This is a genomic window from Paenibacillus sp. FSL F4-0243, assembly GCF_037963295.1.
Classification (GTDB): Bacteria; Bacillota; Bacilli; order Paenibacillales; family Paenibacillaceae; genus Paenibacillus_AQ.
In genome coordinates this window covers 5,647,670-6,109,042 of the sequence record NZ_CP150151.1, presented here as the reverse complement: position 1 = coordinate 6,109,042, position 461,373 = coordinate 5,647,670, and the positions used below count along the sequence as shown (strand labels likewise).

Here is a 461,373-nt window from a genome sequence, read left to right as displayed (position 1 = left end):
GCACTTCATAATTGTGAGATCAAATATGATGTAGTAGAGAAGGACGAGCTAGAGAGTAACCTGCGTCAGGTTCTAAATCTGGGGCATACCGCAGGACGAGCGTTGGAGGCTTTAAGTGGTTATGAATTGTTACATGGCGAGGCCATAGCGATTGGACTTTCGATTCAGGTGCAGTTAGCAGAGCGCTTGGGATATGTAACTTCGGACCAAGTCCAGCGTGTAATTGCATTGCTACAGAAGGCGGGCCTACCCACTGAAATCCCAGCAACTATTACAGACAGAATGCTAATCGATAAGATGTACACAGATAAAAAAGTACGTAAAGGGCGGATACGATTTGTATTCCAAGAGGGAATCGGCTCGATGAAACGTTTTGAAGATGGTTCTTATTCAACTCCAGTTGAGGAGCATGTCCTAATAGAACTTTTAGATAAAATTCGCCACTAAGCAGGCAACTAACTCATATTCAGAAATTTATGGCGGTTAACCGAATAGATAGGCTTTACTTTTTCATTCATAGTGGTATGATTAAAATATAAGTTGCACTAAGGAAATATAGTTGTACTATTGCAACAATGATTATCATTCTCACTACCTATAGTTTTCAATCATGCTGTCCCGGCTAAGCCGGGGCAGCATGTGTCATTTTAGGGGTCTTAATAATGGCTCTCATTCTCACTTGGCAGAAGTAAAACTCCACAAAACAAAGCGTATGCTCACGAAGCAAGTTTTGTTGCGAAGAAGAGTCAATGAAGTAAAACTCCACAAAACTTTAAAGGACGGCGATTATTATGCAAGCAACATCAAAACATTTACCCAAGCAGTCATCTATCTCTGGCAGCATGAAGAAGCCAGGCGCTCCAAAGCGCCGGTTCGATCCGCGTGCCATGCTCAGCAATTCTGAAATGCAGGCTGCACTTGGCAGCGGACTGCTTATGCTTTTTGCTTGGTCAGTTAGTGGATGGTCAGAAATTCTTTCCATAGCGCTCTATGTCATTTCTTATACGATTGGTGGCTGGAACAAGGCAAAGGAAGGCGTAGAAACGCTCGTCAAAGAACGAGATCTCGATGTTAACCTATTAATGATTGCAGCCGCACTAGGCGCAGCTTCCATTGGATACTGGAATGAAGGTGCTATGCTTATTTTCATTTTTGCACTCAGTGGAGCATTAGAGAGTTATACGATGGAACGTAGTAAAAAGGATATTTCCTCGCTGATGGCACTCAAACCGGCTACGGCTATGCGCATTGAAAAAGGAAGTATGAATGAGGTTAATATTGACCAGTTGGTGATCGGAGATCTGCTGCTTGTGCGCCCGGGAGATTTAATTCCGGCAGACGGCAAGGTATATCGGGGGGAATCGGCAGTAGATCAGGCTTCCATTACGGGAGAATCGGTTCCTGTAGAGAAATGTGCCGGTAGTGAAGTTTTTGCAGGCACTGTGAATGGAGAAGGCCCCCTTTATATTGAGGTAACGAAAGCAGCTGAGAACACCCTTTTTGCTAAAATCATCAAAATGGTAGAAGAGGCAGAGACGGAAGTTCCTAACTCGCAGCGTTTTATTAAAAGACTAGAAGCCATCTATGCACGGGTTGTCGTAGCCTCGACAGTGGCATTGATTATTCTTCCACCGTTTTTGCTGGACTGGAGCTGGAGCGCAACCTTCTATAAAGCGATGGTCTTTCTAGTAGTAGCATCACCTTGCGCTCTGGTCTCTTCCATTATGCCAGCGATGTTGTCAGCCATCTCCAAAAGTGCGCGAAAAGGGGTTCTGTTTAAAGGCGGGGTCCATCTGGAAAATATGGCACGCACAACGGTTGTAGCATTCGATAAGACAGGGACACTTACAGAGGGAACTCCTCAGGTAACTGATTTTATTGCAGGTGAAGGCTACAGTCGGCAAGAGTTGCTAACGGTTAGCGCATCCATTGAGCATATGTCCCGTCATCCACTGGCGGAAGCGATTGTGCGTAAAGCGGAAGAGGAAGGTTTAGCGCTACAGGGAGTAGAAGACAGTAAGACCATCACAGGCTGGGGGATTGAAGGTCAAATCGACGGACATCTCTGGAGAATAGGGAAGTCTAATTTGCTCGATGAGCTGACTCCATCTGCTATGAATCCTGAACTAGAGCATTGGAAACTTAAGCGGCAGCAGTTGGCTGAAGAAGGGAAGACCGTCTCCATCATTCTGGACGGCGAGCAAATTGCCGGAATGATTGCTTTACAGGATACGGTTCGCCCACAAGCAGAAGCCGCAGTACGGAAGCTGCAGGAGCTTGGGATTAAGGTGGCAATGCTTACGGGTGACCGTGACGCTACAGCTCAGGTTATTGCAGGTACAACTGGAGTGGATATGGTATTTGCCGATCTATTACCGGAGGATAAAGTGAAGCATATCAAAGCACTACGTGAAAAGTATGGTCACGTTGTTATGGTTGGTGATGGTGTGAATGATGCACCTGCTTTGGCGACAGCAACCGTAGGCATGGGGATGGGTATGAAAGGAAGCGGCGCAGCACTTGAAATAGCCGATGTAGTGCTTATGAATGATAATATAGAAGAGATCGCTTCAACCATATCATTGGCGCGTCGTTCGCAGCGTATTGTGAAGCAAAATATGATTTTTGCTGTGACTGTGATTGCAGTGCTTATGCTCAGCAACTTTGTGCAAGGGATCGCACTTCCTTTTGGCGTGATAGGGCATGAAGGCAGTACGATATTAGTGATTCTAAATGGACTAAGATTATTGCGATAATATTTTTTAAAATTAAATTGTTCACAAAATAGTTTCGGAACTTGGGAGTCTGGCATATTGACATATTTGCTTTCAGTTATCATAATTAACACTACATTATAATTATTTTAAATAAGAAGCGACGTCATTGCCGTTTAGCTCAAGGAGGACATAGATATGTATAAATCAATAATTGTTGGTACTGGACCGGCAGGATTAACCGCCGCTATCTATTTGGCTCGTGCCAATTTGAACCCACTAGTCATCGAAGGACCTCAACCCGGTGGACAATTAACCACAACTACAGAAGTGGAGAATTTCCCTGGATTTCCTGAAGGAATCATGGGCCCTGACTTGATGGATAATATGCGTAAACAAGCTGAACGTTTTGGTGCAGAATTCCGTACGGGCTGGGTGAACAGTGTAGAACTTGGAGAGCGCCCTTTTAAGCTGAATGTTGAAGGAATGGGTGTTCTTACTACAGATACATTGATCATTTCCACAGGCGCTACAGCAAAATACCTCGGTATCCCAGGGGAGCAAGATAACGTAGGACGCGGTGTGAGCACCTGCGCTACCTGTGACGGATTTTTCTTCCGTAATAAAGAGATCGTGGTTGTTGGTGGCGGAGATTCCGCACTTGAGGAAGCGGGTTTCTTGACTCGTTTTGCTTCCAAAGTGACTTTGGTGCACCGTCGTGGAGAATTGCGTGCTTCGAAGATCATGCAGGATCGTGTACGCGCTAATGTTAAAGTAGACTGGAACTTGAACCGTACTCCTCTGGAAGTGACTTCGAGCGAAAGAGGCGTCAATGGACTAAAAGTGCTTAACAATGAGACTGGTGAAGAAGAAATCATCGAAGCAAGCGGCGTGTTTGTTGCGATTGGCCACCACCCTAATACCTCTTTCTTAGGTGGACAGATCACAACCAATGCGGATGGCTATATCATGACGAACCCAGGCACTTCCGAAACTAATATCCCAGGTGTGTTCGCATGTGGTGATGTACAGGATACTCGTTACAGACAAGCGATTACTGCAGCAGGTAGTGGATGTATGGCAGCTATGGATGCTGAGAAATATATCGAAAGCTTGGAGCACAGTGCAGTTATTCTATAATTTGGTTTGAAAAACCCTCATTGCTACAATTGATATCATCACTGTATATCTTTTATAGGAGGTCATACCATGGAGAATGTAATTGTATATACCTCAACAAATTGCCCGCATTGCCGTCAGGTGAAGAGCTTTTTAAGCGAAAAAGGCGTATCCTACGAAGAACGCAATGTCGAGCAGAACGATGATTTTGCGCAGCAAGTATGGGACATGGGAGTGAGGGCTATTCCTGTAACTGTAATCGGTGAGCATAAAATTGTTGGCATGAACAAAACTCAGTTCGACAAAGCACTCGCGACTGTTTAAAAATATAAGAATTTATATGCTGCACAACTATAATATCCTTATATTTCTACGAGGAACCGATGTCGTCTTAATAGGACGATAAAGTCGTTTCTTATTGTTAAATAAGATTTCCGTAAGGAAATTGTAATGGGCCGCTTCCGATCAGGAGGCGGTCTTTTTTGAAATATAAGAAAGTATAAAATGCTTGCGAGCTTTAAGCATACAAAAAATAGTCTGACGCATCTGTGCGCAGACTATTTTTATGAAAGTAGATCTAGAAGTAGAGTTTAGGTTTGAGTGAAAGATGTAATGAGCTGAAATAGTACGTATACAGCAGCGCCGCTGCCAATAAGAATAAATCCTGATTTCTTTTTAGCTTGAAAAAAACGGAGCACGCCGAGGCTGATCAAAGGGGCAATAATGAGCAGAAAAAGCAACACAGTGATGAACATCTGTGCCGAGATATCAGACGTATCAACATAGGTCATGGACTCGCTCTCCATTTCAAAAAAGGGGTTGTAGTGATAAATGTCACACTAGCTTGACCTTTATTATATAGGATTTCTGTTCTTTTTACTGCACTTTTGATTCACTCAAATGCGTCAATTTTACGTCAATTATTTCAAAATATAAGAATGTATATGTTCCACGCTATAAATTATTCTTATATTTCTCACATAAACGCTTCGCTTACCGTTATGGATTATAGGGTCACCCGAATATCGCCCAGGAAATGCATAACAGCAGAGAAACCTGCGCCGATCATCGTTCCACGGCTGCCGAGCTTAGAGAATGTAATTTCGAGTTGCTGCTTATGGTAAGGAAGAGTACGCTCAGCTACAACCCGACGCAGCGGTTCGCCTAGCCATTCTTCAGCCTCAGACAATGCCCCACCGATCACAATAAGCTCTGGATTGAAGCTATTGATTAGATTGGTCACCCCGATACCGAGATATTCACCCATCGTTGAGAAGTGATGCAGGGCGTCTTCTTGCCCGCCGGCTGCATAGCGAACCAGCTCTGGCGTAGTATGGGCAGGGAGGGAGAGATCGGGATTATCATAAGTTTTCTCAGAGGCATATAACTCCCAACAGCCACGACTCCCGCAACTGCAAGGCTTGCCTTGGGCTTCAATCGTCATATGTCCGGTTTCGCCGGCATATCCTCTTGCACCCTTGTATAGTTCTCCACCAATAATAATTCCAGATCCGATCCCTGATCCCGCACTGATGTAAAGGAGATGCCTTACCTCTCGTGCCGCTCCAAAGTTGAGTTCACCCTGTGCACCCGCGTTCGCTTCGTTATCAATGGTGACAGGAACAGAAAATTCAGCTTCGAGGATCGCTCGCAGCTCGACCATTTCCCAGCCAAGGTTGGGAGCGAAGAGTACAACACCATTTTCATCCACCATCCCGGGGACACCTACTCCGATGCCGACGATGCCGTAAGGGGATTCTGGAGCGTTGATAATCAAGCCTGAGATAAGTTTTTTCATTTGTTCCAGAACGTAAGGGAAATCATGGTTTTCTAAAGAAAAATCGCTTTCGTAAAGAATGCCCCCGCTCAGATCACATAAGACCGCTGTTAGCTGCTTTACCCGTAATTCTATGCCGATTACACTACCAGCCATCGTGTTAAAATGCAGCATTAACGGTTTGCGGCCACCGCTTGATTCCCCAGGTCCAACTTCAGTTACCAATTCTTGCGTGCACAGCTCGGCTACCAAATTGGACACAGTAGCTTTATTCAGTCCGGTCATCTCTGAGACCTTCGCGCGCGAGAGTGGAGAGTGTCTTCGAATGGTATGTAGTACAATCGATTTATTTATTTTTTTGACCAGCGCTTGGTCTCCAGTAACCTTCACAAATCACACATCCTTCTTAAATTATAAGAAAGTATAAGCTTCACGGTATACTTTCTCCTTATAATTCTCGCATAAACGCTTACCGTCCTTAAAAGGACGCTAAAGGCATTTTAGCTTGGCATAGTTCCCATTTGTTGTATGCCACTTAGTCTAGAGTGATGTGCTGCAAATTGCAATACGTAGCGTCCAGAGGAAATTTTCCAACAGGGATCTCCTATATTTGGGAAGAGGAGAGAGGAGGCTAGACAGGGTCCCAAAAAATGGTCATAAAAAACTTATCAAAACTTTGTTTAACCAATATACAAAGTCCAAAAGATGTGTTAAGATGATCCTGTAAACGCTTGCGGGCGAAGCACAAATTGAGGAGGATTACACAATGGCTTATTTTGAGACAGTGAACAAAATCTCTTACGAGGGAAGCCGTTCCACCAACCCTTTCGCATTTAAATTCTACAATCCTAAAGAAGTCGTAGCCGGCAAAACTATGGAAGAACATCTGAAATTTGCAATGGCTTATTGGCATACATTAACTGCTGGCGGTTCTGATCCTTTTGGCGCTGAAACAGCAATTCGCAGCTGGAACAAATTGAACGGTCTGGACAAAGCTAAGGCTCGCGCTGAAGCAGCATTTGAATTTATGGACAAGATGGATCTGCCTTACTTCTGCTTCCATGATGTAGATATCGCACCAGAAGGCGCATCTTTGCGTGAATTCTACAGCAACATCGACACTATCGTTGATATCCTTGAACAAGGCATGAAGACTTCCGGCAAGAAATTGTTGTGGAATACAGCTAATATGTTCACTAACCCACGTTACATGCACGGTGCAGGTTCTACACCTAACGCTGATGTTTTCGCACATGCAGCAGCACAAGTGAAGAAAGGTCTGGAAGTTGGTAAACGTCTGGGTGCTAGCAACTATGTATTCTGGGGCGGTCGTGAGGGTTACGAAGAATTGCTGAATACAGATATGGGTCTTGAACAAGACAACATTGCTCGTCTGTTCAGCATGGCTGTAGATTACGCTAAGGAAATCGGCTTTGACGGTCAATTCCTGATCGAGCCTAAACCAAAAGAGCCTACGAAACATCAATATGATTTCGATGCAGCAACAACGATCTCTTTCTTACAAAAATACAACCTCGACAAGCACTTCAAGCTGAACCTTGAAGCTAACCATGCTACGCTTGCAGGTCATACTTTTGAACATGAGCTTCGTGTAGCTCGTATCAACGGCATGCTCGGATCGCTTGATGCTAACCAAGGTGATACATTGCTCGGATGGGATACAGATGAATTCCCAGTTAACATCTACGATGCAACACTTACACTGTATGAAGTACTCAAGAATGATGGTCTTGGCAAAGGCGGAATCAACTTTGACTCTAAAGTACGTCGTCCTTCCTTTGAGCCTGAGGATCTGTTCCTAGCACATATCGCTGGTATGGATACTTATGCAAAAGGCTTGAAAGTAGCTGCTAAATTGATCGAAGATCGCGTATTCGAAGATTTCGTTGAAAAACGTTACAGCAGCTTCAATGAAGGCGTTGGTGCAGACATCGTATCCGGCAAAGCAACTCTGGCTTCCTTGGCCGAATATGCTTTGAACAATGAGAACCCGCGTCCTAACCAATCCGGACGTCAAGAATACCTGAGAGCTACCCTTAACCAATACATCTTGGCTGAGTAGTCTTTACAGGGAGCTTGAAGATTAGGCTTTGAATCCAGTTTGAACAAATGCAACGGGGGTTGCTGAAGAGAGCATTCTTCGGCAGCCCCCTTTTTGTACAAAGATATTCTAGAAACGCTCATAAAACTAAGTGGATGCTTACGAAGTAAGTTTTACTCGAAGTAATTCAATGAAGCTTATGCTCATAAAACTAAGCAGGATGCTTTCGAAGTAAGTTTTATTGCGAAGAGAATCAAGTAGCTAAGCTCCATAAAACTTTTAGGAGGTAAAAAATGAAATACGTTATTGGTGTAGATTTGGGCACTAGCGCAGTGAAGACTGTTCTAGTGGACCCACAGGGCAAGGTGGCTTTTGAGCATTCCGAGTCCTACCCGCTAAGCAGACCGCAGCCGAACTGGAGCGAACAAAATCCTGAGGACTGGGTAAAAGGTACGCTGGTCAGTCTTCGTCGTTTGATTGAAGTATCGGGCATAGATCCATCACAAGTTGATGGTCTTAGCTTCTCCGGGCAAATGCACGGATTGGTACTAGTGGATAAGGAAGGGCAAGTGCTTCGTCCGGCCATTCTTTGGAATGATACTCGTACTACTGCACAGTGCAGAAGAATTGAGAAGACGCTCGGAGCAAAGCTTATTGAGGTTGCTAGAAACCGTGCGCTGGAAGGCTTCACACTTCCTAAAATTCTATGGATACAAGAGAATGAACCTGAGGTATTATCACAAGCGCATCAGTTCCTGTTGCCAAAAGACTATGTCCGTCTCCGGTTGACCGGTGATTATGCGATGGATTATTCCGATGCTGCAGGAACGCTTCTATTAGATGTAGGTTCTAAAACGTGGAGTGCTGAAATTGCTGAAGCTTTTGAACTGCCGCTTTCCCTTTGTCCTAGACTGGTAGAGTCCTTTGAACAGACAGGAACGTTATTGCCGGATATTGCGGAAGCATCAGGTCTTTTATCATCAACAAAGGTATTTGCTGGTGGTGCGGATAATGCATGTGGAGCACTTGGGGCAGGTGTCCTTGGTGAAGGTCGGACGATGTGCAGTATTGGTACATCTGGTGTAGTTCTTTCCTATGAGAGCAACAAAGATTTAAATCTCGAAGGCAAAGTCCATTTCTTCAACCATGGTGAAAAAGATGCCTACTATATCATGGGCGTTACTCTAGCGGCTGGTCATAGCCTTACATGGTTCAAAGAAACCTTTGCGGCAGACAAAAGCTTTGATGAATTGCTAAGTGGAGTAGCTTCCATTCCAGCGGGTAGCGGCGGACTGCTCTTTACACCTTATATCGTAGGGGAACGTACACCTCATCCAGATGCGAATATTCGCGGAAGCTTTATTGGTATGGATTCAGGGCATACGTTGACTCATTTTACACGTTCTGTATTAGAAGGCATCACCTTTTCGCTACGTGAATCTATTGAGATTGTACGTGATTCAGGCAAAGAGATTACAGAAATCATTGCGATCGGTGGCGGGGCTAAAAATGAGGCATGGCTCCAGATGCAAGCAGATATTTTCAATGCATCCATCGTGAAGCTTGAAAGTGAGCAGGGTCCGGCTATGGGAGCAGCGATGTTGGCAGCTTACGGTAGCGGCTGGTTCACTTCTCTTAGTGCATGTGCAGAAGCTTTCATCCGTCCTGCGGATGTGTATAAACCAGATCCGAAGCAAGCGGCGATCTATGACGGTTTATTTAACCTCTATCAGGAAGTCTACGGTCAGACCCGTGAACTGAATAACAAGCTGGCAGCGTACCGCCAATAATTAAGGACGCCGAAGGGTTTATGCTTGATATGTCTGATAAAAAAGGTCTTTCGCATATGGCGAAGGACCTTTTTATGACCATCTCGTTTATTGATCTGAGGATAGGCTGTATTCGTAGTTGTTGCCGTTCCTATTTTTCTTCTGTAAAGTATGGGGTATCTCCAGGGCAGCGTTAAACTCTGCATGAGATAGTGAAGGTTTCGGGGGGCGGAAGGCCATGTTCCAATGGATTGTTAAGCTGTTGAATGACATCAAAATCCGCAATAAGCTGTTGCTTGCTTTTTTACTCACTACGTTACTTCCGGTATTACTGGTAGGCGGTTATCTTACGTTTGAGATGAGGACCATGGCGTTTCAGAGCGCACTGGAACAAGCTTCAATCAACGTAGATCGGGTAAAGAAAAGAACAGAAGAAGTCATCGGTGTATCTCAGGATATCGCATATCGCTTGAGCAATGATGCACGGTTGAAGAGACTTGCCATACGTCAGTATGTTAGCACTTATGATGTGGTGGAAGCTTACCGCGATTACTCGGATATGCGTGAGTATCTAAGGTTGTATAAAGATATATCCAACATTCGCTTATACACTGACAACGCTACGCTGCTTAACAACTGGGAGCTGATCAATCCTTCACCTGAGATTAAGGAGAGCCAGTGGTATCAGAGAGCACAGCGGTACGATAGTCTTGTCGGTTGGGAATATATCGAAGATGAGCGTGATAAGCGGAATTATTTAAGTCTTGTCCGCAAAATCGAGCTGGAGGGCTCCAGTAAGATCGGTGTACTCGTTATTAATGTGAACAGTCAGCAGCTTGCATCCATTCTAAGCCAGGAATCTTTTGATACCATGATCGTCGATGATCAAGACAATATCATTGCAGCGAATCGCAAAGATCGGACAGGTAAAAAGCTGGTGGATGTTTCTTTTGACACGAAGCTCTTGGGGCAGGGAAGTGGAAGCTATGAAGCAGTAGTAGATGGTGAAGCTTCCAAAATTGTGATCGAGGAGCTTAAACCACAAGCCAGCCGAAATGCACTACGAATTATATCTGTTTTTTCGATTGAAAGTATAGTTAAAGAACCCAATCAAGTGATTAAGCTTTCGATTACTGTGGTTGCGATAAGTGTTCTATTGGCCTTTTTAATTATATATAGCTTCTCCTCTTTGTTTTCACGACGATTGCTGCATTTAAGCAGACATATTAACCGAGTCAGTACTGGGGATTTTGATACGACATTAAAGATTGATGGCAAGGATGAAATCGCCCTGTTAGCTCGTCAATTCAATTCCATGGTACGCAGCATTAATGATTTGATGTATGAGGTACAGGAATCCAATGCACAGAATAGTCTGCTGGAACAGAAACAAAATGATATAAGATTCAAAATGCTGGCCAGCCAGATTAACCCGCATTTCTTATTCAATGCACTAGAGGCGATTCGGATGGAAGCTCACATGAAGGGGCAAGTGGAAATTGCCCGTGTGGTACGTCTTCTAGGTAAAATGATGCGCAGTAACCTGGAGGTAGGCCGAAGTAAAATTTTGCTTAGTCAGGAATTAGAAGTGGTACGTTGTTACTTGGATATTCAGCAATTCCGTTATGAGGAGAGGTTGAAATATCAATTTACTGTAGACCCTGCCGTTGAATCTCTTTATATGCCCCCGCTTCTTATTCAGCCACTTGTTGAGAACGCAGTAATCCACGGACTGGATAATAAGATGGAAGGTGCATTTGTGACGGTGGAAGTTGTACAAGTTGGGGATCATGCTAAATTTACGATTACAGATAACGGAGTAGGAATATCTCCAATTCAGCTGGAGGAATTACTGAACACGCTTGAGCGTAAGGAAGAGCGTGAAGGTGAGCGAATTGGACTTCGTAATGTACATGACCGGCTAAAACTATCCTACGGCGCAGAATATGGGCTAACGATTGAAAGTAGACCTAATGTAGGAACGGTTATTTTCTTCTGCATACCAATGGAGGACAACAATCTATGATAAAAGTGATGATTGTCGATGATGAGCCGAAGCTACGGGAAGGACTTCGAAGTCTGATCCCATGGGAGAAGCTCGGTTATACGGTGGTAGCTACAGCAGCTAATGGCTTGCAAGCACTTGAAAAGTATCATACCTTCTACCCGGAGCTGATCGTTGCTGATATTCGTATGCCTGGAATGGATGGTCTGGAAATGATTAGTGAGCTTCGCAAAGAAGGCTCAGAAAGTCATGTACTCATTTTGAGTGGACATGCTGATTTTGAATATGCTAAGCGGGCGATTGGTTATCGGATCGACGGCTATTTGCTGAAGCCAGTGGATGAGGATGAGATGATCGTATGTCTGGAACAGCTACATGAAACGATTGAGCAGGAGCAACGGTTCAGTGACTGGAATGAGGAGGAGCCCGCTCGTAATAGGGAAACTTTACTCAGAGCGCTTCTACAGCCAACCTCAGAGGAAGAACTGGAGGAGGACCTTAGCAGACATGTGGATGCGCTAGGACTCGATCAGGGAAATTATGAAGTCATTCTCATTGAGTTAAGAAAAACAGCTGGTGCAAATGATGAGGATCTCCGGGGAATCAAAACAGTAATGGAACAGCATTTTAGTAATCATCCTAATGCATCATTCTTTACATTGTCACAGTATTTGGGCATTCTCATGAAGGATCCGGACCAGAGCGCGAGCAAGCGGGAAGAATTATATAAGGGATTATCTGCAGTGATAGAACCAAAGGGTTACGACTTCATTGCAGTAGCGGGGGGAGTAGTACCTCGACCTGAAATGGTGGGAGAATCGTTTAATTCAGCACGTGAACTGTTAAGACGTTCCTTCTTCTTCAAAAAGGGGATCATCATCAGTACAGATCCTTCAGGATTTCTGATGGAGATGAAGGAGAAGACTGAAGAGGATCAGGAGACGGAGAGTCGTCTGCTGCTTGCAGTAGAAACCGGAAGTCTGAGCGCGATTCGACCGATAGTGCTGACTATCTGTGCTGAACTTGTATCTGCGGGCAGCGACGAATTGCGAATTAAAGAGACCTTTGTGAGACTCCTTAGTACTGTCCTGGCCCGTCTGGAGCCTACGTATCCGGAAATTCGCACTTATGCAGCAGAGCATTCCCCTCCAATAGGGGAGCTTTATCAAAGTTATTATTTGTCTGATTTGCAGGATCAGGCTGTCTCATTTCTCGAAGAAATTGCGGGCCAGATGACCAGTGGTCGTGGAAATGAAATTAAGAAAATTACAGAAATAATCAACCGTCGCTACAATGAGAACCTAAAGCTAGAGACCTTATCCGAGTTATTCTGCTACAACAGCGCTTATCTCGGTAAAATGTTCAAGAACACCACAGGAGAATACTTCAATACGTACGTGGACAAAGTGCGGATTGAGAAGGCTAAGGAATTTCTGACGCAAGGGATGAAAGTATACGAGGTGGCCGAGAAGGTAGGGTATATGAACCCCGATTATTTCAACGCTAAGTTCCGTAAATATGTAGGAATCTCACCAACTTCTTATCGAAAAAGTATTTAAGGATTTATATTCTCAATGTACTATTTTCAATGGCTCCTGATGTTTACCCGCGGCTGAGGTTCAGGTAAGTTTCTGAACCTCAGTCCGCGGGTCTTTTTTTTGTTTTCCCTACTCCCACCAATTGTACGTGGTGAAGTATTAATGTAGTTAAATAGACACCTGCTTAAGCTTATGCGGGTGGAGGGCTAATGCATTTTCTTTAGAATCAGGGTTCTAAACATCTGCTGGTAAAGGAGCGAAGAGGAATTTTTGGAACTGTAGAAGCGGAGCGTTCGCCTTTATCCTCGGATTTCTACCGCGAGAAGCGGTTCAAATCAGGAAATCTGAGGATAACAGCGATCGGAAGTCCAAATATTCCGCGTAGCGACTAATATCCAGCAGATAGTTTTATGAACCGTATCAAAAGAATAATGCAAACGCCAGCAGCATTAGCCCCCCTGTGTCGAGGAGCGAAATGAGAATTCACCCCGGACAAAAATCTCTAATTTTCACCTGATTTTAAGTCGAATTTATAGGGTACTGCAATCGCTTACAAAGTTTTAGAATTAAGGCATAGAGAGGAGGGGCTTTATGAAAGCGGACACAGTAACTGCTCAAATCCCGCCGGACACCCGAATGCGCAACAAAAAGCCTGCTTCAGGAGGACGGTTTTGGAGAAGCTTTAAGAATCAAAAGTATTTGTGGCTGATGTCGATACCTTTTGTAATCTGGGCATTCGTCTTCAGTTATCTCCCATTATGGGGCTGGACGATGGCTTTTCAAAAGTACAAGCCCGCACGTGGCTTTTTTGAACAAGAATGGGTAGGTTTTGAACACTTTAAGACATTGTTCAGTGACTCGCAATTCCTTCTGGCGCTGCGTAACACGCTGGCGATGAGCGGAATGGGCTTGGTCGCAGGCTTTATCTTTCCGATAACGTTTGCAATATTGCTCAATGAATTGCGTCTTGGATTTTTTAAACGTTTTGCTCAGACCGTCTCGTATTTGCCTCACTTTGTATCATGGGTGGTTGCAGCGGGAATTGTAACTAAAATGTTATCTAGCGAAAATGGTCTTGTAAACGATCTCTTGTTAACAATTGGATTTATAGACTCACCTATCCAGTTCATGGCTCAGGGCCATCTCTTCTGGGGAATCGTTACTTTATCAGATGTGTGGAAAGAAACCGGATGGAATGCGATCATCTACCTTGCAGCCATCTCGGGTATTGGACCTGAACTGTACGAAGCGGCTCGAGTGGACGGTGCCAGCAGGCTCCGCCAGGTATGGCATATTACTCTTCCTGGTATCCGGCCGACCATTACAGTGCTACTCATTATGTCGATTGGTAATTTGCTGAATATCGGCTTTGAGAAGCAATTCTTGCTTGGAAATAACCTCGTTACCGACTACTCTCAGGTGCTGGATCTGTACTCTCTGAAATACGGACTAGGCATGGCGAGATATTCCTACGGTACCGCGATCAATATATTCAACTCAGTGATCAGTGTAATCCTGCTGTTTACGATTAATGGAATCTTCAAGCGTACAACTAAAGAGAGCCTTCTGTAACACAGAAGGCCCTTCTACCAATCGTGGCTGCAATATTGCCCTTTTCATGAAAGGAGAGCGTTACAGTGGGAAACACAGCTATCACCGGAAAGTCGTGGTCAGACCGGATCTTTGACTTCATAGTGTACTTTGTAATACTGTTCGTGGTTGTAATCACGATCTATCCGTTTCTGAATGTGCTTGCTATCTCGCTGAATGATTCAGTGGATAGTGTGCGCGGCGGCATCACCATTTATCCTCGGGAATTTACCTGGGACAATTACTTAAAAATCTTCAGTTTCGCAGGGCTGATCACTGGGTTTAAAATATCCGCTTTGCGGACAGTCGTCGGTACTTTGTTCGGTCTGATCAGTGCCTCGATGCTAGCATTTACGATCAGCCGTCCTGATTTTGCAGGCCGCAAGTTCGTCTCCACGTTCTTGGCGATGACCATGTATATCTCTGGAGGAATGATTCCAATATACATGCTAATCAAGGATCTCCATATGATGAACAGCTTTGCAGTCTATGTATTACCTGGACTGGTTAGTGCCTTTAACGTCTTCGTCATCCGCTCCTTCATTGACGGACTGCCGTATGCACTGCAGGAATCGGCGAAGCTGGATGGAGCGAATGATTTTACCATTTACTGGCGTGTCATCCTGCCGCTGATGAAGCCGGCCCTAGCAACAATCGCACTGTTCCTAGCGGTAGGTCAATGGAATGCATGGTTTGATACGTATTTGTATAATGGTTCAAGTCCTCATCTGACAACATTGCAATATGAACTGATGAAGGTTCTGCAGAGTACAACCAGTGGAAATGGTGGCGATTACCGCTCCAACATTGCTTCTCTAGCTTCGAATCAGGTCTCGCCAGAGTCTATCAAGATGGCGATTACGATTGTCGTAACCGTGCCAATTTTGTTGGTGTATCCGTTCATTCAGAAATATTTTGTTCAAGGTATGACACTTGGCGCTGTGAAGAGCTAATCACAGCTAATAGGGGAGCATAGTCTCCCCTAAGCTTTAAGAGTGTTTTGTATCCGTTTTCTTTTCTTGTGGGAAGTTTTGGGATAAGTATTAACAGGATTTATCTGTGATACGATAGATAAACAATTTTAAGGAGGGTTTATGTAATGGGGAATAATAGAAAAATAAAAGCTAAAGCAACTGCACTTACACTTACTTCTATTATGATGCTCGGCATGCTCGCAGGTTGTGGTGGAAACAACGGCAATAATGCAGCTGGAGATGCAGCTGGAAATGCAACAAATAAGGGGAATGCGGCTAATTCGGCCAATGCGGTTGAGGATACTTCTCCGCTCACGATGACTTTCTTCAGTGCTGACCCTAACCCGAACTGGACAGGCATGCAAGATGAAGTAGGTAAAGTGATTACGGAAAAAACAGGAGTTACCTTGAATGCTGAATACGCGGTTGGTGACCCTGCTCAGAAAGTAGCGTTGATCGCAGCGAGCGGTGATTATCCGGATCTGATCAGTGCCAAGACCGACGTAAGCAAGCTGGTGGATGCAGGCGCAATGCTTGATCTGACAGATCTGATTGAAAAATATGCTCCGAACATCAAAAAAGTATTAGGCGAAGAAGGCATGAAACGCTCACGCTACAGTGACGATGACCACGCGATCTATGCTATTCCTACGTACGCAGGTGTTGATAACAAATACTTTGATGCTGGTGGCGGATTTGAACTACAACACCGTGCTGTTAAAGAAGCGGGATATCCTGCAATTAAAACTGTCCAAGATTATGAGAACGTAATCAAGGCTTACCTGGAAAAACATCCAACCGATGAAAATGGTAACAAAAACATCGGTCTGACCCTAAATGCAGATGATTGGTACATGTACATTACAGTAACTAACCCAGCATTCACTACTACAGGCTCTCCTGATGATGGAGAATATGCAATTGATATCGACACACAAGAAGTAACTTATCACTTCCGTCGTCCTGCTGAGAAAGAATATTTCCGCTGGCTCAACCATATGAACGATATCGGATTGCTTGACCCGGAAAGCTTCGTTCAAAAGTATGATCAGTACAAAGCTAAAATCGCTACCGGCCGTGTTATTGGTTTGATCGACCAAGACTGGGGTTATGGCGATGGAGAAAGAGCATTGAAAGCTGAAGGTAAGCTGGATCAAGGATACGGACACTATCCAGTAACCCTATCTGAAGAGTACAAAGAAACTTCCTTCTGGCCTACAGGCTTTATGGGTGGTAACGGCATTGGGATCAGTGTAGATGCTAAAGATCCGGTACGTGCAATTAAATTCTTGGACTACTTAGCTTCCGATGAAGGTCAAGTATTGGTTAACTGGGGTATCGAAGGCAAGCATTACAACGTAGTTGACGGCAAACGCGTCATTCCTGAAGATGTGAACAACCGTAAATATAATGACACTACCAATTTCCAAAAAGAAACAGGACTTGGCAATGTCGGATCAAACTACGCTCTGCTTAGCGCTCACTATGGTGACGGCGTATTGGATCCAACTGGAAACTACTATACCACTCGTTTCCCTGAGCAAGTAACAGTAGGCTACAATGCGGTTGAAAAAGAAACACTTGCTGCTTATAAAGCAACAACTTGGAAAGACCTCTTCCCAAATGAAGATGAATTCAAAGTTAAACCTTGGGGCGCGGCATGGAACATCACGATTCCTGGGGATAGCGAAATTGTCGTTCTCGACAACAAGCTGAAGGATATCAGTTGGAAACGGATTCCTGAAGCCATCTTGTCCAAGCCAGCTGATTTCGACAAAGTTTGGGATGCTTACATGGCTGAACTGGATAAAGCTGGTGTGACGAAAGCTGAAGATTTACGTGAAGAGCTGGTTAAACAACGCGTGAAACTTTGGAATGAGTAATTATTCCTGGAACACGGCTAATAAAATAAAAGCATGAAGATGGCGGGAAGTCCGAACGAAAGTCCGGGCTTCCCGCCAATTTCTTTTCATCTGTAATTATAGGATAGGAGGAATATACGTGGGAGAAAGTAAGAACACTGGGGTTCATGATCTCTGGTATAAGCAGCCGGCGGCTGAATGGGAAGAAGCACTGCCCGTGGGTAACGGCCGTTTGGGCGGTATGATCTTTGGCGGAACGGAAGAAGAACTAATTCAACTAAATGAAGACACCTTATGGTCGGGATTTCCGCGGGATACAGCTAATTATGAGGCGCTGCGCCATTTGACTCCGGCCAAACAATTAGTGGCAGAGGGGAAATACAAGGAAGCGGAAGCACTGGTAGATTCCAAAATGTTAGGCAGACGGACTGAATCCTATCAACCGCTCGGAGACTTGCGAATGAAGTTTAATCTTGGTGGTTCTGTAGAGGATTATCAGAGGGGGCTTGATTTGGATCAAGCGCTTGCTACGGTATCCTATACTGCTGGGGATGTAAGGATTGTGCGCGAAGTTTTGGCCAGCAGACCAGATGAACTTATAGTCATTCATATCCGTGCAGAGGGGAAAGAGGGGCTGGGTATTTTGCCGGATTTCTCAGTGGCTCTGACTTCGCCGCATCCTTTCCGACTAGAGATCACTCCGGATGGCGCGCTGATGATGACCGGTCGTGCTCCATCGCATGTGGCTGATAATTATGTAGGAGATCATCCGCGTGCCGTATTATACGAAGAGGGGCTTGGCATAAGTTTTGCCGCTGCAATGGAGATCCGTACAGATGGCGGCAAATGTAATGCTGAGAACGGCATGTTGTCGGTTTCAGGTGCGCGCTCCATTACGATCCGCCTAGCTGCCGCGACCGATTATGCCGGGTATGACCGGATGCCAGGAAGCGGCGGTAAGCTACCTTCGGAGTTGTGCCTAGAGCAATTGGCTTTGTCCTCTAATGGATATGCAGAGCTGAAGCAGCGCCATCTAGAGGATCATCAGTCCTTGTTCCGCCGCGTGGAGTTGACGCTTGCACCTTCGTCCTCCCGGATAGAGCTTCCCACGGATGAGCGACTAGCACGGTACCAGGAGGGGCAGGCAGATTCTGCGCTAGAAGCGCTGCTGTTCCAGTATGGCCGCTACCTGATGATTGCTGGCTCACGACCGGGGACGCAAGCTCTGAATTTGCAAGGGATCTGGAATCCCTATCTTCAGCCGCCATGGAACAGCAATTATACGACTAATATAAACACTGAAATGAATTATTGGCCAGCCGAGTTATGCGGGTTGGGTGAATGCCATGAACCTCTAATCGATTTTATTACGGAGCTTAGTGTGGCTGGCAGCCGTACAGCAAATATTCATTATGGCGCACGTGGCTGGACGGTGCATCATAATACAGATTTGTGGCGTATGACGTCTCCGTCAGACGGCAAGGCGATGTGGGCATTTTGGCCAATGGGAGGCGTTTGGCTCTCTCGCCAATTGTGGGAGCGTTACGCTTTCCGTCCAGATGAGGAATATTTGCGAAACACAGCTTATCCTTTGTTAAAGGGAGCCGCGTTATTTTGTCTGGATTGGCTGGTAGAGCTGCCTGATGGAAGATGGACAACGGGTCTGTCTACCTCACCGGAGAATGTATTCTTGACTGCTGATGGCACGCCATGCAGTGTTTCAGCTGGCTCAGCTATGGATTTATCGCTGATCGCTGAGCTGTTCAAGCATTGCATTCAGGCTGCTGAGATTTTGAATACCGATGCCCAGCTGAGGCAGGAGCTACGCCAGAAACAGGAACGACTCGCTCATCCTGGGATTGCACCGGACGGACGTATTCGTGAATGGAATGAGGATTTTGCTGAACAAGAGCCTGGGCACCGCCATGTCTCTCATTTGTATGATTTATATCCCGGGAATGTAATTAGTCCTTCCTTCACACCAGAGCTAGCAGAGGCGGCAGCGTTATCGCTTAAGAAGCGCTTGGAAGGCGGGGGCGGACACACGGGCTGGAGTGCAGCCTGGCTACTAAATCTATATGCACGTTTGAAGGATGGAGAGAGTGCGTATAGCTGTTTACGTCGTATTTTGCAGGATTCAAGTCTGCCGAATTTATTCGGTAATCACCCTCCATTTCAAATTGACGGTAACTTCGGAACTACGGCCGGAGTTGCTGAGATGCTCTTGCAGAGTCATCAGGAAGGGCTTGAATTATTACCCGCTCTTCCAGAAGAGTGGTCTGAAGGAAGTGTGAAAGGCTTGATAGCCCGAGGCGGCTTTATCACAAATATAGAATGGCATGAGGGACGCTTAACGAAGGCGGAACTGACCTCGACGCATGGACAAATATGCAGAATTTACAGTTACCAGCCTTTGCTCATTCAAAGTCCCGATGGTTCACGAATAGGGATAGAGATGGAATTTGAAACCGTTATAGGAGAGACCTATATCATTACACCGCAAAGCGAATAAAACACATCGTTCTAGCATATAGGCTGTTCTCAGAGTAGAATTATTCTACAGGGAGCAGTCTTTTTTTGCCTAAACGCTCATTATCTATTAAATGGTAGGGTTCATTACAAGTCTATAGGAGCCGGAGGAACAGAATATATATGTGGAAAAAACGCTTCACATTAGTAAAGATCATTCTGGGAGGAGTGATTATATTCGCTGCTATTCCACCGATGATTTATTGGGGCTGGGGTCATGCTTATGCGGCTTCGAGTTCACCCACCCTTCGTTCTGTAAATGAAGTAGCGCAGAAGCTAACGGGTGCAATGAACAACCGCAGGGAGACCATTACTTTTACTTATGAGAGCAAAGCTTCAAATTTGAAAACGAAAATACAAGCGGCTCTGGATCAAGCGATGGCTAGTGACCCTTATTTGTATTACATTATAGACAGCTACGGATATACTTATCGAGGAAGCGCAAGCTCTGTAAAAGTTACGGTGGAAGTGAAATATTTGGAGACGCTGGAGCAGACGGCTTTTGTAAACAAAGAAGTGAAGGCTGCGCTGAAGAAGATCATAACGCCGGGCATGAACAATCATCAGAAGGTGAAGGCTATCCACGATTGGGTTGTGCTTCATCTGAAGTATGACACTTCGTATCGTAAATATACGGCTTATGAAGGATTGAAGAGTGGCAGCGCCGTTTGCCAAGGGTATTCGCTGTTGACCTATAAGCTGTTAAAGGAGGCTGGATTCACGAATAAAATCGTTGAGGGTACAGCCAAACAGCCTGGAGGACGTAGCCAGTTGCATGCCTGGAATCTTGTGCTGTTAGATGGACGGTGGTATCATCTCGACACGACTTGGGATGACCCGACACCTGATAAAGCAGGTGTGGTTAGCACTGCATACTACTTGAGAACGGATGCGCAGATGCGTCAGGACCATAGCTGGACGAAGTCTTATCCGGCAGCTTCTGTAGGTTATCATAAGACCTTGTCTGCGCTTGTGGAGCGTGGAGGACAGAATGCGGCTGTCTATAAACAGCTTCAGAAGGATCTCAATTATGAGCTATATGCCGAGGAGCTAATTGTACGTTCGGTAGGAGATCTGACTCGGCTAGCGAATAAGGCAATTGCCTCCGGTGAGGTGTCTATATTATTCCGTTATCAAGGGAGTGGGACCAAGCTTAAGAACGACCTGCAGGAGCTATATAAGCTTGGACTAGAGGATGTATCTTACTCCAGTTCTGCTTTTGACAATACGGGCGATCTCAAAGTGTTTGTGACCTGGGAATAGAAGGATAACCAAAAAGGACATCCCATAAGCCTAAGTGGCTACGGGACGTCCTTTTTTGTTTTTTACCGGGTCTATTTTATTCTGGGTGAGTACTTAGGTCGCATTTATCCAAAGGAATAATATTACTCTTCCGGAACCAGCGATAGCCTACCCAGATCAAGACAAACAGCGGCAAGCTGATATAGGAAACGGCGATACCATACCAGTCGATATTTCCACCTGAGAAGGCGCCCATATTCTGACCGAGGATAGCTACAATACAAAGTCCTAAAGCAAAGATAGGTCCGAATGGGAACCATCTAGCTCGGTAAGGTAGTTCATCTAGCGAATGCCCTTGTGCTATAAAAGCACGTCTGAAACGGTAATGGCAGACCGCAATACCCAACCAGTTAATAAATCCGCACATACCAGAGGCGTTCAGTAGCCAGTTATATACGGCACCGTCACCAAAGAATGAAGCGAGAAAGGCGAGCATTCCGACAGCCGTAGTTACTAGCAAAGCGCCAACAGGGACACCACGGCGATTGAGCTTACCCAGTGCGCGCGGAGCCATGCCATCCTTAGCCATTGCATACAGGACACGGGTGGAAGCATACATTCCAGAGTTCCCTGCCGACAGTACAGAGCTGAGAATGACGGCATTCATTACGGATGCAGCAATTGCAAGCCCGGCTTTATTGAACACGATCGTAAACGGACTGACTCCGATGTCATCGATGCCTCCACGCAGAAGATCTGGATTTGTATAAGGAATCAACATTCCGATTACAAATATAGCAAGGATATAAAAGATTAATATACGCCAGAATACTTGGCGGATCGCAATTGGGACGTTGCGGCGTGGGTTCTCGCTCTCACCAGCAGCAACGCCGATTAGCTCGGTACCCTGGAAGGAGAATCCGGCTGCCATAAAGACCCCGACGAAGGCGAAGAAGCCACCGTGGAAGGAGCTGCCCCCGATTTGGAAGTTACTGAAGCCTACGGCTTCTCCACCCATAATGCCGAATATCATGAGGACACCGACAACGAGGAAGGCGATAACGGTAATGATTTTGATAATGGCAAACCAATATTCTGATTCCCCGTAGCCACGAGCAGATAGGAAGTTTAGGCCGAACATCAGCAGTAGGAACACCAGACTCCAGAGAAAGGAAGGGCTGTCCGGGAACCAATATTTAATGATGACGGTAGCCGCTGATAGCTCTGCTGCAATCGTAACCGCCCAGTTATACCAGAAGTTCCAGCCGATGGCGAAGCCAAAGGCGGGGCTGACGAAACGAGTGCCGTAGGTACTGAAGGACCCGGAGTCCGGTAAATAGGTGGCGAGCTCCCCAAGACTAGTCATGAGAAAATAAACCATTACACCCACAGCCGTATAAGCTAGAAGCGCTCCACCAGGTCCTGCTGAAGCGATCGCGCCGCCACTGGCTAGAAACAGACCCGTTCCAATAGATCCGCCAAGCGCGATCATGGTCAAATGTCTTGCTTTGAACGATTTTTTTAGCGCAGGCTGATTTATGTTGCCTTGCGCTGGGTTTTGCTGATTGCCCTGCATGAATATGACACTCCTTATGATCTAATCTTACTGTTCATGAACGGGGAGTGCTGAGCTGCTGACTCCCGCAAGGCGGGAGGTATACTTCGTGATTTCCAGAAGGTTATGGATGACTGTACGAAACATACAAATTCTGTAAACGCAAAGAAGCCGCAAACTATGTCTGCGGCTTCCATCTATACAGCTCCGCATCATACTCCCTGTGAAGATAGCGCAACACACTGCAGTCTGCTACTTACGCAGGCTGTACAATGTGACAGTTCCGTGCCTTTCGGCAACGGCCCCAGCCTGCACCGCTGTAAGAGCTACAGCGCAAGCTTCGGCGGATATTCCTTTCGGCGTGATTCATAGACGGCTCTAACGTCTCCACACGCGTACTCTTTATATCCGCGACCTCTACCTCATCTTAGTATGACGAGGCTATCTTTACTTCATTCATTTATAAACAACAGGAATTAGTATAAAGCAAGTTTACTTCTCAAAGCAATGACAAAATCAGGTACTTCCATGTTAATTACGACGGCGTTCTGACATCTGTTGCCATACGGTGCCTGCTGCGGCTTCACCTGAGGCGATACGCTCCAAAGCCATCTTGGCCTGAAGGCCAACCTCGAACTCTGGATCATCCGCTGCAAGTGTGAGCGCATCTTGAGCTTCGGATGTACCAACTTCGTAGAGAAAACGAGCTGCGCGCCAGCGGACAAGCTTGCTCTTATCTGTTAGCGCCGCCGTCATCACTGGCGTGGCGGCAGGATCGCCGATGTCGGACAGCGTATCGCCAGCCGTACGTCTTACGGCTGGGGCGCTGTCAGCCATCGCCTCATAGAGCAGCTCCATCGCCTCAGGCGTGCGAAGGTCGCCAAGATACACAACCGCAAGCCTGCGAATATGCAGCTTGGGATCGTGTAGCGCCGCCTTAAGCTCCGGCAGGAGCTCCGCCGTCGGCGTAAGATCCTCTAGCGCGGCGTAGCGCACGCGCCAATCCTCATGCTTCAGGTCTCGCAGCAGCTCATCCTGTGTGCGAGTTCGTCTCTGCTCGACGAACTCACCTTCGGCTCCGTGCGCAATGGCTTGCTGCACGAGGGAGTCGAGGCGTTCCTGCGGATACGCTGCCTCGATCTCTTGCTCGACCTCGCGCGCAATGTCCGCGGGCTCGCCATAACGCACGCCGTAATCGGTGAGCTTGCGCTCTTTGATCATCACGGCGCTAGCCACATCCATAACCGCTTTAGTAAAGCGGTTAGCTAAGGATATGCGCTCTTCATTCGCGCCCGTTTTGACGCGGATTTGCATCGGAATTCCGCGGAATAATTGGACGAAGACTTGCGCTTCCCCAAAATGAGCACCGGCATTCTCGTCAGCTAGGCTCCAATCTCCAGTTACACCTTCGCTGTTAGCGAAGCGGCTTTGAACTTCTCTTAGAATGGCTGCCCAATCGGCATTGCCTTTGCGCTCAAGTGCTGCGAAGTCAGCAGCATGATAAATGCTAATAACGCCCGGTATCGTTAACATTTCACGTGCCCAAGCAGGTGCGGAACGCTCACTTTCTGGAGTATAGGTTCTGCGAATTCCGGGTTCTAAACTTTCGTCCAAATGTAGCTTCATCGTATTTGGACTTGGAGTCGGTTCAATAAAAGTAATCTTCATACGTAGCTCCCCCTTGAACGGTATATGCACCGCCATACTTTATACACATATTATCTCATTTCTGGCGTGAAACCAAAAGAACTCTTCTATTATTTCGCTAAAGTCTGCAATTGTGATGAATAAAAGGGCGAACCTTTATCATGCTATTTGTATATTTTGCAAAATACGCTGCTGTTCAATATAGTTGTAGTATATTCGCTAAAGCTAGGATTGCTCGGTAAACTTCTGTAGAAGAGGTGTTGTATGCCTAAAACTCGTTACCATAACGTCGATAATGTAAGTACCGATAAATCATTAAAGGAATTTCGCCAGTGGCGTGAGGAGCGTCGTCGCAAGAAGAAGGACTATTCATATGTTGTACCGAATACGCCGCCCAGATTATCTTATCTGTCTGAGAATCGATTGGAGTCTACCATTACGTGGATTGGGCATTCAACATTTTTCCTTCAATATGAAGGGATGAATATCATTACAGATCCCATCTGGGCGAGAAGGCTGGGCTTTGAGAAAAGACTGGGACAACCTGGGATTCCACTTAGCGAAGTGCCACCGATTGACCTGATTCTGATTTCGCACTCTCATTATGACCATTTGCATATCGCCTCTATCCGCAAATTATATCGGGCAGGGACAACGCTTGTAGTTCCTGTTGGTCTGAAGCGAAAAATGCTTCGAAAAGGGTTCCACAACTGTGTGGAAATGGAATGGTGGCAGGAGATTAAGCTAGGTAAGATCAAGCTTAGTTTTGTGCCTACTCAGCACTGGACGCGGAGAACACCATGGGATACGAATACTTCTCATTGGGGTGGGTACATCTTGGAGCCCGCTGATTCCGGAAATCAGAAGTCTTCTCCGAATCTTTATTTCGCTGGGGACAGCGGTTATTTTCCAGGCTTTAAGGAGATCGGAAGTCGTTATAAGATCGATATCGCGCTTATGCCGATTGGGGCTTATGAACCGGAATGGTTCATGACCTCTCAGCATGTAAATCCTGAGGAAGCCATTCAAGCTTTCCTAGATGTAGGGGCGGAGACCATGATTCCGATGCATTACGGTACCTTCAGACTTGCGGATGATACCGCCCGGGAAGCACTGGATCGCATGGAGAACGCCCGAGTTAAACATGCGATTTCGGAGGAAAGAATTCGTACACTCGGTTATGGAGAAACACTGGTCGTACAAAAGGAGAATCGCACATCTGGGGAATAATTGAAAAAATTCCTCCTTAAAAGTTGTCGCCGTAAAACAGTTGGAATAAGTTTCGTAGGAGTGAGATCAGCTTAAATGCCTATTTCACGGGATTTTTGCACTGATTTTATGCTATAATGAGCCGAAACCCTAAAGTGAAAAGGATGGTAATGCGTAATGATTAGCACAAGCGGCGTAACACTCCGCTACGGAAAACGCGCTCTCTTCGAAGATGTAAACATAAAATTCACCCCTGGTAACTGCTATGGTTTGATTGGTGCCAATGGTGCTGGTAAATCAACCTTTCTGAAAATTCTGTCTGGGGAGATTGAAGCGAACACGGGTGATGTTCATATAACACCAGGTGAACGCCTTGCAGTTCTGAAGCAGAATCATTTCGAGTACGATGAATTCCCAGTACTTGAAACAGTAATTATGGGTCACACTCGTCTTTATGAAATCATGAAAGAAAAGGACGCGCTTTATGCGAAGTCTGATTTCACGGAAGCAGATGGTCTGCGTGCCGGTGAGCTTGAAGGCGAATTTGCCGAACTTAATGGCTGGGATGCAGAGCCGGATGCGGCGGCTATGCTGATCGGTCTTGGCATTATGCGTGAACTGCATGATAAGAAAATGGCCGAACTGAGCGGCAATGAGAAGGTACGGGTACTCTTGGCACAAGCCTTGTTTGGCCGTCCAAACAACCTCCTGCTCGATGAGCCTACCAACCACTTGGATCTAGAATCGATTGGCTGGTTAGAGAACTTCCTCATGGATTATGAAGGTACTGTTATCGTCGTATCCCATGACCGTCACTTCCTGAACAAAGTATGTACGCATATTGCGGATATTGATTTTGGCAAAATCCAGATGTACGTTGGTAACTACGACTTCTGGTACGAGTCCAGTCAGCTTGCTCAAGCTTTACAGCGTGATTCGAACAAGAAGAAGGAAGACAAGATCAAGGAGCTGCAAGCTTTTATTCAGCGTTTCTCGGCCAATGCTTCCAAGTCTAAACAGGCAACTTCTCGTAAGAAACAACTCGAGAAAATTACGTTGGATGACATTCGTCCATCTAACCGTAAATATCCGTTCCTCAACTTCAAACCTGAACGTGAAGCAGGTAAGCAGCTACTGACGATCAGCGGATTGACCAAATCGGTTGAAGGTGAGAAGGTTCTTGATGAAATCAGCTTTGTAGTTAACAAAGGTGATAAGATTGCTTTCGTGGGTCCTTACTCCCAGCCTAAATCACTTCTATTTGATGTGATCATGGGTGAGCAGGAAGCGGATGCGGGTGAATATGCGTGGGGCGTCACTACAACTCAAGCTTATTTCCCAAAAGACAACTCCAGCTATTTCGATGGCGTGGACTTGAATCTCGTAGAATGGCTGCGTCAGTATTCTAAAGATCAGGATGAGACGTTCCTGCGTGGATTCCTTGGACGGATGCTGTTCGCCGGAGAAGAAGCACTGAAGAAAGCGAGTGTATTGTCCGGGGGCGAGAAGGTTCGCTGTATGTTGGCGAAGATGATGCTGAACGGTGCGAACGTGCTTGTATTCGATGAACCTACCAATCACTTGGATCTGGAATCCATTACGGCACTGAATAACGGACTGATCGATTTCGACGGGACTATTCTCTTTACTTCCCATGACCATCAGTTCATCCAAACGATTGCTAACCGTATCATCGAGATCACACCTACAGGTGTAATTGATCGCACGATGACTTACGATGAGTATTTAGAGAATCCTGAAATTAAGGAAATGCGCCAACGCATGTATCCTGTAGAAGTATAATATTTACTTTCCGTTATGCGGAAGGAACCCGTTAAGCAGCTACTCTAATCCTGATAGGATTAGGGTAGCTGTCTTTATAATTTCGATTTTGAAAAGGTAACGGTAGGTGAAGCATGTGGACAGAACTATTTTTATTATGAGGCATGGGGAGACCAAGTTTAATACGCAAGGTCGTTACCAAGGCCAATTGGACTCACCTCTGACTGAGCATGGAATGGATCAAGTCAGACAAATGGGTAGGCTGCTTCGTTATTCGGTGGAGCATCCCTCCGAATGGAAGGTGATTTCAAGTCCACTTGGGAGAGCGCTGCAAAGCACACAAATTTTGTGTGAAATCTTAGGTTATGATTTCAATGAAATAGAAACGGATTCTAGGTTAAGTGAAGTTTCCGTTGGTTCTTGGTCAGGGCTAACGCTCAAGGAAATTGAACAGGGCTGGCCGAATAGTCTTGAAGATACGACTATGTATGATTGGTATTTTCGTTCACCAGATGGAGAGAGCTATGAAGCGGTTCAGGAGCGTGTCACAGACTGGCTGGATAGCTTGTCCTCCACTCCGCGGGTCATTGCGGTTACACATGGATTAACAAGTAGAATTCTACGGGGAGTAAACGCGGGGCTTGCAAGATAGGAAGCCTTATCACTTGAGGTTTCCCAAAGCGCATGTTTTCAGTTGGCTAATTGTACAATAAAGAGAATCAGTTATGAATTTGATGAGTTCTAGCCCATCCTTTAAGGCAGACGAACGCATAAAAGGCTGCGTTGTCCCTGAGGGATGCGCAGCCTTTTATGTTTATAAAATAGTACTAGGATCCGCCGGTACGACGGCGTTGGTTGTTAGGCTTTTTGTTATTCTGACTTTTTAGTGGTTTAGCGGATCCGGCCTGAAAAGTTGATCCAGGTTTGGAGGAAGATTGTTGTTTCTTCTGCTCCAGCTTTTGCCGGATAGCTTCAGCTAAATTGATTTTTCCTTTTTCATTGTTTTCGCTCATTATGATAACCTCCTTTGAAGCAAGTCCTTCACTTTATTCTAATTGTTTTTAAATGCTGCTACAAGGGCAAGAATAATTGAAAGAATTCTTTTCTAACAAAACAGAAAACGAGGAGATAGCCAAAATGGTTGATATTTACGAAGATATACGTAAAGGCGAGCGTGGCGCTTGGGTTAGCATAGCGGCTTACCTCATTTTATCGACTTTCAAGCTGGTTAGCGGTTATCTATTCGCCTCTAGTGCATTGGTCGCGGACGGAGTCAATAATTTAACTGACATCGTAGCATCTGCAGCCGTGTTGGTTGGTCTAAAGATTTCGCGGAAGCCACCTGACTCTGACCATGCTTATGGACATTTTCGGGCAGAGACGGTAGCTGCATTGTTGGCTTCTTTTATTATGGCGGTAGTAGGTATTCAAGTGATTGTGGAGGCGGTGCGGTCCTTTTTCGATCGTGCAAAGGAAACCCCGCAGCTATGGTCTGCTGGTGTGGCTCTAGTGTGTGCAGTAGCAATGATGGGAGTATACATATACAACAAAAGGCTGGCTAAGCAGATAAATAGTAGTGCACTCATGGCAGCGGCGAAAGATAATTTTTCGGATGCTATGGTTAGTATAGGTGCTGCTGTTGGGATTGTAGGTGCTCAGTTCGGACTGCCATGGATTGATTCTGCGGCGGCAGTAGTTGTCGGACTGATTATCTCTAAGACGGCATGGGATATTTTTCGTGACTCGACCTACCGGCTTACGGATGGCTTTGATGAAGATAGATTGATGGATCTACGTAGTACGATTGCTCGAACACCGGGAGTAGAGGGGATTAAAGATGTGAAGGCACGGGTTCATGGGAATCATGTACACGTGGATGTTGTAGTGGAGGTAGACGCGAATATTACAGTGGTGGAAGGTCATAGGATCAGTGACTCCATTGAAGAGAGAATGAGCAAGCTACACAATATTATGAATGTACAGGTGCATGTGGAACCTAAAGATTAAATTTGAAAAATTCTATTTTAAGGAAAAAACAAACATATTTAAGGAGGATTCAAGACTTTAGTCCTGTATTTTACCATAAAGTGGCATGATTATATGTGCAATTTGGAGCATGTTCCAAATCCCGGGCAAGCCTATAATGAGGGCATAAAGGAATGTAGTACACACCTTTGTTGAAATCTCATCATGGTATTGGGGGAACGTATGATTAAATCACATAAGCAATTAACAGCATCCTTATTGGTTTCAGCTGCAATTGTTGCAGGTTTAGGAGTATCTGCTCCTGGAAATGCAGCAGCAGCCTCAAATCCATCAAATTCAGTTATGGCAGCAGCAGCCGGTCAAATAGCGGTCATTGAGGCAAGTGTTCGCCTTCGCAGTACACCTTCTACAAGTGGAGAAGTAGTGAAGTATTTGCAAAAGGGAGATCAAGTGCAGATTGTGGCACAACCGAATAGCTATTGGTATCAGGTGAAAGCAGCGGATGGATCCGTAGGCTATACAAGTACAGATGATAAGTATATCAGCGTAAATTCATCTTCAGTAGGTACACCAACAGCACCATCAGCACAAACGGGAACCATAAAGTACGGAGTGAATCTTCGAACTGCGCCTTCTACAAGCGGAAAAGTACTGAGACTTCTGAAGAAGGGGGAACAAGTACAGCTTCTGGCACAGCCGAACAGCTCCTGGTATCAAATTCAAACCTCTGATGGTAGCATTGGATATATAAGTTCAAGTGATCAATATACTTCGTTCGCTAATAATGGGGGGACTGGGACGGTAACGCCGACACCAACGCCGCCAGCACCAGTACCACCTATTTCTACACCTGGGGCTTCTGCCCAAATCGAGAGTGTAATCTCAGCAGGTATGGGCTATCTTGGGACACCTTATGAGTTTGGTTCCAGCAGATATGATACAAGCACCTTCGATTGTTCTGATTTTATCCGGCAAATTTTCATGGATGCTGTGAATTTGAAACTGCCTGCTGATTCCCGTCAACAGGGAGATTGGGTGAAATCGAATAGTACGGTAGTTACGTCTACTTCCGGCTTGAAACGCGGCGATCTAATGTTCTTTATGGATTATAAAGGGAACTCCGCTTCAGCATATGAAGGGATCGACAAATCTAAGGCAAGAATATCGCATGTTGCTATGTATCTAGGAGATGGACAAGTTCTCCATACGTATTCCGTAGCTTCAGGCGGGGTGAAAGTAGATAAATTAAGCGCTTCTTGGACGAATCGTTTCCTCTTCGGGGGATCGGTCATCCGATAATTATATAGGTATACAGAAGCGGCAGCATCGCATGTTTGTGACGGGTGAACAAAGGCGGCGTAAGCGCAAAAGCTACCCCCTCAGTAGAATGATCTACTGAGGGGGTAGCTTTTTGTAAATATAAGAATTTATATGTTCCGTTCTATAAATTATCCTTATATTTCTCGCTTAAACACTTGCCGTCCTTATAGGGACGCCGAAGGCGTTTATGCTTGTTATCATCTTTTCTGTACTAATTACATAATTACATTGGCAGCAACAGGAACCTTTACCCACGCTTTTCCTAGCCAAGTGTAGATTTCTCTCCATTCATTGCCCCAAGTATCCGTAATCACTTCACCTGTGGTATCAAGCGTTTGAGCGCTAAGCCAGCCTGCAGGAATCATACTGCCAACTGAAAAGTGGAAAGCTGTTTTTTCGGTTAGAACAATTTGTGGTGTGGCTGGAGTAATATCCGATGGGGTAATGATCGTTTCAAAAGATGTTGTGTAAGTGCTTCCAGTTCCGGGCGTAGAATCTGTAGTTGTCCCTGTTACCTCAGCGGCTGATGCTGTAGCTGCTATTGAAGCCATAAGTCCCAAGGCAAGTGTAATGCTGGCGAATTTTTTCATGTTAAGTTCCTCCTCATTATGATCTAACTTCAAAACTTTTTCTTATTTTCTCAAGTGACATCTGTGTGGGAATGACCTATACTTTCTGCATGATGAATAAGATATATGGATACATATGGGAGGAGGCTACATCGATCTACCTCTGCGTCCCGTGAAGAGGGAAACAACAAACAGAACCAAGAATACGAAGAATAGTATCTTTGCAAGACCAGCAGCGGCTGCTACAAGATTGAAGAAACCAAAGATACCAGCGATTACAGCTACAACTAGCAGAATTGCGGACCATTTTAACATTACATATCACCTATCCTTTTTTTGATTTGTAGTCATTGTATAAACGGGGACTTTGATTCTGAAACAAAGGGGAGCAGGGAATTTTGACAACGCTCGACAGATTGTTTCGGCATATGGTAGTAGGGGTAACTATGCAGTATACAAGGCTGATTAGCCACTATTTATGAGATTTGGAAGGGGTTATGAATATGATCATTGAACTTAGTGTAGCTCTCGTTGCTATCGCATTCGCAATACTTGTTTTCTTTCTAATTAAGACTTTGCAGTCAGCGAAGCAATCCCTCGACAAAGTAAGCCAGACCTTGGTGGAAGTGCAGAAGACGATGGATGAACTGACTTATGAAGTGAAGACTACAGTCAGACATGCAAATGAAATTACCGCTGATGTACAGAATAAAATTCAGAAGATTGATCCTGTCATAGATTCTGTGAAGAATTTGGGAGAAGTTATGAATGAGTTAACCTTAACCGTTAAGCAAGTTTCAGTAACTGTGATTGAAAGATATCGTAAATCACATGAACTGAGAGAGAAGCGTAAGGGGATATCCATAAAAGAAGCTCCGCTGACTCCTGCTGAGGAACGTACGGTAAACTCCTATGATGCTGTTAATAACGAGAAAGCACCGGGGAAAATAGCTACTGTGTTAAAAAGTGTAGATGTAGCTGCAACTCTTTGGAAAAAATTCCGTCATTAAAGTTAAGGCAGCAAGTCCTCTGTAAATGGCGGCTGCAGATAAGAAAGGTGGGATAACAACATGAACATTATTATACTCTTGTTTAGTCTACTTTCCCCATACTTTGATGCGTCTCCACAGTTGACGCCTATCTCGACTTTTAGTGATCAGCCTAAGACAGTTCTTACATTTGAACATTCCTCAGAAACGAGCCCTGCTATAAATCGGTTTGATTCATTGCAAGGTGTTGCTTTATATGCTACGAAGGAAGAATTGCTTCTGGCCAAGGGCAATCCGCTGGCGGTAACAAATGATCCATTGCAAGGGACAGAGGAGTACCAATACGCAGATGTAACAGTGGGTGTTGGTGAGGGGTTTGTACTGTATGTGCATGTCTCACCTTCTCAAGCACAGCAGTTTGGTCTACAGGTAAATGGGGTGGGAATTGATCCCATGAAGGATAATGTGCAATCGACCTTGGGTAAACCGTATTTTATTGCCGAAGATGGTGATGTATATATGAGAGGAAACAATGCGCTCAAAATATATCGAAATTTGGCAGGTGAATTTGAAGGTATTGATTTATTTGATAGTATTTCTTCTTAATATGTTTCACTTTTGATTATTTTGGTTAATAAACAGAGGCTGTCTTTACCATAGAGTAACCTCCCGAACCACTAGATGTAGTGGTTCGGGAGGTTACTTTGCTGAATGCGTAAATGAACCTATTACTATATTTACATATATTAAAAATAGAAATAACACATTTAAATAGCGTATGATATAGGTAATGAGTCGCAGATTTTTACGTTCGTAATACTATTCGTGTGAGGTGAAGATGATGAGAATCTTAATCGTAGATGACAATCCGACTAATGTTATCATTATCCGTGAAATCCTGAAAAAAGAAGATTACCGAAATTTCGTAACCGCATCCTCTGCAAAAGAGATGCTTACACGGTTGGGTATCGGTTCTGTGAGTGAAGATGGACGTCCTCGGATGTCAGATATCGATCTGATTTTACTGGATATGATGATGCCAGAAATGGATGGAATCGAGGCATGTCGTGTTGTACAGCAATACGAACACCTAAAGGATATTCCAATAATAATGGTTACAGCTGTTGGAGATTCCAAGAAGCTGGCAGAAGCACTGGATGCAGGTGCAGTAGATTATGTTACGAAACCCATTAACAAAGTGGAGCTGATGGCCAGAATTCGGCTCGCGCTGCGGTTGAAGCGAGAGAAAGATTGGCATAAGGAACGAGATCAGCGAATTCAAGAAGAATTGAGACTGGCCGCACTTGTTCAGAATGCTGTGTTGAGCTTGCCTCTTCAGGAAGAGGATTTTGAGGTCAATGCCATCTATCAGCCATCCTCTGAGCTTGCCGGTGATTTATACGCGTGGTATCCCCTTGGTGATGGCCGATATGGCGTGATCCTGCTGGACATTATGGGACACGGAATATCGTCATCTCTTTTTTGTATGTTTCTTGCTTCTGTGTTAAAGGACACGGTAACTACGTATGTAGAGCCGGAAAAGGTAATTCAGGAACTCAATCGAAGGTTTAATCAGCTCTATATTGAGAAAAAGCTGATCCAATACTACTTTACGACCATTTATCTTGTGATAGATACCCGTATGAAACGTATTGACTACGTCAACGCCGGGCATCCACCTGCGCTATTTTTTGAAGGTGTGGCTAAGACTCCAGTCATGCTGGAAAGTAACTGTCACCCAGTAGGTTTGTTTGAACGGATTGATATTCAGCCACAGAGCTTAACCTATGAAGATGAAGGGCATCTAGTTCTTTATACAGATGGTCTATTGGAACTGGTTGAGGGCGAACAAGAAGAGCAGCTGAAATTTATGATTCAACATTTAAATGTTGAACATGAGTGGAACGAAGAAGCTATTCGAGCTGCTTTTTTCAATGTTGAGGTTCCTAAAGAGCGTGATGATGATAAGTGTATTGTGTGGATCTCACTGAAGAAGGGAACAGATAGAGAATGAAGATAAAGGCTAAACTCTTAATTGGCTTCAGTGCCATGTTAGCGATTATGCTTGCACTTACGATGATAGGGTACGACCGCTTAAATTATATGAATAACCAACTGGAAGGGTATCAGGATAGATATATGAAGGGGCGGTCTTCTTCGGGGATGCGTGGAGAAGTCAATGATATGGCGCGAATATTGACCACGACCATGTTGAGTGCAGATGCATCATCGGTAGAATCTCAAAAGAATGAGATTAATAAAAAGATTACTAAAGCGAATGAGCACTACGAGAAAATAAAAGCATCGATGACTAGCGCTGAAGAAATGCAAATGGTTGGTCAAATAGATGATGCGTACACCACTTATTTAAATTATCAGGAAAAGGTATTGAAACTGCTATCGGCTGGTTATTTTCAGAATGCTAGCACGTATTCCAACACAGAGGGACAAGCGATTCAGAATGCCGTGTTAAACGCTCTGAACAGTCTCTCTGATTATAATGCTTTTATTATGAATGAAGAGAGTACGAAGGCCAACGAAGCTTATAAAAGTTCGACTCAGATGGTAGTTCTAATGATGATTATGGGCTTACTTCTCGGACTTGGAGTGGTTTTATGGATCATCCCAAGCATCACTCGGGGGCTTAATGTCGTTTCGATGATGATTACCAGCTTTGGCAACGGTAGAGTGAGGGCCATACGGCGTATAAAGGTTACTACTAAAGATGAAATTGGTGAGGTTGCTCTTGTCTTTAAGAAGATGGCTTTAGATCTTGAACAGAAGCAGCAAATGGAACAGGCCTATGCGCAAGCGCAGAATGACCAATCCTGGCTGAATGCGAATGTTGCTCGGGTGACGGAACTATTGCGAGGTGTTAGCTCCTTGGATCAGGTCTCACAGACCTTCATCAATGAGTTTACCCCTGTGCTGGGAGCACAGTTCGGAGCTGTATATTTAAAAGATGCCAATCGTCCTGACTTTTTACGAAGCAGTGGATATTATGCAGTAGATAATGATAAGAAACCTAAGGACGGGTTTGTGATTGGAGAAGGGCTTGTAGGACAAAGTGCGCTCGATATGCACCCGATCAGACTGGAGAAGGCTCCTGAAGACTATTCATCCGTTAAGTCCGGATTCGTGGATGCGCAACCTGGATATATTTCTATCCATCCGCTTATTTTTGAAGACGAACTGCTAGGCGTAGTAGAATTTGCTTCATTCCAACCTTTTAGCAGTTTGAAAAATGATTTACTGCAACAACTCGCTAATAATTTAAGTATTATTTTTAATAATATTAGCCGTCGTTTGATCGTGGAGAAATTGTTGCGTGATTCACAAGCTCTTACGGAGGAGCTGCAGTGTCAGTCGGAGGAACTACAGACTCAGCAAGAGGAATTGCGTCGTTCCAATGAGAACTTGGAAGAGCAGACGGATGCGCTTAAACGTTCGGAAGAATTGCTCCAGCGTCAGCAGGAAGAACTGGAGCATTATAATACGGAACTTATTGCCAAGACCCGCGCTTTAGAGGAACAAGTGCAGGAGGTTGAAGAGAAGAAAGATGAAATTGAGCATGCAAAAATTCAATTAGAGAAACAGGCCAAGCAATTATCCGTTACTAGTAAATATAAATCAGAGTTCTTGGCGAATATGTCTCATGAATTGCGAACTCCGCTCAACAGTCTCTTGATTCTGTCGCAGCTACTCACGGAGAATAAGGATGGCAACTTGTCAGAGAAACAGGTTGAATTTGCACATACGATTTATATGTCAGGTGCAGACTTGCTTAAGATGATTGATGAGATTTTGGACTTATCCAAGGTTGATGCTGGCAAAATGGAACTGAACCAAGAAGAAATTAAATTAACGGAGCTGAAGAGCTTTGTGAAGCAGAATTTTGCTCCGCAAGCGCTCAAAAAGGGACTTTCTTTAAAAATTACCTTTAATGAGCCACTGCCAGATAGTGTCATTGCCGATGGTCATCGGTTGAAGCAGGTGCTAAGAAATCTGCTTTCTAATGCCTTTAAATTTACGATGGAAGGATTTATTGAGTTCTCGGTTAGCCAAGCAGATGACAATCTTATTCCGCTAGATCTGCCAGGTGAAGTTGAATATATTGCTATTGCTGTAAAGGATAGCGGAATTGGTATTCCGGCAGACAAAACTGATATTGTGTTCGAAGCCTTCCAACAGGTGGATGGAACTACCAGCCGTAAATTTGGGGGGACAGGCTTAGGTTTGTCCATTAGCCGTGAGTTAGCACGTTTAATGGGTGGAGCTATTGTACTGGAATCCCGTGAGGGCCAAGGTAGTACCTTTACTATGTATTTGCCAGTTATAGGGAATTATATTAAGCAGCAACCTGCAGTAATAGAAGCTGCTGCTTCTAGAGAAGATGCAACCTTCGAGGGGTATATTGGAGATATACTTCCAACCCTTGTACCAACGCAGGCTCATGCACCTATCCCACAATTGGTGATCGATGATGATCGTGATCAATTAACTGCAAATGATAAGGTTTTACTTATTATTGAAGATGATGAGAGCTTCGCAAAAATTCTGCTGGATATGGCTCATGGCCGCAACTTCAAAGGACTGGTAGCCCTCCAAGGGGATACCGGATTGCAGATGGCGAAGACTTATTTACCAGATGCGATTATTCTTGATATTCAGCTGCCGGTTATGGATGGCTGGACCATCCTTAGAGAACTAAAGAGTGCATCACAGACTCGCCATATCCCTGTCCATGTCATCTCTGTAAATGATGAAGTGAAGCAGGGGCTTATGATGGGGGCAATGGCTTATTTAAGAAAACCTTCTTCTAGAGAGGCGCTAGAACGGGCTTTCTCGCAAATCGAGAACTACACCTCCAGTACGTTGAAGTACTTGCTGATTGTAGAGGATGATGAGATTCAACGTCGTTCTATCATGGAGTTGATCGGTCACGACGATGTGGCCATAACCGCAGTTTCAACTGGCGGGGAAGCACTGAATGAGCTGCGGAAGCAGAGATATGATTGTATGGTTCTAGATTTGATGCTTGAGGATATGACAGGCTTCGATCTGCTGGATCAGATTCGTGATGATGAGGAATTAAATGATCTGCCTATTATTATTTATACGGGTAAGGATTTGGATGGCAAAGAAGAGACGCAGCTGCGTAAATATGCGGAATCAATCATTATCAAGGATGTACGTTCTCCAGAGCGGTTGTTGGATGAGACAACATTGTTCTTGCACCGGGTAGAAGCAAATCTTCCGGAAGATAAACGTAAGATTCTGCAGAAGCTTCATAATAAAGAAGAATTGTTTGAAGGAAAGAAAATACTGCTCGTCGATGATGATATTCGCAATGTCTTTGCGCTCTCCAGCGTACTCGAAGAGTATCATATGGAAGTGAAGTTTGCGGAGAATGGACGCGAAGCGCTGGAAATGCTGGTAGAGCAAGAAGATTTTGATCTTGTGCTAATGGATATGATGATGCCAGAGATGGACGGATATGAGGCTATGCGCCGGATTCGCGAGATGCCACAGTATCAGAAACTGCCTATTATTGCGCTGACCGCCAAAGCTATGAAAGAGGATCGTGCCAAATGCATTGAAGCTGGAGCCTCTGACTATATGAAGAAGCCAATTGCAACAGGTCAACTTCTATCTTTAATGCGAGTCTGGCTGTATTCGTAACCTTAATATTGGGGTAATACTTTAAAAGAACTAACAAAAAGCCATTCTTCAAAAGTACGGCGTGTTGATAAGGGAGTCGGGATAACAATGAAAGCAATAGAACACGGATATGAGGAGCAACCCGTTCTGGCGGGAAGTGACGAACTGGAGCAAATTGAGATTGAGCTGCTTCTTGATGGGGTACACCGTTTATATGGCTATGATTTCCGGAATTATGCGTTGCCTTCATTAAAACGGCGCATCTGGCATCATGTTCATGCGGAGAATGTACTCACCATATCCGCGCTGCAAGAGAAGGTTCTGCATGATCGGGCTTGTTTTGAACGATTTGTCTACAGTCTCTCTATTCCTGTGACTGAAATGTTCAGGGATCCGGGATTATTTCTAACTTTTCGCCAGAAGGTAGTTCCTTTGTTAAGAACCTATCCCTATATTCGTATCTGGCATGCCGGATGTTCCACTGGGGAGGAAGTTTATTCTATGGCCATCCTGCTTCATGAAGAAGGGCTTTACGATAAGGCTCGAATTTATGCCACAGATATGAATGAGCGTTCTTTACAGCAGGCTAAGGAAGGCGTTTATGATATTAGCAGAATGAAGCAATACACAAAGAATTATTTGGAGGCAGGAGGTACCCGGGCATTTTCCGAATACTATACTGCTAAGTATAACTCAGTTATTTTACAACCTTATTTACGCAAAAATATTATTTTTGCTGAGCATAATTTAGCTACTGACACTTCATTTAATGAATTTAATGTTATTCTCTGCCGGAATGTAATGATCTATTTCAATGATGAGCTTCGTGATCATGTTCACGGGTTGTTTCATGAAAGTCTAAGTCGCTTTGGAATCCTTGTTCTGGGCTCTAAGGAGTCCATTCACTTTACGAAATATAGCGATTGCTATGAATCTTTAGACAGAGTGGAGAAAATATACCGTAACATAAAATAACGCATGTAGGAGGGTGGTCCTATGGGGTTTCAAGAACCAATTCATATACTACTAGTAGACGACCGTCCTGAAAATTTGCTGGCGCTGGAGGCAGTGCTTGAGAGCCAGCATTACGAGCTAATTAAAGCTACCTCCGGTGAAGAAGCGTTGCGCTGTTTGTTAAGGTATGATTTTGCTGTCATTGTACTAGATGTACAGATGCCGGGTATGGATGGAATTGAAACTGCCAAATTGATCAAGGCCAGAGAGAAAACGAAGGAAATTCCGATTATTTTTATCTCTGCCAATAGCAAAGAAGCGGAGCATTTATTCGCGGGCTATTCGGCAGGGGCTATTGATTATATGGTCAAGCCTTTCATTCCACAAATTTTGAACTCTAAGATACAAGGCTTTGTCGAAATGTACATCACGAGCAAGAAGCATCAGACTCAAACCATGCTGCTGCAGCAAAAGACGAAAGAACTGGAAATCATTAATAGTGAGCTTATCAAGGCAAAAGAAGAGGCGGAGATTGCCTCGAAAGCAAAGTCGGAATTTCTAGCCATGATGAGTCATGAAATTCGTACACCTATGAACGGCGTAGTTGGCATGATCGATCTATTAATGGAGACGGATCTTACTTCTGAGCAAAAGGAATATTCGGAGATCATTCGGAAAAGTGCGGACACGTTGATTACGGTAATTAACGACATTCTTGATTTTACTAAAATGGAATCTGGAAAAATGGAAGTTGAAGAGCACTTATTTGAACTCCGAAATTGTATTCAAGAGGTGTTCAGCCTCTTCTCGATAGAAGCAGGAAAGAAGAACCTGGAGCTCGCTTATTTTATTGATCAGAAATTGCCTCGGCTTTTATATGGGGATATGGCTCGTTTACGCCAAGTTTTAATTAATCTGATCGCTAACGCAGTTAAATTCACAAATCAAGGTGGGGTCTATCTAGTCGCCTCGATCAAGAGCGTTGCGGATCATAAAATGGAAGTTGAGTTCACAATTATGGATACGGGGATTGGTATTTCTCCGGAGAAATGTGACCGACTATTTGAGCCCTTCTCGCAGCTTGATTCTTCCATGACACGGAAATATGGGGGAACAGGTCTGGGACTAGCTATATGTAAATCTCTTGTCGGAATGATGGGCGGAGAAATTCGGGTAGAATCGATGGAGCAAAAAGGAGCCACTTTTATCTTTACGATTCAGGTATCTATGCCAGGAGAAGATTTGATAGGTGGATATCAAGAAGAGGAATCCACACATCCTGTTTCCAATCAAGAGGGAAGAAGTAGAATCCTTGTTGTGGATGACCATCCGATTAATCAGCGTCTAATGGTCAGCATGCTGGATAAGCTGGGCTATGCGGCCGATATGGCTGAAGATGGTCAACAGGCTGTGGAGATGGCGATTAAACATCCTTATGATTTTATCTTTATGGACCTTCAAATGCCAGTGATGGATGGCTTGGAGGCGACCGCTCAAATTCGTCGAGAGGGTGGTCCTGCTGCCGAGAAGACCGTTATCATTGCAATGACGGCGAACGTCATGGAAGGAATTCAGAATCGCTGTAAGGCCTCTGGAATGGATGATTACATCAGCAAACCGCTGAAGATGAGTAGTATAAAACAAATTATTTCTCGATATTCTAGCAACGACAATGTATTAGTAGAACCTGATGTATCTATTTTCCAAGCGTAATCTAGTATTTACCAATCCGTTTTTTTAACGTTATCTGATTCAAAGGTATATCATTAAGGTTATTAATATAGAAAATATTTGTTCAGGAGAGATCGTCTAATGAATACGCATAAAAGTAACAAGTTCCATGCTAAGACAGAAACCAAAGGGAATGTATGCACAGTTTTCCTGAGTGGTGAACTTGATTTATCAGTTGCTTCCGATTTCCGCCTGGTTATGGAGCCACTTGTGGGAGACACCAAACTAGATTTAGTTATTAATCTAAAAGAATTAAAATACATCGATAGCACAGGGATTGGTATTCTACTTTCGATCCTGAAATCAAGACAAGGAATGGACGTTAAGTTTATGGTTGAGGATGTTCCTCCACAAATTCAGAAGTTGTTTGACATGACTGGTATTTCCAAGTTTTTTGCCTCCCAAGAGAATTCCCACTAGGAAAGGATAGAACAAAGAATGAGTGATGATGTGCAAAAAGTAATTCTTCAGTTGCCTGCTAGCGCAGAGTATGTGGATATTGTTAGGTTGAATTTATACGGCATTGCCTCGAAAATGGGTTTCACCTATGAGGATATAGAAGACATGAAAGTGGCAGTGTCAGAGGCGTGTAACAATTCAGTATTATATGCTTATGGCCAAAAAGACGGAGTAGTAGATGTTATTTTTGAGGTAGAGGAAAGCTCCTTATCCATTACAGTCAAAGACGAAGGGGAGAGCTTTGACGGCTTGGACAAGTCTAATGAACGTATGACACTGCATGATAAGGAGTTAAGTGACGTTCAGGTTGGCGGGTTAGGGTTCTACTTAATGCAAGCGTTGATGGATGACGTTAGTGTCGTAAGTGAAGCCGGAAAAGGGACGGTGGTAACTTTGAAGAAGCACCTTAATTTTAGCGAGGAGAAAGTATGAGTGACAAAGTGACTCCCCCCGAGTCCATGAATGAAGCAGTCACCCAAATTTGGGAGTATCAGCAGACCAAGGATAACGATCAGGCGACGTTGCTGATACAGAAATATGAGCCTATGGTGAAAATGGCTGCTGGGAAGATTTCCCGTAATCGCCCCGACTTGTATGAGGATTTATATCAGGTCGGGCAAATGGCGCTCATCCGGTTACTGCAGCAATATGATATCAGTCTCGGAATCCCTTTTGAGCCCTATGCGATGAAAAGCATGATTGGACATATGAAGAATTATTTGCGTGATAAATCTTGGTACATACAGGTTCCTAGACGGATTAAAGAAAAAGGAGCACTTGTTCAACACGCGATTGATGAACTTACAGTGAAGCTTGAGCGTTCTCCTGCGGTCGATGAGATCGCTCATTATCTTGATCTGTCTGTTGAAGAAACTGTAGAAGTACTGGCAGGCAGAGAATGTTACCATTACGTATCTCTAGATTCACCGCTTTCTCAAGAGGAGACTGGAGCTACGCTAGGGGAGCTTATCAGCTCTGATGCGAACGATTACGAGACTGTAGAGAAACGAATGGATCTGCAGCAAGCACTAGGACAATTGAAGGAGCAAGAGCAGCAAGTGTTGCTGCTAGCCTTCCAAGATGGTCAATCCCAGCGGGCAATTGCTCAGAAGCTGGGGGTTTCACAGATGAGTGTTTCACGGATACAGAAGCGGGCCACTGAGAAGTTAAAGCAGATTATGGCCAACTCATCCTATTGAGCTCCTTTATGTGTAATATACATTACCTGGATTTGAATTCTACTGTTCGACGATAAGGACATGCCTCTCTCCGTGCCTGGAGAATAGCATGTCCTTTATTTGTGTTCCACAACGCCCTTACCCCGCTTGTCCGGCTAACCTTGAAGGATTAGCCGGACAAGCGGGGTAAGGGGGAGCGGTGATAGAGGGGCGATAAATAGCCCACTTGTTAGCTGTTCGCATCAATGTATTTTTTGATCTCGCCAAGGTACTCACCGATCACGGGAACATCAAGAAATAGACTAAGAATGTAGCCCAGAACACCAAGGACTACGAACGTTCCGAGAGATAGGCCGAGACCTCGGGATATACCGGCCATCAAGTTTGTGATAATTCTTTTTTTGGGATCTGAGTAGTTATCAAGGATGTCCTTAAATTCTGATTTTTCTAGTGAGTCAGCAATCTTATCCAGACGATTGTTTAAGCGTTTGACCTCATGCCGTAATTCGAAAGGATGTTCATCAATTTCATATGCTTTTGTTTGGCTATTTGATTCTCCCATGGAGCACCCCTGCTTTCTGTAGCCCGATCGGGCATTCATTAAGGATCTATTCAATCAGATGAAACTTTATATAGGGTATAACTAAACAACAGCCAGCTGCGGACAGCTGGCTGTTGTCGAATGAAATGATAGCTGTATTATGCCGCAGATTAGTAACTGGATTTATAGGAGGATTTAACATCCTCTTTCGCATCTTTAGCCTCATCGGCGACTTCTTTAGAGGATGCTTTGGCTTCGTCAGCCACTTCTTTAGAAGCGTCTTTAACATCAGAGGCTACATTATTTGAAGACTCACTTACAGTGTCACCAATTTTGCTGCCTGCTTCTTGAAGGGTAGCGGCAATTTGCTGCTTGCTGTCGCTGACAGTAGTGTAGATATCAGAAGCTTTGACTGAAACTGTACTAGCCAGATCGGTTGCTTTTTCACCTACCGTTGTGGCAATGGCTTTGGTCTTGTCAGTTACGACACCAGCAACTTCTTTAGTTTTGTCAGTAGCAAGCGTAAGTTTATCGGACAGATCACTGCGCATTTCACGACCAGGCTTTGGTGCAAATAATAGGGCTGCTGCAGCACCTATTAAGCTACCAATAAAGATACCTTTGAAAAAGTTGCTTCCGTTTTCTACTTCATGCTCTACTTTATGTTCTACGTTACTCATCGCCAATCACTCCTTATAAGTTATCTTACTTCGTATTTAAACTTTGGCGTATAGGCTGAAACAATTGATGAGCAAGGCGTAGATGGCGAGGGGCTCTTGTTATGGACTATTTATTAACAGCTTGGAATACCGCATAGCCGAATTCGGGCAGATTCAGATGTAGTAATGATGTGAATTTTTCTGTTCGCTTCTGCGTCTCTAGGTTTACCCATATAGCATCCATCCCGGGTACAGGAATGGTGGCGTCGACTAGCACCTCTTCATTGTTGAGCACGATTAAGAAGCGGTTATGTTCGTCCCACCGTTCATATACAAGCAGTCTTGGGTGGTCCGGGATCTCCAGCGATTTAAAGCCGCTATTACGGAACGCAGTATGCGAATTACGAAGACCGATCGTCCAGCGATAGTATTCAAACAGTTCCCTGTTCTGTTTCTGGATGTCCCACTCCATACATTTACGATTATCTGGGTCATATTCACCTTCCATACCGATTTCATCGCCATAGTAAATACATGGTGCTCCCTGAAAGGTCATTTGGAACAAAACGGCCAGTTTTAATCTCCGGATGTCACCACCGCAAAGGGTCAGGAAACGAGTTGTGTCATGGCTGTCTAATAGATTAAAATTGGCCTCTGTAATTTGCTGCGGGTAATTCGCTAGCATAGTAGCAATCGATAGAGAAAATTGTGAAGCATTAATTTGTCCGTGAGCGAAGAAATTAATCTGAATGTTGGTTAGTGGGTAATTCATAACGGCATCAAATTGATCGCCAAGTAGCCACGGCAAGGAGTCATGCATAATTTCGCCTACAAGATAGGCTTCTGGATTAATGCTTTTGATCGTATTACGGAATTGTCGCCAGAACGTATGAGAGACTTCATTCGCGACATCAAGCCGCCAACCGTCTACACCGATTTCCTCAATCCAATAACGACCAACGTTCAACAGATACTCTCTGACTTCAGGATTCTCAGTGTTGAATTTTGGCATGATAGGCTCGAATGCAAATGTGTCATAGGTGGGAATTCCGTCGATGACTTGTGGTGGCCACTCACGCACATGAAACCAATCGGCATAACGGGAAGAACGCCCGTTGGTGAGCAGATCAACAAATGGCGGAAAGGTATGGCCGCAATGATTAAAGACACCGTCTAGAATGACGCGGATACCTTTGGAATGACAGGCGTCAACAAGTTCTTTTAGCAAAGCGTTGGTTCCAAAATGAGGGTCCACCAAGAAATAATCCTTTATATCATATTTATGATTGGTGGTTGCCTCAAACAGAGGATTGAAATAGATGGCGGTAATGCCCAATTCACAGAGATAATCCAATTGATCTAGTACACCTTGCAAGTCTCCTCCGAAGAAATTCCGGGGACTCGGTGTACCGCCCCAATCTAGCACATCTGCCGGATCGTTAGTAGGATCGCCATTTGCGAAACGCTCCGGAAAAATTTGATAAAATACTGCATCCTTTACCCATGCTGGAGGGGAGTGTACATCTTCACGGTTCAAGAAAGGAAAGTCGAATAAGCCCTCATATATTATGACTGGAGGCTCTGAGAAGAAGCCTTTTTCCAAATAATAAAGGACCTCATCTTTGTTATAAAGTGCAAAATAGTAAGTGAGTCTGCGATAAACAGGACGGACCGCAGCCTGCCAATAATCGAATAAGCTATCAGAAGCCATGTGCTGCATGGGAATAACCTCATGGGTTTTGTCCCAACTGTATTTATCTCCGCAAAAAAGATCAATCTTTGACACGTTATCCCGTTTAGTTCTTATGCGAATATGCAGTGTAGACTCATCGTAGGCATATGACCAATTCTGCCCCATGCGATGATAAACGGCTTCTTGTTGAATCATAATCAATTTCCATCCCTTCGTGGCCTGTAAACGCAAAAAAGGGCCAACCTCATGATAATCAGAGGTTGAACCCTTGGCGGTTTCATTGCCTTTAAATTTTGTCTGAATCTTATCATACCCCTCAAGATTAAAGCAAGAGATTATTTCACATGAATTCACAATATGGAATATTTAGTATGTAGTTGAAAAAAGGAGAAAATATAAGGAAAAACAAGAAAAGTGCTATTAAATAACCCCATTTGGATCTATACTCTGATTGCAATCCAAATTATGGGTATTATAGAATGAGGGCGAACGAACTTGATTTTTCTTAATACGCAAACAAATTAAAGGCACTGTTACCTAAAAGGTACAACCTCGGCACTTTGTGCGAATGAGGTTGTACCTTTTTTGCATGCTCTTTTTCTATGCGTGTTAGGTCTGATCACTTATGAATAAAGGGGAGATGAGCAAATGAAGAAGAGTAAACGATCGAAAATGCAAGCGGTATCATTTAGTTTGACCCTAAGTCTGCTGTTGGCATTGACGGTTACGGCTTGCGGTTCAGGCAATGGGAACTCTACGGCTCAGCCGAATTCAAGCCCGAATTCCACAGTGAACGAGCCGGGGGGAACTACAAATGAGACGAATCCCGCCGAAGAGGAGCTGAAACCGGAAGCTGGGGCCGAATTAACGGTCTGGGAAGCCAAGGAGCAGGTTGAGTACATGAAGCAGTTAGCCGCTGATTTCGAAAAAGAATACGGCGTTCCTGTCAAGGTTGAGGAAATGGCGGGCGGTGATCAGGGAACAAGGTTGGCGACAGATGGCCCGTCCAAACTAGCCGCCGATGTGTTGACTCTCCCGCATGATCAGATTGGTCAGGCTGTCAAAGCGGGATTGCTTTTGCCAAATGATGTGTTTGAGGAAGAAACGAAATCAACTATGGTGGAGACAGCTATTCAGGCATCGACTTATGACGGTATCCTGTACGGCTATCCTAAATCGGTGGAGACCTATGCGCTGTTCTACAACAAGGATCTGATATCCGAAGCTCCAAAAACTTGGGATGATGTGATCGCTTTTGCCAATACGTACAATAAGCCGAAAGAGAACAAATTTGCGATCATGTGGGAATTCGTCGGGTATTACAGCTATCCATTCATTGGCAGCTTCGGCGGATACATTTACGGTGACAACAATACGAATGTCAAAGATATCGGCTTGAATAATGAAGGCACCGTCAAAGGATTTACCTTTCTTCAGAGCTTAAAAGGAATTCTCCCATTGAATGCAGGAGATATCACCTATGACGTTAAAACTCAATTGTTTCAGGAAGGCAAGCTGGCGATGAACATCGACGGGCCTTGGTCCATAGCGATGTTCAAGGATCATGTTAACCTTGGAGTGGCGCCTCTTCCTAAGGGACCTGATGGTCAAGACAGCATTTCTTTTTCCGGTGTTAAATCGTATTATGTCAATTCCTATACGGTATATCCGGTCGCTAGCCGCTTGTTCGCACATTTTGCAAGCAGCAAGGAGAATCAGCTAAAGAACTTTGAAATGACGGGTGCGATTCCTGCGAGCATTGAAGCCGGAGAAGCGCCGGTAATCAAAGATGATCCGATTATAAGTGGATTCTTCGAGCAGTTCCAACACTCCGTGCCGATGCCTTCTCTATCGGAAATCAAATCCGTCTGGGAACCGCTAAAGGCAGCTTTTGTATCCCTGTGGAACGACCCGGGTCTTGATGTTAAGCAGACGCTCGATAAGACTGTATCAACGATTCAGGCCGATCTGGATTCGAAGTAAAGGACAGGTGACTTGAGCTATGCACAAAAAAACAGGTGCAGCGCTACTCTCGGCTATTATTCCGGGACTGGGCCAGTTCTTCAATCGACAGTGGCTGAAAGGATTAGTATTCCTGCTGGTGGGGTCTGCTGGAATCTATTTTATTGCTCATGATCTAATGGGTTATTTGCGGGGATTGATCACACTTGGTGAATTTCCAAGCCGTATGGTCAAGGTAGGTAAATTAACCCGGATGGTGGAGGGCGATCACTCCATTTTTATGATGATCAATGGTCTGATGTCATTGCTGGCGCTGCTGTTTTATACAGCTTTTCATTTACTGAATATCAGGGATGCCTTTCTAGTTGGAGCTGCGCGGGACCGGAATGAGCCCATTCATTCATTCGGTGAATCGCTCAGACATATGGGGCGTAGAAACTTCGCCTATCTTGTACTAGCGATTCCTTTTGTGGCAGTGGTTTTTCTGACGATATTGCCGCTTGTTTTTTCGGTGCTACTGGCGTTTACGAACTATGCCGACCCGATTTTACCGCCTGCGCATCTAGTAGAATGGGTGGGGTTCGGTAATTTTAATAAAATGCTAAGTTTGGATGTATGGAGTTCAACCTTCGGCGGAGTGCTGACTTGGACACTGATCTGGGCGATTATTGCTACTGCGACGACTTACATTGGAGGTGTGCTCATCGCTGTACTTATTCACCAGCCCCGTGTTCGGTGGAAAAAGCTTTGGCGTACACTGCTGATCGTTCCCTTTGCTATTCCTAATATGATTTCTCTGCTCGTCATGCGTAATATGTTCAATAATCAGTTCGGACCGATCAATAGTTATGTAAGAGCTTTGGGATTGGAGGGGGTGGCCTGGCTGACTAATCCTTTCTGGGCAAAGGTCACCGTAATTCTGGCTAATATGTGGATCGGAATTCCGGTTACCATGATTCTGGCCTTTGGGGTACTGACAACGATTCCAAGGGATATGTACGAAGCTGCTGAAGTGGACGGTGCTGGGGCATTCTACAAATTCCGCATGGTTACACTGCCTATGGTACTGTTCGCGACTGCTCCAATCCTGATCATGCAGTTTGCCGGTAACATTAATAGCTTTAACGTCATTTACCTGATGACCAACGGAGAACCGGTTAATCCGGATTACCAGTACGCGGGCCATACGGATCTGCTGGTGACTTGGCTCTATAAACTGGCGCTTAACCAATCGCAATACAGCTTTGCTTCCGTAATCGGGATTGTCATCTTCCTGCTGGTCGCGACCTTCTCCATCTGGAGCTACCGCCGAACGCGATCCTACAAAGAGGAGGATATGATTGCATGAAGCCAAAACTGACAGAAGCGTTTAAAACGATTGGAAGCCATTTGCTACTGATTGTGCTCAGTTTTATTAGTCTTTTTCCAGCGTTTTGGATTATTATGTCTTCATTCAAGACGGGAAACAGTTTGTTCAGCGACTCGTTGATTCCTAAAAATTTCACGTTCATTCATTACAAGGAACTGTTTGAGCAAACTAAATATTTGATTTGGTTCATGAATACACTAAAGGTTGCAGCGTTGTCTACGCTACTTGGCACTTTTCTGCTGCTGTTGACTTCGTATGCCATCTCTCGCTATCGGTTCACGGGCAGAAAAACGACACTGACCGCGCTTCTAGTTCTGCAAATGTTTCCGGGATTCATGGCTATGATTGCAGTTTACGTGCTGCTGAACACACTTGGGCTACTGAATTCCCATTGGGCACTTGTGCTTGTATACAGCAGTGGCGCCATTATCACCAATGTGTTTGTGGCTAAAGGTTTTTTTGATACTATTCCTAAAAGTCTGGAAGATGCTGCGCGGATGGATGGGGCGAGTCATATGAAAGTTTTTCTCTCTATAATGATCCCGCTGTCCAAACCGATGCTTACCTATGCCAGTCTTATGATATTTAATGGCTGCTTTGTGGATTTCATATTCGCTGACCTTGTATTGCGTACGGAAGAGACGAGAACGCTCGCTGTCGGGCTTTTCCGGATGGTGAATCAAAGCAATTCGACTGAATTCACATTGTTCGCCGCCGGAGCGGTGCTGGTTGCTCTCCCGGTCACGCTACTGTTCATTTTCCTTCAGCGATTCCTGGTGGACGGTCTGACCGCGGGTGCAAGTAAGGGTTAGTTCGATTTGCGCTCCCACTCTACAGCAGTACTGAATTCTATAAAAACCACTTCCTTTTCAGAAGAGCAAGAATCTGATGCGGGAGTGGTTTTTTAATTTAAAAGCTTCATTTATGTTCCTGTCATTCAGGATTTATTGCTGATGGAATTGTTTTTGTGTGGTTTCTAAAATCTTCTTGGTGTGGAGAGGATTGAAGAATGATGAAAATAGGAGTAGAATTCCTCATGGAACTAACACTTAAGGGAGTTTGTGATGTACAAAAAATCCCCGGAGCACGGGGTTATTTTCTAGCATTTATTAAATGTAGAATCCTAATAAATCCTTGTGAGTTATAGAGCAGCAAAGAGAAAAGAGGAGAGTTACCATGGAAACAGTATTAGTAAGAGAATATCGGTCAGATTTGCTGGAATGTGTCCATAGCGGACATATTGCAATCGTAGGAGAACACGGGAACGTAAAGGGCTATGCAGGTGATCCTGAGTTTGTATCCTTTACCCGTTCTGCGGCCAAGCCACTTCAGGCTATCCCAGGCATTCGTGGAGGAATCGTGGAGCATTATGGTTTTACACCCGCAGAGGTTGCCCTAATGACTGCTTCTCACCGAGGAGAGAGCTACCATGTTGCCGCGCTAGAGAGTATTTCCTCCAAGATTGGGATCGATGAGCAACAAATGATATGTGCCACTAGCTATCCACTGGATTATACGAGTAGAGAGAATGCCATTCGCGGCACGGGCAAAAGAAAGTTCTATCATAACTGTGCGGGCAAGCACATGGGGATTTTATCATATAGTAAGCTCAAAGGACTACCACTTGAAGAATACTCTCAGCCGGAGCAAACGGTTCAGCGTGAAATTATAGATACGATTGCTTATATGGCTGGTGTAGCACCAGACAGTATTGGTCTAGGTACGGATGGATGCGGTCTGCCGGTATTTGCCATGCCTTTGACAGCCTTGGCGACTGCGTATTTGAAATTAGCCAATCCTGATTTAATTGCTGACGAGGCAACTCGCAGAGCGGTCACCACAATCACTGCGGCCATGAATGCTCATCCGGAGATGGTTTCTGGGTCTGGACGCCTTGATTCAATCCTTTTGGAAGATGAAAATATTATTGCTAAGGGTGGATTTAAAGGCGTATATTGCTTCGGGTTGCGCCGCGAGCGACTGGGTATTGCCTTCAAGATTCTGGATGGATCAGAAGAAGAGTGGGGACTTATTGTACAGGGGATTTTAAATCAGATTGGATACAGTCAGAAAAATACTTTGGAAAAGCTGCGTAATGCATTTTCAGGTGTGATCTACAATGATGGTGGTACACGGGTAGGTCATGCAGATACAGAATTTCAGCTTCATTTCATGAAATAGGAACTTAAAAAGGAGCCCGTCGCTGCGCATCCATCTCGGATTCGCAGCGACGGGCTCCTTTTGTAAACGAAGAACAATTATTTCTGACGTAGACGGCCGAGTTCGGAGACGAGCGCTTCCACCTGAGAAATACTGAGTCTATCGCTGCCCATGGCTACCTCATAGACATCGAAGATATCTTCATATTTATCTACTGAAAAAGCGGAGGCTTGCATTGCAGCAGCACTTGCCATCTTCAGTTTGTTCTTGATGGCCTCGATCATATATTCAACATTTTCCTGACTAGGTTGTGTTAAATCCATAGGGTTATTAACATCCTTTCTGTACACTGATTCATGTATTTTACCATGATTGTGAGCTTGATCACCATTTTTTTGTCGGGCTCACAGAAATCATGTTAAATTAAAGGCATGAAATCAAAAAATATCATCGAAGGGAGGAAAGGTATTGGCAATTAGAGAACAGGGAAGCGGTAAACGAAGCAAAATGGACGATGTAGGATTGGTGTCCTTTTTTATGGAAATTGCAGCGCTGCATTCAGCTAAGAAAGTTACCTTTCTGTGTATCGGAACGGATCGATCTACAGGTGATGCTCTCGGTCCACTAACAGGCAGCAAACTTCTGGAATATGGCTTTCCGCACGTAATCGGTACGTTGCCATCTCCTTGCGATGCAGATAATTTGGTGGCCAGAGTCGCTGAGATTCCATCTGAGCATATCATTATTGCTGTGGATGCTTGCCTAGGACCTCCAATAGCTCTTGGATATTACTTCGTTTCGAATGAGCCGCTTCAGCCAGCACAATCGGTGGGGGTATGCCTTCCCGCAGTGGGGCATTATAGCTTGGCGGCGATTGTAGATATCAACGGTCCCAAGCCCTATCGGACGCTGCAGACGACTCCACTACATAGAGTTATGGTTATGGCTGAACAAATTGCCGCCGCAGCAGCAAAAGGGTTTGGAATTGGGGGTTAAGAATAGGATGCCGGTTTCAAGGAGAGCTGTTTTGCTTAATAATAGATATTAGTTAATATATCTTAGTATTTTGGAAAGAGGGAAGCAGCCATGGAAAGAGTACGTTGTGACGGAAGCAATATTTGCTACAGTGATCAGGGGAAAGGCGAGGTTATTGTATTATTGCATGGCTTTTGCGGAAGTGCTGAATACTGGGAACAAATCATTCCCATCTTAAGCAGCGACTACCGAGTGATTGCTCCCGATTTACGTGGTCATGGAGCTTCAGAGGCTCCACTAGGCCCCTATACTATTGAACAAATGGCAGACGATGTTCTGGGCTTGTTAGATACACTAGAAATTTCTGAATGCACCATGCTGGGACATTCTCTTGGTGGATATATTACACTTTCGTTCGCGCAGCGGTATGCCTCTCGATTGAAGGGCTTCGGATTAATCCATTCTACTGCATATCCGGATAGTGAAGAAGCTCGGGAGAATCGATTGAAAAGTGTCAGCAGGATTCAAAATGAAGGCATTACTCCTTTTGTGGACAGCTTCGTCCCAGGAATTTTTGCTAAAGCAACCGCTTCTGCATCACCGAAGCTGCTGGAGCGAGCTAAAGAAATTGGTTACAAAACGCCTCCACAAGGAGCAGCGGGAGCTGCGCTGGCGATGCGCGAGCGTCCGGATCGGCGTGATGTGATCACAGCTACCACGTTGCCGGTACTACTTGTTGCTGGCGAGCAGGATGAACTGATTCCTGCGGAGCGCACCTTTACTTCGGATAAACCAAATATAACGCAAGCTACGATTTCTGGAGCGGGCCACATGAGCCTCTTTGAAGCTCCTGAACGGTTAGCTGAGGTTATCAAGGAATTCACCCAAGCTACGGTTAGTATTAACAGCCATTCGTGATCGCTGAAATAATAATTCAAAAAGAGGCAGCTCCGCGTCAAAGTAACTGGCGTGGGCTGCCTCTTTTTTAGGAGACTATTGAAACTTACGGATTCCCAATCCGGCAAAGATAGCTATGGTTGTTACGCCGCCAATGTGGGACGGCCGGCATTTCATGTCAATAAGTAGAAGGATTCTAGTCATTATTTTTTCCGTAATTGCTTTAGTGGCATAGCGTAGTGCAATGGTTTAAGATAAATGAATAAAACACATATAATACCTAGATACAAAAGCTTCACAGTTACAGTATGGAAAAGGGGGAAGTTCATGTTCCGAAGAGACTATATTGTCCGAATGATCGAAGATATGACGGCGATGGTTGCCAAGGTTCTAACGCTGAAGCAAGAGCGGAAGACAACGGAAGCCTTATGGGAAATTGATGAGCTATTGAACCGACATTTTCCGCTGAACTCACGTCTTTTAAATTCACTATCTGTAGAAGATATTATAGATATGTTCCGGTTTAACGGTGTATTGGAGTCAGATAAGCTTCAAGGTGTAGCTAAGCTGCTTAAGGAAGAGGGCAGCATTTATGCTGCAAATGGCGATCATGACGCGGCACTATTCAGAAGTATGAGAGCACTGCATTTATTTTTGTACGCAGATTTGCACGGCGCTGATCGAGAAATGCTGCAGATGACAGAGGATATTAATGAACTTCTGGAGGAAGTCAAAGCGTATCGTCTTCCAGCCAAGACGGAACGGCTGCTTCTAGATTATATGGAGTCAATCGGACATTATAGTAAAGCGGAGGACAGTCTGTATCGACTATGGGAGCAGGGGGAAGATGTCTCACTGGAAGGTGATGAATTGTACAGACGGCTGCTGCTTAAATCACCGGAAGAATTGGAACAAGGCTCGCTTCCTATCCATGAAGTGGAACAAGGATGGAAAGAGTGGCGCCGGATCACAGAAGTTCGGAGGGAGTCGGAAGCCTAATGAATACCCCTTTATTTATTATCGATGCCTTTGCAGGAAAAGCATATTCAGGAAACCCGGCAGCAGTATGCTTGCTGAAGCATCCAGTCGACGAGGCATTTATGCTTAAGACAGCAGCAGAAATGAACTTGTCAGAGACGGCATTTCTCTGGCCGGAGAATGATGGATATCGTCTGCGCTGGTTCACGCCCAAGGTTGAGGTTAATTTATGTGGCCATGCTACTCTAGCGAGTGCACATATATTATGGGAGGTGGGATTGCTGGATCCAGAGGTGGAAGCTAGATTTTATACACGCAGTGGGTTGCTTAGAGCTTCTCGTGCGGATGACCTCATCTCACTGTACTTCCCGCCTTATGAGCTTAAGTCTTCTCCTACAATTCCGGCTCTTATAGAAGCGCTTGGTATTACAGAAGAAAATGTGGTAGAAACTATGCTCTATGCTGACAATGTACTTGTACGGCTCGATCAGGAATCCCTAGTTCGCGAACTTAGCCCAGACTTCGGGGCTTTATCCCGGCTTGAAGAGCGAGCCTTTGCGGTTACTGCAGAAAGCTCCATCGAAGGCATTGATTGTGTGTCACGGTTCTTTGCACCGAAGATGGGGGTAAATGAGGATCCGGTCACAGGCTCAGCGCATACTGCGCTAGCACCTTTCTGGGCTAGTCGACTTAACCGTACGCAGTTGACCGCTTATCAAGCTTCCGAACGAGGAGGCTTACTTCAACTTGAGGTAAGCAAAGATCAGATTAAGATGTCTGGCCGAGCAATAACTATTGTTAGTGGAGAGCTGCATGTGAAGCCCTGATAGGATAACTCTTGTAGAGCCGTGATATAATGGAACGATGATGGTTAGGAGACAATGATTCTCCATTTTTAATCCCGAAAGTGAGATGTGCGTTGTGGAATCTTTAAAAGCTCTTATTGAACAACTGATTAATGACCGTACCTTGATTATGGCTACCTTAAGCCAAGTACGTAACAAAGGGGAGACCTGTACGAAGGTACAGATTAAACCTGTCGAACTAAAAGGTAAGTTGCATTATCAGTTTGCGTCCTATATTGGTACAAAGGTTGAACATCGCAACGTACCGGCAGAATTAGCAGCGGAGGACATGACTCTTTTATTTAGAGAATCATATCGCCAAGGCTTGTTATGCACGGTGGAAGCGGATTATCAGGTGCTGATTAGCAAGAAATTCAAAGTATCCATCCTTACCAAGTCTCCAAGTAAAAAAGAAGAGCCGGATCTGGCACATAACCGCCGCAAGCGTTATGTGCTGGAGGATGGAGAACCTGTCCCATTTCTTGTGGAGCTTGGCATTATGAACAGAGAAGGAAAAGTGCTGGCCAAGCGATACGATAAGTTCCGGCAGATCAACCGTTTTTTGGAGATGGTTGAGGATGTGCTTGCCGATCTGCCAACGGGACGGCCATTAACGATTGTTGATTTTGGCTGTGGTAAATCGTATTTGACCTTTGCTCTTTATCACTATCTGACCGTCCGCAAGAAGCGGCAGCTTAATATTATTGGACTTGATTTAAAAGCGGATGTAATCGAGCATTGTAATGAGCTTGCTGCGAAAATCGGTTATGATCACCTGAAGTTCCTTGTGGGTGACATTGCCGAGTACGATGAGCTGGATCAGGTAGATATGGTTATAACGCTTCATGCTTGTGACACAGCTACAGATGCTGCACTCGAAAAAGCAGTACGTTGGGGCGCCTCCGTCATTTTGTCTGTGCCTTGCTGTCAGCATGAATTGTTCGCGCAGATTGAGAATGAAGTAATGAGTCCGATGCTTTCACATGGGATACTTAAGGAGCGTTTCTCTGCCTTGGCTACGGATGCTATCCGTGCCAAATTGCTCGATATGATGGGTTATAGCAGCCAGCTGCTGGAATTTATCGACCTGGAGAATACACCGAAGAATATTTTAATCCGCGCCGTTAAAAGCTCGGGTGGTGATAACTCCGTCAAATGGCGTGAATACACCGCATTCCGTGATTTTATAGGGGCGAAACCTTACCTTGAGCGCGTATGTGCTGACCTGCTTCCGAGTGAAAGTTCGGTGGAGGGGTAGCACGAGCAATTTTCCCCATCCGGCGGGATTTTTCGAAAAATAGTTGTACATTATGCAATTACATTAGGATACAGTAGCGAATATCAGAGGTTAGTTTCACTCTTTGTAACTATCAAGCTTTTTTGATGAGAATTGGGACGGTACAGCTCCTTCGTGGAGAGGTATCGTCCTTTTTGCATTCTAGTTTTGCGAAGGGGAAATGTGGAAAGGATAGAGATAACTTAACGAATATAGGGGTATCTAAATGGGGAGCGTTAACAGAGAGCGGAGTCTGGATTCAATAATCGTATATTTTAGTGCAGCCTTAGTCATCGCAGCCGGAGTAGGAGCTTGTTTGCTGCGTGGATTTTTTTTTACAGAGGAGATGTACCTCTTTCTGACCCTATGGTTTGTGATGTGTTCTGTGGCTTTGCTTTATTTGTACATTGGAGTAGGCAAGTGGAGAAGTAGCACAGGGGGAGCAGGTGGAGTACGTAGAGCTTTGAAAATAATGTTGACTGCACCTTTAATAGTTCTATCACTCTATCTGATTCATTGGCTAAGAGATCCTCTTTCGGCACAGGGAACAATGAATGAAATATTACGGTGGGGCTTGTATGCTAGCTTTGCATTTTTGGTTTGTTTTTGCGCGTTGAATCGGGTGGGGCGTCAGCTTATCATTGCTGCGTGGTCTATTTTGGGCATGTTCTTAAGCATAAGTGCTTTGCTGGCAGTGTGCGGGGTGGTAGAGTTACCTTTCGCTATAGCCTACAGTAATTCATCGGAAGTAAGCATTACAGGTGCCAGATTAGCAGGGCTGATGGAATATCCTAATGCCTTTGGTGCTGTGATGGCTGTTTTTCTACTGGAGCGGCTGTTTGCTGTCGCTGCTTATTATGTAAGACCTCAGAAGAGTGTGGATGGATGCGATAGATTAGAGCGGCGAGAACCGCGAAGCACGGCCGCCGCGCTGCTGCGCTTGCTGCCGCTGTTCCCGTACGCCGCCGCGCTGCTCCTCAGCGAGTCGCGCGGCGCGTGGCTGACGGCGGCTTGCGCCTGCGCCGCCGTCTTGCTCTGGAAGCGGCAGCTCATCGCGCCGCTTCTTGCCGCTGGCGCCGCGCCCGTGGTCGCCGCGGCGCTGATCTACCGCCAACTGGCCCGTGCCGGGTTGGCGGTAGAGCCTTTGCCCGGCCTGCTGTTGCTGGCCGGGCTTTGGGCCGGCGCGTTGCTAGCCGGCCTATGGCTGTGCCGCCGCCAGCGCAGCGCGGCGGGTATTGCCCGAGCCGCCATGCTGGCATTGGCGGCAGCAGGTTGGACGGCGGCTGGCACCGCCGTCCTCCTGCACGTGCGCGAGCGGATCACCGGACCGTTATCGACGGTATCCGCGCGTGGTCTGTTCTACCGCGACGCCTGGCGGCTGGCGGTAGAGGCACCTTGGCTGGGGCGCGGGGGCGAGACTTGGCGGAGTTCATACCTCGCCGCCCAATCTCGCCCTTATGTTGGCAGCCAAGTGCATAGCGGTTATCTCGACATCCTGTTGAACCTAGGATTTGTCGGCCTGGCAGCCATACTGCTTATGCTGCTAGCAGCAGGCTGGCTGCTGGCTCAGAGATCGCCGCGTCTGCTGCCGCCATTTTTGGTTATCGTTATGCATAGCGCAGTCGATTTTGACTGGAGCTACGGATTAATCTGGCTGCTGCTTTTTTGGCTGCCAGCACTTGCCCTGTCTGAATATGAGCAGAAACATCAATCTGCGAATACCCGCTTTACGTCCATAAGTTTGCTCACCACTCATTTCGCGTCCGCGAACCCGCTAATAACTCACTCGGCATCCTTGAATCTATCACTCCCATATTCCCGCCGACTATTCATCACTGTCGCCTGCTGCCTTTGTCTCATGCTATCTGTATTGTCCCTTCACGCCACACAAGGAGAGAGGTACTACCGGCAAGCAGTTCAGACGGTTGATCCCTCGGTGAAGGTAGATTTGCTAGAGCAATCACTAGCGTGGAATCCCCAGTCTCCTAAAACAGCTGTAGCATTATCCAGGCTACTTACGGGTGAACAAAGCGTGAGTATACTCCAGCAGAGTTTGCAATATTCTCCGGAGAATGCAAGTTTAAACTGGGAAATGGCTAGACGATGGATGTACAGTGATGATCCGGGAGCTGCATTATATTGGATACGCCGAAGTATTAAGCTCGATAAATACAACTCTGTTAAGTGGGTCAAAGGGATTGAAGGCATGCTTATGATGGGCCGGAAGAAGTTAGCGGAAGGGAATCGAATGGAGGCCATAAGCTGTATTGCCTCAGGGAACGAGCTTATGCGGGAGTATAGAGTGTTGGCAGAATACGAGGCAAGTAAAGGTGAGCAGCATAATGACCGGAAGTTCCAAATAACAGAACAAGCCGACGACCTGAGTCGACGGCTTAGTGTATTGGCTTCACGATTTTAACTGACGTGAAATGATCCAAGAGTACAGAACAGGAACGAGAATAACAAGTACAAGAGCCGTAATAATAAGGGTCTGAGACAAGGTGCCGCTCAAAAAGGCTCCCCCAAAAATAAGCAATCCGCCGATCATCCACATTCTTCCGGAGAGACGATGTGTTTTTCGCCACACCTCTGGGCTAGAGAGCGTCCATGCTGTGCGAACACCGAACAAATAATTATCTTTTACCTGTGGCATGTAGTTGCCGAGCGCAATAAACATCACTCCTAGGGCTCCTATAGCAATTTTACCCACATTAATCTCTTTACCCAGACCGTAAGCAACCGTGAGCACGAGCATGAGATTAAAAAGCACCCCAATAGCGAGTCTGCTCATAGCATAGGCATTTTCGAACTTCTTATAATTTTCCCGTTTAGGATCGATGCTACGTGTGAACTGCATGATCAGCGGAAGCACAATGCCCAGGATTCCGAACATAAAAATAGCTATATTTTTATCCCAATACCGGTTGACTTTACCTGTAATTCCCCACTGCGCGGGCAGCTCCTGTGGCAGCTTGCCATAATTGATTAAAGCATAAGCTAATGATGCTAAACCTAATATTACAATCAGTGTATCTTGCCATCTCCATTTAAAATCCTTCATCTTCAATCATCCTCCTTCTCAGAATGCATATTCTGACGGCTTTGTTTTCCGTCCAGTGATTTGCTTTCCGTCTCCGTTTGCTTTCCCGTACCTGTTAGCTCGAGCAACCAGCCAAGAACCTCTTCGAGAACCGTCGTATTTAATGAATACATAATGAATTGACCTTTTCGTTCATCCTGTACGAGATCGGCATGCTTCAGTGCATTCAGATGGTGAGAAATGCTTGGCTTTGACATGTTGAAAAAATCAGCAATTTCACCTGCGGTTCGGTCCTTTTCCCTTAGTAACCGAATGATTTGGCGACGGGTAGGGTCAGCTAGTGCTTTGAAAGACTCATTCATATTCCACCCACCATTTCGATATTTAGGTAATTGTCTAAATATATAATAACCATTCTTATTCTTATCTGTCAATGCGTATTCTCCTCATTTTGATTGAGAAAGAAATTGTCACCGAATCTTTGGATTTACCGCCGTTTGCGGCTATGCCCTTGCTAATACTAACTGTGGGCAAGTATTCGATGAATGGTTCGAAACATAGAAGCAGAGGAGAGGATATATGATGCTGACGAATAAGGTTGCAGTTGTTACAGGTGCGGGTTCTGGGATTGGGGAAGCAATTGCTCTTCTTTTTGCCCAGCAAGGGGCTAAGGTTATTGCTGCGGACATCCATCTGGGGGATGTTGAAGCGGTGGCCAAGAAGGCAGAACAAGGTCATGGCAACGGGGTGGTGTATCCTGCAAAGGCAGACGTTTCGAAGGAAGAGGATACTCAGCGAATGATTGATGCCGCAAGTACACAATTTGGTGGACTTCATATTCTCGTTAATAATGCGGGGATCATGGATAAAATGACCCCGGCTCATGAAATCACAGACGACTTATGGGAGAACGTAATTGCAGTGAACGTCACCGGACCCATGAGAGCCATTCGTAAGGTCCTACCGATTTTCATGGCACAAGAAGGTGGATGTATCATCAATGTAGCATCGATCGGCGGCTTAGAGGGATCACGTGCAGGAGTGGCCTATACTGCCTCCAAGCACGCTGTCATCGGTATGACTAAAAATGTAGGGTATCAGTACTCGAAGCTTGGAATTCGCTGTAATGCTATAGCACCAGGTGGGGTAAAGACGAATATTGATTTGTCTAATCCGAGTACTTTTGGTAGTCAAAAGGCAGGAGATGGTATGGCGTCCATGCCGCGAACAGGGGAAAGCAGCGAGATCGCATCGATAGCTTTATTCCTGGCTTCAGAAGCTGCGAGCTTCGTGAATGGAACGGTAATAACGGCGGATGCCGGATGGACCGCTTATTAAATAGCTTTTACATTTTAGACAAACAGGTGTCCATTTCCATCTTCATTGCTGGAAGTGTACACCTTTTCTGGTTATACAGGTCGTTCTAACTCTTTTTAAGAGAGGGTCGATATAGGGTAATGGGCTCGCCGCTGTAAGTAGATGTGATAAGGTTGCTTGTGCTAGAATAGGCTAAGAGAAACTGGAAAATAGAGCAGAGCGGCAGAGCATATAAAAATATAAGAAAGTAAAAGTTTAGCATCTATACTTTATGTTCTTATATTTCTCGTTTAAACGCTAAGCGTCTTTATATAGACGCCAAAGATGTTTATGCTAGATACATAGCCATATTCTGCGGAAAAGGGAGGAGGAGTACGGTTGCATGTTATTTCTGATCTGATCTCAACATTGTTTGAATGGATTCAGAGTCTTGGTTATTTTGGGATTATGATCGGACTTATGATTGAAGTTATTCCGAGTGAAATTGTACTGGCTTTCGGTGGCTTTTTAGTATGGAGTGGAGATATTAATTTTTTTGGCGCCGTATTATTCGGTACGATCGGCGGAGTCATTGCACAGATTTTTGTATATTGGATTGGCCGTTATGGTGGCAGACCTGTTTTGGAGAAATACGGGAAATATATTTTCATTCAAAAGAAGCATATTGACCATTCGGAAGAGTGGTTCAATAAATACGGGACTGGCGTAATCTTTACAGCTCGTTTTATTCCGGTTGTTCGTCATGCCATTTCCGTTCCAGCTGGGATATCGAAAATGCCTTTAGGTAAGTTCACTTTGTTGACTACGCTTGCTGTTATTCCATGGAGTGCTCTGTTTGTATATCTGGGTATGACCTTGGGGAATAAATGGGAAGATATTGACAAAGTAGCAGCTAAGTATACCAACGAAATTATACTTGTAGCGATCGCTCTGATCATCATTTACTTTGTGTTTAAATGGTACAAATCCAAGAAAAAGGGGACTACAAAATGAAGCAGAATGTAGCTCAAAAGTTTGGAAAAGGCCTAACACCGCGCCAATTCGTAGAAAGTATGACGAAGAATCAACAGGCTTTTGAATCCTGGTATGAAAAGTTTAATTGGGAAGATGAGAGCGATAAGGAATATTTCGAAAGTCTGAACCATCGCGACGATTTGCGGGTACTTATCCTAGCAGCGGATTGGTGTGGAGACGTAGTACGCAATGTTCCTGCTGTATTCCGTATTCTGGAGACGGCGGGAATGAAGACAGAGGTATTTATTTTGGAAGAGAATCCGGAGCTTATGGATGATTTCTTGACCATGGGTGGCAGATCTGTCCCAGTCGTGATTTTTGCAGACACTGGAGGATATGTGCTCGGACATTGGGGTCCTAGACCAGAGCATGTGCAGCGTATAATGAGAGAGTTCAAACGTGAGAATCCTGACCGTGAGGCCGCTGATTACGACAGCAAAATCGCAGAAGCACGTAAGGCCATGGGGCAAGCCTATGGGGAAGGAACGGAATATCAGGCAGTTATCGCAAAAGAACTGCGTAGTCTGATTTCCGGATTCTAAACTGATGTTAAATATACGTTCATTTAATCTGGGTCCGCTTCAAACGAATGCCTACTTACTGACAGGTGCGGATCCTGCGAAGGGTATCATCATAGATCCTGGTATGAATCCTGCTGCATTAGTGCGGAGTATCGAAGGAATGGAAATCGAAGCTATTTTGTTAACACATGCACATTTTGATCATATGGGCGGTGTAGACGAAATTCGTAAAGCTAAGAAATGTCCTGTTTATTTACATCCACTTGAAAGTGAATGGCTAAGTAGCCCCAAGCTGAACGGTTCACTAATGTGGTCGGAGGTGTCACCTCCTCTAGCTACAGATCCTGCGGAATATGATCTGGCAGAAGGGCAAGTTCTGCAGTTCATTGGACACACCTTCCGTGTGTACCATACACCTGGTCACTCTCCAGGCAGTGTAAGCTTCCTTTGTGGAAATGATCTATTCTCCGGAGATGTACTCTTTAAAATGGGAGTTGGGCGCACAGATTTACCTGGTGGTAGGGAACGGGATCTGTTCGATTCTATTCGTGGCAAGCTATACAAAATGGATGATGAAGTGAAGGTTTATCCAGGACATGGTCCACGGACAACCATTGGATTTGAAAAGATTCGCAACCCTTATGTTCCTCAATAGACGTTGGTTCTAGTAGAACCGACAAAAACCGAGGAAGTTTTAATAGACAAAAGACTACAAAAGGACTAGAATGAGGTTAATTAAATGTAACATTAACCTCGCGAAGCACGCAGACTGCGGAATTAATCCCGGTTTGCGTTCTTTTTTTTGTCTTCATATAGGCTTAAAAGCATGGAGGGAAGTAGAATGGAGAAGAATATATACTACCCGCTGGACTACGGTTGGTATGACTCCAAGGAGAAATGGAACCATTTTTGCAGCAGTAATTGCCGATTTTTTTCGGAGTGTTCAGGAAAGGGTGGCTTTTGTTCATCCATAGAACGTAGAGACATACAATTTGAAAATAAGGAACTTCGTAATGGCTTGCTTCAGGAGACCTGTAAGGTTTACGGGGGAGTACCAGTGGTTTCAGGAGGCGAGCTCAGAAGAACGCCTCTTTTTTGGCATTTTCCGGCAAGGAAGGGGACAATTCAGCCCTGGCGGCGTAAGTTGTGGGATCTCAAAAAATAATTATGGAGTGGAATGAACGATTCATAATACATATTCGTACTACAAATAGAAACGAAATCTTGAATGGAGGGGCAGATGAGCGATCAGTCGCTGGAGAGAATCAGACGGGCACAGCAGGGAGATACTTCAGCACTGTCTTCACTGCTGCGGGAACACTATACTTTTTTATTCAAATATTTAATCAAGGTGACCATGGACCCGTTGCTGGCAGAGGATCTTGTACAGGACACCATGGTCAGATGTATGGAGAAGATCAACACCTATAACGGAACTTCTTCCTTTTCCTCTTGGTTAATCACAATTGCCACCAGAATATTTATTGATCGCAAGCGGCGCTGGAAGCGTGAAGCGGAATGGAAACAGCGGGAGCAACAGGAACAGGGGATCCGTTCGATTCGTTGGCGATTTGAGAGCAGGGGGGAAGAGTGGAGTGAAGTGCTGGATTCCCTCTCCAAATTACCTTCTGCGCAAAGAGTGGCTGTGCTACTGAAGCATTACTATGGCTATAGTTATGACGAAATTGGCGAAATCCTGCGAGTTCCTTCAGGTACAGTCAAGTCGCGTGTATCCCTTGGACTTAACCAACTACGAAAGGAGCTGAATGAGGATGGAGAAGGATAAAGATAAGGAGCCTGAGTTGTATTTGCATAAGCTTTCAGATGAGCTTGACCGGTTAGATGCACAATATAATGACATCACACCACCTTCATTACAGGAACTGGAGAGGTTAATGGTTGATGCCTCTGTGCATAGAAAGAGCATGGAACGTAAAGAACTGCTGTTATTCTGGGGCATATCGTTGATCCTGATCAGCGTATTTCTATCCATTCTCGGTTCTGCACCGATGATCTATTGGATTATTCAAGCGATTATTCCTATTGCGGGACTCAGTGCTCTAGGAATAGCGAGGATCAGGAGGAACAGAGAAGGTGCGCAAGAATGAATGAGCTGCAGGATGTGCCTCTATGGTTATGGTTTTGCATAGCGATAGCATTAATGCTGCAAGGGACATTGCTATTCAGGGACGCAAGACGACGCGGAAGAAAAGCCTGGTTCTGGGGTCTATGGGCTATAACTACAGTTCCTTCACCCGCTTTGGTCTATTTACTTGTTGTCATTCTACCGGAAAGACGTAGGAGAAAGAAGATGTGAAGGTCCAGGATATGAGCTCGTTCCTTTCATTACACAAAAGGAGTGGTACTTCATGGAAGATGTAAATTGGGGATTAATTATGCCGTTGATCATTTTGCAGGCTTTACTGGCTATTATCGGTTTGATTTCTTTAGCCAAAGCAGATAGAATACGCGGTCCAAAATGGATGTGGATTATAATCATTATTTTCGGAAATATATTAGGCAGCGTAGCTTATTTCACGATAGGAAGGAAAGATGTCTAATGTCACTTCTTCAAGTTACGAATTTGCGCAAAAGCTATGGGGCGCATATTTCCGTACATGATATAAGCTTTGATATTGAAAAAGGGAGATGTGTCGCTTTACTAGGACCCAATGGTGCAGGCAAGACGACCACACTACGTATGCTGGCGGGTCTTCTAGAACCTACCTCTGGAATGATTTCGTTTGAGGGGAGCCGTCCTGGAGCAGAATATCGCAGAGGACTAGGATATGTACCGCAATCTCCAGCCTTTTACGGTTGGATGACTGGACAGGAATATGTTGTGTTTGCTGCAAAGCTTAGTGGAATGGGAGCTAAAGAAGCAACAAGCAGCGCTTTGGAATCGCTTATACGTGTAGGCCTCAAAGACGATGCACGCCGCAGGATTGGTGGATATTCCGGGGGGATGAAGCAGCGGTTGGGTCTCGCACAGGCACTTGTGCATCGCCCTCGACTGCTTTTACTGGATGAGCCCGTATCTGCACTTGATCCGATCGGCCGCAGGGAAGTGATGGAATTGCTACGAGAAATACGTGAAGAGACAACGGTAGTTTTCTCCACGCATGTGCTGCATGACGCGGAAGAGATTTGTGATGATATTATTTTAATGAATCATGGACGCATTGCTGAGCAGGGGTCTCTGTCGCAGCTTCGTTCACAATACAGCCTTCCTGTTATTCGTTTACGTACCGAGAAGCACAAAGAAGCCATTCAGTGGCTGGAATCTCTTGCCTCCAAGCCGTTTGTACTGGAGTCGGAGTTGTTTGGAGATCATGCGGTATTTAATGTGCATGATGTAGAAAAGGCCCGCCAGACGATTTTGCAAGAAGCAGCGCAGCTCGAAATTCCATTGCTGCAATTTGAAGCAGGCTCTTCCACATTAGAGGATTTATTTATGAAGGTGGTGGGCGTATGAGCAGCACCTGGGTCCTTTATCGAAAAGAAATGCTCGAGATGGCTCGCAGTTATAAGCTAATCTGGATACCTGTCGTGTTCATCATTTTAGGCATTATGCAGCCTTTAACTATTTATTATTTGCCGGAAATATTAAAAGCCTCCGGGGATGTGCCCCCAGGTCTGCTGGAAGGGTATGAAATACCGCATGCCGCAGTTGTGATGGCGCAAGCACTGGGACAGTATGGAACAATTGGAATGCTGGTATTGGCGCTAGGCTCGATGAATACTTTAGCTGGAGAACGCTATAGCGGAACTATGGAGTTAATTCTAGTAAGACCTGTTTCTCCCGCAGCAATAGTGATCGCTAAATGGACAGCTCAACTGACCCTGCTTGTTGTTGCGCTTGGATTGGGTGCAGCGGGTGCAGCTTATTACACGGAGCAGCTAATTGGTTCAGTACCGTGGGGCGATGCTATCGCAGCTTCAGGAGTATATGGTTTGTGGTTATTATGTGTTGTCTCGGCTACGTTGTTGTTTAGTGCCTTTTTAAGACCGCCAGTAGCTGCTTTTTTAGCACTGGCGTTAATGGCTGGATTGTCATTAGGCTTAAGCTTATTGCCTACATGGTTTGACTGGACACCCGCAGGACTTTCCGGACTGTCAGCAGGAATTCTTACAGCTGGAGAGGGCTTTAGAGCAGGTCCATATCTTTCTGCAAGTGTATTGATCATAATTTGCCTTGTTGGGGCTGCGCTTTTGACAAGAAAGAACAACTTTCCCGATTGATTATTAAGCTGTACTGTATCGAATATAGTATATTTAAAAATATAAGAAAGTATAAGTTTCACACTATACATTTTTCTTCTATTTCTCGCATAAACGCATATCGTCCTTAGGGGACGCCGAAGGCGTTATTGCTTGGTAGAATTTTCAGGATCGTCTGGACTGCCGCTAGACAGTTCTATCTTTTTTTAGTAGACTGTTGAAACAAGCAAAATCATGATAGATTTTGGGGTCAGGAGGTAGGGCGATGCTGCGTTTAGGAGAAAAGATTGTCATTGTTGCGGACGCTTTTGAGCAGAGTCTTCCTATCGGGGAATACGGCTACCTAATTGCTTACGACCGCAATCCCGATAATGCGTTTGACTATGTTATACGTGTACCGGAAGCCAACAGGAACTTTTATGTTCCGGCTGAAGACATTGAGGCGGAAGAACATTTATTAGTAGCTGAGGCTGAAAGAGCAACGCATGAAGCGTTAATTGATTATGCTTTGTCCACGTACAATGAGAAGCTGTTCCATCATTTGATGAACGGTGAAGATATGGATACAGAAGAGACGGAAACAACGTCAACCGAAAGCATGTCCCAAGCAGATTTCATCAAACAAGTGAATCTTAGAGCTTGGATTTAAGGAAGGCCGGCGAAAGCCGGCTTTTTTGTTATAACCCCATCATTGAATTGTCCAAGCTTCTACAATATAATTAAAAACGTTATCCGGGCGCTTTAGCCCTTTAAACAGGAGGGATTTATCTTATGAGCATTACCGTTAAAGATGTGCAGCATGTGGCCAAGCTGGCTCGTCTGCAATTGAGCCCGGAAGAAGAGGCAACCTTTACAGAACAAATGAATGCTATTTTACAATATGCTGAGAAGTTGAATGAGCTAGATACGGAGAATGTGAAGCCGACCACGCATGTACTGCAGGTCAGTAATGTGATGCGTGATGATGTTGTGAAGGAAAGCCTAACGCAAGAGGAAGCACTTCTTAACGCGCCGGATGATGAAGACGGACATTTCAAGGTTCCAGCTGTTTTGGAATAACTACATAATTAGAAAGGGGGAAGAATCTTGAGCCTGTTTCAAAATCGATTGCCTGAAGTACATCGCATGTTAACTGCTAAAGAAGTATCGGTCAGTGAACTGACTGAAGAATCGCTGGCGATTATCGCTGAGCGGGATAAGAAAGTAAATGCATTTTTGACCTTGAACGAGGAGGGCGCTCGTAGCACCGCACGCGCTTTGGACGACAAACTGGCATCTGGAGCAGCACGTGGATTGCTGTTTGGTCTTCCTGCCGGAATTAAGGATAATATTGTAACTAAGGGACTACGCACGACCTGTGCCAGCCAATTTTTGAAAGATTTCCAGCCGATTTATAACGCTACTGTGGCTTCTAAACTGCAGCAGGCAGATGCCGTAACGATCGGTAAATTGAATATGGATGAATTCGCAATGGGTGGATCTAATGAGAATTCAAGCTTTGGTCCTGTACGCAATCCTTGGGATTTAGAGCGTGTGCCCGGCGGTTCCAGTGGCGGATCTGCTGCAGCAGTAGCTGCAGGCGAAGTATTCTTCTCACTAGGTTCGGATACTGGGGGTTCCATCCGCCAGCCTGCTTCCTATTGTGGTGTTGTAGGTCTCAAACCTACTTATGGTCTTGTATCACGTTATGGACTGGTAGCCTTTGCTTCCTCACTCGATCAGATTGGACCATTAACACGTAATGTAGAGGATTCTGCATATGTGCTTCAAGCGATTGCTGGTTATGATGCCCAGGACTCTACTTCAGCTAAAGTAGAAATTCCTGATTATTTGAGTTCTCTGACTGGTGATGTTTCCGGACTTCGCATTGCTGTACCTAAGGAATACTTGGGAGCAGGTGTCGATGCTTCTGTGCGTGAGACAGTCTTGTCCGCACTTAAGGTGCTGGAAGGAATGGGTGCTGTCTGGGAGGAAGTTTCGTTACCACATACGGAATACGCAGTAGCAGCTTATTATTTGCTGTCCTCTTCGGAAGCTTCATCTAACCTCGCGCGTTTTGACGGTGTGCGTTATGGTGCACGTGTAGATGAAGGCGGAGGATTGCTTGATCTATATCTTAATTCCCGCAGTCGCGGCTTTGGCCCTGAGGTCAAACGTCGTATTATGCTAGGGACTTATGCGCTTAGCTCCGGGTATTACGATGCTTATTATTTAAAAGCACAAAAAGTGCGTACTTTGATTAAACAGGACTTTGATGACATCTTTAAAAAATATGATGTGGTCATCGGGCCTACAGCGCCTACGACAGCATTCAAATTAGGTTCACAGACGGAGGATCCGCTGACCATGTATCTGAACGATATTCTCACGATTCCTGTGAGCTTGGCAGGTATTCCTGCTGTTAGTGTTCCTTGTGGCTTTGCGGAAGGTATGCCAGTAGGTTTGCAAATTATCGGTAAAGAATTTGACGAGAGTACGATTCTGCGTGTTGCTCACGCGTTTGAACAAAATACTGATCATCACAAGCAGCGTCCACAGCTGTAGTAAAGGAGGGAATGGGATTACTTATGTCTAAATACGAAACGGTCATCGGCTTAGAGGTTCACGTAGAGCTTCATACCAACTCCAAAATCTTTTGCGGATGCTCCACTGAATTTGGAGCCCCGCCTAACACGCATACCTGTCCTGTCTGCCTGGGTCACCCCGGCGTATTGCCAGTTCTTAACAAACAAGCGGTAGATTACGCTATGAAAGCAGCGATGGCGCTAAATTGTACCATTGGTGATGTTAGTAAATTCGACCGCAAGAACTATTTTTACCCGGATTCACCGAAAGCTTATCAGATTTCGCAGTTCGATCAACCTATTGGTTTGAACGGCTGGATCGACATTGAAGTGAATGGAGAAACGAAACGGATTGGTATTACTCGTCTTCATTTGGAAGAGGATGCGGGTAAGCTTACGCACGTAGATGGCGGTTTTGCGTCGCTCGTCGATTTCAACCGGGTGGGAACACCGCTTATCGAAATCGTATCTGAGCCAGACTTGCGCTCGCCAGAGGAAGCTCGTGCTTATCTGGAGAAAATCCGTGCCATTATGCAATACTGCGACGTATCCGATGTCAAGATGGAAGAGGGATCGATGCGCTGTGACGCGAACATCAGTCTACGTCCAGAAGGACAAGAGGAATTCGGTATTAGAGCAGAGCTTAAGAACATGAACTCCTTCCGCGGTGTGCTGCGTGGACTGGAGTATGAACAATATCGTCAGGCTGAGATCCTGGATGATGGTGGAGTAGTTGTACAAGAGACTCGCCGCTGGGATGAAGCCCAAGGGAAAACTTTATCTATGCGTGGAAAAGAAGAAGCGCACGATTATCGTTATTTCCCAGATCCAGATCTGATCGTGCTGCATATTGACGATGCGTGGAAAGAATCCATTCGTTCGACGATCCCGGAACTACCGGATGCAAGGCAAGCTCGCTACAGTGAAGAACTGGGTCTTACAGCTTATGATGCTGGCGTGATCACTTCCTCTAAACCGCTAGCGGACTTTTTCGAAGGATGCCTTACTTATACGCAGGATGCCAAGGCTGTAGCTAACTGGATCATGGGTGATCTGCTTGCTTATTTGAACAGTAATAACCTGGAATTGTCTCAGGTCAAAATTACGCCGCAAGGGCTCGGGGAAATGATCGGCCTCATTGCAGGTGGAACCATCAGCAGCAAGATCGCTAAAACGGTATTTAAAGAAATGCTAGAGAGCGGTAAATTGCCTGCTGCAATCGTTGAGGAAAAAGGTCTGGTACAAATCAGCGATGAAGGTGCCATTAAAGGAATTGTGGAAGCTGTCGTAGCTGCCAATCCACAATCAGTGGAAGATTATAAAGCAGGTAAACAGAAAGCCATCGGTTTCCTCGTAGGACAAGTTATGAAAGAAAGTAAAGGTAAGGCAAATCCAGGTCTTGCGAATAAACTTCTGATCGAGGTATTGAGCAATTAAAACGATTATCGTCTTTAGTAGTCGATAACGTTGTTTATACTTGGGGTAATATACTTATGTAATAAGCTAAGGGCTTGTCGGCAACGGCAGGCCCTTAGCGGCATATAAGGGGACTAGTAGGGATGAATACAATTATTAAGCTAAACCTCCAGGATGATAGTACCGTTAATGAACTATGGAGCCTCCAGCATAAGGCCTACCGGCTAGAAGCGGAGTTAATAGGGTTTCGTGAGATCCCACCGCTTATGGAGACGAGAGAGATGCTCAGCCGCTCTAAAGAGGATTTTTACGGCTGCTTTGATGAAGATGAAGAACTGATGGGTGCTATTGCTATAGAAGAAGAATCCCCGGGCAAACTCACGATTACGCGGATGATGGTGGGACCGGACTTTTTCCGCAGAGGTATTGCAAGCTGTCTCTTGGAATATGTATTTGAACATTTTTCAGGGATGGAGCAATACATCGTATCTACGGGGAAGCTAAACCTGCCTGCCGTTTCTTTGTACAGCAAGCATGGTTTTGTACCTATGGGATCGCAGGAAGTTGCTCCCGGTGTGGAATTGATTGATTTTTATCGGAGTGGTTCACTTTGAAGAAGCATATACACAGACCCATGTTTACGAAAGGAGGAGCCGAGATATGACAAATGATTCTGCAATACTCTCAGCGCAGGAAGAGCAGCGGGGTTCAGCCGATCTTGAGACTACGGAGAGTGAGATTCAGAAGAAGATAATCCCTCCACGTCCAAAACGGCGCCGCCGCAAACGCAAATTTATCGCTGGACTATTGGCAGCTCTCATCCCAGGAACTGGGCACTTATACTTTGGGCTTCTCCGCAAAGGAATTACCTTTATCTTCTTGATACTATTGGATATCTCAGCTTTAATTTATTTCTCATCCATTGGAATGCAGATTAATGTTCCGTTGCTTATTTTACTTGCACTGATTATTCCGGCGATATATTTCTATAATGTGTATGATGTACTGCAATCAGCGGACAAGATTCTCCGTTACCCTGAAGATCAAGAGCTTGATGATCCTGTGGCAAAAATAACTACACCTCCTAAGCGTCGTAGTATCGTCAGTGAACCTGGCGTATCCTTTGGATTTCTACTTCTTTTAGGGGGAGCGCTTCTCATTCTGTTTCGCCAAAAGCCAGCATGGCTGCAATTTTTTATTGAGCATTACTCCGAAGTGGCCGTGTCTGCAGTTTTATTATGTGGTGGTATATATGTAGGAGCGAGAGAAATTGTCAGAGGAATCGTTTCGCGCAAGAAAAATGAGTCTCATAACCGGCGTGTAGGAAGATATACGGCATCGGTCTTGCTTATTGCTATGGCCATCCCGTTGTTTCTGGATTGGAGAGACGGGTCGGATTATATGCTTTTACTCTTGAAGTGGTGGCCGGTCATCCCAGTGTTGTGGGGGATTGAGTTCCTGTTCATGTATTTCTTCTCTGGTCGTTCAGGCTCTGTACAAAAGGGAACAAGAATCAGATTGGATTTACGCGGCCTTTTATCTGCTATATTGCTTGCTGCGAGTGTGTTTATCGTTGCCGAACAAGAACATTACTTATATCTGTGGAAAAATGTGAGTCTCAACCTTACAGCAGCTGCAGTCGACTATGGCGAGGCGAAGGGAAGTAAATTTCAGAAGGCTCCACTTATTGTTCCAGTGAAGTTAAATACAGCCAAAATATCCGTTGATGGTATTAATGGAGATATTTTATTGCACCGGGCTCCCGTAGATAATATTCAAATTACTACTACAGTTTGGGTAGATCAATTGGAAGGTCCGATGGCTGAGGCCATTTCGGAACAGTCCTTTGTGGATGTTGTTGAAGGACCAACTATAAAAATAACTTCAAACAGCAAGGCGTACGGAGAATCAGGTAAGCGTCAGCCGCGAATGGATTTGGACATTTCTTTGCCGGAAGACCGCCGTTTTAACCTAGATGTTCGCACTATGAATGGTGGGATCACCCTGCAGAACATAGAAGCGATCGAAGATATTTCGCTGGAAACGGGAAATGGAGAACTTATTCTTCATCGTATCTTTGGTAATGTGAAAGGGAAAACACTGAATGGAGCTGTGCGTGCGAGATCCGTCCAGGGCAGCGTTGATTTATCAACGAGCGGTGGCAATATGAATGCTTGGAATGTCACAGGAGCCTTGAAATTATCAACGGCAGTTGGCAATATCGGTGCAACCGGGAATGAAGCCGAGATCGATATTTCTAGCAAAAATGGTAATTTAGAGATTGATGGAGCCAGATCGAAGCTGCATGCAGAATCCTTGAATGGCATCATTGATGTTCGTTCACATGAAATTGGAGGAGACTGGGACATTTATAGTGCAGTTGGCGATATTCAATTGTATTTGCCGCAGTTAGGGAACTATAAGTTGAATGGCTCAAGTGGATATGGTGATATTATTTCAGATTTATCTACCTTAACGATTGATAAGAAGAAGATATCTGGTGAAGTGGGCACAGGTGAGTTCAAGATTCAGGTTGAGGGAAACAGCAACTTAAATGTGAGAGGTTATTGAAAAAAGTAATTTTTCTTATATAATAATGAATATAATGTATCGACTTCGTTGACAAGATTGAAAACCCAGTCTTACAATTATAAGAAATATTTCTTTTATTTTTAAATTTAAAAGGCGGTGACAGTCATGGGGAGTGGCGTACAACATGCATTGGAACAATTAAAAACAACAGGTGTCCGTATAACGCCCCAGCGTCATGCGATTCTTACGTATTTGATGGAAGCAATGAATCATCCTACAGCTGACGATATATATCGGGCATTAGAGCCTAAATTTCCGAGCATGAGCGTGGCAACCGTATATAATAATCTCAAGATGTTTATGGAAGCTGGCATGGTTCGTGAGTTGACCTATGGGGATAGCTCCAGCCGTTTTGATGCCAATGTGTCTGATCATTATCATGTTATATGTCAGAAATGCGGTAAGATTGAGGATTTCAGTTATCCTTCGCTTAGGGATGTAGAGCTGCATGCTGAGCAAGCTACAGGCTTTAAGATTACAGGATTGCGTATGGAGCTGCATGGATTTTGCAAAAGTTGTAGAGAGAAGCAGCATTAAGACTAGAATAGAACGGTATCAAGGCGATCTACCAAGTTATCACTAAACGTGCGAAATCCGAAAGCGGAGGACTCACGTTTTTATTTTTTTACAAATATAAGAACGACAACGTCATTTCTTCTTGAATATAACAATTTGTAGGATAAATGACTATTTTCTACTGGTTATACGAAACCAAGTGGATGTTATAATCGTAATGTTAGACTCTACTAAAAATCATATTATTATCTGGAGGATATATTTTGGACAGAAGACTGGGACAGAGGCGCGTCAAAAAGCGCGGAGGTTTTTTTAGGCGGTTATTTGGACTTTTAATCATTGTAGCAGCAGCATATTGGGTAGTGTTTTATGTATTGCCAAATCGTCAGCACATAGATGTAGATTGGAAAGCTCAAGCGCACCCCATCTTTGTAAAAGGAGAGCATACAGGTTATTCTGCCTCGGGGACTGGAGATAGCATGCTATTACCATTACCATTGTTGCAAGAGTATGTGGATCCTTCCATTCGTTATGAAGAGAAGACGAAATCGGTCATCCTATCAACGGATAGTGAGCTCCTTTACATGCAGGAGGATAAAACCGATGCTAGTCTGAACAATCGTCCGCTGCAGCTGCGGTTAGCGCCTGAAGTAAAGGAGAAAGTGACCTACCTTCCTGCGGATGTATTAGAAGATCTATATGGGTTTGAAATACAGGAGGATACGAATACCGGAGCAATACTACTAATGACGGCAGGAGAATCTGTCTCGCTAGGAAAAGTTAAAGGTGAAAAAGGCGACAAGTCAGTAGCTCTACGAAATGAGGCATCCATCCACGCACCTATAGTTGCGGATATGTCTCCTGGGGCAGTCGTGAATATTTGGAATGAAGAAAATAAGGACTGGCTGTTTGTACAATTAAGCAGCGGGTATGCAGGTTATGCCAAGGCAAGTGACATTGTTCGGGATGGTCAAAAGACAGTGGAACCGAAAAAATCCACGCCAACACGCGCTGAACGTAACTGGAAAGGGAAGTCAGTGAATTTGTATTGGGAGGCTGTTTACCAACGCAAACCTAACCCAGAAACCTTCGGTGAGCTACCAGGCGTTAACGTGGCTAGCCCAACCTGGTTTAGTATTATAGATGGTGATGGCAATGTGCGCAGTCAGGCCGACAGTGCGTATGTGCAGTGGGCGCATGGGCGCGGGTTAGAGGTATGGGGGTTGCTTAGCAATAGCTTCGATCCAGACATGACTACTGAGGCATTGTCCAGCTATGAGAAACGGATGAATGCAATCGTACAGATCTTAGAATATTCGGATTTATACAATTTGGATGGAATTAATATCGATTTTGAGAATGTGTATACGAAAGACGGAGAGAATGTCACTCAATTTATGAGAGAGCTAAAACCGATGGCTCAGGCTAAGAATCTAATCGTCTCCATAGACGTGACACCTAAATCCAATAGCGAGATGTGGTCAGCATTCCTTGATCGTAAGGCTCTTGGGACATTAGTCGATTATCTAATCGTGATGGCTTATGATGAACATTGGGCAGCTAGCCCTATCGCGGGCTCTGTTGCCTCCTTACCTTGGGTAGAGAATTCAATAAGCCGGATCATAGAGGAAGACAATGTGCCGCCTGAGAAGGTGATTTTGGGGATCCCATTGTACACCCGCATCTGGACTGAGGCTCAAGTAGATGGCAAGACAAAGGTAAGCTCCAAATCCGTTAGTATGAATGCCGTTGAAAAAATTATCAAAGAGAAGAAGCTAACTCCTACATTTGATAAGGCTGCTGGGCAGAATTACGTAGAGTACAAGGAAGATGGCGCTCTTAAGAAAATATGGATAGAAGATAAGGTTAGCTTAAAATCAAGAGTTGAGCTTGCTAAGTCCATGGGGCTTGGAGGCATCGGATCATGGAATCGCAGTTTTAGCAATCCATCAGCATGGGAAGCATTACAAGAGATTCATAAGTAATCATAATTTCATTTATAACAAACAAAGAGGCTCCCATATCGGGGGCCTCTTTGTTGTATTAACAAATATTTGAGTGCATTTTAACTAGTTAGTAATGAGCCTCTGTAAGGTGTGTTTAGTGGTTTAGTTGCTGATGCTCAAGCTGATCTGCAGTAATAGTAGCCTCAGCCCGATCCATAGTAAGAATGGTGTGGCAGAACATACAGCGGTCTGTTTTACCGAGCATCTTGGTCAGCTTGTGACACTCAGGGCACTCTAGCTGAACTGCACTCGTTGAGAGCATGCCAGCCCAGAAATAGATCGCAAGACTTGCCATCATGGAAATTAAACCGATTACAAGTCCGATTCCAGCGAATACTTTCCCAGTCGATCCCCAGAATACGATGCCTGCTGTACCCAAAACCATAAGTCCCATTCCGAGCATTGTGAGCAGTAATCCCCATGTGCGAAAAGCGTTGATCTTAGCCGTTTTAAACTTCATGAGTGTTTGCTCCTAACTAAATATAGTTGGGTTGTCCAGAAGGAACTGTCTTTCATATGTAGAATAATTATTATAACTGAATTATAACTGACTGGACGCAAATTCGCCAAATTTAATGGAGGGAAGCATGGAATTATCCAATGTAACTTTGTTGAGTGGAGAAACGTTTGAAGAAAATGTTTTAGGAGCTGTCGCTTTGCGGCAGAAAGGGAGTACTCCTTTTCAAAGCGCGCTACTTCACGATTTTGATATGGTTGTGTTAGTTTTACATGAGGAACAGGATTTGGAACATATTGTTCGCCACACCATTGCCGGTGACACACGGACCCAGTCAGTCCATATTGGCCTTTCCGCTTTGGAGCGGGCTGTCATGGCGGGAGATAATAACGAGCTCCTTACTAGTTTGATGATTGGGGAAGTGATCTGGGATCCCAAAGGAATACTAGGGGATATGCGCCGGGAGATTTTACAATTTGAAGGGCCTCTTAAGGAACGAGTTGAGTTCATGGAGTTTGCGCGATTCTTGCATTTGTATGTGAAATCTAAACGGTATATAGAAGCTGGCTACATTATGGATGCGTATAACTGTGTATTGATGGCTCTATATCATTGGGCAAGAATAGAAGTGAGTGAATCTGGTTCATTTCCAGAGCCGGCTGTTTGGGAGCAGGTTAAAAGTATGAACACTTCTGTCCATAAACTATATGAGGAACTAACCATCAGCACGGAGACCTTAGAGCAAAGAGTAGAGCTTGTTCTTCTAGCCTGTGAATTTGGGATCATGTCCAAAATGACGGATTGTTGTGCATTGCTTTTCAATATTCTGAATAGTCGTAAGGAAGCATGGAGTATAAAAGAATTACTACAGCATTCTGGCCTGTGTCAATTAGAGGCTGAGTTGCCCCTAGTTTTACGAAAGCTTGTTTCTCGTTCGCTAATCCGTGAGATTACTTTATGGGCTGACGGTCATGGGGGAGAGGGGCATGCGATCCGATATACCTTATAAAGAAGAAATTAGATGCAGGATTTGCCGGTAATCTATAGATAAAATAAGTAGGGATAGGGAGAGGCTGAGCACTCTCTTTTTTGTTTGCTCGCTATTATGATGCGCTCATATTTATTCTAATAAATTTATGGTTGACTCTTTCCTAGTTCATGTGTTAAATTATAACTCGTCCCTCTGACACAGAGATGTGCTTTCGAAAACATTCGAAAGACAACCGAAAAAAGAAATTAAAAAAAAGGTTGACTAAAACGAGGACGCTGTGATATATTATAAAGGTCGCTGCTGAACAACACAACGACGAAATAAACAGCTTGATCTTTGAAAACTGAACAACGAGTGAGTAGGAAATCACGAAAGTGATATCCAAAATTAGAGAATTAATTTTCTCGTCAGATGTTTCAAAATGAGCATATCGCTCTTTTCAATACTAATTGGAGAGTTTGATCCTGGCTCAGGACGAACGCTGGCGGCGTGCCTAATACATGCAAGTCGAGCGGAGTTATTTTGAAAGCTTGCTTTCAAAATAACTTAGCGGCGGACGGGTGAGTAACACGTAGGCAACCTGCCCCTTAGACTGGGATAACTACCGGAAACGGTAGCTAATACCGGATAATTTCTTTTTTCTCCTGAAGAAAGAATGAAAGACGGAGCAATCTGTCACTGAGGGATGGGCCTGCGGCGCATTAGCTAGTTGGTGGGGTAACGGCCCACCAAGGCGACGATGCGTAGCCGACCTGAGAGGGTGAACGGCCACACTGGGACTGAGACACGGCCCAGACTCCTACGGGAGGCAGCAGTAGGGAATCTTCCGCAATGGACGAAAGTCTGACGGAGCAACGCCGCGTGAGTGATGAAGGTTTTCGGATCGTAAAGCTCTGTTGCCAGGGAAGAACGTCCGGTAGAGTAACTGCTATCGGAGTGACGGTACCTGAGAAGAAAGCCCCGGCTAACTACGTGCCAGCAGCCGCGGTAATACGTAGGGGGCAAGCGTTGTCCGGAATTATTGGGCGTAAAGCGCGCGCAGGCGGTCATTTAAGTCTGGTGTTTAAACCTTGGGCTCAACCTGAGGTCGCACTGGAAACTGGGTGACTTGAGTACAGAAGAGGAAAGTGGAATTCCACGTGTAGCGGTGAAATGCGTAGATATGTGGAGGAACACCAGTGGCGAAGGCGACTTTCTGGGCTGTAACTGACGCTGAGGCGCGAAAGCGTGGGGAGCAAACAGGATTAGATACCCTGGTAGTCCACGCCGTAAACGATGAGTGCTAGGTGTTAGGGGTTTCGATACCCTTGGTGCCGAAGTTAACACAGTAAGCACTCCGCCTGGGGAGTACGGTCGCAAGACTGAAACTCAAAGGAATTGACGGGGACCCGCACAAGCAGTGGAGTATGTGGTTTAATTCGAAGCAACGCGAAGAACCTTACCAGGTCTTGACATCCCTCTGAATCCACTAGAGATAGTGGCGGCCTTCGGGACAGAGGAGACAGGTGGTGCATGGTTGTCGTCAGCTCGTGTCGTGAGATGTTGGGTTAAGTCCCGCAACGAGCGCAACCCTTAACTTTAGTTGCCAGCAGGTTAAGCTGGGCACTCTAGAGTGACTGCCGGTGACAAACCGGAGGAAGGTGGGGATGACGTCAAATCATCATGCCCCTTATGACCTGGGCTACACACGTACTACAATGGCCGGTACAACGGGAAGCGAAACCGCGAGGTGAAGCCAATCCCATCAAAGCCGGTCTCAGTTCGGATTGCAGGCTGCAACTCGCCTGCATGAAGTCGGAATTGCTAGTAATCGCGGATCAGCATGCCGCGGTGAATACGTTCCCGGGTCTTGTACACACCGCCCGTCACACCACGAGAGTTTACAACACCCGAAGTCGGTGGGGTAACCCGCAAGGGAGCCAGCCGCCGAAGGTGGGGTAGATGATTGGGGTGAAGTCGTAACAAGGTAGCCGTATCGGAAGGTGCGGCTGGATCACCTCCTTTCTATGGAGAATCGTCTTCTGCAATGAAGACATTCAAATCGGAAGTTAAGCTTCCACAACTCACTCGTTGCTCAGTTTTGAGAGTTTAAGCTCTCAAGTAAGACTTGATCCTTGAAAACTGGATACCGAAACGAATTTGCGTTTTAGAACATCTTTTAGCAACTTGTGCAAACAAGTAAAAGTTATTAGTGAGATGATTCCAAAGAGAATGTCATTGTATGATATTTTCCTGCGGAAAAATCAAGGTTAAGCTAATAAGAGCACACGGAGGATGCCTAGGCGCCAGGAGCCGACGAAGGACGTGGCGAACAACGAAACTGCCTCGGGGAGCTGTAAGCAAGCTTTGATCCGGGGGTGTCCGAATGGGGAAACCCAGCTGTGGTAATTCGCAGTTACTCATCTCTGAACACATAGGAGATGTAGAGGCAGACCAGGGGAACTGAAACATCTAAGTACCCTGAGGAAGAGAAAACAATAGTGATTCCGTCAGTAGCGGCGAGCGAACGCGGAACAGCCTAAACCTAAGAGCTTGCTCTTAGGGGTTGTGGGACGTCTCACATGGAGTTACAAAGGAATATGGTAGGCGAAGAGGTCTGGAAAGGCCCGCGATAGAGGTAAAAGCCCTGTAGCCTAAACTGTGTTCTCTCCGAGACGGATCCCGAGTAGTGCGGGGCACGTGAAACCCCGTATGAATCCAGCAGGACCATCTGCTAAGGCTAAATACTACCTGGCGACCGATAGTGAAACAGTACCGTGAGGGAAAGGTGAAAAGCACCCCGGAAGGGGAGTGAAATAGAACCTGAAACCGTGTGCTTACAAAAAGTCAGAGCCCTATTTATGGGTGATGGCGTGCCTTTTGTAGAATGAACCGGCGAGTTACGTTTAACATGCAAGGTTAAGTCGAGAAGACGGAGCCGCAGCGAAAGCGAGTCTGAATAGGGCGATTTAGTATGTGGACGTAGACCCGAAACCGTGTGATCTACCCCTGTCCAGGGTGAAGGTGCGGTAACACGCACTGGAGGCCCGAACCCACGCATGTTGAAAAATGCGGGGATGAGGTGGGGGTAGCGGAGAAATTCCAATCGAACTCGGAGATAGCTGGTTCTCCCCGAAATAGCTTTAGGGCTAGCCTCGGTATAAGAGTAGTGGAGGTAGAGCACTGATTGGGTGCGGGGTCCGCAAGGATTACCAAGCTCAGTCAAACTCCGAATGCCATATACTTATTGCCGGGAGTCAGACAGTGAGTGCTAAGATCCATTGTCAAAAGGGAAACAGCCCAGACCATCAGCTAAGGTCCCCAAGTGTGTGTTAAGTGGGAAAGGATGTGGAGTTGCACAGACAACCAGGATGTTGGCTTAGAAGCAGCCACCATTGAAAGAGTGCGTAATAGCTCACTGGTCGAGTGACTCTGCGCCGAAAATGTAACGGGGCTAAACACACCACCGAAGCTATGGCTAGATACGTATGTATCTGGGGTAGGGGAGCGTTGTATGTGGGTTGAAGGTGTACCGTAAGGAGCGCTGGACAGCATACAAGTGAGAATGCCGGTATGAGTAACGAAAAGATCAGTGAGAATCTGATCCGCCGAAAGCCCAAGGTTTCCTGAGGAAGGCTCGTCCGCTCAGGGTAAGTCGGGACCTAAGGCGAGGCCGAAAGGCGTAGTCGAAGGACAACAGTTTGAAATTACTGTACCACCGTAATCCGCTATGAGCGATGGGGTGACGCAGGAGGGTAGTGACGCGGACTGATGGATATGTCCGTCTAAGCAGTGAGGCTGATGTGTAGGCAAATCCGCACATCATTAAGGCTGGGCTGTGATGGGGAGCGAAAATTGTAGTAGCGAAGGTCATGATCTCACACTGCCAAGAAAAGCCTCTAGCCAGGAGAAGGTGCCCGTACCGCAAACCGACACAGGTAGGCGAGAAGAGAATTCTAAGGCGCGCGGAAGAACTCTCGTTAAGGAACTCGGCAAAATGACCCCGTAACTTCGGGAGAAGGGGTGCCCCGGTAGTGTGAATAGCACGAGGGGGCCGCAGTGAAAAGGCCCAAGCGACTGTTTAGCAAAAACACAGGTCTGTGCGAAGCCGCAAGGCGAAGTATACGGGCTGACGCCTGCCCGGTGCTGGAAGGTTAAGGGGAGTGGTTAGGGGTAACCCGAAGCTATGAACCGAAGCCCCAGTAAACGGCGGCCGTAACTATAACGGTCCTAAGGTAGCGAAATTCCTTGTCAGGTAAATTCTGACCCGCACGAATGGCGTAACGACTTGGGCGCTGTCTCAACGAGAGATCCGGTGAAATTTTAATACCTGTGAAGATGCAGGTTACCCGCGACAAGACGGAAAGACCCCATGGAGCTTTACTGCAGCTTGATATTGAATTTGGGTACGATCTGTACAGGATAGGTGGGAGCCGTAGAAATCGGAGCGCAAGCTTCGGTGGAGGCGCCGTTGGGATACCACCCTGATCGTATCTAGGTTCTAACCTAGTACCCTAATCGGGTACGGGGACCGTGTCAGGCGGGCAGTTTGACTGGGGCGGTCGCCTCCTAAAGAGTAACGGAGGCGTTCCAAGGTTCCCTCAGAATGGTTGGAAATCATTCGAAGAGTGCAAAGGCATAAGGGAGCTTGACTGCGAGACCTACAAGTCGAGCAGGGACGAAAGTCGGACTTAGTGATCCGGTGGTACCGCATGGAAGGGCCATCGCTCAACGGATAAAAGCTACCCTGGGGATAACAGGCTTATCTCCCCCAAGAGTCCACATCGACGGGGAGGTTTGGCACCTCGATGTCGGCTCATCGCATCCTGGGGCTGAAGTAGGTCCCAAGGGTTGGGCTGTTCGCCCATTAAAGCGGTACGCGAGCTGGGTTCAGAACGTCGTGAGACAGTTCGGTCCCTATCTGTCGTGGGCGCAGGAAATTTGAGAGGAGCTGTCCTTAGTACGAGAGGACCGGGATGGACGTACCGCTGGTGCACCAGTTGTTTCGCCAGAAGCATGGCTGGGTAGCTACGTACGGACGGGATAAGCGCTGAAAGCATCTAAGCGTGAAGCCCCCCTCAAGATGAGATTTCCCAATTAGTAAGACCCCTTGAAGACGACGAGGTAGATAGGTTGGAGGTGGAAGTGCAGTAATGCATGGAGCTGACCAATACTAATCGGTCGAGGGCTTATCCTATACTTAAGACGCAAATTCAATTCGGATTCAGTTTTCAGGCATCAAGCCTGGTATGAATATTCCCTGATAGCTCAGTTGGTAGAGCACTCGACTGTTAATCGAGTTGTCACAGGTTCGAGTCCTGTTCGGGGAGCCATATGGAGAGGTGTCCGAGTTTGGCCGAAGGAGCACGATTGGAAATCGTGTAGGCGCCACAAGCGTCTCGAGGGTTCGAATCCCTCTCTCTCCGCCACAAATTTTACTTAGTATGGCCCGTTGGTCAAGGGGTTAAGACACCTCCCTTTCACGGAGGTAACATGGGTTCGAATCCCATACGGGTCACCAAATTTTCACTTGATTTTACATAGTGGACTTTGGTACAATAACAATTGTTGTTTACGGAGGCTTAGCTCAGCTGGGAGAGCATCTGCCTTACAAGCAGAGGGTCGGGGGTTCGATCCCCTCAGCCTCCACCATATTCATTTAAGAACGACGCGGGGTGGAGCAGCCCGGTAGCTCGTCGGGCTCATAACCCGAAGGCCGCAGGTTCAAATCCTGCCCCCGCAACCAATTTTCATCAAGTAATTATATCTTTTGGAACCGTGGTGTAGTTGGCCTAACATGCCTGCCTGTCACGCAGGAGATCGCGAGTTCGAATCTCGTCGGTTCCGCCATTTTCTTGGCTCGATAGCTCAGTCGGTAGAGCAGAGGACTGAAAATCCTCGTGTCGGCGGTTCGAATCCGTCTCGAGCCACCATATAGTATACAACTTAATATGCCGGTGTAGCTCAATTGGTAGAGCAACTGACTTGTAATCAGTAGGTTGGGGGTTCAAGTCCTCTCGCCGGCACCATCTTTGGGGGATTAGCGAAGTGGCCAAACGCATCAGACTGTAAATCTGCTCACGTACGTGTTCGGTGGTTCGAATCCATCATCCCCCACCATTTTTTAGGGGCATAGTTTAAAGGTAGAACAACGGTCTCCAAAACCGTTGGTGTGGGTTCAATTCCTGCTGCCCCTGCCAATCTTTATCTAAAGTCTTTCTCTAAAGTTTAATATGGCGGTCGTGGCGAAGGGGTTAACGCACCGGTTTGTGGATCCGGCATTCGTGGGTTCAAGTCCCATCGGTCGCCCCATTTACTTTAAGAAGAACAGCAACAATATTAGTTTAATATGGCGATTGTGGCGAAGTGGTTAACGCACCGGATTGTGGTTCCGGCATTCGTGGGTTCGAGACCCATCAGTCGCCCCTTTTATTTTAAAATGTTATTGGGGATTAGCCAAGCGGTAAGGCAACGGACTTTGACTCCGTCATGCATAGGTTCAAATCCTATATCCCCAGCCATTTTATGCGGACGTGGCTCAGCGGTAGAGCATCGCCTTGCCAAGGCGAGGGTCGCGGGTTCGATTCCCGTCGTCCGCTCCAAAGTTTTCATATGGCGCCATAGCCAAGTGGTAAGGCAAAGCTCTGCAAAAGCTTTATCCCCAGTTCAAATCTGGGTGGCGCCTCCATTAATTTCATATGTGCCGGCGTGGCGGAATGGCAGACGCGCTCGACTCAAAATCGAGAGGGAAACCGTGGAGGTTCGAGTCCTCTCGCCGGTATATCAAAAAGGTTTGTAAAGTCGCTTGTATAAGCAACTTTACAAACCTTTTTTCTTTGTCTTTGAGCTTTTTATTCTTAAGCCGTTGAATTAGAGGCGTCTCTAATCAACGGCCTTTTTGTGTGGAGTTTTGTTTTATTGACTGCTTAGTCGGAATGCTCGTGGGGTGAGACCAATTTCACGTTTAAACATATTGCAGAATTGGGCGTCATTCACAAACCCAGCAGCAGCTGATACTTCAGAGATATGCATTTGGGTATGTTGCAAGAGAGACTTTGCATAATCCAGACGTTTCAATAGTAGATAGCGCAGAGGTGAAGAACCGAATCGTTCTTTAAATAAATGGCGGAAACGATCATAGCTGTATCCAGACATCTCTGAAAGTGTTGCGACCGATAGCTTATGGCGGTAATGCTCATTCATATAGTTTAGAACATATTGGACTCTGTCTTCCGTTGGTGATTGAAACCCAGAGGCACTAAGAAGCCGTATCAGATGAACAGTGATTTCGCTCATTTGCAGGTTCAATAGTTCAGAGAATCCATCTTGTTTGCGCGTAAACTCTGCTTTCATTCGAAGCAAGATCTGTAGAACAGTATGGTCTTTATCATCTTCATATACGCCTTGCAAATTCTCCATATATGGGTGATTTGAATGGAAGCCTACAAATAGTATAGTAGCATCCTCGCGATGATTCTCATCATGTTTATGATTGGGTGGTATCAGCGCGAATGAAGAAGAACGAAAATGATAACTTCGCGAACCTATATTGGTAGTTCCTAAGCCGTTTAAATAATAGACTAGTTCATAACATTCATGCTGGTGTGGTGGAATATAGGTATTAACCTCATGTGCTGCATTTACAATATATAGAACACGATCCATGATGACCCTCCAATAATTATGTTTTAGCCGAATCATACAAAAATATGACCGAAATCATATAATTATTTTCATTAATATTTGATATGATCGTATCAAGAAATCCGAAGATTAGCAACCTGACTGGCCATCTCGTTCGGGAATTAGTCGGATTATTCGTAAAAATTATAATTTTATCTCTTTTTTTGAGTGTATTCGTTAAAATCATTAAAATTTTGACAATGTTACATGAAAAATGAGAGTTTCCATCTAAATCGTGAAATATACAACGGACTAAGAAGGAGAACCTCTCAAATTACTAACCAACTATAAATAGGGGGAATAGAAAAATGAAAAAGAAAGTTCTTTCTTTGTTGTTACTAGTAGTAATGGTAATGGTCACAGCCTGTGGAAATAATACGTCGAGTAATGGATCTTCCGCGAATGCAGGATCTAACGCAGCTGAAGGTGGAGAAACAGGTTCAGGGGATAAACTCAAAGTAGTACTTCTGATTCCAGGAACGCTTGGAGATAAATCTTTCTTTGACTCTGCGAATAGCGGTTTGCAAAAGGTTAAGGATGAGCTGGGTGCAGAAACAAAAGTTGTAGAAATGGGTGTCGATAAAACGAAATGGGAGCCTACGTTTAACGATATCGCCGCTGAGGACTGGGATGTTATTATTTCTGGCGGATCGGAAATTACAGAGATGTTTAATGCAACGGCTGAATTATATCCTGACAAAAAGTTCATTAACTATGATACCGATATAGATGAAGCACCAGAGAATATGTACAACATGTCTTATGCAACAAATGAAGTATCTTTTCTAGCAGGTGCTGTAGCGGCGCTAGCTACACAATCGGATATGGAAAATGCTAATCCTGAGAATGTGATCAGTTTTGTAGGCGGCATGGATATTCCAGGAATTAACGCTTTCTTGGTAGGCTACATTCAGGGCGCTCAATATGTTGATCCTGATGTGAAGGTCGCTGTATCATATGCTGGCGATTTCGTTAACCCGGCTAAGGGCAAGGAGCTTTCGCTGATTCAATATAACTCCGGTGTGGATGTTATTTTTAACGTGGCTGGGGGTACAGGTCTTGGGATCTTTGACGCAGCTAAGGAGAAGAAGAAATATGCTATCGGTGTAGACTCCGATCAGGCGATGTTGCTTAACGATACAGATAGCGAAAAAGCAAACTTGATCGTTACTTCTTCTATTAAAAAGATTGATAGTGCTATTCTGGGTGCCGTGAAGAGATTACAAGACCGTACACTTGAGATGGGTAAACGTGATGTGTTGAGCTTTGTAGATGATGGTGTAGGCATTGCAGAGAATGAGATCTATAAAAATATCTTCCCTGCCGATCTTCAGGCTAAAGTTGAAGAAGTGAAGCAAAAGCTGATCAATAAAGAAATTACAGTAGATAACGCGATGGGAATGGAAACCTCTGAAGTAGAAGCCATTCGTAACGCAGTTAAGCCTTAAGTATAGCTATAAAGTGATAAACCTACAGTTGGAGATTCTTCTTTAGAAGAATTCCAGCTGTATATTTTTGCAGACCTCCAAGTCGAAAGGCGTTGAGACTTATGAACAAAGCTCTGCTGGAAATGCGGGGAATTACCAAGGTGTATCCCAATGGTGTCGTTGCAAATAAAGACGTGCATTTTTCTTTACGTGAGGGAGAAATTCATGCGATTGCGGGCGAGAACGGCGCTGGTAAATCAACTTTAATGAAGATCATGTTCGGCATGGAAGAGCCTAGTGAAGGTGAAATCTTTATCAAGGGTGAAAAAGTGAAGCTGCAATCTGCTCAGGATGCCATTGATAGAGGGATTGGTATGGTTCACCAGCATTTTATGCTGGTCCCTTCTTTTACGGTAGCAGAGAACATGGTGCTGGGCATGGAACCTCGTAAGGGCGTTGGCATCAATTATGCAGAAGCTGTACGCATGACCGAAGAGACTGCGAAGAAATACAATCTGGCAGTGGATCCAAAAGCAAAAGTGGAGGATCTCACGGTTGGTATGAAGCAAAAGGTTGAAATTCTGAAGGCGCTGCTGCGTGGTGCAAAAATCCTCGTTCTGGATGAGCCGACCGCAGTGTTGACCCCACAGGAAACAGAGGAATTGTTCCGGGAGCTTAAGCAGTTAAGAGAGCAGGGTCATACGATTGTTTTTATTTCACACAAGTTGAAAGAAGTTAAAGCGATCTGTGACAGAATTACGATCATGCGTAGTGGACGTAGTGAAGGTGTCTTCCAAACGAAGGATGTCACGGAGCAAGAAATCTCACGCCTTATGGTGGGCAGAGACGTCGTGTTGAAATATGACAAGGAGATTCTGTCTATTGGGGAGCCGGTACTCACTGTGCAGGGCTTAGGTGTAAATGATGCACACGGCAAAGCGTTGCTAACAGATATCAACTTTGCAGTACGCGGGGGACAAATTATCGGGATTGCTGGTGTAGAAGGGAATGGGCAGACACAGCTCATTGAGGCTCTTACGGGTAGTCTAAGAGGGGTCTCAAGCCAAGGCTCTGTGCTAGTGAAGGGAAAAGATATTCGTGAATCGGATATTTTAGATATTCGTAAGCTAGGCGTTTCCTATATCCCAGAGGATAGGATGCATCAAGGGATAGCCAGTGAAGCGAGCATAGCGGATAATCTGCTGTCCACTCAGTATCGTACAAAAGCTATGAATAAAGGTCCCTTTTTAAATGGATCACGAATTGCCAAGCTTGCAGTATCACTTGTAGAAGAATTTAAAGTCCGCTGTTCGGGACCTTCTCAGCCAATAGGTATGTTATCAGGTGGTAACATGCAGAAGGTTGTCGTAGCTAGAGAGTGTTCTACAGAACCGCAACTGCTTATTGCAGAGCAGCCGACACGGGGCGTGGATATAGGCGCGGCGCAGTTCATACATCAAAAGCTGTTGGAGCTGCGCTCAGACGATTGCGCTATTTTGCTAGTGTCAGCAGACTTAAATGAGATCTTGGAGATCAGCGATAGTCTACTAGTGATGTATGAAGGAAAGATTGTTGCCTTTTTCGAGGAGCCTTCCAAGGTTAGTGAAGAAGAATTAGGACTTTATATGCTAGGGATTCATCGACAGGACGAGGAGCAAATCAGGAGGGCCGTAAATCATGTTTAAAGTAAAATATTTTGAATACATTCGAACATCGGCAGTAATCGTAATTGCACTCGCTATTGCTTTTCTGATCATCTCATTGGTCAGCAATCAGCCGGTGAAGACGATTGGGATATTCCTATTTGAGCCGCTATCCAGTAAAGGTCATATCGGTAATGTGATTGAGATGGCCATTCCGCTCATGTTCACTGGGCTAGCAGTTTCCTTGTTGTTCCGGGCAAATATGTTCAATTTGGGAGCTGAAGGGATTTTCTATTTCTCCGGTGTTGTAACTTCCGTGTTGGCTATTCATTTAACGCTGGACGGGTGGCTTCATCCGATCGTAGCTATTGCTGCGGGTTCTATTGTTGGTGCGTTGCTCTCGGCAATACCCGGGATCCTCAAAGCCAAATGGAATGCTAATGAGCTCGTTACATCCTTGATGTTCAATAATATTTTGTTTGGAGTAGGTTTATATCTACTGAACTATCACTTACGTGATGCAAAAGCATTCGCTAATGTATCCTACAAATTTGAGAAAACGGCACTGCTGAGTAAAATGGTACCTGGCACCCGTATTCATACCGGACTTATTATCGTTATCGTGCTTATTATTGCAGCGCATTTATTCCTATACAAGACTAAATGGGGATATGAGCTGCGAATGACAGGCATCAACCGGAACTTTGCACGTTATTCAGGCATGAAGACCGCGAAGGTTATTATACTGGTTCACTTGATTGCTGGTTTTATCGCAGGAATGGGTGGTTCCGTAGAAGTGCTAGGGATGTACAATCGATTCCAATGGACATCGTTACCAGGTTATGGCTTAGATGGTGCTCTTGTAGCGATGTTAGCCAAGAATAATCCGATATCCGTAATCGGCGCTGCATTGTTCCTTGCATATATCCGGATCGGAGCCGACATGATGGCACGTCTATCGGATGTACCTTCAGAGATGATTTCTATCATACAGGCGATTATCATTCTTCTGATTTCGGCTGAGCAATTTCTGAAGTTCTGGAAAAATCGGATGCTCTTGAAGGAGGCGAAGGAAGCGTGAACAGCTTGTTTGATGTAATTTTTACGACTGACTTTGCGTTTTCTGTTCTTCGAGTGACGACACCGATTCTATTCGCCGCATTGGGAGCGTTAATCTCTAATAGGGCTGGTATCATCAACATTGGTATGGAAGGCATCATGCTTGTCGCGGCGTTAGCCGGTGTCATTGTAAGCAGCTACACGCATAGTGCGTGGGTAGGTTTACTTGGGGCTGTGATGTCCGGAACACTGATCGCTGGAATATTAGCTTTTTTCACACTGAAATTTAAAACACATATCATTCTCGGCGGTGTAGCTATTAATATGTTCGCTTCGGGAGGAACCGTGTTTATTCTTTATCTGCTGAGTGGAGACAAGGGTTCTTCTACTTCTCTGGCGAGTAAAGTGCTACCTAGTGTAGAGATTCCTTTGCTGAAGGACATTCCGGTGCTGGGGCCTATTCTATCAGGACATCACATTTTGACGTATGTATCTATTATTGCTGTGTTTGTTGTCTACTATCTCTTAAACCGTACACCGCTTGGTCTGCGCATTCGTTCAGTGGGTGAAAATCCACATGCGGCCCAATCTGTGGGAGTAAGTGTTGTGAAAATACAGTATATGGCTTTGCTGCTTAGTGGATTTTTCGCTGGTTTGGGTGGAGCTTACATGTCGATGGGTTACCTGTCACTGTTCACTCGCGATATGATCGCTGGTCGGGGCTGGATTGCGATTGCCGCAGAGTCTATGGGGAGAAGTACGACAGTGGGTACGGCGCTGACCTCTCTATTATTTGGTACGGCAGACGCCTTGTCGAATGCGCTACAGGTCTTGAAGATTCCTGCAGAACTGATCGCGACGCTTCCATATGTAGCAACGGTAATTGGACTAGTGATCTATGCCGTATCTGAGACAAGGAAAAAGAACAAAAAGCTAAAGAGCCCGCTAGTGAAATAGCGATAGGAGTAACGAGGATTTATACAACTAAGGAGTGAATGACTATGCGAACACCTATTATTATTGACTGCGATCCAGGGCATGATGACGCAATCGCTATCCTGCTTGCAATAGCAAATTCGGAGAAGCTGGATCTGCGTGGGATTACAACGGTTGGTGGAAACCAGATCCTCGATAAAATCACAGAAAACGCACTTAAAGTGATCAGCTTTGTGAATGCTGATATTCCTGTAGCCAAAGGGGCTGCGGGTCCGCTGTTCGGCAAGCTTGTTACAGGGGAGGAAGCGCATGGTGAATCAGGCATGGACGGCCCACTATTGCCACCAAGTAAATTCCGGCCTGTAGAAGAAGGCGCTGTGGAATTCATGCTGAATATTATCCGTTCTTCGGAAGAGAGGATTACGCTCGTACCGATGGCTCCTTTAACAAATATCGCCCTGCTAATCACTGCTTATCCAGAGATTAAGGAAAGAATTGAAAAGATTTCACTGATGGGCGGAGGAATTTCTTATGGAAATGTAACCTCTACTGCGGAGTTTAACATCTATGTAGATCCTGAAGCTGCTCGTATCGTGTTTGAGTCGGGTATTCCGATTACGATGAGTGGTCTGGATGTGACCGATAAGGCAGCCATTTTCGAAGATGAGATCGTTGCATTGAAAGAGCGTGGGCCAGTGTCCACTATGGTCGGAGAACTGTTAGATTTCTATTCGATCTTCGGAAAGAAAATGGGCTATGTCGGTAGTGCACTGCATGATCCATGCGCCGTAGCTTGGCTCTTGCACCCAGAACTGTTTGAATCCGAGCATCTATATGTAACGGTAGAGACAGAAGGTAAGCTGACGCGGGGAATGACGGTTGCAGACAAACGAAAGAAGACGGATCGCCCAGCGAATGTAGAAGTCCTGGTGGGAGTAGACCGGGAAGCATTTATGAAGTTGATTTTTGATTCACTGGAAAAGCTAGATCAAGAGCTGCTTGCGGCTGAAGGGAACTAACCTATGGCAGGATGGGAGAGACTTCAGGAGACAGTTCAGTTTGAATTGGTTCAGCGTGGAGAAGAAGGCTGCAAGATTGAAGGCTTCGCGGATAAACTAGCTGCTGCAGGTGCCGATGAGATTAAGCTGATGCAAGTATACAACGAGTTGATGGAGCTCACGGTTGCTGAGGACTTTCCTTATGAAGAGCCGTCTTCACTGGAGGAGATTCGTCGTCTTCGTCCAGAAGGTCCACGTAAGCTTGAGGCTGACTGGAGCGAAGCAGAATGGAGAGATAAGTTCTACGGAGCTTGGCTAGGTAGAAGCGTCGGTTGCGCACTTGGCAAACCATTGGAGTATTGGGACTACCTCTACGGTAAAGATGGACGTCCGGGTTGGGAGAATATTGAGCTGTGGTTCCGTGGTGCCGATGCATGGCCAATTACTGGATATACCCCTGGGCATTCACGGGCAGAGGCAGAATATGGTCTTGGCTTAAGTGATTGGACGTATGCGAGTACCAGCGAGACTATTAAGTTTATGGAGAGCGATGATGATATTCGTTACACGTTACTGGGCCTTATGCTGCTGGAGCAGAAGGGGCTGGACTGGGATTCTTGGGATATCGGGAAGCTCTGGCATAAACATCTGACATATGCTCAGGTATGTACGGCAGAGACACAGTCGTATATGAATTTTGCGCAGGAAACGTCTCATCTGCATGGTGAGAAGCCTGCGGATTGGCTGGCGCGGCAGGAAAGAGTGCGGATGCACTTAAATCCATACCGGGAGTGGATCGGTGCGGCTATACGCGCAGACGGACTGGCGTATGGTGCAGCAGGCCATCCTGAGCTTGCGGCGGAGCTAGGCTGGCGTGATGCTTCTTTTTCACATGTGAAGAACGGGATCTATGGCGAGATGTTTAATGCGGCGATGATTTCGGCTGCTTTTGCTGAAAAAGATAACGAGCGTATTCTTGAGATTGGTCTTAGTGAGATCCCTAGTACTAGTCGTCTGGCAAATGACGTTCTACGAGGTATAGATATTGCGCAGAAGGCCAAAAGTGAGCGGGAGTTGGTAAGTAAGATTTGGGATACATTCAGCCACTATGATGCGGTGCACACCAATAATAATGCTGCTCTTGTAGCTGCTTCGCTGGTCTATGGCGGGAATGATTTTGAAAAAGCGGTCGTTACATCCGTTTACGGAGGAATGGATACAGACTGTAATGGTGCTACAGTGGGTTCTATTATGGGAGCGAAGCTTGGAGCAAATGTGTTGCCGGCTTCGTGGGTTGAACCGCTCCATGATACGCTATATGCGGATCTACCCGGGTTTCATCCGATAGCGATTTCGGAATGCGCAGAGCGCAGCTATCAGGTCTTCTTGAAGATTCGAGGAGAGCTTGCCGAAAAGTCTTAGAACAAGGATTACGAAAAGAATGAAAGGATGTCTTAAGCTATCGAGCTTAGACATCCTTTTTTTCGTGGCGATCTAGTTCTTGAAATAGATGTAACAGCGGGTTTAGGAGTTAGGTAACAGGAGAATCCTGATTTGAAGAGGGATTAAGCTCAGTCATTTATTGGGAGATAAGCACGTGAAAATAGTCCGATTTAATGGGCTTTTATTCTTTAATTCTTTTAATCTGATATATTACTAAAATAAAAATGATGACACAGAACATAAAATGCCTTATTATTTAAAGAGATTTTTAGTAAAACAGTTTTTAAATAATTATAGTACAAACCTTGGCTTAGAAGGTTTCAGAATAAACGGAAAGGAAGGGGGAGTTTGCAATCCTATCGCTGAGTCGGGTGAGTAAAGGATTCAAGCTGAAGGACGGCACATATCAGGCGGTAGATGATGTATCGCTTGATGTGAAGAAGGGATCGATTCACGGGATTATTGGTGAAAGCGGGGCAGGGAAATCCACGCTGCTACGATTGATTAATCTGCTGGAAAAGCCGGATCAAGGGACAGTTACCGTAGAAGGGCATAATTTAACCGAAATGCCGAGTAAACAGCTACGGAAAGCTAGGGAAAAGATTGGGATGATTTTTCAGCAATTTAATCTGGTCAATAACGTCACGGTAAGCCGCAACATTTCGATCCCTCTGGAACTGGCGGGGGTGCCGAAGCGTGAACGGATGAAGCGGGTGAAGGAATGTCTCGATTTTGTCGGATTGGCTGATAAGGCAGAGCAATATCCCGCACAGCTAAGTGGAGGACAGCGACAACGTGTGGCGATCGCCCGGGCGCTTTCGAACAGTCCAGGACTATTGCTATGTGACGAACCAACATCCTCACTAGATCCAGGAACAACTGCGGATATTCTAGATGTCCTAAAGCATATTAATGGGGGCCTTGGGGTTACGGTAGTGATTGTTACGCATGAGATGGATGTTGTCAAAAGCATATGCACTCACGTATCGGTGATGGAAAATGGTCGAATCGTAGATTCATTCTCACGCCAAGATGGTGATTTCCGGCCTGCTGCAGTCCGTACTGGCTCTTACCGGGATCAAATTCTGGGTAAAGCGGGGGAAAGGCATGTTTGATAGTGTACTTCAATATCAGGCACAGATGTGGGAATCGATCGGAGAAACTTTTATAATGGTCGGTATTTCTGTTGGTGCCGCACTGCTGCTGGGGCTTCCGCTCGGGACGTTATTGTTTTTTTGCCGAAAAGGGCAGCTCTATGAGAACAAAACATTGTCACTGGTACTCAACAGCATCGTAAATATTATCCGTTCATTTCCATTCCTGCTGCTTGTGGTTGCACTCATTCCGGTCACTCGTTTCCTCGTCGGAACTGCGATTGGAACAATGGCTGCCACGGTTCCGTTATCCATTGTTGCCATTGCTTATTACTCTCGTCTGGTGGAGCAGTCTTTGCTGGAGGTTCCTAAAGGAGTCATAGAAGCGGCGTTGTCTATGGGAGCCTCGAAGCTGGGGTTGATCTTTAAGTTTCTGTATGTAGAGGCTCGTTCGGGTCTAGTGCTCGGACTTACTACCTCCACCATTAGTTTTATCTCTTACTCGACCGTAATGGGGGTTGTTGGAGGGGGCGGGGTTGGAGATTTTGCGATCCGTTACGGATATCAGCGTTTTGAGACTGAAGTGATGATCTATGCGATTGTTGTGATGATTGTATTGGTTCAGTTGGTTCAATTCACAGGAGGTACGATCTCACGGCTGTTAGATAAGCGTTAATCGTTCAACCCGTACATCAAATTTTGTAATACAAAATGGTTAAACATATAAACTGGGGGTTAGTTGTAGTAATGAAAAAATCAATGATAGTTGTGCTTATGTTAATGGTATTGGTCGTAGCGGGTTGTGGCTCTAATAAAGCAGCCGAGAACAATTCTGCAAAAGGTAGCGATGAGCTAACGAAATTAAAGATTGCTACATTGATTCCACCAATGACGGAAATTCTGGATATTGTGAAGCCACTTCTGAAGGAAGATGGCATTGATCTTGAAATCGTTGTGCTGTCTGACAATGTGCAGCCTAATGAGGCTTTGGCGAATAAAGAGGTAGATGCTAACTTTTTCCAACATGTTCCTTATATGAAGCAATTTAATGAAAGCAAAGACTCCAATCTAGTAGAGGTACAGCCTGTCTATGACGCTATTTACGGTGGATACTCGAAACGTTACAAGAATGTTGCGGATCTGCCGGAAGGCGCAACACTAGTAATGGCTAATGACCCTTCAAATATCGGCCGTTCTTTACAAATGTTCGCTGCAGCTGATTTGATTAAGCTAAAAGAAGGTGTAGGCATCAAGGCTACACAAGCAGACATTACTGAGAATCCAAAAAACTTTAAGTTTGAGGAAGTAGATCTATTGATGTTGGCCCGTATGCTGGATGATGGAGATCTAGTGGCAATGACTCCGGCTTATGCCAGCCCGCTTGGATTGACACCAAAGAAAGATGCACTGATTACTGAAGGCGCGGATTCTGAATTCACGATCACCTTGGTTGCGCGTGAAGACAACAAGGACTCTGATGCGATTCAGAAGCTAGCTAAACGGATTAGCGGACCAGAAGTGAAGAAATTCCTTGAAGATAACTATGCGGATATCGCGTTGCCTGCTTTTAAATAAGCTTAAATAGTTAGATTAGTAATTCAACGAGACTTGTCCATTATGGGCAAGTCTTTTTTTACATATCAGAAAGTATGTATTGGGAGGCCCCGCTTTGTGGGGATATTTTGGTGTGTCACTAGAATGTAAGAACTGCTCTATATAATGGGTTGTAGAATAACAAAGCGGAATGGAGATGGGAAATATGTCTGTACTCAGTGCAATTAATCTCACAAAACATTACGGTAAGGGGACTAACCTGGTCAAGGCACTGGATGGTATTAATGTAGAGGTACACAACGGTGAATTTATAGCGATTGTCGGGACTTCAGGAAGTGGCAAATCAACGCTCTTACATATGCTAGGCGGGCTTGATCGGGCGACAGAAGGTCAGGTGATCATAGATGGTAAAAATATTTTTGGGATGAAGGATGATGAGTTGACGGTATTTAGAAGAAGAAAGATCGGATTTGTGTTTCAGAACTATAATCTAGTGCCGATTCTTAATGTATACGAGAATATTATGTTGCCCATAGAGCTGGATGGAAACAAAATAGACAAGGATTTCGTGGATCATATTGTGAATACGTTAGGTCTTTCGCAAAAATTGGACAACCTCCCTGGTCAGCTTTCAGGCGGTCAGCAGCAAAGGGTAGCCATCGCACGGGCCTTGGCAGCTAAACCTTCCATTATCCTAGCAGATGAACCTACAGGGAACTTGGACAGCATCACTAGCCAGGAGGTCATTGGTTTACTCAAAGTAACAAGCAGACAGTTTAATCAGACGATTCTAATGATTACTCATAATGAAGAGATTGCTCAGCTTGCAGACCGGACCATCCGGATAGAGGACGGTAAAATTACTGGAGGGGCATTGTGATGATGTTTCCAAACAGTAATAAGCCCGTTGTTAAAAAGCTGACGAGCAGAAGCCTGAAAGCCAATCGGACCCGAAATCGTTTTGTGATTCTGGCCATCGTGCTTACTACCTGGCTCATTACTTCTTTTTTTAGTATTGGACTGAGCAACTATAAGACCTTCGAAATGCAGCAATTGAAAATAAACGGAACCATGGCTGATGTCTACTTAACCTCCCCGTCAGAACAACAAATGAACAAGTTAAAGGAACTCTCCTATATTAAGACCATCGGACTCCAGTCCAGAGTAGGTAATGTGATCAATACGCCAGAAATAGGAGATCTTAATTTAGCTCTGCTCTGGTATGACTCTACAGAATGGACAGAGATGCGTAAGCCAGTGATCGATGGTCTAAAGGGAACTTATCCAGATAAGGAAAATGAAATCGCCGTTCCTTTATGGATATTACAGTCAATGGGGATGGATGATCCACAGATTGGTATGAGCTTGCCGTTAACTTACTCTTTTACCCGTGATGGGGTGAAATCTCAGCAAAGTAGCAATTTCGTACTAAGTGGATGGTTTACCGATTACAGTCATGTTCGTACCGGAAATTCTGGAGCTATGCTGGTATCGGGGGCTTTTGCTACAGCTCATGGCGTAGATCTTAAGAATCCCAAAAATGCCACTATTCTATTTAATGAGAAAAATACGGATGGACTTATCTCACGTTTGCAACAGGATATTCCTTTGGGAAAAAATCAAAAGCTTGAACCTGTCTCTAACCAATCGTCTACCTCTTCGGATAGAACAGCAACTTTGATTGGTTACGCTGGAATTATATTATTTGTTATGTTGAGCGGATATTTATTGATTTATAATGTGCTTTATATTTCTGTCTCACGGGATACAAGGTTCTACGGACTGCTTAGAACGCTAGGAACTACACAACGGCAGATTAAAAAAATAGTTAGGGCACAGGCTTCACGGTTAGCACTTATCGCTATCCCACTGGGACTTGCCGCAGGAGCTGTGACTTCCTTCGTAATGGTGCCGCTTGCTATGAGTACAATGGATTTGGATACGGGCGTGGTGATTTCTTTTCACCCGTTAATCTTTATTGGAGCTGCGTTGTTTGCTTGGTTGACCACCATGTTTAGCGCTATCAAACCTGCCTCTATCGCTGGCAAAGTTTCTCCAATAGAAGCGGTGAGATATACAGGGACGATGGTTAAAGCTAAGACGAAGCGGGGAACTGGCGGATCTAAGCTGCACCGACTGGCTTGGCGTAATATTTTTAGAGTGAAAAAACGGGCGATGGTTGTGTTTCTCTCTTTATTTCTGGGACTGACAACTTTTCTGGTGATCAATACACTTGTGCTTAGTATGAGTACAGATCATTTTATTGCTGAATACATGGATAACGATTTCACGCTGTCTAATCAAACGATGTCCTTTGGATTTGAGGGGGAAGAGAAAGCCAAGATTACAGGGGATATGATCAAGGAAATTCAGGATATAAAGGGCGTAAAAGAAGTCTTCAAAGCTTATACTGGGATAGGTCAGATCAAGTATGATCCTAAGGTGTTCAGTAAGTATGTGGATGAATTCGCAAAATCATATCACACAGATCGCCCTACCGATGATCAATTGGCTGAGCCTCAAAGCATGTTCTCAATGACCCATGTTGTTGGGGTAGATTCAGATCAGGTTAAGAAGATGGAAGAAAAATTAGGAATCACTGTGGATATGGAACGTTTTGAAAAGGGTGAGATTGCCTTGCTGGACAATTTTAAACTCGGAGGTATTAAGATTGGAGATAACTTTCAAATTAGTCCTATAAACAGCGATGCAGCACAATCATTCGAAATTGGAGGGCTTGCTGATTTCAGCTCTCTAGGGTCGTCACACTTTGTAGCTCCGAATGTATACATTAGCCATACTGCTATGGAGAAACTCATGAATGACCCACTTATAAGTAAAGTATATATTAATGCAGACCCAAAAGACTGGAAGCCGATTACCGATCAATTGGAAGGACTCATCGGCGGAGATGGTGAGCTGAAGCTGGAGTCGAAGCTGTATATGGAAAAGTTCATGGAATCGGCTAAGCTAACCTTTTACATTATGGGTGGCGGCATTGCGCTCATTCTAGCGCTGATTGGAATTTTGAATTACGTTAATATTATGTATACAGGGGTTGTAGCTCGGAAGCTGGAGTTCGCAGTGATGGAGAGTATCGGGATGACCTCTAAGCAGATGAGAAAGCTGTTGCTGTTTGAAGGGGCAGGTTATGCGATCATATCGACACTGCTAATCTCAACAATAGGCACATTAATCAGTTACGGTGCTTATAGCCTGTTCAGCCAAGAGGCTACTTATGCAGTATTTAGCTTCCCAACCCTTCCGCTTTCTATTGCGATTGTACTCGTTTTTGCGGTTTGCCTGAGTGTTCCGCTTATTGCTTATAAGCAAATCAAAAAGGACAGCATTGTGGAACGTCTGCGGCAAATGGAATAGAGCTAATTAATTAACAGCGTAGCCTTCCTCTGCTTGTTACAATGATAAGTATAGAGGTGAGTTTAATGACAACCATTCTAATTGTAGAGGATGACCGTCTCTTAAACGAGGGGCTGAAGTTCATGCTTGCAAAAGAAAACTATAATATTATTCAGGCCTATTCTTTTCAGGAGGCGGCTTCTAGAATTCAGGATCAGACCATCGGTCTGGTCCTTTTGGACATTAATCTCCCAGATGGGAGTGGTCTTGCACTGTGCCAGGAAATTCGGCGAACGAGTTCCATTCCGGTTATATTTCTAACTGCCAACGATACTGAGCAGGATATGGTAGCTGGATTTGGACTAGGAGCTGATGATTATATTGCGAAGCCATTTAGCATGGTCGTACTTTTGCAGCGTGTTAAGGCTGTTCTTCGACGAACAGGCACTGATGAGGGCTTAGAGCTGTTTCAATACAAGAATATTACAATTAACTCAGCCAAAATGAAGGTTTACAAATATGGACAAGAGATAAAACTAACCACCAATGAGTATCGTCTCCTTGCTATCTTAACCGAGAATAGCGGCCAGGTTCTTACTCGGAGGTTAATGCTGGAGAAGCTATGGGATATAGAAGGTAATTTCGTGGATGAGAATACGCTAAGCGTAAATATTCGTAGGCTACGGGCCAAAATTGAGGATGATCCTAAAGATTGTCAATACATTAAAACCGTATTCGGCATTGGCTACACATGGGGAGAGTAAGGATGAAGAACCCTTTTAGAAAAATTATTTGGAGCTCGTTCACCCTTTTGGCAGTAGTCGTTGTGTTGTTTGTATCTATGCTTATCTATTATATGCCTGAGAAGCATGTAGTTATTGGTTGCGTGGTGTTTATTAGCGTGATGGCTCTGCTGTTTATAAGCTTTGTGCTCGCGCTTCGTAAAGAAATGCTAAACACGCTATCTTCATTGTCGGGATTGATTCAAGATCTTATTAATGGACAAATGACTCAGATGTTCCCGGTGCAGGAGGATACACTCCTCTCTAAATTACAGCATCAGGTTATTCAATTATCTGAGCTGTTGTCTTCGCAGAAGCAGCGCTACCGTGAAGAGGGTCATGAAGTCAAAACATTGATCTCTGATATCTCTCATCAACTGAAGACCCCTTTAGCCAATTTAGGGATGTATAACAGTCTTCTTATGGATGAAGGGCTCCCCGCTGAAACACGCAGTGAATTTACCCGCCATATGGGTAGTCAGATTGAGAAGCTGTCTTGGCTTATGGAGAATCTGATCAAGTTATCACGGCTCGAATCCGGTATTATAGAGCTTCATGCTGCGGAGAAGCATAATCTTGAGAATACTGTGCTGTCAGCCATCAAACAGGCATTTCCAGCAGCCGAGCAAAAGAATATAGAGATCTTACTGGAAATGGATCAGGAGATTACGCTGCAACATGATCCCAAGTGGACGGGAGAAGCTATCTATAACATCATCGATAATGCTCTGAAATATACGCTCGGGTCCTGCAGTGTTAGAATTACGATTCGCAGATATGATCTTTTTGCAAGGATTGATATTGCTGATGGTGGAATAGGAATTCCTGTCGCTGAGATGAATGACATTTTCAAACGATTTTACCGAGGAGCGGGTTGTAATGGAACAGAAGGTGTTGGTATAGGCCTTTATTTAGCCCGTAAAATTGTGACCGAGCAGGGTGGATATATAAAAGTGAGATCGGAGTTAAGTAAAGGAAGTGTTTTTTCTATATTTTTGCCGTTACGCTGATTCTGAATGTACTCTAAGCTTAGCCCCCTAAATTGGGGGTTTTTCTCATTAAAGTCGCTATTTCATTGAGGAAAAGTGCTTTGCTAGCCCTATAGTGGTCTGCAGTCGCACAGCTACCTCGACTAAGGTCCAGTACCAAAAACCGTCGTTGGTCTGTTTTGAAAGTCTGCGAATTGCTCTAGAATAAGGCTATAAGGTTAAGGACAACGAAAGGCGGTGAGAAAATAATGCAAAGAAGACAAGGAAACGGATTGGCGGTTGTGCTGATTGTGATTGGTGCGGTAATGCTACTCGGTTTAGCGCTTCCTCTGATTCACGGTATTTTCAGACTACTGTTCCCAGTATTGCTGGTTGTTCTCGGGTACTATGGGATTAAGAGTGGACGCAAGGTTATCGGTTGGGTACTAATGTTCATTGGTGTCATGACCTTGATCGCGAAGCTTTCCTGGATCATCGGACCACTGCTAGGTGTGGCGTTGATCGTATGGGGAGTGTCAGCTTTAAAGGGTAGAAGAAATGGTACTTATTAAGAAGAATTGTACTTAAACAAGAAGCAGGGAGGGAGCAGGAGATTATGAGTGTTTTTCGTCGCATGAGGGATATTACAGTAGCTAATCTAAATGAACGTCTAGAGCAAAGTCAAGATCCTGTGAAGCTAATTGATCAATTTCTACATTCAACTCGCGAGGAAATCAGTGAAGCTGAAAGACTGTATCAGCAATACGCTTCCCATACGAAGCAATTGCAGCAGCAAGTGAATCAAGCGACTGCCATGAGAAATAAACGTGAGGAACAGGCGTTACTCGCATTAAAAGCGGGCGAAGATCATCTGGCAAAGCTGGCTTTGCAAGAAAAGATCATTCACGAGGAAAAGTTGGAGCAGTACAGCGGGCTACTTGAACAAAGTAAGCAATCCTTGTTTGAACTTGAAGGACAGCTGAATGAGCTGAAAATAGAGTATCAGACAGTGTACAGCAAACGTCAGTATTACGCGGCACGGATGGAGTCGCTGAGACTACAGCAACGTATGAACCAAAGAGCAAGTGCTTATGGTAACGGCGGTGATGTTCCCAAAATGTTCGGACGTCTGGAAGATCGGATGTCAGATTGGGAATTAGAAGCGAAGAGCTTGCGCGATGTGCGTCGCATGGGACAGGAATATGCGGTGCAAGCAGGTGAGACTGTAGCAACCGTACTCGAAAGAGAAATGGCTCGCTTAAAGGAGAAACTGAACAATGGTGGAAAGGAGTAGCGCTATGAGTCGATTATATCGTTCAACTAGAGATAAAGTGATGACGGGTCTTGCAGGTGGATTATCTGAGACACTCGGTATTGATTCCACGCTATTCCGGATTCTGTTACTGGTCAGCATTCCGTTTACAGGAGGTGCCGTGATTCCAGTGTACTTCATTGCAGCGCTGGTCATTCCGAAGGAGCCTACGCATTATAATCCTTTCGGACCAGGCCCTGGTGCACCGGGTGGCCCATTCGATGGTCCTTACTCAGGTAGACCGGAACATGGACACGGACCGCATGCTAATGGCGGACATGGACCTTATGGACGCCAACCTAACTACAATCCTAATTTTGAGAAGAACAACGCATATTCAGCTCCGGATTCCGGTTTGGATGCGATGATGAAGGATATCGAGAAGAAGGCTTTGCAAAAAGAAGTAGAAGAACTCAAACAAAAACTGTCTAAATATGAGAAAGGGGAATTGTAAATCATGGGAGTATTTCAAAGAATTAAAGATATGACTAAGGCGTCGGTAAATGACTTGTTGGATAAGGTAGAGGACCCAATCGTAATGCTTAACCAATATCTGCGCGATATGGAGGCTGAAATCCACGAAGCAGAAGTTACAGTTGCCAAGCAAATGGCGAACGAACGCCGCATGAAACAACGCGTGGAAGAAGCAGCAAAAATGTCCGCACAACGTGGAGCACAAGCTGAATTGGCACTGAAAAACGGCCAAGAAGAAGTGACTCGCAAGCTGTTGGAAGAAAAAATCTACTTCGATCAAAAACAAGCGGAATACAGCGATCTTCATGCTCAAGCTGAAGTGCAAGCGAAGGAATTGGTTGGGCAGCTGCATGATATGAAGGATGAATTCTACAAGCTGCGCAACAAGCGTAACGAGCTCGTATCCCGTGCTCAAATGGCTAAAGCGAAGAAACAAATGACGCAAATCAGCAGCGTACATTCCATCGAAAGTGGCAGTGCGTCACTCGGATTCCACCGGATGGAAGAGAAGATTATGCAGCTTGAAGCAGAAGCAGATGTAATGCGTGCACCTTACAGCCCATCCGCTGCCTACACAAAACCAGTCGATGTTGAGAAGCAACTGAAAGTGGATGAGCAACTGGCTGCACTGAGAAGCAAGCTGAATGATACACCGGCTGCTCCTTCTTTAAACAAAAAAGAAGAATAAATCCTGTTCCTAAAACTTAAGTAGATATGATATGCTGGACAAGAAGAAGCCATACGGTATGGATCTCCATACCGATATGGCTTTTGTAGCGGCTGGCTATAATATATTGATGGTTGTAGTTTTGCTTACGAAGTTAGTTTTGCTACGCAAAACTTTTAGGAGGTGCGAAATGGATAAACGAAACCGTTTGATTGCCATCGGACTGATCGGTGTTGGCTGCATGATGATTTTTGGTAGATGGCTCGGCTTTTTCTCCATTGTCGCGCTTCTATTCCTGTTCCTAGGAGTCTACCGCACGACGTCAGGAAAAGTGAAGCAGGGTTATAAGCTGCTCGGGATTGGCGCTATATTACTTTTGCTGGATCATTTGGTGCTCGTGCTGGGGATTTGTTTGATTTCATTGGGGATGTTTTTTACTAAATCCAAAAGAGTTCAGCGTAAGGAAGGGTTTATGCAGAAGCAAAACTTTTCGTCTAGATTTGACTGGGATCGCTCACCCTGGGTGATGCATAGCCTCAGCTCATGGCATATCCTTGGAGAGGCCGATCTTGATCTTTCACTGGCTATGGCGGAGCAAAAGGAAACGGTTATGCTGTTTCAAGGAATCTTTGGTGATATGGACATTCAATTGTCAGATGATTATGGTGTGGAAATAGAAGCCTTTGTGCTTTTTGGATCGATTGAATTCGGTAATGGGCGCGATACTGGTATGCTAAACCGTCTGAATTGGAAGTCCCCTAACTATGAGAGCAGTGAATATAAGGTAAAGTTTAGTGTGTCTTATTTGATGGGAGATTTGGATGTGCGATTATCCTGATTAGTTTGATACAGAAGGGAGGGTCCCCGTATGGATAAAAAGAACAAAAATATGATGTCACGCAGTATGGGTGAGGGGGCTCTGTTCTCTTTTGTCATGCTGCTTGTGATATTGTACACCATGTATACATATGGCTATTTAAAGCCTTTTGAAAGCTGGATGATTGGATTACGCACGGCATTTACTCTAATTCTGCTGCCCATGGGGTTCGGGGTTGGCTTTGGTTTCTATCAGAGCTTCCGAGTAAAGCGAAAGTTGGAACGCCTGAGAGAAACTCTCGTATTGTGGGAGAAGGGAAACTTAACGCTATCTATGCCTGACTTGGGTGACGATGAGCTGGGAAGGCTCGGAGAACAATTAGGCCGAATTAGTGGAAAATGGGAAAACCAAGTGACAACACTGCAGCGATTGTCTACAAATAACGCGAAGCTCGCGGAGCAAGCACGAGTATCTGCTATTATGGAAGAGCGCCAGCGGCTTGCGCGTGAATTGCATGATGCAGTCTCACAGCAGTTGTTCGCGATCTCTATGACCGCCACGGCTGTAGGCCGGACGCTGGAGAAGGATTTTGACAAGGCGCAACGGCAAATTGCACTTATCGAAGAAATGTCTGCTGTAGCCCAATCAGAGATGAGAGCACTATTGCTTCATTTAAGACCTGTTTATTTGGAAGGTAAGGGATTAGAGCAGGGGCTGCAGGAGTTGATCAAGGAACTTAAGGTTAAGGTTCCGATTGAAATCGTGTTCGAGATGGACCCTGATGTACAATTGCTAAAAGGGGTAGAGAATCACTTATTCCGTATTGTGCAGGAGGCAATCTCCAATACGCTTCGTCATGCGAAAGCAGAAAAGATGGAAATCAGGCTGCATCGGCGAGGAGATACAGTTCGTTTGACGCTCCGTGATGATGGGATTGGTTTTGAATTGGATGATAGTAAACAAACTTCCTACGGTTTGTCGAATATGCAGGAGCGGATGAATGAAATCGGAGGTTCCATTCAGTTTATTACCGCTCCGGGTAAAGGAATGCGGATTGAAATTACCGTTCCGTTAGTCAATGAATAATAGGAGGAAAGAGTGACCATGGAGATGGAGGAAGCCATTAAGGTATTGCTTGTAGATGATCATGAAATGGTGCGGATCGGACTAGCTGCTGTTCTAGGTACTGAAGACGGAATTGAAGTCGTAGGGGAAGCTGGAAGTGGTGAGGAAGGTATCCGCCTGGCACAAGAGTACAATCCGGATGTAGTCCTGATGGATCTCGTAATGGATGGGATGGATGGGATTGAAACGACCAAACACTTAATGAAGCAGTATCCCGAAATCAAAGTTATTGTGTTGACAAGCTATCTGGATGATGAAAAAATGTATCCGGTGATTGAAGCAGGTGCGTTCAGTTATCTACTAAAGACCTCACGAGCTAGTGAAGTGGCAGATGCCATACGCGCTGCGGCAAGAGGCCAGTCTGTACTGGAGTCACAGGTCGCCTCTAAAATGATGAATCGTTTTCGAAACAATGCAAAGGGTGAATCCCCTGCTTATAAAGAGCTTACGGAGCGCGAGATGGAAGTATTACGTCTGCTGGCGCAAGGTAAATCGAATCAGGATATCGCGGACCAACTAATTATTGGGATCAAGACTGTGAAATTTCATGTAACGAATATTCTCGCGAAGCTGGGTGTGGAAGACCGGACCCAAGCAGCAATTTATGCATATAAAAATGGACTAGCTGAATAATTGGATATCCCAATTGGTGTGAGTACAAGAACTGGCCAGAGTAAGAAGGGCTGGTTTTTTTGTGTGCACGAGTATATGAAAATACTTGTCTCCGTATAAAATCTTGTAAAGCGGACATCCTGTTTAGTAGATTAATAGACCGGATTGAGAGGGTGTTGGATTGTGGGGTATGTGGAAGAAAGTAAGGGAAAGAGACACGGTGCAGGCCGAAAAAGTGGTATTAAAGGAATGTTGCTGGTATTGATTCTATGCTGTACTGCGTTACTTTTGGCAGGTTTTCGGGGCGAAGGTGAAAAAGAGATCAGCCAGATCGCCCAATTGAAGAAGTCACTTCCTCTCCTGACCTCCCTTGGTAAAAGTGTTACAGTACCCGGCTCCCCTCTTCGTTTAGTTTTAAAATGGCAGGGAGAATTCAATGGTGATGGTCTAGAGGCTGGTGTCACTGCAACTAACCTATCCGATGATCTTGGGTTGGGAGAAACAAGCCGGGAAGACGTGGGGGAACATCTTACTTACCGTTCGGCTGCCGACAAAGCCGGTTTGCAAACCACCATGTTCTGGAGTGAGCTGGGAAACGGACGTAGTTATGTGATTGTAACCCTGGAGACACCTGATTTGTTAAATACTCCGGATCTGCAAGCTGAAGCAGAAGAAGCTGGCGCGAAACTACAGAAGATCGGCATCACAGCGGAATGGAATACCTCGCTTCAGGGGGCTGCGAAGGAGCAGGAGCACCCTCAAAAGGCTCTACTGTTAACGGAGCAGAATATGTACGCACAGCTGCCCGATCTTAAAGTACAGGAAAGCTACGAAGACGAAACAACAGCCAGCCATACTTATAGTACATCAGCATTGTTACATTCCGTAATCAGCGGAAACCACGAGGTAGTTCTACAGACAGCTATTCATCAGGATGCAAAAAAGGGCAGCAGCCGCGTTACGATTGGATTACCATTAATAACAATAGAATATTGAAAAAGACCAATCAAGGATCTATTGTAGAATGCCCGTACTTACAATTTTAACATCAACCTTGGTATGGAATTTTACTTTCCGGTAATCCTCAGACCAATTTTTGTTGCTCCAGATATTGTGATGATAAGCAATAAGTTTTCTTCCTACACCAAAGATATCACAGTTTGCCTTTTGGATTTCATTAACAACTGTCTTGGCTTCCTTTGTAAGCAAATCCGAAAGATCTTGATTGACTTTTTTAAGTTCTTTTTCGTCGAGTACATCCGTAAACTCTTCTACGACGGCTTGCAGCTCTAAGCCCAAATTCACATCAATGCTTTCATCAGCAGAAACGGATACCTTGAATTGCCGCTTTATTTTTTTTGAACCCACATTAATAGTAATGAAATTCCGAATATCATCGGAATGTCCCAAATCAAGTTTCTTAGTGAAGCGGGCATTTTTCCCCTGTTGTCCCATCAGCAGAACCATCATGATTGACTGATCGGGGTTCAACATTCCGCTGTAATTCTGGTCATGAAAGAGAGCCACCCCTTTCGTGATTATATCGCCCTCATCTCTACCTAGATATGGAAGAGCAAAGTCATGTCCTGGATCCATCAGGGAACGGAACACGGTATCTGCCGTTTCTTTTGGAAAAATACTCATTTCTTCCAGACTATCGATCTTTTGCTTAATGAATTCCCCGATCTTTAATTCCCCAACCTTTTTTTGCTCAAGAATTTCGGCAGCTTCTCCTTCCGTAATAATTAGCCGAACGTTGGATGTTGGATTGCTTGGATCCCTGTAATTCACATCCAGAATAGGGTACAGGCCACGCTCAGCCGTAGTCCTTCCCATAAGCTCAAAACCATATTTAATAAATCTAATGTTTCCCCTAACTTTATTTCGCAATTGATTGCTCGCATTGCGCACAGTCGGTCCGAAACTCGAATGGATTTCATTCTTGGTAGCTTTCTGCTCAATATCGGGGGGGATGATTAATTCGATGGTTTCTTTGATCTCTCCGTTCTCTGTATAATCAATTGCTGCACAATAAGCCAGATGCAGGTCTTTCAAATATTCCCGGTCCCAACATCCAGTGAGACAGATGGAAACAAGGGCAATTAAAAGTAAATGCGACTTGAATTTCATGTCAAACTTCATGCAAGACCACCTGGCTTTCTCTTCATAAATAGGGAAATCATCAGTAATACCATCGATAATCCGGCAATAAACACATAGGTCGCATAGTTAGCGGCTGTATCAAAAAGATGTACATCAGCAGGAGTTACAGGTGCAAGTGCGATCATAAAAGTAATGATTTTTACAAACGGAGCAAAATGTTTATGGCTTTTTCGACTAAATAAAACACTGAGTCCAATGGATGCTGCGTAACAGTAGCTAACAATAGAACAAACAAGCGTGATGGCCCAAATCGGCAGAAATAGGATATCTGCACGGTCCACGATATAAAAGTTAAGAGATTTTACTAAGTAGATGACGGGTTCGGGCATGATTTTGATTTGCTCGGAGTTAAATACCATTAGACAGGTAGAGACCACAAAGACATAGAGCAGGGTTACGAACCCACTGGCTAGACTAATGGTCATTAATTTTTGTTTATTTGTACCTTCGGAAAGCGGATAGACGATCATCATCATTTCGAAACCATACATAGATTTAGTTGATTCTTGTGCTCCCTTCACGACATTCCAGAATCCGTTCTCCAAAAGGGGGAGCATAAATTCAAAATGAGCTTGAGTTAAACCATAGCTGACAAATAGTATAAGCGGGACAAAAAGAACTGTTGCCAATGTATAGAATCTGGCCAACACTGTAAGCTTTTCCCTTGCCAAATAGAGAGTCATGATCGAAAAGAGGGTTAATATAGCCCATCTTGGTGTGGATTGCAGAATCCACCTCTGCAGCACCTCTACCGCACTGAACATAATATTGGAGCCAAGCAGAACAAAGTAACTGATGTAAGCGATTATAAGTATTCTACCGATAATTGGACCTCCGAGCTTTAAACATATAGTAAATAAGTTGAGTCCGGGGAAATTTTTCAGCAGAACCCATAGAAGAATGATAACAATTTGGGTAATGATGCCCGCAATCAAAACAGAGAGCGCTCCTCCACCCTTGGCCGCTTCGTTAAGCTTGAAGGGAAGAGACAGAATGCCAACCCCGATTTGGGCTTGAATCATAAAGCAGAAAAGTTGCCCCCTCGTTATCATTTTTTCTTTTTGAGTCATTCTTATAACTCCTGTCAGTTCAGATTAAATGATTATTCTTCTTCAGCCTCTGATTTGCTTGTATTCTTGCGGATGGACCATATTGGAAGACGCAAGAAGGTGTCTTTCAAGTTTTGAATATTTACCGGGCTTAGAGGCGTAAGGTAAGGTTGTCCAAAAGATTCAAGCTTACACAAATGTACAAAAATAAGTGTCAACCCAAATGATATGCCAATATATCCGAACAAAGAGGCAGCAACCATAAGTGGAAACCGCATAAATCGGATCGCGGAGCTCATCTCGTTGGAAGGGATAAGAAAGGATGATATGGCAGTCAATGCAACAACGATGATCATTGCGTAGGAGACCAATCCAGCTTTAACAATGGCATCCCCGATGACCAAACCACCTACAATCCCAATGGTTTGACCTACACGGCTGGGCAGACGGAGCCCTGCCTCCCGGAGCAGTTCAAATATGAGTTCAAGCAGCATCGCTTCTACCAATGGGGGGAATGGGATCCGGGTCAGTGAACCTTGAATTGTGAAGAACAATTGCAAGGGAAGGACGCTGGAGTGAAAAGAAACGGTGGCAATATAGAGCGCGGGCAGTTGGAATGCTGTTACAAAACCAATCAGACGGATAAAACGGACAAAGGAAGCAATCAGCCATCGATTGCTATAATCATCCGGCGTCTGATAGAAGGTGAAGAAGCTGGCAGGTACAATCAGAGCTGTGGGATCTCCATCCAGCAGGATTGTGACGTATCCTTTCAGCAAGTAGAAGGAGGTATGGTCTGGGCGCTCAGTATTGATATGTTGTGGAAATATAGAGTACGAATTATCCTCCGTTAATTCCTGAATAAAGCCGGTGGAGAGCACCGAATCAAGAGTGATTTTTTTTATTCTAGATTCTACTTTTTTTACTAATTCAGGTTTGGCAAGGTTCTCCATATAGATTAAAGCTACCTTTTTGGGAGCGATTTTCCCAAGGGTGAAGTAGCGAACAGTAAGGTTTGGAGTGGTGATTTGTTTACGGATCAGGTATAAGTTAACCGTCATATCTTCAATAAAACCGTTATGCGGCCCCCGAATAACTGCTTCATTCAGAGGTTCGGTTATAGTTCGTTCATGTTTGGCAGGAGTAGAGAGGATATAAAATTCAGATATTCCTTCAACAAAGTAGAGGCAGCCTCCGTTAATAAGTCCCTGAATGCCTTTATTTAGTGCTGTTTCCACACCGAAGCTGAGCGTTGTAAATAGTTTGGAAAGCTCTTTGTTTTTGCTATTGTGAAAAGGAGCAATCACATTCTGCTCAACCAGTTCCATGTCTGCCATGGACTCTAGATAAAAGAGAATTCCTTCAGTTCCGTTAAAGGATATTCTTCTTTTTTTGAGATCATTTGAATAGAACAAGGCTGCTTCGATGAAATCGGCGTTTTGATCTACAGTAGTGAATGAGATCTGTGTTTGGTCAGTCATTAAGGGCGCTCGACTTTCGAGTTATTTTTCTTTAACGTTCCCGAATGATTTGCAGAATATTCCTGAATGAAAGTAACTAATTGGTATAGGCGTTTGTCTGCACAGCTTGGGAAACAAAACGATTCACTTATATTAATGGATAAAGTGACAAACACTTCGTCAATATAGATAGTTTTATAAGATGAAGTATAATTAGTAATAAGAAATATTAATTGAAATTTGCGAAATCCCGAGAGTATTTGTCAGTAATCTGATAGCATCCTTTTTAGGAATATGCTAAAATGACATAACGTCGTTTTCTCGACGCTGAGAATGTCAATAAACTATATTACATACAGAAAGATGAGGAGCCATGGCTGAAAATCAAACCCTTGATGCACTGCACACACCCGGTGCTGTCTTTTTTATCTTTGGGGCAACCGGAGATTTAGCCCGGCGTAAGCTTTTCCCGGCGATTTACAGCTTGTACCGTGAAGGTAAGCTGGCACATGATTTTGCGGTAATTGGCGTGGCGCGGCGCCCGCGTACTCAGGAAGAATTTAGAAGTGATGTGAAGGAATCCATCCTTGAATTCTGCCGTTATAAAGCGGGAGAAGAGAATGAATGGAATGAGTTTGTACAGCATTTTGAATACAAATCTCTGGACATCAACGATATTGATGGCTTCCGTGAATTAAGAGCTCAAACAGAAGCTCTTGAAGAGAAGTTTAGAATTCCGGGCAATCGGATGTTCTATCTTGCGCTGGCACCTGAATTGTTCGGCAGTGTCTCGTTCAACCTTAAGGCTGGCGGCATGCTGGATAGCACAGGTTGGAATCGCCTCGTCATCGAGAAGCCTTTTGGATATAATCTGGAGTCAGCTGAGCAGCTGAACGAGCAGATCCGTGAGGTATTCAAGGAAGAGGAGATCTACCGGATCGATCATTATCTTGGTAAAGAAATGGTTCAGAATATCGAAGTCATTCGTTTTGCCAATGCTTTTTTCGAACCGCTTTGGAATAATAAGCATATTGCCAATATTCAAATTACACTTGGCGAAACCGTAGGTGTTGAAGAGCGTGGTGGTTATTATGACCATGCTGGAGCGTTACGGGATATGGGCCAGAATCATATATTGCAACTGCTGACTATGATTGCAATGGAACCACCAAGCCGTCTGCTTGCAGAAGATATTCGTGACGAGAAGGTGAAGGTACTTCGTTCACTTCGTCCTTATGGTACATCTGACGAGGTTCGTGAGAACGTCGTGAGAGCACAGTATATTCAAGGCTTGCATAATGGAAAGACCCTTCCTGCTTATCGTCAGGAAGATAAGGTTGATCCTGAATCGAGTACTGAGACGTATTTTGCTGCACGTGTGTTTGTAGATAACTTCCGCTGGGCCGGAGTTCCTTTCTATATTCGTACAGGTAAACGTCTACCGGTGAAGACAACGGAAGTGGTAGTTGAGTTCAAGGGAATGCCAACCAATGTTTATTTGGGACAAAAGCATACGCTGGAGCCTAACCTGCTTGTTATCCGTGTGAACCCTATGGAAGGCATTTATGTAAAGATTAATGCCAAGAAGCCGGGTTCCGAGTCTGAAATTCAACCACTAGCTATGGACTTCTGTCAGAGCTGCTTGGTTGGAATCAATTCCCCGGAAGCTTACGAGCGCTTGCTGCATGACGCGGCACGTGGAGATTCCACTTATTTCACTCGTTGGGATGAGGTATCGTCGGCATGGTCGTTCGTGGATCGTATTGCGAAGGCTTGGAAAGAAGAGTCGAGTGATCTATCTGCTTATCCTGCTGGCACTTGGGGTCCGGTTGAAGCGGATCAATTGCTTGCTCAGGATGGCTTCCATTGGTGGCCGGTTAATGGTCAGGAAGAAGATAATGTAGTATGGCTGAAGAATAACTAAACTTTGCGTTAATGCTATCTCCCTGCAGAGGATGCAGGGAGATTTTTTGTAATGCTGAGATTAGAGAACACTCAGCCTCCCCAGGTCGCTTTGGCCAACAAGGTCACTCAGCCTCTTCAAGGCCACTCTGGCTCCAAATGCCGCTCGGGCGACAGGAGCATTTTTAAATAACTGCACTTTGTACAATTAAAATCACATATTGGGTGGAAATTAGTCTTTTAAGTGTATTCTCTGCAACTATTTTCTCCGCATAAGGCCGAATAGCTAGCACATTGAATTTTTAATTGCATCAAATACAACTAAAGGCGATTGGAAATGCTAATACTTCTTATAAGTGTAGGAAATACAACTATTTTACTATAAGAGACTGCGGAGAAATGTGAAACGAAATCAAGGGAGGGGCCTATATTCAACGGGGGGCCATGGGGAGCCCTGTTTTCAATTAACACACACCTCTTTGGGACGACCGAACGGACCTTATCCTTCAAAATGCATGTTTTAGTCGAGCTTACGGACAAATGTATGCGGAAAACCGAATATAATGTGCCGCCAGTAACGTAAACGAGCCAAATGTATGCGAAAAACCGAATACAATGTGCCGCCAGTAACGTAAACGAGCTAGCGCTGTTATCTGCCCTGAATCACCCGGGAATGGGCTTGTTATTAGGGAATAAGTGCAATAAGGACGCAGTCAGGCGTTTTTCTTCTTGAACTATGGGAACTGGTGAACATAATATAGACTTGATTTGGGAGATATTTTGCTGCAAAAGCTTTTTAGTAGATAATGTCTGCCGGATTTTGATATACTTTAGAGGATGCTTTCACTTGAAGCGGACTGGAGCTAGACCTAAGATAGCTATTCATTCAGAAATGAAGGGGTATGAACGATGAGCAGAGCACCGATTTGAAGATAACCCCAGTGTAATTGAAGCAGAAGCAGGAATTTTATATATGAAGGGATATGTGTAATGAACAAAGCAATAGATCAGAAGCTGCAAAAGGAAGTGGACAGACGCAGAACCTTTGCGATCATTTCCCACCCGGATGCGGGTAAAACAACTTTAACGGAAAAACTACTGTTATTCGGTGGTGCTATCCGTCTGGCGGGAACGGTTAAGGCCCGTAAGGCGAACAAGCATGCAACGAGTGACTGGATGGAAATTGAAAAGCAACGGGGGATTTCTGTTACTTCCTCTGTGATGCAGTTTGATTATTTGAATCACCGCGTGAATATTTTGGATACACCGGGTCACCAAGACTTTAGTGAGGACACCTACCGTACACTAACAGCAGCGGATAGTGCGGTCATGCTTATCGACGTGGCAAAAGGTGTGGAAACCCAAACGACCAAGCTGTTTCAGGTATGTGCTAAACGTGGGATTCCGATTTTTACTTTTATCAATAAGCTGGACCGTGAAGGACGCAGTCCGTTTGATCTAATGGAAGAGCTGGAGCAGGTACTGGGTATTCGCTCTGTGCCTATGAACTGGCCGATTGGTAGTGGACGTGAGCTATGCGGCGTATATGACCGGATGAAGAATCAGGTGGAGCTGTTCCAAGGTGACGATCACTCCGTAATCAAGGTGCAAAAGGTTGACGGATATCGTGATCCAATCATTCGTGAAATGGCTGGGGAATATCTGCATGATCAACTGTGTCAGGATCTAGAGCTGCTGGATGTAGCAGGCGATGCTTTTGACTATGAAAAAGTACTAAGTGGTGAACTCACACCTGTGTTCTTTGGTAGTGCAATCAACAATTTCGGCGTACAGACTTTCCTCGATAATTTCTTGGATCTGGCACCGAAGCCTGAACCACGCCGTAGTACTACAGGTTTGGTAGAACCAATGAACGAGAAGTTTACTGGCTATGTGTTCAAAATCCAAGCCAATATGAACCCGGCTCACCGTGACCGGATTGCTTTTCTACGTATTGTGTCCGGGAAGTTCGAACGAGGTATGAGCGTGAAGCATGTACGTGCGGGTAAGGACATTAAGCTGGCCCAGCCGCAACAATTCTTAGCGCAAGACCGTGATATCGTAGAGGAAGCTTATCCGGGAGATATTATCGGGTTGTTTGATCCAGGTATTTTTAGAATTGGAGATACACTGAGTCAGGCCGGAGATTTGGAATTCGATGAGCTGCCAACATTCTCACCAGAGATTTTTGCTAAAGTGAGTATTAAAAATGCTTTGAAATCGAAGCAGTTCCAAAAGGGTGTCGATCAGCTGACTGAAGAGGGTATGATTCAAGTATTCCGTACGGTTAACTTTGACGATATTCTGCTCGGTGTAGTTGGACAACTGCAGTTTGAAGTGTTCGAGTACCGCATGAAGGGTGAATATGGTGTGGATGTTCAGTTGCAGCGTATGCCATACCAGTTCGCGCGTTGGATCGTAGATGAGGCTAAACCGGATGCGAGTAAGTTCCGTATTAACTCTACGCTCGTTACAGATAAGAAGGGCAATTTTGTCGTATTGTTCGAGAATGAATATGCTATGCGGACAGCGATGGATAAGAACCCGACAGCTACGTTCCTAGAGATGGCTCCAAAAGCATTGCTATAGTAAGGAAGCTACAACTTTCTGATTGTTAATAAAAACCTCCGCCTTCAGCGTGCAACTGCACAATGGGAAAGCGGAGGTTTTTGACTAGTTGCGGCTACCTATGACGTGATATTCCCGGGAGTAATCGTCTCCAGGTGATCATGCAGCATAGAAACCAAATTGTCTTGCTTAGCGGTGTCTAAGTCCTTCCATATCATTTCAAACACGGCGCCAAGTCCCGGGAGTGCTGCTTCCGGTCCGTCTACCGAGCCTTCGATCATATGCCGCAAATCTTCTTCAGATTGACCATGCACTTTATGAATAATCGCCTGGCGTAAGTCAATAGTAACCGACATAAAGTACCTCCTTTTTGAAATATAGTGATATTCACTTCGTTTTAATGTACCCTGTATAGGTGCTGGAAATTCAAGTTTTTGTTTGTGTATGCTATACTGTTTTAGATATAGAAATGCTACGGGAGGTACATAAGACATGGCCAAAAAACAATATGCCATCATTGGCATGGGGCGTTTCGGATCCAGTGTTGCGAGAGCACTCAGCGGTATGGGGTTTGACGTACTTGCGATTGATGCGGACGAGCAGCGGACACAGGAGATTTCAAATATAGTAACACACGCCGTATCTGCAGATTCAACGGATGAAGAAGCGCTGCGCGCACTTGGTATTCGCAATTTTGATGTGGTGGTTGTGGCTATTGGAGAGGACATCCAAGCAAGCATTCTTACAACTTTAATCCTGAAGGACCTTGGTGTACCAGCAATTATCGCAAAAGCAAAAAGTGAGCTGCACGGCAAAGTATTAGGGAAAATCGGTGCAGACAAGGTGATTTATCCTGAACGGGATATGGGAATGCGGGTTGCGCATCATTTGGCTTCGCCTAATATATTAGATTATATCGAGCTGTCGCCTGACTATAGTATTTTGGACATGAAGGTATCCGGATCGATGATCGGGAAAAATCTACAAGAGCTCGATATCCGTGCAAAATATGGATGTAACGTAATGGCTATTCGCCAAGGTGAAGAGATGAACATCTCCCCTCGCGCAGAGGATCGCTTGATCGATGGGGATATCCTTGTAATCGTTGGGCATAAAGATAACCTGACGAAGCTGGAGATCGCGTATCAGTAGGTGAGTGTCCTGATAGAGTACGTTATTCCGAGGAAAGTTGGACTTCCGGTCGCTGTTGTCTCCAGATTTTTTGATTTGAACCGCTTGCTGCGGATAAAATCCCGAGACAAAGGCGAGCGCTACGCTCCTACAGTTCCAAATTTCCTCTCCATAACGTAATCATCAGGTTTATATGGGATTAGAAATGAAGAAGAATAAAGATAAAGAGCAAAAAATATAAGAGCAAGAATAACTGGCAAGGCATAAGAAAGGAAGACTTTATGGAAATCATGTCTCCGCAAAATACGCGGGTTAAAGAGTGGGCCGGGCTGCAAGAAAAAAAGCACCGTGACAAGGCTCGTAAATATATCGTAGAAGGCGTTCATCTGGTACAGGAAGCGCTGCTGGCTGAAGCAGATGTGGAATGCCTTGCTTATGACCTGGACAAGGGAATGCCCGCTGAACTGAAGGGGCTTCTTCAGTCCGTTCAGGGCATGGATGTGATCGGCGTAACAGCGGCGATCATCTCGAAATGCAGCAGCACTAATACACCGCAGCCGGTGTTCGCCATCGTGCGGAAGGAACAGCAGGCGGTAGAGGCTATCCTAGCGAAGAAGGACAGCCTGGTAGTTGTCCTGGACGGTGTCCAGGACCCCGGTAATGTCGGCACCATCATCCGCAGCGCGGATGCAGCGGGAGCAGACGGAGTGATCCTCGGCCAAGGCTGTGCCGACCTCTACAATCCGAAGACCATTCGTTCCACGATGGGCTCGATGTTTCATCTCCCGGTGGTGGAGGGAGATTTAAGTGAGATTTTGCCACAGGCCCGAGAACGCGGGGCGTTGTTGGTGAGTACTTCGCTGCAGGGAGAAGAATCTTGCTATCAGCATGATTTTCACGGCAGTCAGTGGTTGCTGATTGGCAGTGAGGGCAAAGGCATTTCGCCGGAAACTGCGCGACTCGTGGATAAGAGTATCATCATCCCGATGGCAGGCCGCGCTGAATCACTAAATGCGGCGATGGCGGCGACGATTTTGCTGTTTGAGGGAATGAGACAGCGAGAGGCATAAGCTGCTTATAAAAAAGGAACGGACGATAAAAAACTGCAAGCTCATGATTGAGTTGCAGTTTTTTTGTCGTTTTTAAGAAGCCTGCTCAAACTGGCTATTGTAGAGCTCTGCATAGAATCCGTTCTGAGCCAGCAATTCTGCGTGGCTGCCGCTTTCCAAGATATCGCCGTCCTTCAGGACCAGAATCACATCAGCATTCTTAATCGTTGAGAGCCGGTGTGCGATAACGAAAGAGGTTCTGCCTTCCATAAGCTTATCCATTGCCTGCTGAATCAGCAGCTCTGTACGGGTATCCACTGAGCTTGTAGCTTCATCAAGAATGAGCATCGGCGCATCTTTCAGCATCGCGCGAGCGATGGTCAGCTGCTGCTTTTGTCCGGCGGACAGATTAACTTTATCGTTCAGTACGGTGTTGTATCCGTCACTTAAGGATTTAATGAAGCGGTGCAGGCCAACGGACTTGCAAGCCTCTATAAGCTTCTCGTCTGTAATGTTCTGCTGATTGTAAATCAGGTTCTCTTTGATGGTACCCTCAAACAGCCAGGTATCCTGCAGGACCATACAGAACAGATCATGAATGTTCTCTCTCGTAAGGCTGCTGATCGGCGTATCATCGATGTAGATTTCTCCACCCGTTAATTCGTTGAACCGGATGAGCAGATTGACCAACGTAGTTTTGCCTGCGCCGGTAGGACCAACGATCGCCACTTTTTGCCCAGGTTTTACATCTGTCGAAAAGTTATTGATAATCAGTTTTTCTGAAGTCTCATACGCAAATTGTACTTGGTCAAATTTCACTTTACCTTTAGCAGTTGGCAGTGTGTTCTCTTTGTGACTCTCGTCTTCCATTTCCTCAGCCTCCAGAAATTCGAACACGCGTCCGCCAGCTGCAGATGCAGCTTGCAGGCTCTGCGCGGCCTGGGCAATCTGAGACAACGGCTGGGTAAAGTAACGTACATACATAATGAAGGCGACGATAACCCCAAATGAAATCGTACCGTTCATGGCGAGTACACCTCCAACGATACAGACGGCAACGAATCCAAGATTACCAATAAAGCCCATCAGGGGTGGCATCAGCCCAGAGAGGAATTGTGCTTTGAAGGCGCTGTTCTTCAGTCCCTGATTTAATTCCTGGAAGGTAGTGCGCATCTGCGCTTCGCCATTATACGCTTTAACTACATTATGTCCTGTGTACACTTCTTCGACATGACCGTTGATTTTACCTAAATACTCCTGCTGGCTAGAAAAATATTTCTGCGATTTCTTCATAATGACCACCATAAGGCCAAAGCCGATGATCGTTGCCACGATAGCGGTAAGGGTCATAATTACATTGGTCTTCAGCATCATGACGATCGAACCGACGAACATAGCTAAGGCGGTTACGACATTACCAATACTCTGATTCATCGATTGCCCGATGGTATCTACATCATTCGTTACCCGGGATAAAATATCACCTGTGGCCGATTTATTATAGTAGGAGATTGGAAGTTTGTTCATTTTATGAGCCAGATCAGTTCTTAATTTCTTCGAGACCTTCTGGGTAATAATCGACATGATCAAGCCTTGCGAGAGTGACAACAACGCACCGACGCCGTAAATTATGACGAGGGTAATGCCAATGGTAGTAATGCCGTCCATATCGATGCTGCCGGCAAGACCAGCTGTAATTTTGTCGGTGATCTCGGAGAGTTTGTCCGGGCCGAATAACGTGAGCACCGTTCCAGCTGCCGCGCAGATTAGCGCAATCACAATAACCGGAACATATTTACGGCAGTAGCGGAGCAGCTTGCTCCATGTATTCTGGCCTTTATTTTTGGTTTTCATTATGCAAGCTCCTCCTTCGTAAGCTGAGAATAAGCAATTTCCTGATAGACGTCGCAGGACTGCATTAGTTCGTCATGGGTTCCCATACCTGCGATTCGTCCGGCTTCCAGCACAATGATCTTGTCGGCATCTTTAATCGTACCAATACGCTGTGCAACGATCAGCATCGTTGAATCATGCGCGTCTTTCTTAAGCTCACTGCGCAGTTTGCGGTCAGTCTTATAGTCAAGCGCGGAGAAAGAATCGTCAAAGATTAATATTTCTGGACGCCGGGCAATCGCTCTGGCAATCGACAGCCGCTGTTTTTGCCCGCCAGACAGATTCGTACCGCCTTGGGCGATATGGGCATCATAGTTCCCCTCTAGCTTTTCTACAAATTCAGAGGATTGGGAAGTGTACACCGCATCTACAATATCTGAACTGAGGACCTGACCGGATCCGTTCTCACCAAATGCAATATTGGAGGACACTGTTCCGCCAAATAGAACAGCCTTCTGAGAGACATAGCCCATTTTATTCCGCAGCGCTTGCTGGTCGTATTTCTTGACATTAATACCATTTACCAGCACTTCGCCTTCTGTAGCATCATAGAAACGGGGAATGAGGTTAACAAGTGTACTTTTCCCGCAGCCTGTAGATCCGATAAAAGCAACCGTCTCCCCCTGCTTCGCCGTGAAGCTGATGTTCTCCAACACATATTCCTCTGCATCTGGATATTTGAAGCTAACCCCCTTGAATTCAATCTCATCTTCTCTCTTCACAGGGAATTGAGTTACTGATCCATTCTTCAAGCTAGGTACTGTGTCTAGCACTTCATTGATACGTTTAGCCGATACTTGAGCACGGGGCAGTAGAATAAAGATCATAATCAGCATCATAAAGGCCATAACCACTTGCATGGCATAAGATGAGAATACGATCATATCTGAGAACAAGCCCATCTTGGCAGTACCCTCAGCTGCTTGAATGAGCACTGCACCCACCCAATAGATGGAGAGACTGAGTCCACTCATAATCAAAGTAATACTCGGCATCAATAGGGTCATCACATTGTTGGCAAATAGGTTGGTACTGGTAAGCTCGTTGTTAGCTACAGCGAACTTCTGTTCTTGATATTCCTCGGCATTATACGCCCGGATGACACGAAGACCGTTAAGATTCTCTCTGGATACACGATTCAGATTATCTGTAAGCAGCTGCAGCTTTTTAAATTTCGGCAGGACGAGCACGATACAGACTGCGACAATAACTACTAGCAATGCGACCGCGGCACCTGTCGTAAGAGTCCACTCCCAGCTTTTGCCCGAAATCTTGAGTATCGCCCACACTGCGAGGATGGGTGCTTTCACAAGTAGCTGTAAGCCGATCACAATCAGCATTTGTACTTGCGTGATGTCATTCGTGGAACGGGTAATTAGACTGGCTGTTGAGAAGTTACTGATCTCCTCCATCGAAAAGGATTGTACCTTATCGAACAATTTGGAACGCAATCTTGCAGACAAATCGGCTGCTATTCTTGCAGCAATGCCCGCTACAACAACCGAGGTCGCCAGACTGCCAAGAGCACAGAGTAGCATCCAACCGCCTGCGAAAAGGATTTCATTCATTTCGCTTCCTGGTGTCTGGATCAGCCGGGTAATATCACTCATGTAGTCAGGCAGTTCTAAATCCAGCCAGACTTGAGCGATAATGAACATGAGACTGATACCGAATAAGAACCATTCTTTGGGTTCCAGATTCTTGAGTAATTTCAACATAAGAATGACTCCTTTGCATTATCGTTGCTATGATCTTAACGGAGAATGATAAACTGAAAGTTAACTTTTGCTATGAAAAGAAAGAAGAGACCGTCCCTTAAGCCATAGAATGACTGCTTGGGGTGGTCTCTTCTGTTTGAGCAGATATACGTGAACACATTAGCATTTTATAAAAAATACACATAATCTATGGATTCTTCAATAAAGTCTGCGCCAGTTTCACTTTTCCTTTTTTGATACATTGTGAATCCAACACTTTCGTACATCCGTTAAGCAGGGTTTAAATCGTCATTCGTGGTTACAATAATTTTTGTTACATCATTCTATTCAAGGAGAATTCCCCGGTTAAAGCCGCTCAGTTTTTTGAATTGTACACTCATTTACTGGTAACCCCCAATTCTTTATTTACCTTTTTAAAATCGGGGAGCAGCACGGTAAAAGTGGTTCCTTGCATTGGAACACTGTCGCAGGTGACGGTTCCGCCGTGCAGCTCAATGATTTTTCGGACAATCGTAAGCCCCAGGCCATTACCGGCAGTAGAGTGAGAGGTATCTTGCTGATAGAACTTGTCGAAGACCTTGGGAAGTGCACTTGGACTGATGCCTGCTCCATTATCACGGAACGTAATTTCAACCTGATCTTTCAACTGCCTCATAGTAACTTCGATTTCGCCGTGCTCGGGAGTGAATTTAATCGCATTGTCCAATAAATTCAGCCAGACCTGGTTCAGCATCTCTTTATTCCCAGGTACCATATAGTCCTGTACGTTTGCTTTGAAGGAAATATGCTTTTTCGTAAGTTTAGTATGCAGTAGCAGGACACATTGGCGAATTTGTTCTCCGACATTGAAGGGCTGCCGGTCGGTTAATATGGCCTGTGCTTCCACTTTGGAGAGGTTCAATACATTGGAGGCCAGTGTAGCCAGGCGGGTAGATTCCTCGATAACAATATCCAGATATTCATTCCGTTCATCCTTATTCAGCTCGTCATCCTTCAGGATTTCAGCGAACCCTTTAATCGACACAATCGGAGTACGGAATTCATGGGAGAAATTGTTTACAAAGTCTGTTCGCAGAATTTCAATGCCACCCAGTTCCTCGGCCATCCGGTTAATATTCTCGGAAAGAATCTTGAATTCCGGAGGGTGCTTGAGCTGCAGCCGCATGGAGAAATCGCCTCCGGCCAGTTGGTCAATGGCATCAATAAATGTGCGGATTGATTTCAGCATTCTGCGACTGGTAATTACTGATGTGACGGTGCCGATAATAATGCAGGCGATCAGTATAATCAAGGTGAGAATTTTTTTGTCCTGAAGAATCCGCTCATCAAGTAGGCCGAAGGCCAAGGACAAGTAGGTCAGAATTCCGGTGATTAACACTGTAATGAGGAAAATAATGAATACAGCAAGCGAGAAGTAGATTGGCAGACTGATTTTGCTGCTTAGCTTTTTGATCATTTTCTCACCGCCTTGTATCCGAGACCGCGGACGGACACAAGTTCAAATTCCGGATAGTTTTCAAACCGTTTCCGCAAGCGGTTGATATGTACATTAACCGTAGTGTCCGTAGTCTCGCTGTCCATCCCCCAGATTTCGTCCATCAGCTGGATTCGAGTGAAAATGCGCTCCGGATAGGATAAAAGCTTATAAAGGAGATGGAATTCCTTCTGGGGAAGTGTCTGTTTTTCATTGTCTCGAGTTACTGTTAACGTATCGAAATCAAGAATAATTTTACCGACTACAAGCTTACGGGCGCTTACAATCTGCGAGCGGCGCAGAAGGGCTTGTATTCTCAACAGCATTTCTTCTGTATCTACAGGTTTGGTCATATAATCGTCGGTTCCGAGGCGAAAGCCTTTTTTCTTATCTTCTGGAAGCTGTTTGGCCGTGGCCATGAGGATCGGGATCATGTTGTTCGCATTCCTTAGCTCCTCGGCAAATTCATAACCATCCATCCCCGGCATCATGATATCGAGAATAATTAGATCAATATGCTGGATTTCAAGAACTTCCAGTGCCTGGATTCCATTCTCGGCGGTTAATACTTCATAACCTTCCCGTTTCAGGACAGCGTTCATCAGCTTTCTGACATGCTTATCGTCTTCCACAACGAGGATCTTAATCATGGTTTCACTCCAATAGGTTCTGGTTTTGACCGCTTGTTCCCATAATTCTAATTGATAAAAGTGCTAAAGACAAAATCCTTAGCGGTTGGGCAAACTAGTTGTCTCCCGTTGAATTAGTTGAAACGACAGCGGCTGCAGCTCCATGTCCCTACCAAGCAGCGCTGGAGCCAACAGAAGAAAAGCATTCTCCGCTTGTCCCGCAATCGGATTCAGAATGGTCGTGATTCCAAGAGTTCGCGACAGCTCTGAATTATCAAAACCAACGATGGCGAGATCCCCGGGTACGTCCAATTTGTGTCTGCGTGCTTCGTTGAGAATACCCGCTGCCACCAAATCATTGGAGCACAGAATCGCATCTGGCCGGTCTGTTTCATCCATAAGGGAGCGCAGCAACTGCTCTCCGTCGTGGATACTGTAAATCGTAGAGTAATACCATTTCTCCATAACGGGCAGATTATATTTGGTCATGATTTGCTCATAGGCCAGGCGTCTGCTGTGGGTATTGATGCTGCTAGGACGGCCGAAAGCATTAGCGATGCGCTTATACCCTCGCTCTATCAGATGCTCCAGAGCAAGTGCATATCCATCATACTGGTTCATGGCAACGGACGGTATTTCAGGATGGTCCATACGCTGCCAGGATACGATTGGCCCGTATTTGCAGTAGGAAGAGATAACATTCTGTGCGTTGACGGAGGTCAGGATGAGCAGGGCGTCGACTCGTTTCATTTTGAGATCCTCAAAGGCCTGAAGCTCCTTCTGCTTATCCCCGCCGGTAGTATAAATAATCGTCTGATAACCATAATGATCGGAGATTTCGACGAAGCTGTTCATAAAGCTCAGAATAAGCTCGTTTAGGTCCATGGTGATCATGCCGATTTGCTGCGTTTGACCTTTGGATAAAGAAATGGCATTGCGGTTAGGGACATAGTCCGTCTCCTTCATGATGGCGAGAATTTTCTCACGAGTCTCCTTACTAACATGGGGCGATTCGTTTAGGACGCGGGATACCGTGGCTTTGGAAAAGCCTGACAGTTTAGCGATTTCGTCAAGAGTGGACATCGGCTTGTTCTCCTTCGCATGATTAGTACTTGACATGTAACGCGTTCCAAGGTTTAGGATTCGAATTAGAGCAGTAATCCTATACTATCACAATAGCAAAGGCGGGAAAAAATATGGAATTGCAATTTCCAAAAGGATTCTTATGGGGCGGTGCTGTAGCAGCCAATCAGCTTGAAGGGGCGTATCAGGAGGATGGTAAAGGATGGTCCACCCAAGATGTTATGCCGAAGGGGATTAAGTCTGCGCCTACAGAGGTTCCTACCGACGATAATATGAAGCTGGTGGGAATCGATTTCTATCACCGATATAAAGAAGATATTAAGCTGTTCGCGGAAATGGGCTTTAAAGTGTTTCGGACGTCTATTGCCTGGTCCCGGATTTTTCCGAAAGGGGACGAGCTGGAGCCCAATGAAAAAGGTCTGCAGTTTTACGACGACCTATTCGATGAGTGTCATAAATACGGCATCGAGCCACTGGTGACTATCTCCCATTATGAAACTCCGCTGCATTTGGCAAGAGAATATGATGGATGGGTTAACCGTAAGATGGTGGATTTTTATGAGCGCTATGTGAGAACGATATATAATCGTTACAAGAACAAGGTTAAATATTGGCTGACCTTTAACGAGATTAACTCCATTCTTGAGTTCCCATTTATGAGTGGAGGGATCAATACGCCGTTAGAGAAATTGAGTAAGCAGGATCTGTATCAAGCTATTCATCATGAGTTCGTAGCAAGTGCTCTGGCTGTGAAGATCGGACATGAGATTAATCCAGACTTCCAAATCGGGTGTATGGTGCTTAGCATGCCGATTTATCCGCTCACTCCGCATCCGGACGATTTGATCAAGGCGATGCAAAGTGATCATAAAAATATGTTCTTTGCGGATGTTCATGCTAGAGGGTATTACCCCGGCTATATGAAGCGGTTCTTCAAAGAAAATGGGATTCACATTCATTTTGAGCCAGGGGACGAAGAGATTCTGAAGCATACGGTGGATTTCATATCGTTCAGTTACTATATGAGCACTTGTGAAACGGCTGATCCAGAGAAACAGATCAGAGGAGAAGGGAACCTGCTGGGTGGGGTGCCTAATCCGTATCTGGAAGCGAGCGAATGGGGCTGGCAGATCGACCCGCAAGGCTTGCGTTATGTTATGAATATGTTCTACGACCGATATCAGAAACCGCTGTTTATCGTGGAAAATGGTCTTGGCGCTGTCGATCAGCTGGTATTAGATGGGAACGGCGAAAAGGTAATAAACGACGACTATCGGATCAATTATTTACGAGATCATCTGGTTCAGGTCGCGGAGGCTATTGCCGATGGAGTGGAAGTCATGGGCTATACAAGCTGGGGCTGCATCGACTTGGTTAGCGCAACGAGCGCCGAACTAAAGAAACGTTATGGCTTCATTTATGTGGACCGTCATGACGATGGCTCGGGCACTCTTGAGAGATTCCGGAAAAAGTCCTTCCACTGGTACAAAGAAGTGATTGAATCCAACGGGCAGAACCTGTTCTAGTATGCCGGTTGACATCATGAATTGAACATGTTAATTTGTAAGTAACAATTAATCGGATATCAGGATTGCTACTGCATAGCAGGCAAAACCTAAGTTTCATTTATGTTTACGGGAGATTTCTCTCTCGTGCATGAATGTGATTTAGGTTTTTTTGCGTTCATTCCTTCTCGATTGATTAATATATCTGTTACCAAAGGGGTGTAGGATAATGAGTTATGAACAGCTGGGTAAAGACATCATTCAATCTGTCGGTGGAGAGAAAAATATTAACAACGTAATTCACTGTGCTACTCGACTAAGATTCACGCTTAATGATGAACAGAAAGTTGATAAAGAAAAGCTGGATAAAATGGAAGGGATTATTGGTGCAGTTAGCAAAGGGGGACAATTCCAAGTCATTGTGGGTACTCATGTTGCTGATGTTTATAAAGAGATAAGCAAATCCATATCTCCTAATAGTAATTCTGGCGATAATACGGTTAAGAAACCTATAGGAACCTTGATTTTTGATGTGATTTCTAGAAGCTTCTCGCCTTTAATTGGTGCCTTAGCGGGTGCGGGTATGTTGAAAGCGCTATTAACTGTACTGACTTCGTTAAATGTTTTAGCGGCAGATGGAGAGACTTACAAAGTATTAGCCGGCGCTAGTAATGCTGTGTTTTACTTTCTGCCAATTTTCCTAGGCATTACGTTATCGATTAGACTTGGTGTAAATGCTTATGTAGGGGGCGCTATCGGTGCGGCTTTACTCGAACCTAATATTACGGGATTAGCCAGTGTTGAATCTCCACATTTTCTAGGTATTCCTTTAGTAATGTCGGATTATTCATCGAGCGTTTTTCCGATTTTCATCGCCATCTGTATATATGCTTTATTAGATAAGCAACTAAGAAAATTTATACACAAGGATTTACAATTGTTCTTGGTACCTATGTTATGTTTGATGTTGATTGTTCCTTTGACCATTTTGGTTTTCGGACCGTTTGGAGTAAATGTAGGGAACTTAATCGGAGACGCTATTGTGTTCCTCAGTAGTAAGAGTGGTATTATTACGGGTGCAATTGTGGGGATTTCCTGGACGTACCTGACCGTGCTCGGTTTGCACTGGGGACTCGTTCCGATTATTCTTGAAAACATTGCTAAGGGTGGAGATCCGATCTATGCAATGGCAGGTATGGCTATTTTCGCCCAACTTGGTGTAGCCTTAGGGATTTTCTTGAAAACAAAAGACAAAAAGTTGAAAACATTGGCCGGAAGTACCTTTTTACCTGGCGCGCTCTCAGGCGTAACTGAACCTATTATTTACGGATTGTTGACACGTTACAAACGGACTTTTATTTATGTATCTATTGCCGGTGGTCTAGGTGGAGCGATGTCAGGTCTTGCTGGTGTAAAAATGGAAGTATTCGCATTTGTGAGCGTATTAAGTCTTCCTGCATTCTCACCTTTGGCTATTCAAGCGATCATAGCTCTTGGGACGATTATATTGGCTACGGTGATTACGATGTTCTTTGGTTTTGAAGACAAAAAGAAAGCGAATGCTGTGGAAGAAACATCGAATGGTGTAGAAGAAAAGACGAATATGAATACTGAAAAGAGCGAGAATATTCTCCCACACGCTGTGAAAAGTACAACTGTTGTAAGCCCTCTTGCCGGTAACGTAATCCCTTTGTCCTCCGTAGATGATGCTGCATTTGCTTCTGAAGCAATGGGTAAGGGGATGGCAATTGAACCTTCAGAAGGTAAGCTGTACTCCCCAGTAAGCGGGGTTGTATCCACCATTTTTAGAACAGGTCATTGTATTGCAGTCGTATCGGATGATGGCGTTGAAGTTCTAATCCATATCGGTATAGAAACTGTGAAGTTAAAAGGGAAATACTTTGATGTGAAAGTGGAAGAAGGAGCAACGGTTAAGCAGGGTGACCTACTGATTGAATTTGATCTCGAACAAATAAAAAATGAAGGCTATCAAAGCACAACGCCGATCATTATCACCAATACAGCTAACTATAGTGACGTCATTGGCACTAAAAAAGCAGCGATCACACCGGGCGAAGATTTGTTGACGGTATTAGTTTGATTTAGTGGTAGGTCATAAGAATTAAAACGAAATCGATCTCTTAGTATGGATGCTGAGAGGTCGATTTTTTATGAAAAACATAATAAAAATATAGCTAGCTGCGCATAATGGAAAGGATTGTTAGATGCTTGTCGATTAAATAAGTCCATGGTATGATTTTTATAAATTAATAATTGTGGATTGTTACTGGTCGTGCAGGCAAAACCCGAAGTTTAGCCATTTGTTAATGGTTACTTTTGGTTTTGCCTTTTTTAATTTCTGGTACAAGGGGTTGCCGTATGCGGATCGAAAAAGTGTTAAACAACAATGTTGTTACTGTCATAGATGATCTTAATTTTGAACTGGTAGTCATGGGAAGAGGACTTGCCTTTAAGAAAAAACAAGGGGACTATCTAGAAGAAGACAAAATTGAAAAGATCTTCACTTTAAGCAATCAAAAGCTTTCAGATAAGCTAAAAACACTGCTTTCTGAGATTCCAATAGAGCATATGGAGCTTTCAGAAGAGATCATCAATTTCGCCAAGCTGCAACTAGGTAAAATGCTGGATGATAGTATCTACATCAGTCTGACCGATCATATCAGCTTTGCGTTAGAGCGATTCTCAAAAGGGATGAAGATTAAAAACGCCATGCTATGGGAGATCAAAAAGTTCTATAAGGAAGAATATGAGGTTGGGAAAGCTGCACTTCAAATTATTCATTCAAAGTTTGGCATTATGCTTCCCGAGGATGAGGCTGGACATATTGCTCTCCATCTGGTGAATGCTGAACTGAATGAAGAGATGCCGAATATGGTCAATATTACGAAGATTATGAATGACATCTTAAATATAGTGAAGCATCATTTTAGACTAGAGTATGATGAGGAGTCCCTCGCTTATTATCGGTTTATCACTCACTTGAAATTTTTTGCCCAACGTCTCATCAACGGCACTCCACCTCCGGATAATGAGAATGGCTTATTTAATTTAGTGAAGGAGCAATACAAAGAAGCTTTCGCCAGCGTTGAGAAAATAAAAATCTATATTGATAAAACATACAATCGTGAATTAACAAATGATGAAATGTTGTATCTCACCATACACATTGAAAGAATTACAAACCAAAAAATGGAGTAGCAAACATCCTAATGATCAAGGAAGCCCTTGATTTATTAGGATTTTTTTTAGAAAAAAGTTCAGCTATATAAAATTTTAACTTTGACTTTCAGTGGAATCACGTATAAGATAACTATTATGTTCTCTATGATAATCATTATCAATAGAATGATAACAATTATCATAGAATATAACTTCGAGCGGTACATACAGGGGGATAAAGAGAATGCACAAAAGGTTGATTAGTTTATTTATGGTTATTGCTATCGTATTGGTAGTATCAGGCTGTGGTACTAACCAAAAGAATAATTCAACATCAAACGCGGGAGCAAATGACAAACCAGCTTCTGAAAATGCAAGTAGTGAATCTACAAGCGGTCCGATCGTATTAAAAGATTCTAAAGGCGAGGTTAAGTTGGATAAACCTGCGCAAAAGGTTGTAGTTCTGGAGTGGACATTTACGGAAGATATTATTGCGCTCGGAATGCAGCCGGTGGGGAACGCCGATAACGAAAACTACAAGTTATATGTAACTTCTGAAGTACCACTTGATGCAAGCGTAACGGATGTTGGTTCACGCGACGAGCCCGATCTAGAGACCATTGCTTCATTAAAACCAGATTTGATTATTGCGAATACGGGTGGACACGAAGGAATTTATGATCAATTAAAAGGCATCGCTCCAACACTGATTTTCGGTCTGTATCCGGAAGAAGGACAAGGCAATCAGTATACGTTGATGGAAGATACTTTCAAAACGATTGCAGCGGCTGTAGGTAAAACCGCGGAAGGCGACAAGGTTCTTGCTGACCTGGATGCACATTATGCGGAAGCGAAGGCAAAGCTGGCTGAAGCAGGTAAAGAAGGCTTGAATTACGTGCTGACGCAAGCTTACAGCTATCAGAATGCGGCAACATTGCGTCTTTTTACAGATAACTCACTTGCTGTACAAACATTGGAACGGATTGGTTTGAAGAACGACTGGAAACCCGAAAAATTCGAAGCTTACGGATTCACTACATCAACGGTTGAAGCATTGCCGGCTGTTCAGGATACTAACCTGATGTATATCGTCCAGAAGGATGATAATATTTTCACGAAAGAGCTGAAGGATAATTCCGTGTGGAACGGCCTTAACTTTGTGAAAGAAAATCGTACCTTCGGATTGAGCAGTACTACTTGGGTATTCGGCGGTCCGATATCCTCTAAAGTTATCGTGGATGAAGTTATAAATACATTAACGAAATGAGTGCTTTTATGAACGGGAAGAGCAGCAAAGAAGCCTCAAGCGGAATGACTTGGCGAATCATTGGAATATTTGGGGGCGGCCTTGCCGTCCTCTTTGTTCTGTCCATTCTAAGCCTAGGCTTCGGGGAAGCCAAAATTCCTGCAGCTACGGTATTGAAGGGATTGCTAAATCGCCAGGATGTGATGGAACATAATCTGCTATGGGATATCCGTATGCCGCGTACGGTGATTGGCCTACTGGCTGGGGCCGCTCTAGCTGCGGCTGGAGCATTATTGCAAACGATAACGAAGAATCCGCTTGCTTCCTCAGATACATTGGGGATTAATGCTGGAGCTTATTTTATGGTTGTCCTAGGTATGGTTACTTTTCCAGCTTTGCAGCATGAATTCCCATTTTTGCTTGCAGTAGCAGGGGGGCTGCTTGCTGCACTGGCTGCCTATTTGTTGAGTGGTGGTAAGGGGGCCACACCTGTCCGATTAGCTTTGTCAGGTATGATCGTGTCTATGGTTCTCGGCGCGTTTACATCGGCCCTACATATTTTCAACAAGAACGAAACGCAAAACCTATTTTTATGGGGCTCCGGCTCACTGATTCAGCTAGATTGGGACGGTGTTAAGTATGCCTGGCCTTTTGTTATTCCATTGCTAATAGCAGCTATGCTCGCAGGTAGGCAGTTTGACGCGTTGGAGCTTGATGAGTCCACTGCTCGTTCACTCGGGCAACGTGTTGGATTGGCACGGGGGTTAGGTCTAGGTTTATCTGTATTGTTGGCTGCGGTCGTGGTCAGCGTGGTCGGTCCGATCGGATTTGTGGGTCTGGTGGCTCCTCATCTGGTTCGGCTTAGCGGTATTCGAAAGCACCACCTGCTCATTCCTGCAAGTGCGCTGTGGGGAGCACTGCTCATTACGGCAGCGGATACGCTTGCGCGTATGGTTCGTAGCAGTGTAGGTGAGATGCCAGTTGGGGCGGTTATGGCGATTATTGGAGCGCCTTGGCTCATATGGCTGGTGCTCACCAAGATGAAAAATATATCGGGTTCAGGCTCAGGTCAGTCATCTATGAATATAGGTGGAACTGCGCTTCGGATGCGCTTTGTTCCGGCGGTGATAACCATGACCGTACTGCTCGTTGCGGTTATCCTTGTGAGTTTGTCACTTGGGGGAACGAGAATACCGATTAGTGAGCTACTGAGCAGTCTTATCCACAGCGGAGATGGATCTTATTCCGTCCTGCTGAATTTACGGCTTCCGCGTACACTCGTTGCGGCTGGAGGCGGTATCGCGCTTGCCATTAGCGGTGTCTTGATTCAAAGCGCTGTCCGAAATCCGCTGGCTGACGCCTCCATTATTGGTGTGACCTCGGGTGCTGGATTGGGGGCGCTAACTGTGATGATCGCTTTTCCGGCACTGACGGTAATAGCGGTCCCCATTGCAGCAATTACGGGTGGTGCTCTAGCTGCAGCCTTTGTGTTTGTTATGGCATGGCGTAGAGCCTTGAATCCATCTGTCCTTATTCTGCTTGGAATAGCTGTATCAGCCATTGCCTCTGCGGGAATACAGGTTATGATCGTCAAGGGGAGTTTATGGAGCAGCAGCTCCTTAATTTGGTTAACGGGTTCGACTTACGGACGAAGCTGGAATCAATTTAATAGCTTGTTTATCTTTTTGATTGTACTTGTTCCATTGGCTTATTATTTAGGACGCAGATTCGATTTATTAGCATTTGGAGATGAGAGTTCAACAGGTTTGGGTCTGCCCGTTCGCGGAACTCGACTTTGGGCGATGATTATCGGTGTGATGCTTGCAGCGGGAGCCGTTGCAAGTGTAGGAACCATTGGGTTCCTCGGACTTATGGCGCCGCATGCGGTACGGATGATGATTGGGCATCACACAAGACGATCTATTGTTTTGTCAGGATTACTTGGCGGATTGATGCTCGTGATTGCGGATACGCTGGGAAGAACCATTATGGCGCCGAAAGAAATTCCATCGGGTCTTATAATAATGTTGATCGGAGCTCCGTATTTCTTGTTCTTGATGTACCGATCTCAGGCTAGAAAAGTGTAATACCCTTGGGACGCTACAGAATATGATGATTCGATAAACGTAAGGAGAGAGAGTGGTAATACCACTCTCTCTCCTTTTTTTTCTCCGGGTGCTTAGCTCTTCTTTTATCAAGGTTTGATTGAAGTTTAGATTATTTTTTTGTAACCTATAAATCATGAAACTTTTATATACTTAGAAGCGTCAGATGAGTAGGTAAAAAATGTATTCGTCATTCCAGGAGGGTGGATCTGTGAAGAAGTTATGGATTTCAATTTTAGTAGTTTTAGTAGTCTTTCCGATGATGTTTCAATCCTCTGTAAAGGCTGCTACTCCGATCAGTATTATTATTGATGGGGTTCGATTGTCTACAGATCAAGCACCGGTGATGGTGAATGGACGGACGATGGTGCCGTTGCGGGCTATTTTTGAAGCCTTTAATGCCACCATCAAGTGGAATCAAAAAGCACAAACTGTAACTGCAACTAAAGATGATACAACGATTATGTTAAAGATTGGCTCAAAGACCGCCACCATTAACAATAAGGCTGTAACGCTAGACGTGCCTGGTTTGAATCTGAAGGGGAGAACGATGGTCCCAACAAGGTTCGTCAGTGAAGCACTGGGCCATGAAGTAGGATGGAACCCCAAGACGCAAGTTGTAACTATAACAACTTCAGCCTCTAACGTTGGAAATGCAGGCCCAGTATCCAACGTAGTAGCGCAGGATGTGAGTGATTTCGGTGATGGTCGTGATCTTCAGGTTAGTTTCACTCGAGCGGCAAATGAGTCACTAGTGGATCATTACCGTGTTTTGATTGTGAAATCAGGGAATATTCTCAACTTGTCGTCCGCACAAACGATAACCTCTTACAATTATTCTACGGTATTACCAACAGGTACTAATCCTTCGATTCAATTGACTTCTGCTTCGAGGACTGTTGATGGTGATTCAATTAAGAGTAATCAAGCGTATGTGGCTTATGTCTTGACGGTTGGCAAAGGAAGTAATGCCAGTGCACTTTCTAGTGGATCCTCCACTATGACTCTAGTGAATAAGACTGTAGCGGCAATAAATAATGTACAAGTAAATGATATAAGCGATTATGGGGATGGAAGAGATTTATCGGTAAGCTTCAATAAGCTGTCAGATGAGTCGAAGGTAAGTTCTTATCGGATATTTGTTGTCAAAGCTACTAATTATTCGAATTTTAATTTAGCTACAGCAAATAATGTGACCAGTGCTAATTACACGTTAGTCAGCAAGACAGGTAATAATATCACGCAAATTTTATCTTCAGGAGCCAGAGATGTGGACGGAGCTCTTGTTAAAACTGGCGTGAGCTACAGAGTGTTTGTCATGGCAATTGATAGCAGTAATGCAGCAAATAATGTATTATCTTCTGTTTCATCTGCAATTACGCTGTCCAACATAGGGGTTTCTAACTTAAGTGTTAGCGACGTTAACAACTATAATGATGGCCGAGATTTGAGGGTATCATTTACTCATGCGACGGACGAAACCTATATTAGCCAGTATCGTATCCTGGTAGTTCCGACGTCATATTACAGTAGCTTTAGTTTAGCTGAAGCCAATAATATATCCAGTGCCTACTATACAGCAGTGAGTACAACAGGTACTACAACCAATCAAGTATTGACTTCATCAACCAGAGATGTACGTGGAGCTTTGATAAAGAATGGAGTAAACTATAAAGTATATATTTTATCTATTGGAAGCAGTAATACTGGCAATGTGCTTTCGTCACCTTCATCGGTCATTACGTTGTTGAATGATTCTAGTGTGAGTATCGTCTCAAACTTGAGTGTCAGTGACGTTAACGACTATGGTGATGGCCGAGATTTGAGAGTGTCCTTCACTCATCCGACGGACGAAACCTATATTAGCCAGTATCGGATTATGGTAGTACCCACATCCTATTATAGTAGCTTTAGTTTAGCTGAAGCGAATAATGTATCAAGTAGCAACTATACATCGGTGAGTACATCTGGGTCTTCTACCAGTCAAGTATTGAATTCGTCAACTAGAGACGTTCTCGGAGCTTCGATAAAGAATGGAACTAGCTATAGAGTATATGTGTTATCCATCGGAAGCGGGATTTATTGGGATTCGAATGTACTCTCATCCGCTTCATCGGTCATTACGTTGTTGAATGATTCTAGCATAAAAGCCGTTACAAACTTGAGTGTCAGCGATGTAAATGACTATGGCGATGGCCGGGATTTAAAGGTGTCGTTTAGCCATGCCACAGATGAAACGTACATTAGCCAATACCGAATTATGGTGGTGCCTACGTCCTATTACAGCAGCTTTAGCCTATCCGAAGCGAATAATGTATCCAGTTCTAACTATACTTCGGTAAGTACATCAGGCAACAGTACCAGTCAAGTATTAGAATCCTCAGCCAGAGACGTACGAGGCAATTTGATTAAAGATGGAACCAGCTATAAAGTATATGTGCTATCTATTGGTAGTGGAAATTATGCCGGTCCCAATGCATTATCCTGGGAGTCATCGGTCATTACGTTGTCTACGACTAAGAGCCCAGTGATCTCTGTAACCAATGTAACGTATAAAGAGGACAATGGCAGAATCCTGATTAGCTTCGTCAAATCAGCCAATGAGTCCAATATTTCTGAATATCGAGTATTGGTGGTTCCTTCCAAACAAGGGTTTGGTTCTGCGGATGCTATTGAGGTGAGATCTTCGTATTATACGTCTGTAACCCCTAACGGGACGAATCCTTCCATATTCACTGCGACAAGGGATGTAAACGGAGATTCAATTGTTAAAGGTGTCAAATATAAGGTGTATGTTCTTGCTGTAGCCAATAATAGTGGTGTACAGAATGGTGGTCTTTCAAATTCTACAGAAGAATTTGAAATATAACCTCCACAGCGTGAAGGACGAGATTTTAGCCTGGCCATTCATGGTCAGGCTTTTCTTTTATGTACATAATTTCCTTGAGTTTCAAGAGGGCTTGATGAAGCGATGTTTACCTGTTTCATTGTTACATTATCCTCTGAAATACATATGTTACCAATAATCGCATTAAAAACATTTGGTTTGACCTAATGAAAGCGCTATAATTGAAAATAATTACAACCTTAAGGAGTCTACCGATGAAAAGAGGCAGAATATTCTATAAGATTTTTGTACCTATTCTGGTGCTGGGCATTGGCTTAGTCATCAGCTTCGGCAGCTATATTTATCTAACGACTATAAATTCAGTGATTGAAAGAGTGGCAGACGGGAAGCAGAGCTTAATTACGCAAATTAGAAATACCTTAGAACAGAAAATTCAAACGATCGAATACGCTTTTAATACTTACAGTACGACTAGTTCTTTTAGGGAAGTCGTTCAGAATCCAATTACGGAGCGGGATTTTGAGGCGTACCGGGATATTAACTCTCAGCTTAATTACATTGCTACGATGGGAATGGATTTCGTAGATTATTCTTTAATTAGTCTGGAGCAGAATTGGCAAATTTCTAATGGGAAGCTCTCCCATTTATCTGAAGAAGAGCGCAATACACTCTATGAGAGCTATATCGACAATCGAAGCCGGGGATTATTCTGGATTAAGACGGATAAAGGCATCCGGTTTGTAAATACCTTGCCAGTCTTCTCACAAACCAAACAAGCGATTGCCTTATCTGATATCTCACTTCAAACCTTACATAACACGCTTGAAACGGAAGGAAATACCCCAGTGTATATCCTTAACCGGGAGGGGGAGCTCTTATATGAGTCCGAGACGGGGAAATCCTTGCTAACAAGTAGGCAATTGGGACATATCACCTATGTTGCTGGCAGCGGAGGGCCTAATGGATCGATTGCTCTGGAGAGGGCCGACCATCAATCGATGAAGGCGATTTACTCTAAATCTCCCTACAATAATTGGGTTTATGTAACCTTGTTGGATCAACGTGAAATCTCCGACGCCTTAAAGACAACAAGATACGGGATTGTAATGATGGTACTACTGATCACACTGTTGATCGTAATCATCGCTTACGTGATCTCATTGTATTTCACCAAGCCCTTCCGGCAGATTCAGCGTATTTTGCCAGTCAACTCTGAGCTGGAGCCGAAAAATGAGGTGGACTGGATTATCAGCTCTATCGATACGATTTTATCGGAGAAGGAAAGTCTTGAGGGTCTGATTGAATCTGAAATGCCTCAGCTGGAAACCCAGTTTATTCTGAATTTATTCCGCAACCGGATATCACCAGAGGAGCTTAAACAGGGGATGCAGCGCTTCGGTCATAAGCTGTCAGAGGATTCTGTGTACGCCACCTTATTGATTCAACTGGATAACTATGGCGAACGTCAGGCGATTGATAAGGATCTTTTACTTGTTGCGGTTAACAAGCTGGTGGAAGAAAGGATTCCGCAGGAGAATCGGATGATCCCCATTCTGTTAAACGACCGCACGCAAGCGACCATTCTGATCTTTGAGGGAACGAATGAACAGGAGAATAGGAGACAAGTATTAGAATATGCTAAGACGATTATTCGAACAGCTAGAGAGGTCTTGAAACTATCTGTGAGCGTCGGAATCAGCAATTTTTACGATGATTTATTACTAAGCAAAGAAGCTTGTGAGATGAGTAAGCAGGCGTTGCACCATCGTTTAAATCTGGGCAAAGAGTCTATCATCTTCTATGAGGACATATCGAGAGTGATCTCAGGCCCTGTTCTACTCTATTATCCGTCTGAGTTAGAGTCACAGTTATTTGATGCGATTCGGATTGGGGATGAAGAACAAGTCTCCCGTTCTCTATATCCGCTGCTGGGTGAAATGATGAAGCATAGTAAGAATCCTCTTAATTTCGAAGTCACATTAATTCGTTTCGTGAACAATCTGATACAGCTGGAGCAGCTGCTAGGTGTTGAGGTGCTGTTAACAGAGGATAATTATACGTTGTACCACCGATTATTAGATATCCGTAACCCGGAAGAAATTGAACGTATCCTCGTGAAGGAAGTTATTCATCCGATGGTCACAAACGTAAAGGAGAAGACCGACCGTCAGTTCCGTCTCTTGTCTGATAAAATTGCAGTGATAGTCCGTTCGGAGTTCGATCAGGATCTGTCCCTGGAATTAATCGGTGATCGTCTTCATTACAGTCCTAACTATTTAAGCAGTATTTTTAAAAAAGAATTCGGCATGACGTTTAGCGAGTATGTGATGAATTATCGTCTGGAAATGGCCAAAAAGTGGCTGGTGGAGACCGATATGACCATTAAAGAGATCGCCGAACGGTTACAATACCATAATCCTCAGAACTTTATCCGATCCTTTCGTAAAAAAGAGCACGTAACCCCTGGCGCGTATCGCACCCTGAAACAGGACAAGTAATTAATTAAATCGTAAAAACAGCCAGCTCCGAGATAACGGGAGCTGGCTGTTTAGCGTCTTTTGAAAGTTTAGCCTTTAACAGAACCGAGCAAGGCACCTTTTGTGAAATGCTTCTGTACAAAAGGATAGGCGATCAGCATTGGAACGGTAGCGACAACGATAACCGCCATTTTGATGGTTTGAGCAGGGGGGAGAATATCGACCGAAGTATTATCGCCCTGCATCCCACTGGAGACGATTACGATCTGACGCAGCAGCACCTGAATCGGCCATTTTGTGGAATCTGTCATATATAAAACAGCGCTCATATAAGTGTTCCAGTAAGCTACCCCGTAGAATAGAGAGAGCGTCGCGATAGAGGGCAGCGCAAGTGGGAGCATAATTTTGAACAGTACACCGAAATCATTGGATCCGTCAATCTTAGCGGATTCCTCGAGTCCTTCCGGCAGCGCCTGAAAGAAGTTGCGCATAATGATCAGGTTAAAGGCGTTGATCGCAACCGGCATAATCATGGACCAGTAGGAGTCGATGAGTCCGAAATATTTGACCACGAGAAAAGTGGGAATCATCCCCCCGCTGAAAAGCATGGAGAACACGACTACAAAATTGATAAAATCTCTTCCATATAGATACTTTCTAGATAACCCGTAGGCCATTAAAGCAGTAAGAATCATACTTACAACAGTACCTACTAAGGTTACACCGATGGATACACCTAACCCTTTAAAGATCGTGGGCGTTGACAGTATATAACGGTAAGCATCGAGAGAGAAGGTTGTCGGGAACAGGATAAACCTTTTCTCTACCACTTCCTGTGTTGAAGCAAAAGAGCTGGCAAACACATTGACAAAGGGTAAAAGACAGATGAGGGCAATGAGCGAAAGTAGTGTGGTATTAACAATTGTAAACAGCCGGCTGCCCAAAGTTACTTTTTTAAAAGATGGTTGCGACATGCAGTTATCCTCCTTGTAATCGTTTCAATGAAACTTTATCAGGGGTCTGTTATTCCGTATATAATCATTAGCTTGGGCTTTGTTCTGGGCATGAAAACCGTACAGAAATGCAGATGATCCTTATGTATTGTAGTAATCACTATAAGAGGTGGAGGACCGGAAAAGCCTATAACCACGCGGATTTCGAAGTATCAGTATCTGATGATTATATACGTAATGGACGAATGATCGTAATGTGAGAATCGTAAAGAAACGCGATCAAGGAGGCCGATCAGGTGAAAGAGGCAAACGTCACCATGCTGAACATGAAAGTCAAGCCAGTGAGGAAAAAGCGAACAGGGCATAGCTGGCTGAGTTTAAAAAGAAACAAATTATTGTATCTGATGATACTGCCGGGGTTTCTGTATTTTGTTATTTTTAAGTACCTGCCTATGGGCGGTCTTATTATTGCTTTTCAGGATTATCAGCCGTTTCTGGGCATAGCAGATAGCCCATGGGTGGGGCTTAAGCATTTCGTCCGATTGTTTACCGAACCTACCTTCTTTATGCTATTGAGTAATACGTTAATCTTATTTGCATTAAACATTGTTATCTTTTTTCCGCTTCCGATTATACTGGCGTTGATGCTCAATGAGGTTCAGCACAAGCTGTTTAAAAGTAGTATTCAAACGATTATTTATATTCCCCATTTCATGTCATGGGTGATCATCGTCTCCATTTCCTATGTATTTATGAACGTGGATGGAGGGGTACTGAATGAAATGATGGCCGCGCTTGGGATGCAAAAAATCAGCTTCCTGACTTCTCCCGAATGGCTGCGTACCGTGTACATCGGACAGATCATCTGGAAAGAGATTGGCTGGTCTACGATTATATATCTGGCAGCCATTACTGTAGTGGACACCCAGTTATATGAAGCAGCTGAGATGGATGGAGCGGGAAGATTGCGCAAGACTTGGCATATTACCTTGCCGGCAATTCGTCCCATTATCATCACTTTGCTCATTCTGAAGATCGGTCACACACTAGATCTAGGCTTTGAGCATATGTACTTGTTGATTAATTCCTTAAACCGCGAGGTTGGAGAAATTTTTGATACTTATATTTATACCGCGGGTCTTAAGAACGGACAATTGAGTTTTAGTACCACCGTAGGTCTGTTCAAGGGTGTGGTTGGTTTGATCCTCGTTATTCTGTCGAACAAGTTTGCTAAGAAAATCGGTGAAGATGGTGTTTACTAAGCTTTACAGGACACTGAATTCGTACCTCTGCCTTCTTGGCAGAAGTGGAAGATATAACAACAAATACATTCTATTAAAGGGGTAATGTTGATGAATCGCAATTACAAGAAACTTGCAGCCTTAATGCTGTGTAGTGGGCTGTTACTCACTGCATGTGGAGGAGGCAATAACGCGAAGGAGTCGAATTCCACGAATGGGGGCACGGATTCGGCTACTAAAACAACGAATGCACCTACAGATATACTAGACTCTAAAGCAAAGATTACCTGGCTGAATATTTTGCAAACGGCTACAACGCCAACGGGCCCTATTCTGGACAAAATTGAAGAAATGACGAATACAGAAATTGAATTTTCCTGGATTCCGGATCCTTCCAAAGAAGAACGTATTAATACATCATTGGCATCGAATTCCTTGGCAGACATCGTTACCCTGACAATCCTTGATAACTCATCGGTACGTAATGCGTTGAAGGCAGGCATGTTCTGGGAAGTGAGTCCTTATCTGGATGAGTTCCCGAACTTAGCTAAGATTTCACAGGATACACGTACATCCGCATCTATTGCAGGTAAGTTATACGGTGTTCCTTTCCAAAAATCCTTGGCCAGAAACGGCGTCGTTATTCGCAAGGATTGGCTGGATAAACTTGGACTACAGGTTCCGAAAACAACAGATGAGTTGATGGAAGTCGCGAAAGCGTTTACCGAAAAAGATCCGGACGGAAATGGTAAAAAGGATACTACAGGCTTCATGGATCGTAGTGATCTTGTATATGGTGCATTCAAAACGCTGGGTTCCTACTTTGGAACACCGAACTTTTGGGCTGTCGATGATGCAGGGAAAATGACACCAGAGTTCGAAACGGATGCTTATATCAAGGCTATGGATTATATGAAGGCACTGTATGATGGCGGATATATCAACCAGGATTTCGCTGTGACGGCAAAAACGGACCAGCAGCAGAATTTTGCGCAAGGTAAGGCTGGGATTTATGTTGGCGCCTTGTTTGACAGCAAGAACCTGTTAAATCTTTCAAAAGGTATTCAGGATAACATGGAGCTGGTCATGGTTAACGATATTACTTCCACTGGCAATGAAGCAGATCGCGCGATCTGGGCTGGTAACAACGGAATCGGCGGACTACTGTCTTTCCCGAAATCCGAGGTTAAGGATGAAAATGAACTAAGACGAGTGTTGAAATTTGTTAATGATCTTATGACTGAAGACGTATATGGCTTGATGACCTACGGTATTAAGGATGTTCACTATACAATCGACGCAGAGCAGGCCGTTACGATTAAGGATACGGATCTGTGGAAGCAAGAAGTTCAGCCATACGCGGCATCCCGTCCGTTAGAGAACGGATTCATCATCCATGATGCCGATCCACTCAAAGCAGAAGCTGATAAGCTGATCATTGAGAATGCTGACTATGCTGTATTAAATCCTGCTTACTCTCTGGAGTCTGAGACCTATTCCACTCAAGGGTCTGAGCTACTGAAGATTGTGACGGATGCTACGTATAAATATATCCTTGGCAAAATTGATCTGGCTGGATATAAAGCTGAGGTTGAGAAGTGGAAGAAATCCGGAGGCAGCAAGATCATTACTGAGTACGAGGCTGCTTATAAAGTGGTAAACCCTTAATAAGTATGGACGACAGGATAAGAAAATAGTGAACGGGTCCTAAACGGAGATGAAATGTTTAGGACCATGTTTATTCAAACAGGAGGAAGAAATGGCAGACAATAATACAGTTAGAAGTAGCAGTTGGGGTATCCGTATGGCTGATTCGATTATGGAACGAACGCCAAAACTATACAAAGATAAAGGGTATCATGGAAAGTGGTCATATGATTATGGCGTCATTTTGAAGGGCTTTGAGCTGCTATGGAGACAGACCGGTGAGCTTAAATATTATCAATATATCAAAGATAATATGGATTATTTTATAGAAGAGGATGGCTCAGTGAAAGGTTACCACCTGGGTGAGCACAACATTGATCATCTAAATAACGGGAAACTACTGTTTCTGCTCCATAAAGAAACAGGGCAGGAGAAATATAAAAAGGCTGCAGATTTATTGAGAAGGCAGATAACAACGCATCCTCGAACCTCAGAAGGTGCGTTTTGGCATAAGAATATATATCCCTATCAGATTTGGCTAGACGGCTTGTATATGGGCTCCCCTTTCTATCTGGAGTATTTACTTGAATATGAGGACGGAAAGGGCATGGACGATGTGACCCGGCAATTTATTCTGTGTGAGCGTCATACCAAGGATGCTGAGACAGGACTTCTGTTCCACGCATGGGATGAAAGACGGGTACAGCCGTGGTGCGATCCCGAAACGGGATTGTCTCCGAATTTCTGGGGACGCTCGTTAGGCTGGTATGTGATGGCGCTGGTGGATTCACTCGCCTTACTCCCTGCGGAACATGCGGATTACGATGAGTTAGTGCGTATTTTTACCGATACGTTGACTGCACTTCGTAAGGTTCAGGATGCTGATTCAGGAGTTTGGTACCAGGTAGTAGACATGGGTGCTCGCAAGGGCAATTATTTGGAGGCATCAGCTTCTAGCATGATTACGTATGCCTTGGCCAAGGGCATACGAATCGGTGTTTTGGATGACAAATGGTTCGAAACGCTTGACCGTGCCTATGAGGGTCTTCTAACGGAATTCGTAATGGAAACCAGGAATGGCTGGGTCAACTTGAACAAGAACTGCCAAGTCGCTGGACTTGGGGGAGATGATCGGAGAGATGGTACGTATGCCTACTATATCAGCGAACCTATCATTAGCAATGATCAGAAAGGGCTAGGCGCATTTCTTCTGGCTTGTGGTGAGTACGAATATTTGCAGCGTCCTGCCGCGATGAAAGGGAGCGAGTGAAGCTAATGACTTTCTACAATATAGAACATTACGGAGCACAGCCTAATAGTACGGAATCTTCGACGGAAGCTATTGCTAACGCTATTCAGGCTGCCAGCGAAGCTGGAGGAGGAACAGTTTATGTTCCTTCTGGGACTTATCACACAGGTGCCATCTTTATGAAGAGCAATATTGAGCTACAGCTTAGCCCTGGAGCCGTACTTCAGTTCAGCTCTGATCCAAACGATTATCCCGTGATGGAGTCTCGCTGGGAGGGGGTAAAGCAGAAAGTTCATGCTTCTTGTATTTTTGGGATGAATCTACAAAACGTATCGGTTACGGGCGCAGGCAAGCTGGACGGAGGGGGCGCACCGTGGTGGGATAAAAAACGTAATTCCCCAGAGTCTCTATTATTTCCTCGCCCGAAGCTTATCAGCTTCGATAACTGCCGCAGAGTCACACTTAGAGATTTGACACTGGTGAATTCCCCGAGCTGGACTGTGAATCCGATCTGTTGCCATGACGTTACGATAGATAATCTGTCCATCTTTAACCCTGCGGATTCTCCTAATACGGACGGTATTGACCCAGAATCATGTGTAAACGTCCGCATCAGCAACTGCAATATCGATGTAGGCGATGACTGCATAGCCATTAAAGCAGGAACAGAGGATACGAAGGAGCGAATGGCCTGCGAGAATATTACGATTACGAACTGCACGATGATCCATGGCCACGGTGGGGTTGTGCTGGGAAGCGAAATGAGCGGGGATATCCGTAATATCGTTATTAGCAACTGCGTATTCAAACAGACGGATCGCGGTATTCGCCTGAAGTCTAGACGCGGACGCGGAGGCATTGTAGAAGATATCCGTGTCAGTAATATCGTGATGGAGGACGTGATCTGTCCGTTTATCCTTAATCTTTATTATTTCTGTGGTCCTCGCGGTAAGGACAAATACGTGTGGGACAAAAATCCATATCCGATTACCGAGGAAACTCCATGCTTCAGACGTATTCACTTTGCCAACATTACTGCGCGGAACGTTCATGCCGCAGCTGGCTTTCTTTACGGTCTAGCAGAGCAGTACATTTCGGAGATTACGTTCTCAGATATTGATATATCCATGGCAGAAAACGCGATTCCTGGCCGTCCGGCCATGATGTCAGGGATTCAGGATATGAATAACCGCGGGTTCTATCTTGGTAACGTAAAAGATATCCGCTTCCGCCAAGTAACGATTGAGAATCATGAGGGACCTGCTTTTTATATTGAAAATGGAGAGGCGATTGATATTACGGGCTGCCAGTCTAGAAACACTCGTAAAGTAGAGAAGTTAGTCCAACAGGTAATTGTCGCCCCTTCACAGGAAGATTTGAGCGGACAGGAAGACTGATGCTAGAACAGGATAAACTTACAGCTCTGCTTGGCGATCTTCCAGAGGGCGGGCCGATCTCCGTGCAGTTGCTGCGTGTAGAGGAACGGGATGGCTATCGGCTGGAAACGCTACTGTTGGATTTGAATGGTATAGAGAAGGTTCCAGCATATGTTGCACTTCCTCTTGAACAGCACGCTCCCTATCCGCTCGTTGTCTTCAACCATTCCCATGGAGGGAATTATTCGAATGGTCGGAATGAATTCATATGCAGCAGTCCTTACCTGCAGCAGCCTTCTTTTGCAAAGACGCTTACGGGTATGGGGTATGCTGCTTGCTGCATCGACATGTGGTGCTTTGGTGAACGAAGCGGCAAAACTGAAAGTGAGCTAGTGAAGGAAATGCTCTGGCAGGGTCAGGTCTTATGGGGCATGATGCTGCATGACAGCCGTCGTCTACTTGACTATATATGTGAACGTGCTGATATAAACGCCTCACGGGTGGCGACGATTGGGATGTCCATGGGTGGGCTGATGTCTTGGTGGCTAGCTGCGCTGGATGAACGAATTAAGGTAACCGTTGATATTTGCGGGCAGGTGGATGCTCATACCCTAATCGCCAAAAGAGGACTGGATCATCATGGGTTCTATTCTTATGTTCCGGGACTTCTGAAGCATTATACAACACTGGATATTCAGTCGAGAATTGCACCTCGTCCTCGTATGAGTCTGACAGGTCGCAATGACCGGATGTGTCCGCTCGAAGGGGTAGAGCTCTTAGCCTCAAGCCTACATGAAAAGTACAGAAAGGCAGGGAGACCAGAGAACTGGAAACCAATGATAACCGGTGGCGGGCATATGGAGACCTTGGAGATGCGGGTAGCTTGGCAATCGTTTATGACCAAGCATTTATAGGATAAGAGGGATGATCGATGCTGGTGGGTAAAGAAGATTTCTGTGATTATCATACCATTCAGGAGGCCGTTGCTGTCCTAGAGCAACAGAGTCCAATGCAGCCTGAAACATTATATATCTTGTCTGGACTCTATGAAGAAGAGGTACGGATTTACCGTTCGGACCTAGCCCTTATTGGAATAGGGCAGGTTGAGATTCGGATGAACCGTTATGCCAAGGAGAGGGATGAATGCGGAGAAGAAACCGGCACGTTCGCAACCCCCACCTTATTTCTGGGCGGACGTAGGCTGACACTGGAGAATCTGGTCATCTCGAATGCGGCTGGACAGGGAGATACAGTCGGGCAGGCAATTGCCGTATATGCTCACTGTGATGAAGCGGTTTTTCGTTACTGCACCTTTATAGGGCATCAGGACACGCTGTTTACGGGGCCGTTACCGTCTGCTTCGAAGAAGGGTGGAGGTTTCGGCGGCGTTCCCTTGCGAGAACATCATGCCCATTACCGTCAGATGTACCAGTACTGCCGAATAGAAGGGACCGTGGATTACATTTTTGGTGGTGCGACGGCGTGGTTTGAGCATTGTGAGGTGCATAGTTTGAGCCGTTCTAATGGCGAGCCGGGTTATATTACCGCAGCTTCCACACCTAAAGAATCCGAGTATGGGTATATTTTTAACGAATGTGTATTGACGGCAGCAGACGATGTAGTGAATGTCTATTTAGGGCGTCCATGGCGGGAGCATGCCGCTACCGAGTATGTGAACTGTTTGATGGGGAGTCATATTCATCCTGAGGGATGGAACGACTGGGGAGAGGCAGCGAATCGGAGAACGGTCCGCTATCGCGAACTCGGGATACGGAATGTCGACAGCTTGAAGCGAGTGGAATGGGTGAAATGGTATGAAGCGGAAGACGAGATGCCAAATGTGAATGTAGTTTTTGAGGGAACTAATTTCTGGAATTCGGAAGGAGCACAGGAATGATTACAGACAACATACAGACCGGAATAATTCATAATCCGATATTAAAAGGCTTCAATCCGGACCCCTGTTTAGTAAGGGCGGGAGAGATGTATTATATCGCCGTTTCTTCGTTTGAATGGCTGCCCGGAGTACGGGTGTATCAATCTGCCGACTTGGTAGATTGGGAGCATTGCACGGATATTTTGACCCATCAGGTGGACCTAAGGGGAAATCCGAAAAACTGTAGTATTTGGGCACCGCAGCTTAGTTATAATGACGGCCTGTTCTATCTGATCTATACCGACGTAAAGAGCACCAAACGACCTTTTAAAGACTGCCACAACTATCTGATCACTGCGCAGTCGATTGAGGGACCTTGGTCTGAGCCCATATATCTGAACAGCAGCGGGTTTGATCCTTCTCTGTATCATGATGAGGATGGGCGCAAATGGCTGCTGAATGAGCTGTGGGATTACCGCATCACAGAAGGGAATAAGTCCTGCGGTATAGTGATTCAGGAGTACGATCCAGAGCAACGCCAATTAACGGGAGCACCCGTCAAGATCTTTGATTGCACACCGCTTAAGAAGACAGAAGCGCCACATATTTACAAGCGGGAAGGCTATTACTACCTAATAACAGCAGAAGGGGGTACCGGATCGGGTCATGCTGTAACCGTCGCGCGATCTAAAACGCTGCTTGGACCGTATGAGGTCGATCCGCTCAATCCGATGTTGACCTCTCGGAATAATCCTGAACTGCCGCTTCAATGTGCTGGTCATGGAAGTCTGGTTGAGACACCGGAGGGGGAATGGTACATGGCCCATTTGTGCACCCGTCCACTGGAAGGTCAGTTTGCCATTCTTGGGAGAGAGACAGCTATTCAGCAGGTGTACTGGAATGAAGAAGGCTGGTTGAGGCTAACTTCTGGGGGAAATACACCGCTACTAGAGGTGCCTGCACCTAAAAGGACGCAGGTTCGGAAACAAGCGCAGGCGCTTGCGTTTGAGGATGACTTTAACGGCCCAGAGTTGAAGAAAAACTGGAATACATTACGAATTCCTATGAATGAAAGCTGGTGTTCCCTAGCTGAAAGACCAGGATGGCTAAGGATCAGGGCTGGGGAATCAGTGCAAAGTCTATTTGAGCATCATATTCTGGCTATTCGTCAGACGAATAAGAGTTTCTGTGCAGAAACAGCGCTTGAATACGAGCCGTCTAGCTATTTGCAGATGTCGGGGCTGCTCCTGTACTTAAATGAAGATAACTATCTGTATGCGTACATCAGTTATGAAGAAGGGCTCGGAAAGGTCTTGCGGTTAATGCGTTGTGAGAGGGATGAATTCACTGCGGAACCTGTAATGATTGGACTGAAAGCTGGAGAAGCAGTTCGGATCGCAGTTGAGGTGAAGGAATTAACGGGTCAATTTATGTACCAAACCAGTGAGGATAGGGAGTGGAAGCTGCTTGGCGATCCACATAATATCAGCTTCTTATCGGGAGGTTTCACTGGAAATTTTGTTGGGATTGCAGCGCATGATATGCAGCAGTTCGGTGGCAGCAGTGCTGATTTTGCTCATTTCCGTTATCAAGGCAAGGAATAAACACGGCTTCACTAAGGAGGGGGTTCTGCTTCAAATGGATCAGGCCCCTTCCTATTCCAATAGATAGTAGGAGGTCTTGTATGAAGAGAAAATGGTTATCTGGGGCGCTGGTCGCCAGTCTTCTCGCAACAAGTATACCGTATGGGGGTGTTGAGGCCGCTTCTATAGAAGCGCTTCCTGCCTTTCCCGGCGCGGAAGGTGGCGGGAAATATGTAACCGGTGGAAGAGCTCAATCTGTGTATGAAGTGACAACGCTGGCTGATTACGGTCTCAAGGAAACACCAATTCCAGGTTCTTTCCGCGATGCGGTAAGCCAAAGTAATCGGACTATTGTCTTCCGAGTGGGAGGGACCATCCATCTGAAGGAATCCCTTAAGATTACCGGCTCCAATCTGACGATTGCCGGGCAAACGGCTCCAGGTGACGGGATTACAGTTGCCGACTACACAACATCTGTTGAAGCGGACAATATCATTATGCGGTATATGCGTTTTCGGCTAGGTGACCGGGTAGCTAGTGAAGATGATGCCTTTGGATCACGATACCATAAAGATATTATGATTGACCATAGCTCATTCAGCTGGTCCGTGGATGAAGTGGTCAGTCTGTACGATAACGAGAATACTACTGTGCAATGGTCGATATCTGCTGAGAGTATGCTGATGACTAGCCATCAAAAAGGTCGTCATGGCTACGGGGGGATTTGGGGTGGTAAAAATGCCAGCTATCTTCATAACCTGATCGCTCATAGCACCAGCCGTAACCCTCGATTGCCTACAGTCACCAAGCTGATTGATCTGACGGAGATGACCAATAACGTTATTTATAACTGGGGGTTCGCCTCGACCTACGGTGGCGGAGCAGAGGATTATCGATATAACATTACTAATAATTACTATAAAAATGGACCAAACACCTACAGCAGTGTGAATAAACAATTGTTCGGGGAAGTGGCTCCAGAAACCAGATTGTTTATTGATGGGAACATTATGGAGGGGAGTCCGGAAGTTACAGCAGACAATTGGAAAGGTGTGCAAAAGTTCTCCAATATCTCTAAGCTTGCAGAGCCGGCAACGATGCCTAACCCGTATAAAGCAGTGTCAGCGGAGGAGGCTTACGTAAATGTACTGGCTGATGCGGGTGCCACTCTGCCTAGACGAGATGCCTATGATGCACGAGTCATTAATGATGTGAAGAACCGTACCGGGCAGCATATTAATTCTCCTATTGAAATTGGCGGTTATCCCGATTATCCAGAGACAGCATCAAGTGTGGTGGATAGTGATCATGATGGAATGGATGACGCATGGGAGCTGGCGAAAGGTCTGTCTCCTTCCGATCCTGAAGATCGCAATGGAACCACGCTTTCTGTGGAAGGCTATACGAATCTGGAAGTATATTTGAATGATCTGATCATTCAAGGTAAAGCAGAGGGGGAGCACATAGATAATCCTGTAACCGCTATCAATTATCCTGCGAATAATCAAATCTTTGAGTCAGGTAGTAATGTGAATGTAACTGCTTCTGCGAGTGATAGCGATGGAATTGCTAAAGTGGAGTTTATTGTAAATGGTGCGAAGCTAGGGGAAGATCTCACAGCACCCTACAATTTCGATTGGAACAATGTTCAAGATGGGACCCATTATCTCGTTGTTCAGGCTATAGACCATAAGGGTCTTAAGACACAATCTGATAACGTGGCTATTCATGTTAATACAACAGGCTCTACGCTTCCGTGGACTTCAGTGGATGTTGGCCATCCAGGGATTGCCGGAAAGACCACACTTCATCCGGAGAGTGGCAAAATCACGCTCAAGTCGGCTGGACTTATAGGAGCTACTTCGGAAAGCGAAAGCGCCGTTGATAACTTTCACTTTGCTTATCAAACCCTGAAAGGCAACGGAGAAATTATCGCTAAAATTGATTCCGTGACACCGACTGATGATTATGCTAAAGCAGGAGTCATGATTCGTGATAGCCTCAAGGATAATGCCAAGATGGCTTTGCTGGCGATCCCTTATGTCAAATATGGCAAGAAAGGCATTCTAATTACACGCTCCAATGAAGGGGCTAAGGTAATAAAAACCGAGCCAGAAAGCTTCATCAATACGCCTTATTGGGTTAAATTGGTTCGTCTTGGTAATGAAGTGACGGGCTTAATATCACCAGATAGGTTGACTTGGAGTAAGGTCGGTACAGTGAGTCTTGAGCTTAGTGACACGGTTTATTTTGGTCTTGGAGCCGATGCAGCAAAAGTAGATAACAAGGTTAACAGATATAATACTTCTGTGTTCAGTGGTGTGGAGCTAAATTCGCTTGGGGATAAGTTTCCAAGTGCTCCTCGTGGACTTACGGCAACAGCAGGTGAGGAGAAGGTGAAGCTGGACTGGGAGACGGTAGAAACTGCTCAATCGTATAGTGTTAAACGTAGTGAGGTTTCAGGTGGTCCCTACAAGACGATCAGCACAGATGTCCTAGATAGCCAGTATACGGATTCTGGATTGAGCCCAGGGAAAACCTATTATTACGTAGTTAGTGCGGTGAATGAGCTTGGAGAAAGCTTCGATTCCATGGAGGCTAGCGCTGAGCCTAACGGCGAGGCGGGGAATATTTATTATGTAGATGAGGACTATGAGCAGGTCGACGAGGGTGTGACTCCTGAATATTATGAGGTCACTCCGAAACCACAGACCGAAGCGCAAAAGATTATCGTATCTGCCACACCATCCGGCAGTAAAGGGAATACATCAGCCAAAGTGCTGGATGTGTATGATGCAGCAAACGGCAATGTACAGTTTATCCGTAAATTCGCGCCAATTACGGGTGCGCTTGTCATTGATACTGACTTTATGTTTGCGGCAGAATCGGGAACCTCAGTATTCCTTCAAGCCCAGAGTACAGACGGAACCAAAACGGCGTTCTCTATCGAGAGCAGAAAACCAACGCTTCCAGAGGCTTCGAGTAAGTATACATTAACTATGAGCAGAGGGAGCAGCCAGTATCATCAACTGATGAGTTCCTATTCATTGAATCAGTGGTATAACCTTAAGCTAAAGGTCAATGTGAAAAATGATGAAGTAGAGGTATACATCGATGATCAGCTAGCCGGCGCTTTTCCGTTCACAACTACGAATTTTGCCAGCTATGGTATTGGGCGTATTTTGTCCAAGACGCCGGGTGGAGGATCAGGCCATTATTATTTAGATAATCTTAAAGTGTATGTTGAACCGATCGAAACGCCACTTGGTTTGACAGGACTCCCAGGGAACGAAGCAGCTCAGCTGAAATGGCCTGTTCTTGAGGGTGCGACTTCTTACAATATTAAGAGAAGCCTTACGAGTGGGGGGCCTTACGAGACCATAGCCAGTGCTATTACAGAGACATCATATATTGATACAGAATTAACCAATGAAACTACTTATTATTATGTGATCTCCGCGATGGCGCCTACGGGTGAATCAGGGAATTCCAATGAAATTAGGATTACCCCATCCTCACTTGCGGTGAAATTGCCAGCGCCAGAGTCACTTGCTGCTGTAAGTCGGAATACTCAGCTAGATCTGAGCTGGGATGTGGTGGAGAATGCAGCAAGCTATTCTATCAAGAAGTGGAATGAAGCCATAAGCAGCTATGAAACTGTGGTAAAAGACATTGTCGGAACATCTTATCGTATTGGGGGATTAACCAACGGGCAAGCCTATCGATACGTTGTATCCGCGACAAATGTTGCCGGAGAAGGCAATGGTTCGGAGCCTGTTATTGCCACTCCGGCAGCTCCTTTGGAAACTCCGGTGGTTTTCATTCAAGCTGGTGATAGTGCTATGACATTGAGTTGGCCAGTGATCGAGGATGCGAGCCAGTATATAGTTAAACGTGCATTATCTTCGAACGGTCCTTATGAAGTACTTGGTGCTGATATAAGCGGCACAAGTTTTACTGATCGCAAGACAGCAAATGGCACGCCGTATTATTACAAGGTCCAGGCTACAAATGGTACCCGTAGTAGTCTGGACTCAGCTGTTACCCCAGCGGTTTCATACCAGAACCTCGATCAGCCGCAGGCTCCACAAGAGGTTACGGCAGAGCCGGGCAACAGTGAAGTTCGTCTAATCTGGAACGCAGCTGATGGAACGAGCAGCTATCAAATTCTACGCTCGGAGAGCGGTGGAAACTATGCGATCGTAGCTGACGGGATTGAAGCAGCAAGTTATACCGATAAAGAATTAACCAACGGTAATGTCTATCAATATGCGGTAATAGCGATCGGAGATAAGGGGGCGAGTGTTCCATCCGAGGTGGTTCAAGTGGTTCCAGCTCCTGTGATTATTGTGGATCAGAAGGGGGCAGGAGATTATAAGACAATTAATGAAGCTATCCAGGCAGCACCTGATAATAGTGCCATAAGCACGATTATTAAGGTAAAGAACGGCATCTATAATGAGAAGGTTCTAGTTCCGTCTAATAAGAAGAATATCAGCATGATCGGGGAGAGCCGAGAAGGTACCGTTCTTGTTAATGGAGATTCAGCCAAATCGATCGGCTCAGATGGTAAAGAAATGGGCACCAGTGGCAGCTATACACTGAAAGCTGCGGCAACCGATTTCACATTGGAAAATATGACGGTTCAAAATAGTGCAGGACTGAATGCGGGGCAGGCAGTTGCTTTGTATGCTGAAGGGGACAGGGGTGTATACCGGAATGTAAAGCTCCTTGGATATCAGGATACCCTGTTCGCGGATAAGGGGAGAGCCTATTTCGTCGACAGTCATATTGAAGGTACGGTAGACTTCATCTTCGGTAATTCTTCCGCGGTATTTGAGAATAATGTGATTCAAAGTGCGGGTGCCGGCTATGTTACTGCACCTTCCACTGAATCAGGTAAGCCAGGTTATGTGTTCATCAACAATCAGCTAACAGCGAGTAAAGACGTTGCTGCTGGGAGCGTGGATTTAGGCCGACCATGGAGAGATTATGGCAGCTCAACCTTCATCAACACGGAGATGGGCGCACATATCCGTGCTACTGGATGGCATGAATGGTATGAAGGTAGATCCAAGACAGCACGCTTCTCCGAGTATTTGAGCTATGGTGAGGGAGCTAATGCATCTTCACGTTATAGCTGGTCCAAGCAATTAACGGCAGAAGAGGCAGCAGCCTATACGATTCAGGCCGTTCTTGGTGGCAATGATGGATGGAATCCGCAGAAATCAACCGTCTTGGTCAACCAAGCACAGCTTCCTGCGATACATGTGTCTTCAATCACTGTAACGAGTAATGATGGAGCCAGCAGCATTGATTCAGAGGGTGGGGTTTTGCAGCTGGAAGCTTCTGTTCTTCCAGAGAATGCGACGAATCCTAATGTTAGCTGGGCCGTGACTGATTCCGATGGTATAACCTCTACGGATAAAGCGGTTATTGATGAGAATGGCTTGCTTACAGCCAGAAAAAACGGGACGATTCAAGTGACTGCACGAGCGGTAGATGGCAGTGGAGTGACAGGAAGCTTAGAGATCAACATCAGTGGTCAAGGTGGACCTATAGCAGAATTACCTGTTGCAACGCTGAAAGGACCTGTTACCATATCGTCTGGTCAAGCGTTTGCTTATCGTGTCGGGCTTACGAATGTAACTACTTCCGTCTACAAAGATGTATATGCTGTAGACTTTACGCTGGAGTTCGATGCAACAGGTGTAGAATTTGTATCCACCCAGACTATACCAGATGAATTGAGTATTACTCATATTGAACAAGAAACTCCAGGTCTAATAACAGTTAGTGTAACCGGGACCAAGGCAGAGAATGCCCTGACTGACGATGCGGAATTCTTGGAAATGATCTTTAAGGCCAAGAAGATGACCAGTGAAATCGCTGTACCGCTTAGATTTATCTCATTTCGCGGCTCGAACGCAGATGGTGAATTCGACATTCTGCACGAGGCACAGTCCATTGTTCGAATCATTCCGATATCAGTCTTGGAAATAAAAGTGGCAACCAAAGACAATGTGAGCCGAATTAAAAAAGGGGAGACCTTGCAGCTCTTGGCTACGGTCTTACCAGAATATGCATCTGATCCCTCGGTCATATGGTCGGTGGTGAATGAGGATGGATCTGCGACTGAGCTTGCATCCATTACGGAAGCTGGTCTGCTCAACGCTATAGCAGCGGGTAAAGTAACTGTGAAGGCGACAGCCAAAGATGGCTCAGGTGTTGTAGGTATAATGTCTATTGAAATTACTGCGGACACTCAGATTTCAGAATCAGGGGGTACGTCTTCTTCATCGACAGTTGAGCCGAAGAAACTACCGGAAGCAGCAGTGGACGCAGGGAGAGTCATTCTTTCTGTGACAGCAGATGCGAAGGGCAAGGCTGTTGCGACGATCACGGCGACTATTCTACAGCAAGCCATAAACTCGATGCAGAGCGGAAGGTTAAGCATTGAAGTGAAGCCATCCGCGGACAGCTCGGTGATTGAACTGACCCTGCCAGCTCATGAACTGGCACAAGCTGCAACAAATGGTATGCAGTCATTGGAAATAGATATGGGTCTGTCTACCTTCCGAATAGATGCTGATCTGCTTCGAGTAATGGCTGGATCTGACGCTTCGAGTATTAAGCTTATAGTTGGTAAAGTGGATGCAAAGACACTGTCACTTCAGAACGATGTCGGGGATATTTATGAATTTACATTCTTTGTTGATGGTAAGCGGATTGATAGTTTTGGACGCGGACTGAAGGTAGAATTGAATTTCAAACCAAAGACGACTTCCGATGTAGAGCAAATAATAATCTATCAAATTCGTGCAGATGGGACAATGGAAGTCGTTAGAAACTCCCGATATAATGCGGGAACAGGGAAGATGATGTTTAGACCGGATGATTCCAACAGATTCACAATAGGGTATGCAGAGAATTCCTTTAATGATGTCGTTGGACTAGGCTGGGCACAAAATAGTATTTATGCTCTTGCCGCCAGAGAAATCCTGCTGGGAACAGGAGATCATAATTTCGGACCACAGCTGGATGTAACTCGGGCACAGTTCCTGAAGATGCTGATGCTTGCTTTTGAACTGGATGACGCCAGCGCAGTAAGTACATTCCAGGATGTTGCGCTGAATGACTGGTACTATAGCTCTGTTGCTGCTGCCGCGAAGCTTGGTATTGTTCAGGGCAGACCTGATGGTACTTTCGGTGCCAATGAATCCATTAGCCGTGAGGAAATGGCATTGATGGCTTATCGTGCGGCACAACTCGCCAAGCTTCCCGTAACGGGATTAGGCGAGCCAGCTAATTTCACAGATGCATCTGGTATTTCTGCCTATGCGCTAGAGGCTGTTCAATCCATGAAGGATGCAAACATCATTCAAGGGGTTGGCAAGGACAGCTTTGCACCTAAAGCTCATGCGACTCGGGCTCAGGCAGCAGTGATCGTGTATCGATTGTTTCAGTTATTGTAAACATTTCAAGTTGACACCCTGTGTGATTTATCATATTATAATTCGTATTGTTATAAGTTAATAAACCAAACTCTATCCAGTGGATGGAGTGGCGGAATTTTGTCAAAGATGTATTCTTTGGTTTCAGTCGCCCCTTGTCATTTCGATGACAAGGGGCTTTATTATGTGATTTGGACGGTTCAATAGGACGGTTCAACAGAAAGGAAAGAAGATTACGATGAATATGAAGTTACTCAAATATGCTTTACTAGTATTTATAGGAGCATGTAGTTATGGATCGCTGTCTACGATCGTCAAGCTTGGAATGAACGATGGATTTAGAATGCAGCAACTGGTCGGGTCGCAATACTTTTTTGGATGGTGCATGCTGCTCTTGTTAGTTGTATTATTTTCCCGAAAAAAACTCGGGTTAAAAGTAGGTGCTTCGTTATTAGGTGCGGGGATTACCATTAGTATGACGGGTATTTTCTATGGGTTTGCCGTTGAACAATTACCTGCTTCGATTGCGATCGTTCTCTTATTCCAATTTACTTGGATTGGTGTGATTCTGGAGGCTGTTGTAGATAGAAAATGGCCTAGTCGAGAGAAAATAATTTCAATGGTTATCCTTCTGATAGGAACCATATTAGCTGGGGGGATTCTAGAACCTAGTGTAGGCGAAATGACTACGAGTGGTATTGTTTTCGGTTTGATGTCTGCGGTGTCGTTTGCCTTTTATATTTTTGTCAGTGGGAGAGTGGCTACGCAGGTACCTGCTGTGAATAAAAGCTTGTATATGACTACAAGTGCAATGATTATTATTATGGTTGTTTTTTCCCCTTCCTTTATTTATGACGGAGCACTTACAGATGGACTTTGGAAGTATGGTCTTCCTTTAGGGTTGCTTGGTATAGTTATTCCTGTGCTTTTCTTTTCTATTGGTGTTCCGAAACTGGGATCAGGTCTGGGAACGATTCTTGGTGCGGCGGAGTTGCCGGCAGCTGTTGTAGCCTCCGTGTTAGTCCTGCAAGAAGAAGTATCCCTACTTCGCTGGGTTGGAATTTTCGTTGTTCTGATCGGAATTGCTGCACCACAAATCATACCGATGCGAACAGGGAAAAAGTCACCTAAACCTTCCTCCAAACCATCACTCCGTAAGGTAGAACTTTAAACTGTATACTAACATCGATGGTATGATCAGGTCCTTATAGGATGAGATCATCAATCGGTGTTTTTTTTTGCGAAAAAAGATTGGTGTTAATTTTTCTGGTATGGCGAATCATTGTCTATTATATAGTAGTGCTATTCTATTTAATGGAGATGACCACTGATGAACAGAAATGACTATGACTATTTTAAGTCTTTGCACGATCAAAAAGATCCGCTAATGCTATATAACTGCTGGGATGTAGCTTCGGCTAAAGCGATAGAAAAAGCCGGTTCAAAGGCTATAGCCACAAGCAGCTTCGCTATGGCGGATGCATGGGGGTATTCGGATGGTGAACAGCTCTCATTTGAGCAGCTACTGTGGGCTGTTACGAGAATAGCAGAACATGTATCTGTGCCATTGACGGTAGATATTGAAGGTGGGTATGCTGTAAATGAAGAGTCCTTAGCCAATAACATAGAACAATTATTCCAGCTAGACATCTGTGGGATTAATTTTGAGGATCAAAAGGTGAATCATCCGGACGATGAATTATGGGCAATCGAGGAACAAATTCATCGTATTCGAACTATACAGCAAGTGGCAGCCAAATTTCAGAAGAAGGTGTTTATTAACGCCAGAACCGATCTCTTTTTCAAAAATGGGAAGCATTCTTTGGATTTAGTGAATGAAGCAATTGAGCGTACCTGTGCTTACGCTGCTGCTGGAGCAGATGGAATTTTTATACCGGGACTCACCGATCGAAACTTGATTGAATATTTTGTGCAGCAGTCGCCACTGCCTGTAAATGTTATGGTGATGGATGGTATGATTTCAAATGCTGAATTGCAGGAGCTTGGCGTAAAAAGAATTAGCTATGGTCCATATAGTTACTTTCAAGCACTGCATCATCTTCAAGACGATGCCCGGTCCATTCTGCAGCCACCCGCACATTATTTAGAAATGAGCTAACGACACTATGATCACGAATAAACAGCAAATCGATAAATATTATGAGATGTTAGTCGAAAAAAACTCCAATTATGAAGGTGTATTTTTTGTCGGCGTAAAAACAACAGGCATCATGTGCAGGCCAACTTGTCCGGCTAAAAAGCCATATAAAGAAAACTGTGAGTTTTTCGCAACAGCCAAAGAAGCCTTGTTAGCTTCATATAGACCGTGTAAAAGATGCCAGCCTTTGTCCAATCCGACAAAAATGTCCTCAGAAGTAAAGCTTCTTGTTGAAGCTATAGAGCGTAATCCGGAAAGGAAATGGACAGATAAAGATTTTGATGAGCTGTCGATTAGTGCAAATACTGCACGCAGACAATTTAAGAAGCAATTCGGAATGACCTTTATTGAATATGCACGTTCCAGACGTTTAGGACTGGCATTCAAACATATCAGGAATGGGGATTCTATCATTAACGCACAACTGGATAGCGGGTACGATTCGAGTAATGGATTTAGGGATGCTTTTTCAAGAACGATGGGAACGGTCCCGAATCACTCTAAGCAGATTAAAGTGCTCTACTGTACCTGGATAGAAACGATATTAGGGTCTGTGCTTGCGATCGCAGAGGAAGAGTGCCTTTTACTGCTGGAATTTGTGGATCGAAAGGGACTTGAGAACGAAATTAAGAAATTACGTACTCGCTTGAATGCAACTATTTTGCCTGAAAAAGTACCGGTGCTAGAGCAAATTGAAGAGGAATTAACTCTTTATTTCGAAGGGGAACTTACGGTGTTTAAATCACCGATTCGTTATTTAGGTTCTGATTTTCAGCAAAAGGTATGGAATGAACTTCGAAGAATTCCTATAGGCCAGACGGTCTCTTACAAGGAGCTTGCAGAGAACATAAACAACCCTTCAGCTTGTCGAGCTGTAGCCAGAGCTAATGGAGCGAATCAATTATCGATCTTGGTTCCGTGTCATCGCGTGATCAATAGTAATGGTGAATTAGGGGGCTATGGCGGCGGCATTGCAAGAAAAGAATGGTTAATCAATCACGAGAACAACCTTAGTTCGAAGGTAGCTTATTAACTAAAACCATACTGAACTCGATGTGTCTGAAAGTCTGGATACGTCGTTTTTTTATGCTTTTGCCAGATTTAAAAGTACTGTTTTAAGCAAAAGAAGGAAAAATTATGAATTCACAACAATATCCAATTGTGTTAGCATAATATATATTTTCATAAGAAAGCGAGCCTTATCTTAGGAGATTGGAGTGAACATCATGCTGAAGGTTCTGATCGTGGATGATGAGCCCTGGGTGCTTGAAGGGCTGAGAACGATGATTAACTGGGAAAAATATGGCTTTGAAGTGTGCGGGGAAGCCCGTAATGGTTCAGAAGCGATGAGACTTATCCAAGAATATAAACCGGAATTGGTCCTAACGGACATAAATATGCCGGTTATTAACGGTCTCGAGCTTATCGCAAAATTGAATGAAGTGATGACAAAGCCTCCGAAATTTGTGGTATTGACTGGGTATGATGACTTTAAATATGCACATACGGCATTGCAGCAACGAGTGAATGACTATTTATTAAAACCTATTGATGATGATGAAATAGAGTCCTTATTAAGCAGGATTACGCCTATGATTCAAAATGAAATCGCTTCCAAAGAGGAGCTTGATAAGAAGCAATTTTTTGTCGTAAACAATATCGTCAACCGCCTAATACAAGGCGAGTATAACGAAAATTTAGAGCTTCTAACCCAGAGCACGTTGAAGCTTCAAGCGAATGCAGAGTTAATGTGTATTCTTATCGAACCAGCCACATCTTTGAATCCATTTCTTCCACGAACCGTCGACTACTTTCCTCAGGAAAGTATACATTTCTTTCAAGATCGATCGGGAAGAACAGGGATCATTCTTGAGTCTGCTTCTATTGGGAATGAGAGTCTGGACGCTATCGTCAACCAGATTCGTTCGGATTTCGCTGAACAATTATATGAACCGGTACTTCTAGCGATTAGCACTAGAATGGTAGGCATATGTTCGATTCGAGAAATCTATATGCAAGCACTTGATGTATGGAAACGAAAGACACATCAGCAGAAGAAGGGGGTTTTTTATTATTGTGAGCTTAGGGCTCTAAAGAAGAATGAACACCATGAGGATCACTTCAAACTGCTGCTGGATAAGGTTCTGGCAAACGATATAGAACAGATACAGCCATGTGTAAAAGAAACGTTTGCTTTTTTCGTAGAGAATCTATTGACGATTGAAATCGTGCAAGCTCAGGTGGCTCATTTGGAGCTTACAATTTGTACACTTATAGCCCAAATGAATGGTACTCCAGATACGATGATGATAAAGATTCAGCAAGAATATGGGAATTTAGGGGAGTTAAATGATTATTTTGCATTAAGCCGCTATGTTCAAAGTCTATCTATGCTGGCGACGGTCTATTTATCTGAATTAGAGCAGCAGAATGAACAAAATACGATTTACAAGGTGATTCAGTATGTGGATCGTGAATTTCGGAATAAATTGAAGCTTCAGGATTTAGCGCGGCAATTTCATATCAATTCTACCTATTTGGGACAGCTTTTCAGGAAACAAACGGGTCAGGGCTTTAGTGAATATTTAAATGCCAAAAGGATTGAGGAAGCCAAAAGTCTGCTTAAGCGAACGCAGCTGAAAATATCGGATATTGCGGTGCAGGTGGGATTTTCAAATACAGACTATTTTATAGACAAGTTCAAGCTGATTGTAGGGGTAGTCCCATCCGTCTATAAAAATGAAAATAAAAACCAATAGCTCTAGGGGAAGCAAGGTGTTTCGTATGGAGAGAAAAAAATTCAGATTTAGAAAAATAGTCAATGACATTCCACTGAACTATAAATTTTCCCTCATTTATATTATTGGTGTGCTTCTCCCTATCATTATTATCAACCTTGTTTTTTTGGATCGGATTTCCGATTTGATCAAATCCAGAGAACAGCAAAACTTAGAAATCTCTTTAGAGAGGGCCAGAAAGGATATTCAGGATTTCATTGAGGGTGGAGTAGCAGTTAGCTATACGCTGTCCTCCGATAAGAATCTGTATGAATTGCTAGAGCGGAGGTATGGGAACATGATTGAATTTTATGACACCTTCGACGAACAGCTTCGAGATCGGATGAACAGTTATATGCCAGTTAACAATCAGCTTGAACGAATTACTGTATTTACGAATAATGACTCTATTGTTTCCGGGAGTAACTATCAGGTCATCACGGACAAGGTAAGGGAGAGTGAGTGGTATAAGCAGTTCAGTGCTGCGAATAAACATATGTTTCTTGCTGCTTATCAAATGAGCTCAGCGCCTAATGTGGCTTCTAATGCCCCGTATTTAAGTGTAATTGAACGAATGGATGTATACAGCTCACTGAATACCTATGAGAAGCTGCTTAGAATTGACCTGGATATCAGTAAAATATATGACATTATAATTAGAGAAAAGGATTATTTGAGTCTTTACCTGGTTAACGGACAGGATGAAATCATTATGTCTGCTCAGAGCGGGTATCAGAGAGGTACGAAGGATCCTTATCCTGTATTCGAGCTTCAGGATGATGAGCGCAAGGAAGACATACATATTGTACCCGTTGGCGGGGCTAGTTATATAAAAAGCTGGCGAATTATAGGGGTTACGCAGGGGGAGCGTATTGCTCAGGCCATTCTGGAGATTCGAATTTATGCGGGTATTTTGGCGTCCATTGTCACCTTGCTCACAACCGCCTTTCTATATGTGATGTTAAGATCCTACAATTATCGGGTGAAACGTTTGTCTAGGCATATGCAGAAAGTAACGAATGAGAAATTCGATCTTATTCAAATCGATGAAGGACAAGATGAGATTGGTGACTTGATTCATAACTTTAATAGAATGACCACTAAAATTAATTCTCTAATTAACGATGTATACAAACTAGAGATTCAAAAGAATAACCTGGAGATGGAAAGAGTAAGGGCTGAACTGAATTTTTTGCAAAGTCAGATGAATCCCCATTTTCTCTTCAATACTTTAAATGCCATTTTAGTGGTCTGTACCAAAAATAATTATTCAGACGTTACAGACATCATAAAGAGTTTATCCAAGTTGCTCAGAAGACTACTTAGCTGGAAAGAAGATCTCGTTACATTGGAAGAAGAAATGACGTTCATTGAGATGTATCTGAAAATAGAAAAATTCCGGTTCAGAGATAAATTTGATTATCAATTTGAGATCGATGAGCAGTCGCTGCAATATAAAATTCCAAAGCTAAGCATGCAGCCTTTAGTAGAAAACTCCTGTAAGCATGGTCTGCAGGCCATAGAAGGACTCGGTATCATTAAAGTAAAGACGGAAATCGAGGATAGTCGTTTGCAAGTTACAATTTCAGATAACGGTAAAGGGATCGAACCAAGCCAGCTTAAAGAAATTTTATTTAATGTTCAAAATGAAGAAGCCTCCTCAGGAACGAATATCGGAATCCGCAACGTGTATCGCAGACTGGAGCTATATTATGAAGATCAGGTTCGCTTTGAAATCAGCAGTGTCCCGAATGAAGGGACTGTTGTCACGTTTGGCATTCCGCTAAAGCTCCTGGAACGAAAAAATAGCTAGAAGGTGAGGGAGCCTATGAAATACAAAGTATTGTTGATCGATGATGAGCCTAGTGCTCTTGAGGGGATGCAGCTATGGATAGACTGGCAGGCGCTTGGATTTGAAGTATGTGGAACCTCCAGTAATGGCAAAGAGGGCTTACAGTTAATAAAGCAGCTACTGCCGGATCTTGTCATTACAGATGTAAATATGCCGCTAATGAATGGTCTGGAAATGGTTTCCGCCTGGCAGCAAGAGGAGACTAAACCGATTAAGTTTGCCATACTAAGCGGTTATAGTGAGTTTGAATATGCTAAGACAGCTATACGTTATGGCATTAACCATTATCTGATGAAACCGCTTTTCGAAGAAGAGGCGTCAGAAGAATTGAAGGAGATATATCGGGAATTAGAACAGGAAACTCAGAAGAGAAGCTTAAATCAAATGGCAAACTCAGAGGAAGTTGTCTCTCTTCTTAAGAGCATTCTGAATGAGAAGGCAGAAGATAAGTCAGACTTTACAGTACTTACACGTCTATCGGAAGGCAAAAGCCTTTGGAATATTTGTTTACTGCAGACAGACCCGACGATGTATACGGAAATCAGAGAGAAAGCAGTAGCTCTCCTAACGAATACGGAATCGATGTTTCTGATCGATCTGGAGGCTTTTTGCTTTGGAATCGTATACGGCTATCCTTCGGAGTCTGATGAGGGTGCCGCAATATATCCTGCAGTAGCTCCCTTGCTGAATGAACACCCTAAGCAAGCCATGTATATTGCAGTAGGGGATAGCGAGGGCTCTTTGCTTCAAATTGCGAATAGCTACCGAACGGCGAAAGAAGCGTTAATGTATTATTTTTATAATTCGGATCATTCGGGGTTCTTGACCTATCAGGGAACCAAGGATAGTCCCTTCAGCTACCACTATGATCAAATTCAACTGATGGATGACTTAATGAGGCCTATTAACACACTGGACATAAAAGGCTTTAAACAAGCTGTGGGCTTGGCCTCTCGCAGTTTTCGTGAGATGCGCATCGCTCCAGAGGTTGTGAAGAAGATCGTTATTCATATTATGTATAAGATCGTTGAGTTTACTTCGAAAGCTAGTGAAGTTCAAGTATCCTCCTTGTTAACCCAAATAACAATCCCCGAAATGCGGGACTCGATGATGAAGTTGAACGATTTAATGCGTAATCTTTTATCATGTGGTGAGGCGAGTATTGATATTCTTCTAAAAGAACAAATCCAAAAATCACAGGGGATTGTACAGGAAATCAACAACTATATTGAAGCGCATTATCACGAAAATCTTACAATTAAAAAGCTGTCGGAGGTATTCTTCCTGCATCCAGTGTATCTGGGACAATTATTGATCAAGAAGAATGGCATTCATTTTAATGAGCAGCTGCATGACCTCCGGATTAAGGAATCTGCGCGTTTACTTCAACACAATAAGTTGAAAAACTGTGAGATCGCCGAGAAAGTAGGGTATTCCAATTATAGTCAGTTTCTCAAACAATTTGAAAAGAAGATGAAGATGAGCCCTAATGAATTTAAACATACGAATACCTAAACTTTTTGGGGGTACACCTTTAGTTCTGGTGTATTATCAATGGCATCATCACCTCTATAATTTAACTTGTAAGGGCTTACAATATGGTTACACCAACAAAATATGGAGGTGCTTTATGGGGGGCAAGTCAATATCAAAGTTCAAACTTAGTCTGATTGCTGTGTTATCCCTAAGTTTTGCTCTAGCAGGGTGCGGTGGAAATAACAGCGGTAATACTGCTAAGGGGGAAAACAAACCGGCAGAAACAACAGCTGCAACTGCAGCTGGAACCGATGACAAGAAGGTAGAGCCTTTTGAAGTTAGTATCTTTCTTGGAGAAGCAGGTCAGCAACCTACACCAGATAACAAAATTTACAAGATGATCAAAGAAAAAACAGGCGCATCATTCAATTTTGAATTCTTGGCTGGAGACCTTAAACAGAAGCTTGGCGTTATGATTGCCGGTTCGGATTATCCAGATCTGATGAGTTCCAATACCCAACTGACTGCAGCAGGTGCATTTATTCCTCTCGAGGACTTAATTGAAGAACACGCTCCGAATTTGAAAGCGCATTACGCAGCTTACTGGAACATGATGAAGGATCCCAATGATGGACACATTTATACACTTCCAAACTATGGTGCGTACAATGGTGAGATGAATACAACCTATTACTCTGGCCCAGCTTTCTGGATTCAGAAAGCTGTACTTAAAGATGCCGGTTATCCAACGGTTAAAACTTTGGACGAGTATTTTGATCTTATCGTGAAATATAAAGAGAAAAATCCAACCATTGATGGTCAACCAACAATTGGGTTTGAGATTCATAACAAAGACTGGAGAAACTGGGGATTGTTTAACGCTCCTCAGCATCTGATCGGTCATCCTAATGATGGCGGAGTAGTAGTTAAGGATAACGTAGCAGAAATCTTTGCGGATAAAGACTATGCAAAGCAGTACTATAAAAAACTTAATGATATGAATGCGTTGGGTATTATTGATAAAGAGGCATTTGTAATGGATTATGACCAATATTTAGCTAAATTGTCTAGCGGAGCCGTACTGGGAATGTTTGATCAGCACTGGAACTTTGGTAAAGCAGAAGATTCACTCAAGACACAAGGGAAAGATATGAGCACTTATGTAGGTCTGCCTCTTGTGTATGATACTAACACCAAAGATTATTATCTGGATCGTCCTGCTCTTAACTTGAATAATGGATTCGGGATTACTGTCAATGCTAAGGATCCAGTGAGAATCCTTAAACTTATGGACACATTGATTCAAGAAGATTGGCAAAGAACCCTCACTTGGGGGATTGAAGGCGAAGATTATCAAGTGGTAGACGGTCGCTTTATAAGAAACCAGGAGCAACGGGATAACGCAGTTGATGCTACATGGAAGCTAAGTAACAAAGCAGAAGCTTGGTATGCTACCGCTCCGAAAATGCAAGGGTACTTTGCAGACGGTAACTCAACGGATGCGGCAGCCCAACCAGAAGAATATAAAGCAGGGTTGGAAGCGTATGACAAGGAAGTTCTTGACGCATATGGATTCAACAGTTATGTAGATTTCTTCAGTAAGCCTGGACCGAACCCAGTGGCTTATCCTGCTTGGTCGATAGATCTTGTTGAAAATTCTCCAGCAAAAATTGCCGATACGAAGATGGGAGAAGTTAAGACCAAGTATCTGCCAAAAGCAATCTTGGCTAGCCCTTCCGATTTCGATAAAGTTTGGACTGAATTTGTTGGAGAACTTCATAAAGCGGATATTAAAGCTTACGAAGACAGAATCAATGAACAGCTTAAATGGAGATTTGATACTTGGAGTGTTAAATAGTTAGAGCTTGCTTAAAAATCAGAAAGTGGTGGCTTATTAGCCAACCACTTTCTGAAATATATGGATGATGTGGGGAGAAAATATATGGATGAGATTTTAACGGGAAAAAAAGTTAACCGGCATCCTAAAAGAAAAAAGAAGCAACCGATTACTCTGACCTTGATTAAGAATCAGAAACAGCTGATTTGGATGTCAGTTCCATTGCTGCTGTATATTGTACTATTTGCGTACGTACCTGTTTGGGGATGGACAATGGCTTTTCAGGATTATAAACCAGCTAAGGCATTTGGCGAACAGACATGGGTCGGCTTGAAACACTTCAAGTTTCTATTTACGGATGATACCTTTTTAAGGGTACTACGAAACACACTGGCTATGGGATTAATTAATTTCTTTCTAGGATTTATAACCGCGATAACATTGGCCTTACTTCTTAATGAAATCAAAAATGTATTTTGGAAAAGAACCGTGCAGACCATATCCTACCTACCTCACTTTCTTTCCTGGATTATTGTAACAGGGATTGTAGGTGTCTCCCTCTCGGTTAACGACGGGATTATCAACATCGTGCTCATGAAATTACATCTTATCGATTCACCAATCCTTTGGTTGAGTGAAGGGAAGTATTTCTGGGGTATTGTGGGTGCTTCAACCGTCTGGAAAGAGGTTGGATGGAGTACAATCATCTACTTGGCTGCTATGGCTTCTATAGATCCAGCTTTATATGAGGCTGCTGAGATTGATGGGGCTAACCGGTACAAAAAAATGTTCAATGTAACATTGCCGGGAATTAAACCAACCATTGTAATCCTGATGATAATGTCCATAGGACATGTATTGGATGTCGGATTTGAGGTTCCGTACTTGTTAGGGAACGGGCTTACTGTAGACTGGTCGGATACGATTGATATATTTGTATTGAAATACGGGATTGGGCAAGGGAATTACTCCTTAGCCACTGCGGGAGGCATATTTAAAACAGTCGTAAGTGTAACGTTACTGCTTTTAGCTAACTGGACGTCGAAGCGGCTAGGGGAAGAGAGGCTGTTATAATCATGGAAAAAACTCAATTAATACCTCAGAAATCTCCAAAAAGTAATAGTAGAAAACGTATGAGAATTATAGGGATCGAACCAGTAGTGTTCGGTACCTTCAATACTATCTTTATGATATGTCTAGTCATTGTTACCTTGTATCCATTCTTGAATACTATAGCAGTTTCCTTAAATGAGGGAAATGATACCATCCGCGGCGGCATTTATCTATTGCCTAGGGAGTGGACTATACAGAACTACAAAGCTGTTTTTGCCTCTGGTACAATTATTCCTGCTTTTTGGATTTCGGTAGCACGAACAGTGATATCTACGATCCTGAATCTATTTTTAACCACAATGCTTGCTTATACTTTAAGCCGGAAAGAATATGTTTTCCGCAAGCAGATTACCTTTGTTTTCGTCCTAACCATGTATTTTAATGCGGGTCTGATTCCAAATTATTTCCTAATTAAGGATCTTCATTTGCTTAATACATTTTGGGTATATGTAATACCGACTATGATAAGTGCATTTAATATGATCGTCATCCGTACTTATATTGGTAGCATACATGAAAGTCTTATGGAATCCGCGAGAATCGACGGTGCCGGGGAATTTAAGATTTTCATGAAAGTAGTCTTCCCTTTATGTAAACCTGTTCTGGCTACCATCGCCCTTTTTGTCGCGGTAGGTGCATGGAACTCATGGTTTGATGCTTTTATCTACACCTCTTCCCGCCAGCACTTGAGTACATTGCAGTATGAATTAATGAAACTAATACAATCTAGTATGAATGCGAACAGTAGCGCAAGTGTAGCTAACGGGGCAGGGGTAACTGCGGAGTCAGCGGGGTCAATGGTAACTCCAAAGTCCATTCGTGCAGCCGTTACTATCGTTGCTTCGGTTCCGATTCTGCTAGTCTATCCATTCATGCAAAAGTACTTTGTAGTTGGAATGAACGTAGGAAGCGTGAAGGAATAAGTAGCTTGCACCCACTATTAAATAATAGGAAGGTTGTTTGTTGAATTATGACTCCATCTCCAATCACATACACGAACCCAATACTTCCAGGTTTTTATCCAGATCCTAGCATCACTCGAGCAGGGGATGATTTCTACTTGGTGTGTAGCTCCTTCGAATATTTTCCTGGGGTGCCTATCTTTCACAGCCAGGACTTGATTCACTGGACACAAATTGGTCATGTATTAGATCGTGTAAGTCAGCTAGATACACGTAAGAGCAAAAGCTCTGGAGGTATATTTGCTCCAACCATCCGGTATCATGAAGGAACGTTTTACATGATAACGACCGAAATACACGGGAAGGGGAATTTCTATGTTACGGCTACGGACCCAGCGGGTCCGTGGTCAGACCCGATTAGTATTCCTTATGGAGGAATTGACCCTTCCCTAATGTTTGATGAGGATGGAAAGGTATATGTAACCACCCAGCAGGGAGCAGATTATGATTCCCACGCTATTCAATATGAGATAGACATTGCTACAGGAGCAGCATTAACAGAACCTGTTGTCATCTGGACTGGGGATGGTGGACCTTGGACGGAAGGACCACATTTGTACAAAATTAACGGAATGTATTATATCATGTCTGCTTCAGGCGGCACGGCAAAGGAACACCGAGAAATTATCGGTCGTTCTTCCTCCCCTTACGGTCCTTTTGAAAGATTAGAGCAACCGATATTGACCCATCGCGGGACTGATAGTCCCATTCAGTATCTAGGACATGCTGATCTGATCGAAGATCGTAACGGGGATTGGTGGGCCGTATTCCTTGGAGTACGTCTAGTAGATTCCAAGTATACAGTGCTAGGAAGAGAGACCTTTCTTGCCCCTGTAACGTGGAATGAAGACGGATGGCCGATGATTGATAATAATGAGGACACTGTCGGGCTGGAGATGAAGGTTCCGCGTGTACCGGGTCATTCGCCAAAACCTGAGACTAGCGGAAGATATGATTTTGATGACCCTGTATTGCCGTTGGGATTATCCTTTCTGCGGAATCCGGCAGAGGGAAGCTGGTCACTAAGCCAACGTCCGGGTTTTCTAGCTCTTCGAGGGCAATCGAAAGACCTTAATGAAGTGGGTCAGGTAGCCTTTATAGGCAGAAGACAGCAGCATACTTCAGCTGAATGGAGTACATTACTGGATTTTAACCCTACCGTGGACGGTGAAGAGGCTGGACTCTGTGCTAGATTGGACGAGAATGCACATTATGAAATTGCACTATCGCAAAGAAATGGACATAGAGTGATTACAGCTTATTTAACTGTTGATGGAACAACACATGTGGCTGCAGAGATTCCAACGATTGCTGGATGTTTATATCTGAAAATTCGGGCGGAGCTAACGGAATACACTTTACTTTATTCTTTGGATGGTCAGGAATGGATCGAGCTATCTAGGGCTCTAGCCTATCCATTATCCCCTCAAGCTGTCAAAGGAAACGGATTTACCGGTGTTCTTGTTGGCCTATATGCGACAGGTCATGGCAAAGTGGCTGAGGTACCTGCCTACTTTGATTGGTTCGATTATCGTTCATAATATTTCGAATACGGAATATAGATACGTTTGTTAGGAGGGAGATTGTTGAGACCAGCTAGTGATTTTACAGAGCCTGCACTAAAGACGGTATTCGCAGAGGATTTTAAGATTGGCGCAGCCGTTAACCCCTTAACGATCCAATCGCAGGAGCATTTGCTTGCTTATCATTTCAACAGTATTACCGCTGAGAACGAGATGAAATTTGAAAGTCTGCATCCACTTGAGGACACTTATAACTTTAGGGCAGCAGACCAGCTGGTTGCCTTCGCCAGGGAACATCATATGGCGATGCGCGGACATACCTTGATTTGGCACAACCAGACAACGGACTGGCTGTTTGAGGATAAGGGCGGAGGACCTGTAAGCAAAGAGATTCTGCTTGCACGAGTCAAATCACATATTCAGACCGTTGTAGGACGTTATAAGGATGATATTTATGCTTGGGATGTTGTCAATGAAGTTATAGCCGATGAAGGAGAAGAGCTTCTTCGCCATTCGAAGTGGCTCGACATTGTTGGCTCGGATTTTATCGCCAAAGCGTTTGAATTCGCCAATGAAGCTGACCCTAAGGCATTATTATTCTACAATGACTATAACGAATCCCATCCATTAAAGCGTGACAAAATCTATAAACTGGTGAAGTCGCTATTGGAACAAGGCGTGCCGATCCATGGCGTCGGATTGCAGGCACACTGGAATTTATACGATCCTAGTCTGGATGATATTCGTGCAGCGATCGAAAAATATGCATCGTTAGGACTTCAGCTCCAACTGACAGAGCTGGATGTATCCATGTTCCGTTTCGATGATAGACGAATGGACTTAAAGACAGTATCTGCTGAGCTGCTCGAGCTTCAAGCAGATCGATATGAAGCGATGTTCGCACTGCTGAGAGAATACCGGGACGTGATTAGTTCGGTTACGTTCTGGGGAGCAGCGGATGACTATACCTGGCTGGATGATTTCCCTGTTCGTGGGCGGAAGAACTGGCCGTTCCTATTCGATGAAGGGCATAAGCCGAAGCCAGCTTTCTATCAAATTATCACCTCTGCCACGAAATCATAGAGTGGGCAAGCTGCTCAAATAATGAACTGTGAACCCGTCCTTATATCGATTAAGGGTGGGTTATTTATACGTTGATAGATTAGTAGAATAGATCTCAAAGGGCGGATTAAAGTGAACGTGACAATTAGAAGGATTCTGGAAGATTTAATAGGAGCCATGGAACAGATAGATGGGACTGTGGATACTCTTAAGCCGGGGAATCCGGAAATGGTGATTACAGGGATGGTTACGGCATTTTGCGCTACGCAATATGTTGTGGAACGAACGATTGCTATGAACGCCAATTTGTTGATCACACATGAAGGTGTGTTTTACAGTCATCATGAGACGAACAAGTGGTTAGAGGATGACCCTGTATATCGCGCGAAACGGAGTTTGATTGAGCGTTCTGAACTGGCTATATTTCGTTATCATGATTATTGGCATCGGCATCAACCGGATGGGATCATGGTGGGCTTGCTACGAGAGCTTGAATGGTCAGCCTATGTGGTTGAGCAGCAATCCACTGCTACAATCCTATCGATTCCAGCTATGACGGTAAGTGAAGCGGCGCAGTATATAAAAAGAAAGCTAGGTATCTCCTATTTACGTGCTGCCGGAGACGTATACCAGATATGCAGACATGTGGGGATATTAGTAGGTTACAGAGGAGGTGGGACGATGGCTATTCCTCTTTTTAATCAGCACAATCTTGATTTAATTATTGCTGGCGAGGGCCCCGAATGGGAAACTCCAGAATATGTGAGGGATGCTGTCCACCAAGGCAGATCAAAAGCGCTGATTATGTTAGGTCATGCGGAAAGTGAAGCTCCAGGAATGAAATATTTAGCTGAAGTTCTGGCACAGAAATACCCAATGATTCCTACTTATTTTATTGCTGAACAACCGGTCTATCAGCTGGTTTAATTCGTATAAACCGAAATGAAGAATAAATTTGCATATTATGGAGAAAATGATTGGAAACCAGGTCACTGAGAAAGGAGTGTTTCAATGGAAATTCCTTTGGAGGCTGATGAAGTGTTAAGTCGTATCAAAAAGCTTCAAACCGATGGAAGCTCGATCAGCAAAAAACAAGTGAAGCAAAGCGATCCTGATCTTATGAGAAGTGCGCTGTTCTTTTTTCCGAGCTGGGAGCATGCATTGAAAAACGCCGATCTGTTGTAGCCATATGATTGTATAACGAAGCCGAGTGGTTCAGGGATTGATCTCTGATGGCCGCTCGGCTTTTTTTAGATATATTGAGTAAACAAGAGCAAAAGAAAGAGAAAACGAAGTGTATGCTCAATATGAAATGAAAAGCATGGCTTTCAACATTATTTTGCCCACGGCTCAACTTTACAAGAAACCTTACACGGAGTATGATTCATCACATAACTGACAATTACATAAGAAGTCCGCTTAATTTCCGTTAAGGAAAGCGGGGGAACCAACAACTGGGAACCAGTGTAACAATCGGTACTAGTTATGGGGTGAATCCTGTTCCAGGTGCATAAATGCATCCATGCAGGTAGGGCAACTCTCACTGCCCGAATCCGACAGCTAACCTCGTAAGCGTATGGAGAGAGGATGAATGGCGTATTTGATGATGAATAGCCACAGAGAATCCCTCTGTGGTTTTTTGCTGCGTTAAAAAGCAGATATAGTTGTAGAACCTATCTATGAAAGAGGTGTTAACTTTGCCTATTGCTAAACTGAATGGAACTTCGCTCTATTACGAAATCAATGGAACAGGGGCTCCGGTTGTGTTTATCCATGGACATGGATTAACACATAGTATGTTCAAGCCACAATTGGAGTATTTTTCTGATAAATATAAAGTGATTCTGTGTGATTTACGGGGGAATGGCAAATCAGGTGAATTACTGCAGGCCCCAAACGAGATTATTGAAACCCAATGTCTAGATATAATTATGCTATTGAATGATTTGGGTATTCGTGAGGCTGTTTTTGTTGGGAGTGCCTATGGGGGGCTCGTCGTTCAGCATATTGCGAAACAATATCCAGAGCGAGTAAAAGCGATTGTTGTCGCGGATAGCTTTTGTAGAAGTCAGGCGTCAACGATAATCGGTAAAATCCAGCTTATGGCTGCTTATTGTAGCTGGTTAATGTATTACGCTCCAAGTGAGCTTGTACTGCCTTCGATTCGTATGATGTACCGGGAACGCTGGAATCTGGCTTATAACGAGATTAGAAGAGGACTTCTCGATAAACGTCCACGGGAATTGTATCGGCAAAGGCTGGCTACGAGCCATGTGGATTACACTAGATGCTTAAAGTCTTTTAAGCGTCCCGCCTTATGTATTGTAGGTGACTTTAGTGAATTTGGAGTTAATTGTATGAAGGATATGGTGTCTCAGCTGCCACATGCTCAGTTAGTGATTATCCCTAACGCATTAGATCCTAGTAATCTGTGTCAGCCGGAGAAATTTAATGCTATACTTCAGCGGTTTTTGGAGAAACAGCAGGAAACTCAGCAGATTAGTTAATCTTAATGGTAAGTGAGAAATGAGAGGCGTCCCATAGCCGGGGAGTATGTACTGGCTACGGGGCGTTCTTCTGTATGTCTGTATTTTGTACAATGCTGTCTACTGATGTAAGATTAAAGTTATTCGATACTAACTATCTAAAGGAGCTGAGTCATGATGTCTCAAGCCGAAACCATAAAATTGACCTCATTATCTTCAAAAGGGGGCTGCGGCTGCAAAATCGGTCCCGCCGATCTCATGCAGGTTATTCGCAGTCTACCACCAACCGTTCCTAATCCGGATCTACTTGTGGGTCTGGATACCAGTGATGACGCTGGGGTATATCGATTAAGTGATGATCTGGCGTTAGTGCAAACTGTTGATTTTTTCACGCCGATCGTGGACGACCCTTATTCCTTTGGGCAAATTGCAGCAGCTAATGCGTTAAGTGATATTTATGCTATGGGCGGTAAGCCGCTTACGGTGCTTAATATTGTGGCCTTCCCTATTTCTGTTCTGGACAAAAGCATTCTCGGTGACATTTTGCGCGGTGCAGCAGATAAAGTGCAGGAAGCAGGAGCAACGCTTGTGGGCGGACATTCCATCGACGATAAAGAGCCTAAATTTGGATTGGCCGTTACGGGCCTTGTGCATCCGGACAAAGTAAGAACGAATGCAGGTGCGCAGGTAGGAGACAAGCTGATTTTGACCAAACCTATCGGTGTGGGCATCTTAACGACTTCTATTAAAAAGGATCAGCTATCCCCAGAAGAAACTACACGCCTTACGACAGTCATGTCTACACTGAATAAAAAAGCGGCTGAAATCATGGAGCCCTATGATGTACATGCTTGTACAGATGTTACCGGATTCGGGTTGCTTGGACATGCCTCGGAAATGGCAAAGGGGAGCAACCACGGACTGATTATTCGTCAAGGCGATGTACCGATGCTGCCAAGAGTAAGAGAGCTCGCGGAGCAGGGCTTTGTTCCAGGCGGCACTAAGAATAACTTTGCCCATTTGGAGGGCAGTATTCTTTATCCGGAAGAGATGGACCAATTAAGCCGCTATATTCTGTGTGATGCTGTGACTTCCGGTGGATTGCTGATCTCTGTTGCTCCTGAACAAAGTGAGGATTTGCTAAAAGAGTTAGTAGATGCAGGTGTAGAAGCAGCATTGATCGGAGAGGTAACGGAAGAACATCCGGGTCAGATTGCAGTTATAGCTGCGCAATAACGCTGGAGTTCAGCTTAGAGGCGACCTAAGAAGTTAGCCACCAGAGGAGAGAGCGCATTGTTTCAGGATATTACATTGGAAGAACTAAGAGTGTTAAAGAATAAGAAGCAGATCACCGTTATCGACGTTCGATCTCCTTCTGAATATAAAGATGCAACGCTGCCGGATAGCTTGAATATTCCCTTTTTTGACGATGAGGAACGGGCTGAAGTAGGTACGTTGTATAAACAGACAAGTGTGCAGGCTGCGAAAGAACGCGGTTTGGAGATTGCTGCTGCGAAGCTACCTACCTTTGTCAAAGAATTTGCTGCGATTCAAGGGGACAAGGCTGTATTCTGCTGGAGGGGAGGTATGCGCAGCCGTACAACTGCGACCGTACTTTCTTTAATGGATATTCACGCTTACCGATTGATTGGCGGCTATAAAGCTTACCGTAAATGGGTACTCGATGAACTGGAGTCCTATGAATTCAAGGCGAAGCCTTATGTCATTCATGGAAATACGGGTACAGGTAAAACAAACCTGCTGCACCGCCTGAAGGCACAGAGCTATCCTGTTTTGGATTTGGAAGGAATGGCAGGTCACCGCGGTTCTATCTTTGGCGAGATCGGACTTCATGCAAACAATCAAAAAACGTTCGATAGTCTTCTTATGGAGGAATTAATTAAGCTTGGGGATGCTCCTTATGTACTGTTTGAAGCGGAGAGCAAAAAGATTGGGAAGGTCGTAATGCCCCCATTCATGGCCGAGCAGAAAGAGATCGGAACACAGATTTGGATTGAGATGCCACTACAAGCCAGAGTGCAGCAAATCCTTGAGGATTATCGACCAGAAGAATATAAAGAACAGTGCATTTCAGCATTTCGAAGTATCAAATCGCGAATTCATATCCCCATTGCGGCGGAAATCGAGCGGTGCTTGCAAGCTGATATGTTCGGAGAGGCTGTTGCGCTGCTGTTAGAATACTACTATGATCCTAAATACGATTATACGTCTACTCAGTATGAAGGCATTGAGAGAGTTACCTTTAAGGTGAACAATTTGGATGAGGCTGAGGCTGCGGTGATCTCTTTTTTAAGTAATCAGAAGGTATAAGCTTTAGGTATCGTAAAGTATGAGGGGTTTAGAGGAGGCTCGGCTTAACAAATGATCTATTTAGACTATAACGCTACAACACCTGTAGATAAGGAAGTAGCAGAGGTTATGATTCCTTATCTTTATGGTCATTTTGGCAATCCTTCAAGCAGTCATTCTTTGGGACAAGAAGCTAAAGTCGGAATCGAGCGAGCAAGAACACAGGTGGCTAATTTCCTGAATTGTACGCCGGGTGAGGTGCTTTTTACAAGCGGGGGCAGCGAGTCGAATAATACAGTCATCAAGGGCGTCGCCCAAACGTATCGACATAAAGGCAATCACATTATTGTGTCTGCTGTGGAGCATCCTGCGGTAATTAAACCGTGTCAGTATCTGGAGCAGTTGGGCTACACGATTACTTATATACCTGTTGACGCGTATGGAATGGTGCAGGTAGATGATGTGAAAAATCAGCTTACAGACCAAACTATACTAGTCTCCATTATGCACTCTAACAACGAAACGGGCACGATTCAGCCGATCAAAGAAATAGCTGAGGTCTGCCATGAACGGGGTGTCCTTGTACATACCGATGCTTCGCAGTCCGCTGGAAAAGTAGAGCTTGATGTGGCTGAGTTAGGGGTGGATTTTCTAACGCTGGCAGGCCATAAATTATATGCGCCAAAAGGGATTGGAGCATTGTACATCCGAGAGGGCATTCACATCGAGCCATTAATTCACGGAGCGGGTCATGAGCAGGGGAGACGTGCCGGAACGGAAAACACCCCTTATATTATTGGATTAGGAAAAGCCTGTGAGCTTGCTTCGGACTCTCCATCCAGAGAGCGTGTGAAAGAAGTAGCGGATTATTTCTACGATAGATTGCAGAAGGCATTTGGCGACAGAATTCACCTGAATGGTCATAGGCATAAGCGATTGCCCAACACGCTTAACGTTAGTTTTCTTGGAGCGGTGGGTCACGAAGTGATTGCTTCGCTGGAAGATGTGGCTGCCTCAACAGGCTCAGCTTGTCATTCTGGAGAAACATTGATGTCACCTGTTCTAAAGGCAATGAATGTCTCAGCAAGTATTGGGCAGGGAGCGGTTCGTTTTAGTGTGGGACGGTATACGACTAAAGCGGAGATCGATGAGGTTATCGATAAGCTGAAAGAGTATTTGTTGTGAGTAGACTGCCCCATTTTTGCTCAATAGCGTCTTTCCGGTCCGAAAATTCCCCTTTGAGGCGATAAATGAACCAATAGCGGCATTTGAGTCGGAAGATCAAGAAATTTTAATCGAATATTATAACAAAAGCATCTGTCACTCCTATAGTAGGGAGGGAAGATGCTTTTGTTTGTGTTAGTGATTATACGATGGTAAAGCCTGCACTTGCATAACCAGTGACTGTATTTACAAGGTTTAAACCTGTAGCAGTAGCTGAAAATACCATAAGAAGGCGAGTCTGTGGTGTTACAGTAAAATTGATGCCATTTGTAATTCCGCTGACAAAAGTTCCTAGATTAATTGTGCCTGTGATAGTTGGCAGAGGGACTAAGGCCCCAGGAACAGGTGTGAATGTATTATTTGGTAAAGTAGATTGGAATAATTGTGCCGTCACATTTACGGAAGTACCAAGAAGTGATAAAGCTACAGTATTACTGAAGTATGCAGCAATAGATGTTATCACTCCTGAACGAGGAACGGACATTGCAAAGTTGATAAGAGGTCCAAGAACAGTACCTGTCAAATCTATGTTTCCACCAACAAGAGAAATGCCTGTGGCTGAACTTCCGAAGCCTATAAGGCTTGTTGTTCCCACCAAACCACCTAAAATCGTGGTCATAATAATTGGTCCACCAGATGCCAGTGGAATGATTGCGCCATCACCGGTAGCCCCAGTAACTCCTGTAACTCCGGTAACCCCCGTAGCTCCAGCAAGCCCGGCAGTACCCGTAGCCCCCGTAGCTCCAGCAAGCCCGGCAGTACCCGTAGCCCCCGTAGCTCCAGCAAGCCCGGCAGTACCCGTAGCCCCCGTCGGACCAGCAAGCCCGGCAGTACCCGTAGCCCCCGTCGGACCAGCAAGCCCGGCAGTACCCGTAGCCCCCGTCGGACCAGCAAGCCCGGCAGTACCCGTCGCACCAGTCGGCCCCGCAAGCCCGGCAGTACCCGTAGCCCCTGTTGGTCCAGCAAGCCCGGCAGTACCCGTAGCCCCTGTCGGCCCCGCAAGCCCGGCGGTGCCTGTAGCACCCGTCGGCCCCGCAAGCCCGGCAGTACCCGTCGCACCAGTCGGCCCCGCAAGCCCGGCGATGCCTGTAGCCCCTGTCGGACCAGCAAGCCCGGCGATGCCTGTAACCCCTGTCGGACCAGCAAGCCCAGCAGTACCCGTAGCCCCTGTCGGTCCAGTTGCCCCTGCTCCAGGTCCTGTCGGTCCCTGTATTCCTTGCGCGCCTTGAGGACCCTGAGGTCCTTGGAGTCCTTGGAGTCCTTGAAGTCCTTGAAGCCCTTGAAGCCCTTGAGGACCTTGAGGCCCCTGAGGTCCTGGTGCTCCTTGAGGTCCTTGCGCTCCAGTCGCGCCTGTCGCTCCACCAGCAATTAGTAAATAATCTGACGAACTACCTGGTGTTCCTTTGGGTCCGGCAACAGTAGCTATATAAGTGCTGCCATTAAAGGTTACTACTTGACCCGCTGGATACAATGGGCTTTGTGCCGGATTAAAGACTACAATACCTTGCAGCCCTGCACCAGTGGCTCCTTGAGGTCCTTGAGGCCCTTGAGGTCCTTGAGGCCCTTGAGTTCCTTGAGTTCCTTGGGGTCCCTGAGGACCTTGTGGCCCCGTCGCACCCTTAATAGGTAAGCCGAGCGCTTGTGAAATAGAAGCTTGAATATGTCTGATTTGAATTACCAACTGATCTTTGCAATGAGAGTCAATCTTCGTGGCGAGGATAAAAGATAATAACTCGGCTAACAGCTGTTGAAGATTAGTACCCACGCTCACGACGGAGAAGGGACTGACCTCAGTAGATACAATAGTTATTTCTACTACAGAAAGAAGCTCCGTTCTAAAAGGGCTGCATATCCTAGCCTCATGCAAGAATTCCATGAGCTCTCTTAACACTCTTTGAAGATTGGAAATATGAAGTGTAGTGGGATTCGTAAGTGCGGGAGGTACCACTGTAGCAAGCTCTGTGACTATTTTTAATAGTGCAGCACACTCTCTTTTTCTGACAGGACTGCTTATTCTTCCTTGTTTGTTTAGGATAGCGTCACCTTTGAATGGTCTATGATAATGATCTGACATCCTTCTGTATCTCCTCCTTGAGCTTCTCCTTTTCATACCTTTAAAAATTGGGAACCTGCCCAATCAGCATATTCAGAGAAGCTGAAGTTGTTACAGTAATCGCTCTGGAAGTCGATACACATGAACCTACATTAAAAAGGCAAGCCACCGCTAATACAGTAGCCTGCCTTTTTTTGATAGAGTAGTTTAGTAGTGTTATTGATCTGTACTCCGTTCGCATTCTCACTCAGCCTTCAGTTTTATGAACGAGTATTAGAACGCCTGTATTCCATCGGCGTGATGCTGAAGTTGCGTTTGAACATCCGATGGAGATAAGAACTGCTCGTGAAACCGGTCATTTCAGCAATATCCGATACGGACAGATCGCTCTCTTTCAAGAGGCGACATACTTCCTGCATTCGTACATCCATGATGACATCCACAATAGCTGTCATTGTTTGCTGCTTATAAAGACGGCTGACATATATAGGTGACAGGTTAAGCTCATCAGCAATCTGGTTCAGGCTCAGGCTGGGGTCCATAAAAGATTGATTGATTTTTTGGTTAATTTGACGGATCAGATCACTTTGCTTAGAGCTACGTTTATCGACCTGTAATTCCTGAATATCATCGAAGAGTTGGTAAAAAGCTTCTTCAAGCTCCTTCATCGTCTCGTAATTCTCAAGTGAAGGTATCTTGAGGATATCTTCCATAGATGTAGAGCTGAGCTTTTTGATATTATCGATGATTCTCTTAATTGTTAGCGTCACCCTGGATAGCGTTAGTTCTAGTACATGGTAGGGGTATTGGTCCAATTCGCGCACGATGTCAGAGAAATGGCTACGAGCTTCGTCTGTTCTACTACTGGTGAGGGCATCGACCAGCTTTTTCTCGTTATCCGCAGGGTAAGAGTATAGGTTATTCTGCAATTCGTTAATCTTCTCCGCGTTGATTAGGCAACCATGCCCATAAAAAAGTCTATGTTTAGAAGCTTCTTTGGCCTGGTTATATAGGCGGTTCAATCGATCTGGATTATCACTAACGGGACTGTACACTAGCGATAATCCTATTTTCAGATAATCGCAGCAAGCCACACGGATTTGCCTTAGCAACACTTCGATTAATTCCGAATCGAGATGTTCAGTGGACGTCATACTGCTAAGCAGCATAACAACACTATCATCGTTCATATCTACGCTTTCCACTTGATAAGTCTGACCGCAAATTTCCGAAGCGATATTCATGATCGCGAACTTGTATGCTAGTAGATAAGCACCTCGCTCTTGTCGCAGGGTATTGTATTCATCAATACGCAGCAATACAAGCCGATAACCTTCGTTTAAGTTGAAAGCAATACTTAGTTGCTCGAAATCACTAGGCCGACTGCTGTGGGGGGCTTTTATACCGAGCACAAGATTACGTAAAGAATTCTGTCTAATCGTAAACATACTGTTGCGCTTGTCAGCTTCAAGGCTATTCATTCGGCTTACAATGGAATCAATAGGAAGGTAGAGGCGTTTGGATAGCATTCTAGAAATTATAAGTCCGAATATTAAAATAATCAAAGAAATCAGTAGTGTTGTATTACGGATTTGCTTAGTCTGTTCTGTGATTACATCATAAGGAGTGATGCGAACATACTGCCAACCAAGAGAATCTGGTGAAGTATAGGACACTAATGATTTCTGGCCTTTAAAAGGAGCTGTGAAATAACCTGCGGAGCGGGTTTTAACTTTATTCTCTATCCAACTGCTTTCATCCCCCGAGAGCTTCTCCAATGTCAGCTTGTTCCCCGATAGAAACCGATCTTGGTCATCAAGAAGATAAGTATTACCACTACCGGCGGTATTGCTGTTAGCCAACTCCTTGTTTATCCAAGCTGCTGATATATTAACAATAACTGCAGAATTGATGGCACGGTCCCAGTTGATCGCATCATAGCAGAGATAAGTATAGACAGCGATAGCTTCTGATTTGGGTTCGCCGATGGAATAGGTGCGTGGGATCGGAGTGAATGTTTTGTAATCCTGATAATGATTCAACATCTGTATGATTTCAGTGTCCTCTAACTCTCCTGTGGAGTACACACCATTCTGCCCTTGCGCCGCTGAGATATATATAGTGTCATTATTCGGATTATAAACATAGATGGATTCAATGTATGGCATGGAGTTCAGATAGTTTCCGAGATCCGACATTGCAGCCGTAACCTCGTAAATGGAAGGTTTGTTGTAGAACAACAGATGGGAAATAGTGGAGGTCCTGTATAGCTGAAATGAAAGCGTTTGAGCTACTTCAGCCATGTTGACTACTTTTTTGCCAGTCTGAGTTAGATCTTTTAGATCGGAACGGAAGGTCTGAGTCTTTTCGACGCCGATGTAGTATGTATAGTACACGATTGTAGAGAGCAGAAGAGTTAACGAAATACATAGTGTAATCGTTGTTAGCAGCTTGCCATACAGCAGTCTTTTTCTCCGTATATCATTATTCTTCATAATAGCCCTCCCCCGAAATATATGCGGCTTATTGGATAAGGCTCTGGATGAACTCTAGATATGAAGTCCTCTTATTATAATTGCCCTAGAGTGAACAGAACAGTGGAGTAACACTAGAATGTTGTATTTTACCAATATATAGCTGTGAAGAAAATAAATATTTGTGCACATATCATCATTATTTTCGGGATATTCGAGTGCACTCCCCTATGTACACTGGCATTAACACGATTCATCGCTGCTTCATAAACATCCTTATTGTTCATTAGCGGTTTCTCCAGTTTGTGCAGGAAATCTATGAAGCTTCACTTCTGTGTTCAAAAGAACCACCCTATAGTGGAATTATGCAGTTTCTACATTAAAGGGAGTGAGAGACCTTGAGCCAAACCTCATCCAAAGGAATCTCAACCGTCGAACTTGGCATCCAGGCCGATGGAAGAGCACGCTTACGGACGACAAGAAAGAAGAAGGGATTTATTTATGAACTGATACACAATCGGATGATGTTTCTGATGCTGCTGCCCACCTTGATCTTTTTCTTAGTAAATTCTTATTTTCCAATGGTAGGTATCTATTATGCGTTCACTCAATTTGACTTCAACAGCAGTATGTTTAATTCCAAGTTCGTCGGCTTGCAGAATTTCGAGTTTCTCTGGAGATCCGGCACACTGGTGAAGCTGACGATGAACACGATAGGTTACAACATCGCTTTTATTGTACTTGGGAATGTGCTGGCGATTGCTTGTGCGATTCTCTTAAGTGAACTGAATGGGAAATGGTTTAAAAAGATTAGCCAATCGATAATGTTTCTACCATATTTCGTATCCTTCGTCATTCTAAGTGTTATTGTCTACAACCTGTTCAATTATGACAGCGGTTTCTTAAATACAATGCTTACACAATTTGGGCTTGATCCGGTGGACGTTTACAGCAAACCCTGGGCTTGGATTTTTCTAATTATTATCTTCTATCTATGGAAGAATCTCGGTTATAGCATGGTTATCTATCTAGCAGCGATTACAGGGATCAGTGATGAATATTATGAAGCGGCTAAGATCGATGGCGCTAATATTTTTCAGCGGATTTGGTATATTACAGTGCCAATGCTGAAATCAACCTTTGTGGTGCTGCTGCTCTTTGCGCTCGGAAGTATTATGAAAGGGCAGTTTGATCTGTTCTATCAATTAATAGGAAACAACGGGCTTCTCTATAATACGACGGATATTCTCGATACCTACGTCTATCGCTCGCTTAAAGTAACGTTTGATGTGGGCATGGCTACTGCTGCCGGGGTCTATCAGTCCTTGTTCGGTTTTGTCCTCATCATGACGGTTAACTATATTATTCGCAAAATAAATGATGACTACGCCCTGTTCTAGGAGGACAAGAAATGAAAATTCAAAAGGATAAATATACACGGATGCTTCATGCAATCGCCTATGTGGTCATCATTGGACTGTCGGTTGCTTGCCTGCTGCCCTTTCTGCTAATTATATCCGCATCATTAACCAGCAATGAATCTATTATCCGGGATGGCTATCATCTGATTCCGGGGCAGTTCTCTCTTGAAGGCTACAAGACGGTGTTCATTTTCCCGGATGAAGTACTGCGTGCTTACACGGTCACCATCGTCACCACTGTAGTGGGAACGACATTAGGACTCTTCTTCATGACGATGGCTGGTTATGTGCTGGCCCGCAAGGATTTCAAATACCGCAATACCTTTTCCTTCTATATATACTTTACGACCTTGTTTGGTGGAGGACTTGTTCCTTGGTACATCATGATTACTAAATACCTCGGTCTGCTGGATTCCTATGCTGTATTGGTGCTACCAGGCCTGATGACACCGTTCTTAATTATTTTAATGAAGAATTTCGTTAAATCAGCAGTCCCTGAGGAGCTATTTGATTCTGGGAAAATCGATGGGGCCGGTGATTTCAGAATCTACTGGCAGATCGTCCTCAAGCTCTCCATGCCAGGGATTGCTACAGTCGGATTGTTCCTTGCATTGTATTACTGGAATGACTGGTTCACATCTTCACTGTTCATTAATGATACCCATAAATATCAACTGCAGTTCTATCTGTACAATGTTATCAATTCAGCGCAGTTCATTGCACAGATGGGCGCTGGAACTGGGGTGTCTCTGGCTACAGAAGTCCCTGCTGAGTCTACCAAAATGGCCATGGCGATTGTTGTGACTGGACCAATTCTATTTCTGTATCCATTCGTTCAGCGTTACTTCGTCAAAGGGTTGACCATCGGAGCTGTAAAAGGTTAGAACCGTAACCTTACCCCTACCCGGGTTTAGGTAAAGTCGGCTAACATAGAAGCATAGTGAAAAGGGAGGATTCAGATGAATAAGCTACGGGGCAAAAGCATGTCTATTCTGCTCACGTCAGTACTGAGCTTGGCTCTACTGGCAGGCTGTGGGGGGAATTCTAGTTCCACGAACGGGGAAAATGCAGCGGTAAAAGAGAGTAATAGCGGCGGGAATACGGCTCAGAGCACCAATGCTGAGACTGAGGAGAAGTCGGGGCTGGATACATCGAAGAAGGTCGAGCTGCAGTTTTATATGCTGGGCGATGCTCCGAAAGATCTTTCAAGTATTGAATCGCAAATTAACAAGATGGCTGAAGAAGATCTGAATGCAACCGTTAAATTCAACTATACAACTTGGACAGACTGGGATCAGAAGTACAAATTGCTACTATCTTCTGGACAATCGATTGATTTGATTTTTACTGCGGATTGGACACAGTATCAAGCTTATGCTAAAAAAGGAGCTTTTTTGGCTATAGATGATTTGCTGCCGACGGCTGCTCCAGCGCTCCAGCAATTTGTACCGCAGGATATGTGGGATGCAGTTAAGATTGATGGCAAGATTTACACTGTACCCGCGACCTATAAGGAATATGTAACTAACGGTTTCGTATGGCGTGAGGATCTGCGTAAGAAATACAATCTGCCTGAGCCAACAGATCTGGCCAGCTATGAGGCTTATATGGAAGGGATCAAGAAGAATGAACCGAAGATGTCGCCGGCATCCTTTAACAGTGATGTGAGGGGCAATCTGCATGATGTCTACACTACACTTACCGCGATGGTCGGAAGTCCGCTGCCTTATGGTATCGGAATCAAGTACAGCGATCCTTCGAAGGCTTATCTTTACTGGGGCTCGGAGGAACATAAAGAAGAACTGCTGACCATGAGACGTTGGCAGGAAAAAGGCCTAATCTCCAAAAATGTATTGAACGTGAAGGACACTCTTCAGGCTCCGGTTATTGCGGGTAAAGCGGCATCCATCTTCGGTGATAACCCGACTCGCTTTAACGATACGCTGATGAAAGTTAAAGCAGCTCATCCAGATTGGGAGTTGGGTTACTATCCTTATGGTCAAACGATCGGTTACGCAACACCGGTGCATCCTATTCATAATGGATTTGCTATTCCGAAGGGCAGCAAGAACCCGGAACGTGCATTGGCCTTTTATGAGAAGATGGTTCTGGATAAACGTTATAACCAGCTGACACAATACGGTGTTGAGGGAAAAAATTATAAGGTTGATGCAAACGGCTATTATGAGCTTATTGGAGATGCTTCTACGAACGGCTTCACTCGTGAAGGGATGAACGGCTGGGCATGGCGGAACCCGGAATTTATGTTATTCGACAAATCCTATGATGGCGTCAAAGAGATTTTCGCTGAGCTTGATAAGATTCAGAAGCCGGATATCTTCACAGGATTTGCTGAAGATTACACCTCTTATCAGGCTGAAAAAGCGGCGCTGGAACAGGTAGAAAAGCAATACCTGTATCCGCTGCAAGCCGGATTGGTAGAGGATGTTGATGCGGGTCTAGTTACCTTCATGGAGAAGGCTAAGCAAGCCGGACTTGAGAAAATTCAGGCGGAATATATCAAGCAATGGAATGCTTACGTACAGGAGAAGGGGTTGTAATAAAGAAGAGCAAGGGATGTTCCTTAAGCCAAAAAGGCGGGGGAACATCCCTTTTTTTGTATTTTAGGAGACTACGAGAAGCGCTGGCGGAATTCCCGCGGAGTGGTTCCCTCAATGCGGACGAAGCTGGAGCTGAAGTAAGGCGCTTGATTGAAGCCGACCTCCTCGGCGATCCGGGCAATCGTGTAACTGGTCTGCATCAGCAATAGCTTACTCTGCTGAATTCGGTAGTGCAGCAGGTAATCCATAGGTGCACAGCCGTATTCCTTTTTCATGCAACGAGCGATATATACAGGATGAAAGTTCAGGTTCTCCCCTAGCTGCTGTGCTGTAATGCGCTCACGGAAATGACTGCGCAAATAGGAGGCAGCTTGCTCTGCACATATTTTGGAGGGAGAGGGACGCTCATGACGCAGAGAGGCAGATAATTGCTGGAGAACCTCTTGAAATAGCAGCTGCTGCTGAAATGGAGTATCGCTCAAATGGGAATTAGGCGCTAGTTGATTCAGCTGCGAGAGCAGTTCCTCCATCTTGGACGGTTGCAGCAGAGAGGTATATTGGGGCAGCTGTAAGGTAAAAGTGCGTATATTAAATTCGTCTGAATGAAGAGGATGCTCCACTCTGTTGTGTTCTGTCTCTGGTGCTGTAGCCATAGCCTCGGAGATATTCCAATCGCCCACTGTCTGAAAATGCAGCCAATAATAAGAGGTATGTTCCTTGCAGCTGTCCGTACTGAAATGATGGCTATCTGGACGAAGAAGCAGTGCCTGACCTGCACGTACCTGAAAGGTGAGACCTCCTTCATTCATATATAGGCAGCCCTGCTTGACTACAAGCAAATCAAATACCTTGATATTGTGGCGGCTCATGTGGTAATGCCCTGGTGAGAAGGTATGCAATCCACTTACGATATAATAGGGCATTGGCGGGACGGTAAAATTAATAATGTTCATGGAGAGATCTCCTTTTATGAGGTTGAAATAATGAAATTATTGGTTTGAAATCTGTACCATCACCAAAAGTATATCATCTATAATTTAGTCTGACCTAAAGAAAAAATATGCTGTTTCTTAGGTCCAGTATGCATGTTTGGTTTAAGGGGAGGTTTATTTAGTGAAAAAAGAAAGACAGGGCTTTGGACTATGGGTATTGGCTTGGCCTATATTTATAGAGGTGTTTCTACAGACCCTGCTAGGTACGGTGGATACGCTCATGGTCAGCCGTATTTCAGACGATGCAGTCGCCGTAGTCGGCATTTCCAATCAATTGTTCGGTGCGTTGACCACACTTTTTACCACCTTTGCGGGCGGAGCGGGGATCCTGATCGCGCAAAGAATGGGTTCAAAACGTTTCAGCGAAGCGCGTACGATTGCAATTATGGGCGTATCGGTTAGTCTCATTCTTGGTATCGTCGTGAGTATCATCCTGTTCTTCTATGCGGGTCCAATAGCGGGGATTCTAAATATATCGCCTGAGCTATTATCACTGTCCAATATCTATATCTCGTATGTCGGTGGCGGTCTGTTTTTGGTGGGGATGATTGCTTCCCTTGGAACAGCGATTCGTAATACAGGGAACACCAGAGGACCAATGTACACAGGGGTCATCATAAATGTCATTCACATTATTCTGAACTATACCTTTATATTCGGGATGTTCGGTCTGCCACAGCTAGGGCTTGCGGGAATCGCAATCTCAAGTATTATCAGTAGACTGGTCGGTGTGATCATGCTGTATACCATGTTTAGAGGTTCCTTCGAGATTAAGATTAGACTTAGGGATTTCCGTATATTCAACGGCAAGCTATTCAAGGAAATTATAAGGATTGCTTGGCCTCTAGGGATTAATTCTTCCTGCTGGGTGTTCTCTCAGTTGATTGTCTATTCCTTTCTAGCCGCACTGGGCGCAGAAGCGTTAGCCGCACGGACTTATCTCAATACCTTAGAGTCCTTTTGCTTCACGTTAGGGTATGCAATCGCGCTGGCTGGACAGATACAGATCGCGCATTTGTTCGGGGCAGGGAAGCTGAAAGAAGCTTATCGTAGTGCATATCGCACGCTGTATATCGGCTTGGCTATTGTATCAGCGAACATGTTACTGCTATTTCTTTTCGGCAGGAATCTGCTAGGTTATTTTACTTCCGACCCGCGGATTATTGCGATTGGGATTTCCCTACTGGCCCTAAATCTCCTACTGCAACCTTGCAAAATGTTGAATATGGGCATGGGTAATGCGCTGAACGCCATCGGCGATACCCGTTATACGATGTATACTTCCATCGTGTCTATGTCCATTATTGGAGTGGGATGTTCTTACTGGTTTGGAATCAGCTTAGGCTGGGGGCTCACAGGGATCTACTGCTGTATGATTGCTGATGAATTTGTGCGGGGGATGCTTGTTCTAATGCGCTGGAGAGGGAGGAAAGTTATCCGTCAGGCGGATATCGGTTTGAGTGAAGGGAATGCCTCACTACATGGAGCCGGGAAAAGAAGTACTTCGTTAACTATATGAGCGGGACTCTATAAGCCGTACCATGGTGGGCAATGGAGTGTAATGATGTCTTTTTGCACCAATAGTGTCTCTGGGGTCCGATAGTTGCCCAAAAGAGCCGTTTTTTCGAAAATAGCAACTCTGGAGTCCAATAGAAAGTTTGAGAACTGCAAGTAACATCGAGCGACAACAAACATCAAGCATTCCAAGCACCACTGAGCACCCTAAGTGCGCCAAGCACTAATCCCCATCTGCTGCGCAATCGCCCACCGAGCTGTGGGTGTTTGGGGATGTTTTCGGAGAGAGGCTACCCATTAGTAAATAATTACTTAAGGGTTAGCCTCTTTTTTGTGCGAGTATAAAATTTAAGTTTGATGGTTCTGAAATTTGATTATTCATTCATATAGAATTTGATTCTATGATATAAATGAGTTAGCCTTTAGAGCATGGGTACCTGTTTTATGAATACATACTACTGAAGGGTTTGAGGAAAATGCCGTTAAAATGGAGAGGCTTGACGATCCTAACACTGCTCTTAATGATGATACTAATATCGGGATGTTCTAATGGTACCGTTCACGTCACGGTGAATAAGAATCAAAGCGTAGATTTAGCAATGAATGTGAAATTGGATTCCCGAACAGAAGCATTGATCAGCGATAAAATGGAGAAGAGTCTGACAGATAAATTGAAGGAGGAAGGGATTCAGCTAGAAAAACGACAAGAAGGTAAGTCTACAGTCTATGAAATCCAGAAAAATTACGCTTCATTTGAGGATATAGGTTCAACCTCTATGGGGCTGGATATTGTGGATCTACAGCTCGTTACTAAAAAGAATTTGTTATATACCACGTATGATGTTGAGGCACAGCCTCAATTTAATAGCTATGTGGATACTATTATGGATAACATGGGGACATTGAGTTTATCAAAGCCGATTATTCGGGCGGTGTTGAAAAACTTTGCATTTGATTTTAAACTAACGTTGCCAATAGATCTAATTGGTGATAATAATGCAGCTGTTGATGAAGGCAGAACACTTACCTGGAATGTTACGCTGGGGGATACGGAGCCGATCAAAATGCAGCTTTATGTGCCAAATGTATGGAACATAGTGATCGTGTTAATCATCCTAGTGGTGGTGATCATTGCTGCGATTCTATTTTTCGTCAGAAAAAGAAAACACCGTAAAGTAAATCGTGCTTAAATGGTTCGAGATATGTATTGATAGTGCCGGGAAGCCATGCTGCTTTACCGGCTTTCTTTACTTTATAGCAGGTGTAGAGTTATAATTAGTACCAAGTACTAATATCAGATACTAAATGAAGAGGTGATTGGAATGACAGGTGCAAAAATTACAGCTATCGGAACTTATGTCCCGGAAAAAAGACTGACGAATGCCGATCTTGAGCAGATGGTGGATACTGATAATGAGTGGATTGTGGGGCGGACTGGAATTCGTGAACGCAGAATTAGTCGGCAGGATGAATACACAAGCGATTTATGTGTATCGGCAGTACAGGATCTAATGAAACGTTATGGAAAAAACGTTGAGGATGTGGATATGGTCCTTGTAGCTACTAGTACACCTGATTTTTCCTTTCCCTCAGTAGCTTCTTTGATTCAAGACCGCTTAAATATTCCGCAGACTGCAGGAGCTATAGATTTGAGCGCAGCCTGTGCGGGTTTTGTATATGCACTTCATACAGCTCATAGCTATGTTGCTTCAGGGATGCACCGTAAGGTTCTAGTGATTGGTGCGGATACGATCTCCAAGATTACAGATTATACTGATCGCAGTACATGTATCCTTTTTGGTGATGGGGCCGGTGCAGTGCTTGTGGAGAGTGATAAGCAATCGACGGGATTTCTAGGCTTTCAGCTAGCTAGTGATGGCAGCGGCGCGCATCATGTGTATCGCACGGGTCTAGCCCATACGGTGAATAATATTGAACTGGTAGATACACAGATGCTCGTACAGAACGGACGCGAGGTATTTCGTTGGGCGGTCAGAACCGTTCCTCTCGGTGTACAGCAGCTGCTTGAAAAAGCAGAAGTGGGTCTGGAGCAAATCGATTGGTTTATTCCACACAGCGCAAATATGAGAATGATTGAGCCGATTTGCGAGCGTATGAACTATCCGATGGAGCAAGTGCTGCATAGTCTTGTGAATTTTGGCAATACTTCTGCCGCAACAATTCCCTTAGCTCTTGATTTGGGCATTCGTGAAGGCAAAGTAAAGAACGGGCACAAGATTCTGATGTATGGCTTTGGTGCGGGGCTGACGCAGGCCGGTCAACTGGTAGAGCTGAACTTGGATGAGCAAGTAGGGGAGCCAACTTTATTGTGAGTTGTTCAGGTAAACATAAATAATAAAACTTTGTTAAAGCAACGACCGTTTCTCGGTATTTTTTCGAGGAACGGTCGTTTTTGTTTCATTACTAAAAGTATTTTTGGGCATATATTATGCATGTATTAGGCCACTGTTGTGATCATATTCGGCTAATGATATGCAGATGTTATTCGTTTATTAGGCATCTTTTGGTATTGAGTTAGGCGTTTTGACCCATATCACAGCCTTTGGATGCATCTTTTGAAGTTTACAGATATTTAATGCTAGGCAAATAATCCATACCTACAATAAACACAGCAGACCCCAGTCTACCAAAAAAAATAATATGGGATGTACTTTGAATAGGATGAAGAAAGGAGGAGTTATCGAATATATCCGAGATAAGGGTAGTTAGCTCTTTTGTCGATGGAGAGTTCTCATGGGATTCAAAACTATAAAATAATGCTTGGGAGAGATGATTTTGTTCAGAAAAGGTAGGAAATTTGTTGCATTATTACTGGCACTCACAGTGATTTGTTCCACTATGCCGAATATCACCCCTGTGTTTGCAGCTGAAGAATCTGAGATTCTATCTGTAGATCAACCAACGACTTCTGTACCCACCGGCCGATATGAAGAAGCACAGACGATCCACCTCACAACTGCAACGCAGAATGCTGACATTTACTATACACTCGACGGCACACTTCCGGATGTTCATAGTTTAAAATATAACGCGCCGATCTCGATTTCCAAAACAACGAATTTGTCTGCCATTACGATCAAAGATGGTGTAGCTAGTAAAGGAGTAACCTTCTCTTATATCATCAAGACCAAAGAAAAGCCATTACTCCAGTTTGTAGCGATGTCAGACGTACATGTGGGCTCGCATGCTTCAGCAGATGCACGTTATACCCAATTCTTTGATACGATAGGGTCGATTTTTCCGAACCCGGATGCGATACTCGTCGTTGGCGATATGATTAATGATAATGGGAACGACAAGCCTAATGACCATGTGATGGTTCGGGAAATTTTTGAGCAAAATTTAGCTAGAAAGCAGTGGAATAACACCCAGATCCGAATGGCTATAGGTAACCACGATTCCACCGTTGCTAAAGTCAACCAACATTATCCCACGGACTGGTTCACAAGCCAGCCGAATGGCTATTATGAATCTGAAATCGGTGGCTATCATTTCTTATTTTTAAACGGGAACAACTACAACTCAGATACAGGTCAGCGTAATTGGCTAAAGGGTAGACTTGCAGAGCTCACAGCTGATCTGAAGAATCAGAATACCCCCATCTTCGTGAATGTGCACCAACCTATATCGAATACGGTAATGGATGGGCAACAGGCATCGAATCCTAATCTTTATACGGATCTCAAAGACTATCCTCAAGTGATTACCTTCTCCGGACATTCCCATCTGAATATTAGTGATGATCGCTCCATTTACCAGAAGGATTTCACTTCAGTTAACCTTGGCTCCATGTCTTACATTGAATCCGATCGCGGTTACTCCCAAGTGACTAAGAAGGGACTTGAAGGACGTTTTGAATTTCCTGTCAGTCAGGCCGACTTCGTTGAGGTATATGCGGATCGGGTTGAGGTGGATCGGATTGCGTTTAACGCAGATCATGGAGATATCTACACAGACGGTAAATGGACGGCTGAGCCGCAGCCTCCATTCAACAGTGCGGGTACAGTTGCTGGAGACAAGTGGGTCATTCAGCTAAAAGGCTCAACGAATGAAGCGATTAAGAGCAATTTCAAGTACACTACGGCTAACCGTAATAAGGTTGCTCCTATATTCAATAGTGAACTCGACATAACGAATCAGGATACGGTACCTTTACTTTCCTTTAAGCAAGCGAAAGATGATCAATCTATGCATCATTATGAAATCAATGTTATCGATAAAAGGTCTGGAGTTAGCAGCAAATCTGTGAATGTATTCTCTGACTATTACTTTTCCCCGGTTCCGAATGCAATGAATATTCCACTCGAAGGACTTGCACCTCAAACTTCATACATTGTTCAAGTGACAGCTGTTGATGCCTACGGGAATCGCTCTGCAACGCTAGAGCAATCGTTCACAGCCGGCAATGAAGCACCTGAACTGACGCCAATTGATCCATCGACCATGTGGAAGGACCTAGTGGTCGATATGAGATTGGATGGTAACCTATCCGATGAAGCTAAAGATGTGACAGGGCTTGCAAGTCTAGCAGGCAATGTAACGTATGTCGATGGTAAATCCAATAAAGCTGCGCTCATTGCAGCGGGTAATAGTAATTATATTGATTTGGGCAAGCGTGATGATTTGAAATTCGGAGCAGGAAGCTTCACCGTGTCTTTCTGGCACAAAGGCAATCTTTCCGGGGATCAGACTATCCTTTCCAATAAGAACTGGAATAGTGGCGGTAATCTAGGTTGGTATATTGGACCTGCCTCCACCAATGGTATGACCTTAAATATTAGTGATGGAACGAAAAGAGCGGATATTACAGCATCAAGTGTAGGAACGGAGTGGCATCTCTTTACCATTACAGCGGACAGAACAAACAACTTAGCAAAAGTTTATGTAGATGGGACGGAGAAGGCATCGGGGAGTATTGCCTCGCTTGGTACTCAAAGTGTAGATACAACCTTTAACACGCTGATTGGTGTGGATGGCAACAAAGGAAATGGCGGAGCAACGATTACCATAGATGATCTGAGAATCTGGAAGAGATCGCTCACTGCCACGGAAAACAAAGCTTTGTCGGATTCCTATAAGGGTGTTCAGCTCTTTAACTTTGAACAGCTCACCACATTAATTCATGATGCTGCTTCCTTCCAAATGAACAGCGATAAAGTCAGTGGTGTATCTTACCCGAAAGAACAGCTAGACGAGCTTGCGAAGCAAATTCAGAAAGCCAGACAACTGACGGCAAGTAATAGCCCAACCGAAATTGACCTTGCTTATGTCGAGCTTCAGTGGGTCTATAAAAAAATACAACAGGCAGCAATATATTCCTTTATTCCTAAGAACGCATTCACTATCAACTCCTTTAGTTCTTATGCGGACAATGAAAATGCCAATGCTGCGAACATCCTAGATAACGATACCGCTACGATTTGGCATTCCAAATGGCAGGAGCCTGCAGCCTCATTTCCACATTGGGTGATTATCGACATGAAGGGTAGTAAGAACTTAACTGGTATTGGGCGCACTAGCCGCTTAAGTCAGACGGCTCTGGAATTTCCAAAGGATTTTGAACTCTACGCCTCGGATCAATTATCGGATTTGACCGATCCGGCGTACCTGAGCAATCCGGCGAATAAAGCGATCGGCACATTCCAGAAAACCTGGAAAGGCACGAGCTATCAAGACTTCAATATTTTGGATAAAGCGATACAAGGTAGATATGTGAAATTTGTTGTCACGAGCACCTATAACCCAACCGCTTTATTCACCAGTATGAGTGAAATCGATTTTACTGGTAGCTCAGTGCTCTCTGCGGATACACTTCTACAGATGTCCTTCGAGAATAATTTGGAGGATCAATCTGTAAATGCTATACCGGCAACACCGGTTAAAGATCCACAGTTCGTGAAAGGTCGCGTCGGACAAGCCTTGAGTATCGATTCCAAGAGCTCAGCGCTGCAATATGTTGATCTTGGCAAGCCAACAAGTCTGCAATTCGGCAAGGACAAGAACTTCTCGTTCGCATTTTGGGTTAAATCGCCTTCTGTCTCAGGAGACCCTGCGATTCTATCCAACAAAAATTGGGATTCCGGTGCAAATGTAGGTTATGCCTTAGCGCTGAAAGGAAGTGCACTCCAATGGAACTTTAATACATCCGGCGAATCGCGTGCAGATGCCCAAATTCCAAATGTTGTAGATGGCACCTGGCATCATATCGCCATATCGCATGATCGTGCTTCAGGGCGAGTTGATTTTTATAAAGATGGTGTTCCTGTAAATGTGACCAAAGTTAATGGCACGAACTATCAGGGTATAGCAAGCACCATGACCATTGCAGGTCGAACGGGTACGCTGGATACAGGATTGTCAACCATGATCGGAAATGATGGTACAGGCAATTACAGCAATGCGCTGCAAGTACAGCTTGATGAGCTTCATATGTATGGAAGAACATTAACCGCGCAGGAAGTTTCTAATATGTATAACAGTGCTCCACCGCTTGCTTCCATTGAGGATTTTTCAGGTTCATTAAATCTGATTGGAGCTAAGCACACGGTTCAAGGTACGCAATTCCGATATAATCTAGATTTGCGTACACCTGATATGACGACTAAAGTGGACAAAGCTGTCGTTGAGATAGCCTATGATCCAGAACAGTTCGAATTTGTCAGCGCATCTCGCGCAACGAAGACAGACGCTTCGATCCCTGGTATCGTTAGACTAGAACTGCCAGGAGGTAATGTCTATAACATCGAGAATCCGCTGGAGTATGCAAAGTCCAGAATCTCGGAGCTCAAATTCAATACGCTTGGTGCTTCCGGCCAAGGCATCATTGAAGTTAAGCATGCGGATTTCTATACTGGATCAACAAAACTAACGATTAAGGCATTTGAATCGGCGCCTGCCGTTATTCAGATCCATGCTAAAGCTTCCGAAGATCTTAATGCAGATGGTTATGTTACGATAGGTGACCTTGCACTTGCGAAAGGCATTTCGGATGAAGAGCTGGCAGATATGGCAACCCAAGCCCAATACCAGCCCTATAAACGTGTAGTTGTCATCGGGATTGATGGTGGGGGTGTAGCGGTCTCCAAGGATGCGCCTTATTGGGAGACGCCTAGCTCCAAGAAAGAAAAGGTAGGCGATCGCCTGCAAATTCCAGCCATTCGGAACATTATCGAGCATGGAGCTATTAGCTATACGGCTAAAACTACTTTACCTTCCAGCTCATCTCCAAACTGGGGTTCGATGATTAATGGTGTTGGTTATGAAAAGCATGGTCTATATAATGACGATACCGCAGCCTACACATACAGTGAATCATGGGACTACCCAACGGTATTCAAAAAAATTAGGGAGGCATTGCCTGCTACTAAACAAACGGTATTCTCCACCTGGAGCAACATCGTTCAGGGGCATATTGAACTTTCTGTTGGTGTCGAAGGTTATTCCCTAGGAGATGAAGCTGATGTAGCGGCGTTCACGCAATACGCTGCTAGCGGCAAAGCGAAAGATACCTCGTTAATTTTCTTCCAATTGGATGATATGGATGGGGCGGGCCATGGTGATGGATTCTATACGAAGTCGTATTATGAGCAAATAAAGAAGACGGATAAGAACATCCAGACCATCTATGATGCTTTAAAGAACAATCATTTGTTGGAAGACACGCTCATCCTCATGCTGCCTGACCATGGTGGGGGTAAAGAGAATGCAGACGGAACTTTGGGCATGGCAACAAGTCATGGGCAAGATGAGCCCCTTGCCACCAGAATCTTCTTCGCGGCGAATGGTAGAACAGTAGCCACCGAAGACGGGAAGGAAAAATTATTGCAAGGTGGGAATACAAGAGACTTGGCTGCAACAGTTCTAACTGCACTTGGCCTGAACCCATCCATTGGAGATTCTCATGTCATTGACGGTATGTTCATACCTCAAACCGAACAGAAACAATCGGGTGCTGCGGACTTGCGATTCACAAAATTAGTTGATGCTGCTACACAAAAGGTTAACGGTTATGAAGTATCAATCAACAATGCGACTTCAGATGTGACAGCCATCGATTTGAATGTAGACTCCAGCAGTCTCATCTTCTCATCGATTGAACCGGCTCAACCTGGCGTTAAGATTATGCGCAAAGAGATGGTTAATGGAATGACAAGAATCATTCTAACCTCAACGAATGGCATTCAAGCAGATGCTCCGATTCTTAAGCTACGAGTATCACCACAAGAAAAGGCTACTGTTGTACAAATTACGCAAGCGATGATTGCAGATGCGAAAGGGCATGAAACGATGCCGAATTTGACCACTGCAACTAAAGAAGTACAGATCTCTCAGGCAACACTAGTAGATCTTCAGGTAAACTGTCAATCGTTGATCGGCTTCACACCGGATCAAATGAACTATGCGATTCGTGTACCGAATAATGTTTCGGTCGCAGAGGTCACTTATAAGGTAGCAGATCCTTTACTAAGCGTTCATGTCATAGGTGGTAAATCTCTGCAAGTAGGCGAGAATCTGGTGGAAGTGCATGTACAAGCTCCAGACGGCAGCTCGAATGTGTATACCATTATCGTCATCCGTGAGTCAGAATCCTTACCTAACCAAATTCTGCTGTCCGATCTACGAATGAATGGGGAAACTCTACCAGCTTTTGCACCTAGTACGTTGAACTATAACGTAACGGTTCCCTATAGTACGTCGGTAACGGATATTACTTATACGGCATACGATCCGACTAGCGTAGTTAAGATTACGGGTAGTGGAGCCCTTGAGGTTGGTAGGAACGTCGTGAAGGTTACCGTGACAGCTCAAGACGGATTACAAAATATTTATACGATCATCATTACGCGTCAGCCTGAAGCGGAGTCTTCAAGCAATGCAGATCTGGTAGATCTTCGCGTTAATGGAACTACGATTCGTGGATTTGCCTCTGGGCAATACAACTACGAACTGACTGTACCTTACTCAACAACCGTTACGCGAGTAACCTATAGAGCAGCGGATGCTATGGCTACTGTATCGATAACAGGCAGTGGAGATTTACATGTCGGCACTAATATGATCACCGTAACTGTGACAGCTCAAGATGGAACCAAACAGATTTACACTATTGCTGTTATGCGCGAAAATGATACCTCGACAACACCACCAACGGGTGGGGGGAACCCAGGATCAAGCGTTACGCCGCCAGTGGTGGTGAAGCCGGAGCTGCCTGCAGGGGCGGTTGTTATCCCAGATGAACTCTTAACGAAGAGTGCTGAAGGAAACATCATCTTGCAGCTTCAAGCGGATAAGAATCAAGTTATGATTCCGATCGATCAACTCGAGCAGATCGGCAATAGGGATCTAGAGATTCAAGTGAATGGGGTTCGTGCCATTGTATCCTCCAAAGTATTGAACGAGCTTCGTAAGCTTCTGCCATCAACTGCGAAGACAGCAACAATACTTTTGAAGATGGAAGCCATTCAATCGAATCACCTTACAATAACTCCACCGTATTCACGGGTTAGTGACATCATGGACTTCTCATTACTCATGTCAGATGAGTCTGGTAATAAATATTCACTGAAGCAATTCCCTGTACACGTGAAGATAACACTACCGATTCTAAATGGAACCAATCCAGCTCTAGCGGGTATTTATCGTATTGAGGAAAATGGCAGCTTTACCTATCTAGGGGGGACGATGAATCCATCCAAAACCAGTCTTACCGTAGATTTAAATCATTTTAGCCAATACGTTGTTCTTTCGTTCCAAAGCAGCTATCGAGATGTACCTGAAAGTCACTGGGCATACAAGACTATTCAGGAACTATCTGCTAAACAAATTGTGAAGGGACAATCTGACTCTATGTTTAACCCATCGGGTTCCATCACAAGAGCAGAATATGCAGCTCTCCTCAGCAGAGCGCTTTCCTTAACTGCGAATCGTCCAACTTCATTCCAAGATGTAGTCGCTGGATCGTGGTACGAAGAGGCGGTCAATGCAACCTTTGAAGCAGGTATTATTCAAGGCGTATCCGAGGATCGTTTTAACCCGAATCAACAGATTACCCGCGAGGAAATGGCAGCTATGCTGGTAAGAGCCTATGCATATCGTACGGGTGTTAAGCCGGAAGCAAGCTCATTCCATGCGACTAATGACAGCTCTAAAGTTAGTTCTTGGGCAGTAACCTATGTACAAGGTGCGCTAGAAGCTAAGCTTCTGACGGGTCATCAGGATGGTAACTTCCTTCCGCAATCGATGACAACCCGTGCCGAGGCAGCTCAAAGTATTTCAAATCTACTTGCGAAATTCTAAAATGAAATTGTAAGTTCCCTACATGAAAAATCCCCTCAATTTAGACAATGCTTAGACATCTTATCGAGGTCTGAGACGTTGTAAACTTTGAGGGGATTTATTTATGTTATACCTTAAAATTTCAATTGGCTTCCGCAGGACTCGCGCACAACAAGTACGGGCTCCACAACAAATGAACCGCCACCTGACTGATTGTTAATCAAGTCATAGAGCATATGGGCAGCGAGGATACCAAGGCGTTGTTTGTTCTGACGGATGGTAGACAGTCTTGGTGTAGTATATTTACAGGCTTCGATGTCATCACAGCCGATGATGGCGATATCCTCAGGGACCCGGAGGTCATGTTCTTTTAATGCACGGATGGCTCCTAAAGCCAGCAAATCAGAGGCAGCAAAAATGGCCTTTGGTAAACTGCCGCTTTGAATTAATTGTTGCATAGCCGTATACCCGCTGGACTCAAAGAAATCGTCGCCATGTACAAACCAACGCCGGTTCAAAGGGAGACCGAAACTTTCGATAGCTTTGGTATATCCTGCTTCCCGTAGATTGGATATTTCTGAATCCGCGGCACTTCCTATAAAACCAAGCTCCCTATAACCAAGAAGGTAAAAATGCTCTACGACCTTAGAGGATATTTGGAAGTTATCTGACATAACAAAGCCTGACTTCTTCCCTTTTAGTTCGAGATCTACCCCGATACAAGGGATACTGCTCATGTCCAGATCGTGGATCGTTGGCTCCATCTTCTGTCCAGATATAATGACACAGCCATCCACATTAAAATGAACAGCGCGCGCGAAGTAATCTCCGCTGCTAATAAATTTTTCGTTCGAAAAGAAGATGAGATCGTATCCCAGTACACCCATTTGTTTCTTGAAGGAGTTTAATACCTCAACGAAAAAAGGGTGCGTAAATTCTACATTAAGCTCACCCGCAAAAATCACACCGATCAGATTCGATTTTTTGGTTGCAAGTGTCTTGGCGGAGTTGGATGGTGAATATCCAGTTTGCTCGATGATCTCCAGGACTCTTTTCTTGGTCTTTTCCGAAACATCGCTGTAATTATTCATAATTTTCGAAACGGTCGAGACAGAAACGCCTGCCATTTCGGCAATCATTTTGATATTCATATGTAGTATAAGCCACCCTCCGCTTAATAGTTGGAATATGGGGGAAAGACTGTAGTAGAGCGGTTATTTATGAGTTTTTTTGAATGGAGTGAAGAGTAAAACAGTTGTTTTAAGTCTATTCTTATTGCCGAAACAAGTCAAACGGATATTTTAATACTGAGATATATTCCGAAAAAAATAATGTAAAAAAATTCAAAATTATATCTTTACAAATATGAAAATCTAAGCAACAATAACATTGTCGAAACCGATTTCGATTCTTCGCTTGAATTACGAATATTACGAAATTCGAGGAGTGATGTTTAGGATGAAGAGGAATTTCACGGCAGCAATAGCTGCTATGCTCCTTGTCACCGGGCTGCTATCACCGGTTGGGAGCATGAATGCTTCAGCGGCAGAGCCATTAAAGGGAAACTCACCTGATTCAGCGGCAACGAAAGTGGAAAATGAAACAATCGATGTATTGAAAGCGTTTACGGATGTATCTCCAAGCCATTGGGCTGCAGGTCCATTACAGCGTTGGAGCGCAAATGGGATTATAAGTGGATATGACGATGGGTCGTTTCGACCTGGTAAGGAAGTCACAAAGGCAGAGTTCGCAGCTATTATGAATCGTATATTTAATTATCAGGAGCAATCGGATAAGCTTCCAGCGGATGTGCTGGCTACAGACTGGTATAAGAGTGATATTGCCAAAGGGATTACAGCTGGATATTTAAGCAGTGATAAGAATAACAATATTTATCCTTCACATGCGCTTTCGCGTGCTGAGGCGGCACTATCCTTGGAGAAAGTGTTTCGTTTCAATACGGACAAAAGTAGCACATCAGCATTCACTGATTTGAACGGAGTCAGTGATGAAACTGCGAAAGCGATAGCAGCCCTATCGAGTGCTGGCTTTATTAAAGGTTATCCTGGAGGTTTGTTTAAGCCTGAGGGCGGAATTACACGTGCAGAGCTTGCTCAGCTTGCTGATCGAATGGTTTCGGGACTCATCTTAAAATCTGGAGAGACTTCGCTTGGAACAGTAAAGGGCAATGTAATCATTAATCATGCCGATGTGGTTCTTAAAGATACTGTCATCCAAGGCAATCTTTATTTAACGGAGGGGATTGCCGAAGGGAATGCGAAGCTTGAAGGTGTAAAGGTAACAGGGACTACGTTTGTACGAGGTGGCGGTGAGCAGAGTATTGGCTTACACAATACTTCTCTTGGGCCGCTTCAAGTAGCCAAACCTAACGGGAAGGTTCGAATTTATGCCAGCGGTTCAACAGCTGTGGGTACTGTGCAGCTGCAATCCGGAGCTATCTTGGAAGAGAGTAGCGATCTTACGGGAGCAGGCTTTGGGGATGTTGAGATGAACGTCGTTCCTCATATTATCTCACTTCGTGGGATATTTGCAGCGGTTCGCTCGGCAGACTCAGCAGTCAGCGGTTCTTTGCTAAGAATCTCAGGAACTGTTGCCAGTCTTACGGTGGGCAGCTCAACGCAATTGACTCTGGAGAACAATGCACAGGTGGTCGCGTTAATCCTGACTGCGAGCGCTGGAGGCACAGCGATTCAAGGTAGCGGTAGCGTGACCTCAATAGATAACAAGGCCGATGGAGTAACGATTGGTGGCTCGTCATTAAAGAAAGGAAACACTAGTAAAACGACACTGCCAGTAGCAACTTCAGCCTCAAGCATTTCTGGTAATGTTGGTCCAACACCAACCAATGATCCGTGGACGCTGGTTTGGGGAGATGAATTCAATGAAGGAAGCATTGATCCTACGAAATGGACCTATGACCTTGGAGATGGTTCGCAATTTAACAATCCAGGTTGGGGCAACAACGAGAAGCAATGGTATACAAGTGATGAGAAGAACGCAAAGGTACAGGATGGTAATCTAGTGATTACCGCGCGTAAAGAAGCAGTAAGTGGCAAGGAGTACACTTCTTCGCGACTTAAAACGAAAGGTCTGTTTAGCAAGAAATATGGGAAATTCGAGATTCGGGCTAAAGCGCCTACCGGAAAAGGGTACTGGCCAGCGATCTGGATGCTGCCGGAGAACTACGAGTACGGAAATTGGGCTTCCTCTGGTGAGCTTGATATTATGGAGGGCTGGGGCAGCCGTCCTAATACGGTAGCGGGTACCATTCATTACGGCGGCGAATGGCCTAACAATGTATACTCTGGCAAAGAGTACGTGTTCCCGGAAGGCTCCACGATAGAACAATTCCATACGTACTCCATTGAGTGGGAACCGGGAGAAATTCGCTGGTATGTAGATGGTGAGCTGTTCTTGACCAAAAATGACTGGTACAGCATCAGCAATGGCCAGCCTGCGAATAATGCTTATCCAGCACCGTTCAATCAGGAGTTCCACCTGCTGTTAAATCTGGCTGTCGGCGGCAACTTCGATGGTGATCCAACACCAGAAACCGTGTTTCCAAAATCGATGCAGGTTGATTATGTCAGAGTCTATGAACTGACAGGCCGAGAGTATCGTGAGCCGGTACCAGTTACGCTGAATAAGGAGCCTTACTTGGAAGGCTCAAAGCTAGCACTTCCTGACGGAAACCTTGTCTATAACAACAACTTCACGGAGCAGGTTCCGGGAGATGATGGAATGGGCATACCGAATACTTCACACTGGGTTTTGTTTAAAGAACCAGGAGCTGATGCTACAGTTTCCACTGTACCGATTGGAGGACACAACTTCCTAAAGGTAAATATCAGTAATGCTGGGGGCAATGCCTATTCCGTTCAACCTCAAGCGATTGTATCCGTTGCTAAAGGTAGATTCTATAAGCTCAGCTTCGATGCCAAAACAGATGTGTCACGTAATATTAGTGTTAAATTAACGGGGGGAGAATCACGTGGCTTTGCGGCTTATTCTCCAGCGCTTAAGGCAGAGCTGACTTCCGAGATGTCCCATTACGAAACGATGTTTCAAATGAAGGACAACTCTGACATTGCAGCACGGATAGAGTTCAATATGGGAACTAACGCTTCACCAGTTTGGTTAGGTAATGTCCGTCTGGAAGAGGTAGATAGTATTCCTTTTGATCATGATGGAATAAAAACACCGCTCGGTAGCGGTAATCATCTGTACAATGGCACTTTCGATCTTGGTGAGCCCAATCGGATGAGCTATTGGCACGTAGAAACAGCCAATGGTACAACGTCCACTGCCAATGTAGATGATACAGGAAAGCTGAATCTGCAGATTGGCGGCAGCGAAAGTGGCGAAGTTCGATTGCTTCAGAAGGGAATTCAGCTCATACAGGGCCAAGATTATGAGCTTACCTTTAATGCTGCAGTATCCTCTGCACGTACTGCCACAGTTCAGCTTCTTGGAAAAGACGGCAGCGTACATGCGCAGCAGTCAGTTAATTTAGCCCAAGGTGAACAACAAATAAAAGCAGTCTTCACCAACCTTGCAGGTACAACGGATCATGAGGGACAATTTGTGTTACTTCTGAACGGTGCTACCGGTACAGTCATCTTGGATAACTTCAAGTTGCTGCGCACGAGCTTTTATTATGATCCATCACTTGTCTACTACCCGCTTGTGAATGGTGAATTCAACACTGAATTTCATGCCTGGGATCGGCTGTTGACGGAGCAGGGCGGACAGAGCACTGCTACTGCTACAGATGGAACAGCGAAGTTTAACATTACGAATACGGGTAGCCAGCCATATTCCGTGATGTTGTTTCAAAATAACTTGAAAGCTGCAAGCGGAATAGATTATGTGCTAGAGTTTGATGCCAGTTCAACCATTGCCCGAAAAATCGGTGTGAATGTTGAAAATGCGTCTTATCAGGCTTCGTTTACAAAAATTGTAGAGCTCACACCAGCAACGAATCATTACACATTCGAATTCCGTCAAGGCAGTAAGGACACATTGTCCCTTAAATTCCTGCTTGGAAAGGTTGAGGGAATTAGTATTCCTCAAAGCCATGATATTATCATCGATAATGTGAAATTTGAAATCAAAAATGCACCGGCCAAACCGCAGGAATTACTAAGCGATAGCAGCAATAACAGAGTTTCGCAGCCGATTGAACTAACCTTCATAGACCATGAGGATTGGAGAAAGAAAATCATTGCAGTGAAGGTTAATGGTATAACACTTGAAACCGAACAGTACACCATTGAGCCTGGGAAAATCACAATCGATGCAGCAGTATTTCCATCCGAGGGCAGCTATACAATCACTGTAGAAGCTGACCATTACGCAAATGCATCTGTGCTTCAGACGATACTTGCTAACGATAACAATCTAGTCATAAATGGCTCGTTCGGCAGTGGTAAGACGGGTTGGTCTACATGGTCTGGAGAAGGTGGTGTTTCTGCGTTTGAGGTAAAGGATGGCGTGGCAGAAATCTTGATTACGTCGGCAGGATGGGAGGCGTGGCATACACAATTCTACCAAGAGGGTATCCCACTGGAAGGCGGAAAAACGTATGAGGTGAGCTTTAAGGCGAAATCAACGGTTCCGCGGCAGATCATCCTAGAATACTCCAATACTTCTGCAGCTTCCGCTCAAGCTAAGTTTGATATTACTGCCGATTGGGCAACGTATGGCGCACAATTTACGGTGTCCAACAGCAATCCGCTGAAGCTGAATTATCTGATCGGCAAATCGCTGGGCACTGATCCTACGGCTAACAGTACGCCACATACGATTTCTTTTGACGATATTGTGGTCCGGGAGGTACAAGGTGGTCCGCCAGTGAACCCACCAAGCGGTACGCTGGATAATGGAACCTTTGATGTGGATTCTAAAGGGTGGAGCCAGTATTTTGATGGAACTGGATCTGCTGCTGTAAAAGATGGGGAATTTGCGATAGATCTGACGGGCACAGGGCAAGCTGCTTACAGCGCACAAGTGGATTATGAAAACCTGAAGCTTATTCAGGGAAAGACGTATACCTTGAAGTTTAAGGCCCGTTCTACGGTAAACCGTAATATTCAGGTAGCTGTGGAGCATAAAGGCGGGGATTACAACAAATATATGGAAGCTGAGCTTATAGCTTTGACCCAAAGTATGAAAGAATTAAGCTACACATTTACCATGAACGGCGCGACAGACGCAGGGGCTCATTTGGTATTTTTACTAGGGCTTATTGATGGAAACAGTACGGAGACGAATAATGAAATTAGTGCGGGCAGCACGATCTATTTGGATGATGTAAGCTTAATCGAAGGTTAAACGAAAAAAACGGCAGTGTTTTCCTTTTTACAGGAGCACTGTCGTTTTTTGTTTTGGAATTAAGATTCTTCTTTAGGGATAAATTCGAAGATCTTACCATTCTCAAAGGATTCTATTAATTTTAGCAACCAGCGGTAGTAATTAATGGATTCGGTAATCTTCTCTTCATCTGTATTTAAGAGCTGCATAAGTTTACTATCGTCACTATACTCTTTTTTCATATCGTTAATTTCTGCAAGTGATTTCGCTAGTGAAATCATATTTCCTTCGACGGCTTTTCTCCATTTAATAGAGAAGTAATCACTGAAGTTCTGATGCCAGTCAGGCACAGTGGTAAACAGGTCTTTGCGAGTCCCTCTCCCCCAAACTTTATCGATCATTTTCAGATCTAGGAGGGTACGGACTCCCGTACTCATGGACGTTTTGCTCATTCCCATTGTTTTGCTAAGCTCGTCCAGTGTCACTGGACCTTGATTGAAATACATATAACCGTATAAATGCCCAATGGATAAAGTGATGCCGTATAGGTCCATATTTTTACCGATAGAGTCTATCACGCGTTCACGGGCCTTACTAATCTTCTCTATTTGTTCGGGTGTTAACCCTTCTAAATCGTTCATGATGTCCCTCCTGAGGAATAGGTCGATAGACTGCTGCAACCTTATACAATGTATTGTAATCAAATCCCCCTCCATAAGTAAAGAAATCATGAAGAAAGGAATTTGGTGTAAAACAGAGTATTCTATACATAAAGTACGTAAAGTTAAAACTGTACACTAAATTTTATCCGTATATGGTGTTTGCATGAATTTTCAATAGTCCGGTACACTACTATAAGTGAACTAAACCCGGATATATTTTCGGGAGAAGGAGGACGGCATGGCTATTATAGAGGTGAAAAAGCTAACCAAAGTATTCGGTCATGATGCGGGAAAGGCGATTCCATTATTAGAGCAAGGGTGGTCGAAGGAAAAGATCGCTCAGGAATTAAAGTTGACGGTCGGAGTCAACAAAGCCGAATTCAGCATTGAAGAAGGAGAAATATTCGTAATTATGGGATTGTCCGGCAGCGGTAAGTCAACGTTGGTTCGTTTATTGAACCGTTTGATTGAGCCTACAGGGGGACAAGTCCTTTTTAAAGGAAAAGACGTTGTTAAAATGAACCCGGAGGAGCTTCGGCAATTTCGGCGCAAGAACATCGGAATGGTGTTTCAGAAGTTCGCATTGTTTCCACACCGAACGGTATTGGAGAATGCGGAATACGGACTTGAGGTTCAGGGCGTAGATAAAAAGAAGAGAACTGAACGGGCCATGGAGGCATTGCATCTAGTGGGTCTAAAGGGATGGGAGAATCATCGCCCGGATCAACTCAGCGGAGGGATGCAGCAGCGTGTAGGACTAGCAAGAGGACTTGCTAATGACCCTGATATCCTGCTCATGGACGAAGCCTTTAGTGCACTGGATCCGCTGATCCGTAAAGACATGCAGCAGGAGCTGCTGGAATTGCAGTCCAGAGTGAAGAAGACGATTGTGTTCATCACTCATGATCTAGACGAAGCCCTGCGGATTGGTGATCGGATTGCGCTGATGAAAGATGGTGTTATCGTGCAGATTGGTACACCGGAAGAGATTCTCATTCAACCTGCCAATAAATATGTAGAGCGGTTCGTGGAGGATGTGGACTTGTCCAAGGTGCTAACAGCAGCTCATGTGATGCGGCAACCGGAAACGGTTAGACCTGAGCGTGGACCTCGGGTAGCACTTCAATTAATGCGTGATAGCGGCATATTCAGCTTGTATGTGGTAGACAAAGAAAACAAGCTCTTGGGTGTTATTACAGCTGAGGACGCAGCACAGGCACTAAAGGATAATAAATCCATCCTAGAGGTTACACGGCGGGAGATCCCTCGTGTATATCCAGAAACACTGCTCAATGATTTCTTTGAACTAATATCTGAGACACATTTGCCTGTAGCCGTCGTAGATGAAGCGGATAAATTAAAAGGCATTGTGATTAAGGGAGCCGTTCTTTCCGCACTCGCGGGTAACGCGGTACCGGAAGGAGAAGGATCTTAATGGACATTCCAAAACTGCCTTTAGGAAAGGCCCTCGAGTGGTTGGAAAACTGGCTAACTACGTATTGTGGCCCCTTGTTTGACTTTATCGCTACAATAATCGGTGGAATGGTTTCTGCAATTGAAGGTGCGCTGACCTTCCTGCCTGCATTAGTGCTTATCGTACTTATTACAGCCTTGTCTTATTGGATTGGGAAATGGCGCATGGCTTTATTTGCGGTAATCGGACTGCTCTTAATCGATAATCTCGGATTATGGGGACCTTCGATGCAATCTTTAGCCCTTGTTCTAACCGCCTCGATATTGGCTGTAGTAATCGGCGTACCGATTGGTATTTTGTGTGCGCAGAGAATTGCGGTTAGAAATACAGTTACGCCTATTTTGGACTTTATGCAGACGATGCCGGCATTTGTGTATTTATTGCCAGCGGTATCTTTTTTCTCACTTGGGGTTGTTCCAGGTGTAATTGCATCGATCATCTTTGCGATTCCACCGACAATTCGTTTGACCAATCTCGGTATTCGTCAAGTTTCAGAGGAGTTAGTTGAAGCAGCCGATGCTTTCGGTTCAACACCAACTCAGAAGCTGGTTAAATTGCAGCTGCCGATCGCACTGCCAACGATTATGGCAGGCGTCAATCAGACGATTATGTTATCACTCTCGATGGTTGTCATCTCATCTATGATTGGTGCGCAAGGTGTAGGTGCCTATGTATACCGCGCGGTATCGCAGGCTAAGACAGGAGATGGATTCGAGGCGGGGATTGCTATCGTTATTATAGCTATTCTACTCGACCGTTTAACGCAGAACGCACTAAAACCAAAACAGAGATAGGGGTTTTAAATAGATATGAAGAAAAAAAATATATGTATATTCCTGTTAGTGATTATGATGATTACTGTTATTGCCGGATGTTCATCCACTAGTAAAGAAAAAGTGAAATTGGCATATGTGGCATGGGATTCCGAAATTGCGAGTACTTATGTTGTTAAAGAAGTACTTGAAACTAAGCTTGGAGCTACCGTTGAAATGCTACAGGTAGATGCAGGCCCAATGTGGGCAGGGGTTGCTGATGGTAGTGCGGATGCTATGGTCGCAGCTTGGCTACCAAGCACGCATGCAGCTTATTTAGAGAAGTATGGTTCGAAAATCGAAGATTTAGGTGCTAATTTGAACGGAACTAAAGTTGGTTTAGCGGTTCCAGCGTACATGGATATTAATTCTATTGAAGACTTGAAGAACAGTGACCTGGCAGGTAAATTGAGCAATCGAATTATCGGAATTGAGCCTGGTGCTGGTATTATGACGACGACTGAAAAGGCTATTGCGGAATATGGTCTTAGTGAATATACGCTTCTAGAAAGTTCATCGGCAGCGATGGCTCAGGAGCTGCAAAAAGCCTATGACAACAACGAGCCTATCGTTGTAACGGGTTGGACACCACACTGGATGTTCGCCAATATGGACCTGAAATATCTGGAAGATCCAAAAGGTGTATATGGTGCGGATGAGCAAATCCATACGATGGTTCGTCAAGGTCTGAAAGAAGACATGCCGAATGTCTATAAGTTCTTGGATCAATTCGAGTGGACAGCAGAAGACATGGCGAAAGTAATGGTTGAGGTTCAAGGTGGGAAGTCACCAGAAGAAGCTGCTAAAACTTGGGTAGAAAACAACCCGGATAAAGTGAATGCGTGGATTCAAGGTGTAGAATTGTAAGTAGATAGAATTCTGTGGTATGATGTGAAGAATCAATGGATTACAAAAGTGTAACTTGTACGCTAACCACTGTTCTTTACAAATGCACTTCATAAGCAAAATCATTCAATAAAACACCCCGGAAGGGGTGTTTTTCTTGGGAATATAAGCAAAGTATTCAAAGGAAAATATATACTTTGCATATATTTTAATGCTCACACTTATGCTTTAGCGAAGTAAATCAGGAGGCAGCTGCTGCAAGGAGTCAAGAGAGGAGACTGCTTCATGACAGAGACCATAAATACCTGGATAGATTGGCTGCTGCAAACGCTTGGCCTTAGTGGACCCTCTATTTTATTTGTGACGATTCCATTGGCGCTGTTGCAGAGTATATTAGGATTTTTTCCGTTCGTAATTTTGATTGTCCTCCATGTGTCTGTATTTAACGTTATTGGAGGTATGATAATTAGTTGGCTGGCTTGTAATCTGGGTGGAATACTGATGTACTTCCTCATTCGACGATACCTTTACAATTGGTTTGATCGAAAATGGAGGTCTAAGCTGAAAAGGTATGACAAATGGCAGCGTTACTTGGACCGATATGGAATTTGGACGCTGGTCCTTCTACGTACGATTCCCATTATTCCGAACAATGTAATCAATTTTATGTCCGCTGTTTCACCGATAAAAGCATCATCTTTTATTTGGGGAACCGTGCTTGGGAATCTGTCTTACATTTGGCTATTCGGTACGATCGGCTCAAGTCTAATTGTCCCTAGGGAAGAATGGAATGGATATATTACTTGGTATGCCGTGTTTATCGCTATTCTAATCGGTATCTTTATACGGCGGCACTGGGACCATCTACAGGAAGATAAACGGAGTAGAATGCACTAATATTAATTGATCATCAAATAAATGAAGAACGTTTCTTTGGCATTATCCGCCGGAGGGAACGTTCTTCTTTTTTGTCTTCTTTCCGAATACCTTAAACTAAGTGGAGGTGGCTTGACCTCTACGTAAGGTGGGAGGGACTATCGCAATGGGGAGATTAAGAAAATGGGGGAACCGAGGGCTAAGATTACCTGATCTAGGTCAGCTTCGGCTGCCAAAAATAAATGGGGGCGGGACGCCGAGGTTCTCTGGAAGAAGCTCCGCGTTCAAGTCAAAACCTAGTAGGGCAGCGGCAAGACCACAGAGTGCACGCTTTGAAGCTAAGCGAAGTAGAAGTCATATGAGATCATCCAGTAGGGCAGAGAGAAAGATGACCGTTTCCGGTGGAAACACGCGTAAGCCAAGAAGCCGGCGCAAATTTTGGTTGATTGCATCCTTGGTATTGATTGTGCTTGTACTACAAGCACTGCGATACGTGGAGCTGCACATGAAGCCACCTATCTTGCATTTAGCGCAAATTCGTGTGAAGCAGATCGCAACAGAGTCGATAAATAAAGCGATCACTTCACAAGTTGCGAACGGAGGAAATGCGGAGGAACTAATTGATTGGAAGACCGATAAGAACGGGAAAATATCAGGCTTTATGTTGAACTATGCGGAGCATATGCGTATTACTTCGCAAGCAGCAGAGGTAATCCAGACCACGTTGCAGGATTTGCATAATCAGACAGAATATATTCCGCTCGGTCAGGCACTAGGTAGTCCTCTCATCGCCTCTTATGGACCTGATATCCCGATCAAGATTGAACCGCAAGGTGCTGTTAAGGTTGAACTCAGCACTCGCCAGCAAAATGCCGGAATCAATATGATTTTAGTTGAGGTCTATATCCATATTGTTACGGAGGTAGCGGTGGTTATTCCTTTTGACATGGAACCCCAAGTAGTGGATACGGAAATTCCTGTGTCATATTTGATGGTCGTCGGAGACGTGCCTATGTATTACTACGATAATCAGGGTCAGCCTGTCGGAGCTAATGGTAGCAGTGCCCCGGGAATTGCTATTCCTGCACCATCTGTAAGTGGAGATAAAAATGGAGTATCAGATCAGAGCAAGGATACCCCTGGGAATAGCCAAGAGGATAGCAATTCATCACCAGCTGCACCCAATTCTTCGAATACAGGCGCAGCTCATACAGAAGAAGGCGGCAAAGGTGTAAATGGAGGGAATTAAGGGATATCGTGCTTAACCGCTCATAGACTATAGGTAGAGTTGCTTTAAATAAATGGAGCGTGAGTCCAAATGTCACATGAATCGCTGAATATGGAACGCTTGGCAGGGAGATATGGTTTCCTTGAACGTGCCGGACTTTTACCCTTGCCAAGTGAAGATGGGATTTCTATTGTAGTTGAGCTTAGCCGTATGGAATGTGCCAGGGTCTGTTTACCCCTGCTGCTGCGCCACTCAGGAGTGGCTGTGCGCATTATTGCTGTTTCAATGACGCCCGATTTCCCCATGGAGGTATTAGCAAGACAGTTCTCGCCAGAGGAACCAGTGCTCTTCCTACCCTATGAGAAGGAGGAGTATATGCCGAACCTAGCTCTGGCCCATATCGAGACCACCTTTGCTGTTCTGCTTGAAGATTCGATTATGGTATCGCCTGGCTGGTTAAGCGAGTTAATGTGGGCTTCCTTTGATGATGCTTCCGTTAGAGTCATTGCTCCGCGTTCTTCTACCGAGAGAGGGGAAGGGAAGAAACGGCTTCACTTTGGTACTCATCATGAATTAGCTGAGCATGTAAGCTACAGTCTTGGGCGGTATCAAGGCGAATGGCGCGAGGTGGAAGTGCTAACCGGATCTTGTCTTCTATTCACTAAGGAATTGATTCAGCGAATTGGCGGCTTTGACACCTCGCTTCAAGCGCGGCATCTCATGATAGCTGACTGGTGTCTCCGAGCGCGGCAGATTGGAGCGAAACTGGCACTGAGTGAAGCTGTGTATGTTCATGCTATTCAGTCACTGGATAGATACCTGAGAACGAAGGACGAATCCAAACAGACGAATGGCTGGCAGACATACTACAAGAAATGGGCACTTGAAAGCGGGATAGAGAACGAAGGACTTTTAGTACCGCCTACTGAATTCTTAAAATTTCCACAGCCGGTTATACCATTGGGCAGGATACCCTTAGCTTCTCCGTTGGTAACGGCCATAGTGTATTGTGATGAAGCTTGGGATTGTGATGAGCTGAAGGAGCAATGGATAGCTGCACGCGAGCAGCAGAGCTACAAGTATATTCGCTGGATTTGGATCAGAGATACTTTGCTGGACGCTGCTCCTGAGTTTCCGGTTAGCGAACATGATGTAGTAATAACGGTTCATGGTGAGGATGGATGGTTACGGGCGTTAAAGAACGCATCTGCATTATATGAGAGTGATATCATTCTGTATTTGTCCACTTCTATCCAATATGAGAAACATTATATTGAGCGGGTGGTGAAGGCCATAACCCAAGGCTCCGCTGATCTGATCGTAAGTTTATCGACTGAAATGGAGGAAGCGGGGGTTCATTTACTTGCAGGGGGAGATTCAGCGCTCACTCTACCTCTTGAACGTATTGCTTACAAAGGAGGGATCGTGCCTGGGATGATTAGCAATAGGAAGTTTACTTCCCGTCAATTGCTGCTTCACCCTAATGCCTCTCTGGTAATAGGCTATATTGGGGATTTGTCCGATTCCAAGGAGGCACACCCATGAAATATTTAATTCTAAGCGGAGGTTCTTGGGAGGACTACGAATATAAAAGATTGCTAGAGCTTCTTCCCAACCGGGAAGGGGTCTGCTTTGCTGGACGAATGACCAGTGAGCAGCAGACTAACAATCAGATTAGGGCAGTTGCGGCTGCAGATATTTATTCTTTGAACATGAAGCAATACACGATTCTTGTCTCTTCTCCTTACTGGCTCACAGAGGTTCTCTCCTTGCAGGCAGCTTATGTAGTGGCTCTGCTAGAACGTTGCCCGGAAGATGAAAAGAAGTGGTTATGGGATAAATACAGCGGTTTGCTTGGCGCAAAGGCTGATCTTGTAGCCACCCGATCTGAACGGATATATCTAGAGCAGAGCTTACGGAGGGAAGGTGTGCTCTATCTCGGCGGGGATCAGCAGGAATCCTATGGAGCTACCTTTCAGGGAGATCGGCTGTATTTTCTTACGGATTATGAGGTGCTGTGGAGGAAGGCCATAATGAATTTGTGGCAGGATTCAACGATATCACCTGCTGATTGGGTTACTATACAGCTTGAGTTGCGGGCGGACTATTACATTTCCATGTGTGCTAAGCTGCCCAGTCAACCTGTTGTACATTACTTGGCAGCTTCCTATCTGTACTTGTTGGGGGATTCCGTAGCAAACCGCTATCTGGCGCAATCCTTTGAGCTCATGGTGCTGTATGAATATTTAGATTGCCTTCATTCACATTTTCGCTTTTTTTCGGCTATAGAGGGTAAGACTGGGGATTTGGAAACAGCTGTTCAACAATATACGATTACGGCATTTACAGCTGAGGAGAAGCGGGATGCGGAAAGACTGCGGGGCTGGCTTCACTCCGGGCAGTACGAACTTGTCCGGGCAGAGCTGTTTCGCTTGAATGATGATGAAGCTGCGGCAGTACGGATTCTGAGTTCGCTCACTACCTCAGAGGCGAAGCTGTTATTGATTCAGAATTATATTCGGACCTTCCAATGGGAGAAAGCGCTAGAGCTTCAGCAAGATTTGGAGGGGAGTGTTGATGGGACGATAGAAGGCACAATACACTTGCTCCATGGCAGGCGACATGAGGCTATACGCAGCTTCTTGAATGCGGCAGGGCAAGACAATCAGGCGTGGCCGCTTTTATCAGAGATGGCAGATCTAGAAGAGGCGGTAAAACGATTGAAAAGGAGAGTGGAGGGATGAGTAGTCATAGATGGCCTCTCCGCAAAACAGCAGGTAACCGCTTGACCGCTATGATGCAGGTTCGAAACGAAGCTGGAAGGTATCTGGAGCAGGTACTTGAAGAACTGAGTGAGTTCGTGGATGATATTGTAGTTGTTGATGATGGAAGTACAGATCATACGGCACAGTTATGTCGTTCTTTTGCCAAGGTTACGAAGCTTGTGACACTGGAGACCTCCTTGTTTAATCGTGAGTGGGAGCTAAGGCAGATGTTATGGGATTTGGCGGTATCTACGAATCCAGATTGGCTCCTGTCTGTAGACGCTGATGAGTTCTATGAAGAGGCAGCTAAACGGGAGATGAGACGGCTGATTGATCAGGATGTGTATGACTGGGTATCTTTCCGGCTATTTGATTTCTGGGGTGGCACCACCCATTATCGTGAAGATGAACATTGGAATATCCATACGAAGCATACTCGTACACTTGTCCGATATTTGCCGAATTTTCATTATTTCTTCCCGAAAATGGATCATCATGTTCCTAGGCTGCCGCTTTCTTACTCTGTATTGCCGGGTTTTCTTGCCGAACTGCGGGTGAAGCATTATGGATGGGCGGTTCCGCCGGAAGAGCTCCGACTTAAATATTCGCGTTATATGGAGCTTGATCCAGAGGGGCGCTGGGGGAGTCTGGAGCAGTACCAGTCCATTCTAGATGAGCGGCCCCATTTGATCGAATGGAAAGAATAGCTCTGAAATCCGAATCTGCCAGTCGGTTAGGTCTGACTGGCAGATCTGACGAGCAGCCCCCATGGGATTTGAACTGAGGAAATCCCATGGGGATAAGCTTTTGCCGCGAGTATGAGCTTGTAGTATGAGAGACCGACTGCAGCGGTAGTTCCCCCGATTCTGCGCAAAGCCATTTCATCTGATTGAGCGATCTTTGGAGTTTCCCCACAGGAGCAAGCTATTGCCACATATAATAGCCATTCGGCGCAGTCCGTCGAGGCATTATAATGAGGGGTTTGACTGAGATAGATGGAACACCACTGTTTCTTTACGAGGATAGGAGCCTCAAGCAATCCATAGTATAAGGGCTGCGGCAGCTTGCACCACTGGAATAAAGAGCCCTCTGATTGTCGATAAAGCGATAATACACTATCCCAAGCACCGACCTGAAGCAGCAATTGCATAGCGTAGCTCAGATCAGGAAGAGCAGGCTTAATGTCAGAACGACTTGTTAAGATATGATGAATTGTTAGCATCCCCGGTCTGTATGGCGATATGGAGATAAGCCACTTCATGGCTGATTCAGTATCTCCAGCACGGCAAGACAAAGCCCAGAGATAGCCGAGTATAGATGAACGTTCGGAAAGAACAGATGGATTATGAAGCAGCTGCTCAAGCGGTGCTAGGGTGTGTTCCCCCTCTTGCTGCTGAGTACAAGCAAGGAAAGCCTGCACAATGGTTTGAACGGCTAACGGTAGCTGCGAAGCAAAAGAGAGAGTGACCAGCCATTCAAAGTCACGAGCATTGAGCGCCGCGGGCACAAGACAGCCTAAGGTAATTGGTGAGAGAGCGTGGATATGGCAGCGGGTCAATGCGATCATACTTAACCTCTCTCCAGATAGCAGGCTTAGTGGGACAAGCTGTTTCCACGCATCCGTATAATCTGGTTTGAATTGTATAGCAGCCTCGTAGTGTTTCCGCGCGTTTGGATATAGAAATAACTTCTCGCATACTCTGCCCGCTAGTAGTTCTGTTCGATACGTTCCACTTCCCGAAGAAGATGGATATGGATGTGCTGTATCCCGGCTCTTCAGTGCTTGCTGCAAGAAGTGTCTAGCTTGTCTAAGCTGTCCTTGTTCGAGCAACAAAGCAGCATAACCCTCTAATAAATCAGTGAAATCAGGAAACAATAAGCTCCCCGCATGAAAGACTTCCTCAGATTCCTGCTGCCTGTTACATCGTTGTAAGGCATAGGCAGTCTTTAGATAAATATCGGAGGCATACCCGGATTGGGTTGGAACATCAGCAAGTAGTGGAAGAAGTACATCTGCCGCTGCATGATATTGTTCCTGTTGATAATGCTCTACCCCTAGTGCATAACGAAGGATTAGATGGTCCGGTTGAAGCTGCAGACCACTATTGATGAGAGCTAAATTGCGCTGGTATTTATTTTTGTGCTGTAGTTCATCCTCTAAATAACCGTAGTGATAAATACGCAATTCAGCGTAAGCGATCTCCCCCGCAGGAAGCTCCCAAATGCTGCTGGCCGTCTCCTCATGAATGATTCCACGAAAGATGATTCTTTTATCGTTTCTGAACAGGCGGCAGACATGATCGGTAACAAAATCCGCTTCAGGGGCGTCACCGATATAGTGGATAATGGGTAGCCAATATCCGTGAATATGCGCTGCGTCCAGCAGGTGCTGGAGCTGCTCCCTCCTCCAATGATCTACAGCCTCATCGGCATCAAGTACTAGAATCCAAGAGGAAGTTGCATGCATCAGACTTAGGTTTCGTGCTTTCGAGAAATCATTCTCCCAAGTCATATCGATGATCTTTGCACCGAACTTAGTTGCTATGTCTATGCTATTATCCTCAGACCCGGTATCCACAATGATGATTTCTGATACGATTCCTTGCACAGAAGACAGGCATTTCTCCAGGTGGTTCGCCTCATTCTTAATGATCATACAAAGTGTAATATCGGGTGTGGTCATAGGAAACGTCCCTCCTATTCTGAAACTTTGGGAAGCGGAAGAGCTAGGCGTACTCTTTTGACCGCTGGTGAATAGGTAGCAGAAGAGGATAATGAAGCAAGCAGACGATCCGCTAACATAATCTGTGAACGCCCCTGCCCAGATGCTTGATTAAATGCCACTTCTATAGAAATGGGCTGCTCTGTGGCATTTATCAGCTGTGCGGCTGCTTCATTACATCCCTCACTCTGTAATAATTCTAGGAGAATCCTGTTCTTAGTCACTGTGTAGTCTGGCAGATGAGCGTGGAACCAACCGTAAATCTCACTCTCACGACCTGCACATTTCAGGGCTCGTAGTAGCCGGGCAATGACGGGAGTAGGTTCGGGATGAAGCTGTGCGGTTTTGGTGTAACAAGCAATGGCTTCGGTCTCATCACCCATCTCTTCACATAATTGACCCAGCATATAATAGGTTAAATATGAACCGAATCCAGCCTCAGTATGGTAGCCGGGAGGAGCAGCTCCGATGACCAGCGCTTGTAGCAACGATACTTTGGCTTCTGCAAAGGCACCTAATTGTAAGAGTAGAGCCCCTTTGATATGAGCTAAGTCTGGGTAATCCGGATGTGAGCTAATCCCACGGTCACAAGCTGCAAGCGCCCCAGGATAATCTTTTAATTCTGCAAGCGAGCGAATTTCATATTTGTGCAGCAGGTGGATGTAACTTGTATCAGGCGGTGCCTCTTCTAGTGATTGTTGGATATGTTTTAGAGCAGGTTGATACTCCCCCAGACGCATATACTCAACAGCCATATTAAAATGGTGGAAAGGATCTTTAGGATTTAACCTTAGCTGCTCTTTCAGCAGCTCGACATTTCGTTTGATTTTATCTTTCTTGACGACTACCCCTTCTGCGTAACCATAATGATGGATGACTACAGTGGTCAAATGCATCGGTGCCTGGGGTGTAGCTGTTATGATAGCCTCAGCGATCTGTTCATGAATGATACCGCTAAACCGGTACTTAGGGCGATTACGAAACATCCGAATAATCGGATTGACGGTGATCGTCTGTGAAGCGGGGGTTAGCCCTTTATGATTATGAATGCGTAGGAAAAATGCCTCGTACTCCATATGCTCGGCACATAGCAGTAATTCTCCCTTGCTCTCCTCACTTAATTCCTCATCTCCATCTAGAACAAGAATCCATTGTCCATGGGCCTGCTGGAGACCCGCGTTGCGGGCAGCAGCAAAGTCGCCGCTCCAAGGGTGTTGTATGATTTTGGCCCCGAAGCTTAGGGCAATTTGAACCGTGGCGTCGTTGGATCCAGTATCGACTACAATGATCTCATCGACGACTCCGCGTACGCTTTTTAAACATTGGCTCAAGCTATCTCCTTCGTTCTTAACGATCATGCATAAGGAAATTAGTGGCTTTCTTCTTGAGTGGTTCATAGGGATGACCTCCCTTCGCTCTGACGGAAGCTCCACTGAGTGTGCCAAGATGTACGATTTAGCAAGGTAATGGATTTACGGATAGCTCCGATATCCTCCTGCAAGGGGCCATGAGCATGGGCATCCTTTAAACTTTGTAGAGCATCTTCCATACTCAGCTTCGCTTGCTGAAGATAACAGAGGGATAAGCCGATTCTTGCGGATTCATGCTCAGGCTCTTGTTCCAGCGCTTGCTGAAACCATTCACTGGCTTCGGAATAATGCCCTTTGTCAAAGATCATCTCACCAATATAAAAAAGCACGCTTGCATCGGCGATCTTATCACGAACAAGTACAATAAATTCCTCTCCTGCGGCCTGCCAATTCCCTTCTTTATATAATGCTGTGGCAAATTCAGATCGATAAGCAGGGAACAAGTCCACTAAAGTATGACTAAGTGTGAGCTGATGCAGCTTTACGGATTGCCCGATGAGGTCGGAAAGGAATGAGGAATATATGTGATCTACCTCTATTTCTACCGGACATGCCACTCGTTGGCGTTGGGATCGCTCAATGTATTCCAGTCCAGAACGAAGTTCACCTGATGTATGGTTGAGCAAGTCCTTTTTAAATTCTCCATATCGTTCCCATTGGCAAATGGCCCAAAGAGTATACCACTGCTTTTGATGCTCTAAACCAAGGTGATCTTGGGAAGCTAGTAAGGTCATCTGCCCTATAGCTGTACTCGCGTCTTCTAGCTTGCCGGTGATGATGAGTGATGAGATGATTCTATATGCAGTATCCAATTCCAATGGAAAAATATCTCGGGATAAGGTAGTTATGGTCTCATAAGCATTTATCTCATATAAACTGTCAATGATCGCGGATCTACTGATTGAGGTAGTTGGGGGAACGAGTTGGATCAGTAAAGTGGCGATTTCCTCATCGGGTACAGCTAAGCGTTGAAAAGCAGCAGCAATCCCCTGCAAGGCGGGCGTATATAAAGAATGGTGTTGAAGTGCACGATGAAAAAATCTCGCAGCATCCTCAAGAAGACCAAGCCGCTGTGAGATTAAACCCATCCGGTATAGGGGGCGAAAGGTACTCATTCCTTGTTCACATACATATTTTCCGCTAAGCACCTCATGCTCAGGAATGGACTCTGCATGTTGATAAGCTAATAGCGCACGTTCCAAAAGGCCTTGGCTCTCCAAAGATTGCCCTAACAAAAAATGTAAATCAGGATAGTCGCCATAACGTTCCAGTTCAATCATCAGCAAGGGGTCAATCGCATTCATTTTTCCTTGAGCATGATAAATTTTACAGAGATCCCTAATCATCGTGGGACGATAGGAGGCTTCGAGTACTACATGGTGAAGGCCTTGACGAAGCAACGTCTCAGCTTCCAGAAGACGACCGTCCTGACAGAAGTTTACTGCCAAATTATAGGAGTGGAAAGGATCATCCGGATATTCGGTTAAAGCGAGGAGCAGCAGGTGTCTATTTCGATTGATTTTATCTTTTCGTGTCATGATTTCAGGTAAATATCCAAAGTGTATAATCTCAAGTTGACTGTGCTCAATCGCCGAGAGGTTATGTTTGCTAAGGATTGAAGTGTCAATTCCCTCATGAATTCTTCCACTATATTGATAACCCTGTCCACTTCGGAATAAGCGGACTGCACTGTGTTTTACCTTATCTTCAGGTCGTTCGCCAACCCAATTATCAATGTTTACAGTAAAAGCCTGAGCTTGTGTGTTCTGCAGAAGGCTGCGGAGTTCTGTAAGTGGGGTCTGCAAGCATTCATCGGCATCAAGGATAAGAATCCAATTTGTTGAGGCATGAACGAGCCCTTCATTACGAGCTGCCGCGAAATCGTCTGTCCATTCCCGTTGGAAGACTCTAGCCCCGTGCGCTTCGGCAATAGCTATGGATTCGTCGGTAGAGCCTGTATCGATCATCACAATTTCGTCAGCACCAGCTACGCTTGCGAGACAGTGAGGCAGGAGATCAGCTTCATCTTTTACGATGAGGTGGACGCCAAGCGTAATATTATTCACGGTTGTTCCTCCTTGAAAAGCATTATGTGTTTGTTGCACATATGTATAGCTGCTGACACAAGCATAAACGCCTTCGGCGTCCTTATAGTTAAAGAAAAAGCACATGGATATCCATGTACTCTTTCTTGTTACAACATATGATGGTCATCTGGATTACGTGCCCTGAGCATTGAAACTTACATTGATCGTGGATGCAGAGCCTGAATTGGCTGATTGATAGGATAGGCGGGTATATTTCAGGAATCTGGCTGGCACTATGACATCGATAGAGCCTGCTGCTAAAGGATTATCTCCTGTGGTATCGACGAAATAGTTCGTTCCATCAGCACTGATTTCCACACGTGTGTTGACCGGATTTGCCCCTGTATTGTTAATGAAGAAGGAATACGTTCCCAGTACGCTCGTAGTAACGGCTGGTAGAGGTGTATAGGTGTTAGCAGTCGCAATACCTGTAGTGGTCTGTTCTATAAAGCTGCGTTGTGAAATAGAAGTGACACTACTTAGTGTACCAGCTGTGATTGTAGCTCCGAGCACACTAGTGATGGTGCCGTTAAGGATGTTGGTGACTGTACCTGCGGAAGATAGAGTACCAGCTGTGATGGTGGCACCGAGTACGCTGGTAATGGTGCCGTTTAAGATGTTGGTGACTGTACCTGCAGATGACAAAGTACCGGCAGTAATCGTAGCTCCGAGTACGCTGGTGATAGTCCCGTTAAGGATGTTGGTGACTGTACCTGCGGAAGACAGAGTACCAGCCGTGATGGTAGCTCCGAGTACGCTGGTGATGGTGCCGTTAAGGATGTTGGTGACAGTACCTGCAGAAGACAAAGTACCAGCAGTAATCGTAGCTCCGAGCACACTAGTGATAGTCCCGTTAAGGATGTTGGTGACTGTACCTGCGGAAGATAGAGTACCAGCTGTGATGGTGGCTCCGAGTACGTTAGTGATGGTGCCCTCAAGGATGTTAGTAATAGTACCTGCGGAGGACAAAGTACCAGCTGTGATGGTAGCGCCGAGCACGCTAGTAATGGTGCCGTTTAGGATGTTGGTGACTGTACCTGCTGAGGACAAAGTACCAGCTGTGATGGTGGCTCCGAGTACGCTAGTAATGGTGCCGTTTAGGATGTTTGTAACTGTTCCGGCGGATGATAACGTACCTGCTGTTATGGTTGCCCCAAGCACACTAGTGATTGTACCGGCAGTAATGGTAGCACCGAGCACGCTGGTAATGGTGCCCTCAAGGATGTTGGTAATAGTACCTGCGGAGGACAAAGTACCGGCAGTAATCGTAGCGCCGAGCACGCTAGTAATAGTCCCGTTAAGGATGTTGGTAACTGTTCCTGCGGAGGACAAAGTACCCGCAGTAATTGTAGCGCCGAGTACGCTAGTAATAGTCCCGTTAAGGATATTGGTAACTGTACCTGCGGAGGACAAAGTACCGGCAGTAATTGTAGCACCGAGCACGCTAGTAATGGTGCCGTTAAGGATGTTGGTAACTGTACCTGCGGAGGACAAAGTACCCGCGGTGATCGTAGCGCCGAGCACGCTAGTAATAGTCCCGTTAAGGATATTGGTAACTGTACCTGCGGAGGACAAAGTACCGGCAGTAATTGTAGCACCGAGCACGCTAGTAATGGTGCCGTTAAGGATGTTGGTAACTGTACCTGCAGAGGACAAAGTACCCGCGGTGATCGTAGCGCCGAGCACGCTGGAAATGGTGCCGTCAAGGATAATCGTTGTTAGATTTCCGCTTGGATCTGTAGTGAGTGGATGATCAATCAGCGAGGCATCCCGGCCGAATATAAGCGTTCTTAGATTATCAGGATTCGCTTGAAAAGAGCTATAGTTAGGCAAAGTTCCTCGTCCTTTCCTTATAAATGATTGAGTTATACCAAAAGACTGGGCTTGGACGTATACACAATCTTGCTTGCCAATACCTTTTGAATGTAGCGTGGAGGCGGAGACTAACAGGGTGATCTCCCTGATTCTTAATTGTGTAAGAGATCATCGTTTTAGCTCCGCTTTTTTTTTGTTTTAATTTGCTGCGCTTTTTAAGCTCCGGCCGTTATGGATTTCATTCACTTCCTACGGGCTTTCTGGAACTCAATCCATGAAAAGGCCCAAACCGTCGTTTGAGCCCTGAGCCTAAAAATAAACCGCAGTCCAATAAGCTGCAAACCGATAGGGACAATCCTTAGCCATTCGAATGGTTTGATATTAATATATGGTGGGAAATAGGGGGTGATTGGGCAGAAAAAGCAATATACGCACATTCCCACAACCTGTTACTGAGTGTGGCATAAAATAGAATAAGCTTAAGTACGGGGAGGATAACTCATGCCGAACGACTCAGTATTCAATCAGAGTAGCCAGCCACTTTTTACAGAACAAGTCAATACGTATGTTGCACCTGGTATAGATTCAGCTCCTGAGGGGGGAGCAGCTAAGGCAGGGTTATTGTTTGGAATCCCATTTACTTCTACGGTAACGACGGCTGCCCCGTTAGTTATTCAGATTAGTAATCCGGGAGGAAGCGGACGTACCTTATATGTATCCCGTGTTACTGCCAGCTCAGCGACGGCGGCGGTTACTTTATCACTACTTCGGAACGCTACGGTCACCGGAACCACCGTTACACCGATTAATTATAATTTTGGCAGTGCGTTAACCAGTGTTATGACGGCAAGAACCTCTACGGCTGCGCCTACTGGAAGTCCGGCTACTCTAGTATCTCTATTGCTGGCGGTCGGTCCGGTCATTGTTGATTTTACTGGACAAATTGTTGTTCCTCCCGGAAATTCCATCACTACCTCCGTAACGATTGCATCGGGGTCATCAGCGGCGACAACGTCTATCAGCTGGTGGGAATATTAGAAACAGGAGGGGATAAATATGCCTAATCAATTTGTATTTAACGACAACGATCAACCGCTTTATGTGGATATGGTGAACACCTTCCAAGCGCCAGATATTAGCGCGCCGCCTGAAATAAGCGCTTCGCAGGCTGCAGTCTTGTATTCAACTAACACATCTGCGTCTAGTTTGGTCGTACTTAGTCTAATATCCGCAATAGCTTCTATTCGGATTAGTAATGCTTCAGGCAGTGGAAAAACTGTTTATATCTCACGTATAAGCGGCAGTATTGGCGGTTCTTCTCTACTATCCGCAATGTCGGGTAGCTTTACAATTGTAAAAGGAGGGACGCTAACTTCACCAGCAACCTTAACGCCAACGAATAATAATTTGGGCAGCTCGGCGACGAGTGCGATGACCGTTCAGTCTTCCACGGCAGCCATTAGCGGGGGAACGACGCTTTTCAATTATCAATTGGCACCGGGGGCTTTCACACAGAACTTTACGGGCAGCATCATTGTACCGCCTGGGACTGCTATTTGTGCTAACGTAACCTCATCCAGCTCCGCCGTAGGTTTAACGATTACCTCAGCGTTGGGTCTTCTTTGGTGGGAACAATAGCGTTTTTGCTGCGAACCATTCACAGAGCTGAACCTTGACATCACTTGGGTTGAGGTTTTACATAAAAGGGTGGAATGTATAGAAAATAAAGGGGATTGGCATTATACAATAAAGTTGCATGTCAGATTGGAATGTGAAAAGAGGGACAATTATGGAAAGTTGTTTATTTATTCATGGCTTTACCGGAGGTGAGCATGAGATCTCTCCCTTGTCCCAGTTTATGGAGCAGCATAATTACCGTTCCAGAACGTTTACCCTGAAAGGGCATGGGGGGAGCAGGAATGATTTATTGCATTCGGATCGACATGATTGGCAACAGAGTGCTGAAGATGAATTGACAGAGCTGTTAAAGACGGATGAAGGTGTTCATCTGATCGGCTTTTCTACCGGTGCCCTTATTGCTTCACATCTTTCTGTACGGTATAAACCCTGGATCAAATCCCTTACTTTATTGTCCACTCCCGTATTTCCGCTGAATCCTGTGGAGATTCTTAAGACTCTTGGGAGCTTTTCCATGCTAAAAACGTATATTAATAAATTCACTTCAACGCCCCCAAGGGCGACGAGAGAGTTTCAACGATTGGTCCGGGAGAGTTTTTCAATCTATCCGCATATTGAGACTCCAACCTTGATCGTGCAGGGTAAGCGAGATCATCTTGTGAAGACTCGAAGCGCTGACTTCCTGCAGCATACGATTCCTACAGCCCAAAAACAGGTGATAATGGTGGATAACAGTGGTCATATGGTTTGTCATTGTGAAGATAAGGATCGGATTATGAATGAAGTACTGCATTTTATTCAGAGTGTAGGAAGCTAAGCATATAAGGTGAATAATGAACCCCAAAGAGCCCCCAATAAGGAGGCTCTTTTTCTTGGGAATTTTAAATTTTATATCTTGACAACGCATTCACAATCATGGTAATTTTTAGTTGGGAAACCGGTTTCCCTAAAATTATTTGTTTTTTGTGTTAAAGACGTTAAAAACATTAGAGACATCACTGGGCGGGCTTGGTTTTTAATCAAGGAAGTAGGCTTTAGAGTGTTATGAATACGCTTTAATAAGAGAGGGAGATGCACGCAATGAAACGTAGGTTATGGTATGTACCCGTTCTAATTACATCTATTCTTCTTTCTACCGTGATTAATTTGTTTGTCTTAACACCGCAAAAAGCTGAAGCGGCAAGCATCGGCACGATTAATGAAAACGACACTATTTATCAGATTATGGTTGACCGATTTAATGATGGAGATACTTCCAACAATGCTACTGGTGCGGCAATTCGCTATGGAGAAAACTCTGAGGAAGATTTCCGTTATATGAAAGGCGGAGACTGGCAGGGGATTATCGATAAGCTATCATATATTAAAAATATGGGCTATACCGCGATTTGGATTTCCCCAGTGGCTGAGCCACAAATGACTAACCGGGAAAACAACGGTACCGGTAAAAACACAGCCTATCACGGATACAACGTTAAGAACCCTAACGCTGCCAATCCATACTTCGGAACGAAGGAGAAGCTGAAAGAGCTTGTGGATTCCGCACATGCGCTTGGCATCAAAGTAGTGATTGACGTTGTGCCAAACCACGTCGGTGATTACATGCTAGGTTCCCAAGCCTATTATGATATCCCATCATTGCAGCCAGTGGCTCCGTTCAATAATCCGGCGTGGTACCACCATAATGGAGATATTAACTGGTCTCTAGCGGATGGAAGATATGATCAGTGGGCGCAGGATTACTTAGAGAATCATGATTTGGGCGGGCTAGATGACATTGATTTCGATGTTCCTGCGGCTAAGCAGGCGATATTCGATTCCATCAAAGGCTGGTTTGATTATACAGGCGCTGACGGTGCGCGTGTGGATGCTGCCAAGCTGATGAAGCCAACAGATATTGGTGAGCTACAAAATTATCTGGGCGTTAATACATTTGGCGAGAATTTCGACGGAAATGCTGAATTTGTCTCACGTTGGGTCGGAAACAACAAGGAATGGGGCATGCTCGATTTCCCAATGTTCTTCTCCGTACTTAACAGCTTTGCTTATGGACAGTCTTTTGAGTCCAATATCAAAAGCACCTTGGCACAGGATTCCTACTACAACGGGAATGCCAATCACATGGTTACCTTTATCGACAATCATGACCGCAACCGTTTTCTAACGGAAGCCGGGGGAAGCGTTGATAAGCTGCAGAATGCTTTAACCTTTATTTTTACAGTTCGTGGAACACCGGTTGTCTTCCAAGGAACAGAGCAGAACAAAGGCAATGGCAACAGTCAGATCATGACAGGCGGTATTGCGGATACTTGGAACCGTTGGTCTATGGTGAAACGGGATGCAAGCGGAAACGTGATTGAGAACTATTTTAATGAAAATGCCAGCACCTACAAGCACGTAGCCAAACTTAATGAAATTCGTAAAAATAACCCAGCACTACGTACAGGTACTCAACGTGAAATGTGGGCTGCACAGAACTTATATGCCTTCTCACGTCGTATCGACACTGGAACTAATCAAGGTCAAGAAGCTATCTCTGTATTTAGTAATCAATCTAATGGTTCGCAAACGGTAACTATCCCGCTACGTGCCGAGAGTAGTTTGACCGCAGGAACAGTTTTGTATAATCAGCTGAATACTGCAGATACAGTGACTGTACAATCAGGCGGAGTAACTGGAAAGCAAATTACTGTAACTGTAGGTGCGAATTCAGCCAAAATCTATGCGAAACAACAACAACCATCAGAAACAGTTCCTCCAACCACTCCGACTAATGTAACGGCAACTGTTCAGAATGCATCTAGCGCTTTGATCAGCTGGACGGCTTCTACCGACAACGTAGGCGTAACTGGATATGAAGTTTATCGTAATGGTGTCAAGGTTGGCACAACGGCGACTACATCCTATACGGACAATGGTTTATCCGCTAGCACTACCTATAACTACACGGTAAAAGCATTTGATGCCGCAGGCAATCTATCTCTTCTTAGTGCGATTGCTTCTATTACAACACCAGCAGGGAACAGTGTCACGATTTACTATAAGCAAGGTTATACCTCGCCTTATATTCATTATCGCCCAGTAGGAGGTACATGGACGACATCTCCGGGTGTGGCTATACCTGTATCTGAAGTAGCCGGATACAACAAAATAACGATTAATATCGGTTCCGCCAGCCAGCTTGAAGCATGCTTTAACAACGGCAGTGGCACATGGGACAGTAACGGGGGGAGCAACTATCTATTCGGTACTGGAACCTGGACTTATACGCCAACAGGAAGTATTACATCGGGTGGACCAGTGACACCAACGCCAACACCAACAGTAACACCGACGCCAACATCAACAGTAACACCGACACCGACACCAACACCAACAGTAACACCGACACCAACGCCGACAGTAACCCCAACGCCAACGCCAACGGTAACCCCAACACCAACGACTACACCGACTGGCAACACTGCAACGATCTATTATAAGAATACGGCTTACAGCAGCTCTTACATTCATTACAAGCTGGATGGGGCGACAGTCTGGACGACGGCTCCTGGTGAACAGCTTCAAGCTTCTTCTTTCCCAGGATATAAGTCGATCACAATTCAGCTGGGCACTGCAGCCGGACTGACCGCAGCCTTTAATAATGGCAGTGGTACATGGGATAACAACGGCAGCAGTAATTACCATTTTGATGCTGGAACCTGGAGTCTAGTGAACGGAAGTATCAGCGCAGGGGAACCTCAAGCAGACAGTGTGACGTTTCGTGTAAATGTTCCAGCGTCTTCTCCGGCGAGCGGACCTGTGTATCTTACCGGTACCTTCAACAGCTGGAATGCAGCGGATCCAGCCTATCAACTGACTAAAGGTAGTGATGGGGTGTATTCCATCACACTGAGCTTACCAGCAGGAACAGCGGTGCAATATAAAGTTACGCGGGGCGCTTGGACTAATGTAGAGGTAAACTCGAACGGATCGGACATTTCCAATCGAACGCTTACTCCAGCAGGCGGCGCACAAACAGTGAACCTGACCGTGCAGCGTTGGAAAGATCTATAAGTTACTATAAGAGTGGATCAAAATACCTTTCACATGACAAGGAGCGGCCCCCCGTGTGGGGCCGCTCCTTGGTAAGTAGTACGAAGCTTTTTCATTGTAGAAGATACAATAGAAAAGTAGTCCAATTATGAAGTTGCTCCAGAGAATTTAGCTCTCATCGTGGATTCACGAGGTATTAGTTCTGGCTCTAGTAGCAAATGCTTGTGGGGCGCATCATTGCCACGAATGCGCTCCATCAGCAGCTGCCCTGAAGATACACCCAGCTTAAACGTATCGATATTAAGCGAAGTTAAAGGAGGTGTTGTATAACGGGACAGCGGATATTCATCGAAAGCGGCGATGCCGAGTTCAGATGGAACATCAATTCCGAGTGCTTTTGCGGCTTGAAGCACCCCAAAGGCTACATAACTGTTCATACACACCACAGAGTCTGGCCGTTCTTCACGCTGCAAAAGCTCAAGGGCAGCATGATAGCTCTCATGTTCATCAGCCTTGCAGTTAATGATCCATTGCTGAGGAACGGTAAGGTCAGCCTGCTGTAATGCGCTTAAGTATCCACCTAGGCGATGTGTATAAATTTTTTCCTGCTGCTGCCCGCCTATGAAGGCTATCTTTGAATAACTTTGTTCGATGAGATGCTCGGTCAGCATGTTGCCGCCTGCTTCATTATCGAAATCAACCCAACTTCCGGGGGGCATAATCTCTCCAATGGAGATGTAAGGAAACTCCAGTTGATTCAGTTCTTCAGATAGCTCTTCAGTCAGCACAGAGTTGTTGGCAATAATACCGTCGACACGTTTGCTAAACACAAGCCTATTTAGAAAATGGCCTTCTGGACTGCTATGTTGCACATTGGAAATGGTCAGCTCGTATTTTAAAGGTGCAATTACGCTCTCGATTCCACCAATAATGTTGTAGAAGAATTGGTTCAGAAACTCACTTTCTTTAGACATATCGACCAGTAAGCCAATATTGCAGCTGCTTTGTCTAGCTAACCCAGTAGCGATACTGCTTGGCGTGTAGTTCATTTGCTTCATAATCTCTCGAACCTTTTGTTTCGTTTCCTGTGATATTTTTGGGGAATCATTTAGTACTTTAGATACAGTAGATTTAGCCACATTGGCTGCTTTAGCAATATCAGAAATCGTTACTTTCATCGTCGTCCCTCATAACTTGAAAACGGTATTTGTAACCATAATAACACAAATTTAGCAGTCTCTCTAATGATGTATGAACAGATAGATAGAACGATAAAAGTATAGAAGGAGTCCATAAGTTATGCCTCAATCATGGTTTGTATATCATACAAGTGAAGATCCATTTGCTTATCCTGTAGGTACAGGGACCCTGAAGCTCAGATTATTTACACAAGCTGGACAGCAATTATCCTGTACCGTAATCCACTCGGATCGTTATGATTCTCCGGGGCAAGAAGTTCCTTTGCAGATGGAGCGAATTGGGTCGGCCGGTATTTATGAGATTCATGAAGCAATTATTCAGACCAGCACTAGAAGAAGCAGATATCTATTCCATATAGCGAATGCTGCGGGGCAGTATATCTGGTATGGAGAGAGGGGCGCATCGGAGAATCGGGAGCGTGCAGGTTCTTTTCAATATGCATATCTTCATCATTCTGAGGCTTTGAAGTTACCGTTATGGAGCCAGGATGCGGTGACCTATCAAATTTATCCTAGCAGCTACAATGGTGGAACTCTAAAAGGCATTACGGACAAAATACCTTATCTACAGCAGCTTGGTGTGAACACTATTTACATGACGCCTGTATTTGAGTCTCCTTCCGAGCATAAATATAACACCTCCGATTATTATAAGATCGACCCTGCATTTGGCGATGTAGATGGATTGAAGACGCTGGTCAGTGAGGCACATCGTCATGGAATTAGGGTCATTTTGGATGCCGTGTTTAATCATTCGGGAGATCAATTCTTTGCTTTTAAAGATGTGATGGAAAAAGGCGAGCAGTCTCCATATAAAGATTGGTTCTTTATTCGTTCTTTTCCCGTAACACAGACGCCTGCCCCGAATTATGAGACATTCGCTAAAGCTGAAGCGCATATGCCTAAGCTGAATATGGATCATCCCGAGACGGCAGATTATATGATTGGAGTTGCCAAGTATTGGATTCGTGAAGCAGAAATAGACGGCTGGCGTCTTGATGTAGCGAATGAGGTCAACCCGGCTTTTTGGTCCCGGTTTCGGCAAGAGCTCAAGTCTGAATTTCCTGAAATTCTACTCATTGGAGAGATAATGCATGCTTCTGGGCCTTGGCTTAGAGGGGATCAATTCGATGGTGGCATGAATTATGTGCTTCGGGATGCCGTGCTGGAATTTTTTGCAGAGCAGTCAACAGGGCCTGATCGCTTTATGGAGCAAGTACTCCATCAGGAGGCGTTGTATAATGACCAGGCGAATTCGGCTATGTTTCAATTGATTGGCAGTCATGATACGTTGCGTTTTCTTACAGCGTGTAAGGAGGGGGGACGTGGCTGGGACCGCGAGAGTACGGCAATACAGCGCATGAGGTTGGCAGTTTTTTTTCAGATGACTTATATCGGTATTCCGATGATCTATTATGGGGATGAGGTTGGGATGGAAGGAGCTACGGACCCTCACTGTAGAAAAGCTATGGTATGGCAAGAGCAAGCTCAAAATACAGCGCTGCTGAAGTGGTATCAAGAGCTGATTTTCCTAAGAAAAAGCTGTGATATTCTACGAAAAGGTAAGTTTCGTCCTTGGTTCACGGATGAAGTCCGTAATGTCTTCGGTTATACACGGGGAATGGGTCAAGAGAAGATAGGTTTAATTATCAATAATTCTCCGAACGCGTACGAGCTTGAGCTTAATGTATATCGTTGGGATAAGAATTTGCTTACCGATTTACTGTCAGGAGCTACTTTTAAAAATAATAACAAGCTTATAGTGAGCATTGAACCGTTTGGATGTTTAATGTTGTACTAAAATAGTATAAGGCCTCTCTTCAAAAGAAGGGGCCTTATTCATCAAGAAACGGGTGTCATCTCCAAAGGATGGCGAAGCCGTTTCTTTTTAAAAATATAAGAAAGTATAAGATTATCCTTATATTTCTCGCATAAACGCTGACCGTCCTTTAGGGACGCTAAAGGCGTTTTTCCTTGTTTGAAGCACTTTTTTTATTTTTGTTCTTTAAGTCTCTATACTCCTGATTCTCCCATTGTTTTAGCAACGGAAAAGGGTCAAAAGCCCATTCAGTAATTCCTCGGTCACGGTAGATGCCAAAATGTAGATGTGGCGGGAATTTCCCTTGTGTTCCTGGATTTCCGTAACCTGAGCTGCCAACCCAGCCAATGATTTCACCTGGTGAGACGATATCACCACGAGAAATGGATTTGTTATACCCGGATAAATGAGCGTAATAATGGTAACGGTTCTCGATATCACGAATTCCAATTCTCCAGCCACCGTAGCGGTTCCAGCCTTTAGTTTCCACTAAGCCAAAGCAGGTGCTGCGTACCGGCATACCTTGCGGTGCAAAGAGGTCAGTCCCTTCGTGAATACGTGCCCCACCCCAGCTTCTGCCGGTTCCCCAAGTGCTACGATAAGAATAAGAATTACTTAAGGGAAGTGGAAAAGCATTACCTGATAGGTCAAGCCGACCAAAATGTTCATATAGCTTAGCGAACTGAGCTATGCGCTGAGAGGCACGACCATTGTGATAATACTCCCAAATGCCAATGCTGAAATCATTAGCTGAATCACCATATTTCTGCAAGTGTCTAGCCATACTATATAGAACATCAGCATCATTCTCTGGATCGGCGATTCCATCACCTGAGCCATCACGGCCGAAGCCGTTAAAGAAAGTGATGGATTCAGGAGAAGTATCCTCCTGATCCGGGTTGAGTGGACCGGACCATACGGGTGCTGGAATCATGATTCCAGTAAGACGGTTGGTGACGGGTTTGTCTGAGGAACCTTTTTTGGCGATGGTGCGTTCATATTGATCAATGGCTGCGAATCTAAACCAAGGGATTCCAGTGGCTGCACTCAGTTGATCATAAATCCCCCTACGGGCAGACCATATGGATTCTTTGCTAGCATTAACAGAATTGCCGCTGCTTTCCACCGGTTGGACTGTAGCCTGTACTGCAGCTGCTGGAACGGGAAGGCCTAAACCACCCCAAAGGATAGCGGCCGCGGACAGACATAACATAGTTCTCCGGTTATTAGTATTCTTAAATAGGGCCAGCAAGATAACAGCCTCCTTTTGTCCGGGCGTAGAATTGAATGTAGGCACTTCGGATAAAGCTTTTATTATAGATTGAAGCAAAAGGCTACTTTTTATCCGTTCTTGTCTAAAGGTACCAGTAAATTCTTCGCCGGAATCGAAGTTGAGATGCCCTGCATATTTCACAAAAACAGGCAATTGTAAAGCGCACATGGTATAATATGAGGCAGCATCTTTCATCTGCAGCATCACATTCAGGAGGAAGCGGGGTTTATTATTTTGACGAATAAAACAGCAAAGCAGCCTAAGCCGGATTGGATTAGAATCAAGCTAACTACCGGTGATAACTATCAGGAAATCAAGAGCATGATGCGTTCTAAAACTTTACATACCGTATGTGAAGAAGCTAGGTGTCCGAATATTTATGAATGCTGGGCAAATCGAACGGCTACCTTTATGATTCTTGGTGATATATGTACTCGCGCATGCCGTTTCTGCGCTGTGAATACAGGGTTGCCGACAGAGCTGGACCTGCAGGAGCCTGAACGTGTAGCAGAAGCTGCAGAGGGAATGAACCTTCGCCATTGCGTGGTGACCAGTGTGGCACGTGATGATCTTGCGGATGGTGGCGCCCAGATTTTTGCTGAGACGGTAGCGGCAATTCGTAAACGCCTTCCGTTATGTAGTGTTGAAGTATTGATTCCAGATTTCCTGGGAGAACGGAATAGTCTAGAGATTGTTATGAACAGTAATCCAGACATTCTTAACCATAATATTGAGACGGTGGAACGGATGTCAGACCGTGTTCGGGCTAAAGCGAAGTATCGCCGTTCGATGGAACTGCTGCGCAGAGCTAAGGAAATGAAGCCGGATATTCCTACCAAATCAAGCATTATGCTTGGAGTCGGTGAAGAGTGGGATGAGATTTTACAAGCAATGGATGATTTACGAGCCGTAAATTGTGATATATTGACTTTAGGACAATACTTGCAGCCTTCTTCAAAGCATTTGAATGTGGAGAAATATTATCCACCAGAGGAATTTGCACTGCTTAAGGAAGAGGGATTGAAGCGTGGCTTTAGCCATGTGGAATCAGCTCCGCTTGTTCGCAGCTCTTATCGTGCGCATGAGCAGGTGAAATCTGCTGCTCAAGCTCGTGAGGAGCGCACGGTTTCTTCTAGTTAATTTTTTTGAAATAGTGACAAAGTCACAAAAAGGTTTTATTAAGGAGAGGGTTGAAGGAGCGAAAGCGATCTGAAGCCCCCGCGCTTAGGCTACACACATAAAAAAACGTTGATTTGAGTCATTGGAGAGAAATGTTGGAGCTGTAGGAGCGTAGCGTTCGCCTTTGTTGATTAATTTCACCGCTGATGCGGTTCAAATAGAAGAAATTAATCAACAACAGCGACCGAAAGCCCAATATTTCTCGGAAATGACGGCATAATCAACGAAAATACTTTCCTTCGAAAGGCAGGCGACAAAAGGTTTGATCGTTATAGGCGGAAAAGGCTACGAACTAATGTTAGATCATAAGGATGGTTGGAATCCGGAGGCGTTTCGCGGAAGATATAGCGAAGTGCTGGAAAGATACGACTACATTATTGGTGACTGGGGTTACAGTCAGCTGCGTTTGAAAGGTTTTTATCGGGACAACCACCCAAAGGTGAATCGGGATACAGCGATTTCTGGCATGGTCGATTATATTAATGAATATTGCAATTTTGGCTGCGCATATTTTGTGTTGCATAAGTTAAAAGAGGTACCACAAGAAGGTTTGTTCAAGGATATTCTGATCAAAGAAATACCAGAGCCGAGTGAGGAAGAAGATTCGGAGCTAGAAGCTGAAGATAATGATGGAGCGGCTATAGATAAGGAGCTCTCCTCTAAAGAAACATCATCTAAGCAAGGTTCGAATTCATCTGCTGCATTTAAAGAGATGACTTCTGCTAAGGATAGACCTTTGAGAGAACATCAAAGTCGAAATCACCGGGGTAAAGATTCGCAAGGGAAGAAATCCAAAAAGGAATTTCAAAGCAGACCACCACAAGGTCAATCCCAAAAACCCCAAAACACACAAAAGCCTCAAAATAATCAAAACACACAAAACACACAAAACACACAAAACATAGAAAATCCACAATCTTAACGATGAAAGCTGACCATAAGTAGAGTCCTTCTACGAATGAGACAGCTTTTTTCTTTTGAATAGATATGTACAAATAATAAAGGCAGCAATCCCCATCTCTGGAGAATTGCTGCCTTTTCTTATGGATTATTTTATAGATAATTTCAATTGCTTTTGTGTAGCATTGTAACTCCATACGAGTGCCGGAAACTTCTTCTTAAAGGCATTTAATTCAATGTAGGTCTCACCATTCTGAGATAGCGCCTCTTTGGAGGAAAGCGTAAAGCCGGTAGATGTGCCTGTTCCGCTCTTTACGATGACCTTCTTGTTCTTGGCATCCCAGGTGATCTCGCCCTCGACAAGCGCAGCCAGCACCAGCGATGAAGCATAAGTTTTATCGCCCTGCTTCACAAGACCAACATTACCAGCAAAAGGAACCCCGTTGATATTTAAGATATGATGATCTCCGGTGACTTCTAAAGTCTTCATTCCAGCAATCTGCAGGGCGGTAATCAACTGTGCAGTTTTCCCTTTTACCTCAATATCCGGTGCGAGACCAATATGATTAAAGTCTTCTTTTTTAGGTGTTAGATATTTCTGCGTGGTCAATTTCAGCATGTCGCCATTAGACACTGGAAGTAGGCTTTGGATACGCGCTTTGCCGTAAGAACGAGTGCCTACAACAGTAGCCAGCTTGTTATCGCGCAGGGCGCCCGTAAGAGCTTCTGACGCACTTGCAGTGTATTCGTTGGTTAGAATTACGACGGGCACACCGATTTTGCTGCCACTAGTAATCGTTACAGGAGTTAACGCGCCACTTTGATCAGAGGTATACATCATGATGCCTTTATCCATAAAACTAGAGGCAATGTTGTATGCCGAATCCATGTAGCCACCCAAGTTATCACGTAAATCAAGCACCATGGATTTCATTCCCGCTGTACGCATCTTCTTCAGCATAGCGGCGAATTCTTCATCAGAATTCTGTGTGAAACCACTTAGCGAAATATAGGCAATCTTCGGACCAATGAGGGTTCCAAAAACGGAAGTCGAGTTCAATTCATTTCGGGTGACAACATAAGATTTTGTGACACCATTTCTGAGGATCAGCAGGGTGACCTTAGTGCCCGCGGCTCCACTTAGTTCCGAATCATCCGTTTCGTCAACAGGTATTCCGTTGATTTTGAGAATCGTATCGCCGCGTTTCAAGCCTGCCTTTTCAGCAGGAGAACCTGGAGAGATTTCTTCGATGTAGAGCTCTGTTGGCGTATATTGAAGTTTAACACCGATGCCAACGTATTCGAGATCAACCGCATGTTCAAATTGCGCCGCTTCCTCGGAATTGAAGTATTGGCTGTATGGATCATCCAGTGTGTTCACCATGCCGTCAATTGCTCCACGAATCAAAATATCTTTATCTACATCTGAAAGATTATAGTTCTCCAGTAGCTTCATTACTTCATTAATAAGATCACTGTTGTCTGTGGAAGCTTTAGCGGCATCTGCAGCGGAAGCCATTGGAGCAAATGTAATAGATAAAGCTAGACAGCTGGTTAACAGTGCACTTATTATTTTTTTTGATTTCATGGAATCAAACACCCTTTTTATTAGGATTTCACAAGTTTATTGTAGATGCTATATGTGTCATCGATTGTCCAAACACCAGTATCCGACTTGGATAGAATATAGATAAGGCCCTGCTCATAAGTCTCCTCTTCACTAGCTTCCTTGTCTTTGCTTTCTACATATATAGCAGCTTCCTTGGCACTGTAATAATAAATATTTGAAATGCCTGGAGTATAGGTAATATCATACGAAGCAAAGAAATCATCCAAATCTGCCTTGAGAGAGGAATCATATTCTTCTCCATATGAAGTCATCGTGGAAAGAACTGCTGTAGGATTCTGTTCGTTCATTGCTTGATAATACTTGCTAATAGTACCTTTGATGGCATCCGCATCGTTTTGAGGGATGTTGGCTGCTGGTTTTATACCTTGTTCACGAGTAAGGAGAACGGTCGAGCTTTGGGATTCCACGGATGAAATCTTCCAGCTTCCGTTCTTGCGGACCAGGGTATATACGTATTCATTCTCTGTATCTGGAGTATAAGCCCCACCTATTCTGCGTGAACTTTCAAGCGTATACACAGTGGCTTCGTCAGCTGTAATGTCGAGGATTTCCAAGCTATCAATAGTATTCTTTATGTCAAAAGCTTTAAAAGATTCATTGAGTTCGGCCACTGAGTCCGTGTAAGAGTACTCCGAATCCATAAGGGAGTAGAAGCTAGTCGCTTTTTCTTCATTGAAATATTGATTAGACAAACGGATTAATGCTGTAATGGCTGCTTCGTCCTTACCTTTGGAGACAGGAGTAGTAATTTGTACACTTCTACTGGTAGAATTCCAGACAGCTGTGCCCCCGGTTGCCTCTGCGATAAAACGCAAAGGGATGTATGTAGTGCCGGCTGAGGAAACTGGTGCAGTGGTTAGTTTTTTAACGGTTCCGTTAACAGTAGCGCGGTTACTGCCAATTTTGAGGGTAATCGCAAGATTTGAACTTTTTCCTGTTACCGTTCCAGTTTTGGCATCCCAGAGAACTTGAAGTCCAAGCTTCTCAAAGACAACCCGGAAAGGTACAAGTACAGAATTGTTCGCTAAGTATGGGGATCCAGCGGTGAAGGAAACCTTACTTCCGTTAATATAAACATCAATTGGTTTCGATGCTGCAAAAGCCGGGACCGCAAGTATGAGGGCCAGTAGACTTATGCTTAAGAGGGATAAAAATCTTTTCAACAGTACTCTCTCCTTTTATGTAACTCTTTGTAAAATAGCCTCATTATACCATTTGGCTTCTCTCTCAGTCTATCAGTTGGTGTTAGTTTTGTCACACAAAAAAGCCGGAGAAATGGATATCTCCAGCCACTGAAAATCGTTGGATCGAAGGTTAATCTTAAACTAAAAAAGCTTCACGTACACGGTTCCAGAACGGAAAAGGACGGTACCTGGCAAAACTGACCTTCTTGTCCGATACTTGGCAGCGTACTGAAATCAGATCATCTACTGGGATATTGTTATGATCTATCGTGAGTAGTAAGCGCTGATCCTTACATGAAAGAATATCGCAATGGTGATGCTTCGGCAGTAGTAATGGCGACCCCATTGTTCGAAATACGCGGTTGTTAATTGAGGCGATTTCGGCAATCTGCAGCGCTTCTATAGATGGGTGAACCATGGCTCCCCCAAGGCTTTTATTATAGGCCGTGCTACCAGAAGGAGTAGAAATACAAAGCCCATCACCCCGGAACATTTCGAAGGTAACATCATTGATGTCAACTTGAATCATTATAGTTCCATCTACCCCTTTAAGGGTAAATTCATTTAGGGCAATGTGGGACGAAGAACCGGATTTCTTGTGAATTTCCAGCTCAAGCAACGGATATTTCACGATACGAGGTTTCTGAGGCTCAGAATCCTCAGTTCCGCACATGTAGTCGATTAAGGTGGGTAGCTCTTCCGCTTGCCAGTCCGCATAGAAGCCTAAGTGTCCTGTGTGCACACCTACGAAGGCTAGATTGGGGATTTGATCGATAAAGGTATGAAAAGCGTGCAGCATTGTGCCGTCTCCGCCAATAGAGATGACGATTTCGGGAGACTCGGCATCCAGTTGCAGGTCCCGCTCCGCCGCCAGCTTGTGAAACTGCTCGGCAAGTTTGATTGATAGTTCATCACCGCGGTCCAGAACATAATATCTCAAGATGTACAGGCTCCTTTTGTATAATTCAGTCATACACCGATCATAATCAATCTTGACCCGGAACACAATATGTTAATCAACTTCGCCGTACCCATCGAATCATTGTCATGAATACAGGGATAAGCAGTGAGACTAGAATTGCAGCAGTTAATAATAGGCTCAGTAGGGCGAGGCTTGCCGTAATCCCTGAGGCAGAAGGAGTAAAGGCAGCAGAGGCTGGTAATGATACCCATGCGGTAGACAGTCCTGTGTTCATCACAGGGTTCCAGAGCAGCAAGACCAATCCTGATGCGAGTATGGCGTGAATTAGCCGTGCAGTCAAAAATGGCAGATACCGCAGCCCGGTACCATTCAGAATACTTGCCACCTGGGCATGTACAGATAATCCGCCCCAAGAGAGAATGAAGGCAGCTGCCGCTACCTTGAACTGAAGCGGGATGGAAGCTGCAGCTTCACCTGCTGAACGGGCACCGATCGTCACCTCAAAGAATCCGCTAATGAGAGCCTGAGCTAGTTCTGGAGGACCACCTACAAGGGACACAAGATGTCCTGTCATGTTAAAGAGGGAGGATAGGATACCGGCACGGGCTAGCAGTTCCATTAGCACATTGAAGAATACAACCAAACCGCCTACGACAATGATAAGCTTTAGCGAGGACTGGATTGCTCCCTTTAATAGCTCCCCAAAGCTCCGTCCATCTTTGCGCCGAGCCTCCTCCATGGCAAGAAGTGCTGCATGGATTCTTCCAAAACCTTTTTTGGCTGGAACAGAGGGGGCAGTAGAACTAGTTATGGATGGGTCTTGGGAGGGGGATCTCTGTTCTTTGCGTCCATGGAACGACATTAGCAAGCCAACAATCAAACCGCTCCCATAGTGGGCGAGGGCTAGGATGAGCCCCAACGATGCGTCTCGAAAGAAACCAACGGATACTGCACCTAACAGAAAGATTGGGTCAGAGGAGGTTGTGAAAGCGACTAATCGTTCGCCCTCTACTCTGCTAATCAGATTCTGTTCCCGCAGCTTAGCGGTTAATTTAGCGCCAACAGGATATCCTGATACATATCCCATCGCAGCGACAAACCCGCCGCTACCTGGTATACCAAAAAGAGGGCGCATCAATGGATCGAGCAGTGCACCGAAGAGATGAACGATCCCTAGGCCTAGCATGATTTCGGATATGACGAAGAATGGAAATAGGGAGGGGAATAACACATCCCACCAGATGGCCAGGCCTCGTAAGGCTGCGCCAAGGGATGCCTCCGGATGAAGCAACATCAGCAGCATACAGCCTGCCAATGTTAATCCCAGCAGTGGGCCGCCAATCTTTTTAAAAGTCATAATTAACGCCTCCTGATCTATGGTTAGATGTATGCGAAAAGAAGGACAAACAGCACAAAAAAAATAAAGGAAGCGGTTACATAAATCGGTGCTTTTTCGTTCGAAATATGATATTATGTAAATAAGAAATGCACCCTCTGTTACAAGAATAAATGGGATGGAGTGATGGCGATGAGCGTTGTAGCCGGAGTTCTCGTTTGTGCTTTTGTATATGTGATCCGGGTCTCTCTCGTCCCTTCAGGTGATGAAGAATTTCGGACCTACTGACAATAACCTCCAGGCGCTAAACTATAGTTTAGCGTCTTTTTTCTGCCGTTTAGGGGCACTTTCGACGGATATCCGAGCCGTGCTTTTTTTTGGTATAATAAAGTAAGAAACGTTTCATTAATATGGAAGAGAGCTGGTAACCTCAATGAATCCAAATGAGAGTATATATGAGAACCTAGGAGGAGCTGAGGCGCTACATCGATTGGTGGAAGTGTTCTATGCCAAAGTGCAGCTTCATCCGCAGCTGGGTCCGTTATTTCCTGAAGACATTTCTCCTGTTCTGGAGAAGCAGTATCAATTCCTGACACAGTTTTTTGGCGGTGGCCCATTGTATTCAGAACTGCATGGACATCCCATGATGAGAGCAAGGCATATGCATATTCCCATTACTCCAGAACGTGCTGAAGAATGGTTGCAGTGTATGAAAGAGGCGCTTGAGGAGACCGGCGTAGAAGAGCCGCTACGTTCGTTCGTCCTTAGCCGCCTTGCAGGTCCCGCACATCATTTTGTTAACATGCCCCAGGAATAATAAGGGACAGGTTGATCCTGAAAGGAATGAGAGTACTTGCCAGAGTTAATACCCCTATATTCTATTAAGGTCAAATGTTGCAATTGTGAACATGAATTTTCAACCTCTCGCGTACGCCCTAGCCTAAAAAAGGCTATCCGCCGCGATGCTGATTTTTGCGCATATTACAAAAACGAGAATCCGGATTATTATGTTGTACGTGTCTGCCCGAGTTGTGGGTTTGCCTCTACAGAAAATTCAGCGGACAAGCTGACGGATCTGCAGCGAAAAGCATTTAATGAACAGGTAGGAAAACGATGGAAGAGCCGTGACTTTGGGGATAAACGAAGCTGGGAAACTGCACTTGAGACCTATAAACTGGCGCTTTTATGCGCTCAAAGTATTAACGATAAGGATCGAATTATTGCAAGTCTGCTTCATCACATTGCCTGGTTGTATCGGTATCAAGGGAATACGGAACAGGAACAACGCTTTTTGCGCTATTCATTAGCTGAATATGTGAAGGTATACGAAAAAGACGGAATAGCTGGCAATGATGCCCGGCTCATGTATCTTATCGGCGAACTTAACAGGCGCATCGGAGAGTTCTCTGTGGCTGTAATGTGGTTCTCCCGCCTGATTAATGATCAGAAGATTATGGATGCTGCGATGATTCGAGCTGCCAGGGAGCAGTGGGTTGTGCTAAGAGAGCAAATGCGCGGCGAAGCTGTAGATATTGATGCCGATGGATTGCCTTCAGGTTCTTAAAGCTTCACGAACAACAAAAAGCGCAGAAGAGAGTAATGCTCTCGTCTGCGCTTTATAAAAATGGTAAGATTGGGATTTAGATGACCTTCTATTTATCGGACTGCCCGATCGAATAGGAGGTAATCTCCGTCGTTATCTACAACTGTGGGACTGGCGCTGCAACATGGGAAGACAAGTAGTTTTTTCTTGCCGTCACGAACGATTTGCAATTCTTTTGGCTTCATAGGGAGAAGAACATTCTCCGAGTTGCAGAAAGGGCAATACTGCACATACATATCGCCTAAAATAATGTCATAAGGCCAGGTATGACTAAAAGGAATCATTGTGAATCCTTCCCAGAAGGAGACTCTTCATTTCCATCCTCAGCTTGCGGTGAATTCTGCTTTTTGGATAGCTCAGCTATTTTTTGTAGCAAAATATGTTGGGGCATATGCATCAAGTGTTCCAGTGGAACGCCTAGTTGCTTGGATAACGTTATGGCTGTTTCCGGTGAAATTTGTAGTGGCTTCATATGGATGCCCTCCTAAAGTTTATCGGCTATGAATGTTCCGGTATCGTTATTCACTTTACCATGGTGTTAAGTCAATTACAAAGAAAACCAAATGAGAGCAAAGGAATGGTGAGAAGACATGAAACAACCATTATCACTGACTTGGGAACTTGATTCCATATTTCCTGGAGGATCGTCCTCTACTGAGTTAGAAAGCTTTTTAAAGAATCTTGAACAAGATATTGCAGCCTTACAGGGTCTGGTGAAGAATGCTGTAGCTCCAACGGATGTTGAGTCTACAAAGGCGCTGGACGAGGTTATAGAACTGCTTCAGAGCTGTTCAGGAAGACTTGTGGAGGTCTCTTCCTTCGCAGACTGTCTGGGCGCTCAGAATCAAATGGACAAGGGTGCGGTAAGACTGGCGGCTCGAGTGACAAGTATGCGTGCCGGATTCGAAGGCATTAGCTCACAATTCAGTAATGTGCTTCGTCAGACTACAGACAAGGTATGGGCAGAGTGGATGGCACGTCCGGAGATTGCTCCATTAACGTTCGTGCTGAGCGAGAGCCGTGACTTGGCCCGTGAGAAGATGAGTCCAGAGTTGGAAAGCTTAGCGCTAGAACTAGCCGTTGACGGATATCATGGATGGAGCGGGCACTATGATACGATTGTAAGCTCGATTAAGATCCCATTTGAGGATGAAGAAGGAACAAAGCTCCTCTCCGCAGGTCAAGCTTTTAACAAGCTGGATGATCCAGATCCGAAAGTACGTCAATCCATGTTCCATAAATGGGAAGAAGCATGGACCGAAGCAGCAGATAACTGTGCGGATACCTTGAATCACTTAGCAGGCTTCCGTCTGAAGCTCTATAAAGGAAGAGGTTGGGAAGATATTCTGAAAGATCCGCTGAGCATCAATCGCATGTCACAAGATACTTTGAATGCGATGTGGGACGTGATTACGAATAGCAAGCCTGCACTCGTGACCTATCTTCAGCGTAAAGCTAAGCTGCTTGGACTGGATGCTCTTTCTTGGGTAGATGTCGAAGCGCCAGTGGGTAAATCTTCAGGTAAAATCCCATATGATCAGGCCGCTAAAGATATCGTTACCCAGTTCCGCAAATTTAGTCCGAAGATGGCAGAGTTTGCAGAGCGTGCTTTTGATAATAACTGGATTGAGGTTGAGGATCGTCCGGGAAAACGTCCTGGAGGTTTCTGTACATCCTTCCCTGAGAGTAAGGAATCGCGGATTTTCATGACTTATAGCGGTACAACTTCCAATGTTTCAACCTTGGCACATGAGCTGGGACATGCTTATCATTCTTACTTGCTGGATGATCAACCTGTATTTAATCAGAACTACGCTATGAACGTTGCAGAGACTGCTTCAACCTTCGCAGAGGTCATTGTATCTGACGCTCAGGTTAAAGCCGCTAGCAACGCTGAAGAGAAACTGGCGTTGCTTGAAACGAAAATTCAAAACAGCGTAGCCTTCTTTATGAACATTCACGCTCGGTTCTTATTTGAGACTCGTTTTTATGAGAAACGTAAGGAAGGCCTTGTAAATGCTGAGGAGCTGTCTGAATTGATGGTGGAAGCACAGAAGGAAGCCTTCTGTGGGGTGCTTTCGGAATACCATCCTCATTTCTGGGCTTCTAAACTGCATTTTTATATCACAGATGTGCCGTTCTATAACTTCCCTTACACCGTTGGCTACATGTTCAGCACAGGCTTGTATCGACTGGCTCTGCAAGAAGGAGCGTCCTTTGCAGACAAATATGATAGCTTGTTGCAAGATACTGGTGTGATGACTTTAGAGGATTTGGTACTTAAGCATCTGGGTGTGGATCTTACGAAGCCGGACTTCTGGCAAGGCGCTACAGATCTGATTGTAGCTGACATTAATGAGTTCTTGGAGATGACGGAGCAATTAGTTTGAAAAAGTCTAAACTAAGACAAATTTAGCGGTAGAAAAAACAACAATTTTTCAGCATGAACACGCAAAAGCCCCTGATACAGGGGCTTTTTTTGATGATAAAATGTCGAAAAATCACGATTTATAAAAAGAAATATGCGATTAATCTATGGATTTCGCGCATATATAGGGATAATAACCCAATTTTGCCGAATAATGTTGTTTGCCATTTGTTAGTAACCTATAATGAGTCTTAAGCCTTATATAAGGCACGCTAGAGTACCACTTGGCTAAACTCAAAAAAATAAGCAAGCGCTTACGAAGTCAGTTTTGCGAAGTGCACTCAAATCAAGCTATGCTCACAAAACTTTTAGGAGGAAAAGTAATGCTTAAGACGGAACAACTATCATTAGCGAGACAGATGGATATGGTGTTTAAGGAGCTGCAGGAAGAATTATCGGGATTAACTTCTGGTACGGTTTTTGTGCAAATACGAAATAACATGATCGGAAAATTCGGGATACGACATAATCCTCTTTCTGGGCGAAGCGGGGGATTCACTGATGCAAAAGAAGGGATGACAGATGGACAACAGTCTTCTTTTCGACTAATGGCGCTGGAAAGCCTGAAATACAAGCGGCGTTGGACGCATGGTGAGATTTCTTATGAATTCGCCATTAGACAGGGAATGGTGATTGTAGATGCTACATTGGAGTCCAATTATAATATGGCGAATCTAATGATTCGATCGCCTCGTAATGCCTATGCTGAAAGTTCTGAACAGTTTTTTGGTTAAGCGTTGTTTACATAAAATTTCAATAATTGTGAAAATCAAAAACCCTCCCACAGCTTCAGAAAGAAGTGTGAGAGGGCTCAAAAGCTACTCGGCTTTAGGCTTTATGCTTGATATCGCCCTAGCCGGATAAAACACTTAAGATAACGTTGTTACTGACGACCAGACAGTTGTTGTTCTGCCAGTTGTACTAGACGTTTAGTGATGTAACCGCCCAGAGAACCAGTTTCGCGAGAAGTGTAGTTCCCGTAATAACCGTCAGCTGGGATCGTTACTCCAAGCTCCTGTGCTGCTTCATATTTCAACTGTTGCAATGCCGCAGTTGCTTGAGGAACGACCAGGTTATTGGAACGGCTGCTACGACCTTGACCTGCTTGACCCATGTGTGTCACCTCCTTCGCCCGTTGTGAAGATAGTATGAGCGCTAAGAGGTTAATTCATGCATCACTTCGAAAGGTTTTAAGGATGGTAATTATTAGTGAAATAAAAGTGAGGATAGAAATCCTTTATTACTAGGGATTACACAAAAAAATCGGTCTTCCCTTACGTAATCGCAAGGCAAGACCGATATAATGTATATCTGCTTTAAATCTCAGGATAGATCATTTCCAGCACGGTGGATAGATTCTGACTTTGACCGGGTTCTACCGTTAAAAGACCTGTGAAGGATGCATCCTCGGATACATTCGGTGCATTCGCGAGCCATGTATAGGGCTCAATACACAGAAATTGATCAGCCGGTCCTTTGGTATATAGCACCCAGTGACGGAATAGATTCTCGTCAGCAGTATAACGAAGGCCATAACCATCATCACGTAATAATAAGGCTTCTACAGGCTGTTTTTCTCCAATACGTAGAGCAGTATCAAAATTAGTTCCCTGCATGTTCATTCCGGTGTTCAAGGCTTCCAGATCACCAAGTGGAATCAGATTGCCGCTAGGGAGCAATTCATCGTTCAGTTCATAAATACTATTTACTGGGAGCTTAAGATTCCAGCGCTCAGGTTCTCCATCAATCATAAACCAGGTGTGATAACCGATCCCAAAAGGAATTCGATGATCTCCAAGATTTGTAACCTTTAAAGTTTGGGTAAATCGGGCTTCCTGAAGCCTAAACGTCATTTCGAATTTAAGTGGGATAGGGAATTGCTCCATCCAGTGTGGATCATCTTCCGTTCGGAATTCAGTAGTGACCGCGCAACCATCCTCATCTTCTTCAATATCGCTGACACACCAGGCCTGAGTTCGGTGTAGACCATGAATATGATTGTCATTAGCGGTATTCTGGTCAAATTGATAACTTGTACCCTCGAATTGAAATTGGCCCTTACGAATTCTTCCGGGTGGAATTAATAGCGGCATGCCAAAATGGTAAGGTTTTTGCATAAAGAAAGCTTGATCGCTTTCATCAGGCCGCCGTAGAATTTCCCGTTGTTTCTTGACATCAAACAATGAAATCACGTTATTTCCTAGTCGCGGCAAAAGCGTGACTTCCAGTTCACGGCTGTGCAAAATATAAGTATCATAACCGCCCCACTGCCCTTTGGTCACCTGTTTCATGAGATATGCTCCTTTATCGTAACTGTAATCGAATAGAACATGGATAACCTTATCATAACAGATTTATACGGTAGTGGTTAAGTGATTTGACAACTTCTCTTTATGGTTCTATGATGAAGGCATTAATTCATGATGATAATGTGATGACGGGGACAAGTAGGCAGGCATTGCACCTTCAGAAAGCCGGTGGTTGATGCGAACCGGTAGGACAAACCTGATGAATGGACCCCTGAGCGCCGAGCTTGAACGGGAGCTAGATACCCTAGTAGACCGGCCGGATCTTCCCCGTTAACGGAAGACTAAGGCTGTTTTTTCTTGTCCAAACAAGATTAAGCAGCGAATAAGGGTGGCACCACGGTCTCACGTCCCTTGCGGATGAGGCTTTTTTTGCGTTCTCGGAAACTTAGAAATGACATCAAACGGAGGTCTATATTATGAAAAAAGTAATGTCAGGCATTCAGCCAAGCGGTTCACTTACATTGGGGAACTACATTGGAGCACTGAAAAATTTTGTGAAGCTGCAAGATGATCATCAATGTTTCTTTATGGTTGTCGATATGCATGCAATCACTGTAGCACAAGATCCTGCGGCACTGCGTGAACAGTCAGAATCCGTAGCGGCCCTCTTTATTGCAGCAGGAATTGATCCTGCACGTTCTAATGTCTATATGCAGTCGCATGTGCCACAACACGCTGAACTGGGTTGGATCATGACGACACTTACAGCAATGGGCGAGCTGGAGCGTATGACCCAGTTTAAAGATAAATCATCAGGTAAAGATTCTGTTGGCGCTGGTTTATTCGTCTATCCTTCCTTGATGGCAGCAGATATTCTTGTTTATAATGCGGATCTTGTGCCAGTTGGAGAAGATCAAAAACAACATTTGGAGCTGACTCGTGATTTAGCTGGTCGCTTCAATAATCGTTTTGGCGAATTCTTTACCATTCCGGAGCCGTACATTCCAGAGGTGGGTGCACGTATTATGTCTCTGGATGATGGCACCAAAAAAATGAGCAAGAGCAATCCTAACGCAGGCAGCTACATTGCTCTGTTAGATTCACCGGACGTAATCCGTAAAAAAATCAGCCGTGCAACGACTGATTCAGGACGTGAAGTAATTTTTGATCCAGCTAATAAGCCAGAGATTAGTAATTTGATGAGTATTTATTCCGAATGTTCTGGAATGACACTCCAGCAAATTGCCGATCGTTATGAAGGGCAAATGTATGGCGGCTTTAAGAAAGATCTTGCTGAAGTGGTTGTATCTACGCTTGAGCCTTTACAACAAAGATATAATGAAATTCGTAGCTCGGGTGCGATTACAGATATTCTTGCTGAAGGTGCTGGTCGTGCACGTATTGTTGCAACTGAGACGTTGAATGGAGTTAAAGAGCGGATGGGATTTCTGCCAGCTCGTTAATCTAATCAGCGCTTAGGCTTTCCTGTTTGCGTCTGATCTTGGCCTTGAGGATAAATCCCCAGCCAATATTCATGACACAGAGAAACCCGAGCAGAAGTGCCAACCAAAAGCTATAACTGATCGCGATTGAAGCGGCAGTAAGAATAAGAATAGAAGAACAAGCGAACCAAAGTGAAAGTCCTTTACCCATTAAGAGAGCCTTCCTTTCTATGTCTGCTAAAATGAATCCCGGAGTATGATAATAATACTCCGGGATTTTTTGTGATTATAGAATAGATCTCTGCGTAAGTCTACAGTTTCATCGTAAAGAACCAGGGTCAATGGAAAATCGTTTGTCGAGCTTCTCGCTGCTAAGCCAACCTACATAAGTATTTAAAGGTCGATATTGATTGTCCATCACTAATACAGCCACAAACGGGTATTGTTTGCGATGTAAATAACGTACGTCCCCCCAGCGCACCATATATCCTGAAGGGAGTTCCTCGACTTCGGCTACTGCATAAGAGGTGAAGTATAGAAAGGACTGAATATCAGGGTGCGACTTGGAAATCTCCACAGCAGGATGAGTCGAGCATACAGCATGTTTGAACCATTCCAGTCGGTTATTGACTAACTGCCCAACATCATAGCTGCCATCTTTTTTCACCTTGACTACGTTCCAGCGCTTTAGTGAAATTGTAGGGATTACAATATAACGTTCGCCGGCACTATGATGTAAATCCTTAAGCTTAATATTACGCGTGAGACGTGCGTGAACGACGGTTCTCCAAATATAATAAAGAATAGTACAGGCATACAGTGTAATAAATAAAGGTTGCGGTGGAATGATCCCGGTGATCCAGAGAAGGATGGCTGCGATATGGCTACCAAATATAAATGGATCAAAAATGTGGATGATGTTCCATGCAATCCATTTCTCCGTGAATGGACGTGCAGCCTGAGTGCCATAGGTATTAAATAGATCAGAAAATACGTGAACACCTACACCAATGAAGCTCCAGAGCGCAATATGGCTTAGAGCTTGTAAATCAGTAAAACCAAATAAGGGGCCTAACACGAAGGAAATCAGCGCAGGCCACAGAATTAGAAAGGGTAGGGAATGTGTGATTCCTCGGTGATTTCGAATATACATTGCATTGTCCTTCAGTCGTAGTGCAGTATCGGCATCAGGAGCCTGAGAGGCGAGCACTGTTGCCAGCATAACAGCCCCGGCCAGTTTCGGATCAGAAGCAACGATGGGATCAACGAAGGAAAGCCCGGCTAAGCCTAGGCCCATAACTAAATGTGTAGCAGTATCCATTGGTCAGTTCTCCTTTGTTGTTCGGAAGTTCTCTATTTAATAATTACCCAAATACAGCTCTGGTTATTAAGGGGATTGAAATAAATACAAAATAAATATTGTCACGTAATTGTCGAATTCATGAACTTACTGTTCCATGACTGTCAAAGTCTTCACGGGTTTGTTATGATAAAGTTAACAGCGAAGTTAAAAAACTTCGGTTAGAACGTTACATGTTCGTTTAGAAGGAGGATCATTAGGTGTGGACAATCATATAACATTTCAAGCTTCTTCCGACTCTGCAGCCATGTCTGCAAAATCTCCACCGGAAGGTGCTAGCTGGCGTGATTTCATTGCAGTAACAAAACCCGGTATTATCCGATCTAACCTTATTGCGGCCTTTGCGGGATATTGGCTGGCCTCGGGTTGGGATGTTCATTACGGCAGATTAGTTCTGACTCTGCTCGGTACAATGCTGGTTATGGCTTCGGCCTGCGTTTTTAATAACTATTTCGACCGGGATCTGGACATGAAGATGGAAAGAACCCGTGAACGGGGGCTTCCTACAGGACGACTGAAACCAAACACTGTATTATTATACGCCATTGGGCTTGGTATTGCAGGTTTGATTGTGCTGTTTGCTTTTTCAGGTATGCTTGCCGGTCTGTTTGGAATTGTTGGCATGTTCGTTTACGTAGTAGTATACACGCTTTGGTTGAAGCGGACATCAACATGGAGCACCTCCGTAGGGGCGATTTCTGGAGCAATGCCCCCGGTAATTGGTTATGTTGCGGTTTCAGGAACGGTTGATCTAGGCGCTTGGCTGATCTTTGCCATGTTGTTTCTATGGCAACCCCCTCACTTCTGGGCGTTGGGCATTAGACGTAAAGAAGAATATAGAGCGGCAGGATTTCCATTGTTACCTGTAGTTAAAGGGACGCGACGTACGAAATTTCAGATGATTCCTTATGTAGCCCTTTTGCTGCCTATTCCAGTGTTAATGTACGCCTACGATTACGCAGGCATATTTTTTCTAATCATTTCATCAGCGTTGTCCTTGGCTTGGTTAGTATTGACCTTGATGGGCTTTAAGGCTAAAGATGATGAAGTCTGGGCGAAGAAGAATTTCCTCTTCTCCATTAACTACCTGACAGTTAGTTTGATCGTACTTGTATTGAATACGATTCACGGTTAAGAAGAGGGAGGGTATACGTGTCCGTGCAAACCTTTAAGCGTTATAAATGGACTTGGCTTCTGCTAATACTTGCTTTGATTATGGCTGGTTATCTGGCAATTAACTCTTTGAATTTAGGAAAAGAGAAATTGCCAGTAATCGGAGAAGTGCAGGACTTTTCTCTTGAAAATGTGAATGGAGACCAGGTTACTCTGGCTGATACACAAGGTAAAGCACGGCTGGTATACTTCTTTTTTACACAGTGTCCGGATGTATGTCCTATAACTACGTTTTTGTTATCTCAGACACAGAAGATTCTGGTCGAGGATGGCAGTTTTGGTAAAGATACGGGTTTTGTTTCTATCTCTTTTGATCCGAAGAATGATACTCGGGAAGCTATTAAGGCTTTTGCAGACCGGTTTCAGGCGAATTATGATGGATGGTATTTCTTGCGGGGGGATCAGGAAGAAGTTCGTAAGTTAGCGACGGATTCTTTTAAAGTACTAATCGCAGGGAATTCCAAAGAAAATTTCGTACATGCCAACCGTATAGCGTTAGTTGACCGGAACAATCAACTTCGTGCATTGTATGACGCAGGAGATACGGAGAACGTAACTCCTGAATTTCTTGCCGATCAGCTGACGGAATTGGCTCGGGAATAGAACATAAACATTAAAAACGCCTTTTTCGAATCCCTCTTTATTGAGCGGATAACGAAAAAGGCGTTTTTTTAAATATACGATAGTATAAGTTTCATGCTATACATTATCCTTATACTTGTTTCAGCTAAAATGGAAGTGGTTCAGGGTAGACGATGAAATCTTCCAATCCGGCTTTTTCGAGCTGAGTGATGTTGTATTCATCAGGCGTACCTTCCACACCAGCATATCCGCGACGAGTATAAATATGATCGGCATCAGGGAAGGCATCCCGGAGCACACTGCGTATTTTTTTGCCAGAGCTATCGTTATCCAAATAAAGGTATACTTCTCCATCTCCTACTTGTTGCCGGAGGGATTCTAATTTTAGTGTATTTAATGTACCAAAGGTACATAGGATTTCTACTTCCGGTACCAGCACGCGCCGTAATCTGCTGCGATCGTTCTTACCTTCGACAATAATCGTTATGGACATTAGCTGACAATCACCTCCGGGAATGGGTCCAAGCTTCAGGCTCATTATAGTTTACCGAAGGATCGTCATTTTTAACAACTGTTTCTGCAGGAAAGTCTTCATTCCCCGGGAAATGTCGTAAAAGCAAAGAATCATGCGGCTCGCCCGTTCCATTTGGAAGTGAGGTTCGATAGTTTACCAGTGTTTTTAGGTGGAAGAAGAAGCAATGCTACCATTAGTATTAGAAAGGCTATGAAGTAAGGAGAAACGAAGGACCTTAGCTGTCCAGCAGCCACGGGCCCAGCGAATGCACCGAGTGACATGGCTATCGACTGCATGGAGAAAGTCCGACCCATTCGCCCAGGGCCACCGAGACTAATAAAGAGTGATGCCATTGCAGGAAACAACACTCCTTTGGCTGCGCCGAGCATAAAAAGAATCGCAGCAGTCGGAATCCTGTGAAATGAGGCGAGTGCAAAGAAGCTGATGGCCATTCCCAGTAATGCCGCTGCTATTCTTCCCCCCGGAGAAAGACGGTTAAGGAAGAGCATGCTGAGCGTTACCAAAGCACCTAAACTGAGGAGTGACAGTAGGATACCAGTGGAAAGAATACTGTTGCTCCCTGTTTGAGATAGCGGGAGCTCGAAAAAGAGAACGCCTTGTGAACAGGAAACGAAAAAAGGTAAAAGGTAATACCGTTTGGATACCAGATCATCATCTTTCGTTGGTATAGAAGGTTTATCTGGAACTTTTAATGCTGATTGCGCTGAGCTTAGCGGCTTTAATATATGTCTCGAAGGTGCAGGTACACTAAAAAAAGCCATGATTCCTGTTGCGATAAGGAGCCATCCAAGTGTGGTGAAGGTGCCAGAGTAGCCGGCTTTTGCTACGATAAAAGCTCCCGCAGCAGGCGATACAACTGAAGCTAACGTATGAACGATACCATGTCCGGACATATATTTACCCTGCTCTGTGGCATCCGATGACAAAGAAGCGAGTAACGTCATACAGGCTGGAGAGAGGAAAGCGAGCACGAATCCACTTGCTGCTCTTAGCATCAGCAGATGCCATGGAAGCTGTACATGAGCTTGCAGCAGTAGGATAGCTCCCGCTGCGACAAGGCTGAAGACGATGTAGCGGCGGGAGCCATTACGATCGACTAGTACGCCTGCAAGCAGATTGCCGGGAAGGTGGGTCAACGAGTACATGCCCATCATCCAGCCAATAAAGGTGGGTCCCGCACCAAGAGAGATGGCAAAGGGCGTAAGGACGGGATACTGAGCATGTAAATCGAAGAACGCCAAAAAGAGAAATAAGTATAGCCACAGCGCAGTTTTCACAGGGAAACACCTCCGAGAGCCACCTACAGCACAAGTGAATGCAGGACGGCGTAATAATGAAGAACGAATTCTTAAGCACTACTTGTACTTTACGTGGGACAGAGAGGGCTTATACCGCTTTTTTAATTCCGCTGGTAGGTATACCTTTTACGGAGGGTGGAACCATGAATTATGATGGGTATTCATGTATAATAATTAATATTGGCGTTATGTCTATGGGAAGAGAGAATCCTTGGGACGAAACTAGGCGATAGGGGTGTTGTGAGATTGATGGATCCAGAGGTATGGTCACAGTTTATAAGGGAAAATTGGCTAGTTATTGTAATTGCGCTTGTCCTGCTGTTTGCGGTTGTTAATTTGGTTAAAACCGTTCTGAAATGGGCGATTGTCATTGTGATCGTTGTAGGTTTGTTCATCTATAGTGGTGTTACAATGGACCAAATTGGTAACGCTGTGAATAAGGTGGCAGATGGAACGGTAAGCACGCTAAAGAAGGAAGCGCAAGAGGTTATGCTTAAAGAAGCGCAGGATGCGAAGTACACTTCAAATGGAGACGGGACCTTTACGATTACAACGCCGAATATTGAAGTGAAGGGCGCAGCGGGTGAAGATAAAGTAGAGGTTACTTTCCGTGGTGTGAGTCTTGGGAAGTGGAGTGTTACAGATACGACAAAAACATTTATCGAGGAAGCCCGAAAACATCAATAACAGGCTTGGACTCAAAAATATAACAAGCGAGCAAGCACGCGACTGAAAGGAGAGAGCGGATATGATAAACGGATGGATGACTAGTGTGAGTGATGCTAATATCATCTCCATCGCCCTCCTGCTGGTTGTAGTCTTCTCTCTATTGCAAGGCTGGAGCAGAGGTTTCTCAAGCGCTACCGGAAGATTATTTGGGCTGCTGGGAACAGGGTTATTTACTATAGCATCTTTGGTATTAGCTATCCCAGCTGCGGCCTACCTCAATCCCTATGTAGAGACTTGGGCATCGGGGATTAGTCTTCCTGATACTAAGCTTACACAGTGGCAGCAAATTTATTATACGGCGGTGTCTGTGTTATCAGAATCACCGCTGGTTCGATTTCTATTGTTACTCCTGATTTCTTATCTGTTAATTCGTATGCTCTTAGGACTGTTATCCATGTTGCTACCTTTTCCACAATTGCGGCGTACTAAGAAGTTTAAAGACAGAAAGATTACGCAGGTAAGCCGTATGGGAGGAGCAATGGTTGGATTAATTATCGGCTTAATGCGTAGTCTGGTAATTGTTCTTGCTCTTTTCATCTGTGTTGGATTAAATCCGGAGAGTGGATTTAGTCGTTATGTGGAGTCCTCACCAATCTATAGTCAGAGCGCTGCTGCTGTATTTGAACCTATTGTTGGTGAGACTGTGCAGAAGAAACTTCCAATTCTGACGAAGACCGTTGCAGCAGAGATGAATGATATCCTTCGCAGAAAATATGAGGTTATCGATCATGAAATTCCTCAGGATATTATAGGAGCAGCAGAAGACATTGTTGGACAAGCGCAAGAAGAAGAGAAAAAAGCGAGACTTCTCTATGATTGGGTAGGTACACGCGTGACTTACGATTATGCTAAGGCTGACAATTATTTGCAAAACAGGGTCTGGCATGAACAGACACCACAGGATACATTCGACACTCGGCAAGGGGTGTGTATAGACTATGCCCGACTGTACGCTGTGATGGCTCGTTCACAGGGCTTGCAGGTACGGGTTGTAACAGGTCAGGGTTATGATGGGCGTGGCGGATATGGTGCACATGCTTGGAATGAAGTATATATAAGTGATCGGCAAGCTTGGATTCCGCTGGATCCGACTTGGGCTAGCAGTGGAGATTGGTTCAATCCGAAGGATTTTGATGAAACGCATATTAGGGAGAACGCCCTCTGAGTGAGGGCGTTGAACTCCTGGGGTGTGGTACAATAAACTCAATTAACGTCAGTTCTAACTTAAATGCGAGGGCATGCTCACAATAAGCAGCTAAGAACTCACCTTCATCATAAGAGTAATGTCGCAGGCAAAGGGTTGTCAGACATTTTTTTAAAATATAAGAAAGTATAAGCTCTATACTTTATGTCTTATATTTCTCGCTTAAACACTTACCTTCCTTATAAGGACGGTCAATGCGTTTATGCTTGTAGAAGGGGAGAAAGCTGGTGAGTTTGTTTGGTAAGCAGCTCCCGCCTAAGGACGGGGTATCTTCAAGAAATTCTGTAGGTTTGAGACTGAATATTTTTTTCTTCGGCACTTTTTTTATTTTTTGTATTATTATCGTACGTCTTGCAGGTTTACAGTTTACTGAGGGAGCTCTGTTGAGTGAAGAAGAAACGAGCCGGGAAACGAAAATTGTTCCGCTCGCAGCGATGCGTGGGATTATTTTTGCTGCCGAAGGAGAGCAGATTGCCTATTCAACACCTACGGAGTCGCTTTACCTTACATTAACTAAAGATTACACAGCTAGAACGACAGATAAAGTAACGGGTGAGACCTCACTTACGGAGAAGGCGAAGAACAACTCCGATATGCTTGCAGCAAGGCTTGCAGCTGATTTTGCTAAATATGGAGATCCGAATGCACCGAAGCTGACGCAGCAAGATATCTTGGATTCATTAGATTTAGATTTCAAAAAGTATTTAGGTTATGTGCCGCGACGGATCAAGACTGGATTAATTCCAGAGGAAATAGCCTATTTCATGGAGCATAAAGACAATTATCCGGGGCTAACGATCGTGGAGGAGAGTGTTCGTCACTACGATAAAGATACGGTAGCGGTGCAGACAGTCGGCTTTGGAAAGCCGTTTAAATCGACTGAAGATATAGCGATGTATAAGAATGTCCGTAGTGAAATGAAAAAAGATTCTCCCCCTGGACTTATGTATAAAGCAGAAGAATATGTGGGGTTTGATGGTCTGGAAATGCAGTATCAACGAGAGCTACGAGGAGAAAATGGTTATCAGGTCATTTCGGTGACTCCTCAGAATATGGCTGAGAAGGTTGAACAGAACGTTGCTCCTGTAAAAGGTAATAATATTTGGATGACCATTAATAAGAAGATTCAGATGAAGACAGAACAGGCCATATTGGATCAGATTAAATGGCTGCATACCAATGCTGTTCAAGGTGAGACGCATCCAGATGCATTAACCGGATACGCCGTAGCAATGGAAGTGGAGACTGGAAATATTGTCGCCATGGCAAGCATGCCGGATTACGATTCAAATGTATGGACCAAAGACTCCCTACCAACACCTGTCTGGAATAAAATTATGAATAATCATCTAAACGGTACGATTACTTCAAATTCATCGGGTAGATCAGGTCATGATTTTAGTTCACTTGTGTTTATGGGATCTACGATCAAACCATTAAGTGTGTTAATTGGTTTAAAGGAAGGTTTCTTTAATACCTCAACAACCTATTCAGATGTGGGCATTACTTATTTCGGTAAGGATAATAAATCATCCGTAAGAAATTCATCGGGTCACGTATATGGTTTACTAGATCCGGCCAAGGCGATTATGAATTCCTCTAATGTATTTATGATTGATATGGTGGGTAAGCAGCTTTACAAGAAATATCCGGGGGATAAAGGCATTGAGGTATGGGACAGATATATGAAAGAGTTCGGGCTGGGTGTATCTACGAAAAGTGGTCTCCCAGGTGAATCAGCGGGCCAGATTAACTATACTGATCTTAAGGCCGCAGGCAGCTCGCAGGCCGCACTTATCTATGCTTCTTTTGGCCAACAGGGCAGTTATACTACATTGCAGCTTGCCCAGTATGCTTCTACTCTTGCAAATGAAGGAGTGCGTATTAAGCCTCAACTCGTTAGCAAGATCACGGATGCGCAAGGTAAGGCGGTTAAGGAATTTCAAAGAGAAGTGCTTAATACGGTAACGTTTGACAAATCCTACTGGAAAGAGATCAAACAGGGGATGAGCAGTGAAGTTAGTGCCTTTGATGATTTTCCTTATGATTTTGCACGTAAGACAGGTACCTCTGAAAAAACAGACAGAAAAAATATAAACCGTGATAATGGGGTATTTATTGCATTTGCTCCGCGAGAAAATCCGAAGCTGGCCGTAGCGGTTGTTATACCAGAAGGGGGCTTTGGCTCCAAAAGCGCTGCTCCGGTGGCTCGTAAAATTTTTGACGCCTATGATTGGGAGTATGGGCTCGATGGTGTGCCAAAAAAGAATGTTGCTCCTGCGTCAGACCCCGTTCAAAAATAATTAGAGAAAAAGGAGAGAAATAAACTGTGAGTTTTTTTCGTAAGCAGGCCTCACCTCCAGATGAGACCAACAGTAAAAGTTCCATAGGCCTGCGACTCAACGTGTTTTTCTTTAGCACGTTTGTTATATTTTGCGTAATTATTATACGCCTGGCTGTGTTGCAATTCGTGGAAGGACCAACTTTAACTGAAGTGGAGACAAGCAGAGATACCAAAAATGTACCCCTTGCATCCATGAGAGGTGTAATTTATGCTGCTGAAGGTGAGAAGTTAGCGTACTCTACACCGGTTCAATCGCTGTATATTACGCTCAATAAGGAGTATACCGCTAAGCAAACAGATAAAAATACCGGTAAAACTACCCTAACTCCAGAAGCTAAAGCCAAGTCAGATGCATTGGCAGCCAAGCTGGTAACTGATTTCAATAAATATGGTGATCCAAAAGCTGAGAAGATGACAGAAGAAGATGTTATTGACGCACTGGATTTATATTTCCGGAAATCACTTGGCTTTATGGCACGGCGAATTAAGGCGGACCTGACTACTCAGGAAGTAGCCTATTTTATGGAACATAAGGGAGAATACCCAGGCCTTGAAATTGTCGAGGAAAGCATTCGTCATTACGATAAAGATACGGTTGCCGTACAGACGATAGGTTATATCAAGCCTTTTAAATCAGCAAACAGCCTTAATATTTATAAGAATATCTTAAATGCTATGAAGAACAATCCGGAGCCAGGGCTAACTTACAAGGACGACGAGTTTGTCGGATTTGACGGCTTGGAGCTGCAGTATCAGAGAGAGCTTCGGGGACAAAACGGCTATCAGGAAATCTCCGTCAATCCACAGAACATGGCAGAAAAAGTCGAACGTGTAGTCCCTCCTGTGAAAGGCAATGACGTCTGGACAACCATTAATAAGAACATTCAGATGAAGACAGAGCAGGCGATTATGGATCAGATTAAGTGGCTGCATTCCAATACTGTACAGGGTAAAACGCATCCTAATGCTTTAACTGGTTACGCTGTAGCGATGGAAGTTGATACGGGGAATATCGTCAGTATGGCAAGTATGCCGGACTACGATACGAATATTTGGACATCGGGATCCTTATCCACTGATGTTTGGAACAGTATTATGGACAACTATCAGAACGGTACCATTAATCCGATTTCTTCAGGGACGTCAGGTAATGGACTTAGGTCTGTGCTGCTGTTAGGTTCAACGATTAAACCTTTGAGCGTACTCGTGGGTTTGAATGAAGGTCTCTTTACAACCTCAACTTACTATTCGGATAGAGGTTTCGCGACTTTTGGTAAAACAGGTCATGAAACTAAGGTAAGAAACTCTGGAGGACATGTGTACGGTTCTATGGACCCTGCAAGAGCGATTGAGAAATCCTCGAATGCGTTCATGGTGGATATGATCGGTAAACGATTGTATGACAAATACAAAAGCAAAGGCGTAGATATCTGGGATAGGTATATGAAAGAGTTTGGACTTGGTGTATCCACGGGAAGTGGTCTGCCAAATGAATTCTTAGGACAGATTAACTATACCAATATAGAGGCTGCGGGTAGTGCCCAAGCGGCACTTGTATATGCTTCTTTCGGCCAACAAGGTAGTTATACGGTGTTGCAGCTTGCCCAATACGTAGCTACACTTGCTAATGAAGGACAGCGGATCAAACCTCAGCTAGTTAGTAAGATTACAGATGCTGACGGAAAAGTAGTCAAGGAGTTCGGTCGTGAGGTAATAGATGAAGTAACAGCCTTTGATAAATCCTATTGGAAAGAAATTCAACAGGGTATGCGAAGTGAAGTTAGTGCTTTTTCTGATTTCCCTTATGATTTTGCTCGTAAGACGGGAACATCCCAACAAGTGGCGAAGGGTCAAATTCGCGATAATGGTGTATTTATTGCCTATGCCCCACGAAATAATCCTAAGCTGGCAGTAGCCGTAGTCATTCCAGAAGGGGGCTTTGGTTCCCAGAGTGCTGCGCCGGTCGCACGTAAAATTTTTGATGCTTATGATTGGGAATATGGACTTGATGGCGTTCCGAAGAAGAGTCTACAGTCAGGTAATAATACGAATGATCCTGCGAATGAAGGAACGACTACAGGTACTCAGTAACTTTGACTCTAAGGGAATAATGATTAAAAATAAACAGCTGCTCTATTGAGAGCATAAAAGAATGGAGGGGTGGCAATGACTGCCAAATACCGCCTGCTTGCTTTGGATATGGATGGAACCCTACTGAATGATGAACAGATTATTACACCTACAACGGTGAAATGGCTTCAAAAGGCGGTCGACGCAGGCGTTCATGTCTGTCTGTCGACAGGCCGGGCTTTTACAAGTGCATTTCCATATGCTGAGCAGCTTGGACTAGAAACACCTATGATTACTGTGAACGGTAGTGAGGTATGGCGAGCTCCACATGAAATTTATCGGCGATCATTGATGGACCCTATGCTGGTACAGCAAATGTATGAACTTGCTAAAGAAGATGACATCTGGTTCTGGGCCTATTCTACGGAAAAAGTCCACAAACAGGATAACTGGGATGGGGATGTAACGGGCAGAGAATGGCTTAAATTCGGTTATCACACCGAAGATGATGAGCTTCGTCATAAGCTGCTGCTTCGTCTTCAAGATATGGGTGGATTGGAGATTACGAACTCCTCTCCACATAACCTGGAGATTAACCCTCTAGGAGTGAATAAAGCAGCCGGAATCATGGAAGTCTGTAAGCTGCTAGGACTAGACATGTCCCAAGTTATAGCGGTTGGTGACAGCCTCAATGACCTTGCAGCGATTCAGCAGTCAGGGCTTGGGGTTGCCATGGGCAACGCTCAGGAGACGGTTAAAGAAGAGGCTGACGTTGTGGTGGCTTCTAATAATAATGATGGAATTGCAGAAGTCATTCAAAAATATATTTTTAATGAAGCTATTGCGAAGTGAATCCATAGAGCATATTTGCTATTAGGAGGTTAAGTGTTGACGATCCTGGGTTGGATTCTTATTATTGCTTTATTTGCCGTAGGGCTAGCGGGGGCTGTGTACCCTATACTGCCGGGTGCGCTTGCGATTTATCTTGCCTTTTTCGTATATGGCTGGTTCTTTTCTTTCGAGCCTTTTGGTGCCTGGTTCTGGATCATTCAAACGCTGATCGTTGTAGTTTTATTTATTGCTGATTACGTTGTAGGGGCTTGGGGCGTTAAGAAATTTGGCGGCTCACGTTCATCGATTATCGGGAGTACGATTGGGCTAATCATTGGTCCTTTTGTAATCCCAGCCTTTGGACTTATTATTGGTCCGTTTCTGGGTGCCTTTATAGGAGAATTGATCGTAGGTTCTTCACCGGCTAAAGCTGCCAAAGTAAGTGTAGGATCAATACTTGGGTTGTTTAGTAGTACTGTTGTCAAAATTGTGCTACAAATTATTATGGTCGTCCTCTTTTTTATATGGGTCGTCCGGTTTTAATTTTAACAGTGAAGAAGGGGAAATGGTTTGTCCAAGAAAGAGTCTTTCGTAAAAGGCACGCTTATCCTTGCTGCTGCAGCTTTGGTGGCAAGGGTACTCGGGCTTGTTCAGCGGGTGCCGCTGGATCATATTTTTGATGATGTGGGGAGAGCATCATTTGGGGTATCGAACAATATCTATTTAATGCTGCTCACCGTGGCTACAGCAGGTATTCCAAGTACGCTCAGTAAAATGGTCTCCGAGCGGTACGCTCTGAATCGTCCTGAAGAGGCGAGACAAGTGTATCATGCAGCATTGCTATTTTCAGTAGCAGCAGGGGTAATCATGACGGCCTTGCTGTACATAGGCGCTCCGTTCTATGCGACACATATTGCTGATGTACCTGAATCAGCGATGGCAGTTAGGGCTATTGCACCTGCGCTTTTACTTTTTCCGGCAATTGCCATGATGCGTGGATATTTTCAAGGGCGCAACAATATGATGGCTGGTGGTATTTCACAGATTGTAGAGCAGTTCGCTCGCGTACTAGTCGCTATTTTACTAGCTTATATTCTATTACAGCAGGGGTATAACAATACAACTATAGCTGCGGGAGCATCCTTCGGTAGCGTAATTGGTAGTATTGCAGCATTTGGTGTCATGATTTATTTTGCAATCAAGCTGCGCCGAGAGGATAAACAGCAAGGATTAAATTACAATACCACTCAAAAATTGCCGATTTGGGGAATTTACAAAGATATTTTCACACTATCAATTCCGATCGTGCTCTCTTCACTTACGATTCCCGTAGTGAATGTGATTGATACTTCTTTGGCTGTTCCACTGCTTATTGATCAGATGGGCAGAGAGAGTGCAACAGCAGCTTTGGGTATACTAACCACGCGTGCTCAAAGTGTGGCCGGAATTCCGCCGGTACTAGCCATTGCGCTAGGTACCTCGCTGATTCCGATCATTTCAGCTGCCTATGCCCGTCGTGATGAGGGACACTTGAAGAAGCAAATTACACTTGCTTTGCGGATTTCTATCCTGACAGGGATGCCAATTGTGTTGGCACTTGTGGCAGCAGCTTATTCTGTAAACGGGTTATTGTTCAGCAGCTTGGACGGAAGCGGAATTGTGGCGATGCTTACGATTGGAACGATCTTTCAGATCACCATGATGACAACGAACTCCATCTTGCTCGGTATGGGCAAATCACGCATTTCAATGTATTATGTGCTAGTGGGTATTATTGTTAAATTAGTCGCAAGCTTCTTACTAAGTAAGATATTTGGGATCTACGGGATTATCGGCGCAACAGCACTTTGTTTCGTAGTTATTACTATTCTTAACTTACGGATGCTGAAATCCATTGTACCTTTCGAAATTATGGGTAAACGGTGGGGCGGCTTCGCAATTGCGGTTCTGGTGTCCGGTGGTATTGGTTTTGGACTTAACCAAGCTGGAATTCTGTTAACAGATCTAATGCCTGCACGTCTGGCATTTCTGATCACTTGTCTTGTTGTAGGGGCCGCAGTTGTTGTTATTTATCTGGTCATGCTAATTGTACTGGGTGTGCTTACTAAACAGGAAATCTCCAGTTATCCGCGTGCATTGCAAAAATTGCTCCATCCGCTGATGAAATTGCAGCCTGCGCGTGTTCGTATGAGAGAATAAGTTTGACTTCTGCATGACATTTTGCTTCACTTAAAGAATAGAAATTTGACAGATATGGAAGAAAGGACTGAACAAGCTATGGACAAAATTAGTTCTCCTGCTGAATTTCAGGTAGCCATTCAATCTCCTCGATTAACTGTAGCCATCTTCAAGGCGGACTGGTGCTCGGATTGTAAATTTATCGATCCTTTTATTCCTGAGGTAGAGCAAGCCTATGCAGATCGTCTAACGCTGGTTGAGGTTGACGTTGATGCTGTGGGTGACGTTAGTCAGGAACAAAATATTATGGGTATTCCAAGCTTTGTCGCGTATTCCGATGGACGTGAATTGGTTAGATTCGTTAATAAATTACGTAAATCCCGCGAGGAAATTGAGAATTTCCTGGATAAAGCGGTTCAAGTGCATCAAAGCCTTCAACAGTAATTCCGGAAAACCACCGCTTTCGCCTGTTCGAGCAAAAGCGGTGGTTTTTTAAGATGCTTCTTCATTACTAAAAACTGCGGGTGATATTTTTGTCGACAAATCAGTTGAAATGGCTTAGTTATCTTACTTGCCTTATCATGTTCCTCGCTGTACTAGGGGGAGCGGTTGTAACGAAGACTGGATCGGGATTGGAATGTGGAAATGAATGGCCGCTCTGTCATGGGAAATTGATTCCGGCCTATACTGTAGGTTCGATGATTGAATACACCCATCGCTTGTTTAGCGGATTGGCAGGGTTATTGTCACTTGCCTCGATGATTGCCTTTTGGCGTTATGCTCGAAATCGGCGGGACTTGTTAGTATATGCATTCATGACGTTGCTGTTTGTAATTGTTCAAGGTGGTATGGGAGCGCTTGCAGTGATTAAATCCCAATCTGCTGCTGTAATGGCACTACATATGGGCTTTTCTTTGATCGCTTTTTCAAGTTCTCTAATGCTGGCTCTAGGAACTAAAAGGCGACATGAAGCAGGTGAGTACGATCCTAAGATGGAGCTTCAGAAGCAACCCGTCAGTAAGGCTTTCCGCAATTTAACCTGCTTTACGGCCTTTTATTCCTATGTTGTTGTTTATATTGGAGCCTTTGTTAGTCATACGGATTCGCGCGGTGGATGTTCTGGCTGGCCGCTCTGTAACGGTGAATGGGTTCCCGAGCTTTCCGGGGGAGTAGGTATTGTTTTTACGCACCGGATTGCGGCTTTGATCTTATTCATTCTTACTGCGGTGCTTGGACATTTAGCTTTTTGGAAACATAAGGATTACCCAGAGCTAAGAGCTCTTGGCGTAGCGGCTGTTCTGCTGTGCTTGATGCAGGTATTTAGTGGAGCTGCTGTTGTTTACACACTAGATAATGAAAGATTGTACATATTTGCCGCTTTGGCTCATATTTTGTTGATCGCTAGTTTGTTTGGTGTCTTATGTTATATGAGTGTAAGAGTCTGGCAGCTGAATCGCGCGAGAAATGTAGTTGTTGAAAAAAATCCAACGAATCCAATGACACCGTTGTAACACCCTTGGTAGAAAGTTCCCACCGTGGATAGAGTCGCTTTACCTGCGGAATAATAAAGTGGAAATCGGTATATCGTGGTGCTGGACAAAACTTTAGGAGGACTGGGATATGCTGCGGGTTATACTTGGAGAGCCGCCTCGAAAGAACAGCGGTGTATTGGCTGACGCGATGGAGAACATGGCCACATTTGCAGCCTTACTGCGCAAGGAAATGAACGCTCATGAGGATAATGACCATGAATACCGCAAGCTGGAGATTTGGACACGTGGACTGATCTCCTCATTGGATGAATTGGAGCAAAGCTGGTTCGCAGCTGCTTTTTACCGGAAATCGGTAATCGCTGGTTATATGGACGATATGTCACCAGTGGAACAAGGCGATTATGCGCGGTATGTTTATTTTTATAAAGATGGATTTATTCGTGTGTTCTCTCTTCTGGACAAGCTTGGAACGGTACTGAATCATTTTTATGACCTCAAAACCTCCAAATTAAAAACGCACTTTTCTTATTTTACAGTACTGCGTCAACTTCAGTTATTGAATGTGCATCCTGCATTAGCGGATCAACTGGAACAGATCAAGAACTCTTATCGTGATCCACTGGAGAATCTACGCAAGCGCAGAAATGCTGAAATTCATTATATGAATTCCGAAATGCAGGATGATTTATGGCAGCGACATCAAGGCTTGCATGACAAAATTCAGCTTGAGGATTTAGATAGCCATCTTGAGGATTTGAAGCAGTCCCTTGAAATGAACTGTAAAACATTAATCGCGGCATTCAGCTACAGCAATGAACAGCTGCGTAAGGAAATCAGCAAGGCAAAGCGTGTACAATCCTAAGCGTTCAAGATATTTCCTTTTGACAAAAAACAAGAAACTTACTATACTTATGCTTGCATTAAAGTCTGTACGAATTCAAACATAAAATTTCATACTCTATATCTTATCGAGAGTGGCGGAGGGATAGGCCCGATGAAGCCCGGCAACCGATTTGTATACAGCGCGATTAGCGTTTTGTACAAATGTCATGGTGCTAATTCCTACAATGACGCAAGGTTTGTGGTCGTTGGCAGATGAGAAGGCATTGTCTAAATAAACACACAGAGCCTCTTGCGATCTGCATCGATCGTCGGAGGTTTTTTTGTATGGAATAAGTGAATTATAAAGGGGGCGACGAGCGTTGATTAATCTAAAAGGAATAACAAAGGTATATGGAAAAGGCAGCCATGCGGCTACAGCACTTTCCGGATTGAATTTGTCTATCGAAAAAGGTGAAATATTCGGAGTTATTGGCCATTCTGGAGCGGGGAAAAGTACATTGATCCGTTGCATTAATCTGTTGGAGCGTCCGACAGAAGGGGAAGTTTGGGTAGATGGCATTGAACTAACCAAGCTTACTCAAGGTCAGCTGCAGGAACAGCGGCGCAAAATTGGGATGATTTTTCAACATTTCAATCTGCTATCTTCTGCGACGGTGTACGATAACATTGCTTTTCCTCTGCGACTCACAGGCACTTCGAGAGCAGATATTGATACTAAAGTGAAAGATTTGCTTGCCTTAGTGGGGCTTGAAGAACACCGGGATAAATACCCCTCCCAATTATCAGGCGGACAAAAGCAACGGGTGGGCATCGCACGGGCACTTGCCAGCGACCCTGATGTGCTGCTGTGTGACGAAGCAACCTCTGCGCTTGATCCACAAACGACAGACTCTATTCTTAAGCTATTGCTCGATATTAATAAACGATTCCATCTGACCATTGTGCTGATCACTCACGAAATGCACGTGATTCAGAGCATCTGCGACCGTGTTGCGGTCATTCATGGTGGTGGTATCGTTGAGCAAGGTAAAGTCACGGAGGTATTCCTGAAGCCGCAGCATGAGGTCACTCGCGATTTCATTCGCAGTGAATCACAGAATGAGGGACCTCTTCGTACGGCGCTTGACGCTGCTGCTGGGGACAACTCTCAGGCCGTCAAAATTACTTTTTTCGGAGAGAAGACCTACGGCTCTGCACTTTCCAATGTAGTACGTGAGACAGGTGTTAGCTTCGCCATTCTGCATGGTACCATCTCAACGATAAAAGACGTACCTTATGGACAAATGATTGTTCGATTCGAAGGTCCAGCTGAAGCGATCGCTGTGACGATAGCCGAACTAACCGCTCAAGGCCTTGAAGTGGAGGTGATTTCGTAATGAATTTCGCAGACTTAAACTGGCAAGAAATGATGGATGCTACAGTTGCTACCTTGCAAATGTTAATATTCTCTGGATTGTTCACAATTATTCTTGGTTTACCACTCGGAATTCTATTGTATTTATGGGGAAGATCGAATAGTATAGTAATCAGAGTAATTTACTCGGTCTTATCGTTCGTTGTAAACATCCTACGTTCGGTACCGTTTATCATTTTGATGGTAGCATTAATTCCATTTAGCAAAGCCGTTGTTGGAACTTCCATCGGAGTACTCGGTACGATTCCACCGCTCGTGATTGGTGCAGCTCCATTCTTTGCTCGCTTGGTGGAAACGGCATTAAGAGAAGTGGATCGTGGAGTAATCGAAGCGGCGCAAGGGATGGGAGCATCCACGAATCAGATCGTTATGCGTGTTCTTTTGCCAGAGGCTCGTCCAGGTCTGCTCGCTGGGGTTACGATCACACTGGTTACACTGGTCTCCTATACGGCAATGTCCGGGATGGTAGGCGGCGGCGGGCTAGGGGATCTAGCGATTCGTTACGGATATTACCGATATGAGAAGGAAGTTATGATTATCTCTGTAGTCTTGATGGTCATACTGGTGCAACTGCTACAAATGGCCGGTGATCGACTAGTACGACATTTCACACGGAAATAAGGTACGTCCATATATAGCCTTATTCATACAAATACCAAGGATAAGAGGGGGATTTAAAATGAAAAAATTACTACTTACTTTTTTTAGTCTGACACTGGTTGTGGTGCTGGCTGCTTGCGGCAATAACAATAATACTTCTAACTCGGCTGCTACTAATGCACCAAAAGATGGTGCTGCAACTGAGTCATCTGCAGAACCTGTAAAATTGGTGGTTGGTGCTTCACCTGTTCCACACGCTGAGATCCTAAAAGCTATTGCTCCATTGCTTGAAGCGCAAGGAATTACATTAGAAATCAAAGAATTCACTGACTATGTTCAACCAAACGTTCAGCTTTCAGAGAAGAATCTGGATGCTAACTTCTTCCAACATCAACCTTACCTGGATGACCAGAATCAAAAGAACGGTTCGGATCTAGTTTCTGTTACAGCCGTTCACGTTGAACCTTTTGGTGCTTATTCCAAAAAAATCAAATCCATCGACGAGCTGGCTGATGGTGCGAAAGTTGCCATCCCGAATGATGCTACAAACGGTGGTCGTGCACTGATCCTGCTTGCCAAAAATGGACTGATTTCTTTGAAAGATGATACCAACATCACATCTACCCAGGCAGATATCACTGAAAATAAGAAAAACCTTAAAATCATCGAGCTAGATGCAGCAATGTTAGGTCGTCAATTGGATGAAGTAGATCTTGCCTTGATTAACACTAACTATGCTTTGGAAGCTAACCTAGTTCCTACTAAAGATGCTTTGTTCATTGAGGGTACGGATTCCCCTTATGCTAACATCCTGGTAGCTCGTCCTGACAATAAAGATTCTGATGCAATCAAAAAGCTTGCCGCTGCACTGAATTCTCCAGAAGCTAAAGCTTATATTGAAGAGCAGTACAAAGGCTCGATCATTCCAGCATTTTAAGACAGAAAGCTGACTTAATCTCTAATACAGCATAAAACCCGCTGCCTAATGGCATGCGGGTTTTATGCTGTATGTTGTAGGGGAAGTGTAAATCCTCTATAATAAGAAAATCCCGATCTCCTGAAGAGGAGGATCGGGAATGATATTGAATGGGATTAGAATACTTGCATAACTTCTTGTACGCCTTCTACTTCTTCAAGAAGGGCGCGTTCAATCCCGGCTTTCAAGGTGATCGTGGAGCTTGGGCAGCTGCCGCAGGCACCCATAAGTTTCAACTTAACGATGCCGTCTTCTACATCGACCAGTTCAACGTCGCCGCCATCGCGTTGCAGGAACGGACGAAGCTTATCCAGCACTTCCAATACTTCATCATACATTTCGGTGCTTTGTGCATTCTCACTCATTTCTCAATCACTCCTTTCGTAAGTTCATTATAGTACAAAAAGTTAAAAAATAAAATGGTTAGGCGGAATAGGGAGATCATCATGAGACCAATTATTGAATTTTGTGCCAGTAACATGGGTCACGGAACAGACAAGCTAATGCATAAGCTGGAGGAAAATCCAGATTACGATGTGATCGAATACGGATGCCTGAACAATTGTGGGGAATGTTACTTAACCCCGTTTGCCATGGTTGAAGGGGACATCGTTGCAGCAGATACTGTTGACGAGCTAGAAAAGAAAATTGATACTAAAATCAAAGAGCTAGAGGCTTGGTTTAATATGGATCTTGATTAAATGCTTTTTGTGGAAAATAAAGGGCTGCTCTTTTTCGTATTTATAACGGAAAAGAGCAGCCCTTAGGTTTATCCTAAAGTGCGTTTTGACATCCAGAGCACCCCGCTCTTAAGGATACGGGGAACCCGTCCTTTGACGGAGCGTTGGCCCATCAGACCAAATCCAGCTTTCTTGCCTAGTGAGCCTAAGGTACCCTTTAGACGAATAGGATGAAGCTTAGGGGTCTCGCCGCGCCACATGGCTTGAATAACCTGAGCAACCTGCTCACCCTGCGCTCCTGCGGCTTGTGCGCTTGGAGCGAATGGCAGGCTGGCACAGTCGCCAATTACATACACTTCTGGATAATCAGGTACACGATAATATTCATCCAGAATGATTCGTCCTCCGCGATCCTTCGGGACTGTTAATTCCTGAACAACCTTCACCGGTTGGATCCCTGCGGTCCATACCGTAACATCTGAAAGAATTTCCTCTGTACCGTTAAAAAGCGCATCTTTCTCTACATGGGATACGGAGACACGTCCAAGTGTCTGGACTTGATGGTGGTGAAACCATTCCTCCACGTACTGTGACAGCTTCGCAGGGAAGGCAGATAAGACACGTTCACCGCGATCCAGAATAGCAATATTAAGATCTGGTCGGCTCTCCCGAAGCTCTGCCGCCAATTCCACTCCACTTAGTCCTCCGCCTACAATGTTTATTGTTCCATAAGGCTTCACATCGTTTAAACGTTGGTAAGTTTCGCGTGTTCCTGCAAAGGTCTGGATACTGCAAGTATATTGATCAGCTCCAGGGATGTTATGGTAATTGTCGGTACAACCTAGTGCAATGGCAAGTATGTCATAAGACACAGTCTCGTCAGGCTCCATTGTAACGATTCTACTCTCCAAATCAATGGAACTCACCTCACCGTAACGGATAGTGAGACGGGGATGAACCGGAAACTGGATCCGCAAGTGATAGTCAGTTACTGTACCTGCGGCAAGCGCATAATATTCCGTTTTGATTCCTTGATAAGGCATTCGGTCAATTAAGATAATTTCAATATCCTGTGGAAGGTGATTATTGAGCAATTCTTGAATTAGGGCCAAGCCGCCATAGCCGCCGCCCAGAACGAGTAGTGTTCTCATGCTGACCGAACTTCCTTTCCAATATAGGATAACGGATCTAGGTAGTCTTTTATTCGTATACCTTTATCGCATTGTAGAACGTGTCGCGTTCTACTGGAATTCGTCCAGCACCTTTTACTAACCAGATCAATTCATCGCGAGTGAGGCCTTCAGGTGTTAAGGCACCAGCCGCATGGCTAATGCGTTCTTTAAGAATAGTACCATGGACGTCAGAAGCACCGAAGTTCAGTGCAACTTGAGTAAGCTGAGGACCGATATTAATAAAGTACGCTTTGATGTGATCGAAATTATCCAGCATCAATCTGCTGATCGCAATCGTCTTCAGATCCTCATAAGCGGAGTTGCGGCGCATAATTCCTGCATTCTTGTTCTTAGGCTGCATAGATAATGGAATGAATACCATAAAGCCATTGGTTTCATCCTGTAGATCGCGGATCTGCATCATGTGCCGGATACGATCTTCATGAGATTCAATCGAGCCGTAAAGCATAGTTGTATGTGTCTTCATGCCAAGCTGATGTGCTGTTCGGTGAACTTCTAGATATTCTTCCACATTAGCTTTATCTACACGCATTTTTTTACGGTATTGATCGGATAATATTTCTGCACCGCCACCAGTAAGTGTCTTAAGTCCTGCAGCACGCAGCTGCTCGAGTACCTCACGAATACTCAATCCGCTAATTCGGGTGAAAAAATCGATTTCGGCTGCAGTGTATGCTTTTAAGGTTACCTCAGGGAAACGTTCATTCAAGGCTTTTAAAGAATCCACGTAATACTGGAAAGGAACCTTGTCATTATGACCGCCTACGATATGGAATTCGCGCACACCTGGATGAATATGCTGTTCGACATATTGCACCATTTCCTGACCGGAAAGGGTATAAGCACCCTCTTCTCCATCATCTTTGCGGAAATTGCAGAATGCACAGTGAGATTCGCAAACATTGGTGAAATATAGACTCATGTTTTCGATAAAATATACCCTGTTGTTGTTCTTTGCAAGATTGACTTCATTTGCTAATTGGCCAATCGTAAGTAGGTCGTTACTTTGATATAAATAAACGCCATCTTCTAAATTCAATCTTTCGCCGCCGCGAACTTTTTCAATAATGTTCATCATTCGGGCGTCTGTTTGGGGGGTGAAAAGAGTAGACATATTATGAATTCCTCCTGAAAGTTTTACGGGGTCCATTGCCCGCAGATAATTCCCAGACTTACCCAGATGGTAGCTGTTCATTCATGAAAATAAAGCGGAGGGTTATCCTCCGTGACAAATTTCCGAATTTTTACTTATGTTTGCCTTCCTTATTATAAACCTCTCTTATAAGGGGATCAACAGCTGGATATGGATGGTTTATTTTGGTGCGATAGGTCAGGCATAAGGCAGTTGTGACTTGAGGGTAATGAAATAGTCGGTTATACTGAGTTTATTAAGTAAATATTTTTAAGAAAGTAACTTTTGGCCGGAAGGTCCCTTAAACATAAGTTTTTCTGTTGAAGTAAGTTTAATTTATAGGAGGATATGATCATGATTAATATTAGCGAAAAGGCAGCAGAACAATTAAAGGCGATGCTTGCTGAACAAGAAGTGCCGAACATGTTCCTCCGTATTGGAGTAACGCCCGGCGGTTGCAGTGGATTCTCTTACGCTATGGGCTTTGATGATAATGAAACTGATCAGGACGTATATATGGACATCCAAGAAATGAAGGTTGTCGTGGAGAAAGAAAATCTTCGTTACCTTGATGGTCTCGAAATTGATTTTGAAGAATCCGGCATGACAGGTGGCTTCACCATTAATAACCCGAACGCTACTGCAACCTGTGGCTGTGGCTCAAGCTTCCGTACAGCTACGGATGCAGGAAAACCGAACGAAGAGCCTTGCTAATCGCGACGTTACGCCTTCAAGCCCCATGTTGAGTTCTACAACACGGGCTTGGAGGCTTTTTTTATTCTCAATGACAAAAGTCATCACAAGGAGCTCTAAGCATGCTAATTAGGAAATTAAACGCAGAAGAACAACCACCCTTACATTTGTTGTTATTAGCCGATCCTTCCCTAAGTCTTGTTGAAGCGTATTTAAAAAGAGGGCAATGTTTTGTAGCTGAAGTGGAGAATTGCATTATAGGTGTCTATGTTTTGCTACAAACGAGACCTGAGACAGTGGAGCTAGTAAATATAGCCGTTGATGAGAATCAGCAAAGTAAAGGGATAGGAAAGCAGTTGGTCTATCATGCGATTCAGAATGCGAGATTACTTGGTGCGAAGACGATTGAAGTGGGTACGGGGAATTCTAGTGTAGGACAACTGGCTCTTTATCAGAAATGTGGATTTAGAATTACCGGAATCGATAGAGATTTTTTTATCAGACATTACAGTGAAGAGATTGTTGAAAATGGGATCAAGGTAGTGGATATGATCCGTCTTACGCTAGATATATGAATGACATACAAGCAAAAGCCCTCCGATGGAATTCCTCGAGAGGGCTTTTGTTTGTTCCTGCGTACAATTAGGCTGGAATAATAAACTTGTAATTAATCATAAACACGATGAGCCCTGCGGCTCCAAGGGAAAAGGCAATACAGCCAGCACCCAGTGCTCTGCGTCTGTCTTTAATGAATTTAAAGCCAATAGCGCAGATCAGTATAGTCGTTCCAGCCAATACGATGGACATCCCAAGCATGGCCACCCAATATAATACCTCGAAAAACTCAGCCATTCCGAGCCCTCCCCGCGCTGTTTTTTAGCGAGCCTCTAATTCATTATTTATATAGTAGGAATTGAAAATGTAACCGCTATTAATAATACAACGATTTTGAAGATTATTCTAGTTATAGTGAACTCATCCATTGCGATTTAGATGTCGAATGTTCAGAAATGAGGTTCTACAAAATCTGCAATCTAACCTGCGAGATTGAGAATGTTGTCGATACAAGCTCTAAGCCCTTTTTGCTAAGAGCTTCCTCCTACACGGACAATCATACAAGAGGGTGGGGCCTTTTCTGAGTAATGTATAGGGTAGGCTGGAATGTGAAAGGAGGGAAAGGACGATGTCGGGAAGACAATTGGCTAGCAAATGGTTGAAGACAGAAGCATTGCTCAGTGACGCGAGGGTTTCTCATTATATACCAATGACGAGGGTGTATTCGGCTGACTCACTGTTAGCTATGCTCCGGAGATACGGAAATGTTGTTATTAAACCAATAGTTGGCGGTGGAGGCTACGGTGTAATTAAAGTGTTTCGGGATAGTCGAGGTTATGGATTTACTTATATGGACAGAACTCGAATTTACAAGGACTTTAGATCCATGAGACGAGCGCTTCATTTCGTCAAGGTTAGACGTAAATATTTGATTCAACAGGGGATTTCTCTCGCCAGGATTGGTGGGCGTCCTATTGATTATCGGGTCAAAGTAGTGAGAAATGGTGGTGTTTGGGAGTTTCGCTCTATGGTGGGAAGATTGGCCCGGCCTGGCCTGTTCGTAACTAATTTATGTAAAGGTGGCACGATGCTTTCTTGTCGAGAAGGACTTCGCAGATCCTTGCCTCGAATTAAAGCCTCAGCGAAGAAAGCAGAAATGCGCAGGCTAACGCTCGTATGTATCGAACTGATGGAGCGGCATTTCCCTGGAATAGGGGAACTGGGTTTTGATTACGCCGTGGATTATTCAGGTAAAATATGGATTCTGGAGGTTAATACAAGACCTCAGTAAATTAACAAAAATTTTAGAATTGACGATAATAGAGTAGTAAGATAAAATTGCGTTTAGTTGCGTTCTTTTGGGGTAAATTATATTGTAATTTATTTACAATAAAAATATATTTTTAGCTGTATACAAGTGGTTCAGTCCTGTGTATAACTATTATCCCCATATTCCACTGTGCAGGTATCACCTTTGTAACGCTTACGCACATATTATACACAGGATTTCCACATGTACTTGTGGATAACACGAACGCTTGTTCGAAAAATGATAGTTTGATATGATAGATTCAGATCCAAATACAGGAAAGGTAGATGAACGTTATGGTTGAATTGTCCGATGAGATGCTTCTAGACTCTTACCATAGAGCGATAGAACTGCAACTAGAGCATGATTTCATCGCTCTTCTACTCGTTGAGATTCGCAAACGAAACTTACACTCTCCAGTTCATGCGGTTCTTCATTAAAAGAGCGCAAAGTATACCTTTGTAGCTGGCTACATATAAATAAACCGCGAGTCACAAACATAAAAGGGTATCCTGATAGGCTAGTATTGATAGGCCTGTCAGAATACCCTTTTTTATTGTGGTAGATAGAATTAGAGTTTCATATTACTACTGTGTCCTGGTGAAAGCTTGGCTTCCGGATCGATGTAGACTTTTGCATTATTCACAGCCGTTGGGGCTTCGCCGAATCCTACAGCAATTAGCTTCAGCTTACCTGGATATGTGGTAATATCGCCAGCTGCAAAGATTCCCGGAATACTCGTTTCCATACGTGAGTCAACGACAATGGAGTTCCCTTCAATATCGATGCCCCACTCTGCAATGGGTCCCAGAGAGGAAACAAATCCGAAATTGACGATTACACTGTCGACTTCGATTTCTTGTGTTTCCTTGGTCTTGATATGAGATAAGGTAACCTTAGTAATAAACTCGTCACCATGCAGTTCTGTAATTTCAGTAGGTGTAATTACGTTAACTTTGGAAGCCATCAGATTCTCTACGCTGTGCTCATGCGCACGGAATTTATCCCGGCGGTGAATCAGGGTTACTTGCTCCGCGATCGGTTCCAGCATTAGTGCCCAGTCTACTGCGGAATCTCCACCACCGCTAATCAGAACTTTTTTATCTTTAAAGGCATTTAAATCATTTACAAAATAATGAAGGTTGGCTTTTTCAAACCGTCCTGCGTCTGGCAGTTCTAAACGACGAGGTTCAAAAGCGCCTACGCCAGCTGTAATGATAATAGCTTTACTGTGATATTCTGCTACATCAGTTGTAACTACAAAATGGCGTTCGTCCCGTTTCTGAACAGAAATTACTTTCTCCTCCAGCCGGATATTCGATTGGAACATATCCATTTGCCGTGTCAGGTTGTCAACCAATTCTTGTGCAGTTACTTTTGGAAAACCTGCTACATCATAAATGTATTTTTCAGGATAAAGTGCAGCAAGTTGTCCTCCCAATTGGGGCATACTTTCAATAAGTGTTACGGATGCCTGACGCATCCCACCGTAAAATGCGGCAAACATGCCAGCTGGACCGCCACCTATGATTAAAAGGTCGCTCATAGGAACGCCGGATTGCTCTTGTGTCACGGGATATTACACCTCCGAGTTGATATATTCATTTTGCCATACTTGTATTCTTTCTTATTATAAACATTGTGACACATACCTGCAAAGAAAGACTTTAGAACACAATAAGAATGTGACGTTTTTTAGTATTTTAATGTTTGATTAATAGTACACTAAGGTTTACAATGGATATGGTCAATTTAGAAATCCTTTAAGTTTGATTGGAATTTCTTCTAAATATAAGTGTATAAATTCACAAAAAGGACCGTACATTGTTTCAATAAAAAATACAAAGACAGATTTACCTCTTGGAAGGAGCCGGAACATGAGTAGTATTCCCAAAATCGTAATCTTAGGCGCGGGCTATGGGGGTATTTTGACCGCACAGCGCTTACAGAAGGCTTTGAACTATAATGAAGCGGATGTCACGCTCGTAAACCGTCACGAGTACCACTATTTTACTACCCATCTACATATGCCTGCCGCGGGTACAGATAGTATTGAACACACTCGGGTGTCTATTTCTAAACTAATCGATGAATTCAAGATCGATCTCGTTAAGTCATCTGTTCAGGAAATTCGTACCCAGCAGAAAAAGATTATTTTGGAGGATGGTACTCTTTCGTATGACTATCTCGTCATTGCTTTGGGCGGAGAGCCTGAAACATTCGGTATTCCAGGACTTGATAAATACGCACTGACGATCCGGAGCATCAACTCCGTTCGTTTGATTCGTGAACATATTGAGTATCAATTTGCCAAATATAAGAACGAGAACAATGCACAGGAGCATATCAATTTCGTAGTCGGTGGTGCCGGCTTTAGCGGAATTGAATTTGTGGCCGAATTAGCTGACCGCATCCCGGGGTTGTGCAAAGAATTTGACGTTGATCCAAGCATGGTAAATATATATAACATAGAAGCTGCTCCAACAGCTCTGCCTGGATTTGCTCCTGAACTTGTTGAGTATGCGATGAACTTGCTCACTAAGAAGGGTGTTACATTCAAGATGGGCGTTGCGATCAAGGAATGTCTACCAAACGGTGTAATTCTGGCATCAGGCGAAGAGATTAAGGCTTCTACGATTGTATGGACAGGCGGAATTCGAGGGAATCGTCTGATTGAAGCTGCAGGATTTGAAGCTATGCGTGGACGTGTGAAAGTAGATGAATATTTACGTGCACCAGGCCAAGACAATATCTTCATTATTGGAGACGGCTCCTTGATGATTAACCCAGAAGGGCGTCCTTATCCGCCAACGGCACAAATTGCTATGCAACAGGGAGAGTGCTGTGCACATAATTTGGTGGCTGCGATCCGTAATCAACAACCAAAGAAATTTGCATTCAGCAATAAAGGAACAGTAGCTTCTCTAGGTAAAGGTCAAGGGATTGCTGTAGTTGGCAGCAAAACTTACAAGGGCTGGACTGCAGCTCAATTGAAAAAAGTTGTGGATATGCGCTATTTGTTCATTATCGGTGGGATTCCGCTGGTTCTGAAAAAAGGAAGATTCTTATAAGATGCGTCACTGCAGCGTGCAGGTGCGTGGATTGCTGACCCGAGAAGAATTGGACCGATATAACGGACTGATTGAGGTTGGATCTTATCTTGAGGATCAGAATCAGTACGATCTAGCGTATGTTGTTCAAAAGGAAATTGATCTGCTCATTCTCCCTGGCATTGAACGCTTAAAGGAAAAAGGGCGAGCGCGTGACAGGGCTACGGCTGAATATTTGGAAAGTCTGCGTGATGATGAAGATGACAGCGAAGAGGATGAGGAAGCAGGAACTTCGTTATAGCATTTAAAAAGGGTGAGTCTCCATAAAGATCTGGAGACTCACCCTTTTTGTTATTACAATTTAAGCATTTCTTCAAAAGAATCCTCAGTCAGCAGGTTGCCGACATAGAAAGGTCCGAATTCGCCGTAGCGAGCACTGACTTCATCAAAGCGCATTTCGTAAACCAGCTTCTTGAATTGCAGCGGATCTTCAGCGAACAGGGTTACGCCCCATTCCCAATCATCAAAACCTACGGAGCCGGTAATAATTTGTTTCACCTTACCCGCATAACCACGTCCGATTAATCCGTGAGAAGCCATCAGCTCCCGACGTTTATCCATATCAAGCATATACCAGTTATCGGCGAGCTCGCGTTTCTTGTTCATTGGGTAGAAGCAAATATGCTTCGCTTGCGGCAAAATAGGTTTTAGACGTGCGATAACATGCGGATTCTGCATAGGATCACTACCATCGCTGCCCCCCGCAAGGTAATTGCTTAATTCAACAATACTTACGTAAGAATAGGCTTTAGTTGTATATTGAGCAAAAGCGATTTTGTTAAAGGCCGTCTCAAGCTGGTTCAGATCTTCCAAGCTTTCGCGCAAGAACATCATTACGAAATCGGCCTTCTGGCCAACGATGGAATATACCGCGGAGCTGCCTTGTTTGGCTTCTTCGACAGGACTCCATTCTTGCATAAAAGCATGTAATTCTTCCAGAGCAACGGCACGTTCTTCATCATCTGCTGCCGTCCATGCGGTCCAGTTCAGTGAGCGGAAGTCATGCAATGCATACCAGCCTTCCAGTGTCATAGCGGCTTCGTTCATGATCTCACTCCTTAAAAGTTTTACGAAGCATAGGCTCCGCTTGAAATAACGTCGCGTAAAACTAGCTACGAAGCTCCTGCATCATAGACTATGTATGATTTATTAATCTATATGCATTGTATCGCAATCAAGTTGCTTAGAGCAAATGATGACATTCCGTTGTAAGAGTATTAGACCTGATTTTGAATAAAGTTCATTGCTTCGTGACATTTTTTCTAGTAAACTTACTACTAGCTCGTATAAGATGTGCGCTTCTTTATAGAAAGGGGTAGTGACGGTAAGATGGGGTTTATTCCAGTGTTTATCCTAACCGTTTTATTCTTTGTGATGATGTTTGGTATTGGATTTATTCTTAACATGTTAATGAAGACAACCTGGTTTCCCGCTTATCTATTCGTACTTATTATTCTACCCGTCGTAGTCTATTCCATTTGGGATAGAAGCGCGATGTCGCTCTGGGAGCATCTCTCCAGTTTCCACTTTGTTGATTACTTAACTGGTGTCGCTGGTCTTGCAGGTGCTATATTGAGTGGATGGACCATTCAAAAACTGCGCTTTGGCGGTTACAAGATGTTTTAAAGATTTAATCGGAAGACCTTCGGCTCTGATGTGAGAGTCGTTTTTTTGAACATATAAGCTTTTAGTTCTACGCTAAGAATCAATTTTGAAATTCAGCGAGAAACGGAACCTTCCTCTTCCAGAGGACAGTGAAGCCGTTTCTTCTTGTTTAATAGAGGTAGATAATCGTATGAAAAAGCTGATTATATAGCGAAAAGAGTCGGAATTGGTAGTTTATTTACATTTCCGGCGACGTTTTTTATGATAGAATAGAATCCTGTATGAATTCGTGAAAACAAGGGGGTATCCGTAGATGCGCATGAGTAACTTACATCATTTCACCGAACATCATCGGTACTGCGTTTCCCGCGAATTTGGTCTTAGTGTTATAGATGGACGTATGCTTAGCTCTGTGTATCAGCCTATGGTAGGAGCTTTTGCAATCAGTTTCTATCGCTTGCTGGTTGAACATGTGCCAGCAGATAGCATTGGCTATTCTGGAGTGGAGCAACAGCGCAGATTATTTATGACGCTAGGCGTTGAACCAAATGAGAAAGGCCGCAAATATTTAATAGATCAGGCTTCCCGGTTAGAAGCGGTAGGTCTGCTACAGACCTGTCGAATCTATGTGCCGGAAACCGATGATTACTTATATGAATATGAGCTTATGCCGCCGCTATCGCCAGCTGACTTTTTTGCCACTCAGCATTTGACGTTGCTGTTACGCGATAAAATCGGCAAATTTGCTGTGCTGTCCTTACGGGAACAATTCTGGAATCGAGAGCCAGAAGAGTGGAGTCGCAGATCCATAGGCAAAGAGAATATCTCCGTGCCTTTTTATGATATTTTTCAACTTAATACACATGTCATTGATTATGAGCTGGAGCAGGCACTTGCAGAAGTAGCCACTGTGCGTCAGCCTGGTATGCGTGAATCTGGAGAACAAGCGATTGGATATAGTGATATTATTTTGCGTTTTCCAAGGGAATCCGTGAACCGGGCTCATGTAGAAAAACTGCGTTTTGACCATACTCAAATGGGTGTTATTAACTATGTAGCTCATAAGTACGAACTCAGTCCGCAGGATTTATGTCGTCTGCTGGATGAAGATGGCGTGTTCTCACCGGATGGCGAGGTTATTCTGGATGCACTGCAATATAAAGCGAGCCAGCATTTCAGGCAGGATATGAAACGACAAGAAAAGCGTGAAGTTGCTGCTGCTAAGGTTGTTTCCATCCGTTCCAGTGCCTCTGAAGAGAATGATGATTCTATAGCACCACCGGAGCAATCTGTAGAGATGGAGTATTATGTAGAAGTACCACCACAATTTTTGTCCAAATGTGACATCCACCAATATAATATGATGCTGCGGAACGAACCTTATACGCGGCTGCTTCAAACTTTTTTCCCAGGTGCAGTACCCAGTCATTTGATGGATATGTTCGAGAAAATAGATTTGAACTATAAGCTAAGCGGTGAAGTAATCAATGTACTTATTCATTACTTAATGACTATGGTAGCCTCAGGTGGAGAACAGCGAATGAACCGCAATTTTGTGGAGGCTATCGCTTCCAATATGCTGGTTAAACAGGTGAACACCTACGAAAAGGCTGTAAAATATATCAGGGATCAGTCCAAAGTGAAAGGCAAGGGAGCTACAACTAACACGGCGGCAGGATCTCGATCACGTTCATATGCCAAAAATACAGGTCGATCCGCTAAACCGGAAATTCCGATTGTGCTGGACGATGGAAGTGCCGGAACGGTATCGGAAGAGGAATTCGCGGCGATGATGAAGAAAGCGGCAGAAATTAAAGCCAACAAGAAAAAAGGCGTTTCCCAAGCGCCGTAATGAAAGAGAGGTGGAACTATGGAGTCTATGGGCGATGTGCTTCGTTCGATCAACAATCCAACTCTACGGCAGCGTCAACGCGATCTTGAACAGGAGTTATTCAATCATCCACTTGTGAAGGCATTACAGTCTGAACATCCTGAGTTAGATGATTCGCGACTGCGGCTTCATATGAGCCGCCTGTATCAATATGTAGAGGAAAGCCGCCACTGTGCGAACTGTCCGGGTCTAGAGAAATGTCCGAATGATTTCCCTGGTCACTTTAGCAAACTTACGGTCGAGAGCGTGAATGGTTCGGCGGACTTATATGAGCGAAAGACGGCATGCCGGCTTAAAGTGGCACAGGATAATCAGGATAACATCCGCAAACGTATCCGTAGCTTTTATGTGGACGAGCGTGTGCTCAATGGCGGTTATGATGAAATAGATATTATGGGCAAGGATCCACGCCGGGTCTCAGCGGTTAATAAAATATTTGATTATATCACGAGCGTTAAAGAAGAGGGTCTAACCTCGCGCGGGATTTATTTACATGGAACTTTCGGAACAGGCAAAACATTTCTGATGTGTTACTTGCTTCATGAGCTTGCTGTTGCCGGCTATACTGGAGTTATCGTATATATGCCAGATTTTATCGAGGATTTGAAGTCGATCATGATGGACGGCCAGAAGATGAAGGAAACCGTAGATACGTTGAAAAACTGCGATTTACTTATTTTTGATGATATTGGTGCGGAGAACTTGAATCCATGGGCGCGTGATCATGTGCTTGGTGCGATTCTTAATTATCGGATGAACCGTAAGCCAACCTTCTATACCTCAAATTATCCGCTCGATGGTTTGGAGAAACATCTTAGCTTTACGAGCAAGGATGGCGAGGAGATTTATAAAGGTCAACGTTTGATGGATCGTATTGCTCCTTTTGTGGATGTTATTCCACTGCATGGGGAGAATCAACGGGGGACGATTAGATAAACTCGAAATATTCATAATCGTAACATTCAAAAGAGCAGCGATTCTCCTTTTATTGGAGGGTCGTTGCTCTCTGTTTTTTCTTATTTACTCTCAAAAAAAGAAGCCGCCCCCAAAGTAGCATTGACTACTTTTGAGACGGCCTCTGTTTATATTGCGATGATTCCCTTACTCCGAAATGAACTTAATGATAACCATGCCGAAAAAGACAACGGTCATAAATGCAGTCATTCCGAAAAATCCATTCATTAAATCGCCTAGATCATTGCGGGGTTCTTCGTTGATATGTTCTCGTGGGTCCCGTGCTTGCGCGTTGACATCCATAGCTTCTGCCTCCTTACAGGGACTATGCCTGTATTGTTAAGATGCAAATTGAGTTGACCATTATGAAATAAGTCATTGACATTTAATGCGCTTTCTTAGAGTATACCGAAAGGCTGGGGAGATTGTAAAGAAAAGAGTAACGTAAATAAAATTAGTTTGAGGGCAATATAATTGTATGTGATATATAACATATCCCTTAAAGATATGTTATACTGGAATTGTGTCGGTAAGTGGTAATTTGGTTATCATATTACATGAAACAATTTATTAACTTATATTTTCGGAGCAGCTTCCATAAACTAAGCTTTGGTTTAGAGTGGAGTAATGTTTCGTAAAACTTTAGAGGAGGAACAATATCATGGCTATCGTGAACGTGTCTGACCAAACCTTCAGTAACGAAGTGGAAGGTCAAGGTACTGTAGTAGTAGACTTCTGGGCTCCTTGGTGTGGTCCTTGTAAGATGATTGCTCCAATCTTGGACGAATTGTCCGCAGAACTGGGAGACAGCGTGAAGATTGCAAAATTGAATGTGGATGAGAATCCGGAAACGGCTTCCCGTTTTGGCGTGATGAGTATCCCAACCCTGATCTTCTTCAAAGACGGTCAACCGGTAGATAAAGTTGTGGGATTGAACTCCAAAGAATCCCTGAAAAATATCGTAGCTAAACATCAATAATTGTTAAATGCTACTGTTCGGGCCTCGGCCCTGCCGCTCAGCGCCTTCGGTTCATTCCGGAGGCGTTTTGTGTGCTGAATGCCAATTAATTATGGGTCCAATTTAGCTGGAGGGGATCATTTTGGACAATATCCGCAACAAACTGGCTCTATTACCCGACCTGCCCGGGTGCTATCTGATGAAGAATGAAGAAGGCACCATTATTTATGTGGGTAAGGCGAAGGTGCTTAAGAACCGGGTTCGCTCTTATTTTACAGGCAGTCATAATGGTAAAACTCAGCGGCTTGTCGCTAACATTGCTGATTTCGAATATATTGTTACGTCCAGTAACATGGAAGCGCTCATTCTCGAGTGCAATCTGATTAAGAAGCATATGCCGCGTTATAACGTACTTCTGAAGGACGATAAGACATTTCCTTATATCAAAATAACGAATGAAACTCACCCTCGGCTTGAAGTCACACGCCGGGTGATTAAAGATAAAGCAAAATATTTCGGCCCTTATCCTAATGGTTATGCTGCACAGCAAACGAAAAAGCTCCTCGATCGTATGTATCCGCTCCGTAAATGTGGCGTAATGCCAAAGGAAGTCTGTCTTTACTATCACATGGGCCAATGCTTGGCACCGTGTGAGAAGGAAGTGCAGAAGTCCGAGTATGAGCAGATTACGCAAGATATCGCTGCTTTTCTGAGCGGAGGTCATGATGCGGTTAAGAAGGATCTACAGCAGAAGATGCAGGAAGCTGCTGAGGAATTATATTTTGAACGGGCGAAGGAACTGCGGGATCAGATTATCCATATTGATGCATTGATGGAGAAACAAAAGATTAACACCACAGATACTAAGGATCGTGACGTATTTGGTTATGCGGTAGACAAGGGATGGATGTGTGTACAGATTCTGTACATGAGACAAGGGAAGATGATTCAGCGTCACTCCTCTGTCTTTCCGTTCTATGGGGAAGCCTACAGTGACTTTATGTCTTATGTGACGCAGTATTACAGTGATAATCCTGCTCTGCCGCAGGAGATTCTTCTGCCGGATGTGCTTGACGAGGAAGCAGTGGTTGATAAAGAAGCTAAACCGGCGATTGTCATTGCTGCTCCAGCCGAAGAAGATCTACAAAAGGGGGAAGATACCCCCGAATCGCCTGAAGAAGTTGAGGCCCGTGAAATGGCCGCTGCGGAAGCATCAGCAGCAGGTGTCGTTGATGCTGCAGGTGGCGCCTCTATTCTACAGGAGTGGCTCGGCACCAAAGTGCTAGTGCCACAGCGTGGCCTCAAGAAGCAGATGGTCGGTATGGCCTGCCAAAATGCTACAGTCGCAATCGATGAGAAGTTCCGGCTTATTGAACGAGATGAAGTACGTACCTCTGGTGCTGCAATGAGCTTAGGCGAGAGCTTGGGGCTCGAACGCTTAAGCCGGATCGAGGCGTTCGATAACTCGAATATTCAAGGGACTAATCCGGTTTCTGCGATGGTTGTCTTCATTGATGGCAAGCCCGCACGAAAAGAGTATCGTAAATATAAGGTTCGTACGGTGGTGGGTGCGGATGATTATGGAACGATGCGCGAGGTCATCCGGCGGCGGTATGAACGGGTGCTGAAAGAGAACCTGCCGATACCAGATCTTATCGTAGTCGATGGTGGTAAAGGGCAGATATCCTCAGCTATTGATATTCTGGAGAACGAGCTGGGGTTATTCATTCCGGTCTGTGGTCTCGTCAAGGATGATAAGCATAAGACGGCTCAGCTTTTGGTTGGAGATCCGCCAGAACCTGTCGCTTTGGCTCGGGATAGTCAGGAATTTTATCTGTTGCAACGGATTCAGGATGAGGTGCATAGATTCGCCATCACCTTCCACCGTGAACAACGTGGAAAGTCCATGGTTACTTCTAAACTGGACTCCATACCAGGTATAGGCGAGAAGCGGCGCAAGGCGCTGCTTAAGCATTTCGGATCGTTAAAGAAAATTAAAGAAGCCTCCATAGAAGATTTTAAATCACTTTCTATAGGCGAAAAGCTGGCTAGTCAAATTCTTGAGGTGCTCAAGGATGAAGAGCCAGCGACATAGGCATTCGAAATACTGGAATGATGTATACGTAAATATAAAAAAGGTGTCACAGCAGTTTTCTGCTGTGACACCTTTTTTTATTATAGGTTATCCACCCGTTACTTCTTTAAATTACAGATGTAGGTTCAACCGGCTTAGGTTCTGATTTCTGCGGTGGATTAAACCGATAGACGATGTAGGCGACTATGAACGGCATGATAATCGCGAAGATACCAGCCCCTACATTCACGCTTTCCTTCATAAAGATCAGCGTAGCGCCCATCAGAATGCTGTCAAACACGACGTGACTGAACATGACGGCAATAAATCCGTAACGAAGGAAAATATAGCTAAAGAGCAAACCAATCACGGTCAGCTCAATAGGACGGGAACTGATGGGGTAGATCGGATACAGCGTATGGCCAAACGCCCAAACCAGCGTGGTGATCAGGCAAGCAATGAACGTGCTTCGGAATACTTTTTTCAACATAGGAATTCCGAAAAAACGATAAATGGCTTCCTCGGATAAACCAGCGAGCCATGCAACGATGGGCAGCAGCCAAGCATATCTCATGTTGTAAGGAGATTGAGTAGCGTCAGTAGTGGACCAGTTCTGCAAGGTAAATGATAATACGATGAACATAAGGGTCTGCACCCCTAGCAGCACGAATGCCCAGACGTATCCAGCCCGGATACTGTCCAGAACATATTTTCCATAGCCAGGCTCTTTAGCACGAGGCCATGGGTTCATCCCCTCTTCTTTTTTCCATAGGCCGTCCCCTCCAACTAAAGAAAAATAGAGCAGGGAGGACATTAGGAGGCTATATAAGGCATAAATGATGAACATTATGACGGAAGTTATCTGAGCCTCGAGTCCTTCGCCTGAGGATTCAGGGAGCATATTATAGGTGCTGATCATCATGATTACAAAATAAGCTGAGCTTAGGAATATTCCACGCTTAAAGGAGGTATGTTCTCTTCTAAGTATGCTGTAGATGAGTGCCAGAATTCCTAAAGCTAAAGTAGGCAAACCATAGCCGAATAAAGTAAACTTTTCCGCGAGAGAGGTCTGGTCCTTTACATAGGAGGTATGCCAGGCTGGAGCGGTGAATCCTGCTTTAAAGCTGGATACCTGTTCGCCAGTGAAATCGAAATAATAGTGTAATAAGGATTCGCCGATCTGAACGGAACGATCTGTATACACGAGCCCGTAGTTTCCCGTATTCGATTCAATTTGCAGCTTGGCGGGATTTACATCCCATTCCTGAAGCCAGGGACGGGCAAGATTTTCTTTTTGTGCAAGTGATAAGGTAGTACCCTTGTCCTCTTCTTTTGCACTGGTGGATACATTGTTTGGTAATCCGGTACCTGATCCTTCTGCTCCTTGTGTGAAAGCGACAACTGCACCAGTATACATATTGAGGTCAACGGAGATTAGTGGCTCTTGTTCCGCTGAAGGACTAAGTGTTACACGGAAAATGTCAAAAGGATATCGTTGATCCAATTTCTTTTTTGTATAGTCCTCCAAAAGCTTCTCGCGGGACATATAACCATAAAAGGAAGAGTCCGTATCGTACAGTACATTCCACTGATCAGTTGGTGCTTTGGTGTAGTTCAGCTTTTGTTCTGCGAATGATATGGCTTTGTCGCGGGCTTCCGCCTTGCTGATGACAGTAGTATCTTCCCCGGCAGGGCTATTTAGCACCGAGGGAGCAATCTGAAACATAATAAATAGAATAAGACCGATAATGCCCGAGATGATGAGCCTCTTGGAGAGGGCACGTTGCTGTAAGGGCTGGCCAACGGGATTCATGTAACGCCTCCTTGTAAACTGACAATGTTATGTTCCATTATAGTATTAGTGCCATGATAGTTACAAAAATCATCGTATATTCTTTTTATGGGTAATAGAGATATTATAGAATAGGTAGCTGAATATATACCATGAATTTAAGGTGATTATTTCTTCATTTTTCATGAAAATCGATGCAATTGCAGGGAAAACACGGAAAAGTGATGAGAAAAGGCACTCTTAGTGGTACATCCTCTCCAAACCGCATTTTTCATATGAATCACCATTAATAGTGTCTTTGTGATTTATCGAAATAACATATATAATTTGTATGCAATTGTATATAGCCGAATTTCAGGTGAAAACGGGGGAACCATAAGAAGTAATGAAAAGATGAGTATACGCCATAGGCGTTATCTTTATTCATCAGGGGTGAATTTCGTTCTAGGAACGAATAGGGCAGCCTGCACAGTCCGAATCCGTCAGCTAACCTCGTAGGCTAATTTACTGCAGGAACCAAGGGTAGCATTGGTTTTCCAGTGCTTTTTTTGTTGGAATTCTTTAAATTTTGATAAGAGGGTGAGCGTAGTGGCTTCACAGTTTCGCAGGGTTTCTGAATCAAAGTTCCTGAAGCTCTCTCCGCCTCAGATTATGGTGCTTGGTTTTGCATCGATCATTCTGATTGGAGCCTTGCTGCTAATGCTTCCCATTTCGAGTACCAGCGGGAATGCTGTTAGTTTTATTGATGCGTTGTTTACTGCAACATCGGCCACCTGTGTGACAGGACTTGTGGTGCTGGACACCGGGACGACATTCACCATTTTTGGGAAAACCGTAATTATGGTGCTTATCCAGGTTGGTGGCTTAGGGTTTATGACAATGGCGACCTTATTTGCCATGATGATGAAACGCAAAATTTCCTTGCGGGATAGACTGATCCTTCAGGAAGCAATGAACCAAGGCTCTATGGAGGGGATTGTTCGACTGATCCGGAGAGTACTTATTTATTCTTTGGTCATCGAAGGCTGTGCAGCGGTGCTTCTGTCCTTACGCTGGGCGTTTGATATGCCACTGGGCAAGGCCGTTTATTTTGGAATATTTCATGCGGTGTCTATGTTTAATAATGCTGGATTTGATATTTTCGGGGATTTCCGGAGTTTAACCGATTATGTATATGACCCGCTAGTGAACATCGTGGTGATGTTTCTGATTGTCTCTGGCGGTATTGGTTTTATTGTCATGTCGGATCTGGTGGAGTTTCGTGTCAAACGTAAATTATCTTTGCATAGCAAAGTTGTACTCTCCACCACTGCAGGGCTTATTCTTATCGGCGCTTTAGTTATTTTTATATTTGAATTTACGAATCAGCGCACACTGGGGAATTTAAATTTCGGCGGAAAAATATTATCGGCATTCTTTCAGTCGGTATCGCCCCGAACCGCTGGCGCCAATACGGTGGATATTGCCGGACTGCGGCAAGCCTCACAGTTCTTTATGGTTATTCTTATGTTTATTGGTGCATCTCCAGGATCAACAGGTGGCGGGGTCAAGACTACAACCTTTACGATTATGATTGGTGCAGTAATCGCGATGCTGCGCGGACGTGAAGATGTTGTACTGTTCCGTTACCGATTGGCGCAGGAGCGTATCTATAAAGCGTTGACGTTAACATTACTCGCTTTGCTATTGGTCCTCACGGTGTCGATGTTACTGTCCACAACAGAGGATAGTAATTTCTTAGCGATATTATTTGAGACGACCTCAGCTTTTGCCACGGTGGGACTAACCATGGGGCTGACACCTGAACTGTCTATCTTCGGCAAGATTCTGATCTGTCTGACCATGTTTGCAGGTCGGTTAGGTCCATTAACATTAGTGTATGCGCTTGGACCTAAACAGGGTAAACCATTGTATAAGCACCCAGAAGGTAAAATAATTATTGGATAGGAGTTAATCCGAAATGAAAGCACAGCAATTTGTAGTAATCGGTTTAGGCCGCTTTGGCTCAAGCCTTGCACTTGAGCTGATGGAAATGGGCTACGAGGTGCTCGGCATTGATCACCATGAGGAGCGTGTGGAGGAAATGAGCGATCACCTGACGCATGCGGTAGTGGCTGATGCTACAGATGAAGGAATTATGCGCTCGCTCGGCGTACGGAACTTTGACTGTGGGATTGTAGCGATTGGCGACAATATGGAACGAAGTATTCTGGCGGCGATTTTGTTAAAAGAGATTGGAGTCAAGCAAGTAGTAGCCAAGGCGATCTCGATCCTTCATGGTCGTGCGTTGTCCAGGCTGGGCGTGGACCGGGTTATTTTTCCGGAGCGGGATATGGGCATTCGTGTAGCACATCAGCTCGTGACACCCAATTTGCTGGATTATATTGAACTGTCCAAGGATTATAAAATCGTCGAGCTGACCGTTCCGTCTTGCATGAACGGGAAAAGCTTGTCAGATTTAAATACAAGAGCGAAATATGGCTGCAGTATTGTTGCCCTGAACCGGGAAAGTGGAATTATAGTGGCTCCAACGGCACATGATCATTTGAGTGAGGGCGACGTTATGGTACTCATTGGTTCTAATGAAAGTATTGATCGATTTGAGGATGAAGTTGTAAACCAAGATTAAATAGATAAGCCCTCCGTCCTTTACATGGGACGGAGGGCTTTTTTTAATTAAGGTTGCACTCAGAGGTATGTACTATTTCTCTCGTTCCGTCAGAAACATCTCTTCTGTGACCTGCACGAGGCTACGGGCCGCTGTGCTCAGGCTTCCATCGTCACGGTAAATCAGACAGGTAGTTCGCTGAGTCTGCTCCAGCTCCTTAATATGCAGAGAGACCAGCCCACCGCCGTTTAACAGCTGCGGACGCAGATAAGACTTGGGCAGTAACGCTGCCACATTGACTGTCGGCAGCAGCCGCACGATGGCTTCGAAGGAGTCAATCTCCATCCGAACGTCTGGATCAATTCCACAGCGCTGGAACAGATCATCTGTTAGACGGCGGTACCAGGTGCCTTTGGAGAAAAGGATCATAGGCAGTCGGGACAGATCATCCATGGTTAGCTTGGCAGATTGATTCAGAGGATGATGCTCAGAAACAACCAGTCGAAGTTGATCCTCAAACAGAGAAATACAGCGCAGTCCAGGTTCTTGAATAGAGGAAGCGATCAGACCTATATCTGACTTTCCTTCACTGACAGAGGAGACAATTTCATGTGTTCGGCCTGTGATTAGCTTCAGCTCCGCAGTTGGGTATTTCTCCATATATGCGTTAACTAGTGGAGGCAGAGTAGTCTGCAGTGAGGTAAGTGACGCCCCTAAGGTGACGAGCTTAGGCTCGCCTTCTTTGTATTTAGACAAAGCCTCCAGAAATTTAGAGCGCTGCTGCCGTTGTTCAAGTGCGTAGGAATAAGTAAGACGCCCAACCTCGGTTAACTCCAGTCGCTTGCCATAACGATTAAATAGCGCGACACCCAGCCGTTCTTCCAGCTTGGAGATTTTACGAGATAGGGCAGGTTGGGACAGATTGAGCTGGCGGGAGGCCCGATTCAAGCTGGAGTGCTCCACAACCGCTGCAAAAACATCTAAATCGTCAAACATATTTATGTTCCTCTCGTAGTGCAATCTATAAACAGTAGTGACGAAATTCATAGCCATGAAGACAATACTTCTTGCTCCATAAGGAAATAAAAGATTTGTCGGAAAATGTTGTTTCTCTAAATGAGAATTATTATCATATAAAATCTATTCTTATGCGTTTATTGTATAACGTTTAATAATTAGATTGCAATTCCCTTATAAGGGAAAAAGGAGTAACATGAAAAGTGACACAAGATATTCACATTTTGTGAAAAAGAAAACAAAGTCCGGGAAACCAAGGATAGCGGTAAATATAGACGTTTTGTCATGACATAGTCTACGTTATCCTGTGTCAAAAGTAGTTCCGGCGGTGAATACACAATAATGAAAACGCTGTTTTAATCGGAAAGGGGTTACTTTGTATGAAAGGATTTTATTCCAGAAAGATTCATTCCTTGCTAGGCGTTATCCCGCTTGGAGCTTTCTTCATTGAGCACATGATGACGAATTTTGCGGCTGTAGAGGGTGGCGCTTCCGGTTTCACTGACAGCGTGATATGGCTGAACAGCCTGCCGCTTGTCTTCTTCCTGGAATTGTTCGGTATATGGCTACCTCTGCTGTACCATGGCGTATATGGACTGTATATTGCCTATCAATCCAAGCCGAACTTGAACCGTTTCAACATTGAAAGAAACTGGCGTTATACGCTGCAACGTATTACAGGAATTATTACCTTTATCTTTATAGTCTGGCATTTGTTCCAAACCCGGGTTCAGGTGGCAGTTGGTAGTGTAGAGCATGAAGAGCTGGGCGGTCTGATGCATGATATCGTGACTCAACCACTGATGTTGACACTGTACATTATCGGTATCGTTGCAGCATGCTTTCACTTCTCAAACGGCCTATGGTCTTTCTTGATCAGTTGGGGAATCACGGTAGGACCTCGTTCACAGCGGGTATCCTCTTACCTTTGTCTCGGTATATTTGTTCTTGTAACGTTTATGTTCCTCATTTCGCTAGTCACTTTCCGTGATGCTGAATTTCAAACGGCAGCTTCCATAGCTCAGTCCATAAAGACTTTCATCTAAGTAATTATCCTCTCAGGACTAGATTCCAGAATCCTTTCTGATATTTTCAATAAAGGGAGTGAACTATCATGGCAACAGCAAATATCATTATCGTGGGTGGCGGTCTGGCCGGCCTGATGGCTACCATCAAGGCGGCGGAGTCCGGTGCGCATGTTCAATTATTCTCATTAGTGCCTGTAAAAAGATCACACTCCGTTTGTGCGCAAGGCGGCATTAACGGCGCGGTAAATACGAAAGGGGAGGGCGACTCTCCTTGGGAGCACTTCGACGATACCGTTTACGGCGGTGACTTTCTGGCGAATCAGCCACCGGTCAAGGCGATGTGTGAAGCGGCACCGGGTATCATCCACCTTATGGACCGGATGGGCGTAATGTTCAACCGTACACCTGAGGGATTACTCGACTTCCGTCGTTTCGGCGGAACGAAGCGTCACCGCACTGCATTTGCTGGCGCAACGACAGGCCAACAGCTTTTGTATGCGCTGGATGAGCAGGTGCGCCGCTGGGAGTCCGAAGGTCTTGTAACGAAACGTGAGAACTGGGAGTTCCTCTCGGCCATCATCGACGACGAAGGCGTATGCCGCGGCATAAGTGCCCAGAATCTCAAGACGATGGAGATTGAGACTTTTCCTGCAGACGCTGTTATTTTGGCTAGCGGCGGGCCGGGTATTATTTTTGGTAAAACAACGAACTCCGTAATTAATACGGGTACAGCAGCAAGTGCAGTGTACCAACAGGGCGTACATTATGCCAACGGAGAATTTATCCAGATTCACCCAACGGCTATTCCGGGAGATGACAAGCTCCGCTTAATGTCGGAATCAGCACGTGGTGAAGGCGGCCGCATCTGGACTTATAAAGATGGAAAGCCGTGGTATTTCCTTGAAGAGAAATATCCAGCCTACGGTAACTTGGTGCCGCGCGATATTGCTACACGTGAGATTTTTAATGTGTGTGTGGATCAAGGGCTGGGTATTAACGGTGAGAACATGGTGTATTTGGACCTCTCTCACAAGGACCCGAAAGAGCTGGACGTGAAGCTTGGCGGGATTATTGAAATTTACGAAAAGTTCATGGGGGATGACCCTCGTAAAATACCGATGAAAATCTTCCCGGCTGTGCACTATTCCATGGGCGGTATGTGGGTTGATTACAACCAAATGACAAACATTCCTGGTCTGTTTGCGGCAGGCGAATGTGAATATCAATATCATGGAGCGAATCGTCTAGGCGCTAACTCTCTGGTATCTGCCATTTACGGCGGTATGGTTGCTGGACCAAAGGCTGTTGAATACATCAAAGGTCTGAAGAAATCGTCACAAGATATCTCTTCTTCTGTATATGATAGCTTCCACAAAAAGCAGACGGACAAATATGAGTCTCTGCTAGCGATGTCAGGTACAGAGAATGCTTATGTGATTCACAAGGAACTGGGCGAATGGATGACCGCCAATATGACGGTTGTACGGCACAATCCGAAGCTGGAAGCGACCATTGGCAAAATCAAAGAGCTTAAAGAACGCTATCGCAATATCAATATGAACGATACGTCACGCTGGAATAACCAAGGTGTGGCATTCACCCGTCAGCTGTGGAACATGCTGGAGCTGTCCGAAGCGATGACACTGGGAGCGCTTATGCGCAATGAGAGCCGCGGCGCTCATTACAAACCGGAATTCCCGGATCGTAATGATGAGGAATTCTTGAAGACCACAAAAGCAGCTTGGACTGCGGACGGTCCGCAAATCTCTTACGACGAAGTCGATGTCTCACTGATCCCTCCACGGGTCCGTGATTATTCGAAGGATTAATCTTTCCCAGCAGTGAAACAGCTTGCGAGGCAAGCTTAATGAAATAAAATTAGGCAATTTGAGGAGGGAACCATTATGGCGGAAACTGCTACAGCTCCCAAAAACGTAAAGTTTATCATCACCCGCCAGGACGATCCACAAAGCTCATCTTATGTTGAGGAATTTGAGCTCCCTTATCGTCCGGGTATGAATGTAATCAGTGCTTTGATGGAAATTCAGCGTAACCCTGTGAATGCCAAAGGTGACAGCACCGTTCCGGTATGCTGGGATTCCAACTGTCTAGAAGAAGTATGCGGGGCTTGCTCGATGGTGATCAACGGCAAACCTCGCCAAGCCTGCGCAGCGCTTATAGACAATCTGGAACAACCTGTACGCATTGAGCCAATGAAGACATTTCCGGTGGTGCGTGACTTAGTGATTGACCGTACCCGGATGTTCAACGCACTTAAACGAGTAAAGGCCTGGATTCCAATCGATGGTACGTATGACCTTGGGCCGGGACCACGTATGCCGGAGAAGAAACGGCAGTGGGCTTATGAATTATCTAAGTGTATGACTTGCGGTGTATGCTTGGAAGCTTGTCCGAATGTCAACGAGAAGACGGATTTCATCGGACCCGCAGCCATCTCTCAAGTACGCCTGTTCAATGCTCATCCTACGGGTGAAATGAATGCGGATGAAAGATTGGACGCATTGATGGATGATGGCGGTATTGACGGTTGTGGTAACTCACAGAACTGTGTGCGCGCTTGTCCAAAAGGTATTCCTCTTACCACCTCCATTGCAGAAATTAATAAGCAGACGACAAAACATATGTTCAAACGCTGGTTAGGTGTGTAATAAGTAGTACCGCCGGATCTTTAATATTGAGCTATCCTCAATGGTGGATTTATATTCGCTGAGGATAGCTTTTTTGTTTATAATTGGTAGAGATTAGGAAATTAGTCTAGCTCAGAAGAATGAATAGCATATGCTATAATATCCATTGTTAACGTACGTTAGGTGTGGAACAACAGGGAGGAATAATCGTGATTTGTCGGGAGCATGATGGAGCAATTGTAATGGTTAAACAGCATGATCACGGGAAGTTAGCTGGAGAGCTTGCCATTTGGTTTAAGGAAGAGCATGTGCCAGAAGAAGGACGCCGGGATGAGGTGCTTTGGGCGGTAGCTGAACATGACCGGGGCTGGATTGATCTGGATGAGACGCCCTTTTGGAACGATGCGGAACACGCGCCTTACAGCTTTATTGATTTTCCTGTAGTGCCGAAGCTGACCTTTTATAAGCGAGGACTTGATGAGATCGAGGCGCGGACACCTTACGGAGCGCTTTTGTGCAGCTTGCATTTTGAACGACTCATTAAGATTTCGGGACTGGATTATCCAGAACTGACGTTATATCAAGAGCATGAAGAGGAACGTAGATCCCGTATTCACCGAGAACTGGAAGTATCTAAACCGATTGGTGAAGATGAGCTGTATTATGATGCCCGTCTTTTGGAATTCTGCGATGACTTATCTCTATATTTGGCTTTAAATGAACCGGGTAGCCCGAAATCTGAGGAGCATCCATGGTGGCGTGAAGGATTCTCTGGCAGTGAAGATTTCAGTTTTACGTCAGGTCGTACGATAACCGTGGAGTGGAAAGATAAGTCAACGTTAGTGCTGGATCCTTTTCCCTTTAAGAAGACGGTGGAAGTAGCCTTTATGCTGAAACGAGTCCAACGATCAGAAATTGCTAAGAGAGGCATCGCACCCGCATACCGTGATACGCCAGAGGAAGAATGTAGAATTGTACTGACGGCTCTAAACGAAAGCTGAAGGGAAGGAGAAACTCCGTATGAATATACAATCGTCTGGGGCTTCTCCCAATAAGAAAAATAATCATTCAGGTAAAGACACCCACTCTAGCGCCTCTGGACGTCGATCTAAGGGCAAGACAACTATGACCCGCCGGCAATTCCTGGTTCGAGGTGCGGCTACTGTAATCGGCGCAGGCTTGCTCACAAGTGGTTACGCTTGGCAAGGGGAGCCCAACTGGATTCAGGTTACTAAGCTGAAGTTATCCTTCAAAGATATTCCCTCTGCTTTTTCAGGCATGAAGGTTGTCCATTTCAGTGATACTCACCTTGGGTTTAATAAGGATGCCCGTGATCTGGCTCGACTTGCAGAGCGTATCGCTAAGGAGGAACCGGATCTTATATGCTTTACAGGCGACATCGTGGACAGCAACCCTGAGGATCTTGTAGATGCCATACCTGTATTGGCAGAGCTGAATGCTCCACTAGGAAAATATGCGGTGCTAGGCAACCATGATTTCAAGAATACGAAGCGGATTATCGAGTTGTTTACATCTGCTGGTTTCCGGGTGCTAAGGAATGAATCTTATCTTCTAAAAAGAGGCGGGGCAGTTATGGCTGTGACCGGACTGGATGATCTGTTGCATGGCGAGCCTGACCCTGTGAAGGCACTCAAGGGTGTGCCTGCAGGAACCTTTACCGTTCTGATGATGCATGAACCGGATTATGCTGATATAGCAGAGGCTCATTCCTTTCAACTACAGCTATCCGGGCACAGCCATGGAGGACAGATTCGCCTGCCGTTTGTAGGTGCGCCATTCACCCCTTATGGGTCTCAAAAGTACATAAATGGATTGTATTATACAGATACCAAGCGCATGCCAGTGTATGTGAATAGAGGTTTTGGCGAAACAGTCATGCCTTTTCGTTTTCTATGTAGGCCTGAATTAACGGTGCTGACATTGCACCGTTCATCGGATGAATAGGCTGATATTTTAGCTGCATGGAGGAGAGAGTATGAGCACTTATGAGGCAGTATCGTTCCAGACGCAACAAGGTGTGGCGGTTGACCTTAGGATGATTCCGTCCGAGGATGCCTGTCATTTGCAGCAACTGCTCTCCCACCCAGAAGTGCAGGCTCATATTCAAATACGCACCGGAGCTGGATCAGAACTTGCTCAGGTGGAGAAGCTGGTGAACCGGATGTTATTCGCATTCGATCCTTGCGCATTACATGCGGGTATCTATTTGAAGGAGCAGCAGAAGTTAATCGGTATTGTTGCTTTACAGCATTGGAACCGCCGTGAGGGCAAGGCCACTTTAGGATATATGCTAGACCCGGCGTACTGGGGAGGCGGATTGGCGACAGAGGCGGTTGGCTTATTTTTAAATTACAGTGTTCATACGCTTGGAATCACACGGATCGAAGGGCGCTGCCGAGGAGATAATATTAGATCCGAACGTGTGATGCTTAAGAACGGCATGATGCTGGAGCGAGTGATGCCCAGAGTAGGCTCCTTGGACGATGTAATGAAAGTATTCACATTGTTACACAAATGAAATAATGCCGTTATGAAACTCTAACAGTGTCCGGTTAAACTAAGTACATGACCCCCTTTTAAAAATATACTGCTTTGGGACCCGATGATTCGGGTCCATTTTTTTTGTCAGGACCTAATCCGATCGTTTATGATTAACAAACAGTCGAATGAATTGAGAAGGAGGCGTAACATTTTGAATGATGTAATACAGACGTTAATGAATCACCGTTCTTTCCGGCAGTATTCTGATCTACAAGTTGAGCCGGATAAGCTAAAGATAATGATCGAATCGGCCCAAGCAGCGCCCTCATGGGTTCATGGACAGCAGGTCTCCATTATAGCTATCAAGGATCCTGCGCGTAAGCAGCAGCTTTCGGTCTTGTGCGGCAATCAGAAGCATGTAGCAGCAGCCCCCGTCTTTCTGGTGTTCTGCATGGACTTCTATAGAGCGAAATTAGCAAGTAAAGTGGAAGGCAAGTCTTTTGAAGCGGTAAAAGATGTAGATGCTCTGCTCGTTGGAGCTACAGATGTTGGTATCTCAGTGGCTAACGCGATTGCAGCGGCAGAATCCATGGGACTCGGGATCATCCCTATTGGGGGTGTCCGGCGCAATACAGCAGGCGTTATTGATTTGTTGAAGCTGCCGGAGTACGTATTCCCTATCGTCGGGCTTTGTGTCGGATATCCAGCCGAAGAGACCGCACAGAAGCCGCGGCTGCCGCTGGAAGCGGTGTTTCATGAGGAACAATACAATCCGGATGTGGAAGGTCTCCTGGAGGCTTATAATCAAACCCACCGTGAATATATGCAGCAGCAGGGATTAACGGAGAGAGATTGGACGAGCACGATTGCTCATTTTTACGATATCAACCCGGAATATGGGGATGCGAAGCGCACCCTGAAGCAGCAAGGGTTTACCTGCGACAACCTATAAATAAACGACAATGCACCAAGCGGAGATTGGTTTAACGGAGGGTAACCCCACCCCTAAACCAATAACGCTTGGTGCATTTGTTCGAAATATAAGAAATCTTTACAGTGAAACTTTAATTTTCTCGCGCTGCTTGTAATAAACCCAATGTGTAAAACCTATTGCTTTTAGCTGTGCAGCTACCGCATCTCGGTCTTCTGCGACTCGGGACGGCTTATGCGCATCCGAACCGAAAGTAACCTCAACGCCAAAATGATGTGCGCGCTCCAGTATATCTTCTGATGGATACCAACCGCCAACCAGCTTGGTTCCGCCTGAGGTATTAATTTCGATCGCCACGCCGCATTCACTAATTACTTGCAGACAGTCATCAATTGGCTTTGGAGCAGGGATTTCTGAAAAAGCAGGATAATTTCCCTTCATCGCATCAATGTGACCGAGAATTTGAAACATGCCACTGCGGGCGGAATCAGCAATCAATCGATAATAATCAGACTTCACACGAATCTGTTCATTTTTGCTAAGCCCTTTCCAGCGACCCTTGTTAAAGATACTGACGCCACCAACACTATGTACCGATCCAATCACATAATCAAAAGGGTAGGCGGATAATGTTTTGCGGTAAAGCTCGGCATGCTCAGGGAAGTAGTCTGATTCAATACCTAGCAGAACGTCGATTACACCTTCGTATTCTTTTTTGAGGGAGAGGACTTCCTCAACATAGTTTGAGAATTCGGACTTACCCATAGCAATTAGAGGAAAAGCTTGCTCGGAAGGGCTTCCGAAATATGGGGTGTGATCAGAAATGCCTATTACCCCTAAACCTGCTGAAATTCCGGCTTCGATATAATCTCTAATCGTTCCATCAGCATGGCCACAGCGAAAATGATGTGTATGCAGGTCAAATTTCATCAAGATCAACTCCTTTAAACAAGGTTATGCAATTAGCTCAGAAGTATCGATTCCACTATTGGGTGTTTTTTATTCAGATCCAATAAATTGTGTCTCCGGCATACCTTTGAGATCGCTGAGAAACTGTCTCATGGCTGAGTTCACGTATTTTCCAGACTTCGTTATGACGCCAACAGGATGTGTGACTTCCAATTCAATAATAGGCACAATTTTGAGGGAACCGGCTCGCACCTCAGCGGTCACTGACTGCTTGGAAATAATGGCTGCACCTAAATCGAGTTCTACCATCCGTTTCACTTCCTCGCTACTGGTCAGTTCCATAATTACCTGTGGCTCTATGCCATGCTTGGAGAATACCTCGTCGGCAAATTTACGGCCCACTGTATCCGGTGAGAGCAGAATTAGCGGGGTTTTGTTTAGGGCTTCTATACCTGCAGTCTTAACTTGAGCCAGGGGGTGTCTAGGTGAGACCACCAACTCGAATGTATCATAATAAAGAATGGAAGTAGTCATACTCGGACTTCGTCCGATCAAATAGCCAATGCCGACATCGACAATGCCATTCTCGACATGTTGATAAATTTGAGACGAGGACATAGAGGAAATAGATGTTTTGATATGAGGGAACTGGTCTTTAAAATAGGACAAAATACGCGGTAAAATTTGAATGGCGATAGAGGTAGTAGTGCCGAGAATAATATGTCCTTGGGGATTATCTTCAAGGTCCGCAAGTCTCTGTTTAAGCTCCTCCACAATCGTCACAATTTGTTCCGCATGCTCCAGAAATACAGTTCCTCGATCGGTTAACGTAACAGGCTGGTTCCGGTCAACCAGCTGTGTTTTGAACTCTTCTTCAAGGCTCTTGATTTGTGCTGAAACCGCTGGTTGGGTCAAGTTAAGCAGTTCTCCGGCCTTGCGAAAGCTCATCGTTTTGGAGATCGTTATTAGTGTCTCCAGCTGGCTGATGTTCATGGAATACCTCCTTTGGACAAGCAAATATGAAAGTGATGGGGTGAAATATTACGTTCCATGTTGGCATTTGATTTAAATTATAGGAGATAATACCCGACAGAGCAATGTTGCAACATAAACAAACTTGGGTACGAATTCGACATGTACATTAATTTTTGCTGAATTGTGCCGATATATAAAGTATAATAAATCCATATTACTTGGGACTTTTGGTATATGACTAAAGCACGATAAAGGGGGAGACAGGACTTTCATGAAAGCAGAAGTAATTAATCCGTTTTTAGAATCTGCACGGACAGTTATAGAACAAGTGATTCAGGTCTCGCCTTCCACTGGGAATTTAGGCATCAAAGAAATTGAACTGATCGATAATCATATATGGATTCAAGTGGGAATGACAGGCCAGCTGAGCGGAAATATTATATTTGGTATCGCAGAGCAGGTAGCCTTGCGAATGGTATCGATTATGATGGGCGGCTATGTGATTACGGAGATGGATGAGATGGGTCAGAGTGCAATTTCAGAGCTGGGCAATATGATCAGTGGAAATGCTAGTACGATTCTATATAATCAGGGGGTTTCAGTGGATATAAGTCCTCCCCAAATTATGAAGCTTGAGAGCATGTCCTTTTTGCCTCGCAGAGCACTTAGTATTCCATTGTTGATGGATGGGGTTGGAGAGATGGATATTCAGGTGATGATCTCTTAGGCAAGAGTTAGGAGCTGAAATACTTTTTATGGTACTTAAAGATAAGGTTGTTGTGATTACAGGAGCATCCAGCGGTATTGGTGCATTAACCGCACAAATGCTTAGTAAGCAAGGTGCGATTCCGATCCTTTTGGCACGTTCCGAAGCGAAGTTGAAAGAAACGGCGGCCGGTATTCCGGGCGTTTTTGGACTGTATACATGCGATGTAACAGATGCCGACGGTGTACAAGAGACCTTTGCTCAAATTTTGGCGACTTACGGCAGAATTGATATTTTGCTAAATAATGCTGGGTACGGTAAATTCGCCGCTTTTACAGAGATGGAGCCTCATGAGTTTGACGATATGATGGATGTTAACTATATGGGGATTGTTCGCTGTACGAAGGCTGTTGTTCCACATATGTTAGAGCGGGGAAGTGGCCAGATCGTAAATGTGGCTTCTATGGCAGGGAAGATCGGTACAGCCAAATCGGTAGCCTATACAGCCACCAAGCATGCTGTTCTCGGATTCACGAATGCACTTCGTCAGGAGCTGCGGAAGAGCGGAATCATCGTCTCGGCTGTGAACCCTGGTCCCATTGCCACTGATTTTTTCAAAACGGCTGACCCTTCCGGCAATTATGAAAAGAGTGTAGCTCGGATGATGATGACACCAGAACATGTCTCTTCCAAGATCGTAAAAGTCATGGAAACTGGCAAAGAAGAGATTGATCTTCCGGGTCTGGCAGGGTTTGGTATTCGGCTTTATGGTCTGTTTCCTCGCCTGGCGGACAAGCTTACTTATAATGCGATGAACAGAAAATAGAGCCTGCCGTCAGCATTATTGGCCTTCCATTTGGTGGAGAGGCCTTTTTGGCATATAATGAAGATATTATCTCAAGCGAAAAGGATGAATTACACTTATGAATAAAGCTTCTTTTGCGGCTATCGGCATTCAGGAAGACCTAGTTGCCCGATTGTCGGAATTCGGTATTAACGCTCCATCCCCGGTACAAGAGCAGACGATTCCACTTCTGCTGGAGGGAAGAGATGTTATTGCTGCTTCCCAGACTGGAACGGGTAAGACCTTGGCCTATCTGTTGCCTCTGCTTCAAACGATCAATCCGGAGCAGAAGGTGGTCCAAAAGCTGGTGCTCGCCCCTACACAGGAGCTGGCGATGCAAATCTTACGTGAGGCGGAACGTTATGGCGAACACCGTGGGATTCGAGTAATGGGTCTTATTGGCGGTGCAGCTATCAAACGCCAGATTGACAAACTGCGTGAGCATCCACAGCTTGTTGTGGGAACCCCTGGCCGGATTCGCGAATTAATTGGTCTTCGCAAGTTAAAGATGCATGAAGTCAGCACGATTGTTCTAGATGAAGCGGACCAAATGTTTCAGCTAAGCGGGGCCGGAGAGGTAACGAAAATTGTTAGCAGCGCTCTGCGTTCACGCCAGCTCGTTATGCTGTCTGCAACCATTGGTCCGGAGACGAAAGCCTTGGCAAATCGTGAAATGAAGAACCCGGCAGAGGTTGGAATTGCTCCTGGTGTCATGACAGCAGAGAGTTTAGAGCATCATTACGTTGTAACGGAAGAACGCAACAAAATAGACATGCTGCGTCGGGTCATCCGTCATTACAATCCAGAAAAGGCGATTGTGTTCGTGAATGCGACTGATGATATTGCAGAGGTAGAGGCTAAGCTAAACCATCTTGGACTGACCGCAGCCGCACTTTACGGTGATGCTGATAAAGTAACGCGCAGTAATGTACTGTCACGTTTCCGCGAAGGGAAATTCCGTGTGCTTGTTGCCAGTGATGTAGCTGCCAGAGGACTGGATATTGAGAATTTGTCACTGGTAGTAAGCTTCGATCCTGCCTTTGATTCCGAGCATTATGTACATCGTGCGGGTCGTACGGGTCGGATGGGAAAACGCGGATTATCCGTAACGATTGTGACAGAGCAGCAGACCTTTATTATGCGTAAATTTGCGCGTGAACTGGATATTGCCCTTGAAGAGCGGGAAATGGTCGGTGGCAAGGTGCTATCAGCAGATGAAGCGCGCAACGCTTTGAATAGTGGACGGGGACGAAGTGAGAGCAGCGGACAACGCCGCGATGCTTCTTCTCCGCGCAGCAGTAAGCCACAGGCGCGAACATCTGGGAATGCAGGAACTCAGCCGTCTACAACCAGCACAGAGCAGCAACCTGTTAAAAGACTGGCTACGATCCAGACAAGTGAGGCAAGTGTAGAACCACAGCGCGATTCTCAGCGCAGTGTGAACCCTTCTGCAGGCGCGCGTGGAGGTGCTACTCCTGCACGAAGCAAACGCAGCAGCAATGCGGAGCGTGAGAAGAACCGTAAGAATAAAGGAGCACCAAAGTGGTTGAAAGACAAAACTCCGAGAGGTGACGGTCAATGAATAATTCTCCCGTATTGCAAATTACGGGCCTCAGTGGTGGATACAGCCTGAATAAGCCGGTGCTGCATGATATTGCACTTCAGGTGCAGCCTGGCGAGATGGTTGGTTTAATTGGTTTAAATGGAGCAGGAAAAAGTACGACCATGAAGCATATTCTAGGATTGATGTCGCCCCATAAGGGCGATATCACAGTAAAGGGTAAGACTCGTGCTGAAGATCCCATCGGATATCACAATGCTTTGAGTTTTGTACCTGAATCGCCTCTTCTGTATGATGAAATGACAGTACGTGAGCATGTTGAATTTACAGCAAGAGCATATGGGGTAGAACAAAGTGACTACGAAACTCGCACCTTACATCTAGCCAAGCTGTTCCATATGGAAGATAAGATGGACACGTTGTCGACTCATCTATCCAAAGGGATGAAGCAGAAGGTTATGATCATGTGCGCTTTCGTGGCACGCCCTGCGTTATATGTGATCGATGAGCCCTTTTTAGGACTGGATCCGCTCGGGATTCGCTCTCTGCTTGATTTCATGATGGATCTGAAAAAATCAGGCTCCTCTATTCTGCTTAGCTCTCATATTCTTTCTACCATTGAGAATTATTGCGACCGCTTTATTGTGCTGCATAGAGGTAAGGTGATTGCTCAGGGAACGCTGGCAGAAATTGCGGCAACCACTGGACTACAGGGGCTGACTTTGGAGCAGCTGTTCTACGAGCTGGTTCAGGGAGGGAAATAATATGGATTTGAAAGAGCTGCGGCGCACGCGGCGAGGTCGATTCATGGGAAGTATGCTTCCTTATGTGGGATATATCATTCAAAGCGGCGTAGCTATGGTCTTCCTCTTTGTATTGATTGTCTTCTCTGCTTGGTATACATCGTTGTTACAGAATGTGCCTGAAGGCATTCCCATCCGCTGGATTATGCTTGCAATACTGCTGCCTGCAGCAGTAAATAGCAGCTTCCGCACCTATTTGCAGACTCCGGATACGATCTTTCTATTGCCTCAAGGACATCGAATGAAGGAATATTTCGCACCTTCGTGGGTGAGTGGGAACGTATGGAAGATTGTTCGATTGTTATTTGTACTCATTACCCTTTGGCCGTTGTACATACGTACAGATGACTCGCCTAAGCGGCTGTTATTTACAATATTGATTCTGATTGCTGTGAAGCTAATCGCGAGTTACGGCTTATGGAAAGAGATAGCTATGCTGTCGCGTCCGATGGCAGGCATATTCACTTTCTTACGCTGGGCAGTAGGAGGATTAATTATTGCCGCTTGGTTGTGGCAGCCTGCCGGTAGAAGCCTGATATTTATGGCGCTATTAGCAGCAGCCTATCTTGTTGCACTATCCGTACCTGGACGCCACGCCGTACCTTGGGAAAGACTAATCGCCATGGAAAAAAATCAAGGTGGACGCGCCCTGATGGTTCTGGGTTGGTTCGTGGATGTACCGGGCCGTGAGCAACGGGTATATCCTCGTCGTTATCTTTCCAAATGGGGGGCTCGGCTGCCTTGGCGTAAGGATACGGCTTACCGCTATCTGCTGACCAAAAGCTTCGCCCGAGGAGATATCTTCGGAATCATTATGCGGATTTCGGTACTGGCTTTGCTGCTGAATTGGTTGAACCATGACAGTTACTTCGGTACAGCCATCTATTTGTTCTTCCTGTTCATTATTGGTGTACAATTGTCGGCACTCCGCAAATTGCATAGTGAGTCTTTTTGGCTGACAGTATATCCTTTTCCTGAAGGCAGTAAGGCGGATAACACAACGCAATTCGTATTCCGCGCGCATCTGGTAGTGGCACTGATTCTTGGTTTACCTTTCTTAGCCTCTATAGGCGACCGTCTACTACCAGTGATTGGTACATTTGTAGCAGGGGTTCTGGTATCCTTTCTGTTTAAGGGATACTTGTCCCGCAAAGCGGCAAAGATGGCTGACGAGGATTTGTAGGGAGTTACTTCAAAATAAAAAAAGGCTTTCTCAAAAGTAGAGGATTCTACGGATGAGGGAGCCTTTTTTGCGTGGGGAATGAGGTGTACCACTGGAAAAGGGAAAGAGCTCAAAGCTCTCTCCCGAGACTGTCATCTCTAGTTAGACAAAGAGTGAACGGCTGATGATTACCAGCAGGATAAAGAGAACCAGAATGGCGCCAGTGCTTGTGAATCCACCGCCACAACAACCGTTAAATCCGCCTCTTACTTCTTCGCTCATGTTCATTCCCCTTTCGGTGTGTGTTGTACTTGAGTACATCGTATTGTATGTGCGGAGAGAGAAGCATGTATAGGCCAATGCCGGAGGAGTCCAGAAAAAAATCAGCCCCGTAGAAACGGAGCTGATTGGAAGGAATATGAAAGATTTGTTAAGATTTTTCCAGATCACGAACGCCTGCGTACACAAGATCAAACAGATCTTCGAGCTGTTCTTCTTCGATACAAGAGAAAGCAATCCGCAGATCTGTTTCACCCAGAGCGATAGTGCCCAGTCCGTAATTATGAATCAGGTGAAGCCGAAGAGCTTCAGCCGAAACAGTATGCAGCTTCAGACACATGAAATAGCCGGAGTTAAAAGGATAATACGTCCATACATCATCGCCGTATTTGCCGCTATCGAGCAGCGTTTTTACTTTATTCGCACGGCCCTTCATGATTTGGAACTTCTCTTCCTTCTGTTCTTCGAATTGTGGAGATTTCAATGCATCCAATACGAAGGTCTGTGATGGGTGTGCACCGCTGGAAATAGTGGCGCGAATGATGCCTAATGTTTTTTGCTCCAATGCAGCCAGCAAATCCTTGTCTTCCGAGGCATAAGTGATGAAGCCAACACGGAAGCCCCAGACGAATTCTTCTTTAGTTGCACCGTCAATTTTGATTGGAAGCACACGTGGGTGCAGATGAGCAAGCTTACCGAATAATGATTCCTTTAGTGAGTCTTCAAAGAACAGTCCGAAGTAAGCATCATCACTTACGACAACCACGTTAATACCTTCCTCAGCCGCACGAAGGATAGCTGCGACGATTTCATCGCCTTCCTTAATCCCTGGAGTATATCCTGTAGGATTGTTAGGGAAGTTCAGCAGAACGATCGCTTTTCCGCGTTCTTTTTGAGCCAGTAGCGCTTCTTCAAGACCCGTACTGTTAAAGGTCATTTCTTCTGTAAAAAGCGGATAGTTAACGGTCTCCCCATGGCGGCGAATTCCGAAGGTTAGTTCATAGTTCTCCCAATTCTTATCTGGGTAGATGATAGCGTCACCTGGCTCAGCGAAGAGGTCAGCGACAATGCTAAGCCCATGAGTCAGGGCGTTGGTTACAACAGGATTGCTGATGGTTTTACCTTCTAGCGATGGATTTTCGCGCAGCATCTTTTCACGCCATACAGTACGCAGCTCTGGTTTACCTGCTGGAGGAGCGTAGCTATACAGATCCTTAGGGCTGTAAGCGGAAAGCTTATCCTGAATGACACCGAGGTGCATAGGTACACCGCCTTCGGTAGCAATGCCGATGGTTGCGTTGTATTTCTTGGCGTGAGCTCCTGCTTCAGCAGATTGACTCAGGATACCCTCCTTAGGGAAGTAAATTTCTTTGCCAAGCGTAGAGAGCATATCATATACATGTTCATTTCCTGCTTTGATACTTTCGTTTAATTGTCCAGCTAGTGGATTCATCAGTTTCATCCTTCCAGGGTTCTTTGGGGATACATACTGTTAACATTGCCTAACATTATATCACCGCCACTTGCAACCGTCACTTGGAAAGATACGTTTTTTTAAAATTTAAGGAAGTTTAAGTTTTACACTATACGTAGCGCTTATTTTGAACGAGAAACTGGTTTATCCGTATCTATTATTCGGAGTGATAGGGGCAGTATTTTTTCATCATTTCAATGGTTTCTTCATCACGTGGATGATTTCTTTCAGATAGGCCGGAAATGACCCCAGAACGTCCTTCTTCTTTTAGATTTTGCCCAAACTTAAACTTCGCCGTTATCTCATCTGGGGTAATGCGCACTACCGCGACGCCCTTTAGACGGGGACGGTATTTAGGGTCCTCTGCATCTATCTGATTATAGCCGCCCTCGGGCTGGAGTTTTTTCATAAATAAGGAGAGTACGATGGCTTTTTCGCTAATGTCTTCGACGGGCTCGGCTATGCCGTAGGCGGTAACACTTTTAAAATATGCGGTTGCTGGGCAGGCCATCTCTGGATCGCTGAAATAAGACGGAATCAGTGCATACTCATCCGCTACGGTAAAGCAGACCTTCTGCTGATTGCGGATCGCCTTCATTTTGCCGCCAGCATGACTACCGTGGAAATAGAAACAACCATCTGTATATACAAAATTCAGCGGTGTCACCCGCGGTAGCCCCTGTTCATCGCTTGTACCGAGAAAACCGAAGCTCATTCCGTCTAGAAAAGAGATCAATTCTTCCTCCTGATCTACTTGAAATTCTTTTCTGCGCATAGGGTTCACGTCCTTATTCTTAATAGTGTAGAGCATTTGCTCCGATGTAGATGTTCTTTCAAGAATAGTAGAGTAGTTGACAATTAAAAAGGACCAATTAAGATAGTTTTTAATGGACCACTTGCTGGCCAAGGAGGGAAACAATGAATATTACGCTGGCATTCGATCAATATCTGGCGATACACCGCTACAAATATTTAGCGTTATATCATGCACTTCGCGCTGGAATATTGGAGGGAACTCTCCCGGGTGGCACTCAGCTGCCGTCTACACGAAGTCTGGCTATGCACTATGACTTGTCGCGCGGATCGGTCTCGCAGGTGTATGAAATGTTGCTCGCTGATGGTTATGTAAGGACGGTGACTGGACGGGGAACATTCGTATCAAAAGATAGCTTTGTTTCAGCTTCTGGAGGTAATAAGCGTGAAAATGTTACTTTGGGTGAGGTGGCAGATGCTGCTGGGGGAGGCTCTGCATCTGAGAGAACGATCCCGCTTTCGGCATGGGGAGAACGACTGCTCACGCGCCCGACACCCTTGTATGAGCAGCATAGCAAGAATGTTGTAAGCTTCCTTAGCGGCGGTATGCGGATGGAGCACTTTCCTTACGCCGAATGGCGCAGTGCGCTAACGTATGCTGGAGGGAAAGAAGGCGGTTTGCTACAAAGCTCTTGTCCTCCCGAAGGAGATGAAGGGCTTCGCAAAGCTATCGCTGCGCATCTGCGGATTACCCGCGGGATTCGTGCGGATGTAGAGCATATCGTATTGTTTAGCGGTTCGATGCAAGGCATCGTTATTTTGACCCAACTGCTGCTGGATGCAGGGAACGAAGCGGTTGTCGAGGATCCGGGTTTCCATGGGATTCGCCGAGCGGTAGAGATCAATGGGGGACGATTGCTGGTAGGAAAGCTGGATGATAGCGGTCTAATTCCGGAGGATTGGGATGCGCGTCTGTTGTTTGTTACACCAAGTCGCCAATTTCCTACAGGTGTGGTGCTCCCTTTGGAACGGAGGCGTATCTTGCTGGAATGGGCGCAGCGACATGAAGCGGTAATCATTGAAGATGATTATGACAGTGAGTTTCGGTGGTCAGGACGTCCAATCGAGCCATTAAAAGCGCTAGATCGCGGAGAACGGGTCGTGTATATTGGCTCCTTCTCAAACACGATGTTCTCTGGCCTTCGGCTTGGCTTTGCAGTGCTTCCACCCTCTCTGGTAAAACCGACGATCGCCGCCAAGGCGCTATATGAGCCTTTACCAGTCGGACTGCTGGAACAGCGGGCATTGGCACGGTTTATGAATACCGGCGGCTATGGCCGTCATCTGCGTCGGATGACCCGCATTTATGGTGAACGCGGTCGCATCCTTAAGGCAATGCTGTCAGAACAGCTTAATGAGCTGTTTGAGCTGCTGCCTGGAGATGCGGGGCTGCAAGTATATGCGCGGTGGCTACGCAGTAGAGAAGAGTTCGTGGCATTCCGGGCGGCAGCGCACAGGCGCGGCACGGATTTCAGAGATGTGGCGTTATATCAAGTTTCGCCGGGGGAGCCAGCCGCATGTTTTGCTTTTGCCCATCTGAATGCTGTGGAGCTGGAGGAAGGAATAAAGCGCCTGCTTTTGGCGTGGGAAGATGTACAAACTGCAACATGACAAGGTATGATGGTGGGGATGGGAAGCAAAACGAAGTGAATGCTAACGATGCAAGTTTTGCGGAGTAACTCAAGCAGATTATGCTAACAAAACTATGTGAATGCTTACGAAGCAAGTTTTGCGGAGTAACTCAAGTAGATTATGCTAACAAAACTTTTAGGAGGGAACGTTATGCTGCACGCATCGCCATCCTCTTTTGTTATATTACCTGCCTTGGCGAAGATTGTGTGCGAACCAAGCTGGAAATGGCAAAAAAGAGAGAAGTCGCTGCAAAATTATGATTTATTCTATGTATGGAGCGGGGAAGGGACGGTTATTCGTAACGGTGAACCCTTCCAAGTGGGCAAGGGGAGCTGCTTCTTGTTCCGTCCGGGTGACCATACAAGCGCTACTCATAATCCGCAAAGACCACTTGTCCTTACATATATTCATTTTGATGTCACCGGAGAGGTGATGGATGTTCCGCTGCCCTATCGGGTACTTGCAGAAACCGTTGAATTTGAGCATCTGCTTGCTCGTTACGTCCGGCTGTTCCTAGTGGATACGTACGCGGCTGAGGAAGAAGGGCAGCTTGTTCTAAAGCAACTAATGATTCATCTGCTTAGGGAGGACCGAGTGAAGCCTGTAGAACGTTATGCTAGCAACCATTTAACAGAGATTATTCACGAAATAGCGAATTATGTGAGCCAACATCCCGGGATTTCGCATCGCGTAGAGGATCTTGCTGCACGTGCAGGGCTGTCGCCGCGGTATTTTTCAATTAAGTTTAAGGAGCTTACTGGCTCTTCCGTTCAATCTTATGTCATTCGAGCTCGGATTGAGCGTGCTCAGCATTTGCTGCTCTACGCTGGAATGAATGTTACTGAGGTAGCGGATGCACTTGGATACCGTGACATTTTCTTTTTCAGCCGCCAGTTCAAGCAGTATACCGGAAAAAGTCCATCTGAGATCCGCTGATTTGCATTCGTTGTTTCAGTTATTTCATCCAAGGGTAAATACTTTGCAGTTTAGTTTACAGAGAATTTACATAACTTCTTGGAAGGGGAGACGCATGGGATGATGATCAGACGCCGAATCTGCAACACCGATTGTAAAAGTGGAGGCGCAGGGCTTTTTAGAAACCGTTTGAGAAGATTAAAACAATCGAGTGCTTTTGCCATAGATAGCTGGTTCTAAACTGAGCAGGTATACAATCGCTGGATATGACCAAAGACTTTAAATAACCGGGGCCAACAGGCTTCCGGTTTTTTTGAAATATAAGAATGTATATTTGATACAATAGAATAAATCTCCTGTGAGGGTAATTTTGCATTCTGTTGCATATCTTACATTCAATTGCCCAAAAAACGCCCATACTAGAGATTATCACGGTGATCTATTGCATGATGTAACAGAGTTCCAGAGCATATAGGTGGGAGGAGAGATAAAATGTACGAAATCGTACTGATACGTCATGGTGAAAGCCAGTACAATGTGCAGAATTTGTTTACGGGTTGGAGTGATCCGGATTTAACCGAGAAGGGTATTCAAGAGGCTAAGGCTGCTGGCAAGCTTTTGAAGGATGAAGGGTATACATTTGATCTTGCTTTTGCATCAGTACTCAAACGATCGATCAAAACACTCAACTATGTTCTCGATGAAATGGATCTGCTGTGGATTCCTGTGCAAAAGTCCTGGAAGCTGAATGAACGGCATTATGGTGCACTTCAGGGACTTAGTAAAAGTGAAACGGCGATAAAATACGGTGAAGAACAATTGCATCTCTGGCGACGGAGTTTATCGGTTCGGCCTCCACTGCTTGAGCTTAATGATCCTCGGTATGCCAGAAACGATATTCGTTATAGCAGTATTCGTCCGGAGGATATTCCGCGAGGCGAGAGTCTGGAAGATACTGTTCATCGTGTAGGTGATTTCTGGAGAAACCGCATCGTTCCCCTTGTACGTAAAAAGGAACGGGTGCTCATTTCAGCCCATGGCAATACACTGCGAGCGTTGATCAAATTTATGGAGGATATTGATGAGGCAGCACTGCTGGAGCTCAATATTCCTACAGGAGTACCACTCGTGTACAAACTGGATGAGGACATTAATCCAATCAGCCGCTTTTATTTAGGAGATCCGGAACAGGTTGCGGCCAAGGCGCGTGATGTTGCTAAGCAAGGACATGTGTAATAGGCGTAACAGATGTAAAGAGCATATAATGACTTGAAAAGATTAAGGGACAGCCATGGGGCTGTCCTTTTATTTTTAGTGTGTAGTAGGTGTTAATGCATTCTCCATTGCCAAGATTAGAATAATACTATATAGTTACATTGATAATGATTATCAATATCAATGTAACTATATAATATGTCGATTGGAGTGAATTTATTTTGTTTAAATCTCCAAAAACTTATCTATTGCTTGTGTTTACTTTGGTTATAACGTTACTGCTAGCAGCTTGCGGACAAGCAGTTGAGCATACTACCTCCTCAGTAGACGGGACAGAGAGTGCCGTATCTTCATCAAACAGCAATGACTCATCCAGCGAAGTGGACATGGTTACATATCAAGCAAGTAACGGAGATATTCAAGTACCCAGACATCCGAAGCGGATTGTCGATTTAACCTCCTTCGACACAGGATACTTCTTGGCGTTAGGAATCAAACCGGTTGGTGTTATGAATGGTGTCTTAAACAGTCCCTACTTTGAAGGAATGCTGGAAGGCGTTCAAGGCCTTGGAGATGAACCATCTCTTGAACACATTTTAGAGCTGAACCCTGATCTTATTGTTGTATTCTCCGGAATGGAAGGACTCGACAAGCTGGCCGAAATAGCGCCAGTAGTAGCCATTCAATACGGTGCAAAAACTATCAGAGATCAAATGCTTGATTTCGGTACATTAACGGGGAAAGAAGCCGAAGCTAAAGCTTGGGTGGAACAATGGAACAAAAAAATCAAAGAATTGAAGCCTCAGGTGTTAGCAGCTGTAGGTGACAAAACCGTTTCTATCCTAAATCCGTTTTCCGGTGGTCTATTCGTATTCGGTCACAGCTACGGGCGCGGTGGAGAAATTATTTATAATGAATTTGGTCTGAAAGCACCTCCTGAAGCGCAGAAAGAAGCTATAGACAGCGGCACTGGTTGGGCAACAATCTCCCTTGAGAAGCTGCCTCAATTTGCTGGAGATATTGTATTCACATGCCCATGGGCTGGCGATACGAGTGATCCGAAAATCGTCTACGACAACCCCTTATGGAAGCATCTTCCTGCCGTAAAAACAGGCAACGTATTCCAACTGGACCCAACCGCTGATACATATAGTGATCCCGTTACGCTTGAAGCGCAGTTAAATTACATTACTGAGAGTCTTTTATCTGCAAAATAATTCTACTTCAACGAAAGTCCACGAGCTTGCATTTGGTTTTTATAGCAGGGAGAATCGGCATTGAGCGATGCTGATTCTCCCTGCTATTTTTAATGTAGTTGTTTTATAATGGCTCCATCTTAACTTCGGTTTATAAGTTTAGCTATCGGCCGAGTGAGTCTTTTTAGTTATTTTGAAAAACTTAAATTCTGTGATACATGAGTATATTCAATAAATCTATGAGGATTTTCTATGTTAGGATGATATTTCTGATGATAGTATTCAATGTAAGTTTAAAAAGTAAAGGAGGAATTAATGAACATTTTCGCACGTTTTAATTTGTAAGTATGAGTTAGGAGAATTATGCGAAAAATCTAAACCGGTTTAGATTTAATCAGTAACACACTTGATGCTTGAATAAGCCTTACTCCACAGCGGCTAGCGCTCTTAGAGAATAACTCCTTCCTGAAAGTAAAATCATCCTATCGGTTTATGAAGCGAACGTTTATGCATTAGAAATTTTTAATTGAAATCTCGCTCTTTACGATGACCCATTATCCTAAGCTGTACCTTAATCGAAAGGAATGGTGATAAGTATGAGGAAAAAATGTAATCGCTTACTTAAAATATTATTCTGCTGCATTCTGATAACCTCAATCATAACGCCTAGTACCAGTTCTCCCGTTTTGGCTAAGGTTCTCCCGGGATTAGCGGATGTGTCCAGAGAAGTGGCCGCTGAAGGTATTGTGCTGCTGCAAAATCCGGAGTATAAACCAGCAGGATCACAAGTAAATGAGAATGAACAAGTGCTCCCTATCAAGATGAGTGAAAATGTATCGGTATTTGGCCGCATACAAGCGCATTATTACAAGTCAGGCACAGGATCTGGCGGTGCGGTAAGAGTAGATTATGTGAATGGGATTCTGGAAGGTCTTCGGAACAATCCCAGTCTCAAGTTAAATGAAGATCTGGCGAAGGTTTATGCCGACTGGATCAAAAAGAATCCTTTCAACAATGGCGGTGGTGGCTGGGCAGCAGAGCCATGGTCACAGGCAGAAATGCCTTTAACCGATGAAATTGTGGATGCAGCAAAAGCAAAAACGGATACAGCTGTGGTCATCATCGGCAGAACAGCCGGTGAAGATAAGGATAATACGGACGTCAAGGGTGCCTATAAGCTGACAGACCTTGAAGTAGACATGCTCAACCGGGTCTATGCCAAATTCGACCGAGTGGCCATCGTATTGAACGTAGCCAACGTTATCGATATGTCATGGGCTAAAAACTATCCCAAAGCTGCTATTTTGTACACATGGCAAGGGGGGATGGAAGGCGGTAGCGCAGTAGCCGACGTACTGACCGGAGATGTTACGCCAAGCGGAAAATTGAGCGATACGATTGCAGCTACACTTGCTGACTATCCTTCTACTGCACATTTTGGCAGCAAAACTGAGAATTCTTATAGTGAGGATATTTATGTAGGCTACCGCTATTTTGAGACCTTTGCTCCGGATAAGGTGCTCTATCCATTTGGGTACGGACTGTCCTATACCAATTTCAAGATCACGACTGATAATGTCAACGCTGGTGAGAATGAGGTTGCAGTGACTGTAACTGTTCAGAATACAGGTAAGGTGGAAGGCAAAGAAGTTGTACAGATTTATTACGGTGCACCACAAGGTAAACTTGGCAAGCCAGCCAAGGAGCTTGCTGCTTTTGCTAAAACCCGGCTGTTACAGCCTGGGGAATCACAGTCGATCACCATCACATATGACACCAAAGATATGGCCTCATATGATGATAGTGGAATTACAGGTCATGATTCATCTTATGTTCTAGAAGCTGGTGACTATAATATTTACGTAGGCAACAGTGTAAGTGACAGCGAAAAGCAAGGAGTATACAGCCTTAATGCTTTGAAGGTTGTAGAAACCCTGCAGGAAGCGCTCGCGCCAACTAAGGAATTTGATCGTATCAAACCAGGACAACCGAATGAAAATGGTACTTTTACCACTGTAACTGAAAAGGTACCGACACGGACTACCGACTTGGATGAAAGAATCAAGCAAAATCTCCCTGCGTCCATTCCACAAACTGGGGACAAGGGTTATACCTTATTGGATGTATACAATCAGAAAGTGACTATGGATCAGTTCATTGCACAATTGTCCAACAACGATCTGGGGGCCATTATTTTAGGGGAAGGGATGTCCAGCCCTAAAGTTACTGCCGGAACCGCTGCGGCTTTTGGTGGTGTCACTAAAAATCTGCTGAAATTCGGACTCCCTATCGACAGTGCTGCCGACGGTCCTTCAGGAATCCGGATGGAGACCAATGCAGAGAAGGCAACCAGTATCCCGAACGGGACGATGCTTGCCTGTACGTGGAACACCGAGCTAAATGAAAGATTGTTCAATCTTCTCGGTAAAGAAATGCTGATTAACAATATCGATACGCTGCTTGGACCGGGAATCAATATCCACAGAAGTCCCCTGAACGGAAGAAACTTTGAGTATTTTTCAGAGGATCCGTTACTGACAGGCATCATGGCTGCTGCGCAGACAAGAGGTCTTCAGAAGAACGGTACATCGCCTACTATTAAGCATTTCGCAGCGAACAATCAGGAAACGGATAGACATCTTGTGAATGCACTTGTCTCTGAAAGAGCGCTTCGCGAGATTTATTTGAAAGGTTATGAAATGGCAGTGAAGAGTGGAAAGGCGCGTTCAGTGATGACGTCCTATGGTCCGGTAAACGGAACTTGGGCTTCCAGTAACTATGACCTGAATACGACCATCCTCCGCGGAGAATGGGGCTTTGACGGGATTGTCATGACAGACTGGTGGGCGAAGATGAGTGAGGATCAGGGCTTCTATGCCACTACCAATCGTTATGATGAAACCAACGGCAAAGCCATGGTCCGTGCCCAAAATGACCTTTACATGGTAATTCCGAACGATTATGCAGAAACGCATAAGAATCGGAATAACAGTACCTTTAATACGATGACATCGCTTGCTAACGGCAGTCTGACCCTGGGAGAATTGCAGCGTTCTGCCAAGAATATCACGAGCTTTTTGATGAAATCTCCAGCCTTTGCAAGAACGGCAAAGATTGATTATGTGGTCAATTATACGCCGGGAAGAGATTGGTTCCGGGTGAATACGGACAAATCAGGAGATCCACAGCTCTCTGATATTACGGTTGGCGGCAAAAAGATCAAAATATTTAATCCATTGAAACTCGACTATAAAGCCTTTGGTGAAACGACTGAAACTAGCAGCTATCCTGAAGTCAAAGCTACGGCGATAGCTGGTGTAGACGTAAGTATACGACAAGCCGATAAAGATAGACCGGCTGCTGTAATTACTGCTTCGGCCGGAGGAGAGAAACGGATCTACAAGGTTATTTTCTCTTCGGAGGAAGGCTTGGAACCGATTTTTGAGAATCCGACCTATGCTTATTTAAAGAATATCTCGATTGATGGTAAGCCGCTTGAGGGGTTTGCACAGACTAGGTTCAGTTATGATGTAGGTCTCAGTAACGGGGCTACTTTACCTGAAGTTACGTTTGAAACGAATGATGGTGTAAAAGCAACGGCCAACGTAGATCTCATCAATAAAAGAGTGACGATCAAATGTATCAGCTCCGATCAGGCGAATTCCTATGTGATACAGTTTGGTACGACACCACAGAGCGATGAGTTCGATAGTACAAATCTAAGCAACTTCTGGACGATTAATAAAGAGACTGCTACCAATACAGAAAACAACAAAAATTGGTCTTTGAGCACTGCTCTCGGCAATTTGAGAATCATCGCTGAAAGAGGCGACTTCTGGAGTGATCATGCAGATTTGAAGAACTATTTCCAGCAGGAGGCCTTCGGCAACTGGGAAGCAACAGTGAAAATTAATATGAGCAAAGCGCCAAATCAAAATTATAACGGCGTCGGCATCACGGCTTCACAGGATAACAATAACTATATCTGGGTGAAGTATGAATACAGTAGCGGCAAGATCATCGGTATGACCAAAGAAACCGGAGGTACGGAGCCTGTTACCATCGGACAACTGTCTGCCAGTCAGCTCACCAGTATTTTCGGAGAAAAGAAAGAGCTGTATTTACGTTTGAAAAAAATAGGCAACAGCTATTCCGGTTATGTCAGCGCTGACGGCAAGGAATATATTTCACTTGGCAGTACAACTGCGAATTATGCCAATCCGAAGTTTGGATTACTTGCATCTAATGGAAGTCAGAATCTTACAGATCCATTTGTTGTTGATTTTGATTATGTCAGAATCAACAGTGATGTAGCTTTGGCAGTAAAGAAGATTGGGAAAAATACTAAATTGAAGGTAGCTGAGACGGAATTTGCCTCCATTACTCCGATAATCACGCCAGTAAGCAGTAATGACGTAGACGGTGGATTATGCTACACCAACACAAGTAAGGGAGAAGCCATCTCCTATAAGGTAAATGTAGAGAAAGAAGGCATGTACAAAGTCACATCACGAATTCGCTCTAGCCAATCGGATGTCGCCCAAATGTCCTTTGGCATCTATGATGGCGATAAGCTACTGGGTACCTTCGACCTCACCACGACTAAAGGGGTATGGAAAACCTTTAGAATTCCTGATATTCAGCTGTCGGCGGGCGAGCATACCCTTAGAATTGTATTTGAGAGTGCTGGTATTGACCTGAACTGGCTAACCTTCCAGCTGAAGCAGGACAATGTAGACACATCGGTGTTAGATGCGGATATCAAGGCTGCTCAAAATATCGATATGAATGCATACACAGCTTACAAAAAGCTCAAATTCAACGCTGTGCTGGATGAGGTTAAGGCTGTTCTTGCTGAGCCGATTAACGACGAGGTTGTTGCAGAAGCCATAGCTTCCTTGAAAGCGGCTATAACAGATTTGAGCATATCGTCTATGCCAATCAATATTGCTCCGAGAGAAACGCTGAAAGTAGAGAACGGTATTAGAATCTATCCTTATAATGCACCATGGATTTATGCAACGAATACCCAGTTCAGATTCGAAAGTGGTACGGACGCCATGAGTTATGTCAATTCTAATGACCTTGTTTATTTCGGTCAGGTTGACTTAACTAATCTTGTGGAAGTAAGAGTGCAGTATGCCCGTGAAGGCGGATCGTCTCCATCTTTTAAATTCTATACAGAGGCTGACAATACGGGTAAACCAGTTAAAAGAGCTACTACACAAGGAAGAGCATACGCTGATGCTTACAGCGGCGGAGGTTCTTTTGAACTTGGTAATGAATTTGCAAGCATTAGTTTTGCTCAGAAAGCAGGCGCTGCTTGGGGGAATTATGGAATGGCAAGCACTAAACAAACGCCTGGAAATTCTTACATTGATCATTATTTGACAGCGGAAACCTTCCTAGACAGAACCAAAGTGACTGGAAAACAAAATGTGTATATGATTTTTAACGGATTAAATGCAAATTTACAATATGTTGAACTCATTTATGCTGATCCGATTGAAGTCACCTTCGATCAGAATTATCTGGACTCACCGGCTCCTATCAAAGTAACCGCATTTAAAGGTGAAGCATTAAGCACCTTACCTCGGGTACCGGAACGTGAAGGCTACATTTTTGCTGGCTGGTTTGATAATAAAGAAGGGACTGGTAATGCATTAACCGTAGAAACGGTAATGAACATAAGCACGGTGTATTATGCCAAATGGACAGAAGATCCCCATGCTAAAGAAATTATATCGATTGTTCAGCCGCAACTGCTGAGTATGCCGTTCGGAACTGCTGCAGGAGAATTGAATTTACCCGCTACAGTGGAAGCTACATTGGGCAACAAAAGGGTAATTCACTTGCCTGTACAATGGGATAGTAAAGATTTCAACGGTGGAAAAGCGGGGAGTTATACGCTGGCAGGTAGCTTTGAGCTTCCCGAGGGTGTATTGAATAGTACCCATCAAACTGTTTCTATTACAGTGGTTGTACTGCCAGAAGGCACTAAACCTATCCAGATTACTAAAGTTGAGAAGCTGGAGGGCAAAAATGTTGAATTTGGTACTGCTTTTGATAAGTTAGAATTGCCGTCTTCAGCTACAGTAACGCTTGATACGTATGAGCAGAAGGAACTTGTTGTTAAATGGAGCCCTGCTGGTTATAACGGCAATGTGGAAGGAGCATACGTGCTGAGCGGTACTATGGTATTAGAAGAAGGAATGATCAACCCTAATGATCTGAAAGCTTCCATCACCATTCAGGTAATGCCGGAAGTGATTCATGTCGCTGAGATTGTCACAGTGCAGGATTTGGAAAGTAAGAGCGTTCCATTCGGCACTCCATTTAATGGATTGAAGCTACCATCATCGGTCATAGCTACTTTGAACAACGGTGAGACAAAGGCGATATCCATCGATTGGAATAGTGAAGGTTACAATAGCGATAAGCAAGGAGCTTATATCCTGAAAGGAACGCTAGTACCTCTGGAAGGCGTCAGCAATCCCAAAGACCTGAAGGCATCCATTACGATCGAAGTACTGGCGGAGGTCATTACGATACCGGAAATCACGGCAGTGCAAGCACTAGCAAGTAAAAGCGTTGCGTATGGTACCAGTTTTGACGCACTGGAGCTACCAGCTTCAGTATCAGTAACCCTGAATACCGGGATGAATAAGGTCGTTTCTGTTCAGTGGAACAAGGAAGGCTATAACGGTAATACGGAAGGAACGTACACCATCAAGGGGGATCTTGTCTTCCCTGAGGGTATAGCTAATCCACTTGGCCTGAAGGTACAGATCTCTGTGATCGTTAAACCTTACAGCGGTGGAGCTGGTGGTCAACCAAGTACACCAACACCGACTACCCCAGCGGTACCTTCAGTACCATCGATTCCTGGAGAAGTCGTAAAACCTGGAGAACAGCAGCCTCCAAAAACAGATGGAAAAACGAAGACACCGGAGCTAATCAGACAAGAGCTTAAGAATAAGTTTAAAGATGCTACTCTAATTCCTAGCTGGGCAGAATCTGCGATTGCAGCGCTGGTGGAGAGAAATATTATCGGCGGACGCACAGACGGAAGCTTTGATCCAAGTGGGAAGGTAAACCGTGCCGAGTTTGTTGCCATGGTAGTAAAAAGCTTCAACTTTAGCATGGGCGAGAATCAAAAGCAGTTTACTGACGTTCTGAAAGATGCTTGGTATCAAAACTATGTTGAGATTGGGACTTCTAATCAACTGATCAATGGTATCGGTAATGGCATGTTTGCTCCTAATAGCAGCATTAGCCGTCAGGACCTGTGTTTAATTCTATTCAATGCATTGAAGAAACTGAATGTTGAATTGCCGCAAGCGACTAACCATGACTTCCCAGATGATGCTTCTATTGCGGGTTATGCTAAAGAAGCGGTCTATGTCTTCAAAGATCTTGGTATTGTAAATGGAGGCAGCGGTGGAGAAATGGATCCGACAGCTTCGGCCTCAAGAGCTGAAGCAGCTGTGATCATCAACAATGTACTGGATTACTATGCTAGCGTAACAAGCTCTAAAGTGAAATAAACAAAACAAGGGTATCCCGGCGCCGATTTTCAATCGGTTAGGGATACCCTTATTTTGTTATTTCGTAGCTTTACTAAAGCGGCCGATGTAGCGTCCCCAGCAATTCCCCCATCTTTACCTTCGTGTTGACCTCAAGCTTGGGTCTCGGGGTAAAAGTACCGCTCTCCATAAGCAGTACTACAGTGGAGCCGAACTCGAAATAGGCTAGATCATCGCCGATTTGCCACTCGGTAGCGTTAGCATCCGTATACCCGATGCTGCTGACGTTCATCGCGCCTACCTTTACTACTGCGGTTTCTCCGTAGTCTCCGGCGATATACGTGATAAGACGTTCATTGCGATTCAGTACGCCCTTCATATGTCGCATGCCGAAATCGTTGACAGGATAGGCTCGTCCACGAATATGATCACTCTCAACCTTATGTCCAGTAAGGGGAGAGTGAATCCGGTGATAATCCGTAGGACTTAGATAAAGGACGAAGAAAAAACCTCTCTTGTATAGCTCCAGATGCGGAGAATGATTTAGTAGATCCTCGATCTTATAATCCTGCCCTTTTACATTCATAATCGTACCAGAGGAAATGTCACCCATAGCAGTAATCATTGCATCTACGGGACTAACTAAAGCGTCAGCATCGGTTGCAATAGGCCGCATGCCAGGCTTCAGCCGGCGGCTGAAAAACTCATTAAGAGTGAGATATTCTCCAGGATTCTTCTCCGCTTGGGCGGAGGGGATTTGATAAGTCTTAATAAATACCGGGATTAGAAAACGGCTGAGTCTACTATGAGAAAAAGACCCCATTAACCGTGAAAGCCATCGGTGCGAGGATAGCTCGGTCATTAGCCGCAGCAATTGTTTTACCATGCCCATCTCCCTTCCATAATACAGCAGTACGGTCGTATGTGGCCGCCATCTGCTCTGCATTATATTGACATAGAATAGGAGACAAATCAATAACTGTTATATATGAGGCTGTTCTTTTCTAGTAAAAAACGTGCGTATCCCATAGGTCTTCGGTAACTCTCCTTCCAAATCTCCGTAAGGCCGGCTTTGTGAAATCCATAGCGTTGGTCGCGGCCATTGCATTCTATGAAGAAGATGCGACCATCCTTTGTAATGCCTATATCCAGTCCGATATCGGCCAGCCCTGGAAGGTCTTGCTCGAGACAACGAGCTATAACAAGGCTAAGTGTTTCGACAGCTATACGGATATGGGCCGCTATTCCTCTAGAGAAGGCTTTTTCCAGCGCAAAGGAAGAGCTTAACGCTTCTCCTCCACGGGCTATATTAGAGACAAACCCCCCAGGGGGTGCTAGTTTAGCAAAGAGACCGGTAACCTGCCAATCGCCTCCCCAGCCGCGTTGAACGGTGACGCGTAAATCAAAGGGACGTCCTCCAATCTCAGCAAGGGGAATACGCTCCTGCACGAGATAAGGGACAGAGGCAAGGCGTGCCCGGAGCATTTTTGGCAGCGCCCCCTGATATACGGGAGTGCTTATCCAGCGCCGCATGGAGGGGGAGAGATAATTTAAGCTCCAGTGCTGAGGCCCTTTACGAACCAGTCGCATGACCCCATTCCCAATGCTTCCACGGCAAGGTTTAAGAATAAGATCGGGGTAACGATTCATCATTTGTTTGAGTCCAGATACGCCAGTTGTTGCTGGCAAAACCTCACGCAGCTCTTCATGCTGCTCAAGCAGTTCATGGATCTCATCCTTGCCGTATCGATTGCAAGTATTGTACACCAAAGGATGGTGCCGCAGCAGACGTTGCATTCCTGGGCTATTCTGGCTGTATATGGCTCGGTTATGGATGACAGTTGGCGTAGGAACTACTACGCTTTTATATCCATGAGATCCCTTTATATAGGCGGCGCTGAAGCCTGAGTCTGTATCGATGTCCGCGAGCTTCAGAAAGCAGGGAACTAGGCCGTATGCAGCGGCCGCCTCTTCATAGTTGGATAGAGACTCCTGTCCTGTTTTTAGCCGGGGAACGCCCCGGTGCATATCGGCATTTAGTAGTATTCCAACGAGCTTATGCCCCATGTTTGTTCCTCCTGTTTCTTCGGTCACGTGATTCCCGCTTTTACTACTCTTGTCATTGTATGTTTGTACCCGCATGTCAGGGTGGACGAATGCGCGGCGGCAGAAGCCTTTTTTTAAATATAAGAAAGTATAAATTTCATCAGAATCTTATTAAGGGCTTATCGCAAAAGGGTGTCATCAGCCTATACCGCTGCATATGATGCCTAGGAGAAACAATAGATGGAAGGAGGAGACTGCTTGTGAGGGGTTCCAAAAAAAAGCAGCCGCGCAGTCCACAAAAACGACTCTACTATGTAGATAATCCCAATATAAAGGAACTGAGCATGCTGGAAAGCAAAGGCAGTTCTAAGGATTCGGGGAGCAGCAATGACGGAGTCAGTAAAGCAGAGCTCGCTGATGTTCAGGTAAGTGGAGGAGCAATCGCTGAAGTCGTTCAAGAGGAATCAATTTTCGTACCAGTTCTGCAACCAGAGCCAGAGCCAGAGCCTATAGTGGAAGAGCAGCTTCAGAAACAGGCGGATAATCTTCCTGAGACGATTTGGTTCGCTCCTGAAAAAGAGCGGTTCCAGCCCGTTTATACAGATGATCTATCGGATGCAGCAGTTACAGGAGCTAAAATCGCTCCACGTACCATTGACGGTTCTAAGCTGAAGTTCGGCATTATTGGTACACCATGGTTGCAAGATTACGCTGTACAGAGCATCAATATCGCGGACAAGGCAGTTACTTCTTCGAAAATCGCGCCTGAATCCATTGTGGGTGAACATTTAGCTGAAGGAAGCGTAAGTGGCGGTAAACTGCTGGATCATTCCATCAGTGGAGAGAAGCTGAAGAACGGTAGTATTAGTCCAGAGAAGCTGGCTGATCGGATTATCGGCGGCGGTCAAATTGCGGATAAATCAATTGAGAGCCGTCATTTGAGCGATCTGATTATTACGGCTGATCTACTGGAAGATGGAGCGGTTACTGGTGAGAAAATAGGAAGCAGCAGCATCACAGGCCGCCACATCGCAAACGGGAGTATAGACCGTTCCAAGCTAGCTGATGCAGCGGTATCTGGCGATATAATAGCCGATGGTGAAATCAGCAGCTCCAAACTGGCTGATGCTGTGATTGAGGGTCGCCATCTTAGCGATGCTTTGATAACTGCTAGACATTTGGCTCCGGGAGCGATCGGACCAGGGCAGCTTGCCAGCAAGCTGATCGGCAAGGAGCAGCTCCAGTCGGGTGTAATCGAAGGCGCACATGTAGCGGATGGTGCTATTGGTTCCAAGCAGCTAGGTGCAGAAGTAGTGAGAAGCATCCATCTAAGTGCAGAAAGCGTACACGGTTCCCATATCAGCGACGGGGAAATAACGAGTCGCCATCTAGCTGACCGAAGTATCTCCTTTTTAAAGCTAACAGAGGGTGCGGTAGGTACTGCACAGCTGGTTGAGCAAGCGGTCACCTCATCGAAAATCGCTGATCAAAGCATACTCGCACATAAGCTAGCAGATGAAGCTGTAACCACCAGACATATTGCCAAATCCGCCATACGCGGACCGCAAATTGCTATGCAAGCTGTTTCCTCTAATCATCTGGAACGTGAGGCTGTGAACCACTCCCATTTAGCTTCGGAAGCGGTAGGCTCGGAGCAGCTTATGGATGAAGCTGTTCATACGGAACATCTATCCTCTGGTGCTGTTACTGGAGAAAAGCTGGCCTCAGAGTCTGTGGGTGCGGAGCACCTGCGTCCACAGAGCGTTACTTCCGCCAAGTTAGCGGACGGAGTGGTGAGCTCGGCTAAACTAGCAGCAGGATCGGTCATTGGAAGTACGATTGCTCGTGAAGTGGTAAGTGGTGAGCATATCGCTTTTTGTGCAGTGGAGGAGAAACATCTAGCAGATGCCAGCGTGAGCGGTCGTGCCTTGCAGGATGCTGTAGTGGATAAAGATCATCTTGCCACTGGAGCTGTGGAACGGAGACATCTCGGAGAAAATAGTGTGACTACTGCTGCGATTCAGTCCGGCTCGGTTTCGGGAGATAAGCTGGCTTCTGCTGCGGTGAGAGAGATTCATTTGGCCGCTGGGGCAGTGCAGCCACATCATCTGGCAGATCATGTGGTGACATCGTTAAAGCTGTCCCCGGAAAGTGTATCGACGGATAAGATTAGTGATTTATCGGTCACATCGGCTAAGCTTGCTGATGGAAGTGTGGATTCCAGTAAATTAGCAGTGTCGGCAGTTCAGGCAGAGCATTTATCTGTGAATGCAGTTCATTCAAAATCCATTAGCGATAGTGCGGTTCAGAGCAGACATATGAATCCGGGAAGTATCGGCGGGGCGCATATCCGGCCGTTGTCCATCGGAAATGGTCATATCATTCCTAATTCCATCTCTTCGATTCAAATACAGGAGGGCAGCATTAGCGGGTCTAAGCTGGCCAAAGGGGCTGTGGACTCCCAGCATCTTTCACCGGGCAGTGTAGACGGAAGCCATCTATGCATGGATACGATTGAAGGACGTCATATCGGGCATGGTGAGATCAAGCTGGCTCATCTAGCTGAAGATGCACGTAGCTCCGACTTGCTGCCAGAGGGCAGTATTACCGGGGAGAAGCTGGCGGAAGAATCCGTAGATTCTATTCATCTTGTACCTGCAAGTGTAGACGGAACTCATCTGAGACTGGGTGCAGTAGAAGGTCGTCACATTCAGCATGGTGAGATCACACTAGCTCATTTGGCAGAAGAAACGTTTAGCTCTGAGCTACTGCCTAACGGTAGTATTACCGGCGAGAAGCTCGCTGAGGAATCCGTAGGTTCTATTCATCTCATGGCCGGAAGCGTAGATGGCAGTCATCTGAGCTCGGATATAGTGAAGGGACGTCATATTGGGCACGGTGAAATCACCTTAGCTCATCTAGCCAAAGATGCACGTAGTGCAGACTTGCTCCCAGATGGCAGTATTACTAGAGAAAAGCTGGCGGACGAATCTGTGAATTCAAGTCATTTAATACCTGGAAGTGTGAATGGCAGTCATCTGGCTCCAGATACAATAGAAGGACGTCATATCGGGTACAGTGAGATTACGCTGGCTCATCTAGCCAAAGATGCACGTAGCGCAGACTTGCTTCCAGACGGTAGCATTACCCGAGAAAAGCTGGCGGACGAATCTGTGAATTCAAATCACCTAATACCTGGAAGTGTGGATGGCAGTCATCTGAGTCCGGACGCAGTGGAAGGCCGTCATATCCGAAATGGTGAAATCACCTTAGCTCATTTGGCAAAAGAAACACGCAGCTCTGAATTATTACCAGACGGTAGTATCACCAGTGAGAAGCTGGCCGTAGAATCCGTAGATTCAAATCATCTAGTACCAAGAAGTGTAGATGGCAGTCATTTGAGCCCAGGTGCAGTTGAAGGCCGTCATATCCGAAATGGTGAGATTACGCTGGCTCATTTGGCAGAAGAAACGCGCAGCTCAGAATTGCTGCCGGACGGTAGCATTACCGGTGAGAAGCTGGCAGAAGAATCCGTAGATTCAAATCATCTAGTACCAGGAAGTGTAGATGGCAGTCATTTGAGTCCAGACGCAGTGGAAGGCCGTCATATCCGAAATGGTGAGATTACGTTAGCTCATTTGGCAAAAGAAACACGTAGCTCTGAATTGCTGCCGGACGGTAGCATTACCGGTGAGAAGCTGGCAGAAGAATCCGTTAGTTCTATTCATCTTGAACCTGGAAGTGTAGGGAGTAGTCATCTGAGTTGGGGTGCAGTAGAAGGCCATCATATCGGGTATGGTGAGATTACAATGGCTCATCTAGCACCAGAGACACGCAGCTCAGAATTACTGCCGGACGGCAGCATTACCGGTGAGAAGCTGGCAGAAGAATCCGTAGATTCAAACCATCTGGCACCAGGAAGTGTAGATGGCAGTCATTTGAGCTCAGGTGCAGTAGAACGACGTCATATCGGGTATGGTGAGATTACCCTGGCTCATCTAGCACCAGAAACACGCAGCTCCGATTTCCTGCCGGATGGTAGCATTACCGGTGAGAAGCTAGCAGAAGAATCCGTAGATTCAAACCATCTGGCACCAGGAAGTGTAGAGGGCAGTCATTTGAGCTCAGGTGCAGTAGAACGACGTCATATCGGGTACGGTGAGATTACCCTGGCTCATCTAGCATCAGAGACACGTAGCTCCGAATTGCTGCCAGATGGTAGCATTACCGGTGAGAAGCTGGCAGAAGAATCCGTAGATTCAAACCATCTGGCACCAGGAAGTGTAGATGGCAGTCATTTGAGCCTCGGTGCAGTAGAAGGCCGCCATATCCGTTACGGTGAGATTACCCTAGCTCATCTAGCATCAGAGACACGTAGCTCCGAATTTCTGCCAGATGGTAGCATTACCGGTGAGAAGCTGGCAGAAGAATCTGTAGATTCAAACCATCTGGCACCAGGAAGCGTAGATGGCAGTCATTTGAGCCTCGGTGCAGTAGAAGGCCGCCATATCCGTTACGGTGAGATCACACTAGCTCATCTAGCATCAGAGACACGTAGCTCGGATTTCCTGGCAGACGGCAGCATTCCCGGTAAAAAGCTTGAGGGTGGATCCATCTCTGCTTTCCACTTGGCTCCAGGTAGCGTGTATGGGGGGCATTTAGCGGGTGGTACGATAGATAGCCGCCATATCCGGCAAGGAAGTATTAACCTGAATCATCTGGCGGAAGAGGTCTTTAGCGCAGATCTTTTGCCGGATGGCAGTATCACAGGTGAGAAATTGGAGGGTGGATCTATCCAATCATTCCACCTGGCTCCTGGTAGCGTCTATGGCGGTCATTTGGCAGGGGATACGGTAGATAGTCGCCACATTAGATCTAACAGCATTACCCTAAAGCATCTGGCAGAGGAGGTTCGTAGCTCCGAACTGTTGCCGGAAGGTAGCATTACCGAAGAAAAACTGGCCGAAGGTTCAGTGAATGCTTCACATTTACAGCCATGGAGTGTGTACGGAGAGCATCTTGCTGACCAGATCGTGGCAGATCGGCATTTGCAGCCCGGTATCATCAAACTGGAGCATCTTGCGGATGAAACACGCAGCTCTGCGTTGCTTCCTGATGCTAGCATCGATGGAGTAAAGCTGAAGGCAGGAAGTATTGAGTCCTCTCATCTGGCTGATGGTTCGGTAGGGACGACAGAGCTTCAAGATGAATCGGTGGTGGCTTCCAAAATCTCTTCCTTCGCTATTCAAGCCCGTCATCTAGAGGAAGAAAGCGTTCAGGATTATCATATTGCTCCTGGTGCAGTAAACGGTGCTCATTTGGCAGTGAATTCTGTAAATGCTGAACATCTATCCTTCAGTCCGATTCAGACTGCAGGTAAGCGAGAAGCGCTTCAGCAGTTTGGAATGACAGCATTCATGTTCAATGGGGATGCTGAGAGTGTGGAAGTGACCGTATCGTTCGATGAGAACTTTGGTCATACCGGTTATGTGCTCGTCGCCATGACGAATCAACCATATTTCTATGCTTCCTTGAAGAGCAGAGCCAACGGAGATGCAGTGATACAAGTGGTGCGCTTGCGCGAAACTCCGCATTTCTATGGGGTCATCTCTTGGATTGCTATCGGCGCTCCGTTAGCCAAACCGGTAGTGGATGATCGTGTGTTTGATTAATTCGCAATGATGATGTACAAAATGCTAAGCGCAGCCGATGGCTGCGCTTTTTGTTGTGTTGTCCTCCTAGCAATTAAGAGGGTGAGTACATTTGTCCTGTTTTCCACATGACAGGAGACAAAGGCCGTTACCCTGTTCGGCGTAGTACATAAACTGTGATGTAACCCTCAGCCTGACGAATAGGCTCTGTAAGGAAGGTGGATGAGCATGAAGCCCAAACGTACTTCTGCCCGCCGCACGGGACGGCGGGTCTCTCGGATCAAGCGGCGGACTTCACGCCCGGTGCGGCAAGTCGCTGCAGTCCCTACTGTTAACCATCCAAATCCCTATGTTTCGGTTATTATTCCGGCCATGAATGAAGCGAAGACCATTGCGGGAGTGATAGCTGGAGCTAGAGGGGTCCATCCGCGCTGCGAGGTTATTGTAGTCGTCAACGGATCAGTCGATCAAACGGCAGAAATTGCCCTTTCGCTTGGTGCGCATGTTATTTCCTATGAGTTACCGCTTGGACATGACGCTGGCCGTAGTGTCGGAGCAGAGGCAGCTAAGGGAGAGGTTCTCTTGTTTACAGATGGGGATTTAGTGATTCCTGCCTCGGGGCTACGTCCTTTCGTCACCGCTGTTAGCGGTGGCGCAGACATAGCGCTTAATGATTATTCCGGACCGGTACGGAGACTTTCGCCCCATCCGGTGGTGCTTTCCAAACATGCACTTAATATTTTGCTTGGCCGTCCGGATCTAAAAGGATGTTCGATGACGGCGGTTCCGCACGCAATCAGCCGAAGAGCGCTTGAAATCTTAGGGAGTCAATCATTATCTCGTCCCCCTCTGGCACATGCTCAGGCAGTTCTGAGTGGTTTACGTGTGGTAGCTGCTCACAAAGTGCATGTAGGGAAACTGAATGCGGTCAGACGTAAGGAAGATGGCACAGATCCTTTGCAGCAGTTGATTACAGCAGATCATATGGAGGCTGTATCCCTCTTGCTTGAACACCGGGGAATCAGGGCGGGGTTCAGCGACGGAACCCGGCGCAGAGAGATGGTGAGATGATGGTTGCTCTGTTACAAGTATCTGGTAGCTCTGCCGTTCGACGAGGAACAGCAACTCGTACGGTAAAGAAACGTTCAGCATCTAGTCAGGCCAAAACAACACTGGCACCACGCCAAAGGGTAGCGAATCGTTCGGTAAAAAGAGGCATCCCTACCGCTCGGCCACCGATTCTGTCTCGGCAATCAAAGGTAGGTCGCGAATTGCTGAATTTACCGAGCTTACGTGGGACCTTGTCAGTTATTATCTCCGCGCGTAACGAGGAGCAGACCTTGGGACGTCTGCTGCAACAGGTATCGCTCTTGGGACCTACTGAAATTATCGTCGTGCTTAACGGTTGCAGCGATAGCAGCTTTCCCATTTCCAGACAACATCGTCAAGCTATAGTTGTGCATTGTCCGGAGTCAGTTGGACATGATGTAGGGCGGGCTATTGGTGCGAAGCTGAGTCGAGGAGATATTCTGCTCTTCCTGGACGGAGATATGGTTATCCCTGCATCTCAGCTCGGATTATTCACAGCTGCTGTAGATGGTGGAATTGACGTGGCTCTTAATGATTTGGATCCACTGATGCCTTCTTTTGGATTATGCGATGATGTTACTCGCAGCAAGCTGTTTCTGAATTATGCTCTTGGACGGTACGATCTCGGAGTTAGCTCTATGACGGCTGTCCCTCACGCGCTTTCCCGGAGAGCACTTGAGACTATAGGCTACCGTGAATTAATAGTTCCTCCTAAAGCCCAAGCTCGTTCTGTATTAGAGAAGCTAAGGGTGGAGAAAGTTGGAACGGTGAATGTGATTAAGCATAATCGGCTGCGTCAAGCGAACATAGGCGCTGGAAATGCTGTGGAGAAATTGATCATAGGGGATCACGCAGAGGCTCTCCTTGAGGTACTTTCCCGTCGAGATGATGGGGGCCTACTTAATAGCGAAACGCAGCGTGAATACCGCAGACAAGTAGCCGCTTGGAGGAACCGGATATGACGATGACTAGTATTATTATTCCGACCTACAACGCGTTGCCACTGCTGCAGTCCTGTGTGGAATCGATACGTGCTTATACTCCACTGCCTTACGAGATCATCGTTGTAGATAATGCTTCATCAGATGGAACGGATACCTATTGCCGCGCGAATCGTATAACGTTTATTTCGTTGCCTGAGAATCGAGGCTTTCCATCCGCCTGCAATTTGGGTCTACTGCTAGCATCAGGGGATGAATTGTTACTGCTGAATAATGATGTGGTGGTTTCCCATAGATGGTTAACTAATCTGAAGAGATCGCTATATAGTGCTCCTGAAGTTGGTATTGTTGGGCCAGTGACAAACTATGCGAGTGGACGTCAACAGGTGAAGACTGATTATGAAAGTCTGATAGATTTTCATAAGGCTGCAGAGATAACTAACCGTTCCAATCCTCAAAAATGGTTGGAGACTAAACGTTTGGTAGGATTATGTTTTTTATTCAAAAGAGAGCTACTTACTTCCGTAGGTCTGTTGGATGAGAGATACTCACCTGGACATTACGAGGATGATGACTATTGTTATCGCGCCAGGCTAAAGGGATACCGATTGCTCATCGCAGGGGATTGCCTTGTACACCATGAAGGAAGTGCGAGCTTCAAGCAGGTATACCACACCGGGCTACAGGAGCTGGTGGAACGAAATCGTAAGCTCTTTATGAACAAATGGAATGTGGATCCAACGAGTTTCATATAAAGTGCAGATCCGAAGGCAAAGGACTTAGATAAAGAGGAGGAAAGTAAGTGAAAGGAGTCATACTGGCGGGCGGAACAGGATCCAGACTTCAACCGCTGACCCGGCTTATGAACAAACATTTGCTTCCGGTCGGCAAATATCCTATGGTCTGTTACGGCATAGATCGGCTTCGCCGGGGAGGGATTACCGACATTCTTCTGGTCATCAGTAAGCAATCTGCTGGTCTGTATACGGATTTTTTAGGCAGCGGTGCAGCATTTGGTGTATCTCTGACTTATAAGATTCAGGAAGCTGCTGGAGGCATTGCAGAGGCTCTCGATTTAGCAGAAGGATTCATTTTCCCTGGGGAACGGTTTGTCGTATTGCTTGGTGATAATCTGTTTATGGATGATCTGACGCCTTACGTGGAGAGCTATCTCCGGCAGCCTGAAGGTACAGCCAAGGTATTGCTGAAGCCGGTGGACGACGCACGTAGATACGGTGTTCCCGTGTTCGATAGTCAAGATTCCGCATGGATTGCTTATATCGAAGAGAAACCTGAGCATCCCAAGACCAAATTTTGCGTAACAGGTATTTATATGTACGATGAAGCTGTGTTTGACATCATCCGCCAAGTATCCCCTTCCAAGAGGGGGGAACTGGAGATTACCGATGTAAATAATATATATGCTGCTAACCGCAGGCTCAGCTATGATGTTCTCAAGGATTGGTGGAGCGATGCGGGGACGTTCCAGTCTCTGCGGGAGGCGGGAGAGAAGCTGAAGGATGCACTGCCATAAGTGGCAGCGGTAACGTGGAGTGGCCGGCCTTGGGTCGGGCACTCCTTTTTTATAAACTATAAGAAAGTATATCCTTCACCATACTTTGCTTATATTTCTACGAGAAACGGGGGTCGTCCTTATGGACGGCTCCCGTTTTATCTTGATTGGCGCAGCAGTCCGGACGAAGGACCTGATCTCAAGCTTGCGTAGAGATATTATCTTCATCAACCCGGTTCTGTTTACGGTATTTGAGCGGTGAGGTTCCGGTCATGGTTTTAAATACTCTTCCAAAATGGGTCAGGTTACCAAATCCTGCACGCTCAGCGATTTCCGAAACGGTTAATTTGGAGTCCTGCAGCAGAGAGCGGGCTTCTTTCAGGCGGGTGTTATTTACATATTCGCTGAAAGTAAAACCGGTTGTGTCCTTGAACGTTCGGCTTAAATGGGAGGTGCTTATGGAGAACCTGTCCGATATGTATTCCAGAGACAGAGGCTCAGCGAAGTTACCGTTGATGAAATGGATGATTTGGGAAATTTTCTTATGGGTCCGGTTCGTTTCTACAAAATGCTCGTTTTGATCCGGAAGCTTTTTTCGTTGGATGAAGATCAGCAGCTCCATCAACAGGATTTTCCGATAGTAGTCGAAATTTGGAGGTCTCTTGGTGTCTTCATGAATCAATTTGCTAAAAAGATTCTCGACAAAGATCTGGTCGTTGCCGCTTAACTTGATCGCATTTGATCTGGAGTGAAAGCAGGAGAAGAGGTCGCATGGAAGAGGGCTGTCCGCAAAAAAGTCGCGAAGGAACTCCCTTTTAAACAATAAAGTAACTCTTTCGTACATCGTACCGTTTACATTAATCAGTCTGTGCAGGTCATTAGCGTTAATGAACAATAAAACCCCGCTGACGATTTGAAAGGTTCGGTCTTCTATAAAATAGTACAGCTCTCCAGACACTAAGTAGAGAATTTCATAAGCATCGTGATAATGATTTGAAGGCATACTTGAGACATTTTTTTTCTCTCGGCTAATGTGAAAGGGATCAGACTTATAGAAGTTGATTTCCAGGGGTGTCATCTCCAATCCGGCGGGAATGATCCTCGCAGAAACATGATCCATACCTGAATCAATCGTATCACGTTCATTGACCTGTTGAACAGGATAGAAATTAAATAGCGGTAAAAGTAGAAAATCATAAACAATAACAAAATATGCAGAGATTGAATAGAAATGAATGCGCTATATTTACATATAAATCGTATTTAAGGAGTGGAAAAGAAAATCAGGGTCCGCTGCAAGTGAAAGTTAAAGCGCTTAAACTATTATCTGCGAAAAGAGGGAACGAGAGTGCAAAAGAAGGGTCATTTGAAAAGAAGGCTGCACCAATCCATTTCTTTGTTGCTCGTGCTTATACTGCTGCCATTCCAGATTGCAAATGCTGCACCTGCACCAGATGCTGTCGGTTCAGATTCAATAACCGGTGTAAAGACGATTGCCGAATGGGTGTTTGATGAGGCCGCTGAAAATGTGGGGGTAATCTCGGCTACATACGGCATCTATGAGACAGCGTCTACTTTTCGCAATGTAGGCGGTGTGTTCGAGGATGTGGATGTAAGCAAGAAAGCGATCAGCTATCAGGGCTGGGACAATGGAAACGGGAAAAAGTATTGGCTTGCTACCGTGTCTACAACCGGGTTTGAGAAGATCACCTTATCCTCTGAGCAAAATTCATCCGGGTCAGGTCCGCGTGATTTTAAAGTGCAGACGAGTGTAGACCGACAAACGTGGGAGGATGTGCCGAATACGAATCTTAAAATGGCCGTCTCCAGTTTTGATTGCCCGGGCGATACCTGCAGATTGGTGAATACTCCCCTTCCGAACAGCAATGATCGGGAAATATTATATATTCGCTGGATCGTCAGCTCCGATAGCAACACCAGGGGGAATGATGAGGGCATAGGGGGTTCAGGTTCCAGTAGAATCCGAAATATCAAGGTGTCCGGCGAGCCGATCCCGGGGAAAGAACCTGTCATTCCTACCGTAGATCTTGTCCAGCAGCCTGCAGACGGTTCTGGAAATGTGTCTCCCGAAGCTCCCGTTGAAATCAAATTCAACAAGGCCATTGCCCTTGATCCGGGTTATGCTGTCCGATTTGCCGATGAGAACGATCAACCGGTTGATGGGGTTACACATGAAGTCTTAAACAGAGATACTCTGCGGATAAACCATCCTCCGTTGACTTATGTGAAGTCTTACACAGTAACTATACCCAAGGAGCTTATCAAGGGGGCAGATCTTGTGCCGCTAGTTCGGGAAGTTTCCTGGAGTTTTGGCGTTCAGGATTCGCCTCTTGCTCCAAAATCCATCAATATGACGTTTAACGGAGATCCAAAGACGAGCATTGCTTTGGCATGGTACACGGATGCAATGACGGATACCGTGGTACAGGTTATAGAAGCCTCAAAGGTTATGGGGAACATTTTCCCGGAGAACGGGGCTTTGACTTATCAGGGAGAGGCCGAAGAAATTGAGACCTTTATGAGTAAAAGCGACAGAAGTACGAACCATAAAACGAAATTTATTAGTCATAAAGTCATTGCAGACCAGCTTCAACCGGGAACAGCTTACAAATTTCGGGCAGGTAATGGCAAATCAGGTGATTGGAGCTCTATCGGCTCGTTCACTACCGATGCTGCCGGCCACCAGCCTTTCCGTTTTATCGCCGGTTCCGATTCACAGGCTTCCAGCAAGTCTGACTTTGAGCCTTGGGGTGATACCTTCCGGAAAGCAGTTGATTATATAGGCGACCCTAAATTCCTGATCAGCGCCGGAGATCTGGTGGATAACGGTGATTTGGAGGAGCAGTGGCAATGGATGCTCGGAGCAGCTCAGAATCAATTGCTGCAAGTGCCATATGTGCCTGTACTTGGCGGTCATGAGGTCATGGATTATGACGGAGACGAGACGACACCGAATAACAACTTCTACAACCATTTCAACTTGCCGAAACAGGTTGTTGCGGATACCCATGAAGGCTCTGTGTATTCTTTTGAATACGGTGATGCACTCTATCTTGTCTTCAATTCGCAGTATTCGGGGGCACTTGCAGAGAATGGGAAAGATGTGGAATGGGCGGATGACCAATTCTGGGACCAAGTGGCCTGGATGAAGAGTACGGTCGCCCGCAGCGACAAGAAGTGGAAGTTTGTTACTTTTCACAAAAGCCCCTATGCAGCAGGCGACAACTCTGCACAATGGGAAGACGATCGCGTCCAGTTTTACAAGAAATACCTGATTCCTGCCTTTGACGAGATGGGCATCGATATGGTGTTCGAGGCCCATGATCATATGTATATGAGATCCTTCCAAATGTACAATGATGAAGTTATTCCCAAGGAAAAACTGACATTTGATGGAGAGGGCAATGCACTCAACCCCAAAGGCACGGTCTATCTCATGTCCAATGCATTCGGAAATAAATTCTATTATAAGAACAATCAATATGAACTGGATGAGAATGGAGAACCCCGCGAGATTCAGGACGAAAACGGGAATCCGGTTCCTTATGATGATTACTTTGCAGCCATCGACGAACAGCCGGAGAAGAAGATGTTTACGGATGTTTCCATCACAGACCGGGTGCTTTCCTTTACAGCATATACCGCAGCCGTAGCGGATGAGAATCAGCTGGACACCGTTGGCGACGGCCTAAAAGCATATGACAAGTATGGGATCAAGCGAACGGACACCAAACCGGACCCGGCGGAAGCGGTGAAGGTGAAATTGAACGGCAGCAAGGCGGTTCTGACCTGGAGTGCACCTTCCGCAAGTACAGAACCTGTAAGAGGATTCCGGATTTATGAGAAGAATGACAAGGTGAAGACACACTGGAGTATATATGTGCCAGCAGCGGAAGGTCAAACGGAATACACCTACACGGTAGATGATATCAATCCTGCGAAAAAATATGAATTTATTGTCAAAGCGGTCGGCACAAGAATCAATTCAGATCCGGTCGAAGTCAGTACAATCGAAGGTCCAAGCGAGTCGGAGCCGCCTTCAGCACCTTCAGATTTAAAAGGAACTGCGGTTTCTCCTTACCAAATCAACTTGAAATGGACGGCATCGGCCGGCAATATTCAGGCAGCGGGCTACAACGTATACCGCAACGGCAGCAAGGTCGGCACGACGAAGGAAATATCCTACGGCGATACCGGGTTAACTCCGGATACGGCCTATAGTTATACTGTGAAGGCCTATAATGCAGAAGAGAAGGAATCGCTGGCGAGCAATACCGTTCAAGTAAAGACCAAACCTTCATCCACTGGAGAGGGTGTCCATAAGGCATTTCCGCAGCATACGTCTTATGTGGCCGGCTCCATTAAGCCGAATCACTTGACTCAGGCCCAACTAGACGCTACGGTGGGCAGATTATATAACGAGTGGAAAACAAAATATCTGAAACAAAATCCATATCAGTCAGACCAGTATTACGTGTGGTATAGCGACGGAGATTGGTTTGAGAATAACGAGATTACAGTTTCAGAAGCGCATGGCTACGGAATGCTGATTACCGCTTTGCTCGCGGGTCATGATCCGGAGGCTAAGAAGTATTTTGACGGGATGTATCGCTATTTCAGAGCACATCCAAGTGAAATCAATCCCGATTTAATGGCATGGCAGCAAGCGGATACCGGCACCGAAATTATTGATATCAATGGTGTGGATTCGGCAACCGACGGCGATATGGATATTGCTTACGCTCTTCTGCTTGCCGACAGCCAATGGGGCAGCAGCGGGGAAATTAACTACTTGTCCCAGGCCAAAAAGGTAATCAACGCTATTATGAAAAGCGATGTCAACCATTCCGAGTGGACATTGAAATTGGCGGATTGGGTCAGTGACAATGATTCCATGTTCGGCAATGCTACACGTCCTTCCGATTTTATGCTGCAGCATCTGAAAGATTTTAAAAATGTATCCGGAGACCCCAATTGGGATCGTGTTACCGATAAGACCTACAACATCATTAATAGTCTGTATGAAAATTACAGTCCCAAAGCCGGTTTGTTGCCGGATTTTGTATTCAAGGATGATACGGATGGGCAATACAAACCGGTAAGCCAGAAGATATGGGATACCCCGGATGGATACTTCCTGGAATCGGAAAATGACGGGGATTACAACTACAACTCTTCCCGTATTCCCTGGCGGATCAGTACGGATTATCTCCTGACAGGTGATAACCGGGCTAAAGAGCAGCTCAGCACGCTGAACCGCTGGATTCGGGCCAAGGCGGATAATGATCCGGCCAAGATCCTTGCGGGATATAAGCTGGACGGCACGGAAGCAATCAATGATTATGCAGACACATCCTTCTCCGCACCGATGATGGTCAGCGCCATGATCGATTCATCCAATCAGGAGTGGCTGAATAAATTATGGGATTATAATGCGGCTGTTTCCACCGAAGACGATTTATATTTTGGCAATAATCTGCGTCTGCTCAGCATGATTGTGGCATCCGGCAACTGGTGGACACCAACCATCGTTGATACTGAGGCTCCCATGGAACCAACAATAGAGAGAGCGGAAGCGGTATCCAGCTCTGCCATTGATCTAAAATGGACACCTTCCACGGATAATTTGGGAGTAACGGGATACAGGATTTACCGCAATGACGTTGAAATCAAGACCCTGGAGGCAACAGAATACAGAGATAGCGGTTTATCTGCGGATACCCAGTACAAATACTATATTATAGCTGTTGATGCAGCAGGAAATACGTCCAAGATAAGCAATGTGAGAATCGTATCTACATTAAAGGCCAGCGGGGACGGTGGCTCGGGCAGCGGTGGAGGTGGTAACCCGACTCCAACGCCAACGCCGGCAGCTCCGAAGCCAAGTGAAGGTCCGTCGACAACACCGGCACCAACACCGGAACTGCAGCCAAAGAAATCTGTTTTCAGTGATATCGGTAGTCATTTGTGGGCCAAAGAGGCTATTGAAGCTCTGGCGGCTAAAGGAATCGTTCAGGGGACGTCGAGTACTTTCTTTGAACCGGGCGCCAAGATGAAAAGAGCGGACTTTATATTGCTTCTGGTCAGAGCGTTTGATTTAAAGGCTGGGTTTGAAGTGAGCTTTGCGGATGCCGATCAGGACGCATACTATTATGAAGCGCTGGGAATAGCCAAACAATTGGGCATTGCCAGCGGAGTTGGCGGCAACAGGTTCAATCCGGGAGCAGAGATTTCCCGGCAGGATATGATGGTATTCATCGTAAGAGCATTGCAGAAGTCAGGAAAATTAGCGGAGACCGGTTCCATCTCCGACCTTGGCAAATTTGCGGATGCCTCCAAAGTGGCTGATTATGCCGTAAAGGCAGCAGCCGTACTGGTCAGGGAGGGCATTGCCCTTGGTGACGGGAAATTGCTCCATCCAACGGAAGCTGCAACCCGCGCCGAAACGGCGGTTCTCATTTACAGAATCATCAATAAATATTATTAATCCAAAAGGCCAACAGCCCGTTCCAAATGGACCGGGCTGTTGGCCTTTTATTTTCCATTTACACGGCCTGTTGCAATTTTCTAAAGCATCCTGAGTTCGCCAATCCACTTGTTTAGAGACGTAACTTGCCTTTATATCCTCGGCACCGTCCCGGCTTCTGCCGCATATGCTGTAGCAGGGCGTTTGAGCAAAGGAGACATGAAGGTGCAGAATAAAATAACAAAAGTCCTGCAGCACATGGCCCATACGCACGAACAGATGGCGCGGATACTAGATGCCGAGCGCCACGTGGCTGTCCGTATGTCGCAAATTGTCCACGATCTGCCAGATGCAGATCCCGGTTTTGACGGTATCAGCGGGATGATCGAAAGCTCAACTCAAGTAAACAAGAATATTATTGCTTACTTGAATGCACTTGCAGATCTGGAAGAAGCGATGGCTGAAGGGGTAGGCAGAGTAATTAAGGAATTGAACGGCCAAGAAGAAGAGTAACGCTATAGGAGCAGGAGGCGGATGATGAGCAGAGAAAAGGCTTATCTGCAAATGCTGGAGTCGACCGCCACTATCCAGTGGAACATTGCAATGATTCTGGAAGCTAAGGCGGTTGAAGCTGAAAAGGTAAAACAGTGGGCACAACATCATATCCACGCTAGAGCTTTCGAATCTCATGAAGAGCAGCTGAAGGAATCCCTCTCCATTCACGAAGTTATCGTGGAAATGGTCGAAGGACTGACTAAACTGGAGAATGGACTCTACAGCAATTTAAAAGCAGTGCTGGGCAGTGGTGAAGATGATGGTGGCGGGGAAGGTTTTGGAGACATGTCAGGTGATGGGTTCAGTTTTGGAGAAGACAGCAAATGAGCGGGGGCCGTCTCTCTGAACATGCCGTCAAGCTGGAGATGATCCGCTCCATTTCGCGCAGTCAGGCTGCTTTGGCGGCCATCTTGGAGAGCATCGCCGAATTGACGGGGCAATCTGAGCTGACGGCCCGCAAATTGAGCGACAATATTAGAATCTTAAGTGGGTATCAGAGCGCGATGTGCCGGATGATGTCCGGGATTTCACTACATCAACCGAAACGGGGAATTCCTGCTGCGCCATGGCTGAGCAAGGCATACGCCGTAGGAACCTCCAGAGATCATGGAGCACAGGAGGAATAGAAGCATGAAGAAAAAGAGCCTTAGAACATTACGTTCAGGCAGAACCCGCAGACGCACACTGTTGCTCTCGCGGAAAACGAAAGTGCGTAGAGGTCTAGCCCGTAAACCCCGCAGAGGACTTGCTCGGAAAATCGTTCGTTATGGAAAGACGAAGAAAGGTCTTTTGGTACGTAAGAAAAGAAGGCTCCGCCGTAAGCTTGTTCGAAAGGTAAGGGTTATACAAGCACCAGTTCATGTAGTGCCGGTTATCGAGGCTCCACCTGCCCCACAGGTCATTCCGCTCCCCCCGGACCTTGGCGTTTCGCCGGAAACGCCACCGGCAGACGCCTTTCAGCAGGGCTACACCGAAGCATACAACGTGGGGTTCGACGCCGGTTTCGCCAAGGGTTTCGAGGACGGGCATAAGCTGGAGTTTAATTGAGCAGCGGCAGGTAAGTTAAGAGGAAGGGACCCGGAGATCTAATCTATGACGCGTTATTCTGATCTTTCGTGTCCCTCAGCTTAGAGGGACTGCATCCTCTCTGGAATCATCCTACTATCGGAATTTGTCTTCGAATATGATAGACTTCTAAAACGAGAATCTATTCAGAGGTTTTCAGATGTCGATAAGAAAGAGGGGATAGCAGGATGCAAGAAGGAAATGGGATCAGAAAAGCTAGACAGGATGAGATCGAAGAGATCATGGAATTGATCTCAAAATGTGTACAAGTTATGCAGGCCGCTGGAAGCGACCAGTGGGATGAGAGCTATCCGAATAAAGAGATTATCGAACTGGATATCGCACAGGGTACCTTATATGTATGTGAAGAAGATCAAGCTATCGCGGGTATTCTTGTACTGGATGAGAATGCTTCTGAGGAATATAAGAAGATCGAGTGGAAGCAAAATCAAGGGCCACATCTGATTATGCATCGTTTAGCAGTTCATCCACATATTCAGGGAAAAGGGATTGCGACTAGGCTAATTGCTTTCGCGGAGGATTACGCAGCGCGTAATGGTTATACAAGTATCCGGCTGGATACTTATGCGAAGAATACTAGAGCATTGGAAATCTATCCTCGCCTTGGTTATGACCATAGAGGTGAAGTGGGTTTTCCGAACCGCACGGCGAACTTTCCAGTATTCGAGAAGGTGTTGAAACCGGAACGTAGTTAGGAAGCTTTAACATAAAAAAAGGTTCAGAGGGTTAACCTCTGGACCTTTTTTCTTTATTCCCTTAACGGCATGTCTGGTATCGAGTATCGGTATTTTTTTGATCCCGGTTAAGGATAAGAAGCCTTCTACCGGATACGCCGATCAGGTAACGAACGTTAACGATATCTTCATCGCTAATATCATCAATGGACAGAACTGCTGTAAGGCGTATTCTTGTTGATGTGCGACCCGTAACGGTGAGTCTTCTTGGGATAAAAGCAATGGTTCCTGTATCTCCCGATATTACATAAAGCCTGTTGTTTCTAGAAACGGTTTTTAAATTACAGAACATGATGTTGCTCATTGTAATACCCCAATACTTTCTAAAATACGAAATGACCTTATCTCTGGTACTGAATCTAACCGGTAGACGATAATAATCGGCGCCATCAACGCGGATCACTCTGCGAGAATCGGCAGAATCGTAAACCTCGAACCATACTTTTTCAGCAGCGGCGATGAATGCTTGCAACTCATTTGGGGTTTGAGAAATTGTTGGCATTTGATCTCCTCCTCGCTATTACTTTATTAAAAGCGAAGCTATCGGTTCGGGTGATAGGACGAGTATAAAAGCGGAACTTAAGAAACATTGATAAGTAGTGTGGAAAATCATAATTTAAGTTAGGTTTTTTTACATACGAATAGAGAAAATCATTGTTTTTAATTGTGAATAGATCTAATCAAGAAATTTGTGTTAGTTTAAATAACTTTTGTTGACATTAAATCTGTCTTTGTCTTATGATTGATTTATTCAAATTTGGAATAGAATAGCTTCTCTTTTCGTATATCCTTAATAATTGGTTTAAGGGTCTCTACCGGAAACCGTAAATTTCTGGCTACGAAAATATGCTACGGCATATTTTTGTGGTCTTTTTGTGTTACACCGTGAAACGGCAAACGAATGAACAATGAGGGGGATAATGACAATGGGGAACATTCTGATCAAAGATGCTGAGATCATTACAATGAACAAACAGGAGGAAATTATTGTCGGGGATGTTCGAATTAAGGATGATATCATCGTAGAAATCGGCATTGGTCTGATCCCGCAGGGAGACGAAAAGGTCATCGATGCCACGAACCGTACGTTAATTCCCGGTTTTGTTCAGACGCATATTCATTTATGCCAGACGTTATTCCGTGGAAAGGGAGATGATCTGGAGCTTATGGACTGGCTGCGTAAACGGATTTGGCCGTTAGAGGCAGCGCATGATGAGGAATCCCTTTATTATTCGGCGATGCTCGGTATTGGAGAACTGATTTCCAGCGGAACCACTACGATTGTTGATATGGAGACTGTTCACCATACGGACTATGCTTTTCAGGCCATTGCTAAAAGTGGAATACGTGCTTTGTCCGGTAAGGTGATGATGGATCAAAAAGGAGGAGATGTGCCTGAAGCACTGCAGGAGGATACCGCTTCTTCTTTACAGGAAAGTGTGGATTTGCTTGAAAAATGGAATGGCTATGGCAATGGAAGGATTCAATATGCGTTCTCTCCGCGTTTTGTAATATCCTGCACCGAACCCTTGTTAACCGAGGTACGAGATCTCTCCGCAAGGTATGATGTGAAGGTGCACACCCATGCTTCTGAGAATTTAGGGGAGATTGAGATTGTACAGGCGATGACCGGGATGCGTAACATCGTCTATCTGGACCATCTAGGATTAGCTAATGAGCGCTTAATACTGGCGCATTGTGTATGGCTGGATGTTGAGGAGCGGCGCATATTGCGGGATCGTGGAGTTCATGTAAGTCATTGCCCTGGCTCAAATCTGAAACTAGCGTCTGGAATTGCTGATACACCGGGGATGCTCCATGATCATGTGTCACTAAGTCTGGGTGCTGACGGTGCACCGTGTAATAACAATCTGGATATGTTTAATGAAATGCGGCTCGCAGCAATTATTCAGAAGCCTCAACATGGACCTACGACGATGGATGCCCGCAGTGTATTTCGTATGGCAACTATAGGTGGGGCAAAAGCGGTAGGGATGGAAGATAAGATCGGCAGTATCGAGGTGGGTAAAAAAGCAGACCTAGTGCTCCTGAATCTCTTCAATTTCCATACCTTCCCCTCCTACGACGTTGATCCCATCTCTAGAATTGTATATTCTGCTACCCGGGCAGATGTGGAAACTACGATTATCGACGGGGAGATCGTGATGGAAAGAGGTCTGCTGAAGACTGTAGATAAGGAAGTTGTGTTAAATGAAGCGAACCGTTCTATTAAAAGATTGCTTAAGTATACTTCAATCGTCTGAAGATTGATCAACTCATAGTTAACAGGGATGTTCCAATGCCGAAAGGGCAGCGGGGCATCTCTTTTTTGATGGAAGATAATTCTACCATTTTGATAAAAAAAGTAAGTATTGTTATACTAGAACAACCTGATATTTTACAAATTACTAGAATAGATTTGATATTTCGAACAAATGAACATGTAAGAGGGGATTAAAAGTGAAAAAGCAAGGGCCGGATCGCGCCCATTTTTTTATCGTTGTTATATTGTTATGGTTAAAGCTGTTGTTTCTGAGAGTGTTGTTCTTTGATAGAATTGCTTGGGAATGGATTGCAGCGGATGTAGCGCCAGTCCTTTTTATTATGGGGATTTTAACGGTGATTACGCCATCTAGGGTGAGAACAACCGTCTATTGGATATTTAACGGCTTTTTATCGCTGTTGCTGTTCGCAGCCGCTGTATATTTTAATCACTTTGGTTCTGTTCCAACCTACCTGGCCTTATCTGAAATAAATCAGGTATTTCAAGTGAAGGCAAGTGTAGAATCTACCATAAAGAGTATTGATTACTTATTCTTCGTGGATTTTGTCATCTTCGCTATCTATGGTTTGATTCGCAGATGGAAACAAGGAAAGACCTACCCGCGTGAACGCCTTAGTTCCCGGAAGACAGGATTCGTGCATGTGGTGGTGATTTTGGTATCCATTATTGGAGGCTTTTCTTTATCGGCATATTCTGTCCACTCTGCACGGGGGATTACAAATGAGCTTGTACAGGCGGAAACTGCCGGATTTCTAAATTATGAAGTCGTTGCTGCGATTAAGATTAATGAAGATAACAATCTCATTGGAACGGGTGATATTAAGGATACGATTGCGAAGGTTGACGCCCTGCAATCTTCCTATCCTTATAGTGACAAGCCAGCGAGTACGACTCCTGATTATTTTGGCTCACAAAAGGGTAAAAATGTAATTGTGCTACAATTAGAAGCTTTTCAGAATTTCCCACTACATCAATCCTTGGATGGTCAAGAATTGACGCCAGTCATGAATAAGTTAGCGGATGAGGGCTTTTATTTTCCTCATGTTTACCAGCAAATTGGTCCAGGGAATACATCTGACGCTGAATTCATGAGCAATACGTCTATTTATCCGATTGGTACTTTGGCCATGTCTACCGGATTCGGGGACAGAGAATTGCCAAGCTTACCACGACTGCTAAGAGATAAAGGGTATGAGGCATACACCTTCCATGTGAATAAAGTAGGGTTTTGGAATCGGAATGAGCTATATCCGGCGCTTGGGTTTAATGGTTATTATGACAAAGATTATTTTACGAATGATCATTTTAATGCGTTTGGTGCTTCCGATGAACAGCTGTATATTACGGGTGTCGAGAAATTGACAGAGCTGAAGAAGAAGGGAACTCCCTTCTACGCACAGATGGTGACAGCATCCAGTCATCATCCTTTCAAAATCCCAGATTCCTTTAAGAAAATCACTGTGCCTGATAATTTGAAGGATACGATGCTTGGTGATTATTTGACTGCTATAAACTATACTGATTATGCCATAGGTACTTTAATAGAAGGTTTGAAAGAAAATGGATTGTGGGATAACACTGTTCTGGTCATGTATGGCGACCACTTTGGCCTGCAGCCTCAGGATGTTCCGCCAGAGCAAGTGGAAAGTGCACTTGGTGTTCCATATGATTCCCGGATCAGCCGCTTTAATATTCCACTCATTGTGCGGGTACCAGGAATGGAGCAAGGGAAGGTAGTAGAGCGTACGGGGGGACAACTAGATATCCTTCCTACGATAGCTAATTTAATGGGTGTTTCACTACAACAAGAAGGTTATACAGCCTTTGGTCATGACCTGCTCAACATTGATCGTAATGTGTTAGGGATGAGGTATTATTTGCCTTCCGGCTCCTTCTTTAATGATGACATTCTCTATGTCCCTGGAAAAGGATTTGCAGATGGTGAAGCTGTGTCGCTGGATACGCTCAAGCCGGTAACGGACTTCTCGAAATATCAGAGCGATTATGAGTATGTATTGAAGCTAATGAATTTGTCCGACGAATATGTGAAGCTGTTACCACAGAGATAGGGGGAATCATGAAAAAGTTCTGGAAACCGGAGTATCTCGTAAGCCTTGCCGGCTGCGGTCTCATTATTTATCTGCTATTCGTAGGACCTTTTATTGGGGTTGCTGATAATGGAGATTTCCTGCGTATGATGAATACCATCGGTCTGAACTACTATGATACTGCAGCATCGTATACCGACCAGTTTTTTAATTTTAGCCATTCTCGTTTTGCGTATGAGAATTTGTTTAGGGGCTTCTATCCTTCTTCACAGATTTTGATTGTGCTTGTACCGAGGTTGATCGGCGGGCTCATCCATGGCAGCTTTTTTGATGTTAGATTGCTCGGTGCAGTTTACGGTCTTCTTTTACTGGTGGCGACCTGGCTGCTGGTGAAGTACAATGCTCGCGGCTCTTATGTTACGGGGCTGCTGCTAGGTGCAGCTATTTTGTTTGTATTCTATGATATTGGGTATTTGGCATACTTCAACTCCTTATTCGGAGAACCGGTATCGATGGTGTTTATGCTGTTGACCTTTGCACTGGGGTTAAGACTCACTAGCCAAGAAAAGCCTACGACTAAGGGGTTAACCTTATTTTTTATTGCGATACTGTTTCTGGTCACCTCCAAAATTCAGAATGCGCCGATTGGGATTGCCTTTGCATTGATCTTCCTGCGGTTTATGACGCTTGATGGTGAGCGAAAATGGAGAAAGCTGGCCTTACGCTTTTCGATTGCGATATTTCTGGTATCCATCGTTATGTACGTGACGGCGCCAAAAGAGCTGAAGCATATTAACCTGTATCAGACTGTGTTTTTTGGGATATTAAACGAATCACCAGATGTGAAGGGAGATTTGCAGGATCTCGGATTGCCGGAGCGGTTGGAGGTACTTGCGGGCACGAATTATTTTCAGACCGATACAGTGATCAAACAGGATGATCCTTCGCTGGTACCGGATTTCTACGACCGGGTATCCCATAAGGATGTATTGTTCTTCTACTTAAAACATCCAGAACGGTTAATAGATAATATGGAATATGCTGCTAGTAACAGTATGGCGATTCGTCCTTATTATCTAGGGAATTATGAGAAGAGTGAAAATAAGCCAGCAGGTGCATTATCGTACACTTACAGCGGGTGGAGCGAATTCAAGAACAAGCATATTCCGCATACGCTCGGATTTCTCACTATATTCTATCTGGTGTATTTTGCCGGGGCGGTGTTCCAATATTTCCGTAGTCGGGATGTTCGGGGAAGAGTTGCTGGTGAACTGCTGATGTTATTAGGATTGATAGGGATTTTCTCCTTCCTGGTTCCGATTCTTGGGGACGGAAGGGCTGACATCGGTAAGCATTTATTCTTGTTTAATGTGTGCTTCGATATGATGGTTGTAGTCATGTTCGGATGGGTTGTACACAAGGTAGTGGGAATTGTAAGACGTTAATTTATGGAACAATTCAAACAGCAAGTTTCCGATTATGGAGACTTGCTGTTTTTATTGAAATATAAGAATTTATATGTTCCATGTTGTAAATTATCCTTATATTTCTCGCTTAAACGCTTACCGTCCTTATAGGGACGTCGAAGGTGTTTATGCTTGTTCATCCTCTAATAGCTCACGCAGCATACTCTGGCGGTCATTCATAAATGCTTTGGTCACGGTATAGTGCTCTGTTTCCTCCAAGGCGACAGACCTTATGCCCTCACCTTCTAGAAGAAAAATCTCAGCTCCCGGATAGGACATTAGAATGGGAGAATGGGTCGCGATAATAAACTGTGAATCCTGTTGCACTAGCTCATGCATACGCACCAGCAGAGACATTTGCCGTAGAGGAGATAGAGCCGCTTCAGGTTCATCGAGAATATAAAGACCACGTCCTCCGAAACGATGAACGAACGCTGCGAAAAAAGACTCTCCGTGAGACTGCTCGTGCAGAGACTTGCCTCCATAGGAGTTCTTGATTGGTGGACCAAAACTAGGCTGTTCATCTAATTCATCAATGTAGGAAGCCACATTATAATAGCTCTCCGCGCGTAGAAAAAAGCCGTCCTTTGGACGTCTAACCCCTCTAGCAATTCTAAAATACTCATAGAGACTCGAATGCGAGGAGCGAGTGTTAAAAGAGAAGTTAAGTGTTCCACCTTCAGGGTTAAAGCCCCACGCAGCTGCAATTCCCTCTAACAAGGTAGATTTCCCTGTGCCATTCTCCCCGACAAGAAAGGTTACTGGCTTTTGAAAAATAAGCCGATCCAGTGTTCTTACGGCTGGCAGATGAAATGGATAGGCTTGGAATGATGGAACCTGATCACGAAGCAGTTCTGCATGGCGCAAGTACAACGTGGTGTTATTCATAGTGCCCCCCTTGTGAATGCCATAAATAATCATTTCCGCTCAGATATGACGAGAAGTAAGTCTCAAGCTAGACCTTTATAGTGTGTGTTCTAAAAGTACGGTTTTCAGCACCGAGAAGATTGAAAGAAGGTAGAAACTGAGGAGCGGAGCGTAGTGGAAGCTACGTGAGCACCGGAAGTTTCGCCTGAATTCAATCTTCGATGTCGAGTAAGCTTCTTGGGCTACTTCGTGATCAAAAGCGGACTTTTTGAACAACCTCTTATAGTATACCAGCATCCTGTGAGTGGATGAAATCATCTAAGGTTCGGGCAAGCCGGGCAAAAGACAGGGGACATCTGCCAATTTAGTTCTAGTAAAGACAGATGTCCATGAGGCGAGTGCTGACTCCGCATATAGTTATACTGTCTTGAGAATACGACGGGGCAGGGTGAAGGCCGTGAAAGCGAGAAAGAGAAAAAAACACAAGCATCCGCGAGAATATCGCGACGGTTATCACGAAGGATATCGTCTTGGCATGTGTGAGGCTGTGCAGCGTCTGAATACTCCAGGGGTCGAAGCTTGCCGACCATTTAAGTTAATGTATGTTCCTCAAGGATTTCAGGCGATCGACACTGGCGTAACGGAGGCGCTGCAGCAGCTTGTAAGTGAGCTTGTAATAAGTACTCCTGAAACGATGCTGGAAACCGCGGCACGGGAAATGCCTGGGGCAGTGCTAGTGATGAATGGGCTTCATGTATTCCCGGAAAATCATTTAGAACAGATTTCGGAGATAAGAAAGCTAGGCATCCCAACCGCCATTTGGTTTGTAGATGATCCTTATTTTACAGAGGACACTTCAGTCATTTGCAAGCATTATGATCACGTATTTACACATGAGCTGGGTTGCGTAGAGTTTTATCAATCCCTTGGGGTGTCATCGGTTCATTATTTGCCACTATGTGTCAATCCAAAGATGTTCTACCCACGGCGTACCGGCCCGCAATATCAGTATGACATTGTATTTATTGGTAATGCATTTCGTAATCGGACAGAGCTGTTCGACGAACTGGCACCTTATCTTAAGGGAAAAAAAGTGCTTATCGCTGGGGGGTTCTGGGAACGCCTCGCAACCTATGATCAACTTACACCTTTTATCAGCAATGGCTTTATCCCGCCTGAGGAGACAGCCAACTACTACAGTGGCGCAAAAATAGTCATTAATATTCACCGCCCGTGGGAAGAGGGTCAGGATAACCGGAATAGCTACCGCCTTCCTTCACGCTCCATTAATCCGCGCACCTATGAGATCAGCGCCTGCGGTACTATGCAGCTTACGGATGTTCGTGAGGATTTGGGAAATTATTATCGGCCTGGTTATGATCTGGATACTTTTGGCTCGGCTAAGGAACTGCAGCAGAAGATTGAGTACTATTTGAAGCATGAAAAAGAGCGGCGAATCTATGCTTTACGGGGATTACGGACTACCATGCGAAACCATACATTCACTGCGCGTTTGCCTCATTTGCTGAATGTAATTGCTTCACGTGTATGAAATCTATAACGGGATAAAGGAGCGAGGATTATGAACAATAATGAATTTATTATGCCTACCCCCCCATTACCTCTTACACCTCCGGAGGAAGAAAAGCTGCGTGGTCGTCTGAGTGGTTTTAAGGGGGGGTATGATGAGGGCTATTTACGGGGGCGCCTTGCGATCCTGAATGGTCGATCTGAAGAAGTATTTCCTGTGCGGAATATTCATGTCATGTATGTCGCTTCTGGCAAAGGCTACCCTTACTCTCCTTTAGATGATGCGGTTCTTTGCGCACTACAAAAATTAACAGCTCAAGTCACAATTACGGATGTGCGTCAAAATCTAGTAGAGCTGGCTGCAGCGCAAAGACCGGATCTGGTATTGGTGCTAGACGGTATGGATTTACCTCTTGAGCAGATCGATGCTCTACGCACTAGTGGCATTCGGACAGCTATTTGGCTTACTGATGATCCTTATTACACTGACTTTACGGTCAAGATTGTGGCTCACTACGATTTTGTATTCACACTTGAACGTAATTGTATTGATTTCTATCGGGGACTTGGTTGCCCTGAGGTCCATTATCTTCCTTTTGCTGCTCACCTGGAGCATTACCGTCCTACTACAACACGTTCGTCAGTGAATCGGGAAGTTAGCTTTATTGGCTCCGCCTATTGGAACCGGGTGAACTTCTTCCGTGAGATTCTTCCTGATTTAATGAACTATAACACAGTGATTAACGGAATCTGGTGGGATCGTCTGCCTGAGGCTCCGCTCTACGGTGACCGTATTGAAATTGGCAAATGGATGTCCCCACAAGAGACGTCAGTAGCTTACAGCGGCTCCAAAATCGTCATTAACCTCCACCGCTCGCACATTGATGAAGTGGTTAATAACAATACGCTTTCGATTCCTGCCGTTTCTCCTAATCCACGTACCTTTGAAATTGCAGCAACGGGCACGTTGCAATTAGTAGATGCTAGAGATGATATGGGATCTTTCTACAAACCGGATGAAGAAATTGTGACCTTTGCGAGTCCTCAGGAAATGATGGATAAGATCCGTTATTACTTAACCCATGAGGAGGAACGCCGGGCAATCGCGCTGCGTGCTTTTGAACGGACGCTCAAGGATCACACTTACGCAAAACGTATTCACCAGATGCTAACAGTAATCTACGGCTAGACTTTGGCCCAAACTGGATATGGAAATGTGCGCTTAGCAGGGGACAGGTGTCGTGCCGGCATCTGTTTTTCCTCGATATACTGTAGAACCGGACCTCAGCGTATGCCTGTAACCTGATGAAAAGAAGCTGATGGAGCGGCTTGGATAGCTGAACGGAGGCAAAGGTGGGTTATGGGCTGAGAGGGCGAGGCTCAGGCTAAGCGAATGCTTCCGAAGCGAGTTTTACTACGGAGTAAGAAACTTGAGCAACGCTTCGTAAAACTTTAAGGGAGGTGAATGGCTGCTCCAGGCCCTCGTTAGGGAGCGCCGAAACGCCATGGCTGATAAAGCTACAATCGTCCTCTTTTCACATGTATCTAATACACGCAGTATTACCGGAGCGGAGAAGCTGTTGTTGTTTTTCGCTCAGGAGCTTTCTCCGTACTTTAATTGTATTCTCGTTGCACCGCAGGACGGCAAGCTGACTGCTCAGGCTCGAAGCTTCGGAATAAGTGTACAGTTGCTCTCGATTCCTCTTTTATATGGAATGTACACTCCTTATGCAGGGCTCGAGGCAGATGCTCGTAAATTCCAGGAAAGCAGGGAGTACCACGAGTTAACAGACTGGCTGACCTCTCTGCGCCCGGCGTTTATTATTACAAGTACCTGTGTGCATGCTTTGCCAGCAATGGCTGCCAAGTCACTGGGCATTCCGGTGGTATGGAAAATATCAGAGACGATAACAGACAATGAATATACACCCATTAGTGTAGAACTGATTCATCGGAATAGTGATGAGATTCTGGCTATTTCACAAACGGCAGCAGCTTGCTTTCCAGAGGAAGTAAGAGCGGAGAAAGTGATTCAGCTTCCCCCTTCTTGGAATGACAAAGAGATGATGATTGAGGCTTGGAGCAAGCTTCGGGGCGAACGACGGCGAGAGCTAAAGATTAAACCGCAGGAGCAGCTGGTCGGTTATATTTCTTCCTTTATTAATAAGGAAAAAGGATTGGAACATTTTGTGAAAATGGCTGTGCTTGTGTACGCGGTCCATCCTAGTGCGAAATTTGTTGTCATAGGTTCAGCTGGTGACAAAAGCTACTATGATCGGTGTGTCCGCAAGGTAAAGCTCGAGGGTCTGTATACCCGATTTAAATTTGTTGGTTATGCTGAATGCCTTCCATCTGCTTATTGCGCTATGGATGTGCTGGTTGTTCCCAGCCTGATCCGCGAAGGCTTTGGAATGACCGCTTTGGAAGGAATGGCTTTTGGAAAGCCTGTGGTCGCTTACGACTCCGGGGGGTTGCGGGAAATCCTGCACTCAGCAGGCTGCGGCGAAAATCTCGTGCCCGCGTCGGACATTTCCGCGCTGGCCGAAAGAGTCAACGTTATGCTGGCGCAGCCGGGACTGGCGATAACCATAGGCGCCCAAGCGCGGGAGCGAGTCGACGCCGTTTATGGTCCGGCGGCTTATCGGAGCCGCCTGCAGGGTCTTGCGGAGATGTGGAGCCTCCGCTATTGCAGCGCACCGCCGGTGCGCGAGGCTGACAGCGTGGTGGAACCACCCGCTGTCCTGCCTGAATTGCCCGCTGCGTCGCCAGCTTTGCCGCGAAGCAAGGGCCTGCCGAGCCGCGTCGCCCGCAAGCGACGCGGCAAAGCCCGGGCGCGCCGGCGAAGCGGACGCCCGTTGGTTTTACGCCGCGCTGCTCGCAAGCGGCGTAAGGGCTCTGCCCGGCGGCGGAGCACCGCCGGGGGCAAGCGCCGCCGAGCCCGCCGGGGTGGGCGGCGGCGCGCAGCGTAAGTGCCTCGCTTGCCGCGAAGGTGGCAAGCTGAGCGGAAAGAGGGGCATTTATGTTCCAGATTATCACGAATTCGGCTAAACGTGCGAAAAGAGGGGTATAAATGCCCCAGATTGCCGCGAATTCGGCTAAACGTGCAAAAAGAGGGGTATAAATGCCCCAGATTATCGCGAATTCGGCTAAACGTGCAAAAAGAGGGGTATAAATCCCCCAGATTATCGCGAATTCGGCCAAATGAACGGTATAAATCCCGTAAATTGCCGCGATTCGAGCCGGACCCGCCAAATGAGCGGTATAAATCCCGCAGATTGTCGCGATTCCAGCCGGACCCGCCAAAAGAGCGGTATAAATCCCGCAAATTGTCGCAAATTCAGCCAGAACCGCCAAATGAACGGTATAAATCCCGCAAATTGTCGCGATTCGAGCCGGAACCGCCAAATGAGCGGTATAAATCCCGCAGATTGTCCCAATCTGCTATTCTACCAATCCTGCTAAAAGCCCAACCCGCGCTTCTAGCAGACTCAGTCCACCCGACTGAGTCAAGTCAGACCATCATCAAACAGGCAGGGGAGTGAACTCATGAAGATCATGACGATTTTAGGCACGAGGCCTGAAATCATCCGCCTCAGTGTTATCATTCCGCTTCTCGACGAACATGCTGAGCGGCATATCCTAGTGCATACCGGCCAGAACTTCACCGCCAGTCTCAGCGGCATTTTCTTTGCAGAGCTGGGACTGCGGGCGCCGGATTATGTGCTGCAGGATAAGCAAGCAGGACTCGGCGGCCAGCTTGCCGCCATGTTCGGAGGGCTAGAGAGCATTTTACAAAAAGAACAGCCAGACCGTGTCTTGCTTCTGGGGGATACGAATAGCGCGTTATGCGCGATTTTGGCCGAACGAATGGGTATTCCGGTGGTGCATATGGAGGCAGGCAACCGTTGCTATGACCTAAAAGTGCCCGAAGAGAAAAACCGCCGTGTCATAGATGCCGTTTCGACCATTAATATGCCATATACACAGCAGAGCAAAAGACATCTAATCAGCGAAGGCTTCCCAAGCAGACGTATTGTGTTAACAGGAAATCCGATTCATGAGGTCATGACTCATTATGAATCGAAAATCCAGGCTAGCAGCATTCTGGAGCAGCTGAATCTTATCTCAGGGCAGTATTTCCTTGTAACAGCACATCGTGCAGAGAATGTAGATGATCCAGAGTCCCTTGTACAAATTATGTCAGGTCTTAACGCAGTGGCTGAGCATTTTAGAATTCGTTTAATATGCAGCATTCATCCTCGCACTCGCTCCAAACTAACTGAGCAATTTTCTCTTCCAATGAACCCTCTCGTTGAATTTCATGAGCCCTTCGGATTTTTTGATTTTGTTTATTTGGAACAGCACGCCTTGTGTGCCATCACCGATAGTGGGACCGTACAGGAGGAATGCTGCTTGATGAAAGTACCAACCGTTACGATTCGCAGAACAACGGAGCGTCCCGAAACGGTAGATTGCGGAAGTAACGTGGTGTCAGGTGTTGACCAGAAAAGTATTCTACGTAGCGTCAAGCTGATGGCAGCGCTCCGTCGGGATTGGGAGGCTCCGGAAGGTTACTTGACTCCGGATGTTTCGGTAAAGGTAGTTAAATTTTTGCTTGGAGGGAACCTGCATGTTCAATAATAAACGGATTGTGGTCACAGGCGGCACCGGTTCCTGGGGGCATGAGCTGATTAGGCAACTTCTGCCGCAAAATCCTAAGGAAATTATCGTATTCTCCCGCAGTGAGTCCGCTCAGGTGGCGATGAGCCGGGAGTTCGAGGATCAACGACTCAGCTTTATCATTGGCGATATCCGCGACAAGGATGCGCTGATCGCCGCCTGCCGTGGCGTTGATTATATTTTCCATTTGGCGGCGCTCAAACATGTTCCGGTCTGTGAAGATCAGCCCTATGAAGCGCTCAAAACCAATGTTGTAGGCACTCAGAATGTGATCGAAGCAGCCATTGTGAATGGCGTTGAGAAAGCCATTTACATTTCTACGGATAAGGCTGCAAACCCGTCGAACTTCTATGGAATGACCAAAGCGATTGGGGAAAAATTGTTCGTCTATGCCAATCTAATTGGCTCAAACACCCGTTTTGTAACCGTACGTGGAGGTAATGTGCTCGGAACGAACGGCAGCGTAGTACATTTGTTCATGAAGCAGATCAAGGACAAGGGACAGGTACGTATTACCGATATGAAAATGACCCGCTTCTTTTTCACACTACGCGATGCGATTACGTTGTTGTTTAAAGCTTCTGAGGTTAGCTTAGGTGGAGAAATCTTTGTCATGACGATGCCTACTTGCCGGATTATCGACCTGGCTGAGGTGTTAATCGAGGCCTCTGGAGAGCCGAATGTAAGTATTATCGAGACCGGAATTCGTCCGGGGGAGAAAATACACGAGATTCTAATGAGCGATTTCGAAAGCTTAACAACCGTTGTCTACGATGAACAGTATCTTGTGATTCTCCCTACGCTGAACATGCCAGAGTTAAAGGCACATTATAGCGCTTATCCTCATGTCTCTTTTAATAGTTTCAGCTCCGAGACGAATCTAATGGATCAGGAAGAGATCAAAAGCATCTTGATTCGAGGAGGTTTCCTGCAATGAAGCTGCTTATCCTTGGTGGAAACGGTATGGCGGGGCATATGCTGGCGGATTATTTTCGCCGCCAGGGCAAGCATCACGTCTTCCATACAACCCGGGATAAGAGCGATCTTGGCGGGCTGTATGTAGATGCGAACGATATAGCCGGAGTAGAAAAGCTGGTCGATATCGTCTCCCCTCATTGCATCATTAATGCGATGGGGGTACTCAATCAATTCGCAGAACGTGACAAAATAGGGGCTTACCACGTGAATGGCTTTCTTCCTCACCACTTGTGGCGGATGGCGGAAGCTGTTCATGCAAGACTTATTCATATCAGTACCGACTGCGTGTTTGAAGGAACACGCGGGGGGTACACAGAAGAGGATGTTCCTGATGGAACCTCTGCCTATGCGATTTCGAAAAGTCTTGGCGAGGTGCGGCAACCTGGGCATCTTACGATCCGGACTTCGATTATTGGTCCGGAAATCCGCCCAGACGGCATTGGTTTGATGGATTGGTTTCTGGCACAGCGTGGTCAAGTGTCAGGATACCGCCGGGTGATGTGGAACGGAGTCACTACACTCCAATTAGCTAAGGCAATGGATACGCTGCTGGATTCCACGGTATCGGGGCTGATCCATTTAGCGCATCCGAAGCCGGTAAGTAAGTATGAGCTGCTTCAGCATATTCAGGCTGCTTTTCATAAAGAGGATGTGGAAATCATCCCTGAGGATGAACATGTTCAAGATCGAACATTAGTGAATACAAGAACGGATGTTAATTTACCGTTGCCTTCGTACCCATTGATGCTGCAAGAACTGGCTGACTGGATGAAACAGTCAGAGATGTCCCCATGAAAGGTCAAAAACTACTGATTACCGGGGCTGCCGGATTCACCGGTCGACATGCCGTTCATTTGTTCTTGGCAGGAGGCGCTGAGGTTACTGCTGTGGTGCGTCCGCCATCCACAGCGGGTGCCCTGGCTTCCGCTTTATTTCCAGAAGGAGTGAAGGTTTATTACTGTGATTTAAGCAATCGGAAGGCCGTAGCTGAGATGATTAAGGAAACTACACCGGAGGCTGTCCTTCATTTGGCAGGAAACAACTCGGTGCCCGAGTCTTGGCGTAACCCTTTGCTCTTTATGGAGACGAATGTGATGGCAACGTTATATTTGTTAGAAGCCATGCGAAGTCTACCTACCAGTCGAATTCTTGTAGCAGGCTCGCGACTTAAATTCAAACCGGGTGTGGTGGCAGGACCCCCACACCCATATAGCCTCAGCAAAACAATAGAAGAGCTGGTGTCTCTGGCTTGGGGGACGCTGTTTAAACAGCCCGTTCTGCTGGCTGAGCCCTGCAACCTAATCGGTCCCGGTCCTTCTACTGGTTTCTGCTCTTTATTGGCACAGCATATTGTTCGTAGTGAAGTACATGCGGGCGAAGAAATCCCTCCCTTTAAACTATCATCTCGCTATGCATTACGTGATTTTTTGGATGTACGCGATGCTGTAAGAGCTTATGACTTTATATTGCGCGAAGGTACTAATGGAACCATTTATCAAATCGACTCAGGGACACAACGGCAACTTGGGGATATTGCGGAGCAACTGATAAGCCGCTCCAGTGCTTCAATTCCGATGGACTGGGGACCAGCACAAGCTGCTCTCTCTATTCCGGTTAACGGAGTGGCGGGGGATAAACTAATAACTTCAGATGCCTCTGCAACACCTGAAGACAATGTATCTTCACTGGGCTGGAAGCCGGGAATTGAGTTTAGTCAGTCCTTAACAGATATTTTGGACTATTGCCGCGTGAACTGGGAAGGACGGATGTTATGAGACCGAAAGTATCGGTAGTGATTCCTTTTTATAACTGCCCTTATATAGAGCATGCCTTGCAAAGTGTGCTTTCACAGTCTTGGGAGCCATACGAGATCATCGTCGTCGATGACGGCTCGACTGTTCATACAGATTTGATTAGACCGTATTTTCCGCGAATTCATTATTTAGGGAAAAGTAACGGAGGGACTGCCTCCGCACTGAATCACGGCATCTTGCATGCAAGCGGAGACTATGTGGCCTGGCTCAGCTCAGATGACTTATTCTACCGAGACAAAATCAATAATCAGGTGCTGTTCATGGAGCAGAACAACCTTTTCATCTCTTATACCAACTTCAATTTTATTAACGCTCAATCTCAACTAGTTCAGATGAACGCATCACTATTGTTTCCTAGTCACCTCGATTATTTACGTTGTTTTTTACAGGGGAACCCTATTAATGGCTGCACGGTGATGTTCAAACGAGAGGTATTTGGAGCGATTGGGCTTTTTGATGAATCACTTCCCTATACACATGACTATGATTTATGGTACCGCGCGATTCTGAACGGGTATGCACCTGTGATGCTGAATCAGTCACTCACCGCTTACCGTAATCATGAAGGGATGGGGACGCTTAAGTATTACGATGTCATTATGGCAGAGGCAGCTGCAACCAACGCTCGCTACAAGGGTCCGCTCCAACACTTGATCTCTTCGATGGGGGGGTAAGAAGGTTATGTACCGGGAAATTAAAGTGAATGACTTTCTACCAATCTTATTGGAGCAGTTGAAATTCTGTGAAAGTATACTGGATATCGGCAGTGGCACCGGTACCCTGCTTGAACGGTATGAAGCCGCAGTTGTCCTGGGACTAGAAATTCACAGACCTTACCTACTGCATCGTGAATATAAATCACCTCACATTATTCCAGTGCATGGTGATGCTAGTCATATGGATAAATTATTTCTTCCTAAGACGTTCTCGGCAGTCACTTTTATCGATTCCATAGAACACTTTGAAAGGAAGGAAGGACAGAGATTACTCGGGATGGCCGAGAGAATCGCCTATAATCGTGTAGTCGTGTTTACACCTCGGGGTTTTTTTCCGCAGGAGGGAACGGACCATTATCACTTGCAAGGAGAACATTATCAAAAGCATCGGAGCGGATGGGAGCCGGAGGACTTTATGGAGCTGGGATATGCTGTAACTGTACTTAAAGGCTTTCATCATGCTCAAAATCCATCGTTTCGTGAGGCGTATGGTGAAGGCCATGCTCCGGTAGATGCCTTATTGGCTTGCAAAACAGTATAAAGAGCGAGCTTCAGGTGAAGGAGGTGAGCGCATGAGTGAAGAACCTAAAGTGTCGGTGATCATTCCTTTTTATAACTGTCCATATGTGGATCTCGCCATCCAAAGCGTCTTGGAACAAAGTTATTCGAACATAGAGATCATTGTAATCGATGATGGATCTACTCTTTGGATGGAGAAGCTTGAGCCCTTCAAGGATAAGATTATTTATATACGAAAAAGCAATGGAGGAACCGCCTCCGCGCTAAACAAAGGTATAGGAGTGGCTACCGGAACTTATTTTGCCTGGCTAAGTGCTGACGATTTATTTCATCCGAATAAAATTAATCGCCAGATGCAAATGCTCAAGAGCACAGATACTTTGTTTAATTATACAGCCTATTATTATGTAAACGAGCAGGGTGGGCGGATTTCAGAGACGATAAGTATGATTTTTGACAGCAGGACACAGTTTATTGAGACCATGATGTTAGGCTGTCCGGTGAATGGAAGTACGGTCCTTCTCCATATGGATATCTTCCGCACAGTAGGGAAATTTAATGAGAAATTGTTGTATACACAAGATTATGATCTATGGCTGCGTATTTTGCCGTATTATACATGGTCTTATATAGAGGAACCGCTGCTTGATTACCGAGTTCATAACGAAATGGGCTCAGTGATTCACAAAGAGGAGCAGAAAAAGGAGATTGAGCAGGTACAAGCAAGACATCGCCGGGTTCTATCACGCTTGTTGCAAAAGGAGAGAGGGAAATGAAATTAATATTTCCTGTTCTAACTCTAACTAGGGGCGGGGCGCAGCGTATGCTCACGGAGCTGGCTAATCGTCTGACAGAAATGGGTCATGAAGTGACGATCCTCTTACCCAGTGATGGTGTCGTAGAATACGAGATGAAATGTAAACTGATCTATGCACAAGAAGGAGAACTGGCAGCAAGCGATTTTCCTGCAGGAGATGTGATTATCTCCAACTTCTATACCACAGTCGAAGTATCACAGCGGGCAAGTGAAGAGGGGAAAGGCATTCATGTTCGATTGGCGCTTTGTTATGAGCCTACCTTTTTACCTGACAATAGCCGTTCTTTTTCATCGTATAATATTGCACCTAACCTACTGGTTCTATCACACTGGCAACAAGGAATTGTCCAGATGAACCATGGGATTAAAGGGAGAATCGTACCGATCGGGGTAGGTCCTGTTTTTAAAAATACGAAAATCCGTGATCGTAATAAAAGGCTGGTAATTTCCGCGATTATGCGCAAACCAGAGGGCGGATTCTCAGCTCACCGTGAGCAGGATTATTTACTTCAGCAATTAAACAAGGTTAAAGCCCACCATCCAGAGGTTGAAATATATTTAATTTCTCCTCCCGGAGAACAAGCGGAATCTGCAACGCTACAAGCCCTAGTGAACGACGAACGTTACCAAATAAGAACTCCAGCGAATGATACAGAACTTTGTTTCCACTATAGTGAGAGCGACATTTTTGTAAGTTCGAGTACGTATGATACAGGTTCGTTACCAGGGATTGAGGCTATGCGTTGTGGTGCAGCGCTCGTTACGGTTTACGCCGGTGGGAATAAGGAATATTGTACACATGGTCATAACTGTTTAATGTCCTACCGGTTTGAGAATCGGCTTGCAGATGACATTATAACCTTAATCAGAGACCCGTCTTTACGCCGTCGATTGGCTCGTAAGGGTGAAGAGGTTTCACAGGATTTCACTTGGGAAAAAAGTACTCGAATATTTCAAAATATGTTATTTGAGATTGTATCAAGAAATCCATCTTAGTATGTCCCAAAATTATAAAAGAACCTTCAAATCCACAAAAAAAGTGGTTTGAAGGTTCTTTTGCAGTTAGAAGATGGCAAAGGAGTTCATCATTTCACGAAAAGACTGCGCATATTTTTCCGTACCGTAACGTGAAACCATATAATTTCTTCCTTGCTGGCGGAGTGCATTTCGCATTGGCATATTGTTCATTAGCTCTAGCCCTTCATTGACGGCCGTTTGGATGTTGCCAAGAGGATAAAATTTACCTGAAATATTATGCACAATAAAAGATCTAACGCCGTCGGAATCCGTGCTAAGTACGGGACAAGTGCAGCAAATGGCTTCCGCAACGGCATATCCAAATCCCTCTGTAACCGAGGTGGATAACAGAAACCCACCAGAATTGGCTATCGAGGAATAATAAATCGGCATCACATGATTTGGAATATTGGTAAAGGTACTCAGACGGTCATTTAGACCTAAGGTTTGCAATTCTTCTTGGAAGAGCTGCTTTTGATCCTCTGTGGCTAGTTCAGGATCATGAAACATCCATAAATGAAGGTTTGGTTTGTGAAGGCGAATTTGATGGGCAATTCTCAAATATTCGCGCCAATTTTTGTTGCTTTCCAGACGCCCGACCCAAGCGATGACCGGATCAGCGGGAGGCTCAGCAGGGATGTGCTGGAAGGACTGAACATCAACAATGTTGGGAATGACATACCGATGTAGCCATGGACAGATTTCAATAAACAGCTCCAGTAAATGATCCGTTGGTGGGATTAAGACAGCATTACAGTAGGAGCGGAAATAAGGAATAGCGTCTTTAATTAGATCTTCCGCATGACTCCGTTTTCCAAGTCCTTGAGATTCGTATATCAAAATACCGCCATAACCGAGCTCACGCAGACGCTTAAGCAATAAATAATCGGATGTAACAATAATGGCATCATAGTTATGTGTCTCAAGTACTTCTTTAATCTCCTCATCTATAGAGGAAATGAAGACCGGAAAGTTAGCCTTATTCTGGCTTCCTGAACCAGGCATTAGATATAAAACATGACATTCGATCCCATTACGCTGGAGACTCTCGCACCGCAGTTTATTTAAAGTCTCCACCCCGCCACTCGGTATATAAAACGTGAATAAAACTTTCATGCACGTGCCTCCTGACTTTTGCGGAGCAATACCGACTCGTTGAAATACGGCTTACTGTTTATAAGATACGCCGATGTGCATTCGCAGGTGACGGTAAACAGACATAGTTCCAAATCCTTTCAGGATAGCTTGTTCTTCGGAAGGTCATGCTAACGACTGTTACGCTGCACACATACAACAATAGAGATGGAGGATGAATTCATGATGCGATCCAAGATCAGCATGTCAGTCTCAGCCGCATTACTTCTAGGCTTGGTGAGTATTACAGGGTGTGGGACGAACACGGCAGGAAAGACTAATGTGCAAACTAATAGTGTCCGGGGGGTAAATGACGGACGTATCGGTGTAAACTCCGTGCGCGGAGGAACAATGGGTACGCATAATATTACAAAAATGGAGGTCAGTCAGGAGCTTGCTGATCGTATTGCTGCTATGCCTGAAGTTCGCACTGCGAACGTAATGCTTGCAGGTAAAAATGCGTATGTCGCTGTAACGTTACATGATACAACTACTGGTCTTCGAGCCAAAGGTACTACATCTTATCGAGCCAAATCGTCTACAGTTCCTCACAATTATGGACCGACTGGAGTAATGTCGGGTACAGGAAGAGTGAAAATAGGACGCGATGGAATGAATGATACAGGGGCCGTAACGAATGGAACGAACGGAACCTTAAGAGGCACTGTGAATACAGTCCCTGGTACAACAAGCACTGGACCTGCAACACTTGGCATGGGTACTCACAGAAATGGAACAACCGGAATGGGAAGTTTGGGAACAGGTACTGGAACGACTGGGACAAGAACCCATACTTATAATAATGGACCTCTGCTGAATAGCAACGGTTCGAAACGTGATGTCAATATGGGGATGGGTATTGGTAACGGAATGGGCCTGGGAACCAGAAATGCAACCGGAACCGGGACAGGAATGACAGATGGTTTGGGGACTGGAATGGGTATTCGCAGTACCACTCCAAACTACACCAATAGTACGCATGGTACGAATTACAGAAGTAATTCGACTCACATGAACAATACAAATAACACTATGAATATGAAAGAAACAGATACAGTAACTAAAGAAATTAAAGCGAAAATCGCTGCTGAAGTTAAAAAACATGATGCAACGATTAAGGATGTATATGTATCAGCAAACCCAGACTTTGTTGAGCGTGTTAACGTTTATGCAGAAGAGGCCCGTGCGGGTCATCCAATCAAGGGTTTTGTGGATGAATTCCGAACGATGGTTGAACGAATTTTCCCAACACGTAATTATTAATCAATAGTTCGATTTTATAAACCAAAAAAAAGCAACAGTCCTCACCTTTGTGGCGAGAATTGTTGCTTTTTTATTATATAACCACCTTATTAAATGGTAATTGGGCGACCGCCAATCCATACGCCTTGCAAATTCAATTCAGCGTCAAGACGCAGGATATCACCACGTTTTCCGGCTTCCAAGGTACCGATGGAACGCTCCATTCCAATGGATATCGCCGGAGTAAGGCTTGCAGCACGTGAGGCTTCTTCTAAGGTGAGCCCTACTTCTTGTACGAGATAACGGAAGCCACGAATCATGGTAAGTGTACTACCCGCCAAAGCGGCAGGGTTATCTTTAAGTGTGGCGATGCCATCTTGAACCAGCACAGGTAAATCACCGATTGTATATTCGCCATCACTAAGACCAGTTGCAGACATGGCATCTGTAATTAATAACAAATTGTTATCTTTTTTTAGATTAGCCACTAGAGAAATCGCTGCAGGATGAACATGTATGCCATCGGCGATGATCTCCGCACGTATGCGTTTATCGAATAGTACAGCACCAGCAGTTCCAGGCTTGCGGTGATGTAGCGGTGTCATTGCATTAAACATATGCACGGCTTGATTTAACCCGGCATCTGCCGCGGCAATAACCTCTTCAAAGGAAGCATCGGTGTGACCGAGAGCAGCGGTAATACCATGCTTACGTAGCCAGAGGATAGCTTCTAGTGCACCTTCGCGTTCCGGAGCCAATGTGACTTGCCGGATCATGCCCGGATAAGCATTCTCCCATTGTTCCAGCCACTCAATATTGGCAAGAACAATATGCTCAGGATTCTGAGCGCCGGACCATTTCGGGCTGATGAACGGTCCTTCCAAATGCATGCCCGCGATTTGTGTGTATGGCATCTCAGTGGCGCGATATGCGTTTATTTCAGCAAATACTTGGTCAATGGCTGGCTTAGAGGCAGTCATAGTCGTAGCCAGCATAGTAGTTGTGCCTTGGGAACTGTGAAATTTAGTGATGGTATTTAAAGATTCAGCATCACTATACATAAAGTCGTGGCCAGCTCCACCATGTACATGCACATCTACAAATCCAGGGATGAGCAGGTCTTCCGAAGCTTGACCATCAGCTGGCCAGTGCGCGTAAGCCTCTGGAAGCCATGCTGCCTCGCCGGCATAATGAATTTGCTCACCTGATACGGCAATCACGCCATGCTCAATTAATCCTTGGGGAGTCAGAACCTTACCAAACAGTAATTTTCCTGGTTCTTTATTTATTTCAGCCATTTTCCTGCTCCTTCATCTACAAGGACGATTACATTCGGATGGCTCTGCAGTAAAGATGCAGGGCATTGGGTAGTAATCGGACCTTCAACGGCATTCCGGATGGCTTCAGCTTTGCCAGCACCGCGTACTAACAATAGAATCTGGCGAGCTTTCAGAATGCCGCCGATGCCCATGGTTATTGCTTGCCGCGGTACATCGTCCAAAGAGTCGAAGAATCTGGCATTTGCTTCCCGTGTGTCTTCAAGCAAATCAACGACATGGGTTTTGCTGCTCAGATTGGCATCTGGTTCATTGAACCCGATATGGCCGTTGCTTCCAATCCCGAGGATCTGCAAGTCAACCGGTCCGTTTTCTTCCAGCATTTTGTCGTATGCGAGGCACTCCGCTTCCATATCTGCTGCATTGCCGTTAGGGATATGTGTCTGTCCTGGGTCAATATCAATATGATTGAATAATTGCTCGTTCATGAAACTGCGATAGCTCTGCGGGTGATCAACAGGCAATCCGATATACTCATCAAGATTGAAGGAAGTGGCTTTCGAGAAGCTTACAAGTCCTTTTTGGTGCATTTCAACCAATTTGGCATAAACACCAACTGGGGAACTTCCGGTCGCTAGACCGAGCACCGCTTTTGGATTGCTTTGAAGCAGGCTGGCGATAAGATTCGCACCCGTTTGTACAAAATCTTCATCACTATTGAACTTAAGAATATTCATTAAGATTGACCTCCTCGTTTGTTTCGGTAATGTTGGACATTCAAATAAGATTGCTCCAGTCTAGGAATAAAATCCCCAAAACGGGTGCTGACCATTCCAGTAAACAAAATATCAATGATGTGTAGCTGGGCAATACGTGAAGCCATATCTCCTCGGCGCATTCCTTTTTCCAGAGAAGAGGAGAAGAGTGGAATATCAGCCAGAGTTGCCAAGGTGCTGCTGCCGTAAGAGGTTAGAGCGATGGTGCTTGCTCCGCTGGCTTTGGCACAAGTTAAAGCATCAATGGTCTCTGGGGTTTCTCCGGAATACGATACTGCGAATACGACATCGCCTTCAGATAGCGAAGAGGCAGATGTAATCTGCATATGGGAATCAGCGAAAGCGGTGCAATTCACGCCAATGCGGATCAGCTTCTGATAGAAATCTTGTGCGACAATGGAGGAAGTCGCCATCCCGTAAAGATCCACTCGCCGTGCTTGGCACAATAAATTAACGGCTGCTTGTAATCGTTCCAGATCTAGGAGTGAAGTAGTATCCCGGATGGATGTCAGGTGGTTCGTTTGCATCGCTTCCACAATTACGGAAAGCGGGTTACCTGCAACGATATCCTGATAAGAAGAACCGCCATCCTGAGGCGCTGCATCGCTATGAGCAATTTCAGCCGCCAGCTTTACTTTGAAATCTGGGAAGCCTTTAAAATGTAGAACCTTACAAAAACGTGTGATAGTAGCAGGACTAATACCGCATTGCTCCGCGAGTTCTGTGATGCCCATATGAACGATTTCACCTGGTGATGACAGGATCCGTTCCGCCAGCTTGCGCTCCATTTGAGACAGCTTGGACTTTTCATGCTCAAGTGCATATAAAATTGGGGACATCAATCCACCTCGACTTCTAATGTAACTTTTTAAAATTATTTTTAAAATTACTTCTTTAAATAAGAAAATTATTTTCATACTCAGAATAAAACAAAATCTATCCGGATGCAAGGGGTAAAAATGAATACAAGAAGGATAATATGCGAGAATTATTAGTCTCTCTTCTATATTAAATAAAAACGGCCCACTCACAGAAGACTGCGAGGTGGACCGTTTTTGAACAATACCTGAAACGTGCTATACCGTAGAACGTTCAATAATGCGATACTCAAGCTTACGGTGTACAGGATGACTATCATTATTTTGGATCTGATCATAGATGATCCGAAAAGCTGTAACGCCCATTTCGGGTAACTGGTTATCTATGGTGGTTAGACCTAAAAGTCGTCCGATCGGCTGGTCGTCAAATCCGATGACGGCCAGATCCTCAGGAATACGGATACCGTTCTTCCACGCTTCGATGATTAGACCGGCTGCCACATGATCGCCTGAAATAATTAGGGCATTAGGCCGGTTCTTCATTTTCAGCAGTTGGTGCAGTACACGTCCACCGTCCTCTTCATTCATACAGTTATACATCATCCATTCTTCCTGAAAAGGCTGGCCTGTAGCGGCTAGAAAGTCACTAAAGGCAATTTGCCGAATAGAACTACTGCTGCCATGTTGTCTGCCTTCACAGTAACCTATCTGTTCATACCCCTTATCATGCAAGTACTGCAGGCCGGAGCGAAAAGCGGAATAATGTTCGATATACACAGAAGAGAAGCGGCGTTCACCTCTATCTTGGCAGATGACTATCGGGCCATATGCTGTATATTCATCAATGACTTCTGAGCTCATTCTCGTAGATACAATTACCACGCCGTCAATTTCTTTGTTGCGCAGCATCTCCAGTACCTTGAGTTCTTCTTCATGGCGGTAATCGGTCTGGCACAGAATCAAGCGGTATTGCGCTAGCAACGCTTCTTGGGCTAAGCCTTCAATAATTACAGAAAAATAAAAAATGTTGATATTAGGGATAATAACGGCAATGGCGTGGGTACGGCCGGTAATTAGATGCACGGCATTCATATTACGCGTGTAGTTTAACTTTTCAATCGTATTTAAAACAGCGGTTCGTTTGGTTTCACTTACATAAGGATGATTATTGAGTACTCGCGAGACCGTTGTCACGGAAACACCAGCCATACGGGCGATTTCTTTTATATTAGCCATTCGAGAACAACAGCCTCCCTTTGGTGTTTGAGTGTAGTGTCTAGTCTTTTTATTCTATCATATCGTCCGTAAATTACTTTGCAAATAAAAAGCTTGCTATGGAATCCATTTCATAAATTAGACTGTAGTTGCAAGGGATTACCGGACTAAACCGGCGTAACCTAACGGGCGTGACGGACCGGTACATCTAGTTTCATTTTTAATGTAAAGATCCTAGCATCGGCTTCATTTAAAATCTACAAAAAACGGTTGTCATCGTTAAAAGATGACAACCGTTTTTTTCTTTGTAGCTATACAGTTTGTGACGCTTTTGGTGCTCTATTGCGTAGCATCTCCCACACAATAAACGCAAGGACAAGCATCTGAGGCACTAAAGTTTCCCAAGTTGGATACATCCCGAGCCAGCTAATAGAAGGTAATCCATCCTGTACATGTGCGGGTAGTTTCCCTGCGACTTGAAGGGAGTGAATGCTCTCTCCAAGAAAGCGAAATACTAAATAGTAAATAAGAAGTGTAGCTGTACGGAAGAAGGCGGCAATCGGCAATTTCGCACTTAAGGCAATAATTGCGTAACCTACAATTGCTAGAATGACTAGAGCACTACCGATCCCTAGCAGCAATTGAGACACTTTAATGGAAGGGGCCATCCCTACATAAAAAATGGTGGTTTCTGCTCCTTCACGTAAAATCGCAAGCGCTGCTACGGAGGATAAAGACCAGAGATTGCCCTTGGCTAATGCTCCATCCACTTGCCGTCCAACATAGTTGTTCCAATTTGCGGTATTTGATTTACTATGCAGCCAGCGTCCAATGGTAAGCATCATAATGACGGCTACAAGACCTGTGATGCCTTCAATCATCTCGCGTGCTCCACCAGATGCCGCGCGGGAAATGGTATAGGTGAGTAGAACGGCTAATCCGATACTCGCTACAAGTCCTACAGCTGCGCCAGACCAAATCCATTTCTGTGCTTTTGTGTTCCCATCACGTTTCAGGTAGGCAAGAAGGGCAGACAATACGAGAATCGCCTCCAGTCCTTCACGCAGAAGAATTAGCGCAGCATCCCAAGCATTATAGGTTGTCTCACCAGCCAAAGGAGTCAGCTCAGTGACCATATTATCCATGATCTTTAAGGCTTGATCTAGCTTAGGTGGATTAGAGAGCAGATAGCCAGTGACTGCTGCACTTTCGTTCTCAATATTGGTGTATACCGCTGGAGATGCGATCTGTACTTGTCCTTCAGCAGAGGGCCAATCTACGATGAATTGCTCCATGATATTAGCTGCTTCTGCGCTGTTGCCTGCTTTGGCGGTGGAAGAAGCTTTGTTGAGATGGCTGATCAGTCCTTCAATAGATGCTGGTTTACCGGAAGTATCCCCAGCATCTATTGCTTTGCCTTCACTGTAATCAGCAAGCAGCTGATATAAGGCTTCTGCTTCTGATTTCGCCGACTCCTCGCGGAGCGGTTCTGCCTGCAGCGCAATGCGCAGCAGGCTGATCTTCGTCTCCAGCAAGCTGTAGACGGCGGAATTGTCGGCCCGGATGTTGCGCTCTGCCGGCTTCCATCCGCTGACGATGTCACGGTACGCTGCCGCTGCCGCGCTCCAGTCGGCGCTGCGCACCGCATCCCGCGTGCGCTCCGCCGCGGGCAACAGCTTCGCCGCCGTCTCCTGGCCGGCGGCTCCAGTGTCACCGCCGTCCGTGCCGGAGGCGGCGGTGACATACGCGTCCACGCTTCTTGCGAGCGTGGACAGTGCCGTTTTGGCGGGCGCACCATCGCCCGCCGCAAGGGCCGCCGCCGCGTCTGCAAGCGCGGCGTCAACGGCGGCAGCCGGACCGGCAAGTGCCGGGTCCGGCGTGTTCGCGTTCGCGGTGCGCCACAGCGCTGCGAACGCTTCTACATCGGCGGCGGCCGCGTCCCAGCGGCTCTGGCCGGCTTCGACGAGCGCGCTGCCGACAGGCGGCAGCAGCTCGTCGACCGAGCCATCACCCTTCGCCCCCGCCGGGATAGATAGCATCAGTATACATATGATGCTAAACAGAATCAGTACGGCTGCCTTCGATAGCAGCCGTTTATTAAGAGAGTACATCGGGATAATCCCCTTTCAATAATGGACAGGAACATTCGATTGGAAAATTAGAGCTGGCTTAGCCTAAAAGTGTTTCCCCGATGTAGCCGCCTTGGCGAATACCTGGGAAGCAGGCAAATACCGCACTGCCTGTATGCGTCATATATTCGTTTAGCCGATCACTTTTCGAGAGGCGCTGCTGGATCGCAACAAATTGCTTCATTAAATCCCGTTGAAAGCTGATGAATAATAATCCTGCATCGAGTTGACCTGTTGCGATATCTAATCCGCTGGAAATGGAGTAGGAGCGGCGCAGCATTTTGACGGTGCCGTCACCATGCGCTAAGGCAGAATGTGAATCCGGCGGAATGACGGGCTTCCCGGAAGCATCAGCCGCTTTCAGATTCAGATCATCGAATTCATCCTTTGCACCGATAGGTGCTCCGTTATGACGATAACGGCCGAAGGTGGCTTCTTGATCGCTCAGAGAGGAACGGTCCCAGACCTCAATTCGGAAACGTACACGGCGAACTGCCATATAAGTGCCGCCGCTCATCCATGAAGGACCGTCACTGCTGCTGTTCCAGACCACTTCGTTCATTTCTGCTTCGTTCGTAGTATCTGGATTTCCTGTGCCGTCTTTAAAACCTAGAAGATTACGCGGCGTCGCTCCCTTAGGATCTGCTGTTCCTGTGCGCTGGAAGCCTTCCTGTGTCCAGCGGAGTACGGCTGTACCACGGGCGATACGTGCCAGATTTCGGATGGCATGGAAGGCCACCTGCAGATCATCAGCACATGCTTGGACACAAATATCTCCACCACACCACTTAGGATCCAGGTTGTCTCCCGTAAATGCTGGAAGGTCGGCTAATAGGGTTGGACGCTTGGAAGATAAACCGAATCTGTTGTCAAAAAAAGAAGGACCGACACCAAAGGTAAGCGTACAGCGTGAAGGGTTTAAACCATCCACTTCACCTGTATCGGAGGGTGGGAGATTAGGGTTGTCATTGACGTCGCCAATGAGGCTGCCAGTAGTAAGAGAAGCTGCGGCAGTTGTCCATGCTTGCATTAGCTTTTTTACATCGGATAGCTTCGTTGTGGTCAGATCAAAGGCTGCGAAGTAAATAAAATTTTGCGCAGGGGTTAGAATGCCGGCCTGATGACTCCCGTAAAAAGGAATGGAATCAGCATCGGAGGCTGCTGTTGGCTCAGCTACGGCATTGCGCGCAGCCATAATTCCACCAACACCTCCACCACCTAATAATAGACCAAGGCTAGTGGCGCCAGTAAGCCGCAGCATATCGCGGCGGCTTAGTTTTTTATCTAATATAAGATTGCTCTTGGTTTCTCCATTGAGAGGGGCACCCTCTGCATTCACTGGTACACCGGTAGATCTATTTTGCTTATTCATGATGATCACACTCCTAGAATAGTTCCCATGTTGGACAATGGCTCAGCCAAGGCATCCAAATTCTGACTCAACTTACGCACATCTTCTTCCTTCAGCTCTTCATAGGAAACATATCCATCTCCCGATTTGAAAGGAGCAAGCTCAGCTTGCAAGGCTGCAAACCGTTCACCAATCGTTTTTTCCAGCTCAGCATCTTTTTTCGCCAGTTCTGGCTTTAACAGCTCGTATATCTTTTGGGCACCTTCAACATTAGCGACGAAATCGTACAGATCTGTGTGGGAGTAACGTTCTTCCTCACCTGTTACTTTAGAAGAAGAAACCTCATTAAGCAGTTCTACAGCACCAGTAACGAGCAGATTGGCATCGATCTCTACGGTCTCTACTTTCGCACGTAGAAGCTGGGCATCTTTCAATAATTGGTCAGCAACTTCGGTCATATCTTTGGTAGTGTTATCCTGCCAAAGTGCCTTTTCAAGCTTATGGAAGCCGCGCCATTCAGCAGCATCTACGTCATTCTCACGGGCATCAATATTCGGATCCAAATCACCAAGTGCTTCTGCAATCGGCTCAATTCGCTCGTAATACATGCGGGCTGGTGCATAAAGTGCCTTTGCATCCTCAATCTTTGCTTCTTTAACTGCGTTCGTGAAATTTTCTGTTTGCTTTACAAATTCATCACATTGCTCGATGACATATGTACGATATTGTTCAACCGCTGATGTAAAGTCGGCAGTAGTTGCTGTAGTAGTATCAGATGTATTTGTTGCCTTGGTACTGTTAGCAGCAGCATTTGCAGAGTTATTATTGCTAGTGTTGCTATTACTGTTATTGTTGTTACTGGCACACCCGGTAAATAGTATGGAGGCTGCAAGTAGACCTGCAGGCACGGCATATGTGAATTTCATTGAATGAAGCCCCCCTTTTTTTATATGTGAATGATAATCGTTATCATTTATGCTGGACTTATCATAAGTCCGTATACATTTACTGTCAATATAAAATTGTGATGTATTTCATAGTTATATTTTGCAAGATAAAAAAACTCCCGGGACTGGGAGTTGAGTTTGTAGAAATATATCTAATTTTGGGGTCCGAAACTCTACTTAAAATGCGAAAAATTTACTGATAACGTCATCTGGGACCGTAACCCTCTTAAGGAGATGATGAATACACTGTTGAAGCGGGCAGTCAACGACCAACAACACAAAACAGCGATTCTCCAATAATGGATGAATCGCTGCTATGTGCTGCATACAGTTTTTATAATTAACCGAGCTGTCTCATTTATAGGAAAAAGCTACTTATTCGACAGCCTCATTCTGTGTCGTCTTTATTTTATTGTTCATTATGGGATTCATGTTCCGTAGTGGGATGATTTTTGAATACTTCTGCGGCTTCCTCAGCAGAAAATTCCGGTTCGAATTTACCAACTAGTGGCAATTTGTTTAATTTCGTAGTTTGTACCTCTGCCTTAGTAGGTTGATTATTTTTCGAGTTGCTCATACTTACACCTCCTTTTAATAAGAAACAACAAGTTGTAGTTTGCCCTGTAAGGAGATGATTCTATCCAAGAGATTTCAAGTTTTGCGGGTGAATGTCCTCACTAAAGCGGTGTAATAAGCTTCGGATGGTTAAGCCCATTTTGTAGTTATGACAGCACCATTAACTTCATCAATACATAATATGTTTTGACTGTATCCCTTTACCTTGTTATACCAAACAAACCCAGGGCAAGGAGGGGTGACACCATTGAAGGGGAACGAACACCACAGCAAATTTCTGTTGACTCATCGTGAGCGCGAAGTTTTCGAGCTTCTCGTGCAGGACAAAACGACTCGTGATATCGCTGGTTTATTATTTATCAGCGAAAAAACAGTTCGGAACCACATCTCCAATGTAATGCAAAAACTAAACGTTAAAGGCCGTTCACAAGCGGTTGTCGAGCTGATCAAGCTTGGGGAGCTGAAAATATAGCTGGCCATGTCTTCGGAAGTGACGCGTTTAAGCCTTCTCCACCTCTAGGGGTGAGGGAAGGTTTTTTGTAGTGTCCGGAATATTAGATTTGACTACATTTTATGGATTGACGGATATTGGGAATGGTTGTAAAATCATCTTAAAGTTAAAACCTTTAAACTTTTGAAATCATTTTGATACTTTCGATAAAGGTGAAACTGACATTCAATGTTCGATTCTCAGTCAGGACGTAGTTGTGGTGAGAAGAGTTAGTCCTTTTTTATTTCCCTAAAAGTTATAACGTTTAAACTATTGAACTTGGAGGCATAGAAGCTTAGATGAACATTCATGATGTAGCCAAAAAGTCGGGGCTCTCTGTAGTGACCGTATCCAGAGTTATTAACAATTCACCTTCTGTACGTGAAGGCAATAGGCGGAAAGTGCTGAGTGCTATGGAGGAATTAAATTATCAGCCCAATTCAGCGGCGCGGAGTCTCGTGCGTGGCAAGACGGGAGTCATCGGTATGTCGATTACCAACTTTAACGACTCTTTCTATGACCGCGTGATTCGCGTGGTGAACCGGAAGCTGGCAGAACAAGGTTACTTCTTGGCCCTGTCGATAGCCGAGAATGAGGATGAAGGCGTTAACTTCCTGTTTCAGAAGGACCGCGTTGACGGGATTATCCTGTTATCTCCGCTTGAGGAAAAAGAATATGTGGAGGAGCTGAAAAGAAAAAATATTCCGTTTGTCTTGCTGGATAACCAGCTCCAGCATGAGGATGTTCCCAGTGTCGTCGTCGATAACTATCAAGGGGGGTATGAAGCTACCAAGCACTTGATTGGTCTTGGACACACCCAGATCGCCTATATCGGTGGCCCTTCGGTGTTCCTGAGTGTAGCAGAGCGCAAGCGGGGTTATGTACAGGCGCTGGATGAAGCGGGACTATCGCCTTTCGGCACGGAATATTGCGGATTTACGGTAAGTAGCGGTTATGAGGTGGCCAAGAGATGGATCCGTGAAGATAAGCTGCCGACAGCCATTTTTTCAGGAGACGATTTTATTGCTTTAGGTGTTGTTCAAGCCCTGCGTGAGGAGGGGATTCTGGTACCTCAGGATATCTCAGTGGTTGGCTTTGATGATCAGCAGTTCGTAGGTGAATTTTATCCCCGATTGACGACAGTCAGACAGCCTGAGGCGCAAATGGGCAGCATTGGTGTTGATTTGCTGATGAAATTAATCAATGGGGAGGTGATGCCAGCTGTTGTAACGAAGCTCGCTCCTCAGCTTCTCGTGCGTGAATCCACCGCATCTGTAAGGTTAACCTAAATATTAGGAGTGAAACGAACTGTGAAGTACTTTTTGGGAGTCGATGCAGGGGGCAGCAAAACTTATGCAATGATTGCAAATGAACAGGGAACGGTCATTGGTGTAGGCAAGGGAGGGAACGGGAATCATCAAAACAATCGTGAACAGGCAGAGAACAGTTTGCACCAGGCTGTATCGGGAGCGATTATAGCGTCGGGGCTGACAAAGGATCAGATGGAGTATTCCTGGTTCGGTCTGGCTGGAGCGGACAGAGAATCCGATTTTCGAATTTTACGACCAATCATCAGCAGACTTGGCCTTCCCCGAACTGAGATTTCCTGCGATACCTGGATTGCCTTGCGATCAGGTACAGAGAGTAATTATGGGATCGTGCTGATCTGCGGCTCGGGAGTGAACTGCGCCGGTAAAAATCCGCGAGGCGTTACATACCAATGTGGTGGATTTGGCTATCGGTTCGGTGATTACGGCGGCGGCTATGATCTAAGTATTGAGGTATTCCGTAGCGTTCTTCGGGCGGATGATGGAAGAGAGAAAGAGACTGTCTTAAGCGAACGCTTAATTCATTTGCTGGGCTATTCCAGTGTTTCGGAGTTAAGGGAGGATTACCTGGATCATTCCAGAGACTTGCCTCCTCAGATTGCTGAGCTGCTGTTTCAAGCGGCAGATGAAGGAGACCAGGTTGCCACCCTACTGCTAACCAAGCAAGGGGATGAGCTGGGTTTGGCAGCGGTATCGACAATCCGCCATTTGGCTATGGAGGAGGATTCCTTTGACATCGTACTTGCAGGCAGCCTATTGACCAAGGGGGATCGCTCAGGCATCATCCGGCGGGCCATTGAACAGAGAGTGAAGCATTCAGCTCCAAATGGCACTTTAAGGATTCTAACCCGGGAACCGGTTGTAGGCGCGGTCGTTTTGGCAATGGAAAGCAGCGGTGTGTGTGTGAATCAGGAGGTTCTTGATCGTCTATCACTGGGTAAGGAGGGGCTATTATTATGAAGGAGACTCTGAAGCTCGTTGTCATCGGAGCGGGTTCATCGTATACGCCTGAGCTTATTGAAGGCATCATCATGCACCATAAAAAGCTTCCCGTCCGCGAAGTATGGCTGGTGGATATTGAGGCGGGAAAGGAGAAGCTGCATACGATTGCGGAATTAAGCAAGCGTATGATTGCTGAGTCCGGACTACCGATTACCGTGACCCAGACGCTTGAGCGCAGGGAGGCCATCGCCGGAGCAGACTTTATCTGCACTCAAATCCGGGTAGGTATGCTGGAAGCGCGGAAATGGGACGAATTAATTCCGCTTCAATACGATGTCATCGGTCAGGAGACGACGGGTCCCGGAGGGATGATGAAAGGCCTGCGGACCATTCCGGTTATTCTGGATATTTGCAAGGACATCGAGGAGCTAGCTCCGGATGCCTGGTTGCTGAATTTTACGAATCCGGCCGGTATGGTAACTGAAGCTGTTCACAAATATTCATCGGTAAAAAGCGTAGGCCTGTGCAACTCGCCGATCGGTTTTCAAAAGTGGCTCTCTGAGTTCTTCGGACTTCCTATGGAGAAGATCTACGCGGAGTTTGTCGGCATCAACCATCTGCACTGGGTATCCGATATCGTAATTGACGGTAAAAGCAAGCTACAGGAGCTCATTGATTACCCCCAGAACTACAAGGCGAGTAATGTGCCGTTTGATTCCTGGGACCACCGGTTTCTGAATGCTTTGAAAGCCATCCCTTCTTATTACCTGAGCTATTACTACATGACGGACGCGATGCTTGCGGAACAGAAGGAAGCAGCAGCAACGACCGGATCGCGCGCTGAGGTAGTGAAGAAGGTGGAGGAAGAGCTGTTTGAGCTGTACCGGAACGTAGAGCTAAATGAGAAGCCAAAGCAGCTGGAGCAGCGTGGTGGAGCCTATTACTCGGAGGCGGCAGTGCTGCTGATGCGCTCCATTTATAATGATTCCCGCGATATCCAGACGTTGAATGTAAGGAATAACGGAATGATTGACTTCTTGCCGGACGATGCCTCCATTGAGGTGAACTGTTTGGTAACCAAACAAGGTCCGCTGCCGATTCCGCTGCGCAAAATTCCGCAGCCCGTCAAAGGCCTGCTGGCCGCGGTCAAGCAATACGAGAGCCTCACCATCGAGGCAGCTGTGCACGGAGACCGGGATATGGCCCTGCAGGCTATGGTTCATCATCCGCTCGTGCCTTCGGTCACCGTAGCTGAACAGCTGCTGGATGAAATGCTGGAGAAGAACAAAGCGTTTTTGCCGTTGTTTCACTAGAATCGTCCAGAGGAGGAAAAACGGATGAACACGGCCGAGAAACCAAGTAGATGGAAGAAATTCACCAGTCAATTGGATTTACAGTCCATGGTTTGGCCGGGAATTATCTTTGTATTCATTTTTAGCTACATTCCGATGTATGGCGTGGTTATGGCGTTCCAGCAATACGATATTTTTGGCGGCATTATGAAGAGCCCCTGGGTTGGATTTATGCATTTCAGAATGTTCTTCGAGGCACCGGAGTTCTGGAATGTGATGCGAAATACCATTGTGATTAGTTTGCTTAAATTGATTATCTCTTTTCCAGCACCGATTCTTCTTGCACTAATGCTGAATGAGATCGGTAATATGGGCTTTAAACGCGTTATCCAGACCGTCAGCTATTTACCGTATTTCCTGTCCTGGGTTATTGTATCCGGTTTTGTATTTTCGCTGTTATCTGTTGACAACGGAACGGTAAACTATGTGCTGGAGCGATTCAATCTGGTAGGAGAGCCAGTTAACTTCCTGGCATTACCCAAATACTTCTGGTCTATTCTAGTAAGTGTAAATGTGTGGAAGGAGGTCGGATTTGGGAGCATTGTCTATCTGGCCGCGATTGCAGGCATTGATCCGACTTTATATGAAGCCGCTTCCATAGACGGAGCAAGCCGATTTAAGCAAATTCACTTGATTACACTCCCCTGCATTACCCCCATTATCATCATCTTTATGATTCTTGCCATCGGCAGTCTGCTTAGTGCGGGCTTCGAGGACATTTTGCTGCTGGCAACCAATCCAATCCTGCGACCCTACTCCGATGTTATCGACACCTATGTGTACCGTGTGGGGATATTAAATGCCAGATTCTCTTATGCGACAGCGGTAGGGCTTTTCAAAGCGGTAATCAGTGTCATTCTGCTGGTAATGGCCAACAAAATCGCGCGCCGGGCAGATGTTAGTCTCTGGTAGGTACTACTACTCATAGCGAATGCTTCCGATGTAAGTTTTATTGGGATGTATCGATTGTAAGTAATGCTCCATAAACCTTTTAGGAGAGGTGAACAATGAGACTAAGCCTAGGCGACAAAATCATGCAGCGGACTATTTATATCCTTTTGACGCTGCTGGCGCTACTTATGCTGTACCCATTTTGGAACGCGCTGGTCATTTCCTTTAATCTAGGGAGCGATACGGCGCTCGGCGGTGTAACCTTGTTGCCGAGAGCATTTACCCTGGAAAATTATTATATTGTGTTTCAGGATCATCGCCTGCTGAATTCTTTTCTGATCACCATTCTTAGAACGCTCGGCGGCACGGCATTGTCCGTCTTCTTCACGGCCCTGTTAGCTTACGGAATGTCCAAGAAAACATTGCTTTTTCGAAAACAATATATGGTGTTCTTCATGATTACGATGTTCTTCAGTGGAGGGCTCATCCCTAGTTATTTACTAGTTCGCTCTTTGGGTATGCTGGACACCTTTTGGGTTCTGATTATCCCCGGCATCATCAGCGTCTGGAACATGATTGTCATCCGCACCTTCTTCAACGCTTTGCCGGAGGGGTTGGAGGAATCAGCCAAAATCGACGGTTGCAGTAACTACGGCATTTTCTTCCGGATCGTTATTCCCGTCTCCGGCCCTGTGCTGGCCACGATTGCTTTATTTACTGCGGTCGGTTACTGGAACGACTGGTTTACGGGAGCGATCTATATTACGAAAGACGAACTGCTTCCTATACAGACCCTGCTGCGGCAGGTTATGAACTCCAACATTATGACCCAAATTGGTTCATCGAATGCCATCGCGCTGGATCATATGAACCGAAATCGGACGATTACTACGAAGTCACTGACCATGGCTACGATGATGATCGCTACTATTCCGATTATCCTGACGTACCCTTTTCTCCAAAAGTACTTTGTTAAGGGCGTAATGATCGGTTCATTGAAAGAATAGCAGTCTCCATATTATGTAGAAAGAAGGGAAAAGAATGGGCAATCGTATGAAATGGGTATCGCTTCTGCTGACTTCGCTGGTGCTTCTTCTCGCTGCCTGTAGCGGAGGGGGGAATTCTAACACTTCACCAAACACAAGTGAGAAAAATCTGAATACCGAGGTCGCCACTGATGACGGCAGCGGGATTAAGCCCGTCACCTTCAGCTTTTATGGAAATTACGACTGGCTTACGACATCACCATGGGGGGATAATGAGGCGACAAAATGGATTCAGGAGAACCGTAAGGTTAATGTTGAACCGATTCAATCGGGAGGTGCGGCCGGAGAAAAACTCAACACGATGATCGTCGGTGGTGATTTACCGGATGTCATTTTTACTGACCGGGGATCCTCAGTGGAACGGCTGGTGCAGGCAGGGCAACTTGTTGCGCTGGATGATTACTATGACAAGTATCCGAACTTCAAGAAATATGTGAAGGAATCCACCCTGAATTTGCTCCGTTCAGATGACGGAAAAATCTATCAAATTCCCAACTGGTATACATCCGGGCAATTCGGCAACGGCGGATGGATGGTGAATAAAGATATTTATAATGAGCTCGGCAGACCGGCGCTGGAGACCTTTGATGATTTGTATCAATATTTACGCTTGGTGCAAGAGAAGTATCCGGATGTTGTACCTCTGGAGGTTGGCGAGAAGGGGGCAGGTCTGGAAATTATGTATGGCGGTTTTAAGGAGAACTCCACCAGTAAGTTCATTTCACTCATGGGACATCCGGAAGGCGACAAGCTGTCATCTATCTTGGACGATCCCGCTTACGAGGAGATGGTGCTGTATATCAATAAGCTCTATCGTGAACGGCTGATTACGCAGGATGCACTGCAGCAAACCCAGGATGCGGTCAAAGAAAAGGTCAATACCAGCCGGGTAGCGGTCATGGTCGAATCCAATATCACTACGTATGGAGCCGAGGGACACCGTGCACTGACTGCGAACAATCCGGACAGCGGTTATGAAATTATTTGGCCGATTCATAAAGCCGGACTAGACAAAACACAAGTGTTTGTAAGCGGTTTCGAGACGCTGGGTTGGAACGTCAGTGTCATTACGAAAAAGGCCAAGGATCCGGAGGCCATCTTCGCTTACTTTGACTGGATTACGGGTCCGGAGGGACAGAAGGTGCTTTTCTTCGGTCCTAAAGGCTTGTACTGGGATGAGGAGGACGCAGACGGAGCACCAATTCCGAATGAGAAATACAAGACGACTCCTGCTAACGAGCGTACCGAAACGATGAGAAAATTCGAGGACTTTAACTGGGCGGGAAATACGACCTTTATTGATACGGCGAAAATGAGCTTAGAGGCGTTGCTTTCCGCGAACCAGAAATCATGGGAGACAGTGGCGCAGTCCACGGTGACCTGGAAAACCGCGCTGGACATTACGGAATTTGTGAATACCGATCCGCTTCCGGATACGGAGATTGGCATCATCGCACAGAATGTCGGGGATATTTATACCCTTGCTTACGCACAAATGGTTCAGGCGAAGTCGGATGAAGAGGTATTGTCGGCACTGGAGACAGCCAAAAAGAACACCCAAAAAGCGGGGCTGGATAAGCTGCTTGAGTTCAGAACCGAAAAATGGCAGGAGAATGTCAAGAAAATCAACGCGACGAAATAAGACTTTTATAAAATCTTATACTTGTGGAGGCGATATTATGGCATTTGCTCTGAGATCGAGATGCATAGCAATGTTAAGCTTCGTATTGGTTTCTTCAATAGTAGGTGGTTCCGTGCCGGCTAAGGCCGATGAGGAGAGTAATCCCCCTTTTGAAACGGAAGTTATTGTACGGACCGTAAACCAGTTTAAGAACACGGCGGATGTCCATAATTTCATCCAGCTGTCCACAAGCTACGGTGTCGATGTCATCAGCATGAACGTGAAGCAGGATGAAGATGATGAGGTTCCGTCTGGAAGTGTATTTTATCAGAGTGATATCGCTCCGATCGCGCAAGGCTACGAGAATTTCGATGCCCTGCAGGCTGTCATTACAGCAGCCCATGCTGCAGGAATCAAGGTTCATGCCTGGATTCCCCAGTTCCATGATCAGCAAGCCTTCCTTGCTCACGATGAATGGCAGATGCAAGCGCTGGTTAACGGGGTTCAGACTCCGTTCACAGGTTCTAACGGCAACGAATACTTCGTCAATCCGATTCACCACGAAGTGCAGCAGTATGAGCGTTCCATCATTCAGGAAGTGATCGAGAATTATGCTGTTGACGGTGTTGTGCTAGACTGGATCCGCTTTGACAATTACAACATGGACGTCAGTGATTACACGGCCCTGAAGTATCAGGCGCAGTTCGGGTATTCCCCGCTCAGCATTGACTTCGATACGGATTCGCCTCAGCGTGAGCAGTGGAATGAATGGAGAACTGAACAAATTGGACAGTATGTGGGCGATATCCGTGAGGATATTTCCGAATCCTCAAATCCGGATGTGCAGCTAGGTGTGTATATTTTGCCGCCGGAATTTACAGAGGTTGGACAGAATGTAGCCAAATTCAAAGATGATATCGACTTTGTCGCACCGATGGCGTACTTTGATGACTGGGAGTTCAATAGTGATTGGGTATACAGCACTTCCTACGGCATCCTGAAGGATACGAGCGACCGGATTAGCGGCAGTGACGTGGAAATTGTTGCGACGCTGGATAATGACTGGACTGATGATCAATATCAGGAGATTTACAAGGGAATCCGCGAGAATTATCCGGACGTGAAGCGTCTGTCGTTCTTTGCTTACGGGGCCTGGCCAGAAGATGAGCTAGCCAATATCAAAGAACGTGAAACCTGGCCGACGCCAGGCTGGACGCCTCCGGTAGAACAAGACTATCCGGCTCAATTACCAGCAGGATGGAAGGCTCGAAATATCGGTTCCATGCCGGGGAACGTTACCTACAATTCATCCAATAAGCAATTTACACTCAGCAGTAGCTCTACGGATATTTGGGGAAATGGAGATCGACTGAATTATATATACCAATCCGTGAGTGGCAATGCAGAGATTATTGTAAAAGTGCAGTCCACTAGCCGATTGGACGGCTGGGCCAAGGCTGGTATTATGATTCGGGAGTCGCTGGGTCATAATTCGAAGCACGCGGATATGATGCTTACCCCCGAGAATGGGGCAACCTTCCAGTATCGTGCAGAGACAGCGGGTAATATGGTCGACCATACTGCGGCTGCCTCGGCTCCAAGATGGCTAAAGCTGACCAGAAGTGGAAATACCTTCAAAGGCGCTATTTCGACGAACGGGAATAACTGGCAAACGGTCGGAACTGTTCAGATCCCGATGAATCGCAAGGTGTATATTGGCATAGCGCTCAGCAATCCGGGGGATGATTCGAGGAATAAGGCCGTGTTTGGAAATGTGAAGGTTACGGATTAAGCCTAATACAATTACAACTATACATCATCATTCGCTTTATTTTTTATGGGCAAAGCAAAGATATCAGAGGCTTGATTTGTATTTAGACCTCCTGGAAAGCACCCGAAGCCTGGGGATTTGCTGTCAGGGAGAGAAAGAACGGATACCGGCTGACTTTGGAATCTGAGGATGTAATATAATCGGCAGAACACAGTGAAAACAGATTGGGTTAGAAGACATTCATCTCCGAAATACGGGTGAATGTCTTCTTTCTTTGCTCATAGTGTTCTGAAAATGTCATTTATCGTGTAATACAAAGCATTAAGTTCTTCCATATAAACTGTTTTTATTTTGGTTTTATCAGGATTGTCACTTATCATTTCCATAAAGACATCCGGATCATTAATGATACCATTAAGACTTGCGCGCTTTAACAATTCTGCATCGGAAATATCATCCTTAAACGACAGTCTTAAGATTTCCATAGTGTCGTTTACTATACCTTTGAAATTCTCTTCTTCCCCAAAGAAAGTTGCAATCTTATTCAAAAAGTCTGCATATTTATCTGGTATTTTTGAATTTTCTGAAAAAAATATCATTTATATCTTCTCCCTATATTAATCGAATTTTTAAATAGTTTTAAGTAATTGGCCAGTCTGAAATCATCTAATTATAGTCAGAAACATTATAATTGGATTTGGAACAATTGGCGGTTAAAAATGATACAGTAGTACTGTTTACACAGATTAAGTGAGTACGATATATCGGAAATTCTAACTTGTTTTATAGAGTTAAGTTATAGTTGACCAATTCGAAAGCGGCGGAGGCTGGGAATGCTAAAGACAGTATCAGTTATTTTTAATGAGCGACCAAAAAGGTGGGGATTAAGAGGGGATCCATATCTTTGGGATGAGCTAGAGAGGTACTTTCAGGAAGTGAATTATCCATGTACAGGTGAGGAGTTTGCAGAGATATTCAAATACGCATTTGAGGAATTAACAGGAAGTAGCTTAGGTGATTTAGATAAACAAATCTATTGTGAGAAATACAGTCATGGTGGTATGTCCAGTGGGCATGTTTGTCTGGAGTTTTGGATTGAAGTAGCGATTCCATTGCTAATTGAACGATTGGAGGGATTAGCAATTTAAATTGGTGAACAATTGGATGCATCTCACCTTCCCCCCACCACCAATGTAATGTAAAAACTAAACGTTAAAGGCCGTTCACAGGTGGTTATGGAGCTGAAAATATAGCTGGCCATGTCTTCGGAAGTGACGCATATAAGCCTTCTTCACCCTTAGGGGTGTGGGAAGGTTTTTTGTTGTTTATGCATATTTGCTAAAAGAACATTCAATTGATAATCATTCTCAATACATATATAATGAATCCAAAGTAAGGGGAAGTAGGGATGAGCATGAAGCGTAGCGATGGTCTGAATGAAGCGGAAACGATTGATGCCCATAAGACGCTTAGATGCGAAGGGTTTAATATTACTTACCAGTTGGACGGAAGCCACTTTGAGATAAAACCACCGGTCGAGCTAGGGAAGGGCAGCTGCCGGAGCCTGCTTACTCAGCGTTATCTTCAAATGACGGATTTTGATCTCCAATTTAATCGGGATATTGAAGCGAAGGGTGAGTTTAGAACACCTCGTACGGAGCTGATATTCTGCATGGGACATGGAATTGAATGGGGGACCTCGCTGAAGCAGGACTATTTTGCCATAGATACAGGAGAAAGTGTGCTGCTTCACGGCGGAGTAAGAAGTGAAAATTGTATATACCTTAGCGGAGCGGGCTACAGATTCCTCAGCATAGATATGAGTCCGGCACAATTTGAGCGAATGACCAGCGGACTGACCGAGGATACACGGCTCCAAGCCGGAGGAGGAGCTGGGTTGTTTTTTGGCAAAAACGCAATCACACCATCTATCCGACTCATTCTGTCTCAAATTGCGGATTGTTCCTATAGTCAGGGTATGCGGGAACTCTATCTGGAGGGGAAAATGCTGGAGCTAATGGCTGTCTATCTCAATGAATCTTTATTTGAAGCTGATCGGATTTCCCACACAGTCAAGCTATCTAGAGATGATATGAAGAGCCTGCGACTAGCCAAGGAAATTCTGCAACGTGATTATTTACATCCACCGACGCTAGCAGGGCTCTCTCGCATTATTTGCCTTAATGAGTTCAAATTGAAGAAGGGCTTTAAGGAAATGTTCGGTTATACTGTCCATGCCTATGTGATCGAACAACGGATGCAAAGGGCACAGCAGCTGCTACAACATGGAAATATGACGGTAAGTGAAGCAGCATCCAGAGTCGGATACGTGAATGTCAGCCATTTCTCAGCAGCCTTTCGTAAAAAATTCGGTGTGCGTCCTGGAGAGTATCTGATCAGTGGTAGACAGCGTTCTTTAGGAACAAGGATGTAAGCTCGCATCGAAAACAGATGCTCCTGATTTGGTTGATTATAATCCCGGAAACGGTAGCAACCATGAAGAGCGTTCCTATACACTAGTGCACAGAGAATCATTCTCAGTGCACTTTTTTTGTGCGTAATTATAAAGAGTGGGGGAACAGCTGTGAGTAAAAGCAAAAATGGCATGTCGAGACTGTTGGAGATTGCCGGAGAGAAGCGAGGCCTGCTGATCCTGTCTGGTGTATTGTCATCTGTCAGCGCCGTGCTAATGCTGGTACCATTTTTGTCTGTTTATTTCATATTGGCCGAGCTACTGCGGCATGCCGCATCTCCTGGACAGGTTGATGGTGATGCTATGATTCGCTGGGGATGGATTGCACTCGGCGGATTGATCGGAGGTCTGGTGACCTCGTATTGCGGTATTATGTGCTCACATATTGCGGCTTTTCGTATTCAGTATAATCTGCGTGTACGAATGACTGAGCATCTGGGCAGACTGCCGCTCGGCTTCCTGAATGGAACTTCGACCGGCGCAGTGAAGAAGACGCTGGAACAGAATGTCGACAAGGTGGAAAATTTCGTAGCGCATCAGCTCCCTGATCTGGTCAGCGCGCTGGCGTCTACGGTGCTGATGATTGTGGCGATGTTCTGGCTGAGTCCGCCGTTAGCTGTAGCCTGCCTTCTACCGATCCTCATAGGAATGGTTGTGCAGTCAGCACTTATGATGAGCAGTAAGGGGAAAACCAGTGTGAAGCAGTATCATGATTCTTTGGAGCAGATCAATGCTTCGGCGGTGCAGTATGTGCGGGGGATGCCAGCGGTGAAGGTGTTCGGGCAGACGGTGCATTCCTTCCGAAAGTTCTACAGTGATATGACCAGATACCGTGATTATTGTCTGGAGTTTACGGACCGTTATCAGTCAGGCTATGTTCTATTCAAAACATTGCTGGCCTCCTCGTTTACCTTTATTTTACCGGTGGGTGTTTTTATGCTAAGCGGTCAGCCGGATTCCATGTCCTTTGCGCTTGTGCTGCTGTTCTTTCTAATTATGGCACCAGGCGTATCATCTCCGCTCTATAAGCTACTTATGCTGGCTTCGAGCACCCGGGATATCGGCGAAGGCGTAGAGCGGATGGATCGTCTTTTGGCACAGCAGCCTGTACCAGAAATAGCAAAGCCGCTATCACCGCAAGCTTTCGACGTTGAATTTATGGACGTAACCTTCTCCTACAGTGAAGAAGAGGGGGCTGCGGCTGCGCTTAGCGAGGTCTCTTTTCGGGCAGTACAAGGGAAGGTTACAGCGCTGGTTGGACCGTCAGGATCAGGTAAATCGACGGTGGCCAGCTTGGTGCCGCGGTTCTGGGACCCGCAAGAGGGTGCGATCCGTATCGGTGGAGTGGATATCCGTCATATGGCGATTCATGAACTGATGAATACAGTTGCCTTTGTATTTCAGGAGACCTTCCTGTTCTATGACACTTTGTATGAGAATATTGCCGTCGGCAAACCGGGAGCCACGCTGGATGAAGTCCAGGCTGCAGCAAGAGCTGCGCAATGCGACGAGTTCATCTCTCGGCTTCCGCAGGGATACGATACGTTAATTGGTGAAGGTGGCGTCTATCTCTCCGGTGGTGAAGAGCAGCGTATTGCGGTAGCCCGGGCAATCCTCAAAAATGCACCGGTACTTGTACTCGACGAAGCGACTGCTTTTGCCGACCCGGAAAATGAGCATCACATGCAGCTGGCACTAACGGAGCTTATGCGCGGGAAGACGGTAATTGTTATTGCTCACAGACTCTCCTCTATTCGTGAAGCCGCACAAATTCTGGTACTGCGAGATGGGCAAATCGTGGAGCGCGGAGATCACGATCGTTTGATTGATCTCGATGGACTTTACACTCAAATGTGGCATGCCTACAGTGATGCTGGAGATTGGCATTTGGAAAAAGGAGGGGAACAGCTATGAAGGTATTGCACAATATTACTGCTGGCAAACCGCAGCAGCTGCTGAAGCCTGTACTTTTTTCCTTACTGGCTAACATAGTTAGTGTGCTTCCGTTTGCGCTTGTAATTGAGGCGGTGCGGTTGATTTTTGCTCCTTATATTACGGTGGGTGCAGAGCTTCAGATAGAACGGCTTTGGTGGATTTGCGCGGGACTAGCCGCTGTTATGGTGCTGATGTTCCTGAGTGAGATCCCCGCATACCGCACTGCATACCGCGGGGCTTACAATGTTGCGGCACAGGGACGGGCGGAATTAGCAGAACATCTGCGTAAGCTTCCGCTAGGCTACCTGACGCGCCGGGATCCTGGTGATTTGGCCAATATGATGATGGGCGATTTCACGCTGGTTGAGACAGGGATTTCACATCTGCTGCCACAGCTTGCAGGGGCTTTTGTACTGCCGATATTCGCACTTGCGGGTTTACTATTCCTCGACTGGCGGATGGCGCTTTCCATGTTCGTGGCACTGCCGGTTGCCCTCCTAATTATGTACCTGTCAGGCAGACTGCGGCGCAGATTAGGGACGAATCATATGAAAGCGAAACTGAACGCCGCGAATCGGCTACAGGAGTATTTGAATGGTATTCGGGTGATGAAAGCCTACAACCTGACGGGAGAACGTTTTGTCCGTCTGGATAGCTCTTTTCGAACTTTGATGAAGGAAAGTGTGAAGCTTGAAGGGATATTCGGACCGGTCATTCTAACGGCTATGGCTCTTCTTCGTGCGGGTCTGACCTTAATAGTATACGTAGGTGTGCATCTATTGTTAGGCGGGGAGCTCGGTATTTTGCAGCTGGCGGTATTCCTTATTGTCGGCACACGCATCTATGATCCACTGACGACGGCGCTCGCCAACTATGCTGAATTCCGGTACAACGAACAAGCGGGTGAACGCATCGTAGACCTGCTTCGCCAGCCGGTAATGACAGGGACTACAGCTCCACTTCCCGATAGCAGTACCATTCGCTTTGACAATGTTACCTTCAGCTATGGAGGTGAGCCTGTTCTCAAACAATTAAGCATAGAAATGCCGCAAGGTTCATTGACTGCAATCGTGGGTCCCTCCGGCAGCGGAAAGAGTACAGTGCTGCGTTTGATCTCGCGTTTCTATGATCCTGACGAGGGAAGTGTTCTGCTAGGCGGACGCAATATTAAAGATATTGATCCAGAACATTTGCTAGGGTCTGTGTCGGTTGTGTTTCAGGATGTGTACCTGTTCCAAGATACCATTGGAAACAACATTGCTTTTGGGCGGCCGGGCGCGTCGCAGCAGGATATTCAACAAGCAGCAGAAATGGCCCGTTGCCATGATTTCATTATGAAATTACCGCTAGGTTATGACACGCCGGTAGGCGAGGGTGGCAGTACGCTTTCCGGAGGGGAGAAGCAGCGGATCTCCATTGCTCGTGCGATTCTTAAGAACGCTCCGATTGTATTGCTGGATGAGGCTACTGCATCGCTTGACCCGCAGAATGAAGCCGAAATCCAGAAGGGAATTGATGCGCTGATTACGGGCAGAACCGTTATTGTTATCGCGCATCGGCTGAAAACCATACGAGGTGCAGACAACATTATTGTGCTGGAAGATGGCCGACTGGTGGAGCAGGGACGACATGAAGCTTTACTACTACGAGGCGGATTGTACGACCGTCTCTGGAAGCTGCAGCAGCAATCCGTAGGATTCCGCATCACGTCATAGGGAACGTCATTCACGCTTTTAGGAGGGCAAACGTATGGCTATCACAAAGGATGAATCTACCTGAAGCCATTTAAATACAAAAGACGAAGCCATTTATGGCTTCGTCTTTTGTAGGTTTGCATACCCTTTTAATCCTAGAAAATAAGGACCTTTTACAAATGAACTATTGGACCGAAAGTACAGTCTCCAGCTCAGGAATATATTCCTTGACCATATTGTTGTCTTCCCACAGTCCTTTAGTCCCAGCTGGGGCTTGACCTTCGGAAACGACTAAGTACGGTTTGATGGTTACGGTACTTGGTATAGTCTTGAAGGGTTCAAAACGAACATTATAAGATTCGCTTAAGGGGTGAGCACCGATGGGCTTCAGTTGAACGCCGCGTTCATCTACAATGTCAAATTGAAGAGCGATGACGCCCCCGTTAGCCCCCTTATATTTCGAAGGGATAGAAGCGAGCATTTCTTCTACGCTCTGGCCCGGTTTGGTTTTGTACTCAATGGATAACTGCGTTGTGATTGGGGTGATTTCCACCTTACTGATCTGCAAGTTAATGTTATCGTGATGCATGGTCTCCTCTGAAGTTAGTACGGTAACGGGCGTTGATTTTGTAACAGGCAGAACGAATTCGAACGGGACATCGTAACCCTTTAACGTTACATTTACAGTCAAGTCAAACTGATCAGGGAACTGGACAGTCTGTGTTGTTGTGCTCGGCTCATAATAAGTGTTCAAAACCTGAACCATTATGCTGGAAGCAGTCTCAGCATCCATGTGTTCGTAACTCCAGAGTAGAGGTTGGCCTTTATAGAGAACCTCAAACTTATCCACTGCCCCTTTATTGGCATCTGAAGGCGGCGAATTGGGCTCCGAAGCCAGACGGTTTCCAGGAGTGGTTATGTTCATAAGAATTCGGGTTCCGTCAAATAACAACGTTGGGATATTCATGGTCACATCGCCATGCGTCACGCTTTGGTTTACGTTTGTGATGAAATCCTCGGCTTGTTGAACACCGGGATCTAAGTTTTTTTCGCCCCATAATGAATAGATTTGTCCCAAAACCGGAATTTGCTTGAGTGCATCAGCCATTGCGGGCGATACAAAGCCGGAAGCAAGGACTGTAACTCCAAGAATTGCAGCGGCTGCAGTGGAAATCAACCATTTATTAAAAGTTTTAGATACATTTTTCTTTTTCTGAACGGGGGAAATGGAATTATCGGTTTCCCTGATGATTTGGTAAGTCTCATTCAGCTTGGAGCGGGCAATATCCGATAACTGATCGGGAAGTAGGCTTTGGCAGTTCTTTAATTGTTCTTCTAACTTAGTGTTTACCATGTCGCAACTCCATTTCTTGATTGAATTGAGATGAATGCTTTAGCTTTTTGCGGGCGCGATGCAGCCGGGTCTTCACGGCTACCGTAGAAATTTCGAGAATGTCGGAAATTTGACTGATCGGCATGTCCTGTAGGTAATGAAGGTGAATGACAATCCGTAGATTCTCCTCAAGATGTTGAACGGCATCCCATATTTCGATTTTCTCATAATCCTTGGAAATGGAAGGGACTTCGGGAAGCTCTCCATAAGGGAGGGCTCTTGCGTTGTTTTTGATCATTTTGTTGCATTCATTAATCAGAATCCGGAAGATCCACGTTTTGAAAAAAGCGGGCTCTCTGAGTGTATGGATGGACCTAAAGGCTTTAAGCATCGTCTCTTGCAGGGCATCTGCACAATCCTCGTCTTTGTTGACGAGGGACCTTGCAGTTCTATACAGAGGTAACTCTATCTCTTGCATCAGCTGCACGAATGCTTCAGAGTCCCCAGCTTTGGCTTTGACGACAATAGGATTAATATGCAAAGATTTACCTGCTTTCTTGACTAAAAGTCTTAGGATATTCGTAACGTTACTTAAATATTAGATCGGGTAGGTAGCTAGAAGGTTACAACGAAAGTAAACCTAAGATATCCGGGGACTGCACCGCTTGGGCAAATCAGCACACATGGGATTCTCCAAGCATTCTGGACTCACAAAATAATGTAGTATCTGGTGGGGCAGTTTTGCTTACTAAAAGCAAAAGCCCCCTCCGCCGTTTTGGCGGAAAGGGCCAGTCGTCCATGTTATTTGGTATTTTTATAAATGTTAGGTTTGTTTATTCAACATTATCTTTAAATTTTCTATTTCTCTCTTATAAAAATCAACGGTCTTACCCTCTGTGACTTTCCAGTCCCTTTCTAGCAGCTCAATTATTTCGTGATGCTTTTCAATAGACCTATCATATTCCCCTTTTATTATATATATATGAGAAATGGCTTCAAATGCATCTGTATACTTTGGACTTGGCTGTAGTTCGTAACCTTTGGAATAGTATTCTATGGCTTCGTCGTACCTGCAAAGTTTAGCCATACAGTCTCCTCTGGAGGACCATGCAAGCCAATCCTCAGGATACAAATCAGTCATTTGCTCCCAGAGAGCCAGCGCCTGAGAAAGGTCGCCCTCTTCCTTGCATATCAGCCCTCCATATTTTTGATATAAATGACCAGGATGGATTTGGTTCAATTGTTCCAGAATTTCTTTTGCTTCAATACATCTGCCGTCTGCGATTAAGTAGTTCATAAGCCAAACATAAGCCTGCCAGTAATTCGGGTGATTCGGCACGAAATTCTTATAATACGTAATGAGTTTATGGTGATTTGAAAAGTTCCAATCAAAAATGATTCCATTCTCCGCATCTCGCAAAGCATTATGATTACTTTTATTGTCCGGGGCTAGTAGCAGTGCATCCTTGGCATAATGGGAAGCCAATTCACGGTGCTCATCTGAACGATGAATGTGTAACTGAGCTAGCAGGGTGAGACATGAGGACTTTTTTTGCGCATCATTTAGTTTTCCTTTTAAAAATTGTTCAGCATAGTTAAAGTCGTCTTCAGATATAAAATGTTCAGTACTAATCATATTTCCAATTCGTTCTAAATGGGTATCATCGGTTAATGCAAATAATTCATCAATTGTAACACCAAAAATCACGGATAAATCAGGGAGAATTTGAATATCAGGCATGGTTACATTGTTTTCCCACTTGGATACTGCTTGGGATGACAGATTCAGTTTTGCTGCTAGTTCTTCCTGAGTCATTTCTTTTTGTAAACGAAGTGTCTTTATTTTTTTTCCTATCTCAACATTCATTTGGATAACCTCCAATTTGTATCATTTCGACTAGTCAATTGCAGTATAACTTTTTGTATAAAATATCCACAATGACCGCTTGGTTAAGCGGATTAACCTATCAGGTTACCTTGTAGGACATTGGTTCAATTTATAAGAAGGGCGATTTGAGATTTATCGACAATTCTCCTCTGAGGGTTGGAGGTGAAGAAATGTAAAAAATTTACTTGTGATCTCGATTTTCTTTCTCAAGGTTGCGGAGCATATCTTGTTATGACATACTCGTCAGCAAATGGTTCACTAAGTTAAACGATTGAACGAAACGAAAGCGGTGAGAATCATTAATAAACAGCAACAGGTCGAAGTCATCAAAGACGATTTCAAGATGTGCCAGAAGGTCTTTTTAGCTATTGGTAATGAGACAAGACAATCTATTATTACTGTACTTATGGAGACTACCTGTACGAACGGGTTACGCGTAGGTGAGATTACTGAAAAAACACATCTATCACGACCTGCTGTTTCCCATCATCTAAGAATCTTAAGAGAAGCCGGAATTATAATGGTGAGGGAAGAAGGCTCTAAAAATTATTATTTTATGGACGTTAGAACAAAATTAGGAGTGTTAAAAAATCTTATAAACCATCTCGATGAATTTATGGAACAATATTATTAGAATTGGAGGTTTCTTAATGAAAGCGATGATCATTGAAAAATATGGGAAAAGTCCTCTTCTAATGGCAGACATTCCAACACCTTCAGTAGTTGATTATGATGTGTTGGCAGAGATCCATGCGGCGAGTATTAATCCTATCGATTTCAAGGTGCGGGATGGCAAAACTCGTATGTTGTTGAAATACGATATGCCGCTTGTGTTAGGAAATGATTTTTCAGGTATAGTCACCAAAGTAGGAAACAAAGTAACTAAATTCAAAATAGGCGATGCAATATACGGACGGCCAAGAAAAAATAGAATTGGAACCTTCGCAGAATATATATCCATACATGAGGACGATATAGCCTTAAAGCCACAAAATCTTTCCTTTGAGGAAGCGGCGTCAATCCCATTAGTCGGGCTTACATCCTATCAAGCATTACATGATATATTACAGCTATCGGCAGGGCAAAAGGTATTGATTCAAGCTGGATCGGGCGGCGTTGGGACCTTTGCTATCCAGCTTGCTAAAGCGATGGGAGTTTATGTAGCTACAACTACTAGCGATGCTGGAGCTAATCTGGTCAAATCTCTTGGGGCCGATCAAATAATCAATTATAAAACAGAACAATTTGATAAGGTCTTACAAAATTATGATGGAGTATTCGATACGATTGGCGGAGAGACATTAGAGAAGGCTTTTAAAATAGTCAAACCAGGCGGACAAATTGTATCGGTTTCTGGGCTGCCTAATGCACGCTTCGGAGTTGAATATGGGTCTGGTTTTATAAAAACGAGTCTTTTTCGATTGGTTACCCGTAAGCTAACGAAATTAGAAAAGCAATATAATGTCAAATACAGCTTCTTGTTCATGAAACCTAGCGGCAGACAACTGGAGATCATTTCGGAGCTTATAGAAGCAGGGAAAATAAAGCCTGTAATTGATCAAATATTCTCTTTCGAAGAAGCTCAGAAGGCGATGGAGTATTCTGAATTGGGCAGGGCAAAAGGAAAGATCGTATTAAAGATAAAGTGACAGGGAATTTAACCCCACTCATAGAATATAACTACTTGTGTCAAGAAAGGAGAATTTCTATGTGTTTTCACTGTTATAGGAAGATAAGAATCCGTCACCTCCCTGAAACCAACGTGTTAAAGTAAGATATTACACAAATCATATGGGGTGTACCGGATGAAGATTAATAATAATTATTTGAAGGAACAATTAAAACATGTTTACTGGCTTAATGGGGGGCCTTGTGCTGGGAAGACTACCATGACCAAGGAATTTGTAGAGGAGCTAGGCTTTCAAACATTGAGGGATGATGTCTTAAAATACAGACCATTCACTAGTCCTGTTGAATACCCTGCCCTTCAATTTCCTAATTCTGATTTGGATTGGAATAAGTGGTTCAATAAACCTGTAGATGAGCACTGCCAATGGCTATTTCAAATCGTCGAAGAGATGATGGACTTCTTTATCATTGATTTGTTAACAATGCCTAATGATAAACCAATTATAATAGATTTAGGAATAATGCCTGAACGTATACTACCGTTTATTCCAGAAGAGAGAATGATTTGTTTTTATACGTCCGATGAAGAGATAGAGAGATTATATTACTTTAGAGAAGATCATAAGATGATTTTAGATTGTATTAACGCCTACACGATAAATCCAGAAGAAACGATTAAACACGGTAACAAATCTATGGTTAAGTTCTCTAATGAGATTAAGACTGCTTGTAATAAAATGGGGATCAAAACCGTTGAAAGAATACCAAGTATGAGCGTGGAAGAACAATTTAGGTTAGTTAGAGAACATTTTGGATTGTAGAGATGACCAAAAGGCAGATCTATTACAAAGACCCCTTCCTTGTTTAGGAGGGGGTTGTCTTTATATATGGGTGTAAATTTTAATATAAGTGCAACCCATCCTAAGAATTCTCTACTATATAGATAAGAGTGTTTAAAAGGAGAAAACGAATGGAAGACCAAGGAATAATCCACCTATACTTACAGCGTTCACAGCAAGCCATTTTAGAGACTAAAAATAAATATGGGGCTTACTGCAGAGTCATTGCAAGAAACATTATTTCAAATTTCTCGGATGTTGAAGAGTGTGAGAACGATACATACTTAGCGGCATGGAATGCGATACCGCCCAATCTGCCTAGGAATTTTTCGGTATTTTTAGGGAGGATCACCCGTAATATTGCGCTTGATAAGTATGGTTATAATACAGCGAAAAAGCGTAATCGTGGGTTTGAAGTCATTCTAACGGAACTAGAAGAATGTCTAGCTTCGCCTGATACTGTAGAAACAGAGTATGAAGAAGGTGAGATCGCAAACTTAATAAATCAATTTTTATATGGCATAGATGAGCAAGCGAGAAACATATTTATTGGAAGGTACTGGTATTCCTATTCAATAGATGAGCTTTCTATGAGATTTAATATGAGTAGTAGTAAAGTGAAATCCATATTATTTAGGACAAGAAATAAACTTCGAGTTCATCTAGACAAAGAGGGGGTTAACCTATGAAAAAAGAAGATTTATTTAAGGAGATCGGACTCATTGATGAAAACTTAATTGAAGCGGCTGGGCACAATGGAACAGAGAAAAGGAAAAAAGGAATTTCTAAAAAGTGGGTTATTTTGGTTGCCTGTCTTGTCCTATATAGTTCAACCGCTTCAGCTTTATTAGCAACAGAATATTATAAAAATCAAAATTCAGAGCCTTACATACGTTATTTAAATGCTGAAGACATGGAGTTAGAGCCTGCTACTCAATATGATGCGGAAAAATTTCTACATGCTTTAAAAAGTGATAATAATGAATATGTATATATTGCTATTAATAGGCTGGTAGAAAGCTTTAATGATCCCACGTTGAGAGTAAAAGCGTTAAAAGAACTTCAGCCATTTATAAAAAATGAGAATCAAAAAATCGCTGATGCGGCTGCTTTTGCCGTAGATATTTTGTCGAAAAGTTATCAGAGCCCTTATATTGTTAAGCTAGCAGATGGAAGTATGATATTTACGTTGTTTAATAATTATTCGGATTATGGAAGTCAAAATGTCATTTGGAGAATAAAAGACAATGTGCTTAAAGAATATTTAAGTTTTTCTGCACCATCTATGTATATTACAAAAATTATCCCTTCTCCAAATCATAAGTTAATTGCGATCGTAACATGCTCTAATAAAAGTAATTTCGTTCAAATTAGCAATATTGAAGAGGGAATGACAAGTCCAGAGTTAATAGAATCTGCAAGAGTCAAATATGGTGCACAAAAAGAATTAGATACATGGATTCGCACCGATCATGAGAATTATAGCTATGCTGATAACCTGGTGTGGAAAGACAATGATACATTAGTATTTGAAGGTTCTCTTGCCTACCAGAATACTGAGATTATTGAGAATGTTACAGTGAAATATCAGTTTAGTGAAAAGATAATAGAAGTAAAAGAGAAGGGGTTGTGACCATCGGATAAACGTACTTTTATTTCTTGTCCACATTTATACCTTACCAAAACGATGGAATTGCATTTAATGAATAATATCGATAATAAGGGAGGTTTTGAGGATGGGAAATAGAAAAGCTGGCGGTTATGACCCCGTACAGATCTTTAACTCCACATCGTTTAATGCATTTGGAAAAGTTGAATATGCATCCATCTTATGTAGTGATGACAATTATAATGTTCAGCGTGATGAGACTTGGAAAGCTTCTAGCCGTGGAGTCTGTTTGGTGACTAGAATCACTGCAACGGTTAGAACGCCGAGTGGAAATATTCAAGCGGAACCTTATACGTCTTCCGGCACTTCTTACAGCCAGTTTGCCATTATACAGGTAGGGGTAAATAAGTTCCAAGTGACGCGTGTTGTAAGTAACAAAAGACGCAAGTAAAATTGCAAGCGGGGGATTATCAAGGATAGGCACCAAACATGAAAAGACGACAGGCCAAAGATAAGAGGCTGGTCGTCTTTTTTTTCGTTCTAATGTTTCTTATACCATAATATTCTGCGATGCATTGAGGAATCTTTCAAGAGCCGGAATGGGCGTAAGTCCGGTTGATAATTGCCTTCAATGATCCAAATCCGGCAGTTCCTGTCGATGCCTATATCGAACCCGACTTGTCTAAGCTTTGGGTAACGCTCACCCAGTTGTGTGGCTGCCAATAATGCGATCTGTTCCGCTTTGACAAGCAATCTCCGATCTCCGATTCGGGCTAATTTGAGTGCCTCAAGAACTGGAATGGTGCGGCTAGCCACATTCGTGACTAGATATCCTTGCGCCGCAACTTTCGCGTATGAGCCTGTCACGTTCCAAGTGGATGAAGAGCTCTTTTGTCGTTGAACCATTATCCGAATGTCGAATGGCTTGTGTTGAATTTGGGCAAGCTGCAGACGCCTTTGGACAATATATCCACGACTTCTGTTTTTTTTATGGAACAATTTAAATAACTTATCGCTGTCTGTCATGGTGAAGGCTTTCTTTTCGTTATGAATACGATAGGCGTTTGCACCGTTTCGTTTAATGAACAGGATATCCCTTCCGTAACTCCCGTTGCGAGGTTTCAATACGACGCTTTGATAGTGAAGCAGCATATTCGTTAATGCGTTCTTCTTAAGCAACTGTGTCTCTGGCAGCCGTCCGGCGAGAAAGGAGACTTTGCGAAGGATGCGATATTGCAACCATTTGTCTCTTTTGATTAACATTAGAATCACAGCCTTTTTCAATCTTCTACGGTAATTCTAAGTCAAATTAGGAATCAGCATAAGTGGATATTCGTCCATATTTATGAGCCGAAGCAGGTGAAAAAGGCTTTTAGGCGGCTTAATTTCATTACTGTTCAGCTTCGGCTGGGCGCGGATTATTTATTGGCATTCGCCCAAACACTCTTTCCGCGAATGCATATGATGATTGTGCCTACTCATTGAAAGGAGTGATCACATATGGGATTTTTTCCAACGCCGGGAAGCGGCCAATTCCCAGGGTTTCCGGGTGGACCAGGAGGACCAGGAGGACCAGGAGGACCGGGTGGACCAGGTGGACCAGGTGGATTTCCTGGGACTCCGGGGCCTCCTGGAGCTGCACCGGGAGGCGTTCAAGCGCCGACGGCACCTCCACCGCAATTCGTACCGCAAATGTCGGCTACCGCATTTGCCATCGACCCTGGTGCGATCAGAGGCTGTCTGTTCCGCAACACATATATTTGGCTGAACAACGGCGAGCAATTCTGGTTCTTCCCGGTATTCGTCGGGCGTAATTCTGTTGCAGGGTTCAGATGGTTCGGTCTCTTCTGGGGGTACTTCGGTATTGATCTGAATCGGATTCGCTCGTTCACCTGCTTCTAAGGCAGACAGTGAAAGAGAACAGTCTGGGGGCTGTTCTCTTTGGGGGTCTTTTATGGATTCATATCCTGGTATTTGTCGATATACAGACTCCCGTCCAATTGGAGCTCTGCGTAAAATACTTGATCTAAAGAATGAATGTTGGCTTTCTTTAATTGTTGGTTGAGCCAGACAACGGAGACATCTATTTTATTAAGATTCTTTTCTACGATTTTACCATCAACGATAAGCTCAGTTGGGATATTGTGAATAGGTGCAACATTTACTTTTATATCTTTTTTTGTTGCAGGCAGCAGTTCTTCTTTTATCAACACGCTAAGTTTACCGTCAGGTTCCAGAATTGCAAATTCGACTTCTTCGGGTGAGAAGACATCCTTATTCCGAAGCAACATGCTTAAATCGTCGATGTTGAGGTGCTGCTTAGCTAATGCCTCTTCCAGAATCTTGCCTTGTTTGACGAGAATCGTAGGTTGGCCGTCGAGAATCTCACGTGCTTTGACAGAGCGCAGTCCGATTAATGCAACGCTGAACGCCAAGAGTGACCATAAGACCAAGCTAGATATTCCTTGCAGCAGCGTGATTTGTCTGTTGACGATAATTTCCGCAGTGGTGGAGCCGAAAGTGATCCCTGTTACATAATTGAAAAACGTTAGATGTCCGACTTGTTTTTTACCGAGAAGACGCGTCAAAACGAGTAGAGCAACGAAAGACGTTCCCGTACGAAATAGAATTTCTCCATATGTCATATGCTGAGCCCCTTCTTGCATAACAGATAGTCTTAAAGTGACCCCCATTTTCCTCGCTTATACTTGTTAAGTGAAAGGAATCGAATGAACATGAACGGCTGGACGAAGGTTTAGATAGGACATGCCGTTGTGTTTTTAGTTAGAAACTGACAAAAAAGTATCCTGACTTTATAATTGTTTTATATCCAAGTAGTGACGCTGATCAGGAGGACGGAATGCAATTTCAACCAATGTATTATGACGGGGAATTATTTCTACCGAAGATTGAATTAAATATGACATTGAACCAATCGGTTGCTATTATAACGGACTTGAAGCGAAAGCAGCTTTTAATGAATCAATTAGTGGACCATTCTCAATATTATTTATTTCGGGCTGGGCAAAGCGAGTATATGCGTTTAACGGTGGAAGAGCTAATTACTTTTCTTATCCAAGTAACGGAGAGGAAAGAGCGTGCCGCTTTGTTAATGGATTATTTTGTTCTAAAAGAAGAACGGAAGGTGAGGGTCAAGGATCTAAGCTCATCGAAAAGGATGTATGTGACCTTGCTACGTGTTTTTTTTGCGCATCAGCCTACGCTTGTACTGGAGGAACCTTATTTTTACTTGGAAGAGCAGGATCGTCGTCAATTCAAACGGATTCTGGATGATCTTTCGCAAGAAAAGCAGATATTGATTTTAACTTCGAATTTAGAGGATGCCCTTATTTCCTGTGATACAATTTATCGGTTGAACGAGTCCGGATTTCATCCATTGGATATTCGGGACTTCGAAGAGGATAAGCAGGAATTACAGAAACAAGACGAGACCAATATAACCTTGCAGAAGATCTCAACCAAAAGAAATGACAAAGTAATTTTATTTAATCCGCCTGAAATCGATTTTATAGAAAGTGTAGAGGGTTCGATCCTTGTTCATGTGGATGGGGAAAATTATGACTGTGCTTTGACGTTGACCGAACTCGAGCAAAGATTGTTAAATTTCGGTTTTTTTAGGTGTCATCGGTCCTACATCGTTAATCTGCAAAAAGTAAGAGAGATTATTACATGGACGAAGAATAGCTACAGCTTGCGGTTAAATACAGGTAAAGATGCTGTGGTTCCGTTATCTCGTTCAAAATTGTCTGAATTAAAAGCACTTCTGAACATTTAATTTCCTGGGTAATGTCGAACCAAGCAAGCACTCTGTGGTACTATTCAGGCGATAATAGCTACATTTCGGCGGGTTTTGATGGCTGGAAGCATGCAATCTTTATATGCTTAAGGCATCAACGCTAAGGAAGTGGTGTTAATGGATGTTATCCAAGTAGAACGTGTCCGTAAGAGATTTGGAAATAAAGATGCGTTGGCAGATGTGTCTTTTTCAATTCCGAAAGGGGAAATTTTTGGTTTCCTCGGGCCGAGCGGTTCAGGAAAAACGACATTAATCAAGATTTTAACTGCGCAGTTAAATCCGACAAGTGGACAGGCAAGTGTATTTAACCAGCCAGCGGAGATGATGCAGCAGTCTGCACAGAAGATGCGCTTCGGCATTTTGACGGATAACAGTGGTCTATATGAAAGATTATCGATTGAGGAAAATTTGGAGCTGTATCGTAAGTTATATGATCTTCCCAGATCTGCGGTCGATAAGGTGCTGCAGTTTGTAAACTTAAGCGGAGAGCGCAAAAAGAAAGTCAATCTCTTATCGAAAGGGATGCGTCAGCGTGTCATGTTGGCCTGCGCGATTATCCATGAGCCCGAATTATTATTTCTAGATGAACCTACTTCGGCTTTAGATCCGGTAAACTCAGCACATATTTATAAAGGCTTACGCTACTTAAATGACAAAGGGACAACGATTTTTTTAACTACGCATGACATGGCTGAGGCAGAATTGATATGCAACCGCGTAGCGATTCTGTATCAGGGGCAAATCCAAACCATCGGTTCACCGAAGGATCTTAAACGACAGCACCGGGAGAACGTAGTTTGTGTTGAATTAATCAATGGGGAAGCTTACGAGCTCCCGATCGATGAGGGAACGGCTGATCAAATCGCGGATTGGATGAGACGAGGGTTAATTGACCGGTTAGAAACGAAAGAGCCAAGTCTAGGTGATATTTTTATTAAAATGACAGGAAGTGAGTTACTATGAGTATCTCATTAAAACGTGTCCAGGCGATATTTGTGAAGGATTACAAAGAGTTTTCTCGCAATTATGCGATCTCCATTATGTTGATTTTTCCAATTATTATCGCTCTGATTTTCAAGAGGGCAGGTGCGTCTTTACCTGGAGCCAGCGGTTTTCTTTTTAATAGTTCGTTTGTATTGCTAACATGTTTCGCACAAGCCTGCTTGATTGCGGAAGAGAAGGAGCGTAATACTTTACGGTCATTAATGATGACACCGGCTACGACCATGGATGTACTAATCGGCAAAAGCAGTTTGGTCTTTGTCATGTCTGCTGTTGTTCTCGCTATTTCTACATTATTATTTGGCTATGAGCCAGCTAATATATGGGCGTTTGTGGCAGTAATCATTCTTTCGATTATTCTGTACACTGCAGCCGGGACGATCTGCGGTTTATTCTCCAAGACGTTGCTTGAAGCCTCATTATCTATACTCCCTGTGGCGTTCATATTTATGGGGGCACCGTGGGGAGAAGTACTAGCGAAGGATTATCCGGTCTTCAAAGTGCTGGATTACATGCCAAGCAGTCAGCTTGTGCATCTGCTGGGTCTAAGCAATACAGGTTATACGACGGGCGATGTATTGAAACCTCTCCTCATTAATTTGGCATGGACGGTTGTGCTAACAGTAGTGTCTGTCATTTTGTATCAGCGGCGGTTGAAGGACGAGTAAGGGAGCTCTGAAGGGACTTTAGCCAGCCTTCGATGGGTCTTTGGTAGGGTCGAAACAAGCGGCCGACTGAGACTATACGACGATTATTCTCCAATTGAGGCTGTGATGTTGTCATGACGGGGCCTGCCGGGTAATAAAGATGATTAGAACTTTCAAATTTGGCTGAATTTGGATTGGTAGCCATGGAAACGGAGGGAAAGATCATGGCGGCACAGACAGTATCAGGCATCAGCTCCGTACAGACCATTGCGGCCTACGGCGGTACACAGAGTGATGTCAGTTCCCTGGAGAAACAGCGGAACCGGCTGATGATGGAACTGGATAAAGTGAATGCGGCACAAGGAAGTGAGATGCAGACTCCTTATCGCCGGGAGCAGCTGCAGCGGCAAATCCGGCTGCTGGAGTCCCAACTCGTACAGAAAAGCGGGAGTAGCGCCGCCGTAAATTTTGTACCGGCTTCTCCGCTTCAAGATCACCTCCCCCTCTCGCGGATTGAGTGGAAGGGAGGCCTCAAGGGCATCGGTCTGACCGATCCCCGGACGGCGACGGTGAACTCGGAGGGCCACTTCGACGTGTTAATTTAGGCAAGAGAGCGAAGGTGCGAAAAGCATCCGGTGATGAACCGGCTTTTCGCACCTCTTTTTTGAATAGGCGGTGAACCGTATCATAAGGAGCGGCAAGTTTCTCGTAGGTACCCAGCAAAACTGTGCATGAGATGTCGGATGGATGCCGACGACACTTGCTATATTGTTAGTGAAGGGAGGTCATTCGAATGGATTTGCTTGCAAATCTGAACGGGGCTCTACAATACATTGAAGAGAATCTTGCTGATGATATAGACCTGAAGGAAGCGGCTAGGTTGGCTTGTTGTTCCGAATATCATTTTTCTAGAATGTTCTCATTCCTTGCAGGCATCACGCTATCAGAATACATCCGTCGGAGACGCCTGACATCTGCGGCATTTGAGCTTCAAGCTGGAGAATTAAGAGTTATGGATGTGGCGGTGAAGTACGGATATAGCTCAGCAGACGCATTTTCTAGAGCTTTCCAAGGCTTGCACGGTATTTCGCCCTCTTCGGTAAAGTTGCATGGCCCTTCATTAAAAGCCTATCCGCGCTTGACCTTTCAATTAACCATTCAAGGGGGAAGTGCAATGAACTATCGTATCATTGAAAAAGAGTCATTCTGTATCGTAGGCATTACGAGAAGGGTACCTATCCAATTTAATGGCGTAAATCCGGAAATCGCATCTATGTGGAAAAGCTTAACTAGCGATGACATCGACCAGCTCAAAAAGCTCTCGAATGTCGAACCTCAGGGACTGATTCAAGCATCGATGAATTTTTCTGAAGAGAGAATGGAAGAAAAGGGAGAACTTGACCATTATGTTGGCGTTGCTACAACCAAGGAATGCCCCGAAAATTTAACGAAACTAGATGTTCCTGCAGCAACATGGGCTGTATTCGAAGCCGTTGGACCATTTCCCGATACATTGCAAAATGTCTGGGGACGCATCTATTCTGAATGGTTCCCTACCGCTAATTATGAGTTGGCAAGAGGCCCGGAGATTTTATGGAATGAGAGTAAGGATATATCTTCACCGACCTTCAGAAGTGAGATTTGGATACCGGTTTTAAAAAAATAATAAACGGTGATTACTATTGCACTTCTGATTTGTCAGGCCATCCCATAGAAGGATGGCTTTTTTTTGTTGTGGGGGATGGTTTGTAAAGTTGAGATTGACCCTTATTTTTACATATGAGAGAATAATGGAAATTTTAAAATGAAAGGAAAATAATGTATGAGTAATCTTTTCCGATTCATTCCTATTAGTCAACTAGCAGATAAATTTCCGGAAGGATCTTGGTGGGCGAAGTTTTACCAGGATTTCAGTGACGAGCAGCTAGCCGCTTATTATGAAGGGGATTTGACGCTGCCTTCTCTTAATCTGGATTGGGAGCAGGCTTTCCCGCAACAAAAAGAGGTTATCATCATTTTTATCGATGGAAATTTTACTGTAGACAATCTCTATAATAAAGAAACAGATGGTGCCATAGGGCTTATGGTAACCGGTAATTTGAATGCGAAAAATATAGCTGTAGGCGGTCAGGAAATCTATGTTTCGGGCAATCTGATGGTTGAGGAAATATTGTGCGGCACCTACAATCACGGGGAAACAATTGTTATAGGTGATCTTAGCGCTGCGGTTTTAGTTCAGGATGACGAGTACAGCATTAAAGTAGACGGGCAGAAATCTATTGCATGCTTAGTAAATGTATGGGAGGGAGACGGCGTATTTCAGGAGCTTCCGGTGGACATTCATGAGGTGTTGATTGATGAGGTTTTTCTGGATATGGATGAGGAGGACATGGAATTTTCCTTTTGCACGCTGGTGAATGTTATTGTAGAAGGGCGTTCCGCATTGAAAAAAGTAAGTGAACCCCTCACGAGAAAGAAACCTGTTCATTTATATTTTACCCATAACACGATCAATGAGGAAAATATATTGAAATTGACTCAGTGTATTTTAATGACGGATGACAAACCTTCTTTTAATTTTCAGGAGCAAGGCGTATTTTTCAAAGTTCAGCTGGAGCATATTGATGCAGACGGGGATGAGCGGGATCTCAGCGTTTATATGAAAGATAACCGGCATCACTATTATATTTGGCTGGAGCATGATCATTCCATCGGTTTGTTGAGGAGAACTATAGATGAGGGGTCTGAGTGGAAGCACATTACAGAAGAGTCTCAGGAACAGCTAGCGGAGATTAGCGATTGCTGGACTATGTTGCTGACCTGTATTAATATGGCTGAGCTTTATTTACGAAACATTGAGGTCCAATATGTGCAAGACATTTTGCAACACGCTGTAATTCAGGAATTATATTCGGAAGAAGAGGAGGATGACGGGTTCTGGGACGGCTCAAAATATTACAGCTTCCGTAAAGCGCATACGGACGAGGACGGAGACTACCTGCATGCTCGGATTGAAATCAAGACTCCAGATGAGGCGTATTATTTTTATACAGTGGATCATGGAACTTATGTTTCCCGGCATTATCAGCCGCCCAATCAATATGGCAAGCAGGACATGTCTTTTTTGGACCTTAGGCGCTGGGAGGCATCAGAGCAGTATTTTACAAGATTCAAGCAATTTATTGATCAGAAGATAGAGGCTGGTGTAAATAGTAAGGTTTGATGACGTTCTAAGAGGTGAGCTTTGTCGTCAAGGAGGTCACGCATCACGCATGGCAACCGATCTTCCACCGAGGAGACCAGCATGGCTGAAACAACAAAACAGGCGAGAGGGAAGCACCAGCACTTCCTCCTCGCCTGTTTGTGTTCATGTATTTTGCCTAGGGTGTATCCATTTTACTCCGGTATTCCTTGGGTTCCCCCATGGATATACGTTAAGGTCAGGGAATCGACGGCCCCTAGCCCCGGATTATAGGTAAAGGAGTACTCGATGGTATCCCCGTGTTGCAGGTTATTTACAGGGTAGGTATAGTTACCGTTTCCTGCCGGGGTCATGGCTACATTTAGCTGACCTATTTCGATTTTTAATATCTACATCCCATCTGGTAGAATAGGGAAAACCATATTTCTCTATATTCTAGTAACTTGATTATACGTTTGGGAGGTAGACCATGGACAAAGAACTAACCGCGCAGCTGACACAGTGGCATGAAGATGATGAACACCAGAAGATTGTAGACACTCTGATGGAGATTCCTCCAGCGGACAGAGATTACGAGGTAGTCAGCAGTCTGGCAAGAGCGTATAACAATTTGGGACGTTATGAAGAAGCCCTTGAACACTTCGCGATGATTGCGGAACAAGGGCAGAATGACTATCTGTGGCATTTTCGTGTGGGATATTCCTACTACTATTTGAATCGATATGAGGAAGCAGTGAGAGTGCTGAGTATTGCCCATGACCTCGATCCGAATGATGAGAATACGGCCATGTTTCTGAAATTCAGCCAGCGCAAGCTACGCAAAGAACAACACGCCGCAGCCAGACAGGCAATCAGAGAGCAACATAATGATTCGGGGACGACTGCAACTCCTTTTGAAGGGATGGACCTCTCCGAATTTTGGAAAGATAGCGATTATGCGCTAAAAGAATATGTTTCTGCCCCGCCTACGGATGAGCTGATTGATTCTGTAGAAGAAGAACTGGGTTACAAGCTTCCTGCCTCTTATATCAGTCTGATGAAGCAGCACAATGGGGGAGTTCCTTATAATACTTGTTTTCCGACGGAGGACGCGACCTCATGGGCTGAGGATCATATTGCGATTACGGGCATTATGGGCATCGGACGCGAGAAAAGCTATTCACTCTGTGGCGATCTCGGCAGCCCGTTCATGATTGAGGAGTGGGGGTATCCTGACATCGGCGTAGTAATTTGTGACTGCCCTTCGGCAGGCCATGATGTCGTGATGCTGGATTACCGGAACTGCGGGAGGGACGGCGAACCTGAGGTAATTCATGTGGATCAGGAAGATAATTATGAGATTACGTTCTTGGCCCAAGACTTCGAGACGTTTATACGCGGTCTGGTGAGTGATGAGGACTACGACACCTCTGAAGAAGATAAAGAGGAGGATTTGCGCAAAGTAGCCGTAGGCCAATTCTCGCCTTTGCTTGCGAAGCTGTGCAGCCATGTGTCTGAGGTAGATCAGCTTGAGCAGAAGATCCGTAGAGTCTGTACCCGAATCGTAGAAGAGAAGGGACACTTTTCCTTTCATGCGGATGAGCTTTCTACTCTGATGTACGATGTGCAGTTCTGGCTGTACACAAGCTCTTATCCAAATACGAGCCGTCAACAATATCTGGATGTATATGAGGAAATGATCGCTTTTGGCGGCGAGTTCGGTCAAGGCGGGTATGCTCCGGGCTGGATCAGCGACTGGCTGGATGGGCGAATACGGGAAGGGCTGATTGTTCAGAAAAACGGGGTGCTTTGCTTCACGGATCAAGCCCGCTCTGAGGTCATTGCACGGCTGGAAGCAGAATCCGCAGAAGAGGACGTTGCCCCTTTTATACTCGTGGATCAGCAAGGTGGAGGTATGTCTGTCATTCTAAATGTGGGTAGCTACCGTTCGGAAGTGTTCGAGGCCCGGGCAGACGAAGGATTTGAAGGCAACGGGTACGATTGGGCTTCTTTGGCGGCTGTGTTTGTGAACGAATATATGCCTGAATGGGTAGATACGATTCATTTTGACCCGGAAGCGGATATGTTCTGTGCTTATTCGGAGAATAGCGAAGCTATTAAGCAGTTCGCGGTGCGGTTGAAGCAGGCCTGTGAAAATGAGACGTTGATCCGGGATCTTTTTTCCCGCGCGGAGCTCGATTGATCACAATAGTATTCAAGGGCTGGATCACGGCAGAAGGTTGAGAGAATGCATCAGGTAGGAATCCGTTTCAAGGTTAGTTTTCGTTGGTACCAATATATGGATGATACGGTTTTTAGCTGACCGTCAGCATCTGCTGCAAGGATGAAGGCTATAAGTCTTGGCCGCCTTGCAGCAGATGCTCTTTTTTAGAAAGTTACGGGCATAGATTTGAACATGTGAAGTGGATTATTTTTGATATAATATAGTTAAAATTTTAGTTATTGTATTCTATTGATAGGGAATAATGAGAGAAAAGGAGAGATGGAAATGACGTATATCGTTGATTTTAAAAATGTGTCTACGGTCGGAGTAGAGTCTTCACCCGTAGCAGAAGCGCTTGCTGGTTTACGTGCCAATGAAGCTCGTTATTTTATGAACAAGTACAAGCATGAATTTACAGTTGTCCCAGCTAGCGAAAGCCAGGAAAACCTTGATTATGTGAGCCGAATTTTAAAAGAAGAACGTAATATTGAGTTTGCGGCAAAACCTTTAGAAACATCGCGTTTTCAAGTGGAAAATATTAAATTCACTTATGTCTTTTATGAAGATGGACTTGAGGTTAATGTCATGTATACGGTTGATGATCCTAAGAAGCGAGCCGTTGGTTTTAAGCTTTCTGAGGGGATGGAGATACCAAAGGAGTTAGAAGAGAAGTTTAAATTTGCTAGGCAAAAGTCTAAACTAGCCGGTACAATCCGTGGCTCGTATTTTGTAATCAAAGGAGAGTATTAAAGGAGTAAGAATAATACAAGCCTCTATTCCGAGTGGCGGGATAGAGGCTTTATTTATTTGCTATCTGCATAAGCCAAGTATCTTAAAATGAGGGCGTAACCAAGGGATTCACGGTAACTGTAACCATCGGACCAAGTAATTTAAAGTCCATACTTTCTTTTAATTTATCTAATCCTGCGGAAATGATTTTACAGAATTATCTCCGCAAGGCGATGTATCCCCTGCTCAATTGATGCTTCATCTACTTTTGCAAACCCCAATACCCATCCCTTTCTTTTGCTATCCAGACAATAGGGTCCAAGAGGGTAAACACGTATTCCATGTTGTAGGGCTAAATTTGTCACAGTTTCTTCGTCGTATGATTCCTCAGCCTCAAGTAACATATGCAATCCTGTTTCTACTCCACTGAGTTTAAAACGCTCCCCTAAACCACTAGCCATAATAGCTTTTGTCATGACTTCGTGTCTTCTTCGATATACATTTCTGACTCTTCTCATATGCCGCATAAAATGACCATTTTTAATGAAATGGGTTAGTGTTAGCTGATCCATAATCGGAAGATGACGGTAAGTCAGCTCCTGTACCTTCGCTAGTTGAGCAATTGCCTCGACTGAACCTATAATAGCCGAAATACGAATGCCAGGAGCAATCATTTTAGAGAAACTCATGAGATACAAAGTATTATTGGATGCCTGACTAAACAACGTTGGCAGCGGCTCCCCACGATACCGGAATTCACTATCATAATCGTCTTCAATGATCCAAAACCGTTCTTGAACCGCTTTATGTAGCAATTGTTGCCGACGGGGCTCCGACATAACGACCCCTACTGCGCACTGGTGAGAAGGGGTGGCAAAGATCAGTTTGGATTGAGGGTGAATATGCTCTACCACTAGACCATACTCATCAACGGGAACAGGTACCACATTCATTCGTCGATATTTCATCGCCATCCAAGCAGCTGGGAAACCTGGATCTTCTACTGAAACTGTGTCCCCATCAGCTAAAAGCGACTGTGCGATTAAGTCGATACTATGCTGAGCTCCTGAGGTCAACAGAATCTGATTAGTTTGGATATGTATGCCCCGTTCAAGGGATAAATAACGCTGTATTTGCTCACGTAATGGTGTGTAACCGTAGCAATTACCGTAAGCCCAGCTTGATAAATCCATTTCAGCAGATGCGTGGAGCAGCGATTGCCGCCAGCTTTTTTGAAATTGTTCATCCAAATAGGGTTCATGAGGACTGAAATCAATATCCACTTCTAGCTGTTCTTTACCTCTGAACCAGTCATGTAAATGATCAACAGCTGAGTCTAACAAGGAGAGTGAAGGAGGTGTGGGACCCTCTGTTTCTATTTCCTTCGTTGACACATTGAATTGCTTCCATCTACTAACTCGCGTTCCTCCTCGGCGAGAGGTAACTGTATAACCTCGACTTAACAATTCCTCATAGACGATCTGTATAGTTGAGCGTGAGACACCTACGATGTGAGCAAGTTCGCGGGTAGGTATTAGTAATTCTCCTGGCGCCCAGACTCCGCTAGTAATATTATGAATTGCTTGATCAAGCAATTGCTGCCAGATCGGTCTCTTATCATTACGAATTACTTTCATCATCGTACACACCTCCAAATAGAAGCCCAATCATAATAATATTAATTATGGATTGCTCTAAACGGTGATTTTTGGATATTTTAATGCAATCCATACATTGATATACTACCGTAACAACGCTGGTATTCGCAATTTGGTCGTTGCCGCACGTTAGAGTTAAAGGAGAGATATCGATATGAATTCGGTTCGTTACAAGAGCAGGGAATGCCTGGATCAAGAGAAGATTGAAGGGTTCCTTCAGCAAGCGAGATTGGGTTATCTTGGGTTGGCTGATGGCAATCTCCCCTATGTTGTGCCACTTAATTATGTATGGACAGAAGGGAAACTCTATTTTCACGGGGCTGGAGACGGAAGACGTAATCAGGTGATGAGTGATAATTCAGAGGTGTGTTTTACGGTATGTGAGGAATACGGAACCATTACGGATCCGGTACCTGCGAAAACGGATACAGCTTATATGAGCGTAATGATATTCGGACAAGCAGAACCGATCACAGATTTGGATGAAGCCACTCATGTACTTCAGGAAATGATGAATAAGTATGTACCAGGTTACTATAATCGCCCCTTGTCCAAGCAGCATGTGGAGAAGTATAGGTCAGCTGTATTCGGCGGTCCGGTTCAAGTTTATCGGGTCATTCCAAGCCATATGACGGCAAAAGAGAGTCCTATTGAAGCGGAAAAAATGTATAAAAAGGACATGGATACTAAACGTCAAGTTTAACCACAAGATATGCTGGGTTCGTTAGAAATTTCATCAAAAAAAAGCCTTTTGGAATAAAATCCAAAGGCTTTTTGTATGCTTATTTTTTTCAAGACCTTATTCAACATCATAATTGATCAGAAAGAAAAAGTCTATACTTTGGGCTGGATTTTATTTACTATTGTGAAGCCGGCAAAACTTAATAAATGGAGTGTTGTTAATGGACGTTACCTATCATCTCGATCAGGCCGACTTACAGGATTATATTGGACGGATTTTTGGCACCAGTTATTTAGTTACTCGTGTTTCACGAATGCATGGTGGCGCACAAAAGGTGGTCTACAAGATTGAGTGCAGTAATGGATTTTCCTGCGTTTTGTATGTGTGGGATCTTTCCATGAATTATTTTGAAGAAGAAAAAGCGAATGAAGATATAAATGAACAGTCCTATGGAAGTGATTTGTTTGAATTAAACAATAAGTATTTAACACAGCATGGAATTCAGACCCCAGCACTTTATGATCTGAATAAGGAAAGAGACCGTTACCCATTTGATTATGCGCTTGTTGAATATATAGATGGACGTAAGGCAGAAACCTTTTTCCAACATTCCGAATTAGCTGTTCAAGATAAAGTGTTTCAGCAGTTGGGGGATATGCTTACTACTATGCATACCACCGAAAGGCAGATTTTTGGGAAAGCCAATGCTAACGAGATCAGTACAGAACAATGTCATTCATTACAAATGGAAAATGCGAAAGTACAGCTAGCTTACGCCTCTCAGCATATGGAGAAGATTGGGTCTAATCAAAGTAAACTGCTCGATAAGTTGTATGAGCTTGAATCAAGAATTAAGCCTAGAAAGCAGTATGGATTTATTCATGGGGAACTGGGTCCTGACCATGTATTGGTTAATGATAAGCTGGAGCCCTTTCTGATCGATATCGAAGGAGCAGCGTTCTTTGATATTGAGCATGAGCATAGTTTTTTGGAGATGCGATTTGGAGATTTCTATCGGTATCTTAAGAACGATAAGCTTGATCCGGATAGGCTGTTATTTTATCAATTGCATCACCATATATCATTAACTTCAGCGGGTTTAAAGCTACAGCATAGAGGATTTCCCGATCAAAAATTCGCAAAAGGTCTAGCTGAATATCAATCAGAACGTGCGCTTAGGTTTATCGAAAAATGAAGAAATGGAAATGAAGCAAGAAGCGGCGCGTCATCTCTTGTCAAATATCGTGGGGAGCTGAATATTCGAGTTAATACACGGTAACGTTTCAACGAAGGGGGAGTCAACCTAACCTAGGGAGACTCCCTCTCTCTTGTGCGTTCTAGGGACAAGCCTGACGGTAGTCAAGAGGTGTATACGAAAGTAAAGACTAGTATATAGATGGGGGTCCTTTCCTTTCCTATACTAGAACTAGGAAGAGAAGCAGCATGAAGTAGATGCACGACCTATTTTGAGACAATGTGGAGGGGTAATATGAAGAAAAAAAGTAGAATACTTCTGATCGTCGCATTGATCCTAAGTTTAACTATCACGGCATGCGGCAAAGCCACAAATGAAGGGGAGAAGCAGCCTGAGAAGCAGCCTGAGACACCTGTGGAACAAAAAAATGAAGTGATTGAAGTTTCAACAGTTTCGGCAAGCGATCAGTATCTCAAATTCGATGAGGGCGAAAGCTTTGAGAAGAACTCGGTCTATGATGCGTATGAGAAAGATATCGGTGTGAAGCTCACGAATAAATGGGTGTCCGCCGATGACGTTCAATTCAAGGAAAAAGTGAAGATGTCCATCGCCTCCAATGATCTTCCGGACTTCATGAAGGTTAATGCTACACAGCTGAAAGAGCTGACCGAAGCGGATATGATTATGGATATCACGGACGTATATGACAAGAATGCGACGGATGAGACGAAGAAATTCTTGTCGATGGATGGCGGAATGCAACTGAAGACCGCCACTTTCGACGGTAAACTCATGGGGATTCCAAGTTCTTATAATCCGTACCAGTATCAGTTCCTCTATGTACGCACGGACTGGCTGAAGAAATTGAACCTGCCGGAACCGAAGACGATGGCGGATCTCTTGACGATCGCCGAAGCGTTCAAAACAAAAGATCCAGGCGGCACTGGGAAACCGTATGGAATTGTAATTAGCAAAGATCCATTTAACAACCAGTCCACAGCTGTTACAGGACTAATAGCATTCTTGAATAGTTACCATGCTTATGAAAATCTTTGGATGGAAGACGGAAATGGCAATTTGGTCAACAGTGACATTCAGCCTCAAGTGAAAGACGCACTTAAGGCGCTGCAGGAAATGTTCAAGAAAGGATTAATTGATCCTGAGTTCGTCGTTAAAGATGTGGAGAAAGCAGCAGAGCTCCTCTATAACAACAACGCAGGTATCGTATACGGCCAGTCTTGGGTACCGGCTCAGCTCGCTAAAGGCGCAGTAAAGGATGGTAAAGTCGTACAAGAGTGGGGCGTATTCCCGATTCCATCGGTGGATAGCGAACCTGCACTATCGCAGATAGGTTTGGGTGTTGACGAATATTATGTTATCTCCAAGCAAGCGAAGCATCCGGAAGGCGTTATTAAATTGCTGAACCATTGGATTGTCGTGGATAATCATCCGACGCCAGAACAGAAAGTGTATGAGTATGGTAAAGACCTGAAGGAGAAAGGCAACAACTACTGGCTTCTAAGCCCGCTTCGTGTTGGTAAACAAAAGGATAATAACGGTGAAATATTGCCAAAAGCGATCGAGAACAAAGACGAGAGCATTTTGGAGACGAAAGATCAAAAAACTCGTTACGAGCGTGCCATGAAGTATGTTGACGGTACCGATATCAACATGTGGTGGGAATATCTGATCTCAGGTCCAAAAGGTGCATATTCACTTATTCCTGAAATTCAGAACAATAAACAGTACCTACAAAACAAATTCTACGGCGCACCGACTCCAACCATGGCAGATAGACAAGAAATCCTGAAGAAGAAGCGGGATGAAGTATACTTCAAGATTATGATGAATCAAGTATCCGTGGATGAATTCGATAAATTCGTGGAAGAGTGGAAAAAGCTTGGCGGCGACGAAATGACCAAAGAAGTCAATGAATGGTACGCGACTCACAAACAATGATAGCAGGAGAATCGAGGGGTTGGACACAAACGACCTCTCTTTTCTTTAACCTAGTTCTTCATTTTTAGTCCTATAGCGAGGTGGATGGCATGAATGTATTAACGCGTATGTGGAAGAGGGAGTGGCCGCTTCACTTGATGTTGGTTCCTGGGATCGTATTGGTCCTCATCTTCAGTTATATCCCGATGGCCGGCATTATGATGGCCTTTCAGAAATACGTACCGAATAAAGGGCTGTTCGGCTCACCATTTATTGGTCTTAAAAACCTTCAGTTACTGATGGATTACCCCGATATCGGCCGGATATTCTTCAATACAGTATACATTGCGGTGATGAAAATTGTAGCAGGTATGATCGTTCCGGTCACCATAGCGATACTTCTGAATGAGCTGCGGAAAGAATGGGTCAAACGGACCTTCCAGACGCTCGTGTACTTGCCGCATTTTCTATCATGGGTCTTGTTAAGCGGTATTCTAATCGATGTATTGTCTCCATCTTCCGGTATTCTCAATCAAGTGCTTGGCTTGTTTGGTATAGACCCTGTTTTTTTCCTGGGTGACAACAAATGGTTCCCTTATGTCATGGTCATATCGGATGTATGGAAAGAGTTCGGATTTGGTACGATTGTCTATCTGGCTGCGCTTACCAGTATTAATCCGTCACTGTACGAGGCAGCGGAGATCGACGGCGCAGGACGCTTTAAGCAGACGTTACATGTGACGCTGCCGGGGATGCTTCCTATTATCGTTCTCATGTTTACGCTTAGTATCGGGAATGTACTGAATGCCGGATTTGATCAAATCTTCAACCTATATAGTCCTCCGGTCTATGAAAGCGCGGATATTATCGATACCTTCGTATATCGTATGGGGATTGAGCAAGCACAGTTCGGTTTCGCTACGGCCGTAGGACTGCTGAAATCCGTCATCTCTTTCATATTCGTATCTATGTCCTATATCTTAGCCTATCGTGTAGCGAATTACCGCATTTTCTAATGCAATCGGCGGTAATTCAGAAGGGAGACACATCGTGCGTACTAACAGATCATTCGGAAGAAAATTGTTTTTGATATGTAATTTTATTTTTCTGGCATCCGTATCTTTGTTATGCCTCATGCCTATTATTCATATTTTGGCGCTCTCGTTCAGCTCCGGGCAGGCAGCATCCGCCGGAAAAGTCATCCTGTGGCCTGTTGAATTCACAACGGCTGCTTATGCTAACGTATTTGGAAAACCTGAATATTTACGCGCATTCTGGGTATCGATTCAGCGGGTCCTTATGGGAACGACAATCAGCATGTTCCTGACGATTATCACGGCCTATCCATTATCCAAAGATTCTCGCCAATTTCGGCTGCGGACCTTCTATTCATGGTTTTTCGTATTCACGATTTTATTCAGTGGCGGGCTTATTCCAAACTATTTAACCGTGAAGAACCTTGGGATGCTCGATACAATCTGGGCTTTGGTGCTGCCGGGAGCGGTCACGGTGTTCAACGTTATTCTGCTGCTGAATTTCTACCGCAGTCTGCCCAAAGAACTTGAGGAATCTTCGCTGCTCGATGGGGCGGGTCAATTTACTACCTTATGGAAAATATATGTGCCGCTATCGTTGCCGGCATTGGCAACGACAGGTCTTTTCACTATGGTGGGGCATTGGAATAGCTGGTTTGATGGTATGATTTACATGAATCATCCCGAGAATTATCCGCTGCAGACCTTCCTGCAGACGATCATTATCAAAATGGATTTCCGCTTTATTAAACCTGAGAGGGCAGAATTAATGATCAAATTGTCCGATCGTACGAGCAGGGCAGCTCAAATATTCGTAGCAGCATTTCCGATTCTTATCGTGTATCCGTTCTTGCAGCGGTTCTTCATTAAAGGAATTGTGATGGGGAGTGTCAAAGAATAAAATAGGGCACTCAAACTATGACATTGCATTGCAGGAGAACAAACGATGAAAATCCGATTCTTGATTAAAGATTCCTCTATATTCCAGAAAATAATGGCTGCCTTTCTGGCAGCCTTGTTTCCGCTCATGGCGATTACCTGGTTGATTAATGAGAAGGGTTCGGACAATATTCGGAGTGAAATTTCCGAGTCTATTCTAAATACGACTCGCTTCTATCTGGATTCACTCGACAAGGAAGCAGACCGGATCAGCCGTTATTTGCCGAACTATGTGATGGACAAAGACTTGATGGAAATTGCAACTACAGGCAATTACATGAGTTATTACGATCGTGCGCAAAAAATATTAGATATCCAAAGACGGCTTGAATTGATGAAGAACTCAAGTCCATTTATTCAAGAAGCAAGGGCGTATATCCCTCTTATCGACCGAACGATTCTTAGCAATAAATTTGAAACTTCGATGAATAAGCAGGAATATGCTTCTATGCAGCAAAACAAGAGATTATACGAAGAACCTTTCATTTACTGGAACGATCGATTATTTATTTCCATGCAATACCCCATTAATACCGTTAAAAATCCGATTTATATCGTAGCGGTTGAATTATCGACTATCAAAATCAGAGAAACGTTATCTCAAATCGGCAGCTCGCGTGGTGGACAGAGCGTATTGCTCAATCTGGAACGTGGTTGGGAGATCGAGAGTGACATGGATCCGGAACTGCTGGAACAAATGAAATCCTTCGCTGCGGATAAGCGGGAATTGCAAAAAGACGAAGGATACGAAACGATTATGTATAATGGTAAGCGGTTTCTTACGGTATATAAATACTCCAGTCTCTGGAATTCCTATTCGATTATGTGCATTCCCGAAGAGACGATTTTGGGTTCTCTTGAGATCTATCGAACATTGTTCTGGTGGGCTTGCGCGCTAGCTGTGGGTATTGTCGTTTTCTTCTCCTACTTTCTATTACGATTTATCTATCGGCCATTAATGAAACTTGTGCATTCCTTTCGGCGCGTTCAGCAGAATAGGCTGGAACCGATTGTGATCGATCGTGGAGCCGATGAGTTCGGGTATTTGTACCAAGCTTTTAATAATACGATCCGATCCTTGAAAACACTAATCGAGGAAAATTACGAGCAGCAAATCAGGAACCAGCGTTCCGAACTGAAACGATTGCAGTCGCAAATTAATCCTCATTTTTTATATAACTGTTTTTTTGTATTGTGCCGGTTAATTAAATCCGAGAATCAGAAGGAAAAGGCTTATCAATTCTGCCTGTACATCGGACAATATTTTCAGTTCATTACTCGTGATGACGAGGATGATATTCCGCTGGGGCTGGAGGTCAATCATTCTCGCACGTATGTAGATATGCAAACCATATGTTACGGAGACCGTATTCAAGTCAAGTTCGAAGGTGATGTTCCCGATCTCTTCGTGCCGAGGCTGATTCTGCAGCCGATCATCGAAAATGCTTATAAGCATGCCTTGGGCAATATGATTCAGCAGGGTGAGCTATGGGTTCATTGTGAGCGGGTGGGTGATGTATTCTCCATCTATGTCGAAGATAATGGCCGAAGCATTTCCGATGCGGAGATCGAACAGCTTCAGAAGCGACTGCGTCAATCCACCACTCGGATGGAGGAAACAACCGGAATCATAAATGTGCATCGCAGAATACAGCTGCGGTACGGTGAGGAATATGGCATTACAGTGTCACGTTCTGCTCTTGGTGGACTTCAAGTAAGAATCAATCTAAGCGCGAACTAGAGGAGGAATCAGCATGTACCGACTGCTAATCGTCGATGACCTTCCCATTATTGTCGATGGTCTTCTGGAGCTATTCAATGAGACCGATCATTTACAACTCGAGGTTATGAAGGCATATTCAGGTGAAGAAGCACTGGAGGTACTGTCTCATCATCGTATTGATATCGTGATTTCCGACATTAAGATGCCTGGACTGGAAGGGATTGAGCTGCTTCGGGAAATCAAATCCCAGTGGCCGGCCTGCAAAGTTATTTTCTTAACAGGATACAATGATTTTCATTATGCTAAGAGCGCAATTACGTACGGTGGGTTCGATTATATTCTGAAGGTCGAAAGTGATGAGAAAATTATTCAGTCCGTAGAACGGGCGATTGAGAAAATTGAAGAAGAAAATAACCAAGAACAGATGATCGCTAGAGCGCAATCCAAAATGAGACTGGCATTGCCCTCCCTGCAAAAAGAGTATGTGTGGGAGCTCTTTCAAGGCAAGCATGTATCGGATAGCCAATTAAAGCAGGCGTTCAAAGAAATCGATATCCGGCTTGATGCGACATTGCCGGTTTACTTGCTCATAGGCAGGGTAGACGCATGGAAAGAAATGTTCACGACGCCGGATAAAGCGTTATTGACTTACGCCGTACAGAACATTTGCGATGAGTATTTGTCCACGCAGGTCAGATGCTATTCCGTTGTATTCGAGTTATCCAAAATCGTCTGGATGATTCAACCGAAAATCCCGGATGGATCGTCTATCGAATATGGGGATCAGGATTGGATCAGAGCTCATCGGTATACGAGCGGAATTCTGGAGACTGTGCAGGGAAATTGCAAGAGATTGCTGAGTTTATCGGTTTCTTTCCTTCTTGGAAGTGAAGCAACGACATGGGATAACATATCTGATCGGTTTCACTCGATCAAATACGGCCTGGTACAAGGACATGGATTATTTAATGAGGTCATATTGACCGATAAAGACATTCAAAGAGAAGTGAACGGTGATCTGAGTGGGAACTACCACGATGCCTTCTATCACGCCCGTGTTCAATTGCTGATGTCTTGTCTCGAGAATAATCATCGGGAGCAATTCAACAAGCTGTATGCCGAACTAACGTCCATTTGGAATGATGAGGAGTCGCCGAATGAGCGGAAGATCGAACTGTATCATTCGCTTTCAGCTATTTTTCTGTTCTATATCCATAAGAATCGGGAAATTCGGGATTACATCAATACGCTGATGGATCTGGATAAGTTATATCGCTATGGAGATTCCGCATCATGGTCGGAGCTGATTCAATACTTCTCGCAAATGGCGGATTGCTTCTTCGAATGGAATGCGCTGCGGGGTACGCAATTGCCGACAGAGGTCGTGAATAAGGTGCATCGATATATTGAAGAACATATTTCCACTGATATTTCCTTAAATGCGCTGGCCGATTACGTGAGCTTGAATCCATCGTATTTGTCCCGACTTTATAAGCAAATCACTGGAATGGGTTTATCTAAATATGTGAACGACTATCGTAACCTGATCGCCAAAGATATGCTGCTCAACACATCGATGAAAGTGAATGAAATTGCTGCTGCCCTGGGGTACAACTCAGCACTTGCATTTATTCGCTTCTTCAAGAAGCAGAATGAAACAACTCCGCAAGATTTCCGTATGGCAAGGACTCATATACAGAATCAAGGTCAATAAATGTATATGAAATGTCAGTAACGATCTCTTTTGCCTCCGTTCCTACCACCTTACAATGGAAGTACACTAGGTGCGCAAGAGGAGGAGTAGTCTTGAGAACATTAACAGCTGTATTACTTGGCGCTGGCAGTCGAGGAAGATATATTTATGGGCCCTACGCGGAGAAGTTCCCGAATGAATTAAAGATTGTTGCCGTAGCTGAGCCGGATGATGAACGTAGAAATCGATTTGCAGAGATTCATAGAATTGCCCCAGAACATGTCTACGATTCTTGGGAGAAAGTATTCGATCAGGGTCAAATTGCGGACGTGATGATAATTGCTACGCTCGATCGGATGCATTATATACCAGCGATGAAAGCGATGGAGCTAGGCTATCATGTCATGTTAGAGAAGCCGATGTCTCCTTCCATGGAAGAATGCATCGAATTGGAGCAAGCTTCGCTTCGGTATAAGCGATTGCTCGTCGTAACCCATGTCCTGCGATATTCCCCGTTCTGGTCTGGGATCAAAAAATGCATCGAAGACGGTGAACTCGGAACGATAGGTACGATTCAATTAACCGAAAATGTGGGCTACATGCATATGACACACAGTTATGTCCGCGGGAATTGGCGCAATTCGGAGGAGACTAGTCCCATGATCCTGGCCAAATCATGCCATGATCTGGATCTCATCTCATGGCTTATGAATCAACCGTGTACAAGCGTGAGCTCGTACGGATCATTACTGCATTTCAGGGCGGAGAACGCTCCGGAAGGCTCTGCGGATCGCTGTATCAACGGCTGTGAGGTTGAGAAGGAATGCGCCTTCTCGGCGATGAAAATATATATTCAGCCCCCGGAACACCCTTGGGCACGCTATATGACGAATGATTTGTCGCAAGAGGGGATCTTGAAGGCGCTGAAGGAAGGACCGTGGGGTCGCTGCGTGTATCGCTGCGATAATAATGTCGTGGATCACCAGGTAGTCAACATGGAGTTCGAGAACGGAGCGAATGCATCGTTCATCATGTCAGGGCTGACACAGAGCGGCACGCGCCGGGTTCAAATTATGGGAACACAAGGCGAGATCATCGGGGATATGGACAAAGGATCTTTCACGCTGTACCGCTATGTATCGGGCGAGAAGGTTGAGATTGGCTGCAATGTGGAAGGCGATGGCCATGGAGGCGGCGATGACCGTATGGTAAGCTCATTCCTGCGGAATGTGCGTCAATTCGACAGCAATCCATCGCAAGGTTTGACCTCGGCGACGGCATCCCTGCAGAGTCATTTGATCGCATTCGCGTCGGAACATTCGAGATTGAACGCAGGTCAGGCGGTCAAGCTTTCGGACTTGCAGAAGAAAGGACAAATGTCTGTATAAGATCAAATGATACTAGGAAGCCTCTTTCGAAGTGATGGGATGCCGTCATGGAGAGGGAGGTTTTTTGGTATGTATTTGATTCAAGTAATTGAGTCAATATGGGGAAGGTTTTTCGTTACATAATCTCAAGGCATAATAAAAGACCGCTCTACTGGAATGATTTCCGGATCTGCGGCCTTAGGACAAGATTCTATTATAGGGTCAATCTGTATCTAAAGGTGGTGAGATTAATGGAATTTAACAGTCTTGATACGAGCTTCTTCTTCATAGGTGAGTGGTTTTGGGGATCTAGGAGTGTGCAAGTGGCGTTGCACAGAATATTCCATTTTTTGATAATCCTCATTACCTGAATTCATCGTTGGATTCCAATTTTCCGTTACCCAATTTTTAAGTTCTTTAAGACCTGCTAGCATTTCCTCCAGCCTCCTTTGGCGAAGAAACAATATATTTTGTATTGTTCTGGTTACGCTTTCATTATATCATAGAAATTAGTTTTTAAAAGCTGTGTCCACGTGAAAAACACAGTTTTTAGGTGAACATTGTGTGTTAATTAGGGTTTGTACTTCCTATGGAGAAAAGTGTCTCCTTGTAGGAGACACTTTTATTAGATTTAAAATGATAATCTATTGCCCTTGCGAATCGCAAATTATTTCTAATAATTACCAATTCGGTAGATGACTTTAAAGTCGTAGATAGTGTTACTCTGATCATAACTAGAGCTGCATATATCGTTCGATATTCTATTTTTAATTGGAAAATAAGGTCTTATTTTATGGGCGTTCAATTAAATGGAACTATTTTTCTAGTATGATTGTTATTCTGGTGGAAATAAATTTTATTTTTAAAAAAATAGAGAAAATAATTTACAGAACCAAATTTAAGTGATATCTTGAATATGTAGAAAAGAAACCGTTCACATCTTAAGGGGGATTATCAATGACACTCAACAAGTTCCACGGAATTATACCTGCCTTCTATGCTTGCTATGACGATCAAGGAAATATTTCCGAATCCCGGACACATGCCTTATGTGATTACTTATTTGAAAAAGGAGTTCAAGGTGTTTATGTGGGAGGTAGTTCTGGAGAATGTATCTACCAGAGTCTGGACGAACGCAAAGCGGTACTTAGCTATGTAGCTAGTAACCTGAAAGGTAAAATGACACTGATTGCTCATGTAGGAGCCCCTTCTACTAGAGATAGTATCGAATTAGCAAAACATGCGGCGAGCTTAGGATATGATGCACTATCCGCAATCCCACCTATATATTTCAAATTACCTGATAGTGCAGTAACTAAATACTGGAGCGATATTATGGAGGCAACTCCTCTACCGTTCATTATCTACAACATTCCTCAGACTACGGGATATACACTAACTCCAGCTTTATTCGAGAAACTGCTTACTAATAAAAAAGTTATCGGCGTTAAGAATTCTTCTATGCCACCTATGGATATTGAACGCTTCAAAAGAGTGGGTGGAAAAGATGTAGTGGTCTTTAATGGACCGGATGAACAGTATGTTGCGGGAAGAATCATGGGAGCCGATGCTGGCATTGGTGGTACTTATGCAGTTATGCCGGAGCTGTTCTTGCAAGCTAATACATTTGTACTTGCCGGCAAGTTTGAGGAAGCAGGACAACTTCAAAGTGAGATCAACGATATCATCATCGCGCTTTGTTCCCTCAAGGGTTCTATGTATGCGGAAATTAAAGAGGTTCTGAGATTAAGAGGCGTAAACATTGGTAGTGTAAGAGCACCGCTTGAAGGGGTAGCCGCTGAAGATGCTGGTCCAATCGCAGATATTATGAAATTGATTGATCAAGCGATAGAAAAATATTGTGGTTAATGCAATGAAGAGAACCATCGTATGCTTTGGTGATTCCAATACTTGGGGCTACGACGCAAAGACGGACCAAAGGTTTAATGATGAAATACGTTGGACCGGACTTCTACAATCAGAACTGTACAACACTTACCGGGTCATAGAGGAAGGGCTTCCTGGTAGAACCAGTGTTAGTGACGATCCGCTATTTGAAGGGTTAGCCGGAATAGCTTATCTCTATCCATGCCTCATGTCACATGCACCACTTGATTTGGTAGTGATCATGCTTGGGACGAATGATACGAAAGAAAGATTTGCACTAACTTCTTATAACATCGCGCAAGGTATTGTTAGACTCGCTCATAAAGCTAGAGGGAGCGGGGCAGGTCCAGCCGGAAAAGCTCCAGAAGTGCTTGTGATCGCTCCTCCTCCCATTGGGGCAGAGTATTTGAATACTCCTATTGGTAAGCCAATGGGAAGTAATTGTAGCGAGAAATCTTTGGAGCTCTCTCAGCATCTTGCAGCTTTGCTTTCGGGGACAGATATCCACTTTATTGATTCCAGAGAATATGTATCGATGAATGAAATAGATTACATGCATCTTGATATACAAGGACATCGGAACATGGCTGATTTAGTGAAATATCATGTCAAACGGATACTAGAATAGGGGAGGATTTAAAATGAAGAAGAAACGTTTACTCTCGTCAATGGTTGCATTAATGGTAATTATTTCACTGATTTCAGGATGCTCTGGTAACAACGCAGCAAGCTCTAATACATCCGATAATACGGCTAAATCTGGCAAGGAAAAAGTGGCGATTAAAGTATGGCTGACCCCTCAGTGGAAGGGTGTTGTGGATGCAACGGAACAAGGAGCTGACTATGATAGCTTCCTTAAGGCTGCTGCTGAGAAATTCAAGGCACAATATGATAAATATGATGCTGACATTCAGGTCGAAGTCATTGCCGGAGATCAGCGCGACCAACTCCTCAATGTTAACTTGAGCGGAGGAACGCCACCAAATGTCTTCTTTGAAAGCGTATTCCCAATGGGCGATTATGTTCACCGTGGAGCTTTGGAGTCTTTGACTGACATCATCGATGAGGACGCGAAAAGTGATATCGCACAAAATTACTGGGATGCAGTAACGTTCGGAAAAGATGTGTACTTCTACCCATTCCAACACAATCCAGGCACTTTGGTCTACAACGCAGACATGTTTAAAGCGGCTGGTTTAGAAAAGTTCGTCGGTGGAGAGTCCGAAATTAAGACTTGGAACTTGGAAGAATATCAACAAATCTTGGATGGTCTGAAAAATAATCTTCCGAAGGACAAATATTCTAATGCCTATCCAATGGCACTATACGCTGTAAATAACCAAGGAGATACGTGGAACCTTGCATACTTAAGAATGTTCGGCAACAAGTTCTTCGATGACCAAGGGAACATTGTTCTGAATGATGCGAATGGAGTTAAAGCTGCTACATGGTTGAAAAAATTATATGACGGTGGATATACAAATCCGGGTGCTGAATCTGTATCCTCCAATGATGCCAATGCCATGTTCCAGAATCAGCAGCTAGCGATCAGTTTTACCAATCCAATCTTGTTCAATGGAACAAAAGCAAATATGGAATCCGGCACGTCTCCAAAGTTTGATATGCGTCTTGCTAATATTCCGTCCGAAAGCGGAGATCCTCTATCCTTTACTTATGTAGTGGGTGCAAGTGTATTCAAGTCCAAAGATGCGAAAAAGACTGAAGTCGCTAAAGATTTCGTGAAGTTCTTTTCAAGTGATCCTGAATTAGTTAAATCCTCTAAGAATGGTATTCCTGTGAGAAGCTCCGTGGCTGAACAACTTAAGTCAGAGAATCCTCTCTTTGCTGCTTATGATGCCAATTCAAAATATTTGTTCAACTTCACGGGCAACGTTCCAGGATATAGCCAATTAAGAGAAGTTTTGTACCCTGATCTACAGGCGCTTTACATGGGAGCAAAGACACCAGAACAGTTTGTACAAGATTATCAAACCAATGGTAATAAAGTGATTGATACGAATAAAGCTAGCTCTGTCATTTTCCAATAATCTAAGAACAGGTAAACAATAAACGATTAACAGCCTTTAGAGTCTGAAGTGGCTCCAAGGGCTGTTAATTAGAAAGGTAAACGATATGAAACTACGTAGTAATTACCTAAAAGAGAATATTACAGGTTATCTGTTTATTTTACCTCAGATGATAGTATTCTTAGCCTTTCTTGTCTATCCGATCTTAGAAGGGATGCGCCTGAGTTTATACCAAATTAATTATGATAGTGAGAAGTTTGTGGGTCTGGCTAATTACACCACATTGTTTAATGATCCGGTATTCTTCAAGGCGATCTTCAATACGATTATATTCGTAGTCTTTATCGTCCTACTTACAGTGGGCTTTGCATTATTTGTAGCCTCGGCTGTATTTGATAAGAACGCTAAGTACGTTTCCTTTATAAGAGGGAGCTATTATATCCCGGTCATGGTATCCATGGTTGTAATGAGTATGGTTTGGAGTTTCCTGCTGAATCCTGCTAATGGACTTATTTCTTTTATATATAAAGATATGGGTCTTGGGACGATCAATCTTCTAGGAAATCCAAAGACAGTTTTGCCAGTAGTGATCTTTGTGACCTTCGCGACTAACGTGGGCCAAGCCATTATTCTGTATATTGCTTCGATGATTGGTGTATCTAAAGAGCTTTTTGAAGCAGCAGAAATCGACGGTGCAAGCAGATGGCAAGTAATTTCGAAGATCCTCATTCCTTCTGTAGGACCAACAACGACCTATATTACGATTATCAATATTATTGCTGTTCTAAAAATATTTGTAGTCATCCAGTTATTAACCGGCGGCGGACCGAACAACTCATCGGTAACCTTGATGTACTACCTCTATAATAATGCCTTTAAGTACAACCAACTCGGCGTAGCTTCTGCGGTAGGCGTTATCATGTTCGTGATTACATTGTTATTATCTGTGCCTCAGCTACGAAGCATGATTAAGGTGAAGTGAGGGGGAATACAACATGTCGAAAATAAGAAATAAGAAGAAGAGAGAGAAGTTTGATGTGATATCGAATGTGATCATTGTCCTCTTCGCGCTCCTTAATCTTTTTCCATTGTATTGGTTATTCACTAGTTCGCTTAAGAACAGTTCAGATGTTGTGAAGATGCCTCCAGACTGGTGGCCTAAATCGATCACATTCTCCAACTATGTGGATGTGTTTCAGAACCAACCGGCTTTGAGATGGACGTTCAATAGTATTTATGTCTCAGGTGTATCTACGATTATCGTTATTATTGTAGGCGCTATGGCTGCCTATGCATTCTCAAAGATCAATTTCAAAGGTAAAGATATCATCTTCATTATTTTCATATCGAGCTTGATGATTCCTAAGGAAATTATGATCGTGCCTTTATTCCGGATTACACAGCAATTTGGAATGGTGAATTCGTATAACGGTATGATTTGGCCGAACGTCGCGGGTGCATTTGGAGTCTTCCTATTAAAAGGATTCTTCGATTTAACCCCTAACGCTTTAAGAGAAGCCGGAAGAATAGATGGTGCAAATGAATGGAGAATCTTTACTCGCATCATGGTGCCTATTATTAAACCTGGTATTGGAGCCTTATTTATTCTGAATTTCGTGCAAGTCTGGAATGATTATTTGTGGCAGCTGGTTATAGGCCAAGAGAACAAAATGAAAACATTAATGGTTGGTACTGCAACCTTAATGCAGGATCTGAATCCTAATTTCGCATATAAAATGGCCGGAGCCACCATTGCTGCAATTCCGATGTTGCTAGTGTTCATGTTATTCCAACGTTTCTTCACCAATGGAATTACAGCAGGAGCAGTCAAAGAATAAATAAAAATGTGGAGTGGGTTACTGATGAATACTGAAAATAATGTACTTAAAAAGATAAAACATAAACTAGTCGTCTCCAGTCAAGCCTTACCCGAAGAACCGCTGCATAGTCCGTTTATAATGGGAAGAATGGCTTATGCAGCATACTTGGGTGGTGCTTCAGGTATTCGGGCAAATAGCGTAGCGGATATTCAAGAAATTAAGAAAACAGTGGATCTACCTATCATTGGGATCATCAAAAGGGTATACGAAGGTTCTGAAGTGTTTATTACACCAACCCTGAAGGAAGTAGATGAGCTTTACCGCGAAGGGGTAGATATCATTGCTATGGATGCGACAGACCGGACTCGTCCGGATGGATCAACCATCTCAGAACTATTTCCTCACATAAGAGAGACCTATAAAGATCAACTGTTTATGGCAGATTGCTCTACATTTGAAGAAGCTGCTAAAGCCGTTGAGCTGGGGTTTGATCTTGTGGGAACTACCTTAAGCGGATATACAGAATACACCAAAGAGAGGTCACTTCCAGATTTTGAGCTAGTCAAGCAAATCGTAAGCAACTTCTCTGTGCCTGTGATAGCTGAAGGCGGTGTTTCCACTCCTGAAGAACTGAAGAAAATGTTTGATCTAGGTGTTTTTTCAGCAGTAGTCGGCTCAGCGATTACAAGACCAATGGAGATTACCAAAAGGTTTGTAGACGCTATTCAGTAGATTGCCGGAGAGGGTAGATAAGGATGAGAATTCTCGCTGTAGATATTGGCGGTACCAATACCAAGATGTGTATATGCGATAAACTTGGGAATGTTCATAACTTTAAGGAGTATGCAACTGAGAGCCACTTGGGAGGGCCGCATGTAATCTCAAGATTGCTTGATAAGATTGCAGAAAATGATGATTTTGATGCCATTGCTATAAGTACGGCCGGTCAAGTCAATGCTGAAGAAGGAATTATAGTCTATGCTAACGAAAATATACCTAGATATACAGGGATGAAGATTAAGGAAATTGTAACTAATCATTTTCATAAACCTGTTATGGTAGAGAACGATGTGAATTCAGCAGCATTAGGCGAGGCATATTATGGTGCTGCCCAGAACTTTAACAATTTCTTATGCTTGACGTTTGGCACGGGCATTGGTGGTGCCATTGTATTGAACCGCCAAATCTATAAAGGAGCAGATGGGGTGGCGGCCGAATTTGGTCATATCCTGACACATCCATTGTCAGATGCGGTGGAGGGACTGCCTTTTTATGAAAAGTATGCTTCAACTACTGCTTTAGTCAAGATGGCTCAGCAGGCAGATCCCGAATGTACAGACGGAAAAGTCCTTTTTGATAAAATTCACAAAGGGGACGAAGCTCTGAAACAGATCTTGGATTCATGGGTAACTGAGGTGTCCGCGGGTTTAGCCTCAATTATTCATATTTTCAATCCATCCGCTATAATTATTGGGGGCGGTGTTATGGAGCAAGAAGATTTAGTTCAAAGGGTCGAGGAACGGACGAAGTCTTTAATTATGGAGAGTTTTGCGGGTGTAAGAATTGTTAAGGCCTCACTTGGGAATAAGGCAGGCTTGCTTGGCGCTTCCTCTTTATTCGCACATTAAATCATTGTAAAGGAGGGGCTTATTTGCGAACAATCAGTATTTTTTCTTCTATTCATTCCAAGTACAATAATTTGACGAATACGGAGAAGAAGGTAGCGGACTACGTCCTGGAGAACACGAGAAGTGTGGTCTATATGTCGATTACTGATCTTGCAGATGCGTGCGATGTAGGTGAATCAAGTATTTTTCGATTTTGCAAATCTTTAAGTTATAAAGGGTATCAAGAGTTCAAGATTGCACTCGCTCATAGTATCACTGTGGAGAATGAGATCCCGCAGCTTACGGATCAAATTCTAATGGACGACACTACTGAAGCTGTGGCTTCCAAAGTGCTGACCACAAATGTAAGTGCACTGAACGAGACCTATAATTTAATTGATATACAGAAGATCAATGAAGCTATTGATTATATGATAAACGCGGAACGAGTATCATTTTTCGGCGTAGGCTCTTCATTAATCACGGCGATGGAAGCCAAAATTAAATTTATGCGCATTACAAACAAAACGGAGTGTTTGATGGATTCACATCTTCAGATGATGTCTGCGGCGCTAATGTCTAACCGAGATGTAGCTGTAATCATTTCTTACTCCGGTTCAACGAAAGATAGTATCGAGGTTGCAAGAAAGGCGAAGGAACGAGGCGCTAAGGTGGTGTCCATTACGAGATTTGAAAAGTCACCTTTAACGTCGTATTCGGATCTTACCTTACTTTGTGGTGCTAATGAGGGTCCTCTGCAGGGCGGTTCATTATCTGCTAAGATCTCACAGCTCTATCTGCTGGATATTTTATATGTGGAATATTTCAAAAAGACTAGTGAGCAGTCCATTATCAATAAAGAAACAACAGCTGCAGCAGTTAGTGAGAAGCTCCTATAAGTGCGAGTTCAAAAAGTATGGTTTTCAACACCGAGAAGATTGGATGAAGGTAGAAACTGAGGAGCGGAGCGTAGTGGAAGCTACGTGAGCACCGGAAGTTTCGCCTGAATTCAATATTCGATGTCGAGTAAGCTTCTTGGGCTACTTCGTGATCAAAAGCGGACTTTTTGAACAACCTCTGTAAGATAATTGAGATGTGGGGAGAATGAGACATTATGATCTTAGGTTCATTGTCATCTTGGGAAGAGCATAGCAGATACGAGAATTCAGTCATTGTAGAGGCTATTGAGGAATTAAAAGTCATCTTACAGCACGAACCTGATCTCGGGCGAATCGAGATTCGCGGTAACGAGATATACGTTTCGATTATGGCGCTTGAGGCGAAGTCGCTAGAGGAACAGGTTGCTGAAAAGCATGAGGCTTATATTGATGTGCATTATCTGATCGAAGGTGAAGAAACGATCGGTTGGTCCCCTCTGCAAGAAGGGATCGAGGCTACTAAGCCTTACGATGCCGAAGCAGATTATGCACTTTATCCTCCGTCATCCGATGAAATTTTGTTAACTTTGAAGCCGGGGATGTTCGCTGTCTTTTTCCCGCATGATGTACACAGACCTGGTATGGGTCAACCGGGCATGAAGATTAAGAAGGCTGTTATTAAGATACATGTAGGGTTATTAAGTTCATAGAATCTAAGCAGATGACTTCTGAAATCATAAGGAGTCATCTTTTTTATTGCATAGGAGATTATACAATGAAAAAAGATCACTTTCATGGATTCGTGGAAATACATGGTCATCGTCTGCCAAGGGATGTGCAGCTTTCTATTTCTCTATATCAGGGTCAAAACACTAGAATTATAGGGAAAAACTCCTTGTAATTCTATAATATAAGGTCATATCGATAGAATATAGGGAATTGTTCCCTATAATTCAGCTGAACTGGCTGTTTTTAATTGAAATTGGCAAATATACAGGGAGAAATTCCGTATAACCTGTTCAGATAACAGCTGTGATCTAATTTATAGGGAGGTTTTCCCTGTAACACGTTCTACCTAAGCAAAATCCTCCACCAACACTAGAGTTCTTACTCGCCAAACCACTGAAAATCCCTGCGGAAAATACAACAAGTGCTCCGTAAGCTATAAATTCAAACTAATAAATGCCTATTAATCCGACAAGGTGATTTAGTTTTTATATATAAACATTATAACGTTATATTTACTTAATGCACTATTCGTGGTATTTTAAACATTATAATGTTATATGGAAAAAGGTGAGAACAATGGATGAAAGATACGTGCTCCGTCAGGTGAAACGAGTAAGCGGAGAAGAGATCGACATTGTAATCGAAAATGGCAAGATCGCTGAGATCACCCCGGCAGGTGAGGCGCATGGGGGGCAGGAGTGGGAAGGTTCAGGCGCGTACGTATCCAGTGGCTGGATCGATATGCATGTGCATGCCTTTCGCGAATTTGATCCGTATGGTGACGAGATCGATGAGATCGGTGTCCGGCAAGGGGTGACCACCCTAGTCGATGCTGGTAGCTGCGGGGCGGATCGGATAGGTGATCTGGCTCTGGACGCGTCTCAGGCTAAGACGAATGTGCTGGCTTTCTTAAATATCTCGCGGATCGGACTGCTAAGAATTGATGAATTGTCCAACTTGGAATGGATTGATAAGGAGAAGATCCTGCAATCCATCCGAACCTACGGGGAGATAATCGTGGGATTAAAGGCTAGGATCAGCAAAAGCGTTGTGGGTGCCAGCGGGATTGAACCACTGCATATCGCACGAAGCCTTTCAATGGAGACGGGGTTGCCGTTAATGGTACATATCGGTTCAGCACCGCCAGATATCAGAGAGGTTATGCCCCTTTTGCAGCGTAAGGATATCGTGACCCATTATCTCAACGGAAAAGAGAATAATTTGTTTGCTGCGGATGGTCAGCCGCTTCAGGTACTGACTGAGGCCATTGAACGGGGAGTTCATCTCGATGTGGGACATGGAACAGCAAGCTTCTCTTTTAAGGTAGCTGAGGCTGCTAAACGTAATGGTATTGGACTGAATACGATTAGCACGGATATCTATCGAGTGAACCGAATGAAGGGACCTGTCTTTAGCATGTCTAATGTACTTTCCAAGTTTCTATGTTTGGGCTATGCTCTGGATGAGATTGTGGCAGCGGTTACTTCCAATGCGGCGGAATGGCTGGGCAGGCCGGAGCTGGGCCGAATTCAGGTGGGAGATCCTGCAAACTTGACTCTCTTCACCCTGCAGCATAAGTCTGCAGTGCTTGTGGATTCTGAAGGAGAAGAAAGAATGACGGATAAAGTAATCCATGCAAAAGGAGTGGTTATAGGTGAGGAATTCATTAAATGCGAAATACGGGCTTAAACGCGTAATCAATGCAAGCGGCAGAATGAGTATCCTGGGGGTGTCGGCTCCGTCTGACACAGTGATGGAGGCTATGAAGCAAGGCGGACAGAGTTATGTGGAAATAGCGGATCTGGTGGATAAAGCCGGAGATTACACGGCACGAATTCTCGGCGCTGAAGCAGCGCTTATCGTTAACTCAGCCTCCAGCGGTATTGCATTGTCCGTTGCGGCGCTAGTGACCCAAGGCAATCGGCGCCGCAGTGAACGTTTGCACCAAGAAGCCATTCCACGCAATGAAATCATCATTCTGAAGGGGCATAATGTACAGTACGGAGCTCCTGTGGAAACGATGGTCTATCTAGGTGGTGGGAAACTAATTGAGGTCGGTTATGCGAATGAAGGCCGTGCCGAGCATATAGAGGATGCCATTTGTGAGCAGACGGCTGCCATTCTGTACGTAAAGTCCCACCATGCAGTTCAGAAAAATATGTTATCCGTCGAAGAAGCATGGGAGATCGCAAACCGTAGGGGCATTCCACTAATCGTAGATGCCGCAGCGGAAGAAGACCTCTGTAAATATGTGAAATACTCTGACCTGGCAATTTATAGTGGTTCTAAAGCTATTGAAGGGCCTACATCCGGTATTATCGCCGGCAAACGTAATTATGTGGAATGGGTTAAGGTCCAATTGTATGGAATAGGACGCAGTATGAAGGTTGGTAAAGAAACTTCCTTTGGTCTGCTGCAAGCACTAGAGGAATACATGGTCAAGGAAGACAAGAGTGACACCGAGAAAGCGTCTTTGCAGGGATTGATGGTGTTGAATGATCTTCCGGGAATTCGTGTAACCATTGTGCAGGACGAGGCGGGCCGTGCCATCTATCGCGGCCGGGTTCAGGTTGATCCACAGCAGGCCGGAATTACGGCGAAAGAATTGGTAGAGGGGTTGCAGCAAGGCGAGATTGCGATCTATACCCGCGATTATGGAGTGAAGCAGGGATATTTCGATATTGATCCACGGCCGCTTCTGGGGGATGATCTGCACGTGATTGTAGACAGCATTCATAAATTAATAGGGGGACAATAAGATGACGATTTCACAACGTTTTTATAAGGGCCGCACCGCATTAAATGTACTCGCTAAAGATATCGCTAATGCTAAAGAGATTTATGAAGCGGCGGAAGGATATGTGCTGGTCGGTGTGCTCTCTAAGGATTATAAGTCGGTAGAAGAAGCCGTAACAGCCATGAAGCAATATGGTCAAGAGATTGAAGATGCGGTATCCATTGGCCTAGGTGCAGGAGATAATCGCCAAGCGGCAATTGTGGCCGAGATTGCTAAGCATTATCCGGGTAGTCATATTAACCAGGCATTCCCGGTGGTTGGAGCTACACGCGCTAATCTTGGTGGGAAAGACAGTTGGATCAACAGCATGATCGCCCCTTCTGGTCACGCTGGTTATGTGAATATTTCTACAGGAGTCTTCAGCGCTGCGCAGAGTGAAGCGGCGATTGTACCTATAGCATCGGCAATTGCGCTTGTTCGGGATATGGGTGGTAATGCACTGAAATATTTCCCGATGGAGGGATTAAGCCGTGAAGAGGAATACCGCTCTGTCGCTAAGGCCTGTGCTGAGGCAGGGTTCGCACTCGAACCAACCGGTGGAATTGATATGGACAATTTCGAGGCTATTCTGGAGATTGCGCTTGAAGCAGGGGTGCCACAAGTGATTCCGCATGTCTACTCATCCATTATCGATAAAGAATCGGGCCAGACCCGGACCCAGGATGTGCGTGATTTGCTTGGAATTATGAAGAGGCTGACAGATAAATATGCCTAAACGAATCGGGGCATTCGGAGAAGTGATGATGCGTCTGCAGGTGCCGGGAGTTCAGCTGCTATCCCAGGGAAACAGCTTAAACTATTCATTCTCTGGTACCGGGGTTAATGTCAGCGCTGCACTGGCACGCTTCGGGCATGAAGGTTATTTGATTTCCCGTTTGCCGACTACTTCCTTGGGAGAGGCCGCCGCCGCGTATTTGCGGAAGCTGGGCATCTCTTCTAGCCTCGTTATACGAGGAGGAGAATATCTGGGCTTGTATTTCTTGGAGAACGGATTTGGTGCACGTCCAAGCAAGGTAACTTACAGCAATCGTGTGGAGAGTAGCTTCAATACGGCTCCTGAGGAAACTTATAATTATGAAGAGATTGCGCGAAGTCTGGATGTGATCCATTTCTGCGGCATTACGCTGGCTATGAACGATAGTGTACGTCATCATATGAAATCCTTGGCTAGAGCTGTCAAGCAGCAGGGTGGGACTGTGATCTTTGATTGCAACTATCGTCCGTCCTTGTGGGCACCGGAAGGCTATTCACAAGCGAAGCCGCATTACGAGGAGATGCTGCAGCTGGCCGATATCGTAATGATGAATGAGAAGGACGCAATCTTTATCTTGGGGATCAGCACTGAACAAGCTGAACGTGAAGAGCAACTGATCGAACTGATTCCAGCAGTTGCGAAGCATTACGATATCTCGGTGATCGCAGGCACCCATCGCAGTATTCATGGCGACAACTCACATTCACTGCGTGGGTTTCTTTATAAGAATCAGAGCTTCTTCTTTTCGGATACGCTGAGATTTCTCGTCTATGATAGAATAGGGGCTGGAGATGCCTATACGAGCGGAATTGTGCATGGCGAGCTAACAGGATTAACACCTGAGCAGACAGTACGGTTTGCCGCTGCCGCTAGTATGTTAGCCCATACTGTCGAGGGCGACACTCCCATGGCTTCAGAAGCGGATATACTTCGAGCTATGACTCTATCCGTAGGCGATGTAGAAAGGTAGTGAACCTCTTGAGTTTGTCCCGAAAAGATAAGCCCTTATATATGCAAATTGCAAATATTATAAAGGATCGGATTCTACACGGAGTCTATCCTATTGGATTGAATATTCCTTCCGAGCCTCAGCTAGAGCAGGAATTCAATGTCAGCAAGATCACTGTACGCGGTGCCATTCAGGAGCTCGTCCAAGAAGGATTTCTGGAAAAGGGGAGCGGCAAGGGGACGAAGGTGATCCGTAATACCTCATCATCCAAGCTGTCCAAGTGGAAAAAATTCACGGAAATTCTAGTGGATGAAGGGCACCAAATTCGGAAGCAATGGCTGAAGGCGGAGCGAGTATATAATGAAGTCGAAAGCGAAGCCTTTCGTTTATTCGGCGAACGTTGTATACGCTTGGAACGCATATATAGTCTCAATGATATTCCATACGTTCATTACACGCATTATTTAGTAAATGGTATGGATGATTTGGATCTACTGGACTTAAATGCCCAGTCCTTGTATGAACTGCTTGAAGAGCGGAGCGTTTCCTTAGAGAAACTGCGTGATGAATTTTCCGTTGCCGTTCCTCCGCCTGATGTAGAGGAGATATTGCTCCTTGATAAGAAGTGTCCCTTGCTGAAGCGAACTCGTTATTCTTATGATGAGCTGGGCAAGGTAACTGAGTATAGTGTAGGCTTTTACAATACAGAGCTGCAGAATTATGTAGTGAACTATGAGGTGTAGTTAAAACGACTCGTGATATCGCGGGTCAATGATTCATTAGCAAGAAAACCATGCGCAATCACATCTCCAACATAATGCAGAAATTAAAAGTTAAAGGCCGTTCACAAGCGGTTGTCGAGCTGATTAGGCTTGGGGAGCTAAAAGTGACGCATTTATACCTTCTCCACCTTTACGGGTGTGGGGAGGTTTTTTGTTGTAGAGGAAAACTAAACCAAGCGATTGCTGTCCACTGATGGATGTCATCGCTTGGTTTAGTGTTTAAGATCGATATTCATGGTGTCAAAATCAACCTTGCATTTAGCTCTTATCATAAAATCAATACCAACAATTCCATCAAAGCCATAAGGCTCTTGTATCGAACCAAGCTGAATTGGTAAATCAGTCAAAGTAATATGTTCAATGAGTATGTCAGGAATCTGCTGCTCATAGCAAATTTCGCTAGTCCCCCCAACCCCATACATTCGTTTTGCTCGTCCATTAATAAAAACAATATGGATGCCTATTACAGCTAATGCATCGGTATCAAAGACGGTTGCCGCACTCCTAAAAAAATTCTTCTATAACCTCAACGTCGTTTCTGCTCGTATGAAATACATACAACTCACGCGTCGGATGAAGCTTGTGTAGTTTTTTGTAGCCGCTCCAAGCTTCTTGCGGATTATCGTAGTCTTCAATGATCGATATATAATGGAAGTGAATGTTATAATTGTAGTTATATGTGCGGTTGATAAGACCTACATAAATTTCTTATATCTGAATCAATACCATATAAGCGATTGTACCGAATGCTATGGATAATAGCATATTTCTTCGCCAGAGATGAAGCAACGCGACGATTGCGACGGATATTAGCTCCGGTAATCCGTGATTACCGGACAATACGTTAGTGTTCTTTAGGCTATAAATAACAAGGAGTCCAATCGTTGCTGATGGAAGAACTCTACCTAGGTATTGAATGTACTTTGGGGTTGGACGTCCAGGTGGGAAAATAATGAACGGAATAAAACGTGTCATCATCGTGCCTAGCACAACCATGGCAATTGTAATGATCTGCTGAAAAGTAGACATCGTCATGCGGTTTCACCTACCGGTTCCTGTTGTTTACGAGTGATCGTAAGTGCTGCAATAATCAGGATCATTGCGGGGATCATGAAGCTGTCACGTCCAAATATGATAAGGCACAGTATGGAGATAACAACGCCTACTAGAGCACTTCTATGGGTCGATCCACTCTTCCATTGCTCAATAAAGATAACAACGAATAGTGCTGTCATCACAAATTCGAGACCTTCCATATTCATGTGAAAAATCGATCCGAATACTCCCCCGATACAAGCGCCTACGACCCAATAGCAATGATTTAGCAGCGTGACGAAGAACATATACCAACCGCGATCCACTCCTTCAGGGATCTTCGCGGAATAATTGATGGTGAATGATTCATCACAGAGACCAAAAATCAAATAAAGCTTCTTCAGCCCCGTACCTTTAAACTTCTCCAGCATAGATATGCCATAAAATAGATGTCGTGCATTAACCATTAAAGCAAACAATAATGCACTTAATGGATGATAAGCACCTAATAACAAGTGAACCGTTAGAAATTCCATCGATCCAGCATAAATAAGCGAGCTCATTAGAAAGGTATAGATCACATGAAACCCTGATACATTCATGTAAATTCCGTAGGCGATCCCCAAGAATAAAAAAGCGGCAAGAATGGGAAAGGTAGCGGGAGCCGCGGTGCGGAATGCTACATAAAGTTTGTTATTGTTACGCATGTTACTTACAACCCCTTAGCTTATGTCCATGTCATTGTAGCAGTGCGAATCCATACAATCAACGGTATAATTGTATGGATTACAATTTTGTGGGAGGACAATATGCCGATCAATTCTTTTGTTAATTACCCGATGTCGTGGCGACCTGACAGACATACGCTGAAGCGTCCGATCTATCATTCCATAGCCTCATTGCTTGAACAAGATATAGCTAGCGGTCTTTTGGTACCCGGAACGAAGCTTCCCCCTCAACGTGAGCTAGCGGATTTTTTAGATGTTAATTTCACAACAATTACACGCGCTTATAAGCTATGCGAAGCTAAAGGACTCATCTATGCTATTACAGGAAGTGGTACCTTTGTGGCAACGAATGCAACGCGCTCGATAGCAATATCGAAGGACAAAATTTCTCATGACTGTATTGATCTGGGGCTAGTTGCTTCGTTTGAGCAGAGTAACTCGATCGTAGCTCAGGTCGCAAGAAGGGTTATGCATAGAGGCAATATAGAGGAACTATTAAATTACAATGATCCTACAGGAATGCCACATCATAAACTGGCAGGCCTATCATGGATGCAAGCATTTGGGATACAGGCAAATATCAATAACATCGCAATTGCATCCGGTGGCCTGAATGCGTTAGTCATTACGTTATTTGCTCTCTTCGAACCTGGACAACGGATTGCCGTTGATGTATTCACCTATTCTAATTTTATTGAGCTTGCCCGAATGTATCGTATTCAGCTTGTTCCGATTCCAGGCGATACCTCTGGAATGCTACCACAAGTGCTGGATAACCAGTGCCAGCTGCTGGATATACGTGGTATATTCCTGATGCCTTCTTGTACAAATCCTACAACAGTTATGATGACTGATGGGCGGAAGCGTGAAATTGCTAACGTTATCCAGAAACATAACTTGCTGCTCATAGAAGATGATATTCATGCGTTCTTAACGGCAGGTCATTTAGAAGAATACAAACAACCGATGTACTCATTGCTTCCTGATCAGACCATCTATATTAGCAGTACGACAAAATCTATTTGCTCTGGACTTAGGATTGCTTATATCGTATTTGGAGAGAAATTCAAAGAGAGAATTGAGCGGGCTATTTTCAATATTAATGTGAAGACATCCTCCCTAGATGCCGAGATTATTTCTGAGCTTATTGTATCGGGGAGTGCTGCTGAGATTGTCGCATATAAAAAAGAACTGGTCCAAGCTGCGAACAAGCTATTTTCGACATATTTTCCACAAACAGCAGCCGAAGGGCACCCCTTAAGTTTTTTTAAATGGATTCCCTTATCAGGATACCGTACAGCCGCTGAACTGGAGTCAGAACTGTTACAACAAGGCGTTCGAATATTCCATTCCGATTGGTTTCTTAGTGGTGCCAGCACACCGGACAAGTATGTACGTGTAGCCTTATCGTCGTCATCCTCATTGGATGAGCTGGACACTGGACTGAAGATTCTGAAGCAACATATGTCCTTAGACTAGGATATGTCTGAAAGCTCAGCTTACAGAGAGATTCTCTGTGGGCTGATTCGGATTTTTTGCATCTTAGTATGTGATAAATATAACTATTTAAATTTATGAATATACAAGCTGTGATGACTGATGTAAAATTACACTACCTGAAGCGTTTTGGAACAGCTTAAGGGCTTTTTGCATGCTCTTTTGCAGATTGCAAAGAATAGGGGCATGTCTACTATAGAAAGATTAATGGAGGTAGGAGAGTTTTATGAAGAAAAAAGCATTAAAAAGAATGTTGATGTTGTCGATGATGGTCGTTGTCGTCGCTGTACTTGCAGTAGGTTGTGGTTCAAAGAATAACACGAATACAGCATCGACAGAGGGTAACGCAGCAGAGGCCTCAAAAGAAGCTGTTACTTTGTCGCTTGGCTTACTGCCTTCGATTGATGCGATTCCTTTTGTAATTGCTCATGAGCAAGGTTTTGATAAGAAGCATGGAGTGAACCTAGATATCCAAACGTTCAAGAGTGCAAAAGACCGTGATGTCGCCTTTCAAGCAGGCAAGTTAGAAGGGATCAGTGCTGATTTGGTTGCAATTTCTATCTACAATGAAGCCGGGCTGGATGTGAAGATCACTAGCACAACTTTTGGTGAATTCGATTTATTGACTGGGAATGACGCCATCCAAGATGTGAAGGATCTGAAAGGAAAAACCGTGATTTTGTCCAAAAATACCTCCACACAATATACTGTGGCAATGATGCTGAAACAAGCGGGTTTAACGGAAGATGATATTACGGTAACTGAGGTTCCACAAATCCCTACCCGTTTAGAATTGCTTAAGAACAATAAGGCGGATGCAGCTATTTTACCTGAACCATTTGTAACTATGGGTAAAGCTTCAGGGTTGCGCGTGCTTAGCTCCACGCATACAGCGGGAGTGAATCCATTTGTACTGGCTTTCCCACAAACCGCTATTGATGCTAAGGCAGATGCGATTCGCAACATGTATGCTGCTTATGACGAGGCTGTAGCGTATATGAAATCTCATGATCAATCCGAATATATCGATCTTGTGATCAAAGAAGTTGGTTATCCAGAAACGTTGAAAGATGAGATCAAGGTACCTGATTATGTCCCTGCCAATCAAGTGGATGTGAAAGAAGTAGAAGCCGCATTTGCATGGGCACGGGAAAAAGGTTTGCTTAGCAAAAATATCTCGGCTGAAGATGTGATTTCTGATGTCCAATTCAAAAAATAAGGGACTCGTCATTAAGGGTCTTAAAGTAGAGTACAAGACAGGTCAACTGGCCTTAGGAAAGATGGATCTATCTTTACCGGAACATGGGATTTACACGATCATCGGACCCTCTGGCAGCGGAAAATCAACTTTATTACGGGCGATTGCGGGCTTGCTGCCAAGCTATATGGGGCAAATTCTTTTTAATGAAAAATCCGTGCATGATAAAGAAACTCTGATCGGCCTGGTACCGCAAAACTACGGGCTTCTTCCATGGAAGACTGTACATGATAATATTCAAATCGCGATGAAAATCTCGCATACTGCGAGCACTTCCAAGCAAGAACGGGAGAATCAGATTAATCAGTGGCTGTCATCGATGGGAATCTCTGATTTAGCTGATCGTTATCCTCTTTCTCTTAGTGGAGGACAGCAGCAAAGAGTGGCAATCGCCAGAGCGTTCGCCATTTTGCCCACTATTTTACTGCTGGACGAGCCTTTCTCCGCACTGGATGCGATTACGCGGGAAACACTACAGATTCTATTTTTGGATAACTGGTTAGCGCATCCGGCAACTACCTTATTTGTTACCCATGATGTGGAAGAAGCTATTCTGCTGGGGCAGAAAATTATTGTTATGCCATCTAATAAAGAAGAAGCTCCGGAAATGATCGATAATCAATTGGTATTTCATATGAAGCATGAAGATAAGCGGGACAGTGTAGATTTCTTTGAGCAGACTAAGCGAATCAGAAAGGTAATGCAGGAGATATGGTGAGAAAAAATCGGATTCATCACATAATAAGACTGTTGTTTGTGTTCTTTTGTATGAATGTGGTTTGGTATATTGCCTATTTGCTTATGAATCATTCGATTTTGCCGAGTCCATTCGCGGTATATAACGCTATGTTTCACTTAGGTGGTCAGGAGATTGTTTTAAATGTTGGGTATAGTTTGTTTAGAATTTTTGCAGGGGTAGTGCTGGCGTTAATCATTGGACTGCTCATTGGTCTTCTGATGGGACGTTCGCTGACTTGGAATAAGCTGCTTGACCCTGTCGTCTATTTAACCTATCCTGTCCCAAAAATCGCTTTGCTTCCCGTTGTGATGCTATTCTTCGGGCTTGGTGAAACGTCTAAAATCTTAATGATCATGCTGATTCTCTTGTTCCAGATTATCATCTCCGTTAGGGATGGTGTGAAGGCTATTTCTGAGAATACCTATGATGTCTTAACGAGTATAGGGGCAAGTACAGTGCAGAAATTCTGGCATGTGACACTGCCGGGTGCACTATCAGTCATTCTGAGTACGATTCGTATTTCGCTTGGAACAGCGATATCTGTACTCTTTTTCACGGAGATTTATGGAACTGAGCATGGCATGGGCTTTTTCATTATGGATGCTTGGTTAAGACTGGATTATCCGGAGATGTATGCGGGAATTATGCTGTTTAGCTTGGTGGGGTTTGTCCTCTTCTTACTTGTTGATTATCTTGATTACAAGTTTATGAAGTGGCGGAATTAGTTGGAGATATAACTATAGCTTTCCTTTGTCGATTTTAGGCAAGGGGAAGCTTTTTTTGTGTGATTTTAGAGTGGCAACAAAGGGGCTTCAAATTAGTATATCAATTCGGTTAAGATGGATAAGTATTCGATAAACTGTATTGGATACACATCCAAACTAAGGGAGTAAAACGATGAATAAGCGCACATCGGGATTTGAGCACGGCACAGCATCCTTTGCTGAGAAGAAAGTTACCTGGCTGGAACTATTTTATGATCTGCTTTTTGTAGCTGCAGTTTCAAAAGCGAGTCATGTCTTGTTGCATGTAGAAGCGGGTACAATTCCACTTGAATATTTATCTAAATTTATCTTAATATTCATTCCGATCTGGTGGGCCTGGGTGGGACAATCTCTTTTTGTAAATCGGTTTGGACAGGACATCTTTTCACACCGAATATTTCTGATTCTACAATTATTTTTTGTATTAATCATGACGGCCAGCTTATCGGTTAACTTTGATCAATACTATATGCCATTTCTAATCGGTTATGTTGGCTTAAGAGCTATGACTGCCATTCAATATCTTACGGTAAATAAGAATGAAGCAGCTGATAGAAAGGACACTGCCCGTTACCTGGGAAGTCGTTTTTGGATTGGATTAGTGATCTCTGCTTTATCACTTTTCTTTGACTCTTGGATACGTTATGTAGTTTTGTATACGGGAATTACTATAGACATTTTGCTTCCATTAATCGGTCGGAGATACTTGGTGAAAAGCCCGATAAACACTCATCATTTATTAGAACGTTTCTCGTTGTTTACCCTCATTCTACTTGGCGAATCAGTGGTCAGTATACTTGCAGTCTTACAGTCTAGCCACTGGACGTGGCAATCTATTTTATTTGCATTATTAACTTTTCTATTAATTATAGCTATGTGGTGGCAATACTTTGATAATGTTGAAAAGAAAGTGGACAAAACGATAGAGACTGCCGGGCAAACCATAATTTATGGGCATTTATTTATTTATGTATCCTTAAGCATGATTGCAGCTTCAATCCAACTGCTATTTTTAGAACAATTAAATTACACATTTATGGTATGTTTTATTTTTGGATCGGTCCTGCTCTACTTCTTCTCTACCTCACTCGTCTTCCATAAATATAGACGTATACAGCAACGGTTAGGGATATTTCATTTGGCGTTATTATTAGGTATACTTGGAGTTTTTTTCGCAGTAGATTTGTTTTTCCTTATACCCAATTACCTGATCATTGGAGAAATGGTGTTATTTTTTGCTGTGTATGCAAAATTAACGACTTGAGCTTCGTTGTATCGAAGCTGAATAAATTGAAGAAGGAAGCCGGGTCATTGCAACCCGGCTTCCTTCTTTCATAATGGGAGTGTGCGGTATCCCCCTGTCGTTATTGCCCAAGAAGCGCTGGCACGATAAATCGGCCGAACACATTAGCTGGTGAGCCTTTCTTGTATTTATCCGCAGTAATGACTGCAACCAGCTCATAGGATGGAACCACAATAATATGCTGGCCCATGAAGCCAAGCGCAAAATAATAAGGGATCTCCTTTGGCTGCTGCTCCGTACCTGCATTGAATGATGATACCCACCAGTGCCATCCGTAGAAGCCCTTCTGTGGTAGCGTGGCTGCGACATAGGGGCGAGTGGACTTCTGAACAGTACCCGAATGAATGAGCTGTTGATCCTTCCAGCGCCCTTCTTGCAAATAAAGGAGACCAAATTTAAGCATATCCTCAGGCATCATATAAAGGCCAAACCCACCAGTATGTATGCCTTGTGGATCACTGTCCCAGCGATAGCTTTCGATGCCAAGCTGCTGAAATAGCTGATCTTCAGCAAATGCTGCAACGTCTTGTCCAGAACATTCACGCAGGATAGCGGATAAAATCTGGGAGCAGCCGGAGTTATAGTTCATCTCAGTGCCTGGCTTATGAGATAGCGGCTGGGCGAGCACAAACTTTATCCAGTCTGCGGTTCTAGTCATAGTCGGAAAGGAATTTTGCCCCCCAAATTCTGTCCAGTTAAAGCCTGCTGTCATTGTTAATAAGTGACTGATAGTGATTTCTCTTTTTCGTTGATCTTGATCCTCTTTTAATAAAGGGAAAAATAGAGAAATAGGTGTATCAGGTGGCGGAACGATTTGTTTATCTATGGCTATGCTGACTAAGGCGGAGAGCACGCTTTTGGTGCATGAGTTAATTTTACCTAGCTCCTTAGCGATTTCTGGCTCGCGATAATGCTCCAGTATAGGTTTTCCATGTTGAATGATTAGACAACTGCGAATTTCTAGGCCAGTAATACCGTCTATAAGCGGCTGAAGGTTCCAATCAGTGATGTGAATGGCCCCCTTTCATAGATGATTAAGCTGTAGCTGCCTACCATTATAGCTTATATAGTATACATTACATAAACCTTGTAATTTCCTGTCGTTAATTAAATATGGAAAATATAAGTAATTATCTGTATAATGTTATGAATCACGTGTTAGAGGAGGATGAATTCTTTTGAAAAGCAATAATACTCACTTTGTTCATCAGACAGCTAAAACGGTATTGATTACTTCAGTGGCGCTCGCGTTATTATTACCCCCTGGCTTGGCCGCAGCCGATTCTACATCTGTTAGTAGCAACACTACGGTAACACAGGTTAGCACACAAGCGCCGGTGACTACAACGAACTCTGATGCAGATCTTACAAAAGTGAAATTCACGCAGGAGCAAGCGATTGCGAAGCTAAAAGAATTATTCCCATCCCTAAAAGATGCAACGGTAAACAATGTACAACTGGGATCTAATCAAAGCTACCCCCCTCCAGCAAATCAAATGATCTGGAATATTCAGTGGCAGATTCAAGAGGGGAGTATGGGATATGGCTTTAGCAGTGAGGTAGATGCCATTAGTGGAGATATCATTAGTACGTATATTTCATACCCACGTGAGAATAACGAATCCTATTATCCACCGAAAGTATCGCAGACTCAGGCACTGGAGATCGCCAAGGCTTTTGTTGCTAAGGCAGCCACATCGGTTAAGAGCAGTGATCTGCAATTAAATGAGAATGCTGGTTATAATTATTTTTCGAACACTTTATTCGGTCCTGTTCAATACAGCTATTACTTCAGTGTCATGAAGAATGGTCTTCCTTCTGGATCGGATAACATTAACATAGCTGTGGATGGCAACGGTAATGTAATTCAATTCTCTAAGTTTTCTCAAGGGCTTGAGTATCCGTCTGCACAGCCCAAGATTACCTTGGAGCAAGCACAGAAGCAATTTGCGGAACAGTTTGATGTAGGCCTTTTTTTCACTCCTATTTATAAGAACGGAAAACCTAACAACTGGATCCTAGGCTGGCGTCCAGTGGATCAGTCTCTATATCCTATCGATGCATTGACGGGCAAGAGAATAGATTATGAAGGAAAAGAATACGCATCTACCCCAGTCGTGTATTCAGATGTAGCAAAGGGTAAGGATGTCTTTCAAGCAAGAACTTCAACTACAGAGCTTACTGCAAAAGAAGCGGAACAGCTTGTAAAGAAGGTTGCATATATTCCAGCAGATCGTAAATTGATCTCTCAAAGTTTAAGAAATGACTATCAGGATACGAATCGGAAGATCTGGCAGTTATATTGGGGTAGTGCTAGTGGAAATGAACGTTACATTGGTGCTGGCTTTCCAGAACAATCCTCTGCTGAGATCGATGCAAAGACCGGTGAAATATTACAGTACCAGATTCAAACATATGGTGCTACTCAGGATAATAAGAAGGAAGAACCGGCTCCTGCTGGAGGGAAGAAGCTTAGTGAGGCTGAAGCTAAGACTAAAGTACTTAGTATAATTAATAGCCTGTATCCTCAGGCGAGCCAGAAGCTAAAGCTTTTAGAATATGGAGATAACTCAAGCGTGACTTCAGACGGAACAGGATTTAGATATCAGTTTATTAGATATCATCAAGGGATTCCTGTGAGTGACAGTAACCTTACGGTAAGCTTGGATCTTTACGGCAGACTGATTTCTTACATGGGGAATCGGATAGACGGTATCGATGAAATTACACTATCGCCGAAGGCTACAATTTCCAAGAAGGAAGCGCTCGAAAGTTATAAACCTAAATATCAGACTAAGCTAAGATACACTCAGGTTGGAGGATACTATAGTTATAATAGCTATGCCGCGCCAAAGGTGAAGCTGGTATATGATACAACTTTTGATGAATCTAATGGATTATATCAGGTTTTAGATGCAGCCACTGGTAAATGGGTTGCGGTCTATGATTACCTCGGTCAGCAAGATGCTCAAATATCTGCAACGGATATCAAAGGTCATGCAGCAGAACAACCCTTATCAGAATTAGTAAAATATCATGTGATTACTCCGGATGCCGATGGTAAAGTAAACCCAGATCAAGAAATAACAGTTGGCGATTGGTTAACCTATCTTGCCAAGGCTTCTAATCCGAATTTCAGCAGTTATATTGCTAATAATGAACGGAAAACTGTGGCAGGTGTGAAGCCTGAGAATTCATATTATGATGTTGTTACTTATGCAGCAGATCGTAAGTGGATCAACAAGGATCAAAGCCTGCAAATTGATAGTAAGTTAACCCGGGAACAGCTTGCTGTTCAGCTGGCTAATTTTTTGAAATACAACAAACTCACAGCCTATCTTGATAAAGATGTAACGGTAAGTCAGTTCAGTGATAGTGCATCTATAAACAATAAGGGTGCAGTGGCTCTTGTTGTGAAATTGGGAATCCTAAAGGATGACAACGGCAAGTTTAATCCGCAGCAGACGGTAACGAAAGCACTGGCGGCTACGGTGATTATGAAGCTAGTGGAACTGCAAGGTAAGACTGATCAGATTATAGGTCAATAAAAATATAAAATGCAGAGCCTACTTCCCGTTTGATGGTGGAAGCAGGCTTTTCTGTATGAGGAGCAAAATAGGGAGTAAAAGAAAACAACCCGAAAGACAAACACCTTTACAGAAGGGATGTGTCTTTCGGGTTATATTTGTTTTTGCTATTCAAATACAATTAATGGAGCTGTTTATCTACTTCTTTAACTGGATTCTCTCCAACATTCTCTTCTACCTTGCTGCTCATAAACCAGCCGATTGCAGCGATGAGCACGAGTACAACATAGAAGGTAACCTTCCAAATGGTGCTATGCGCGAAATCCTCGGAAAGAACACCAAGTGAAGGGTGTGCCAAGGTAATGACTGCGAGCTTAACGCCGACCCAGCCTACGATGAAGAAGGCTGCAATTTCAAGACCTGGACGGGTGTGAAGCAGCTTAACGAAGAAGGAAGCTGCAAAACGCATAATGACCAATCCGATAAATCCGCCGGCAAAGATGACGAGGAATTGTCCACCGTCAAGGCCTCCGATTTTTGGAAGACCACTTGCAGGTAGTGCAACCGCAAGTGCAACTGCGGCTAGGATGGAATCCACCGCGAAGGCGATGTCAGCAACTTCTACTTTAAAGACAGTAAACCAAAAGCTGGATTTCTTTTTGTTGACTGCGCCGTCCGTACCGCTTTCAGCTGCTTCATCCGTAACGGGCTTCTTGATTAATAGTTTTCGGAAGATATGGTTCCCCGCGATAAACAGTAAATAAAGTGCGCCGATGGCTTGTACTTGCCAAATATCAACCAGGTAAGAGATGACAAATAGTGAACCGAAGCGGAACACGAAGGCTCCGGCTAATCCGTAAAATAGTGCTTTTTTTCTTTCCTCATCAGGAAGGTGTTTAACCATAATTGCCAATACCAGTGCGTTATCTGCGGCTAGTAGTCCTTCAAGTGCTACAAGAACTAGTAATACCCAGCCGTACTCTAATAATAATCCCCAATCCATTACTGTTGTCCTCCCTTTTCTTATGCAAATATCTACTAAAAGATACTTACCTTACCATTTTAACCAATTTTATATAAAAAAGACCTTTACCAAACAGATTAGCCTTTGGAATAAAGGTCTAACCTGATTGGTAAAGGTCTCGCTAACAATGTTGAATTGCCAATAAAGCCGGAGAATATCCTCATATTCTCGTATTGACGACTTTATTTAACAGCTACTCCCCTTTACGGGATATATTAAATTTTTGATTTAATTCGTTGTGATTTTGCCTAAGGAGATCATATACGAGTTGAAAGTTAATGTCAATAAAATGTTGGAGGAATAAGAGTTGATAGTAAGGGAATGTTGGAGGCTGTAAATCTGGATTGCATTGCTAGGAATAGGAGAGTTTAATTTTTCTGAGAGGGAGATTAAAAGTACATGTATGTCTTTTAATCTATGCTGATAATCAATGAAGAAGTTTATTTAAATAACAAATAAAAGGGCACTTACTAGACGAATATCTATGTTCTCCTATAGGTAATTGGAGTAGTATACATTAGGTTTTCGTGGAGGTGCTAAAAATGGACCATTCCAATCACATATCTAAGAAAAGCTGCAAAAAAAATGATTCTCCGTCAAAAAGAAAATATCATTTGGTTAAAAAATGTTCTTCAAAGAACTATTGTTGTAAGCGAAAAATCATCAAAAAGAAATGTGCTAATAATCGCACCCGCGGCATCACCGGAGCAACGGGCCCTACCGGAGTCACGGGAACGACAGGCTCCACGGGAGCAGCTGGAGTCACGGGGACGACAGGCTCCACGGGAGCAGTGGGAGTCACGGGAACGACAGGCCCCGCCGGAGTAGCGGGAATCACGGGAACGACAGGCTCCACGGGAGTAGCTGGAGTCACGGGAACGACGGGTCCGTCCGGAGTAGCTGGAGTCACGGGAACGACAGGCCCCGCGGGAGTAGCTGGAGCCACGGGGACGACGGGTCCCGCGGGAGTAGCCGGAGCCACGGGGACGACGGGTCCCGCGGGAGTAGCCGGAGTCACGGGAGCAACGGGCCCAGCGGGAGTAGCGGGAGCCACGGGAACGACGGGCCCCACGGGAGCAGCTGGAGCCACGGGGACGACGGGCTCCGCCGGAGCAGCCGGAGCCACGGGAACGACGGGTCCCGCTGGAGTAGCGGGAGCCACGGGAACGGCGGGGCCCGTAGGAGTAGCCGGAGTCACGGGAGCGACAGGCCCCGCGGGAGCAGCTGGAGTCACGGGAACAACGGGTCCGGCAGGAGCATCCGGAGCTACGGGGACGACGGGCTCCGCCGGAGCAGTGGGAGCCACGGGAACGACGGGCCCGGCCGGAGTAGCGGGAGCCACGGGGACGACGGGCTCCACGGGAGCAGCTGGAGTCACGGGAACGACGGGCCCCACGGGAGCAGCTGGAGCCACGGGGACGACGGGCTCCGCCGGAGTAGCTGGAGCCACGGGAACGACGGGTCCCGCTGGAGTAGCTGGAGCCACGGGAACGACGGGCTCCGCTGGAGCAGTGGGAGCCACGGGAGCGATGGGCCCCGCGGGAGTAGCTGGAGTCACGGGAACGACGGGCCCCGTAGGAGTAGCCGGAGTCACGGGAACGACAGGCTCCACGGGAGCAGCTGGAGTCACGGGAACGACAGGCTCCACGGGAGTAGCTGGAGTCACGGGAACGACGGGTCCGTCCGGAGTAGCGGGAGCCACGGGGACGACGGGCTCCACGGGAGCAGCTGGAGTCACGGGAACGACGGGCCCCACGGGAGCAGCTGGAGCCACGGGGACGACGGGCTCCGCCGGAGTAGCTGGAGCCACGGGAACGACGGGTCCCGCTGGAGTAGCTGGAGCCACGGGAACGACGGGCTCCGCTGGAGCAGTGGGAGCCACGGGAGCGATGGGCCCCGCGGGAGTAGCTGGAGTCACGGGAACGACGGGCCCCGTAGGAGTAGCCGGAGTCACGGGAGCGACAGGCCCCGCGGGAGCAGCTGGAGTCACGGGAACAACGGGTCCGGCAGGAGCATCCGGAGCTACGGGGACGACGGGCTCCGCCGGAGCAGTGGGAGCCACGGGAACGACGGGCCCGGCCGGAGTAGCCGGAGTCACGGGAGCAACAGGCCCCGCGGGAGCAGCCGGAGTAGCTGGAGTCACGGGAGCAACAGGCCCCGCTGGAGTAGCTGGAGTCACGGGAACGACAGGTCCAGCTGGAGCAGTGGGAGCCACGGGAACGACAGGCCCCGCCGGAGTATCCGGAGTCACGGGAGCAACGGGCCCCGCCGGAGCAGCCGGAGCCACGGGAACGACAGGTCCAGCTGGAGCAGTGGGAGTCACGGGGACGACGGGCCCCGCCGGAGCACCCGGAGCCACGGGAACGACAGGTCCCGCCGGAGCAGCCGGAGCCACGGGAACGACGGGCCCCGCTGGAGCAGTGGGAGCCACGGGAACGCCGGGTCCCGCCGGAGTAACCGGAGCCACGGGAACGACAGGCCAAGCGGGAGTAACGGGAGCCACGGGAACGACAGGCTCCACGGGAGCAGCAGGAGTCACGGGAACGACGGGCCCCGCCGGAGCAGCCGGAGTCACGGGAGCAACGGGCCCCGCCGGAGCAGCCGGAGCCACGGGAACGACAGGTCCAGCTGGAGCAGTGGGAGCCACGGGAACGACGGGCCTCGCCGGAGTAACGGGAATCACGGGGACGACAGGCCCCGCTGGAGTAGCGGGAGTCACGGGGACGACGGGCCCCGCCGGAGTAACCGGAGCAACGGGAACGACAGGCTCCACGGGAGCAGCTGGAGCAACGGGAACGACGGGCCCCGCCGGAGCAGACGGAGTCACGGGAACGACGGGCCCCGCCGGAGTAACGGGAATCACGGGAACGACAGGCCCCGCGGGAGATGTGGGCCCCGCTGGAGTAGCCGGAGCCACGGGGGCGACGGGTCCAGCTGGAGTAGTGGGAGCCACTGGATCAACAGGCCCCGCAGGAGTAGCCGGAGTCACTGGAGCAACAGGTGCCGCAGGCGGAATAGCTCAGTTCGGGTATGTTTATAATTTAGGGGCTCAGGTGGTTCCAATAGAGGCGGATGTCTCTTTTGATACAAATGGACTTCTAACACCTGGAATTACACATGCCCCTGGGACCACTACAATCTCGGTTACTAATACGGGTAATTATGAGGTTGATTTTTCAGTTTCAGGTGTGGAACCCAATCAATTCGCATTATTCTTAAATGGCGCCGAGGCTGCAGGTACGGTATATGGTTCAGGTGCTGGCACTCAGCAAACTAATGGGCAGGCGATACTCGCTCTCTCGTCGGGCGATGTTCTTACGCTGAGAAATCATAGTTCAGCTGCTGCAGTTACTTTACAGACATTGGCGGGAGGCACTCAGGCAAACGTCAATGCTTCTATAGTTTTAAAGCAATTAAGCTAGGTAACAAAGAAATAGATTCTTCAGCATTAAAAAAGCGTGCAGGACTCTATTAGAGTTCTCCACGCTTTTTGTGTTAGCCCTTAACCGCCCCGGCGGTAATTCCTTTTGTCATCTGTTCTGTGAAGAGCAGATAGATCAAGATGGTTGGGATCGCAATGATCGTCATAACAGCGAACTGAGCACCGTAGTTGGACGAGTATTCTCCGGCGAATTTCATAATGGAGAACGGAATGGTTTTGAGATCCTCCGAGGTGAGGAAGGTGTTCGCCATAATAAATTCATTCCATGTGCTGATGAAATTGAGTACACAGATGGTAGCTAGTGCGGGTTTCGTAATAGGGAAGATGATGCGGAAGATCACACCGTAAATGCCGCAGCCATCGATAACCGCCGACTCTTCAATCGCACGAGGGATAGTCTCTAGAAATCCAGTCATGATGAGCACACTCATTGGGATGACAATAGCCGAATAAGGCAGAATCAGCGTGTACATATTGTTCAGCATTCCGAGCTTGTTAAACAGGATAAAGTTCGGCAGCAGTGTCGCGTGAATGGGAATAATCATGCCCATCATGATAAGTGACAACACGATACCACTAAGCTTCCATTTCATACGGGTGAACGCATACCCCATCATCAGTGACACTAGTGCGGACAGCGCAACGGTAATTACTGTAATGATAAGACTGTTGGCAAAATAGCGTGGTACACGCCCATAGGTAAAAGCGTTTCTATAATTCTCCCATTGCGGGGGGGATGGCCATTTCAGAAAAGAGCTTCCGAAAAAATCACCACTCTTTAGCAGGGAGTAATCGATCAGCCAGATGAGCGGAAATAACTGAATCAAAGCAATGAGACAAAGAAACACCATCATTAGGATTTTGCCAGTTGTAGGTTTACTGCGCTTCTGTTTATGAAGCTTCAGATTGAGGGGCGAAGCGGCAGGTGCTAATGAATTATTCATATGATTTCCTCCGGTTACAGGGATTCTAAAACTCTCCGATATCTTTCTTCAGAACCTTGTTGAGTATTACGGTCAGTACAAGGCAGAACACAATGAATAGGATGGATATGGCATTACCGTAGCCGTATAGCGACGATGAGAAGGCGGTTTTGTAAAGGTAGTTTCCTAAGAATTGCGTGCTGTTCGCCGGGCCACCGTTAGTCATTAAGAACACGGTTTCCATTTGCTTAAGACAGGTTGTAACCGCGATGATAATGGCAACTCGCATCATAGGCGAAAGAAGCGGTATGATGATGCGCGTGTAGAGGGTATAATTGTTCGCGCCATCGATCTTTGCGGCTTCGCTTAGATCACTTGGAATGCCTTGCAGACCTGAATAATATAGCAGCAGTGCGTATCCAAAACCTTGCCACATTACAACAATGATGATGCACCAGATCGCTGTCTTCGGATCTCCAAGCCAATCATGTGTAAGTGAATCCAGCCCAACGCCGCTAAGCAACTTGTTAAGCAATCCGTAATTGGGATGAAAAATCCCGCTCCACAGCTTGGCTGTAACCACAACAGAAATTACTGCGGGGATAAAAAAGATCGTCCGGAATATTTTTTCGTATTTACCGGAATTGGTTAGGAATATCCCTATGAGAATAGCAAAGGGATGCTGTAAAAATACAGTAGCAGCGGTCAGTAACAGGGCATTGCCCAGCGAAGTCCAGAATACTTTGTCATGAAATAGGATTTCGCGATAGTTATCAAAGCCGATAAAATTGTACTTGCCGATCCCGCCCCAGTCCGTAGAGCCGTAATAAGCGCTCATGAAGATAGGGATGCAAATCATAAAAGCAAACAGGAATAGCCCGGGTGCGATGAGTAGGAATATCGCTTTTTTGTCGCTTAACACTCTGTGCATGGAAATCTCCGTCCTTTGAAAGAGTAATCTATCTACTACCATCGTAACGGGAAGCCAGACCCTGGAACATGCCGTATATTTCAGATGATTGTACACATTTTTTAAATTATGGAATGATAATTTTCTCTAATGTCGAAGGCGCTTATGCTCAAACAACAAACCCCCGACCTCTGGGGGAAGTCGGGGGTTGTACGCCACTATTTATGATGTTAAATCAGAAGCACCGTCATTCATGTACTTAGTAGTATTAGAGTTTATTTACCAGCCAATTTATCAGATGCAGCGTCAAGCGCTTTGGCGAATTCCGCTGTATTCATAGCGCCGGAGAGCAGACTTTGGTGAGCTTCCATTACCTTTTGCTTGAACTCGTCGTTACCAATATCCTGTAGCGGAGTTCCGCTAGAAGAGGTCATCGAGCTGAAGACATCGACTAGTTCTTTTTGGAGTTGAGTTTCATTACCAGTCAAGAATTCATCGAATTTTTGCGCAGGTGTACCCGCGCCAGCTTGCCATAACATCTTGGACCAGTTCTCAGGAGCGAAGAAATATTTCAAGAAATCAACAGCAGCTTCAGGATGCTTGGAGTTTTTACTTACGGCATATCCACCACCGTACCAAGCAGCATCATCCGTTGATTTACCTTTATCTGAACCAGGGAAAGCGAATGCGCCTACATTATTGCGGAATTCTTCAGAGAAGTTCACATCTGTAGCTAGGCCAGACTCCCAAGCGCCCATAAAGAACATAGCGGCTTGTCCTTGTCCGAACAAGTTACGCGCTGCACCGTAATCGGCGGTCAGCCAGCCGTCGGCAAAACCTTTAGCATTTGCGAAATCTTGCATTTCAGTTGCAGCTGCAACAAGACTAGGATCATTAAAGGATATTTTACGAGCAACAGCTTCATCCATCTTATTAAAATCACCATTTTGACGTTGAGCCACAAACTCATACCAGATTGGCAGTGTCCATGCATCCATACCGTTCATAGCGATAGGGTTAATCTTGTTGGCACGCAATGTTTTGACAGCTGCGAGCAGGTCAGCGGTAGTCTTTGGAACCTCGATGCCGTTGTCAGCAAAGATTTTCTTGTTATAGAACATGACCATATAGTCGGCACTACGTGGCAATCCATACAGTTTGCCATCTTTGCTGAAGCCGTCCATGGAACCAGAAACAAACTGATCACCTTCGAAGTCAGCGCTGTTCAGTTCAAGCAGTAAGTCATTATCGAGCAGAGGACTCAGGAAAGAAGGCTGACCCCAAGCTTGAATGATATCAGGCATCTGATTGCTGGAAGCATATACTTTGATTTTTGATTTATAAGGTTCATCTTGAAGCGCTTCCACTTCTATCTTGACGTTAGGGTGCTCTTTCATATAAGCGTCGATAATGTCTTGCTCCACCTTGCCTGAACCGTTTGCCCGATCCGCAAGTGCGGTGAAGAACTTCAGTGTAATTTTTTCGGCTGGTGCGTTCGCTGTGGCCTCGGCAGTAGCTTCGGCTTTGTCATTTGCAGGAGCGTTTGTAGCTTTCGCATTGTTATTTCCGCCACCACAGCCTGCAAGCAGAGCTGGAAGCATTAGACTCATAAGCATTAGCTTGATTCCTTTACTTTTCATCAAAAACCCACCTTTTTAGAATGATGTATTTTGAAGAAACGATTGTTATCCATCAAGGAAGACGACAACCTCGTTTCTTCTTGAAATATAAGAATGTATAAGTTTCACGCTATACATTATCCTTATATTTCTCGCATAAACGCTGACCGTCTATAAGAGACGTCGAAGGCGTTTTTGCTTGCATCCTCATCTTAAGAGTTTCTGGCTAATAGAAACATGGTCCATATTTAAGAATGATGTAGGCATTTTTTAGCGAATGTAAAAAGCCGGTTCAGGGTGTAATGATTTCAGTTATACTTGGTTTACACATCTTTCTATTATATAAGAAGGTGGTTCTCATGAATCGAAACTTTCGCTTAGTCAGCCGTTATCGCCATCTTCCGCTCCAATTTAAGCTGTTGTTATGGTTCGTCCCCCTGCTTCTGGTGACCATATTCGCAATGGGCTGGAACTCGTATCAGATCTCTTCACAGCAGGTGGTGGAGAAAATGAAACAGTCGCAGGATCATCTTACCAAAAAAACAGCAGAGCAGATCGATGAGATGGTGCGAGGCATGATATCTTTTTCGAATACACTCTTTCTGGATGAAAGTGTGCAGCGGCTCTTAGCATCGTCTGAAGCACAAAAGGAACGTAATTCTGTATTTAAGACCGTTACCAATCTTATGGTTGCAGGCAATTCAATTCAATCGCTGATTCTGTATTCTTTAGACGATAACAATGGAGCAGAGCCTTTTGCTGCGAATCAGGCAGGATTGACGACAGGTATGAAGTACTCAGATTTTATCAAAACCTCGTATTATAAAGAAGCTATTAAAGCAGCAGGTAGCCCAACCTTTGGACTCTCCAGGCCGACTGACGGCATTTTTGTAGGCGATCATTATCATAAGATTGTGCTTTCCAGAATCATCATGAATATTTACACCTTAAAGCCGGCAGGACTCGCTGTGATCGGTGTGGATGCAGGGAAGATTGGGAGCCAATATCTGGACAATGCTGAAGATGATGTAGATATGTTCGTAATTGATCGGGATGGGCTGATTATTACGGCTTCGAATCCGAGCTGGATTGGCAAAAGAGATCTGGAACTTCCGTATTTTGCGGACAGCGACCCTAAGCTGACTGTGAAAAAAAGGCTGGAATCTACAGCGGATCATAAACAGTGGATTGTGTCACATCTGCAGTCGGAGACGACAGGCTGGTATGTGGTGGTGGCTCATTCCAAGCGGCAGCTTGTTAAAGAGCTCGGTCAGATTTTACAGGTCACGATGACGATTGCTGTTCTGTGTTTAGTAGTTAGCCTAATGGTTACCTGGCTGGCAGCTGCCGCTATCACGAAACCACTGAAGAAGCTTTCCCGTTCGATGCGCAGACTACAAACAGGTGATTTCACGCAGCGGGTATTTTTTGAAGGAAATGACGAGATCGGCTTACTTGGGCATGGTTATAATCTAATGGTGCAGCGGATTAAATCGCTCATCAATGATGTATACGCGTCAAGAATGAAGCAACAGGAGGCAGAGTTGAAAACGCTTCAAGCTCAAATCAGGCCTCACTTTTTATATAACACGTTAAATACAATCTGTTGGGAAGCTGAGAAGAAGGGAGATAAAGAAATTGCCGATATGGTGTATTCTCTCTCTCAAGTGTTCCGACTGAGCTTAAATGATGGACGCGATACGTTTACTTTAGAGCAGGAAGTGGAGCTGGTGACCAATTACTTGTTCCTGCAGAAAAATCGCTTTAAGGAGCGTTTTGAATTCGAAATTTCTCTGGATGAGAGTATCAAGGATTTCACAGTACCAAAGCTGCTGCTGCAGCCACTAGCCGAGAACGCAGTGATTCACGGGATTGAGCCGCTGTCTGGAAGTGGGCTGATATCCGTTCGAGCTTACCGTATAGAGAAGACTATTGTGCTTGAGGTACAGGATAATGGTGCAGGGATCACGGCAGATAGGCTTCTAGAGCTACATCAACGTTTAGCGAGGGGAAATTCTTTACCTGAGGAAGACAATGTTGGACGCACAGGATTTGCGCTCATGAATGTGCAGGAACGACTGGCCTTATTTTTTACAGGAGCCTCTTTACAACTAGAGAGTGTGGAAGGGGCAGGAACACGTATTATTATTCATATCACTGTGGAGGGGCCATAAATGATGAAGCTGCTGATTGCTGAAGACGAAGATACGATCCGTGAGGGCATTGTGAATATGATTGATTGGAAGTCACATCAGATTGAGGTCATGGGTGAGGCGGGGAACGGAAGTGAAGCGCTGGCTTTGATGGAGAATGAACAGCCCGATCTTTTGTTAACGGATATTCGTATGCCACAAATGGGTGGTCTCGAGCTGATTGAAGTCGCACGGCGTAGAGGTTACGGCTTCCGGTCGATTATTTTATCCGGGTATAACGAGTTTTCTTATGCGAAGCAAGCGATCTCCCTGGGTGTTGTTGATTATGTGCTGAAGCCATGCCGACCTGAGGAAATTCTGAAGACGGTACTGAAGGCCAAGGAACTTATTGAAAGACAACGGAATCAGGAGGATGAACAGCTTAAAAGAGATCGTTCTTGGCATAAAAATGCACCGCTTGTCAAAAGCCAGGTTCTGTCTCAATGGATTTATCATCCCCCGGTTCCGCTAGAACGGCGACAGGAGCTGATCGGCGAGTTATCTATGGCGATTGGCTTTGAAGGACCACAAATTGGTCTGGTCAGTTTTGATTTTGACCCACCCTCTGCTACAGGAACAGGACAGGATTTTGTACTTCTACGTTACGCAGCGTTAAATATTATCAGTGAGACCTTGTCTCCTATCTATAGAGGAAAAATAGAGACTTTTCATGATGGCAATAACTTGCTATGGATTGGCAGCGGATTAGCCGGAACCGATTCTCGCAAGCCTTACCGAGCACCCCTCCAATTGAAAGAGCAGATTGAGAAGCTGCAGAGTAATTTGGAGAAATATCTCAAACTGTCAATCAGCATTGCCGTTGGCTCCTGTCGTTCGGATATTTCTGAAGCGCATCTGTCGTATAAAGAAGCCCTTCAGGCGATGGAATCGCGATTTTTGAACGGAAAAGGTGGTGTCTATTACTATACAGAAGGAACGGGAGTAATAGGTGGCGCTCCACAGGAAATCGGGATTTTAGATGATTCTGAATTAAATGTGCTGGAGGATGAAATGCTTGTGGCGGTGGGGGCTGGGAGCAATGAGCTCGCACTCGATCTGCTGGAGAAATGGCTGGATCGTTTTCGTAGCAATCCGGGATGTCTTAAGCAAGAAGTGAATATTCGGGCAACTGCTTTTGTAGTTCGATTAAAGAGACTCGCGCAGGAAAAACAAGTCGCTGGCTTCGAATGGAAGCAGCATTTGGTCAATTGGATGGAGCAGGCTCCACAGATAGAGACGTTGGAAGAATTGTCTACGATTTTGAATAAGGTCATGCAGAATGTGGTGGAGGCTTTTTCTAAACATCGTCCACTCCATCGTACAGTAGTCACTGCTATGGAGATCATCCGCAATAAATACAATACCAATCTGACACTAGAGTATGTCGCGAAAGAAGCCTATGTTTCTAATACTTATTTAAGCTCACTTTTCCGTCAGGAGCTTGGTGTGAATTTTCTCGATTACTTGCACCAATACCGGGTAGAAGAAGCGAAAAAGCTGCTCCGCCAAAATCTAAAGATGTACGCCGTTGCAAAATTGGTAGGGTACGGTGAAGAGCGTCACTTCAGTGCTACTTTTAAAAAATGGACTGGACTTACACCTTCACAATATCAAAAGGGATTAGGGAAGTAGGGGGGATTTGTTATCTACTAGGCTCTGTGTGGTTAAACTCTACATATAGCTAAATAGGAGGTAACCGAGTTATGAACCCCAAATGGTGGAAAGAAAGCGTCGTGTATCAGATTTATCCGATCAGCTTCATGGACAGTAATGGAGATGGAATCGGAGATTTGCAAGGTATTATATCCAGACTGGATTATTTACAGGATCTAGGTGTAGATGTGATCTGGGTCTGTCCTATTTATAAATCACCTAACCATGATAACGGGTATGATATCAGTGATTACTGTGACATTATGAAGGAATTCGGTACGATGGATGATTTTGACCGGTTGCTCAGGGAGTTGCACGCACGTGGAATGAAGCTGATGATGGATTTGGTTCTGAACCACACGTCACATGAGCATCCTTGGTTTGTAGAATCCAGGTCGTCGAAGGACAATCCTAAACGGGACTATTATATTTGGCGAAAAGGTAAAAATGGCGGCCCCCCGAACAACTGGGAGTCTTATTTCAGTGGCTCGGTATGGGAGCTTGATCCGCGGACGGATGAATATTATCTACATCTCTACTCCAAATACCAGCCCGATCTGAACTGGGAGAATCCTGTGGTCATTGATAAGCTGCATGAAATGGTGGAGTGGTGGCTGAAGAAGGGTGTGGATGGATTTCGTTTTGATGCGATTGCACATATCGTGAAGACGAAAGGGTATCCAGATGCAGACAACCCGAACGGAACACCTACGGTAAGGGCCTACGGTATGTTCTCCAATCTGGAGGATGTGCATACCTTGCTACAGAATCTATACGATAAGGTGTTATATTTCTACGATATTATGACGGTAGGAGAGACTTCGGGACTCGGACCAGAGCAGGCGCTGGATTATGTAGGTGACGGACGCCGGGAGCTGAATATGACTTTTCAGTTTGAACATATGTTTCTGGATGCCGCTTCACCGGGTAGTGGGAAATGGGATGTGGTTCCCTGGAGTCTACTTGAACTGAAAAAGATCATGAGTAGCTGGCAGACAGTTTTACATGAGAGAGGATGGAATGCGAACTATTTATGTAACCATGATCAGCCGCGTTCGGTGTCTCGGTTCGGGAACGATCTCTTTTACCGGATTCCTTCTGCAAAAATGCTTGCGACCTTTATTCATATGCTGGAAGGCACACCTTATATTTATCAAGGAGAAGAAATCGGCATGACGAATGTCTGTTTCGATTCCATTGATGAATACCGGGATGTGGAGACACTTAATTATTATGAAGAAAAGCGAAAAAACGGTGTTCCAGAAGAGCAGATTATGTCTGCGATTCATCATAAAAGCCGGGACAATGCCCGTACCCCTATGCAATGGGACGATGGACATGCAGGTGGCTTTACAACAGGAACACCCTGGATTGAAGTGAATTCCAACCATATGGAGATTAACGCTGGCAATGCGGTTAAAGATCCGGATTCTATCTACAACTACTATAAACAGCTGATAGCGTTAAGAAAAAAATACAAGGTGATCGTGTACGGATCATATGAGCTACTGCTTGCAGAGCATACTGAGATTTATGCGTATTCCCGAACTTTAGAGGATCAACGATTGTTGGTTATTTTGAATTTTTTTGATAGAGAGCCTGAATTCGAATGGCCAGCGGGGTTCGATCCCGATCAGTTGGAGTTATTAATCAGTAATTACCCGGAGTCAAAAGATCAGGATATTCGTTCTTTCAAGCTTCGTCCTTATGAAGCAAGGGTATATTTGCAGCAGCGTGTGTAAAGGAAGTTTCAATAAGAGTTGTCATTAAAGCCCAAGAGGTCAAGATGATGACTCTTCTTTGAGTTTGTCAGCAAAAGACTGTACAATGGCGATACATTAGCATACATGAAGTGGAGTTGCGGGATGACGCCTGTAGGAGGAGAGGAGAGACAACATGACTGAATGGTATGAAAAGAGCTTCGGAGAGGATTACCTGATCGTGTATAAGCACCGGGATTTCGGTGGAGCACGTAAAGAAGTAGATCAGATGATCGCCTGGCTGAGACTGCCCCCAGGTTCGAAAGTGCTGGATTTATGTTGTGGGATGGGACGTCATTCTCTGGCACTTGCGAAGGAAGGGTACGAGGTTACCGGAGTGGATTTGTCGGAGGTCTTGCTGCGTGAAGCTCGGTCTCAAGTCGGGGCGCAGAAGGTAACCTGGATCCGTTCCGACATGCGCGATTTACCACTAGATGGAGGATTCGATGCCGTAGTTAATCTGTTCACTTCTTTTGGTTATTTTGAAAAAGATGAGGAGCAAGTAAAGGTTCTGCGTGAAATCTATCGTCTGCTGAAGCCAGGTGGCAAGTTCGTTATTGATTTTTTGAATCCTGCGCATGTGATTCGTCATCTGGTGCCGCATTCTACGCGTGAGGACGGAGAGAATTTGATAGATGAGTCACGCCGGATTGAGGATGGTTATGTGAAGAAGGACATCATTCTAACCACTAAGAATGACCCTACGCCTCGTCAATATCATGAGCGTGTGAAGCTTTATTCACTGGAGGAGTTCAAGGAAATGATTGAGAAAGCGGGCTTGCAGCTCGAAGCTGTACATGGCAGCTATGAAGATGAGGTTTATGATGTAGAAAGGTCCACGCGGATGATCTTTGGTGGAACACGTCCCTAAATGGTTTCCGGAAAAAGATTTAAAGGTGGTGAACGCTCCATGTCTAAGGCAGAGCTTACTTCATGGGACAAGAACATTCTCCAAGTCTCGGTACCCATGGACTCGCCTCTTCGTCAAGTGAACAGCTATATCCTCTCGGATGAAGATGGTAGAGTAACTATTATCGATCCGGGCCCGCGCAGCCCGGATACAGAGAATTGCTGGCTCGGGATTTTGCAGGAGCTGGACTTGTCGTGGATGGATATACGGGATATCGTCGTTACGCATCACCATCCCGATCATTACGGATTAGCCGGCTGGCTGCAGTCGCAGAGTGGTTGTAAGGTGTGGATGACGGAGCGCGCCCATGCGGAGGCAAGGTTGATGTGGGGCTTGGGCACTTGTGAAGATCTGGGGAATGACGTGGATGAAGATACAGGTGAAGATACGGGAAATGGCGTAGACAATGATGTAGGCATAAATGAGATCTTACCGGATTATTTCATCCGGCATGGGATGACGGAGCAGTGGTCGAACGGGATTAAAGCCCACTTGGAAAGCTTTAATTCCCAAGTGGAGCCGCAGCCTGCCGTTTCTTATTTCAATGTGGCGGAGCCCTTCAGGATGGGCGGCCGTGAATGGGAGCTCATTATTACCGGCGGACATGCACCGGGGCATGTGAGCCTGTATCATGCTGACAGCGGGCTTATGTTCTGTGGGGACGCTGTGCTCCCGCAGATCTCGCCCAATGTCAGCCTGCTGCCGGGCAGCGATCCACAGCCGCTGCAGACGTTCCTTCAGGGGCTGCGGGAACTGGGCAGCTACCCGGTCAGCATGGCGTTCCCGGGGCATCGAGAGCCCTTCGCTGGCTTCGCGCACCGGGTAAACAGCCTGCTCGCTCATCATGAGGAGCGGCTGGATACAGCGGCGGCGCTGCTCACCAGCGGCCCGCTGAGCGGATTCGCGGTGTGCGAATTTCTGTTTCGCAGCCGAGTAACGACTGTTCATCAGATGCGCTTTGCGATGAGTGAGACCCTGGCGCATTTGGCGGAATTAGTGCGCCGGGGACGGGCAGTCATGCTGGAGGCAGAAGGCGGTTTCTTGTTCGACGCAGCTGAAAGTGTTGGAGAACATATCAGCTAGAGAGTATCTTGCAAGATCGAAGTGAAGTAGATGAGTATAAAGTTTAAGAGCAGTCCTGCATTGCGGGGACTGCTCTTTTTGTATTTAAGTAACCTTGTCCCTCCGTCCCTCTATTCATCCTTCGATCGCTTCCATATTCATGCGTTAGCGTATGTATTCGGACTCAAGTGACGCTATTCGTGGATTTTGGGGCTTTTGAGGTTAGTATCGGACCGGAAAGGCGTTATTACTAGTGCAGAGTAGTGGTTTTGGTCATTTTTGAGCGAGTAGAGTCTCTGGAGTCTGAAAGTGTTCAAATTAAGGGTGATTTGTGAGTATAGCGTCTCCTGAGTCCGACAACGTGGGCAAAACGCTTTAAAAGTCGTGCAACTAAATGATGTATGTCGTGCAGCTAAATATTGGTAGTAATTATAGGGAATTTCTCCTTATAATTCTACCGATTTGGCTATAGATTGAGATTTTCATAGAGATTATAGGGAAGAATTCCTTATAATCTCTGGATTTGAGTCAAAATCGTTATTTTATAGGGAGGATTTCCCTATAGCCAACGAGCCTTGTAGAACCCCCACCGTAGAACCCCCACCGTAGAACCCCCACCGTAGAACCCCCACTGTAGAACCCCACCGTAGAATTCCCACAGCAGAACCCTCCATAGCCCCCTCCAACTACCCACAAAAAAGCGATTGTCTCAGCAGCCCGCAGGGCTGTGAAACAATCGCTTTTTCCTCAGAGTTTCATATAGTCGATCTGAAACTCATTATTCTGGTGTACCTAAAACTCCTCACTCCGGAGTTTCATCATATTCCTTAAGTTTCCTAGCGGCTTCTTCGCGATCCTCTGGTGTGTGAGGCAGATCCAGCTCAATTTCGCGCTCCGCTTGCTTGCGGTGTGCGATTCGGCTACTGGCTGCCGCCGCCACGGCTCCAACGATGTCGTCGAGATAGGTGTGGATTTGTCCGGTACTTTTGTCATTTAGCCTTTGAAGAACGCCTGGCTTCAGCTTGTCCACATAGCCATAGTTGGTAAATCCGATACTGCCGTATACGTTCACGATAGAGAAGGCAAGAATCTCATCTACGCCGTACAATCCCTCATCATTTTCGATCATATCTTGAAGTGGGGAGAACAGCTTGCCCTCTTCTGCCAGTACATCTAATTGAATGCCTGTTAGTACAGCATTTTGTACTTCTCGCTTGCTAAGCACCATCTCTACATTATGGATACATTCATCCATCGTTAAATTCGGATAGTATTTCTGTTGCAGGAACATAACGAGTTCCGCGATTTCTTCCAGGGTTACTCCACGCTTGTTCAGCCAGAATTTGGTCGCATCTGCGACGGCCTTGCTGTTCAGACTGTACGGAATTTTTTCGATTTTGTCATCAGCCATGTTCAGTCACCTCGTTGTTTAGTAAGTCATTTCATTACAGCAAACGTTAGTATGATGTTAAGGACTGTTGTTACCTCAGATTGTACGTTCACTGGAAGTATTTGTCCAGCGAGGGAAGTTTCAGCGAACTGATATCCAGGCCCTACTTGAGATGAAGAAGTAGTTCACAGGCTTTTCCAACAATTTAGGATAAGCTGTTGTTATTTTTTGGACAAAGGTCTCGTATACATAGCAGTACAAATGATATCTAACCTTGAAAGGGGTAATAAATGATGAAACCTATGCAACAAATCCGCGGAATCTCCGCAGTATGCTTACTCGCAGTTCCACTGGCACTGTCCGGCTGTGGGCTGTTTGGTTCAGAATCGGCATCGATTGATGCTCCGCCACCAGAGGTTGAAGCACAAATGTTACAGACTAGTGGAAATACTACGTTGGATTCAGGTGTATTCGGTCCTGTGACACAGGATGATACACAGACAGCGGTTAAAGGCAGCACCAAAACTTCACAGGGCAATGCTTCTGGAGACCGGACAACTGTATTTTTGGAAGATGGTAATGGATTACTCGCTCCTGTATCCCTAAGCTTGCCAAAGAGCAAAGATTCCAGCGCACTCAAAAACTCGTTAATGGCATTAGTGAGCAAGGGAGAATATGCCTCATCAGTGCCTGAAGGCTTCCTAGGCGTTCTTCCAGCTGGAACGGAAGTTCAAAATATTACGGTAGATAAGAAGTCGAATTTAGCTGTCGTGGAATTTAATAAAGAATTCAATAACTATGATCCTTTAGAGGAACGTAAAATCCTCGAAGCTATCACTTGGACGCTGACCGGTCAAGATGACATTAAAAGCGTACAGCTCTGGGTAGATGGTAAAAAGCTCACAGAGATGCCGCTTCAAGGAACTCCGCTGGATCGTCCATTAACCCGCACAATGGGCATAAACTTGCCGAAGCAAGGTCCACTTCTGATGAACTCCAGTGCGGTTACTGTTTATTTTTCCACAACATCTCCTGACGGTATCCAATATTATGTACCTGTAACCCGCTTTGTACCCGCCGGACAAGAACAGCTGACTGCTGCTTTGAACGAATTGATTGCAGGTCCTGAATCCGGAAATGGGCTGGAAATGGTCATGACACAGGGGACGATACTTGATTCCGTTGATGCTGGGCAGAACGGTGTAGTTACCGTGTCCTTGACGGATGATATGTTCACAGATGGTAAAGGTGTACCCGCTGAAATGCTGGAATCGGTCGTACTGACGGTTGCGCAAAATTCGGATGATTCTCTGGTACAAATTCGCTTGAACGGCAAGGAATCGATTACGGATACAGATAATGTGGACTACAGCAAACCTGTTTCCGCACCTGAATATTTGAATGAGATCCCGTTATAGAATGACCCTGTAAGGTTTAAAAGATGCTTTTGTGCCTCCTCTTTGGTAGAATAAAAGTTGCTCAAAAAGACGTTACGTCCCAAGCATTGTGCTACTCGGTATTTATGACGGGGCAATGGGACTCACGCTAAACTTTTAGCTATACGATGTAGGAGGCAGAAAAGATGAGATCAAACGGGCGAAACGACGACCAATTACGGCCGCTGACAATAACAACCCAAACGAATAAATATGCTGAGGGCTCCGTGATCATTGAAATGGGAGATACTAAAGTCATTTGTACGGCTACTGTGGAGGAAAAAGTGCCTCCGTTTCTTAAAGGGCAAGGAAAAGGCTGGGTAACCGCTGAATATTCGATGCTTCCTCGGGCAACTCAATCCCGTAATCAGCGTGAAGCTGCACGTGGTAAGCTTACCGGACGGACTATGGAGATCCAACGGCTGATCGGACGAGCGCTTCGTTCCGTAGTTAATTTACAAGCGTTAGGCGAGCGTAGTATTACGCTGGACTGTGATGTGATTCAGGCGGATGGTGGTACGCGGACCGCTTCGATTACAGGTGCTTTTGTTGCTATGGCATTTGCTATTAACAAAATTGCACTTCAGCACAAGTTGCCTGTGTTTCCTATAACAGATTTCTTGGGGGCAATCAGTGTCGGTGTTGTAGGGGATAAAACACTGCTCGATTTGAATTATGAAGAAGATTCCAAAGCAAAAGTAGATATGAATGTAGTTATGACTGGCGGCGGTGCCTTTGTTGAACTTCAGGGGACTGGCGAAGAAAGACCGTTCACTCGTCAAGAGTTGGATCTTTTGCTGGGTCTAGGTGAGAAGGGAATCTATGAACTGATTGCTGCGCAGAAAGAAGCGCTTGGAGCGATTGCTCTCAAAATCCCTTCCGGCCAGCCGGGCCAAGAGGTGTAGCATGAAGTCTGACGGCGGTATTCTTATTGTTGCGACGAAGAATAAGGGGAAAGTACGCGAATTCGAGCATGCTTTTGCCCCGCTAGGGCTGACAGTGAAAAGTATGTACGACTATCCGGATCTGCCCGATGTGGTGGAAGACGGAGCCACTTTTGCCGAGAACGCCTTTAAAAAATCCAAAGCCGTAGGTGACGCCCTTGGAATCCCGGTACTCGCCGATGATTCGGGTCTTTGCGTAGACGCTTTGGATGGCCAACCGGGTGTGTACTCTGCACGTTACGCAGGGGAAAATGCAGGAGATGAAGAGAACAATCTGAAGCTGCTTAGCGAACTTGAGAAGCTAAAACAGGGCGAGGATACCGGACAGCCTTTGCTAAGTACAGCTCGGTTTGTCTGTACATTGTCCTTATACGATCCAAGCTCAGGACGGGAGTTAACCGCTGAAGGTGCAGTGGAGGGATGGATCACATCCGAACCTGCTGGTGGTGGAGGCTTCGGCTACGATCCGTTGTTTTACTTGGCGGAATATGAAAAGACAATGGCCGAGCTAACGCTCGAAGAGAAGCAGCGGATTAGCCACCGAGGAACTGCGCTAAGGTCGCTGACTGAGAAGCTAGCTGCTGCTAACGACTTGAATTCCTAATCTAAGCGCTCCATGCGGTCGCATGAGAGATAAAATAAAGAAGCTTGCAGATCCAAGGTGGAGTACCTTGATTTGCAAGCTTCTTTTGATTTGTAAGGCTAGGCTGATAATTTTATTGGATTAGTTCAGCTTCCAGAGTGCAGGTGTTGCTGTCGGTTCCCAGCCCAGAAGTGAAGTGTGGGGCTGCAGACATGTATACGTTAACCCGTTGTAGCTAACCTTATCACCCGCTTTGTATGCTACTCCTGCTGCCCAGGCAGATATTCCCGGACTCGGTGTTGCAGTTGGCGTTGGTGTTACGGTTGGTGTTGAAGTAGGTACTGTAGTTGGTGTCGGCGTTGGTGCAACGGTTGGCGTTGGAGTAGGTGCTATAGTTGGTGTCGGCGTTGGTGCAACGGTTGGTGTTGGAGTAGGTGCTATGGTTGCAGTCGGCGTCGGTGTTACAGTGGGCTTCGGTGTTGGCGTTGCGGTTGGCGTCGCCGTTGGTGTTGCTGTCGGTGTCGGTGTCGCTGTTGGAGTAGGTGTAGGCGTTGGAGTGATGCCTCCATACAGTTTGTCGTATTCCTGCTGGGACGAGCTTCCGTTCAGCGTAATTCGCTGCGGACCTCCCGAGAAATTCAGCTTCATCATGCCCGGAACTTCCAATGTGGCTCCGTTTGCAATCGTTTGGGATGCCGTTCCGGTAATACGATAGCGGTTAAAGTCCCAAGCCGTCGAGATTTGCTCTACAGTTCCTGCTCCCCATGCAGAGGTCAGGGTTGTTGTTGTCGGTAGATCGAATTCCAGCTTCCAGCCACCGGAGATATCCGCGCCTGTGTTATTCGTTATTTTCAGGGAGTAGGTATAATTCGGATGATCGTAAGCGCCACTGAAGCTAAGACTGAAGTTCGTAGGTGCAGGTAGTTGTGGCTTCGGAGTTCCACCTGGCAGAGAGGCTGTCTTAAACTGGTCATAGGCAAAATCGGTCAACGAGTTGCCGTACGTAAAGGTGCCATCACTCTTTTCAGAGTAGTCGCCGGTCAGTTCCCAGAACATCATCCCTCCCAAGCCTTTTTGCTTGATATAATCCAGTTTGTAGCCGAGTGACTCCTTATCTTCATACGTAAGAAAGACCTTCTTGTCTGCGTTGAACAAGTATGGAGTTTTGGTAACAGGATCGAAATAACGTTTGTTCGCTGGATCTTTGAGCAGATTCAACACATGCCAGATTGGATTTGCGCCGGCCGGCTGCTCTGGTGCAGGATCATTCCAGATTCCGTATACGCCGTCGGCTCCCCCTCCGGTTGTAGGAGCTGTACCATAAAGACCGGTGTTGTTGATGCCTCCATTTACATTCTTCCAGCCACGTGAGTAATAAGGAACTCCAATGACGATTTTTTCTGGAGGAAGCGTACCCAAATAGTATCGAACGGCCCAGTCGGTATTCAGAACCGGAGTGCCCAGCGCAGCTGTTTCAGTATCACGAGAATCCGGGTACAGGGCGGAATGCGGCCCAACATATCCATTCCAAGCGCCGTGGAAATCATAGGTCATAAGGTTCGCCCAGTCCAAATACTGGTTGGCTTCCCCTAGCTTCATTCCGCCCAGAATCCAAGAGGAGGCGGTTGCGGCAATGGTTAGGTCATATTTCTGATTGTCCTGTGTGCCTGCCTGATCCAGCTTTTCACGAAGCTTTTTCATGAGGAGAACATAGTTGTTGTAATTCACTGTGCGCAGCGGCTCAGCCACACCGAAGTCATTCGGGTTACCGGATTGACCAGTACCGGATGGGTACTCCCAATCAATGTCCACACCGTTGAATTGGTAGGTACGTAGAAAATCTACAACACTGTTGGCAAAGGTCTCGCGGCCAGCTTCCGAATTGGCCATGTTATAAAAACCACCAGAACCCGACCAACCACCAACCGAAATCAGGGTGCGGACATCGGGATATAACTGCTTATACTTTACGAGTTGATTAAAATGTCCTTTATACGGCAAATTAGTTAATTGGTCAGGGTAGTCTTTTTCGATAGCTGCTGTACGGTCCATCAGATCAATCTTGTTCGTTTGAGGGTTTACCTTGGCGAACGCATAGTTAATGTGAGTGATTTTGCCCCACGGTATTTTGTCGACAGTATAAAATCCTTTGTTCTCCTGATCTCCCCACTCCGGGAAGTAAGCTACAATTTTACGCGGATGATCTGCAGCCGGAGCTGGAGCAGTAGGCGTCGTCCCTGCTGCTAAGGCTACTTGCGACGATCCACCTGCACTTGTGTAAAGTGGAAGCAGAATGATGGCGCTCATTAAGGCCGCAATGTAGCGTGCGGATTTACTTCGCCTATTACGTGTACTTATATTCATTTAACATTCCTCCAAAAGGGATAATATGACTGTGGGAGTAGACAGGAACGGTGATCCTTTCGCGTTAATAATGAGTCTTAATTCAGCTTCCAGAGTGCGGGTGTGGTCGCCGGTTCCCAGCCTTGAAGTGAAGTATGGGGCTGGAGGCAAGTATACGTTTTGGCGTTGTAGCTAACGATGTCACCCGTTTTGTAAGCGATTCCTACAATCCAGCTAGAACTCCCAGGGGTCGGTGCAACAGTTGCCGTCGGTGCTACTGTTGCAGTTGGCGCTGGAGTTGCCGTCGGTGCTACTGTTGCTGTCGGTGTTACAGTGGCCGTTGGTGTTGGAGTTGCGGTTGGTGCCACTGTTGCCGTTGGAGTCGGAGTTGCTGTCCCGCATACGTTGATGAATTTCCAGACTCCAGCAGCACCGCTAAGGTCGGGACGATCGCCTTGAGTCCACCATTTAGCTTCATAGACTGAACCGTTGTAAGAAACTTGCTGGCCGCCAGTATATACGGCAGTCTGGTTCCACGCCGCTGCGCATTGTCCCGGAGTAGCCGTCGGCGTTGGAGTTACCGTAGGAGTCGGAGTTGCGGTTGGAGTTACTGTTGCCGTTGGTGTTGGAGTTGCTGTTGCGGTTGGTGTCGGAGTTGGTGTCGGCTGTACCACTCCTCCGCCAAGGTCGGCGTTCAACTTATTGGTCAGTGTTTTGTTCCGGTCACCACTTGTCTCCCAGAACATGGCACCCGCTAAGCCTTTTGATTTGAGATAACTGATCTTATGGCCAAAAGATTCTACGTCGTCATAGCTGATATAAGTTTGGTTCGTTGGATTATAGAGATAAGGCACTTTAGAAATGTCATTCCAATAGCGGGTATAGCCGTTTTTGTTAATGTAATTAGCTTCGAGGTCATAGAAGTCATAACTCCCCTTTTCCCATGTGCCCGTGGACGAAATACCAGCGGACAATTGATATTGGCCATTTCCTGCGGCAGGAGCACCTCCCCAACCACGGCCATAGAATCCCATACCAAGCACTAACTTGTTCGCGGGTACGCCATTGGCTAAATAGCTGGTTACCGCTTTATCGACATTGAAATTTTGCGGTTCGGTCAGGCCTGATGCAGAAGCGGCTGGATCATAGTACAAAGGAGCATTGTGACCGGTGGTCTTATTCCAGCTCCCGTTGAAGTCATAGGTCATAATATTGATCCAGTCAACAATGGAAGCAATACCTGCAAGATTATTGTTATTGACGTACGTCGGTCCTGCACCGGAAGCAATGGTCAGCAGGTAGGTTTTGCCATCGGTCTGACCGGCAGCATTTAGCTTCTCACGAATTTTTTGCAGTAGAAGTACATAGTTTTCCTTATCTTCGGGACGATAACTGTTGCCTGCGAGCCCACCGCTGACTGGGTACTCCCAGTCGAGATCGACCCCGTCCATTTTATATTTACGAATGAAGTCTACCGCTGAGTTGGCAAAAACCTCACGGGTTACGGCTGTAGCCGCCACATCCGAGAAACGGTTCGACCAGGTCCAGCCCCCAACGGAGATCAACGTTTTCAGGTTCGGGTTCTTTTCTTTCAGCTTCCATAGCTGCTTCAGATTACCTTTGATGGGGTCATCCCATTTGTCATCCCCGAAGCTCTTTCCGGTGTCAATCCACGGGTCACCCAGAACAATCGTGCCGTTCGGAACGTTAATGGTCTGTGCTTGCTCATTTTGACAGCTCCATGTTACCGGATTAGGGCCGGTAGGGTCAGGGTTGCCGTGAATGCCATTCCAACAAATATCTGCGAAGGCGTAGTTAATGACATTCATTTTGGTAGGATCGATATCTGATACATTGTAAGCCCGCCCGTAAGCGGCCCAAGAAGCGTAATAACCAACCAGTTTATAATCCTGTGCGGCGTTGGCCGTTTTGGCACTACTACCCAGGGCTGAAAAAAGTGTAAGAACAAGCGCGGCGATCATCGCGATCGCAAAGGTCTTACGTGAACTTTTTTTCGTGAATATCATTGATTTTATACCTCCAAGGTTCAATGTGTAGTTCGAAATTCTTTTCGGCAAGAAACCCTACCTTCACCTCCCATAATTTGAAATTCACCTGTACCTTCACCCTTGCATATCTCTCATTCTACTGACACCCATTTCATAGATTTAGCAGCAAAAAAATAGCGGTCCACATAAAGCTCACACAATAAGTAAGCGCTTTCTAAACTGCTGTTTTAAGGATTCCTTTTTGATAAACTTGTAGATGTAACATTGTTGAAGGGGTGTAGGGTGAGTAGAAGAGTGGGTTTGGAGTTCAATAATTAGGATTAATTTCTTATTTATGGGTGAAGGCATTTCTTATTTTCAAGCATAGAGAGCGATTATGCTAGGGATAAAATTCAGTAATATAGGGGGACATTTTTCTAATTCATGGATACTTGTTTAGGTGAACTTTGATAGAAAAGGTGTATGTCCTCTTTTTAAGGAAACTCATGCAGAACACATAACCTCCGATGTTATGAATATAAATTATATACATGCCTGCAATATTTTTACGGAATTACGCAACGCATCGCTGTTTCATTTCGTTATAGTAGTATCATAAGGAAGGTGGTGGGTTCACCGATGGTTGTGTTTTGGTTGATTGCAGCCGGTGTCCTGTTTGTTGTAGAGATGATGACGCTTACTTTTTATCTGCTATGGCTTAGTATTGGTGCGTTGGCCGCAGGTGTGGTGTCGATGATTGTTCCTGAAGCCATTTTGTTTCAGGTGATCCTCGGATCACTGGTCGCACTTGGTCTGACTATATTCTCGAAACCACTGGTTTCTAAATTTCGCAGTTCACGTGGGTTCAAGGATACAGGCACAGAAATCGTAGGCAGGCAAGGAGTCGTCATTGAGCCGATTGAGCAAGGGCGCTATGGGCAAGTGAAGGTAGGCGGAGATACGTGGAGCGCGAGCTCTGACCAGTCTTTGGGCAAGGACGAAGTAGTCAGAGTAGTGAAGAGAGGCACGACCATTATTGAAGTAGAACGATGGGGGGATATGAACTAATGGAATGGGCAATTATTTCAATTATTCTAGTGGTAGTCGTAGTATTTGTGGCATTAACGATCAAAATCGTACCGCAACAACGGGTAGGTGTAGTGGAACGTCTGGGTAAATTCAATCGTCTACTGACGCCGGGTCTGAACATTCTGATACCTGTGATTGATCAGGTGCGTACTTACCATGATCTAAGGATTCAACAAGCGAATGTGCCTCCGCAAACGGTGATCACGAAGGATAACGTGCAGGTGCAGATTGACACGATTATTTTCTATCAGGTAGTGGGACCAGAGGAAGCTACGTATGGCATTTCCGATTATGTATATGGGGTAAGAAACATTTCAACGGCAACTATGCGGCAAATTATTGGTAAGCTAGAATTGGATGAAACGCTGTCTGGGCGTGAAAAAATCTCAACTGATATTCGTCTGGCGCTTGATGAGGCTACAGAGAAATGGGGCGTAAGAATCGAGCGTGTGGAAGTCATCGATATCAAGCCGCCGCTCGATATTCAAGAAGCAATGGATAAGCAGATGAAAGCAGAGCGGAGCAAACGGGCGATTGTTTTGGAAGCGGAAGCTGCCAAGCAAGATATGATCCTGCGTGCTGAAGGGGATAAGCAGAGCAAGATTCTGAAAGCGGAAGGCGACAAGGAAGCACGTATCCGCCAAGCAGAGGGTTCAAGACAAGCACAGGAGCTGGAAGCTCATGGTGAGGCGAAAGCAATTCAAGCCGTGGCTGAAGCAGAAAAATCACGCATTGAGCTGATTCGCTCAGCAGGTCTGGATGAGCATGTGCTCGCATATCGCTCCTTCGAGG

376 protein-coding genes, 16 tRNA genes, 2 rRNA genes, 2 pseudogenes, 5 riboswitches and 1 other annotated feature (2 of these 402 only partly in view) are annotated in these 461,373 nt (G+C 45.0%); of the genes and pseudogenes, 301 read left to right on the top strand and 95 right to left on the bottom strand.

Features of this window, described 5'->3' with window-relative positions; translation table 11 throughout:
- The 4 genes from aroB to NSS87_RS27080 all read left to right on the top strand — a co-directional run.
- Positions 1-447, top strand: the final stretch of a protein-coding gene (gene aroB / locus NSS87_RS27095) for a 3-dehydroquinate synthase (RefSeq protein ID WP_283909112.1). Its footprint begins 693 nt before the window's first position; the window shows 447 of its 1,140 coding nt (coding positions 694-1,140); the start codon falls outside the window, past its left edge; the stop codon is at positions 445-447.
- 344 nt (positions 448-791) lie between these two features.
- Positions 792-2,756 (top strand): heavy metal translocating P-type ATPase, encoded by a 1,965-nt coding sequence (locus tag NSS87_RS27090; RefSeq protein WP_339243512.1) that lies wholly within the window; start codon positions 792-794, stop codon positions 2,754-2,756.
- Positions 2,757-2,912: 156 nt separating this feature from the next.
- A complete protein-coding gene (gene trxB, locus NSS87_RS27085; protein WP_042191901.1) occupies positions 2,913-3,854 on the top strand; it encodes a thioredoxin-disulfide reductase in 942 nt (313 codons plus the stop codon).
- A 69-nt stretch (positions 3,855-3,923) separates the two neighbouring features.
- Positions 3,924-4,157, top strand: a complete 234-nt coding sequence (locus NSS87_RS27080; protein ID WP_042191899.1) for a glutaredoxin family protein — start codon at positions 3,924-3,926, stop codon at positions 4,155-4,157.
- A 266-nt stretch (positions 4,158-4,423) separates the two neighbouring features.
- Here NSS87_RS27080 and NSS87_RS27075 read toward each other — a convergent pair whose 3' ends face one another.
- Together NSS87_RS27075 and NSS87_RS27070 are read right to left on the bottom strand one after the other, a co-directional pair.
- Positions 4,424-4,624, bottom strand: a complete 201-nt coding sequence (locus NSS87_RS27075) for a hypothetical protein (protein ID WP_042191897.1) — start codon at positions 4,622-4,624, stop codon at positions 4,424-4,426.
- A gap of 215 nt (positions 4,625-4,839) precedes the next feature.
- Positions 4,840-6,000 (bottom strand): ROK family transcriptional regulator, encoded by a 1,161-nt coding sequence (locus tag NSS87_RS27070; protein WP_339243511.1) that lies wholly within the window; start codon positions 5,998-6,000, stop codon positions 4,840-4,842.
- A 376-nt stretch (positions 6,001-6,376) separates the two neighbouring features.
- On the opposite strand from NSS87_RS27070, the gene xylA reads away from it, so the two are divergent.
- The 9 genes from xylA (at position 6,377) to NSS87_RS27025 (ending at position 21,202) form a co-directional block, all read left to right on the top strand.
- Entirely contained in the window at positions 6,377-7,693 is a 1,317-nt protein-coding gene (gene xylA, locus NSS87_RS27065; protein WP_042131068.1) for a xylose isomerase, read from the top strand.
- Positions 7,694-7,965: 272 nt separating this feature from the next.
- Complete coding sequence (gene xylB / locus NSS87_RS27060) at positions 7,966-9,462, top strand: xylulokinase (RefSeq protein WP_042191893.1); 1,497 nt, start codon at positions 7,966-7,968, stop codon at positions 9,460-9,462.
- A 217-nt stretch (positions 9,463-9,679) separates the two neighbouring features.
- Positions 9,680-11,467, top strand: a complete 1,788-nt coding sequence (locus NSS87_RS27055; protein WP_076285491.1) for a sensor histidine kinase — start codon at positions 9,680-9,682, stop codon at positions 11,465-11,467.
- Positions 11,464-13,005 (top strand): response regulator transcription factor, encoded by a 1,542-nt coding sequence (locus NSS87_RS27050; protein WP_076300668.1) that lies wholly within the window; start codon positions 11,464-11,466, stop codon positions 13,003-13,005. Before NSS87_RS27055 ends, NSS87_RS27050 begins: the two co-directional genes overlap by 4 nt.
- A 615-nt stretch (positions 13,006-13,620) precedes the next feature.
- Positions 13,621-14,556 carry an ABC transporter permease subunit gene (locus NSS87_RS27045; RefSeq protein WP_231573511.1) on the top strand — a complete coding sequence of 312 codons (936 nt, stop codon included), beginning with the start codon at positions 13,621-13,623 and terminating at the stop codon, positions 14,554-14,556.
- 65 nt (positions 14,557-14,621) lie between these two features.
- Positions 14,622-15,527, top strand: a complete 906-nt coding sequence (locus NSS87_RS27040; protein WP_042191881.1) for a carbohydrate ABC transporter permease — start codon at positions 14,622-14,624, stop codon at positions 15,525-15,527.
- 146 nt (positions 15,528-15,673) lie between these two features.
- Positions 15,674-17,431: an ABC transporter substrate-binding protein gene (locus tag NSS87_RS27035; protein WP_076285489.1), complete on the top strand. Its 1,758-nt coding sequence runs from the start codon at positions 15,674-15,676 to the stop codon at positions 17,429-17,431.
- 118 nt (positions 17,432-17,549) lie between these two features.
- A complete protein-coding gene (locus tag NSS87_RS27030) occupies positions 17,550-19,922 on the top strand; it encodes a glycoside hydrolase family 95 protein (protein WP_339243510.1) in 2,373 nt (790 codons plus the stop codon).
- A gap of 140 nt (positions 19,923-20,062) precedes the next feature.
- Positions 20,063-21,202 carry a transglutaminase domain-containing protein gene (locus NSS87_RS27025; RefSeq protein WP_339243509.1) on the top strand — a complete coding sequence of 380 codons (1,140 nt, stop codon included), beginning with the start codon at positions 20,063-20,065 and terminating at the stop codon, positions 21,200-21,202.
- Positions 21,203-21,278: 76 nt separating this feature from the next.
- Here the strand turns inward: NSS87_RS27025 and NSS87_RS27020 are convergent, their stop codons facing one another.
- Positions 21,279-22,757, bottom strand: a complete 1,479-nt coding sequence (locus tag NSS87_RS27020; protein ID WP_042131059.1) for an amino acid permease — start codon at positions 22,755-22,757, stop codon at positions 21,279-21,281.
- 201 nt (positions 22,758-22,958) lie between these two features.
- Positions 22,959-23,164, bottom strand: a riboswitch (Lysine riboswitch).
- Between the two features lie 103 nt (positions 23,165-23,267).
- Positions 23,268-24,404 carry a virulence factor gene (locus NSS87_RS27015; protein ID WP_042191874.1) on the bottom strand — a complete coding sequence of 379 codons (1,137 nt, stop codon included), beginning with the start codon at positions 24,402-24,404 and terminating at the stop codon, positions 23,268-23,270.
- Positions 24,405-24,647: 243 nt separating this feature from the next.
- Between NSS87_RS27015 and NSS87_RS27010 the strand changes: the two genes are divergently transcribed.
- The 3 genes from NSS87_RS27010 to NSS87_RS27000 all read left to right on the top strand — a co-directional run bounded on the left by NSS87_RS27010 (position 24,648) and on the right by NSS87_RS27000 (position 28,026).
- Positions 24,648-25,613 (top strand): MBL fold metallo-hydrolase, encoded by a 966-nt coding sequence (locus NSS87_RS27010; protein WP_076285485.1) that lies wholly within the window; start codon positions 24,648-24,650, stop codon positions 25,611-25,613.
- Positions 25,614-25,769: 156 nt separating this feature from the next.
- Positions 25,770-27,395, top strand: coding sequence for an ATP-binding cassette domain-containing protein (locus NSS87_RS27005; RefSeq protein ID WP_042131056.1), 1,626 nt, complete (start codon positions 25,770-25,772; stop codon positions 27,393-27,395).
- Between the two features lie 115 nt (positions 27,396-27,510).
- Entirely contained in the window at positions 27,511-28,026 is a 516-nt protein-coding gene (locus NSS87_RS27000; RefSeq protein ID WP_339243508.1) for a histidine phosphatase family protein, read from the top strand.
- A gap of 175 nt (positions 28,027-28,201) precedes the next feature.
- Here the strand turns inward: NSS87_RS27000 and NSS87_RS26995 are convergent, their stop codons facing one another.
- Positions 28,202-28,387, bottom strand: coding sequence for a hypothetical protein (locus NSS87_RS26995; protein WP_042191867.1), 186 nt, complete (start codon positions 28,385-28,387; stop codon positions 28,202-28,204).
- A 124-nt stretch (positions 28,388-28,511) separates the two neighbouring features.
- Here NSS87_RS26995 and NSS87_RS26990 point away from each other — a divergent pair, with 124 nt between their 5' ends.
- A complete protein-coding gene (locus NSS87_RS26990; protein WP_042191865.1) occupies positions 28,512-29,381 on the top strand; it encodes a cation diffusion facilitator family transporter in 870 nt (289 codons plus the stop codon).
- A gap of 201 nt (positions 29,382-29,582) precedes the next feature.
- Positions 29,583-30,659: an SH3 domain-containing C40 family peptidase gene (locus NSS87_RS26985; RefSeq protein WP_339243507.1), complete on the top strand. Its 1,077-nt coding sequence runs from the start codon at positions 29,583-29,585 to the stop codon at positions 30,657-30,659.
- Between the two features lie 236 nt (positions 30,660-30,895).
- Here the strand turns inward: NSS87_RS26985 and NSS87_RS26980 are convergent, their stop codons facing one another.
- Together NSS87_RS26980 and NSS87_RS26975 are read right to left on the bottom strand one after the other, a co-directional pair.
- Positions 30,896-31,270 (bottom strand): hypothetical protein, encoded by a 375-nt coding sequence (locus tag NSS87_RS26980; protein WP_042191861.1) that lies wholly within the window; start codon positions 31,268-31,270, stop codon positions 30,896-30,898.
- A 126-nt stretch (positions 31,271-31,396) separates the two neighbouring features.
- Positions 31,397-31,564, bottom strand: coding sequence for a DUF1328 family protein (locus tag NSS87_RS26975; RefSeq protein WP_042131050.1), 168 nt, complete (start codon positions 31,562-31,564; stop codon positions 31,397-31,399).
- A 188-nt stretch (positions 31,565-31,752) separates the two neighbouring features.
- Here NSS87_RS26975 and NSS87_RS26970 point away from each other — a divergent pair, with 188 nt between their 5' ends.
- The 9 genes from NSS87_RS26970 (at position 31,753) to NSS87_RS26930 (ending at position 42,242) form a co-directional block, all read left to right on the top strand.
- Positions 31,753-32,259 carry a DUF948 domain-containing protein gene (locus tag NSS87_RS26970; protein WP_042191859.1) on the top strand — a complete coding sequence of 169 codons (507 nt, stop codon included), beginning with the start codon at positions 31,753-31,755 and terminating at the stop codon, positions 32,257-32,259.
- A 60-nt stretch (positions 32,260-32,319) separates the two neighbouring features.
- A complete protein-coding gene (locus NSS87_RS26965) occupies positions 32,320-32,844 on the top strand; it encodes a hypothetical protein (RefSeq protein WP_339243506.1) in 525 nt (174 codons plus the stop codon).
- Between the two features lie 235 nt (positions 32,845-33,079).
- Positions 33,080-34,252, top strand: coding sequence for a fused response regulator/phosphatase (locus NSS87_RS26960; RefSeq protein WP_042191856.1), 1,173 nt, complete (start codon positions 33,080-33,082; stop codon positions 34,250-34,252).
- Entirely contained in the window at positions 34,249-37,920 is a 3,672-nt protein-coding gene (locus tag NSS87_RS26955) for a response regulator (protein WP_339243505.1), read from the top strand. Before NSS87_RS26960 ends, NSS87_RS26955 begins: the two co-directional genes overlap by 4 nt.
- A gap of 87 nt (positions 37,921-38,007) precedes the next feature.
- A complete protein-coding gene (locus NSS87_RS26950; protein ID WP_042191852.1) occupies positions 38,008-38,874 on the top strand; it encodes a protein-glutamate O-methyltransferase CheR in 867 nt (288 codons plus the stop codon).
- A gap of 21 nt (positions 38,875-38,895) precedes the next feature.
- A complete protein-coding gene (locus NSS87_RS26945; protein ID WP_339243504.1) occupies positions 38,896-40,566 on the top strand; it encodes a response regulator in 1,671 nt (556 codons plus the stop codon).
- Between the two features lie 99 nt (positions 40,567-40,665).
- Positions 40,666-41,004, top strand: coding sequence for an STAS domain-containing protein (locus NSS87_RS26940; protein WP_042131044.1), 339 nt, complete (start codon positions 40,666-40,668; stop codon positions 41,002-41,004).
- Positions 41,005-41,022: 18 nt separating this feature from the next.
- On the top strand, positions 41,023-41,475 hold the full coding sequence (gene rsbW, locus NSS87_RS26935) for an anti-sigma B factor RsbW (RefSeq protein WP_042191848.1): 453 nt from the start codon (positions 41,023-41,025) through the stop codon (positions 41,473-41,475).
- Complete coding sequence (locus NSS87_RS26930) at positions 41,472-42,242, top strand: sigma-70 family RNA polymerase sigma factor (RefSeq protein WP_042131042.1); 771 nt, start codon at positions 41,472-41,474, stop codon at positions 42,240-42,242. The genes rsbW and NSS87_RS26930 overlap by 4 nt, the downstream gene beginning before the upstream one ends.
- Before the next feature lie 208 nt (positions 42,243-42,450).
- Here the strand turns inward: NSS87_RS26930 and NSS87_RS26925 are convergent, their stop codons facing one another.
- The 3 genes from NSS87_RS26925 to NSS87_RS26915 form a co-directional block, all read right to left on the bottom strand.
- Complete coding sequence (locus NSS87_RS26925) at positions 42,451-42,783, bottom strand: DUF5665 domain-containing protein (RefSeq protein WP_042191847.1); 333 nt, start codon at positions 42,781-42,783, stop codon at positions 42,451-42,453.
- A gap of 149 nt (positions 42,784-42,932) precedes the next feature.
- Positions 42,933-43,442 carry a YtxH domain-containing protein gene (locus tag NSS87_RS26920; RefSeq protein WP_339243503.1) on the bottom strand — a complete coding sequence of 170 codons (510 nt, stop codon included), beginning with the start codon at positions 43,440-43,442 and terminating at the stop codon, positions 42,933-42,935.
- Between the two features lie 106 nt (positions 43,443-43,548).
- Entirely contained in the window at positions 43,549-45,309 is a 1,761-nt protein-coding gene (locus NSS87_RS26915; RefSeq protein WP_339243502.1) for a glycoside hydrolase family 13 protein, read from the bottom strand.
- Positions 45,310-45,762: 453 nt separating this feature from the next.
- On the opposite strand from NSS87_RS26915, the gene NSS87_RS26910 reads away from it, so the two are divergent.
- From NSS87_RS26910 to NSS87_RS26895, 4 genes are all read left to right on the top strand, one after another.
- The gene (locus tag NSS87_RS26910) at positions 45,763-47,097 is read left to right on the top strand and encodes a maltose ABC transporter substrate-binding protein (RefSeq protein WP_081393153.1); all 1,335 of its coding nucleotides are present in this window, start codon (positions 45,763-45,765) and stop codon (positions 47,095-47,097) included.
- Between the two features lie 19 nt (positions 47,098-47,116).
- A complete protein-coding gene (locus tag NSS87_RS26905; RefSeq protein WP_042191843.1) occupies positions 47,117-48,424 on the top strand; it encodes a sugar ABC transporter permease in 1,308 nt (435 codons plus the stop codon).
- Complete coding sequence (locus NSS87_RS26900; protein ID WP_042131038.1) at positions 48,421-49,257, top strand: sugar ABC transporter permease; 837 nt, start codon at positions 48,421-48,423, stop codon at positions 49,255-49,257. Before NSS87_RS26905 ends, NSS87_RS26900 begins: the two co-directional genes overlap by 4 nt.
- A gap of 364 nt (positions 49,258-49,621) precedes the next feature.
- A complete protein-coding gene (locus NSS87_RS26895; protein ID WP_042191842.1) occupies positions 49,622-50,626 on the top strand; it encodes an asparaginase in 1,005 nt (334 codons plus the stop codon).
- Between the two features lie 77 nt (positions 50,627-50,703).
- On the opposite strand, the gene NSS87_RS26890 is transcribed toward NSS87_RS26895, so the two are convergent.
- The gene (locus NSS87_RS26890) at positions 50,704-50,928 is read right to left on the bottom strand and encodes a DUF1128 domain-containing protein (RefSeq protein ID WP_042191840.1); all 225 of its coding nucleotides are present in this window, start codon (positions 50,926-50,928) and stop codon (positions 50,704-50,706) included.
- Between the two features lie 145 nt (positions 50,929-51,073).
- Here NSS87_RS26890 and yyaC point away from each other — a divergent pair, with 145 nt between their 5' ends.
- From yyaC to NSS87_RS26860, 6 genes are all read left to right on the top strand, one after another.
- On the top strand, positions 51,074-51,601 hold the full coding sequence (gene yyaC, locus NSS87_RS26885) for a spore protease YyaC (RefSeq protein WP_339243501.1): 528 nt from the start codon (positions 51,074-51,076) through the stop codon (positions 51,599-51,601).
- Between the two features lie 90 nt (positions 51,602-51,691).
- The gene (locus tag NSS87_RS26880; RefSeq protein ID WP_339243500.1) at positions 51,692-52,498 is read left to right on the top strand and encodes an alpha/beta hydrolase; all 807 of its coding nucleotides are present in this window, start codon (positions 51,692-51,694) and stop codon (positions 52,496-52,498) included.
- Positions 52,499-52,804: 306 nt separating this feature from the next.
- Complete coding sequence (locus NSS87_RS26875) at positions 52,805-53,476, top strand: DUF6483 family protein (protein ID WP_339243499.1); 672 nt, start codon at positions 52,805-52,807, stop codon at positions 53,474-53,476.
- Positions 53,476-54,282, top strand: a complete 807-nt coding sequence (locus tag NSS87_RS26870) for a PhzF family phenazine biosynthesis protein (RefSeq protein WP_042191832.1) — start codon at positions 53,476-53,478, stop codon at positions 54,280-54,282. Before NSS87_RS26875 ends, NSS87_RS26870 begins: the two co-directional genes overlap by 1 nt.
- Positions 54,283-54,367: 85 nt before the next feature.
- Positions 54,368-55,558: an SAM-dependent methyltransferase gene (locus NSS87_RS26865; RefSeq protein ID WP_339243498.1), complete on the top strand. Its 1,191-nt coding sequence runs from the start codon at positions 54,368-54,370 to the stop codon at positions 55,556-55,558.
- A 244-nt stretch (positions 55,559-55,802) separates the two neighbouring features.
- Positions 55,803-57,995: an O-antigen ligase family protein gene (locus NSS87_RS26860; RefSeq protein ID WP_339243497.1), complete on the top strand. Its 2,193-nt coding sequence runs from the start codon at positions 55,803-55,805 to the stop codon at positions 57,993-57,995.
- Here NSS87_RS26860 and NSS87_RS26855 read toward each other — a convergent pair.
- Entirely contained in the window at positions 57,984-58,637 is a 654-nt protein-coding gene (locus NSS87_RS26855; RefSeq protein ID WP_042191828.1) for an SdpI family protein, read from the bottom strand. The genes NSS87_RS26860 and NSS87_RS26855 overlap by 12 nt on opposite strands.
- Before the next feature lie 2 nt (positions 58,638-58,639).
- Positions 58,640-58,978 carry an autorepressor SdpR family transcription factor gene (locus tag NSS87_RS26850; RefSeq protein WP_339248677.1) on the bottom strand — a complete coding sequence of 113 codons (339 nt, stop codon included), beginning with the start codon at positions 58,976-58,978 and terminating at the stop codon, positions 58,640-58,642.
- 217 nt (positions 58,979-59,195) lie between these two features.
- Between NSS87_RS26850 and NSS87_RS26845 the strand changes: the two genes are divergently transcribed.
- From NSS87_RS26845 to NSS87_RS26755, 19 genes are all read left to right on the top strand, one after another.
- Complete coding sequence (locus NSS87_RS26845; protein WP_339243496.1) at positions 59,196-59,954, top strand: SDR family oxidoreductase; 759 nt, start codon at positions 59,196-59,198, stop codon at positions 59,952-59,954.
- 357 nt (positions 59,955-60,311) lie between these two features.
- Positions 60,312-60,926: a DedA family protein gene (locus tag NSS87_RS26840; RefSeq protein ID WP_042191826.1), complete on the top strand. Its 615-nt coding sequence runs from the start codon at positions 60,312-60,314 to the stop codon at positions 60,924-60,926.
- Positions 60,923-61,489: a thioredoxin family protein gene (locus NSS87_RS26835; RefSeq protein ID WP_042191823.1), complete on the top strand. Its 567-nt coding sequence runs from the start codon at positions 60,923-60,925 to the stop codon at positions 61,487-61,489. The genes NSS87_RS26840 and NSS87_RS26835 overlap by 4 nt, the downstream gene beginning before the upstream one ends.
- 1 nt (position 61,490) lies before the next feature.
- Complete coding sequence (locus tag NSS87_RS26830; RefSeq protein WP_060625706.1) at positions 61,491-62,123, top strand: MBL fold metallo-hydrolase; 633 nt, start codon at positions 61,491-61,493, stop codon at positions 62,121-62,123.
- A 186-nt stretch (positions 62,124-62,309) separates the two neighbouring features.
- Positions 62,310-62,633 carry a hypothetical protein gene (locus tag NSS87_RS26825; protein WP_339243495.1) on the top strand — a complete coding sequence of 108 codons (324 nt, stop codon included), beginning with the start codon at positions 62,310-62,312 and terminating at the stop codon, positions 62,631-62,633.
- 75 nt (positions 62,634-62,708) lie between these two features.
- Positions 62,709-63,254, top strand: coding sequence for an RNA polymerase sigma factor SigY (gene sigY, locus NSS87_RS26820; RefSeq protein ID WP_042191818.1), 546 nt, complete (start codon positions 62,709-62,711; stop codon positions 63,252-63,254).
- A complete protein-coding gene (locus tag NSS87_RS26815) occupies positions 63,241-63,576 on the top strand; it encodes a YxlC family protein (RefSeq protein ID WP_042191817.1) in 336 nt (111 codons plus the stop codon). The genes sigY and NSS87_RS26815 overlap by 14 nt, the downstream gene beginning before the upstream one ends.
- Positions 63,573-63,785 carry a hypothetical protein gene (locus NSS87_RS26810; protein WP_042191816.1) on the top strand — a complete coding sequence of 71 codons (213 nt, stop codon included), beginning with the start codon at positions 63,573-63,575 and terminating at the stop codon, positions 63,783-63,785. Before NSS87_RS26815 ends, NSS87_RS26810 begins: the two co-directional genes overlap by 4 nt.
- Before the next feature lie 52 nt (positions 63,786-63,837).
- Positions 63,838-64,029 (top strand): PLDc N-terminal domain-containing protein, encoded by a 192-nt coding sequence (locus NSS87_RS26805; protein WP_339243494.1) that lies wholly within the window; start codon positions 63,838-63,840, stop codon positions 64,027-64,029.
- Positions 64,029-64,943, top strand: a complete 915-nt coding sequence (locus tag NSS87_RS26800; RefSeq protein ID WP_339243493.1) for an ABC transporter ATP-binding protein — start codon at positions 64,029-64,031, stop codon at positions 64,941-64,943. The genes NSS87_RS26805 and NSS87_RS26800 overlap by 1 nt, the downstream gene beginning before the upstream one ends.
- Positions 64,940-65,710, top strand: a complete 771-nt coding sequence (locus NSS87_RS26795) for an ABC transporter permease subunit (RefSeq protein ID WP_076285466.1) — start codon at positions 64,940-64,942, stop codon at positions 65,708-65,710. The genes NSS87_RS26800 and NSS87_RS26795 overlap by 4 nt, the downstream gene beginning before the upstream one ends.
- A gap of 244 nt (positions 65,711-65,954) precedes the next feature.
- Positions 65,955-66,338 carry a hypothetical protein gene (locus NSS87_RS26790; RefSeq protein WP_042131017.1) on the top strand — a complete coding sequence of 128 codons (384 nt, stop codon included), beginning with the start codon at positions 65,955-65,957 and terminating at the stop codon, positions 66,336-66,338.
- A 122-nt stretch (positions 66,339-66,460) separates the two neighbouring features.
- Positions 66,461-66,748: an Asp-tRNA(Asn)/Glu-tRNA(Gln) amidotransferase subunit GatC gene (gene gatC / locus NSS87_RS26785; protein ID WP_042131015.1), complete on the top strand. Its 288-nt coding sequence runs from the start codon at positions 66,461-66,463 to the stop codon at positions 66,746-66,748.
- Positions 66,749-66,775: 27 nt separating this feature from the next.
- A complete protein-coding gene (gene gatA, locus NSS87_RS26780; protein WP_042191806.1) occupies positions 66,776-68,233 on the top strand; it encodes an Asp-tRNA(Asn)/Glu-tRNA(Gln) amidotransferase subunit GatA in 1,458 nt (485 codons plus the stop codon).
- Between the two features lie 23 nt (positions 68,234-68,256).
- A complete protein-coding gene (gene gatB, locus NSS87_RS26775; RefSeq protein ID WP_179086742.1) occupies positions 68,257-69,690 on the top strand; it encodes an Asp-tRNA(Asn)/Glu-tRNA(Gln) amidotransferase subunit GatB in 1,434 nt (477 codons plus the stop codon).
- A gap of 122 nt (positions 69,691-69,812) precedes the next feature.
- The gene (locus tag NSS87_RS26770; protein ID WP_339243492.1) at positions 69,813-70,283 is read left to right on the top strand and encodes a GNAT family N-acetyltransferase; all 471 of its coding nucleotides are present in this window, start codon (positions 69,813-69,815) and stop codon (positions 70,281-70,283) included.
- A gap of 46 nt (positions 70,284-70,329) precedes the next feature.
- Positions 70,330-72,240, top strand: coding sequence for a DUF4097 family beta strand repeat-containing protein (locus NSS87_RS26765; protein ID WP_339243491.1), 1,911 nt, complete (start codon positions 70,330-70,332; stop codon positions 72,238-72,240).
- Positions 72,241-72,366: 126 nt separating this feature from the next.
- A complete protein-coding gene (locus NSS87_RS26760; protein ID WP_042191799.1) occupies positions 72,367-72,798 on the top strand; it encodes a Fur family transcriptional regulator in 432 nt (143 codons plus the stop codon).
- Positions 72,799-73,040: 242 nt separating this feature from the next.
- Positions 73,041-74,762: a glycosyl hydrolase family 18 protein gene (locus NSS87_RS26755; protein ID WP_339243490.1), complete on the top strand. Its 1,722-nt coding sequence runs from the start codon at positions 73,041-73,043 to the stop codon at positions 74,760-74,762.
- A 115-nt stretch (positions 74,763-74,877) separates the two neighbouring features.
- On the opposite strand, the gene NSS87_RS26750 is transcribed toward NSS87_RS26755, so the two are convergent.
- Positions 74,878-75,243, bottom strand: a complete 366-nt coding sequence (locus tag NSS87_RS26750) for a DUF2614 family zinc ribbon-containing protein (RefSeq protein WP_076285462.1) — start codon at positions 75,241-75,243, stop codon at positions 74,878-74,880.
- A gap of 127 nt (positions 75,244-75,370) precedes the next feature.
- Here NSS87_RS26750 and NSS87_RS26745 point away from each other — a divergent pair, with 127 nt between their 5' ends.
- The 19 genes from NSS87_RS26745 (at position 75,371) to NSS87_RS26655 (ending at position 82,991) form a co-directional block, all read left to right on the top strand.
- Positions 75,371-76,249 carry a nucleotidyltransferase-like protein gene (locus tag NSS87_RS26745; protein WP_042191792.1) on the top strand — a complete coding sequence of 293 codons (879 nt, stop codon included), beginning with the start codon at positions 75,371-75,373 and terminating at the stop codon, positions 76,247-76,249.
- Positions 76,250-76,677: 428 nt separating this feature from the next.
- Positions 76,678-78,235, top strand: a 16S ribosomal RNA gene (locus NSS87_RS26740).
- A gap of 243 nt (positions 78,236-78,478) precedes the next feature.
- Positions 78,479-81,407 (top strand): 23S ribosomal RNA (locus NSS87_RS26735).
- The 16S and 23S rRNA genes sit together here with 16 tRNA genes alongside, the layout of an rRNA operon.
- A 60-nt stretch (positions 81,408-81,467) precedes the next feature.
- A tRNA-Asn gene (locus tag NSS87_RS26730) sits at positions 81,468-81,543 on the top strand.
- Positions 81,544-81,546: 3 nt separating this feature from the next.
- A tRNA-Ser gene (locus tag NSS87_RS26725) sits at positions 81,547-81,639 on the top strand.
- Positions 81,640-81,656: 17 nt separating this feature from the next.
- A tRNA-Glu gene (locus NSS87_RS26720) sits at positions 81,657-81,731 on the top strand.
- A 55-nt stretch (positions 81,732-81,786) separates the two neighbouring features.
- Positions 81,787-81,862 (top strand) — tRNA-Val (locus tag NSS87_RS26715).
- A 17-nt stretch (positions 81,863-81,879) separates the two neighbouring features.
- Positions 81,880-81,956: transfer RNA gene (locus NSS87_RS26710), tRNA-Met, on the top strand.
- A gap of 26 nt (positions 81,957-81,982) precedes the next feature.
- Positions 81,983-82,060, top strand: a tRNA-Asp gene (locus NSS87_RS26705).
- 7 nt (positions 82,061-82,067) lie between these two features.
- Positions 82,068-82,143 (top strand) — tRNA-Phe (locus NSS87_RS26700).
- A 20-nt stretch (positions 82,144-82,163) separates the two neighbouring features.
- Positions 82,164-82,239 (top strand) — tRNA-Thr (locus NSS87_RS26695).
- A gap of 5 nt (positions 82,240-82,244) precedes the next feature.
- Positions 82,245-82,330, top strand: a tRNA-Tyr gene (locus NSS87_RS26690).
- A gap of 6 nt (positions 82,331-82,336) precedes the next feature.
- Positions 82,337-82,410: transfer RNA gene (locus tag NSS87_RS26685), tRNA-Trp, on the top strand.
- 36 nt (positions 82,411-82,446) lie between these two features.
- Positions 82,447-82,522, top strand: a tRNA-His gene (locus NSS87_RS26680).
- A 40-nt stretch (positions 82,523-82,562) separates the two neighbouring features.
- Positions 82,563-82,635, top strand: a tRNA-His gene (locus NSS87_RS26675).
- Between the two features lie 21 nt (positions 82,636-82,656).
- Positions 82,657-82,731, top strand: a tRNA-Gln gene (locus NSS87_RS26670).
- 6 nt (positions 82,732-82,737) lie between these two features.
- Positions 82,738-82,812 (top strand) — tRNA-Gly (locus tag NSS87_RS26665).
- 12 nt (positions 82,813-82,824) lie between these two features.
- Positions 82,825-82,898 (top strand) — tRNA-Cys (locus tag NSS87_RS26660).
- Positions 82,899-82,912: 14 nt separating this feature from the next.
- Positions 82,913-82,991: transfer RNA gene (locus NSS87_RS26655), tRNA-Leu, on the top strand.
- A 134-nt stretch (positions 82,992-83,125) separates the two neighbouring features.
- On the opposite strand, the gene NSS87_RS26650 is transcribed toward NSS87_RS26655, so the two are convergent.
- Positions 83,126-83,875, bottom strand: a complete 750-nt coding sequence (locus NSS87_RS26650) for an AraC family transcriptional regulator (RefSeq protein WP_339243489.1) — start codon at positions 83,873-83,875, stop codon at positions 83,126-83,128.
- 326 nt (positions 83,876-84,201) lie between these two features.
- Here NSS87_RS26650 and NSS87_RS26645 point away from each other — a divergent pair, with 326 nt between their 5' ends.
- The 21 genes from NSS87_RS26645 (at position 84,202) to NSS87_RS26545 (ending at position 105,157) form a co-directional block, all read left to right on the top strand.
- The gene (locus NSS87_RS26645) at positions 84,202-85,341 is read left to right on the top strand and encodes a BMP family ABC transporter substrate-binding protein (RefSeq protein ID WP_339243488.1); all 1,140 of its coding nucleotides are present in this window, start codon (positions 84,202-84,204) and stop codon (positions 85,339-85,341) included.
- A gap of 101 nt (positions 85,342-85,442) precedes the next feature.
- Positions 85,443-87,005, top strand: a complete 1,563-nt coding sequence (locus NSS87_RS26640) for an ABC transporter ATP-binding protein (RefSeq protein WP_339243487.1) — start codon at positions 85,443-85,445, stop codon at positions 87,003-87,005.
- Complete coding sequence (locus NSS87_RS26635; RefSeq protein ID WP_339243486.1) at positions 86,998-88,044, top strand: ABC transporter permease; 1,047 nt, start codon at positions 86,998-87,000, stop codon at positions 88,042-88,044. Before NSS87_RS26640 ends, NSS87_RS26635 begins: the two co-directional genes overlap by 8 nt.
- On the top strand, positions 88,041-88,979 hold the full coding sequence (locus tag NSS87_RS26630) for an ABC transporter permease (RefSeq protein ID WP_042131005.1): 939 nt from the start codon (positions 88,041-88,043) through the stop codon (positions 88,977-88,979). Before NSS87_RS26635 ends, NSS87_RS26630 begins: the two co-directional genes overlap by 4 nt.
- A 44-nt stretch (positions 88,980-89,023) precedes the next feature.
- Positions 89,024-89,977, top strand: coding sequence for a nucleoside hydrolase (locus NSS87_RS26625; protein WP_339243485.1), 954 nt, complete (start codon positions 89,024-89,026; stop codon positions 89,975-89,977).
- A gap of 3 nt (positions 89,978-89,980) precedes the next feature.
- Positions 89,981-91,378: an ADP-ribosylglycohydrolase family protein gene (locus tag NSS87_RS26620; protein ID WP_339243484.1), complete on the top strand. Its 1,398-nt coding sequence runs from the start codon at positions 89,981-89,983 to the stop codon at positions 91,376-91,378.
- 374 nt (positions 91,379-91,752) lie between these two features.
- Positions 91,753-92,514: an ATP-binding cassette domain-containing protein gene (locus tag NSS87_RS26615; RefSeq protein WP_339248675.1), complete on the top strand. Its 762-nt coding sequence runs from the start codon at positions 91,753-91,755 to the stop codon at positions 92,512-92,514.
- Positions 92,507-93,169 (top strand): methionine ABC transporter permease, encoded by a 663-nt coding sequence (locus NSS87_RS26610; RefSeq protein WP_042191779.1) that lies wholly within the window; start codon positions 92,507-92,509, stop codon positions 93,167-93,169. Before NSS87_RS26615 ends, NSS87_RS26610 begins: the two co-directional genes overlap by 8 nt.
- Before the next feature lie 71 nt (positions 93,170-93,240).
- Complete coding sequence (locus NSS87_RS26605) at positions 93,241-94,068, top strand: MetQ/NlpA family ABC transporter substrate-binding protein (RefSeq protein WP_339243483.1); 828 nt, start codon at positions 93,241-93,243, stop codon at positions 94,066-94,068.
- Positions 94,069-94,252: 184 nt separating this feature from the next.
- Entirely contained in the window at positions 94,253-94,927 is a 675-nt protein-coding gene (locus NSS87_RS26600) for an ABC transporter ATP-binding protein (protein ID WP_339243482.1), read from the top strand.
- Positions 94,927-97,425 carry an ABC transporter permease gene (locus tag NSS87_RS26595; RefSeq protein WP_339243481.1) on the top strand — a complete coding sequence of 833 codons (2,499 nt, stop codon included), beginning with the start codon at positions 94,927-94,929 and terminating at the stop codon, positions 97,423-97,425. Before NSS87_RS26600 ends, NSS87_RS26595 begins: the two co-directional genes overlap by 1 nt.
- 65 nt (positions 97,426-97,490) lie before the next feature.
- Positions 97,491-98,168: a response regulator transcription factor gene (locus NSS87_RS26590; protein WP_339243480.1), complete on the top strand. Its 678-nt coding sequence runs from the start codon at positions 97,491-97,493 to the stop codon at positions 98,166-98,168.
- Positions 98,169-98,170: 2 nt separating this feature from the next.
- Positions 98,171-99,196 carry a HAMP domain-containing sensor histidine kinase gene (locus NSS87_RS26585; protein WP_339243479.1) on the top strand — a complete coding sequence of 342 codons (1,026 nt, stop codon included), beginning with the start codon at positions 98,171-98,173 and terminating at the stop codon, positions 99,194-99,196.
- Between the two features lie 227 nt (positions 99,197-99,423).
- Positions 99,424-99,726: a hypothetical protein gene (locus NSS87_RS26580; RefSeq protein WP_042191767.1), complete on the top strand. Its 303-nt coding sequence runs from the start codon at positions 99,424-99,426 to the stop codon at positions 99,724-99,726.
- A 44-nt stretch (positions 99,727-99,770) separates the two neighbouring features.
- Positions 99,771-100,448 (top strand): PspA/IM30 family protein, encoded by a 678-nt coding sequence (locus NSS87_RS26575; RefSeq protein WP_042130994.1) that lies wholly within the window; start codon positions 99,771-99,773, stop codon positions 100,446-100,448.
- Positions 100,449-100,452: 4 nt separating this feature from the next.
- Positions 100,453-100,920, top strand: coding sequence for a PspC domain-containing protein (locus tag NSS87_RS26570; RefSeq protein WP_042194525.1), 468 nt, complete (start codon positions 100,453-100,455; stop codon positions 100,918-100,920).
- A gap of 3 nt (positions 100,921-100,923) precedes the next feature.
- Complete coding sequence (locus tag NSS87_RS26565) at positions 100,924-101,628, top strand: PspA/IM30 family protein (RefSeq protein ID WP_042191765.1); 705 nt, start codon at positions 100,924-100,926, stop codon at positions 101,626-101,628.
- A gap of 169 nt (positions 101,629-101,797) precedes the next feature.
- A complete protein-coding gene (liaF, locus tag NSS87_RS26560) occupies positions 101,798-102,445 on the top strand; it encodes a cell wall-active antibiotics response protein LiaF (RefSeq protein WP_042191763.1) in 648 nt (215 codons plus the stop codon).
- 30 nt (positions 102,446-102,475) lie between these two features.
- The gene (locus NSS87_RS26555; RefSeq protein WP_042191761.1) at positions 102,476-103,510 is read left to right on the top strand and encodes a sensor histidine kinase; all 1,035 of its coding nucleotides are present in this window, start codon (positions 102,476-102,478) and stop codon (positions 103,508-103,510) included.
- 18 nt (positions 103,511-103,528) lie between these two features.
- On the top strand, positions 103,529-104,182 hold the full coding sequence (locus tag NSS87_RS26550; RefSeq protein ID WP_179085807.1) for a response regulator transcription factor: 654 nt from the start codon (positions 103,529-103,531) through the stop codon (positions 104,180-104,182).
- Positions 104,183-104,344: 162 nt separating this feature from the next.
- A complete protein-coding gene (locus NSS87_RS26545) occupies positions 104,345-105,157 on the top strand; it encodes a YwmB family TATA-box binding protein (RefSeq protein WP_339243478.1) in 813 nt (270 codons plus the stop codon).
- Between the two features lie 18 nt (positions 105,158-105,175).
- On the opposite strand, the gene NSS87_RS26540 is transcribed toward NSS87_RS26545, so the two are convergent.
- Genes NSS87_RS26540 through NSS87_RS26530 form a run of 3 tightly spaced genes read right to left on the bottom strand, consistent with a single transcriptional unit; the run spans position 105,176 to position 108,854 of the window.
- Positions 105,176-106,303 (bottom strand): Ger(x)C family spore germination protein, encoded by a 1,128-nt coding sequence (locus NSS87_RS26540; protein ID WP_339243477.1) that lies wholly within the window; start codon positions 106,301-106,303, stop codon positions 105,176-105,178.
- Positions 106,300-107,394 (bottom strand): GerAB/ArcD/ProY family transporter, encoded by a 1,095-nt coding sequence (locus tag NSS87_RS26535; protein WP_076285316.1) that lies wholly within the window; start codon positions 107,392-107,394, stop codon positions 106,300-106,302. Before NSS87_RS26535 ends, NSS87_RS26540 begins: the two co-directional genes overlap by 4 nt.
- 32 nt (positions 107,395-107,426) lie before the next feature.
- Entirely contained in the window at positions 107,427-108,854 is a 1,428-nt protein-coding gene (locus NSS87_RS26530; protein ID WP_339243476.1) for a spore germination protein, read from the bottom strand.
- A 352-nt stretch (positions 108,855-109,206) separates the two neighbouring features.
- Here NSS87_RS26530 and zwf point away from each other — a divergent pair, with 352 nt between their 5' ends.
- Together zwf and NSS87_RS26520 are read left to right on the top strand one after the other, a co-directional pair.
- The gene (gene zwf, locus NSS87_RS26525; RefSeq protein WP_042191750.1) at positions 109,207-110,757 is read left to right on the top strand and encodes a glucose-6-phosphate dehydrogenase; all 1,551 of its coding nucleotides are present in this window, start codon (positions 109,207-109,209) and stop codon (positions 110,755-110,757) included.
- A gap of 968 nt (positions 110,758-111,725) precedes the next feature.
- A complete protein-coding gene (locus NSS87_RS26520) occupies positions 111,726-113,324 on the top strand; it encodes a peptide chain release factor 3 (RefSeq protein WP_042191749.1) in 1,599 nt (532 codons plus the stop codon).
- A 98-nt stretch (positions 113,325-113,422) separates the two neighbouring features.
- Here NSS87_RS26520 and NSS87_RS26515 read toward each other — a convergent pair whose 3' ends face one another.
- On the bottom strand, positions 113,423-113,659 hold the full coding sequence (locus NSS87_RS26515; RefSeq protein WP_042191747.1) for a small acid-soluble spore protein SspI: 237 nt from the start codon (positions 113,657-113,659) through the stop codon (positions 113,423-113,425).
- Between the two features lie 136 nt (positions 113,660-113,795).
- Between NSS87_RS26515 and NSS87_RS26510 the strand changes: the two genes are divergently transcribed.
- Together NSS87_RS26510 and NSS87_RS26505 are read left to right on the top strand one after the other, a co-directional pair.
- Positions 113,796-114,455 (top strand): TrkA family potassium uptake protein, encoded by a 660-nt coding sequence (locus NSS87_RS26510; RefSeq protein ID WP_042191745.1) that lies wholly within the window; start codon positions 113,796-113,798, stop codon positions 114,453-114,455.
- Between the two features lie 260 nt (positions 114,456-114,715).
- On the top strand, positions 114,716-115,504 hold the full coding sequence (locus tag NSS87_RS26505) for an RNA methyltransferase (RefSeq protein ID WP_042194519.1): 789 nt from the start codon (positions 114,716-114,718) through the stop codon (positions 115,502-115,504).
- Positions 115,505-115,576: 72 nt separating this feature from the next.
- On the opposite strand, the gene NSS87_RS26500 is transcribed toward NSS87_RS26505, so the two are convergent.
- The 5 genes from NSS87_RS26500 to NSS87_RS26480 all read right to left on the bottom strand — a co-directional run bounded on the left by NSS87_RS26500 (position 115,577) and on the right by NSS87_RS26480 (position 122,280).
- Entirely contained in the window at positions 115,577-117,337 is a 1,761-nt protein-coding gene (locus NSS87_RS26500) for an ABC transporter ATP-binding protein (RefSeq protein WP_339243475.1), read from the bottom strand.
- Positions 117,337-119,094 (bottom strand): ABC transporter ATP-binding protein, encoded by a 1,758-nt coding sequence (locus NSS87_RS26495; protein WP_339243474.1) that lies wholly within the window; start codon positions 119,092-119,094, stop codon positions 117,337-117,339. Before NSS87_RS26495 ends, NSS87_RS26500 begins: the two co-directional genes overlap by 1 nt.
- A gap of 376 nt (positions 119,095-119,470) precedes the next feature.
- A complete protein-coding gene (locus NSS87_RS26490) occupies positions 119,471-120,550 on the bottom strand; it encodes a HAMP domain-containing sensor histidine kinase (protein ID WP_339243473.1) in 1,080 nt (359 codons plus the stop codon).
- The gene (locus NSS87_RS26485) at positions 120,547-121,218 is read right to left on the bottom strand and encodes a response regulator transcription factor (RefSeq protein WP_042191734.1); all 672 of its coding nucleotides are present in this window, start codon (positions 121,216-121,218) and stop codon (positions 120,547-120,549) included. Before NSS87_RS26485 ends, NSS87_RS26490 begins: the two co-directional genes overlap by 4 nt.
- Positions 121,219-121,296: 78 nt before the next feature.
- Positions 121,297-122,280, bottom strand: a complete 984-nt coding sequence (locus tag NSS87_RS26480) for a LacI family DNA-binding transcriptional regulator (RefSeq protein ID WP_042191732.1) — start codon at positions 122,278-122,280, stop codon at positions 121,297-121,299.
- A 113-nt stretch (positions 122,281-122,393) separates the two neighbouring features.
- On the opposite strand from NSS87_RS26480, the gene ascB reads away from it, so the two are divergent.
- The 7 genes from ascB to NSS87_RS26445 all read left to right on the top strand — a co-directional run bounded on the left by ascB (position 122,394) and on the right by NSS87_RS26445 (position 135,662).
- Entirely contained in the window at positions 122,394-123,806 is a 1,413-nt protein-coding gene (gene ascB, locus NSS87_RS26475; RefSeq protein WP_042191730.1) for a 6-phospho-beta-glucosidase, read from the top strand.
- A gap of 208 nt (positions 123,807-124,014) precedes the next feature.
- Positions 124,015-125,886: a beta-glucoside-specific PTS transporter subunit IIABC gene (locus NSS87_RS26470; protein WP_339243472.1), complete on the top strand. Its 1,872-nt coding sequence runs from the start codon at positions 124,015-124,017 to the stop codon at positions 125,884-125,886.
- Between the two features lie 278 nt (positions 125,887-126,164).
- Positions 126,165-127,004 carry a PRD domain-containing protein gene (locus tag NSS87_RS26465; RefSeq protein ID WP_042191726.1) on the top strand — a complete coding sequence of 280 codons (840 nt, stop codon included), beginning with the start codon at positions 126,165-126,167 and terminating at the stop codon, positions 127,002-127,004.
- Between the two features lie 205 nt (positions 127,005-127,209).
- The gene (locus tag NSS87_RS26460; RefSeq protein ID WP_339243471.1) at positions 127,210-128,232 is read left to right on the top strand and encodes an iron-siderophore ABC transporter substrate-binding protein; all 1,023 of its coding nucleotides are present in this window, start codon (positions 127,210-127,212) and stop codon (positions 128,230-128,232) included.
- A gap of 8 nt (positions 128,233-128,240) precedes the next feature.
- Entirely contained in the window at positions 128,241-130,298 is a 2,058-nt protein-coding gene (locus NSS87_RS26455; protein WP_339243470.1) for an iron ABC transporter permease, read from the top strand.
- A gap of 229 nt (positions 130,299-130,527) precedes the next feature.
- Positions 130,528-133,185, top strand: coding sequence for a copper amine oxidase N-terminal domain-containing protein (locus NSS87_RS26450; RefSeq protein ID WP_339243469.1), 2,658 nt, complete (start codon positions 130,528-130,530; stop codon positions 133,183-133,185).
- A gap of 233 nt (positions 133,186-133,418) precedes the next feature.
- Complete coding sequence (locus tag NSS87_RS26445) at positions 133,419-135,662, top strand: AraC family transcriptional regulator (RefSeq protein ID WP_339243468.1); 2,244 nt, start codon at positions 133,419-133,421, stop codon at positions 135,660-135,662.
- Between the two features lie 68 nt (positions 135,663-135,730).
- On the opposite strand, the gene NSS87_RS26440 is transcribed toward NSS87_RS26445, so the two are convergent.
- Positions 135,731-136,615: a carbohydrate ABC transporter permease gene (locus tag NSS87_RS26440; RefSeq protein ID WP_339243467.1), complete on the bottom strand. Its 885-nt coding sequence runs from the start codon at positions 136,613-136,615 to the stop codon at positions 135,731-135,733.
- A 275-nt stretch (positions 136,616-136,890) separates the two neighbouring features.
- Here NSS87_RS26440 and NSS87_RS26435 point away from each other — a divergent pair, with 275 nt between their 5' ends.
- From NSS87_RS26435 to NSS87_RS26315, 25 genes are all read left to right on the top strand, one after another.
- Positions 136,891-137,856 (top strand): ABC transporter permease subunit, encoded by a 966-nt coding sequence (locus NSS87_RS26435; protein WP_339243466.1) that lies wholly within the window; start codon positions 136,891-136,893, stop codon positions 137,854-137,856.
- Between the two features lie 90 nt (positions 137,857-137,946).
- The gene (locus NSS87_RS26430; RefSeq protein WP_339243465.1) at positions 137,947-139,503 is read left to right on the top strand and encodes an extracellular solute-binding protein; all 1,557 of its coding nucleotides are present in this window, start codon (positions 137,947-137,949) and stop codon (positions 139,501-139,503) included.
- 91 nt (positions 139,504-139,594) lie between these two features.
- Complete coding sequence (locus tag NSS87_RS26425) at positions 139,595-140,752, top strand: glycoside hydrolase family 88 protein (protein ID WP_339243464.1); 1,158 nt, start codon at positions 139,595-139,597, stop codon at positions 140,750-140,752.
- A 5-nt stretch (positions 140,753-140,757) separates the two neighbouring features.
- Positions 140,758-142,128 (top strand): glycoside hydrolase family 28 protein, encoded by a 1,371-nt coding sequence (locus NSS87_RS26420; RefSeq protein ID WP_339243463.1) that lies wholly within the window; start codon positions 140,758-140,760, stop codon positions 142,126-142,128.
- Positions 142,128-143,021, top strand: coding sequence for a CocE/NonD family hydrolase (locus tag NSS87_RS26415; protein ID WP_339243461.1), 894 nt, complete (start codon positions 142,128-142,130; stop codon positions 143,019-143,021). Before NSS87_RS26420 ends, NSS87_RS26415 begins: the two co-directional genes overlap by 1 nt.
- A gap of 17 nt (positions 143,022-143,038) precedes the next feature.
- Positions 143,039-144,004, top strand: a complete 966-nt coding sequence (locus NSS87_RS26410) for a pectinesterase family protein (protein WP_339243460.1) — start codon at positions 143,039-143,041, stop codon at positions 144,002-144,004.
- Complete coding sequence (locus tag NSS87_RS26405; protein ID WP_339243459.1) at positions 144,001-145,587, top strand: glycoside hydrolase family 43 protein; 1,587 nt, start codon at positions 144,001-144,003, stop codon at positions 145,585-145,587. The genes NSS87_RS26410 and NSS87_RS26405 overlap by 4 nt, the downstream gene beginning before the upstream one ends.
- Before the next feature lie 80 nt (positions 145,588-145,667).
- Positions 145,668-153,041, top strand: coding sequence for a pectinesterase family protein (locus NSS87_RS26400; RefSeq protein WP_339243458.1), 7,374 nt, complete (start codon positions 145,668-145,670; stop codon positions 153,039-153,041).
- A 223-nt stretch (positions 153,042-153,264) separates the two neighbouring features.
- On the top strand, positions 153,265-154,191 hold the full coding sequence (locus tag NSS87_RS26395) for a DMT family transporter (RefSeq protein WP_042194515.1): 927 nt from the start codon (positions 153,265-153,267) through the stop codon (positions 154,189-154,191).
- A gap of 159 nt (positions 154,192-154,350) precedes the next feature.
- Positions 154,351-155,139 (top strand): isocitrate lyase/phosphoenolpyruvate mutase family protein, encoded by a 789-nt coding sequence (locus NSS87_RS26390; protein WP_339243457.1) that lies wholly within the window; start codon positions 154,351-154,353, stop codon positions 155,137-155,139.
- A 7-nt stretch (positions 155,140-155,146) separates the two neighbouring features.
- Positions 155,147-156,211: a trifunctional transcriptional activator/DNA repair protein Ada/methylated-DNA--[protein]-cysteine S-methyltransferase gene (locus NSS87_RS26385; protein ID WP_339243456.1), complete on the top strand. Its 1,065-nt coding sequence runs from the start codon at positions 155,147-155,149 to the stop codon at positions 156,209-156,211.
- A gap of 193 nt (positions 156,212-156,404) precedes the next feature.
- Positions 156,405-157,937: a response regulator transcription factor gene (locus NSS87_RS26380; protein ID WP_339248674.1), complete on the top strand. Its 1,533-nt coding sequence runs from the start codon at positions 156,405-156,407 to the stop codon at positions 157,935-157,937.
- Between the two features lie 25 nt (positions 157,938-157,962).
- The gene (locus tag NSS87_RS26375; RefSeq protein ID WP_339243455.1) at positions 157,963-159,768 is read left to right on the top strand and encodes a histidine kinase; all 1,806 of its coding nucleotides are present in this window, start codon (positions 157,963-157,965) and stop codon (positions 159,766-159,768) included.
- Positions 159,769-159,783: 15 nt separating this feature from the next.
- On the top strand, positions 159,784-161,322 hold the full coding sequence (locus NSS87_RS26370; protein ID WP_149645044.1) for a response regulator: 1,539 nt from the start codon (positions 159,784-159,786) through the stop codon (positions 161,320-161,322).
- Positions 161,323-161,437: 115 nt separating this feature from the next.
- The gene (locus NSS87_RS26365; RefSeq protein WP_042191712.1) at positions 161,438-163,141 is read left to right on the top strand and encodes a sugar ABC transporter substrate-binding protein; all 1,704 of its coding nucleotides are present in this window, start codon (positions 161,438-161,440) and stop codon (positions 163,139-163,141) included.
- Positions 163,142-163,225: 84 nt separating this feature from the next.
- A complete protein-coding gene (locus NSS87_RS26360; protein ID WP_042191710.1) occupies positions 163,226-164,194 on the top strand; it encodes an ABC transporter permease subunit in 969 nt (322 codons plus the stop codon).
- Positions 164,195-164,253: 59 nt separating this feature from the next.
- A complete protein-coding gene (locus tag NSS87_RS26355) occupies positions 164,254-165,156 on the top strand; it encodes a carbohydrate ABC transporter permease (protein ID WP_143759544.1) in 903 nt (300 codons plus the stop codon).
- Positions 165,157-165,203: 47 nt separating this feature from the next.
- Positions 165,204-166,736, top strand: a complete 1,533-nt coding sequence (locus tag NSS87_RS26350; RefSeq protein ID WP_339243454.1) for a glycoside hydrolase family 43 protein — start codon at positions 165,204-165,206, stop codon at positions 166,734-166,736.
- Between the two features lie 45 nt (positions 166,737-166,781).
- On the top strand, positions 166,782-167,801 hold the full coding sequence (locus NSS87_RS26345; protein ID WP_339243453.1) for an endo-1,4-beta-xylanase: 1,020 nt from the start codon (positions 166,782-166,784) through the stop codon (positions 167,799-167,801).
- 111 nt (positions 167,802-167,912) lie between these two features.
- Positions 167,913-168,707 (top strand): Nif3-like dinuclear metal center hexameric protein, encoded by a 795-nt coding sequence (locus NSS87_RS26340; protein WP_339243452.1) that lies wholly within the window; start codon positions 167,913-167,915, stop codon positions 168,705-168,707.
- Positions 168,708-168,791: 84 nt separating this feature from the next.
- A complete protein-coding gene (locus tag NSS87_RS26335) occupies positions 168,792-168,965 on the top strand; it encodes a hypothetical protein (protein WP_170880375.1) in 174 nt (57 codons plus the stop codon).
- 221 nt (positions 168,966-169,186) lie between these two features.
- A riboswitch (cyclic di-AMP (ydaO/yuaA leader) is annotated at positions 169,187-169,371 on the top strand.
- A 106-nt stretch (positions 169,372-169,477) separates the two neighbouring features.
- On the top strand, positions 169,478-170,287 hold the full coding sequence (locus NSS87_RS26330; protein ID WP_042191701.1) for an alpha/beta hydrolase: 810 nt from the start codon (positions 169,478-169,480) through the stop codon (positions 170,285-170,287).
- Positions 170,288-170,443: 156 nt separating this feature from the next.
- The gene (selD, locus tag NSS87_RS26325) at positions 170,444-171,502 is read left to right on the top strand and encodes a selenide, water dikinase SelD (protein WP_042191699.1); all 1,059 of its coding nucleotides are present in this window, start codon (positions 170,444-170,446) and stop codon (positions 171,500-171,502) included.
- Positions 171,503-171,559: 57 nt separating this feature from the next.
- Complete coding sequence (mnmH, locus tag NSS87_RS26320; protein WP_339243451.1) at positions 171,560-172,597, top strand: tRNA 2-selenouridine(34) synthase MnmH; 1,038 nt, start codon at positions 171,560-171,562, stop codon at positions 172,595-172,597.
- 51 nt (positions 172,598-172,648) lie between these two features.
- Positions 172,649-173,761 (top strand): cysteine desulfurase family protein, encoded by a 1,113-nt coding sequence (locus NSS87_RS26315; protein WP_339243450.1) that lies wholly within the window; start codon positions 172,649-172,651, stop codon positions 173,759-173,761.
- A gap of 181 nt (positions 173,762-173,942) precedes the next feature.
- On the opposite strand, the gene NSS87_RS26310 is transcribed toward NSS87_RS26315, so the two are convergent.
- On the bottom strand, positions 173,943-175,874 hold the full coding sequence (locus NSS87_RS26310) for an exosporium glycoprotein BclB-related protein (protein WP_339243449.1): 1,932 nt from the start codon (positions 175,872-175,874) through the stop codon (positions 173,943-173,945).
- Positions 175,875-176,113: 239 nt separating this feature from the next.
- On the bottom strand, positions 176,114-178,348 hold the full coding sequence (locus NSS87_RS26305) for an AraC family transcriptional regulator (RefSeq protein WP_339243448.1): 2,235 nt from the start codon (positions 178,346-178,348) through the stop codon (positions 176,114-176,116).
- A gap of 500 nt (positions 178,349-178,848) precedes the next feature.
- On the opposite strand from NSS87_RS26305, the gene NSS87_RS26300 reads away from it, so the two are divergent.
- From NSS87_RS26300 to NSS87_RS26290, 3 genes are all read left to right on the top strand, one after another.
- Positions 178,849-179,727 carry an ABC transporter permease subunit gene (locus NSS87_RS26300; protein WP_143759548.1) on the top strand — a complete coding sequence of 293 codons (879 nt, stop codon included), beginning with the start codon at positions 178,849-178,851 and terminating at the stop codon, positions 179,725-179,727.
- A gap of 11 nt (positions 179,728-179,738) precedes the next feature.
- Positions 179,739-180,632 carry a carbohydrate ABC transporter permease gene (locus NSS87_RS26295; protein WP_042191692.1) on the top strand — a complete coding sequence of 298 codons (894 nt, stop codon included), beginning with the start codon at positions 179,739-179,741 and terminating at the stop codon, positions 180,630-180,632.
- 69 nt (positions 180,633-180,701) lie between these two features.
- On the top strand, positions 180,702-182,309 hold the full coding sequence (locus NSS87_RS26290; RefSeq protein WP_339248672.1) for an extracellular solute-binding protein: 1,608 nt from the start codon (positions 180,702-180,704) through the stop codon (positions 182,307-182,309).
- A 71-nt stretch (positions 182,310-182,380) separates the two neighbouring features.
- Here the strand turns inward: NSS87_RS26290 and NSS87_RS26285 are convergent, their stop codons facing one another.
- Complete coding sequence (locus tag NSS87_RS26285) at positions 182,381-183,262, bottom strand: AraC family transcriptional regulator (protein ID WP_042191687.1); 882 nt, start codon at positions 183,260-183,262, stop codon at positions 182,381-182,383.
- 160 nt (positions 183,263-183,422) lie between these two features.
- Here NSS87_RS26285 and NSS87_RS26280 point away from each other — a divergent pair, with 160 nt between their 5' ends.
- From NSS87_RS26280 to NSS87_RS26265, 4 genes are all read left to right on the top strand, one after another.
- A complete protein-coding gene (locus NSS87_RS26280) occupies positions 183,423-184,820 on the top strand; it encodes an MATE family efflux transporter (RefSeq protein ID WP_042191684.1) in 1,398 nt (465 codons plus the stop codon).
- Positions 184,821-185,292: 472 nt separating this feature from the next.
- On the top strand, positions 185,293-186,006 hold the full coding sequence (locus tag NSS87_RS26275) for a DUF3153 domain-containing protein (RefSeq protein WP_052404417.1): 714 nt from the start codon (positions 185,293-185,295) through the stop codon (positions 186,004-186,006).
- A 132-nt stretch (positions 186,007-186,138) separates the two neighbouring features.
- Entirely contained in the window at positions 186,139-187,149 is a 1,011-nt protein-coding gene (locus NSS87_RS26270) for a ketoacyl-ACP synthase III (RefSeq protein WP_042191683.1), read from the top strand.
- Positions 187,150-187,612: 463 nt separating this feature from the next.
- Positions 187,613-195,133, top strand: coding sequence for an S-layer homology domain-containing protein (locus tag NSS87_RS26265; protein ID WP_339243447.1), 7,521 nt, complete (start codon positions 187,613-187,615; stop codon positions 195,131-195,133).
- Positions 195,134-195,246: 113 nt separating this feature from the next.
- Here NSS87_RS26265 and NSS87_RS26260 read toward each other — a convergent pair whose 3' ends face one another.
- Positions 195,247-196,263, bottom strand: coding sequence for a LacI family DNA-binding transcriptional regulator (locus NSS87_RS26260; protein WP_076285281.1), 1,017 nt, complete (start codon positions 196,261-196,263; stop codon positions 195,247-195,249).
- Positions 196,264-196,570: 307 nt separating this feature from the next.
- Between NSS87_RS26260 and NSS87_RS26255 the strand changes: the two genes are divergently transcribed.
- Positions 196,571-201,466, top strand: coding sequence for a carbohydrate binding domain-containing protein (locus NSS87_RS26255; protein ID WP_339243446.1), 4,896 nt, complete (start codon positions 196,571-196,573; stop codon positions 201,464-201,466).
- A 59-nt stretch (positions 201,467-201,525) separates the two neighbouring features.
- Here the strand turns inward: NSS87_RS26255 and NSS87_RS26250 are convergent, their stop codons facing one another.
- On the bottom strand, positions 201,526-202,086 hold the full coding sequence (locus NSS87_RS26250) for a transcriptional regulator (protein WP_042191677.1): 561 nt from the start codon (positions 202,084-202,086) through the stop codon (positions 201,526-201,528).
- 259 nt (positions 202,087-202,345) lie between these two features.
- Between NSS87_RS26250 and NSS87_RS26245 the strand changes: the two genes are divergently transcribed.
- The 8 genes from NSS87_RS26245 to NSS87_RS26210 all read left to right on the top strand — a co-directional run bounded on the left by NSS87_RS26245 (position 202,346) and on the right by NSS87_RS26210 (position 210,815).
- Entirely contained in the window at positions 202,346-203,542 is a 1,197-nt protein-coding gene (locus NSS87_RS26245; protein WP_042191675.1) for a glycine betaine/L-proline ABC transporter ATP-binding protein, read from the top strand.
- Positions 203,542-204,375, top strand: coding sequence for a proline/glycine betaine ABC transporter permease (locus NSS87_RS26240; RefSeq protein ID WP_339243445.1), 834 nt, complete (start codon positions 203,542-203,544; stop codon positions 204,373-204,375). Before NSS87_RS26245 ends, NSS87_RS26240 begins: the two co-directional genes overlap by 1 nt.
- A 15-nt stretch (positions 204,376-204,390) precedes the next feature.
- Positions 204,391-205,260, top strand: a complete 870-nt coding sequence (locus NSS87_RS26235; protein WP_339243444.1) for a glycine betaine ABC transporter substrate-binding protein — start codon at positions 204,391-204,393, stop codon at positions 205,258-205,260.
- A 264-nt stretch (positions 205,261-205,524) separates the two neighbouring features.
- Positions 205,525-206,136: a VTT domain-containing protein gene (locus NSS87_RS26230; RefSeq protein ID WP_076285278.1), complete on the top strand. Its 612-nt coding sequence runs from the start codon at positions 205,525-205,527 to the stop codon at positions 206,134-206,136.
- A 367-nt stretch (positions 206,137-206,503) separates the two neighbouring features.
- Complete coding sequence (yunB, locus tag NSS87_RS26225) at positions 206,504-207,364, top strand: sporulation protein YunB (protein ID WP_042191667.1); 861 nt, start codon at positions 206,504-206,506, stop codon at positions 207,362-207,364.
- Positions 207,365-207,433: 69 nt separating this feature from the next.
- Entirely contained in the window at positions 207,434-208,888 is a 1,455-nt protein-coding gene (locus NSS87_RS26220; protein WP_339243443.1) for a hypothetical protein, read from the top strand.
- The gene (locus NSS87_RS26215; RefSeq protein WP_339243442.1) at positions 208,885-210,087 is read left to right on the top strand and encodes a hypothetical protein; all 1,203 of its coding nucleotides are present in this window, start codon (positions 208,885-208,887) and stop codon (positions 210,085-210,087) included. The genes NSS87_RS26220 and NSS87_RS26215 overlap by 4 nt, the downstream gene beginning before the upstream one ends.
- The gene (locus NSS87_RS26210; protein ID WP_339243441.1) at positions 210,084-210,815 is read left to right on the top strand and encodes a glycosyltransferase; all 732 of its coding nucleotides are present in this window, start codon (positions 210,084-210,086) and stop codon (positions 210,813-210,815) included. Before NSS87_RS26215 ends, NSS87_RS26210 begins: the two co-directional genes overlap by 4 nt.
- A 26-nt stretch (positions 210,816-210,841) precedes the next feature.
- Here the strand turns inward: NSS87_RS26210 and NSS87_RS26205 are convergent, their stop codons facing one another.
- From NSS87_RS26205 to NSS87_RS26190, 4 genes are all read right to left on the bottom strand, one after another.
- Positions 210,842-212,791 (bottom strand): glycosyltransferase, encoded by a 1,950-nt coding sequence (locus tag NSS87_RS26205; protein ID WP_339243440.1) that lies wholly within the window; start codon positions 212,789-212,791, stop codon positions 210,842-210,844.
- A 14-nt stretch (positions 212,792-212,805) separates the two neighbouring features.
- A complete protein-coding gene (locus NSS87_RS26200; protein ID WP_339243439.1) occupies positions 212,806-214,227 on the bottom strand; it encodes a glycosyltransferase in 1,422 nt (473 codons plus the stop codon).
- Positions 214,224-216,266: a glycosyltransferase gene (locus NSS87_RS26195; protein WP_339243438.1), complete on the bottom strand. Its 2,043-nt coding sequence runs from the start codon at positions 216,264-216,266 to the stop codon at positions 214,224-214,226. The genes NSS87_RS26200 and NSS87_RS26195 overlap by 4 nt, the downstream gene beginning before the upstream one ends.
- A 153-nt stretch (positions 216,267-216,419) precedes the next feature.
- Positions 216,420-218,120 carry a DUF6385 domain-containing protein gene (locus NSS87_RS26190; protein WP_339243437.1) on the bottom strand — a complete coding sequence of 567 codons (1,701 nt, stop codon included), beginning with the start codon at positions 218,118-218,120 and terminating at the stop codon, positions 216,420-216,422.
- A gap of 483 nt (positions 218,121-218,603) precedes the next feature.
- Between NSS87_RS26190 and NSS87_RS26185 the strand changes: the two genes are divergently transcribed.
- The 4 genes from NSS87_RS26185 to NSS87_RS26170 all read left to right on the top strand — a co-directional run bounded on the left by NSS87_RS26185 (position 218,604) and on the right by NSS87_RS26170 (position 223,796).
- Positions 218,604-219,140, top strand: a complete 537-nt coding sequence (locus NSS87_RS26185) for a hypothetical protein (protein WP_339243436.1) — start codon at positions 218,604-218,606, stop codon at positions 219,138-219,140.
- A gap of 18 nt (positions 219,141-219,158) precedes the next feature.
- Positions 219,159-219,740, top strand: a complete 582-nt coding sequence (locus NSS87_RS26180) for a hypothetical protein (protein ID WP_042191651.1) — start codon at positions 219,159-219,161, stop codon at positions 219,738-219,740.
- Positions 219,741-219,891: 151 nt separating this feature from the next.
- Complete coding sequence (locus tag NSS87_RS26175; protein WP_042191649.1) at positions 219,892-220,557, top strand: alpha/beta fold hydrolase; 666 nt, start codon at positions 219,892-219,894, stop codon at positions 220,555-220,557.
- 263 nt (positions 220,558-220,820) lie between these two features.
- The gene (locus NSS87_RS26170; protein ID WP_339243435.1) at positions 220,821-223,796 is read left to right on the top strand and encodes a carbohydrate binding domain-containing protein; all 2,976 of its coding nucleotides are present in this window, start codon (positions 220,821-220,823) and stop codon (positions 223,794-223,796) included.
- Between the two features lie 125 nt (positions 223,797-223,921).
- Here the strand turns inward: NSS87_RS26170 and NSS87_RS26165 are convergent, their stop codons facing one another.
- Positions 223,922-224,953, bottom strand: a complete 1,032-nt coding sequence (locus NSS87_RS26165; RefSeq protein WP_339243433.1) for a LacI family DNA-binding transcriptional regulator — start codon at positions 224,951-224,953, stop codon at positions 223,922-223,924.
- Between the two features lie 121 nt (positions 224,954-225,074).
- Between NSS87_RS26165 and NSS87_RS26160 the strand changes: the two genes are divergently transcribed.
- Positions 225,075-226,775 carry an alpha amylase N-terminal ig-like domain-containing protein gene (locus tag NSS87_RS26160; protein ID WP_339243432.1) on the top strand — a complete coding sequence of 567 codons (1,701 nt, stop codon included), beginning with the start codon at positions 225,075-225,077 and terminating at the stop codon, positions 226,773-226,775.
- Positions 226,776-226,932: 157 nt separating this feature from the next.
- Here the strand turns inward: NSS87_RS26160 and NSS87_RS26155 are convergent, their stop codons facing one another.
- Positions 226,933-228,045: a M23 family metallopeptidase gene (locus tag NSS87_RS26155; protein ID WP_339243431.1), complete on the bottom strand. Its 1,113-nt coding sequence runs from the start codon at positions 228,043-228,045 to the stop codon at positions 226,933-226,935.
- Between the two features lie 255 nt (positions 228,046-228,300).
- Here NSS87_RS26155 and lipA point away from each other — a divergent pair, with 255 nt between their 5' ends.
- A complete protein-coding gene (gene lipA, locus NSS87_RS26150) occupies positions 228,301-229,206 on the top strand; it encodes a lipoyl synthase (RefSeq protein WP_339243430.1) in 906 nt (301 codons plus the stop codon).
- 301 nt (positions 229,207-229,507) lie between these two features.
- Complete coding sequence (locus tag NSS87_RS26145) at positions 229,508-230,167, top strand: YutD family protein (protein WP_076300357.1); 660 nt, start codon at positions 229,508-229,510, stop codon at positions 230,165-230,167.
- A 126-nt stretch (positions 230,168-230,293) separates the two neighbouring features.
- Here the strand turns inward: NSS87_RS26145 and NSS87_RS26140 are convergent, their stop codons facing one another.
- From NSS87_RS26140 to ylbJ, 4 genes are all read right to left on the bottom strand, one after another.
- On the bottom strand, positions 230,294-231,733 hold the full coding sequence (locus NSS87_RS26140; RefSeq protein ID WP_052404414.1) for a S41 family peptidase: 1,440 nt from the start codon (positions 231,731-231,733) through the stop codon (positions 230,294-230,296).
- 20 nt (positions 231,734-231,753) lie between these two features.
- Positions 231,754-232,938, bottom strand: coding sequence for a copper amine oxidase N-terminal domain-containing protein (locus tag NSS87_RS26135; protein WP_339243429.1), 1,185 nt, complete (start codon positions 232,936-232,938; stop codon positions 231,754-231,756).
- 157 nt (positions 232,939-233,095) lie between these two features.
- On the bottom strand, positions 233,096-233,899 hold the full coding sequence (locus tag NSS87_RS26130) for an NAD kinase (RefSeq protein ID WP_042191633.1): 804 nt from the start codon (positions 233,897-233,899) through the stop codon (positions 233,096-233,098).
- A 76-nt stretch (positions 233,900-233,975) separates the two neighbouring features.
- Complete coding sequence (gene ylbJ / locus NSS87_RS26125; RefSeq protein ID WP_339243428.1) at positions 233,976-235,238, bottom strand: sporulation integral membrane protein YlbJ; 1,263 nt, start codon at positions 235,236-235,238, stop codon at positions 233,976-233,978.
- Between the two features lie 412 nt (positions 235,239-235,650).
- Between ylbJ and NSS87_RS26120 the strand changes: the two genes are divergently transcribed.
- Positions 235,651-236,034, top strand: coding sequence for a globin (locus NSS87_RS26120; protein WP_042191628.1), 384 nt, complete (start codon positions 235,651-235,653; stop codon positions 236,032-236,034).
- 36 nt (positions 236,035-236,070) lie between these two features.
- A complete protein-coding gene (locus NSS87_RS26115) occupies positions 236,071-236,781 on the top strand; it encodes a DUF2225 domain-containing protein (RefSeq protein WP_076285264.1) in 711 nt (236 codons plus the stop codon).
- Positions 236,782-236,873: 92 nt separating this feature from the next.
- Here NSS87_RS26115 and NSS87_RS26110 read toward each other — a convergent pair whose 3' ends face one another.
- Both NSS87_RS26110 and NSS87_RS26105 read right to left on the bottom strand, forming a co-directional pair.
- Complete coding sequence (locus tag NSS87_RS26110; protein ID WP_042130921.1) at positions 236,874-237,104, bottom strand: hypothetical protein; 231 nt, start codon at positions 237,102-237,104, stop codon at positions 236,874-236,876.
- Complete coding sequence (locus NSS87_RS26105) at positions 237,101-237,292, bottom strand: YycC family protein (RefSeq protein ID WP_042130920.1); 192 nt, start codon at positions 237,290-237,292, stop codon at positions 237,101-237,103. Before NSS87_RS26105 ends, NSS87_RS26110 begins: the two co-directional genes overlap by 4 nt.
- Positions 237,293-237,410: 118 nt before the next feature.
- Here NSS87_RS26105 and NSS87_RS26100 point away from each other — a divergent pair, with 118 nt between their 5' ends.
- Positions 237,411-239,210 carry a M3 family oligoendopeptidase gene (locus NSS87_RS26100; RefSeq protein WP_042191623.1) on the top strand — a complete coding sequence of 600 codons (1,800 nt, stop codon included), beginning with the start codon at positions 237,411-237,413 and terminating at the stop codon, positions 239,208-239,210.
- Positions 239,211-239,571: 361 nt separating this feature from the next.
- A complete protein-coding gene (locus tag NSS87_RS26095; protein WP_094873297.1) occupies positions 239,572-239,982 on the top strand; it encodes an O-methyltransferase in 411 nt (136 codons plus the stop codon).
- Positions 239,983-240,131: 149 nt separating this feature from the next.
- Here NSS87_RS26095 and NSS87_RS26090 read toward each other — a convergent pair whose 3' ends face one another.
- Together NSS87_RS26090 and NSS87_RS26085 are read right to left on the bottom strand one after the other, a co-directional pair.
- Positions 240,132-240,362 carry an alpha/beta-type small acid-soluble spore protein gene (locus tag NSS87_RS26090; RefSeq protein ID WP_042130917.1) on the bottom strand — a complete coding sequence of 77 codons (231 nt, stop codon included), beginning with the start codon at positions 240,360-240,362 and terminating at the stop codon, positions 240,132-240,134.
- Between the two features lie 202 nt (positions 240,363-240,564).
- Positions 240,565-241,539: an aldose 1-epimerase gene (locus NSS87_RS26085; protein ID WP_076300354.1), complete on the bottom strand. Its 975-nt coding sequence runs from the start codon at positions 241,537-241,539 to the stop codon at positions 240,565-240,567.
- A 134-nt stretch (positions 241,540-241,673) separates the two neighbouring features.
- Positions 241,674-241,912 (top strand) — a binding site (T-box leader).
- A gap of 61 nt (positions 241,913-241,973) precedes the next feature.
- On the opposite strand from NSS87_RS26085, the gene trpS reads away from it, so the two are divergent.
- On the top strand, positions 241,974-242,960 hold the full coding sequence (gene trpS, locus NSS87_RS26080; protein WP_042191616.1) for a tryptophan--tRNA ligase: 987 nt from the start codon (positions 241,974-241,976) through the stop codon (positions 242,958-242,960).
- A gap of 1 nt (position 242,961) precedes the next feature.
- On the opposite strand, the gene NSS87_RS26075 is transcribed toward trpS, so the two are convergent.
- Together NSS87_RS26075 and NSS87_RS26070 are read right to left on the bottom strand one after the other, a co-directional pair.
- Positions 242,962-243,150 carry a hypothetical protein gene (locus tag NSS87_RS26075; RefSeq protein WP_042130914.1) on the bottom strand — a complete coding sequence of 63 codons (189 nt, stop codon included), beginning with the start codon at positions 243,148-243,150 and terminating at the stop codon, positions 242,962-242,964.
- A 108-nt stretch (positions 243,151-243,258) separates the two neighbouring features.
- A complete protein-coding gene (locus NSS87_RS26070) occupies positions 243,259-244,260 on the bottom strand; it encodes a metal-dependent hydrolase (RefSeq protein ID WP_042191614.1) in 1,002 nt (333 codons plus the stop codon).
- A 241-nt stretch (positions 244,261-244,501) separates the two neighbouring features.
- Here NSS87_RS26070 and cyoE point away from each other — a divergent pair, with 241 nt between their 5' ends.
- Positions 244,502-245,434 (top strand): heme o synthase, encoded by a 933-nt coding sequence (cyoE, locus tag NSS87_RS26065; protein ID WP_042191612.1) that lies wholly within the window; start codon positions 244,502-244,504, stop codon positions 245,432-245,434.
- 17 nt (positions 245,435-245,451) lie between these two features.
- Positions 245,452-246,075 (top strand): SCO family protein, encoded by a 624-nt coding sequence (locus NSS87_RS26060; RefSeq protein ID WP_331281395.1) that lies wholly within the window; start codon positions 245,452-245,454, stop codon positions 246,073-246,075.
- A gap of 124 nt (positions 246,076-246,199) precedes the next feature.
- On the opposite strand, the gene NSS87_RS26055 is transcribed toward NSS87_RS26060, so the two are convergent.
- A complete protein-coding gene (locus tag NSS87_RS26055) occupies positions 246,200-246,547 on the bottom strand; it encodes a DNA primase (RefSeq protein WP_042191609.1) in 348 nt (115 codons plus the stop codon).
- 131 nt (positions 246,548-246,678) lie between these two features.
- Complete coding sequence (locus tag NSS87_RS26050) at positions 246,679-247,866, bottom strand: MFS transporter (protein ID WP_042191606.1); 1,188 nt, start codon at positions 247,864-247,866, stop codon at positions 246,679-246,681.
- 270 nt (positions 247,867-248,136) lie between these two features.
- Here NSS87_RS26050 and NSS87_RS26045 point away from each other — a divergent pair, with 270 nt between their 5' ends.
- From NSS87_RS26045 to NSS87_RS25985, 13 genes are all read left to right on the top strand, one after another.
- Positions 248,137-248,574: a hypothetical protein gene (locus tag NSS87_RS26045; RefSeq protein ID WP_042191604.1), complete on the top strand. Its 438-nt coding sequence runs from the start codon at positions 248,137-248,139 to the stop codon at positions 248,572-248,574.
- Between the two features lie 61 nt (positions 248,575-248,635).
- Positions 248,636-249,781, top strand: a complete 1,146-nt coding sequence (locus NSS87_RS26040) for a transglutaminase-like domain-containing protein (protein ID WP_339243427.1) — start codon at positions 248,636-248,638, stop codon at positions 249,779-249,781.
- A gap of 266 nt (positions 249,782-250,047) precedes the next feature.
- Positions 250,048-252,123 (top strand): penicillin-binding transpeptidase domain-containing protein, encoded by a 2,076-nt coding sequence (locus tag NSS87_RS26035; RefSeq protein ID WP_339243426.1) that lies wholly within the window; start codon positions 250,048-250,050, stop codon positions 252,121-252,123.
- 26 nt (positions 252,124-252,149) lie between these two features.
- Complete coding sequence (locus NSS87_RS26030; protein WP_339243425.1) at positions 252,150-254,255, top strand: penicillin-binding transpeptidase domain-containing protein; 2,106 nt, start codon at positions 252,150-252,152, stop codon at positions 254,253-254,255.
- Positions 254,256-254,330: 75 nt separating this feature from the next.
- Positions 254,331-255,086: a Cof-type HAD-IIB family hydrolase gene (locus tag NSS87_RS26025; RefSeq protein ID WP_042191600.1), complete on the top strand. Its 756-nt coding sequence runs from the start codon at positions 254,331-254,333 to the stop codon at positions 255,084-255,086.
- Positions 255,087-255,122: 36 nt separating this feature from the next.
- Positions 255,123-255,608, top strand: a complete 486-nt coding sequence (locus NSS87_RS26020; protein WP_042191598.1) for a DUF456 family protein — start codon at positions 255,123-255,125, stop codon at positions 255,606-255,608.
- 27 nt (positions 255,609-255,635) lie between these two features.
- On the top strand, positions 255,636-257,264 hold the full coding sequence (locus NSS87_RS26015) for a polysaccharide biosynthesis protein (protein ID WP_042191597.1): 1,629 nt from the start codon (positions 255,636-255,638) through the stop codon (positions 257,262-257,264).
- 78 nt (positions 257,265-257,342) lie between these two features.
- On the top strand, positions 257,343-257,687 hold the full coding sequence (locus NSS87_RS26010) for a thioredoxin family protein (protein ID WP_042194485.1): 345 nt from the start codon (positions 257,343-257,345) through the stop codon (positions 257,685-257,687).
- A gap of 89 nt (positions 257,688-257,776) precedes the next feature.
- Positions 257,777-258,754: a heme A synthase gene (locus NSS87_RS26005; protein ID WP_042191594.1), complete on the top strand. Its 978-nt coding sequence runs from the start codon at positions 257,777-257,779 to the stop codon at positions 258,752-258,754.
- A gap of 109 nt (positions 258,755-258,863) precedes the next feature.
- Entirely contained in the window at positions 258,864-259,598 is a 735-nt protein-coding gene (locus NSS87_RS26000) for a Cthe_2314 family HEPN domain-containing protein (protein ID WP_042191592.1), read from the top strand.
- A 100-nt stretch (positions 259,599-259,698) separates the two neighbouring features.
- Positions 259,699-259,838: riboswitch (SAM riboswitch) on the top strand.
- A gap of 100 nt (positions 259,839-259,938) precedes the next feature.
- A complete protein-coding gene (locus tag NSS87_RS25995; RefSeq protein ID WP_076300346.1) occupies positions 259,939-260,955 on the top strand; it encodes a methionine ABC transporter ATP-binding protein in 1,017 nt (338 codons plus the stop codon).
- Positions 260,955-261,614, top strand: a complete 660-nt coding sequence (locus NSS87_RS25990; RefSeq protein ID WP_339243424.1) for a methionine ABC transporter permease — start codon at positions 260,955-260,957, stop codon at positions 261,612-261,614. Before NSS87_RS25995 ends, NSS87_RS25990 begins: the two co-directional genes overlap by 1 nt.
- 58 nt (positions 261,615-261,672) lie before the next feature.
- Complete coding sequence (locus NSS87_RS25985; RefSeq protein WP_339243423.1) at positions 261,673-262,530, top strand: MetQ/NlpA family ABC transporter substrate-binding protein; 858 nt, start codon at positions 261,673-261,675, stop codon at positions 262,528-262,530.
- 155 nt (positions 262,531-262,685) lie between these two features.
- On the opposite strand, the gene NSS87_RS25980 is transcribed toward NSS87_RS25985, so the two are convergent.
- Positions 262,686-262,934, bottom strand: coding sequence for a NifU family protein (locus NSS87_RS25980; RefSeq protein WP_042130899.1), 249 nt, complete (start codon positions 262,932-262,934; stop codon positions 262,686-262,688).
- A gap of 81 nt (positions 262,935-263,015) precedes the next feature.
- On the opposite strand from NSS87_RS25980, the gene NSS87_RS25975 reads away from it, so the two are divergent.
- Positions 263,016-263,270 carry a YuzB family protein gene (locus NSS87_RS25975; protein WP_042191582.1) on the top strand — a complete coding sequence of 85 codons (255 nt, stop codon included), beginning with the start codon at positions 263,016-263,018 and terminating at the stop codon, positions 263,268-263,270.
- A gap of 68 nt (positions 263,271-263,338) precedes the next feature.
- Here the strand turns inward: NSS87_RS25975 and NSS87_RS25970 are convergent, their stop codons facing one another.
- On the bottom strand, positions 263,339-264,400 hold the full coding sequence (locus NSS87_RS25970; protein ID WP_042191580.1) for an FAD-dependent oxidoreductase: 1,062 nt from the start codon (positions 264,398-264,400) through the stop codon (positions 263,339-263,341).
- A gap of 49 nt (positions 264,401-264,449) precedes the next feature.
- Entirely contained in the window at positions 264,450-265,556 is a 1,107-nt protein-coding gene (gene mqnE, locus NSS87_RS25965) for an aminofutalosine synthase MqnE (RefSeq protein WP_076285245.1), read from the bottom strand.
- A gap of 372 nt (positions 265,557-265,928) precedes the next feature.
- On the opposite strand from mqnE, the gene NSS87_RS25960 reads away from it, so the two are divergent.
- Positions 265,929-266,288: an iron-sulfur cluster assembly accessory protein gene (locus NSS87_RS25960; RefSeq protein ID WP_042191575.1), complete on the top strand. Its 360-nt coding sequence runs from the start codon at positions 265,929-265,931 to the stop codon at positions 266,286-266,288.
- Between the two features lie 101 nt (positions 266,289-266,389).
- On the top strand, positions 266,390-266,842 hold the full coding sequence (locus tag NSS87_RS25955) for a GNAT family N-acetyltransferase (RefSeq protein WP_076285244.1): 453 nt from the start codon (positions 266,390-266,392) through the stop codon (positions 266,840-266,842).
- A 67-nt stretch (positions 266,843-266,909) separates the two neighbouring features.
- Here the strand turns inward: NSS87_RS25955 and NSS87_RS25950 are convergent, their stop codons facing one another.
- Positions 266,910-267,119, bottom strand: a complete 210-nt coding sequence (locus NSS87_RS25950) for a hypothetical protein (RefSeq protein WP_339243422.1) — start codon at positions 267,117-267,119, stop codon at positions 266,910-266,912.
- Positions 267,120-267,450: 331 nt separating this feature from the next.
- On the opposite strand from NSS87_RS25950, the gene NSS87_RS25945 reads away from it, so the two are divergent.
- Positions 267,451-268,113 carry a YheC/YheD family protein gene (locus tag NSS87_RS25945; protein WP_042191569.1) on the top strand — a complete coding sequence of 221 codons (663 nt, stop codon included), beginning with the start codon at positions 267,451-267,453 and terminating at the stop codon, positions 268,111-268,113.
- Positions 268,114-268,427: 314 nt separating this feature from the next.
- Entirely contained in the window at positions 268,428-268,571 is a 144-nt protein-coding gene (gene sda / locus NSS87_RS25940; protein WP_036685584.1) for a sporulation histidine kinase inhibitor Sda, read from the top strand.
- Between the two features lie 131 nt (positions 268,572-268,702).
- Here the strand turns inward: sda and NSS87_RS25935 are convergent, their stop codons facing one another.
- A complete protein-coding gene (locus NSS87_RS25935; RefSeq protein WP_042130891.1) occupies positions 268,703-269,704 on the bottom strand; it encodes an NAD(P)/FAD-dependent oxidoreductase in 1,002 nt (333 codons plus the stop codon).
- Positions 269,705-270,008: 304 nt separating this feature from the next.
- Between NSS87_RS25935 and NSS87_RS25930 the strand changes: the two genes are divergently transcribed.
- Both NSS87_RS25930 and NSS87_RS25925 read left to right on the top strand, forming a co-directional pair.
- On the top strand, positions 270,009-271,202 hold the full coding sequence (locus tag NSS87_RS25930) for an NAD(P)/FAD-dependent oxidoreductase (protein ID WP_042130890.1): 1,194 nt from the start codon (positions 270,009-270,011) through the stop codon (positions 271,200-271,202).
- A 1-nt stretch (position 271,203) separates the two neighbouring features.
- Positions 271,204-271,482: a hypothetical protein gene (locus NSS87_RS25925; protein ID WP_042191567.1), complete on the top strand. Its 279-nt coding sequence runs from the start codon at positions 271,204-271,206 to the stop codon at positions 271,480-271,482.
- A 53-nt stretch (positions 271,483-271,535) separates the two neighbouring features.
- Here the strand turns inward: NSS87_RS25925 and hemQ are convergent, their stop codons facing one another.
- A complete protein-coding gene (gene hemQ, locus NSS87_RS25920) occupies positions 271,536-272,288 on the bottom strand; it encodes a hydrogen peroxide-dependent heme synthase (protein ID WP_339243421.1) in 753 nt (250 codons plus the stop codon).
- Positions 272,289-272,570: 282 nt separating this feature from the next.
- Between hemQ and NSS87_RS25915 the strand changes: the two genes are divergently transcribed.
- The 3 genes from NSS87_RS25915 to dnaI all read left to right on the top strand — a co-directional run bounded on the left by NSS87_RS25915 (position 272,571) and on the right by dnaI (position 275,673).
- A complete protein-coding gene (locus tag NSS87_RS25915; protein WP_042130887.1) occupies positions 272,571-272,867 on the top strand; it encodes a YuiB family protein in 297 nt (98 codons plus the stop codon).
- A 292-nt stretch (positions 272,868-273,159) separates the two neighbouring features.
- Positions 273,160-274,698: a DnaD domain protein gene (locus NSS87_RS25910; protein ID WP_042191562.1), complete on the top strand. Its 1,539-nt coding sequence runs from the start codon at positions 273,160-273,162 to the stop codon at positions 274,696-274,698.
- Positions 274,699-274,716: 18 nt separating this feature from the next.
- A complete protein-coding gene (gene dnaI / locus NSS87_RS25905) occupies positions 274,717-275,673 on the top strand; it encodes a primosomal protein DnaI (protein WP_149644997.1) in 957 nt (318 codons plus the stop codon).
- Between the two features lie 165 nt (positions 275,674-275,838).
- On the opposite strand, the gene NSS87_RS25900 is transcribed toward dnaI, so the two are convergent.
- A complete protein-coding gene (locus NSS87_RS25900) occupies positions 275,839-275,994 on the bottom strand; it encodes a YqzM family protein (RefSeq protein ID WP_143759540.1) in 156 nt (51 codons plus the stop codon).
- 358 nt (positions 275,995-276,352) lie between these two features.
- Between NSS87_RS25900 and trxA the strand changes: the two genes are divergently transcribed.
- Both trxA and uvrC read left to right on the top strand, forming a co-directional pair.
- The gene (gene trxA, locus NSS87_RS25895; RefSeq protein ID WP_042130884.1) at positions 276,353-276,670 is read left to right on the top strand and encodes a thioredoxin; all 318 of its coding nucleotides are present in this window, start codon (positions 276,353-276,355) and stop codon (positions 276,668-276,670) included.
- 121 nt (positions 276,671-276,791) lie between these two features.
- Positions 276,792-278,744 carry an excinuclease ABC subunit UvrC gene (gene uvrC, locus NSS87_RS25890; RefSeq protein WP_339243420.1) on the top strand — a complete coding sequence of 651 codons (1,953 nt, stop codon included), beginning with the start codon at positions 276,792-276,794 and terminating at the stop codon, positions 278,742-278,744.
- Positions 278,745-278,850: 106 nt separating this feature from the next.
- On the opposite strand, the gene NSS87_RS25885 is transcribed toward uvrC, so the two are convergent.
- A complete protein-coding gene (locus NSS87_RS25885; protein ID WP_339243419.1) occupies positions 278,851-280,536 on the bottom strand; it encodes a CPBP family intramembrane glutamic endopeptidase in 1,686 nt (561 codons plus the stop codon).
- A 314-nt stretch (positions 280,537-280,850) separates the two neighbouring features.
- A riboswitch (cyclic di-AMP (ydaO/yuaA leader) is annotated at positions 280,851-281,030 on the top strand.
- A 136-nt stretch (positions 281,031-281,166) separates the two neighbouring features.
- Between NSS87_RS25885 and NSS87_RS25880 the strand changes: the two genes are divergently transcribed.
- Positions 281,167-282,462: a TrkH family potassium uptake protein gene (locus NSS87_RS25880; protein ID WP_042194483.1), complete on the top strand. Its 1,296-nt coding sequence runs from the start codon at positions 281,167-281,169 to the stop codon at positions 282,460-282,462.
- A gap of 13 nt (positions 282,463-282,475) precedes the next feature.
- Positions 282,476-283,144, top strand: a complete 669-nt coding sequence (locus NSS87_RS25875; RefSeq protein ID WP_042191554.1) for a TrkA family potassium uptake protein — start codon at positions 282,476-282,478, stop codon at positions 283,142-283,144.
- Positions 283,145-283,216: 72 nt separating this feature from the next.
- Here the strand turns inward: NSS87_RS25875 and NSS87_RS25870 are convergent, their stop codons facing one another.
- Entirely contained in the window at positions 283,217-284,119 is a 903-nt protein-coding gene (locus tag NSS87_RS25870) for a LysR family transcriptional regulator (protein WP_149644994.1), read from the bottom strand.
- A gap of 401 nt (positions 284,120-284,520) precedes the next feature.
- Between NSS87_RS25870 and NSS87_RS25865 the strand changes: the two genes are divergently transcribed.
- The 7 genes from NSS87_RS25865 to NSS87_RS25835 all read left to right on the top strand — a co-directional run bounded on the left by NSS87_RS25865 (position 284,521) and on the right by NSS87_RS25835 (position 291,270).
- Positions 284,521-285,186, top strand: a complete 666-nt coding sequence (locus NSS87_RS25865) for a succinate dehydrogenase cytochrome b558 subunit (RefSeq protein ID WP_042130879.1) — start codon at positions 284,521-284,523, stop codon at positions 285,184-285,186.
- A gap of 68 nt (positions 285,187-285,254) precedes the next feature.
- Positions 285,255-286,997: a succinate dehydrogenase flavoprotein subunit gene (gene sdhA / locus NSS87_RS25860; RefSeq protein WP_339243418.1), complete on the top strand. Its 1,743-nt coding sequence runs from the start codon at positions 285,255-285,257 to the stop codon at positions 286,995-286,997.
- A 75-nt stretch (positions 286,998-287,072) separates the two neighbouring features.
- Positions 287,073-287,837: a succinate dehydrogenase iron-sulfur subunit gene (sdhB, locus tag NSS87_RS25855; protein WP_042191549.1), complete on the top strand. Its 765-nt coding sequence runs from the start codon at positions 287,073-287,075 to the stop codon at positions 287,835-287,837.
- 188 nt (positions 287,838-288,025) lie between these two features.
- Positions 288,026-288,817 carry a DUF3891 family protein gene (locus tag NSS87_RS25850; protein ID WP_339243416.1) on the top strand — a complete coding sequence of 264 codons (792 nt, stop codon included), beginning with the start codon at positions 288,026-288,028 and terminating at the stop codon, positions 288,815-288,817.
- A 19-nt stretch (positions 288,818-288,836) separates the two neighbouring features.
- Positions 288,837-289,781: a metallophosphoesterase gene (locus NSS87_RS25845; protein ID WP_339243415.1), complete on the top strand. Its 945-nt coding sequence runs from the start codon at positions 288,837-288,839 to the stop codon at positions 289,779-289,781.
- 31 nt (positions 289,782-289,812) lie between these two features.
- Positions 289,813-290,355: a GNAT family N-acetyltransferase gene (locus NSS87_RS25840; protein ID WP_339243413.1), complete on the top strand. Its 543-nt coding sequence runs from the start codon at positions 289,813-289,815 to the stop codon at positions 290,353-290,355.
- Positions 290,356-290,529: 174 nt separating this feature from the next.
- Positions 290,530-291,270 carry an NADPH-dependent oxidoreductase gene (locus tag NSS87_RS25835; protein ID WP_042191544.1) on the top strand — a complete coding sequence of 247 codons (741 nt, stop codon included), beginning with the start codon at positions 290,530-290,532 and terminating at the stop codon, positions 291,268-291,270.
- Between the two features lie 99 nt (positions 291,271-291,369).
- On the opposite strand, the gene NSS87_RS25830 is transcribed toward NSS87_RS25835, so the two are convergent.
- A complete protein-coding gene (locus NSS87_RS25830; RefSeq protein WP_042191541.1) occupies positions 291,370-292,179 on the bottom strand; it encodes a histidinol-phosphatase in 810 nt (269 codons plus the stop codon).
- A 69-nt stretch (positions 292,180-292,248) separates the two neighbouring features.
- Entirely contained in the window at positions 292,249-293,151 is a 903-nt protein-coding gene (locus NSS87_RS25825; protein ID WP_042191539.1) for a LysR family transcriptional regulator, read from the bottom strand.
- A gap of 253 nt (positions 293,152-293,404) precedes the next feature.
- Here NSS87_RS25825 and NSS87_RS25820 point away from each other — a divergent pair, with 253 nt between their 5' ends.
- The 5 genes from NSS87_RS25820 to NSS87_RS25800 all read left to right on the top strand — a co-directional run bounded on the left by NSS87_RS25820 (position 293,405) and on the right by NSS87_RS25800 (position 298,230).
- Positions 293,405-293,860, top strand: coding sequence for a chemotaxis protein CheX (locus tag NSS87_RS25820; protein ID WP_042130872.1), 456 nt, complete (start codon positions 293,405-293,407; stop codon positions 293,858-293,860).
- Positions 293,861-293,888: 28 nt separating this feature from the next.
- Positions 293,889-294,665 carry an SDR family oxidoreductase gene (locus NSS87_RS25815; protein ID WP_076300333.1) on the top strand — a complete coding sequence of 259 codons (777 nt, stop codon included), beginning with the start codon at positions 293,889-293,891 and terminating at the stop codon, positions 294,663-294,665.
- Positions 294,666-294,762: 97 nt separating this feature from the next.
- Positions 294,763-296,265, top strand: a complete 1,503-nt coding sequence (locus NSS87_RS25810; protein ID WP_339243412.1) for a DEAD/DEAH box helicase — start codon at positions 294,763-294,765, stop codon at positions 296,263-296,265.
- Positions 296,262-297,008 (top strand): ABC transporter ATP-binding protein, encoded by a 747-nt coding sequence (locus NSS87_RS25805; RefSeq protein ID WP_076285232.1) that lies wholly within the window; start codon positions 296,262-296,264, stop codon positions 297,006-297,008. Before NSS87_RS25810 ends, NSS87_RS25805 begins: the two co-directional genes overlap by 4 nt.
- Before the next feature lies 1 nt (position 297,009).
- Entirely contained in the window at positions 297,010-298,230 is a 1,221-nt protein-coding gene (locus NSS87_RS25800; protein ID WP_339243410.1) for an ABC transporter permease, read from the top strand.
- A gap of 141 nt (positions 298,231-298,371) precedes the next feature.
- Here NSS87_RS25800 and NSS87_RS25795 read toward each other — a convergent pair whose 3' ends face one another.
- The 3 genes from NSS87_RS25795 to NSS87_RS25785 all read right to left on the bottom strand — a co-directional run bounded on the left by NSS87_RS25795 (position 298,372) and on the right by NSS87_RS25785 (position 300,737).
- Positions 298,372-298,491 (bottom strand): YjcZ family sporulation protein, encoded by a 120-nt coding sequence (locus NSS87_RS25795; protein ID WP_212567871.1) that lies wholly within the window; start codon positions 298,489-298,491, stop codon positions 298,372-298,374.
- A 148-nt stretch (positions 298,492-298,639) separates the two neighbouring features.
- Positions 298,640-299,941, bottom strand: coding sequence for an aminotransferase class I/II-fold pyridoxal phosphate-dependent enzyme (locus NSS87_RS25790; RefSeq protein WP_339243409.1), 1,302 nt, complete (start codon positions 299,939-299,941; stop codon positions 298,640-298,642).
- Between the two features lie 178 nt (positions 299,942-300,119).
- Positions 300,120-300,737, bottom strand: coding sequence for a pyridoxamine 5'-phosphate oxidase family protein (locus NSS87_RS25785; protein WP_042191524.1), 618 nt, complete (start codon positions 300,735-300,737; stop codon positions 300,120-300,122).
- Between the two features lie 143 nt (positions 300,738-300,880).
- Here NSS87_RS25785 and NSS87_RS25780 point away from each other — a divergent pair, with 143 nt between their 5' ends.
- The 5 genes from NSS87_RS25780 (at position 300,881) to NSS87_RS25760 (ending at position 313,280) form a co-directional block, all read left to right on the top strand.
- Entirely contained in the window at positions 300,881-302,386 is a 1,506-nt protein-coding gene (locus NSS87_RS25780; RefSeq protein WP_339243408.1) for a PLP-dependent aminotransferase family protein, read from the top strand.
- A 171-nt stretch (positions 302,387-302,557) separates the two neighbouring features.
- Positions 302,558-303,343 carry an AraC family transcriptional regulator gene (locus NSS87_RS25775; protein WP_339243407.1) on the top strand — a complete coding sequence of 262 codons (786 nt, stop codon included), beginning with the start codon at positions 302,558-302,560 and terminating at the stop codon, positions 303,341-303,343.
- A 471-nt stretch (positions 303,344-303,814) separates the two neighbouring features.
- Entirely contained in the window at positions 303,815-304,558 is a 744-nt protein-coding gene (gpmA, locus tag NSS87_RS25770) for a 2,3-diphosphoglycerate-dependent phosphoglycerate mutase (RefSeq protein ID WP_042191518.1), read from the top strand.
- Positions 304,559-304,758: 200 nt separating this feature from the next.
- Positions 304,759-305,754 (top strand): ABC transporter substrate-binding protein, encoded by a 996-nt coding sequence (locus tag NSS87_RS25765; protein ID WP_339243406.1) that lies wholly within the window; start codon positions 304,759-304,761, stop codon positions 305,752-305,754.
- A 695-nt stretch (positions 305,755-306,449) separates the two neighbouring features.
- The gene (locus tag NSS87_RS25760; RefSeq protein WP_339243405.1) at positions 306,450-313,280 is read left to right on the top strand and encodes a glycoside hydrolase family 3 N-terminal domain-containing protein; all 6,831 of its coding nucleotides are present in this window, start codon (positions 306,450-306,452) and stop codon (positions 313,278-313,280) included.
- 73 nt (positions 313,281-313,353) lie between these two features.
- Here NSS87_RS25760 and asd read toward each other — a convergent pair whose 3' ends face one another.
- Positions 313,354-314,145, bottom strand: coding sequence for an archaetidylserine decarboxylase (gene asd, locus NSS87_RS25755; RefSeq protein WP_042191516.1), 792 nt, complete (start codon positions 314,143-314,145; stop codon positions 313,354-313,356).
- A gap of 86 nt (positions 314,146-314,231) precedes the next feature.
- On the bottom strand, positions 314,232-315,326 hold the full coding sequence (locus NSS87_RS25750; protein WP_339243404.1) for a YheC/YheD family protein: 1,095 nt from the start codon (positions 315,324-315,326) through the stop codon (positions 314,232-314,234).
- Between the two features lie 239 nt (positions 315,327-315,565).
- On the opposite strand from NSS87_RS25750, the gene NSS87_RS25745 reads away from it, so the two are divergent.
- The 5 genes from NSS87_RS25745 (at position 315,566) to NSS87_RS25725 (ending at position 324,520) form a co-directional block, all read left to right on the top strand.
- Positions 315,566-320,977 (top strand): WIAG-tail domain, encoded by a 5,412-nt coding sequence (locus NSS87_RS25745; RefSeq protein ID WP_339243402.1) that lies wholly within the window; start codon positions 315,566-315,568, stop codon positions 320,975-320,977.
- A 207-nt stretch (positions 320,978-321,184) separates the two neighbouring features.
- Positions 321,185-322,027, top strand: a complete 843-nt coding sequence (locus tag NSS87_RS25740) for a glycosyltransferase (RefSeq protein ID WP_339243401.1) — start codon at positions 321,185-321,187, stop codon at positions 322,025-322,027.
- The gene (locus tag NSS87_RS25735) at positions 322,024-323,007 is read left to right on the top strand and encodes a glycosyltransferase (RefSeq protein ID WP_156113183.1); all 984 of its coding nucleotides are present in this window, start codon (positions 322,024-322,026) and stop codon (positions 323,005-323,007) included. The genes NSS87_RS25740 and NSS87_RS25735 overlap by 4 nt, the downstream gene beginning before the upstream one ends.
- Complete coding sequence (locus tag NSS87_RS25730; protein WP_339243400.1) at positions 323,004-323,741, top strand: glycosyltransferase family 2 protein; 738 nt, start codon at positions 323,004-323,006, stop codon at positions 323,739-323,741. Before NSS87_RS25735 ends, NSS87_RS25730 begins: the two co-directional genes overlap by 4 nt.
- A 47-nt stretch (positions 323,742-323,788) precedes the next feature.
- Positions 323,789-324,520 carry a sugar phosphate nucleotidyltransferase gene (locus tag NSS87_RS25725; RefSeq protein ID WP_042191506.1) on the top strand — a complete coding sequence of 244 codons (732 nt, stop codon included), beginning with the start codon at positions 323,789-323,791 and terminating at the stop codon, positions 324,518-324,520.
- Between the two features lie 178 nt (positions 324,521-324,698).
- On the opposite strand, the gene NSS87_RS25720 is transcribed toward NSS87_RS25725, so the two are convergent.
- Positions 324,699-325,577 carry an AraC family transcriptional regulator gene (locus tag NSS87_RS25720; protein ID WP_042194468.1) on the bottom strand — a complete coding sequence of 293 codons (879 nt, stop codon included), beginning with the start codon at positions 325,575-325,577 and terminating at the stop codon, positions 324,699-324,701.
- A gap of 270 nt (positions 325,578-325,847) precedes the next feature.
- Here NSS87_RS25720 and NSS87_RS25715 point away from each other — a divergent pair, with 270 nt between their 5' ends.
- The 6 genes from NSS87_RS25715 (at position 325,848) to NSS87_RS25690 (ending at position 333,322) form a co-directional block, all read left to right on the top strand.
- A complete protein-coding gene (locus NSS87_RS25715) occupies positions 325,848-331,007 on the top strand; it encodes a glycosyl hydrolase family 8 (protein ID WP_339243399.1) in 5,160 nt (1,719 codons plus the stop codon).
- Between the two features lie 204 nt (positions 331,008-331,211).
- On the top strand, positions 331,212-331,499 hold the full coding sequence (locus tag NSS87_RS25710) for a hypothetical protein (RefSeq protein ID WP_042191504.1): 288 nt from the start codon (positions 331,212-331,214) through the stop codon (positions 331,497-331,499).
- A 21-nt stretch (positions 331,500-331,520) separates the two neighbouring features.
- Positions 331,521-331,868: a restriction endonuclease subunit S gene (locus NSS87_RS25705; protein WP_305953492.1), complete on the top strand. Its 348-nt coding sequence runs from the start codon at positions 331,521-331,523 to the stop codon at positions 331,866-331,868.
- The gene (locus tag NSS87_RS25700) at positions 331,865-332,167 is read left to right on the top strand and encodes a hypothetical protein (RefSeq protein ID WP_339243398.1); all 303 of its coding nucleotides are present in this window, start codon (positions 331,865-331,867) and stop codon (positions 332,165-332,167) included. The genes NSS87_RS25705 and NSS87_RS25700 overlap by 4 nt, the downstream gene beginning before the upstream one ends.
- A 4-nt stretch (positions 332,168-332,171) precedes the next feature.
- Complete coding sequence (locus tag NSS87_RS25695) at positions 332,172-332,588, top strand: hypothetical protein (RefSeq protein WP_339243397.1); 417 nt, start codon at positions 332,172-332,174, stop codon at positions 332,586-332,588.
- Positions 332,589-332,794: 206 nt separating this feature from the next.
- Positions 332,795-333,322 (top strand): GNAT family N-acetyltransferase, encoded by a 528-nt coding sequence (locus NSS87_RS25690; protein ID WP_339243395.1) that lies wholly within the window; start codon positions 332,795-332,797, stop codon positions 333,320-333,322.
- A 61-nt stretch (positions 333,323-333,383) separates the two neighbouring features.
- Here the strand turns inward: NSS87_RS25690 and NSS87_RS25685 are convergent, their stop codons facing one another.
- Complete coding sequence (locus NSS87_RS25685) at positions 333,384-333,863, bottom strand: DL-endopeptidase inhibitor IseA family protein (RefSeq protein ID WP_339243394.1); 480 nt, start codon at positions 333,861-333,863, stop codon at positions 333,384-333,386.
- A gap of 258 nt (positions 333,864-334,121) precedes the next feature.
- A riboswitch (purine riboswitch) is annotated at positions 334,122-334,220 on the top strand.
- A 67-nt stretch (positions 334,221-334,287) separates the two neighbouring features.
- On the opposite strand from NSS87_RS25685, the gene NSS87_RS25680 reads away from it, so the two are divergent.
- The 3 genes from NSS87_RS25680 to NSS87_RS25670 all read left to right on the top strand — a co-directional run bounded on the left by NSS87_RS25680 (position 334,288) and on the right by NSS87_RS25670 (position 339,138).
- Positions 334,288-335,625: a 5'-deoxyadenosine deaminase gene (locus tag NSS87_RS25680; RefSeq protein WP_339243393.1), complete on the top strand. Its 1,338-nt coding sequence runs from the start codon at positions 334,288-334,290 to the stop codon at positions 335,623-335,625.
- Positions 335,626-335,821: 196 nt separating this feature from the next.
- Positions 335,822-337,714: an LTA synthase family protein gene (locus NSS87_RS25675; RefSeq protein WP_339243392.1), complete on the top strand. Its 1,893-nt coding sequence runs from the start codon at positions 335,822-335,824 to the stop codon at positions 337,712-337,714.
- 8 nt (positions 337,715-337,722) lie between these two features.
- Positions 337,723-339,138: a hypothetical protein gene (locus NSS87_RS25670; protein WP_339243391.1), complete on the top strand. Its 1,416-nt coding sequence runs from the start codon at positions 337,723-337,725 to the stop codon at positions 339,136-339,138.
- Between the two features lie 147 nt (positions 339,139-339,285).
- On the opposite strand, the gene NSS87_RS25665 is transcribed toward NSS87_RS25670, so the two are convergent.
- Positions 339,286-340,047 carry an AAA family ATPase gene (locus NSS87_RS25665; RefSeq protein ID WP_339243390.1) on the bottom strand — a complete coding sequence of 254 codons (762 nt, stop codon included), beginning with the start codon at positions 340,045-340,047 and terminating at the stop codon, positions 339,286-339,288.
- Positions 340,048-340,483: 436 nt separating this feature from the next.
- Here NSS87_RS25665 and NSS87_RS25660 point away from each other — a divergent pair, with 436 nt between their 5' ends.
- The 12 genes from NSS87_RS25660 (at position 340,484) to NSS87_RS25605 (ending at position 352,076) form a co-directional block, all read left to right on the top strand.
- Positions 340,484-341,578 carry a DUF3880 domain-containing protein gene (locus NSS87_RS25660; protein WP_076285974.1) on the top strand — a complete coding sequence of 365 codons (1,095 nt, stop codon included), beginning with the start codon at positions 340,484-340,486 and terminating at the stop codon, positions 341,576-341,578.
- A gap of 51 nt (positions 341,579-341,629) precedes the next feature.
- Positions 341,630-342,745, top strand: a complete 1,116-nt coding sequence (locus NSS87_RS25655; RefSeq protein WP_042194464.1) for a glycosyltransferase — start codon at positions 341,630-341,632, stop codon at positions 342,743-342,745.
- A 316-nt stretch (positions 342,746-343,061) separates the two neighbouring features.
- Positions 343,062-344,525: a glycosyltransferase family 4 protein gene (locus NSS87_RS25650; protein ID WP_339243388.1), complete on the top strand. Its 1,464-nt coding sequence runs from the start codon at positions 343,062-343,064 to the stop codon at positions 344,523-344,525.
- Between the two features lie 111 nt (positions 344,526-344,636).
- Positions 344,637-345,098 (top strand): hypothetical protein, encoded by a 462-nt coding sequence (locus tag NSS87_RS25645; RefSeq protein WP_339243387.1) that lies wholly within the window; start codon positions 344,637-344,639, stop codon positions 345,096-345,098.
- Between the two features lie 4 nt (positions 345,099-345,102).
- Positions 345,103-346,197: a UDP-N-acetylglucosamine 2-epimerase (non-hydrolyzing) gene (gene wecB / locus NSS87_RS25640; protein ID WP_339243386.1), complete on the top strand. Its 1,095-nt coding sequence runs from the start codon at positions 345,103-345,105 to the stop codon at positions 346,195-346,197.
- Positions 346,187-347,173 (top strand): polysaccharide biosynthesis protein, encoded by a 987-nt coding sequence (locus tag NSS87_RS25635; RefSeq protein WP_042191479.1) that lies wholly within the window; start codon positions 346,187-346,189, stop codon positions 347,171-347,173. The genes wecB and NSS87_RS25635 overlap by 11 nt, the downstream gene beginning before the upstream one ends.
- Positions 347,170-348,009 carry an SDR family oxidoreductase gene (locus NSS87_RS25630; protein WP_076285978.1) on the top strand — a complete coding sequence of 280 codons (840 nt, stop codon included), beginning with the start codon at positions 347,170-347,172 and terminating at the stop codon, positions 348,007-348,009. Before NSS87_RS25635 ends, NSS87_RS25630 begins: the two co-directional genes overlap by 4 nt.
- On the top strand, positions 348,006-348,989 hold the full coding sequence (locus tag NSS87_RS25625) for an NAD-dependent epimerase/dehydratase family protein (RefSeq protein ID WP_042191474.1): 984 nt from the start codon (positions 348,006-348,008) through the stop codon (positions 348,987-348,989). The genes NSS87_RS25630 and NSS87_RS25625 overlap by 4 nt, the downstream gene beginning before the upstream one ends.
- Positions 348,986-349,702, top strand: coding sequence for a glycosyltransferase (locus tag NSS87_RS25620; protein WP_042191472.1), 717 nt, complete (start codon positions 348,986-348,988; stop codon positions 349,700-349,702). The genes NSS87_RS25625 and NSS87_RS25620 overlap by 4 nt, the downstream gene beginning before the upstream one ends.
- Before the next feature lie 7 nt (positions 349,703-349,709).
- Positions 349,710-350,285 carry a class I SAM-dependent methyltransferase gene (locus NSS87_RS25615; RefSeq protein WP_042191470.1) on the top strand — a complete coding sequence of 192 codons (576 nt, stop codon included), beginning with the start codon at positions 349,710-349,712 and terminating at the stop codon, positions 350,283-350,285.
- A gap of 31 nt (positions 350,286-350,316) precedes the next feature.
- Positions 350,317-351,039, top strand: a complete 723-nt coding sequence (locus NSS87_RS25610) for a glycosyltransferase (RefSeq protein ID WP_339243385.1) — start codon at positions 350,317-350,319, stop codon at positions 351,037-351,039.
- The gene (locus tag NSS87_RS25605; RefSeq protein WP_042191466.1) at positions 351,036-352,076 is read left to right on the top strand and encodes a glycosyltransferase family 4 protein; all 1,041 of its coding nucleotides are present in this window, start codon (positions 351,036-351,038) and stop codon (positions 352,074-352,076) included. The genes NSS87_RS25610 and NSS87_RS25605 overlap by 4 nt, the downstream gene beginning before the upstream one ends.
- Positions 352,077-352,142: 66 nt before the next feature.
- Here NSS87_RS25605 and NSS87_RS25600 read toward each other — a convergent pair whose 3' ends face one another.
- On the bottom strand, positions 352,143-353,213 hold the full coding sequence (locus NSS87_RS25600) for a glycosyltransferase (protein ID WP_042191464.1): 1,071 nt from the start codon (positions 353,211-353,213) through the stop codon (positions 352,143-352,145).
- Positions 353,214-353,414: 201 nt separating this feature from the next.
- Between NSS87_RS25600 and NSS87_RS25595 the strand changes: the two genes are divergently transcribed.
- Entirely contained in the window at positions 353,415-354,494 is a 1,080-nt protein-coding gene (locus NSS87_RS25595; RefSeq protein WP_339243383.1) for a YhcN/YlaJ family sporulation lipoprotein, read from the top strand.
- 89 nt (positions 354,495-354,583) lie between these two features.
- Here the strand turns inward: NSS87_RS25595 and nagA are convergent, their stop codons facing one another.
- The 8 genes from nagA to NSS87_RS25555 all read right to left on the bottom strand — a co-directional run bounded on the left by nagA (position 354,584) and on the right by NSS87_RS25555 (position 363,563).
- The gene (nagA, locus tag NSS87_RS25590; RefSeq protein ID WP_042191463.1) at positions 354,584-355,771 is read right to left on the bottom strand and encodes an N-acetylglucosamine-6-phosphate deacetylase; all 1,188 of its coding nucleotides are present in this window, start codon (positions 355,769-355,771) and stop codon (positions 354,584-354,586) included.
- Positions 355,759-356,487 (bottom strand): glucosamine-6-phosphate deaminase, encoded by a 729-nt coding sequence (gene nagB, locus NSS87_RS25585; RefSeq protein WP_076119467.1) that lies wholly within the window; start codon positions 356,485-356,487, stop codon positions 355,759-355,761. Before nagB ends, nagA begins: the two co-directional genes overlap by 13 nt.
- On the bottom strand, positions 356,487-357,365 hold the full coding sequence (locus NSS87_RS25580; protein WP_042191459.1) for a MurR/RpiR family transcriptional regulator: 879 nt from the start codon (positions 357,363-357,365) through the stop codon (positions 356,487-356,489). Before NSS87_RS25580 ends, nagB begins: the two co-directional genes overlap by 1 nt.
- Before the next feature lie 237 nt (positions 357,366-357,602).
- Positions 357,603-358,580 carry a LacI family DNA-binding transcriptional regulator gene (locus tag NSS87_RS25575; protein WP_042191457.1) on the bottom strand — a complete coding sequence of 326 codons (978 nt, stop codon included), beginning with the start codon at positions 358,578-358,580 and terminating at the stop codon, positions 357,603-357,605.
- A gap of 290 nt (positions 358,581-358,870) precedes the next feature.
- Positions 358,871-360,670 (bottom strand): FTR1 family protein, encoded by a 1,800-nt coding sequence (locus NSS87_RS25570; RefSeq protein ID WP_339243382.1) that lies wholly within the window; start codon positions 360,668-360,670, stop codon positions 358,871-358,873.
- Positions 360,671-360,728: 58 nt separating this feature from the next.
- Positions 360,729-362,060, bottom strand: coding sequence for an iron uptake transporter deferrochelatase/peroxidase subunit (efeB, locus tag NSS87_RS25565; RefSeq protein WP_339243381.1), 1,332 nt, complete (start codon positions 362,058-362,060; stop codon positions 360,729-360,731).
- Positions 362,061-362,065: 5 nt separating this feature from the next.
- Positions 362,066-362,965: an iron uptake system protein EfeO gene (gene efeO / locus NSS87_RS25560; protein ID WP_094872648.1), complete on the bottom strand. Its 900-nt coding sequence runs from the start codon at positions 362,963-362,965 to the stop codon at positions 362,066-362,068.
- Positions 362,966-363,395: 430 nt separating this feature from the next.
- Positions 363,396-363,563 carry a hypothetical protein gene (locus NSS87_RS25555; RefSeq protein ID WP_179085837.1) on the bottom strand — a complete coding sequence of 56 codons (168 nt, stop codon included), beginning with the start codon at positions 363,561-363,563 and terminating at the stop codon, positions 363,396-363,398.
- A gap of 246 nt (positions 363,564-363,809) precedes the next feature.
- Here NSS87_RS25555 and NSS87_RS25550 point away from each other — a divergent pair, with 246 nt between their 5' ends.
- The 8 genes from NSS87_RS25550 (at position 363,810) to NSS87_RS25515 (ending at position 373,024) form a co-directional block, all read left to right on the top strand.
- Entirely contained in the window at positions 363,810-364,034 is a 225-nt protein-coding gene (locus NSS87_RS25550; RefSeq protein WP_019908812.1) for a LuxR C-terminal-related transcriptional regulator, read from the top strand.
- A 317-nt stretch (positions 364,035-364,351) separates the two neighbouring features.
- Entirely contained in the window at positions 364,352-365,341 is a 990-nt protein-coding gene (locus NSS87_RS25545; RefSeq protein ID WP_042191450.1) for a LacI family DNA-binding transcriptional regulator, read from the top strand.
- A gap of 21 nt (positions 365,342-365,362) precedes the next feature.
- On the top strand, positions 365,363-366,340 hold the full coding sequence (locus tag NSS87_RS25540; RefSeq protein WP_042191448.1) for a BadF/BadG/BcrA/BcrD ATPase family protein: 978 nt from the start codon (positions 365,363-365,365) through the stop codon (positions 366,338-366,340).
- Positions 366,337-367,635, top strand: a complete 1,299-nt coding sequence (locus NSS87_RS25535) for a 6-phospho-beta-glucosidase (protein WP_042191446.1) — start codon at positions 366,337-366,339, stop codon at positions 367,633-367,635. The genes NSS87_RS25540 and NSS87_RS25535 overlap by 4 nt, the downstream gene beginning before the upstream one ends.
- 24 nt (positions 367,636-367,659) lie before the next feature.
- Positions 367,660-368,586 (top strand): ABC transporter permease subunit, encoded by a 927-nt coding sequence (locus tag NSS87_RS25530; RefSeq protein ID WP_339243379.1) that lies wholly within the window; start codon positions 367,660-367,662, stop codon positions 368,584-368,586.
- Between the two features lie 95 nt (positions 368,587-368,681).
- Positions 368,682-369,572 carry a carbohydrate ABC transporter permease gene (locus NSS87_RS25525; RefSeq protein ID WP_042191442.1) on the top strand — a complete coding sequence of 297 codons (891 nt, stop codon included), beginning with the start codon at positions 368,682-368,684 and terminating at the stop codon, positions 369,570-369,572.
- Positions 369,573-369,606: 34 nt separating this feature from the next.
- Positions 369,607-371,253, top strand: a complete 1,647-nt coding sequence (locus NSS87_RS25520) for an extracellular solute-binding protein (RefSeq protein WP_042191440.1) — start codon at positions 369,607-369,609, stop codon at positions 371,251-371,253.
- Positions 371,254-371,290: 37 nt separating this feature from the next.
- The gene (locus NSS87_RS25515) at positions 371,291-373,024 is read left to right on the top strand and encodes a family 10 glycosylhydrolase (RefSeq protein WP_042191438.1); all 1,734 of its coding nucleotides are present in this window, start codon (positions 371,291-371,293) and stop codon (positions 373,022-373,024) included.
- A gap of 257 nt (positions 373,025-373,281) precedes the next feature.
- Here NSS87_RS25515 and NSS87_RS25510 read toward each other — a convergent pair whose 3' ends face one another.
- Positions 373,282-373,602, bottom strand: coding sequence for a hypothetical protein (locus NSS87_RS25510; RefSeq protein ID WP_042191436.1), 321 nt, complete (start codon positions 373,600-373,602; stop codon positions 373,282-373,284).
- A 234-nt stretch (positions 373,603-373,836) separates the two neighbouring features.
- On the opposite strand from NSS87_RS25510, the gene NSS87_RS25505 reads away from it, so the two are divergent.
- From NSS87_RS25505 to NSS87_RS25490, 4 genes are all read left to right on the top strand, one after another.
- The gene (locus NSS87_RS25505; protein ID WP_042191434.1) at positions 373,837-374,151 is read left to right on the top strand and encodes a hypothetical protein; all 315 of its coding nucleotides are present in this window, start codon (positions 373,837-373,839) and stop codon (positions 374,149-374,151) included.
- 260 nt (positions 374,152-374,411) lie between these two features.
- Positions 374,412-375,437 carry an AraC family transcriptional regulator gene (locus NSS87_RS25500; protein WP_052404404.1) on the top strand — a complete coding sequence of 342 codons (1,026 nt, stop codon included), beginning with the start codon at positions 374,412-374,414 and terminating at the stop codon, positions 375,435-375,437.
- 171 nt (positions 375,438-375,608) lie between these two features.
- A complete protein-coding gene (locus NSS87_RS25495) occupies positions 375,609-377,390 on the top strand; it encodes an ABC transporter ATP-binding protein (RefSeq protein WP_042194453.1) in 1,782 nt (593 codons plus the stop codon).
- Positions 377,387-379,126 carry an ABC transporter ATP-binding protein gene (locus tag NSS87_RS25490; protein ID WP_042191432.1) on the top strand — a complete coding sequence of 580 codons (1,740 nt, stop codon included), beginning with the start codon at positions 377,387-377,389 and terminating at the stop codon, positions 379,124-379,126. Before NSS87_RS25495 ends, NSS87_RS25490 begins: the two co-directional genes overlap by 4 nt.
- Before the next feature lie 163 nt (positions 379,127-379,289).
- Here the strand turns inward: NSS87_RS25490 and NSS87_RS25485 are convergent, their stop codons facing one another.
- The 3 genes from NSS87_RS25485 to NSS87_RS25475 form a co-directional block, all read right to left on the bottom strand.
- Positions 379,290-380,459 (bottom strand): DUF4179 domain-containing protein, encoded by a 1,170-nt coding sequence (locus NSS87_RS25485; RefSeq protein ID WP_042191431.1) that lies wholly within the window; start codon positions 380,457-380,459, stop codon positions 379,290-379,292.
- A complete protein-coding gene (locus NSS87_RS25480) occupies positions 380,446-380,979 on the bottom strand; it encodes a sigma-70 family RNA polymerase sigma factor (protein WP_042191429.1) in 534 nt (177 codons plus the stop codon). The genes NSS87_RS25485 and NSS87_RS25480 overlap by 14 nt, the downstream gene beginning before the upstream one ends.
- A 282-nt stretch (positions 380,980-381,261) precedes the next feature.
- Positions 381,262-382,305: a helix-turn-helix transcriptional regulator gene (locus tag NSS87_RS25475; RefSeq protein ID WP_052404403.1), complete on the bottom strand. Its 1,044-nt coding sequence runs from the start codon at positions 382,303-382,305 to the stop codon at positions 381,262-381,264.
- A gap of 310 nt (positions 382,306-382,615) precedes the next feature.
- Here NSS87_RS25475 and NSS87_RS25470 point away from each other — a divergent pair, with 310 nt between their 5' ends.
- The 6 genes from NSS87_RS25470 to NSS87_RS25445 all read left to right on the top strand — a co-directional run bounded on the left by NSS87_RS25470 (position 382,616) and on the right by NSS87_RS25445 (position 386,854).
- Positions 382,616-382,960, top strand: coding sequence for a metalloregulator ArsR/SmtB family transcription factor (locus NSS87_RS25470; RefSeq protein WP_143759553.1), 345 nt, complete (start codon positions 382,616-382,618; stop codon positions 382,958-382,960).
- A gap of 16 nt (positions 382,961-382,976) precedes the next feature.
- Entirely contained in the window at positions 382,977-383,975 is a 999-nt protein-coding gene (locus tag NSS87_RS25465) for an NADP-dependent oxidoreductase (protein ID WP_042191427.1), read from the top strand.
- 156 nt (positions 383,976-384,131) lie between these two features.
- Positions 384,132-384,776 carry a hypothetical protein gene (locus NSS87_RS25460; RefSeq protein WP_042191425.1) on the top strand — a complete coding sequence of 215 codons (645 nt, stop codon included), beginning with the start codon at positions 384,132-384,134 and terminating at the stop codon, positions 384,774-384,776.
- 149 nt (positions 384,777-384,925) lie between these two features.
- Positions 384,926-385,483, top strand: coding sequence for a sigma-70 family RNA polymerase sigma factor (locus NSS87_RS25455; protein ID WP_339243378.1), 558 nt, complete (start codon positions 384,926-384,928; stop codon positions 385,481-385,483).
- Positions 385,480-386,427 carry a hypothetical protein gene (locus NSS87_RS25450; RefSeq protein ID WP_339243377.1) on the top strand — a complete coding sequence of 316 codons (948 nt, stop codon included), beginning with the start codon at positions 385,480-385,482 and terminating at the stop codon, positions 386,425-386,427. Before NSS87_RS25455 ends, NSS87_RS25450 begins: the two co-directional genes overlap by 4 nt.
- A 103-nt stretch (positions 386,428-386,530) precedes the next feature.
- The gene (locus NSS87_RS25445; protein ID WP_076300430.1) at positions 386,531-386,854 is read left to right on the top strand and encodes a hypothetical protein; all 324 of its coding nucleotides are present in this window, start codon (positions 386,531-386,533) and stop codon (positions 386,852-386,854) included.
- Between the two features lie 89 nt (positions 386,855-386,943).
- On the opposite strand, the gene NSS87_RS25440 is transcribed toward NSS87_RS25445, so the two are convergent.
- Positions 386,944-387,666: a YheC/YheD family protein gene (locus NSS87_RS25440; protein WP_339243376.1), complete on the bottom strand. Its 723-nt coding sequence runs from the start codon at positions 387,664-387,666 to the stop codon at positions 386,944-386,946.
- A 237-nt stretch (positions 387,667-387,903) separates the two neighbouring features.
- On the opposite strand from NSS87_RS25440, the gene NSS87_RS25435 reads away from it, so the two are divergent.
- Positions 387,904-388,305: a collagen-like protein gene (locus NSS87_RS25435; RefSeq protein WP_339243375.1), complete on the top strand. Its 402-nt coding sequence runs from the start codon at positions 387,904-387,906 to the stop codon at positions 388,303-388,305.
- A 50-nt stretch (positions 388,306-388,355) separates the two neighbouring features.
- Here NSS87_RS25435 and NSS87_RS25430 read toward each other — a convergent pair whose 3' ends face one another.
- The gene (locus NSS87_RS25430) at positions 388,356-389,048 is read right to left on the bottom strand and encodes a DUF421 domain-containing protein (RefSeq protein WP_339243374.1); all 693 of its coding nucleotides are present in this window, start codon (positions 389,046-389,048) and stop codon (positions 388,356-388,358) included.
- Between the two features lie 215 nt (positions 389,049-389,263).
- Between NSS87_RS25430 and NSS87_RS25425 the strand changes: the two genes are divergently transcribed.
- The 9 genes and pseudogenes from NSS87_RS25425 to NSS87_RS25385 all read left to right on the top strand — a co-directional run bounded on the left by NSS87_RS25425 (position 389,264) and on the right by NSS87_RS25385 (position 398,024).
- A complete protein-coding gene (locus tag NSS87_RS25425; protein WP_339243373.1) occupies positions 389,264-390,199 on the top strand; it encodes a LytTR family transcriptional regulator DNA-binding domain-containing protein in 936 nt (311 codons plus the stop codon).
- Positions 390,200-390,337: 138 nt separating this feature from the next.
- Positions 390,338-391,183, top strand: coding sequence for an ABC transporter ATP-binding protein (locus NSS87_RS25420; protein ID WP_339243372.1), 846 nt, complete (start codon positions 390,338-390,340; stop codon positions 391,181-391,183).
- Positions 391,180-391,890 carry an ABC transporter permease gene (locus NSS87_RS25415; RefSeq protein ID WP_339243370.1) on the top strand — a complete coding sequence of 237 codons (711 nt, stop codon included), beginning with the start codon at positions 391,180-391,182 and terminating at the stop codon, positions 391,888-391,890. Before NSS87_RS25420 ends, NSS87_RS25415 begins: the two co-directional genes overlap by 4 nt.
- 203 nt (positions 391,891-392,093) lie before the next feature.
- Positions 392,094-392,474: a FlxA-like family protein gene (locus tag NSS87_RS25410; protein WP_042191407.1), complete on the top strand. Its 381-nt coding sequence runs from the start codon at positions 392,094-392,096 to the stop codon at positions 392,472-392,474.
- A 188-nt stretch (positions 392,475-392,662) separates the two neighbouring features.
- Positions 392,663-393,535: an AraC family transcriptional regulator gene (locus NSS87_RS25405; RefSeq protein WP_339243369.1), complete on the top strand. Its 873-nt coding sequence runs from the start codon at positions 392,663-392,665 to the stop codon at positions 393,533-393,535.
- A 156-nt stretch (positions 393,536-393,691) separates the two neighbouring features.
- The gene (locus NSS87_RS25400) at positions 393,692-395,092 is read left to right on the top strand and encodes a hypothetical protein (RefSeq protein ID WP_339243368.1); all 1,401 of its coding nucleotides are present in this window, start codon (positions 393,692-393,694) and stop codon (positions 395,090-395,092) included.
- A 448-nt stretch (positions 395,093-395,540) separates the two neighbouring features.
- A pseudogene (locus tag NSS87_RS25395) lies at positions 395,541-396,902 on the top strand (SMI1/KNR4 family protein); the annotation flags it as partial.
- 42 nt (positions 396,903-396,944) lie between these two features.
- Positions 396,945-397,253 (top strand): immunity 51 family protein, encoded by a 309-nt coding sequence (locus NSS87_RS25390; RefSeq protein WP_256721739.1) that lies wholly within the window; start codon positions 396,945-396,947, stop codon positions 397,251-397,253.
- Positions 397,254-397,559: 306 nt separating this feature from the next.
- Positions 397,560-398,024, top strand: a complete 465-nt coding sequence (locus NSS87_RS25385) for a hypothetical protein (protein WP_042191399.1) — start codon at positions 397,560-397,562, stop codon at positions 398,022-398,024.
- A gap of 188 nt (positions 398,025-398,212) precedes the next feature.
- Here the strand turns inward: NSS87_RS25385 and NSS87_RS25380 are convergent, their stop codons facing one another.
- On the bottom strand, positions 398,213-399,643 hold the full coding sequence (locus NSS87_RS25380) for a PLP-dependent aminotransferase family protein (protein ID WP_339243367.1): 1,431 nt from the start codon (positions 399,641-399,643) through the stop codon (positions 398,213-398,215).
- A gap of 172 nt (positions 399,644-399,815) precedes the next feature.
- On the opposite strand from NSS87_RS25380, the gene NSS87_RS25375 reads away from it, so the two are divergent.
- The 8 genes from NSS87_RS25375 (at position 399,816) to NSS87_RS25340 (ending at position 410,253) form a co-directional block, all read left to right on the top strand.
- A complete protein-coding gene (locus NSS87_RS25375) occupies positions 399,816-400,364 on the top strand; it encodes a pyridoxamine 5'-phosphate oxidase family protein (RefSeq protein WP_339243365.1) in 549 nt (182 codons plus the stop codon).
- A 244-nt stretch (positions 400,365-400,608) separates the two neighbouring features.
- Positions 400,609-401,538, top strand: coding sequence for a phosphotransferase (locus NSS87_RS25370; protein ID WP_339248669.1), 930 nt, complete (start codon positions 400,609-400,611; stop codon positions 401,536-401,538).
- Positions 401,539-401,832: 294 nt separating this feature from the next.
- Entirely contained in the window at positions 401,833-403,497 is a 1,665-nt protein-coding gene (locus tag NSS87_RS25365) for an extracellular solute-binding protein (RefSeq protein ID WP_339243364.1), read from the top strand.
- A gap of 89 nt (positions 403,498-403,586) precedes the next feature.
- Positions 403,587-404,492, top strand: coding sequence for an ABC transporter permease subunit (locus NSS87_RS25360; protein ID WP_042191391.1), 906 nt, complete (start codon positions 403,587-403,589; stop codon positions 404,490-404,492).
- A gap of 34 nt (positions 404,493-404,526) precedes the next feature.
- On the top strand, positions 404,527-405,411 hold the full coding sequence (locus NSS87_RS25355; protein ID WP_042191389.1) for a carbohydrate ABC transporter permease: 885 nt from the start codon (positions 404,527-404,529) through the stop codon (positions 405,409-405,411).
- 45 nt (positions 405,412-405,456) lie between these two features.
- Positions 405,457-407,190 (top strand): histidine kinase, encoded by a 1,734-nt coding sequence (locus NSS87_RS25350; protein WP_076286024.1) that lies wholly within the window; start codon positions 405,457-405,459, stop codon positions 407,188-407,190.
- Positions 407,191-407,203: 13 nt separating this feature from the next.
- Positions 407,204-408,886, top strand: coding sequence for a response regulator (locus tag NSS87_RS25345; protein WP_339243363.1), 1,683 nt, complete (start codon positions 407,204-407,206; stop codon positions 408,884-408,886).
- 92 nt (positions 408,887-408,978) lie between these two features.
- Positions 408,979-410,253, top strand: coding sequence for a Gfo/Idh/MocA family oxidoreductase (locus tag NSS87_RS25340; RefSeq protein ID WP_076286026.1), 1,275 nt, complete (start codon positions 408,979-408,981; stop codon positions 410,251-410,253).
- A 227-nt stretch (positions 410,254-410,480) separates the two neighbouring features.
- On the opposite strand, the gene NSS87_RS25335 is transcribed toward NSS87_RS25340, so the two are convergent.
- Entirely contained in the window at positions 410,481-410,666 is a 186-nt protein-coding gene (locus tag NSS87_RS25335) for a hypothetical protein (protein ID WP_042130754.1), read from the bottom strand.
- Between the two features lie 523 nt (positions 410,667-411,189).
- On the opposite strand from NSS87_RS25335, the gene NSS87_RS25330 reads away from it, so the two are divergent.
- The 15 genes and pseudogenes from NSS87_RS25330 to NSS87_RS25260 all read left to right on the top strand — a co-directional run.
- Positions 411,190-412,101: a dihydrodipicolinate synthase family protein gene (locus NSS87_RS25330; RefSeq protein ID WP_042191380.1), complete on the top strand. Its 912-nt coding sequence runs from the start codon at positions 411,190-411,192 to the stop codon at positions 412,099-412,101.
- Positions 412,102-412,105: 4 nt separating this feature from the next.
- Positions 412,106-412,747, top strand: a complete 642-nt coding sequence (locus tag NSS87_RS25325; protein WP_042191378.1) for an SGNH/GDSL hydrolase family protein — start codon at positions 412,106-412,108, stop codon at positions 412,745-412,747.
- A gap of 13 nt (positions 412,748-412,760) precedes the next feature.
- Positions 412,761-414,167 carry a sugar ABC transporter substrate-binding protein gene (locus NSS87_RS25320; RefSeq protein WP_339243362.1) on the top strand — a complete coding sequence of 469 codons (1,407 nt, stop codon included), beginning with the start codon at positions 412,761-412,763 and terminating at the stop codon, positions 414,165-414,167.
- Between the two features lie 85 nt (positions 414,168-414,252).
- Positions 414,253-415,128: a sugar ABC transporter permease gene (locus tag NSS87_RS25315; protein ID WP_042191374.1), complete on the top strand. Its 876-nt coding sequence runs from the start codon at positions 414,253-414,255 to the stop codon at positions 415,126-415,128.
- A gap of 13 nt (positions 415,129-415,141) precedes the next feature.
- Positions 415,142-415,984, top strand: a complete 843-nt coding sequence (locus NSS87_RS25310; RefSeq protein WP_081390001.1) for a carbohydrate ABC transporter permease — start codon at positions 415,142-415,144, stop codon at positions 415,982-415,984.
- A gap of 24 nt (positions 415,985-416,008) precedes the next feature.
- Positions 416,009-416,698, top strand: a complete 690-nt coding sequence (locus tag NSS87_RS25305) for an N-acetylmannosamine-6-phosphate 2-epimerase (protein ID WP_042191372.1) — start codon at positions 416,009-416,011, stop codon at positions 416,696-416,698.
- Between the two features lie 23 nt (positions 416,699-416,721).
- A complete protein-coding gene (locus tag NSS87_RS25300) occupies positions 416,722-417,594 on the top strand; it encodes an ROK family protein (protein WP_339243361.1) in 873 nt (290 codons plus the stop codon).
- 23 nt (positions 417,595-417,617) lie between these two features.
- Positions 417,618-418,472 carry a MurR/RpiR family transcriptional regulator gene (locus NSS87_RS25295; RefSeq protein ID WP_076300453.1) on the top strand — a complete coding sequence of 285 codons (855 nt, stop codon included), beginning with the start codon at positions 417,618-417,620 and terminating at the stop codon, positions 418,470-418,472.
- Positions 418,473-418,687: 215 nt separating this feature from the next.
- Entirely contained in the window at positions 418,688-419,161 is a 474-nt protein-coding gene (locus tag NSS87_RS25290) for a YhcH/YjgK/YiaL family protein (RefSeq protein ID WP_339243360.1), read from the top strand.
- A 595-nt stretch (positions 419,162-419,756) separates the two neighbouring features.
- Positions 419,757-420,869, top strand: coding sequence for an amidohydrolase/deacetylase family metallohydrolase (locus NSS87_RS25285; protein WP_339243359.1), 1,113 nt, complete (start codon positions 419,757-419,759; stop codon positions 420,867-420,869).
- The gene (locus tag NSS87_RS25280; protein ID WP_339243358.1) at positions 420,835-421,938 is read left to right on the top strand and encodes a DgaE family pyridoxal phosphate-dependent ammonia lyase; all 1,104 of its coding nucleotides are present in this window, start codon (positions 420,835-420,837) and stop codon (positions 421,936-421,938) included. The genes NSS87_RS25285 and NSS87_RS25280 overlap by 35 nt, the downstream gene beginning before the upstream one ends.
- A 1-nt stretch (position 421,939) precedes the next feature.
- Positions 421,940-422,692: a KDGP aldolase family protein gene (locus NSS87_RS25275; RefSeq protein ID WP_339243357.1), complete on the top strand. Its 753-nt coding sequence runs from the start codon at positions 421,940-421,942 to the stop codon at positions 422,690-422,692.
- Entirely contained in the window at positions 422,685-423,701 is a 1,017-nt protein-coding gene (locus NSS87_RS25270) for a sugar kinase (protein WP_339243356.1), read from the top strand. Before NSS87_RS25275 ends, NSS87_RS25270 begins: the two co-directional genes overlap by 8 nt.
- Before the next feature lie 8 nt (positions 423,702-423,709).
- Positions 423,710-424,423: a GntR family transcriptional regulator gene (locus NSS87_RS25265; protein ID WP_076286037.1), complete on the top strand. Its 714-nt coding sequence runs from the start codon at positions 423,710-423,712 to the stop codon at positions 424,421-424,423.
- Between the two features lie 2 nt (positions 424,424-424,425).
- A pseudogene (locus tag NSS87_RS25260) lies at positions 424,426-424,569 on the top strand (LuxR C-terminal-related transcriptional regulator); the annotation flags it as partial.
- A 105-nt stretch (positions 424,570-424,674) separates the two neighbouring features.
- On the opposite strand, the gene NSS87_RS25255 reads toward NSS87_RS25260, so the two are convergent.
- From NSS87_RS25255 to NSS87_RS25245, 3 genes are all read right to left on the bottom strand, one after another.
- Positions 424,675-424,884, bottom strand: a complete 210-nt coding sequence (locus tag NSS87_RS25255) for a hypothetical protein (protein ID WP_081951193.1) — start codon at positions 424,882-424,884, stop codon at positions 424,675-424,677.
- 286 nt (positions 424,885-425,170) lie between these two features.
- Entirely contained in the window at positions 425,171-425,497 is a 327-nt protein-coding gene (locus NSS87_RS25250; protein ID WP_042191355.1) for a branched-chain amino acid transporter permease, read from the bottom strand.
- Positions 425,494-426,204 (bottom strand): AzlC family ABC transporter permease, encoded by a 711-nt coding sequence (locus NSS87_RS25245; RefSeq protein WP_042191353.1) that lies wholly within the window; start codon positions 426,202-426,204, stop codon positions 425,494-425,496. Before NSS87_RS25245 ends, NSS87_RS25250 begins: the two co-directional genes overlap by 4 nt.
- Before the next feature lie 102 nt (positions 426,205-426,306).
- Here NSS87_RS25245 and NSS87_RS25240 point away from each other — a divergent pair, with 102 nt between their 5' ends.
- The 5 genes from NSS87_RS25240 to NSS87_RS25220 all read left to right on the top strand — a co-directional run bounded on the left by NSS87_RS25240 (position 426,307) and on the right by NSS87_RS25220 (position 431,747).
- Positions 426,307-427,704, top strand: a complete 1,398-nt coding sequence (locus tag NSS87_RS25240) for a PLP-dependent aminotransferase family protein (RefSeq protein WP_042191351.1) — start codon at positions 426,307-426,309, stop codon at positions 427,702-427,704.
- Positions 427,705-427,948: 244 nt separating this feature from the next.
- Positions 427,949-428,941 (top strand): ABC transporter substrate-binding protein, encoded by a 993-nt coding sequence (locus NSS87_RS25235; protein WP_339243355.1) that lies wholly within the window; start codon positions 427,949-427,951, stop codon positions 428,939-428,941.
- Positions 428,922-429,698, top strand: coding sequence for an ABC transporter ATP-binding protein (locus NSS87_RS25230; protein ID WP_339243354.1), 777 nt, complete (start codon positions 428,922-428,924; stop codon positions 429,696-429,698). The genes NSS87_RS25235 and NSS87_RS25230 overlap by 20 nt, the downstream gene beginning before the upstream one ends.
- Positions 429,692-430,444 carry an ABC transporter permease gene (locus NSS87_RS25225; protein ID WP_339243353.1) on the top strand — a complete coding sequence of 251 codons (753 nt, stop codon included), beginning with the start codon at positions 429,692-429,694 and terminating at the stop codon, positions 430,442-430,444. The genes NSS87_RS25230 and NSS87_RS25225 overlap by 7 nt, the downstream gene beginning before the upstream one ends.
- Positions 430,445-430,616: 172 nt before the next feature.
- Positions 430,617-431,747, top strand: a complete 1,131-nt coding sequence (locus NSS87_RS25220) for a low temperature requirement protein A (RefSeq protein ID WP_339243352.1) — start codon at positions 430,617-430,619, stop codon at positions 431,745-431,747.
- A 100-nt stretch (positions 431,748-431,847) separates the two neighbouring features.
- Here the strand turns inward: NSS87_RS25220 and NSS87_RS25215 are convergent, their stop codons facing one another.
- Positions 431,848-432,795: a serine hydrolase gene (locus tag NSS87_RS25215; RefSeq protein WP_339248668.1), complete on the bottom strand. Its 948-nt coding sequence runs from the start codon at positions 432,793-432,795 to the stop codon at positions 431,848-431,850.
- Positions 432,796-432,964: 169 nt separating this feature from the next.
- On the opposite strand from NSS87_RS25215, the gene NSS87_RS25210 reads away from it, so the two are divergent.
- On the top strand, positions 432,965-435,334 hold the full coding sequence (locus tag NSS87_RS25210; RefSeq protein ID WP_339243350.1) for a YcdB/YcdC domain-containing protein: 2,370 nt from the start codon (positions 432,965-432,967) through the stop codon (positions 435,332-435,334).
- A gap of 160 nt (positions 435,335-435,494) precedes the next feature.
- Here NSS87_RS25210 and NSS87_RS25205 read toward each other — a convergent pair whose 3' ends face one another.
- On the bottom strand, positions 435,495-436,316 hold the full coding sequence (locus NSS87_RS25205; RefSeq protein WP_042130725.1) for a TerC family protein: 822 nt from the start codon (positions 436,314-436,316) through the stop codon (positions 435,495-435,497).
- A 563-nt stretch (positions 436,317-436,879) separates the two neighbouring features.
- On the opposite strand from NSS87_RS25205, the gene NSS87_RS25200 reads away from it, so the two are divergent.
- Positions 436,880-439,759 carry a collagen-like protein gene (locus tag NSS87_RS25200; protein WP_339243349.1) on the top strand — a complete coding sequence of 960 codons (2,880 nt, stop codon included), beginning with the start codon at positions 436,880-436,882 and terminating at the stop codon, positions 439,757-439,759.
- Between the two features lie 73 nt (positions 439,760-439,832).
- Here the strand turns inward: NSS87_RS25200 and NSS87_RS25195 are convergent, their stop codons facing one another.
- From NSS87_RS25195 to NSS87_RS25185, 3 genes are all read right to left on the bottom strand, one after another.
- Positions 439,833-440,723: a carbohydrate ABC transporter permease gene (locus NSS87_RS25195; RefSeq protein WP_081393202.1), complete on the bottom strand. Its 891-nt coding sequence runs from the start codon at positions 440,721-440,723 to the stop codon at positions 439,833-439,835.
- Positions 440,724-440,748: 25 nt separating this feature from the next.
- Positions 440,749-441,633, bottom strand: coding sequence for a sugar ABC transporter permease (locus tag NSS87_RS25190; protein ID WP_042130723.1), 885 nt, complete (start codon positions 441,631-441,633; stop codon positions 440,749-440,751).
- A gap of 254 nt (positions 441,634-441,887) precedes the next feature.
- On the bottom strand, positions 441,888-443,252 hold the full coding sequence (locus NSS87_RS25185; protein ID WP_042191338.1) for an extracellular solute-binding protein: 1,365 nt from the start codon (positions 443,250-443,252) through the stop codon (positions 441,888-441,890).
- Between the two features lie 338 nt (positions 443,253-443,590).
- On the opposite strand from NSS87_RS25185, the gene NSS87_RS25180 reads away from it, so the two are divergent.
- The 5 genes from NSS87_RS25180 to NSS87_RS25160 all read left to right on the top strand — a co-directional run bounded on the left by NSS87_RS25180 (position 443,591) and on the right by NSS87_RS25160 (position 450,829).
- Positions 443,591-445,405, top strand: a complete 1,815-nt coding sequence (locus tag NSS87_RS25180) for a sensor histidine kinase (protein ID WP_052404400.1) — start codon at positions 443,591-443,593, stop codon at positions 445,403-445,405.
- Entirely contained in the window at positions 445,406-447,055 is a 1,650-nt protein-coding gene (locus tag NSS87_RS25175) for a response regulator (RefSeq protein ID WP_042191336.1), read from the top strand. It abuts the gene before it with no gap.
- A gap of 71 nt (positions 447,056-447,126) precedes the next feature.
- On the top strand, positions 447,127-448,818 hold the full coding sequence (locus NSS87_RS25170) for an alpha-glucosidase (protein ID WP_042191334.1): 1,692 nt from the start codon (positions 447,127-447,129) through the stop codon (positions 448,816-448,818).
- Between the two features lie 154 nt (positions 448,819-448,972).
- On the top strand, positions 448,973-449,707 hold the full coding sequence (locus NSS87_RS25165; protein WP_042191333.1) for a class I SAM-dependent methyltransferase: 735 nt from the start codon (positions 448,973-448,975) through the stop codon (positions 449,705-449,707).
- A 39-nt stretch (positions 449,708-449,746) separates the two neighbouring features.
- Entirely contained in the window at positions 449,747-450,829 is a 1,083-nt protein-coding gene (locus tag NSS87_RS25160; protein WP_339243347.1) for an MBL fold metallo-hydrolase, read from the top strand.
- Positions 450,830-451,610: 781 nt separating this feature from the next.
- Here the strand turns inward: NSS87_RS25160 and NSS87_RS25155 are convergent.
- On the bottom strand, positions 451,611-452,219 hold the full coding sequence (locus NSS87_RS25155; protein ID WP_339243346.1) for a phosphatidylglycerophosphatase A: 609 nt from the start codon (positions 452,217-452,219) through the stop codon (positions 451,611-451,613).
- Between the two features lie 272 nt (positions 452,220-452,491).
- Between NSS87_RS25155 and NSS87_RS25150 the strand changes: the two genes are divergently transcribed.
- The 3 genes from NSS87_RS25150 (at position 452,492) to NSS87_RS25140 (ending at position 455,182) form a co-directional block, all read left to right on the top strand.
- Positions 452,492-453,616 carry a GerMN domain-containing protein gene (locus NSS87_RS25150; protein WP_339248666.1) on the top strand — a complete coding sequence of 375 codons (1,125 nt, stop codon included), beginning with the start codon at positions 452,492-452,494 and terminating at the stop codon, positions 453,614-453,616.
- A 164-nt stretch (positions 453,617-453,780) separates the two neighbouring features.
- A complete protein-coding gene (rph, locus tag NSS87_RS25145) occupies positions 453,781-454,539 on the top strand; it encodes a ribonuclease PH (protein WP_042130710.1) in 759 nt (252 codons plus the stop codon).
- 1 nt (position 454,540) lies between these two features.
- Positions 454,541-455,182 carry an XTP/dITP diphosphatase gene (locus tag NSS87_RS25140; RefSeq protein WP_339243345.1) on the top strand — a complete coding sequence of 214 codons (642 nt, stop codon included), beginning with the start codon at positions 454,541-454,543 and terminating at the stop codon, positions 455,180-455,182.
- 120 nt (positions 455,183-455,302) lie between these two features.
- Here NSS87_RS25140 and NSS87_RS25135 read toward each other — a convergent pair whose 3' ends face one another.
- Together NSS87_RS25135 and NSS87_RS25130 are read right to left on the bottom strand one after the other, a co-directional pair.
- On the bottom strand, positions 455,303-457,525 hold the full coding sequence (locus NSS87_RS25135; RefSeq protein ID WP_339243344.1) for a glycosyl hydrolase family 18 protein: 2,223 nt from the start codon (positions 457,523-457,525) through the stop codon (positions 455,303-455,305).
- A gap of 77 nt (positions 457,526-457,602) precedes the next feature.
- Positions 457,603-459,531 carry a glycosyl hydrolase family 18 protein gene (locus NSS87_RS25130; protein WP_339243343.1) on the bottom strand — a complete coding sequence of 643 codons (1,929 nt, stop codon included), beginning with the start codon at positions 459,529-459,531 and terminating at the stop codon, positions 457,603-457,605.
- 600 nt (positions 459,532-460,131) lie between these two features.
- Here NSS87_RS25130 and NSS87_RS25125 point away from each other — a divergent pair.
- A complete protein-coding gene (locus NSS87_RS25125; RefSeq protein WP_149644740.1) occupies positions 460,132-460,560 on the top strand; it encodes an NfeD family protein in 429 nt (142 codons plus the stop codon).
- Positions 460,560-461,373: the 5' portion of an SPFH domain-containing protein gene (locus NSS87_RS25120; RefSeq protein WP_042191323.1), read on the top strand. The gene runs 122 nt beyond the window's last position; only the first 814 of its 936 coding nucleotides appear in the window; it begins with the start codon at positions 460,560-460,562; its stop codon lies off the right edge, out of view. Before NSS87_RS25125 ends, NSS87_RS25120 begins: the two co-directional genes overlap by 1 nt.

What these genes read in the sequence shown, in the direction of transcription:
- NSS87_RS27090 (WP_339243512.1), top strand. Translation starts at nt 792, where the DNA reads ATGCAAGCAACATCAAAACATTTACCCAAGCAGTCATCTATCTCTGGC.
- trxB (WP_042191901.1), top strand. Translation starts at nt 2,913, where the DNA reads ATGTATAAATCAATAATTGTTGGTACTGGACCGGCAGGATTAACCGCC.
- NSS87_RS27080 (WP_042191899.1), top strand. Translation starts at nt 3,924, where the DNA reads ATGGAGAATGTAATTGTATATACCTCAACAAATTGCCCGCATTGCCGT.
- NSS87_RS27075 (WP_042191897.1), bottom strand. Translation starts at nt 4,624, where the DNA reads ATGACCTATGTTGATACGTCTGATATCTCGGCACAGATGTTCATCACT.
- xylA (WP_042131068.1), top strand. Translation starts at nt 6,377, where the DNA reads ATGGCTTATTTTGAGACAGTGAACAAAATCTCTTACGAGGGAAGCCGT.
- xylB (WP_042191893.1), top strand. Translation starts at nt 7,966, where the DNA reads ATGAAATACGTTATTGGTGTAGATTTGGGCACTAGCGCAGTGAAGACT.
- NSS87_RS27055 (WP_076285491.1), top strand. Translation starts at nt 9,680, where the DNA reads ATGTTCCAATGGATTGTTAAGCTGTTGAATGACATCAAAATCCGCAAT.
- NSS87_RS27050 (WP_076300668.1), top strand. Translation starts at nt 11,464, where the DNA reads ATGATAAAAGTGATGATTGTCGATGATGAGCCGAAGCTACGGGAAGGA.
- NSS87_RS27045 (WP_231573511.1), top strand. Translation starts at nt 13,621, where the DNA reads ATGCGCAACAAAAAGCCTGCTTCAGGAGGACGGTTTTGGAGAAGCTTT.
- NSS87_RS27035 (WP_076285489.1), top strand. Translation starts at nt 15,674, where the DNA reads ATGGGGAATAATAGAAAAATAAAAGCTAAAGCAACTGCACTTACACTT.
- NSS87_RS27025 (WP_339243509.1), top strand. Translation starts at nt 20,063, where the DNA reads ATGTGGAAAAAACGCTTCACATTAGTAAAGATCATTCTGGGAGGAGTG.
- NSS87_RS27020 (WP_042131059.1), bottom strand. Translation starts at nt 22,757, where the DNA reads ATGCAGGGCAATCAGCAAAACCCAGCGCAAGGCAACATAAATCAGCCT.
- NSS87_RS27015 (WP_042191874.1), bottom strand. Translation starts at nt 24,404, where the DNA reads ATGAAGATTACTTTTATTGAACCGACTCCAAGTCCAAATACGATGAAG.
- NSS87_RS27010 (WP_076285485.1), top strand. Translation starts at nt 24,648, where the DNA reads ATGCCTAAAACTCGTTACCATAACGTCGATAATGTAAGTACCGATAAA.
- NSS87_RS27005 (WP_042131056.1), top strand. Translation starts at nt 25,770, where the DNA reads ATGATTAGCACAAGCGGCGTAACACTCCGCTACGGAAAACGCGCTCTC.
- NSS87_RS26995 (WP_042191867.1), bottom strand. Translation starts at nt 28,387, where the DNA reads ATGAGCGAAAACAATGAAAAAGGAAAAATCAATTTAGCTGAAGCTATC.
- NSS87_RS26990 (WP_042191865.1), top strand. Translation starts at nt 28,512, where the DNA reads ATGGTTGATATTTACGAAGATATACGTAAAGGCGAGCGTGGCGCTTGG.
- NSS87_RS26985 (WP_339243507.1), top strand. Translation starts at nt 29,583, where the DNA reads ATGATTAAATCACATAAGCAATTAACAGCATCCTTATTGGTTTCAGCT.
- NSS87_RS26980 (WP_042191861.1), bottom strand. Translation starts at nt 31,270, where the DNA reads ATGAAAAAATTCGCCAGCATTACACTTGCCTTGGGACTTATGGCTTCA.
- NSS87_RS26975 (WP_042131050.1), bottom strand. Translation starts at nt 31,564, where the DNA reads ATGTTAAAATGGTCCGCAATTCTGCTAGTTGTAGCTGTAATCGCTGGT.
- NSS87_RS26970 (WP_042191859.1), top strand. Translation starts at nt 31,753, where the DNA reads ATGATCATTGAACTTAGTGTAGCTCTCGTTGCTATCGCATTCGCAATA.
- NSS87_RS26965 (WP_339243506.1), top strand. Translation starts at nt 32,320, where the DNA reads ATGAACATTATTATACTCTTGTTTAGTCTACTTTCCCCATACTTTGAT.
- NSS87_RS26960 (WP_042191856.1), top strand. Translation starts at nt 33,080, where the DNA reads ATGAGAATCTTAATCGTAGATGACAATCCGACTAATGTTATCATTATC.
- NSS87_RS26955 (WP_339243505.1), top strand. Translation starts at nt 34,249, where the DNA reads ATGAAGATAAAGGCTAAACTCTTAATTGGCTTCAGTGCCATGTTAGCG.
- NSS87_RS26950 (WP_042191852.1), top strand. Translation starts at nt 38,008, where the DNA reads ATGAAAGCAATAGAACACGGATATGAGGAGCAACCCGTTCTGGCGGGA.
- NSS87_RS26945 (WP_339243504.1), top strand. Translation starts at nt 38,896, where the DNA reads ATGGGGTTTCAAGAACCAATTCATATACTACTAGTAGACGACCGTCCT.
- NSS87_RS26940 (WP_042131044.1), top strand. Translation starts at nt 40,666, where the DNA reads ATGAATACGCATAAAAGTAACAAGTTCCATGCTAAGACAGAAACCAAA.
- rsbW (WP_042191848.1), top strand. Translation starts at nt 41,023, where the DNA reads ATGAGTGATGATGTGCAAAAAGTAATTCTTCAGTTGCCTGCTAGCGCA.
- NSS87_RS26930 (WP_042131042.1), top strand. Translation starts at nt 41,472, where the DNA reads ATGAGTGACAAAGTGACTCCCCCCGAGTCCATGAATGAAGCAGTCACC.
- NSS87_RS26925 (WP_042191847.1), bottom strand. Translation starts at nt 42,783, where the DNA reads ATGGGAGAATCAAATAGCCAAACAAAAGCATATGAAATTGATGAACAT.
- NSS87_RS26920 (WP_339243503.1), bottom strand. Translation starts at nt 43,442, where the DNA reads ATGAGTAACGTAGAACATAAAGTAGAGCATGAAGTAGAAAACGGAAGC.
- NSS87_RS26915 (WP_339243502.1), bottom strand. Translation starts at nt 45,309, where the DNA reads ATGATTCAACAAGAAGCCGTTTATCATCGCATGGGGCAGAATTGGTCA.
- NSS87_RS26910 (WP_081393153.1), top strand. Translation starts at nt 45,763, where the DNA reads ATGAAGAAGAGTAAACGATCGAAAATGCAAGCGGTATCATTTAGTTTG.
- NSS87_RS26905 (WP_042191843.1), top strand. Translation starts at nt 47,117, where the DNA reads ATGCACAAAAAAACAGGTGCAGCGCTACTCTCGGCTATTATTCCGGGA.
- NSS87_RS26900 (WP_042131038.1), top strand. Translation starts at nt 48,421, where the DNA reads ATGAAGCCAAAACTGACAGAAGCGTTTAAAACGATTGGAAGCCATTTG.
- NSS87_RS26895 (WP_042191842.1), top strand. Translation starts at nt 49,622, where the DNA reads ATGGAAACAGTATTAGTAAGAGAATATCGGTCAGATTTGCTGGAATGT.
- NSS87_RS26890 (WP_042191840.1), bottom strand. Translation starts at nt 50,928, where the DNA reads ATGGATTTAACACAACCTAGTCAGGAAAATGTTGAATATATGATCGAG.
- NSS87_RS26880 (WP_339243500.1), top strand. Translation starts at nt 51,692, where the DNA reads ATGGAAAGAGTACGTTGTGACGGAAGCAATATTTGCTACAGTGATCAG.
- NSS87_RS26875 (WP_339243499.1), top strand. Translation starts at nt 52,805, where the DNA reads ATGTTCCGAAGAGACTATATTGTCCGAATGATCGAAGATATGACGGCG.
- NSS87_RS26870 (WP_042191832.1), top strand. Translation starts at nt 53,476, where the DNA reads ATGAATACCCCTTTATTTATTATCGATGCCTTTGCAGGAAAAGCATAT.
- NSS87_RS26865 (WP_339243498.1), top strand. Translation starts at nt 54,368, where the DNA reads ATGTGCGTTGTGGAATCTTTAAAAGCTCTTATTGAACAACTGATTAAT.
- NSS87_RS26860 (WP_339243497.1), top strand. Translation starts at nt 55,803, where the DNA reads ATGGGGAGCGTTAACAGAGAGCGGAGTCTGGATTCAATAATCGTATAT.
- NSS87_RS26855 (WP_042191828.1), bottom strand. Translation starts at nt 58,637, where the DNA reads ATGAAGGATTTTAAATGGAGATGGCAAGATACACTGATTGTAATATTA.
- NSS87_RS26850 (WP_339248677.1), bottom strand. Translation starts at nt 58,978, where the DNA reads ATGAATGAGTCTTTCAAAGCACTAGCTGACCCTACCCGTCGCCAAATC.
- NSS87_RS26845 (WP_339243496.1), top strand. Translation starts at nt 59,196, where the DNA reads ATGATGCTGACGAATAAGGTTGCAGTTGTTACAGGTGCGGGTTCTGGG.
- NSS87_RS26835 (WP_042191823.1), top strand. Translation starts at nt 60,923, where the DNA reads ATGAAGCAGAATGTAGCTCAAAAGTTTGGAAAAGGCCTAACACCGCGC.
- NSS87_RS26825 (WP_339243495.1), top strand. Translation starts at nt 62,310, where the DNA reads ATGGAGAAGAATATATACTACCCGCTGGACTACGGTTGGTATGACTCC.
- sigY (WP_042191818.1), top strand. Translation starts at nt 62,709, where the DNA reads ATGAGCGATCAGTCGCTGGAGAGAATCAGACGGGCACAGCAGGGAGAT.
- NSS87_RS26815 (WP_042191817.1), top strand. Translation starts at nt 63,241, where the DNA reads ATGGAGAAGGATAAAGATAAGGAGCCTGAGTTGTATTTGCATAAGCTT.
- NSS87_RS26810 (WP_042191816.1), top strand. Translation starts at nt 63,573, where the DNA reads ATGAATGAGCTGCAGGATGTGCCTCTATGGTTATGGTTTTGCATAGCG.
- NSS87_RS26805 (WP_339243494.1), top strand. Translation starts at nt 63,838, where the DNA reads ATGGAAGATGTAAATTGGGGATTAATTATGCCGTTGATCATTTTGCAG.
- NSS87_RS26800 (WP_339243493.1), top strand. Translation starts at nt 64,029, where the DNA reads ATGTCACTTCTTCAAGTTACGAATTTGCGCAAAAGCTATGGGGCGCAT.
- NSS87_RS26795 (WP_076285466.1), top strand. Translation starts at nt 64,940, where the DNA reads ATGAGCAGCACCTGGGTCCTTTATCGAAAAGAAATGCTCGAGATGGCT.
- NSS87_RS26790 (WP_042131017.1), top strand. Translation starts at nt 65,955, where the DNA reads ATGCTGCGTTTAGGAGAAAAGATTGTCATTGTTGCGGACGCTTTTGAG.
- gatC (WP_042131015.1), top strand. Translation starts at nt 66,461, where the DNA reads ATGAGCATTACCGTTAAAGATGTGCAGCATGTGGCCAAGCTGGCTCGT.
- gatB (WP_179086742.1), top strand. Translation starts at nt 68,257, where the DNA reads ATGTCTAAATACGAAACGGTCATCGGCTTAGAGGTTCACGTAGAGCTT.
- NSS87_RS26770 (WP_339243492.1), top strand. Translation starts at nt 69,813, where the DNA reads ATGAATACAATTATTAAGCTAAACCTCCAGGATGATAGTACCGTTAAT.
- NSS87_RS26765 (WP_339243491.1), top strand. Translation starts at nt 70,330, where the DNA reads ATGACAAATGATTCTGCAATACTCTCAGCGCAGGAAGAGCAGCGGGGT.
- NSS87_RS26760 (WP_042191799.1), top strand. Translation starts at nt 72,367, where the DNA reads ATGGGGAGTGGCGTACAACATGCATTGGAACAATTAAAAACAACAGGT.
- NSS87_RS26750 (WP_076285462.1), bottom strand. Translation starts at nt 75,243, where the DNA reads ATGAAGTTTAAAACGGCTAAGATCAACGCTTTTCGCACATGGGGATTA.
- NSS87_RS26745 (WP_042191792.1), top strand. Translation starts at nt 75,371, where the DNA reads ATGGAATTATCCAATGTAACTTTGTTGAGTGGAGAAACGTTTGAAGAA.
- NSS87_RS26650 (WP_339243489.1), bottom strand. Translation starts at nt 83,875, where the DNA reads ATGGATCGTGTTCTATATATTGTAAATGCAGCACATGAGGTTAATACC.
- NSS87_RS26645 (WP_339243488.1), top strand. Translation starts at nt 84,202, where the DNA reads ATGAAAAAGAAAGTTCTTTCTTTGTTGTTACTAGTAGTAATGGTAATG.
- NSS87_RS26640 (WP_339243487.1), top strand. Translation starts at nt 85,443, where the DNA reads ATGAACAAAGCTCTGCTGGAAATGCGGGGAATTACCAAGGTGTATCCC.
- NSS87_RS26635 (WP_339243486.1), top strand. Translation starts at nt 86,998, where the DNA reads ATGTTTAAAGTAAAATATTTTGAATACATTCGAACATCGGCAGTAATC.
- NSS87_RS26625 (WP_339243485.1), top strand. Translation starts at nt 89,024, where the DNA reads ATGCGAACACCTATTATTATTGACTGCGATCCAGGGCATGATGACGCA.
- NSS87_RS26620 (WP_339243484.1), top strand. Translation starts at nt 89,981, where the DNA reads ATGGCAGGATGGGAGAGACTTCAGGAGACAGTTCAGTTTGAATTGGTT.
- NSS87_RS26610 (WP_042191779.1), top strand. Translation starts at nt 92,507, where the DNA reads ATGTTTGATAGTGTACTTCAATATCAGGCACAGATGTGGGAATCGATC.
- NSS87_RS26605 (WP_339243483.1), top strand. Translation starts at nt 93,241, where the DNA reads ATGAAAAAATCAATGATAGTTGTGCTTATGTTAATGGTATTGGTCGTA.
- NSS87_RS26600 (WP_339243482.1), top strand. Translation starts at nt 94,253, where the DNA reads ATGTCTGTACTCAGTGCAATTAATCTCACAAAACATTACGGTAAGGGG.
- NSS87_RS26595 (WP_339243481.1), top strand. Translation starts at nt 94,927, where the DNA reads ATGATGTTTCCAAACAGTAATAAGCCCGTTGTTAAAAAGCTGACGAGC.
- NSS87_RS26590 (WP_339243480.1), top strand. Translation starts at nt 97,491, where the DNA reads ATGACAACCATTCTAATTGTAGAGGATGACCGTCTCTTAAACGAGGGG.
- NSS87_RS26585 (WP_339243479.1), top strand. Translation starts at nt 98,171, where the DNA reads ATGAAGAACCCTTTTAGAAAAATTATTTGGAGCTCGTTCACCCTTTTG.
- NSS87_RS26580 (WP_042191767.1), top strand. Translation starts at nt 99,424, where the DNA reads ATGCAAAGAAGACAAGGAAACGGATTGGCGGTTGTGCTGATTGTGATT.
- NSS87_RS26575 (WP_042130994.1), top strand. Translation starts at nt 99,771, where the DNA reads ATGAGTGTTTTTCGTCGCATGAGGGATATTACAGTAGCTAATCTAAAT.
- NSS87_RS26570 (WP_042194525.1), top strand. Translation starts at nt 100,453, where the DNA reads ATGAGTCGATTATATCGTTCAACTAGAGATAAAGTGATGACGGGTCTT.
- NSS87_RS26565 (WP_042191765.1), top strand. Translation starts at nt 100,924, where the DNA reads ATGGGAGTATTTCAAAGAATTAAAGATATGACTAAGGCGTCGGTAAAT.
- liaF (WP_042191763.1), top strand. Translation starts at nt 101,798, where the DNA reads ATGGATAAACGAAACCGTTTGATTGCCATCGGACTGATCGGTGTTGGC.
- NSS87_RS26555 (WP_042191761.1), top strand. Translation starts at nt 102,476, where the DNA reads ATGGATAAAAAGAACAAAAATATGATGTCACGCAGTATGGGTGAGGGG.
- NSS87_RS26550 (WP_179085807.1), top strand. Translation starts at nt 103,529, where the DNA reads ATGGAGATGGAGGAAGCCATTAAGGTATTGCTTGTAGATGATCATGAA.
- NSS87_RS26540 (WP_339243477.1), bottom strand. Translation starts at nt 106,303, where the DNA reads ATGAAGTTTGACATGAAATTCAAGTCGCATTTACTTTTAATTGCCCTT.
- NSS87_RS26535 (WP_076285316.1), bottom strand. Translation starts at nt 107,394, where the DNA reads ATGACTCAAAAAGAAAAAATGATAACGAGGGGGCAACTTTTCTGCTTT.
- NSS87_RS26530 (WP_339243476.1), bottom strand. Translation starts at nt 108,854, where the DNA reads ATGACTGACCAAACACAGATCTCATTCACTACTGTAGATCAAAACGCC.
- zwf (WP_042191750.1), top strand. Translation starts at nt 109,207, where the DNA reads ATGGCTGAAAATCAAACCCTTGATGCACTGCACACACCCGGTGCTGTC.
- NSS87_RS26520 (WP_042191749.1), top strand. Translation starts at nt 111,726, where the DNA reads ATGAACAAAGCAATAGATCAGAAGCTGCAAAAGGAAGTGGACAGACGC.
- NSS87_RS26515 (WP_042191747.1), bottom strand. Translation starts at nt 113,659, where the DNA reads ATGTCGGTTACTATTGACTTACGCCAGGCGATTATTCATAAAGTGCAT.
- NSS87_RS26510 (WP_042191745.1), top strand. Translation starts at nt 113,796, where the DNA reads ATGGCCAAAAAACAATATGCCATCATTGGCATGGGGCGTTTCGGATCC.
- NSS87_RS26505 (WP_042194519.1), top strand. Translation starts at nt 114,716, where the DNA reads ATGGAAATCATGTCTCCGCAAAATACGCGGGTTAAAGAGTGGGCCGGG.
- NSS87_RS26500 (WP_339243475.1), bottom strand. Translation starts at nt 117,337, where the DNA reads ATGAAAACCAAAAATAAAGGCCAGAATACATGGAGCAAGCTGCTCCGC.
- NSS87_RS26495 (WP_339243474.1), bottom strand. Translation starts at nt 119,094, where the DNA reads ATGTTGAAATTACTCAAGAATCTGGAACCCAAAGAATGGTTCTTATTC.
- NSS87_RS26490 (WP_339243473.1), bottom strand. Translation starts at nt 120,550, where the DNA reads ATGATCAAAAAGCTAAGCAGCAAAATCAGTCTGCCAATCTACTTCTCG.
- NSS87_RS26485 (WP_042191734.1), bottom strand. Translation starts at nt 121,218, where the DNA reads ATGATTAAGATCCTCGTTGTGGAAGACGATAAGCATGTCAGAAAGCTG.
- NSS87_RS26480 (WP_042191732.1), bottom strand. Translation starts at nt 122,280, where the DNA reads ATGTCCACTCTTGACGAAATCGCTAAACTGTCAGGCTTTTCCAAAGCC.
- ascB (WP_042191730.1), top strand. Translation starts at nt 122,394, where the DNA reads ATGGAATTGCAATTTCCAAAAGGATTCTTATGGGGCGGTGCTGTAGCA.
- NSS87_RS26470 (WP_339243472.1), top strand. Translation starts at nt 124,015, where the DNA reads ATGAGTTATGAACAGCTGGGTAAAGACATCATTCAATCTGTCGGTGGA.
- NSS87_RS26465 (WP_042191726.1), top strand. Translation starts at nt 126,165, where the DNA reads ATGCGGATCGAAAAAGTGTTAAACAACAATGTTGTTACTGTCATAGAT.
- NSS87_RS26460 (WP_339243471.1), top strand. Translation starts at nt 127,210, where the DNA reads ATGCACAAAAGGTTGATTAGTTTATTTATGGTTATTGCTATCGTATTG.
- NSS87_RS26455 (WP_339243470.1), top strand. Translation starts at nt 128,241, where the DNA reads ATGAACGGGAAGAGCAGCAAAGAAGCCTCAAGCGGAATGACTTGGCGA.
- NSS87_RS26445 (WP_339243468.1), top strand. Translation starts at nt 133,419, where the DNA reads ATGAAAAGAGGCAGAATATTCTATAAGATTTTTGTACCTATTCTGGTG.
- NSS87_RS26440 (WP_339243467.1), bottom strand. Translation starts at nt 136,615, where the DNA reads ATGTCGCAACCATCTTTTAAAAAAGTAACTTTGGGCAGCCGGCTGTTT.
- NSS87_RS26430 (WP_339243465.1), top strand. Translation starts at nt 137,947, where the DNA reads ATGAATCGCAATTACAAGAAACTTGCAGCCTTAATGCTGTGTAGTGGG.
- NSS87_RS26425 (WP_339243464.1), top strand. Translation starts at nt 139,595, where the DNA reads ATGGCAGACAATAATACAGTTAGAAGTAGCAGTTGGGGTATCCGTATG.
- NSS87_RS26420 (WP_339243463.1), top strand. Translation starts at nt 140,758, where the DNA reads ATGACTTTCTACAATATAGAACATTACGGAGCACAGCCTAATAGTACG.
- NSS87_RS26415 (WP_339243461.1), top strand. Translation starts at nt 142,128, where the DNA reads ATGCTAGAACAGGATAAACTTACAGCTCTGCTTGGCGATCTTCCAGAG.
- NSS87_RS26410 (WP_339243460.1), top strand. Translation starts at nt 143,039, where the DNA reads ATGCTGGTGGGTAAAGAAGATTTCTGTGATTATCATACCATTCAGGAG.
- NSS87_RS26405 (WP_339243459.1), top strand. Translation starts at nt 144,001, where the DNA reads ATGATTACAGACAACATACAGACCGGAATAATTCATAATCCGATATTA.
- NSS87_RS26400 (WP_339243458.1), top strand. Translation starts at nt 145,668, where the DNA reads ATGAAGAGAAAATGGTTATCTGGGGCGCTGGTCGCCAGTCTTCTCGCA.
- NSS87_RS26395 (WP_042194515.1), top strand. Translation starts at nt 153,265, where the DNA reads ATGAAGTTACTCAAATATGCTTTACTAGTATTTATAGGAGCATGTAGT.
- NSS87_RS26390 (WP_339243457.1), top strand. Translation starts at nt 154,351, where the DNA reads ATGAACAGAAATGACTATGACTATTTTAAGTCTTTGCACGATCAAAAA.
- NSS87_RS26385 (WP_339243456.1), top strand. Translation starts at nt 155,147, where the DNA reads ATGATCACGAATAAACAGCAAATCGATAAATATTATGAGATGTTAGTC.
- NSS87_RS26380 (WP_339248674.1), top strand. Translation starts at nt 156,405, where the DNA reads ATGCTGAAGGTTCTGATCGTGGATGATGAGCCCTGGGTGCTTGAAGGG.
- NSS87_RS26375 (WP_339243455.1), top strand. Translation starts at nt 157,963, where the DNA reads ATGGAGAGAAAAAAATTCAGATTTAGAAAAATAGTCAATGACATTCCA.
- NSS87_RS26370 (WP_149645044.1), top strand. Translation starts at nt 159,784, where the DNA reads ATGAAATACAAAGTATTGTTGATCGATGATGAGCCTAGTGCTCTTGAG.
- NSS87_RS26365 (WP_042191712.1), top strand. Translation starts at nt 161,438, where the DNA reads ATGGGGGGCAAGTCAATATCAAAGTTCAAACTTAGTCTGATTGCTGTG.
- NSS87_RS26360 (WP_042191710.1), top strand. Translation starts at nt 163,226, where the DNA reads ATGGATGAGATTTTAACGGGAAAAAAAGTTAACCGGCATCCTAAAAGA.
- NSS87_RS26355 (WP_143759544.1), top strand. Translation starts at nt 164,254, where the DNA reads ATGAGAATTATAGGGATCGAACCAGTAGTGTTCGGTACCTTCAATACT.
- NSS87_RS26350 (WP_339243454.1), top strand. Translation starts at nt 165,204, where the DNA reads ATGACTCCATCTCCAATCACATACACGAACCCAATACTTCCAGGTTTT.
- NSS87_RS26335 (WP_170880375.1), top strand. Translation starts at nt 168,792, where the DNA reads ATGGAAATTCCTTTGGAGGCTGATGAAGTGTTAAGTCGTATCAAAAAG.
- selD (WP_042191699.1), top strand. Translation starts at nt 170,444, where the DNA reads ATGTCTCAAGCCGAAACCATAAAATTGACCTCATTATCTTCAAAAGGG.
- NSS87_RS26315 (WP_339243450.1), top strand. Translation starts at nt 172,649, where the DNA reads ATGATCTATTTAGACTATAACGCTACAACACCTGTAGATAAGGAAGTA.
- NSS87_RS26310 (WP_339243449.1), bottom strand. Translation starts at nt 175,874, where the DNA reads ATGTCAGATCATTATCATAGACCATTCAAAGGTGACGCTATCCTAAAC.
- NSS87_RS26305 (WP_339243448.1), bottom strand. Translation starts at nt 178,348, where the DNA reads ATGAAGAATAATGATATACGGAGAAAAAGACTGCTGTATGGCAAGCTG.
- NSS87_RS26300 (WP_143759548.1), top strand. Translation starts at nt 178,849, where the DNA reads ATGATGTTTCTGATGCTGCTGCCCACCTTGATCTTTTTCTTAGTAAAT.
- NSS87_RS26295 (WP_042191692.1), top strand. Translation starts at nt 179,739, where the DNA reads ATGAAAATTCAAAAGGATAAATATACACGGATGCTTCATGCAATCGCC.
- NSS87_RS26285 (WP_042191687.1), bottom strand. Translation starts at nt 183,262, where the DNA reads ATGAACATTATTAATTTTACCGTCCCGCCAATGCCCTATTATATCGTA.
- NSS87_RS26275 (WP_052404417.1), top strand. Translation starts at nt 185,293, where the DNA reads ATGCCGTTAAAATGGAGAGGCTTGACGATCCTAACACTGCTCTTAATG.
- NSS87_RS26270 (WP_042191683.1), top strand. Translation starts at nt 186,139, where the DNA reads ATGACAGGTGCAAAAATTACAGCTATCGGAACTTATGTCCCGGAAAAA.
- NSS87_RS26260 (WP_076285281.1), bottom strand. Translation starts at nt 196,263, where the DNA reads ATGAATATCAAAATGATTGCCGAAATGGCAGGCGTTTCTGTCTCGACC.
- NSS87_RS26255 (WP_339243446.1), top strand. Translation starts at nt 196,571, where the DNA reads ATGAAGAGGAATTTCACGGCAGCAATAGCTGCTATGCTCCTTGTCACC.
- NSS87_RS26250 (WP_042191677.1), bottom strand. Translation starts at nt 202,086, where the DNA reads ATGAACGATTTAGAAGGGTTAACACCCGAACAAATAGAGAAGATTAGT.
- NSS87_RS26245 (WP_042191675.1), top strand. Translation starts at nt 202,346, where the DNA reads ATGGCTATTATAGAGGTGAAAAAGCTAACCAAAGTATTCGGTCATGAT.
- NSS87_RS26240 (WP_339243445.1), top strand. Translation starts at nt 203,542, where the DNA reads ATGGACATTCCAAAACTGCCTTTAGGAAAGGCCCTCGAGTGGTTGGAA.
- NSS87_RS26235 (WP_339243444.1), top strand. Translation starts at nt 204,391, where the DNA reads ATGAAGAAAAAAAATATATGTATATTCCTGTTAGTGATTATGATGATT.
- NSS87_RS26230 (WP_076285278.1), top strand. Translation starts at nt 205,525, where the DNA reads ATGACAGAGACCATAAATACCTGGATAGATTGGCTGCTGCAAACGCTT.
- yunB (WP_042191667.1), top strand. Translation starts at nt 206,504, where the DNA reads ATGACCGTTTCCGGTGGAAACACGCGTAAGCCAAGAAGCCGGCGCAAA.
- NSS87_RS26220 (WP_339243443.1), top strand. Translation starts at nt 207,434, where the DNA reads ATGTCACATGAATCGCTGAATATGGAACGCTTGGCAGGGAGATATGGT.
- NSS87_RS26215 (WP_339243442.1), top strand. Translation starts at nt 208,885, where the DNA reads ATGAAATATTTAATTCTAAGCGGAGGTTCTTGGGAGGACTACGAATAT.
- NSS87_RS26210 (WP_339243441.1), top strand. Translation starts at nt 210,084, where the DNA reads ATGAGTAGTCATAGATGGCCTCTCCGCAAAACAGCAGGTAACCGCTTG.
- NSS87_RS26205 (WP_339243440.1), bottom strand. Translation starts at nt 212,791, where the DNA reads ATGACCACACCCGATATTACACTTTGTATGATCATTAAGAATGAGGCG.
- NSS87_RS26200 (WP_339243439.1), bottom strand. Translation starts at nt 214,227, where the DNA reads ATGAACCACTCAAGAAGAAAGCCACTAATTTCCTTATGCATGATCGTT.
- NSS87_RS26185 (WP_339243436.1), top strand. Translation starts at nt 218,604, where the DNA reads ATGCCGAACGACTCAGTATTCAATCAGAGTAGCCAGCCACTTTTTACA.
- NSS87_RS26180 (WP_042191651.1), top strand. Translation starts at nt 219,159, where the DNA reads ATGCCTAATCAATTTGTATTTAACGACAACGATCAACCGCTTTATGTG.
- NSS87_RS26175 (WP_042191649.1), top strand. Translation starts at nt 219,892, where the DNA reads ATGGAAAGTTGTTTATTTATTCATGGCTTTACCGGAGGTGAGCATGAG.
- NSS87_RS26170 (WP_339243435.1), top strand. Translation starts at nt 220,821, where the DNA reads ATGAAACGTAGGTTATGGTATGTACCCGTTCTAATTACATCTATTCTT.
- NSS87_RS26165 (WP_339243433.1), bottom strand. Translation starts at nt 224,953, where the DNA reads ATGAAAGTAACGATTTCTGATATTGCTAAAGCAGCCAATGTGGCTAAA.
- NSS87_RS26160 (WP_339243432.1), top strand. Translation starts at nt 225,075, where the DNA reads ATGCCTCAATCATGGTTTGTATATCATACAAGTGAAGATCCATTTGCT.
- NSS87_RS26140 (WP_052404414.1), bottom strand. Translation starts at nt 231,733, where the DNA reads ATGAAATCAAAAAAAATAATAAGTGCACTGTTAACCAGCTGTCTAGCT.
- ylbJ (WP_339243428.1), bottom strand. Translation starts at nt 235,238, where the DNA reads ATGACTTTTAAAAAGATTGGCGGCCCACTGCTGGGATTAACATTGGCA.
- NSS87_RS26120 (WP_042191628.1), top strand. Translation starts at nt 235,651, where the DNA reads ATGAATCCAAATGAGAGTATATATGAGAACCTAGGAGGAGCTGAGGCG.
- NSS87_RS26110 (WP_042130921.1), bottom strand. Translation starts at nt 237,104, where the DNA reads ATGATTCCTTTTAGTCATACCTGGCCTTATGACATTATTTTAGGCGAT.
- NSS87_RS26105 (WP_042130920.1), bottom strand. Translation starts at nt 237,292, where the DNA reads ATGAAGCCACTACAAATTTCACCGGAAACAGCCATAACGTTATCCAAG.
- NSS87_RS26100 (WP_042191623.1), top strand. Translation starts at nt 237,411, where the DNA reads ATGAAACAACCATTATCACTGACTTGGGAACTTGATTCCATATTTCCT.
- NSS87_RS26095 (WP_094873297.1), top strand. Translation starts at nt 239,572, where the DNA reads ATGCTTAAGACGGAACAACTATCATTAGCGAGACAGATGGATATGGTG.
- NSS87_RS26090 (WP_042130917.1), bottom strand. Translation starts at nt 240,362, where the DNA reads ATGGGTCAAGCAGGTCAAGGTCGTAGCAGCCGTTCCAATAACCTGGTC.
- NSS87_RS26085 (WP_076300354.1), bottom strand. Translation starts at nt 241,539, where the DNA reads ATGAAACAGGTGACCAAAGGGCAGTGGGGCGGTTATGATACTTATATT.
- trpS (WP_042191616.1), top strand. Translation starts at nt 241,974, where the DNA reads ATGAAAAAAGTAATGTCAGGCATTCAGCCAAGCGGTTCACTTACATTG.
- NSS87_RS26075 (WP_042130914.1), bottom strand. Translation starts at nt 243,150, where the DNA reads ATGGGTAAAGGACTTTCACTTTGGTTCGCTTGTTCTTCTATTCTTATT.
- NSS87_RS26070 (WP_042191614.1), bottom strand. Translation starts at nt 244,260, where the DNA reads ATGGATACTGCTACACATTTAGTTATGGGCCTAGGCTTAGCCGGGCTT.
- NSS87_RS26055 (WP_042191609.1), bottom strand. Translation starts at nt 246,547, where the DNA reads ATGTCCATAACGATTATTGTCGAAGGTAAGAACGATCGCAGCAGATTA.
- NSS87_RS26045 (WP_042191604.1), top strand. Translation starts at nt 248,137, where the DNA reads ATGGATCCAGAGGTATGGTCACAGTTTATAAGGGAAAATTGGCTAGTT.
- NSS87_RS26040 (WP_339243427.1), top strand. Translation starts at nt 248,636, where the DNA reads ATGATAAACGGATGGATGACTAGTGTGAGTGATGCTAATATCATCTCC.
- NSS87_RS26025 (WP_042191600.1), top strand. Translation starts at nt 254,331, where the DNA reads ATGACTGCCAAATACCGCCTGCTTGCTTTGGATATGGATGGAACCCTA.
- NSS87_RS26010 (WP_042194485.1), top strand. Translation starts at nt 257,343, where the DNA reads ATGGACAAAATTAGTTCTCCTGCTGAATTTCAGGTAGCCATTCAATCT.
- NSS87_RS26000 (WP_042191592.1), top strand. Translation starts at nt 258,864, where the DNA reads ATGCTGCGGGTTATACTTGGAGAGCCGCCTCGAAAGAACAGCGGTGTA.
- NSS87_RS25990 (WP_339243424.1), top strand. Translation starts at nt 260,955, where the DNA reads ATGAATTTCGCAGACTTAAACTGGCAAGAAATGATGGATGCTACAGTT.
- NSS87_RS25985 (WP_339243423.1), top strand. Translation starts at nt 261,673, where the DNA reads ATGAAAAAATTACTACTTACTTTTTTTAGTCTGACACTGGTTGTGGTG.
- NSS87_RS25980 (WP_042130899.1), bottom strand. Translation starts at nt 262,934, where the DNA reads ATGAGTGAGAATGCACAAAGCACCGAAATGTATGATGAAGTATTGGAA.
- NSS87_RS25975 (WP_042191582.1), top strand. Translation starts at nt 263,016, where the DNA reads ATGAGACCAATTATTGAATTTTGTGCCAGTAACATGGGTCACGGAACA.
- NSS87_RS25970 (WP_042191580.1), bottom strand. Translation starts at nt 264,400, where the DNA reads ATGAGAACACTACTCGTTCTGGGCGGCGGCTATGGCGGCTTGGCCCTA.
- mqnE (WP_076285245.1), bottom strand. Translation starts at nt 265,556, where the DNA reads ATGTCTACTCTTTTCACCCCCCAAACAGACGCCCGAATGATGAACATT.
- NSS87_RS25960 (WP_042191575.1), top strand. Translation starts at nt 265,929, where the DNA reads ATGATTAATATTAGCGAAAAGGCAGCAGAACAATTAAAGGCGATGCTT.
- NSS87_RS25955 (WP_076285244.1), top strand. Translation starts at nt 266,390, where the DNA reads ATGCTAATTAGGAAATTAAACGCAGAAGAACAACCACCCTTACATTTG.
- NSS87_RS25950 (WP_339243422.1), bottom strand. Translation starts at nt 267,119, where the DNA reads ATGGCTGAGTTTTTCGAGGTATTATATTGGGTGGCCATGCTTGGGATG.
- NSS87_RS25945 (WP_042191569.1), top strand. Translation starts at nt 267,451, where the DNA reads ATGTCGGGAAGACAATTGGCTAGCAAATGGTTGAAGACAGAAGCATTG.
- sda (WP_036685584.1), top strand. Translation starts at nt 268,428, where the DNA reads ATGGTTGAATTGTCCGATGAGATGCTTCTAGACTCTTACCATAGAGCG.
- NSS87_RS25930 (WP_042130890.1), top strand. Translation starts at nt 270,009, where the DNA reads ATGAGTAGTATTCCCAAAATCGTAATCTTAGGCGCGGGCTATGGGGGT.
- NSS87_RS25925 (WP_042191567.1), top strand. Translation starts at nt 271,204, where the DNA reads ATGCGTCACTGCAGCGTGCAGGTGCGTGGATTGCTGACCCGAGAAGAA.
- hemQ (WP_339243421.1), bottom strand. Translation starts at nt 272,288, where the DNA reads ATGAACGAAGCCGCTATGACACTGGAAGGCTGGTATGCATTGCATGAC.
- NSS87_RS25915 (WP_042130887.1), top strand. Translation starts at nt 272,571, where the DNA reads ATGGGGTTTATTCCAGTGTTTATCCTAACCGTTTTATTCTTTGTGATG.
- NSS87_RS25910 (WP_042191562.1), top strand. Translation starts at nt 273,160, where the DNA reads ATGCGCATGAGTAACTTACATCATTTCACCGAACATCATCGGTACTGC.
- dnaI (WP_149644997.1), top strand. Translation starts at nt 274,717, where the DNA reads ATGGAGTCTATGGGCGATGTGCTTCGTTCGATCAACAATCCAACTCTA.
- NSS87_RS25900 (WP_143759540.1), bottom strand. Translation starts at nt 275,994, where the DNA reads ATGGATGTCAACGCGCAAGCACGGGACCCACGAGAACATATCAACGAA.
- trxA (WP_042130884.1), top strand. Translation starts at nt 276,353, where the DNA reads ATGGCTATCGTGAACGTGTCTGACCAAACCTTCAGTAACGAAGTGGAA.
- NSS87_RS25885 (WP_339243419.1), bottom strand. Translation starts at nt 280,536, where the DNA reads ATGAATCCCGTTGGCCAGCCCTTACAGCAACGTGCCCTCTCCAAGAGG.
- NSS87_RS25880 (WP_042194483.1), top strand. Translation starts at nt 281,167, where the DNA reads ATGGTGCTTGGTTTTGCATCGATCATTCTGATTGGAGCCTTGCTGCTA.
- NSS87_RS25875 (WP_042191554.1), top strand. Translation starts at nt 282,476, where the DNA reads ATGAAAGCACAGCAATTTGTAGTAATCGGTTTAGGCCGCTTTGGCTCA.
- NSS87_RS25870 (WP_149644994.1), bottom strand. Translation starts at nt 284,119, where the DNA reads ATGTTTGACGATTTAGATGTTTTTGCAGCGGTTGTGGAGCACTCCAGC.
- NSS87_RS25865 (WP_042130879.1), top strand. Translation starts at nt 284,521, where the DNA reads ATGAAAGGATTTTATTCCAGAAAGATTCATTCCTTGCTAGGCGTTATC.
- sdhA (WP_339243418.1), top strand. Translation starts at nt 285,255, where the DNA reads ATGGCAACAGCAAATATCATTATCGTGGGTGGCGGTCTGGCCGGCCTG.
- sdhB (WP_042191549.1), top strand. Translation starts at nt 287,073, where the DNA reads ATGGCGGAAACTGCTACAGCTCCCAAAAACGTAAAGTTTATCATCACC.
- NSS87_RS25845 (WP_339243415.1), top strand. Translation starts at nt 288,837, where the DNA reads ATGAATATACAATCGTCTGGGGCTTCTCCCAATAAGAAAAATAATCAT.
- NSS87_RS25840 (WP_339243413.1), top strand. Translation starts at nt 289,813, where the DNA reads ATGAGCACTTATGAGGCAGTATCGTTCCAGACGCAACAAGGTGTGGCG.
- NSS87_RS25830 (WP_042191541.1), bottom strand. Translation starts at nt 292,179, where the DNA reads ATGAAATTTGACCTGCATACACATCATTTTCGCTGTGGCCATGCTGAT.
- NSS87_RS25825 (WP_042191539.1), bottom strand. Translation starts at nt 293,151, where the DNA reads ATGAACATCAGCCAGCTGGAGACACTAATAACGATCTCCAAAACGATG.
- NSS87_RS25820 (WP_042130872.1), top strand. Translation starts at nt 293,405, where the DNA reads ATGAAAGCAGAAGTAATTAATCCGTTTTTAGAATCTGCACGGACAGTT.
- NSS87_RS25815 (WP_076300333.1), top strand. Translation starts at nt 293,889, where the DNA reads ATGGTACTTAAAGATAAGGTTGTTGTGATTACAGGAGCATCCAGCGGT.
- NSS87_RS25810 (WP_339243412.1), top strand. Translation starts at nt 294,763, where the DNA reads ATGAATAAAGCTTCTTTTGCGGCTATCGGCATTCAGGAAGACCTAGTT.
- NSS87_RS25805 (WP_076285232.1), top strand. Translation starts at nt 296,262, where the DNA reads ATGAATAATTCTCCCGTATTGCAAATTACGGGCCTCAGTGGTGGATAC.
- NSS87_RS25800 (WP_339243410.1), top strand. Translation starts at nt 297,010, where the DNA reads ATGGATTTGAAAGAGCTGCGGCGCACGCGGCGAGGTCGATTCATGGGA.
- NSS87_RS25795 (WP_212567871.1), bottom strand. Translation starts at nt 298,491, where the DNA reads ATGAGCGAAGAAGTAAGAGGCGGATTTAACGGTTGTTGTGGCGGTGGA.
- NSS87_RS25790 (WP_339243409.1), bottom strand. Translation starts at nt 299,941, where the DNA reads ATGAATCCACTAGCTGGACAATTAAACGAAAGTATCAAAGCAGGAAAT.
- NSS87_RS25785 (WP_042191524.1), bottom strand. Translation starts at nt 300,737, where the DNA reads ATGCGCAGAAAAGAATTTCAAGTAGATCAGGAGGAAGAATTGATCTCT.
- NSS87_RS25780 (WP_339243408.1), top strand. Translation starts at nt 300,881, where the DNA reads ATGAATATTACGCTGGCATTCGATCAATATCTGGCGATACACCGCTAC.
- NSS87_RS25775 (WP_339243407.1), top strand. Translation starts at nt 302,558, where the DNA reads ATGCTGCACGCATCGCCATCCTCTTTTGTTATATTACCTGCCTTGGCG.
- gpmA (WP_042191518.1), top strand. Translation starts at nt 303,815, where the DNA reads ATGTACGAAATCGTACTGATACGTCATGGTGAAAGCCAGTACAATGTG.
- asd (WP_042191516.1), bottom strand. Translation starts at nt 314,145, where the DNA reads ATGGTAAAACAATTGCTGCGGCTAATGACCGAGCTATCCTCGCACCGA.
- NSS87_RS25750 (WP_339243404.1), bottom strand. Translation starts at nt 315,326, where the DNA reads ATGGGGCATAAGCTCGTTGGAATACTACTAAATGCCGATATGCACCGG.
- NSS87_RS25740 (WP_339243401.1), top strand. Translation starts at nt 321,185, where the DNA reads ATGAAGCCCAAACGTACTTCTGCCCGCCGCACGGGACGGCGGGTCTCT.
- NSS87_RS25735 (WP_156113183.1), top strand. Translation starts at nt 322,024, where the DNA reads ATGATGGTTGCTCTGTTACAAGTATCTGGTAGCTCTGCCGTTCGACGA.
- NSS87_RS25730 (WP_339243400.1), top strand. Translation starts at nt 323,004, where the DNA reads ATGACGATGACTAGTATTATTATTCCGACCTACAACGCGTTGCCACTG.
- NSS87_RS25720 (WP_042194468.1), bottom strand. Translation starts at nt 325,577, where the DNA reads ATGACACCCCTGGAAATCAACTTCTATAAGTCTGATCCCTTTCACATT.
- NSS87_RS25705 (WP_305953492.1), top strand. Translation starts at nt 331,521, where the DNA reads ATGATGAGCAGAGAAAAGGCTTATCTGCAAATGCTGGAGTCGACCGCC.
- NSS87_RS25700 (WP_339243398.1), top strand. Translation starts at nt 331,865, where the DNA reads ATGAGCGGGGGCCGTCTCTCTGAACATGCCGTCAAGCTGGAGATGATC.
- NSS87_RS25695 (WP_339243397.1), top strand. Translation starts at nt 332,172, where the DNA reads ATGAAGAAAAAGAGCCTTAGAACATTACGTTCAGGCAGAACCCGCAGA.
- NSS87_RS25690 (WP_339243395.1), top strand. Translation starts at nt 332,795, where the DNA reads ATGCAAGAAGGAAATGGGATCAGAAAAGCTAGACAGGATGAGATCGAA.
- NSS87_RS25685 (WP_339243394.1), bottom strand. Translation starts at nt 333,863, where the DNA reads ATGCCAACAATTTCTCAAACCCCAAATGAGTTGCAAGCATTCATCGCC.
- NSS87_RS25680 (WP_339243393.1), top strand. Translation starts at nt 334,288, where the DNA reads ATGGGGAACATTCTGATCAAAGATGCTGAGATCATTACAATGAACAAA.
- NSS87_RS25670 (WP_339243391.1), top strand. Translation starts at nt 337,723, where the DNA reads ATGAAAAAGTTCTGGAAACCGGAGTATCTCGTAAGCCTTGCCGGCTGC.
- NSS87_RS25665 (WP_339243390.1), bottom strand. Translation starts at nt 340,047, where the DNA reads ATGAATAACACCACGTTGTACTTGCGCCATGCAGAACTGCTTCGTGAT.
- NSS87_RS25655 (WP_042194464.1), top strand. Translation starts at nt 341,630, where the DNA reads ATGCCTACCCCCCCATTACCTCTTACACCTCCGGAGGAAGAAAAGCTG.
- NSS87_RS25650 (WP_339243388.1), top strand. Translation starts at nt 343,062, where the DNA reads ATGGCTGATAAAGCTACAATCGTCCTCTTTTCACATGTATCTAATACA.
- wecB (WP_339243386.1), top strand. Translation starts at nt 345,103, where the DNA reads ATGAAGATCATGACGATTTTAGGCACGAGGCCTGAAATCATCCGCCTC.
- NSS87_RS25635 (WP_042191479.1), top strand. Translation starts at nt 346,187, where the DNA reads ATGTTCAATAATAAACGGATTGTGGTCACAGGCGGCACCGGTTCCTGG.
- NSS87_RS25630 (WP_076285978.1), top strand. Translation starts at nt 347,170, where the DNA reads ATGAAGCTGCTTATCCTTGGTGGAAACGGTATGGCGGGGCATATGCTG.
- NSS87_RS25625 (WP_042191474.1), top strand. Translation starts at nt 348,006, where the DNA reads ATGAAAGGTCAAAAACTACTGATTACCGGGGCTGCCGGATTCACCGGT.
- NSS87_RS25620 (WP_042191472.1), top strand. Translation starts at nt 348,986, where the DNA reads ATGAGACCGAAAGTATCGGTAGTGATTCCTTTTTATAACTGCCCTTAT.
- NSS87_RS25615 (WP_042191470.1), top strand. Translation starts at nt 349,710, where the DNA reads ATGTACCGGGAAATTAAAGTGAATGACTTTCTACCAATCTTATTGGAG.
- NSS87_RS25610 (WP_339243385.1), top strand. Translation starts at nt 350,317, where the DNA reads ATGAGTGAAGAACCTAAAGTGTCGGTGATCATTCCTTTTTATAACTGT.
- NSS87_RS25605 (WP_042191466.1), top strand. Translation starts at nt 351,036, where the DNA reads ATGAAATTAATATTTCCTGTTCTAACTCTAACTAGGGGCGGGGCGCAG.
- NSS87_RS25600 (WP_042191464.1), bottom strand. Translation starts at nt 353,213, where the DNA reads ATGAAAGTTTTATTCACGTTTTATATACCGAGTGGCGGGGTGGAGACT.
- NSS87_RS25595 (WP_339243383.1), top strand. Translation starts at nt 353,415, where the DNA reads ATGATGCGATCCAAGATCAGCATGTCAGTCTCAGCCGCATTACTTCTA.
- nagA (WP_042191463.1), bottom strand. Translation starts at nt 355,771, where the DNA reads ATGGCTGAAATAAATAAAGAACCAGGAAAATTACTGTTTGGTAAGGTT.
- nagB (WP_076119467.1), bottom strand. Translation starts at nt 356,487, where the DNA reads ATGAATATTCTTAAGTTCAATAGTGATGAAGATTTTGTACAAACGGGT.
- NSS87_RS25580 (WP_042191459.1), bottom strand. Translation starts at nt 357,365, where the DNA reads ATGTCCCCAATTTTATATGCACTTGAGCATGAAAAGTCCAAGCTGTCT.
- NSS87_RS25575 (WP_042191457.1), bottom strand. Translation starts at nt 358,580, where the DNA reads ATGGCTAATATAAAAGAAATCGCCCGTATGGCTGGTGTTTCCGTGACA.
- NSS87_RS25570 (WP_339243382.1), bottom strand. Translation starts at nt 360,670, where the DNA reads ATGTACTCTCTTAATAAACGGCTGCTATCGAAGGCAGCCGTACTGATT.
- efeB (WP_339243381.1), bottom strand. Translation starts at nt 362,060, where the DNA reads ATGAATAAGCAAAATAGATCTACCGGTGTACCAGTGAATGCAGAGGGT.
- efeO (WP_094872648.1), bottom strand. Translation starts at nt 362,965, where the DNA reads ATGAAATTCACATATGCCGTGCCTGCAGGTCTACTTGCAGCCTCCATA.
- NSS87_RS25555 (WP_179085837.1), bottom strand. Translation starts at nt 363,563, where the DNA reads ATGAGCAACTCGAAAAATAATCAACCTACTAAGGCAGAGGTACAAACT.
- NSS87_RS25545 (WP_042191450.1), top strand. Translation starts at nt 364,352, where the DNA reads ATGAACATTCATGATGTAGCCAAAAAGTCGGGGCTCTCTGTAGTGACC.
- NSS87_RS25535 (WP_042191446.1), top strand. Translation starts at nt 366,337, where the DNA reads ATGAAGGAGACTCTGAAGCTCGTTGTCATCGGAGCGGGTTCATCGTAT.
- NSS87_RS25530 (WP_339243379.1), top strand. Translation starts at nt 367,660, where the DNA reads ATGAACACGGCCGAGAAACCAAGTAGATGGAAGAAATTCACCAGTCAA.
- NSS87_RS25525 (WP_042191442.1), top strand. Translation starts at nt 368,682, where the DNA reads ATGAGACTAAGCCTAGGCGACAAAATCATGCAGCGGACTATTTATATC.
- NSS87_RS25520 (WP_042191440.1), top strand. Translation starts at nt 369,607, where the DNA reads ATGGGCAATCGTATGAAATGGGTATCGCTTCTGCTGACTTCGCTGGTG.
- NSS87_RS25515 (WP_042191438.1), top strand. Translation starts at nt 371,291, where the DNA reads ATGGCATTTGCTCTGAGATCGAGATGCATAGCAATGTTAAGCTTCGTA.
- NSS87_RS25510 (WP_042191436.1), bottom strand. Translation starts at nt 373,602, where the DNA reads ATGATATTTTTTTCAGAAAATTCAAAAATACCAGATAAATATGCAGAC.
- NSS87_RS25505 (WP_042191434.1), top strand. Translation starts at nt 373,837, where the DNA reads ATGCTAAAGACAGTATCAGTTATTTTTAATGAGCGACCAAAAAGGTGG.
- NSS87_RS25500 (WP_052404404.1), top strand. Translation starts at nt 374,412, where the DNA reads ATGAGCATGAAGCGTAGCGATGGTCTGAATGAAGCGGAAACGATTGAT.
- NSS87_RS25495 (WP_042194453.1), top strand. Translation starts at nt 375,609, where the DNA reads ATGTCGAGACTGTTGGAGATTGCCGGAGAGAAGCGAGGCCTGCTGATC.
- NSS87_RS25490 (WP_042191432.1), top strand. Translation starts at nt 377,387, where the DNA reads ATGAAGGTATTGCACAATATTACTGCTGGCAAACCGCAGCAGCTGCTG.
- NSS87_RS25485 (WP_042191431.1), bottom strand. Translation starts at nt 380,459, where the DNA reads ATGGTAAACACTAAGTTAGAAGAACAATTAAAGAACTGCCAAAGCCTA.
- NSS87_RS25475 (WP_052404403.1), bottom strand. Translation starts at nt 382,305, where the DNA reads ATGAATGTTGAGATAGGAAAAAAAATAAAGACACTTCGTTTACAAAAA.
- NSS87_RS25465 (WP_042191427.1), top strand. Translation starts at nt 382,977, where the DNA reads ATGAAAGCGATGATCATTGAAAAATATGGGAAAAGTCCTCTTCTAATG.
- NSS87_RS25460 (WP_042191425.1), top strand. Translation starts at nt 384,132, where the DNA reads ATGAAGATTAATAATAATTATTTGAAGGAACAATTAAAACATGTTTAC.
- NSS87_RS25455 (WP_339243378.1), top strand. Translation starts at nt 384,926, where the DNA reads ATGGAAGACCAAGGAATAATCCACCTATACTTACAGCGTTCACAGCAA.
- NSS87_RS25450 (WP_339243377.1), top strand. Translation starts at nt 385,480, where the DNA reads ATGAAAAAAGAAGATTTATTTAAGGAGATCGGACTCATTGATGAAAAC.
- NSS87_RS25445 (WP_076300430.1), top strand. Translation starts at nt 386,531, where the DNA reads ATGGGAAATAGAAAAGCTGGCGGTTATGACCCCGTACAGATCTTTAAC.
- NSS87_RS25440 (WP_339243376.1), bottom strand. Translation starts at nt 387,666, where the DNA reads ATGTTAATCAAAAGAGACAAATGGTTGCAATATCGCATCCTTCGCAAA.
- NSS87_RS25435 (WP_339243375.1), top strand. Translation starts at nt 387,904, where the DNA reads ATGGGATTTTTTCCAACGCCGGGAAGCGGCCAATTCCCAGGGTTTCCG.
- NSS87_RS25430 (WP_339243374.1), bottom strand. Translation starts at nt 389,048, where the DNA reads ATGACATATGGAGAAATTCTATTTCGTACGGGAACGTCTTTCGTTGCT.
- NSS87_RS25425 (WP_339243373.1), top strand. Translation starts at nt 389,264, where the DNA reads ATGCAATTTCAACCAATGTATTATGACGGGGAATTATTTCTACCGAAG.
- NSS87_RS25420 (WP_339243372.1), top strand. Translation starts at nt 390,338, where the DNA reads ATGGATGTTATCCAAGTAGAACGTGTCCGTAAGAGATTTGGAAATAAA.
- NSS87_RS25415 (WP_339243370.1), top strand. Translation starts at nt 391,180, where the DNA reads ATGAGTATCTCATTAAAACGTGTCCAGGCGATATTTGTGAAGGATTAC.
- NSS87_RS25410 (WP_042191407.1), top strand. Translation starts at nt 392,094, where the DNA reads ATGGCGGCACAGACAGTATCAGGCATCAGCTCCGTACAGACCATTGCG.
- NSS87_RS25405 (WP_339243369.1), top strand. Translation starts at nt 392,663, where the DNA reads ATGGATTTGCTTGCAAATCTGAACGGGGCTCTACAATACATTGAAGAG.
- NSS87_RS25400 (WP_339243368.1), top strand. Translation starts at nt 393,692, where the DNA reads ATGAGTAATCTTTTCCGATTCATTCCTATTAGTCAACTAGCAGATAAA.
- NSS87_RS25385 (WP_042191399.1), top strand. Translation starts at nt 397,560, where the DNA reads ATGACGTATATCGTTGATTTTAAAAATGTGTCTACGGTCGGAGTAGAG.
- NSS87_RS25380 (WP_339243367.1), bottom strand. Translation starts at nt 399,643, where the DNA reads ATGATGAAAGTAATTCGTAATGATAAGAGACCGATCTGGCAGCAATTG.
- NSS87_RS25375 (WP_339243365.1), top strand. Translation starts at nt 399,816, where the DNA reads ATGAATTCGGTTCGTTACAAGAGCAGGGAATGCCTGGATCAAGAGAAG.
- NSS87_RS25365 (WP_339243364.1), top strand. Translation starts at nt 401,833, where the DNA reads ATGAAGAAAAAAAGTAGAATACTTCTGATCGTCGCATTGATCCTAAGT.
- NSS87_RS25360 (WP_042191391.1), top strand. Translation starts at nt 403,587, where the DNA reads ATGAATGTATTAACGCGTATGTGGAAGAGGGAGTGGCCGCTTCACTTG.
- NSS87_RS25350 (WP_076286024.1), top strand. Translation starts at nt 405,457, where the DNA reads ATGAAAATCCGATTCTTGATTAAAGATTCCTCTATATTCCAGAAAATA.
- NSS87_RS25345 (WP_339243363.1), top strand. Translation starts at nt 407,204, where the DNA reads ATGTACCGACTGCTAATCGTCGATGACCTTCCCATTATTGTCGATGGT.
- NSS87_RS25335 (WP_042130754.1), bottom strand. Translation starts at nt 410,666, where the DNA reads ATGCTAGCAGGTCTTAAAGAACTTAAAAATTGGGTAACGGAAAATTGG.
- NSS87_RS25330 (WP_042191380.1), top strand. Translation starts at nt 411,190, where the DNA reads ATGACACTCAACAAGTTCCACGGAATTATACCTGCCTTCTATGCTTGC.
- NSS87_RS25325 (WP_042191378.1), top strand. Translation starts at nt 412,106, where the DNA reads ATGAAGAGAACCATCGTATGCTTTGGTGATTCCAATACTTGGGGCTAC.
- NSS87_RS25320 (WP_339243362.1), top strand. Translation starts at nt 412,761, where the DNA reads ATGAAGAAGAAACGTTTACTCTCGTCAATGGTTGCATTAATGGTAATT.
- NSS87_RS25315 (WP_042191374.1), top strand. Translation starts at nt 414,253, where the DNA reads ATGAAACTACGTAGTAATTACCTAAAAGAGAATATTACAGGTTATCTG.
- NSS87_RS25310 (WP_081390001.1), top strand. Translation starts at nt 415,142, where the DNA reads ATGTCGAAAATAAGAAATAAGAAGAAGAGAGAGAAGTTTGATGTGATA.
- NSS87_RS25305 (WP_042191372.1), top strand. Translation starts at nt 416,009, where the DNA reads ATGAATACTGAAAATAATGTACTTAAAAAGATAAAACATAAACTAGTC.
- NSS87_RS25300 (WP_339243361.1), top strand. Translation starts at nt 416,722, where the DNA reads ATGAGAATTCTCGCTGTAGATATTGGCGGTACCAATACCAAGATGTGT.
- NSS87_RS25290 (WP_339243360.1), top strand. Translation starts at nt 418,688, where the DNA reads ATGATCTTAGGTTCATTGTCATCTTGGGAAGAGCATAGCAGATACGAG.
- NSS87_RS25285 (WP_339243359.1), top strand. Translation starts at nt 419,757, where the DNA reads ATGGATGAAAGATACGTGCTCCGTCAGGTGAAACGAGTAAGCGGAGAA.
- NSS87_RS25275 (WP_339243357.1), top strand. Translation starts at nt 421,940, where the DNA reads ATGACGATTTCACAACGTTTTTATAAGGGCCGCACCGCATTAAATGTA.
- NSS87_RS25270 (WP_339243356.1), top strand. Translation starts at nt 422,685, where the DNA reads ATGCCTAAACGAATCGGGGCATTCGGAGAAGTGATGATGCGTCTGCAG.
- NSS87_RS25255 (WP_081951193.1), bottom strand. Translation starts at nt 424,884, where the DNA reads ATGTATGGGGTTGGGGGGACTAGCGAAATTTGCTATGAGCAGCAGATT.
- NSS87_RS25250 (WP_042191355.1), bottom strand. Translation starts at nt 425,497, where the DNA reads ATGACGATGTCTACTTTTCAGCAGATCATTACAATTGCCATGGTTGTG.
- NSS87_RS25245 (WP_042191353.1), bottom strand. Translation starts at nt 426,204, where the DNA reads ATGCGTAACAATAACAAACTTTATGTAGCATTCCGCACCGCGGCTCCC.
- NSS87_RS25240 (WP_042191351.1), top strand. Translation starts at nt 426,307, where the DNA reads ATGCCGATCAATTCTTTTGTTAATTACCCGATGTCGTGGCGACCTGAC.
- NSS87_RS25235 (WP_339243355.1), top strand. Translation starts at nt 427,949, where the DNA reads ATGAAGAAAAAAGCATTAAAAAGAATGTTGATGTTGTCGATGATGGTC.
- NSS87_RS25230 (WP_339243354.1), top strand. Translation starts at nt 428,922, where the DNA reads ATGTCCAATTCAAAAAATAAGGGACTCGTCATTAAGGGTCTTAAAGTA.
- NSS87_RS25225 (WP_339243353.1), top strand. Translation starts at nt 429,692, where the DNA reads ATGGTGAGAAAAAATCGGATTCATCACATAATAAGACTGTTGTTTGTG.
- NSS87_RS25220 (WP_339243352.1), top strand. Translation starts at nt 430,617, where the DNA reads ATGAATAAGCGCACATCGGGATTTGAGCACGGCACAGCATCCTTTGCT.
- NSS87_RS25205 (WP_042130725.1), bottom strand. Translation starts at nt 436,316, where the DNA reads ATGGATTGGGGATTATTATTAGAGTACGGCTGGGTATTACTAGTTCTT.
- NSS87_RS25200 (WP_339243349.1), top strand. Translation starts at nt 436,880, where the DNA reads ATGGACCATTCCAATCACATATCTAAGAAAAGCTGCAAAAAAAATGAT.
- NSS87_RS25195 (WP_081393202.1), bottom strand. Translation starts at nt 440,723, where the DNA reads ATGAATAATTCATTAGCACCTGCCGCTTCGCCCCTCAATCTGAAGCTT.
- NSS87_RS25190 (WP_042130723.1), bottom strand. Translation starts at nt 441,633, where the DNA reads ATGCACAGAGTGTTAAGCGACAAAAAAGCGATATTCCTACTCATCGCA.
- NSS87_RS25185 (WP_042191338.1), bottom strand. Translation starts at nt 443,252, where the DNA reads ATGAAAAGTAAAGGAATCAAGCTAATGCTTATGAGTCTAATGCTTCCA.
- NSS87_RS25180 (WP_052404400.1), top strand. Translation starts at nt 443,591, where the DNA reads ATGAATCGAAACTTTCGCTTAGTCAGCCGTTATCGCCATCTTCCGCTC.
- NSS87_RS25175 (WP_042191336.1), top strand. Translation starts at nt 445,406, where the DNA reads ATGATGAAGCTGCTGATTGCTGAAGACGAAGATACGATCCGTGAGGGC.
- NSS87_RS25170 (WP_042191334.1), top strand. Translation starts at nt 447,127, where the DNA reads ATGAACCCCAAATGGTGGAAAGAAAGCGTCGTGTATCAGATTTATCCG.
- NSS87_RS25165 (WP_042191333.1), top strand. Translation starts at nt 448,973, where the DNA reads ATGACTGAATGGTATGAAAAGAGCTTCGGAGAGGATTACCTGATCGTG.
- NSS87_RS25160 (WP_339243347.1), top strand. Translation starts at nt 449,747, where the DNA reads ATGTCTAAGGCAGAGCTTACTTCATGGGACAAGAACATTCTCCAAGTC.
- NSS87_RS25155 (WP_339243346.1), bottom strand. Translation starts at nt 452,219, where the DNA reads ATGGCTGATGACAAAATCGAAAAAATTCCGTACAGTCTGAACAGCAAG.
- NSS87_RS25150 (WP_339248666.1), top strand. Translation starts at nt 452,492, where the DNA reads ATGAAACCTATGCAACAAATCCGCGGAATCTCCGCAGTATGCTTACTC.
- rph (WP_042130710.1), top strand. Translation starts at nt 453,781, where the DNA reads ATGAGATCAAACGGGCGAAACGACGACCAATTACGGCCGCTGACAATA.
- NSS87_RS25140 (WP_339243345.1), top strand. Translation starts at nt 454,541, where the DNA reads ATGAAGTCTGACGGCGGTATTCTTATTGTTGCGACGAAGAATAAGGGG.
- NSS87_RS25135 (WP_339243344.1), bottom strand. Translation starts at nt 457,525, where the DNA reads ATGAATATAAGTACACGTAATAGGCGAAGTAAATCCGCACGCTACATT.
- NSS87_RS25130 (WP_339243343.1), bottom strand. Translation starts at nt 459,531, where the DNA reads ATGATATTCACGAAAAAAAGTTCACGTAAGACCTTTGCGATCGCGATG.
- NSS87_RS25125 (WP_149644740.1), top strand. Translation starts at nt 460,132, where the DNA reads ATGGTTGTGTTTTGGTTGATTGCAGCCGGTGTCCTGTTTGTTGTAGAG.